The 461,373-nt window shown below is 52.0% G+C and carries 338 protein-coding genes, 6 tRNA genes, 4 pseudogenes, 1 riboswitch and 2 other annotated features (1 of these 351 running past the window's edge); of the genes and pseudogenes, 274 read left to right on the top strand and 74 right to left on the bottom strand.

Features of this window, described 5'->3' with window-relative positions:
* The 14 genes from hemW to ACFWUL_RS03250 all read left to right on the top strand — a co-directional run.
* Positions 1–781, top strand: partial view of a radical SAM family heme chaperone HemW gene (gene hemW / locus ACFWUL_RS03185; RefSeq protein WP_416177783.1) — the 3' portion only. 356 nt of this gene lie to the left of the window's left edge; only the last 781 of its 1,137 coding nucleotides appear in the window; the start codon falls outside the window, past its left edge; it ends in the stop codon at positions 779–781.
* A gap of 941 nt (positions 782–1,722) precedes the next feature.
* Positions 1,723–2,823: an alanine racemase gene (gene alr, locus ACFWUL_RS03190; protein WP_416177784.1), complete on the top strand. Its 1,101-nt coding sequence runs from the start codon at positions 1,723–1,725 to the stop codon at positions 2,821–2,823.
* Positions 2,824–2,975: 152 nt separating this feature from the next.
* Positions 2,976–3,051 (top strand) — tRNA-Arg (locus ACFWUL_RS03195).
* A gap of 68 nt (positions 3,052–3,119) precedes the next feature.
* The gene (locus ACFWUL_RS03200; RefSeq protein WP_297021126.1) at positions 3,120–3,512 is read left to right on the top strand and encodes a hypothetical protein; all 393 of its coding nucleotides are present in this window, start codon (positions 3,120–3,122) and stop codon (positions 3,510–3,512) included.
* 44 nt (positions 3,513–3,556) lie between these two features.
* Positions 3,557–5,035: a DUF3375 domain-containing protein gene (locus ACFWUL_RS03205; protein WP_297021123.1), complete on the top strand. Its 1,479-nt coding sequence runs from the start codon at positions 3,557–3,559 to the stop codon at positions 5,033–5,035.
* Positions 5,028–5,642: a DUF4194 domain-containing protein gene (locus tag ACFWUL_RS03210; RefSeq protein WP_297021120.1), complete on the top strand. Its 615-nt coding sequence runs from the start codon at positions 5,028–5,030 to the stop codon at positions 5,640–5,642. The genes ACFWUL_RS03205 and ACFWUL_RS03210 overlap by 8 nt, the downstream gene beginning before the upstream one ends.
* Positions 5,629–9,057 (top strand): ATP-binding protein, encoded by a 3,429-nt coding sequence (locus ACFWUL_RS03215; RefSeq protein ID WP_416177785.1) that lies wholly within the window; start codon positions 5,629–5,631, stop codon positions 9,055–9,057. Before ACFWUL_RS03210 ends, ACFWUL_RS03215 begins: the two co-directional genes overlap by 14 nt.
* 427 nt (positions 9,058–9,484) lie before the next feature.
* The gene (locus ACFWUL_RS03220) at positions 9,485–10,648 is read left to right on the top strand and encodes a Wadjet anti-phage system protein JetD domain-containing protein (RefSeq protein WP_297021114.1); all 1,164 of its coding nucleotides are present in this window, start codon (positions 9,485–9,487) and stop codon (positions 10,646–10,648) included.
* Between the two features lie 257 nt (positions 10,649–10,905).
* Positions 10,906–10,982 (top strand) — tRNA-Asp (locus tag ACFWUL_RS03225).
* 3 nt (positions 10,983–10,985) lie between these two features.
* Positions 10,986–11,060, top strand: a tRNA-Gly gene (locus tag ACFWUL_RS03230).
* Between the two features lie 3 nt (positions 11,061–11,063).
* Positions 11,064–11,137: transfer RNA gene (locus ACFWUL_RS03235), tRNA-Cys, on the top strand.
* A gap of 32 nt (positions 11,138–11,169) precedes the next feature.
* A tRNA-Leu gene (locus ACFWUL_RS03240) sits at positions 11,170–11,258 on the top strand.
* A 181-nt stretch (positions 11,259–11,439) separates the two neighbouring features.
* A riboswitch (TPP riboswitch) is annotated at positions 11,440–11,542 on the top strand.
* A gap of 50 nt (positions 11,543–11,592) precedes the next feature.
* Complete coding sequence (thiC, locus tag ACFWUL_RS03245; protein WP_416177786.1) at positions 11,593–12,900, top strand: phosphomethylpyrimidine synthase ThiC; 1,308 nt, start codon at positions 11,593–11,595, stop codon at positions 12,898–12,900.
* Between the two features lie 878 nt (positions 12,901–13,778).
* A complete protein-coding gene (locus tag ACFWUL_RS03250; protein WP_416177787.1) occupies positions 13,779–15,413 on the top strand; it encodes an ATP-dependent nuclease in 1,635 nt (544 codons plus the stop codon).
* 481 nt (positions 15,414–15,894) lie between these two features.
* On the opposite strand, the gene ACFWUL_RS03255 is transcribed toward ACFWUL_RS03250, so the two are convergent.
* Positions 15,895–16,326, bottom strand: coding sequence for a universal stress protein (locus ACFWUL_RS03255; RefSeq protein ID WP_297021086.1), 432 nt, complete (start codon positions 16,324–16,326; stop codon positions 15,895–15,897).
* Between the two features lie 376 nt (positions 16,327–16,702).
* On the opposite strand from ACFWUL_RS03255, the gene ACFWUL_RS03260 reads away from it, so the two are divergent.
* The 15 genes from ACFWUL_RS03260 to hisIE all read left to right on the top strand — a co-directional run bounded on the left by ACFWUL_RS03260 (position 16,703) and on the right by hisIE (position 34,720).
* Positions 16,703–17,668, top strand: coding sequence for an aspartate carbamoyltransferase catalytic subunit (locus ACFWUL_RS03260; protein WP_297021088.1), 966 nt, complete (start codon positions 16,703–16,705; stop codon positions 17,666–17,668).
* Positions 17,652–18,947, top strand: a complete 1,296-nt coding sequence (locus ACFWUL_RS03265) for a dihydroorotase (protein WP_416177788.1) — start codon at positions 17,652–17,654, stop codon at positions 18,945–18,947. The genes ACFWUL_RS03260 and ACFWUL_RS03265 overlap by 17 nt, the downstream gene beginning before the upstream one ends.
* Positions 18,944–20,008, top strand: a complete 1,065-nt coding sequence (carA, locus tag ACFWUL_RS03270; RefSeq protein WP_416177789.1) for a glutamine-hydrolyzing carbamoyl-phosphate synthase small subunit — start codon at positions 18,944–18,946, stop codon at positions 20,006–20,008. The genes ACFWUL_RS03265 and carA overlap by 4 nt, the downstream gene beginning before the upstream one ends.
* On the top strand, positions 20,008–23,208 hold the full coding sequence (gene carB, locus ACFWUL_RS03275) for a carbamoyl-phosphate synthase large subunit (protein WP_297021104.1): 3,201 nt from the start codon (positions 20,008–20,010) through the stop codon (positions 23,206–23,208). Before carA ends, carB begins: the two co-directional genes overlap by 1 nt.
* Before the next feature lies 1 nt (position 23,209).
* On the top strand, positions 23,210–23,977 hold the full coding sequence (locus ACFWUL_RS03280) for a dihydroorotate dehydrogenase electron transfer subunit (RefSeq protein WP_416177790.1): 768 nt from the start codon (positions 23,210–23,212) through the stop codon (positions 23,975–23,977).
* Positions 23,974–24,882, top strand: coding sequence for a dihydroorotate dehydrogenase (locus ACFWUL_RS03285; protein ID WP_416177791.1), 909 nt, complete (start codon positions 23,974–23,976; stop codon positions 24,880–24,882). The genes ACFWUL_RS03280 and ACFWUL_RS03285 overlap by 4 nt, the downstream gene beginning before the upstream one ends.
* Positions 24,883–26,007: 1,125 nt before the next feature.
* On the top strand, positions 26,008–27,222 hold the full coding sequence (locus ACFWUL_RS03290; RefSeq protein WP_416177792.1) for an ATP phosphoribosyltransferase regulatory subunit: 1,215 nt from the start codon (positions 26,008–26,010) through the stop codon (positions 27,220–27,222).
* Positions 27,219–27,845 carry an ATP phosphoribosyltransferase gene (gene hisG / locus ACFWUL_RS03295; protein WP_297021067.1) on the top strand — a complete coding sequence of 209 codons (627 nt, stop codon included), beginning with the start codon at positions 27,219–27,221 and terminating at the stop codon, positions 27,843–27,845. The genes ACFWUL_RS03290 and hisG overlap by 4 nt, the downstream gene beginning before the upstream one ends.
* A gap of 512 nt (positions 27,846–28,357) precedes the next feature.
* On the top strand, positions 28,358–29,647 hold the full coding sequence (gene hisD / locus ACFWUL_RS03300; protein ID WP_416177793.1) for a histidinol dehydrogenase: 1,290 nt from the start codon (positions 28,358–28,360) through the stop codon (positions 29,645–29,647).
* Positions 29,637–30,707 (top strand): histidinol-phosphate transaminase, encoded by a 1,071-nt coding sequence (hisC, locus tag ACFWUL_RS03305; protein WP_416177794.1) that lies wholly within the window; start codon positions 29,637–29,639, stop codon positions 30,705–30,707. Before hisD ends, hisC begins: the two co-directional genes overlap by 11 nt.
* A complete protein-coding gene (gene hisB / locus ACFWUL_RS03310) occupies positions 30,704–31,282 on the top strand; it encodes an imidazoleglycerol-phosphate dehydratase HisB (protein WP_416177795.1) in 579 nt (192 codons plus the stop codon). The genes hisC and hisB overlap by 4 nt, the downstream gene beginning before the upstream one ends.
* Positions 31,282–31,896 carry an imidazole glycerol phosphate synthase subunit HisH gene (hisH, locus tag ACFWUL_RS03315; RefSeq protein WP_297021077.1) on the top strand — a complete coding sequence of 205 codons (615 nt, stop codon included), beginning with the start codon at positions 31,282–31,284 and terminating at the stop codon, positions 31,894–31,896. Before hisB ends, hisH begins: the two co-directional genes overlap by 1 nt.
* On the top strand, positions 31,893–32,609 hold the full coding sequence (hisA, locus tag ACFWUL_RS03320) for a 1-(5-phosphoribosyl)-5-[(5-phosphoribosylamino)methylideneamino]imidazole-4-carboxamide isomerase (RefSeq protein WP_416177796.1): 717 nt from the start codon (positions 31,893–31,895) through the stop codon (positions 32,607–32,609). Before hisH ends, hisA begins: the two co-directional genes overlap by 4 nt.
* Positions 32,610–33,276: 667 nt before the next feature.
* On the top strand, positions 33,277–34,032 hold the full coding sequence (gene hisF / locus ACFWUL_RS03325) for an imidazole glycerol phosphate synthase subunit HisF (protein ID WP_416177797.1): 756 nt from the start codon (positions 33,277–33,279) through the stop codon (positions 34,030–34,032).
* Between the two features lie 10 nt (positions 34,033–34,042).
* The gene (gene hisIE, locus ACFWUL_RS03330) at positions 34,043–34,720 is read left to right on the top strand and encodes a bifunctional phosphoribosyl-AMP cyclohydrolase/phosphoribosyl-ATP diphosphatase HisIE (protein WP_416177798.1); all 678 of its coding nucleotides are present in this window, start codon (positions 34,043–34,045) and stop codon (positions 34,718–34,720) included.
* Between the two features lie 1,325 nt (positions 34,721–36,045).
* On the opposite strand, the gene ACFWUL_RS03335 is transcribed toward hisIE, so the two are convergent.
* Together ACFWUL_RS03335 and ACFWUL_RS03340 are read right to left on the bottom strand one after the other, a co-directional pair.
* Positions 36,046–37,488, bottom strand: coding sequence for an alanine/glycine:cation symporter family protein (locus tag ACFWUL_RS03335; protein WP_297019325.1), 1,443 nt, complete (start codon positions 37,486–37,488; stop codon positions 36,046–36,048).
* A 160-nt stretch (positions 37,489–37,648) separates the two neighbouring features.
* Positions 37,649–39,142 carry an ISLre2 family transposase gene (locus ACFWUL_RS03340; RefSeq protein WP_416177276.1) on the bottom strand — a complete coding sequence of 498 codons (1,494 nt, stop codon included), beginning with the start codon at positions 39,140–39,142 and terminating at the stop codon, positions 37,649–37,651.
* A 381-nt stretch (positions 39,143–39,523) separates the two neighbouring features.
* Here ACFWUL_RS03340 and ACFWUL_RS03345 point away from each other — a divergent pair, with 381 nt between their 5' ends.
* Positions 39,524–40,597, top strand: a complete 1,074-nt coding sequence (locus tag ACFWUL_RS03345) for an IS630 family transposase (protein ID WP_416176725.1) — start codon at positions 39,524–39,526, stop codon at positions 40,595–40,597.
* Between the two features lie 89 nt (positions 40,598–40,686).
* Here ACFWUL_RS03345 and ACFWUL_RS03350 read toward each other — a convergent pair whose 3' ends face one another.
* Positions 40,687–41,046, bottom strand: a complete 360-nt coding sequence (locus ACFWUL_RS03350) for a four helix bundle protein (protein ID WP_416177799.1) — start codon at positions 41,044–41,046, stop codon at positions 40,687–40,689.
* Between the two features lie 400 nt (positions 41,047–41,446).
* On the opposite strand from ACFWUL_RS03350, the gene ACFWUL_RS03355 reads away from it, so the two are divergent.
* The 3 genes from ACFWUL_RS03355 (at position 41,447) to ACFWUL_RS03365 (ending at position 44,578) form a co-directional block, all read left to right on the top strand.
* On the top strand, positions 41,447–42,736 hold the full coding sequence (locus ACFWUL_RS03355) for a peptidoglycan-binding protein (protein WP_416177800.1): 1,290 nt from the start codon (positions 41,447–41,449) through the stop codon (positions 42,734–42,736).
* 1,295 nt (positions 42,737–44,031) lie between these two features.
* Positions 44,032–44,313, top strand: a complete 282-nt coding sequence (locus ACFWUL_RS03360) for a type II toxin-antitoxin system RelB/DinJ family antitoxin (RefSeq protein ID WP_416177801.1) — start codon at positions 44,032–44,034, stop codon at positions 44,311–44,313.
* Complete coding sequence (locus ACFWUL_RS03365) at positions 44,303–44,578, top strand: type II toxin-antitoxin system YafQ family toxin (protein WP_416177802.1); 276 nt, start codon at positions 44,303–44,305, stop codon at positions 44,576–44,578. The genes ACFWUL_RS03360 and ACFWUL_RS03365 overlap by 11 nt, the downstream gene beginning before the upstream one ends.
* A 595-nt stretch (positions 44,579–45,173) precedes the next feature.
* On the opposite strand, the gene ACFWUL_RS03370 is transcribed toward ACFWUL_RS03365, so the two are convergent.
* On the bottom strand, positions 45,174–46,514 hold the full coding sequence (locus ACFWUL_RS03370) for an IS110 family transposase (RefSeq protein ID WP_416177053.1): 1,341 nt from the start codon (positions 46,512–46,514) through the stop codon (positions 45,174–45,176).
* Positions 46,515–47,247: 733 nt separating this feature from the next.
* Here ACFWUL_RS03370 and ACFWUL_RS03375 point away from each other — a divergent pair.
* Both ACFWUL_RS03375 and ACFWUL_RS03380 read left to right on the top strand, forming a co-directional pair.
* Positions 47,248–47,709, top strand: coding sequence for an Abi family protein (locus ACFWUL_RS03375; protein ID WP_416177803.1), 462 nt, complete (start codon positions 47,248–47,250; stop codon positions 47,707–47,709).
* Entirely contained in the window at positions 47,666–48,256 is a 591-nt protein-coding gene (locus ACFWUL_RS03380) for an Abi family protein (protein ID WP_416178111.1), read from the top strand. Before ACFWUL_RS03375 ends, ACFWUL_RS03380 begins: the two co-directional genes overlap by 44 nt.
* Before the next feature lie 655 nt (positions 48,257–48,911).
* Here ACFWUL_RS03380 and ACFWUL_RS03385 read toward each other — a convergent pair.
* From ACFWUL_RS03385 to ACFWUL_RS03395, 3 genes are all read right to left on the bottom strand, one after another.
* Positions 48,912–49,268 (bottom strand): type II toxin-antitoxin system HicB family antitoxin, encoded by a 357-nt coding sequence (locus ACFWUL_RS03385; protein ID WP_297041024.1) that lies wholly within the window; start codon positions 49,266–49,268, stop codon positions 48,912–48,914.
* The gene (locus tag ACFWUL_RS03390; RefSeq protein WP_297041026.1) at positions 49,265–49,510 is read right to left on the bottom strand and encodes a type II toxin-antitoxin system HicA family toxin; all 246 of its coding nucleotides are present in this window, start codon (positions 49,508–49,510) and stop codon (positions 49,265–49,267) included. Before ACFWUL_RS03390 ends, ACFWUL_RS03385 begins: the two co-directional genes overlap by 4 nt.
* 511 nt (positions 49,511–50,021) lie before the next feature.
* Positions 50,022–51,326, bottom strand: a complete 1,305-nt coding sequence (locus ACFWUL_RS03395) for an IS110 family transposase (RefSeq protein WP_416177804.1) — start codon at positions 51,324–51,326, stop codon at positions 50,022–50,024.
* A gap of 561 nt (positions 51,327–51,887) precedes the next feature.
* On the opposite strand from ACFWUL_RS03395, the gene ACFWUL_RS03400 reads away from it, so the two are divergent.
* The 5 genes from ACFWUL_RS03400 (at position 51,888) to ACFWUL_RS03420 (ending at position 55,084) form a co-directional block, all read left to right on the top strand.
* Complete coding sequence (locus ACFWUL_RS03400) at positions 51,888–52,397, top strand: helix-turn-helix domain-containing protein (protein WP_416177170.1); 510 nt, start codon at positions 51,888–51,890, stop codon at positions 52,395–52,397.
* A 17-nt stretch (positions 52,398–52,414) separates the two neighbouring features.
* A complete protein-coding gene (locus tag ACFWUL_RS03405) occupies positions 52,415–52,951 on the top strand; it encodes an IS630 family transposase (protein WP_416178112.1) in 537 nt (178 codons plus the stop codon).
* A 73-nt stretch (positions 52,952–53,024) separates the two neighbouring features.
* A complete protein-coding gene (locus ACFWUL_RS03410; RefSeq protein ID WP_416177805.1) occupies positions 53,025–53,411 on the top strand; it encodes a hypothetical protein in 387 nt (128 codons plus the stop codon).
* Between the two features lie 10 nt (positions 53,412–53,421).
* On the top strand, positions 53,422–54,402 hold the full coding sequence (locus ACFWUL_RS03415; RefSeq protein ID WP_416177806.1) for an NAD-dependent epimerase/dehydratase family protein: 981 nt from the start codon (positions 53,422–53,424) through the stop codon (positions 54,400–54,402).
* Between the two features lie 283 nt (positions 54,403–54,685).
* Positions 54,686–55,084 (top strand): DegT/DnrJ/EryC1/StrS family aminotransferase, encoded by a 399-nt coding sequence (locus tag ACFWUL_RS03420; protein WP_416177807.1) that lies wholly within the window; start codon positions 54,686–54,688, stop codon positions 55,082–55,084.
* A gap of 118 nt (positions 55,085–55,202) precedes the next feature.
* Here the strand turns inward: ACFWUL_RS03420 and ACFWUL_RS03425 are convergent, their stop codons facing one another.
* Positions 55,203–55,958, bottom strand: a complete 756-nt coding sequence (locus tag ACFWUL_RS03425; RefSeq protein WP_273185728.1) for an ATP-binding protein — start codon at positions 55,956–55,958, stop codon at positions 55,203–55,205.
* Entirely contained in the window at positions 55,955–57,532 is a 1,578-nt protein-coding gene (gene istA, locus ACFWUL_RS03430; RefSeq protein ID WP_416177808.1) for an IS21 family transposase, read from the bottom strand. The genes ACFWUL_RS03425 and istA (ACFWUL_RS03430) overlap by 4 nt, the downstream gene beginning before the upstream one ends.
* A gap of 230 nt (positions 57,533–57,762) precedes the next feature.
* Between istA (ACFWUL_RS03430) and ACFWUL_RS03435 the strand changes: the two genes are divergently transcribed.
* Positions 57,763–58,482, top strand: coding sequence for a DegT/DnrJ/EryC1/StrS family aminotransferase (locus ACFWUL_RS03435; protein WP_416177809.1), 720 nt, complete (start codon positions 57,763–57,765; stop codon positions 58,480–58,482).
* A gap of 522 nt (positions 58,483–59,004) precedes the next feature.
* Here ACFWUL_RS03435 and ACFWUL_RS03440 read toward each other — a convergent pair.
* The 4 genes from ACFWUL_RS03440 to ACFWUL_RS03455 all read right to left on the bottom strand — a co-directional run bounded on the left by ACFWUL_RS03440 (position 59,005) and on the right by ACFWUL_RS03455 (position 64,671).
* The gene (locus ACFWUL_RS03440; RefSeq protein WP_322350056.1) at positions 59,005–59,781 is read right to left on the bottom strand and encodes an ATP-binding protein; all 777 of its coding nucleotides are present in this window, start codon (positions 59,779–59,781) and stop codon (positions 59,005–59,007) included.
* Positions 59,771–61,342: an IS21 family transposase gene (gene istA, locus ACFWUL_RS03445; RefSeq protein WP_416176889.1), complete on the bottom strand. Its 1,572-nt coding sequence runs from the start codon at positions 61,340–61,342 to the stop codon at positions 59,771–59,773. The genes ACFWUL_RS03440 and istA (ACFWUL_RS03445) overlap by 11 nt, the downstream gene beginning before the upstream one ends.
* A gap of 786 nt (positions 61,343–62,128) precedes the next feature.
* Positions 62,129–62,677 (bottom strand): DUF6932 family protein, encoded by a 549-nt coding sequence (locus ACFWUL_RS03450; RefSeq protein ID WP_416177810.1) that lies wholly within the window; start codon positions 62,675–62,677, stop codon positions 62,129–62,131.
* Between the two features lie 806 nt (positions 62,678–63,483).
* Positions 63,484–64,671, bottom strand: coding sequence for an IS110 family transposase (locus ACFWUL_RS03455; protein ID WP_416177811.1), 1,188 nt, complete (start codon positions 64,669–64,671; stop codon positions 63,484–63,486).
* 1,661 nt (positions 64,672–66,332) lie between these two features.
* On the opposite strand from ACFWUL_RS03455, the gene ACFWUL_RS03460 reads away from it, so the two are divergent.
* From ACFWUL_RS03460 to ACFWUL_RS03475, 4 genes and pseudogenes are all read left to right on the top strand, one after another.
* Positions 66,333–67,742 carry an AAA family ATPase gene (locus tag ACFWUL_RS03460; protein WP_416177812.1) on the top strand — a complete coding sequence of 470 codons (1,410 nt, stop codon included), beginning with the start codon at positions 66,333–66,335 and terminating at the stop codon, positions 67,740–67,742.
* Between the two features lies 1 nt (position 67,743).
* Positions 67,744–68,475, top strand: a pseudogene (locus ACFWUL_RS03465) (RloB family protein).
* A 1,187-nt stretch (positions 68,476–69,662) separates the two neighbouring features.
* A complete protein-coding gene (locus ACFWUL_RS03470; RefSeq protein WP_301874550.1) occupies positions 69,663–70,955 on the top strand; it encodes an AAA family ATPase in 1,293 nt (430 codons plus the stop codon).
* A complete protein-coding gene (locus tag ACFWUL_RS03475) occupies positions 70,948–71,568 on the top strand; it encodes a hypothetical protein (RefSeq protein WP_416177813.1) in 621 nt (206 codons plus the stop codon). Before ACFWUL_RS03470 ends, ACFWUL_RS03475 begins: the two co-directional genes overlap by 8 nt.
* A 159-nt stretch (positions 71,569–71,727) precedes the next feature.
* Here the strand turns inward: ACFWUL_RS03475 and ACFWUL_RS03480 are convergent, their stop codons facing one another.
* Entirely contained in the window at positions 71,728–72,195 is a 468-nt protein-coding gene (locus ACFWUL_RS03480; RefSeq protein ID WP_302482460.1) for a hypothetical protein, read from the bottom strand.
* A gap of 3 nt (positions 72,196–72,198) precedes the next feature.
* Here ACFWUL_RS03480 and ACFWUL_RS03485 point away from each other — a divergent pair, with 3 nt between their 5' ends.
* Entirely contained in the window at positions 72,199–72,366 is a 168-nt protein-coding gene (locus tag ACFWUL_RS03485; protein WP_301874546.1) for a hypothetical protein, read from the top strand.
* Positions 72,367–74,140: 1,774 nt separating this feature from the next.
* On the opposite strand, the gene rfbB is transcribed toward ACFWUL_RS03485, so the two are convergent.
* Together rfbB and ACFWUL_RS03495 are read right to left on the bottom strand one after the other, a co-directional pair.
* Positions 74,141–75,103 (bottom strand): dTDP-glucose 4,6-dehydratase, encoded by a 963-nt coding sequence (gene rfbB / locus ACFWUL_RS03490; RefSeq protein ID WP_416177814.1) that lies wholly within the window; start codon positions 75,101–75,103, stop codon positions 74,141–74,143.
* A 1,070-nt stretch (positions 75,104–76,173) separates the two neighbouring features.
* Positions 76,174–77,496: an IS4 family transposase gene (locus tag ACFWUL_RS03495; protein WP_416177617.1), complete on the bottom strand. Its 1,323-nt coding sequence runs from the start codon at positions 77,494–77,496 to the stop codon at positions 76,174–76,176.
* A 915-nt stretch (positions 77,497–78,411) separates the two neighbouring features.
* On the opposite strand from ACFWUL_RS03495, the gene ACFWUL_RS03500 reads away from it, so the two are divergent.
* Both ACFWUL_RS03500 and ACFWUL_RS03505 read left to right on the top strand, forming a co-directional pair.
* Complete coding sequence (locus ACFWUL_RS03500; RefSeq protein WP_297019596.1) at positions 78,412–78,726, top strand: helix-turn-helix domain-containing protein; 315 nt, start codon at positions 78,412–78,414, stop codon at positions 78,724–78,726.
* Complete coding sequence (locus ACFWUL_RS03505) at positions 78,723–79,940, top strand: type II toxin-antitoxin system HipA family toxin (protein WP_416177815.1); 1,218 nt, start codon at positions 78,723–78,725, stop codon at positions 79,938–79,940. Before ACFWUL_RS03500 ends, ACFWUL_RS03505 begins: the two co-directional genes overlap by 4 nt.
* Before the next feature lie 108 nt (positions 79,941–80,048).
* On the opposite strand, the gene ACFWUL_RS03510 is transcribed toward ACFWUL_RS03505, so the two are convergent.
* Positions 80,049–81,122 carry an IS630 family transposase gene (locus tag ACFWUL_RS03510; protein WP_416176725.1) on the bottom strand — a complete coding sequence of 358 codons (1,074 nt, stop codon included), beginning with the start codon at positions 81,120–81,122 and terminating at the stop codon, positions 80,049–80,051.
* A 716-nt stretch (positions 81,123–81,838) separates the two neighbouring features.
* Here ACFWUL_RS03510 and glf point away from each other — a divergent pair.
* From glf to ACFWUL_RS03595, 17 genes are all read left to right on the top strand, one after another.
* Positions 81,839–82,963: a UDP-galactopyranose mutase gene (gene glf, locus ACFWUL_RS03515; protein WP_416177816.1), complete on the top strand. Its 1,125-nt coding sequence runs from the start codon at positions 81,839–81,841 to the stop codon at positions 82,961–82,963.
* 966 nt (positions 82,964–83,929) lie between these two features.
* Complete coding sequence (locus tag ACFWUL_RS03520; protein WP_416177817.1) at positions 83,930–85,327, top strand: glucose-6-phosphate isomerase; 1,398 nt, start codon at positions 83,930–83,932, stop codon at positions 85,325–85,327.
* A 681-nt stretch (positions 85,328–86,008) separates the two neighbouring features.
* Positions 86,009–87,082 (top strand): IS630 family transposase, encoded by a 1,074-nt coding sequence (locus ACFWUL_RS03525; RefSeq protein WP_416176725.1) that lies wholly within the window; start codon positions 86,009–86,011, stop codon positions 87,080–87,082.
* A gap of 308 nt (positions 87,083–87,390) precedes the next feature.
* A complete protein-coding gene (locus ACFWUL_RS03530) occupies positions 87,391–88,884 on the top strand; it encodes an ISLre2 family transposase (protein WP_416176748.1) in 1,494 nt (497 codons plus the stop codon).
* A 149-nt stretch (positions 88,885–89,033) separates the two neighbouring features.
* On the top strand, positions 89,034–89,366 hold the full coding sequence (locus tag ACFWUL_RS03535) for a nucleotidyltransferase domain-containing protein (RefSeq protein ID WP_416177818.1): 333 nt from the start codon (positions 89,034–89,036) through the stop codon (positions 89,364–89,366).
* 1,250 nt (positions 89,367–90,616) lie between these two features.
* On the top strand, positions 90,617–91,138 hold the full coding sequence (locus ACFWUL_RS03540; protein ID WP_416177819.1) for a hypothetical protein: 522 nt from the start codon (positions 90,617–90,619) through the stop codon (positions 91,136–91,138).
* Positions 91,138–92,433 (top strand): glutathionylspermidine synthase family protein, encoded by a 1,296-nt coding sequence (locus tag ACFWUL_RS03545; RefSeq protein ID WP_297020620.1) that lies wholly within the window; start codon positions 91,138–91,140, stop codon positions 92,431–92,433. Before ACFWUL_RS03540 ends, ACFWUL_RS03545 begins: the two co-directional genes overlap by 1 nt.
* 1,004 nt (positions 92,434–93,437) lie before the next feature.
* Positions 93,438–93,974, top strand: a complete 537-nt coding sequence (locus ACFWUL_RS03550; protein WP_416177820.1) for a biotin transporter BioY — start codon at positions 93,438–93,440, stop codon at positions 93,972–93,974.
* Between the two features lie 1,012 nt (positions 93,975–94,986).
* On the top strand, positions 94,987–95,424 hold the full coding sequence (locus tag ACFWUL_RS03555; RefSeq protein WP_416177821.1) for a hypothetical protein: 438 nt from the start codon (positions 94,987–94,989) through the stop codon (positions 95,422–95,424).
* Positions 95,421–96,635 (top strand): thiolase family protein, encoded by a 1,215-nt coding sequence (locus tag ACFWUL_RS03560; protein WP_416177822.1) that lies wholly within the window; start codon positions 95,421–95,423, stop codon positions 96,633–96,635. The genes ACFWUL_RS03555 and ACFWUL_RS03560 overlap by 4 nt, the downstream gene beginning before the upstream one ends.
* On the top strand, positions 96,632–97,972 hold the full coding sequence (locus ACFWUL_RS03565; protein ID WP_416177823.1) for an AMP-binding protein: 1,341 nt from the start codon (positions 96,632–96,634) through the stop codon (positions 97,970–97,972). The genes ACFWUL_RS03560 and ACFWUL_RS03565 overlap by 4 nt, the downstream gene beginning before the upstream one ends.
* 967 nt (positions 97,973–98,939) lie before the next feature.
* A complete protein-coding gene (locus ACFWUL_RS03570; RefSeq protein ID WP_416176785.1) occupies positions 98,940–100,430 on the top strand; it encodes an IS1182 family transposase in 1,491 nt (496 codons plus the stop codon).
* Positions 100,431–100,833: 403 nt separating this feature from the next.
* Positions 100,834–101,025 carry a hypothetical protein gene (locus ACFWUL_RS03575; protein WP_297023841.1) on the top strand — a complete coding sequence of 64 codons (192 nt, stop codon included), beginning with the start codon at positions 100,834–100,836 and terminating at the stop codon, positions 101,023–101,025.
* On the top strand, positions 101,015–101,659 hold the full coding sequence (locus ACFWUL_RS03580; RefSeq protein ID WP_416177824.1) for an AAA family ATPase: 645 nt from the start codon (positions 101,015–101,017) through the stop codon (positions 101,657–101,659). The genes ACFWUL_RS03575 and ACFWUL_RS03580 overlap by 11 nt, the downstream gene beginning before the upstream one ends.
* 1,436 nt (positions 101,660–103,095) lie before the next feature.
* Positions 103,096–103,626, top strand: coding sequence for a 3H domain-containing protein (locus ACFWUL_RS03585; protein ID WP_416177825.1), 531 nt, complete (start codon positions 103,096–103,098; stop codon positions 103,624–103,626).
* Positions 103,623–104,597, top strand: a complete 975-nt coding sequence (locus ACFWUL_RS03590; RefSeq protein ID WP_416177826.1) for an RluA family pseudouridine synthase — start codon at positions 103,623–103,625, stop codon at positions 104,595–104,597. The genes ACFWUL_RS03585 and ACFWUL_RS03590 overlap by 4 nt, the downstream gene beginning before the upstream one ends.
* Before the next feature lie 1,501 nt (positions 104,598–106,098).
* Positions 106,099–106,266: a hypothetical protein gene (locus ACFWUL_RS03595; protein WP_297041640.1), complete on the top strand. Its 168-nt coding sequence runs from the start codon at positions 106,099–106,101 to the stop codon at positions 106,264–106,266.
* Positions 106,267–106,344: 78 nt separating this feature from the next.
* On the opposite strand, the gene ACFWUL_RS03600 is transcribed toward ACFWUL_RS03595, so the two are convergent.
* Entirely contained in the window at positions 106,345–107,289 is a 945-nt protein-coding gene (locus ACFWUL_RS03600) for an NAD(P)-dependent oxidoreductase (RefSeq protein ID WP_416177827.1), read from the bottom strand.
* Positions 107,290–107,597: 308 nt separating this feature from the next.
* Positions 107,598–108,479 carry a DMT family transporter gene (locus ACFWUL_RS03605; RefSeq protein ID WP_297023506.1) on the bottom strand — a complete coding sequence of 294 codons (882 nt, stop codon included), beginning with the start codon at positions 108,477–108,479 and terminating at the stop codon, positions 107,598–107,600.
* An 852-nt stretch (positions 108,480–109,331) separates the two neighbouring features.
* Here ACFWUL_RS03605 and ACFWUL_RS03610 point away from each other — a divergent pair.
* The gene (locus tag ACFWUL_RS03610; protein ID WP_416177828.1) at positions 109,332–110,135 is read left to right on the top strand and encodes a Cof-type HAD-IIB family hydrolase; all 804 of its coding nucleotides are present in this window, start codon (positions 109,332–109,334) and stop codon (positions 110,133–110,135) included.
* A gap of 848 nt (positions 110,136–110,983) precedes the next feature.
* Positions 110,984–112,171, top strand: a complete 1,188-nt coding sequence (locus ACFWUL_RS03615; RefSeq protein ID WP_416176955.1) for an IS110 family transposase — start codon at positions 110,984–110,986, stop codon at positions 112,169–112,171.
* 577 nt (positions 112,172–112,748) lie between these two features.
* Here ACFWUL_RS03615 and ACFWUL_RS03620 read toward each other — a convergent pair.
* The gene (locus ACFWUL_RS03620) at positions 112,749–113,501 is read right to left on the bottom strand and encodes an exodeoxyribonuclease III (protein ID WP_416178113.1); all 753 of its coding nucleotides are present in this window, start codon (positions 113,499–113,501) and stop codon (positions 112,749–112,751) included.
* 540 nt (positions 113,502–114,041) lie between these two features.
* Here ACFWUL_RS03620 and ACFWUL_RS03625 point away from each other — a divergent pair.
* From ACFWUL_RS03625 to ACFWUL_RS03635, 3 genes are all read left to right on the top strand, one after another.
* Positions 114,042–114,314: an ACT domain-containing protein gene (locus tag ACFWUL_RS03625; protein WP_297023500.1), complete on the top strand. Its 273-nt coding sequence runs from the start codon at positions 114,042–114,044 to the stop codon at positions 114,312–114,314.
* Positions 114,315–114,325: 11 nt separating this feature from the next.
* Positions 114,326–115,684 carry a PFL family protein gene (locus tag ACFWUL_RS03630; RefSeq protein WP_297023499.1) on the top strand — a complete coding sequence of 453 codons (1,359 nt, stop codon included), beginning with the start codon at positions 114,326–114,328 and terminating at the stop codon, positions 115,682–115,684.
* A gap of 1,433 nt (positions 115,685–117,117) precedes the next feature.
* On the top strand, positions 117,118–118,737 hold the full coding sequence (locus ACFWUL_RS03635; protein WP_416177278.1) for a transposase: 1,620 nt from the start codon (positions 117,118–117,120) through the stop codon (positions 118,735–118,737).
* 526 nt (positions 118,738–119,263) lie between these two features.
* Here ACFWUL_RS03635 and ACFWUL_RS03640 read toward each other — a convergent pair.
* The gene (locus ACFWUL_RS03640; RefSeq protein WP_416177829.1) at positions 119,264–120,619 is read right to left on the bottom strand and encodes an MATE family efflux transporter; all 1,356 of its coding nucleotides are present in this window, start codon (positions 120,617–120,619) and stop codon (positions 119,264–119,266) included.
* Between the two features lie 1,500 nt (positions 120,620–122,119).
* Between ACFWUL_RS03640 and ACFWUL_RS03645 the strand changes: the two genes are divergently transcribed.
* The 4 genes from ACFWUL_RS03645 to ACFWUL_RS03660 all read left to right on the top strand — a co-directional run bounded on the left by ACFWUL_RS03645 (position 122,120) and on the right by ACFWUL_RS03660 (position 128,171).
* Positions 122,120–124,219: a sulfatase-like hydrolase/transferase gene (locus ACFWUL_RS03645; protein WP_416177830.1), complete on the top strand. Its 2,100-nt coding sequence runs from the start codon at positions 122,120–122,122 to the stop codon at positions 124,217–124,219.
* 1,426 nt (positions 124,220–125,645) lie between these two features.
* Positions 125,646–126,296 carry a tRNA (guanosine(46)-N7)-methyltransferase TrmB gene (gene trmB, locus ACFWUL_RS03650; RefSeq protein ID WP_416177831.1) on the top strand — a complete coding sequence of 217 codons (651 nt, stop codon included), beginning with the start codon at positions 125,646–125,648 and terminating at the stop codon, positions 126,294–126,296.
* Positions 126,269–127,570 carry an FtsW/RodA/SpoVE family cell cycle protein gene (locus ACFWUL_RS03655; protein WP_416177832.1) on the top strand — a complete coding sequence of 434 codons (1,302 nt, stop codon included), beginning with the start codon at positions 126,269–126,271 and terminating at the stop codon, positions 127,568–127,570. The genes trmB and ACFWUL_RS03655 overlap by 28 nt, the downstream gene beginning before the upstream one ends.
* A gap of 40 nt (positions 127,571–127,610) precedes the next feature.
* A complete protein-coding gene (locus ACFWUL_RS03660) occupies positions 127,611–128,171 on the top strand; it encodes a hypothetical protein (RefSeq protein WP_416177833.1) in 561 nt (186 codons plus the stop codon).
* Here the strand turns inward: ACFWUL_RS03660 and ACFWUL_RS03665 are convergent.
* Positions 128,134–128,388: a hypothetical protein gene (locus ACFWUL_RS03665; RefSeq protein WP_297021241.1), complete on the bottom strand. Its 255-nt coding sequence runs from the start codon at positions 128,386–128,388 to the stop codon at positions 128,134–128,136. The two genes, ACFWUL_RS03660 and ACFWUL_RS03665, sit on opposite strands and share 38 nt — an antisense overlap.
* A gap of 553 nt (positions 128,389–128,941) precedes the next feature.
* On the opposite strand from ACFWUL_RS03665, the gene ACFWUL_RS03670 reads away from it, so the two are divergent.
* From ACFWUL_RS03670 to ACFWUL_RS03690, 5 genes are all read left to right on the top strand, one after another.
* On the top strand, positions 128,942–129,886 hold the full coding sequence (locus tag ACFWUL_RS03670) for a cytochrome d ubiquinol oxidase subunit II (protein ID WP_297020758.1): 945 nt from the start codon (positions 128,942–128,944) through the stop codon (positions 129,884–129,886).
* Between the two features lie 24 nt (positions 129,887–129,910).
* Positions 129,911–130,084: a tryptophanyl-tRNA synthetase gene (locus ACFWUL_RS03675; RefSeq protein WP_416177834.1), complete on the top strand. Its 174-nt coding sequence runs from the start codon at positions 129,911–129,913 to the stop codon at positions 130,082–130,084.
* A 781-nt stretch (positions 130,085–130,865) separates the two neighbouring features.
* Positions 130,866–132,110 (top strand): putative DNA modification/repair radical SAM protein, encoded by a 1,245-nt coding sequence (locus tag ACFWUL_RS03680; protein WP_297020750.1) that lies wholly within the window; start codon positions 130,866–130,868, stop codon positions 132,108–132,110.
* Between the two features lie 157 nt (positions 132,111–132,267).
* Complete coding sequence (locus ACFWUL_RS03685; protein WP_416177835.1) at positions 132,268–133,053, top strand: TIGR03915 family putative DNA repair protein; 786 nt, start codon at positions 132,268–132,270, stop codon at positions 133,051–133,053.
* A 1,295-nt stretch (positions 133,054–134,348) separates the two neighbouring features.
* Positions 134,349–135,629 (top strand): metallophosphoesterase, encoded by a 1,281-nt coding sequence (locus ACFWUL_RS03690; RefSeq protein WP_416177836.1) that lies wholly within the window; start codon positions 134,349–134,351, stop codon positions 135,627–135,629.
* Between the two features lie 690 nt (positions 135,630–136,319).
* Here ACFWUL_RS03690 and ACFWUL_RS03695 read toward each other — a convergent pair.
* The 3 genes from ACFWUL_RS03695 to ACFWUL_RS03705 form a co-directional block, all read right to left on the bottom strand.
* Positions 136,320–137,204 carry an epoxyqueuosine reductase gene (locus tag ACFWUL_RS03695; RefSeq protein ID WP_416177837.1) on the bottom strand — a complete coding sequence of 295 codons (885 nt, stop codon included), beginning with the start codon at positions 137,202–137,204 and terminating at the stop codon, positions 136,320–136,322.
* 56 nt (positions 137,205–137,260) lie between these two features.
* Positions 137,261–138,301, bottom strand: a complete 1,041-nt coding sequence (locus tag ACFWUL_RS03700) for a zeta toxin family protein (RefSeq protein WP_297020735.1) — start codon at positions 138,299–138,301, stop codon at positions 137,261–137,263.
* Between the two features lie 437 nt (positions 138,302–138,738).
* On the bottom strand, positions 138,739–139,545 hold the full coding sequence (locus ACFWUL_RS03705) for an adenosylcobinamide amidohydrolase (RefSeq protein ID WP_416177838.1): 807 nt from the start codon (positions 139,543–139,545) through the stop codon (positions 138,739–138,741).
* A gap of 1,022 nt (positions 139,546–140,567) precedes the next feature.
* Between ACFWUL_RS03705 and ACFWUL_RS03710 the strand changes: the two genes are divergently transcribed.
* From ACFWUL_RS03710 to ACFWUL_RS03760, 11 genes are all read left to right on the top strand, one after another.
* A complete protein-coding gene (locus tag ACFWUL_RS03710) occupies positions 140,568–141,908 on the top strand; it encodes an LPO_1073/Vpar_1526 family protein (RefSeq protein ID WP_416177839.1) in 1,341 nt (446 codons plus the stop codon).
* A gap of 618 nt (positions 141,909–142,526) precedes the next feature.
* Positions 142,527–143,189: an L-serine ammonia-lyase, iron-sulfur-dependent subunit beta gene (sdaAB, locus tag ACFWUL_RS03715; protein WP_416177840.1), complete on the top strand. Its 663-nt coding sequence runs from the start codon at positions 142,527–142,529 to the stop codon at positions 143,187–143,189.
* Positions 143,190–143,199: 10 nt separating this feature from the next.
* Positions 143,200–144,078 (top strand): L-serine ammonia-lyase, iron-sulfur-dependent, subunit alpha, encoded by an 879-nt coding sequence (gene sdaAA, locus ACFWUL_RS03720; protein ID WP_297041411.1) that lies wholly within the window; start codon positions 143,200–143,202, stop codon positions 144,076–144,078.
* Between the two features lie 513 nt (positions 144,079–144,591).
* Positions 144,592–145,938: a tRNA (N6-isopentenyl adenosine(37)-C2)-methylthiotransferase MiaB gene (gene miaB, locus ACFWUL_RS03725; RefSeq protein WP_416177841.1), complete on the top strand. Its 1,347-nt coding sequence runs from the start codon at positions 144,592–144,594 to the stop codon at positions 145,936–145,938.
* Positions 145,939–146,039: 101 nt separating this feature from the next.
* Positions 146,040–148,604 (top strand): DNA mismatch repair protein MutS, encoded by a 2,565-nt coding sequence (mutS, locus tag ACFWUL_RS03730; protein ID WP_416177842.1) that lies wholly within the window; start codon positions 146,040–146,042, stop codon positions 148,602–148,604.
* On the top strand, positions 148,604–150,535 hold the full coding sequence (mutL, locus tag ACFWUL_RS03735) for a DNA mismatch repair endonuclease MutL (RefSeq protein WP_416177843.1): 1,932 nt from the start codon (positions 148,604–148,606) through the stop codon (positions 150,533–150,535). The genes mutS and mutL overlap by 1 nt, the downstream gene beginning before the upstream one ends.
* A complete protein-coding gene (locus ACFWUL_RS03740; protein ID WP_416177844.1) occupies positions 150,532–151,314 on the top strand; it encodes a class I SAM-dependent methyltransferase in 783 nt (260 codons plus the stop codon). The genes mutL and ACFWUL_RS03740 overlap by 4 nt, the downstream gene beginning before the upstream one ends.
* The gene (gene miaA / locus ACFWUL_RS03745) at positions 151,311–152,237 is read left to right on the top strand and encodes a tRNA (adenosine(37)-N6)-dimethylallyltransferase MiaA (RefSeq protein ID WP_416177845.1); all 927 of its coding nucleotides are present in this window, start codon (positions 151,311–151,313) and stop codon (positions 152,235–152,237) included. The genes ACFWUL_RS03740 and miaA overlap by 4 nt, the downstream gene beginning before the upstream one ends.
* Complete coding sequence (hfq, locus tag ACFWUL_RS03750) at positions 152,227–152,427, top strand: RNA chaperone Hfq (RefSeq protein ID WP_297020704.1); 201 nt, start codon at positions 152,227–152,229, stop codon at positions 152,425–152,427. The genes miaA and hfq overlap by 11 nt, the downstream gene beginning before the upstream one ends.
* A 9-nt stretch (positions 152,428–152,436) precedes the next feature.
* Positions 152,437–153,681, top strand: a complete 1,245-nt coding sequence (locus ACFWUL_RS03755; RefSeq protein WP_416177846.1) for an aminotransferase class I/II-fold pyridoxal phosphate-dependent enzyme — start codon at positions 152,437–152,439, stop codon at positions 153,679–153,681.
* 172 nt (positions 153,682–153,853) lie between these two features.
* Positions 153,854–153,930, top strand: a tRNA-Val gene (locus tag ACFWUL_RS03760).
* Between the two features lie 298 nt (positions 153,931–154,228).
* On the opposite strand, the gene ACFWUL_RS03765 is transcribed toward ACFWUL_RS03760, so the two are convergent.
* Positions 154,229–154,396, bottom strand: a complete 168-nt coding sequence (locus ACFWUL_RS03765) for a hypothetical protein (RefSeq protein WP_416177847.1) — start codon at positions 154,394–154,396, stop codon at positions 154,229–154,231.
* A 763-nt stretch (positions 154,397–155,159) separates the two neighbouring features.
* Between ACFWUL_RS03765 and ACFWUL_RS03770 the strand changes: the two genes are divergently transcribed.
* The 4 genes from ACFWUL_RS03770 (at position 155,160) to ACFWUL_RS03785 (ending at position 161,277) form a co-directional block, all read left to right on the top strand.
* On the top strand, positions 155,160–155,630 hold the full coding sequence (locus ACFWUL_RS03770; RefSeq protein WP_416177848.1) for a YhcH/YjgK/YiaL family protein: 471 nt from the start codon (positions 155,160–155,162) through the stop codon (positions 155,628–155,630).
* 143 nt (positions 155,631–155,773) lie between these two features.
* Positions 155,774–156,952, top strand: a complete 1,179-nt coding sequence (locus tag ACFWUL_RS03775) for an efflux RND transporter periplasmic adaptor subunit (RefSeq protein ID WP_416177849.1) — start codon at positions 155,774–155,776, stop codon at positions 156,950–156,952.
* A gap of 9 nt (positions 156,953–156,961) precedes the next feature.
* Complete coding sequence (locus tag ACFWUL_RS03780; protein WP_416177850.1) at positions 156,962–160,099, top strand: efflux RND transporter permease subunit; 3,138 nt, start codon at positions 156,962–156,964, stop codon at positions 160,097–160,099.
* Between the two features lie 1,010 nt (positions 160,100–161,109).
* Positions 161,110–161,277, top strand: a complete 168-nt coding sequence (locus ACFWUL_RS03785) for a hypothetical protein (protein ID WP_297041640.1) — start codon at positions 161,110–161,112, stop codon at positions 161,275–161,277.
* Between the two features lie 154 nt (positions 161,278–161,431).
* Here ACFWUL_RS03785 and ACFWUL_RS03790 read toward each other — a convergent pair whose 3' ends face one another.
* Positions 161,432–162,511, bottom strand: coding sequence for an NAD(P)H-dependent flavin oxidoreductase (locus tag ACFWUL_RS03790; protein WP_416177851.1), 1,080 nt, complete (start codon positions 162,509–162,511; stop codon positions 161,432–161,434).
* 297 nt (positions 162,512–162,808) lie between these two features.
* Between ACFWUL_RS03790 and ACFWUL_RS03795 the strand changes: the two genes are divergently transcribed.
* The 8 genes from ACFWUL_RS03795 to rnc all read left to right on the top strand — a co-directional run bounded on the left by ACFWUL_RS03795 (position 162,809) and on the right by rnc (position 169,795).
* A complete protein-coding gene (locus ACFWUL_RS03795) occupies positions 162,809–163,354 on the top strand; it encodes a DeoR family transcriptional regulator (protein ID WP_297020684.1) in 546 nt (181 codons plus the stop codon).
* Positions 163,347–164,384 carry a phosphate acyltransferase PlsX gene (gene plsX, locus ACFWUL_RS03800; RefSeq protein ID WP_416177852.1) on the top strand — a complete coding sequence of 346 codons (1,038 nt, stop codon included), beginning with the start codon at positions 163,347–163,349 and terminating at the stop codon, positions 164,382–164,384. The genes ACFWUL_RS03795 and plsX overlap by 8 nt, the downstream gene beginning before the upstream one ends.
* A 41-nt stretch (positions 164,385–164,425) precedes the next feature.
* Positions 164,426–165,418, top strand: coding sequence for a beta-ketoacyl-ACP synthase III (locus ACFWUL_RS03805; protein ID WP_297020678.1), 993 nt, complete (start codon positions 164,426–164,428; stop codon positions 165,416–165,418).
* Between the two features lie 177 nt (positions 165,419–165,595).
* Positions 165,596–166,534: an ACP S-malonyltransferase gene (gene fabD / locus ACFWUL_RS03810; protein WP_416177853.1), complete on the top strand. Its 939-nt coding sequence runs from the start codon at positions 165,596–165,598 to the stop codon at positions 166,532–166,534.
* A gap of 3 nt (positions 166,535–166,537) precedes the next feature.
* Positions 166,538–167,281, top strand: coding sequence for a 3-oxoacyl-[acyl-carrier-protein] reductase (gene fabG / locus ACFWUL_RS03815; protein ID WP_416177854.1), 744 nt, complete (start codon positions 166,538–166,540; stop codon positions 167,279–167,281).
* A 122-nt stretch (positions 167,282–167,403) separates the two neighbouring features.
* Entirely contained in the window at positions 167,404–167,637 is a 234-nt protein-coding gene (locus ACFWUL_RS03820) for an acyl carrier protein (RefSeq protein WP_008858827.1), read from the top strand.
* A 179-nt stretch (positions 167,638–167,816) separates the two neighbouring features.
* Positions 167,817–169,064, top strand: a complete 1,248-nt coding sequence (fabF, locus tag ACFWUL_RS03825; RefSeq protein ID WP_416177855.1) for a beta-ketoacyl-ACP synthase II — start codon at positions 167,817–167,819, stop codon at positions 169,062–169,064.
* Positions 169,061–169,795: a ribonuclease III gene (rnc, locus tag ACFWUL_RS03830; RefSeq protein WP_416177856.1), complete on the top strand. Its 735-nt coding sequence runs from the start codon at positions 169,061–169,063 to the stop codon at positions 169,793–169,795. The genes fabF and rnc overlap by 4 nt, the downstream gene beginning before the upstream one ends.
* 472 nt (positions 169,796–170,267) lie before the next feature.
* Here rnc and ACFWUL_RS03835 read toward each other — a convergent pair whose 3' ends face one another.
* Complete coding sequence (locus ACFWUL_RS03835; RefSeq protein WP_416177577.1) at positions 170,268–171,497, bottom strand: IS30 family transposase; 1,230 nt, start codon at positions 171,495–171,497, stop codon at positions 170,268–170,270.
* A 254-nt stretch (positions 171,498–171,751) separates the two neighbouring features.
* Between ACFWUL_RS03835 and uvrB the strand changes: the two genes are divergently transcribed.
* The 3 genes from uvrB to uvrC all read left to right on the top strand — a co-directional run bounded on the left by uvrB (position 171,752) and on the right by uvrC (position 178,853).
* Positions 171,752–173,860, top strand: coding sequence for an excinuclease ABC subunit UvrB (gene uvrB, locus ACFWUL_RS03840; RefSeq protein ID WP_416177857.1), 2,109 nt, complete (start codon positions 171,752–171,754; stop codon positions 173,858–173,860).
* A gap of 297 nt (positions 173,861–174,157) precedes the next feature.
* Positions 174,158–177,007 carry an excinuclease ABC subunit UvrA gene (gene uvrA / locus ACFWUL_RS03845; protein WP_416177858.1) on the top strand — a complete coding sequence of 950 codons (2,850 nt, stop codon included), beginning with the start codon at positions 174,158–174,160 and terminating at the stop codon, positions 177,005–177,007.
* Positions 177,000–178,853 (top strand): excinuclease ABC subunit UvrC, encoded by a 1,854-nt coding sequence (gene uvrC, locus ACFWUL_RS03850; protein WP_416177859.1) that lies wholly within the window; start codon positions 177,000–177,002, stop codon positions 178,851–178,853. The genes uvrA and uvrC overlap by 8 nt, the downstream gene beginning before the upstream one ends.
* A gap of 457 nt (positions 178,854–179,310) precedes the next feature.
* On the opposite strand, the gene ACFWUL_RS03855 is transcribed toward uvrC, so the two are convergent.
* Positions 179,311–180,801: an ISNCY family transposase gene (locus ACFWUL_RS03855; protein ID WP_416176844.1), complete on the bottom strand. Its 1,491-nt coding sequence runs from the start codon at positions 180,799–180,801 to the stop codon at positions 179,311–179,313.
* 192 nt (positions 180,802–180,993) lie between these two features.
* On the opposite strand from ACFWUL_RS03855, the gene rpmF reads away from it, so the two are divergent.
* From rpmF to ACFWUL_RS03885, 6 genes are all read left to right on the top strand, one after another.
* Positions 180,994–181,179 carry a 50S ribosomal protein L32 gene (gene rpmF / locus ACFWUL_RS03860; RefSeq protein ID WP_296097854.1) on the top strand — a complete coding sequence of 62 codons (186 nt, stop codon included), beginning with the start codon at positions 180,994–180,996 and terminating at the stop codon, positions 181,177–181,179.
* Positions 181,180–181,684: 505 nt separating this feature from the next.
* Complete coding sequence (locus tag ACFWUL_RS03865) at positions 181,685–182,677, top strand: ABC transporter substrate-binding protein (RefSeq protein ID WP_416177860.1); 993 nt, start codon at positions 181,685–181,687, stop codon at positions 182,675–182,677.
* Between the two features lie 93 nt (positions 182,678–182,770).
* A complete protein-coding gene (locus ACFWUL_RS03870) occupies positions 182,771–183,805 on the top strand; it encodes an ABC transporter substrate-binding protein (RefSeq protein WP_297020822.1) in 1,035 nt (344 codons plus the stop codon).
* A gap of 61 nt (positions 183,806–183,866) precedes the next feature.
* Positions 183,867–184,748, top strand: a complete 882-nt coding sequence (locus tag ACFWUL_RS03875; protein WP_416177861.1) for an ABC transporter permease — start codon at positions 183,867–183,869, stop codon at positions 184,746–184,748.
* Positions 184,749–184,750: 2 nt separating this feature from the next.
* Positions 184,751–185,539: an ABC transporter ATP-binding protein gene (locus ACFWUL_RS03880; RefSeq protein WP_416177862.1), complete on the top strand. Its 789-nt coding sequence runs from the start codon at positions 184,751–184,753 to the stop codon at positions 185,537–185,539.
* A 467-nt stretch (positions 185,540–186,006) separates the two neighbouring features.
* Positions 186,007–186,174: a hypothetical protein gene (locus ACFWUL_RS03885; RefSeq protein ID WP_273317580.1), complete on the top strand. Its 168-nt coding sequence runs from the start codon at positions 186,007–186,009 to the stop codon at positions 186,172–186,174.
* Positions 186,175–186,716: 542 nt separating this feature from the next.
* Here ACFWUL_RS03885 and ACFWUL_RS03890 read toward each other — a convergent pair.
* The 3 genes from ACFWUL_RS03890 to ACFWUL_RS03900 all read right to left on the bottom strand — a co-directional run bounded on the left by ACFWUL_RS03890 (position 186,717) and on the right by ACFWUL_RS03900 (position 190,921).
* Positions 186,717–188,039: an IS4 family transposase gene (locus ACFWUL_RS03890; protein WP_416176962.1), complete on the bottom strand. Its 1,323-nt coding sequence runs from the start codon at positions 188,037–188,039 to the stop codon at positions 186,717–186,719.
* Between the two features lie 349 nt (positions 188,040–188,388).
* The gene (locus ACFWUL_RS03895) at positions 188,389–189,966 is read right to left on the bottom strand and encodes an IS1182 family transposase (RefSeq protein WP_297020808.1); all 1,578 of its coding nucleotides are present in this window, start codon (positions 189,964–189,966) and stop codon (positions 188,389–188,391) included.
* 208 nt (positions 189,967–190,174) lie between these two features.
* Positions 190,175–190,921, bottom strand: coding sequence for a hypothetical protein (locus tag ACFWUL_RS03900; protein WP_297020828.1), 747 nt, complete (start codon positions 190,919–190,921; stop codon positions 190,175–190,177).
* Between the two features lie 585 nt (positions 190,922–191,506).
* Between ACFWUL_RS03900 and rpsO the strand changes: the two genes are divergently transcribed.
* The 7 genes from rpsO to ACFWUL_RS03935 all read left to right on the top strand — a co-directional run bounded on the left by rpsO (position 191,507) and on the right by ACFWUL_RS03935 (position 205,252).
* Entirely contained in the window at positions 191,507–191,776 is a 270-nt protein-coding gene (rpsO, locus tag ACFWUL_RS03905; RefSeq protein WP_416177863.1) for a 30S ribosomal protein S15, read from the top strand.
* 116 nt (positions 191,777–191,892) lie between these two features.
* On the top strand, positions 191,893–192,258 hold the full coding sequence (locus ACFWUL_RS03910; protein WP_416177864.1) for a hypothetical protein: 366 nt from the start codon (positions 191,893–191,895) through the stop codon (positions 192,256–192,258).
* Between the two features lie 642 nt (positions 192,259–192,900).
* Complete coding sequence (locus ACFWUL_RS03915) at positions 192,901–194,616, top strand: ShlB/FhaC/HecB family hemolysin secretion/activation protein (protein ID WP_416177865.1); 1,716 nt, start codon at positions 192,901–192,903, stop codon at positions 194,614–194,616.
* Between the two features lie 65 nt (positions 194,617–194,681).
* Entirely contained in the window at positions 194,682–202,631 is a 7,950-nt protein-coding gene (locus ACFWUL_RS03920; protein ID WP_416177866.1) for a hemagglutinin repeat-containing protein, read from the top strand.
* Positions 202,632–202,634: 3 nt separating this feature from the next.
* Positions 202,635–203,039: a hypothetical protein gene (locus ACFWUL_RS03925; RefSeq protein ID WP_416177867.1), complete on the top strand. Its 405-nt coding sequence runs from the start codon at positions 202,635–202,637 to the stop codon at positions 203,037–203,039.
* A gap of 30 nt (positions 203,040–203,069) precedes the next feature.
* Positions 203,070–204,746 carry a hypothetical protein gene (locus ACFWUL_RS03930; protein WP_416177868.1) on the top strand — a complete coding sequence of 559 codons (1,677 nt, stop codon included), beginning with the start codon at positions 203,070–203,072 and terminating at the stop codon, positions 204,744–204,746.
* A gap of 8 nt (positions 204,747–204,754) precedes the next feature.
* Positions 204,755–205,252 (top strand): hypothetical protein, encoded by a 498-nt coding sequence (locus ACFWUL_RS03935; RefSeq protein ID WP_416177869.1) that lies wholly within the window; start codon positions 204,755–204,757, stop codon positions 205,250–205,252.
* 110 nt (positions 205,253–205,362) lie between these two features.
* On the opposite strand, the pseudogene ACFWUL_RS03940 reads toward ACFWUL_RS03935, so the two are convergent.
* The 5 genes and pseudogenes from ACFWUL_RS03940 to ACFWUL_RS03960 all read right to left on the bottom strand — a co-directional run.
* Positions 205,363–205,566: pseudogene (locus tag ACFWUL_RS03940) on the bottom strand (IS256 family transposase); the annotation flags it as partial.
* A gap of 158 nt (positions 205,567–205,724) precedes the next feature.
* Positions 205,725–207,065: an IS110 family transposase gene (locus ACFWUL_RS03945; protein WP_416177870.1), complete on the bottom strand. Its 1,341-nt coding sequence runs from the start codon at positions 207,063–207,065 to the stop codon at positions 205,725–205,727.
* Between the two features lie 403 nt (positions 207,066–207,468).
* Complete coding sequence (locus ACFWUL_RS03950; protein WP_322350056.1) at positions 207,469–208,245, bottom strand: ATP-binding protein; 777 nt, start codon at positions 208,243–208,245, stop codon at positions 207,469–207,471.
* Positions 208,235–209,806: an IS21 family transposase gene (gene istA / locus ACFWUL_RS03955; protein ID WP_416176889.1), complete on the bottom strand. Its 1,572-nt coding sequence runs from the start codon at positions 209,804–209,806 to the stop codon at positions 208,235–208,237. Before istA (ACFWUL_RS03955) ends, ACFWUL_RS03950 begins: the two co-directional genes overlap by 11 nt.
* A gap of 206 nt (positions 209,807–210,012) precedes the next feature.
* Positions 210,013–210,345: pseudogene (locus ACFWUL_RS03960) on the bottom strand (transposase); the annotation flags it as partial.
* Positions 210,346–210,762: 417 nt separating this feature from the next.
* Between ACFWUL_RS03960 and ACFWUL_RS03965 the strand changes: the two are divergent.
* Positions 210,763–210,930, top strand: a complete 168-nt coding sequence (locus tag ACFWUL_RS03965; RefSeq protein WP_297041640.1) for a hypothetical protein — start codon at positions 210,763–210,765, stop codon at positions 210,928–210,930.
* A gap of 68 nt (positions 210,931–210,998) precedes the next feature.
* On the opposite strand, the pseudogene ACFWUL_RS03970 reads toward ACFWUL_RS03965, so the two are convergent.
* Positions 210,999–211,715, bottom strand: a pseudogene (locus ACFWUL_RS03970) (IS256 family transposase); the annotation flags it as partial.
* A 53-nt stretch (positions 211,716–211,768) separates the two neighbouring features.
* Here ACFWUL_RS03970 and ACFWUL_RS03975 point away from each other — a divergent pair.
* The 12 genes from ACFWUL_RS03975 (at position 211,769) to ACFWUL_RS04030 (ending at position 226,648) form a co-directional block, all read left to right on the top strand.
* Positions 211,769–213,148: a hypothetical protein gene (locus ACFWUL_RS03975; RefSeq protein ID WP_416177871.1), complete on the top strand. Its 1,380-nt coding sequence runs from the start codon at positions 211,769–211,771 to the stop codon at positions 213,146–213,148.
* A 149-nt stretch (positions 213,149–213,297) separates the two neighbouring features.
* Complete coding sequence (locus ACFWUL_RS03980; protein ID WP_416177872.1) at positions 213,298–213,792, top strand: hypothetical protein; 495 nt, start codon at positions 213,298–213,300, stop codon at positions 213,790–213,792.
* A gap of 401 nt (positions 213,793–214,193) precedes the next feature.
* Positions 214,194–214,646, top strand: coding sequence for a hypothetical protein (locus tag ACFWUL_RS03985; RefSeq protein ID WP_416177873.1), 453 nt, complete (start codon positions 214,194–214,196; stop codon positions 214,644–214,646).
* Positions 214,647–214,691: 45 nt separating this feature from the next.
* Positions 214,692–216,440: a hemagglutinin repeat-containing protein gene (locus tag ACFWUL_RS03990; protein WP_416177874.1), complete on the top strand. Its 1,749-nt coding sequence runs from the start codon at positions 214,692–214,694 to the stop codon at positions 216,438–216,440.
* Between the two features lie 502 nt (positions 216,441–216,942).
* Complete coding sequence (locus ACFWUL_RS03995) at positions 216,943–218,901, top strand: hemagglutinin repeat-containing protein (protein ID WP_416177875.1); 1,959 nt, start codon at positions 216,943–216,945, stop codon at positions 218,899–218,901.
* Entirely contained in the window at positions 218,898–219,374 is a 477-nt protein-coding gene (locus ACFWUL_RS04000) for a hypothetical protein (protein WP_416177876.1), read from the top strand. Before ACFWUL_RS03995 ends, ACFWUL_RS04000 begins: the two co-directional genes overlap by 4 nt.
* Before the next feature lie 14 nt (positions 219,375–219,388).
* Positions 219,389–219,868, top strand: coding sequence for a hypothetical protein (locus ACFWUL_RS04005; RefSeq protein WP_416177877.1), 480 nt, complete (start codon positions 219,389–219,391; stop codon positions 219,866–219,868).
* Between the two features lie 211 nt (positions 219,869–220,079).
* Entirely contained in the window at positions 220,080–222,386 is a 2,307-nt protein-coding gene (locus ACFWUL_RS04010) for a hemagglutinin repeat-containing protein (RefSeq protein WP_416177878.1), read from the top strand.
* A 136-nt stretch (positions 222,387–222,522) separates the two neighbouring features.
* Positions 222,523–222,963: a hypothetical protein gene (locus ACFWUL_RS04015; RefSeq protein WP_297021506.1), complete on the top strand. Its 441-nt coding sequence runs from the start codon at positions 222,523–222,525 to the stop codon at positions 222,961–222,963.
* A gap of 260 nt (positions 222,964–223,223) precedes the next feature.
* Positions 223,224–225,314 carry a polyribonucleotide nucleotidyltransferase gene (locus tag ACFWUL_RS04020; protein WP_416177879.1) on the top strand — a complete coding sequence of 697 codons (2,091 nt, stop codon included), beginning with the start codon at positions 223,224–223,226 and terminating at the stop codon, positions 225,312–225,314.
* The gene (gene dut / locus ACFWUL_RS04025) at positions 225,311–225,757 is read left to right on the top strand and encodes a dUTP diphosphatase (protein WP_273187149.1); all 447 of its coding nucleotides are present in this window, start codon (positions 225,311–225,313) and stop codon (positions 225,755–225,757) included. The genes ACFWUL_RS04020 and dut overlap by 4 nt, the downstream gene beginning before the upstream one ends.
* A 363-nt stretch (positions 225,758–226,120) precedes the next feature.
* Positions 226,121–226,648: an NUDIX hydrolase gene (locus tag ACFWUL_RS04030; protein ID WP_416177880.1), complete on the top strand. Its 528-nt coding sequence runs from the start codon at positions 226,121–226,123 to the stop codon at positions 226,646–226,648.
* Positions 226,649–227,279: 631 nt separating this feature from the next.
* Here ACFWUL_RS04030 and ACFWUL_RS04035 read toward each other — a convergent pair.
* From ACFWUL_RS04035 to ACFWUL_RS04045, 3 genes are all read right to left on the bottom strand, one after another.
* Positions 227,280–227,870 (bottom strand): IS630 family transposase, encoded by a 591-nt coding sequence (locus ACFWUL_RS04035; protein ID WP_416177881.1) that lies wholly within the window; start codon positions 227,868–227,870, stop codon positions 227,280–227,282.
* Complete coding sequence (locus tag ACFWUL_RS04040) at positions 227,752–228,375, bottom strand: helix-turn-helix domain-containing protein (RefSeq protein WP_416177882.1); 624 nt, start codon at positions 228,373–228,375, stop codon at positions 227,752–227,754. Before ACFWUL_RS04040 ends, ACFWUL_RS04035 begins: the two co-directional genes overlap by 119 nt.
* 207 nt (positions 228,376–228,582) lie before the next feature.
* Positions 228,583–229,353, bottom strand: a complete 771-nt coding sequence (locus ACFWUL_RS04045) for a class I SAM-dependent methyltransferase (RefSeq protein ID WP_416177883.1) — start codon at positions 229,351–229,353, stop codon at positions 228,583–228,585.
* 1,265 nt (positions 229,354–230,618) lie between these two features.
* Between ACFWUL_RS04045 and ACFWUL_RS04050 the strand changes: the two genes are divergently transcribed.
* From ACFWUL_RS04050 to ACFWUL_RS04125, 16 genes are all read left to right on the top strand, one after another.
* Complete coding sequence (locus tag ACFWUL_RS04050) at positions 230,619–231,185, top strand: DNA-3-methyladenine glycosylase I (RefSeq protein ID WP_416177884.1); 567 nt, start codon at positions 230,619–230,621, stop codon at positions 231,183–231,185.
* Between the two features lie 257 nt (positions 231,186–231,442).
* Entirely contained in the window at positions 231,443–232,261 is an 819-nt protein-coding gene (locus ACFWUL_RS04055; RefSeq protein WP_416177885.1) for an AAA family ATPase, read from the top strand.
* Positions 232,245–233,228, top strand: coding sequence for a nitrogenase component 1 (locus tag ACFWUL_RS04060; RefSeq protein WP_416177886.1), 984 nt, complete (start codon positions 232,245–232,247; stop codon positions 233,226–233,228). Before ACFWUL_RS04055 ends, ACFWUL_RS04060 begins: the two co-directional genes overlap by 17 nt.
* A gap of 15 nt (positions 233,229–233,243) precedes the next feature.
* Positions 233,244–233,537 (top strand): hypothetical protein, encoded by a 294-nt coding sequence (locus ACFWUL_RS04065; protein WP_416177887.1) that lies wholly within the window; start codon positions 233,244–233,246, stop codon positions 233,535–233,537.
* Entirely contained in the window at positions 233,524–234,786 is a 1,263-nt protein-coding gene (locus tag ACFWUL_RS04070; RefSeq protein ID WP_416177888.1) for a nitrogenase component 1, read from the top strand. Before ACFWUL_RS04065 ends, ACFWUL_RS04070 begins: the two co-directional genes overlap by 14 nt.
* Before the next feature lie 360 nt (positions 234,787–235,146).
* Positions 235,147–238,866 (top strand): cobaltochelatase subunit CobN, encoded by a 3,720-nt coding sequence (gene cobN / locus ACFWUL_RS04075; protein ID WP_416177889.1) that lies wholly within the window; start codon positions 235,147–235,149, stop codon positions 238,864–238,866.
* The gene (locus ACFWUL_RS04080; RefSeq protein WP_416177890.1) at positions 238,844–239,932 is read left to right on the top strand and encodes a radical SAM protein; all 1,089 of its coding nucleotides are present in this window, start codon (positions 238,844–238,846) and stop codon (positions 239,930–239,932) included. The genes cobN and ACFWUL_RS04080 overlap by 23 nt, the downstream gene beginning before the upstream one ends.
* A 413-nt stretch (positions 239,933–240,345) precedes the next feature.
* Positions 240,346–241,374 carry an ATP-binding protein gene (locus ACFWUL_RS04085; protein WP_416177891.1) on the top strand — a complete coding sequence of 343 codons (1,029 nt, stop codon included), beginning with the start codon at positions 240,346–240,348 and terminating at the stop codon, positions 241,372–241,374.
* Positions 241,364–243,283: a VWA domain-containing protein gene (locus tag ACFWUL_RS04090; RefSeq protein ID WP_416177892.1), complete on the top strand. Its 1,920-nt coding sequence runs from the start codon at positions 241,364–241,366 to the stop codon at positions 243,281–243,283. Before ACFWUL_RS04085 ends, ACFWUL_RS04090 begins: the two co-directional genes overlap by 11 nt.
* A 334-nt stretch (positions 243,284–243,617) precedes the next feature.
* Positions 243,618–243,893 (top strand): metal-sensing transcriptional repressor, encoded by a 276-nt coding sequence (locus tag ACFWUL_RS04095; RefSeq protein WP_296097981.1) that lies wholly within the window; start codon positions 243,618–243,620, stop codon positions 243,891–243,893.
* A 150-nt stretch (positions 243,894–244,043) separates the two neighbouring features.
* On the top strand, positions 244,044–245,669 hold the full coding sequence (locus ACFWUL_RS04100) for a hypothetical protein (protein ID WP_416177893.1): 1,626 nt from the start codon (positions 244,044–244,046) through the stop codon (positions 245,667–245,669).
* Positions 245,666–247,315: an ABC transporter ATP-binding protein gene (locus tag ACFWUL_RS04105; RefSeq protein WP_416177894.1), complete on the top strand. Its 1,650-nt coding sequence runs from the start codon at positions 245,666–245,668 to the stop codon at positions 247,313–247,315. Before ACFWUL_RS04100 ends, ACFWUL_RS04105 begins: the two co-directional genes overlap by 4 nt.
* Complete coding sequence (locus ACFWUL_RS04110) at positions 247,284–248,156, top strand: energy-coupling factor transporter transmembrane component T family protein (protein ID WP_297021544.1); 873 nt, start codon at positions 247,284–247,286, stop codon at positions 248,154–248,156. Before ACFWUL_RS04105 ends, ACFWUL_RS04110 begins: the two co-directional genes overlap by 32 nt.
* Positions 248,153–249,553, top strand: a complete 1,401-nt coding sequence (locus ACFWUL_RS04115; protein ID WP_416177895.1) for a PQQ-binding-like beta-propeller repeat protein — start codon at positions 248,153–248,155, stop codon at positions 249,551–249,553. The genes ACFWUL_RS04110 and ACFWUL_RS04115 overlap by 4 nt, the downstream gene beginning before the upstream one ends.
* A gap of 412 nt (positions 249,554–249,965) precedes the next feature.
* Positions 249,966–251,699, top strand: a complete 1,734-nt coding sequence (locus ACFWUL_RS04120) for an ABC transporter ATP-binding protein (protein ID WP_416177896.1) — start codon at positions 249,966–249,968, stop codon at positions 251,697–251,699.
* Positions 251,700–253,536: 1,837 nt separating this feature from the next.
* The gene (locus ACFWUL_RS04125) at positions 253,537–253,704 is read left to right on the top strand and encodes a hypothetical protein (RefSeq protein WP_297041640.1); all 168 of its coding nucleotides are present in this window, start codon (positions 253,537–253,539) and stop codon (positions 253,702–253,704) included.
* Positions 253,705–253,782: 78 nt separating this feature from the next.
* Here ACFWUL_RS04125 and galU read toward each other — a convergent pair whose 3' ends face one another.
* Both galU and galE read right to left on the bottom strand, forming a co-directional pair.
* The gene (galU, locus tag ACFWUL_RS04130) at positions 253,783–254,664 is read right to left on the bottom strand and encodes a UTP--glucose-1-phosphate uridylyltransferase GalU (protein ID WP_297021553.1); all 882 of its coding nucleotides are present in this window, start codon (positions 254,662–254,664) and stop codon (positions 253,783–253,785) included.
* A 418-nt stretch (positions 254,665–255,082) separates the two neighbouring features.
* Positions 255,083–256,075: a UDP-glucose 4-epimerase GalE gene (galE, locus tag ACFWUL_RS04135; protein ID WP_416177897.1), complete on the bottom strand. Its 993-nt coding sequence runs from the start codon at positions 256,073–256,075 to the stop codon at positions 255,083–255,085.
* Between the two features lie 161 nt (positions 256,076–256,236).
* Here galE and ACFWUL_RS04140 point away from each other — a divergent pair, with 161 nt between their 5' ends.
* The 9 genes from ACFWUL_RS04140 to ACFWUL_RS04180 all read left to right on the top strand — a co-directional run bounded on the left by ACFWUL_RS04140 (position 256,237) and on the right by ACFWUL_RS04180 (position 264,889).
* Positions 256,237–256,761, top strand: coding sequence for a hypothetical protein (locus ACFWUL_RS04140; protein WP_297021557.1), 525 nt, complete (start codon positions 256,237–256,239; stop codon positions 256,759–256,761).
* Positions 256,762–257,096: 335 nt separating this feature from the next.
* Positions 257,097–257,789 (top strand): MgtC/SapB family protein, encoded by a 693-nt coding sequence (locus ACFWUL_RS04145; protein ID WP_297021558.1) that lies wholly within the window; start codon positions 257,097–257,099, stop codon positions 257,787–257,789.
* A gap of 299 nt (positions 257,790–258,088) precedes the next feature.
* Positions 258,089–258,291, top strand: a binding site (T-box leader).
* A 95-nt stretch (positions 258,292–258,386) separates the two neighbouring features.
* On the top strand, positions 258,387–260,294 hold the full coding sequence (gene thrS, locus ACFWUL_RS04150) for a threonine--tRNA ligase (RefSeq protein WP_297021560.1): 1,908 nt from the start codon (positions 258,387–258,389) through the stop codon (positions 260,292–260,294).
* A 1-nt stretch (position 260,295) separates the two neighbouring features.
* Positions 260,296–260,730: a HutP family protein gene (locus ACFWUL_RS04155; RefSeq protein WP_297021565.1), complete on the top strand. Its 435-nt coding sequence runs from the start codon at positions 260,296–260,298 to the stop codon at positions 260,728–260,730.
* 30 nt (positions 260,731–260,760) lie between these two features.
* Positions 260,761–260,871 (top strand) — a sequence feature (ribosomal protein L20 leader region).
* Positions 260,870–261,406 (top strand): translation initiation factor IF-3, encoded by a 537-nt coding sequence (gene infC / locus ACFWUL_RS04160; RefSeq protein ID WP_297021567.1) that lies wholly within the window; start codon positions 260,870–260,872, stop codon positions 261,404–261,406. It overlaps the preceding feature by 2 nt.
* A gap of 16 nt (positions 261,407–261,422) precedes the next feature.
* On the top strand, positions 261,423–261,620 hold the full coding sequence (gene rpmI, locus ACFWUL_RS04165; protein WP_296098006.1) for a 50S ribosomal protein L35: 198 nt from the start codon (positions 261,423–261,425) through the stop codon (positions 261,618–261,620).
* A gap of 18 nt (positions 261,621–261,638) precedes the next feature.
* Positions 261,639–261,989, top strand: coding sequence for a 50S ribosomal protein L20 (gene rplT / locus ACFWUL_RS04170; protein ID WP_297021573.1), 351 nt, complete (start codon positions 261,639–261,641; stop codon positions 261,987–261,989).
* A 464-nt stretch (positions 261,990–262,453) separates the two neighbouring features.
* Positions 262,454–262,621, top strand: a complete 168-nt coding sequence (locus tag ACFWUL_RS04175) for a hypothetical protein (protein ID WP_297041640.1) — start codon at positions 262,454–262,456, stop codon at positions 262,619–262,621.
* Between the two features lie 1,236 nt (positions 262,622–263,857).
* Positions 263,858–264,889 (top strand): mechanosensitive ion channel family protein, encoded by a 1,032-nt coding sequence (locus ACFWUL_RS04180; protein WP_416177898.1) that lies wholly within the window; start codon positions 263,858–263,860, stop codon positions 264,887–264,889.
* 797 nt (positions 264,890–265,686) lie between these two features.
* Here the strand turns inward: ACFWUL_RS04180 and fba are convergent.
* Positions 265,687–266,619, bottom strand: a complete 933-nt coding sequence (gene fba, locus ACFWUL_RS04185) for a class II fructose-1,6-bisphosphate aldolase (RefSeq protein WP_416177899.1) — start codon at positions 266,617–266,619, stop codon at positions 265,687–265,689.
* A gap of 473 nt (positions 266,620–267,092) precedes the next feature.
* On the opposite strand from fba, the gene ACFWUL_RS04190 reads away from it, so the two are divergent.
* From ACFWUL_RS04190 to ACFWUL_RS04200, 3 genes are all read left to right on the top strand, one after another.
* Positions 267,093–267,845: an amino acid ABC transporter ATP-binding protein gene (locus tag ACFWUL_RS04190; RefSeq protein ID WP_297020266.1), complete on the top strand. Its 753-nt coding sequence runs from the start codon at positions 267,093–267,095 to the stop codon at positions 267,843–267,845.
* A 15-nt stretch (positions 267,846–267,860) separates the two neighbouring features.
* The gene (locus ACFWUL_RS04195; protein WP_296099926.1) at positions 267,861–268,553 is read left to right on the top strand and encodes an amino acid ABC transporter permease; all 693 of its coding nucleotides are present in this window, start codon (positions 267,861–267,863) and stop codon (positions 268,551–268,553) included.
* 523 nt (positions 268,554–269,076) lie between these two features.
* Positions 269,077–270,222 (top strand): IS110 family transposase, encoded by a 1,146-nt coding sequence (locus ACFWUL_RS04200; protein ID WP_297020263.1) that lies wholly within the window; start codon positions 269,077–269,079, stop codon positions 270,220–270,222.
* A 978-nt stretch (positions 270,223–271,200) separates the two neighbouring features.
* Here ACFWUL_RS04200 and ACFWUL_RS04205 read toward each other — a convergent pair.
* The gene (locus ACFWUL_RS04205) at positions 271,201–271,614 is read right to left on the bottom strand and encodes an IS3 family transposase (protein ID WP_416177900.1); all 414 of its coding nucleotides are present in this window, start codon (positions 271,612–271,614) and stop codon (positions 271,201–271,203) included.
* Positions 271,615–271,761: 147 nt separating this feature from the next.
* On the opposite strand from ACFWUL_RS04205, the gene ACFWUL_RS04210 reads away from it, so the two are divergent.
* Positions 271,762–272,835, top strand: coding sequence for an IS630 family transposase (locus tag ACFWUL_RS04210; RefSeq protein ID WP_416176725.1), 1,074 nt, complete (start codon positions 271,762–271,764; stop codon positions 272,833–272,835).
* Here the strand turns inward: ACFWUL_RS04210 and ACFWUL_RS04215 are convergent.
* Both ACFWUL_RS04215 and ACFWUL_RS04220 read right to left on the bottom strand, forming a co-directional pair.
* Positions 272,804–273,211: a hypothetical protein gene (locus tag ACFWUL_RS04215; protein ID WP_416177901.1), complete on the bottom strand. Its 408-nt coding sequence runs from the start codon at positions 273,209–273,211 to the stop codon at positions 272,804–272,806. The genes ACFWUL_RS04210 and ACFWUL_RS04215 overlap by 32 nt on opposite strands.
* Positions 273,212–273,412: 201 nt before the next feature.
* Positions 273,413–273,817: an HTH domain-containing protein gene (locus tag ACFWUL_RS04220; RefSeq protein ID WP_416176806.1), complete on the bottom strand. Its 405-nt coding sequence runs from the start codon at positions 273,815–273,817 to the stop codon at positions 273,413–273,415.
* A 296-nt stretch (positions 273,818–274,113) separates the two neighbouring features.
* Here ACFWUL_RS04220 and ACFWUL_RS04225 point away from each other — a divergent pair, with 296 nt between their 5' ends.
* The 13 genes from ACFWUL_RS04225 to ACFWUL_RS04285 all read left to right on the top strand — a co-directional run bounded on the left by ACFWUL_RS04225 (position 274,114) and on the right by ACFWUL_RS04285 (position 287,952).
* Positions 274,114–275,769, top strand: a complete 1,656-nt coding sequence (locus ACFWUL_RS04225; protein WP_416177902.1) for a phospho-sugar mutase — start codon at positions 274,114–274,116, stop codon at positions 275,767–275,769.
* A 531-nt stretch (positions 275,770–276,300) separates the two neighbouring features.
* A complete protein-coding gene (gene ltrA / locus ACFWUL_RS04230) occupies positions 276,301–277,563 on the top strand; it encodes a group II intron reverse transcriptase/maturase (protein ID WP_416176787.1) in 1,263 nt (420 codons plus the stop codon).
* A 952-nt stretch (positions 277,564–278,515) separates the two neighbouring features.
* Positions 278,516–279,007 carry a YajQ family cyclic di-GMP-binding protein gene (locus ACFWUL_RS04235; RefSeq protein ID WP_297020258.1) on the top strand — a complete coding sequence of 164 codons (492 nt, stop codon included), beginning with the start codon at positions 278,516–278,518 and terminating at the stop codon, positions 279,005–279,007.
* 13 nt (positions 279,008–279,020) lie between these two features.
* A complete protein-coding gene (gene cbiD / locus ACFWUL_RS04240; protein ID WP_416177903.1) occupies positions 279,021–280,136 on the top strand; it encodes a cobalt-precorrin-5B (C(1))-methyltransferase CbiD in 1,116 nt (371 codons plus the stop codon).
* Positions 280,121–280,747 carry a precorrin-6y C5,15-methyltransferase (decarboxylating) subunit CbiE gene (gene cbiE / locus ACFWUL_RS04245; protein WP_297020252.1) on the top strand — a complete coding sequence of 209 codons (627 nt, stop codon included), beginning with the start codon at positions 280,121–280,123 and terminating at the stop codon, positions 280,745–280,747. Before cbiD ends, cbiE begins: the two co-directional genes overlap by 16 nt.
* Complete coding sequence (cbiT, locus tag ACFWUL_RS04250) at positions 280,747–281,316, top strand: precorrin-6Y C5,15-methyltransferase (decarboxylating) subunit CbiT (protein ID WP_297020249.1); 570 nt, start codon at positions 280,747–280,749, stop codon at positions 281,314–281,316. The genes cbiE and cbiT overlap by 1 nt, the downstream gene beginning before the upstream one ends.
* Positions 281,317–281,327: 11 nt before the next feature.
* On the top strand, positions 281,328–282,104 hold the full coding sequence (gene cobM / locus ACFWUL_RS04255) for a precorrin-4 C(11)-methyltransferase (RefSeq protein ID WP_297020247.1): 777 nt from the start codon (positions 281,328–281,330) through the stop codon (positions 282,102–282,104).
* Positions 282,101–283,195, top strand: coding sequence for a cobalt-precorrin 5A hydrolase (locus tag ACFWUL_RS04260; protein ID WP_297020244.1), 1,095 nt, complete (start codon positions 282,101–282,103; stop codon positions 283,193–283,195). Before cobM ends, ACFWUL_RS04260 begins: the two co-directional genes overlap by 4 nt.
* The gene (gene cobJ, locus ACFWUL_RS04265) at positions 283,192–283,881 is read left to right on the top strand and encodes a precorrin-3B C(17)-methyltransferase (protein ID WP_297020272.1); all 690 of its coding nucleotides are present in this window, start codon (positions 283,192–283,194) and stop codon (positions 283,879–283,881) included. Before ACFWUL_RS04260 ends, cobJ begins: the two co-directional genes overlap by 4 nt.
* A complete protein-coding gene (gene cobK / locus ACFWUL_RS04270; RefSeq protein WP_416177904.1) occupies positions 283,878–284,687 on the top strand; it encodes a precorrin-6A reductase in 810 nt (269 codons plus the stop codon). The genes cobJ and cobK overlap by 4 nt, the downstream gene beginning before the upstream one ends.
* Entirely contained in the window at positions 284,665–285,324 is a 660-nt protein-coding gene (locus ACFWUL_RS04275) for a precorrin-8X methylmutase (protein WP_297020241.1), read from the top strand. The genes cobK and ACFWUL_RS04275 overlap by 23 nt, the downstream gene beginning before the upstream one ends.
* Positions 285,325–286,040: 716 nt before the next feature.
* A complete protein-coding gene (locus ACFWUL_RS04280) occupies positions 286,041–287,261 on the top strand; it encodes an ISAzo13 family transposase (protein ID WP_416176758.1) in 1,221 nt (406 codons plus the stop codon).
* Positions 287,262–287,352: 91 nt separating this feature from the next.
* The gene (locus ACFWUL_RS04285) at positions 287,353–287,952 is read left to right on the top strand and encodes an IS110 family transposase (RefSeq protein ID WP_416177905.1); all 600 of its coding nucleotides are present in this window, start codon (positions 287,353–287,355) and stop codon (positions 287,950–287,952) included.
* A gap of 75 nt (positions 287,953–288,027) precedes the next feature.
* Here ACFWUL_RS04285 and tnpC read toward each other — a convergent pair whose 3' ends face one another.
* Positions 288,028–289,590: an IS66 family transposase gene (gene tnpC, locus ACFWUL_RS04290; RefSeq protein WP_416177906.1), complete on the bottom strand. Its 1,563-nt coding sequence runs from the start codon at positions 289,588–289,590 to the stop codon at positions 288,028–288,030.
* A 113-nt stretch (positions 289,591–289,703) separates the two neighbouring features.
* A complete protein-coding gene (gene tnpB / locus ACFWUL_RS04295) occupies positions 289,704–290,057 on the bottom strand; it encodes an IS66 family insertion sequence element accessory protein TnpB (RefSeq protein ID WP_416177907.1) in 354 nt (117 codons plus the stop codon).
* A 124-nt stretch (positions 290,058–290,181) separates the two neighbouring features.
* On the opposite strand from tnpB, the gene ACFWUL_RS04300 reads away from it, so the two are divergent.
* The 3 genes from ACFWUL_RS04300 to ACFWUL_RS04310 all read left to right on the top strand — a co-directional run bounded on the left by ACFWUL_RS04300 (position 290,182) and on the right by ACFWUL_RS04310 (position 293,852).
* The gene (locus tag ACFWUL_RS04300; protein WP_416177908.1) at positions 290,182–290,859 is read left to right on the top strand and encodes a transposase; all 678 of its coding nucleotides are present in this window, start codon (positions 290,182–290,184) and stop codon (positions 290,857–290,859) included.
* A gap of 1,188 nt (positions 290,860–292,047) precedes the next feature.
* A complete protein-coding gene (locus ACFWUL_RS04305) occupies positions 292,048–293,052 on the top strand; it encodes a FecCD family ABC transporter permease (protein WP_416177909.1) in 1,005 nt (334 codons plus the stop codon).
* Positions 293,052–293,852 (top strand): ABC transporter ATP-binding protein, encoded by an 801-nt coding sequence (locus tag ACFWUL_RS04310; protein WP_416177910.1) that lies wholly within the window; start codon positions 293,052–293,054, stop codon positions 293,850–293,852. Before ACFWUL_RS04305 ends, ACFWUL_RS04310 begins: the two co-directional genes overlap by 1 nt.
* Before the next feature lie 441 nt (positions 293,853–294,293).
* Here the strand turns inward: ACFWUL_RS04310 and ACFWUL_RS04315 are convergent, their stop codons facing one another.
* From ACFWUL_RS04315 to ACFWUL_RS04335, 5 genes are all read right to left on the bottom strand, one after another.
* Positions 294,294–295,217, bottom strand: coding sequence for an ABC transporter substrate-binding protein (locus ACFWUL_RS04315; RefSeq protein WP_416177911.1), 924 nt, complete (start codon positions 295,215–295,217; stop codon positions 294,294–294,296).
* A 145-nt stretch (positions 295,218–295,362) separates the two neighbouring features.
* On the bottom strand, positions 295,363–296,367 hold the full coding sequence (locus ACFWUL_RS04320) for a sirohydrochlorin cobaltochelatase (RefSeq protein ID WP_416177912.1): 1,005 nt from the start codon (positions 296,365–296,367) through the stop codon (positions 295,363–295,365).
* Positions 296,368–296,709: 342 nt separating this feature from the next.
* Positions 296,710–297,663 (bottom strand): sirohydrochlorin cobaltochelatase, encoded by a 954-nt coding sequence (locus ACFWUL_RS04325; protein WP_416177913.1) that lies wholly within the window; start codon positions 297,661–297,663, stop codon positions 296,710–296,712.
* 1,529 nt (positions 297,664–299,192) lie between these two features.
* Positions 299,193–299,606 (bottom strand): hypothetical protein, encoded by a 414-nt coding sequence (locus tag ACFWUL_RS04330; RefSeq protein ID WP_416177914.1) that lies wholly within the window; start codon positions 299,604–299,606, stop codon positions 299,193–299,195.
* A gap of 171 nt (positions 299,607–299,777) precedes the next feature.
* A complete protein-coding gene (locus ACFWUL_RS04335) occupies positions 299,778–300,683 on the bottom strand; it encodes a helix-turn-helix domain-containing protein (RefSeq protein WP_416177013.1) in 906 nt (301 codons plus the stop codon).
* 128 nt (positions 300,684–300,811) lie between these two features.
* Here ACFWUL_RS04335 and ACFWUL_RS04340 point away from each other — a divergent pair, with 128 nt between their 5' ends.
* The 10 genes from ACFWUL_RS04340 to ACFWUL_RS04385 all read left to right on the top strand — a co-directional run bounded on the left by ACFWUL_RS04340 (position 300,812) and on the right by ACFWUL_RS04385 (position 312,392).
* Complete coding sequence (locus ACFWUL_RS04340; protein ID WP_416177915.1) at positions 300,812–301,846, top strand: rod shape-determining protein; 1,035 nt, start codon at positions 300,812–300,814, stop codon at positions 301,844–301,846.
* On the top strand, positions 301,843–302,757 hold the full coding sequence (gene mreC / locus ACFWUL_RS04345; RefSeq protein WP_297023048.1) for a rod shape-determining protein MreC: 915 nt from the start codon (positions 301,843–301,845) through the stop codon (positions 302,755–302,757). Before ACFWUL_RS04340 ends, mreC begins: the two co-directional genes overlap by 4 nt.
* Positions 302,751–303,245, top strand: coding sequence for a rod shape-determining protein MreD (gene mreD, locus ACFWUL_RS04350; protein ID WP_416177916.1), 495 nt, complete (start codon positions 302,751–302,753; stop codon positions 303,243–303,245). The genes mreC and mreD overlap by 7 nt, the downstream gene beginning before the upstream one ends.
* 32 nt (positions 303,246–303,277) lie before the next feature.
* Complete coding sequence (gene mrdA, locus ACFWUL_RS04355; protein WP_297023062.1) at positions 303,278–305,110, top strand: penicillin-binding protein 2; 1,833 nt, start codon at positions 303,278–303,280, stop codon at positions 305,108–305,110.
* A complete protein-coding gene (locus tag ACFWUL_RS04360) occupies positions 305,110–305,970 on the top strand; it encodes an AAA family ATPase (RefSeq protein WP_416177917.1) in 861 nt (286 codons plus the stop codon). Before mrdA ends, ACFWUL_RS04360 begins: the two co-directional genes overlap by 1 nt.
* 5 nt (positions 305,971–305,975) lie before the next feature.
* Positions 305,976–307,091, top strand: a complete 1,116-nt coding sequence (rodA, locus tag ACFWUL_RS04365) for a rod shape-determining protein RodA (RefSeq protein WP_297023039.1) — start codon at positions 305,976–305,978, stop codon at positions 307,089–307,091.
* 944 nt (positions 307,092–308,035) lie between these two features.
* Positions 308,036–309,934, top strand: a complete 1,899-nt coding sequence (locus tag ACFWUL_RS04370; protein WP_416177918.1) for a TIGR03960 family B12-binding radical SAM protein — start codon at positions 308,036–308,038, stop codon at positions 309,932–309,934.
* On the top strand, positions 309,900–310,637 hold the full coding sequence (locus ACFWUL_RS04375; RefSeq protein WP_297023035.1) for a TIGR03936 family radical SAM-associated protein: 738 nt from the start codon (positions 309,900–309,902) through the stop codon (positions 310,635–310,637). The genes ACFWUL_RS04370 and ACFWUL_RS04375 overlap by 35 nt, the downstream gene beginning before the upstream one ends.
* A gap of 1 nt (position 310,638) precedes the next feature.
* Positions 310,639–312,054: an Rne/Rng family ribonuclease gene (locus ACFWUL_RS04380; RefSeq protein ID WP_416177919.1), complete on the top strand. Its 1,416-nt coding sequence runs from the start codon at positions 310,639–310,641 to the stop codon at positions 312,052–312,054.
* 11 nt (positions 312,055–312,065) lie between these two features.
* On the top strand, positions 312,066–312,392 hold the full coding sequence (locus tag ACFWUL_RS04385; protein ID WP_297023030.1) for a thioredoxin family protein: 327 nt from the start codon (positions 312,066–312,068) through the stop codon (positions 312,390–312,392).
* A 322-nt stretch (positions 312,393–312,714) separates the two neighbouring features.
* Here ACFWUL_RS04385 and ltrA (ACFWUL_RS04390) read toward each other — a convergent pair whose 3' ends face one another.
* On the bottom strand, positions 312,715–313,977 hold the full coding sequence (gene ltrA, locus ACFWUL_RS04390) for a group II intron reverse transcriptase/maturase (protein WP_416176787.1): 1,263 nt from the start codon (positions 313,975–313,977) through the stop codon (positions 312,715–312,717).
* 1,162 nt (positions 313,978–315,139) lie between these two features.
* Between ltrA (ACFWUL_RS04390) and ACFWUL_RS04395 the strand changes: the two genes are divergently transcribed.
* The 7 genes from ACFWUL_RS04395 to rimI all read left to right on the top strand — a co-directional run bounded on the left by ACFWUL_RS04395 (position 315,140) and on the right by rimI (position 320,568).
* Positions 315,140–315,700, top strand: a complete 561-nt coding sequence (locus ACFWUL_RS04395) for an isochorismatase family protein (RefSeq protein ID WP_416177920.1) — start codon at positions 315,140–315,142, stop codon at positions 315,698–315,700.
* Positions 315,701–316,096: 396 nt separating this feature from the next.
* A complete protein-coding gene (gene thiL / locus ACFWUL_RS04400; protein WP_416177921.1) occupies positions 316,097–317,086 on the top strand; it encodes a thiamine-phosphate kinase in 990 nt (329 codons plus the stop codon).
* Positions 317,087–317,098: 12 nt separating this feature from the next.
* Entirely contained in the window at positions 317,099–317,854 is a 756-nt protein-coding gene (gene gpmA / locus ACFWUL_RS04405; protein WP_416177922.1) for a 2,3-diphosphoglycerate-dependent phosphoglycerate mutase, read from the top strand.
* 268 nt (positions 317,855–318,122) lie between these two features.
* The gene (locus ACFWUL_RS04410) at positions 318,123–318,995 is read left to right on the top strand and encodes a patatin-like phospholipase family protein (protein WP_416177923.1); all 873 of its coding nucleotides are present in this window, start codon (positions 318,123–318,125) and stop codon (positions 318,993–318,995) included.
* Entirely contained in the window at positions 318,985–319,461 is a 477-nt protein-coding gene (gene tsaE / locus ACFWUL_RS04415) for a tRNA (adenosine(37)-N6)-threonylcarbamoyltransferase complex ATPase subunit type 1 TsaE (RefSeq protein WP_416177924.1), read from the top strand. Before ACFWUL_RS04410 ends, tsaE begins: the two co-directional genes overlap by 11 nt.
* Entirely contained in the window at positions 319,445–320,137 is a 693-nt protein-coding gene (gene tsaB, locus ACFWUL_RS04420) for a tRNA (adenosine(37)-N6)-threonylcarbamoyltransferase complex dimerization subunit type 1 TsaB (protein ID WP_297023017.1), read from the top strand. The genes tsaE and tsaB overlap by 17 nt, the downstream gene beginning before the upstream one ends.
* On the top strand, positions 320,110–320,568 hold the full coding sequence (rimI, locus tag ACFWUL_RS04425; protein ID WP_297023016.1) for a ribosomal protein S18-alanine N-acetyltransferase: 459 nt from the start codon (positions 320,110–320,112) through the stop codon (positions 320,566–320,568). Before tsaB ends, rimI begins: the two co-directional genes overlap by 28 nt.
* A gap of 1,371 nt (positions 320,569–321,939) precedes the next feature.
* Here the strand turns inward: rimI and ACFWUL_RS04430 are convergent.
* Both ACFWUL_RS04430 and ACFWUL_RS04435 read right to left on the bottom strand, forming a co-directional pair.
* Complete coding sequence (locus ACFWUL_RS04430) at positions 321,940–322,773, bottom strand: IS3 family transposase (RefSeq protein ID WP_416177925.1); 834 nt, start codon at positions 322,771–322,773, stop codon at positions 321,940–321,942.
* 201 nt (positions 322,774–322,974) lie between these two features.
* A complete protein-coding gene (locus ACFWUL_RS04435) occupies positions 322,975–323,379 on the bottom strand; it encodes an HTH domain-containing protein (RefSeq protein ID WP_416176806.1) in 405 nt (134 codons plus the stop codon).
* Between the two features lie 288 nt (positions 323,380–323,667).
* On the opposite strand from ACFWUL_RS04435, the gene tsaD reads away from it, so the two are divergent.
* From tsaD to folP, 6 genes are all read left to right on the top strand, one after another.
* Positions 323,668–324,690, top strand: a complete 1,023-nt coding sequence (gene tsaD / locus ACFWUL_RS04440; RefSeq protein WP_297020347.1) for a tRNA (adenosine(37)-N6)-threonylcarbamoyltransferase complex transferase subunit TsaD — start codon at positions 323,668–323,670, stop codon at positions 324,688–324,690.
* A 57-nt stretch (positions 324,691–324,747) separates the two neighbouring features.
* A complete protein-coding gene (locus ACFWUL_RS04445) occupies positions 324,748–326,166 on the top strand; it encodes a histidine kinase N-terminal domain-containing protein (protein WP_297020344.1) in 1,419 nt (472 codons plus the stop codon).
* A gap of 6 nt (positions 326,167–326,172) precedes the next feature.
* Entirely contained in the window at positions 326,173–326,763 is a 591-nt protein-coding gene (locus tag ACFWUL_RS04450) for an ANTAR domain-containing response regulator (RefSeq protein ID WP_297020340.1), read from the top strand.
* 393 nt (positions 326,764–327,156) lie between these two features.
* Positions 327,157–327,822: a metal-dependent hydrolase gene (locus ACFWUL_RS04455; RefSeq protein WP_297020337.1), complete on the top strand. Its 666-nt coding sequence runs from the start codon at positions 327,157–327,159 to the stop codon at positions 327,820–327,822.
* Between the two features lie 72 nt (positions 327,823–327,894).
* The gene (locus ACFWUL_RS04460) at positions 327,895–328,506 is read left to right on the top strand and encodes a DUF47 domain-containing protein (RefSeq protein WP_297020334.1); all 612 of its coding nucleotides are present in this window, start codon (positions 327,895–327,897) and stop codon (positions 328,504–328,506) included.
* Between the two features lie 1,238 nt (positions 328,507–329,744).
* Complete coding sequence (gene folP / locus ACFWUL_RS04465) at positions 329,745–330,593, top strand: dihydropteroate synthase (protein ID WP_297041629.1); 849 nt, start codon at positions 329,745–329,747, stop codon at positions 330,591–330,593.
* Positions 330,594–331,287: 694 nt separating this feature from the next.
* Here the strand turns inward: folP and ACFWUL_RS04470 are convergent.
* Positions 331,288–332,475 (bottom strand): IS110 family transposase, encoded by a 1,188-nt coding sequence (locus ACFWUL_RS04470; RefSeq protein ID WP_416176955.1) that lies wholly within the window; start codon positions 332,473–332,475, stop codon positions 331,288–331,290.
* A 348-nt stretch (positions 332,476–332,823) separates the two neighbouring features.
* Between ACFWUL_RS04470 and folB the strand changes: the two genes are divergently transcribed.
* The 4 genes from folB to ACFWUL_RS04490 all read left to right on the top strand — a co-directional run bounded on the left by folB (position 332,824) and on the right by ACFWUL_RS04490 (position 339,741).
* Complete coding sequence (gene folB, locus ACFWUL_RS04475; RefSeq protein WP_297041631.1) at positions 332,824–333,186, top strand: dihydroneopterin aldolase; 363 nt, start codon at positions 332,824–332,826, stop codon at positions 333,184–333,186.
* Between the two features lie 21 nt (positions 333,187–333,207).
* Positions 333,208–333,699: a 2-amino-4-hydroxy-6-hydroxymethyldihydropteridine diphosphokinase gene (folK, locus tag ACFWUL_RS04480; RefSeq protein ID WP_416177926.1), complete on the top strand. Its 492-nt coding sequence runs from the start codon at positions 333,208–333,210 to the stop codon at positions 333,697–333,699.
* The gene (mfd, locus tag ACFWUL_RS04485) at positions 333,689–337,081 is read left to right on the top strand and encodes a transcription-repair coupling factor (RefSeq protein ID WP_416177927.1); all 3,393 of its coding nucleotides are present in this window, start codon (positions 333,689–333,691) and stop codon (positions 337,079–337,081) included. The genes folK and mfd overlap by 11 nt, the downstream gene beginning before the upstream one ends.
* Before the next feature lie 1,058 nt (positions 337,082–338,139).
* A complete protein-coding gene (locus ACFWUL_RS04490) occupies positions 338,140–339,741 on the top strand; it encodes a putative polysaccharide biosynthesis protein (protein WP_416177928.1) in 1,602 nt (533 codons plus the stop codon).
* Between the two features lie 421 nt (positions 339,742–340,162).
* Here ACFWUL_RS04490 and ACFWUL_RS04495 read toward each other — a convergent pair whose 3' ends face one another.
* Entirely contained in the window at positions 340,163–341,116 is a 954-nt protein-coding gene (locus tag ACFWUL_RS04495; RefSeq protein WP_416177929.1) for a nitronate monooxygenase, read from the bottom strand.
* A gap of 1,020 nt (positions 341,117–342,136) precedes the next feature.
* On the opposite strand from ACFWUL_RS04495, the gene ACFWUL_RS04500 reads away from it, so the two are divergent.
* The 9 genes from ACFWUL_RS04500 to ligA all read left to right on the top strand — a co-directional run bounded on the left by ACFWUL_RS04500 (position 342,137) and on the right by ligA (position 354,508).
* A complete protein-coding gene (locus tag ACFWUL_RS04500) occupies positions 342,137–342,304 on the top strand; it encodes a hypothetical protein (protein WP_273317580.1) in 168 nt (55 codons plus the stop codon).
* A 664-nt stretch (positions 342,305–342,968) separates the two neighbouring features.
* The gene (locus tag ACFWUL_RS04505) at positions 342,969–344,021 is read left to right on the top strand and encodes a sugar-binding transcriptional regulator (protein ID WP_416177930.1); all 1,053 of its coding nucleotides are present in this window, start codon (positions 342,969–342,971) and stop codon (positions 344,019–344,021) included.
* 1 nt (position 344,022) lies between these two features.
* Positions 344,023–345,030, top strand: coding sequence for a type I glyceraldehyde-3-phosphate dehydrogenase (gap, locus tag ACFWUL_RS04510; RefSeq protein WP_297020290.1), 1,008 nt, complete (start codon positions 344,023–344,025; stop codon positions 345,028–345,030).
* A gap of 2 nt (positions 345,031–345,032) precedes the next feature.
* The gene (locus ACFWUL_RS04515; protein ID WP_416177931.1) at positions 345,033–346,220 is read left to right on the top strand and encodes a phosphoglycerate kinase; all 1,188 of its coding nucleotides are present in this window, start codon (positions 345,033–345,035) and stop codon (positions 346,218–346,220) included.
* Between the two features lie 6 nt (positions 346,221–346,226).
* Positions 346,227–346,979, top strand: a complete 753-nt coding sequence (tpiA, locus tag ACFWUL_RS04520; RefSeq protein WP_297020285.1) for a triose-phosphate isomerase — start codon at positions 346,227–346,229, stop codon at positions 346,977–346,979.
* A 73-nt stretch (positions 346,980–347,052) separates the two neighbouring features.
* Positions 347,053–348,348: a phosphopyruvate hydratase gene (gene eno, locus ACFWUL_RS04525; RefSeq protein WP_297020282.1), complete on the top strand. Its 1,296-nt coding sequence runs from the start codon at positions 347,053–347,055 to the stop codon at positions 348,346–348,348.
* 396 nt (positions 348,349–348,744) lie between these two features.
* Entirely contained in the window at positions 348,745–349,689 is a 945-nt protein-coding gene (locus ACFWUL_RS04530; protein ID WP_297020280.1) for a manganese-dependent inorganic pyrophosphatase, read from the top strand.
* Between the two features lie 595 nt (positions 349,690–350,284).
* The gene (gene pcrA, locus ACFWUL_RS04535; protein ID WP_416177932.1) at positions 350,285–352,492 is read left to right on the top strand and encodes a DNA helicase PcrA; all 2,208 of its coding nucleotides are present in this window, start codon (positions 350,285–350,287) and stop codon (positions 352,490–352,492) included.
* 12 nt (positions 352,493–352,504) lie between these two features.
* Positions 352,505–354,508 (top strand): NAD-dependent DNA ligase LigA, encoded by a 2,004-nt coding sequence (gene ligA, locus ACFWUL_RS04540; protein WP_416177933.1) that lies wholly within the window; start codon positions 352,505–352,507, stop codon positions 354,506–354,508.
* Positions 354,509–355,781: 1,273 nt separating this feature from the next.
* Here the strand turns inward: ligA and ACFWUL_RS04545 are convergent.
* The 3 genes from ACFWUL_RS04545 to ACFWUL_RS04555 all read right to left on the bottom strand — a co-directional run bounded on the left by ACFWUL_RS04545 (position 355,782) and on the right by ACFWUL_RS04555 (position 359,126).
* Positions 355,782–356,333 (bottom strand): tetratricopeptide repeat protein, encoded by a 552-nt coding sequence (locus tag ACFWUL_RS04545; RefSeq protein WP_416178114.1) that lies wholly within the window; start codon positions 356,331–356,333, stop codon positions 355,782–355,784.
* Between the two features lie 44 nt (positions 356,334–356,377).
* Positions 356,378–357,550, bottom strand: coding sequence for a tetratricopeptide repeat protein (locus ACFWUL_RS04550; RefSeq protein ID WP_416177934.1), 1,173 nt, complete (start codon positions 357,548–357,550; stop codon positions 356,378–356,380).
* Positions 357,551–357,785: 235 nt separating this feature from the next.
* Complete coding sequence (locus ACFWUL_RS04555; protein WP_416177053.1) at positions 357,786–359,126, bottom strand: IS110 family transposase; 1,341 nt, start codon at positions 359,124–359,126, stop codon at positions 357,786–357,788.
* Between the two features lie 1,037 nt (positions 359,127–360,163).
* Between ACFWUL_RS04555 and ACFWUL_RS04560 the strand changes: the two genes are divergently transcribed.
* From ACFWUL_RS04560 to trmFO, 6 genes are all read left to right on the top strand, one after another.
* Positions 360,164–360,652 (top strand): ferritin, encoded by a 489-nt coding sequence (locus ACFWUL_RS04560; RefSeq protein ID WP_416177935.1) that lies wholly within the window; start codon positions 360,164–360,166, stop codon positions 360,650–360,652.
* Positions 360,653–360,853: 201 nt separating this feature from the next.
* Positions 360,854–361,210 carry a YraN family protein gene (locus tag ACFWUL_RS04565; protein WP_297021805.1) on the top strand — a complete coding sequence of 119 codons (357 nt, stop codon included), beginning with the start codon at positions 360,854–360,856 and terminating at the stop codon, positions 361,208–361,210.
* Positions 361,211–361,234: 24 nt separating this feature from the next.
* Positions 361,235–362,749, top strand: coding sequence for a YifB family Mg chelatase-like AAA ATPase (locus ACFWUL_RS04570; RefSeq protein ID WP_297041888.1), 1,515 nt, complete (start codon positions 361,235–361,237; stop codon positions 362,747–362,749).
* Positions 362,750–362,751: 2 nt separating this feature from the next.
* A complete protein-coding gene (gene dprA / locus ACFWUL_RS04575; RefSeq protein WP_297021800.1) occupies positions 362,752–363,837 on the top strand; it encodes a DNA-processing protein DprA in 1,086 nt (361 codons plus the stop codon).
* 312 nt (positions 363,838–364,149) lie between these two features.
* Positions 364,150–366,471: a type I DNA topoisomerase gene (topA, locus tag ACFWUL_RS04580; RefSeq protein ID WP_416177936.1), complete on the top strand. Its 2,322-nt coding sequence runs from the start codon at positions 364,150–364,152 to the stop codon at positions 366,469–366,471.
* Between the two features lie 818 nt (positions 366,472–367,289).
* Positions 367,290–368,600, top strand: a complete 1,311-nt coding sequence (trmFO, locus tag ACFWUL_RS04585; protein ID WP_416177937.1) for a methylenetetrahydrofolate--tRNA-(uracil(54)-C(5))-methyltransferase (FADH(2)-oxidizing) TrmFO — start codon at positions 367,290–367,292, stop codon at positions 368,598–368,600.
* A gap of 257 nt (positions 368,601–368,857) precedes the next feature.
* Here trmFO and ACFWUL_RS04590 read toward each other — a convergent pair whose 3' ends face one another.
* Together ACFWUL_RS04590 and ACFWUL_RS04595 are read right to left on the bottom strand one after the other, a co-directional pair.
* Positions 368,858–370,435 (bottom strand): IS1182 family transposase, encoded by a 1,578-nt coding sequence (locus ACFWUL_RS04590; RefSeq protein WP_297020808.1) that lies wholly within the window; start codon positions 370,433–370,435, stop codon positions 368,858–368,860.
* A gap of 1,021 nt (positions 370,436–371,456) precedes the next feature.
* The gene (locus ACFWUL_RS04595; RefSeq protein WP_416177053.1) at positions 371,457–372,797 is read right to left on the bottom strand and encodes an IS110 family transposase; all 1,341 of its coding nucleotides are present in this window, start codon (positions 372,795–372,797) and stop codon (positions 371,457–371,459) included.
* Between the two features lie 566 nt (positions 372,798–373,363).
* Between ACFWUL_RS04595 and ACFWUL_RS04600 the strand changes: the two genes are divergently transcribed.
* The 8 genes from ACFWUL_RS04600 (at position 373,364) to rsmI (ending at position 381,658) form a co-directional block, all read left to right on the top strand.
* The gene (locus ACFWUL_RS04600; protein WP_416177938.1) at positions 373,364–374,500 is read left to right on the top strand and encodes an HAD family hydrolase; all 1,137 of its coding nucleotides are present in this window, start codon (positions 373,364–373,366) and stop codon (positions 374,498–374,500) included.
* Positions 374,501–375,049: 549 nt separating this feature from the next.
* Positions 375,050–376,312 carry a group II intron reverse transcriptase/maturase gene (gene ltrA / locus ACFWUL_RS04605; protein WP_416176787.1) on the top strand — a complete coding sequence of 421 codons (1,263 nt, stop codon included), beginning with the start codon at positions 375,050–375,052 and terminating at the stop codon, positions 376,310–376,312.
* 359 nt (positions 376,313–376,671) lie between these two features.
* Complete coding sequence (locus ACFWUL_RS04610) at positions 376,672–377,202, top strand: helix-turn-helix domain-containing protein (RefSeq protein ID WP_416178105.1); 531 nt, start codon at positions 376,672–376,674, stop codon at positions 377,200–377,202.
* A complete protein-coding gene (locus ACFWUL_RS04615) occupies positions 377,084–377,674 on the top strand; it encodes an IS630 family transposase (protein WP_416177881.1) in 591 nt (196 codons plus the stop codon). The genes ACFWUL_RS04610 and ACFWUL_RS04615 overlap by 119 nt, the downstream gene beginning before the upstream one ends.
* Before the next feature lie 550 nt (positions 377,675–378,224).
* Positions 378,225–379,250 carry an AAA family ATPase gene (locus tag ACFWUL_RS04620; protein ID WP_297020846.1) on the top strand — a complete coding sequence of 342 codons (1,026 nt, stop codon included), beginning with the start codon at positions 378,225–378,227 and terminating at the stop codon, positions 379,248–379,250.
* Complete coding sequence (locus tag ACFWUL_RS04625) at positions 379,238–380,074, top strand: PSP1 domain-containing protein (protein WP_297020848.1); 837 nt, start codon at positions 379,238–379,240, stop codon at positions 380,072–380,074. Before ACFWUL_RS04620 ends, ACFWUL_RS04625 begins: the two co-directional genes overlap by 13 nt.
* Positions 380,067–380,813 (top strand): tRNA1(Val) (adenine(37)-N6)-methyltransferase, encoded by a 747-nt coding sequence (locus ACFWUL_RS04630; protein ID WP_297020851.1) that lies wholly within the window; start codon positions 380,067–380,069, stop codon positions 380,811–380,813. The genes ACFWUL_RS04625 and ACFWUL_RS04630 overlap by 8 nt, the downstream gene beginning before the upstream one ends.
* Positions 380,810–381,658 carry a 16S rRNA (cytidine(1402)-2'-O)-methyltransferase gene (gene rsmI, locus ACFWUL_RS04635; RefSeq protein ID WP_416177939.1) on the top strand — a complete coding sequence of 283 codons (849 nt, stop codon included), beginning with the start codon at positions 380,810–380,812 and terminating at the stop codon, positions 381,656–381,658. The genes ACFWUL_RS04630 and rsmI overlap by 4 nt, the downstream gene beginning before the upstream one ends.
* A 144-nt stretch (positions 381,659–381,802) precedes the next feature.
* On the opposite strand, the gene ACFWUL_RS04640 is transcribed toward rsmI, so the two are convergent.
* Positions 381,803–383,143 (bottom strand): IS110 family transposase, encoded by a 1,341-nt coding sequence (locus ACFWUL_RS04640; protein WP_416177053.1) that lies wholly within the window; start codon positions 383,141–383,143, stop codon positions 381,803–381,805.
* Between the two features lie 1,329 nt (positions 383,144–384,472).
* Here ACFWUL_RS04640 and ACFWUL_RS04645 point away from each other — a divergent pair.
* The 3 genes from ACFWUL_RS04645 (at position 384,473) to ACFWUL_RS04655 (ending at position 388,867) form a co-directional block, all read left to right on the top strand.
* Entirely contained in the window at positions 384,473–385,966 is a 1,494-nt protein-coding gene (locus ACFWUL_RS04645; protein ID WP_416177367.1) for an ISLre2 family transposase, read from the top strand.
* A 178-nt stretch (positions 385,967–386,144) separates the two neighbouring features.
* Positions 386,145–388,097, top strand: a complete 1,953-nt coding sequence (metG, locus tag ACFWUL_RS04650) for a methionine--tRNA ligase (protein WP_416177940.1) — start codon at positions 386,145–386,147, stop codon at positions 388,095–388,097.
* The gene (locus tag ACFWUL_RS04655) at positions 388,097–388,867 is read left to right on the top strand and encodes a TatD family hydrolase (protein ID WP_416177941.1); all 771 of its coding nucleotides are present in this window, start codon (positions 388,097–388,099) and stop codon (positions 388,865–388,867) included. Before metG ends, ACFWUL_RS04655 begins: the two co-directional genes overlap by 1 nt.
* Positions 388,868–389,202: 335 nt before the next feature.
* On the opposite strand, the gene ACFWUL_RS04660 is transcribed toward ACFWUL_RS04655, so the two are convergent.
* Both ACFWUL_RS04660 and ACFWUL_RS04665 read right to left on the bottom strand, forming a co-directional pair.
* Complete coding sequence (locus tag ACFWUL_RS04660; RefSeq protein ID WP_416177053.1) at positions 389,203–390,543, bottom strand: IS110 family transposase; 1,341 nt, start codon at positions 390,541–390,543, stop codon at positions 389,203–389,205.
* Positions 390,544–391,426: 883 nt separating this feature from the next.
* A complete protein-coding gene (locus ACFWUL_RS04665) occupies positions 391,427–391,561 on the bottom strand; it encodes a hypothetical protein (RefSeq protein ID WP_416177942.1) in 135 nt (44 codons plus the stop codon).
* A gap of 65 nt (positions 391,562–391,626) precedes the next feature.
* Between ACFWUL_RS04665 and ACFWUL_RS04670 the strand changes: the two genes are divergently transcribed.
* The 3 genes from ACFWUL_RS04670 to ACFWUL_RS04680 all read left to right on the top strand — a co-directional run bounded on the left by ACFWUL_RS04670 (position 391,627) and on the right by ACFWUL_RS04680 (position 393,730).
* Positions 391,627–392,256: a CatA-like O-acetyltransferase gene (locus ACFWUL_RS04670; RefSeq protein ID WP_297020481.1), complete on the top strand. Its 630-nt coding sequence runs from the start codon at positions 391,627–391,629 to the stop codon at positions 392,254–392,256.
* 16 nt (positions 392,257–392,272) lie between these two features.
* The gene (gene mazG / locus ACFWUL_RS04675; protein WP_416177943.1) at positions 392,273–393,361 is read left to right on the top strand and encodes a nucleoside triphosphate pyrophosphohydrolase; all 1,089 of its coding nucleotides are present in this window, start codon (positions 392,273–392,275) and stop codon (positions 393,359–393,361) included.
* Between the two features lie 63 nt (positions 393,362–393,424).
* A complete protein-coding gene (locus ACFWUL_RS04680; RefSeq protein ID WP_416177944.1) occupies positions 393,425–393,730 on the top strand; it encodes an HU family DNA-binding protein in 306 nt (101 codons plus the stop codon).
* Positions 393,731–394,433: 703 nt separating this feature from the next.
* Here ACFWUL_RS04680 and ACFWUL_RS04685 read toward each other — a convergent pair.
* Entirely contained in the window at positions 394,434–395,621 is a 1,188-nt protein-coding gene (locus tag ACFWUL_RS04685) for an IS110 family transposase (protein ID WP_416177945.1), read from the bottom strand.
* A gap of 440 nt (positions 395,622–396,061) precedes the next feature.
* On the opposite strand from ACFWUL_RS04685, the gene ACFWUL_RS04690 reads away from it, so the two are divergent.
* The 4 genes from ACFWUL_RS04690 (at position 396,062) to ychF (ending at position 401,099) form a co-directional block, all read left to right on the top strand.
* Positions 396,062–397,162, top strand: a complete 1,101-nt coding sequence (locus ACFWUL_RS04690; protein ID WP_416177946.1) for an MGDG synthase family glycosyltransferase — start codon at positions 396,062–396,064, stop codon at positions 397,160–397,162.
* 396 nt (positions 397,163–397,558) lie between these two features.
* Positions 397,559–398,113 (top strand): signal peptidase I, encoded by a 555-nt coding sequence (gene lepB, locus ACFWUL_RS04695; RefSeq protein ID WP_297022518.1) that lies wholly within the window; start codon positions 397,559–397,561, stop codon positions 398,111–398,113.
* Positions 398,114–398,415: 302 nt separating this feature from the next.
* Positions 398,416–399,657, top strand: coding sequence for an LL-diaminopimelate aminotransferase (locus ACFWUL_RS04700; RefSeq protein WP_416177947.1), 1,242 nt, complete (start codon positions 398,416–398,418; stop codon positions 399,655–399,657).
* A gap of 335 nt (positions 399,658–399,992) precedes the next feature.
* Positions 399,993–401,099 (top strand): redox-regulated ATPase YchF, encoded by a 1,107-nt coding sequence (ychF, locus tag ACFWUL_RS04705; protein ID WP_297019071.1) that lies wholly within the window; start codon positions 399,993–399,995, stop codon positions 401,097–401,099.
* Between the two features lie 278 nt (positions 401,100–401,377).
* Here the strand turns inward: ychF and ACFWUL_RS04710 are convergent, their stop codons facing one another.
* On the bottom strand, positions 401,378–402,598 hold the full coding sequence (locus ACFWUL_RS04710) for an ISAzo13 family transposase (protein WP_416176873.1): 1,221 nt from the start codon (positions 402,596–402,598) through the stop codon (positions 401,378–401,380).
* 851 nt (positions 402,599–403,449) lie between these two features.
* Between ACFWUL_RS04710 and sfsA the strand changes: the two genes are divergently transcribed.
* Entirely contained in the window at positions 403,450–404,595 is a 1,146-nt protein-coding gene (gene sfsA / locus ACFWUL_RS04715; protein ID WP_416177948.1) for a DNA/RNA nuclease SfsA, read from the top strand.
* Positions 404,596–404,737: 142 nt separating this feature from the next.
* Here the strand turns inward: sfsA and ACFWUL_RS04720 are convergent, their stop codons facing one another.
* Together ACFWUL_RS04720 and lgt are read right to left on the bottom strand one after the other, a co-directional pair.
* The gene (locus ACFWUL_RS04720; protein ID WP_416177949.1) at positions 404,738–405,811 is read right to left on the bottom strand and encodes an IS630 family transposase; all 1,074 of its coding nucleotides are present in this window, start codon (positions 405,809–405,811) and stop codon (positions 404,738–404,740) included.
* Positions 405,812–406,111: 300 nt separating this feature from the next.
* A complete protein-coding gene (gene lgt / locus ACFWUL_RS04725; protein ID WP_416177950.1) occupies positions 406,112–406,915 on the bottom strand; it encodes a prolipoprotein diacylglyceryl transferase in 804 nt (267 codons plus the stop codon).
* Between the two features lie 856 nt (positions 406,916–407,771).
* Between lgt and ACFWUL_RS04730 the strand changes: the two genes are divergently transcribed.
* From ACFWUL_RS04730 to serS, 5 genes are all read left to right on the top strand, one after another.
* The gene (locus ACFWUL_RS04730; RefSeq protein WP_416177951.1) at positions 407,772–408,452 is read left to right on the top strand and encodes a response regulator transcription factor; all 681 of its coding nucleotides are present in this window, start codon (positions 407,772–407,774) and stop codon (positions 408,450–408,452) included.
* Position 408,453: 1 nt separating this feature from the next.
* Positions 408,454–409,002, top strand: coding sequence for a ribonuclease M5 (gene rnmV / locus ACFWUL_RS04735; RefSeq protein WP_297023101.1), 549 nt, complete (start codon positions 408,454–408,456; stop codon positions 409,000–409,002).
* Complete coding sequence (gene rsmA / locus ACFWUL_RS04740; protein WP_297023098.1) at positions 408,996–409,856, top strand: 16S rRNA (adenine(1518)-N(6)/adenine(1519)-N(6))-dimethyltransferase RsmA; 861 nt, start codon at positions 408,996–408,998, stop codon at positions 409,854–409,856. The genes rnmV and rsmA overlap by 7 nt, the downstream gene beginning before the upstream one ends.
* Before the next feature lie 520 nt (positions 409,857–410,376).
* Positions 410,377–411,552 carry a multidrug effflux MFS transporter gene (locus ACFWUL_RS04745; RefSeq protein ID WP_416177952.1) on the top strand — a complete coding sequence of 392 codons (1,176 nt, stop codon included), beginning with the start codon at positions 410,377–410,379 and terminating at the stop codon, positions 411,550–411,552.
* Between the two features lie 552 nt (positions 411,553–412,104).
* Entirely contained in the window at positions 412,105–413,418 is a 1,314-nt protein-coding gene (gene serS, locus ACFWUL_RS04750) for a serine--tRNA ligase (protein WP_297023091.1), read from the top strand.
* Positions 413,419–413,770: 352 nt separating this feature from the next.
* Here serS and ACFWUL_RS04755 read toward each other — a convergent pair whose 3' ends face one another.
* A complete protein-coding gene (locus ACFWUL_RS04755; protein WP_416177953.1) occupies positions 413,771–414,961 on the bottom strand; it encodes a class I SAM-dependent methyltransferase in 1,191 nt (396 codons plus the stop codon).
* A 400-nt stretch (positions 414,962–415,361) separates the two neighbouring features.
* Between ACFWUL_RS04755 and ACFWUL_RS04760 the strand changes: the two genes are divergently transcribed.
* The 32 genes from ACFWUL_RS04760 to ACFWUL_RS04915 all read left to right on the top strand — a co-directional run bounded on the left by ACFWUL_RS04760 (position 415,362) and on the right by ACFWUL_RS04915 (position 460,895).
* Positions 415,362–416,009, top strand: coding sequence for an NfeD family protein (locus ACFWUL_RS04760; protein WP_416177954.1), 648 nt, complete (start codon positions 415,362–415,364; stop codon positions 416,007–416,009).
* Positions 416,010–416,070: 61 nt separating this feature from the next.
* A complete protein-coding gene (floA, locus tag ACFWUL_RS04765; RefSeq protein WP_296097330.1) occupies positions 416,071–417,051 on the top strand; it encodes a flotillin-like protein FloA in 981 nt (326 codons plus the stop codon).
* 11 nt (positions 417,052–417,062) lie between these two features.
* On the top strand, positions 417,063–417,557 hold the full coding sequence (locus tag ACFWUL_RS04770) for a hypothetical protein (protein ID WP_297023084.1): 495 nt from the start codon (positions 417,063–417,065) through the stop codon (positions 417,555–417,557).
* A 64-nt stretch (positions 417,558–417,621) separates the two neighbouring features.
* On the top strand, positions 417,622–418,107 hold the full coding sequence (locus tag ACFWUL_RS04775; RefSeq protein WP_416177955.1) for a hypothetical protein: 486 nt from the start codon (positions 417,622–417,624) through the stop codon (positions 418,105–418,107).
* A 316-nt stretch (positions 418,108–418,423) separates the two neighbouring features.
* On the top strand, positions 418,424–419,485 hold the full coding sequence (locus tag ACFWUL_RS04780) for an IS630 family transposase (RefSeq protein WP_416177956.1): 1,062 nt from the start codon (positions 418,424–418,426) through the stop codon (positions 419,483–419,485).
* Between the two features lie 207 nt (positions 419,486–419,692).
* The gene (locus ACFWUL_RS04785; protein ID WP_296097324.1) at positions 419,693–419,926 is read left to right on the top strand and encodes a YdbC family protein; all 234 of its coding nucleotides are present in this window, start codon (positions 419,693–419,695) and stop codon (positions 419,924–419,926) included.
* A 138-nt stretch (positions 419,927–420,064) separates the two neighbouring features.
* Positions 420,065–421,315, top strand: coding sequence for a cation diffusion facilitator family transporter (locus ACFWUL_RS04790; RefSeq protein WP_297023078.1), 1,251 nt, complete (start codon positions 420,065–420,067; stop codon positions 421,313–421,315).
* Positions 421,316–421,864: 549 nt separating this feature from the next.
* The gene (locus ACFWUL_RS04795; protein ID WP_297022129.1) at positions 421,865–422,605 is read left to right on the top strand and encodes a C40 family peptidase; all 741 of its coding nucleotides are present in this window, start codon (positions 421,865–421,867) and stop codon (positions 422,603–422,605) included.
* Positions 422,606–422,755: 150 nt separating this feature from the next.
* Entirely contained in the window at positions 422,756–423,535 is a 780-nt protein-coding gene (locus ACFWUL_RS04800; protein WP_297022132.1) for a nitrilase-related carbon-nitrogen hydrolase, read from the top strand.
* Between the two features lie 573 nt (positions 423,536–424,108).
* Positions 424,109–426,718 (top strand): alanine--tRNA ligase, encoded by a 2,610-nt coding sequence (gene alaS, locus ACFWUL_RS04805; RefSeq protein ID WP_416177957.1) that lies wholly within the window; start codon positions 424,109–424,111, stop codon positions 426,716–426,718.
* Between the two features lie 12 nt (positions 426,719–426,730).
* A complete protein-coding gene (locus ACFWUL_RS04810) occupies positions 426,731–426,997 on the top strand; it encodes an IreB family regulatory phosphoprotein (protein ID WP_296097313.1) in 267 nt (88 codons plus the stop codon).
* A gap of 1 nt (position 426,998) precedes the next feature.
* Complete coding sequence (ruvX, locus tag ACFWUL_RS04815; protein ID WP_297022137.1) at positions 426,999–427,436, top strand: Holliday junction resolvase RuvX; 438 nt, start codon at positions 426,999–427,001, stop codon at positions 427,434–427,436.
* The gene (locus ACFWUL_RS04820) at positions 427,433–427,696 is read left to right on the top strand and encodes a DUF1292 domain-containing protein (RefSeq protein WP_416177958.1); all 264 of its coding nucleotides are present in this window, start codon (positions 427,433–427,435) and stop codon (positions 427,694–427,696) included. Before ruvX ends, ACFWUL_RS04820 begins: the two co-directional genes overlap by 4 nt.
* 1,102 nt (positions 427,697–428,798) lie before the next feature.
* Positions 428,799–430,079: a metallophosphoesterase family protein gene (locus ACFWUL_RS04825; RefSeq protein ID WP_416177959.1), complete on the top strand. Its 1,281-nt coding sequence runs from the start codon at positions 428,799–428,801 to the stop codon at positions 430,077–430,079.
* Positions 430,066–433,062 carry an ATP-binding protein gene (locus ACFWUL_RS04830; protein WP_416177960.1) on the top strand — a complete coding sequence of 999 codons (2,997 nt, stop codon included), beginning with the start codon at positions 430,066–430,068 and terminating at the stop codon, positions 433,060–433,062. The genes ACFWUL_RS04825 and ACFWUL_RS04830 overlap by 14 nt, the downstream gene beginning before the upstream one ends.
* A gap of 1,456 nt (positions 433,063–434,518) precedes the next feature.
* Positions 434,519–435,655, top strand: a complete 1,137-nt coding sequence (locus ACFWUL_RS04835) for a S1C family serine protease (RefSeq protein ID WP_416178115.1) — start codon at positions 434,519–434,521, stop codon at positions 435,653–435,655.
* Complete coding sequence (gene rlmH / locus ACFWUL_RS04840; protein WP_416177961.1) at positions 435,655–436,134, top strand: 23S rRNA (pseudouridine(1915)-N(3))-methyltransferase RlmH; 480 nt, start codon at positions 435,655–435,657, stop codon at positions 436,132–436,134. The genes ACFWUL_RS04835 and rlmH overlap by 1 nt, the downstream gene beginning before the upstream one ends.
* A gap of 377 nt (positions 436,135–436,511) precedes the next feature.
* On the top strand, positions 436,512–437,081 hold the full coding sequence (locus ACFWUL_RS04845) for a CBS domain-containing protein (RefSeq protein WP_416177962.1): 570 nt from the start codon (positions 436,512–436,514) through the stop codon (positions 437,079–437,081).
* 892 nt (positions 437,082–437,973) lie between these two features.
* The gene (locus ACFWUL_RS04850) at positions 437,974–439,320 is read left to right on the top strand and encodes a TrkH family potassium uptake protein (protein WP_416177963.1); all 1,347 of its coding nucleotides are present in this window, start codon (positions 437,974–437,976) and stop codon (positions 439,318–439,320) included.
* Between the two features lie 12 nt (positions 439,321–439,332).
* A complete protein-coding gene (locus tag ACFWUL_RS04855) occupies positions 439,333–439,995 on the top strand; it encodes a potassium channel family protein (RefSeq protein WP_296097298.1) in 663 nt (220 codons plus the stop codon).
* Between the two features lie 483 nt (positions 439,996–440,478).
* Entirely contained in the window at positions 440,479–441,738 is a 1,260-nt protein-coding gene (gene murA, locus ACFWUL_RS04860; protein WP_416177964.1) for a UDP-N-acetylglucosamine 1-carboxyvinyltransferase, read from the top strand.
* Positions 441,716–442,813: a rod shape-determining protein gene (locus ACFWUL_RS04865; RefSeq protein WP_416177965.1), complete on the top strand. Its 1,098-nt coding sequence runs from the start codon at positions 441,716–441,718 to the stop codon at positions 442,811–442,813. Before murA ends, ACFWUL_RS04865 begins: the two co-directional genes overlap by 23 nt.
* Before the next feature lie 911 nt (positions 442,814–443,724).
* Positions 443,725–443,892 (top strand): hypothetical protein, encoded by a 168-nt coding sequence (locus ACFWUL_RS04870; RefSeq protein WP_273317580.1) that lies wholly within the window; start codon positions 443,725–443,727, stop codon positions 443,890–443,892.
* Positions 443,893–444,383: 491 nt separating this feature from the next.
* A complete protein-coding gene (locus ACFWUL_RS04875; protein ID WP_297041640.1) occupies positions 444,384–444,551 on the top strand; it encodes a hypothetical protein in 168 nt (55 codons plus the stop codon).
* 462 nt (positions 444,552–445,013) lie between these two features.
* Entirely contained in the window at positions 445,014–446,450 is a 1,437-nt protein-coding gene (locus tag ACFWUL_RS04880; protein ID WP_416176801.1) for an IS5 family transposase, read from the top strand.
* 196 nt (positions 446,451–446,646) lie between these two features.
* A complete protein-coding gene (locus tag ACFWUL_RS04885; protein ID WP_288803066.1) occupies positions 446,647–447,825 on the top strand; it encodes a hypothetical protein in 1,179 nt (392 codons plus the stop codon).
* A gap of 65 nt (positions 447,826–447,890) precedes the next feature.
* On the top strand, positions 447,891–453,590 hold the full coding sequence (locus ACFWUL_RS04890; protein ID WP_416177966.1) for an AAA family ATPase: 5,700 nt from the start codon (positions 447,891–447,893) through the stop codon (positions 453,588–453,590).
* On the top strand, positions 453,577–454,632 hold the full coding sequence (locus ACFWUL_RS04895; protein WP_416177967.1) for a hypothetical protein: 1,056 nt from the start codon (positions 453,577–453,579) through the stop codon (positions 454,630–454,632). Before ACFWUL_RS04890 ends, ACFWUL_RS04895 begins: the two co-directional genes overlap by 14 nt.
* Positions 454,633–455,233: 601 nt before the next feature.
* Positions 455,234–455,830 carry a transposase gene (locus tag ACFWUL_RS04900; protein WP_416177968.1) on the top strand — a complete coding sequence of 199 codons (597 nt, stop codon included), beginning with the start codon at positions 455,234–455,236 and terminating at the stop codon, positions 455,828–455,830.
* The gene (locus tag ACFWUL_RS04905; RefSeq protein WP_416177969.1) at positions 455,779–456,723 is read left to right on the top strand and encodes a transposase; all 945 of its coding nucleotides are present in this window, start codon (positions 455,779–455,781) and stop codon (positions 456,721–456,723) included. Before ACFWUL_RS04900 ends, ACFWUL_RS04905 begins: the two co-directional genes overlap by 52 nt.
* Positions 456,724–457,385: 662 nt before the next feature.
* Positions 457,386–458,282: an ImmA/IrrE family metallo-endopeptidase gene (locus ACFWUL_RS04910; protein WP_297022265.1), complete on the top strand. Its 897-nt coding sequence runs from the start codon at positions 457,386–457,388 to the stop codon at positions 458,280–458,282.
* A 1,323-nt stretch (positions 458,283–459,605) separates the two neighbouring features.
* Complete coding sequence (locus ACFWUL_RS04915) at positions 459,606–460,895, top strand: ATP-binding protein (RefSeq protein ID WP_416177970.1); 1,290 nt, start codon at positions 459,606–459,608, stop codon at positions 460,893–460,895.
* A gap of 166 nt (positions 460,896–461,061) precedes the next feature.
* Here ACFWUL_RS04915 and ACFWUL_RS04920 read toward each other — a convergent pair whose 3' ends face one another.
* Positions 461,062–461,157 (bottom strand): putative holin-like toxin, encoded by a 96-nt coding sequence (locus ACFWUL_RS04920; protein ID WP_367112464.1) that lies wholly within the window; start codon positions 461,155–461,157, stop codon positions 461,062–461,064.
* Between the last annotated feature and the right edge of the window lie 216 nt (positions 461,158–461,373).

Here is a 461,373-nt window from a genome sequence, read left to right on the forward strand (position 1 = left end):
CCAGAGCCATGACGACAGGCTCCTTCGCGCCATCGGCCGCCTCCATACCGCATCGGAAGCGGAAAAGGCGGTGAAACGGGCCTATAAAGCGGGATTTCACAACATGAGCATCGACCTCATGTACGAACTGCCGGGTCAGAGTGTGGAGGACTTCCGGAAATCCCTCCTCTGGGCGGTGCACCTTCCCATTACCCACGTCTCCGTGTACAGTCTCATCCTGGAAGAGGGGACAAGGTTCAAGCAGCTGGCGGACCGGGGAGCGCTCATGAGGCCCACAGAAAACGACAGCTGGCTCATGTACCGGGACATGTGCCGGATCCTGCCGCACTACGGCTTCGAGCGGTACGAAATCTCCAGCTTCGCCCGGAGAGGATTCCGCAGCCGGCACAACCAAAAGTACTGGGAACTGAAAGACTACCTGGGCCTCGGGCCTGCCGCCGCCTCCCGCATCGGAAGGCAGCGCTTCGAAGTGAGCCCCGGCGTCCGGCTCTATGAAAAAGAACTGCTCACCGGCAGCCCGCCGTCCATGGACGTGGAAAACCTGTCGGAAAAAGACGAAATGGAGGAATACTGCTTCCTCCACCTCCGCATGAAAGAAGGCATCCCTTTAGACGACTTCGCCCGCCGCTACGGAGAAGACATCCGCTATTGGTACGGCGATAAAATCACCATGCTCAAAAAGCAGAAACTCTTGAAAGAAGAAAACCGCCGCCTCTCCTTCACCTTCCACGGCGCCGCCCTGGGCAACTATGTCTTCGAACAGTTCCTGCGGGATGAGTAGGGGAGAAGAGCAGGTAGTGAGAAGTGAGGAGTTAGGAGTGAGGAGTGGTGGTGGCGGCGCACAAATCAGATAGCGCCGCCTTATGATATTTGATTGCCGCGAAGCGGCGGTACCTCAATTCTCTTCACTCAATTTTCAAATCTATTTCTGAGCTGCAGCTTCGATGAGCCGAGAGATTTTTCCGGTCAATGACTATGACCGAACTACATCGAAAGAAGTAAGCAGGTTGATAGTTGAGGGCCAGCGGCTCCGCTGCCAATGGGTCCCTGGTGGCTCTGTTCAAAAAAGTGCAAATGACTCAGCAGTAGGCTCTCTTCCCCGAAGAGAGCTGCCCACGGGGCTGAGAGATGGTGATGGGTTTACTGCACAATGGGCATTTAAACCGCCAGTGAGAAGAACCCATAAGAATCCCTCTGTCTGCTGGCGCAGACATCCCCCTTTGAAAAAGGGGGACTGTTGACCGCGGCTCCGCCGCAGATGGGATCCTGAAGACTCTGCACAAAAAAGTGCAAATGACTCAGCAGTAGGCTCTCTTCCCCGAAGAGAGCTGCACACGTGGGCACAGGTCCTGCATAGGACCTGCGAGGCCAGCCCAAGTTGGCGCTTAGCCTGCCCATTAAAGCGCCTTCCTTTTGTGGCTGGCCATGGGGTTAGCTGAAGGGAACTGAAGGGCTGGGCCCGCAGGGCCAGATCCCCTCGATCTCGATCTCGGTCTCAATCTCATTAGCCCGCAGGGCCAGGCCACCTGGCCACCAGCCACTAGCTACTAGCTACTAGCTACTAGCTACTTACTTCACATTCCCCCTTTCCTTTTTCCTCCTGTTGGATTATCATAAGAGTATCCACAATTTCACAAGAAAAAGGAAGCACTGCGGCTTCGGGGACGGGAAATCCCGTGCCCCTTTGCTGGAGTGCCTTTTTTATTGGAGGGAGAATTTGTTATGCCAGTTTCTTACATGGAAATCAATCTGAATGCACTTCGTCACAATCTGAGAGTCATCCGCCAGCACCTGCCGAAGGAAGTGAATGTCCTGGCCGTAGTGAAGGCCAATGCCTATGGCCACGGCGCTGTGGAAACGCTCCGCATCGCCATGGAAGAGGGATATACCGCCGCCGCCGTAGCCCGGGTGGAAGAGGGGGCCGAACTCCGTAGAGCCGGCTTTACCTGCCCCATGTACGTCCTTGGCCTTCCGCTTCCAGAAGACATGCTCATGGGCGTGAAATACGACCTCACCCTGCCGGTGGATGACACGGTGGACCTGGAAGCCTTCGAAGACATTGCCAGAGGCGCCGGAAAGACGGTAGAAGTCATGATGCCTATTGACACCGGCATGAACCGCATCGGCACCCATCCCGAAGATGTACCGGCGTTCCTGGAAAAGCTGTCCCATTATCCCCACCTGCACCTCCATGGCACCTGGACCCACATGGCCACTGCCGACTGCAAGGATAAGTCCGCAGCCCTGAAGCAGCTGGACCGCTTCGACGAAGCCATCGCCAAAATGCCGGTGGACGATAAATTCGTCATTTCCTCCGCCAACAGCGCCGGCGTCATCGACATCCCCAGAAGCTGGCACAACCTGGCCCGCCCGGGCATCATCATCTACGGACCCCAGCCTTCCGATGAAATGGAAAACAGGCTGGACCTCCAGTATGTCATGCGCATCGTGAGCCACGTCACCCACGTGCAGACCCTCCACAAAGGCGAAGCCATCGGCTACGGCGGCACATTCGTGGCAGATAGGGATATGAAGACCGCCACCGTCCCCATCGGCTACGCCGACGGCTACCCCCGGTGCCTCTCCAATAAGGGCGCCGTCCTCATCGGTGGCAAACGCTGCCCCATCGTCGGCCGTATCTGCATGGACCAGTTCATGGTGGCCGTAGACGACACCGTGAAACCGGGGGATGAAGTGATCCTCATGGGCAAACAGGGAGAAGGAGAAATCACCCTGGACGAAGTGGCCAAGACCGCCGGCACCATTCCCCACGAAATCACCTGCGACCTGAAGAGAATCCCCAGGGTATTTGTAGAAAAGTAATCCGTCGGCAGCGATGTTATGCAGATGGGTGCCGTGTGAAAGTGCGGGGCTGGCAGCTGGAAGCTCTACACCTGCGCACGCCGCTTATTCGTCGTACTGCAAAATACCCTCTTCCCATTCCGGACGTTATATGCTATAATACCTTCTGTTAGGCGTCTATAGCTCAGTGGATAGAGCACTGGTCTCCGGAACCAGGTGTCGAGAGTTCGAATCCCTCTAGACGCACCAGAAGTTATTGCCTCATGCCTTAATCCGGCATGAGGCTTTTTTTACACAGCACCTTTTGGGGAGCCCTTATGGATGAATTCAATTTTCTTTTCCTGGCCCTTGGCCTTCTCATGACCCTGTGGGGCTGGAAGGCATCGGGGAAAGGGGCAGGCTCTGTTTCCTATCCCCTCTGGTACAGGATTCTTCGACTTTTATGCCTTGCGGTGATTTTCTTGCCCTGCCTTCTTCTGACCATCATGAACCCTGTGCCGGAGGACCTCCTCCAAAAGATGGTGTACGGAGAAATCGCAGCCCTTCTTGCACTTGTTCTGGTCCCTGCAAAATCAGGAAAGAAAAATGCTGCTCCCGTCCTTTCAGAGGAAGAGATGGGGGACAGAAAGAAGACAGAGTGGCAGAAGGCAATCCTTTTGGGGGCGGCGGTGACGGTGCTCATGTGGATTGCATTTCTTTACCTTATATAAATCATTTCCGGTGGTAAATTGAAAGAACAAGGAGGAAGGAACCCATGGCGAAAGACGGGTTTATGGATTTGGATTCACTTGCCCTCTTACGGAACAGCAGCCCATCGTGGAAGCTTCTTGCGTCTGATGATGCGGCGTTCTGCTGTTCCTTTTTTTATCATGAATTTCTGGAAAATAACGTAAGAAATCTAAGCGAAGCCCGGCTGGTCCTGGATATGCGGTCTGCCCTGTCTGAAAAGCATTCTCTGGCGGGAGAAGATATTCCAGATGAAGAGGAGCTCCGGGAAGAAGCACGGTTCTACCTTCGGAAATGGTCGGACGAGGACCATCGGTGGCTTCGCCGGTTTTATCGGGACCACCAGACATTCTATGACCTCACCACGGCGGGACAGAAGGCGGTGGAATGGCTGGAAAGCCTGAAGAGCCGTTCCTTCATCGGCACCGAGTCCAGGCTCCACACGTTCTTCCACCTGCTCCACGAAATCGAGCACCAGGCAAACCCGGACAAGGAAGAACGGCTGAAGTACCTTACAGCCCAGAAGAAGGAAATCAACCGTAAAATCCAGGACCTGAAAGCCGGTGGCAAGGTGGACGTCTTAGATGACGTGCAGATTAAGGAACGATTCATGGAAGCCATGGACATTGCCGGCGGCATTCTTTCCGATTTCCGGGAAGTAAAGGATAAATTTCACCAGATTTATACAGAATTTCGGGATGAAGTGAACGAATGGGAACATGGGAAAGGGGCACTGCTGGAGCAGTTTATCGCGGACCGGGAGGTCATCGAGGAATCAGAGCAGGGAAAGAGCTTCACCGCCTTCTTCGATTACCTCATGGCCTTTTCCCAGCAGCGGGACTTTGATGAGACCATGCGAAAGATCCTCACGCTGAAAGCCCTGTCCCAGGAGACAAACCGCTACGATGCCCTCCATATCAAGCAGGCCTGGGTGGACGGAGCGGAGGACGTGCAGCAGACCATTGCGAAGCTTTCGGAACAGATCAGCTGGTATGTCAATGAAAACAACCTGCAGGAAAAGAAAAATATCTATTTCCAGATCAAGGAAATCGAGAAAAAGGCGATGGCCATGAAAGGCAGGGAGCCGAAGGAAAAGGATTTCATGACCCTCTCCGATGGGGCACCCACCATCAGCCTGCCCATGGAGCGGACTCTCCGCATGCCGCCGGCGAAAATGGAGCTCGATGCCCATGCTCTGGAAATCGGTGAGCACCATGGAAGTCTCGATGCCATTTTCAACCAGGTCTACGTGGACAAGAAAGTGCTGAAGGAGCATATCGAAGACATGCTGGAGACCTGGGACCGGGTGACCCTGAAGGATGTACTGGATGCCTATCCGTTAGAAAAGGGACTTTTCGAGCTTCTGGCATACATGGAAATTGCGAAGAGCGAACACCATACCTTCCTTCCGGAAAAGGACAGGATTCCCTTCAAAAGTATCGATGGAAGGGAGCGGTACGTAGAAATGGATCGGATCGTATTTGAGAAAGGAAAGAACCATGGATAAGGGAGACATCATATTTTCCACTACACTTATCCGCCTCCTTCAGGGGGTGGTGAGAAAAGAAGGAAATCCGGAAATCTGGAATACCATCATGAGCCAGCAGTTCCGAATCGACGAATACATGGAGAAAATCGGCCTGTCCCTCACCATCGATGAAGAAGGGGGCTATGCCTACCTGAAGCAGCGGGAGGACGAGGTACTGCCGCACCTGGTGAAGAAGCAGCCATTGACCTTCCGCATGAGCCTTTTCCTGGCGCTCCTCAGGAATGAGATCAATGAGTACGACAGCGCCAGCGGGGAGGGCTCCCTGGTGGTGGAAGAAGAGGAAATGGTGCGTCGCATGAAACCCTATTTCCCTGATGTGTCGGATGAAGTGAAATTTGCCAATTCCATTGACCGTTGTATTTCCAAGGCCGTGGACATGAAGCTTCTGACGCCGGTAAAGGACAATGCCTACGAATACGAGGTGGAGCCCCTGCTGCGCCGTTTTGTGGATGCGGAATGGCTTTCCGAATTCAACAGGGAACTGGACAGGTACATGAAAGAAAACGGGTTAGCCGTGAAAGAAACGGAAGATAAGGAAGAGGAGGAAGACCATGGGACTCTTTGATGGAACCGATACCATGAATGCACCCCAGGGATACCGCATGAAGCGGCTGGAGGTTTACAACTGGGGTACCTTTGACGGCGCCGTTTGGCCCTTTGAAGTGGGCAGTGAGACCTCCCTTCTCACCGGGGAAATCGGTTCCGGGAAATCCACCCTGGTGGATGCTATACTGACACTCCTCATTTCCCAGCAGAAGATCAATTACAATAAGGCTGCTGATTCCGGCAGCCGGGAACGGACGCTCAATTCCTATGTCCGGGGCTACTATGCCAAGAGGAGCAACGCCGACGGGGAAGAGGAACCGGTGGCCCTCCGTGACAAAAACCAGTACTCCGTGATCTTGGGCGTTTTCTATGACGCCATCAGCGAAAGCGCCGTATCCCTGGCCCAGGTTTTCTACTTCACTCCCGGCAGCGACCGGCCCACCCGGTTTTTTGTGGTAGGGGAAGGGGATATGTCTATCCGTAGGGACTTCGGGAATTTCGGCACCAATATAACGGACCTGAAAAAGAAGCTGAAGCGGATACCCTACGCCCATCTTTACAATGACTATGGGGAATACGCGGGAAAATTCAAATCCCTCTTCGGCATTACCCAGGACAACGCACTGGACCTCTTCCAGCAGACCGTGTCCATGAAAAAGGTGAACGGCATCACTGATTTTGTACGGCGCAACATGCTGGGAGAAGTGGACATGGGGACCATGGAGGAAAATATCCAGCACCTTCTTTCCCGTTTCCATGACCTCAAAAGCATTCATGACGCTATTATCCGGGACCGGGAGAAAATGGAAATCCTGGAGCCCCTGGTGAAGGCATCCGATGACTATGATACCTGCCTGACGAAGGAGTCGGAGCTTACCCTCATGGCCGAAGGCCTTGGGGCCTACCTCTCCAGGGAAGAAATCAAAATCCTCACGGAGGAACTGGAAAAGTGTCATCGCCGGATGGGGGACCTGGACAGCCGCCTCAGGGCCCTGGGAGAAGAGGCGGGCCATCTGTCTGAAGAAATCGATAATAAAAAGAAGGAAATGTGGGAAAACGGCGGCGCTCGGCTGGATGGGGCGAAGAAGGACCTGGCAGCCTATGAGAAGGACCTCCGGCTTGTCAGCAAAAATGCAGAGGCCTATCAGCTCCAGGCGGAGTCCATCGGCCTTACCCTTCCTTCTACTTTGGATGAATTCATCAAAGGGCGGCAGCAGATTTCCGGACTGGCCGCTGACTTCCATAAAGAATACGACCGGCTGGACGGAGAAAAGTCGGAGGCCGACAGCAGGGAGCGGGATATTGTGGCCAAAATCGCCCAGGACCGGCAGGAACTGGAATCTTTGAAGAAGCGGGATTCCAATATTCCTGAACGTTTCGTGGCGGTGAGGAAGCAGATGGCAAGGGACCTCATGGTGCCGGAAAAGGATATGCCCTTTGCCGGCGAAATCATGGAAGTAAAGCCTTCTGAGCAGAAATGGGAGGGGGCCCTGGAACGGCTGCTCTCCGAATTTGGCGTATCCCTACTGGTGCCGGAATCCCTTTATGAAAAGGTGATCGGCTGGATGGAAAACCATTTCCTCCACCAGCGCATCGTTTATTACCGGGTAGACGAATATACCCGCCCCGTATCCATGGGAGACCTGCCGGAAAAATCGGCGGCTCGAAAACTGAATATCAAGAAAGACTCCCCCTATGCCTCCTGGCTGGCTTCGGAACTGTACCACCGGTTTGACCACATTTGCGCCGAAACGGCGGCGGAATTCAGGAAAGCCTCTTTTGCCCTGTCTCCGGAAGGACAGATCAAGGCCCAGGGAAAATGGCACAAGAAGGATGACCGATACCGCATTGATGACCGCCGGCACTACGTGCTGGGTTTCTCCAATAAAGAAAAGATCGTCCTCATTTCCAAAGAACTGGATGAGCTTGCCAGGGATAAGGCAAAGGCGGAGGAGATGATCAGGAATCTCAAGAAACAGAGAGATCTGTACATTGCAAAACTCAATGCTGCCGAGTCTCTCCTGAAAGTCGATAACTTCAAGGACATCGACCGCACCTCTTTTGAAGACAGGGTGAACCGGCAGAAGCAGCTCATCAGAAGCCTCACGGGGAGCGATAACATCCTGGCCCGGCTGGAGAAAGAAATCCAAAAGCTCAATAAGGACCTGGAAGACACCCGGGAAGCCATGAGCACCATCCGCGGTGAAAAGGGTGGCCTTGACAACGAAATCCGCCGGCACGAGGAGAAAAAGAAAGCCGATGAGAGCACCCTGGCCGGCGCCTCTGACCTCATCCGGACAAAGGCCTTTCCCCTGCTGGAGGGAATCACGCCGGCGGTCATCGGTAAAAAGGGCATGTTTACCCTGGGGACAATGACCGAAAAAAACAATAGTTTCAATAAATGGATCCGGGATCACCGGGCGGCCAATGATGCAGACAAGGAGAAAGCATCAGCAGACATGGCCACGGGCATGACCCACTACCTCCAGTACCTGACTCTCCACAATGAGTCGGACCCGAACCTCACCGCCGAGCTGAACGGGGCGAACCGGAATGAATATAAAGAAATTTTCCGGCGGATCCGGGAAGATGACCTGCCGAAACTGCTTCCGAAATTCAAGAAACGGCTTCGGGAAAACACGATCCAGGATATGGCCATTTTCCAGTCCAAACTCTTCTCCGCCAGGGACAGGATCCGGGAGAAGATTGAAGAAATCAACCGGTCCCTCTACGATATCGATTACAACGTGGGCCACTACATTGAAATCGAATGCGTGGAAACGCTGAATAATGAAATCCGCCAGTTCCGGCAGCAGCTGAAGAAGTGTACCGACAGCAGCCTCTCCGGCAGCGAGGACCAGTACAACGAAGAAAAGTTTCTGGAAATCGAAAAGATACTGGACCGTTTTTCTGCCAGCCGCCCGGGCATGGCGGAGGAGGACCGGAAGTGGACAAGCCTGGTCACCGATGTCAGGAACTGGTTTACCTTCGCCGTGTCCGAGCGGATCCGCAAATCCGATGGATCCCGGGGCGAGGAATTTGAACACTACACCGATTCCTCAGGAAAGTCCGGCGGCCAGAAAGAAAAACTGGCCTACACTATCCTGGCGGCCAGCTTCGTATACAGCTTTGGCATTGCCGGAGGCGGCAGGCTCCCAACTTTCCGATTTACTGTGATCGATGAAGCCTTCCTGAAGAGCTCCGACGAATCGGCCCGGTTTGGCCTGTCCCTCTTCCGCCGCATGGGCCTCCAGCTCCTTGTGGTGACACCGCTGGCCAAGATACCCACCATTGAACCCTTCATTTCTAACCTGGGCTACGTGAGCCAGAATGAAAAGAGGCAGTCCGAACTCCGGAATATGACCATTGGCGAATACCGAAAGGAATTCCTGGAACGGGAGAAGAGGGCGGAAAGACAGGTAGCCGAGGGGTAACGCCTTCGGCGAGGCGGAGTGTGCTTCGGCCGGGCTCTAAGGTGCTCGCCTGGTGTGCAGGCACGGCTCGCAAAAGAGCCCGGCTTGGGCATCCTCTGCAGGATGCCTACATAGGACCTCCGAGTCCGAATAAGTTGGCGCCTATTCTGCACATCAAGGCGCCTTCCTTTGGGTATTCGGACGGCTGAGGGGGGAACGGCCAGTGGCCAAGGGGAAGGTGCGGCGCGTAAAATCAAAAGCGCCGCAGATTATATATACCTGGCGGCTCTGCCGCTGAATATAAATTCTGCGCCCTTTATAATTTGAAGCGGCGTCCCCCCCCTCGAACGAAGCTCGTTACCCCTGAGCCACTTCAGTCACTTGAGCCACCTCTCCCTACACTTACATACCGGCTCAGCTGACAGTTAATGAAAGGAGGAATCCCATATTGCGTCGAAAATCGTACGATGAAGAACTGCTCAAAAAACTGAAGCGCCAGGAGGAGCGGGGGATACTCTATGAAGCGCTGACGAAGGAAATAGAGCCTCCCTATTTCAAAATGCCACTGAAACGGCCGGAAGAGACGGAGAACGACTGGCATGCCCTTCTTTCCTGGTCCGACTACTGGCACCACCCGGTGAAAGACACCAATGGCCGGCCACTCTGGCATATAGAAGAAAAAGGGAAAAATACGAAATCCTTTGGCCGCCAGACCCTGCCGGTCCGGGTTTTCGTTGATACGCCGGAAGATGCCTTTGCCATCCTGGGAATGAAAAAGGAAAAGAAGGAATTCCTCACCATGTTGGGGGAGGTAGAAGAAAAAGCAGATGACCTTACGGAATGGTTCCTCCATTATTTTCCGAGAATTCGGGAAGAAGGTTTTTATCCTCTCTTCTTCGGTATTGCCCATTTCTTCCGGGAGCAGGAAGAGAAGGGTGGGTACCTCAGGGAGATTTCAATCCCCGGGGTGGATACGAAATTCATGGAAAGACACAGCTTCCTCGTCCGTACCCTGTGGAATGCCCTTTTCCCGGATAAACAGGTGGAAAGCAATGAAGAAATGAAACAGCACCTTTTCATTAAAGAGGTACCTGCACCCACCATCTGCGCCCGGAGCCTGGATGAGTCCATCCGGTTCTTTGGAGTACGGAAATTTTTCCTGTCCAACGATGAAGTGGCGTCCTTCCATCCGCCCCAGAAACGGATTTTCATTACAGAAAACAAGGTAAATGGTTACACTTTCCCCCATGCAAAAGACAGCCTTATCCTCTTCGGCATGGGCTACGGGGTACTGGAACTGGCCAAGGAAGCAAAGTGGCTGGGGGAGAAGGACGTTTACTACTGGGGGGACCTGGACTCCGACGGCTTCAATATTCTCTCATCCCTTCGCCACATCCTGCCGAATGTTCATTCCTTCCTCATGGACAGGGATACCCTTCTGGCCTATGTGGATAAAAGGATTAAGGACACCGGAAACAGGTCTGTAGTACCGGATAATCTTACGGTCACCGAAAAAATGGCGTGGAAAGAAATCCACGACCATGGCTGGCGGCTGGAACAGGAACGGATTCCTCTGGATGAAGTGGAATGGGCCCTGGAACAGATGGATTAGGGAAAAGGTGGCTGAGGGGTGACGCCTGCGGCGAAGTGGCTCAAGGGGAACGCCTTCGGCGAGGGGGCGGCGCACAATTCATATAGCGCCGCGAAATATAAAATCCCACCTTGAGCCCAGGCGGAAGCCTCAGCCCTGCCCTAAGGGCAGAGCCCTGACGAAGTCACAGCCCCCGCCGAAGGCCGCTTTCACAATTCATTGACATCCCCTTGACAAATGCAGAAAACATGGGTATACTATTCAAGTAACTTACATGCGGCCCGGTGGTGTAGTGGTCTAACATGCCGCCCTGTCACGGCGGAGATCGTCAGTTCAAATCTGATCCGGGTCGCCATGTGCGGAAGTAGCTCAGTGGTAGAGCACAACCTTGCCAAGGTTGGGGTCGCGGGTTCGAGTCCCGTTTTCCGCTCCATATGGCGGCATAGCCAAGCGGTAAGGCAGAGGTCTGCAAAACCTTTATCCCCAGTTCGATTCTGGGTGCCGCCTCCATATTTTAACTATTATACAATTTATATATACCTGCCGGGGTGGCGGAACTGGCAGACGCAAGGGACTTAAAATCCCTCGAATCGTGAGATTCGTACCGGTTCGATTCCGGTCCTCGGCACCATATCGAATTTACAGTTGAAACGAAATGTTTCAACTTTTTTTATTTGGTGGAATCGGATTAAAGCGCCGCAGGCCGGCTGTCTTTCCTGATAGCTGGCAGCTGGAAGACCCGCTTCCTGTGGCTCTGATTGTAAGTCTGATATATGCCCACTTTGGCACTTTTCTGTTTCCATGGTATAATAAGCTCATGCTGGGGGAGTCCTGGAGTGAGGACTGAGAGGAGCTATCCGACCCTTTGAACTTGATGCGGATCATACCGACGGAAGGAAGCAGGAAGATTTGCCTTTGAGAGTCCCCGGCGGGGGCTCTTTTTATTTTGCATTCAGGAGGTACCTATGACACAGCTGGAAGCAGCAAGAAATGGGATTATTACAGACGAAATGAAGACGGCAGCCCGGGAAGAAGGGGTGACGGAAGAATTTATCCGCGCCGGTATTGCGGATGGCACCATCGTACTGCCCCACAATATATACCATAAATCCATCCATCCCTACGCCATCGGCAAGGGACTCCGGACGAAGATGAACGTGAACCTCGGGATTTCCTCCGACGTCTGCAACTACGATACGGAACAGGCGAAGGCAGAGCTTTCCTGGAAAATGGGGGCCGAAGCCATTATGGACCTCTCCTGCTACGGGGAAACGGCGCCCTTCCGGGAATGGCTGGTGAAGAACAGCCCCTCCGCCATCGGTACTGTCCCCATGTACGACGTGAAAGGGGTGCTCCACAAGGGACTGAAAGATATGACTGCCGATGACCTGTTCTCGGTGGTGGAAAAGCATGCGAAAGACGGCGTGGACTTCATGACCATCCATGCTGGCCTGAACCGGGAAACTGCGAAGCACATCATGAGAAACAAGAGAATCACGAACCTCGTCTCCCGGGGCGGCTCCATTCTTTTCGCCTGGATGTATATGCACGGCAAAGAAAATCCCTTCTATGAACAGTTTGACCGGCTTCTGGAACTCCTGAAGAAATACGATGTCACCCTGTCCCTGGGGGACGGCTGCCGCAGCGGCAGCGGTCACGATTCCACCGATGCCATCCAGATTTCCGAACTCATCAACCTGGGAGAGCTGGTCCTCCGAGCACGGAAGGCGGGAGTCCAGGTCATGGTGGAAGGTCCGGGACACATGCCGGTTTCCGATATCCGGATGAACGTGGAAATCGCAAAGAAACTGTGCCATGGGGCGCCGCTCTATGTACTGGGACCCATTGTCACCGATATTGCACCGGGCTATGACCATATCACCGCTGCCATCGGCGGTACCCTGTCCGCTGCCTGCGGCGCCGACTTCCTCTGCTACGTGACGCCGGCCGAACACCTCCGGCTCCCGGACCTGGATGACGTACACGAAGGCATCGTGGCCTCCAAGATTGCCTGCCATGCGGCGGACCTCGCCAAAGGGGTGAAAGGGGCAGCCCTGTGGGATGAAAAGATGAGCTGGGCCAGACGGAAGGTGGACTTCAAGGAAATGATTCCCCTGGCCATTGACCCGGAAAAAGCCAGAAAATACAGGGAAAGCTCCATCCCTGAAGACGAAGCCACCTGCACCATGTGCGGCTCCATGTGCCCCATGAAGACCCTGGACTCCATCCTGAACAACCGGAACCCCGAAGACGATCCTTTCGAGAAAGAGTGAGTCACATCGAGACGGAGGACGAAATCAAGATCGGGAGAACCCCGCCGAAGGCCCTGAGGAGTGCTGGATCCAGGTCCAGACTGACCATCCTTCCTGAAATCTGACTCTGGGAATTAATCAGCGCTTCCCTAAGCCACCCGTCATTCGGCCCGCAGGGCCTGGTGGTCCAGCTACCAACTGCTAGCCATTAGTGATGTATCTCAATTACATTTGGGATAATGACTAATGTTGGCGAAAAAAGAATCACCACTGTTGCATACCGGTTTTAAATACTTCATACTCCGAATCTAACTCGGTCGGCCGGGCCCTAAATAGAAGGCGCTTTAATGGGCAGGAACAGCGCCAACTTGGGCCCGGCTCAGAGGTCCTATGCAGGACCTCTGCATCTCGAGCGGTGGCTAGGGAACTGGATTCGCAAGGAGCCGCAGGTGACTGAGAATCCAGTGACACGCTTCCTCCGGTGGTAAGCGCCGTAATGATGTAATACATAAAAATAGAATGTGAGATAGAGTCGAGAGATCTCCCAGATAGATGTCTCTGGCGGTCTTACAACGTTAAGCACGGTTAAAAAGCCCTGTATTCCCGAAAGCAAGGAAGATTTCTCGACTCATTGTAGCTGTAGCGATTTTTACCTGTATAATCATTTTGCATGCTTCCACCGCTCGAAATGACGTTATGGAGGGTAGTTTCCACTTGCGAATCTATTACTAAGTTATCATATAATTAAGCTATCATTAGCACAAATGTGATTGAGACAAGCCACTAGCTACTAGCCACTAGCCACTAGCTACTAGCTACTGGCCACCAGCTGCTCATCCCTCCATCCCAAAATGGTATAATGGATACAGACATGTACCTCAAGTGAAAGGGGGAGCGCTATGTTTATTTCCGATATGGTGGTAGAAAACTACCGGACCTTCCGGCATGTGGAGCTTCATTTTGACAGCCGGGTGAATTATATTGTGGGGGATAACAACATCGGGAAAAGTAATTTTCTTACCCTCCTGAAATACGCCACCCACGGCTACGGATTCAAGGAAAATGATTTCATGGATCCTGACCGGCCCATACGGATTGAAATGACCCTGTCCTCAACCGACGACGGCCTTACGGACCGGGCCCACCTGGAACTTCGCCAGTCCATCCGGGAGGTGGTGCCGAAGCTTTACAACAGGGACGATGGGTCCCAGCTTCCCCTGGAGTACGTGCGCTGCCTCTTTTATATTGACTTTGCCCTGGATGAGGTGCCAAGAAACATGCTCTCCGAAGGGGACATGGCGAAGACTCTTTCCATTTTCGAAGGGTACCTGTCCACAGGACCGGAAACGGTGAAGGAAGTGGAAACCCTGCTGGATGAGAGGGGATTCCACCTGAAACTGCCGGAAAATGATCCCCACAAGGCGGCAGTGCTCCTTATTAATGAGATTTTCCAGCCCTTTGCGGCAGGTGCATCCTACGATTCCACCATTAAGCTCATGATTGCCGAAGGCATTGCATTCCTCATCAAAATGCTGGACAAAAAGGAAAGCAGGGCCATTTCCTTTGATACCATGGTGATTACTGACAAGAAGGGCCGCCGGTTCCTGCCGGTGACGGTGAGCATCGATGAACCGGAACTCCACCTGCACCCCTACCTCCAGCGGGCTATGCTGGCCTTTTCCCGGTCCATCCTGAATAACGAGGAACCCTTCTTCCTGCGGTTGGTACAGAACCTTCTCGGCATCGACGGTCTCAATGGCCAGCTCTTCGTGGTCACCCATTCCACCGATGCCCTGGTGAATGACTACCGCCAGATCATCCGCATGTACTGGGACGACAAGAAAAAAGTCCAGGCCGCCTGCGGTGCATCCTTCCATTTTGACAGTGAAATCGAAAAGCACCTGATCATGCACTTCCCGGAAGTGAAGGAAGCCCTCTACTCCAAGTGCACCATCCTGGTGGAAGGGGAAACGGAGTATGGCTCCTTTGCCTACTTCGCCAGGACCCTGGGCGTCAATTTCGACTACCACGGCATCTGCCTCATCAATGCCCGGGGTGAAAGCTCGATTTCCAAGATTTCCCAGCTGGTCCGCCGGTTCCACATCCCTTCGGTGTGCCTCTACGACCGGGATGTCATGGCGGAGAGGCCCCATTCGCCCCATGTGTTCTACACGGACTACATCTGCTATGAAATGGATGTGGTGAAAGCCTGCATGGCCGCCCGGAGCCGGAAGCTCCTGGACCAGGTCATCGGGGACGTGGAAGAAGCGGGGGATGCGGTGAATGCGTCCCTCATCAAGAAGGCGGGAGCGAAGCTGGGCCTTCCCAAGGGATTCTATCCCCCCACGAAGCTGAAAAACATCAATCCCCGGAACGAAAAGGCCCTGGAGTTCTACTACTTCGCCTGGCTCTATGGAAATAAGGGGGTCATCATCGGCCGGGCCCTGGGGGAGCGGCTGACGGAAAAAGAAATCCCCAAAGCCTTCGCCAGGGTCATCGAAGCAGCGGTGAAGGTATCGGACGGGGAGGAGTAGTAAGTAAGCCCCGTGCGCCCGCATGGAGCATATGTAGCAAAGCGTCGTGTGTTCGTATGGGGGCTTCTAGCTTCTAGCGGCTAGCTGCCAGGAAAGCTGATTCGCCTGCGGCGCTGTTGGGTCCCGGCCCAAAGGGCCTGGCCAGCTCAAGGCCCAAGGCTGAAGGCTCAAGGCCCTACACCTGGTGACTCCAACCGTACCCGCCAGCGCCGCAGGCCGTTGAGCTTTCCTAAAAGCTAGCCGCTAGCAGCTAGAAGCCCCCGCCCGTACACACGCCACCTGGCCACCCGTCACCCGGCCCGCAGGGCCTGGCCAGCTCAAGGCCTGCAGCGAAGCTGCTAAAGGTCTAGCTCTAGGTCTAGATCTAGATCCCCAGGGCCCACGGCCCGGATTCCCTCGATCTCGACCGCAATCTCGATCTTAAAAAAAGTGCCCGGGAAAAATGGTATCATTTTTCCCGGGCACCTTTTTCGTGACTACCCTATTTCACAATCATAATGGTGCATTTCGAATTGCTTGCCAGATGGCTGGACACAGAGCCCATGAGGAGGCTCTTCAGTGCGCCCCGGCCGCGGCTGCCCATGACGATGAGATCGAATTCCTTTTCCAGCGTCAGGGTGACCAGTTCATCCCCCGCATCGCCGGCGCGGAGAATCGTTTCATGGGGAACGCCCTTGGGCAGGAGGGCTTCCGCTTCTTCCAGAAGAATGGTGCCGGGGTTCTTCTTCGGCGTGTCATCGGCGGAGGCCGAAGTGAGCCGTACTTTTTCCTTTGGCTGCTCAGCCGGGGTGACGGTGGCGATGAAGAGCTTGGCTCCCGGAATCAGGAGGGCCAGATCCGCCGCGGTGGCCAGAGCCTTTTTCGCGTAGGAAGAACCATCATAGGGAACGAGAATCTTTTTGAAACTTAACATGATGAATCAACCTGCCTTTCCCTGAAAAAACCATGGAAGAAAACCGCTCTTTCTACTTATATTCTAATACTAAATTGAACAGCGGTCAAAAACAGGGCGGGAAGCGGGAAAATCCAGGAGGCTCCGGAAGGCCCACGGATACGGGACTTTTGGATTCAAAAATTATTCTATAATCATAGTAAGAAAAATTTGAAGCCCCTTTTTGTGATAAAATAAATATGAACTATACCTGTAAGAAAGGGAAGGAAAGTTTCATAAAGAAAGGGGAGACTAGGGCCATAAGGGAATTTTAATTTACTGTCTATTGAAAAAGGGAACCGTTCCCTTTATGATTATAGAGATAACTATTTTGATGGTATTTTTACAGGAGGCCGGCATGAGCGCGATTTCACTACAAGGTCGTTCGGTTCTTGGACTGAAAGATTTTACAGCCGAAGAAATTGAACGGATCCTTCAAGTAGCAGCACAAATGAAAAAGATTGTGCTTTCAGGTAACAAGAAGAAAGATTTCCTCAGAGGAAAATCCATTGTAACAGTGTTTTCCGAAGCATCTACCAGAACACGCAGTTCTTTCGAGCTTGCCGGTAAGTATTTGGGAGCCGATGTTATTAATATTACAAAGAGCGGCAGCTCGATGACGAAAGGTGAAAGCATGCGAGATACATTGCTTACCGTTTCCGCAATGGGAGTGGATGCAGTGATTATTCGTGATTCGTCAGAGGGGGCCGCTCTTTTTGCATCCAAAGTGATGAGCCCGAAGGTGAAGGTGCCGGTGGTACTGAATGCAGGGGACGGAGCCCATGCCCATCCCAGCCAGGCCCTGCTGGAACTGTTCACACTGAAGGAAGCAGGGAAGAACATCAAAGGTATGAAGTACGTCATCATCGGCGATATTCTCCATTCCCGGGTTGCCAGGAGCGACATTTACGGGTTCACGAAGCTGGGAGCCGAAGTGCACCTTGTGGGACCTCGCACTTTGGTTCCGAAGGAACTGGAAGCCATGGGCTGCATTGTGGACGATGACCTGGAAACGGCATTGAAAGGGGCCGACGCCATCAACATCCTCCGCATCCAGCTGGAACGGGCGGCAGCAGGCTTCATCCCCACCACCCGGGAATACGCACGGCTCTTCGGTATCAACAAGAAGCGCCTCGCCCTCTGCAAGCCCGACGTGGCAGTTATCCACCCGGGTCCCATGAACAGGGGCATTGAAATCGGATATGATGTGGCCTACGATGAATCTTCCTGGATCCAGGAAGAAGTAAGAAACGGCGTAGCCGTACGTATGGCACTGGAATATTTAACACTGACGGAGGGAAAAGACATTGATGCTCTTAATTAAAAATGGAACCATCGTAAACCCTGCCAAACACCAGCACGAGGTGGGAGATATTCTCGTTGAAAACGGAAAAATTACCCAGGTCGGCGGTAAGGCTCTAACCCTGGGCAGTGATGTTCAGGTCTTTGATGCGAAAGGCCTCATCGTAACGCCGGGCCTCATCGATATGCATGTACACCTCCGGGAACCGGGACAGGAAGCGAAGGAAGATATCCACACCGGCACCCAGGCTGCCGCAGCCGGCGGCATTACCCACGTGGCCACCATGGCCAACACGAAGCCTGTCATCGACAACGCTGCCGTCCTTCGGGACGTACTGCGCCGGGCAGACGAAGTGGGCGTGGTAAAAGTCAGCGTCATCGGTTCCGTTTCCAAAAACCTGGAAGGAAAGCAGCTCTCCGAAATGGGAGACATGGCGGCCGAAGGAGCCGTAGCTTTCTCCGATGACGGCCACTACGTGGAAAGCGCAAACTTCATGCGCCGGGCCATGGAATACGCTGATATGCTCCACAAGATGGTCATCGACCATGCGGAAGACATGACCATGTGCGGCAAGGGATTCATGAATGAAGGAAAAGTTTCCTATGCCATGGGCGTTACCGGCCGCCCGGCGGCCGGCGAAAACATCGCCGTAGCCCGGGACCTGCTCCTTTCCGAACTCACCGGATGCCACATCCACATTGCCCACGTATCCAGCGGCAAAGCGGTGGACCTCATCCGGGCAGCAAAGAAAAAAGGGGTGAACTGCTCCACCGAAGTGACAGCCCAGCATCTCTATTTCACCGATGAATGGCTGAAAGATTACGACACCGCCTTCAAGATGGCGCCGCCCATCCGGACGGAAGATGACCGGAAGGCCCTCATCGAAGGCCTGAAGGATGGCACCATCGACGCCATCATGACGGACCATGCGCCCCACTGCAACGAAGAAAAGGACGTGCCCTTCAACTGCGCCCCCAATGGCATTGCCGGCCTGGAAACCTCCCTGGCTTCCACGCTGACCGTGCTTTACCATGAAAACGGCTTCACCCTGGACAGGATCGTGGAGCTCATGAGCGTGAACCCCGCAAAGCTGCTGGGCATCACCGGCGGCGTCCTGGAAGAAGGGGCTCCGGCGGATATTACGGTCTTTGATCCGGACAAAGAATGGACAGTCCACGGCAAAGACCTCTATACAAAGTCTCTCTTCACCCCCTATGAAAACATCACCCTCAAAGGCAAGGCAGTCCTCACGGTGGTGGATGGGGAAATCGTTATGAAAGAAGGAAAGGTGCTGAAATGAAAGGTCTCTTGGTTCTGGAAAACGGCGCCCGTTTTGAAGGAGATCTTCTCGGCTCTGTGGAAGGGCTGGGGGAACTGGTATTCAATACCGGCATGACGGGCTATCAGGAATGCTTTACGGACCCCTCCTATGAAGGGCAGATTCTGACCCTTACCTATCCCCTCATCGGCAACTACGGCGCCAACGACCTGTTCATGCAGAACAGGAAACCTGCCGCTGCAGGCTATGTGCTGGACCAGATCGCCGAACACCCGAGCAACTGGGAATGCAAGGAAAAGATTACGGACTTCATTGAGCGGTACCATGTACCCTGCCTCTACAATGTGGATACCCGTGCGGTGACCCGCATGGTCCGCACCCAGGGCGTCATGAAGGCAGTCATCGTCAGCGCCGAACGGAGCGACGATTTCATTAAAGGAGAGCTGGCAAAGCCCCTCCACCGGGACCAGGTGGAACGGGTCACCACGGCTTACCCCTATACCTACGGAAATGGCAAGTACCAGGTCTCCCTCCTGGACTGCGGCCTGAAAAAGAACATCCTCGTGAGCCTGGCAGCCAATGACTGCACGGTCCACGTATTCCCCGCCCACACATCGGCGGAAGACATGATGGCCATCAATCCCGACGGCATTTTCCTCTCCCCCGGACCCGGGGATCCCCAGGATGTGCCCTACGTGGTGGACACGGTAAAGAAACTCATCGGACAGCGCCCGATTTTCGGTATCTGCCTCGGCATCCAGATGCTGGCCACCGCCCTTGGGGGCCATACATTCAAGCTGCCCTTCGGCCACCGCGGCGCCAACCATCCGGTAAAGGACCTTCGCACCGGCCGGGTGTACATTACGAGCCAGAACCATGGCTACGCCATCTCTGACGACGGCCTCCCGGATTGCATCGAAGTGACCCACCGCAGCGTGAACGACGGCACCATTGAAGGCATCCGCCACAAGACACTCCCCATCCAGGCAGTGCAGTACCATCCGGAAGCTTCTCCGGGACCGAAGGATAACTTCTATCTGTTCGCAGAATTTACCAGGGCCATGGAGGAATTCAAAAAATGATCAATAAAGACGTGAAAAAAGTTCTTGTCATCGGCAGCGGCCCTATCGTCATCGGCCAGGCGGCAGAATTCGACTACGCCGGCACCCAGGCCTGCCGGTCCCTCCGGGAAGAGGGAGTGGAAGTGGTCCTGGTGAACAGCAACCCCTCCACCATCATGACGGACGTGGACATTGCGGACCGGGTCTACATCGAACCGATTACCCTGCCCTTTGTGACGGAAGTCATCAAGAAAGAACGGCCCGATGCCCTGCTGGCAACCCTGGGGGGACAGGTGGGCCTCAATATGGCAGTCCAGCTCTCCGATGCCGGTGTCCTTGATAAATACGGCGTGAAACTTCTGGGCTCTTCCCTCCATGCCATCAAACATGCGGAGGACCGGGAACTGTTCAAGGAAGCCATGGAAGAAATCCACCAGCCCGTGCCGGAATCCGAAATTTTCGAAGAACTGGAACCGGCTGTGGCCTTCGCCGACAAAATCGGCTACCCCGTTATCATCCGTCCTGCCTACACCTTAGGCGGCACCGGCGGCGGTATTGCCCATGACCGCTATGAAATGGAAGAAATCGCCAACCGTGGCATCAAGCTGTCCCCGATTAACCAGATCCTCGTGGAACGGTCCATTGCCGGCTGGAAGGAAATCGAATTCGAAGTCATGCGGGACAGCGCCGACAACTGCATCATCGTCTGCGCCATGGAAAACATCGACCCCGTAGGCGTCCACACCGGCGACTCCATCGTCGTGGCGCCCACCCAGACCCTGACCGATGGCCAGTACCAGATGCTCCGCACCGCATCCATCGATATTATCCGGTACCTCCAGATCGAAGGGGGCTGCAACGTGCAGTACGGCCTGGACCCGAAGACGAACCAGTACTACGTCATCGAAGTGAACCCCCGTGTCAGCCGTTCCTCCGCCCTGGCGTCCAAAGCTACAGGCTACCCCATTGCCAAGGTAGCGGCGAAAGTGGCCCTGGGCATGCACTTGGACGAAATCACCAATGCCATCACCGGCAACACGAAGGCCTGCTTCGAACCGTCCATCGACTACGTGGTCTGCAAATTCCCCCGTTGGCCCTTTGAAAAATTCACTCTGGCGGACCGGGAAATCGGCACCCAGATGAAAGCCACCGGCGAAGTCATGGCACTGGACCGCACCCTGGAAGGGGCACTCCTGAAGGCCCTCCGGTCCCTGGAAGTGGGAGAGGGGTACCTGCACCTGAAGAAACTGGACAACCAGTCCCTCTACGATATCCGCTGCCTCCTCCGCCGTATCGATAATGAACGGATCTTCGTGGTGGCCGAAGCCCTGCGCCGCGGCATCGAACCGGAAGAAATCAACCGCATCACAAGGATTGACCTCTTCTTCATCTATAAGATCCAGAACATCATTAAGATGGAACGGCGTCTCCTGAAGGAAGGGCTCACCGAAGAGACCCTGAAGGCCGCCAAACGGATCCAGATGCCTGACGCTGCCATCGCCCACTTTGCCGAAGTGACGGTGAAGGAAGTGGAAAACTTCAAGAAGAAGCTGGATTTCCATCCGGACTTCAAGATGGTCGATACCTGTGCCGCCGAATTTGAAGCCCATACGCCTTACTACTATTCCACCTACGGCGCGGAAGACGAAGTGAAACCCCAGGGCAAGGGGTCCGTCGTAGTCTTCGGTTCCGGCCCGATCCGCATCGGCCAGGGCATTGAATTCGACTACTGCTCCGTCCATGCTTCCTGGGCCCTCCGGAAGGCGGGAAAGAAATCCATCGTCATCAATAACAACCCGGAAACCGTATCCACCGACTTTGATACCTCCGATTCCCTGTACTTTGAACCGCTCACAGAAGAAGACGTGATGGAAGTCATTAATAAGGAAAAACCGGAAGGGGTGATCTGCCAGTTCGGCGGCCAGACCGCCATCAACCTGGCCACCCCCATGGCAAAGCGGGGCATCCGCATCATCGGTTCCTCCAACGAATCCATCGACATGGCGGAAGACCGGGAACGGTTTGATACCCTCTGCGGTCAGCTGGGCATTCCCCGTCCGAAGGGCTGCCTCGTGGAAAGCGTGGAAGAAGCCATGCAGAAGACCGAAGAGCTCTCTTATCCGCTCATCGTCCGTCCGAGCTACGTATTAGGCGGCCGGGCCATGCAGATCGTCTACGACCAGTCCGAACTCCGGCAGTACCTGAAGGAAGCAGTAGTGGCTTCCCATGAACACCCCGTCCTCATTGACCAGTACATGGTGGGCCGGGAAGTGGAAATCGATGCTATCTCCGACGGCGTGGACGTCTGCATTCCGGGCATCATGGAACAGATCGAACGGTCCGGCGTCCATTCCGGCGACTCCATTGCCGTGTACCCGCCGCAGCACCTGTCCAAAGAAGCCATTGAGACCCTCACAAAGTACACGAAGGACATTGCCTGCGCCATGAACGTCAAGGGCCTCGTCAATATCCAGTTCATCGTGGTGAACGACAAGGTTTACGTCATCGAAGTGAACCCCCGTGCCAGCCGTACGGTGCCCTTCATGAGCAAGATCACCGGCATCAACATGGTGGAATACGCCACCCGTGTAGCTCTCGGTGAATCCCTGAAATCCCTGGGCCTGCCCCTGGGCCTCTGCCCGGACAAGGGCTACGTAGCCATCAAGGCCCCGGTGTTCTCCTTCTCCAAACTGGGCCTTGTAGAAATCAAACTGGGACCGGAAATGAAATCCACCGGCGAAGTCATGGGCATCGGCCACACCTACCAGGAAGCCCTCTATAAAGCCGTAGTGGCAGCGAACCTCATGGTTCCTGCCGGCGGCAACGTACTCATCACCGTCAGCGACCGGGATAAACCGGAAACTGCAGAACTGGCGAAGGGCTTCGTGAAGCTGGGGTACCACCTCATCTGCACCTCCGGCACCGGCGCCTATTTCCAGAACCTCGGCATCCCTGTGGAAATCATCAAGAAGATCCACGAAAAGGGCGAAAACTGCGAGAAATATCTGAAGTCCGGCAAAGTGGACATGGTACTGAATACCATTTCCTACGGCAGCCAGATCGAGCAGGAAGGCTATGACCTCCGCCGTATCGCGGTGGAACTGGCCATTCCCTGCATTACCTCCCTGGATACGGCGAAGGAAGTGCTCCGCGTCATGGCATCCACCGGCGGCGCAGAACACCACGTAGAAGCCATCCAGGACTATGTGAAGGAGAAATGACATGTCAGGATTTGTAGAAAAAGGAATCATCCGTGTCCACGACCATGTGGGTCCGGATATCTGGCTCATGCAGATCGAGCTCCCCCGGATTGCCAAAGAAGCGAAACCGGGCCAGTTCGTCCATGTGAAGGTGAATGACCCCCGGTACATTCTCCGCCGTCCCATTTCCATCGCCGGCACGAACCCCGGCAAGGGACGGGTGGAAATCATTTACCGCATCGTAGGGAAGGGCACCGACGCCATGTCCCACCTGAAAGTGGGGGACACCATCGACTGCCTGGGACCCCTGGGCACCTCCTTCTCCATGGATAAAGACCACATCGTAGGCATCGGCGGCGGCGTAGGCATTGCGCCCATCCTCTTCATGTCCCGTGTGGCAGAGCCGCAGCAGATGACCGTAGTCATCGGCGGAAGAAATAAGGAAGAAGTCTTCTGGAAAGACCTGTTCCCAAAGACCGTGCGCCAGCTCATCGTCACCACCGACGATGGCTCCTGCGGTATCAAAGGATTTTCCGTGTCCGTGCTGCCCGAGCTCTTCGGCAGGGGAGACGTGGACGAAGCCTGCGTCTGCGGACCGGGCATCATGATGAAAACCGCCGCCCAGATGGCAAAAGACGCCGGCGTGTACTGCGAAGTATCCATGGAACGGCGCATGGGCTGCGGCATCGGCACCTGCCTGGGCTGCGTGTGCGACCGGAAAGACGGCAAAGGCCATTATAAAGTCTGCGCCGACGGTCCCGTATTCAATGCAGAGGAGGTTGTATTATGAGTGATCTCTCTGTCAATTTCCTCGGCATGCACATGGCAAGCCCCGTCATCGGCGCCTCCGGCACCGTAGGCTTCGGCCTGGAACTGGCGGATTACATCGATTATCACAAAATCGGCGCCATCTCCGGCAAGGGCCTCGCCCCAACTCCTTGGAAGGGAAATGAGGGCGTCCGCATCGCCGAAACCACATCGGGCATGCTGAACTGCATCGGCCTTGAAAACCCCGGAGCTCCCTACTTCATCGAGCACTACCTGCCGGAAGTGAAAAAGCTCCCCACTGTCTTCATTGCCAACATGGTAGGCAAGAGCGTGGAAGAATACGCAGAATGCGCCAGAATGCTGACGGTCCCCGGCATTTCCGCCCTGGAAGTCAACATTTCCTGCCCCAACGTAAAAGAAGGGGGCGCCGCCTTCGGTACCGACTACCACCAGGCCGCGGCCGTCACAAAAGCGGTGAAAGAAGCCACCACCCTCCCGGTGATCGTGAAACTGTCCCCTAACGTGACCGACGTGGTTTCCATCGCCGAAGCCGTAGAACAGGCCGGCGCCGACGCCGTGTCCCTCATCAATACCCTGATGGGCATTGCCATCGACCTCCGCACCCGCCGCCCCATCCTGGGCAACATCACCGGCGGCCTTTCCGGCCCCGCTATTAAGCCCGTAGCCCTCCGCATGGTATGGCAGGTGGCGAAAGCCCTCTCCATCCCCGTCAGCGGCTTAGGCGGCATCATGACCGGCACCGACGCCATCGAATTCATGATCGCCGGCGCCTCCACCGTCCAGGTAGGCACCGCAAACCTGGCAGATCCCACCGCCATGGAACGGATTGTGCGGGAAATGGACGAATGGTGCGATAAAAACGGAGTAAAAGATATAAGCGAAATCGTTGGAACACTGAAGGCCTGAAGGCCCTGCACTAAAAAACGCTGCGTAATGCAGCGTTTTTTAGTGCGGAGATTGAGGTCGAGGAAGACAGCCTGCGGCGAATGGGAAAGAGTTGAGATTTGAGAATTGAGAGTTGAGGTCCCGCCTGCGGCGCTTCCATCGGTTCCCATTTGCGGCGAAGCCGCGGAACCCTGAAGACTCTGTCCCATAACGTGCAAATGACTCTACAGCAGGCTCTCTTCCCAGAAGAGAGCTGCCCACGGGGCTGAGAGATGGTGATGGGTTTACTGCACAATGGGCATTTAGACCGCCAGTGAGAAGAACCCATCAGAATCCCTCTGTCTGCTGACGCAGACATCCCCCTTTGAGAAAGGGGGACTGTTTATAGCGGCTCCGCCGCCGATGGAATCCTAAAGACTCTGCACAAAAAACGTGCAAATGACTCAGCAGCAGGCTCTCTTCCCAGAAGAGAGCTGCCCACGGGGCTGAGAGATGGTAATGGGATTATTGCACAACAGATATTTAAGCTGTTGCGTGAGAGAACCCATCAGAATCCCTCTGTCTGCTTCGCAGACATCCCCCTTTGAAAAAGGGGGACTGTTTATAGCGGCTCCGCCGCCGATAGAATCCTAAAGACTCTGCACAAATAACGTGCAAATGACTCAGCAGCAGGCTCTCTTCCCAGAAAAGAGCTGCCCACGGGGCTGAGAGATGGTAATGGGTTTACTGCACAAGGAGCATTTAAACTCCTATGTATGAGGAACCCACAACCCATCAGAATCCCTTTGTCTGCTTCGCAGACATCCCCCTTTGAGAAAGGGGGACTGTTAACTGCGGCGAAGCCGCTGATTGGTTCTGGCCCGAAGGGCCTGATTTGCTCAAGGCTCAAGGCTGAATGCTCAAGGCTCCACCTGTACGCACGCTGTTTAGTCACATAAGCGCCGCAGGCTGATCACCTGGACCTGAATCCAGATCTAGACCCCCAAGGCCATGGGCTCGGTCTTTCTCGATCTCGATCTCGGTCTCGGTCTCGATCTCGATCTCGCTACTCACTTGTAAATTCTTCGAAAACTTTCACCCAGCCCCTTTACTTTTTTACTTTAGCGTGGTAATGTATAACTACAACAGAGAATGAAGGAGGGCTCTATGGCACAGGATATGGATGACCTGAAAATGGTCCATGAAGAAGAAATGAAAAATTATGACCGCATCGAAGGTTCCGTAGTTTCGGTGATGCGGCGGCACGGATGCAAAATCATCCAGACCCCCACGTTCGAAGACTACGACACCTACGGCCGATACTTCCCCCAGCTCCAGCGGGAGATGATTAAGACCATCGGTCCCGGCGGCGAAGTACTTGTCATGCGGCCCGACGTGACGGTGCCCCTGGTGAAGACGGTGGCCCGGGAATATCCGGACCCCGCCCAGCTCCTGAAGTTTGGCTACGTGTCCATGGTATTCCGCGAATACTACGGGAAATCCACCCACGGCAAGTACTTTCTCCAGAGCGGCGTGGAAGTTCTGGGCGATGAGACCCCGGAATGCGACGGGGAAGTGATGGTGATGGCGGCGGAATTTCTGGAATCCGTAGGAATCCGGGACATGCGCATCGACCTGGGCACCGTGGCCTACATGGACGCCCTCTTCGATGAACTCCATCTCACGGACGAGGAGCTTTCCAAAGTCCGGGAATACATGGAAAAGAGAAATCTCGTTTCCTTCGGGAAACTGGTGGACACCCTTCCCATTACCACCATCCAGCGGAAGGTACTCCTGGAGCTGCCGAAGCTCTTTGGCAGCTACGAAGACACCCTGAAGCGGGCGGAGGACCTCTGCCTGAACCATAAGATGATGGCAGCCCTTGCGCGGCTGAAGAAGATTTACGAATATCTGGAGGTGGCAGGCTACAGCGGCCGGGTTCAGCTGGACTTCGGCTTCACCTCCCACATGGGCTACTACACGGACATGGTCTTCAAGATTTACGCCGACGGCGCCCTCTATTCCCTCATCAGCGGCGGCCGCTACGATTCCCTGGCCGCCCAGTTCCAGGTGCCCCGGCCGGCCTGCGGTTTCGGCATGAACATGAACCTTCTCTACGAAGTGATGGCGGAGGAAAACCTGCTGGAAGAAATGGTGCCGTCCTGCGATCTGGCGGTCATTTACGACAAGCCGGACCGGGACCTGGTACTGACGCTCATGGACTGGCGGCGGAAAGGGCACTCGGTGCTCGGGGTTTCCGGAAAGAACCGCATCGTCACCGGCGATTACCGGATCACCGCGGTCTATGAAAATGGGAAATTCAAAGTGGGGGCGGACCTTCTTTCGAAGGAAGAACTGGAAGCCCGGTTAGGAGGGAAATGATGCTCCATATTGCACTGGCCAAAGGAAGAATTGCAAAGAAAGTCATGAAAAGTCTGGCGAATGGCGGCTACCATTTCCCCGATTACTCCGACGATAGCCGGAAACTCATCTTCACCGATGACAAGGACCGCATCCGGGTGACCCTGGTGAAATCGCCGGACGTGGCGGTTTACGTCCGCCGGGGCGCTGCAGATGCCGGCATCGTAGGAAAGGACGTGCTCATGGAAGATGGGGAAGAGGACGTCTACGAAATCGAAGACCTGGGCATCGGCAAATGCCGCATGGCCGTCTCCGGTATCAAAGGAAACAAGGCGGTCATGAACAAGCGGATCCTTACGGTGGCCTCCAAGTACCCCTCCATAGCGAGGAAGTACTTCGCCGACCGGTTCCAGCCCATCGATATCATCAAACTGAACGGTTCCGTGGAACTGGCCCCCCTGGTAGGCCTGTCCGACGTGATCGTGGATATCGTGGAAACCGGCACCACCCTTCGGGAAAACGGCCTCGAGGCCTACGACTACTTCATGGACTTCTCCGCCCGCCTCATCTGCAACAAGGTATCCTATAAAATGAAACAGGACGAGCTGGAGGAGTTTATAGGACTGGTGAAAAAAGAGATTTGAGAATTGAGATTTGAGAATTGAGGTCCCGCGGCTAACGCCGCAAATGCACTTTAACCTCCCCTCTTTAGAGGGGAGGGGGACCGCGTAAGCGGTGGAGGGGTGGCCGCGAAGCGGCTTGGGAGAAAGGGCAAGAAAACGGAGGGAGTTACTTTAGCGAGAGCCCCCTCCGCCCTTCGGGCACCTCCCCCATAGATGGGGGAGGTTAAGCAATAAGCATTTGCCGCGAAGCGGCTGATCAATCTTTCCTAGCAGCTAGCCGCTAAAAGCTAAAAGCCCCCGCCTGAATGCACGCCGCCCAGCCACATACCCCTCGGCCCGCAGGGCCTGGTCAGCTCAAGGCTCAAGGCTGAAAGCTCAAGGCCCGCGGCAAAGCCGCTAAAGATCTAGACCTGGATCTAGATCTAGACCCCCAGGGCCTCCGGCCCGATTCCCCTCGATCTCGACCTCGATCTCGATCTTTACACATAACAATTAAATACCATATAACTATACAGGAAAGAAGGAAACACACAATGGAATGGATTACAGTACCGGAAAAAGGATTGACCCTCCGCGAAGTGCGGACGATGACGAACAGGAACGTGAACCTTTCTGACGACGTGGAGAAGGCGGTATCCGCCATTCTCGAGCAGGTGAAGGACGGCGGCGACGAAGCGGTCCGGGCGCTGACGAAGAAATTCGACGGCGTAGAACTTTCGGACTTCCGGGTCACCGAAGAAGAAATCGAAGAGGCCGTGAAAGAAGTGGGCCCCGAATTCCTGGCGGTCCTGAAGGAAGCGAAGGAAAACATCGAAGCCTTCCATAAAGAGCAGGTCCTGAAATCCTGGTCCAAGGAATTCCGGGAAGGCGTAGAACTGGGCGAACGGTTCCTCCCCATCCAGAGAGTGGGCGTCTACGTCCCCGGCGGCCGGGCTGCCTACCCATCCACGGTGCTCATGGACACGGTACCTGCCATGGTGGCAGGATGCCCGGAAGTGGCCATGACCACCCCTCCCGGCAAAGACGGGAAAGTGAACCCCAATATCCTCGCCGCTGCCTACGTGGCAGGGGTGAAGGAAATCTATAAAGTCGGCGGCGCCCAGGGCATTGCCATGCTGGCCTACGGCACGGAGTCCGTGGAACCGGTATTCAAGATCGTAGGACCCGGCAACGCCTTCGTGGCTATGGCAAAGCGGCTCGTCTTCGGCACCGTGGGCATCGATATGATTGCCGGCCCCTCCGAAGTGTGCTGCGTGGCTGACGGCAGCGCCAACCCCACCTGGATTGCCGCAGATCTCCTGTCCCAGGCAGAGCACGATCCAAGGGCCGCCGTATTCCTCATTACCCCGGATAAGGCATTCGGCCTGAAGGTGCAGGCAGAAATGGAACGGCAGATGAAGGAACTCTCCCGGTACGAAATCATGAAGAGCTCCGTAGATACCTACGCCAAGGCCTTCCTCTGCAAAGACGCCGCCCAGTGCTTTGATATCGTCAACAAAATCGCTCCGGAACACCTGGAAGTGGAACTGCCGGATCCGAAGCAGTACCTGCCCCTCATTTACAATGCCGGCGCCATTTTCCTCGGGAAATACACCTCCGAACCTATCGGCGACTACATGGCCGGCCCGAACCATACCCTCCCCACCTCCGGCACCGCTGCCTTTTCTTCGCCACTCGGTGTCTATGATTTCGTGAAACACAGCAGCGTGGAGTGTTATACTGAAGAGGCATTCAGAAAGATTTCAAAGAAAGTCCAGCTCTTCGCCAAAGCGGAAGGGCTCACGGCTCATGCCAATGCTATGGAGGTGCGCGATGAAGACTGAATGGCTTCGTAAGACGATTCGGGATTTCGAGCCTTATTTTGTGGCTCCCATTGCCGAAAAACATGTAATCAATGCCAATGAAAACTATTTCAATGTCCTGTCTATTCCGGCGGTGAAGAAAGAACTGCTGGAAGCACTGGATACATTCCAGCCCCAGATTTACCCGAAACCTATGGCCGACGGCCTCCGGGAAGCCCTGGCGGGCTACATGGGCGTGAAGCCGGAGAATATTATCTGCGGCAACGGCGGCGACGAAATGATTACCTATCTCCTGGGTACATTCCTGAACCCCGGGGACCAGCTCCTGGTCCACAGCCCCACCTTTGATATGTACGAACTGGGGGCAGAAACCCTGGGCGCCTCCACCATCAAAGTGAAGGACCTCGCCGGCTACCGGCGGGACAAGGAAGGGCTCCTGGCAGCGGTGAAGAAATACCAGCCCAAGATGACGGTGATCTGCAACCCAAATAACCCCACCGGCGACCTGCTCCCGGCGTCCTTCATCGAAGAAGTGCTGAAGGAGGCGGACAATATCGTCTTCGTGGACGAAGCGTACATGGAATTTGCCCAGAAGGAAAGCGTAGTTTCCCTTATCAATAAGTACCCGAACCTCGTGGTTCTCCGCACCCTGTCCAAGGCCTTTGCCTTTGCCGGCATGCGCTGCGGCTACCTGGTAGGGGACAAAGAAATGATCGAAGCCATCGCGAAAATCAAGGCCCCCTACAACCTGAACGCCTTCACCCAGCTCTTCGCGCCCATCGTGGTGCGCCACAAGGATGAACTGTTCAAGATCCGCGACGACATCGTAAAAGAACGGGCCCGCCTCTACGACGAACTCGTCAAGATTCCGGGACTTACCGTATACCCCTCCTGCACGAACTTCCTCCTGGTCCAGGTGGAACGGAAGCATGAGGAAATCTTCAAAGCCCTGAAGGCGAAGGACATCCTCGTGAAGATCTACCGGAACAGTGCGGAACTGCCGAATGCCTTCCGTATTTCCGTCACCACGAAGGACGTGGACGACACCCTGCTCTCCGTATTCCGGGAGGAACTCCAATGAGAACCGCCAGTATCCACAGGAAAACCGGGGAAACCGACATTTCCGTTACCCTCACCATCGACGGCCGTGGCGTCTTTGAAGGCACCACGGGCATCGGTTTCTTCGACCATATGATGAACCTCCTCGCCCGGCACAGCGGTATGGACATCCATCTCTCCTGCAAAGGGGACCTTTACGTGGACAACCATCACACCATCGAGGACCTGGGCATCACCCTGGGCGACGCCTTCCTGAAGGCCCTGGGGGACAAGAAGGGCATCCGGCGGTACGGCTGTTTCTTCTGCCCCATGGACGAGACCCTGTCCCGGATCGTGCTGGACCTCTCCGGCCGGCCCTACTTCGTCTATGACGTCCATATCCCGGTGGAACGGATCGGCGGCTTTGAAACAGAAATGACCCGGGAATTTTTCCTGGCCTTCGCTGTGCACGGCATGATGAATCTCCACATGGCCTGCCTGTACGGAGAAAATGGACACCACATCGTGGAGTCCCTCTTCAAGGGCATAGGCCACGCACTGAAAGAAGCGGTCACCGTGGAAGGGGACACCGTCCTCTCCACAAAGGGGGTGCTCTGATGAAAACAGCCATTATCGATTACGACGCAGGAAACCTGGCCAACGTGGTCCGGGCTGCCACAAGGGCAGGGCTGGACGTGGTGGTGACCAGGGATCCCAAAGAAATCCGGGATGCCGGTGCCCTCGTCCTTCCCGGGGTCGGCGCCATGAAAGACGCCATGGACCATCTGGATGGCTACGGCCTTACGGACCTGATCCGGGAAGAAGTGAAGAAGGGCAAGAAACTGGCCGGCATCTGCCTCGGCATGCAGGCTCTCTATGAAGAATCCGAAGAATACGGAAATATCAAAGCCCTGGGCCTCCTGCCGGGGCGCATCGTCCGTTTCCCTGAAGGGAAGCTGAAGGTGCCCCACATGGGGTGGAACGAGCTCGTCATCCACAGGCCCCACGAAGTGCTGGAAGGCCTGCCGCCCCATTCCTACGTGTATTTCGTCCATTCCTACTACAAAGTGCCCGGAGACACGGAAGACGTCATCGCCTCCGCGGACTACGGCGTCACCGTTCCGGCGGTGGTGGGGAAGGACAATGTGTTAGGGTTCCAGTTCCATCCCGAAAAATCCGGAAAAGTGGGCATGGCCATCTGGGACCGGTTAGCAAAGTGGTTGGTTAAATGAAAATATTTCCTGCAATTGATATAGAAGACGGACACTGCGTCCGCCTGAAACAGGGGAAAATCGAAGACCTCACGGTCTACGGCGACGACCCCGTGAAAATGGCCCTGAAATGGGAAAAGGAAGGGGCAAAGCAGCTCCACGTGGTGGACCTGGACGGCGCCTTCAAAGGAAATGGGGAGAACAAGGAAATCATCGGAAAAATGGCAAAGGCCATCTCCATCCCCATCGAAGTGGGCGGCGGCATCCGCACGGAACAGGCCATCAAAGAATACCTGGACATGGGGGTGTACCGGGTCATCATCGGCTCCAAAGCCGTGGCATCCCCCTACTTCGCCATCAAGGCGGCCAAGGATTATGGTCCTGACCACATCGCCGTATCCATCGACGCCAAAGGCGACGAGGTAGCCACCCACGGCTGGGTGGACGGCAGCAGCCGGAAAGTCATGACCTTCGCCGAGACCCTCCTCTCCCATGGGGTAAACACCATCATCTACACCGACATCAGCCGCGACGGCATGCTGGTGGGCCCAAACATGGACATGATGGCCAGACTCCAGGCCCTGAAAGGCATCCACCTCATCGCCTCCGGCGGCGTCTCGGGCGCCGAAGACCTCCGGAAACTGGCAGAAATGGGCGTCTACGGCGCCATCACCGGAAAAGCACTGTACGAAGGCAAAGTGAGTATGAAGGAGATCGTGGAGATAGGGGAATAGGAGAGACCGAGGCCGAGGCCGAGATCGAGGACATTCGCAACTACGTTGCCATTCCAATTGACACTATCCTTAACTCGTCATCTCGAGCGGTGTGGGCATGCTGATTGAATCTATCCTTCAGAATCGCTACAGCTACGATGAGTCGAGAGATCTCCCTGACAAATGACTATGACAGGGTTTTCAAAGACAGAGTTGAGATAAGAGAGTTAAGGTCCCGCGGCTACGCCGCAAATGCACCCCCTCAGTCTGCTTCGCAGACATCTCACCCTACGGGAAAGCGACTCACGATGATTTGAGCGTCGCTGGCGCTCCTCCAAATCATGTTCGCTGCCACCCCGGAGGGGGAGCCAAGAAACAAAACTCGCTTCCCCCTTGGGGGAAGTCCCGCGCAGCGGGAATGGGGGTGCATTTGCGGCGAAGCCGCTAATCAATCTTTCCTGATAGCCAGCCGCTAAAAGCTAGAAGCCCCCGCCCGTGCGCACGCTGCTCATTCATATACCCGCGGCGAAGCTGCTAAAGATCTAGATCTAGACCTAGACCTAGACCTAGATCTCCAGGGCCTCCGGTCCAGTCCCCCTCGACCTCGATCTCGACCTCGGTCTTTCACACATTGTACATATCACTGTCATCGCTGTAATTGGGTAAAACACCCCATAAGGAGCATCCTATGCTTGCAAAACGTATTATCCCCTGCCTCGATGTGAACCATGGCAGGGTGGTCAAAGGAAAACAGTTTCATCACCTGAAAGACGTGGATGACCCGGTGGCCCTGGGAAAATTCTATTCCGACAGCGGCGCCGACGAACTGGTCTTCTACGACATCACCGCCACCCATGAAGGCCGAGAGACCTTCGTGGACACGGTGAAAGCCATTGCCGAAGAACTGACCATTCCCTTCACCGTAGGCGGCGGCATCCGTAAAGCCGACGACTTCCGCACCATGCTTCTCGCCGGGGCGGACAAGGTCTCCGTGAACTCCGCCGCCGTCATGAACCCCGAAATTATCCGGGAAAGCGCGGAGCGCTTCGGCAACCAGTGCGTAGTACTCTCCATCGACGGCAAACGGAACGGCCACGGTGGCTGGGACGTATACTTGGAAGGGGGCCGGAAGAACACGGGCCTCTCCGTGGTGGACTGGGCCCGGAAGGGCATGGAACTGGGGGCCGGGGAAATCTGCATGAACTCCATCGACGCCGACGGTGAAAAAGACGGCTACGACCTGGAACTCATGCGCACCCTGTCCGAAGAACTGTCCATTCCCATCATCGCCTCCGGCGGCGCCGGGAAGATGGAAGACTTCCTGAAAGCCTTCGAAGCGGGCTCCGATGCAGCCCTGGCAGCGTCGGTGTTCCACTTCGGCGAAATTTCCATACCGGAACTGAAAAAATACCTGGCCGAAAACGGCGTACCCGTACGGCTCTGAGGAGGATTTTATGGAATCAGTAGATTTAAAAGACATACATTTTGATGAAAAAGGCCTCATTCCCGCCGTCGTACAGGACGCAAGGAGCGGGGAAGTACTCATGGTGGCCTACATGAATGAGGAATCCCTGAAAAAGACCGTGGACTCCGGAGAAACCTGGTTCTGGAGCCGGAGCCGCCAGAAACTGTGGCACAAGGGCGAAGAATCCGCCCATTTCCAGCACGTGCAGAGGATCTACGTGGACTGCGACGCCGACACCCTGGTGGTCCAGGTCATCCCCGACGGCCCCGCCTGCCATACGAATAATAGAAGCTGCTTCTACCGGAGTCTCACGGAGTGGGCGAACAAAGAGGACAAAGGAAACCTCGCCATCCTCCACGTGCTCTACGACGAAATCAAAGACCGCCGCATCCACCCCCAGGAAAAGTCCTATACCAACTACCTCCAGCAGAAGGGGAAGAACAAGATCGACAAGAAAATCGGCGAAGAAGCGTCGGAAGTCATCATCGCCGACCAGCACGAAGACAAGAAAGAAATCATCGACGAATCCTGCGACCTCCTGTACCACCTCTTCGTTCTCTGGGAAAACGCCGGCGTAGACCTCTACGACATCATGGCAAAAATGGAAGAACGGGACGAGAAAAAGGGAAACAAGAAAGAAGTGGGCCATAAGGATAAGATCTTTTGAGACCGAGGCCGAGATCGAGATCGCGGGCGGTTCGCCTGCGGCGAATAAGAAAGAGTTGAGATTTGAGAATTGAGGTCCCGCCTGCGGCGCTTCCATCGGTTCCCATTCGCGGCTCCCGCCGCAAAGGAGGCGGCGCACAACTTATGTAGCGCCGCCTTTTGTAATGCCATAAGCGGCTCCGCCGCCATACCATTTGACTCCAACCGTTTATCGTCATCTCGAGCGGTGGCAAGCGGAGTAGTGACACCACAGCTAAGAATAGCTACAGCTACGAAGAGTCGAGAGATCTCCCTGAAAAATGACTATGACGGGGGTTTCATAAAGAATTGAGATTTGAGTGAAGAGAATTGAGGTCCCGCCTGCGGCGCTTACGACCGATCCCATCCGCGGCTCTCGCCGCGAAGGTGGCGGCGCACAGTTCATATAGCGCCGCCTTATGATTGGACCCAACAGCGGTTCCACCACCATACCATCTGACTCCAACCGTTTATCGTCATCTCGAGCGATGTCATCATGCTAATTGAATCTATCCTTCAGAATCGCTACAGCTACGAAGAGTCGAGAGATCTCCCTGAAAAATGACTATGACGGGGCCTTCAAAAAGAATTGAGAATTGAGTGAAGAGAATTGAGGTCCCGCGGCAGAGCCGCAGATGGGATCCTAAAGACTCTGACCCCATAATGCGAAAATGGCACTACAGCAGGCTCTCTTCCCAGAAGAGAGCTGCCCACGGGGCTGAGAGATGGTAATGGGTTTACTGCACAAGGGACTTTAAACTGCCAGTGTGAAGAACCCATCAGAATCCCTCTGTCTGCTGACGCAGACATCCCCCTTTGAAAAAGGGGGACTGTTGTCAGCGGCTCCGCCGCAGATGGGACCCTAAAGACTCTACACCTAAAAATCGCAAATGACACAGACGTAGGCTCTCTTCCCAGAAGAGAGCTGCCCACGGGGCTGAGAGATGGTAATGGGTTTACTGCACAAGGGACTTTAAACTGCCAGTGAGAGAACCCATCAGAATCCCTCTGTCTGCTGACGCAGACATCCCCCTTTGAGAAAGGGGGACTGTTGACAGCGGCTCTGCCGCAGATGAAGTTCATAAGGCGCTACTTCCCAATCTGTGCGCCGCCACCACTGCGGCGAAGCCGCTGATCAGTTCTGGCCCACAGGGCCTGTTCACCTGGCCACCAGCTACCAGCCACTAGCTACGGATTCGCCCCAGGCGAATCCGCCCGCAGGTCCCTGTCCCCCTCGATCTCGGCCTCCATCTCGCCAATACAAAACGCTGTGATACGATTTCGTATCACAGCGTTTTGTATTGCTCACTATTTCCCTTCCCGTTTCATATGGTTCGAGTTATTTTCTTCATCCCACCAAACGACGCCTTTCGTAGAAGGAAGCACGTCCCGATGGAAGATGGGGATCCTGATGCCTTCCTTCAGCTGCCGTTCGTAGTCCAGGAGGCAGGCCCTTGCCTGGGGGAAGAGGAGGAGGATAGCCGTCACGTTGGTGAGGACCATGAAGGCCATGAAGAGGTCAGCCAGGTTCCATACCAGCGGCAGGTCCGCCATGGAGCCCCAGAAAATCATGATGGCAATGAATACGCGGAACAGGTTCAGCGGCCATTTCTTCTGGGTCAGGTGGCCGATGTTGATTTCCCCGTAATAGTAGTTCCCGATGAGGGAGGTGAAGGCGAAGAGGAAAATCAGGAAGGAAACAGCCTTCGGAGCCCAGTCGCCGAAGTACTGGGCCAGGTCCCACTGGATGAGTTCGATGCCCGTGAGGCCGGTGGAGGCGTAGTCTCCGGTGAGGAGGACGATGAATGCGGAAGCGGAGCAGATGAAGAGGGTATCCACATATACGCCGAATGCCTGGATCAGGCCCTGTACTACCGGATGGGTGGCATCAGCGGTGGCTGCAGCGTTCGGTACGGAACCTTCGCCGGCTTCGTTGGAGAAGAGGCCCCGTTTGAAGCCCGTCAGTACCGCAGCCCCCATGCCGCCGCCGAAGGCAGCTTTCCAGTCGAAGGCATCCCGGAGGATCACATAGATCACGTGGGGCATTTCCGTAATGTTATACAGCATAATGCCAATGGCCACCACGATGTAGAGACCTGCCATGATGGGCACCATCCATTCGGTGACCCGGGCGATACGGCCCATGCCGCCGCAGATGACCAGCATGGCCAGCACCGTCACCACGGCGCCTACGATCATGCGGTCAGCGCCGAGAGCATGGTTCAGGGCAAGGGCGATGGTGTTGGACTGGACGGAGTTGTAAATCATACCGTAGGTCACGGAAATGAGGATGGCGAAAATCGCAGCCCACAGCTTGTGGCCGAGACCGTAGCGCAGATAGTACGCCGGGCCGCCGCGGAAACCGTTTCCGTCGGTCCTTGGCACCTTGTAGATCTGGGCGAGGGTGGATTCCACGAAGCCCGTAGCAGAGCCGATGACCGCGATGAACCACATCCAGAAAATAGCGCCCGGCCCGCCGGTGACGATGGCAATGGCGATGCCGGCGATGTTGCCCACCCCTACGCGGGACGCCGTACTGACGCAGAAGGCCTGGAATGGGGAAACCTCATTCCCTTCGGTCTTCCGGCCCGCCGTATGGGCGATGAGGGAAAACATCCTGCCAAAGAACCGGACCTGCACACCCCGGGTGCGGACGGTGAAGTAAAAGCCGGCACCCACCAGGAGCACAATGATCACAGAGGACCACAGCACCCCGTTAATGGCGGACACCGCATTGTTCAGAGCTTCCATTTTTTCCTCCTTATAGGTTGGTAAAAGTAAACGTGTGTCTACTTATTATACCTTTTATTGGGGGATTATACAACAAATGAGGAGGGAGGGGTATGTGTCAAGGTTTTCTCGGTACTTTATTTGACAGTCGACGTTATCAGGTTTCCCAGCCTCTGCTTTCTCAATAAATCTGTATCGCTTTAGCAAGCTGGCCCATCGGAGTTGAAGTCGCTCCATATACGCCTATACGGCCTTCCAGGCACCCGGGACGGTAATTCCGTGCGTTCCTGTGCCATTTAGCGTCCCTGGCGGCTTTGCGGTTCGTTTTTACGGCTGCTACGACCGCCTTATGCATCTGCCGGTCCATCTTCTTGTAGGCTTTGCCTGCAGCACAGTAAATCAGGGCTTTTTCCAAAGTGTCATTCTGGGTAGCAGTAATCAGCGTGCCTATTGAATCCATACCTATCCTGCACCAGCTGCGCCCCTGCTTTTTCAGACGGTAGCTATAGCGTCGGTGGTTGCTTTCAGCTGCCCCCAGGTGGATATCGGTTCGGATTCCGCGCTCCCGGATGCCCGGGATATAGTCGGCGTTGCGACTCAGATAGTCTGCCAGTCTCCGTACCTGCTCGGCCTGTTCTTCTGTTTCTGCGTAGCTGGCAGCCGTATCCAGATATGGCTTCATATCTGTGATGACATTTCTGCTCTTATTCAGTTCAAGCACGAATTTATCGATGAATCCACGTGGGCAGAAGCTGAGGCGGGTCCGCACTTTCTCATTCACATGGTATCTGTCCCGGAAATGGTAATGTGTCTTGCATCCCTCGACTATATCGTCGAAGTCACCGAAATTATATCCTGCTCCGCCATCCCCGTTGGAAAGTACTGTAATCTCGCTCAGATTGTACCGGCCATGCACCCACACCTTGACGAGTTCAACCAGCCTTTTCCTATCCGTTCCAGAGAAGCAGTGGTACCCTGTCAGTCTCGAACGTTTCCCATTCTTCTCGACGCCCTCATAGACCTGGATTCGGTGAAGTTCTATGTTCTGGCCGCCTTTGGTATCGGTGTCCGGGTCCGCCTGCTGCTTCATTACAATCCCATCGCCCTCAATAGCCAGCAGCCCGTTCTCCGGTACTCTCTTCTCGGCCTGCTCCATAGCTGCATCTGCTGCTTCGTATTTTCTGACCATTTGGGCGGCAGCGCGGCTGAGATTTGAAACTGTCTGATGTGAAATATCCGTCTGGGTCAGAATTTTCACGATATGGCTCACATTACGGAACTGGGTAACCTGGGTAGCCTGCGCAATGCGCAGAATCACTCCCATGCTATAGTGACGGGAAGGCAGAAATCCAAATTTCTTATCTAACGGGTAAAATCCCTGCTTTCCGGCCATCTCCAGCCGCCTCCGCTTGTAGGTGACAGGACCAAACAGGCAGTATATGGTTCTGGAATCCCGCCGGGAAATCCGCCACCCCTGAGGCTTGTAGACCCTATCGTACAGCTCGCCATCGATCATTTCGAAGGCCGTCGCCACAAGAAGGCCAAAGAGTTCCGTGAAGAGGTGCCAGAGAACCTGCTCCATGGCCAGTGAATCCTTGGAATCCTTGATACTCTTGAGAATTTCCTCCTGAATAAAAGGTTTGAAAAGTTCGATATTCTCTGATAAAATGCTCATTGGGAAGAGTCCTTTCTTTTGATTTTGTCGCAAGGAAATTATAACATTTCCATCAAAGGGGACTCTTCCCTTTTCTATCCAGCAGGGGAGAAATCCTCTACCGAGAAACATTTTACACTAAGGAGGGAGGGGGGAGCAGCTGGTGTCTAGTATCTGGTATCTGGTATCTGGTATCTGGTATCTAGTATCTAGTGTCTAGTGTCTAGTGTCTAGGTGATCAGCGGCTTCGCCGCGATTCTCCTAGCCACTAGCCACTTATGTGCAGTATCTGGTAGCTGGTAGCTAGTGTCTAATTTCATAAATAATAGATTGTATTGCCGGACACAGCAAATAATGGTATACTTATTCCAGATAAATGCAAATTGCAGGGGGGATAACGTTATGCCAAAAGTTGCTAAGCAAATACGCTGCTCCGAAAGCGAACGCATAGAACTGCATAAAATCGTAAACTCTCAAAAAACAGAGCATCGCATTGTAAGACGTGCAAAAATGGTTCTTCTATGTCTTGATGGAATGCAAATCAAGGATATCGCGGCTAAGTTGGGGGAACGCCCCAATACCGTTAGCCTTTGGCGGAATCGTTTCGCTGAACAGGGCATCCCTGGACTACAGGATAAGAAAAGGCGGGGCCGTACTGCTCAATATGGACCGGAATTCCGCGAAATGGTGTTAAATAAGCTGAAGGAAGCGCCTCCAGACGGGCTAGCACACTGGGATGGTCCTACACTGGCAAGAGTTCTGAATGTCTCAAAGGCTGCCATTTGGCGACTTATGAGAAAGGAAGGAATACAGCTGGCAAGGCAGCGTTCCTGGTGTGTCAGTACTGATCCGGAGTTTACTAAAAAGTCTGCTGATATCGTGGGACTTTACTTGAACCCGCCAGAGAATGCTGTCGTAATCAGCGTTGATGAGAAACCATCGATACAGGCCTTAAGTAGAGCCCAAGGATATGTACTTACTCATAACAAGAAAATTGTGCGCGGGTTGAAAAGCACATATCGGAGGAATGGAACAATAAATTTATTCGGTGCACTGGAGGTAGCTACCGGACAAATTTATGGAAAGACAACAAAGAGAAAAACCAGAGAGGACTTTGAAGAATTTTTAGATGACTTATTGAAAAGTGAGCCGGGTGGAGACAAAGTGCAATATCATATTATTGTCGATAATTACTGCACGCACAAGCGCTTAAACGACTGGCTGGAAAAGCATCCTAATGTCCATTTTCATTACACACCAACGTCAGCAAGCTGGCTGAATGAAGTGGAAATATGGTTTAACATTATGTCGCGAAAAGTGCTCCGAGGGGCAAGTTTTGACTCTGTTTCGGATCTTGTGTCAGCGATTAAAAAGTTTATTGCTGCCTACAATGAGCATGCAGAACCGTTCCGCTGGAAAAAACGTGAGGTCAAGGGTTCGCAACTTAGGGATACAATCGGAAACTTACGAAATTAGACACTAGTATCTAGGTGATCAGCGGCTTTGCCGCGATTCTCCTAGCCACTAGCCACTAGCCACTAGCTACTAGCTACTAGTTATCCTCATCACCATCCCTCATTCACTCTAATCAGCCCCATCAACATTCTCGCCACATTCTTTTCCATTTCCATAATCGGCGTGATTTCCTCTTCTGTGAGATAACCAAGATCTACACAGGTAATCAATTGTGCTTCCAATTCGTAAGTGGAACCACGAGCGATGTACAGGTAGTGAATTCTGTCTTTTATAGATTTTCTCCCATAGCCTTCAGCTATATTAAAAGTAATGGATGTGACAGCACGACGCATTTGGGAAGCTAAGGCAAACATTTCACTTTTGGGAAGCTTAGCGATTACCTGGTCATAGGTCATTACGTTTAATTTACGGGAAAGCTGGAATACCTGCAAATCACGATAGCTGCTCATGAGGGAGGACCTCCTTATGGGAATAGGGGGGAAAAAACGTTTTACATACTGTATTTACAATATCATATGTAGGTGGCAAGTAGCTAGTATCTGGTATCTAGTGTCTAGGTGAGCAGCGGCTTTGCCGCTAATGACCTAGCCACTAGCCACTAGCCACTAGCCACTAGCTACTAGCTACTAGCTACTTTCCCCTAGCCACTTCTCTCACTATTTTGGGCAAATACCCTCATTTTCGTACCCCTCACACCACCCATTTCCCACCATAAAAACTACCATTTTCACACCGCCGAGGAACCTGAAAATCCGACGCAATTGGGCCATATAACCATGGGGTTTTCTCCCTTTTTTTACAAAATCGACAAAAAATGGTAAAATACAGGAGTTCATGGAGGTGATAAGAATGCGTGCGTTATATACATGGGGATGCGCCGCCGCCCTCTGGCTGGTGGCGTCCATGACTGTGTCTGCCTCTACCCTCACCGTCGGCATGTCGGGAAGTGAAGTCACTTCCCTGCAGAACGACCTCGTAGCGGCAGGCTATCTGGCACGTACGGTAGACGGAGATTACGGATCTACCACAAAAGAAGCGGTGGCCCTCTTCCAGAAGGCCAAGGGACTCCCGGTGACCGGGAAGGCCGATGATGCCACAAGGGCTGCCATAGAAAGGGCAGCAGGACAGGGATACCGTCCCGGCGGCGGCGTAGTGTACGCCGAAGGAAACCGGGGCAGCATGATCAGCGACATGCAGGTCCGGCTCCAGGCAGCAGGGTACCTGAAAGGCGGCATTGACGGCGTCTACGGTGGCGATACCACCAGCGCTGTCCGGAATTTCCAGAAGGACCACGGCATTCCCGTGTCCGGGGTGATTGATGAAATGACCTATGCTGCCTTGAGAAATGTGAACGCCTCCAGCGCTCCGGCGCCGGAAGCCTCCTCTTCCACCGACTATAACGAAGCGGGAGGATCCATGTACAGCATCGGCGACAGCGGCTCCCAGGTGACCTCTATCCAGAGGAAACTGAAGAAAATGGGCTACCTCGACGGCAGTGTGGACGGCATCTACGGCAGCGATACATCGTCCGCCGTGAAATCCTTCCAGCGGGACCAGGGCCTCTCTGCCACAGGCATGGTGGATGGAGACACCCTCTCCGCCCTGACCTCCGCCTACGCCTCCCAGTCCGGGGAGTCCGTACTGGAACCGGGAGACTCCGGCAGTAACGTGGTAAAGTTGCAGAACAAGCTCCTCCTCCACGGCTATAACCCGGGATCCGTAGACGGCGTTTACGGAGAAGGCACGGCAGAAGCGGTGCGGGAACTGCAGGCCGAAGAAAACCTCGCCACCACCGGCATCGCCGACAGCGACGTCTGGGACCGCCTGGACAGCGCCCCCGGATTTACGGGAAACTATAAGAAAGTCTTCCACATGAAAGCCACCGCCTACACCCCCTGGGACGGCGACGGCCGGGGAAGAACCGCCATGGGCGGCTACGCCGGCAAAGGCCACGCCGCAGTGGACCCGAGCATCATCCCCCTGGGCAGCGAAGTCTACATCGAAGGCTACGGCTACGCCATCTGCGATGACATCGGCGGCGCCATTAAAGGAAACATCATCGACGTGGGCGTGGATAACTACGACCAGGCCGTGAAATGGGGCATGAAGCCTACGGTGAATGTGTATCTGATCCGGTAATGGCAGAGTAACATTGAGAGTTGAGAGTTGAGGTTTCCCATCTGCGGCTGACGCCGCAAAGGAGGCGGCGAAAAAGAAAGAATTGAGAATTGAGATTTGAGAATTGAGGCCCCGCCTGCGGCGCCTCAATCGATTCCCATCCGCGGCTCTCGCCGCAAAGGTGGCGGCGCATAAACAAAAGCGCCGCCTTTATAATGGGATGTATGGCTGGGTGGCGTGCGAACATATGAAAGCCTTGAGCCTTCAGCCTTCAGCCTTGAGCTGATCAGGCCCTCCGGGCCGGGTGACGAATGGCTAAGCGTCGTGCGAACGTGTGGGGGCTTCTAGCTGCTAGCTGTTAGTGGCTAGGAAAGCTGGACGGGCCCTTCGGGCCAGAACCGTTCCGCGGCTGACGCCGCGAAGGAGGCGGCGCACAGCTCATATAGCGCCGCCTTATGATTGGACCCAACAGCGGTTCCACCACCATACCATCTGCCTCCAACCGTTTACCGTCATCTCGAGCGGTGGTAAGCGGAGTGGTGACACCGCAGTTAAGAATCGCTACAGCTACGAAGAGTCGAGAGATCTCCCTGAAAAATGACTATGACGGGGGTTTCAAAGACAGAGTTGAGATAAGAGAGTTGAGAGTTGAGTTCCCGCGGCTCCGCCGCAATTGGAATCCTAACGACTCTGCACAAATAACGTGCAATTTCCTCTACAGCAGGCTCTCTTCCCAGAAGAGAGCTGCCCACGGGGCTGAGAGATGGTGACGGGTTTACTGCACAATGGGCATTTTAACCGCTAGTGAGAAGAACCCACCAGAATCCCTCTGTCTGCTGACGCAGACATCCCCCTTTGAAAAAGGGGGACTGTTAACCGCGGCTCCGCCGCCGATGGGATCCTAAAGACTCTGCACAAATAACGTGCAATTTCCTCTACAGCAGGCTCTCTTCCCAGAAGAGAGCTGCCCACGGGGCTGAGAGATGGTGACGGGTTTACTGCACAATGGGCATTTTAACCGCTAGTGAGAAGAACCCACCAGAATCCCTCTGTCTGCTTCGCAGACATCCCCCTTTGAAAAAGGGGGACTGTTAACCGCGGCTCCGCCGCAGATGGATTCCAAAAGACTCTGCACCTATAACGTCAAAATGACACTACAGTAGGCCCCTTCACACCACCTGGCCATCTGTCAGCTCTTCAGTCATAGGGATAAGATATTTATTTATAATGTGCTTACAATGTAAAGAAATATCATACATTGTATTGCCGATATCCCATAAATCATCTATAATATAACCGGAAAGAGGTGAGTCACCATGGATACTGCAAATATCAATGTACGTGTTGATGCCGGCCTGAAGAAAGAGGCGGAAAGCCTGTTTAACGACCTGGGGCTGAATATGTCTTCTGCCATTACCATGTTCCTGAAGACCGCAGTCAGGTACGACGGCATTCCCTTCGATGTCAGCCGCAGGATACCCAACGGGGAAACCCGGGAAGCCCTGGCTGAATACGATGAGATGAAGTCCCATCCTGAAAAATATAAACGGTATCACAGCTTTTCTGACCTGGAAAAGGATGTGAGCCATGAGCCTTGACATTGTGGCATCCAACAGATTTCGAAAAGATCTGAAGATGGCTAAAAAACGGGGCTTAAAACTGGGTAAACTGGAGGCAGTCGTTGACTGTCTGGCCAATCTGGCCCCGCTGGATGCGAAATACAGGGATCATGCCCTTTCCGGAAATTACAGTGCTTTTCGGGAATGCCATATCGAGCCGGATTGGCTTCTTGTATATAGACAAGATATAGATGCACTGGAGCTTTTCCTTTTCCGCACAGGTTCCCATTCCGATTTATTTTAAAATTAAGGCAGCCCTTGAGTCGGGGCTTCCATTTTATTTGAGTCCCACCGAACGTATGGAGCCTTGAGCTGATCAGGCCCTGCGGGCCGGGTGAGGAATGGAGGAGTGAGAGTCCGAACGAGCGGGGGCTTCTAGCTGCTAGCGACTAGCAGCCAGGAAAGCTGGACAGCCTGCAGCGCTTCCGACTGATCCCATCCGCGGCTTTCGCTGAAAAGGAGGCGGCGCACAATTCATATAGCGCCGCCTTATGATTGGACCCAACAGCGGCTTCGCCGCCATACCTTCTGTCTCCAACCGTTTATCGTCATCTCGAGCGGTGGTAGTATGCCAAGTAATTCTATCGTTCAGAATAGCTACAGCTACGATGAGTCGAGAGATCTCCCTGGTAAATGACTATGACGGGATTTTCAAAAAGAATTGAGATTTGAGAGTTGAGAAGCTTGAAACATAAGCTCCCGACAACAAGCTTACTTTTGGGGTAACTTTATAAAGCCCCTGGAAAATCTAATTTTTTTCGGGGTTATTCCCTCCTAAAGCTGTTGTATAATAACTTTAGGTTCTTTATGAACCGGACGTGGTTAACGGATTGCTGCTGTCAATCAACAACAGTTATCCCCTGCGAAGCAAGGTATTCAGCGAGTTGAGTCCTCGTCATTACCCTTTTAGCCTTTTTAGGCTTCTTCGCAGTCATGTAGCCGTCAGTTTTGTAAGGCTCGTCCTTACTTAAGATGTGCCAGATGGCAGTCAGGAACATCTTACAGATTGCGATGATGGCTTTCATGTAACCACGTCTGCTTTTTATACGGTTAAAGCGACTTGTAATTTCCGGGTGGTCTTTTGAACGTACAACTGATCTGGCAATATTAACCAGCAGCGGTTTCAAATATTTCCCTGCCCGGGATATTTTTCTGCCTTTTACCTTGTGGGCACTTGAATCGTGGCTCGGACATACACCTGCCCATGAACAAAGATGTCTGGCCGAAGGAAATACACTCATGTCCGGACCAATTTCTGCCAGCACCCGCATAGCGGTAAATGGGTCCCTGTCAAATCCTGGGACCGTCCTGATCAGCTCCAGCTGATGAGCATAGGGTTTCATTCTCTCTGCAACGTCCTGCTTGAGCACTGCTTCATCTTTCACAGTTCTGTCTAACCTGCTGAAGGCCACTTTGAGTTTGGACAAAGAAGATATATCTACAGATGATGCCTTTGCTACTGCCTCTTGGATAACAGGGATTGGCGTCTTGCATCGTTTTCCAATGAATGGGGCCACATTAAATTTCTCACCAGGATGATTAAGCATATAGTCAATGATTGATCTTGATGTCTTCCCAAATACATCTGAAAAAACAACATCAAGCTTGATGCCTTCCCCGGTTAAGCAATTCAGTATGCGGTTTTTCTCTCCAGTCATTGCATTATGAATTTTCTGGCAGTACCGGATTGTTGACCTCATGATTCTGAATTCTTTTGATGGAATAAAACTTGCAACCACACGTCCACTGGCATAGGATTTTGCAATCCATTTTGCATCAGCGGGATCACTCTTTTTACCTTTTAATGGTTTGGTGTACTTGGGATGAGACACAAGGGGATGTAATCCGGCTTCTTCCGCTGCATCATATATTGGATGCCAGTATTGTCCGGTAGACTCCATACATACATCATGACAGTTTTTGGAAATGATCCAATCAGTCATTTTCTTCAGGTCTTTGGGATACGTAGTAAACTGGGCGGTATAATATTTAACCGGACTGTCACTATTGTCATAGATAAAGACGGCTGCAAATACTGATTTCTTATGGACATCGAGCCCACAGCATATGGGATGAATATATTCATTTCTGTCACCAATTTCCATGCGTTCATGCATTGCATCTTTCCTCCTTTCTACAATAAGGATAAATAAAGAAGTAAAGGTGAATGTAGCGGACATTGACTGATCATTCTGAATCAATCGAGACGATTGTACAAAGATATAAGCTTACGGGCTCTATTGCCGGGCCAAAACCCGGCGGCACCAATTTTCAATTCCAAAGAATGATCTCCATATTTAATTGAACGGGGTAGTCGCTGCCACAGCTCCACCACTCAGCTCCACGGGTTTATGTAGTATATCCGCCCATCCACCATAAGTATGTACCCAAATAGGGGATAAAACCAATAGAAAGTGATGTTAGACAACTCCCGTTTCTTTGATATTCAGTGGCGCACCGCGCCCAATCTCTAATTGAGGTTCCGCCTGCGGCGCTTCCATTGGTTCCCATCCGCGGCTTTCGCCGCAAAGGTGGCGGCGCACAATTCATACAGCGCCGCCTTATGATTGGACCCAACAGCGGTTCCACCGCCATACCATCTGCCTCCAACCATTTATCGTCATCTCGAGTGGTGGCAAGGGAACTGGAGTCACAGCAGCGAACACAATTTGTGCACCGCTTTGCTCCTTTAAAGTGTGTTCGCTGGTGCAACTCATGTACACTGCCACCTCAAGGGGAAGGCTTCATCGGCGGCCCCATAGCAGATGGGGTCTTGAAGATTCTGCCTCGCAATGCGCAAACGATACAGTAGCAGGCGCCCTTTCATATCAATATACTGTTTTATTTATAGCCTGTATACAGTATAATAAGAAAAACGAACATATTTGGAAAATAGGGAGGGAGATGATACTTATGCTGACGATACGACAAATGATGCGTTATCTGCGAAATACTCACAATATGTCTATAAAAAGTCAACAGGCCCATGCATTAAGAAATCTTGGCTACTATCATGGCTACAAAGGGTATCGTTTTATCCGTATACCTCAGAACAGAATCCCTTTTCATACATTTGATGAACTTTTGGCAGTAAATGCATTTGATATGGAATTAAAATCTATGCTATATTCAAAAGTGATGTTTATTGAAACAGCACTCAAAAGCTATGTGCTGGAAGCAGTTCTTGCTGACAGTAAATCTGAAAACATTAATGACATATTCAATCGTTCATTAACTTATTACAAAACATTCGCTTCTGGCAGTCGTGATTATGCAAATTTTTTTACCAAAAGAATGAATTTGCGTGGATCTATCAATAATACCCTCAAACGTGACTATCAACAGCATAATCAGATCGTTGATCATTTTTTTTAACCAGGACAGAGATATTCCAATATGGGCTATATTTGAATCGCTGACTTTGGGTGATTTTGGAAATTTTTTCTGGTGTTGTAACAAAAATGTGAAGCTTTATACTTCCAGATTACTAAAATTACCATCTAATTTAGATGCCGATGGAGAGCTGACACGAGATATCATTTTCACATTAAAGGATCTTCGAAATGCGATTGCCCACAATAATGTAATCTTTGATACACGCTTTCGTACAAAGCGAATTAGCCCAAGGCTTGTGAAACTTTTGCAGAAAGAAACTTCTATCCGACAAATAGATTTTCAATATATTGATGCTTATATCATTCTTATTGTGTATGTATTAATGAAAATGCAAGTGACAAAGAAGGAATGTAAACAACTGATTTCCGGATATACAGCAAGTAAAGAATCATTGCGCAAGGCAATACCGTCATCTGTATGGATTCAAATTCTTGGATCAGGAACACGTAATAACATGATGCTATTAAAAGAATACGTTACCAGATTATATTCTTGCGTTCAAATTTATTTTTATGTTATACTATAAGCGATAAAAGTGGTCTATGTCTTCGGACTAAACCCTAAAAAGGCTCGATGCGTCGGGCCTTTTTTATTTACAATTTTGTTATAAGCAGCCATTTTAAGTATAGCTGCATACACATATAAATGGATGCGTGAAAATATTGATTTATCAGATGAGGTCTATATATACAGCGGCTGACGTGTATCATAAGGCGGCGCTTCCTAATCAGTGCGCCGCCACCACCGCGGCGAAGCCGCTGATCGGTTCCGGCCCGCAGGGCCTGTCCAGCTCAAGGCTCAAGGCTCAAAGCCTCCACCCGTACGCACGCAAGCTCATCACATAAGCGCCGCAGGCTGACCAGCTTTCCTGACAGCTAGCCGCTAGCAGCTAGAAGCCCCCGCATGTATGTACGCCACTTGACCATCCGTCAGCCTCCACCCGTACGCACGCCGCTCAACCACATATCGTCCGGCCCGCAGGGCCTTTCCAGCTCAAGGCTGAAGGCTCAATGCCCCACTCGTACGTACGGTGCCCAGCCATCCACCAGCCCCGCCGGTTCGCGTATTTCTCAGCAGTCTATCTATGAAAAGCCAAGTTGACATTTATAAAAAACGGAAATTTTATAAATGAAAAGAGTTGACATTTATAAAAAGTGATGTTTTTATAAATGTCAACTCTTTTATCGCCGCAATGCGTTTCTCTCTGACAGCAGGTACAGGCAGTACTGGTTCAGGCTGGTGCCTTCTTTTTTTGCCCGTTCCGCCAATGCCCTGTGGAGGGACTTAGGCAGCCGGAGCTTGAACTGGCCAGAGTAGGATGGTTCATCGGGCTCCGGAATGGGGTAGGACTCATCCAAAGCGGCCAGGATCCATTCCCTTTTGGCATCCTCCATATGCTCCAGAGCCTCCTCCGCCGTTTCCCCGCAGGTCAGGCATCCCGGAAGCTCAGGGATAGAAGCGGTATACCCACCGGCCTCTTTATCCTCCTCAATCTCAATCTTGTAGGGAAGGGACATGTAGTACTTTACATCTTTCATTTGTCCTCATCCTCCTTTTTTACTAATTCTTTCACCATGCGAACGTACACTTTTTTGATGGGACTGTGAGCCGGAATTGTAATAGGAGCACAGCCTGCTTTGCGGAAAGTATGATGGCTGCTTCCGCCGTGGGGGCCGTATTCCTGATATCCATATTTTAGAAGTATTTTTTGTAATTCCTTATATTGCATATCTGCCGGTATTGTATACAGGCGTGCAATCAGTTTGTCCCATGATGACATTATTTCATCTCCTTTGCTATATTATAATATGGTGTCATATGTGGTGTCAAATAGCGAAGAATCGAGGAGAAAATAGCGGATCCCGCCGCAAAGGTGGCGGCGCACAATTCATATAGCGCCGCCTTATGATTGGACCCAACAGCGGTTCCGCCGCCATACCTTCTGTCTCCAACCGTTTATCGTCATCTCGAGCGGTGGTAGTATGCCAAGTAATTCTATCGTTCAGAATAGCTACAGCTTCGATGAGTCGAGAGCCTGCTAACATAAAGTCAAGCCTTTTTTGTAATTTTTTTTGGCTCTGTTTGCTACACGCCAAAAGCCCACCATTTCAGGTGGGAATAATTTAGCTTATATTAATTTCTACAGTAATTCAGCCTAATGCCGCTAAACTGGCTCTTACGCCATCTTGGACTACATGGGGCCATGTGAGACTAAATCAGATAAAAGCATGGAAAACTGCCCTGACCTGATTTAGACTACATGATTCACCCAATCTGTGCTATATGACTTTTTACGCAGTTTTGGATACATTCATCTGACCTGCTGACGTCTTATCCTGAATAAACGATGAATTCTGTTTATTTTGCATATAATCACGTACTGTACCGTAATAGATCCTCAGAAATTTATTCGCACCAGCTGTCATATAAACGAGATATTTCTTACCTTCATTGCGCTTTTTCACTATAAAGTCATATACCCGGTCTCCTTGAGGTTTTCTGGCCAGCTTTGATGTCATGATAAGGTATAATGCCCGCCGAAGTTCCGGTGACCCGATTTTTGTAGCTCGAGAGCTTTTCGGCTTGTCGTCACCTGATTCATGCTTTTTGGGGTCAACACCGGCGAACGCAGTTATCTGGCTGCGCTTGGTGAATCTGGTAACATCTCCCAATTCTCCCATAATGATGGGCCCTGTTACCTCACCAACACCGTCCATCTTCATGACTGCCGGATATTCCGGAAGCTGAGATGCCAGCTGGTTCATATGCTCCTTGGTATCTCGGATAGTCTCAAGAAGTTCATTTATTGCATTGACGGCTATCTGTATAGTTTTCTTTATATTCATGCTCTTAGGCATAGCAGCCAGTGCCTTTTTTGCCCAGTTCATGATGTCTTCAGCTTTATCTTCACTGAATTCATAACCATGCTTCTGACACCATTTGCAATACCGGTTAGAAAATGCATTCATAGACATTTTTCTGATGCAGTCAACATGCCACCAGGTATTCACAAAATCTACCCATTTCAAGTGTCCATTCTGATTGGGGTTGCTTGAGAACAGCCTGTTCACTCCTGGGCAGGTGAGATCGGTAAGGGACAGCAGATTATTGGTAAATGTCACACATTCATCAGTATATAGTTTGTACTGCCGCTCACATTCTTTGAGGCATTCCCTTTTAGAATCCATCTGACTAAAGGGCCTCCTCTCCTTATTCCAGTATTGAATTCCATAGCTTGCAATTTTCTGCGCATCTATCGAGTCTGTCTTCGGTTTACGAAGAGAATCGTCATGAAAGTCTGCAAGAAGCTTCGGATTCACCGTATACACGGTATATCCGTCCTTCTGAAGACTACTCGCAAGGCCGAGGTGGTATCGACCGGTACATTCCATGTAGATTCTCAATGTACCATTAGCCTTATACTGGTCAAGCTTTCTCTCCAAAAACCTGAGGCCCGGTAAGTCATGATTAATCGTAAATGGCTTCGACGGAGACTTGTCTCCTTCACGAAAAAAAGAAACCGTGCTATGTCCTTTTGAAACATCGATACCTACAGACACTTTCACAGTTTCATTACATTTAGATAATTCCATCATAATGCGCCTCTTTACTACAAAAGAACAATGTACAGACTCCAGCAATTCCCTGATGCCTATCCTATCTACTAAGGTACATGAACTTGGTCATAAAATGACCAGATCCGCCTGCTTAAAACGGACGCTGTACCAGGATGCCGGAAGACGGGCTCTCGAGCGAACGGTGATGTTCCATATCTTCCCGGTCCATCCATTGCATCTCTATTGTACAGCTTCAACAACAAGGCAGTTAAGAGCTGCTAGCTGGACATCTCCTAACCAAACTCCATTGTAGTAGATCTCCCTGGTAAATGACTATGACGGGATTTTCAAAGACAGAGTTGAGATAAGAGAGTTGAGAGTTGAGGTCCCGCGGCTTCGCCGCAGATGAAATTCATAAGGCGGCGCTTCCCAATTTGTGCGCCGCCACCACCGCGGCGAAGCCGCTGAACGGTTTCGGCCCCAAGGGCCTGACCAGCTTTCCTGACAGCTAGCCGCTAGAAGCTATAGTAAACGACATTAATTACTTTACTTTAAATTGATGTATCTATGTGCTATACTTCAATTGGAGGTACAGTACATATGAACAATCGAAAGTATCACACTGATCCGGAAGAACTTTTGAGACAAGGTAAGGAGATTATGTCGTCTACTGATGACGCCAGGTTCCATTTCAGAGTATTCTCCGTAAACATGGTTCTATCCGGTTTGTCTGCTTCCCAAATCAGTAAATTAGCTGGTGTAAGCAAGATGACAATTTCATCCTGGGTAAAAATTGCTGATGAAAAGGGCTTTGACGCACTTAAATTAAAAGGGCACAAAGGCCGGCCCTCAAAGCTTACCAACGGGCAGCTAAAAGAAATCAAGCAGGCCCTTACTTCCGAGCCAAAACAATACGGCTACAATGTCTGGGATGGGCCGAGCTTGTCTGACTATATCAGTAGTAAGTACAACACTACGCTAAGCGTTAGACAATGCCAACGTCTATTTCACAGTCTGGGCTTTTCCCTTATCCGCCCCCAACTATATCCATCCAAGGGATACGAAGATACGGATGAACGAATTGCCTTTAAAAAAAAATCGACGAAGTAAAAGCAGACAGTACCGCAATTCTGACATTTCAGGACGAAGTGCATTTCCAAATTCAGACTACAATTACACGTGGATGGTATGAAAAAGGCAGTGCACCTAAGGTGAAATCATTCCCGGCACGTTTCAAGTCTCCTTATAGTGGGTTTGTTATCCCAGAAACCGGAGAGTTATTTACGACAAAGCCGGAGAAATTCAACTATGAGACCACAATAGCCTCTATTCGTGAGTTCTTGGCTGCAAAACCGTTGCCGGAAGGCAAGCATTATGTTCTGGTAATGGACAATGCCCCTTGGCACAAAAAGGCCTATCGACTAATTGCTGTAGAAAAGCGGCCAGAATATGCGGATATATCAGATAAAATTACAATTTTGATGCTTCCTCCCTATTCACCTGATCTGAATCCAATCGAACAGGTTTGGAGAAAAACCCGCAGAGAATATACACACAATCGTTTCTTTGCAACCTTAATGGAACTTATGGAAACAGTTGAAAAAGCATTCGAGGCTTGGAAAAAGCCAAATAATCAGCTTCGAACCCTGTGCAGCTTTAAATAAAGTTATTTTTGTCGTTCACTATAGTATATATAATGTAGAAACTCGTGTAGGTACTGATGGGAAAGCATATATTATGGAATGTTCACCGCGTGGTGGTGGAAATCGGTTATCGGAGATGCTCAAAATCATTACTGGGCAGGATCTTATTTCTAATAATATTCGTGGTGCTTTAGGCATGCCGCTTCTACCTATGAAAAAGCCTGAGTATCAAGGCGTTTGGGCAGAATATATTCTACATAGCTATGATGAGGGTAAGTTTAAAGAAGTGAAACTGGATTCTGAATTTGAAAAAAATTTTGTAAAGCAAAAAAACATATGGGTGAAACGTGGTGATGAGGTTCACGTATTTAGTGGAGCAAATCAGACCATTGGGACACTGGTTATGCAGTTTGAGTCTCATGCGAGATGTGAGGAAGTCCTTGTAAATATAAGGAATTATGTTAAAGTTTGTGTGGAATAGGGGAGGAAGTATGGGAAAGAAAAAAATTGTAGTTTTTGGCGCTAGCGGGGATACTGGACACTATTTTGTTAAATATTTCTGCAACCATTATAGCGGAGATGATTTTGAAATTATCGCTTCGGGTATGCGTGATATCCATGATTTTGATTCTATGGGTGTACGCTATGTTGCTGTTAATATTACCAATATAGCAGATTTCGCTAAACTCCCATATGAAGATATATATGGTGTTGTAGATTTAGCTGGTATTATGCCAGCAAGAATGAAAGGCTATGATCCTTATAAATATATCAACGTTAACATAACTGGTAATTTAAATATCTTGGAATATTGCCGTAAAACGCACGCAGATCGAATCCTTTTTGCCCAAAGCTTTGGCGATATCAAAAGCTATGCAGAAAAAGACCCAATCCTTACTGTCAATATGCCTAGAAAATTCAGTTATACCACTGATCATACTATCTATGTGATGACTAAAAACTTTGCTGTAGACATGATTGAAAATTATCATCAGCAGTATGGGCTGAAACGGTTCATTTTCCGATTGCCTACAATTTATCTTTATTCTCCCGAAGATCATTACTATGTAGATGGAGTTCGCCATAAGATTGGTTATAGAATTCTTATTGATAAAGCGATTAACGGAGAGCCTATACAGGTTTGGGGTGATCCGAATCGCAAAAAGGATATGGTTTATGTTAAAGATTTTTGCCAGATGCTGTATAAAGCATTATTCGTTAATCTATCGGAAGGATATTATAACGTCGGAACAGGTATTGGCATTTCACTTCTAGATCAGATCAAGGGAATTGTTGATGTATTTTGTGGAAAAAAGAAGTCTCATATTAGTTTTGCACCGAATATGCCTAATGCACCTCAATATATTATGGATATTACTCCTGCTGTGAATGATCTCGGATACAAGCCAGAGTATGACTATATTTCGATGCTGAAAGATATGAAAAGAGAGATGATGAAGCATAGTAATTAAATATGGGTAAAAAAAGATATTGAATAAAATATACGATCCGGAATAGGGGACAAAACGGCAGTGGTTTTTGATGAAGCAGTTATAAATGAAATAATAATTGAACTTGAAAGATATAGGTCCTTATAAAGCAATTTATTAGCGGTAAAATTTAGTAAGATATAAAAACTGGGTGGGTAAATCCGGCTTTTTATATTTTTTGTATAAGTTGTTCTTTTAATAAAACCATGCTATTATGATGTCATATTCAAAAGAGCATATTTATAAATAATAATAGGAGAAAATCATGACAACCAACAAGATTAATGTAACAAAATCCAGTATGCCCCCTTTTGAGGAATACGTCAATGAAATCAAAGATATTTGGGACTCTCGCTGGCTGACTAATATGGGGGTCAAGCATGAAGAACTCCGGAAGGAACTCCGGAAGTATTGGGGAGTAGACAATTTGGACCTTTTCACCAACGGACACATGGCACTGGAACTTTCTCTTCAGGCTATGAATCTCCAGGGGGAAGTTATTACGACGCCGTATACTTTCGCTTCTACGACTCATGCCATTGTCCGTAACGGACTTACTCCGGTCTTTTGTGATATTAATCCGGTGGATTACACCATGGATGTGGAAAAAATTGAATCACTTATTACTGACCGGACCTGCGCTATCATGCCGGTACATGTGTGAATATTCCGCAACAGGTGTACCGCCTATCCGAAAAAGCGGTACCGCCTTTCCGCGGAAAGTGTACCGCTTATCCGCCAAGGTGTACCGCTTATTCTTTAGGTTATGATGTTAAAATAATTTAGTCATTTTTCGCATCGGTGCTATTCAAATATTCTCTCATATTCATTGATCCGCAATTGATGTGGTAGGCATTGTGAATGATTCTGTCCATAATCGCATCGGCCAGAACCCCATCACCGAGGCGTGGATACCATTCTGAGCTTTTGTACTGGGAACAGAAAATAGTAGAATGGGCATCGTACCTGTTTTCCAAGATTTCAAGAAGATACTGCTGCTCCACTTCCGTCGGCATCTCGAGAAGCCATTCGTCGATGATGAGGAGATCGTAGCCGGAGAACTTCTTTACAATGCTGGCCACGCTCCGTCCGACTTCGGTTCCATAATTGAACTGTTCCATAAGCTCCGGCATGCGGAAATACTTGACCCTGTACAGATGGCGGCAGGCCTCTTTCCCTAAAGCACAGGCGAGGTGGGTCTTTCCTACTCCGGTAAATCCGTTGATGATCAGATTCTTATGGCGTTCAATGTAACCGCAGCTGGCATAGCCCAGGATTTCTTCGCGGCTGAAACCTCTGCCCTGCAGGATAAGGGTGTGAACATCGGCATCAGGATAGCGAAACTTAGCAATATGCGTCAGCCTCCGGATGCGATCATCCAATTTTACTGAATAGCATTCATCGATGGCCAGTGTCAGCCTCGAATCGAAGTCCAAAGGGGCATAAGATTCCAGATCACTCTGCTGGTTCTGCAGGGCTTCTACCAGAGGTTCCATTTTCATGTTGCGGAGTTTCCGCTGTGTTTCTTCATTGATCATTTTGTCTTTCCTCCATAATAGTCTGCGCCGCGGATGTAAGCGCCTTTTTCGGAAATACTGTGTTTTCCGGTATTTTCATAACGGGCGGAATGTACGCCGTCCAGGATTTTGTCTTGATTGTTCCCTAATACAGCTTTAAGATAGTTGTAGCGGGGCGATGTTGTGTGGGCTAAAGCATACTGGCAGGCATTCTCGAAGCGGTCCTTCGGATATTTCTGACTGAGATGCAGAACGGCCAATGCAGCATTATAGCCCTGCTCTTTTATGGTTACACTGTCAAAAATCCTCCTGATGACTTCCGACGTACAAGGTCCGATCTTCTCTGCCCAGGCACAGATGCGGTCCTTGTCCATTTCCGGCTGGTTGAATGCATCCGGCATATCTCCCGGGCGTGTGGAATAGTGGTTGGTCATGTAGTCAGGAAATCTGATATGGGAGGCAATACGCCGGTTTCCGCAGTAGATTTCCACAAGTTTGTCGGTGTAACGGATATCCACGGACTGCCCGCGGTATACGTAGGGAACGGAGTACCAGTTTTTCTTAAAGGAAACGTGGAAATTGGGATATACTTTCCTTCCCAGAATAACCGAGGCGATTTCATAAGGAGCTCGTGGAAGAGCCCGGAGATATTTCTTCTCGTCCAGCCATACTTCATAGCGGCTTCCCTGCCTTTTCTGGAAGGGCTGCCGGTTGTACTTATCTGTAGCAGTCACTACATCCTTCTGCAGCTCGCCAAGAGTAAAGTAAACCTTATTGCGAAGACGGGCGATGATAGCGGTGGCAATATTTCCAACCGTATTCTCCACGGATGCTTTCTGCTTGGGCTTCCGCACACCGGCAGGCATAATAGCAGTTGAATAATGAAGCCCAAGTGCCTCATAGGCATCGGTGAGAACCACTTCACCCTCTTTGGGATGCTTCACAACGCCGGTTTTGAGATTGTCACAGACTGTCCGCACAGGAACGCCGCCAAATGCCTCGTACATGTGAACATGGCACCGGAGCCATGTATCCATCTTCATATCCAGCGTGGCCTCCACGTAGGCATACCTGCTGTATGTGAGGCAGGAAACAAAGAGATGCACGGAAATGGTCGCGCCGGTATCACGGTCGATGATCTGCATGGTCGGCCCGCTCCAATCGACCTCGCACTGGGCTCCGGGCTTATGCTCCAGATGATTGGTCAGGTCATGGGTTGTGCAGTACCGGCCGTAATCCTCACAGAACTTGGTATGCCCTACAGCAATGTTTCCATTCTGGTGACACCTGTCACGATACTCCGTCCAGAGCAATGAAAGAGTCACACCCGGCTTCTTGAGCTCTTTATGGATGGATTCGTAATCCGGCAGCTCGTACATGTCTGAACCTTCCGGTCGGTCAGGGAAGAAGAGCTTTTGTAGTGCTGCATCATCCAGCTTGCGGATGCCCGCATAAGTGATGCCCTTCTTCCGCGCTGTTCGCAGTACGGTAGTAATCGTACTCCTCGACATGTGACGGGAGCGGGAAATCTCATCTTGAGACATTCCGCGGTCATGGAGCTCCAGGATGAGCCGGATCCTGGCAAAATTGGCCATATTAAAAGGCCTCCTTTCATAGAACAAAGGGAAATACTACGTCCCTGTTTTCATTCTATGGCAGGAAGCCATATATTAATATATTTATTAAAAGAATTTAGGAGTATTTCAGCTGGCATGTACACCAATAGTTCAAGAAGTTACCTAAAAATGGCAAGCGGTACACCTCGGCGGACAAACGGTACACCTTGGCGGACAGGCGGTACACCTACTGCGGAATACTCATACATGTGTATGGCAATGTGTGCAATGTAGAGGAAATCGAGCGGATTGCTCATAAGTATGAGCTGAAAGTCATTTACGATGCGGCTCATACCTTTGGAGTTACCTATAAAGGAAAAAGTACGGCTTCATTTGGTGATGTATCCTGCTTCTCCTTCCATGCAACAAAAGTCTTTCATTCGATTGAAGGCGGTGCAGCGGTCTTCAAGGATCCTGAATTTGGAAAGAAACTGTATGGCCTGAAAAATTTCGGTATCCGTGGACCGGAGACGGTGGATGCTGTGGGTGCCAATGCAAAGATGAATGAATTCTGTGCTGCTATGGGTATTTGCAATCTGCGGCATGTAGGAGAAGAAATTGCCAAGCGTAAAAAGGTAGTAGACCGCTATAGAGAGCGTCTCTCGGATGTGGATGGCCTTATTCTGAATCCGGTCCAGAAAGATGTAAAACCTAACTATGCCTATTTCCCTGTTATTTTTGAAGAAAAGGAATTTGGAGCTACAAGAAATGAAGTTTTTGATGCACTAGCTTCTCACGGTATAGGTGCAAGAAAATACTTCTATCCGCTTACCAATACATTTGAATGTTTCCATAATGAATTTGATGTAAACCAGACACCTGTAGCCCTTCATATGAGTCGTCACGTACTGACTCTCCCGCTCTATGCAGATCTGGATTTGAAGGATGTGGATGAAATCTGCGACATTGTGTTGGAATGCAGGAAATAGGGATTCATCTCAGTCAATTATCAATTACCAGTATAGTTGGTAGTTGGTGGTGAGTGATTCACAGTAGTTGGTATATCCGCTAAAGTGTATCTTTTGTCTGGTGAGATATAGAAGAATGTTTGGGATTCTGCATAGGGAGACTTTATTTTTCAGAACTGCCAGGTATCCAGCTGAGAACCAAGTAGAAATTATTGAAAATAGCACAAGTACTTTCAAGAGGCTTCGCTGCTTGAAAGTACTTGTGCTATTCTTTTTTTTCTAGTGTAGCTTTACAGTGAACAGACATTAGACACTTTAGGCAACTGAATTTTTGTAAGCGCAAAATAAAATGATGGATTTTATCTGAGTATTCCGCAGTAGGTGTACCGCCTGTCCGCCAAGGTGAATATTACGCCGTTTGAGAGCCACCCAATACGCGGTTGAGAGCCACCTTGGTGGCCTTGGTAAAAAAAGCAAATACGCAGATGAGAGCCGTCCGCAGTCGGTGGACAGTGGACGGCTCTCCTGCATTATCTATATTTGTTAGTCAGCGGCAACTTTTACTTTTGAACCCTTCATTTCTTCTTCAGCAAGCCGTTGGCGCATGGAAACTTGCCCTTGAATCTCGAGTTTATAGGAGCCTGGGATAATCCGGTCAAGAATGGCATCTGCCACGGCTCCGCCACCAAGCTGCTGATGCCATCCGGAATAGGACAACTGGGAGCAGAAAATCGTAGATACCTTTCCAAGTCTGTATTCCAGAAGTTCCAGAAGGCTGTCGCTTCCGTTCGCTTTAACGGGAAATAGCAAGAAATCATCAAGAATAAGGAGCCGAACATTCTGAAGCTTCTTCAGATAGTCTTTCTGCTTATTCTTGGATTCTGCCAAAGAATAATCCATGAAGAAATCCGGCAGCCGAAGATACAGAACTTTGTATCCGGCACGGCAGGCATTGAGGCCCAATGCATTGGCGATGAACGTCTTTCCGCAACCGGTGGCACCGCAAAGGATTACATTACGCTGTTTGTCGATATAGGCATTGGTTTTCAGATAGTTGATGAGATTCCGATCCAGGTGACGGTCAGGAAGATACTGAATCCCGGAAAGATCAGCCTGGCTGTCGGAAAAATGGGCATTCTTGATGAGCCGCTTCAGCTTATTGTTGAGGCGTGCATCGGATTCTTTGTCGACAATGAGTGTAAGGCGCTCATCAAAAGTCATGTCAGCATATTGTTCGGGGTTCTCAATCTGATCCATATAGGCTTTGGCCATGACGGACAATTTCATTTCCTGCAATTTACGAATAGTGTCATTCTTCATGGTGATCACCTCCATAGTAAGCGGCACCTCTTACGAAAGCATGGGAATTGTCGTCAGCATTACTTTGCGGGGCCGTCTGGCATTCGGATTCTTCCGGTGTAAGTCCAATATCCAGTTTTTCATCTAAAATGCCTTTGACCAGCTTGTAGCGGGGAACCGGCATTTTCTCCAATGCAAGGCGGCAAGCCTTATCCAAACGGTCGGTTCCGTATTTTTCACTGAGCTTCAAAAGCCCAATGCATCCTTTGTAAGCCTGTTCTTCTACACGGTAGCTGCTTAAGAGTCTGTTTACCACTATTTCTGCAGATGGACCGCATTTCTTAGCCCAACGGCGGAAACGGTTTCCATCCCACTGGCTGTACAGCTGATGATTGGGAGGCATGTGCTCTGTAATCGTATCATACTGTCCCCAGCGACCGGTAAGACGTCTGTGGCTGGCAATCCGGGTCCCTTCATAGTAAATTTCTACTACTTTGCTGGTGAGCCGGACATCGACTCTTTTGTGAACATAGCGGAAAGATACGGAATAATTCTGGTGATCTACGGTTATATGGTAATTAAGCTGCACCGTGGCTTTCCGCCATTCTGCATACTCATAAGGGAAACGGGGCAGCGGCTGGAGAAAAGGAAGCTCTTCGGTAAGAAATACGGAATACCGGCTTCCATCCTTCTTTTGGAAAGGCGCTTTGTTGAATTTCTTAAGCAGCCCGTCCACAGCTGAATTAATCTCATACAGGCTGAAAAAATGATGGTTGCGTAGCTTTCCGATGATGTGAGTGGTGAGCTGACCAACACTTCCTTCAACGGCAGCTTTATCCTTTGGCGTTAACACACGGGCTGGCAGAATCGTCATGCCATAGTGATCTGCCAATTCCTGGTATGCCTTGTTGACCACAGGGTCTTCGTATTTCCTGTTAGAAACGATTCCGGTCTTAAGATTATCCGGTACAAGAAGCCGCGTGGAGCCACCGAAAAATGCCAATGCGTGGATATGTGCCTGAATCCATGATTCCTCTTTCATATCCGGAAATACTTCGGCATAGCAGTACATACTGAAAGGCAGTGTACATACAAACATATATGTCTTAGATATCGCTCCTGTAACAGGGTTGTACAAAGGAATTGTAGTACCGGCCCAATCCACCATCAGTCTCTCACCAGGTTTGTGGTGGATATGCATGGTCAGGCGGTTGGAACTCACGTAATCCCGGTACTTCTTACAGAACTGTGTATAGCGGAAATAAAGCTTTCCCGTTTCACGACAATCCATCACATACTCTTCCCAAAGCTGTTTGAGCGTAACACCGTCTTTCAAAAGTTCTTTATGCACAAAGGCATAATCCGGAGGTGTTTGGAGAGATGCAGCTACATCATCCGGGAATAACTTCTGGTGAAGCACATCGTCAGGCAGCTCCGGCAATTTGCCAGGATCCAACCCCTGTACCTGGTATGCCGTAACAACTTTGGAAACTGTATTGCGGGATACTTGGAGCGTTCTGGAAATGGAGCGCTGGCTTTCACCGTGGAGAAAGTGAACTAAAATCTCTTTTTCATTAGCCATTGAAACCACATCCTTTCGTAGAACAAGTGGGAATATCTCCACAAGTCCATTGTACAAGGACAATTGGTGGCTCTCTAGCGCGTATTCAAACAAAAAAGCAGGTGGCTCTCACCTGCGTATTGGGTGGCTCTGAGGAGCGTATTGGGTGGCTCACTTGGTGCGTATTATTCACGCCAAGGTGTACCGTTTGTCCGCCGAGGTGTACCGCTTGCCATTTTTAGGTAATATCTTGGACCATCGGTGTACATACCAGCTAAAATACTTCTAAATTCTTTTAATAAATATATTAATATTAGGCTTCCTGCTATAGAATGAAAACAGGGACATAGTATTTTCCTTGGTTCTATGAAAGGAGTCTTTTTATTATAGCCAATTTTGAATATTTCTGTCCGATGGAACCGCCTTTCTGGCAAAATGAAAACCATGGGCCTGGCCTTTGGAAACTGATAGTTACTCACCCCTTATGAGTATTCAGCACTTAGGGAGCCACTGATTGTCCTTGTATAATTGTTTCGTGGAGATATCTCCACTTGTTCCGAGAAAGTACTGAATATTCCGGAACTCATGTCTCTACCAATCTGGTAAATGGAAACCGCCATTCCGGATTTTGGAATCCCTTGGACACTGAGCACATACAAAAAGCCCAAAGCCATAGACTTACCATGCTATAGCTTTGGGCCCTTTGTATATTACTTTTTTATAGTCCCTATAGTCCGCGAATTTACAGATTGAAAATATGTTACCTTATGAGTGGCTCGATCTTAGCGATTTGTTTCTTCCCGCTTTTCATAGGTCATGGCCTTTCTTCCTGTCTGCGCTGCATACGTAGTATCCCATGGGCTTGCCTGCTTCATCCCGGGTGTATAGCTTTTCCATCATGTCCTTTGCCTGCTGGTACAGGGGGTAGGAGGGATTCCCTGGATTTTCCTCGTCCAGCAGGATGTGGACGGAGCAGTGCCACCGGTCGTAGATCCTCTTTGCCAGGTGATGGCGGTCCAGGTCCGGATGGATGAAGGCGGCCACTACTTTCCGGCTGTATGTATCGAGATGGTCAAGAATTTCCGGGGCCACCAGGATGCAGATGTCTGTATCTGTGGGTTCGGGGATGTTGGAAACGAAATGACCTCCGATCCAGACTTTGATACAGTCCGTGCCCAGAAGGTCTATGAAGTGGTAAATCGTTTGGACCATGGAACGGAAAAGCTGTGCCCTGAGGCGGTAGGGAATGATGCCTTCCACAAGGGTAATCCGCACATGGCAAAGGGTGTCGTAGTGGGGCCCCGCCGGGGCCAGGTATCCATTTTCATCAAAAGGTGAGGTCGGTGTTTCCGTCATAGCTGCTCCTCTCTTCCGTGACCACTGGGATATGATGTTTGATTTTATTTTAACATATATGATAGTGAGTTAGTGAGATAGTGGGTTGGTGGGTTAGTGGGACAGAAGGCTTACAGCTGTCGGCTTACGGCTGACAGTTGACGGCTGACCGCTATCCGCTGTCCGCGGCTGAGAGGCGTGTGAACGGGCGGGGGCTTTTAGCTTCTAGCTGCTAGCGGCTAGGAAAGCTGATCCGCCTGCGGCGCTTGTGTGGCTAGGCGGCGTGCGAACGGGTGGGGGCTTCTAGCTCTTATGAAATGACCTTTGTCAAGACCCCAAGCATGCCAAATATTCTTGCCAATAAGACTAGTTGCAAGATGTAATGGAATTAAATCGGTTTGGGAAAATTTGAACTTTACATGGAGCGGCTCATGTGATAGCCTGCTTCCTCTATGGCCATATTTTTTCGGCCCCTTGGCTTGGAAATCACATGAGCAGGGGCTCCATGTCAAGTTCAAATTGGTATGCGGGTTCCAGGCAATAGCTGCCTGGACAACATGGAGGAAGAGCTTTGCAGATTATTCCGGGGCTTGATCAGTCTCTTATACGTGGATTAACAGGTCAATGATTTCGCCGCGGGTTCCTTCAATCTTTTATTTGGAATCATGCCTATGCATGTCCTGCAAAGCTAGCACTAGGATAACCCAGCCTCTCTTAACTCAAAGCTCTCCCTTAATATTGTCCAAACCGCTATTCACCTTTTAATCATCTCCCTTCGGCTGTATTTTTATGCTTGCTGCCTAACTCAGAGAACTATGCGTGCGATGTCAAGCTTTCTTACGAATAACGTCAGCAGTGTGTCCAGTCATCATTCCCCAAATAAAGCCACTGAATTCCCGGGCAACGGCAGTAGCAGCAACATTACTGTTTTTCCCTTTCATAATCTTGTCTCTGAACCTTACGCGAAGTCTTCTGTTTGCTTTGTCCGCATAATGAATATCTGATGCACAGCATCCTTCCTGCCGTTTTCTCAAAGCCCTGCTCTTGTATCCGGGCCGCCCCCGTGAAAAGCCGGACCAGACTGCTTCAATCAGCTTCTTCCTCAAAACAATATTTCCGGCTTTTGAAATGCTGCCATAGTTGCCATCTTCATTACTGGAGTGTTCAGTTGGGGTAAGTCCCAAAAAGGACGCAAAATGGCCTGCTGTAGGAAAGCGCTTGAAATCGCCAATAGTTACAATTAAACGAAGTGCAAAGCCATATTCTATTCCAAGGAAACAGCGCAGTTTATTGACATTAGCTGCATACTTTTTCTGCATTGCAAATGACTTAATCCTGACATCCAGATCTTCCAGCTTCTGCTGGAGGGTAAGCAGAGTTGTCATATACTCACTCAATGTTTCTTTATTCAATTCGCTCAGCGGGAGACTCATAATCCAATTCATATGTTTTTGGGTCCAGGTAGCTCCCTGGTTATAATGGAATCCCATCTGGTGCACAAAAGCAGTTATCCGCTGTTTAGTGACTTTAACCATATCCTGATGGTCGTCACGCATCCTGATATAGCGGAAAATGGATTCGTCTTCCTCATCGGGGACATAAATGGAAATACACTCACTTTTCGCCATGGCATTGGCAAGCGCTCTTGAATCAATATAATCATTTTTGAATTTTTTATCTCTGCTGCTTTTCTTCAAAGAAGAAGGAGCTATTACCATACAATCTACATTGGCTGCCATAAGCTTACGGTAAAGGCCATAACCGAATAACCCGGCTTCATAACCACAGATAACATGGCACTCTCTGTTAACGGCTTTTTTGCAATCACCAATGAACCGGAGCACATTCTTTACTGCAGGGCCAAGTTTACGAGGGGGAATAAGATCTAACGTAATAATTTCACCGGCAGGAGACATTTGATTAACGACAGCAGCCATCGTATAGTTTTCGGTATGGGTGTCGATACCAACATAAACGAATGGGATCGGGGACGTAAATGTGCTAGAATAAGACATGATGACCTCCTTGGTTGAGAAAATATGATCCTGTTCTCGTAAAATTGGCCTTGCAACTATATTTTACCGAAATTTGGGCATATACATCAAACTGGGGAGGTCATTTCATATTATCTTTTAGCGGCTAGCTTCTAGGAAAGATTGTTCAGCGGCGCTAGCCGCTGTCAGGTAGTCTCCCTTTTTAAAAGGGAGATGTCTGCGTAGCAGACAGAGGGATTCCGATGGGCCCTGCGGGCCGTTTCCATCACCATCTCTCAGCCCCGTGGGCAGCTCTCTTCTGGGAAGAGAGCCTGCTGCAGAGTCAATTTCACGTTATTTGCGTAGAGTCATTAGGATTCCATCTGCGGCGAAGCCACTGCTCGTTAGCCTCCTTCCTTGGGAAGGAGGTGGCTGCGAAGCAGACGGAGGTTAGCTGATGGTAGCGCCGCAGGCTGGACCTCAATTCTCTTTGAAAACACCGTCACAGGCATTTAGCTGAGAGATCTCTCGACTCATCGTAGCTGTAGCGATTCTTAAATGCAGAGTTATTTAGCATGCTGCCACCGCTCGAGATGACGGTAAACGGTTGGAGACAGAAGGTATGGCGGTGGAACCGCTGATGGGTCCAATTATAAGGCGGCGCTATATGAACTGTGCGCCGCCACCTTTGCGGCGAGAGCCGCGGATGGGGACCGATGGAAGCGCCGCAGGCGGGACCTCAACTCTCAACTCTCTTACCTCAACTCTGTCTTTGAAAACCCCGTCATAGTCATTTAGCTGAGAGATCTCTCGACTCATCGAAGCTGTAGCGATTCTTGCCTGTGGTGTCACTACTCCGCTAACCACCGCTCGAGATGACGATGAACGGTTGGAGACAGAAGGTATGGCGGTGGAACCGCTGATGGGTCCAATCATAAGGCGGCGCTGTATGAATTGCGCGCCGCCACCTTCGCGGCGAGAGCCGCTGGGCCTCAATTCTCTTCACTCAAATCTCAATTCTGCCTTTTCGCCGGGGACATTTATCCATTATCCCCTACTATATAGCTGGAGGCGGAAAGGCCGGAAGAAATCTCTTCGTTTCCCGTAGGCGCTGAATCCATGGAACCGGGAGAGAGGGAGGACTTCTTCATATGATTCCTGTCTCTCCGACGCGTCGAGAAATCACAAAGTGAAGAGAGAAGAGGAAAGAGGGAAGAGAGGATCCGGCGGCATAGCCGCGGAATTCTCTTCACTCGTCTCCCTTCACTCTTCACTATACTATCAACACAACAACTCCTGAGGAAAGACCTGTCAGAAATCATGAGTGGCGACAGTTCACCGGATCTCACCGGAAGCACGGGAACCCCTTACGGGATCCTCCCGGCCCATCCCCTGGGGACGGTGTCCCGAGCCCCACCGTGCAGCGGCATTGGGATGAATCAGGAGTTTTTGTAGTGGGGGAAAGGGAGTAGAGAAGAGTGAAGAGTGAAGAGTGCATCCGGCGGCGAAGCCGCCTTTTCAGTCTGACGTCTGCAGTCTGACCGTCTGACGTCTCGTGACTCTACCGGTAAAAGCAGTGAAGAGAGAAGAGCGCAGAGTGAAGAGTGCATCCGGCGGCAGAGCCGCCTGTTAGGGTCTGTTGTCTGAAGTCTCCCAGTCTGACGTCTCATGCCTATACCGGTAAGCGCCGCAAATGACGTCAGGTGCTTCGCACTGAGCGCTCTCTTCCTTCTTCACTTTTTCCGCTATTCCTCTTTTCTCTTTCTTTCTATCGTGATATGATGATCTTATCAGGAAAATATGATAAAAAATCTCAATTTATCTCAATTAGAAGACGATTCCAGCAAAAAGAGGTGGGGTCTATGTTATGTCAGTTTACTGTAAAAAATTACAGATGCATTAAGAATGAAGCGATGCTGTCGTTAGCAGCGGTTGAAAGTTTATCGGAGCATAGGGATTCTTTGATTGTAGATGGGGATGGCAACTCTTTCTTACCCCTATCCGTCATTTATGGACCCAATGGCGGCGGCAAGTCTACTGTATTGGATGCTCTGTATAGCGTATGCTATAAGGTGATCAATCCGGTAATTGTTGCTACCGATGATTTACGGCCACAGCAATCGGATTCGTTCAGCCGGTTTATTATCCCCTATTTATTTGATAAGGATACAAGAAATCGGCCGACTGATTTTTCTCTTGTCTTCAGGACCGCCATGTATGAGTATGAGTATAATTTATCTGTATTGAATGATGTAGTTGTTTCTGAGAGTCTGTATCATAAGAGTATTCGTCATGGACGGTATACGAAGGTGTTTTCCAGGGAAGGAGTCAAGAACTTTTCCCTGATTCAGCCTTTGAAGAAACTTTTGGGGAAGGAAGAGAAGTTTACCATTTCTCCAAAACTGCCTCTGCTGTCTTATTTTGGAATCGTGAACAGTCGAAATGATATTATACAGGATGTCATTTCATGGTTCAAAGAAAAGATCCTGTTTTTGGATTACAAGGATTCTTTTCAGGAACATTTTATGAACTTACCGGAGAATGGAGAAATGAAGAATTCTATCCTCCATTTCCTGGATGCCATGGATACCAATATTACGGATTATCGATTGGAGGAGATTGACAACTCATCTACAGACCAGAAGCGGTTTCGGATTTTTACAAAACATCTGGTGAAGAGAAAATCCTATGAATTGGAACTCCATCAAGAGTCCAGTGGGACCATTAAGATATTCAACAGCCTGCCATTTATTATTTCCTCATTGCTTCATGGTGCAGCCCTGGTGGTGGATGAATTGGATGCAAAGCTACATCCGGCCCTTCTGCAATATATGATCGGATTGTATGCAGATCCGGGGATCAATAAAAATGGAGCGCAGCTGATTTTTACTTCCCAGAATGTCATGACCATGAACTCCCAGAATTTCAGAAGGGATGAAATCTGGTTTGCCGCTAAAAATGGGGATGAAGAAGGGCAGATGTATTCTTTATCCGATTTTCGAGGTGAGAACGGAGGAAAACCAAGGAAAGATGCTTCCTACAGTAAACAATACATGGAAGGAAGGTATGGGGCGGATCCTTTCTTTAAGAAAATGGAAGGCTGGGTGAATTGATATGGCCCATGGTGTGAAGCGGAGAAGAAACGGATTTTTGGAACCCAGGAACTATAGATATGCCATTTTTTCGGAAGGCACTGTGACAGAACCTGCTTATTTTACAGGAATGAAGATTGCCATAGAAAAGAACGCAGCCTATAGAAATATGATTTATGTAAAGGGGACCGGCCGTGAAACACAACGGGTTCTGGAGGCGGCCCGGCAATGGGTCAGCATTAGCCATCCCAGACATTGCCAAGTATGGTGCTTATACGACAAAGATGAATTTCCTCGTGATCATTTTAATAATGTTTTACAGAGTATGGATGCCTTGAATAAAGGCCATACCGGAATTGAATAGTATGCAGGATGGTCGAATGAATGCTTCGAGTATTGGCTGGTGCTGCATTTCATACTATACAGAAGTAATAATGGCCGGGAGGCCTATACGGAGATATTGAATGAACAGTTCCAGAAACTATTGCACAAAAAATACAGTAAAGAAAAATCAGCTTGCCTGTCATTATCGGAGAGTGGATACCCTTTGCTCTACGAAGATATATTGAAGGCTGGAAGTCCAAAAAATGCGATTAGAAATGCGGAAAAGCAGCTGGATTATCTGGAAAAACAATATGGTAAAGAATTATTGCTTCATAAGCCTTCAGAAGTTGTGCCAGCTACTACAGTTCATAAGCTCGTAAAGGAGTTGGCCGGATATTTAGGAAAAGATGAAAAGAAATATTTTTTATAACTGTGTGGAAAATAGAGAAGAGAGAAGAGTGGGACTGGCGGCCTGGCCGCCTTTTCAGTCTGACGTCTGCAGTCTGACCGTCTGACATCTCGTGCCTATATCGGTAAAAACAGAGAAGAGAGAAGAGCGCAGAGTGAAGAGTGCACCCGGCGGCAGAGCCGCCTGTTAGAGTCTGAAGTCTCCCAGTCTGCCGTCTCGTGACTCTACCGGTAAGCGCCGCAAATGACGCTGAAAGACTCTCTTCCCTCTTCCCTCTTCCCTCTTCCCTCTTCCCTATCACCGCAATGGGTTCCACACTTTCTCACTAAAATTTAATGTCATTCCATGTTCACAAAATGCAACTTCCCGTTATGTATATAGTAGAGAGGTCAATCAGGGACCTGCAGCGTAGACGGCCGGTCAGTATATTCCCCAGTGCTAGCAAAAGGGAAGCAGCTGCCACGACCGGCCGGATATGGATATCACCCTGAAAGCTTCTCGAAAAGACAGATCGCGATCGAATGGTTTGCGGCATCGCCGCCAATCACCCAGCTGCTGGCCACAAGCTACCAGCTACCCCGACTATCCGGATATGTCACAACAATGTTTGCTGAATACAAACAACAAAAACACCATAGGGCTTAAGACTTTAGATTAGCTCATGCTTTTGATCCTCTGACGACAAGTTCAGTTTGGGGCCGGCTTCGTTCCGAGCCCTTCACGCTGGCGTCTGATTCATTGGACGAATTCTTGCAATCTACGGACCCTGGGCCTGATTGGTGTGTTTTTGTGTTCGTCGCTTACCTCGGCGCTTGCGGATAGTGGGTTGGCGCGTTGGTGGGATGGATTAAATAGCTTGGAAAGGTTGAGTCCTAGCTTATATCTATTGGCAGTAATTTCCTGCAGGCTTGATTGCTGAGCCTGGAAAGCTTGACTTACTCGTTTTAGCTGTTGGTCCCAAGATCTCATTGAGATGATTACTCGGCTTGGAGGGGTGAATTTCGCACATATCTGCTGGTCTAGCCTGCCGCTTGATGGATGCAAGTTAGAAAGTTTGCGTTTTCCGGGTTAGTTACCCCATTTCCTGCTGCCTTGGTGTGCTTGCTTATTTATAGATTCTACAACATGAGGTGTGCTAAAATAGGCTTATAATGTATAAGTATAATATTGATATTTTGCTGCTATAGTGAAAATATAGGAGATACATCATGAGGTTAAAAATTGACCATGTGGGGAAAATAGAGCATGGAGATTTTGAATTCCGGGGAATGACGGTCATTGCCGGGAACAATAATACGGGGAAAAGTACAGTTGGAAAGACACTTTTTTCCGTATTTAACTCTTTATATGGACTTACGGGAAAGATTGAAGATGAACGGTTGAAGGAAAAACGAGAGGCTTTTTCGCATGCGATAGGGCATATCGAATTCAATACAGAGTCAGGAAGAAAGCTGACAGCGATTCCATTAGGAAGATGGTTTAATTGGGGTCAGAATATAGATCTTGCAAATCAGGATTCTTTTCGAAAAGAATTTACTCAGAAACTCATGGAATTATTACAAATGCCAGGGGTATCAACTGATGCGCCTGAACAAGTCGTCTCCGATGTTTGGCACGAGATCAGTCAGGTTGATGATGTTCCGGAGTCTGATATTATTTCTATTCTTATTGAACGTACATTTTTACCGGTCTTTAAGGATCAGGTTAACTCATTACTCAGCAATGAGCCCGCAGAAATAGAGTTAACTATAAAAGATAAGAAGATTCGTATTGGCTTTGATAAAAATCAGTGCACTAATCAAGAGGTGCCCTTGGTTTTGTTGAATAAATCCTTGCTTATACAGACACCGGAAAGCATCAAAGCATTAAACTACCGGCCAGCCTATATGGGGGCGCATTCAACGCCGGAAGATTATTTATGCAAATTCCTGCGAGAGGGTGCAAAACAATCTGCCGTGGCGGAGGCTTTGACACGTAAGAAACTAACTCGTGTGAATGCACTTTTAGATGAGGTGATTCCGGGAGAAATTCTATCAAATGAACGCGGTGGGTTTAGCTATCAGGAAAAGGGATATAGTGAGGAGCTGGCTGTCGATAACCTGTCTACCGGCTTAAAATCTTTTGCGTTGCTTTCGCTCCTTCTCAGTCGTGGTGCTCTTTCCGAAAAAGATGTTTTAATACTGGACGAACCCGAGGTGCATTTGCATCCGGAATGGCAATTGAAATATGCTGAGCTTGTGGTCCTTTTGGAGAAAATCTTTGATCTTACAGTCCTGCTTACAACGCATAGTCCTTATTTCCTTCGTGCCATTGAAATGTACTCAAGAAAATATGGTATGGAAGAGTTGTGCGACTATTATTTAGCTAGTCTCAATGACAGGGGTTATGCAGAATTCAATCATGTAAATGACAGGTTAGAAAGCATTTATAGTGAAATGGCTAAGCCGTTTAGCATCTTGAACCAAATGGATGATAACATAGGTAGTGATAATCATGAATAATGCAAGTATAGTTGATTATGGTACTATAAGCTCCTATCAAGAGTTGGAAAGTGCATTTTGCATTCATTCTTCGTATAAACAGACATTTTCGGTAATTTCAAAAGATAATTCTATACCCGGGAAAGTGATATATATTTCTAAATCGGAAGAAATAGCCTATTGCTTTGACAGTATTATTCAAAAACTGTCCAGGAAAAGAGGCGGACATCCTTTTTGCAGTGTAGACGCTATTTCTTTCCGTGACGGGTATGTAAACTTTATAGAGTTTAAAAATTCAAGGCTGGATGATAAAGTAAAATATAACTTGTATGCAAAGATTGCTCACAGTTATCGTTATTTTGAAAAGATAGTCCTTAATTCTCAATATTTTGATAAGCTTGGCATACGTACGCGTTTTATACTTGTCTATAATCCGCAAAAATTAAAGAATGGTCCTGATAGCTATCAAAAAATCAATACGGGGATTAATAGTTGGGCTAAAAAGGCAAGCCCCATAGATGAAAAACTAAAAGTTGCAAAAAATGACTGTAATTGGTTGCAATTCTTTGATGAGATTCAGTTTAAAAGTGTTGAAGAATTCGATAGGAATGCTAGCAGCTATGGGATGAAATAGGGTTGCTTTTTCATTGTATAAATAAAAAGTTCCCCCAATTGCATGTCTTTTCTTCCTGCTTTAGCCTATTCCAAATAGCAATGGAACCATATACACCCCAAAAGTTCGAAAGCTATGAAGTCATTACTCTATAGCCATTCGGACTTTTTGCATTTATGTTCAGGTCTCCTCAAATCCCTTAAACTGCCATGTACATTTTTTCATGGGTTTCGTCTCGCAGCGTACGTGAATCCTGTATTCTCTGGGATATAATGGATTCACGTCCTGGGCCATGAGGGCGGGGAGGTCTTCTTTTCGGAATTTAATGGGCAATGGGGTACCATCCTTTTTCTGGAGGCGGATGATGTATTTTTTCACGTCCACGCCGGTGATGATGCCGGTGAAGAGCTGCTCTGTTGCTGTATCCTGTCGGTGCTCTACGTAGGCCTCTATGGCCCTGGCGATGGGGGCCGTTTCTTCATGGGAAATGGAGAAGGTGTCATATATGGGGTGGTAGTTCCAGCTGATATCCAGGGACAGGTTGGCGGTGTCCATGGTCTCATATATGGACTTGATGGATTCCAGAATTTCATCATTCTCTTCTGCCAGATGCCGGGTGGGATCTTCTTTCTTATGGAGGGAGTCCATGATATGAAGAAGGCGGATGCCCGACTTATAGAGTACATTGACCTTTCATTCCTCTCCGCTGCCGTAAAAGAGGGAGTCACTATCATTGCGGGAGCCCAGCTGGACGTTGAAGGAACCGGGGGTGAGGGCAAAGAGCTGGAGGTCCGGTTTTGCGGGTATTGTTACGTATAGCAAATAGTGCTGGATTTTCTGTTCCAGGTCCACTAGCTATTACACACTTAAGGTTTACAATTTCATCTCATAAAATTCTAATGATAAAATTTATATTTTCATGTTCACAAAATGCAACTTCGCGGTATGTATATAGTAGAGAAGTAAATCAGGGACCTGCAGCATAGAAGGACGGTCAGTATATTCCCCAGTGCTAGCAAAAGGGAAGCAGCTGCCAAGACCGGCCGGATATGGATATCACCCTGAACGCTTCTCACCGATTCAGCTGAATAGGGAAGTGGGGCCTGTACCGAGACCGAGCAGGCCAGTGGCTCTGCCGCAATTCCTCTCGATCTCGATCCTCGCACCATGTTATGTAATCCGGATTCATGACAATGAAATGCAAAAAAACACCATAAGACCCAAGGACTTTATACTGGCTCATGCTTTTGCCTCTTTGACGACTAGTTCGGCTTTTGGAGAAACTTCGGTTTCCATCCTTACGCCGGCGCCTGATTCACTGGACAAATTCTTGCAGTATACGGACACCGGGTCTTATTGGCGTGTTTACGGTTTGGTTGCAGCAGGTATTTAATGTGGTTAGAGACAAGGCAGCTGTCAGCTGGGCGGACAGGCCCTGCGGGCCGGTCCGCATGTGGCTGAGGGGCGTGCGAACGTATAGGGGCCTTGAGCCTTCAGCCTTGAGCCTTGAGATGGACAGGCCCTGCGGGCCGAGTGACGAATGGGTGAGAGTCGTGCGTCCGTATGGGGGCTTCTAGCTGCTGGCTGTTAGCAGCCAGGAAAGCTGGACGGCCTGCGGCGCTTCCATCAGTTCCCATCCGCGGCTTCGCCGCAAAGGTGGCGGCGCACAAATTAGGAAGCGCCGCCTTACGGACCACCCACCAACCCTCCCTCTTTAGAGGGAAAAGTAAGTGAACTGCAGTCACAGCAGCGAACACAAGTTGCACCAGCGAACATGATTTGAAGGAGCGTTAGCGACGCACAAATCATTGTGAGTCGGTGACAGCCGTAGCGGAGGAGCGAAGCGACGCTCAAATTGTCGTGAGTCGCTGATAGCCGTGCTGTAGGGAGCCGTCAGGCGACTGAGAATGCAGTGAGACACTTTCATCGCGAAGGTGCGAGTCCTGCAGAAGACTCGCAAGCCAGTCGCAAATTGGCGCTTTTACTGCACATTAAAGCGCCTTCCTTTTGTCGACTGGCTTAGATCGGGGAGACCGCTTGCGGTGGGTGGGTGGCCGCGCAAGCGGCTGGGGGGATAAGCAGAGAACGGTAGGAGCAACTTTAGCGAGAGCCCCCTGAATGAGATTGAGGCCGAGACCGAGATCGAGTGGGATGGGGCCGGAGGCCCTGAAGGTCTAGATCTAGATCTAGGTCTAGATCTTTAGCGGCTTTGCCGCGGATGTCCTGTAGCTGAGTATGCGTGCAAGCGGGTGGGGGCTTTTAGCTTCTAGCTTCTAGTTACTAGGAAAGCTTGTCCGCCTGCGGCGCTTCGGTCGATTCCCTACAGCTAACCCCAGCCCGGTGGGCAGCCCCTTCCCGAGGAAGGGGCCTACTGTAGAGTCAATTTCATGTTATTTGTGTAGAGTCATTAGGATTCCAATAGCGGCGAAGCCGCTGGCGTGTATCAGTAAGGCGGCGCTTCCCTATTTGTGCGCCGCCACCTTTGCGGCGAGAGCCGCGGAACGGTTCGGGCCCGAAGGGCCAAATCAGCTTTCCTAGGAGCTAGAAGCTAACAGCTAGAAGCCCCCATACGGACGCACGGCCCTCAGTTACCCTACAGCCCTTTATATTTCTCCACGTACCATTTAACCGTCCGCATCAGCCCTTCCTCGAATTCCGTTTCCCGCTGCCAGCCTAACTGGGAGCGGATTTTTTTCGTGTCCATGCCGTATCTCCGGTCGTGGCCGGGGCGGTCTTTGACCGGGGTGATGAGGGTGTCCGGCTTTCCGAGGATGTGGAGGATGCGGCGGATGAGGTCTCTATTGGATATCTCACAGTGGCCGCCGATGTTGTAGATCTCTCCGTCTTTGCCCTTTTGGAGGATCAGGTCGATGGCTCTGCAGTGGTCTTCCACGTAGAGCCAGTCCCGCACGTTTTTCCCGTCGCCGTAGAGGGGGATGGGCTGGTCGGTCAGGGCCCTCTGGATGGTGAGGGGGATGAGCTTTTCGGGGTACTGGAAGGGGCCGTAGTTGTTGCTGCAGCGGGAGATGGTGACCGGGATGCCGTAGGTCCTGCGGCAGGCGAGGGTGAGGAGGTCGGCGCTGGCCTTGGAGCTGCTGTAGGGGGAGTGGGGGTCCAAAGGGGACTCTTCGGTGAAAAGAAGGTCCGGCCGGTCCAGGGGGAGGTCGCCGTAGACTTCGTCGGTGGAGACCTGGTGGAAGCGCTGGATGCCGTATGTCCGGCAACCGTCTAATAGGACGCCGGTGCCCAGGATGTTTGTCTCCAGGAACAGGGCAGGGTCTTCGATGGACCGGTCCACGTGGGATTCGGCGGCGAAGTTTACCACCATGTCCGGGTGCTCTTCCTCGAAGAGGCGGTACACCGTCTCCCGGTCGCAGATGTCGCCTTTCACGAAGCGGAATCGGGGGCTGTCCATCACCGGGGCGAGGTAGGACAGGTCCGCGGCGTAGGTGAGTTTGTCCAGGCACAGGATTCGGAGGTCTTTGTGGACTTTCATCATATAGAGAATAAAGTGGGCGCCGATAAATCCGGCGCCGCCGGTAACGAGAATGGTCATGGGGGCCTCCTTGGGGAATTGGGATTGGTGTTACTTGTATTGTAATGGATGGGGAGAGAAGTGGGAAGTGGGGGACGGGTGGCTGAGCGGCGTGCGAATGGGCGGGGGCTTCTAGCTTCTAGCTGTTAGCGGCTAGGAAGGCTGGAAAGCGGCTGCGCCGCAAAGACACCCCAACCGCCCCTCTTTAGAGGGGAGGGGGACCGCTTGCGGTGGAGGGGTGTCTGGTGGGTGGCCGCGTTAGCGGCTGGAGAATTGGCAGAAAACGGTAGGAGCGACTTTAGCGAGAGCCCCCTCCGTCTCGCTGCGCTCGCCACCTCCCCCATAGATGGGGGAGGTTAAAATCAGCCTGCGGCGCTTTGCTGGGTGGGCGAGCGTTCGAACGGATGGAGCTTTGAGCCTTCAGCCTTGAGCTTTGAGCTGGACAGGCCCTGCGGGCCGTGTGATTTGTGGCTGAGGGGCTTGTGAACGGGTGGGGGCTTTTTAGCTGCTAGCTGCTAGCGGCTAGGAAAGCTGGTCGGCCTGCGGCGCTGACGGTCCGCGGCTTCGCCGCAAAGGTGGCGACGCACAGATTTTGGAAGCGCCGCCTTATGAAACACCCACCAACCCTCCCTCTTTAGAGGGAGGGGGGACCGCTTGCGGTGGGTGGGTGGCCGCGAAGCGGCTGGGGAATGCGGGAAACGTTCAGAGTGACTTCAGCAAAAGCCCCCTCCGCCCTGCGGGCACCTCCCCCATAGATGGGGGAGGTTAAAGTCAGCCTGCGGCGCTAGCCGCTGTCAGGTAGTCCCCCTTTTCCAAAGGGGGATGTCTGCGAAGCAGACAGAGGGATTCCGATGGGCCCTGCGGGGCAATGCTATTAAGTTAAGAGAAAAACGAGCAAAATATGTCTTTTAGGGATGCAATATTATTGTGAACTTGCCATAAATTCGCCATTTTTGCTTTGCCTAAACAATCTTTTTTACATCAGTTATTTTTACAAGTTAGATTATTGCATGCGAAAAGAACCGAAAATTGCAGATTTTTTTCGGATTTATCCGTGTTAATAGCTTGGATATCTTAGTTGACAATATTCCTTAGAATCCGGTAGGTTTTCCCTCGAAGGCATGGACCTTCTTTTCAATTCTTCCACGGTCGTAATGCCTGTTGTGAATGATAGCTACTTTGTAGGCCTCGAGTCGCTTAGTCAAATTGAAAGAATTCGCCTGCTCTTCCGTACAGAATAAATAGTGCAGGCAGGGCAGAACTCCTGCTTTGAAATTAACCTTGTACCGGTACTTGTGGTGTGCATCAATTTCCTGAATAGGAATATGGTTTATGATGGCTGCAACACAGTTATACAACGTAAGTGCCGCATACAGTTCCATTTCCTGATAGAGCAGGAACTTGGAGTGAAATACGATGGCTCCTACTCCATATTTCAAATGGCGGAAAGCTGTTTCAACCTGCCAGCGCTTTCTGTAAATACATCCAATCTCTGAGGCAGAAAATGACCGGATATCCAGGTTGGTAAGGTAATACTGGACATCCCCACTTGGCGAAACCGAGGACACGATGCGGATTCTCAGCATCATATCTGTCTCAGGCCGGAACTTTTCACTGGATTCCTTATGATAGATTCCTTTGGCACTGCGCCTTACATGGACATTGATTGTTATTTCTTTGTTGGTGATGCCATCCGGGAGATTAAGCCCTTTGGCTGAAAGAATGCCTGCACTCGGACCTTTTGCCCGGATGACGTATCCAAAACCCATTTGAGTAAGCAGACACAGGACCTGATAGCCTTCATAACCACGGTCACTGATGATGACCGTATCCTCGGGTTTATAGATAGGATGCTCTTGGGACAGTATTTGGGCCAGCTCCAGAAGTTCGCGCTGCTCATTGCATGACAGCTTTGGTTTAGTCGTAATTGCCAGATAGAGATGGTTTAGAACGTCATAAAAAGCATTTACATGATCCATATGGTACTGTGGCCTCCCAAATGGACTGCAGTCATCTGGAACAGGTAACACTGGAGTAGGCATGGGCGAATCTGAGCCATCGCAGGCGATAAGGAATTTGCCATGGTATCTCTTAAGCTCAAGTAACCGGTGCAGGTCCTTGAGGACATTCCTGAAAATGGTGGTAAAAACTTCCGTCGTGAGTTTCTGCCGCTGCTGAATGAACGCAGAAGGAGTTGAGTCACCAAATTCATCCATCTCAATGAAATTCTTGAAAAGGATATCTGGCAAGGTGCCGGTCTGCATCTTATACATAACTAAAAGAATACGTGCAATAGGCCATTTCCGTACCCGGGTAAAAAATCTGGGGTTAATCCCATACAACTTGGGATTGTCAATAACATGTTGAACGTGGCTCCTAAAAATTTTTCTGACTTGCTTTTCAAAATTGATCATAACAAATCCTCCTTGTTAACAATTGGGGTGGTTCCCTTACTAACAGGCGGAGCCTCAAATTTTTGAGGATTTGTCAAGCCTTTTTTTGATGTTTTTATATTTTTTTGTAAACCTAAGCTTTTTTTAGACACAAAAAAAGCACACGTCGTTATAACGTATGCTTGTGTAAAACGCTTAACTGAATAGCATTGCCCTGCGGGGGGATTCGCCTGGGGCGAATCAGTAGCTAGTGGCTGGTAGCTGGTGGCTAGTTGAACAGGCCCTGCGGGCCGGACCCATCAGTTCTCATCACCATCTCTCAGCCCCGTGGGCAGCTCTCTTCTGGGAAGAGAGCCTGCTGTAGTGGCAATTGCACGTTAGTTGTGTAGAGTCTTTAGGTTTCCAATAGCGGCGGAGCTGCGGGATCTCAACTCTCAACTCTCAACTCTCTTACCTCAACTCTGTCTTTGAAAACCCCGTCATAGTCATTTACCAGGGAGATCTCTCGACTCATCGTAGCTGTAGCGATTCTTACATGCAGAGTTATTTAGCATGCTGCCACCGCTCGAGATGACGATAAACGGTTGGAGACAGAAGGTATGGCGGTGGAACCGCTGATGGGTCCAATCATAAGGCGGCGCTTTCCAATTCGTGCGCCGCCACCTTTGCGGCGTCAGCCGCGGAACGGTTCTGGCCCGAAGGGCCCGACCAGCTTTCCTGAAAGCTAACAGCTAGCAGCTAGAAGCCCCCGCCTGTTCGGACGGTGGCTGGCCATGCGACACCTGCGGCGGAGCCGCTGGACCTCAATTCTCTTCACTCAAATCTCAATTCTGCCCTTTCACCCATCTGTTTACATATTTCCCCTATATCTGCTAAAATATCTTTAGATGTTTTTATTTAGGAACAAAATGGCAGATATGGCGGTGAATATGAACAATGGGACGAAATAAGACGATCATTTATCCCCAGGTGTTGAAGCATCTGGAGGATTTGGGTTGGCGCATCAAGCTGGCCCGGCTCAGGAGGAAGCTTTCCGTGGCCACTGTGGCGGAAAGGGCGAAGGTGTCCCGCAGCTCTGTATGGGAAGTGGAAAAAGGGTCCCCTTCTGTGGCTATCGGTATTTATCTGAATGTCCTCATGGCTATCGGTATGGCAGGGGAATTGGACCGGGTCCTGGCGGACGATCCGTTGGGCCGTCTCATGCAGGATAGCGATCTGCCAACCAGGGAAAGGAGGAAGAGGGGGGAATGAAGGAGAATATGAATTATACCGTCCATGCGGGCTGGGAAGAAGACCGGCCTGTCGGAACATTGTCTATTGAGAAAAACAGGGGAAAGGAAATGATTTCCTTCTCTTTTTCCAATGACTGGCTCTCTGATCATGGTAACCTCATGCTTGATCCGTTCTTACAGCCCTGGCCTGGCAGGCAGTTTGCGGAAAATGGGCTTTGGGGATGCTTTTCTGATGCTGCTCCGGACCGTTGGGGACGTATGCTGATGAAGAGGAGGGAAATGGAGCTGGCGGACAGGGAAAAGCGGGTTTCTTCAAATCTTACCGATTCCGACTATCTTCTTGGCGTAGACGATACTCTGCGTACCGGGGGACTCAGGCTCTCAGCCAATGGAGTCTTTCTGGCGGAAAGCCCTATGGCCGTCCCACCGCTGGCAAGGCTCAGAGCCCTGGAAGACACATCCCGGTCCTTTGAGAGGGGTGGAGATATACTTAAGCTGACAGACCTGGAGTACCTGGTTTCTACCGGGTCATCTCTTGGCGGCGCCCGGCCGAAGGTCAATGTGGTTGATGAGAAGGGGAACCTGTGGATAGCCAAGTTTACTTCTCTCCATGATGATTTTCATACAGAGTGCTGGGAAATGGTACTTCATGATCTGGCTGTTTCCTGTGGTATAGAAGTGCCGGATGCACGGCTGGAAAAGTTGGGAAAAAACGAGGCTTTCCTGATTCGTCGTTTTGACAGGGAGGGCAAAAAGAGAATACACTTTGCCTCTGCCATGACTATGACAGGGAAAAAGGATGGAGAGGCGGCCTCTTTTCTTGATATTGCTGAGTGGATCAGTTCCCATGGCTGCCAGCCGGAAAAAGACCTGCAGGAGCTCTGGAAGCGGATGGTCTTCAGTATCATCGTCAATAATACGGATTGCCATTTAAGAAATCATGGGTTTCTCCTTGGAAATAAGGGATGGCATCTTTCACCGGCCTATGATATGAATCCCAGTCCTTTTCAAAAGGAGATGGCCCTGTCTATTACAGAGAATGATTTCTATCCCAGCCTTACCAATGCTATAGAAATGGCTCCTTACTATGGAATCCGGGAGGGAAAAGAGGAAGTCCGCATTCTCGTGGATATGGTATTGAAGCAGTATGCTGGGCTGGCAGATCAATATAGAGTACCAAATCATGAAATACGGATTTTTGGGAAGCTGTTCGAAAGAAACAGCAGGTTTTGAGAATCTGGGGGAAATCAGTGGCTAGTAGCTGGTGGCCAGGTGGATAGGCCCTCCGGGCCGGGGGACCGGTGGCTGGGGAGCATGCGAACGGGCGAGGACTTCTAGTGTCTAATTTCGTAAGTTTCCGATTGTATCCCTAAGTTGCGAACCCTTGACCTCACGTTTTTTCCAGCGGAACGGTTCTGCATGCTCATTGTAGGCAGCAATAAACTTTTTAATCGCTGACACAAGATCCGAAACAGAGTCAAAACTTGCCCCTCGGAGCACTTTTCGCGACATAATGTTAAACCATATTTCCACTTCATTCAGCCAGCTTGCTGACGTTGGTGTGTAATGAAAATGGACATTAGGATGCTTTTCCAGCCAGTCGTTTAAGCGCTTGTGCGTGCAGTAATTATCGACAATAATATGATATTGCACTTTGTCTCCACCCGGCTCACTTTTCAATAAGTCATCTAAAAATTCTTCAAAGTCCTCTCTGGTTTTTCTCTTTGTTGTCTTTCCATAAATTTGTCCGGTAGCTACCTCCAGTGCACCGAATAAATTTATTGTTCCATTCCTCCGATATGTGCTTTTCAACCCGCGCACAATTTTCTTGTTATGAGTAAGTACATATCCTTGGGCTCTACTTAAGGCCTGTATCGATGGTTTCTCATCAACGCTGATTACGACAGCATTCTCTGGCGGGTTCAAGTAAAGTCCCACGATATCAGCAGACTTTTTAGTAAACTCCGGATCAGTACTGACACACCAGGAACGCTGCCTTGCCAGCTGTATTCCTTCCTTTCTCATAAGTCGCCAAATGGCAGCCTTTGAGACATTCAGAACTCTTGCCAGTGTAGGACCATCCCAGTGTGCTAGCCCGTCTGGAGGCGCTTCCTTCAGCTTATTTAACACCATTTCGCGGAATTCCGGTCCATATTGAGCAGTACGGCCCCGCCTTTTCTTATCCTGTAGTCCAGGGATGCCCTGTTCAGCGAAACGATTCCGCCAAAGGCTAACGGTATTGGGGCGTTCCCCCAACTTAGCCGCGATATCCTTGATTTGCATTCCATCAAGACATAGAAGAACCATTTTTGCACGTCTTACAATGCGATGCTCTGTTTTTTGAGAGTTTACGATTTTATGCAGTTCTATGCGTTCGCTTTCGGAGCAGCGTATTTGCTTAGCAACTTTTGGCATAACGTTATCCCCCCCTGCAATTTGCATTTATCTGGAATAAGTATACCATTATTTGCTGTGTCCGGCAATACAATCTATTATTTATGAAATTAGACACTAGCTTCTAGCGGCTAGGAAGGCTGAACAGCCTGCGGCGCTTTGCTGGGTGGGCGAGCGTGCGAACGGATGGGGGCTTCTAGCTTTTAGCGGCTAGCTTCTAGGAAAGATTGGTCAGCGGCTTCGCCGCTATCAACAGTCCCCCTTTTTCAAAGGGGGATGTCACGTAGTGACAGAGGGATTCTGATGGGCCCTGCAGGGTGATTCGCCTGGGGCGAATCAGTAGCTAGTGGCTGGTAGCTAGTGGCTAGGTGAACAGGCCCTGCGGGCCGGACCCATCAGATTCCATCACCATCTCTCAGCCCGGTGGGCAGCTCTCTTCTGGGAAGAGAGCCTACTGCAGTGTCAGCAGCACGTTTTTGGGGTGGAATTATTAGGGCCCCAACGGCGGCGAAGTCGCGGGACGGTTCTGGCCCGAAGGGCCCGACCAGCTTTCCTGAAAGCTAACAGCTAGCAGCTAGAAGCCCCCGCCTGTTCGGACGGCGGCTGGCCATGCGACACCTGCGGCGGAGCCGCTGGGCCTCAACTCTCAACTCTCAAATCTCAACTCTTTTTCTGTTATAATGGACTTAGCATTTTAACGCGATCATGCAATTTACACAGGAAGGGAATGGGAACTCATGAAATATGATTATCTGGTCGTTGGTGCCGGGCTCTTTGGGGCTGTTTTTGCCCATGAGGCGAAGGAGGCGGGGAAGTCGGTGCTGGTCATTGACCGGCGGCCCCAGATCGGGGGGAATGTGTACACGGAAGACATCGAAGGCATCCATGTGCACAAGTACGGCGCCCACATTTTCCATACGAACCTGAAGCACGTATGGGACTATGTGAACCGTTTCGCCACTTTTAACCGGTTCACCAATTCGCCGGTGGCCAATTACCATGGGGAGCTCTATTCCCTTCCTTTTAATATGTATACCTTCAACAAGATGTGGGGCGTGGTGACGCCACAGGAAGCGGCGGCGAAGATCGAGGAGCAGCGGAAGGCGGCGGGCATCACGAACCCGAAGAACCTGGAGGAGCAGGCCATTTCCCTCGTGGGTACCGACATTTACGAGAAGCTCATCAAGGGGTACACGGAAAAGCAGTGGGGCCGTCCCTGCACGGAGCTGCCGGCGTTTATCATCAAGCGGCTGCCGGTGCGGCTTACTTTTGATAACAACTATTTCAACGCCCTTTACCAGGGCATCCCCATCGGCGGCTACACGAAAATGGTGGCTAATATGCTCGCAGGTATCGAAGTGCGGCTGAACGTGGATTACCTGGAGAATAAGGAAGAGCTGGATGGTCTCGCGGACCACGTAATCTACACGGGACCCATCGACGCCTACTTCCACTACGACCTGGGACCTCTCGAATACCGGAGCGTGCGGTTCGAGACGGAGGTGCTGGACATGCCGAACTTCCAGGGCAACGCGGCGGTGAACTATACGGATAGGGAGACCCCGTGGACCCGAATCATCGAGCATAAGTGGTTCGAATTCGGGAAGGACGAAGAGGGAAATGACCTGCCGAAGACCGTGATCAGCCGGGAATATTCGTCGGAATGGAAAGTGGGGGATGAACCCTACTACCCCGTGAACGATGTAAAGAACGGGGAACTCTATAAGAAGTACAGGGCATTGGCGGATCAGGAAATGAAAGTCACCTTCGGCGGAAGGCTCGGGGAGTATAAGTACTACGATATGGACGCGGTAATCGACCGGGCGCTGCAGTGTGCAAAAGGGCTGCTGAGCGGCGTGTGAACGGATGGGGTGTTGTGGCTGAGGGGCGTGCGAACGGGTGGGGGCTTTTAGCTTCTAGCTCCTAGCTACTAGGAAAGCTGGTCCGCCTGCGGCGCTGACGGTCCGCGGCTTCGCCGCAAAGGTGGCGGCGCACAGATTTTGGAAGCGCCGCCTTATGAAACACCCACCAGCCCTCCCTCTTTAGAGGGAGGGGGGACCGCTTGCGGTGGGTGGGTGGCCGCGAAGCGGCTGGGGGATTGGCAGGAAACGGTAGGAGCGACTTTAGCGAGAGCCCCCTCCGCCCTGCGGGCACCTCCCCCATAGATGGGGGAGGTTAAAGTCAGCCTGCAGCGCTTGTGTGGCTGAGGGGCGTGCGAACGGATGGGGGCTTTTAGCTTTTAGCGGCTAGCTTCTAGGAAAGATTGGCCAGCGGCGTTGCCGCTGTCAACAGTCCCCCTTTTTCAAAGGGGGATGTCTGCGAAGCAGACAGAGGGATTCTGATGTTTTTTTCTCACTAACGGCTTAAATGCCCATTTCCCTCAATCCCTACCGCGATTCCTCACCCCGGTGGGGAGCTCCCTTCGGCGAAGGGAGCCTCGTGCAGAGTCACTTTCTCGCGTTTGGGTCAGAGTCAGTAGGATCCCAACTGCGGCGGAGCCGCTGGCGTGTATCAGTAAGGCGGCGCGTCCCAATTCGTGCGCCGCCACCTTCGCGGCGAGAGCCGCGGATGGGGACTGATGGAAGCGCCGCAGGCGGGCCAGCTTTCCTAGAAGCTAACAGCTAGGAGCTAGAAGCCCCCGCATGGTCGTACGCCGCCTATCCACCCGTCAGTTCCTCCCGTTCGCACGTCGCCTGGCCACCGGTTATCGCTACCAATCTCCTTTATAATATGATAAAATAAATATACTATATGTTTGGAGGGAGAATCTGCCGCTCTTCGGGGTGTGGGTGGCGGTGTTTTTTTAGTGACAATTTTGAGGACCATGCATGAGTAACAGCATCAATAATGAATTATATATAGATGTAAGCCATATGTTCGGAGAAAAGTGGAATGTGACCGCCGGGGACCTTTCGCGGTATGGAGAGGACATCCGCCGGGCGGCGGAGGCGGTGGAGGGGATCCGGGTCACCGGGAAGGGGCCCGATGGGTCCTCTGTGCTTTTCCCGCACCTGCCTTATCTTCTGGAGGAGGACCTGCTCATTTCGAAGGAGGAGAAGGAGTGGCTCCTGGCTCTCGGGGAAAAGGCGAAGGACGTTGATATCCTTATTTCCATCGGCGTCGGTGGGTCGTACCTGGGGAACCAGGCGCTCTTTGACCTTTTCTGCGGACCCTACTGGAATGAAATGACGAAGGAAGAGCGGAAGGGGTATCCGAAGGTGTACTTCGCCGGCCAGAATGTGGATCCCGTGAGCCTTGTGGAACTGGCGGACTGCATCCACCGGGAAGGGAAGCGGGCAGGCCGCAGGCTCCATGTGCTGCTTCTGGTAATTTCCAAGTCCGGTACTACCATCGAGCCGGTGTCTGCGGTGCGGGGACTGGAAAAGCTGCTCTGCGGAGAGTGTGAGCTCCATCTCATGGCCATTACGGATAAAGAAAAAGGCCGGATCCGTCCCCTGGCGGAAAAGAACCATTTCCCCTGCTTCACGGTGCCTGACGGTATCGGCGGCCGGTTCAGCGTGTTCTCCCAGGTGGGCCTGGTCTTTGGCATGCTCACGGGCATGGATATCCAAAGTTTCCTCCAGGGGGCGGCCATGGTGGAAGAGGCCTGTCGGAGTGAGGAAATCGATAAGAACCCGGCGCTCCTCCTGGGGGCGCTGAAGTATATCGCCATGAAGGACTACGGCATTGCCACGGAAATCATCATGCCCTACGGCGACAAGCTGCGGTCCCTTGGCTGGTGGTACGCCCAGCTCCTCGGGGAGTCCCTGGGAAAGAAATATGACATGGATGGCCACGAAGTGTACAACGGCCGGACTCCGGTGGCTTCGGTGGGGACCACGGACATGCATTCCCTCACCCAGGAACACCAGCAGGGACAGAAGAATAAGCTGGTCCAGTTCATTTCGGTGAAGGAACCGGCAAGGGACGTGGAAGTGGAGTGCAATGAAAAAGACGCCACCGGCCCCGTGCCCATGAGCCGCATGCTGGACGCCGCCCGGCGGGCGAACGAAGAGGCCCTGGCTTCCGAGGGGCGCATGAGCTGCCATATCGCCATGAAAGAGCTCACCCCTTTCCACGTGGGGGCGCTCATGTACTTCTTCTTCCTCGCCATCGCCTACGAAGGGGCGCTGGAAGATGTGAACCCCTACGACCAGCCGGGGGTGGAGGACTATAAGAAGATACTCCACGAGGATCTCCGGAAGTATATTGTGGAACATAAATAGTTTTGTGAGAAAAGCCGCTTTCATCCGTTGGGAGCGGCTTGTTTTTTAGAGAGTTGAGATTTGAGAGTTGAGAGTTGAGGTCCTGGGCCGGAGGTCCTGGAGGTCTAGGTCTAGATCTAGGTCTAGGTCTAGGTCTAGGTCTTTAGCGGCTTTGCCGCGGTTGTCCTGTGGCTGAGGGGCGTGTGAACGGATGGGGGCTTTTAGCTGCTAGCTTCTAGCGGCTAGGAAAGATGAACAGCCTGCGGCGCTGACGGTCCGCGGCTTCGCCGCAAAGGTGGCGGCGCACAGATTTTGGAAGCGCCGCCTTATGAAACACCCACCAGCCCTCCCTCTTTAGAGGGAGGGGGGACCGCGTCAGCGGTGGGTGGGTGGCCGCGCAAGCGGCTGGGGGGATTGGTGGAAAACGGTAGGAGCAACTTTAGCGAGAGCCCCCTCCGTCTCGCTATGCTCGCCCACCCCCGACTTCGCTGGGAAAGCGTCTCACGGGGCTCTCAGTCGCCTTCGGCTCCCTGCGAGCCCCGTTCGCTTGATTTTCCCCCATAGATGGGGGAGGTTAAAGTCAGCCTGCGGCGAATCAGTAGCTAGTGTCTAATTTCATAAATAATAGATTGTATTGCCGGACACAGCAAATAATGGTATACTTATTCCAGATAAATGCAAATTGCAGGGGGGGATAACGTTATGCCAAAAGTTGCTAAGCAAATACGCTGCTCCGAAAGCGAACGCATAGAACTGCATAAAATCGTAAACTCTCAAAAAACAGAGCATCGCATTGTAAGACGTGCAAAAATGGTTCTTCTATGTCTTGATGGAATGCAAATCAAGGATATCGCGGCTAAGTTGGGGGAACGCCCCAATACCGTTAGCCTTTGGCGGAATCGTTTCGCTGAACAGGGCATCCCTGGACTACAGGATAAGAAAAGGCGGGGCCGTACTGCTCAATATGGACCGGAATTCCGCGAAATGGTGTTAAATAAGCTGAAGGAAGCGCCTCCAGACGGGCTAGCACACTGGGATGGTCCTACACTGGCAAGAGTTCTGAATGTCTCAAAGGCTGCCATTTGGCGACTTATGAGAAAGGAAGGAATACAGCTGGCAAGGCAGCGTTCCTGGTGTGTCAGTACTGATCCGGAGTTTACTAAAAAGTCTGCTGATATCGTGGGACTTTACTTGAACCCGCCAGAGAATGCTGTCGTAATCAGCGTTGATGAGAAACCATCGATACAGGCCTTAAGTAGAGCCCAAGGATATGTACTTACTCATAACAAGAAAATTGTGCGCGGGTTGAAAAGCACATATCGGAGGAATGGAACAATAAATTTATTCGGTGCACTGGAGGTAGCTACCGGACAAATTTATGGAAAGACAACAAAGAGAAAAACCAGAGAGGACTTTGAAGAATTTTTAGATGACTTATTGAAAAGTGAGCCGGGTGGAGACAAAGTGCAATATCATATTATTGTCGATAATTACTGCACGCACAAGCGCTTAAACGACTGGCTGGAAAAGCATCCTAATGTCCATTTTCATTACACACCAACGTCAGCAAGCTGGCTGAATGAAGTGGAAATATGGTTTAACATTATGTCGCGAAAAGTGCTCCGAGGGGCAAGTTTTGACTCTGTTTCGGATCTTGTGTCAGCGATTAAAAAGTTTATTGCTGCCTACAATGAGCATGCAGAACCGTTCCGCTGGAAAAAACGTGAGGTCAAGGGTTCGCAACTTAGGGATACAATCGGAAACTTACGAAATTAGACACTAGTAGCTGGTGGCCAGGTGAACAGGCCCTGCGGGCCGGACCCATCAGATTCCATCGCCATCTCTCAGCCCCGTGGGCAGCTCTCTTCTGGGAAGAGAGCCTGCTGTAGTGGCAATTTCACGTTGTTTGTGCAGAGTCATTAGGATTCCAATAGCGGCGGAGCCGTTGTCTCCCCCTATCTTGCTTAGTGTAAAATGTTTCTCGGTAGAGGATTTCTCCCCTGCTGGATAGAAAAGGGAAGAGTCCCCTTTGATGGAAATGTTATAATTTCCTTGCAACAAATCAAAAGAAAGGACTCTTCCCAATGAGCATTTTATCAGAGAATATCGAACTTTTCAAACCTTTTATTCAGGAGGAAATTCTCAAGAGTATCAAGGACTCCAAGGATTCACTGGCCATGGAGCAGGTTCTCTGGCACCTCTTCACGGAACTCTTTGGCCTTCTTGTGGCGACGGCCTTCGAAATGATCGATGGGGAGCTGTATGAGAGGGTCTACAAGCCTCAGGGGTGGCGGATTTCCCGGCGGGATTCCAGAACCATATACTGCCTGTTTGGTCCTGTCACCTACAAGCGGAGGCGGCTGGAGATGGCCGGAAAGCAGGGATTTTACCCATTAGATAAGAAATTTGGATTTCTGCCTTCCCGTCACTATAGCATGGGAGTGATTCTGCGCATTGCCCAGGCTGCCCAGGTTACCCAGTTCCGTAATGTGAGCCATATCGTGAAAACTCTGACCCAGACGGATATTTCACATCAGACAGTTTCAAATCTCAGCCGCACTGCCGCCCAAATGGTTAGAAAATACGAAGCAGCAGATGCAGCCATGGAGCAGGCCGAGAAGAGAGTACCGGAGGACGGGCTGCTGGCTATTGAGGGCGATGGGATTGTAATGAAGCAGCAGGCGGACCCCGTCACCGATACCAAAGGCGGCCAGAACATAGAACTTCACCGAATCCAGGTCTATGAGGGCGTCGAGAAGAATGGAAAACGTTCGAGACTGACAGGGTACCACTGCTTCTCTGGAACGGATAGGAAAAGGCTGTTTGAACTCGTCAAGGTGTGGGTGCATGGCCGGTACAATCTGAGCGAGATTACAGTACTTTCCAACGGGGATGGCGGAGCAGGATATAATTTCGATGACTTCGACAATATTGTCGAGGGATGCAAGACACATTACCATTTCCGGGACAGATACCATGTGAATGAGAAAGTGCGGACCCGCCTCAGCTTCTGCCCACGTGGATTCATCGATAAATTCGTGCTTGAACTGAATAAGAGCAGAAATGTCATCACAGATATGAAGCCATATCTGGATACGGCTGCCAGCTACGCAGAAACAGAAGAACAGGCCGAGCAGGTACGGAGACTGGCAGACTATCTGAGCCGCAACGCCGACTATATCCCGGGCATCCGGGAGCGCGGAATCCGAACCGATATCCACCTGGGGGCAGCTGAAAGCGACCACCGACGCTATAGCTACCGTCTGAAAAAGCAGGGGCGCAGCTGGTGCAGGATAGGTATGGATTCAATAGGCACGCTGATTACTGCTACCCAGAATGACACTTTGGAAAAAGCCCTGATTTACTGTGCTGCAGGCAAAGCCTACAAGAAGATGGACCGGCAGATGCATAAGGCGGTCGTAGCAGCCGTAAAAACGAACCGCAAAGCCGCCAGGGACGCTAAATGGCACAGGAACGCACGGAATTACCGTCCCGGGTGCCTGGAAGGCCGTATAGGCGTATACGGAGCGACTTCAACTCCGATGGGCCAGCTTGCTAAAGCGATACAGATTTATTGAGAAAGCAGAGGCTGGGAAACCTGATAACATCGACTGTCAAATAAAGTACCGAGAAAACCTTGACACATACCCCTATCTTGATCTTATTTGATTGAGATTTCCGGTTATAGTACAATGAAGAAAAGATTTCATGGAAAGAAGCCGGGATAATGGATAGGTTGAAGAAAATTACCGGGGATGTGGCTAAGGCGTACAGGCAGGTCTTTGGTGAACGTCTGGTAGCGGTTATTCTGTATGGCTCCTATGCCCGGGGGGACTATGATTCTGAGTCCGATGTGGATCTTGTGGCTATTGTCAAAGGGGAGCGCTACAGCCTCCAGCAGCAGCTGAAAAAAGTCTGGGATTTGTGTGATGACCTGGAGCTGGAGTATGGAATCATGATTTCTCCTACGGTTATTCCTTACGCTGAATATGAAGAATACAAAGATATTCTTCCCTATTACAGAAATATCCGGGATGAAGGGGTGAATATCGTTGCATGATAATACATATTCCTTGGGCAATTCGTAGTGCCGCTTACCATTATGGGCGGCACTTTTTTATCGAATATTGAATTGGCGGCCAGGTGACGTATGGGGGCGCTTGCGTGCGAGCGGGTGGGGCATTGAGCAGATCAGTAGCTAGTGGCTAGTAGCTGGTGGCCAGGTGAACAGGCCCTGCGGGCCGGTCTGTATGTGGCTGAGGGGCGTGCGAACGGGTGGGGGCTTTTAGCTGCTAGCGGCCAGGAAGGCTGGCCAGGCCCTTTGGGCCAGTTCCCATCAGTTTCCTACAGCTAACCCCAGCCCCGTGGGCAGCCCCGGCCGGGCGACGGAGGTTAGCTGCTGGTTGCGCCGCAGGCTTAGGACTTGCTTCCCCCTTCGGGGGAAGTCCCGCGAAGCGGGGATGGGGGTGCATTTGCGGCGTCGCCGCTGTCAACAGTCCCCCTTTTCCAAAGGGGGATGTCTGCGAAGCAGACAGAGGGATTCTGATGGGCCCTGCGGGCCATTTCCATCACCATCTCTCAGCCCGGTGGGCAGCTCTCTTCTGGGAAGAGAGCCTGCTGCAGTGGCAACTGCACGTCATTTGTGCAGAGCCATTAGGATTCCATCTGCGGCGGAGCCGCAGTCAGGTAGTCCCCCTTTTCCAAAGGGGGATGTCTGCGAAGCAGACAGAGGGATTCTGATGGGCCCTGCGGGCCGTTTCCATCACCATCTCTCAGCCCGGTGGGCAGCTCTCTTCAGGGAAGAGAGCCTACTGTAGTGTCAGTAGCACGTTTTTGGGGTGGAGTCATTAGGATTCCAACAGCGGCGAAGCCGCGGGACCTCAATTCTCAACTCTCTTACCTCAACTCTGTCTTTGAAAACCCCGTCATAGTCATTTACCAGGGAGATCTCTCGACTCATCGAAGCTGTAGCTATTCTTTCTTGTAGTGTCACTACTCCGCTTACCACCGCTCGAGATGACGATGGACGGTTGGAGACAGAAGGTATGGCGGTGGAACCGCTGATGGGTCCATTCATAAGGCGGCGCTTCTCTATTTGTGCGCCGCCACCTTTGCGGCGAGAGCCGCGGACGGGGAGCGATCGAAGCGCCGCAGGCGGACCAGCTTTCCTAGAAGCTAACAGCTAGCAGCTAGAAGCCCCCGCACGTTCACAGGTAACCCAGCCACATGACACCTGCGGCGGAGCCGCGGGACCTCAACTCTCAACTCTCAAGTCTCAACTCTGTATTTTCCTCAGGAGGTACCTATCCCATGTATCGTAGTGCTAAAACCGCCGCTATTCTTGCGGCTTTTATGGCTGTCAGCGGGGCCGCTGTGATGATGGCGGGCTGCGGGCAGGAGCAGCAGAAGGACCGGAAGGACCAGCAGGAAGACGTGCTTACCGACGAGAACGGCCGGAAGTATGAGCTTATCAAAAACGACGACGGCACGGAAACCGCGAAGTATGAGAATGGCGACGAGGTCACCTTCAGGCGGGACGACAACGACAATCTCCAGTACGTGTCCGGCATGTCCAGCCTCCTTCCCATGCTCATGATGAGCTATTTCCTTTTCCACGGCATCAACGGCTATTCCGGCCACTATGACCGAAATACGGGGAGCGTGCTGAACGACCGGCCTGCCTATACGGAGCAGAAGAAGAATCCGAACTACGGCAACACCAATGGCAGCACCTACCAGTCCGGGAAGTCCTCCGGGAAGACCACCGTCACCGCCCCGGCGGGCGGAAAGACGGGATTTGGCGGCGCCGGCGCCAGGGGAGGTGCGTCCTGATGGAAAAGACATTTATGGATGAACTGGACCGGAATATTTTCCCCTACGTAGAGTATCCGGGGTATCCCTTCCGGTATCCCACCCACCTGCCCCTGGTCATGGACCGGCGGCAGGTGGAGGAAATCCGGCAGGCGAGCTCCGACCTGTACCGCATTTTTGCCAAAGCCACGGCCCGGGTGAAGGACATGGACGACCATTTCCTGGACCTCATGGAAATCCCGGAGAAGCTCCGGAAGTACCTGCACCACGGGAATCCCATGAAGGACCTGCCCACGTGGCTTTCGAGGTTTGATTTCGTCATCGACAGGAAGGGCGCCCTCCACATGGTGGAGATCAATGCGGACACGCCCTGCGCGGAAATCGAGGCGTACTACGCCAACGGGGTGGCGGCGAAGTATTTCGACAAGAGAAATCCCAACGCCTTCGGCATGAACGAACTCCGGAGTTTCCTGCTGGACGTGTACCTCCGGTGTTGCGGGAACCTGTCGGCGGCAGAACTGGCGGAGCATCCCATCCTTTTCTCCTGTTTCCACGACTACATCGAAGACTACGGCACCACCCTGTTTCTCATGAACGCCATGAAGGAGGCGGTGCCGGAGGACGTGCGGGAACATATCCTCTTCGATACTTTCTATAACCTCGCCGTCATGGAAGACGGCAACGTGGCGCTGCCCGACGGGCGGACCGTGTCCTTCCTCTACCGCATGCACCCCATGGAAATCCTCATCGAAGAGACGGCGGACCAGGACGGGTCGTCTCTTGGCGAGCTCATGATGGAGGGCTACATCCATGACCGGTACGCCATGATGAACCCGCCGGAGTCCATTATCATGCAGTCCAAGGGATTCCAGGCCCTCCTTTACGCCCTCATGGAGGCGGACGCCTCCTTCTTCAGCAGCCGGGAAAAGGAGACCATCCGGAAATATATCCCGGAATGCTACTTCCAGAGGGACTTCCGGCTGGGGGACATGCCGGAGGATTCGAAGTGGATCCGGAAACCCATCTGGGGCCGGGAAGGAAAGGGCATCGACATCATCGACGGCATGGGCCATGTGATCCACCGGAAACAGGTGGCAGAGGACGATGAAATCGTGCGGAGGGACAGCGAGTCCTCCCTGGTGCAGCGGTACATAGACCAGCAGTCCATCGTCACCAAGACGGACGTGGGCATCCTCCAGGGCTACGTGACCCTGTCCTGCTTCATGCTGGGAGATAAACCGTCGGCATTGTACGCCCGGTTCAGCGAAGAAGAGATCGCAGGAAACGAGGCGTACTGGATCCCGGTGGTGGAATGAGGTCGAGGGGCGTGTGAACGTGTGGGGGCTTCTAGCTACTAGCTGTTAGCGGCTAGGAAAGCTGGTCGGCCTGCGGCGCTGACGGTCCGCGGCTTCGCCGCAAAGGTGGCGGCGTGCAAATTGGGGAAGCGCCGCCTTATGGAACACCCACCAGCCCTCCCTCTTTAGAGGGAGGGGGGACCGCTTGCGGTGGGTGGGTGGCCGCGCAAGCGGCTGGTGGGATTGGCAGGAAATGGTAGGAGCGACTTTAGCGAGAGCCCCCTCCGTCGCCTTCGGCGCCACCTCCCCCATAGATGGGGGAGGTTAAAGTCCGCCTGGGGCGAATCAGTAGCTGGTGGCTAGTTGAACAGGCCCTGCGGGCCGTTTCCATCACCATCTCTCAGCCCGGTGGGCAGCTCTCTTCTGGGAAGAGAGCCTGCTGTAGTGTCAGTAGCACGTTTTGGGGTGGAGTCATTAGGATTCCAACAGCGGCGAAGCCGCGGGGCCTCAATTCTCTTCACTCAAATCTCAATTTTCTTTGAAAACCCCGTCATAGTCATTTACGAGGGAGATCTCTCGACTCATCGAAGCTGTAGCGATTCTTAGATGCAGAGTTATTTAGCATGCTGCCACCGCTCGAGATGCAGCAGTCCTGCAGAGGACTGCTGAGCCGGGCCCAAGTTGGCGCTTTTACTGCACACCAAAGCGCCTTCCTTTCAGGGCCCGGCCGACCGGGGTATGGGTAGTGTCGATTGGAATGGCAACGAAATTGCAAATGCCCTCGATCTCGGTCTCGACCTCGATCTCACTTGCTCCGCCACCTTTGCGGCGGAGCCGCGGAACGGTTCTGGTCCGAAGGGCCCGACCGGCTTTCCTAGAAGCTAACAGCTAGCAGCTAGAAGCCCCCGTCCGTTCGCACGCTGCTTATCCATCTGTCACCTCTATGTTAACCTTCACAAATAAACAGTTGACAAATAACCCCTCCGATTTTATAATGTATCCATAAACAACAGGAGGGGGTCATTATGAACCAGAATTCTTCTATACGTATGCAGGTGCTCTGTGCCCTGTTTGCTGCGGTGACGGCGGTTTGCTCGCAGATCACCATTCCCATCCAGCCGGTGCCCATTACGCTGGGGACCTTTGCGGTGCTCATGGCGGGGGGCTTCCTTGGGAAGCGGTATGGATTCCTGGCCATTGCCATTTACCTGCTTCTCGGTATGGCAGGGGTGCCGGTGTTCTCCATGATGCGGGGCGGTATTTCCGTACTGGCAGGTCCGGGAGGCGGATTTATCGTGGGCTTTGCTCCCATGGCTTTCCTTGTGGGCCTGGTGGTGGAGAAGCTGGGGTATTCCTTTAAGAATATGTTTATCGCCACGGTCTGCGGCACGGCGATCTGCTACATCATGGGTCTGGCATGGTTCATGTTCCTCACGGGCACCGGTATCTGGGCGTCCCTGGTGATGTGTATGTTCCCCTTCCTCCCCGGGGATTTCGCAAAAATGGTGCTGGCTTCGTTCCTGGTGAATAAGTACCACAAGAAGCTGGTCGGGGAATATTGATCAGTATAAGATAAAGGCGGAGAGCGGTGGCTTTCCGCTTTTTTGTCGCCGGATGGCTGGGCGGCGTGCGAACGGGCGGGGGCTATGTGACTAAGCGACGTGCGACCATATGGGGGCTTTTAGCTGCTAGCTGTTAGCGGCTAGGAAGGCTGACCAGCCTGCGGCGCTGACGGTCCGCGGCTTCGCCGCAAAGGTGGCGGCGCACAGATTTTGAAAGCGCCGCCTTATGAAACACCCACCAACCCTCCCTCTTTAGAGGGAGGGGGGACCGCTTGCGGTGGGTGGGTGGCCGCGCAAGCGGCTGGTGGGATTGGCAGGAAACGGTAGGAGCGACTTTAGCGAGAGCCCTCTCCGCCCTCCGGGCACCTCCCCCATAGATGGGGGAGGTTAAAGTCAGCCTGCGGCGAATCAGTAGCTAGTAGCTGGTGGCTAGTGGCTTGGTGAATAGGCCCTGCGGGCCGGGCCCATCAGTTTCCATCACCATCTCTCAGCCCGGTGGGCAGCTCTCTTCTGGGAAGAGAGCCTACTGCAGAGACAATAGCACGTTATTTGTGCAGAGTCTTTAGGGTTCCAATAGCGGCGGAGCCGCGGAATGGTTCTGGCCCGAAGGGCCCGGCCAGCTTTTCTAACAGCTAAAGGCTAGCAGCTAGAAGCCCCCGCCTGTTCGGACGGCGGCTGGCCATGCGACACCCGCGGCGGAGCCGCTGGACCTCAAATCTCTTCACTCAAATCTCAATTCTCTTTGAAAACCCCGTCATAGTCATTTACCAGGGAGATCTCTCGACTCATCGTAGCTGTAGCGATTCTTAAATGCAGAGTTATTTAGAATACTACCACCGCTCGAGATGACGATGGACGGTTGGAGGCAGAAGGTATGGCGGCGGAGCCGCTGGTCCACTCGATCTCGGCCTCAATCTCGACCCTGCGCTCATTTGTACATAAGGAGATTCACATGCATGCAATCATAAAATCCCTCTGTTCCCTCTGGCGGTCTTCCTGACAGGGGATGGTGATGGGGGAGCTGAAATATCGGAAAGGCTCCGGGGGATCCGGGCCCTACCGGGTGTCTGCGTCGGGGCGGCGGATTGTGCGGGTGTCTGCCGTTTCCCCCTCCGGGGAGCGGATGGACCTCATGCTTTTCCCGGCGGCCGGCTTTGCGGGAGGCGGACGGAAGGCGGAGGGCGGTGCGTACTGGCATACCTTTTCCGCCGACGAGGTGCGGCAGTACAGCGCTTCCGTGGGGGACCACAATGAAATCCATCGGACCGAAAATCCCATCGTGAGCGGATTCCAGATCGCCGAGGCGATGGAAGGGCTGGAGGGAAAGCAGGATTTCCGGATCCGTTTCCACTACCCCGTGCGGAGTGGGGAGGCGGTGTCCCTCCGGAGTGAGGGGAAGACGGTGTCCGGAATGACGGATGTGTTGTGTTTTGTATGGGAGGCACTATGAACCGGGTCTTTTTACTGGGCGGTCTTCGCAGCCATATCGGTGTGCGGTATGGCATTTTCAAGAAAGTCCGTCCTGAACTTCTGGGCGGGTCCATTGTGAAGGAGCTCTGCCGGAAATACGAAATCCAAGGGCCCGATGCCCTTCTCTGCGGAAATGCGGTGGGTCCTGGAGGTAATATAGGAAGGCTCCTCGCCCTGGAAGGGGGACTGCCGGACTCTGTGCCCGCTCTTACCCTTGACCTCCAGTGTGCGTCGGGGCTGGCGGCCATCCACATGGCGGCCCTTGGCGTCATGACGGGGGAATGGGATGTGGTGTTTGCGGGAGGCGCAGAGAGCGCGTCCCTCCAGCCAAGGCGGATTTACCCGGAAAACGATGAACGAAGCCAGCTCAGGAATCCGGAGTTTACTGCCGCCCAGTTCATTCCCGGGGAATACAGCGACGATGCCATGCTCCTTGGCGCGGAACGGGCGGCGAAGAAGGCGGCCATCTCCCGGGACGAGGCGGACGAAGCGGCTCTCTTGAGCCAGCAGCGGGCGAGGGAGGTACAGGAGAAAGGTCTCCTTTCCGATGTGATCCTTCCCCTTTTCGGCAGCACCCGGGACGAGGCTATCCGGAAACGGATGAGTGAAAAGCTCCTCGCCCGGGCACCCAGGGTCACCGATTTTCCGGAGGGCATCCTTACTGCCGCCAATACATGCACCATCAACGATGGCGCCGCTTTTGTTGTGGTGGCTTCGGAAAAGTGGCTCCGGGCCCATGATCTCACGCCGTCGGCGGAAATCAGGGGCCTTAAGCTTTATGCCAGTGATCCCCTGGTGCCGCCGCTTTCGGCGGATGAGGCGGTGTCGGCACTGCTGGAAGAGAAGAACCTTTCCTATGGAGATATTTATGATTTCGAGTACAACGAAGCCTTCGCCGTCATCAGCGCCCATTTCCGGAAAAACCATCCGGAAGTGGCGGACCGCCTCAACCGGTGGGGCGGGGCCCTCGCCTACGGGCACCCCTACGGTGCCAGCGGCGCAGAAATCATGATCCACCTCATGAAAATCCTGGAAACCGAAGGGGGCAACCTCGGCGTGACGGCTATCCCCGCGGCAGGAGCGGTGGCGGAGGCCATCCTTATCGGCCGGGTGGATCCCAAAGATTGGGCAGGAAAGGGAGAAAAGACGATTTCCGTACCCTTTCCCTTTATACCGGAGGCGGTACGATGAAACTCTATGAATATCTCATCCAATACGGTGCGGCCGGGGGAGACCGTCCCTTTTACCGGGACGATGACAGCGCCCTTTCCTATGGGGAAGCCCTTAGGGAAGCCCGGCGGTGGGCCCATTTCCTGGACGCCCAGGGGGTGAAGGGAAAGGTGGCCGCCTTCTACGGGGATAACCCGAAGGACCAGCTCCTCTTCTTCCTGGGAGCGGAAATGGCGGGGGCAAGGCCGGTGCTGTTCCATGAATACCTGAAGGAGAAGGATCTTTCGGAGCTCCTGGCAAAGCGGCCTATTGACCTTTTCCTTTCGGACAGGGACATTCCGGCCCTGTCTTTACAGAAGGACGGGGATTTCTATGTCCGGCACCCGGGAAACCATGGGGGCGGAGCGGGGGACTTCGGCGTCCTCACCTCCGGCAGCAGCGGCCTTCCGAAGGTGCTCTTCCGGCGGGACGAAAGCTGGACCGATTTCTTTCCCCTCCAGAATGAAATCTTCGAGGTGGGGAAGGATTCCCGCCTCTTCGTGCAGGGGTCTCTGGCCTTCACGGGGAACCTGAACATGGTCATGGGATTTCTCTCTGCCGGTGCCTCCATCCACCTGTCCCGGCGTCTCCTGCCGAGGACATGGATGCGGAGGATTTCGGAGGAAGCGGTGACCCATGTGTACATGATCCCTTCGAAACTTTCGCCCCTTTCCAGGAGCAAAGGAACCGCGGAGGGGCTCAAGTATATCTTGACGGGGTCCCAGCTCATGACGGCTTCCCTGTACCACCGGCTCATGGACCGTTTCCCGAAGGCCCGGGTGATCCTGTATTACGGGGCGTCGGAACTGTCCTACGTGTCCTATATCGAAGGGAAGGACATCCTCGCAAAGCCGGACGACGTGGGCCGCCCGTTCCCGGGCATCGGGGTCACCATCAGGGACGGAGAAATCCTGGTGGACACTCCCTACGGGGTGGAAGGCATTTCCCGGCCCTTCACCTGCCACGATTTGGGAAAGATCGATGGGGAGGGGGACCTCCACTTCCTGGGACGGCGGGAAGACGTGTACCATATCAAAGGAAACCACGTGTCGAAACAGAAGGTGCTGGCCCACCTCCTCATGGAAGAGGGGGTGGAGGAAGCGGAAATCCTGGCGGAAAAGCTGGACAACGGGGACGACCGGATGACGGCGTTCCTCGTGGGGAGCCCCAGGGAGCCGGCGGAACTGGTGCATTCGCTCTCTGAAAAGCTGTCGCCCTGGGAGATCCCGTCGAGGTTTATCACGGTGGAGGCCATACCGAGGACGTCGACCGGGAAGACGGATAGGAGAAGGCTGGCTGAACTGGCTGGGAGAGTGTGAGGCTGGAAAGGAGTGTAAGATCGAGGGAGATAGGACCGGAGGTCCGGAAAGTTAGAAGTGAGGAGTTAGGAGTGAGGAGTGGTGGTGCGCCGCATCAAAATTACAGGGCGGCGCGGAATTTATATCCAGCGGCTCTGCCGCAGGTGTCCTGTGGATGAAGGGCGTGTGACCGTGTGGGGCATTGAGCCTTGAGCGGATCGGGCCCTGCGGGCTGGGGAATCGGTGTGTAAGTTAGCGTACGAACGGGCGGGGGCTTCTAGCTTTTAGCTGCTAGCGGCCAGGAAAGCTGGTCCGCCTGCGGCGCTGACGGCCCGCGGCTTCGCCGCAAAGGTGGCGGCACACAGATTTTGGAAGCGCCGCCTTATGGAACACCCACCAGCCCTCCCTCTTTAGAGGGAGGGGGGACCGCTTGCGGTGGGTGGGTGGCCGCGAAGCGGCTGGGGGGATAAGCAGAGAACGGTAGGAGCGACTTTAGCGAGAGCCCCCTCCGTCGCCTTCGGCGCCACCTCCCCCATAGATGGGGGAGGTTAAAGTCCGCCTGCGGCGCTTGTGTGGGTAAGCGGCGTGTGAACGGATGGGGGCATTGAGCCTTCAGCCTTCAGCCTTGAGCTGGACAGGCCCTGCGGGCCGGGGGACCGGTGGCTGGGGATCATGCGAACGGGTGGGGGCTTCTAGCTGCTAGCAACTAGCGGCTAGGAAGGCGGACCAGGCCCTTTTGGGCCAGTTCCCATCAGTTTCCTACAGCTAACCCCAGCCCGGTGGGCAGCCCCTTCCCGAGGAGAGGCCACTGAAAAAGTCCAAATGGATATTCGCTCTTATTTTTCTCAGAGAGCTCTCTACCTGCAGCAGAGCCAATAACCGCCAGTAAATGAGAACGAAAATACTCAGTATTTATCGAATAATTCATCGTATTATGGTATAATGTAAGTATGTAAATTATCAATTAGATTCATCAGAGGTAATGCTTATGTTATACCAATACACCCAGACGCAGCTTTCTCTCTTTGAAGGGATTTATTATGTAGTTGTTCCAAAGGATCATCCCCTTCGCCAGATGCTGGAGCTTTGTGACTTTTCAAAAATTTATGATGAGCTTAAAGATAAGTACTGCCCTGACAATGGCGCCGGAGCTATTTCTCCTGTGCTTCTTTTCAAATATCTGATCCTGAAAGCCATGTATCACCTCTCTGATGTCGATGTTGTTGAAAGAAGCAAGTATGACATGTCCTTCAAAATGTTTCTTGGCTATCGCCCGGAAGACGAAGTAATTCATCCATCCACACTCTCCAAGTTTAGGACGCAGCGCTTAAAGGATGTCAATATCCTGGACCTGCTTCTAAATGAGTCTGTCAATATCGCTAAAGCCAATGGCATTATAAAGGATGAAGTTGACACTATTATCGACTCCATGCACATCGGCGCCAGACACAATCAGAAAACTCCGGAAATGATCATTGCCGAGCTTGCCAGAAATGTTCGTCGAAGCGTTTACAACAGTGGGGATGCAGAAAAGTGGAAAAAGCGCTTTCCGGCTAAGGCAGATAAAAAAGGGCTGGATGCACTGATTCAGTATTGTTACCAGTTGATTGACATAATCAAAAATGATGAGTCTTTAAAATTCCAGGCTAAAGTGCATGAAAACCTGAATTTACTGGCGGAAGTTCTGGCTGAAGCTGAGCAGCCTGAAACTGAAGAACATACATATTTAACGCCGATGGATCCCGATGCCAGCATTGGATACAAATCCGCATATAACCCGTTTTATGGATATAAAGATCATTACCTCTTAACCCTTAATAGAATCATTATTGCAGCGGTTTTTACCGCAGGTCATATTAATGACGGTGGGCAACTGCCGTTACTCGTTAAAAAAGCCCAAAATAACGGGTTGAGCATACACTCTGTTATTGGGGATATGGCTTACGCAAGCAAGCAAAACCTTGAGTTTACAGATGCGGAAGGCATCAAACTGGTTGGCAAATTAAATCCGGTTATCTCTGCAGCTATGTTGAATCAGGAGCGTGATGGATTCACGTACAACAAGGACGCAAGGCGGTTTATCTGCCCTCGTGGCCGAATGTCTGAAAAAGGGACAGAAAGTGCTTCCAAAAATAACGATAGCCGCAGACGTTCCTACCGTTTCGATGCTTCAGGATGCGTTGGATGTCCACTCGATGGGAAATGCCATAAACCCGGAACGAAATCTCGTGTGTATACCGTTGTGATTCCTTCCGAGCTGAATCAAAAACAACAAGCATTCCAAGAGTCAGATGAGTTTAAAGAACTGATGAACCATCGGTACAAGATTGAAGCAAAAAATAGTGAACTTAAATACCGGTATGGATTGAACAAAGCGGAATCCACCCGTCTTATTGCCATGTCGTTGCAAGGAGCTACAGCCATGTTTGTAGCGAATATGAAAAGAATAATGACTCTCATAGCCCAAAAAGAAAAGTGAAAAAAGGGGGGGAATCCCCTTTTTTCTTTTTTTATCCCATATTTTGGGGTAACACTTGTCCGAAAATGTTGTCACATTGCTAATCAGTTGGTTCCCAAATTATTTTTGAGGGGGGTTCTTCAGCGGCCTCTCCCGAGGAAGGGGCCTCGTGCTGAGTCAATTTCATGTTATTTGTGCAGAGTCCTTAGAATTCCAACAGCGGCGAGAGCCGCGGAACGGTTTTGGCCCGAAGGGCCCGCTCAGTTTTCCTGGTAGCTAACAGCTGGCAGCTGGAAGCCCCCGTACGGACGCACGGCGCCTATCCACCTGTCAGCGCCGCTGATTTGTCATGATTCACCGGGCAGGTGGATTTATAGTATAATGAGAAAAAAGGAATATATTTTTTCAGAAGGGAGGCTGTAAGATGGAAAATAGTAGAGTCACTGAAAAAGATGAATCCTACCTGGCGGCGAAGGCTGTGGATTTATCACACCAGGAAGCCCGTGCTTTGGGATTGCCTCGATATTATGTGGAAGATGGATTTCTCATTGAAGAGCGTAATGGCAAGAAGAAGCAGTTGAAAAAAATTTCGAGGAACCAGATGTATGGAAGCTGAGACAAAACAGAAAGCAGTGGAGGCCATCGTTTTTGCTGGCCCTAATGGATCGGGGAAAAGTACAATTACCCGTTTGCTTCGCCCAAGAAATGTAGACTACATCAATGCGGATGACATAAAGAAAGTCTTAGGCTGTTCGGATCTTGAAGCGGCACAACAGGCGGAAAGAATGAGATGGAACCATATTCATGAGAAGGCTCCTTTCTGCTTTGAAACGGTAATGTCTACGGAACGGAATCTGAATCTCTTAAAAGAAGCTAAGAAACAGGGCTTTTTTATACGTATTTATATAGTTCTTACCGTAGATAGTTCTATCAATGTGGAGCGGGTCAAGGGCAGGGTTGAGGCAGGTGGGCATGATGTCCCGGTGGATAAGATAGAGAGCCGGTATGAACGATCACTTTCACTTGTAAAAAAAGTGGTCCAGGTCTCCGATGTATGTAATATTTATGATAATTCCTTCGACTATCCGGTACGTTTTTTTAATAAGAAAAAAGATCGATATTATTATGAAGAAGTTCCCCTTTGGGATTTGGCGGCTATAGAATCATTAATAGATATTCATGATGGGCGTCTGCAGAGGAGAGACTTAAATAGCCGGAATCCTTTTGCCGAGGAGGTTTTGAAGAAATAAAGACTGACAGATCATTCGTAAAATGGATGTTCCTGGGGAAGGGAAACATCCATTTTTTCTGGCATATTGTGTAGGAACCGGCATGCGAACGGGTGGGGGCTTCTAGTTTCTAGCTGCTAGCGGCCAGGAAGGCTGGACAGGCCCTTTTGTGCCAGTTCCTATCAGTTCCCATCAGCTAACCCCAGCCCCGTGGGCAGCCCCTTCCCGGGGAAGGGGCCGCTGAAAAAGTGTATTTGAGCTAAATAACTATGCAAATATATGCATTTGGAAATGCACCCCCTCAGTCGCCTGCGGCGCCAGCTCCCCCGGAGGGGGAGCCGAGACTTGCTGCCCCTCCGGGGGAAGTCCCGCGTAGCGGGCAAGGGGGTGCATTGGGTGGCGGAGCCACCTGATCAGCTTTTATGCGAAGCTGAAATGTATGGTAGAGCATAATTATTCAGTACTTTTGAGTTTTTCAGTGGCCTCTCCCGGGGAAGGGGCCTACTGTTGAGTCAATTGCACGTTATGGGGTCGGAGTCATTAGGACCCCGTCGGCGGCGGAGCCGCTGATCGTTAGCCTCCTTCCTTGGAAGGCGAGGTGTCCTGCATAGGACCCTCGAGCCGGGCCCAAGTTGATCGGCCAGCCGCCAAAAGGAAAGCGCTTTAATGGGCAGGCAAAGCGCCAACTTACGGCTGGCTTGCAGGTCCTATGCAGGACCTGCACACCTTTACTGCACATTAAGGCGCCTTCCTTTTGTGGCCCGGCCGGAATGATGTCTGCGTAGCAGACAGAGGGATTCTGGTGGGCCTAGCGGGGTGATTCGCCTGGGGCGAATCAGTAGCTGGTGGCTAGTTGAACAGGCCCTGCGGGCCGGACCCATCAGTTTCCACCACCATCTCTCAGCCCGGTGGGCAGCTCTCTTCTGGGAAGAGAGCCTGCTGTAGTGTCAGCAGCACGTTTTTGGGGTGGAGTCATTAGGGCCCCAACGGCGGCGATAGCCGCTGTCCCTTATCATAAAGCGGCGCTGTATGAATTGTGCGCCGCACCTTTGCGGCAATAGCCGCGGATAGATTCTGTTAAAAGCGCCGCAGGCGGGAACTCAATTCTCTTCAGTCAAATCTCAATTCTTTTTGAAGACCCCGTCATAGTCATATCTCTGAGAGATCTCTCGACTCATCGAAGCTGTAGCTATTCTTGACTGAATAGGCATCTTGCATGCTACCACCGCTCGAGATGACGATGGACGGTTGGAGGAAGAAGGTATGGCGGCTAAGCCGCGGAACGGTTCTGGCCCGAAGGGCCCGCCCAGCTTTCCTGGTAGCTAACAGCTAGCAGCTAGAAGCCCCCGCGTGAACACATGCCGTCTATCCACTCATCAGCGCCGCAGGCTGGGCCTCAACTCTCAACTCTCAACTCTCAACTCTTAATTTTTCATTCCCATCAGGAGGTGCATTTTATGAACGGACAGGAACGGCGCAGTGAAATACGGAAACTTTTGGAATCGGATCCGGAGAAGATCCGGGCCATGGACCTGGCGAAGCGGTTTTCTGTGAGCCGGCAGATCATTGTGGGGGACGTGGCTCTCCTGAAGGTGGAGGGGGTGCCTGTGGTTTCTACGCCTCGGGGGTACTACCTGAAGCGGGAAGGGGCGGAGCCTTCCGGGTACCGGGAAATCCTGGTGTGCTGTCACGATCGGGCCCGCACGGGAGAGGAGCTTTCCCTCATCGTTTCCCTGGGTGGCATCGTGCACAATGTGTCCGTGGAGCATGAGGTGTACGGCATGCTGACGGGAAACCTGGAAATCGAGACTATGGAGGATGTGCGTGCATTCATCCAGAAAATGGAGGGGGACCGGTTCGTGCTTTTAAGTGCCCTTTCCGGCGGTATTCACAGCCATCTCATCGAAACGAAGGATCGGGCCCACATGGAGAAAATCAAAGGGGCCCTTGGAAAAGCGGGATTTCTGTATCGGAGGGAGGAACTATGAAGGAGTGGCTGGTATCGGAGGCGGAGTCCGGCACCCGGTCTTTCCGCTACGTCACCCGGATCCTGCCGGGGGCGCCGGCGGGGCTGCTGAGGAAGAGCCTCCGGAAGAAGAATATTACCCTGAACGGGAAGAAAATGACGGGCCAGGAAAAGCTGAAGGGAGGAGATCGGATTTCCGTGTGGTTCTCGGAGGATACGCTCCAGAAATTCATGGTGCCCAAGTCCGTGGAAGAAACGAAGCCGGCGGTGCCGGGGTTTTCGTCCCTCATTGTGTATGAAGACCGGCAGGTGCTGATCCTCAATAAACCGGCGGGTTTCCTGTCCCAGGGAGATGGAAAGGGGGCGTCCCTCAATGACGGCGTACTTTCGTGGCTGGAAAAGGAAATCACCCCTGCTTTCCGGCCTTCCATCTGCAACCGGCTGGACCGGAACACCAGCGGCCTGGTGGTGGCAGGGAAAACCATGGAAGCCCTGCAGGACCTGAATACACTCATCCGTACCCGGGCCATCCGGAAGTACTACCGGGCCCTGGTGTATGGGAAGACAGAGGAAGAGGGGGTGCTCAGGGGATTCATGAAAAAGGACAGCGCCGAAAACAAGGTGGTCTGGCTGGACCATGAAGAAGAAGGGGCGTACCCCGTGGAAACCCGGTATAAAAGAAAAGAAATCTTCCTGAAAAAGGGCGTCCTCTATTCCCTGGTGGAAGTGGAACTGGTGACCGGTAAATCCCACCAGATCCGGGTCCACTTCGCCCACATGGGGCATCCCCTCCTGGGAGACCCGAAGTACGGCAGCGAAGAAAGCCGGAAGGCGTCGGGGTTGCTCCACATCCACAGGCAGATGCTCCACGCCTGTCGGCTGGTGTTTCCGGACATGGAGGGGAGCCTCGCCCACCTCTCCGGAAAGATCTTCGAAGCCCCGGTACCGGAGGATATGGAGAGGTTATGCGGCCGCTTCGGGGCGAAGAGTTGAGAGCTGAGGCCCCGACTGCGGCGGTGTGTGGCTGGGCGGCGTGCGAACGGGTGGGGGCTTCTAGCTGCTAGCCGCTAGCTGTTAGGAAGGCTGGTCCGCCGCAGGCGCTGAGCAGGGTACAGTTGGAGTCATCAGGAGCGGGGCCTTGAGCCTTGAGCTGGAAAGGCCCTTCGGGCCGATTCCATCACCATCTCTCAGCCCGGTGGGCAGCTCTCTTCTGGGAAGAGAGCCTGCTGCAGAGTCAATTGCACGTTTGGGGTGCAGAGTCTTTAGGACCCCATCGGCGGCGAAGCCGCTGATCGTTAGCCTCCTTCCTTGGGAAGGCGAGGTGTCCTGCATAGGACCCTCGAGCCGGGCCCAAATTGATCGGCCAGCCGCTAAAAGGAAAGCGCTTTAATGGGCAGGCAAAGCGCCAACTTGCGGCTGGCTTGCAGGTCCTATGCAGGACCTGCACACCTTTACTGCACACCAAGGCGCCTTCCTTTTGTGGCCCGGCGGTGGCTGCGAAGCAGACGGAGGTTAGCTGGTGGGAATGTCGCAGGCTGGAACTCAATTCTTTTTGAAGCTCCCGTCATAGTCATTTGTCTGAGAGATCTCTCGACTCATCGAAGCTGTAGCGATTCTTGCCTGTGGTGTCACTACTCCGCTAACCACCGCTCGAGATGCAGCAGTCCTGCAGAGGACTGCTGAGCCGGGCCCAAGTTGGCGCTTTTACTGCACACCAAAGCGCCTTCCTTTTAGGGCCCGGCCGACGTATTAGGGGTAGTGTCGATTGGAATGGCAACGAAGTTGCAAATACCCTCGATCTCGGTCTCGACCTCAATCTCACTTGCGCCGCCACCTTTGCGGCGAAGCCGCGGATTGTCAGCGCCGCAGGCTGTTCAGCTTTCCTAGCCGCTAGCAGCTAGAAGCTAAAAGCCCCCATCCGTTCGCATGCTCCCCAGCCACCCATCACCTGGCCCGCAGGGCCTGATCAGCTCAATGCTCAAGGCTGAAGGCTCAATGCCCCCACACGTTCACGCACCGCTTAGCCACACGAAAAAAGCCTGCAGAATGGGTTCACCATTCTGCAGGCTTATGTCATGTGCGCCCAGCATGGGCGCACTCTTAAGGGTGAAAGTCCCTAGACCGCCCGACAGCGGGAAGGTCATAGCCGAACACCAAGGGTGTCCATCGTGAGGTGGAATCTGAAGGAAGGTGCAGGCAAATCTCCGGTCCGATGTACAAGAACCACATAAGGCTACGGCAGGATGGATAAGGTTGCATGACAAACTGAAGTCCCATAGCTGTACGGAATCCTGCAGAGTACATGTGGCGGATATATGGAGAGAAAGAGTGCGTTCTTACCTGGGGAGGTCTCACGGACACAGCAGAATAAGGCTGTATTTACTGGGCTGTGCTGTGGTTGAAATAAGATTTGCCGTGAGAAGTCAGCAGAGGCCATAGTACCAGATGGCTCATAGGCATCTGGGAAGGGCCGAACTTTAGGAGATGTTAGTCAATGAAAGTAACCAACCATGGGCTTAAAGGCAGACAACTTCAGAAAGAAGACTACTGGCAGAAAGCAGCTGCGGAACAGCAGGGATATGCCGGAGTGCCCATCCATGTGAGGATTGCTGAAAACAACAACATCATCGCAGACTTGCATAAGCAGGAATGCGAAAACTAAAGAACCGCCGTATACCGAACGGTACGTACGGTGGTGTGAGAGGTCGGCGGGCCGAAGCCCGCCTCCTACTCGATGCAATCAGCAGATCGTATTTTTCTGGTTTCCTGCCAGGTAGCTTTCCAGGTTGTCGAAGACGATGACCGCTCTCCGTTCCATGGCTTCTTCGGTGTCGAAGCCCACGTGGGGAGTGAGGACCAGGTTTGGTGCCTTCAGGAGGGGATAGTCTTCCGGAAGGGGCGGTTCGCCGTCGAAGACGTCGATGCCGGCGCCGGCGATGGTGCCTTTGGTGAGGCAGTCAGCCAACGCTTTGTTGTCGATGACGCCGCCTCTTGCGGTGTTGATGAGGATAGCGCTCTTCTTCATGAGGGAGAGTTTTTTCGCGTCCAGAAAATGCCTGGTTTCCGGGGTGAGGGGCAGGTGGATGGAAACGATGTCTGCGGTCTTGAGAAGGGTGTCCAGGTCCCTGTACTCTATGTCCTTATTTTTGTGGGACCGGTTGTAGCCGATGACATGGGCGCCGAAGGCTTTCGCCAGTTCTGCCACCCGGGAGCCGATGGCGCCGGTGCCGATGATGCCGAAGGTGCGGCCTTTGATTTCAATGCCCCGGAGGGTGGCGTTGGTGCCGCCGTTCCTGGCGGCTTTATCGCCGTCTGCCAGTTTGCGGTAGAGGGCAAGGACCATGCCGATTGTCAGTTCCGCTACGGATTCCGTGGAGTAGCCGGCGCAGTTGGAAACGGCGATGCCCTTTTCCCTGCAGTAGTCAATGTCCACGTGGTCCACGCCTGTGAAGGCTACGCAGAGGTACTTCAGGGACTTTGCCTTGTCCAGGGCTTCTTTCTTCAGGGGGTAGTTCGCAATGACCGCGAGATCCGCCTTTTCCAGGCGGTTTCCCAGGTCTTCCTGGTCTTTGGGAAGGGTATCGTAAGGCGTGATGTGGTATCCCTCTTTCACCAGGGAGGCGGAGAGGGGGTCCAGGGTTTCTTTGGAAATACCGAGGGGCTGGGCAATGACGATTTCTTTCATAGGAGATGCTCCTTTCGGAATGAGACAGAATTGAGAGTTGAGAGTTGAGGTTCTGGGCCGAAGGCCCTGGAGGTCTAGGTCTAGATCTAGGTCTAGGTAATCAGGCCCTCCGGGCCGGGTGACGGGTGGCTAAGAAGTGTGCGACCAGATGGGGGCTTCTAGCTGTTAGCTGCTAGCTGTTAGGAAAGCTGGCCAGCCTGCGGCGCTTTCCCATCAGGTTTGCCCAAACGTAATTATGCCGTAGGCTGCCCTGTCTTCCTAGCTGCTAGCCGCTAGAAGCTAGAAGCCCCCGCATGTGCGCACGCTGCTCAGTTACCTGACCGCCGGCCTTTCAGAAGGACCGGGCTGGGGAGCTGGGACAGGAAGACGCCGGCGGTCATGGCGAAGACGCCGATGTACTGGCGGAACGTGAAGGATTCACCGAGGAAGAGGATACCCGACAGGCCGCCGAAGACCATTTCCATACTGAGAATCATGGAGGACTCCGTGGGAGGCAGGTATTTCTGCCCCACCGCCTGGAGGGTGTAGGCTACGCTGGTGGAAAGGATGCCGGTGTAAAGAAGGGGCCACAGGGCGCCTTCCAGGCCAGACAGGGTGGGAGTTTCAAAGGTATAGGCTAAAATCAGGTTCAGCACGCCGGTGACGAGGAACTGGCCGCAGGACAGGAGAACCGGGGAAAACCGTTGGGTGAGATAGTCCAACATGTGAATCTGCACGGTGAAGGACAGGGCGCAGAGAAGCATGAGGCCGTCGCCGAGACTGATGGTGAAGTCTTCGGTAATGGACATGAAGTAGACCCCAATGATGGCAAGGACGGCGCCGATGAGGTGGTTCCGGTGGAGCGGATTTCCCAGGAAAAGGCCAGCAATAGGCACCATGAGGATATAATTGGCCGTGAGGAAGCTGGCCTTGGAGGCGGTGGTGTACTGGAGACCCACCTGCTGGAGGGTGGCGCCCAGGAACAGGGGAATCCCTACCATGAGGAACGCTGCCCACAGGGGAATCTTCGTTTTCGCCGGGCTTTCTCCGGCGGGGTGGAAATAGAGGTAGGGCAGGAGGGCGGCGGATCCCAGGATAAAGCGGAAGCCGTTGAAGGTAAAGGGCCCTACGGTGTCCATACCCACCACCTGGGCCACAAAGGCAAAGCCCCAGATCAGGGCGGCGGTGAGAAGTAAAAGACGGTATTTCATGAGAATGCTCCTTGTGTACGTTGTATAATAGTTATTATAGCATACGTGTGGGGGCTTCCAGCAGATCAGTGGCTAGTAGCTAGTAGCTAGTAGCTGGTGGCTAGGTGAACAGGCCCTGCGGGCCGGTCTGTATGTGGCTGAGGGGCGTGTGAACGGGTGGGGCCTTGAGCCTTCAGCCTTGAGCTGGAAAGGCCCTGCGGGCGGATTCGCCTGCGGCGAATCAGTGGCTGGTAGCTAGTGGCTAGGCGACTGAGCCCTTCGGGCCGGACCCATCAGATTCCATCACCATCTCTCAGCCCGGTGGGCAGCTCTCTTCTGGGAAGAGAGCCTACTGTAGTGTCAGTAGCACGTTTTTGGGGTGGAGTCATTAGGATTCTAACAGCGGCGAAGCCGCGGGACCTCAACTCTGTCTTTGAAAACACTGTCATAGTCATTTATCTGAGAGATCTCTCGACTCATCGAAGCTGTAGCGATTCTTAAATGCAGATTTATTTAGCATGCTGCCACCGCTCGAGATGCAGCAGTCCTGCAGAGGACTGCTGAGCCGGGCCCAAGTTGGCGCTTTTACTGCACACCAAAGCGCCTTCCTTTCAGGGCCCGGCCGACCGGGGTATGGGTAGTGTCGATTGGAATGGCAACGAAGTTGCAAATGCCCTCGATCTCGATCTCGGTCTCAATCTCGATCTCACCAGCGCCGCCACCTTTGCGGCGAAGCCGCTGGTGGATTCGCTCAAGGCTCAAGGCTTCGTACGCTCACACAGTGGCTGGCCAAAGGGCACCCGCGGCGAAGCCGTTGGAACTCAACTCTCAATTCTCAACTCTCAACTCTTTTCTACAGAAAGGAACTTCCCTATGTCCATTCGTATGATCGCCATCGACCTGGATGGCACCCTTCTTCATGATGATATGTCTATTTCCGAATATTCCCGTCAGGTCATCCGCCGCGCTTCTGAGGCGGGGTACCGGGTGGTGGTGGCCACGGGGCGCATGTGGGATTCGGCGCAGAGGAAGGTGAAGTCCCTCCATCTGGGAAATGTGCCTCTCATCTGCTACACCGGGGCCTGGATCATGATGAGCGAAACCGGGGAGCCCCTCCTGCAGCAGGGACTGGATCCGAAACTGGCTTCGGACATCCTGCTGGAGTCGAAGCGCCAGGGCTGGCAGGCCACTTCTTTCATGGATGACCTCATTTATATGGACGCCCCCAACGGCACGGAGGTGAAGTACGCGAAGTACCGGTCCAAGAAGCCCATCTTTGTGGGAGAGGAATTTTACCATCCAAAGAAGCTGGTGACCCGTATCGTCTTTGCGGATCCGTCGGCGGAGAAAAGAAATGAAATCCGCCGGGCGGTGGAGGAGAAGTTCGGCCCCCATGTGGATGTGGTGTTCCCGGGGGATGATTTCGTGGATGTCCATAAGAAGGGGGTCAATAAGGCAGAGGCGGTGCGTTTCCTCTGTGAGAAGGAGGGCATTTCCACGGATGAAGTCATGGCTTTCGGCAATACGGAAAACGATGTGCCCCTCCTGAAGATGGCGGGCCTGTCCTACGCTGTGGCCAATGCTGACGAGGTCGCAAAAAAAGCAGCTTCCCATCTCTGCCTGTCCAATGAAGAGGACGGGGTGGCAAAGGAGATAGAGAAGCTGCTGGATAGGTAGCTGGTGGCTAGTGTCTGGCAGCTTGGTAATCAGGCCCAGCGGACCGGGTGACGGGTGGATAAGCGGCGTGCGAGCGTGTGGGGCATTGAGCCTTCAGCCTTGAGCCTTGAGCTGGACAGGCCCTGCGGGGTGATTCGCCGGAGGCGAATCAGTGGCTAGTATCTAGATCTAGTGGCTAGGTGAACAGGCCCTGCGGGCCGGACCCATCAGTCCCCATCAGCAAACCCCACCGCGGTGCAGTGGAAAGCAAACGGGGTTCGCAGGGAACCGTAGGTGACGTAGGGTAGCTGGTGAAAGCGCCGCAGGCGGGACCTCAATTCTCTTCACTCAAATCTCAATTCTTTTTGAAAACCCCGTCATAGTCATTTATCAGGGTGATCTCTCGACTCATCGAAGCTGTAGCTATTCTTGACTGAATAGGCATCTGGCATGCTGCCACCCGAGGGGAAGCGTGTCACTGGATTCTCAGTCGCCTGACGGCTCCCTACAGCACGGCTATCAGCGACTCACGATGATTTGCGCGTCGCTACGCTCCTTCAAATCATGTTCGCTGCTGTGACTCCAGTTCCCTTGCCACCGCTCGAGATGACGATGAACGGTTGGAGACAGAAGGTATGGTGATGGGTCCAATCATAAGGCGGCGCTATATGAATTGTGCGCCGCCACCTTTGCGGCGAGAGCCGCGGAACGGTTCTGGCCCGCAGGGCCCAATCGGCTTTTCTGGCAGCTAAAAGATAATATGAAATGACCTCCCCAGTTTGATGTATATGCCCAAATTTCGGTAAAATATAGTTGCAAGGCCAATTTTACGAGAACAGGATCATATTTTCTCAACCAAGGAGGTCATCATGTTTTATTCTAGCACATTTACGTCCCCGATCCCATTCGTTTATGTTGGTATCGACACCCATACCGAAAACTATACGATGGCTGCTGTCGTTAATCAAATGTCTCCTGCCGGTGAAATTATTACGTTAGATCTTATTCCCCCTCGTAAACTTGGCCCTGCAGTAAAGAATGTGCTCCGGTTCATTGGTGATTGCAAAAAAGCCGTTAACAGAGAGTGCCATGTTATCTGTGGTTATGAAGCCGGGTTATTCGGTTATGGCCTTTACCGTAAGCTTATGGCAGCCAATGTAGATTGTATGGTAATAGCTCCTTCTTCTTTGAAGAAAAGCAGCAGAGATAAAAAATTCAAAAATGATTATATTGATTCAAGAGCGCTTGCCAATGCCATGGCGAAAAGTGAGTGTATTTCCATTTATGTCCCCGATGAGGAAGACGAATCCATTTTCCGCTATATCAGGATGCGTGACGACCATCAGGATATGGTTAAAGTCACTAAACAGCGGATAACTGCTTTTGTGCACCAGATGGGATTCCATTATAACCAGGGAGCTACCTGGACCCAAAAACATATGAATTGGATTATGAGTCTCCCGCTGAGCGAATTGAATAAAGAAACATTGAGTGAGTATATGACAACTCTGCTTACCCTCCAGCAGAAGCTGGAAGATCTGGATGTCAGGATTAAGTCATTTGCAATGCAGAAAAAGTATGCAGCTAATGTCAATAAACTGCGCTGTTTCCTTGGAATAGAATATGGCTTTGCACTTCGTTTAATTGTAACTATTGGCGATTTCAAGCGCTTTCCTACAGCAGGCCATTTTGCGTCCTTTTTGGGACTTACCCCAACTGAACATTCCAGTAATGAAGATGGCAACTATGGCAGCATTTCAAAAGCCGGAAATATTGTTTTGAGGAAGAAGCTGATTGAAGCAGTCTGGTCCGGCTTTTCACGGGGGCGGCCCGGATACAAGAGCAGGGCTTTGAGAAAACGGCAGGAAGGATGCTGTGCATCAGATATTCATTATGCGGACAAAGCAAACAGAAGACTTCGCGTAAGGTTCAGAGACAAGATTATGAAAGGGAAAAACAGTAATGTTGCTGCTACTGCCGTTGCCCGGGAATTCAGTGGCTTTATTTGGGGAATGATGACTGGACACACTGCTGACGTTATTCGTAAAAAAGCTTGACATCGCACGCATAGTTCTCTGAGTTAGGCAACAAGCATAAAAATACAGCCGAAGGGAGATGATTAAAAGGTGAATAGCGGTTTGGACAATATTAAGGGAGAGCTTTGAGTTAAGAGAGGCTGGGTTATCCTAGTGCTAGCTTTGCAGGACATGCATAGGCATGATTCCAAATAAAAGATTGAAGGAACCCGCGGCGAAATCATTGACCTGTTAATCCACGTATAAGAGACTGATCAAGCCCCGGAATAATCTGCAAAGCTCTTCCTCCATGTTGTCCAGGCAGCTATTGCCTGGAACCCGCATACCAATTTGAACTTGACATGGAGCCCCTGCTCATGTGATTTCCAAGCCAAGGGGCCGAAAAAATATGGCCATAGAGGAAGCAGGCTATCACATGAGCCGCTCCATGTAAAGTTCAAATTTTCCCAAACCGATTTAATTCCATTACATCTTGCAACTAGTCTTATTGGCAAGAATATTTGGCATGCTTGGGGTCTTGACAAAGGTCATTTCATAAGAGCTAGCAGCTAGGAGCCCCCGCATGGACGCACGTTACTTAGTCACCCCCACTCCGCTTTTACTCTAAATCCAGCTCCACCGGGCAGTGGTCGCTGCCGAGGATTTCCGGGTGGATGGAGGCCCCTTTGATGTGGTCCTTCCAGGCGTCGGAGACCAGGAAGTAGTCGATTCTCCAGCCGATGTTCCGTTCCCGGGATTTGGCGAAGTAGCTCCACCAGGAGTAGGCCTCTTTTTCGTCGGGGTGGAGGTGGCGGAAGGAGTCGGTGAAGCCGGCGGAGAGAAGGTCCGTCATTTTACCCCGTTCTTCGTCGGTGAAGCCGGCGTTTTTATGGTTGGAAGCAGGATTGGCAATGTCGATGTCCTCGTGGGCCACGTTCAGGTCGCCACAGAGGATCACCGGCTTTTTTTCTGCCAGTTTTGTCATGTATTCCTTCATGGCTTCTTCCCAGGTCATGCGGTAGGGGAGCCTTGCCAGGCCACGCTGGCTGTTGGGGGTGTAGCAGCAGAGGAGGTAGTGGGTGCCGAAGTCCGCTGTAATGAGGCGGCCTTCCTGGTCATGCTCTTCGATACCGAGACCATAGGTGACGGAGAGGGGCTCTTCTTTTGTGAAAATGGCGGTGCCGCTGTAGCCTTTCTTCACGGCACTGTTCCAGTACTGGTGGTAGCCCGGCAGGTCCAGCTCGATCTGGTGGGGCTGGAGTTTTGTCTCCTGGAGGCAGAAGCAGTCTGCGTCCAGGGCGTTGAAGGCGTCCATGAAGCCCTTCTTCAGGCAGGCCCGGAGGCCGTTCACGTTCCAGGAAATATATTTCAGTTTTTTCATGGGAGTTCTCCTTTTTCTGAATTTATGTTTATCTATATGATTATTATACATGATGGCTGAGGGAGTGGCTAGCTGATTAGGGTGATAGATTTGAGAATTGAGAGTTGAGAGTTGAGGCTCTGGGCTGGAGGCCCTGAAGGTCTAGATCTAGATCCAGGTCTAGGTCTTTAGCGGCTTTGCCGCGGTTGTCCTGTGGCTGAGGGGCGTGTGAACGGATGGGGGCTTCTAGCTTCTAGCCGCTAGCTGCCAGAAAAGTTGATCAGCCTGCGGTGCTTCGATCGATTTTCCTAACAGCTAGCCGCTAGCAGCTGGAAGCCCCATCTGTCCGCACGCCACTCAGTCATCCGCCACCCGGCCCGCAGGGCCTGGGATTGCCATCCTCGATCTCGGTCTCGGTCTCGATCTATCTATCCCTATGAGCTCATACTATCCATTCGTATGTTATAATAAGTACAACATTGTGCAGGGAGATGAATCTTTCTCTTGAATGGGATGCCAGTGTGAATCCTGTAGAATCGGAAGGAGAAAATTATGAAAAAAATCGTGGTTACCGTTATCGGCGCTGACCGGGTGGGCATTGTAGCCGGCGTGGCAGCAGCTTTGGCTAAGGAAAATATCAATATTCTCGATATTTCCCAGACCATCCTGGGGGATATTTTCGACATGGTCCTCATCTGTGATATGGAAAAGGCGAAGGGTTCCCTGAAGGATGTGCAGGATGACCTGGGACAGCTCGGCAAAGAACTGGGTGTGGATGTGCGGGCCCAGCTGGCTGATATTTTCTACGCCATGCACCGCATCTGAAAGGGGGAGCCATGCTCGATATTGAAGAAATCCTTGCTACGGAGCGGATGTTTGACCAGAACAAACTGGACGTCCGTACCATTACCATGGGTATTTCCCTCCTGGGCTGCGTTTCGGACGATGAAAAGACGCTGTGCCGGAAGATTTACGACACCATCTGCACAAAGGCGGAACATCTCACCGAAGTGAGCCATGATATTTCCCGGGAATACGGGGTGCCCATCATTAACCGCCGTATTTCCGTCACCCCCATTGCCCTGGTGGCAGGGGGCCTTAAGACTTCCAGCTACGTGAATATCGCCAAAACACTGCAGAAGGCGGCGGACGAAGTGGGCGTCGATATCCTCGGCGGTTTCTCGGCCCTGGTGGACCGGGGCATGTCGTCTTCCGATAAAATCCTCATTGACTCTATCCCGGAAGCCCTGGCTTCCACGAAGAGCATCTGTAGCTCCGTGGCCGTGGGTTCCACGAAGGCCGGCATCAATATGGATGCGGTGAAACGGATGGGTGAGGTAGTGAAGGAAACGGCAGAACTCACGAAGGACCAGGATGCCTACGGATGCACGAAACTCGTAGAATTCTGCAACGCCGTGGAAGATAACCCCTTCATGGCCGGCGCTTTCCATGGGGTGACCCAGGGAGATACGGCCATCCATGTGGGTGTCTCCGGTCCCGGCGTGGTGAAGCGGGCCCTGGAAGATGTGAAAGGGGCGCCTCTCAACGTGGTGGCAAGGACCATCAAGAATACGGCCTTCATGATTACCCGTCTCGGCCAGATGGTGGCAGAAGCGGCGACGGAACGGCTCCATGCGCCCTTCGGTATCATCGACCTGTCCCTGGCGCCCACCTCTGCCGTCGGCGACAGCGTGGCCCAGGTGCTGGAAGAAATGGGCCTGGAAAGCTGCGGCGGCCCGGGAACTACGGCGGCCCTTGCCCTCCTGAACGATGCGGTAAAGAAGGGGGGCCTCATGGCCTCCTCCAGTGTCGGCGGCCTGTCCGGTGCCTTCATTCCGGTGAGCGAAGACCTGGGCATGATCCAGGCCGTGGAAAAGGGGAGTCTCTGCCTGGAGAAACTGGAAGCCATGACCTGCGTGTGCTCCGTGGGCCTCGATATGATCGCCATCCCCGGTGACACGCCGGCTTCCACGATTTCCGCTATCCTCGCCGACGAAGCGGCTATCGGCATGATCAATAACAAGACCACCGCCACCCGCCTCATCCCGGTACCGGGCAAGAAACCGGGGGACATGGTGCAGTTTGGCGGCCTCATGGGCTATGCACCGGTAATGAAGATCAACCAGTTCCGGGCGGACGATTTCATTAACCGGGGAGGCAAGATCCCGGCTCCGATGAGATCGCTCACGAATTGATGATACAATGGAAAAGCTGTATCGGATGATTGTCCGATACAGTTTTTTTTATGGCTGGGCGGCGTGTGAACGGATGGGGGCATTGAGCAGATCAGTAGCTAGTGGCTGGTAGCTGGTGGCTGGGTGGACAGGCCCTTCGGGCCAGATGACGGATGGCCGGGCGCCGTTCGAACAGGTGGGGGCTTCTAGCTGCCAGCTGCTAGCGGCTAGGAAAGCTGGCCAGCCTGCGGCGCTGACGATCCGCGGCTTTGCCGCAAAGGTGGCGGCGCACAGATTGGGAAGCGCCGCCTTATAAACTTCATCTGCGGCGGAGCCGCTGACAACAGTCCCCCTTTTTCAAAGGGGGATGTCTGCGAAGCAGACAGAGGGATTCTGATGGGCCCTGCGGGCCGGCTCCATCACCATCCCTCACCCCGGTGGGGAGCTCCCTTCTCCGAAGGGAGCCTGCTGCATAGTCATTTGCACTTTTTTGTGCAGAGTCATTAGGATTCCATCTGCGGCGGAACCGCTGTTAACAGTCCCCCTTTTCCAAAGGGGGATGTCTGCGAAGCAGACAGAGGGATTCTGGTGGGCCCTGCGGGGTGATTCGCCTGGGGCGAATCAGTAGCTGGTGGCTAGTTGAACAGGCCCTGCGGGCCGGGCCCATCAGATTCCATCACCATCTCTCAGCCCGGTGGGCAGATCTCTTCTGGGAAGAGAGCCTATTGCAGTGGCAATTTCACGTTATTTGTGAAGAGTCTTTAGGATTCCAACTGCGGCAAAGCCGCTAATGGATAGCATCCTTCCTTGGGAAGGAGGTGGCTGCGAAGCAGATGGAGGTTAGCCAATGGCTGCGATAGTCCCCCTTTTTCAAAGGGGGATGTCTGCGAAGCAGACAGAGGGATTCTGATGAGCCCTGCGGGGTGATTCGCCTGGGGCGAATCAGTAGCTAGTAGCTGGTGGCTAGTTGAACAGGCCCTGCGGGCCGGACCCATCAGATTCCATCACCATCTCTCAGCCCGGTGGGCAGATCTCTTCTGGGAAGAGAGCCTGCTGTAGTGTCAATTGCGCGTTATTTATACAGAGTCTTTAGGACCCCAACAGCGGCGAAGCCGCTAATGGGCAGCCTCCTTCCTTGGAAGGCGAGGGTGCTTCGGCCGGGCTCTAAGGTGCTCGCTTAATGTGCAGGAACGGCTCGCAAAAGAGCCCGGCTTGGGCATCCTCTGCAGGATGCCCACAGAGGACTCTCGAGCCGGGCCCAAGTTTATCGGCCAGCCGCCAAAAGGAAAGCGATTTAACCTTAGATAAGCAAAAATGTAGAACTACATCACTTAACTGATATCTACTGATTCCGAAATCGTCGATGTATTCAATAAACTATTGCTTCTCTTAAAATTTAGGACTATATTATATGTAGTTCTAACAAGAACTTGAAGTTCTTGGGGAGGAGCATAATGGCGTTCATTAAAGCTCAAAGACTTATTTTAGATGACAATGGCGTTGTGATCAGTGGCTCGGCTTCCATAATTGACACAGAATATGGAAAATTTGGCACATACCACGCTAAGCACACCGTTCGGGAACGTCTCGGCAAGGTAATCTGGCTGAGTGCTGACAAAAAAGATGGCATTTTTCTGTCTCCTACCCGTGGCCTGATTGAGTATTGTGCTAAAAATGACACATTTTCGCCGGTGGATAAAGATGATCCACGGCTGGAAGGCACCAATGTCTTCCCCCGGCCACAGGTCCACACTGTATTCGGAGATGTTTTCCTGCTTCTGGAATTTTTCCGAAAAACAGGTCTCATAAAGGTCCTTCACACAGCTTTTTCAGAAAAATCTGACTATGAAAGAGTCCTCTGTCATATCCTTCATGGTGTTCTGAGGGACGGATCCCGTATATCCTGTGACAATTTCATCATAAAATCATTCGCCTCCTATGTGATGTCTGATGTACCGCTGGAGTCACTCCGCTGCGATACACGTTACTTTGCAAAAATGGGAAGTGATGCAACCAGGCTGGCATTCTTCCGTACATTTGTAAAAGCAATGCAGAAAGATAATCCGGATTTCGGGAAAGGGTGCTATGTTGACTCAACACCACTCCCGAATGACATTGAAAATAATCCTTTCAATGCATTATCCTGTCATGGCGTCGGTTCTTCTGATGTTATGGTACGTCTGATACTGGTATTGGATGAAAAGACCGGACTTCCGGTCTGGTATGACATTATCCCCGGAAATGTACTGGACATCAACACAATTATGAATGTAGTCAATGATGTTGCAGACAGTCTTGGAATCGTCATAGATTCACTCGTTCTCGATTCAGGTTACGTTTCACGGGAATTGATCGGTGCTTTTCATATAGGCACAGAGAAAACAATGATTGGCCGCATGCCTGTAAGAAAAGGATATCCACTCAAAGAACTTTATGATAAAGTGAAACCTCTTCTTACTAAAGGCAAGTATACTTTTGTACGTAAGCATCATGTATATTTTGGGCATAGAAAGAATATTGAGCTATTTGGTCATAATGAATACGCCTATGTGTATGTCGATAAGAACAATGCATTGCAAAAGTACAGAGACTTCCTGTTGAAACACGAAGACCGGTTCGAATCCATGAAAGATAAGGACAAGGACTGGTTGGAAGTAAAATATGGCTATTTTGTACTGATTTCGAATATTGATACCACGCCAGAGCGGCTGTTAACTTTGTATTTCAACCGCTGCGACATAGAGACCGTATTTAAAACCAGCAAGGACTACCTGGAAATGCTTCCGCTTTCAAAATGGACTGATGAAACAGTACGGGGAAAGATCCTGCATGACATCATAGATACAATTGCACTCTTATTGATAAGGAAGAAGATGGACAACAGCGGACTATCTACTTCAGAACTATACGGCAAGACACAATCGCTCATGTGCTTCTGTAATAATGCGGGGATGGTTACTATAGAAACCCCTTCCCGACAGGTGAAAGATTATTACAAACTGCTCGGAGTTGAGGTTCCAGGCCATGTGAAAGTTGACCAGTTTAGAAAAGATATATTAGGTATTGATGTGTAGTTCTACATTTGTGTAAATCTAAGGTTTAATGGGCAGGTAAAGCGCCAACTTGCGGCTGGCTTGCAGGTCCTATGCAGGACCTGCACACTTTTACTGCGCATCAAAGCGCCTTCCTTTTAGGGCCCGGCCGTCGGTGGCGCCGTCAGGCGACGGAGGTTAGCTGATTGGTGCGTCATAGGTTATCTTTACCTCCCCCCATCTATGGGGGAGGTGCCCGAAGGGCGGAGGGGGCTCTCGCTGAAGTCGCTCCTACCGTTTTTCACTTATCCCTCCCGCCGCTTCGCGGCCACCCACCCACCGCTAACGCGGTCCCCCCTCCCTCTAAAGAGGGAGGGCTGGTGGGTGTTCCATAAGGCGGCGCTTCCCCAATTTGCGCGCCGCCACCTTTGCGGCGAAGCCGCGGAACTCAGCGCCGCAGGCGAATCAGCTTTCCTGGTTGCTAGCAGCTAGAAGCTAAAAGCCCCCGCATGAACGCATGACGCCTAGCCACATGTCATCTGCGGCGTCAGCCGCTGGAACTCAACTCTCAAATCTCAACTCTCAACTCTTTCTTTTCCCCAAAATACCGATGATACAAATACACACATATAAGTACCGACAGCAGGGATCCCATGGGGGCGGCGAGGCCCATGGGGAAGAGGGTGTCCGGGAACAGGAGGGCGGCGGCGTAGGTGCCGGGGATGCGGACGGTGAAGATGGAGATCACGTTGTGAAGGAAGGAAAAGTAGGATTTCCGGCAGGCCGTGAAGTAGCCGGAGAAGCAGAAGTGGATGCCGGCGATGGCGCAGTCTATAACGTAGGAGTGGAAGTAGTCCGCCCCTCTGGCAATGACTCCTTCTTCCCCCGGCACGAAGAGGGATACGATTTCCTCCGCTTTGAACGTGACTACGGCGATGCAGAGGAGTCCAAAGGCGACGCAGACGGAAATGCCGTAGAAAAGGGCTTTCTTCCCCCGTTCCGGCTTTCCGGCACCCATGTTCTGGGCGGTGGTGGCGGAGACGGTGGACATCATGGCTGAAGGCACCAGGAAGAGGAAGCTGATGATTTTTTCCACGATTCCCACGGCCGCCGCCGTTTCCACGCCCCGGGCGTCGGCGATGGCGGTGATGACGAGGAAGGAAATCTGGATGAGCCCGTCCTGGCAGGAAATGGGGACGCCGATGGTGAGGATCTGGGAGATTTCCGGCCGGTGGGGCGAGAAGTCAGCGGCCGAAAGGGAGAGGGGCGAAAGTTTCCGCCACAGGCAGAGGAGGATGAGGAGCACCGACACCCCTTCGCTGGCGAAGGTGCCCCAGGCGGCGCCGGCAGCGCCCATGTGGAAGGAGCCGATGAGAAGGAAATCGAGACCGATATTGACGACGCCTGCCAGGGCCACGATGACCATGGGGATTCTTGTATTTCCCATGCCCCGGAAGAATCCGCTCACCATATTATAGAGGACGATGAAGGGGATCCCGGCAAAGCAGATGGAAAGGTAGGCTTTTGTGTCGTCCCAGGCTTCCGTGGGTGTCTGGAGGGCGGACAGGATGAAAGGCATGAGGGCAAAGAGAATGGCCGCCATGACGAAGGAAAAGGGGATAAAGAGGGCTGATGCGCTTCCCATGAAGTGGAAGGCCTTCTTTTCGTCCCGGGCCCCCAGGGAGCCGGCGATGGATACGGCGCAGCCCAAAGTGAGGCCGGCGATGATGACAATCATCATGTGCATGACCTGGCTGCCGATGGCTACGCCGGTAACCGGGGCGGCGCCGTTGTACTGGCCGGTGATGAAGAGGTCCGCCATGCCATAGAAGGTCTGGAGGAAGCAGGCCCCCAGGTAGGGGACGGCGAATTTCATCATTTTCGGAAAGAGGGGACCTTTTGTGAGGTCGTTGGATAGAATCATGGATGGGCTCCTTTGGGGGGATTCGCCAGCGGCGAATCAGTAGCTAGTGGCTAGTAGCTGGTGGCTAGTTGAACAGGCCCTTCGGGCCGGGTGACGGGTGTGTAAGTTAGCGTACGAACGGACGGGGGCTTCTAGCTGCTAGCTTCTAGTGGCTAGGAAAGCTGAACAGCCTGCGGCGCTGACGGTCCGCGGCTTCGCCGCAAAGGTGGCGGTGCAGAGATTTTGGAAGCGCCGCCTTATGAAACACCCACCAACCCTCCCTCTTTAGAGGGAGGGGGGACCGCTTGCGGTGGGTGGGTGGCCGCGAAGCGGCTGGAAGAGATTGCGGGAAACGGTAGGAGCAACTTCAGCGAGAGCCCCCTCCGCCCTACGGGCACCTCCCCCATAGATGGGGGAGGTTAAAGTCAGCCTGCGGCGCTGTGTGGCTTAGCGGCGTGTGAACAGGGATGGGGGCCTTGAGCCTTTAGCCTTGAGCCTTGAGCTGGACAGGCCCTTCGGGCCGGGAGGTATATGGCTGGGCGGCGTGCGATCATGTGGGGGCTTTTAGCTTCTAGCTGCTAGCTGTTAGGAAAGCTGAATCGCCTGCGGCGAAAAAGAAAGAGTTGAGATTTGAAATTTGAGAGTTGAGAGTTGAGGCCTCGCGGCTCCGCCGCAGATGGAATCCTAATGACTCTGCACAAATAACGTGCAGTTGCCTCTGCAGTAGGCCCCTTCCTCGGGAGAGGCCTCTGAAAAAGTGTATTTGAGCTAAATAACTATGCAAATATATGCATTTGGAAATGCACCCCCTCAGTCGCCTGCGGCGCCAGCTCCCCCGGAGGGGGAGCCGAGACTTGCTGCCCCCTCCGGGGTGGCAAGGGAACTGGATTCGCAGGGAGCCGTAGGCGACTGAGAATCCAGTGACACGCTTCCCTGTGTGGGAAGTCCCGCGTAACGGGCAAGGGGGTGCATTGGGTGGCGGAGCCACCTGATCAGCTTTTATGCGAAGCTGAAATGTATAGTAGAGCATAATTATTCAGTACTTTTGAGTTTTTCAGTGGCCTCTCCTCGGGAAGGGGCTGCCCACGGGGCTGGGGTTAGCTGTAGGAAAATGATGGCATCGGCTCGCAGGGCCCATCGGAATCCCTCTGTCACTACGTGACATCCCCCTTTGGAAAAGGGGGACTATTGACAGCGGCTATGCCGCTGACCGATCTTTCCTAGCCGCTAGCAGCTAGAAGCTAAAAGCCCCTACCCGTTCGCAAGCCGCTTAGCCACTCAAGCGCCGCAGGCTGTTCAGCTTTCCTAACTGCTAGCCGCTAGCAGCTAGAAGCCCCCATCCGTTCACACGCCTCTCAGCCACATGGCTCCCGCGGCGAAGCCGCTGGATTTCAATCCTCAACTCTTTTACACTATATAGATGTATTTACATGCACTTTGTGATAAAATAAATCAGTTGCATTAATTTCAATGCTTTGTCAAATGACTATAGAATTCGTGTAAATACAAGGTGCTTACTCTATGAAGAATCGTAAAAGAAGATTGTCCAAGAGAGAAACAACGGTGGGAAAGGAAGAAATGAAGAAGGCCTACAAGGACAGCCATATTTCTTCGCCCCTTAAGAAAGAAAGTCCCGGCCACTGGAAGCGGTGGTGGCTCATTGCTACCCTCGTCCCTTTCTGCCTGGCCTTTTTCCTGTCCTGGTATTTCGGGGCTCCCGGTGGTTATGAGCCTTTCTCCCAGGTGAAGGTGTTCCTCCTGTTCCTGCAGGTGGGGTTCGTGACGGCTTACTTCATCCGGCACCACCTGAAGAAGGCGGCTGTCCACCTGTGGCTGACTATCGGGTTCCTGTGGATATTATCACTCGTAGTGCCCTATCTGTCTACCCAGACCGATGTGCTCCTTGATATGTCCGATGTGTCTGGCGAACTTTCCACGCCGCTGTACCTCTTCATTTCCTGCCTGTCGGCGGCCTGGATCCTGCCGGGAAAGGCGCGGATGATCGCCCGCATTGCCTGCGTGGTGCTCATTGTCCTTTATGTATTTATCCAGTTTACCTATATCGGCTATTACGCCATTACCCATTCCCTGATTTCCATTAATATGCTCCTGGCCCTGGCCCAGACGAACCTGGCGGAGAGCATGGAGTATATCCAGGTGAATATTCCCTATGCGGAAATTGTGGTGGGCGTGCTGGCCCTGGTGATCCTGGGATGGCTTATTTTCAAGGCCAGCCGGTTCAGCTTCAACCGGGAGCAGGTGTCCCGGAAGACCTGGTTCGTCATGCTGGGCCTTTTCATCGTGAACGTGGGTCTCTGCGCCCTTTCCATCGGCGCCACCAGGCTGGCCCATGTGTATTATGAAACCTATGAGACCCTCCACAGTTTCTCCGATTTCCAGAAGATGGTCAATGCCCGCCGCCATATGCACATTGCCGATAAAAATATCGTGAACCGCCTGAAGGCAGCGCCGGACGGGGTGTATGTGCTGGTAATCGGCGAATCCCTGACAAGGGACCACATGAATGTGTACGGGTACCAGCGGGAAAATACGCCCTTCCAGTCGGCGGCCATCCTGGATCCCCACTATGAATTTTTCAACCACGGCTATTCCAGCTACACCCAGACGGTGCAGGTGCTGACGGAGGCGCTGACGGAGAAGAACCAGTACAACGACATGACCCTGGCCGATGCGTACTCCATTATCGACATGGCCCGGGAAGCGGGATTCCGGACGACCTGGATTTCCAACCAGTCCCGGTTCGGCGTGTGGGATACGCCTATCGGCGCCATCGGCTCCGCCTGCGATGACCAGTACTGGATCAACCAGTACGTGGGCACCGACGTGGTGACGAAGGATTACGACACCGCCCTCATTCCGTACCTCCAGAAGGTGGATCCCAACAACCGGCGGCAGCTCATCGTGGTGCACCTCATGGGCAGCCACGTAAGCTACTGGGACCGGTATCCCTCCGAATTCTACCACTGGCCCACGAACCCCGGCGTCACAAGGAGCACCGAGGAAATCATGAATGATGAGTACGACAATTCTGTGCTCTTCAATGATTATGTCATGGAAAATATTATGAACGTGGCTACAAATACACTCCACGCCGACAGTGTCCTCTATTTCTCGGACCACGGGGAACAGGTGACGGAACGGCCGGGGCACAATGCGGACCAGTTCGATTACACCATGGTTCACATTCCTTTCTGGATCTATACGTCCGACGCCTATCGGGCCAGCCATCCGGCGGAAATTGCCACCATGGAGGCAAGACGGAATATGCCCTTCTCCAACGATATGCTCTATGACACTTTCCTGGGCATGATGGGCCTCACTGCTGCCCACTATGATCCTACCGCCGATATTTTCTCGCCGAAGTATGATAAGGATATTTCCACCCTCATGACCATGTACGGCAACGTGATGATCCGGAACGATGTGGAACAGCTGGGGTCTGACCGGGACTTCATGGATTCTCTCTGGGACAAGAAGATCGCCGACGGAGAGGCGGCCAACGGATACAGGAGCTTTGACTGGACCACATTCCACAAGGTTCCCATCGCCGCCCAGCCCATGCCGGAAGTGGAAAATTCCGGGACAAGCCAGGAAGGATGAGATCGATGCCGAGGGGGATGGGGCCGGAGGCCCTGAAGGTCTAGATCTAGATCTAGGTCTAGGTCTAGGTCTAGGTCTTCAGCGGCTCCGCCGCGGATGTCCTGCGGCTGAGTGTGCGTGCGAACGGGTGGAGGCATTGAGCCTTTAGTCTTGAGCCTTGAGCTGGACAGGCCCTGCGGGCCGGGTGATGGGTGTGTAAGTTAGCGTACGAACGGGCGGGGGCTTCTAGCTTTTAGCGGCTAGCAACTAGGAAAGCTGGCCAGCCTGCGGCGCTGACGGTCCGCGGCTTCGCCGCAAAGGTGGCGGCGCACAGATTTTGGAAGCGCCGCCTTATGATACACCCACCAACCCTCCCTCTTTAGAGGGAGGGGGGACCGCTTGCGGTGGGTGGGTGGCCGCGAGGCGGCTGGTGGGATTGGCAGGAAACGGTTGGAGCGACTTCAGCGAGAGCCCCCTGGATGAGATCGAGGCCGAGGTCGAGATCGAGGGGGATGGGGCCGGAGGCCCTGAAGGTCTAGATCTAGGTCTAGGTCTAGATCTTCAGCGGCTCAGCCGTTGTCAACAGTCCCCCTTTTCCAAAGAGGGATGTCTGCGACAGCAGACAGAGGGATTCTGATGGGCCCTGCGGGCTGTTTCCATCACCATCTCTCACCCCGGTGGGGAGCTCTCTTCTGAGAAGAGAGCCTACTGTAGAGTCAATTGCACATTTAAGGTGCAGAGTCGTTAGGATTCCAATAGCGGCGAAGCCGTTATTCGTTAGCCTCCTTCCTCGGGAAGGAGGTGGCGCCGTAGGCGACGGAGGTTAGCCTATGGAAGCGCCGCAGGCTAAAGGGGAGGCCCCCTTTTTCAAAGGGGGATGTCACGCCAGTGACAGAGGGATTCTGATGGGCCCTGCGGGGTGATTCGCCTGGGGCGAATCAGTAGCTAGTGGCTGGTATCTGGTGGCTAGTTGAACAGGCCCTGCGGGTCGGACCCATCAGATTCCATCACCATCTCTCAGCCCGGTGGCAGCTCTCTTCTGAGAAGAGAGCCTGCTGTAGAGGCAATGGCACGTTATGGGGGCGGAGTCATCAGGATTCCAACTGCGGCGAAGCCGCTGACGTCAGCGCCGCAGGCTTAGGACTCGCTTCCCCCTCCGGGGTGGCAAGGGAACTGGATTCGTAGGGAGCCGTAGGCGACTGAGAATCCAGTGACACGCTTCCCTGTGCGGGAAGTCCCGCGAAGCGGGGATGGGGGTGTATTTGCGGCGAAGCCGCGGACCGGCTTTCCTAACAGCTAGCCGCTAGCAGCTGGAAGCTCCCGCAAGAATGCACGCAACCCAGCCACCCGTCAGCCATCCGACAACTTCCGCCGCTTTGCGGCGGTTTGTCATACCTGCGGCACTTGTGATACTATACAGGAGTAATCCATTTCATCAGGAGGAATTATGAGGCTTCGAAGAAAACCCTGGATTGATGAAGCAATCAAAGAATATACGTCCATTCTCTTTTTGGAGGAACCTACCGATTTCAAAGGAAAGTGGAGGACCCTGTTTCCCCATCCGGACAATGAGCTCCATGTGGAGTTCGGCACCGGGAAGGGGCAGTTCATTTCCGGTATGGCTGCCATCCACCCCGATGTGAATTACATCGGCATGGAAGTGCAGGAGGGGGTCATTTACTATGCCGCCAAGAAGGTGGCGGAAAAGGACCCTCCCCTGAATAATGTGCGGCTTATCCTGGGAGATGTGAGTGAAATCCTGAACATCTTCGGTGAAGGGGAAGTGGATGTGATTTACCTGAATTTCAGCGATCCCTGGCCGAAGAAGCGGCACGCCAAGCGGCGGCTCACGTACAGGGATTTCCTGAAGCGTTACGCCCTTATCCTGAAAGAAGGCGGAGAAATCCGTTTCAAAACAGACAATAAGGACCTTTTTGATTTTTCCATTGAAGAATTTCGTGCAATGGGATGGGAGCTTTCCGACGTGACCTATGATCTCCATGCCGCCCCGGTGGAGGGGGATGTGGAGACGGAGTACGAGGAAAAGTTCTCCAGAAAGGGGAATCCGGTATGTCGTCTCGTGGCGAGACGTCCCTGATCGATATGAAGTATGCGCCCAAAGCGTTGCAGAAAATGTTCATCGTGGCGGGCATACTGATCATCCTGGGGACCTTTAACGTATACAGTTCGACCTATTATATGAATATGGAATCCGGCGTGAGCCCCTACAGCCACATCCTGCGGCATCTGGTGTTCCTGGCGGTGAGCGTGGTTTTCGCATTCATCCTGTCCAGGGTGAATTACCACATCATCCGGAAGGGGGCCTTTCTCTGGTGCGTCCTGACGCTGCTGCTTTTAGGACTTGTCATGGTGGCAGGCCGCACGGTGAACGGGGCCACCCGGTGGATCGCCCTGGGACCCATCTCCCTGCAGCCTTCGGAAATCGCAAAGGTAACGGGTCTCATCTGGGCGGCGTCGTCCCTGGCGAAGAAGGTGGACGCCAATATGAGCATGTCCATTATCTGGCATGTCCTGAAGCCCTTCGTCCACATGGGGAGCCATAAAAAGGGGGATTCCTTCGGCGCCATGTTCCGGTATTTTGCGCCGCTCCTGTTTCCCTTCATCATGGCGGTGCTGGTGCTGAAGCAGCCGGATATGGGCACTGCCGGCATGATACTCCTCTTCCCGGCGCTGCTCTACGTGATTGCGGGCATGCCGGTGCTGGAAATCCTTCTGGGTGCCGCAGGGGCTTTTGCGGTTTTCGTGGTCCTGGCTTTTGCCATGCCCTACCGCATGCAGCGTATTATCATTCTCTTTGAACCGGAAAAATACGCCCAGGGCATCGGGTACCAGACCATGCAGAGCCTTATCGCCGTGGGGTCCGGCGGCCTCCTGGGCCAGGGCATGGGGGAAGGACTGTCGAAATTCCTGTACCTGCCGGAACAGTATACGGACTTTGCCTACGCCGTATTCAGCCAGGAGTATGGATTCATCGGCTCCGTGGCTCTTCTTGTGCTGTACCTGGCTTTCATGTGGTACGGCCTGTCAGTGGGGCGGAAGCTGAAGCAGACCTATCCGGCACTCCTCGTATATGGGCTCACCCTGCTCATTTCAGTGCAGGCCCTCATCAATATAGCCATGGTCATCGGTCTTTTCCCGGTCACCGGCATTCCGCTTCCCTTCATTTCCTTTGGCGGTACGTCGCTGCTCATGAATATCGCCGCCCTGGGCCTCATCTGGGGTACGGCTACCCAGAGCCTTCGTGAGTCCGATGAACTGGAACGTAGACAGAGAATCGCCGCCATGGAAGGCAGACCCCTGACCTTTGGGGAACTGTCGGGCTCGGTATACGGAAAAAGGCGGTCATATTAAAAAAGCATCCGAAAGGATGCTTTTTTTGAAAGGAAATCAAATGGATAAACATAGTAAGGAACCGGGGCCGGTGGTGGTCCTTTTTCCATTCAGACAGGAGGCCATCGGGGAATGCCTCCGGAGGTCTGCGGAAGTCCTCCGCCAGGCGGGGCAGCCGGTGGACCTTCTTTTTCGGGACTCTCTCACGGAAGGCGAAAGGGGACCCTTCCACCTGCTGGCCTTTGTGAAGACCCTGGAAGAAACGGGGCAGCTGGCCCTCAAGGCCTCTTCTATGGGGATTTCGGGGGACGTGGTCTACGGGGGAACGGACTTTGGCGTGAGCCTTGCCAGGAGAAACGTAATCACCACCTTCGGCAATGGCCATTTCCAATCGACCCTGGTGCAGACGGGGGACTGGGCCTTCCCTGCCATTTCGGACAGGGACCTGGCAGAAGGCCATGGAAATCCCATGGTAGAAAGAACCCTGTCCCTGGTGTATACGGGGCTTATGATCCACAGCGCCGGTAGGAGAGACTCTTTCCTTTCCGCCATGGATGAAGGCCGGAGGCTTTGGAGAAAGGGACTTATCCCCGGAAATACCGGCGGGCCAGGTTCCAGGTAATGCCGGCGGCCTTCTGGAACAGGTAGAGGCTGAAGGCTTTCTTCGGATGGAAGAGCCAGTAGGCCTTCGTAATGGGCGCCAGGGGCTTCAGGATTTCCGGCGGCTCCAGGTCCGCTTCCTTTTTCGGCAGCTTGGGAGCCTTATTTTTCTTAAATCCCCTGGACGCAAAAGCGGCGGCCAGGATGAGAAGAAGGATTTTCGCCAGTTTATTATTCATAGGAATGCCTCCTTTGTTTTCTTAATGATAGCAGAATCAGTGGCGAGTGGCTAGGGAAGCACTGATTAAATCGTTGTCAGATTTCATTCTTGGATTTTTATGCAATGCAAGGAATAACTCGACGCGAATAGCGAGCTATTTAAGGCAGCAGTCCTGCATAGGACTGCTGAGCCAAGGTAAGTTGGCGCTTTTTCTGCACATAAAAGCGCCTTCCTTTTATCCTTGGCCGAGTTATGACGAAGCAGTGCATAAAAATCCTTATGAAATCTGACTCTGCGAATTAATCAGCGCTTCCCTAGTAGCTGGTGGCCAGGCGGTCAGGCCCTGCGGGCCGGGCGGTATGTAACTGAGCGGCGTGCAAATGGGTGGGGGCTTCTAGCTGCTAGCTGCCAGAAGCCCCCGCACGAACGCGTGCAATCTCTTCCAGGCCATGCCAATATCCTCATATTGTGGTATACTTTTAAAGGGTATGACCCAATCCTTTGGAAAAACAATGCTCCGAAGGGCAGGGGGTCATCTTTTCCCGTGAAATCAACTGACTCTGGAGGACTATATGAACGCAGATTCGAATGTATTGCTATTGCCATTATGTTTTTTCGGCCTCTACATGATCCTGGAGGCCGCGGACTGGGGGCTCTGCCTGGCGGCACCGCTGGTGAGCCGGAACAACGATGAAAACCGGGCCATCCTGGGCCTTCTGAAGCCGGGACTGGACGGCAATGAACTGTGGTATTTCCTGGGCTTCTTCATGATGGGGGCCGCGGTGCCGGAGGCCATGAAGAACCTGTCCCAGACCGGGAGCCTGGCTCTTATCGTCTTCATCGTGTCGGGCGCCCTGCTCCGGCTGGCGGCCTGCGTAGCTAAAAATGCCTTCGGAAGACCGGTGGTGATGAAGCTCATGTCCCTCTTTTCCCTTGTGGCCATGGTGGCCATGGGACTGACGGGATCTTCCTTCCTCATGCGGGACGGGTCCGTTTTCTCGGTGCTCGGTATTTTCTGCGCACTGTGGATGGTGCTGGCGGCGTTCCAGCTGGGCACCCTCTACGGGGCGGTGAAAGTGGTGAATCCCCTGGGTGAACGGTTCCGGGCGGCATTTCTCATCTCCAGCGTCATTACGGTGGTGGTGTACATTATCCTGGCCATCCTTCTGAAGAGCCACATCGGGGAATCCCACATGTACGGCAGCTTTTTCTGGATCAGCCTTGTGGCAACGGCCATTCTCTTCGTCATTGCTTTCTTCTTCACCCGTATGCGTCACGTGGGCGCCGGCCTGGCGGCGGTGTACCTGTCTTCGTTCTTTGCCATCGCCATTTACCTCTCCGCCTACGCAGCGGTGATTCCCCAGGTGTACCCGGTGGAAGTGGAATCCCTGAAGAACGCCATGGACGGCATGCCGGGAACGGCACTGCTGGTGGTGGCCTTCGTGTGGACCCTGGGCTCCTTCATCTGGCGCATGTGCCGGAGAAAAGAAGTTTACGAATGGAAAGACCATATCTGATTGTAGTATAAAGGAGGAAATCCTATGGGAGAACTTTACAAGACCCAGCATACCATCGATGAAATGCTGGACCGGATGGGCGTAAAAATCGTACTGGATTCGGAGCACCTGTCGGAGGAAGATAAATTCGAAGCCGAAAAAGAAGGGGCTTCGGTGGTCCTGAAAAAGGTGGAGAAAAAGGAAGAAGATAAGAAATAAGAAAGGCGGGCTGGAAGGCCCGTCTTTTTCAGTGGCTGAGAGGCGTGTGAACGGGTGAGGTTGGAAAAGTGAGAAATGAGGAGTTAGGAGTGAGGAGGGAGGAGTGGTGGTGCGCCGCATCAGAATAATATGGCGGCGCAGAGTTTGTATCCAGCGGCTTTGCCGCGGGGGTCTTGTGGCTGAGTGTGCTTGCGAACGGGTGGGGGCATTGAGCCTTCAGCCTTGAGCATTGAGCTGGACAGGCCCTGCGGGCCGGGGGACAGGTGGCTGAGTGAGCTTATGAAAGGGTGGGGGCTTCTAGCTGCTGGCTGTTAGCGGCCAGGAAAGCTGGCCAACCTGCGGCGCAGGTCAGGGTACGGTTGGAGTCACCGGGAGCGGGGCATTGAGCTTTGAGCTGGTTGGGTCATGCGGGCCAGTTTCCATCACCATCTCTCAGCCCGGTGGGCAGCTCTCTTCTGGGAAGAGAGCCTCGTGCTGATGCATTTCCATGTTATTTGTGCAGAGTCATCAGGGCTCCATTTGCGGCGACGCCGCTATTCTCCTCAATCTCATCTGATGGAGGTTAGCTGATGGAAGCGCCGCAGGCTAGTCAGCTTTCTAAATGCTAATAGCTGGCAGCCAGGAGCCCCCATACGTTCATACGGCTCTTAACCACTCATCATCTGCCGCGAAGCGGCTGGATCTCAACTCTCTTAACTCAACTCCCAACTCTTTCTCTGAGAACATTTTTTCTCTTTTGTGGTATAATAGGACAAGAAAAAATGTTCTAGAGGAGGCTGCCATGGATATTGGAGAAAAGCTGGATATACTGGCGGATGCGGCGAAGTATGATGTGTCCTGCTCGTCGAGCGGGTCTGCCCGGGCGAATAAGGGGGGCCTGGGGAATGCCCACAAAAGCGGGATCTGCCACACCTGGACCGCCGATGGGCGCTGCGTTTCCCTCCTGAAGATTCTCATGACCAATTCCTGTATCTATGATTGTGAGTACTGCGTGAACCGCCGAAGCCACGATACGGCCCGGGCCATGCTGACGCCGGAGGAAATCGCCCATCTGACGGTGGAGTTTTACAAGAGAAATTACATCGAAGGCCTTTTCCTGTCCTCCGGCATTCTCAAATCTCCGGACTACACCACGGAGCTCCTGATCCGGACGGCGAAGATTCTCCGGGAACAGGAACATTTCAACGGGTACATCCACATGAAAGGCATCCCCGGTACGGATCCGGCCCTGCTGGACGAACTGGGGCGGTACGTGGACCGGGTGAGCGTGAATATCGAGCTCCCTTCGGAACGGTCCCTCCATCTCCTGGCGCCCCAGAAGACGAAGAAAGCCATCATAGCGCCGATGAAGTTTTTCCGGGATTCCATTGCAGCTCACCGGGAGGAGAAGAAGCATTTCAAAAGGGCGCCCTCCTTTGTGCCCGCAGGCCAGACCACCCAGCTCATCGTGGGGGCCAGCGGGGAAAGCGACCGGCAGATCCTTCTCCTTACGGAGGGACTGTACCGGGCGGCGTCCCTGAAGCGGGTGTACTACTCGGCCTACGTGCCGGTGATGAGGGGGAAGAACCTGCCCGCCATCAAACGGCCGCCGCTGAACCGGGAGAACCGGCTGTACCAGGCTGACTGGCTGCTTCGTTTCTACAAGTTCCGGGCGGAGGAAATCCTGACTCCCGAAGAGCCGGACTTCGATGAGGAACTGGACCCGAAATGCAACTGGGCTCTCCGGCACCGGGAGCTGTTTCCGGTGGAAATCAACCGGGCTTCCTATGAAATGATCCTCCGGGTGCCGGGCATCGGCGTGAAGAGCGCCCTCCGCATCGTCCGCCTCCGGCGGCTGGGATTCCTGTCCTTCGACGACCTCCGGCGCATAGGGGTGGTCATGAAGCGGGCCTCCTACTTCATCACCGTAGGAGGGCGGTACTATGGAAATATTTCCCTGGACAACGCACACCTCCGGAACCGCCTCATCTCCCGCACCGCCGCCCGGGAAGTGCGGGAAATGAGCCTCTTCGACGGCCAGACGTGAGGGGAGAGGTTGGAAGGGTTGAATAGGTTGGAAGGGTTGAAATCCACCAATACAAATCAAGCTATTCAAGCCATCCAACCCATCCAACCCATCCAACCTGTTCTTCACCAACCTCTATACCCATGAAATTCATTTCTCGAAAGGAGACAGGAGTTCTATGCACTACTTATACGATGGAACCTATCCCGGTTTCCTGACGTCGGTTTACGAGATTTACCATTACGGCACCAGCCATCTGGAGAGTATCGCTCCCTTCGTGGGAGAATCCCACCTGTTCGGCCAGGAATACCTGGTGGAGACGAACTACCTGAAGGCGGAAAAGGTGGCGGCGGCCTTTGAAAAGAGCTGCGGAAGACGGGCCATGCGGTGGCTGTACCGGGCCTTCCTTTCCGACGACAGGGGACGGGAAATGAAGCTTTTCATTTTCATGAGGGACGGATTCAAGCTGAAGAAACGGATTTATGCCCATGAGAAGGAGCCCTGGGTGTCCGACATCATTGCCATGTGCCGGGAAGTGGGAAATGAAACGGAAAAATTTCGAGGTATCCTCCGGTTCAGCGAACTGGAGGACGGTTTCCTCTATGCCGCTATCAATCCTACCCACCATATCCTGCCGGTGCTGGCCACCCATTTCAAGGACCGCCTGTCCACCCTGTGGTGGGCCATTTACGATGTGAACCGCCACGAGGCGGCGGTGTACGGAAACGGCAAGGTGTCCATTGTGGCTGTGGAGCACGTAGAAAAGAACCTGAAATATAAAAAAGAGGAAAAGGATTACCGGAAGCTCTGGATGGACTACTACCGGCACCTGAGCATCAAAGCCCGGCGGAATCCGCAGGAACGGCAGAATTTCATCCCGAAGAAGTACTGGGCCTATCTCACAGAAATGGCGGATACCTATAATGCGCAGGACCTGGACCTGAAGGGGCTGGAGGGAAAATGAGATCGAGACTGAGATCGAGATCGAGAGGAATAGGGCCGTAGGCCCGGATGGCCTGGATCCAGGTGGTCAGCCTGCGGCTCTGAGGGGTGGCCAGGCGGCGTGCGAACGTATAAGGGCCTTGAGCCTTGAGCTGGTCAGCCGCTTTGCGGCGGGCGTCGTGTGACTGAGTGATTGTACGTACGGGTGGGGGCTTTTAGCTTCCAGCTGCTGGCGGCCAGGAAAGATGGTCCGCCTGCGGTGCTGTCGTGGCTGGGCGGCGTGCGAACGGATGGGGCCTTGAGCCTTCAGCCTTGAGCATTGAGCTGGACAGGCCCTGCGGGCCGGGTGACGGGTGGCTGTGTGAACGTATGAACGGGTGGGGGCTATTAGCTTCTAGCTGCTAGCGACCAGGAAAGATGGTCCGCCTGCGGCGAAAAAGAAAGAATTTGAGATTTGAGAGTTGAGAACTGAGGTCCAGCGGCTTCGCCGCAAATGGAACCCTAATGACTCTGCACAAATAACGTGCAATTGACTCTGCAGCAGGCTCTCTTCCCAGAAGAGAGCTGCCCACCGGGCTGAGAGATGGTAATGGAATTGGCCTGCAGGGCCCATCAGAATCCCTCTGTCACTACGTGACATCCCCCTTTGAAAAAGGGGGACTGTTGACAGCGGCTCCGCCGCAGATGGAACCCTAATGACTCTGCACAAATAACGTGCAATTGACTCTGCAGCAGGCCCCTTCCTCGGGGAAGCAAGCGAACTGGAGTTACAGCAGCGAACACAATTTGGAGGAGCGAAGCGACGCTCAAATTGTTGTGAGTCGCTGATAGCCGTGCTGTAGTGAGCGTCAGCGAGCGAAAATCCAGTGAACCCTTTCCCAGCGAAGTCGGGCAGGGGCTCCCGGTGGGAAGCGTCTCACGGAGTTCTCAGTCGCCTTCGGCTCCCTGCGAACCCCGTTCGCTTGCCACTCCAACGGGGTGGGGTTAGCTGTCGGAAACTGATCGAAGCGCCGCAGGCTGATCAGTTTTTCTAAAAGCTAGCCGCTAGAAGCTAGAAGCCCCCACACGGCCACACGCAAGCTCCCAGCCGTGAATATAAACTCCGCGCCGCCCTATTATTCTGTTGCGGCGCACCACCATTCCTCATTCCCTGGGCCTTTGGTCTCATCCCCATGAGCCTCGATCTGTCACGCTTCCTGGGAAAAACGGCTCTGCCACAATATTTGTACGTAAAATTCCTTGACTTCAACCTTACTTTAACTTTTACAATAGGACCAATGAATATCGTATTTTTTGAATTCAAAGTAAGGAGACATTATGATAAATAAGAAATGGGCAGCCCTGGCGGCTGCAGCGGCGCTGGTACTTTCCCTGGCCGGATGCGGCGGCAGTGCCCGGCCCGCTTCGAAGCAGGCACAGTCCGGGCCGGTGAAGGAGACTATGAAGCCCTTTGATGTGCGGCAGGTGGTGGCGTCGGACAATACAAAGGGCAGGACCATCATGTGGGAAATGCCCTCTGCCAATGAGGAGTCCCTGGAATACAGGGAACAGGGAGGGAGCACGATTTACACCGTGCCCACATCCCGGAAGAACCTGAAAGGGAATAAGGGCATCAAAGACGGTACCATTTATACGGCGGTGCTGGAAAACCTGGAAAAGGGAAAGGCCTACGAATACCGGACCCGGGAGGGCAATGAGGTGAGCACCTGGTATCCCCTGAAGACGGATGACGGGAAATCCTTCAAAGCCATCGTTACTTCCGATTCCCAGAGCTCCGATTATAGTGACTGGAAGAAGCTTTTTGCCAACGCCACAAAGGCCAATGAAGATGCGGCCTTCTTTATCGCACTGGGAGACCTGGTGGACAACGGGGACGATGAATACCAGTGGCAGACCTGGATGGAAGATGTGGAACCGGCTATTTCCCAGATCCCCGTGGCCCCGGCTCTCGGCAACCATGAAGCTTACTCCCTGGACTGGAAGAACCATATGCCTGACCGTTTCCTTACCCATTTTTCCCTTCCTGGCAATGGGGACGAGAAGATGCAGAACCATTACTACTCCTTCGACTGGGGAAACGTGCACTTTGCGGTGCTTGATACGTCTCTCACGGAAGAGGGGGAATGGCTTCCGGATCTTTTCGAAAAACAGAAGGCCTGGCTGGAAAAGGACCTGAAGGGGACGAAGCAGAAGTGGAAAGTGGTGCTCATGCACAAGGATCCCCTGCAGTACGGATTTGCCGACGAGAATCGGCCCCACCGGGAAGAGGGATTCTCCGAGGAAGGGAAGGCTTTCATGCCCATCTTTGATGCAAACGGAGTGGACCTGGTCATTTCCGCCCACCTCCATACGTACCGGGACCGGGGACGGATTTACGATTTCCAGCGTTCCGGCAGGGGTCCGGTATACGTGATCGACGGGCTCTCGGGCAATGTGCGTTACCCGGGACTCTGGAAGCGGCATGCCCTCGACGAATACGTGGCACCCCAGCCGGAAACGGACAATTACTCGGTGCTGGAGGCCAGCGATGACCGCCTCGTTCTTACGGGCTACCTGCCGGATGGTACAAAGCTCCACGAAACGGTGGTACAGAAATAAAAGAAGGACTGGTGAGATTTTCTCATCAGTCCTTTTTTCGATTATACGGTATGCGAACAGGTGTGAGCATTGAGCTTTCAGCCTTGGGCCTTGAGCTGGTCAGGCCCTGCGGGCCGGTGACGGGTGTGTAAGTTACTGTGCGTACGGGCGGGGGCTTCTAGCTTCTAGCTGTTAGCGGCTAGGAAAGCTGATCGGCCTGCGGCGCTTTGGTCAGTTTCCTATGGCTAACCCCAGCCCGTTGGGCAGCTCCGGCCGGGCGACAAAAGGAAGGCTCTTTTATGTGCAGAACAAGCGCCAACTTGCGACTGGCGTGCGAGTCCTCTGCAGGACTCGCACATAGCCTGCACACTAAGCGAGCACCTTAGAGGCCGGCCGAAGTACCTCCGCCTTCCAAGGAAGGCGCCTGCTGCGGTGTCAATTGCACGTCATAGGGACAGAGTCTTTAGGGCCCCAACGGCGGCGGAGCCGATGTCTCCCTCAATCTCGGTCTCAATCTCAATCTCATCTGACGGAGGTTAGCTGATGGAGCGCCGCAGGCGGACCGGTTTTCCTAGCCGCTAGAAGCCAGCAGCTAAAAGCCCCCACCTGTTCGCACGCCGCTCAGCCACATATCTCCCGGCCCGCAGGGCCTGATCTGCACAAGGCTGAAGGCTCAAGGCCCCGCACGGTTGTAGCAAATCTGTCCGCCGCTCACTTCTTTTTCAGTACTTCCCAATTCCTCAGCAGCACCTTTTTTCCCCGCCAGGCGAAGGCGTATTCTTTGTATGTCCGGTCAAAGGCCCGGTTAGAGAGGGATTGGAGGGCCTCTTGAGAAAGGAAGGGGATCCGGGATTCCCGGATTTCCGGGAGCGGGGACGGTTTGGCCCTGCGGTTCCAGGGGCAGCAGCGCTGGCATTCATCACAGCCGAAGATGTAGGGGGTTCTTTGGAGGATTTCTTCTTCCTCCTCCGTGAGGTCCTCCTTTTTCTGGGTAAGGTAGGACTTGCAGTGCCAGGGGTTGAAGGTCTTCCCGCCCAACACCCTGCCGGGGCAGGCGCCGATGCAGGCATGGCAGCTGCCGCAGGATAGGGAAAGGGGCCTGTCGGGGGCAAGGGAAAGGGTGGTCAGTATGGTGCCGATGGTGACATAGGAGCCGTAGGTGGGGTTGATGAGGCAGTGGTTCCTTCCGAAGAAGCCGAGGCCCGCAGCGTAGGCGAGCCACCGGTCCACCATGGGGGAGGTATCGGTGAGGGGCAGGAAGGAGTCCCCGGGGTAGAGGGCTTTCATTTTCTCCACCATTTTTTCCATGTACCGGTGATTGATGCGGTGGTAGTCCTTTGGCCGGGCGTAGAGGGCAATGTTTGCCATTCCTTCATCCTCCGTCTTGTAGGGGAAAAGGATGACGAAAAAGGACCGGGCTCCGGGGAGAAGCTCCTCCGGGGCGAGGCGCCTGTCGATTTCCGGCGGCGCAAAGGGGACCGGACCGGTTTCGGAAAGATTTCTTTTGAGGGTATCTTCGAAAACGGCGCTGCAGGCGCCACAGGCGTCAAGGCCCAGGGACCGGGCGGCTTTGGCAAATTCCTCTTTCGGGTCCACAGTTTCACATCCTTTACAGAAAAAAATGGCGGCGCCGGAGCGCTGCCATTGATCGGTTATTTGACCATTCGTTTTGCCAGAAGTTCGCTTACCCGTTCCGTGGGCATATCATCGCTGTCATAGAGAAGGCCCTTGGGGCTCTTGATAATGAGCCGGTCCATAAGGTTCTGGCTGATGAGGTCGTTGGTGGCGGAAAGGAATGCCATGCAGGCTTTGTCGTGGTAATCTTTCGTGATGAGACGGGACAGGCCCGGCGCTTTCAGCCGCTGCTGGAGGAAGAGCTGGTGAATGGCTTTCCAGCTTTCCTTTTTCGGGCAGGCCCGGAGGAGTACGCAGATTTCGTAGCCCATGTCTTTCAGGTAGGAAATGTATTCCATGGTGTGGGATACGTTTTCCAGGGAACCTTCCTGGAGGATGTGGTACCGCCCTTCTGCCGCCTTTTTCATGGTAAGGTCTGAAAGATACCGGCCCTGTTCCATGGAGAAGTAGGCACAGTACTGGCCGTATTTCTTCATGAGCTTTTTGTACCGGGGATGGAAGCCCCGGAAATTGTCGCCCATGGACTGGACGATATTTCCATTGTACTCTTCAATGATCATGGAGGACATGCGGGTTTTCCCGGAGCCCGGCTGGCCGGCAATGATGAAGGCCATGGGGTGCTTCTGGTTACCGGTTTTATTTTCTTTGATGGAAGGCCATACGGTCCGTTCAAAGAGGTCATCCATTTCCGCCCGGTCAAATGCACTTTCTTTGGCAATGAGCTGGCGGGTCAGTTTCCCGTTCACAGGACGGAAGATCTGGTCTGCCATGTACTTCGTTTCGATATTGTATGCTTCCCGGAGCATGCTTACCTGGGTAGACATGGGGAGGCCCTGTCCTTTGCGGAGCTCTATAAGCGACATCTCACGGATGGTGGTACGCCACAGGCTGTACAGGCGGGCTTCATCGGCCCGGTCGATTTCCACGTCCCCCTTCATGGTCCAAAGCAGGTTGTGGATGGTGGTAAAGATTTCTCCATTCACTTCCAGCTGGATTCCGGGAGGGGTAATTTCCGCTGATTCACTTAATTCTTCTACTGTCCGCTCGTCATAGGGCATAGCCTGACCAACTCCTTTGCTAATTCATCTGTATACACTTGGCTTTATCATATCAGAGACTGCCGGTTTTGTCGAGAATACAATGCAGAGTTGAGAGTTGAGATTTGAGAGTTGAGGTGATCAGGCCCTGCGGGCCGGGGTCGGGTGGGGAAGTGAGCGTGCGAACGGGCGGGGGCTTCTAGCTGCTGGCTGCTGGCAACCAGGAGAGCTGGTCCGCCTGCGGAAAAAGAAAGAATTGAGAATTGAGTTTTGAGAATTGAGGTTCCGCGGCTTCGCTGCAGATTCACTCCCTGTCAGATTTGCTGACATCTCACCCCGCTGGAAAGGGGTTCGAAAATTTGCGCGCTGCTTTGCTCCGTCCTCCAAGGTGACACCGCCGGACAGAGGTTAGCCAACAGGATTGGCCCGAAGGGCCTGGCCACCTCAATTCTCTTCACTCAAATCTCAATTCTTTCTTTTTTCCGCAGTTCCTCCAGGTCCACCGCTTTTGGGGTGGCGAGGAGGGGGGAAGCGTTCCAGGGATGGTCGAAGGTTTGGATGCATTCCGTCACCGATTCGTAGGCTGCCTTTGCCAGGGAAGCGCCGAGCTCGGAGAAAGGACCGGCGTCGGTGAAGGCAGGACCCTTTGGGTCCGTGATGAAGGTAATGCCGTCGGTACCGGTACCGGTGGCGGGCTTCCCGTTATTTACGTCCGCAATACCCAGGTCATTCAGGGCAGCCGTTTTTCCTTCGGTGAGAGTAATAAGGACCCGGGCCATGATGCCATCAGGTAGGCTGCCATGGAAGAGGACCATCATATTGATGGTGCCCAGGGGGGCGAATTTCCCCTTTTCTTCCCGGTACAGGGGAGAAGAGGAGGCGCGGCAGGCGGTCTTTTCCACGCCGCCGGTAGTGATGGCTTCCACCAGCACCGGGCCGGAGCGGATGACTTTATGGGAATAGAGATTCACCTTCGCCGCCGTCAGGAGGACCGCACTTTCTTCGGGAACGGCACCGGCATCAGAAGCACAGCGGGCGAGCCAGGCTTTCACGGAGCCTCCGGGAAAATCCGATTCCCTTTCGTAGAAGGCGGTGAGTTTCCGGTTCATGGCGTAACGGACATTCCGGAAACCGCCGCCGTAGATGGCGGTGGACAGGGACCGGTGGGGCCGGTCAAAGGTAATGAGAAGGTTCTCCGGGGATACCGTAAGGGATGCGCTGGGAATCGAAAGGGGAATGGGGGTATGGGGATTGGATTGATTCATTTAGGTCACCTGGGGAATAGATATAAGATCGAGGTCGAGATCGAGGGGGATGGGACTGGAGGCCAAAAAAGTGAGGAGTGAGAAGTGAGGAGTGAGGAGTGGAGGTGCGCCGCAGCAGAATAATGGGGCGGCGCGGAGTTTGTATCCAGCGGCTCCGCCGCATCTATCTCGGGCTTTGGTGCAGACCGTATGGCCGAAGGCCAGGGGATGGGACTTCATTTGCGGCGCCAGCCGCTGTCAGGAAGTCTCCCTTTTTCAAAGGGAGATGTCTGCGGAAGCAGACAGAGGGATTCTGAAGGGCCCTGTGCTCTATGGAGTTGTAACCCCGTCACAGTCAACTATCGGAAAGATCTCTCGATTTTTTGACAATGCAGCAATTTTTGACTATAGCGTCACTACTCTGCTTACCACCCGAGGGGAAGCGTGTCAATGCTCGAGATGACGAGTGGGGATAGTGCCTGGGAAGCTGCTGGTTGTTAGCCTCCTTCCCTGGAAGGCGAGGTGTCCTGCAGAGGACCCTCGAGCCGGGCCCAAATTGGTGCCTTTACTGCACACTAAGGCACCTTCCTTTTGTGGCCCGGCGATGGCGCCGAAGGCGACGGAGGTTAGCTGATGGAGCGCCGCAGGCGAACAGGCTTTCCTGACAGTTGGGAGCTGGCCGCTGGAAGCCCTCGCAGGAACGCACGGCGCTCTACCATCCGTTACCTGGCCCGAAGGGCCTGATCCGCTCAAGGCTCAAGGCTGAAGGCTCAATGCCCACACCCGTTTGCACGCCCCCCAGCCACTCCTCAGCGCCGCAGGCTAGCCAGCTTTCCTAGAAGCTAAAAGCTCCGCACGTTCGCACGTCACCCAGCCATCCGCCAGAGTTGGCAAGCATGTTTACTTTACATTTCTATTATACCGAGGACCTTAGCCAAAACAAGCTTTCCCGCCTTACGGAGGGCTGTCATTGAAGTCATGGGGAAAATATGGTACCATGTAACTGAATTTTGTGTCAGTGAAAGATTGAATGAGGAGATTTCATGGTTATTATTCCTTATCTTGTGTTAGCAGCGGTGGCCCTGCTTTTCTTTTTTGTGTCTTACCTTATTATCTGCGGCGTACCGAAGCGGTTTAAGAAGAACAGCGAAGTCACCGATGATACTGTGGAAATCCCGCTGAAAAAAGCGCAGGAAACGCCAAAACCGGCACCGGCAGCTGCCAGATCAAAGGTGGATGATTCCACCCAGATTATCCCGGTGAAACGGAACCGTCCAAAGCCCGTCCATTTTGACGATGAAGAAGAAAAGACCCGGGTCTTCAACCGCAAGGATTTTGGAGAATCCAAGTCCCAGGACGCCTTTTCTTCCCACCTCAGCAAGGGACCCTTCCCGCCGGAACCGGAGCCCCATGTGCTCTCTTCCATGCCGGACCTGGACTCCCTGGAGGAATATTTCGTCCGCCACTTCCTGAACCGGTACGGCGCCGTTTCTACCACCGTGGAACAGGATACCCGGAAGGTGACCATGCACCTTATCGAAGGACTTCACATGAAGAACAAGGAAGCTGTGGATACCCTCACCCATATTATGGTGCAGGAAGCCATGCAGAATGCCCAGCGTACCTACGTCATGATGCCTACGCCGGTGGTACTGGAAATGGTGACCGATGCCTTTGGCGATGTGGCCCGGGGCAGCCGTTCCGATACGAAGACTATCCTGGCCTACGATGCCCTGAAAGCCATGCCCCGCATGGAGGAAAGCGAATTCCACGCCCTGGCGCTGCTCCTTATTTTCCACTATTCCCGGAATACGGACAACGTGGATGCCCAGCACCTGAAGCGGTATACGGAAAAGTATATTACCCCCTTCCTCTATAAACTGCCCGATGAATACACCGGGTATCAGCAGCTGGAATACCTGCACTGCGTTTCCCTGGAAAACAAGGATATCCCCTTCGGCCAGGTACTCCATGATTCGTATCCCTTGATCTTTGCATTCCGGGGCTGCATGAAGAGCGAACTGGCGGCGGCCTGGCCGTCCTGGCCGGAAGGCACCATTGTTCCGAGCCTTTACAATTCCTACGTGAAACCGGCGGCGGTGGATGAATCCACCCTGGCAGGCCTCTTCGATGACATGGGCCTGGAAGATGAAGTAACCAGAAGAAGCATTCTGGCCCTGGTGGAATCCCGCCCTGTCAATTACGACAGAAAGGAAATGGGCTATATCCTGGGCAAGGTATCGCCGAACCTGGAGAAGCTGCAGACTATCTGGGATAACAGCATGATCCGCCGTTCGTCCCTCACCCTCATGGGCATGTACATTGCCAAGATCTGCATCCGAGAAACCATTGGCGAAGATTTCGACCTGAGCCATTGGATGTGAGCAGGGCTGAAGCCCCTGCAAGTTAGGAGTGTGGAGTTAGGAGTGAGGAGTGCCGGTGGCGGCACACAATTCATATAGCGCCGCAATAGTAGGCCCTTTCCCAGCTAAGCCGGGCAGATGCTGTCCACTGAGGTCAGGCTTTGAGCCTTCAGCCTTGAGCCTTGAGCTGGTCCGCCTGCGGCACCTGTGTGGGCGAGCGGCGTGTGAACGAGCGGGGCTTCCAGCTTTTAGCTTCTAGCTGCCAGGAAAGCTGATCAGCCCGCGGCGCTTGTGTGTCTGGGTGGCGTGTGAACGTGTGGGGGCTTTTAGCTACTAGCGGCTAGCAACTAGGAAAGCTGATCAGCCTGCGGCGCTGCTTACGGTTGAACCCGTTGGCTTCTTCATGCCGCAGGCTGTCGAGCATTCTTGGAAGCTAGGAGCTAGCAACTAGAAGCCCCGTTCCAAATGACTCCGACCGTACTTCGTCGTAACCGCAGGACCTCAACTCTCAAATCTCAACTCTATTTATTACAACTTCATTCTGATTCAATGTTGAAAAAGCCGTACAAGCAGTATTAACTTTGAACCTCCTGCAACTGCCGGCAGCGGCAGTTTTTATTTTTGAAGAAGGGAACAGTCATGGGAATTTTTGATATCATAGGACCTATCATGGTGGGCCCCTCCAGTTCACATACCGCCGGTGCCGCCCGCATCGGGCAGACGGCTAGGGCCATTCTCGGGGAACCGGTGAAGGAGGCACGGATTACCCTCTACGGCTCCTTTGCCAAAACAGGAAAGGGCCACGGCACGGACCGGGCCCTGGCGGCGGGCCTCATGGGCTACGCGCCGGACAGCGGCACCATCCGGGATGCCCTCCGGATTGCACAGGAAAAGAATGTGGACATTTCCTTTTCCCTCTCCGAAGAGGACATGGGCCACCCCAATGTGGCAAAAATCGAAGCTTGGGGCGAAAAGGGAGCCCATGCTGTGATTATCGGCCGGTCCCTGGGCGGCGGCCGTATCATGATTACCAATATTGACGGTTACGACGTGGAAATCACGGGGGAAGAATATACGCTCCTCACCAGGCACCACGACAAGCCGGGGGTGGTGGCGAAGGTCTGCGAAGAACTGGCGATGGAACAGATCAATATTTCCACCATGCGCCTTTTCCGGAAAGGAAAGGGGAGTGAGGCGGTCATGATCATCCATACGGACCAGCCCGTACCGCCGGCGGTAGCGGAAAAAGTGAAAGATTCGAACGTAAATATTACTTACGTCATGGCATTGGATATTATCTGAGGAGGCCGTCATGGAATACCATTCGATGAAAGAACTGTTCGCCGTGGCGGACGTGGAAAAATGTTCGCCCGGTATTATTGCCTGCCGGGTAGAAGCGGAGGAAAGCGGAAAGAGCTATGAGCAGGTATGGGACCGCATGAAATATACGATTCCCGTTTTCCGGGAAGCTATCCGGAAAGGGCTGGCTGACACATCCAAGTCCGCCAGCGGCCTTGTGGGAGGCGACGGGAGCCGCCTGTTCAACGGAAATATGCGGTTCATGTCCCCCATCTGCCAGAAGGCGGCGTCCTATGCCATCGCCACGGCAGAGGCCAATGCGAAAATGTACCGCATCGTGGCCTGCCCTACGGCAGGGTCCTGCGGCATCCTGCCTGCTGTCCTTTCGGCAGTGGGAGAAGAGGTGAATGCGTCTATGTACGACTTCACCTGTGCCCTGTTTACGGCAGGAGCCATTGGCCGGGTGATTGCGGAAAAAGCATCCATTGCCGGCGCCGTAGGGGGCTGCCAGGCGGAATGCGGCGCGGCCTGCGGCATGGCAGCAGCGGCAGCGGTGGATCTCCTGAAGGGGTCCACGGAACAGATGGGCAATGCCTTCGCCCTGGCTTTGAAGAATATCCTGGGCCTGGTCTGCGACCCCGTAGGGGGCCTTGTGGAAGTGCCCTGCGTGAAACGGAACGCTTTCCACGCAGTCCATGCGCTCCTGGCGGCAGATATGGCTATGAACGGCATTAAGAGCGTCATCCCGCCGGATGAGGTGATCGAGGCCATGGGAGACGTGGGCCGAAGGCTGCCGGTGGAACTGAAGGAAACGAGCCGGGCGGGCCTGGCTATGACTAAGACCGGCCGGAAGATCAACGATGAACTCATGAGGCGGGCGAAGGAGATATAAGGAGATCGAGAGGGCCAGGCGGTGTGCGTCCGTGTGTGGGCCTTGAGCCTTCAGCCTTGAGCCTTGAGCTGGTCCGCCTGCGGCGCTTGTGTGGATGAGCGGCATGCGCCCATGTGGGGGCTTTTAGCTGCTAGCGGCTGGCAATTAGGAAAGCTGATCTGCCTGCGGCGCTTCCTACGGTTGAACCCATTAGCTTTTTCATGCCCTAGGCTGTTGAGCCTTCCTGGCAGCCAGGAGCTGGCAGCTAGAAGCCCTCATCCCTTCGCATCGACCCCAGCCACATACTACCTGCGGCGAAGCGGCTGGAACCTCAACTCTCAACTCTCAAATCTCAACTCTTTCATTTACAGGGACTGGATTCTCATGGAAGGATCCAATCCTTTTTTTGTCCGTCATGGTGGGGATTGCGGAAGACCGGTTAGCGGATAGCGGTAAAACCTTAAAACAAGAATCTCACAAAAATGGTATAATATCATAATGGCTTTATTATGCGTTGTTTACAGGAGGTAAGTCGTGGAAGAAGAACGGCTCACAGGAAATAAATATTACTATACAATTACGTACGGCTGTCAGATGAATGAAAGCGATACGGAACGTATCAACGGGCAGCTGGATGAACTGGGATATAAACCGGCGAAGCGGATGGAGGATGCGGATGTTGTCATCATGAATACCTGCTCCGTCCGGCAGAATGCGGAAGAAAAGGTGTACGGCAAAATCGGGGAAATCAAGAAGCTGAAGGAAAAGAATCCCCACATGCTCCTTGGCATTGCAGGCTGCATGGCCCAGGAAAACAAGGGAAAGCTCATCGAACGGATGCCGATTATCGATTTCGTCATGGGGCCTTACCATATCCATGACCTGAAGGACATTATCACAAAGGAAACTGCCAATGGCGGCCACGTGGTGAAGACGGAACGGAACCCCCACAGTGTCAGCGATTACAGTGAACTCCGGTCCGTGAGAAAGTCAAAGATTTTTGCCTGGGTTCCCATCATGCAGGGGTGCAACAAGTTCTGCACCTACTGCATCGTTCCTTACGTGCGGGGAAGGGAAATCAGCCGTACCATTCCCGATATCTGCCGGGAAATTCGCGGGCTTGCCAGCGAGGGGTACAAGGAAATCACTTTGCTGGGACAGAATGTGAATTCCTATGGCCTCGATTTCCGGAATGGTACCAACTTCGCCGACCTCATCCGGGCTATCGATGAAATCGACGGCATTGAACGGGTACGGTACATGACATCCCATCCCCGGGATATGACCTTTGACATGGTGGATGCCATGGCAGCGTCCCCAAAGGTGGTGCGGCACATGCATCTCCCCGTACAGCACGGATCCAATGAAATGCTGCGCCGCATGAACCGGGGCTATACCATCGAACATTTCAAGGAACTCCTTTCCTATGTGCGGGAAAAAATGCCGGACATTGCGGTCACCACGGACCTGATTACGGGATTCCCGGGAGAAACGGAAGCCATGCACGAAGAGACATTGAAGCTTCTGGAAGACCTGCGCTTTGATTCGGCGTATACCTTTATTTATTCCCCAAGAACCGGGACACCGGCAGCCCGGATGGAAGACCAGATCGACGACGAGACAAAGCATCGTCGGCTGCAGGAACTGATGGATACGGAAAATCCCATTTCCCTGGCCCTCAATAAAAAGATGGAAGGCCACACCTATGAAATCATCGTGGAAGGACCTTCCAAACAGGATGAAAACCACTGGTACGGCCGTACTTCTTCCAACAAGATGATCCTCTTCCCCTATAAAGAAGGCATCCATGTGGGAGATACGGTGAAGGCCAGGGTGGACCTGGCCCAGACCTGGGTACTGAAGGGGAAACTGGAAGATTGAGGATTCGGGCCGAAGGCCCGAAAGATCTAGGCCTAGGTCTAGATTTAGAACCTTAGCGGCAAAGCCGCAGACTTTTATCACTTTATTCTCAGGAGGGCGAAATGGCAAAGACTCCTTTAATGGCACAATATAAGCAGGTGAAGGATGGCTATAAGGACTGTCTCCTTTTCTATCGGCTCGGCGATTTCTATGAGCTCTTTTATGATGATGCCATCACCGCATCCCATGAGCTGGAACTGACGCTGACAGGAAAGAATGCGGGCCCTGAAGGCCGGGTGCCCATGTGCGGCATTCCATTCCATGCGGCGGAAATCTATATTTACCGGCTCATCCAGAAGGGCTACAAGGTGGCTATCTGCGAGCAGCTGGAGGACCCGAAGAAGGCGAAGGGACTCGTAAAAAGGGACGTTATCCGGGTCATTACACCGGGTACCATTCTTTTTGAGAATTCCATTGCCGATAAGTCCAACAATTACCTGATTTATATCATGGAAGGGGACAGGGAAATCGATGCGGTGCTGGCTGACGTTTCCACCGGTGAATGCTGGTGGGGGGTCTGGGACAAAAAGAAGGAAAAAGACGATTTCTTCGACATGCTTTCTGTCTATTCCCCGGCGGAAGCCATCTGCGCCGTGTCCGATGAATTCTACGGAAAACTGACCAGCTTCTGCGCCGCCCGGCTGGGGGCCTGCCTCATGTCCCGGTCCGAATCGGAAGAGGAAGGGGATATCCCGCCGGCTGCTGCCTCTATTGAAAACGACAATGTGCAGCTCGTTTTCCGGCGGCTGTCGGCTTACCTGAAGGATGTCATGAAAACCGAGGTGGCATCGTTCCATTCGGTGCAGCCCATGCGGGAAGACCATACGCTCACCCTTTCGGAGGAGTGCCTCCGGAACCTGGAAATTACCAGGAATATGAGGGACGGCGGCCGGAAAGGGACGCTCCTGGAACTCCTGGACTACACCCATACCGCCATGGGGGCACGGCTCCTGAAACGGTGGCTGGAGAGGCCGCTTACCGATGTGAACCGGATCACCCTCCGGCAGAATGGCATCGAAGAGCTCACCACCCACATGACGGAGCTCACAAATCTGGAGGACATGCTGTCCCAGGTCTTTGACTTTGAACGAATCCTGGGACGCATCGAGGCAAATTCCACATCCCCCAAGGACCTCCTGGCCCTGAAGGCGAGCCTGAAGATGGTGCCCCAGATCAAGAACCTTTTGGCCGGGGCGGGGTCGGTGATCCTGAAGAAGCTGAATGCCCAGATCGGCATCCACGGACCGGTGTATGACCTGCTGGACCGGTCCATGAATGAAAACGGCACCGGCAACATCCGGGACGGAAAGTACATTAAAGAAGGGTTTTCTTCGGAATTGGACGAAGTCCGTTCCCTTTCCGAAAACAGCCAGAAGTACATTGCGGACCTGGAGGAACGGGAGAAGGAAAAAACCGGCATTAAACTGAAAATCGGGTTCAATAACGTATTCGGCTATTATTTCGAAATTTCCAATGCCAATAAGATTCCGGTGCCTGCCTATTACATGAGAAAGCAGACCCTGGTGAATGCGGAGCGCTACATAACGCCGGAGCTGAAGGAGTTCGAAGCGAAGGCGCTGACGGCGAAAGAAAAGACGGAGGAACTGGAACTCAAGATTTACCAGGCCGTGAAGGCGGAAATCCGTCCGGAAATCCCGGATATGCAGAAGACAGCGCGGGCCCTGGCCCAGCTGGACTGCCTCTCCAGCCTCGCCCGGGCAGCCCTGAAGGACCGGTATGTGAAGCCACAGATTACCAACGCCAGGGAAGGCCGGATTTCCATTAAAGACGGCCGGCACCCCATGGTGGAGCATGCGCTGAAGCGGGAAATGTTCGTACCTAACGATACGGAACTGAACCACAATGACCAGGAAATTCTCGTCATCACGGGCCCGAATATGGCGGGCAAGTCCACTTACATGCGGCAGGTGGCGGTGCTCACCATTATGGCCCAGGTGGGGTCTTTCATTCCCGCCAGGAGCGCTTCTTTCTCGCCGGTGGACCGCATATTCACCCGGGTAGGAGCCAGCGACGATATTTCCACAGGCCAGAGTACGTTCATGGTGGAAATGCAGGAGGTGTCCCATATCCTCCGGAATGCCACGAAGAACAGCCTCATCCTTCTCGATGAAATCGGCCGGGGCACCAGTACCTACGACGGCATGAGCATTGCCCGGGCGGTGGTGGAGTATATCGATGAAAAAATTCACGGATTTACCCTCTTCGCCACCCATTACCATGAACTGTCGGACATGGCGGACCACAGCAGCCATATCAAAAATTACACGGTCACCGTGAAGGAACGGGGAAAGGATATTACCTTCCTCAGGCGCATCGTGCCGGGCTGCGCCGACCGGAGTTACGGTATCCACGTGGCCAGGCTTGCAGGGCTGCCGGAATCCCTTTTGAAACGGGCAGATGATATCCTCCAGGGATTGGAAGAAAAGGACGGCGTTAAGCCCACTGCCGCCCCTGCAAAACAGGGACAGGACAGTCCCATGGGAATGGATCTCTTCACGTCCCCCATTATTGATGAACTGGCGAACATGGATGTCATGAGCAAGACTCCCATTGAGGCCATGGAAATCCTGTTCCGCCTCAGCAAGGAAGCAAAGGAGGGAAGATAATGGCACTGATTCATGTGCTCGATGAAGTTACGGCAAACCAGATCGCCGCCGGTGAAGTGGTGGAACGTCCGGTGAATGCGGTGAAAGAACTGGTGGAAAACGCAGTGGACGCTTCTGCCCATGAAATTGAAGTGGAAATTGCAGACGGCGGCATGACCTATATCCGGGTCACCGATGACGGCTGCGGCATGTCCGAGGAAGATGCCAGGCTGTCGGTCATCCGCCATGCCACCAGCAAGATTTCCTCGGTGGATAATATTTACCATATCGCTTCCTTGGGATTCCGGGGAGAAGCACTCCCCAGCATTACCTCCGTTTCCCGGTCTTCCATCACCACCCGCCGGAATGAGGACGTGGAAGGCACGGTGCTGGAAATGGAGGGGGGAGAGATCAAAGAAGTCAAACCCTGCGGCGCACCGGCGGGGACTACGGTGGAGGTGCGGGACCTTTTCTACAACGTACCGGCCCGCAAGAAATTTCTGAAATCCGAGCGCACCGAGTCCAGCCGCATCAACAGCATGGTGGGAAAGCTGGCCCTGGCAAATCCGGATATTGCGTTCCGCCTCATCAATAATGGCCGCACCGTCATCGAGACCCCCGGCAACGGACGCCTTATGGATGTGGTTTCCGCCCTCTACGGCACAAAGACGGCCGGAGAAATGCTGGAAGTGAAGGATGAAGGAAATGAGGTCTTCCTGGAAGGTCTCATTTCCAAGCCATCCCTTCTGAAAAGCAGCCGCCAGTACCAGACCATTATCATCAATCGAAGGGTCGTAGAAAGTGCGGTGGTCACGAAGGCTGTGGATAACGCCTACCATTCCCTGCTCCCAAAGAACGGGTATCCACTCATGGTCCTTTCGTTTCAGGTGCCGCCGGAGACTATTGATGTCAATGTGCATCCCCAGAAGAGGGAAATCAAATTCTCCGATGAACAGGCCCTGTTCCGCCTCGTGTACCACGCAGTGCTTGGAACATTAACCTCCCAATCCACGGCGGACACCATAGCCCGGGAAATGATCCGGGACCCGGGCCATGAAATCGTCCATGGCGGCAGCTTCAAACCCGGGGATATCCGGGTGGAAGACCATCCTTCAGGAAAGCCGGACATCGGCCTTTCGGAAGAGACGGCGCCAAAGAGGTCCTGGGGAGAGCCGGCGGCCCAGGCTTACCATCCCAGTGCCCATCCGCCTTTTACAGGCGGGGGACAGGGACCTTCCCGGGAAGAATCCTACGTGCCTGATACGGACAGGAAGGACCTTTTCTCCAGCCGCTCCGTATTTAATGGGTACAGGAAGGAAGGGGAAAATCCGGAAGACCGGAAGGCGGTCACGGCGGATCCCCTTTTTGAAGAAGAAAAACAGGAGGACCCGGTGATCCCCCTGGGACAGGTATCGGACTGCTTCATCCTCTGCCAGCACGGGAAGGACCTCCTCATCATTGACCAGCATGCGGCCCATGAACGGGTGCGGTATGACCATCTGGCACAGCGGGCGGAGGGAATCCCGGTCCAGGAGATCCTCATTCCCTACCTCATCCATGTGGACAGCGAAGATATTCCTCTCCTGATGGATAAGAAAGAGGACATCGAAAGGCTGGGAATCACCTTCGAACAGGCGGGACCTGATGTGATCCGCATTACCGGGGCGCCGGAAGACCTGTCCCAGACAGAAATGGAACGGGTGGTTGAGGAACTGGTGAAGGCGTACCATGAAAAGGATGTGCCTTCCCCGGAAACCATGCGTCACCGCATGATGGCCTACGCCGCCTGCCGGGGCGCCATCAAGCGGGGGGATCCCCTGAATATCCGGCAGATGAAGGAACTCATTACGGACCTTTTCCATACGTCCCGTCCCTTTGTGTGTCCCCACGGCCGGCCCACCATTGTGAAGTTCACACCTACGGAACTGGGAAGGCTGTTCAAACGGCCATGACCATGGGAATCACCACCATACGGAATGTGACAAGGCCTGTGAAAGAAGAGGCCTGGGCAAGGGCAGAGGCACTGGGACTTCCTTATTTCCGCCGGGAAGGCACATTGGATGACATGATGACCGCCTTCCGTCTGGAGGGGCTCCTGGTGTATGGGAAAGACCTTCCCTATTACTACGGCGGTGGGGGAGAGTACCATTACCATTTCGGCACATCGGTGCTCAGGAAAGGGCAGATGGAGCAGGGCCATGAAGACCGGCTCTGCCGTCTCCTTCCCCATAAAGAGGACCTGACGGTGCTGGATGCCACCTTTGGCCAGGGCGGGGACTCCCTCACCATGAGCTGGTTTCTGGGGGATAGGGGCCATGTGACGGCTCTGGAGAAAAGCACAGCTCTTTGGGAAATCGGCCAGGCCGCCATCGATTCCTATGAGGATTCGAAGGAAGAAGGACTGACCCGGGCTCTTCGGCGGATTACCCTCATCCATGAAGATTTCCGGACATTCCTTGAAAAAGCAAAGCCAAAGAGCTTTGATGTCATTTATTTTGATCCCATGTTCAAGGCGCCGGTGAAGCGGAGAGAAAACAATATGGAGGGGTTCCGAAAGGCAGCGGCCTATGACTCCCTGACAGAAGAAATCCTTGGCCTGGCCCAAAGGACAGCGGCCATGAGAATTATCGTGAAGGAGCGGCCCTTTTCCCGCCTCTTTTCTACAGGGCTCTTCCATTTTGTGGACAGGAGAAAAGGACAGAGTACAGCTTACGGGGTGATGGATGTATGAAAAAAGACAGGCTCATAACCATACTGGGACCTACGGCGTCGGGCAAAACGGATCTTTCTATATACCTGGCAAAAGCGCTGGGGTCATCCATTATTTCCGGAGACGCTTTCCAGATCTACCGGCACATGGATATCGGTACCGCCAAAGTCACGAAAGAAGAGGCCCGGGGAGTGCCCCATTATCTGGTGGATGAACTGGAGCCTTCCGAGTCCTATTCGGCGGCTGATTTCCAGGAGAAGGCCAAGAAGATTATCCATAGAGAAAACGAAGCGGGCCGCATCCCCATTGTCTGCGGCGGTACGGGCCTCTATATCCAGGGGCTCCTGGAGGGGTATTCCTTCCTTCCCAAGGGAAAGGGACGGAGCCAATGGGAGACACTGCTGGAGGAAAAAGGAAAGGAAGCCCTCATTCAGGCACTGGAGGCGAAGGGAGAAAAAGATATTCCCCCCGATCCTCAGCGGATGGTCCGTAAACTGGAGCTCCTGGAGGCGGGAGAGGGAATGGAAAAGCCAAAAAAGGCGGATTCCCTCCTTTTTGATGGGCCTGTTTTGGGAATTGCTATGGACAGGGCCGTTTTATATGATAGAATAAATAAGCGAGTCCATCTCATGATTGAAGCAGGACTCCTGGACGAAGTCAGGCATCTCCTGGCCTCCGGCCTTTCTGAATCATCCCAGGCGCTGAAGGGGATTGGGTATAAAGAACTCATTCCTGTGGTGAAGGGGGAGCGGACCTTAGAGGAAGGGGAAGCGCTGATCCAGAAAAATACCAGGCACTTTGCCAAAAGGCAGCTCACCTGGTATAGACGAATGCCATATATTCACTGGGTGGAACGCGGTCCATCAGAAGAAGACATATGGTACAGGGAAATCAAGGCCTATGTCATTTCATATTTCAGAGGAGAAAACAACGATGGAAGGTAAACTGAATCTGCAGGATACATTTTTAAATGAAGCAAGGAAGGAAAATGCACCGGTAGCCATTTTCCTGATGAATGGAGTCCAGCTGAAGGGCCGGGTCAAGTCCTTTGACAGCTTTACGGTTCTCCTGGTCAGCGAAAACCGTTCCCAGCTCATTTATAAACACGCTATATCAACAATTCAAAGGATCTGATGACAACAAATGAATAAAAAACTGGAACAGGTACAGAAAGAGGCGCTTGCTCTTTGTGCGCCTGTTTTTCATGAAATGGAAGAGATATCCCTTTTCAACACACAGAAAGTACTGGAAGCATTCCGGAAACACCATCTTTCCGCCTATCATTTTGCAGCGTCCAACGGCTATGGCTACGGGGACCCGGGCAGGGAAAAACTGGAAGAAATCTGGTGCGACGTTTTCCACGCAGAAAGTGCACTGGTGCGGCCGCAGTTCGTGTCCGGCACCCATGCCCTGGCCACGGTGCTCCTGGCTCTCCTGAATCCGGGGGATACCATGGTTTCTGCTGTAGGAGCTCCCTATGACACCATGGAAAGTGTCATTGGCATTACGGGTAATGCGCCGGGAAACCTGAAATCCAAAGGGGTCCATTATAAAGAAGTTCCCCTGAAGGGTAATACCTATGACCTTCAGGCCATTTCCGACGCCGTGGATGAACATACGAAACTCGTAGAAATCCAGCGGTCCCGGGGATACATGCTCCGGGATTCCCTTTTCCCGTCGGACATTAAAAAAATCATTGACACCGTAAAGGCAAAGAATCCGGATACCATCTGCTTCGTGGATAACTGCTACGGCGAATTTACAAACAAAGAAGAACCGATTGAACTGGGCGCCGACATCACTGCCGGTTCCCTCATCAAGAATGCCGGCGGCGGTTTGGCTCCCACGGGGGCCTACATCTGCGGCCGGAAGGACCTGGTGGAACTGTGCTCCTATGTATGGACTGCCCCGGGCCTTGGTGCGGAAATGGGATCCTATGCCGCTTCCTACCGCCCCTTCTTTGAAGGACTCTTCCTGGCACCCCACATGACAAGACAGGCCATGATGAGCGCTGAATTCTGCTCTGCCGTCTTCAAGCTCCTGGGATTCAAGACTTCCCCGGAACCGGGACACCTCCGGACAGACCTTATTACCACGGTGACACTGGACTCGGAAGAAAACATGTGCCGCTTTGCAGAAGCCATCCAGAACTGGTCTCCCGTGGACTCCGATGCCACACCGGTGCCGGGTCCCATGCCGGGATACGTGGACCCCATTATCATGGCGGCAGGCACCTTTGTCCAGGGCTCCACTATTGAAATGTCCGCTGATGGCCCTGTGCGCCCGCCGTACGTGATGTACTTCCAGGGGGGGCTCACCTTCGAACACGCCCAGCTGGCCATCATGGGAGCTGCAGAAAAGGTACTGGAAGCCCAGGGGAAGATGTGAGAAAGATTGAGACCGGAATTGAGGGGACCGAAGGTCTGAAGGTCCAGATTCAGGCCCAGATCTAGCCCCCCAGCGGCTTCGCCGAATTCTATCTCTTCAAATCCTCATATAAATAAAATCATTACACAGACTTAACATTTCTGACCATCCGTGGTATAATAGTTCTCGTCATGGGGCTATAGCTCAGTTGGTCAGAGCGCTTCGCTCACATCGAAGAGGTCTCCGGTTCGAACCCAGATAGTCCCACCATAACCCGCCTGCGGCGGGTTTTTTATTGTCTTTTACTGTCCTGTAAAAGGCAGCTCCGGGATAGATTGACGAATGAAAAGGAAATGCTGCGGCCTTTGGCAAGGACACTGTCCGTTGTATAAGGCTGTGCCTCCGGCAGGGCTGTGGCCTTTGGCAAGGGTGATGGTGGCGGCGCGCAGATCAGATAGCGCCGCAGTTTTATATTATCGCAGCCATGCAGGCCCATCGAGTAGGAGGCGGGCTTCGGCCCGCCGACCTCTCACACCACCGTACGTACCGTTCGGTATACGGCGGTTCTTTAGTTTTCGCATTCCTGCTTATGCAAGTCTGCGATGATGTTGTTGTTTTCAGCAATCCTCACATGGATGGGCACTTCGGCATATCCCTGCTGTTCCGCAGCTGCTTTCTGCCAGTAGTCTTCTTTCTGAAGTTGTCTGCCTTTAAGCCCATGGTTGGTTACTTTCATTGACTAACATCTCCTAAAGTTCAGCCCTTCCCAGATGCCTATGAGCCATCTGGTACTATGGCCTCTGCTGACCTCTCACGGCAAATCTTATTTCAACCACAGCACAGCCCAGTAAATACAGCCTTATTCTGCTGTGTCCGTGAGACCTCCCCAGGTAAGAACGCACTCTTTCTCTCCATATATCCGCCACATGTACTCTGCAGGATTCCGTACAGCTATGGGACTTCAGTTTGTGCAGCAACCTTATCCATCCTGCCGTAGCCTTATGTGGTTCTTGTACATCGGACCGGAGATTTGCCTGCACCTTCCTTCAGATTCCACCTCACGATGGACACCCTTGGTGTTCGGCTATGACCTTCCCGCTGTCGGGCGGTCTAGGGACTTTCACCCTTAAGAGTGCGCCCATGCTGGGCACACTTGGAGATGGCAGTCCTGCATAGGACTGCCAAGTTTGGCCTGAATATAAAAGACTCTTAGCCTGCCCATAAAGCGCCTTCCTTATCGGCCATCCATCCCGCGCCAAAGGCGCAGTATGGATGCGGCGAAGCCGCGAAACCTCAAATCTCAACTCTCAAATCTCAACTCTCAACTCTGTCTTTCCCAACAGTCTATATTCACGTATTCTTCCATTCATGATACTTATTCATGGTATGTTTCTAAAGGAATATGGATTTTTCTTATTTTTATCGGGAAGATTGTGAAAGATTGTGGTAATATAGGGCAGTACTCGAAATCTCGTAATTAAACATATCAGGAGGATTATATGATTACCGGCGATATCAATCATCTGGAAGAATACAAAAAACAGCTGCCTTCTTTTATTTACCAATGCCTTAATGCTGTGAAGACATTTCCATTTGATGACAGGCTCGATGGCAAGTACGACATCTGCGGCTGCTCCATGTCTGTGGAGTCTCCCGCTACAGAAAGAGTGGAGGATCGGAAACTGGAGGGCCATAAAAAATTTATAGATATCCAGTTTGAAATCCGGGGGGAAGAAGAATGGATCGGCGTGGAAACATCCTTTGAAGCGGGACCCTGTATAGAGGCCCATGAAGACAGGGATCTCTATTTCTATGAATCCGGTAAAAACGGGGAATCCCGCATCTATTTCACCACTGGCCGGTTTGCGGTGTTCTTCCCGGAGGACCTGCACCGTCCCCTCTGCATGGGGGAGAAGGGAGCCCTTACACTTCGGAAAGCGGTGGTGAAGGTGCCGGTGGACCGGGTATAAATATTACACAGGATTTACAGGAATGACCATTGGTCTATATTGACTATTAGTCAACAATTTGTTATTATAAGAAAGATTCATAAGGGCAGGATAGTTTCGTTTGACAATGACCTGCCCTGCCATCTTTTTCAAGGGGGTTATGTATGAGATATAAGAAGTTAGCTGCCGCTGTCATGGCAGCCGGTTTCCTTCTGTCCGCCGGCGCGCTCATGGGCGGATGCGGCTCTTCCAAACAGGCAGGAGCCCAGCAGCAGGCCATGAAGGTAACGACCTTTAAGCCCTTCAAATCGGATACTCCGATTATGAGGGAATATACCGGCTCTATCATGGCGCTGCAGGAAGTACCGGTAAGGTCCAAGGTGTCCGGTACGGTGATGGAAAAATATATTTCCGGCGGTGCCCAGGTAGTCCAGGGGCAGCCCCTTTTCCGGCTGGATACGAGAAATTATTCTTCCAGCCTTGCAGCAGCCCAGGCCAGCGCGGCCCAGGCCTCTGCCAATTATGAAAACGCCAGCCGGGACCTGGCCCGTTATGACCAGCTGATCCAGTCCGGCGCCATTTCCCAGAAGACCTATGACAGCCAGAAAGCAGCCACCGATGCTTACAAGGGCGTGCTGGATGCAGCGGAAGCCCAGGTGAATATCGCTTCCAATAACCTGAACGATACCATCGTGGTGGCTCCATTCAACGGTACCCTTTCCATGGATGACGTGAACGTAGGTACCTATGCCACCGCAGGGAATACGGCTCTGGTGACTATTTCTTCTTCGGACCCCATTTATGTACAGTTCGATATGTCTGAAAGTGAATACCTGTCCCTGAAGAAAGAGAATAAGGAACTGGGGGATAACCTGAAGCTTCGCCTTTCTGATGGTACTCTCTATGGGGAAACAGGCAAGATTGTCCAGGTGAACCCCTCCATGACCGGCGGCCAGCTCTCCATGAAGGCCGCTTTCCCGAACCCCGATAACCTCCTTGTACCCGGTATGTATGCTTCCATCGTTTCGGATAACGAAATTGCCAAGGGCAGTATCCTCATCCCCACAAAGGCCCTTGTACAGCTCCTGGATAAGGATATGGTGGACGTGGTGGTAGATGGCAAGGTAAAACAGAAAGCCGTTAAAGTCGGCGGAACCTATGGCATTTACTCCATTATTGTAAGCGGCATTGACTCGAATGATGAAATCATTGTGGATGGCCAGAATAAAGTGAAAGTCGGCCAGGCCGTGGAGGCTGAAGAAACGACAAAAGATAAACTGGAGTCCGATGCTGCGGCATCTGTCAAAGGCCAGACCGCTTCCGACCGCAACAACGGAAAGTAAGGTGGGACTATGGCAAATTTCTTTATCAAACGTCCTATCTTTGCTATCGTTGTGGCCCTGGTTATTTCTATTGCCGGTCTCATCTGTATCTTTACGCTCCCCATGGACCGGTACCCAAAAATCACGCCGCCCCAGGTATCCGTTCGTGCTACCTATTCCGGCGCTGATGCGGAGGTCGTGGCCCAGACGGTGGCGGAAGTCATCGAAAAGAATGCGGTGTCAGTGGAAGGCTTTGAAAGTATGTCTTCCAGCAGTAACTCCAACGGTTCCTACGTACTGACAGTGCAGTTCCTGACGGGGACGGACTCCGATATGGCTACGGTCCGCACGCAGAATGCAGTCACCGCCTCCGACGCCAGCCTGCCGGATACGGTCCGTAACATCGGTGTCACCACGAAGAAGTCCTCCGGCGATATGGCTCTTGTAGTCAGCTTATATTCGCCCCACGGCACCTACGATAAGAACTTCCTGAAGAACTATTTCAGCATAAACTACCTGGATGAACTGAAGACCATCAAAGGCGTCGGTACGGTCCAGGAATTCGGTTCTGACTATGCCATGCGTATCTGGATGGATCCGACGAAAATGGCGCAGAACAATATCACCGCTTCTGAAATCATCTCTGCCGTAACGAACCAGAACCAGCAGATTGCTGCCGGCAATATCGGTGCGGCTCCGGTGACAAAAGACCAGCCCTTCCAGTATGTGGTTACCGCCCAGGGCCGTCTGGTGACAGCGGAAGAATTCGGAAATATTATCCTCCGTACGAATAAAGACGGCAGCCTCCTTCACCTGAAAGATGTGGCCCGGACGGAACTGGATGCCAGAAACTATGACTTCATCTCCCGTGCCGGCGATTATGAAACATCCGCCGTTGCGTTCTCCCTTACCGATGATGCGAACGCCGTGGAAACCATCGGCGCCATTAAGGCAAAGCTGGCAGAAGATGCGAAAACCTTCCCCGATGACATGAAGTATGTCATCAACGCGGATAACACCGATTTCATCTTCGCCTCCATCAAGGAAGTACTCCACACCTTCGTGGAAGCCCTCATCATCGTAGCCATCATTGTGTACATTTTCCTCCAGAACTGGCGGTCCACCCTGATTCCTATGATTGCGGTGCCGGTTTCATTGCTCGGTACCTTCGCTTCTTTCAAGGTCCTCGGATTTACCATCAATACCCTGACCCTCTTCGCCATGGTCCTTGCCATCGGGCTCGTCGTGGATGATGCCATCGTCGTTATCGAAGCCGTGGAATACGAAATGCGGTACAACAACCTGAATCCCCGGCAGGCAACGGTGGCAGCCATGAAAAAGGTGCAGAGCCCGGTTATCGGGGTCGCCGTAGTCCTGTCTGCCGTATTTATTCCGGTTGCCTTCCTCGGCGGCATCATGGGTATCCTTTATAAACAGTTCGCATTGACCATTGCGGTGTCCGTCATTCTTTCCGCCTTCACCGCCCTGTCCCTGACCCCGGCCCTCTGCGCCGGACTCTTGAGACCGAACAAGAAAAAAGCGGATAAGGGGCGGCTGGATCGTTTCTGGGACCGTTTCAACGATGGATTCGATCACATGGTGGAAGCCTATGGTGCCATCCTGGCCCGTTTGGCCCATGCTATTTATGTGCCTATCGGTGTGCTGGCCGTCCTCTTTGTGGCAGCCACCTTCATGTTTATCAAGCTGCCAACGGCCTTTATTCCCCAGGAAGATAACGGATTCTTCCTGAATGCCTTCCAGCTGCCGGAAGGCTCCGTCAATGTCCGTACCGCCCAGTACGTCACGGAATTCCTGAAGTACATGGGTGAAGATCCGGCAGTAGAAGTCACCCAGGGCGTTGTGGGCTTTGATATTCTTTCCGATGGCCAGAAGCCGAATGCTGCCCTTTCTTTCATCAAGCTGAAACCCTGGGATGAACGGAAGACCAAGGACCAGCAGATCAATGCAGTCATGGCCAGAGCCTTCGCCTTCAATGCCACCCATCCCGGTGTGACAGTGATGCCCCTCAACCCGTCTCCTATTCCGGGCCTCGGTGCTTCCGGCGGTTTCACCATGTACATCCAGAATAAGAATGGCGATTCCAATGAAGCCATGCAGGCTGTGGTGAACCAGTTCCTGGCCGCTGCCAACCAGCGTCCGGAAATCCAGCAGGCCTACACCACATTCCGTATGGATACGCCATCCTACAATTACGATGTGGACAGGGACAAGGCGGCCAAGTATGGCGTCAATGTGAGCGATATCTTCACCGCCCTCCAGGCCTTCTACGGCTCTGTACAGATCAACGATTTCACCCGTTTCGGCCGTAACTTCAAAGTTGTGGCCCAGGCGGACACCCAGTACCGCATGAGCCCGACGGACAACAAGTTCATGTCTGTCCGTGATTCCAGCGGTAATATGGTACCAATCAGCAACTTCATTACCCCGAAGAAAGGCAACGCCGTATCCGTCATTACCCGGTTCGATAACTTCCCGGCCGTTAAGATCGGCGGCAACCAGGCAGCCGGTTATTCTTCCGGCCAGGCCCTGAATGCCCTGGAAGAAGTGGCAAAGGAAACCCTGCCGAATGGCTACGGATATGCCTTTGCAGAATCCTCGGCACAGGAACGGGAGGCCAGCGGCAAGACCGTGTATGCACTGGCCCTTGGCATGCTCTTTGTATTCCTTTCCCTGGCAGCTCTCTACGAAAGCTGGAAAGTGCCATTCTCCGTTATCCTTGGTATTCCGACAGGTTTCTTCGGAGCCTGCCTCGGTGCCTTTGTATTCAATGTATACAATGATATTTATTTCCAGATCGGTCTTTTGACCATCATCGGCCTGGCGGCAAAGAACGCCATACTGATTGTAGAATATGCGAAGGTCCGTGTGGACAGCGGTATGGAAGTGGTGAAAGCTTCCATCGAAGCATCGAAGATTCGTCTCCGTCCTATCCTCATGACCTCCCTGGCCTTCATCCTCGGCAACGTTCCGCTGGCCCTCTCCACCGGCGCCGGATCTGTATCCCGCTCCGAAATGGGTATCGCTGTAGTCTTCGGCGTGCTGTCAGCAACGTTCTTCCAGATTTTCATCGTCCCCATGCTCTTCATCGTTATCGAACGGATCCATGGGTTCCGGAAACCGAAGAAACCGGTCACCATTGATGAATAATCGGTGAAGCCGAATAAAAAATCCTGAAAAATGAGCAATCATTTTTCAGGATTTTTTTCCTTTTGTGTGGCTCGCTGTACGTGCGAACGGGCGAGGGCTTCTAGCTTCTGGCTGCTGGCAATTAGGAAAGCTGGCCAGCCTGCAGCGCTTTTCGGGCTGGATGTACGTTTGAACGGCTGTGAGCCTTGAGCCTTCAGCCTTGTGCCTTGTGCAGATCAGGCCCGCAGAGCCTGATCGCCTGGCAGATGGATCCGGGAGAGGCGCTGGTTGATTCGCAAAGTCAGATTTCATAAGGACCTTTATGCACTGCTTCGTTATAACGCTCCTTACGTAGCTTAAGCTGGCAGATAGGAAAGGGGCACTTTTGGAAACGGAGGAATAGCAATGACCCTTGCGAGCCATCCTTCAGAGGCAGTGAAAAAAATCAGAATGAGGTACAGAGTGACAGGGCAATACAAAGTACTGCAATGGAAAGTACAGGAAATGGCCAGCTGCCGAAAAAAGGAACAGGGAGAGTGGTAATTATGCTGGACCTGGTCATCAGCCATAAAAAAACAGCCCGCCAGGGATAACTGTCCCTGACGGGCTTTCATGTGCGCCCAGCATGGGCGCACTCTTAAGGGTGAAAGTCCCTAGACCGCCCGACAGCGGGAAGGTCATAGCCGAACACCAAGGGTGTCCATCGTGAGGTGGAATCTGAAGGAAGGTGCAGGCAAATCTCCGGTCCGATGTACAAGAACCACATAAGGCTACGGCAGGATGGATAAGGTTGCATGACAAACTGAAGTCCCATAGCTGTACGGAATCCTGCAGAGTACATGTGGCGGATATATGGAGAGAAAGAGTGCGTTCTTACCTGGGGAGGTCTCACGGACACAGCAGAATAAGGCTGTATTTACTGGGCTGTGCTGTGGTTGAAATAAGATTTGCCGTGAGAAGTCAGCAGAGGCCATAGTACCAGATGGCTCATAGGCATCTGGGAAGGGCCGAACTTTAGGAGATGTTAGTCAATGAAAGTAACCAACCATGGGCTTAAAGGCAGACAACTTCAGAAAGAAGACTACTGGCAGAAAGCAGCTGCAGAACAGCAAGGATATGCCGGAGTGCCCATCCATGTGAGGATTGCTGAAAACAACAACATCATCGCAGACTTGCATAAGCAGGAATGCGAAAACTAAAGAACCGCCGTATACCGAACGGTACGTACGGTGGTGTGAGAGGTCGGCGGGCCGAAGCCCGCCTCCTACTCGATAGGCAAGTATGGGAAAACCGAAGAATCGCCGTATACCGATCGGTATGTACCAAGGTATGAGAGGTGGGAGACCTGCTTTCTCATCCGTTATTTTGTGGAAGAGGCCCTTCTGTCAGTTCCTGTATCAGGTTGTGGACGGTGGTGATTTTATTGATTTTCCAGGCATTGGCACCGCAGAAGACCAGACCGTGGTCCACGTCTCCTTTTACGGCACGGATGAGGGCCTGGGTAATGCAGTAGGGGGTGGTGCTGGGATCACAGGTTTTCAGGCAGTGGAAGCAGTTTGTGACGGGTATCCGCCGCTGTCTGACAGCGCAGACAAAGGGATTCAGCAGGGCCCGGCCCGGCATGTGGACAGGGCTCTGGACGATAGTCACGTCTTTGGCCTTTGCTTTGACATACATATTCTTGAATGCCTCGGCTGCGTCACATTCTTTGGTAGCCACGAAGCGGGTGGCCATCTGCACTCCTGAGAGTCCCAGGGACAGGTAATGCTCTATATCTTTTTTATCGAAAATCCCGCCACCGAAGATGACGGGGATTTTTTTATTGAACTTCTCTTCAAATTCCCTGACCACGTCGAGAATTTCACGGATTTCTTTTTCATAGCCATCGCTTTCATGCATTTTGACCTGTTCCCGGGTATATCCCAGATGGCCGCCAGCTTTTGGCCCTTCGATGACCACCAGGTCCGCAGTGCGATTGTGGTGCCGCGCCCAGAGCTTCAGAATGACCCTGGCCGCCTTTGGGGAACCGATAATGGGAGCAATTTTGGTGTCCGTTCCTTCTACGCAGACCGGAAGGTCCGCAGGGAGACCGGCTCCGGAAAAAATGATATCTGCCCCGTTTTCTGCAGCCGTACGGGTGTAGTCTTCATAATGCTGTCCCCGCCACATGATGTTCACACCGATAATGCCATTCTTTGCTTTTTCCCGGGCTCGCTGGAGCTGGTCTTTCAGGGCACGAATATTGGCTTTGACTGTATTTGTGCGGAAATCGGGTTCATTGAAACCGACCTGGGCGGCGGAAATCACCCCAATACCACCCTCCTTCGCTACGGCCCCTGCCAATCCGGAAAGGCTGACGCCTATCCCCATACCGCCCTGGATGATAGGAACCCGGGCAGTCAGGTCACCGATATGAAGCTTTGGAAAGTTCATAGTATTTCTCCTTACTGTTTCATAAATATGAAACTATAAATTAAATGTGTTTGACAAATAGCTGTACTTAATATATCCTGTATTTACTGTAGTTTATTCCATGATAACTAAGAAGTCAATGGCAAGAATGATAAATATTATTTAATATTCTCATACATAAATAAATTATCGTTTATTATATTTCGAAACATTCATAGCTTGGTGAAAAAACTGCTGTGTTTATCTGTTCATGGAAATACTTGCACCGTTATGGTATAGTATTAGCAGTAGGTGATAATAGTGACTGAAAAATGTAAAATGGATAAAAACAAAAGACGGGAAGCCATACAGAGTTTACTTCGCCAAAATCCATGTCTGACAGATGAGGATCTGGCAGGGCATTTTTCTGTTTCCCAGGCCACCATACGGCTTGACCGGCAGACTCTGGGTATCCCCCAAATGCGGGAGCGTATGGAGCAGCTTGTCATTTCCCAGCCTTCCGAAGCCAGAAAGGGGATTCGCATCCTTGATCTGGATGTGGGGGATAAGGGAGTCGGTCTATTTAAGACTGACGAAGAAGTGGCAGACGGTGCTGGAATGGTACCGGCAGAAAAGCTCTATGGAGCGGCTGCTGATTTTGCGGAGTCCCTGGCCGGGGTTCCTTTCGCTTCTACCCAGGTGGGAAATATAAAATATAAGATTCCTGTAGTACCTGGTACACTTCTGATTGTAAAAGGACGCATCGTACTGATGCGGGGCAATAAGAAACACATTTACATCAGCTTTTTCGCCGGCGACCAGGAGGTTTACCGGGCGAAGTTTATTATGGAGATTTTGAATCAGACGGAGGCGTCCCATGGATAAAATTGCTGTCGATGCGATGGGCGGAGATTTTGCCCCCCTGGAAATTGTGCTTGGGGCCCTGCAGGCGGTGCGGGAATACAAGATTCCCGTAGTTCTTGTAGGGGACCAGGAGAAAATAGGCCGGATTGTAAAGGAAAACCATGAGGAGAACAATCCTCTGGTGGAAATCCATCATGGCTCCGAAGTGATTGAAATGGGAGAACATCCGGGCATGGCATTCCGGAAGAAGAAGGATGCCTCCATTTCGGTGGGGGCCCGCCTTGTGAAAGACGGCACCTGCGGCGCCCTCGTAGCGCCCGGGTCTACCGGCGCCGCTGTAACAGCGGGCCTTCTGGGGATCGGACGCATCAAAGGCATAGAGCGGCCGGCTATTCTTACTCCTATTCCCAATGAAAAGGGCGGGTACACGTACCTCATTGATTCCGGTGCCAGTGCCCAGCCCAAGGTGGACACCTATATACAGAATGCGCTGCTTGGTTATATTTATGCAAAAAAAGTGGCAGGCATCGATTCTCCCCGCATTGGACTCCTGAATATTGGCGCTGAAAGTGCCAAGGGCAGCCCCCTGGTGGCAGAAGCCAATTCTGTACTGAGCCGCCAGAAAATCATCCCCTTTGCAGGCAATGCAGAAGGACGGGATGTAATGACCGGAGACTTTGACGTCATTGTGACCGATGGGTTTACAGGGAATGTGGTGCTGAAATTTGGCGAGGGTGCCGGGAAGCTGATTGCCACGCTCCTGAAAGAGGCAGTTATGCAGGGAGGCCTGCGGGCAAAGCTGGGAGGTCTTCTCCTGAAGCCGGCGCTGAAGAAATATGTGGCTAAACGGCTTGATTATGCGGAATATGGCGGTGCCCCGCTCCTTGGTATTCGGGGAGTTCTCCTGATCTGCCATGGCGCATCGAAAGCAAAGGCCATCAAGAATGCAATCCGCATGGCCAGGGATGTATGTAATGAACACCTGGACCAGGTGGTTACTGAAGCCCTGGGTCAGATGAAAAAGGAAGAAATGCGGGGCAGCGTCGACTGAGCCGTCGTTTATGCTCCTTTCAAAGAAAGGATTATTTGACTATGAGTGATAAATGCTCCGCCGGTATCCTGGGAACCGGCCACTATGCACCGGAGAAGATACTCACCAATGGGGATCTGGAAAAAATGGTGGATACCTCCGATGAATGGATTCGTACAAGGACGGGGATTGAGACCAGGCATATTGCTGCCCAGTCTGAAAATACGTCGGACCTCTGTATTAAAGCAGCCAAAAAGGCGCTGGAAGCATCGGGCCTTACCCCTGATGATATCGATTTCGTCCTGGTAGCTACGGCGTCTCCGGATTATGTGGTTCCTTCCACGGCCTGCCTGGTACAGGATAAACTGGGATGCACCCATGCAGGAGCCATGGATATTTCTGCGGGCTGTTCCGGCTATATTTATGCCACCGCCCTGGCATCAAACCTGGTAAAGGCGGGTATGTATAAACATATACTGATCATAGGGGCGGAAATCCTGTCCCGCCTGGTGAACTGGCATGACCGGTCTACCTGTATCCTCTTCGGCGATGGTGCCGGAGCTGCGGTGATCGGGGAAGTACCGGATGGCTATGGCCTCCTGGCATCGGACCTGGGTTCCGACGGGAGCCTGGGCAAAATCCTCGACATCCCGGCCAGTGGTGTAGCAGAACCGGTAACCCACAGGGCCATTGATTCCGGCCGTATTTATATCCACATGGAAGGACCGGAAGTGTTTAAGGCTGCTGTTCGCCATATGGACGCTACCACAATGAAAACACTGGATAAAGCGGGACTGAAAAAAGAGGATATTAATATGTTCATCGCCCATCAGGCGAATAACCGCATTATCCAGGCCATTGCCAAGCGCCTTGGCCTTCCACAGGATAAAATGTGGGTGAATGTGAACCGCTTTGGTAATACATCGGCTGCTTCCGTGGGTATTGCGTTGGACGAAGCCGTACGGGCAGGAAAGGTCCATCATGGTGATATTGTAGTTCTCACGGGATTTGGTGCCGGCCTCACCTGGGGCTGCGATGTGATGCGTTGGATGTGAATGGATTGGGCAGGGGGTTGTCCTGCAGACAGGGCCCTGCCGGCAGGTAGAGCCATGCTTGCGCATTGCCCTGGCCGAAGGCTGAAGCCCTGTCAGGTACAAGCCCCATACAAATGATGTTTAGCCATTCTATACATATAATCAAATTACCCTTTTTCTTACTCATGAGGTGATACAATGAAACTTGCATTTCTTTTCCCCGGACAGGGATCCCAGAAAGTGGGAATGGTTCATGATCTTTACGAAAAATATGATTCTGTAAAGAAACTGGTGGAAGAAGCGGACGATACACTGGGCTTCTCCATTTCTAAAATGATGTTTGAAGGTCCCGATTCCGAACTGATGAAGACGGAATTTACCCAGCCCGCCATCCTGACTGCCAGTGTGGCTGTATGGCAGGTACTGAAAGAAAAGGGCATTGAACCGGATATTGCCGCAGGCCACAGCCTCGGTGAATATTCCGCCCTCGTGGCAGCGGGAGCCATTTCCTTTGCGGACGCGGTGAAGACGGTTCATCTTCGCGGCCGTTTCATGCAGGAAGCGGTACCCCTGGGTGAAGGCGGCATGGCAGCAGTCATCGGCCTCACACCGGATAAAATTGTAGAAGTCTGCCAGTCCGTATCTACGGACAGTGAACCGGTGCAGGCGGTGAACTTCAACTGCCCGGGACAGGTGGTGATTGCCGGTGCCACAAAGGCTGTAGAAAAGGCCTGCACTGCATTGAAAGCTGCCGGTGCCCGCAGGGCTATCATGCTCCACGTGAGTGCCCCCTTCCATTCCACCCTCATGGAACCGGCTGCCAAACGGTTGAAGGAAGTGCTGGATTCCATTACCATCCATGATACCCGGATCCCCGTAGTGGCCAATGTAAATGCAAAGGAAGAAACAAAGGCCGAGGATATCCGCAGAAACCTGGTGGACCAGGCGGCCCATCCGGTGCATTGGGAAGAATCGGTACGCAACATGATCGCCGGCGGTGTGGACTATACCGTGGAAGCCGGCCCGGGCACCGTTCTTTCCGGATTCATGAGAAAAATTGACCGCTCCATTCCCTGCCACCACGCAGAAGATGCGGCAACGGTGGACGAAGTGGTGGCAGCCCTGAAAGGAGAATAATCCATGGAAAACGTTGAAAAGTCAGCTCTTGTTACCGGGGCTTCCCGGGGCATCGGCCGTGCCATTGCCCTGGCTCTGGCAGGGAAGGGGTACTGTGTGGCCCTGAATTATGCAGGAAGCCGGGAATCAGCAGAGAAAGTGAAGGAAGAAATTGAAGCTGCCGGCGGGCGTGCATTCACGGTGCAGGGAGACGTATCCAAGAGTGAAGATGTGGACCGGGTTTTCAAGACAGTGAAGGAAGAATTTGGCGGTCTTGATGTCCTTGTGAATAATGCCGGCATCAACCGTGACGCTCTTCTGATCCGGATGAAGGAAGAAAACTGGGATGATGTCATTGCTACAGACCTGAAAAGTGATTTCCTCACCACCAAGGCAGCAGCCATGATGATGATGAGAAAGAGAAAGGGCTCCATTATTAATATTTCCTCCGTCGTAGGTATCATGGGCAATATCGGACAGGCTAATTATGCCGCTGCCAAGGCCGGTGTCATTGGTCTTACCAAGTCCTGTGCCAAAGAACTGGCGGCCCGGAATATCCGTGTCAATGCGGTGGCTCCCGGATTTATCGAGACTGCCATGACCGATGGCATTCCTGAAAAGATCAGGGAATCCATGATTGCCTCCATTCCTTTGGGCCGTATGGGGCAGCCGGAAGATGTGGCGAAGGCCGTATGCTTCCTGGCATCCGATGACTCTTCCTATATCACCGGTCAGGTACTGGTGGTATCCGGCGGATTGGCTATGTAAAGCTCCAGGGAGGCACCTCATCAATTGGGGCCTGTTAAATTTATAAAAACAGGTGACAACCTCCTGTGGTTGTAATATAATCAGAAAGGTACTATTTTCAATGAAAGGTGGTGAAATCATAAATGAGCACTTTTGACAGAGTGAAGAAAATCGTTGTTGACCAGCTCGGCGTTAACGAAGCTGATGTAACCATCGATTCTACTTTCATTGACGACCTGGGCGCTGATTCCCTCGATATCGTTGAACTGATCATGGCATTCGAAGAAGAATTCGATATTGAAATTCCGGATGATGCTGCTGAAAAGATCAAGACAGTAAAGAACGCTGTAGACTATATCGACAGCCAGATTCAGTAATACAGGAATTTGTCATAATCATAATGGAAGCCGGGGAACCTGTTCCCCGGCAAACCAGTATGATGGGGGAAAATACCCCAAAAAAGTGGGTAACCAGTGTTTCCCGGGGGTTGCCCGTTTTTTTGAGGTCTTATCCTTTCGTGCATTACATATATCGTTTATTAGTGAGGTGCTCCTTAATGGAAAAAAGAAGAGTTGTTATTACAGGTATGGGCGTTGTTTCTCCGGTAGGTATCGGTACGGATGCTTTCTGGGATGCCCTGATGGCTGGGAAGTCCGGCGTTGGTCCGATTACCGAATTTGATGCGGAAGGTTTCCCGGTCCGCATTGCAGGAGAAGTCAAAGATTTTGATGCCGTGAAATATGTGGGAGACCGGAAAGCGGTCCGCCATATGGATCGGAATGTGCAGTTTGCCGTAGCTGCAGCAAAGATGGCTGTGGACGATGCCAAGCTGGATATGACGAAGGAAGATCCGAACCGGGTAGGCACCATCATCGGTACCGGCATCGGTGGTATCAATACCATGGAAGAAACGGTTCACCGCATCGATATCAAAGGACCCACAAAGGTCAACCCCTTTGCAGTACCTATGATGATTGCCAACATGGCAGCAGGCCAGGTTTCCATCAATTTCGGACTCATGGGGCCGGTGCTGGCCGATGTGACCGCCTGTGCTTCCGGAAATAACGCCATTGGCCGTGCGACACGGACCATCCAGTACGGCGATGCCGATGTTATGTTTGCCGGCGGCACGGAAGCAGCTGTTGCCAAGACTCCCATGGCCGGATTTGCTGCCATGAAGGCCCTTTCTTCCCGGGAATGCCCGCCGGAAGAAGCATCCTGTCCATTTGACGTACGGAGAGATGGATTTGTCCTTGGAGAAGGAAGTGGCGTACTGATCCTGGAAGAACTGGAACATGCAAAAAAGAGAGGCGCCCACATTTATGCGGAAGTTATCGGCTACGGCTCCAACGGCGATGCCTACCATATTACCGCTCCCCGTCCCGGCGGCGTACTGGCTGCAAGGTGCATGCAGAAAGCTATCGATGATGCCGGCATTTCCCCCAATGATATCGACTATATCAATGCCCATGGAACATCCACGGGTCTGAACGATAAAAACGAAACCAAGGCCATTAAAGATGTCCTCGGCAAACATGCCTATGATGTAGTAATCAACTCCACCAAGTCCATGACCGGCCACCTTCTTGGTGCTGCCGGTGCCATCGAAGCGGTGGTTTGCGTACTTTCCATTGAACACAACCGGGTTCACCAGACCCTGAACCTGAAGACTCCGGATCCCGAATGCGACCTGGACTACGTTCCGGAAGGACCGCGGGATGTAAAGGTGGACGTCACCATGTCCAATGCCTTCGGCTTCGGCGGTCATAACGCCGTTGTTATCATGAGGCGCTATGAAGAATGAGCCACGCTGAAACAAGACGGAAAGAGCGGCTGGAAGCGGTCAGGAAATTTGCAGTGGATAATGATATCCCCATGCAGAATATTGAGCTTCTGAATACCGCCCTCACCCATACCTCCTATGCCAATGAGCATAAAGGGGAAGTTATCCATGATAATGAAAGACTGGAATTTCTTGGGGACGCCGTTCTTGATCTGGTGGTGGGGGAATACCTTTTCCTCCGTTTTCCATCTTGGCCGGAAGGGAAACTGACCCGGGCCAAGGCCAGTGCCGTATGTAAACCGGCCTGTGCGGAATGTGCCGCCAAGTTCCAGGTAGGAAAATACATGCTCCTGGGAAAGGGCGAAGAAATGTCCGGCGGCCGGACAAGAATGTCCATCCTGGGCGATGCATTCGAGTCCATCATCGGCGCCATTTATCTGGACAACAACTACGAGGTGGCGGCCCGTTTCATCCTGGGGCATTTAAAGAAATACCTTGACCTCATTGATGAAGGCAACTACGACCATGACTATAAGACGGACCTTCAGGAACTGGTCCAGAAGCATGGGGATGTAGAAATCCGATACAATGTGATTCACGATGAAGGACCGGACCATGATAAGACCATCTGGATGCAGATCACTATCAATGGAAAAGATTTCGGAACGGGTATCGGAAAAAATAAAAAGGAAGCAGCCCAGCGGGCAGCGAAAGAAGCTATCAGCCGCATCAAAAATGGCGCAGCTGTGTGAAAGAGACAGTACCATGGAAAGAGAAACTTTTCATGGTACTGTTTTCGCTGTTTATTGAAAAGGTGGCTGAAAAGAATGCGTAAATTCTCAAAGTAACTTCCGGTCGCCTGAAACTGGCGATAAGTTCGAGAAATTTGCTGGAAGTTAGTTTGGGAAATTGTAAAAATCGCCTTAATTTTCGTTGTTAATTGTGAATTTTAGAGCAATAAGACTGTTTCAGCGCATGCTAAAAGAAACTTTGAATTGTTATTTTTCAAAGTAAATTCCGGTTGACATGAAGTTGCTTTGAGAAATACTCCTGGCTCTAAAACAAGAAGATGCTGTTGAATTTGTTGCTGGTAAAAGCAAGCAGTTGACAATATCCATTCCGGGGCTGCTGATTTTCGCCTGTTCTCCAATGCTTGTCAAGACGAAAGACATGTCTTGACAAGCATTGGAGAACAGGCGGTCAGCTGGCCAGTCCGGAAATGGATTAGAATGCTACAACTCCAAGTATCTGGAGCAGCTTTGTCGTCTGCACAACGTTTTCAGCAGGAACTTTGCAGATTCCTAAAATGTGGGCAGCCTCCGTACCATAGATGTGGGTAAACATTTCGTAGGCGGTTTTGCCATTAAAGACTGCCCTTTTGGTTGAATTTATGTGGGAAAAGATTATATCTACTTTTTCCTGCGTCAGATTGTCGAAGTTGGCTCCTTTCGGCAGGATGTCACGGAGGAGTGTGTGATTCTTCTCCACGCGGGGCTTTTGGCTGGAGCGCATAGGATCGCAATAAAAGAGGCGTGTTTCCCTCGTTCCGGCCGCATTCATCTCGATGCCATCTATATTGGCGAATTCTCCCCCGTTATCTGTAAGGATAAGAGAGAAACAACTGGCAAAGGGAATGCCGGCATCGGTGAATTTCTGACGGAGGGTTTGAAACTGCTCCGTTACAGCTTGGGCCGTCTTGTTGGGCAGCAGCCGGCCAAACATGAAATTGCTGTTGGTAAAGAGCATTGTAAGCAGTACCTTGCCTCCGACACGTCCAATTACAGTGTCCATCTCAACCCAGTGCGTAATATGATTTGCAGCGATATGCTGCTGGAAATCTTCATATGCGCGGCCTTTCTTTGCTCCATACGGCACATATTCAAGCTGACGGGGCTTGCGGGATCTGAATTTGACCATACGGGGAAGTTCGATCGGGCTGAAAGAGCAGTATCCTTTCTTGATATAGCGGTAAACAGTAGCCTGCGACGCCTGAATTTCCTCGGTCTGCATAATGTGGTAAATATGCTGCCCTTTCTTTATCCCTTCCCGGAGCTTCCTGTCAGTATCCCAGAAACTGGCTTTATTAAGTGCAATACCGGTTCTGGATTCTGACCTGAGGGCCTCATAATCTTTTTGGGCAGATTTGGCTCTATAGACCAGACGTTTAAGATGACAGTATGGCTTTTGCTTACAGCCATTGCAGACATAAGGCGAATGGGTGAGTTTGGGACATTCGTCGTTTAAGACACGGCCACTGTCATCGCGGCGAGTCCAGTTGTTTGCAGCCAATTCCCGATGTTTACGTACTTCCTTAGATATTGTGCTGGCATCCTTTCCAATAGTACGTGCAATTTCGGAGAAAGTAGATTGGGATTTGAGCATCGCTTCGATGGTGAGTCGGTCATCAAAGGTGAGATGTTTGTTCTTCCTTGTAGAATTGACAATGTTGCTCATAGTTAACCTCATATTCCACGAGTATTTCTCAAGTTAAATTCTACCAAATGTCAGTTCTCAAAGTAAATTCCAGAATGACCTTCAGAGCTGGAACTTACTTTGCGAAATTGCTGCTGAAAAGAATGGCCGTAGACTTTCCCCCCTTTTCGCCCCCTTGCCTGTCATGATATAATAAAATAGAAATTTATCGATTAATCGAAACTATTCACCTTTGAATAGTTTCATTTTCTTTATAGCAGAAAGAGTGTATGATCATGGATCGCAGCAGAATTAAGAGGGCCTACATGGAGCCCATGATTCCCTTTACCCTGAAAGCCCCGTTCCAGCCTACCGGAGACCAGCCGAAGGCGGTGAAGTCCCTGGTGGATGGCCTCAATGAAGGGCAATGGGCACAGGTCCTTCTGGGAGCTACGGGGACCGGTAAGACCTTTACCATGGCCAAGGTCATTGAACAGGTCCAGCGGCCGACGCTCATCATTTCGCCAAATAAAACTCTGGCAGCCCAGACAGCCAGTGAGTTTAAGGATTTTTTCCCGGATAATGCGGTGTATTACTTCGTCAGTTACTACGATTATTACCAGCCGGAATCCTATGTGCCCCAGACCGATACGTACATAGAAAAGGATTCTTCCCGGAATGAGGAAATCGATCGGCTCCGCCATTCCGCCACCATGGCCCTTTTTGAACGGCGGGATGTGATTATTGTGGCTTCCGTTTCCTGTATCTATGGATTGGGGGATCCGGAAGACTACAGCACCATGGGGTTATCCTTGCGGCCGGGAGAAGAAATCGAACGGGATAAAATCATCGAAAAACTGGTGAATATGCAGTACATGCGGAATGACATGAATTTTACGAGGGACACCTTTCGGGTGCGGGGAGATACGATTGATGTATTTCCTGCATCAGAAAACAATGTGGCTGTGCGTATAGAAATGTTTGGTGATGAGGTGGATTCCCTCACCGAATTTGACGTGCTTACCGGGGAAACGGTGGCGGAAAGAAACCATATCGGCATTTTCCCGGCTTCCCACTACGTCACCAGTTCCGATAAAATGAAGCGGGCCATCGGTTCTATTGAAGTGGAACTGGAAGGCCGGCTGAAGGAACTCCGGGACCAGGGTAAACTTCTGGAAGCCCAGCGGCTGGAGCAGCGGACGAATTACGACCTGGAAATGATGCAGGAAGTGGGGTACTGCTCAGGCATCGAAAACTACTCCCGCCATATGTCGAACCGGAAACCCGGCGAACCGCCGTACACGCTGCTGGACTATTTCCCCGATGATTTCCTCATCATGATCGATGAATCCCATGTCACAGTCCCCCAGCTACGGGCCATGTACAACGGAGACCAGTCCAGAAAGCAGACGCTGGTGGACTACGGATTCCGTCTCCCCAGTGCCCTGGATAACCGGCCCCTGACCTTTGATGAATTCACGGAACGAATCAACCAGATTATCTACGTATCCGCTACGCCGGGACCCTATGAAATGGGGGTCCAGACCAATCTGGCGGAACAGATTATTCGCCCCACAGGCCTCCTGGATCCCAGCATTGAAGTACGGCCGGTGGAAGGGCAGATGGACGATCTTCTTGGGGAAATCCATAAGCGGGTAGAAGCCCATGAACGGGTGCTTATTACTACACTCACGAAGAAAATGGCGGAGGACCTCACCGATTTCCTTACAGAAGCAGGAGTCAAGGTGCGTTATCTCCATTCCGATGTGGCCACCATTGAACGGGCAGAAATTATTCGGGACCTGCGGGCCGGCGTCTTTGACGTACTCGTGGGCATCAACCTGCTCCGGGAAGGGCTGGATATGCCGGAAGTTTCCCTGGTGGCTATCCTGGATGCGGACAAGGAAGGATTCCTCCGTTCTGAAACTTCCATGATCCAGGTCATTGGCCGGGCAGCCCGCAATGAACATGGCCATGTCATCATGTATGCAGACCGGGTGACGAAGTCCATGAAATACGCCATCGACGAGACCAACCGCCGCCGGTCCATCCAGGAAGCCTATAATAAGGAACATCACATTGTTCCCCATACCGTTCAGAAACGGGTCAAGGACCTTATTGACCTGACAAAGATTGAGGAAAAACCGGCGGATTATAAGAAGTCTGACGGCGGCAAAGAAGAAATGTCAGACGAAGAACTGTATATGCAGATGCAGCAGACCGAAAAGGACATGAAACGGGCCGCCAAGTCTTTGGAATTTGAGGAAGCTGCCATGTGGAGGGACCAGCTGGCCAAGCTGCGGCAGATGTGGACCGACCGTTACGGTTCCCGGGCCGATGCTGCCCTGAAACGGGTGAGCGCCGGGAAAAAACGGATCAATCGCCCCATGAAAAAGAGGGTGTAAAAATAGATTGAGACCGAAACCGAGGTCGAGGGGAAAGGGCTTCGCCCTGTAAATCCAGACCTGGGTCTTCAACTGCTCTGCGGCCGTGTCATGTGGCGAGGGGAAGTTGGCGCACGAATTGCATTCGCATTCATCTGGCGGTTCCCGGCGACTGCAGTTCGCTGCGCACCGGTGAACAAGCGAAGCAACGTTCACCTGTTACCGTTAGCCCCATTCATCCGATTGGGGCCCATCATTTGACAAGATCTATCAGGCATGGAGCATCCGTGCCGTTTACATATAAAAGAAAGGACAACCATGGAAAAAGGTATTGCCATCCAGGGCGCCCGTCAGAATAACCTGAAAAATATCAATCTGACCCTGCCCCGGAACAAGCTCATCGTTTTTACAGGATTATCGGGCTCAGGGAAGTCGTCCCTGGCCTTTGACACCATATATGCCGAGGGACAGCGGAAATATGTGGAATCCCTGTCTGCCTATGCCCGGCAGTTTCTGGGGCAGATGAATAAGCCCGATGTGGATAAGATTTCCGGCCTTTCTCCGGCCATTTCCATTGACCAGAAGTCCACAAGCCACAATCCCCGTTCCACCGTAGGTACGGTGACGGAAATTCACGATTACCTCCGTATGCTCTATGCCCATGCCAGCCGGGCCTTCTGCCCCCATTGCGGAAAGCCCATCAAGCGGCAGACCGTGGACCAGATTGTGGATGCCCTGATAGCGCTGGGGGATCGGACAAAACTCATGATTCTGGGCCCTGTGGCGGCACAGAAAAAGGGAACCCACAAGAAACTGCTGGAGGAACTTCGGAAGGAAGGCTATGTCCGGGTACGGGTGGATGGTACCGTTTTTCCCCTGTCCGATGACATTGAACTGGAGAAGAACAAAAAACACACCATCGAAGTGGTGGTGGACCGTATCATTATCAAGGATGGCATTGTCCGTCGGCTTACGGATTCCGTGGAAGCAGCCCTGAAACTGGGGGATGGCCTTATGGTGGCCGCTGTCATCGGGGGGAAAGACTACTTCTTCAGCACCCATTTTGCCTGCCCGGACTGTGGGATATCCCTTCCAAAACCGGAGCCCCGCATTTTTTCCTTTAATAATCCTTTTGGTGCCTGCCCGGCCTGCATGGGTCTGGGATCTTCCCTGGAAGCCGATTTCCGGCGGATTCTTCCAAATCATGAGACTCCTTTCCGTCTGGGAGCTATCAAACCCTTCCCCTATAATAAGGAAAGCTGGCTTTATAAACAGCTGGGGGCCTTCCTGAAGTCCTATGACCTTACCATGGATGCTTCCTTTAACGATCTTCCTCCGGAAGGACAGAAGGAATTCGAATACGGGGGCACCGAACTGCTCACATTCGACTATACGAACCAGGATGGCGAGACGAAGACCTATCATCGGGTCTTCGAAGGCCTGGTACCTATGACGAAGCGGCGGTATGAAGAAGCCTGGACAGACAAAATGAAGGAAACCCTGGCAAACTATCTCATTGAAAAGCCCTGCCCTGTGTGTCACGGCGCCCGGCTCTGTCCGGAAAGTCTGGCATTCAAAGTGGGTGGAAAAAATATTGCGGAGCTCTCTGACATGCCCGTATCCGAACTGCTTCCTTTCCTGGAACATCTGGAATTGACGGAAAAGGAAAAAATCATTGCGGACCAGATTCTTCGGGAAGTGAAGAGCCGTTTGACCTTCCTTTCCAATGTGGGACTGGAATACCTTACCCTGTCCCGCGGAGCTTCTACTCTTTCCGGCGGCGAGGCCCAGCGTATACGGCTGGCTACCCAGATTGGTTCCGGACTGGTGGGGGTGCTGTACATTCTGGATGAACCGTCCATCGGACTCCACCAGAGGGACAATGACAAGCTCCTGGCTACCCTGAAGGGCATGCGGGACCTTGGAAATACGCTCATTGTGGTAGAGCACGATGAAGATACTATCCGGAGTGCCGACTGGGTTGTGGATATCGGCCCCGGAGCCGGTGAAAACGGAGGGTATGTGGTGGCCCAGGGAACACCGGAGGATATTAAAAAAGTGAAAAACTCCATTACCGGTGCTTATCTTCGGGGAGAAAAATATATACCACTTCCGGAGCACCGGAGAAAAGGAAATGGTCTCTTCCTGACTATCAAAGGGGCTTCAGAACATAACCTGAAGCACATTGACGTATCATTCCCTCTGGGCGCTTTCACAGTGGTTACAGGGGAATCGGGATCCGGAAAGAGTACCCTTGTGAACGAGATTCTTTTCCAGGGACTGTCTAATATCAAAAATCATACGTCCTACGCCACAGGAAAGTACGACTCCATGGAAGGAGCGGAATATGTGGACAAGATTATTGATATAGACCAGCAGCCCATCGGCCGTACGCCGAGATCCAACCCAGCCACCTACACCGGTGTATTTAACGATATCCGGGAACTCTTCAGCCAGACTTCGGAAGCAAAGATGCGGGGGTACAAGCCTGGCCGTTTCAGCTTCAATATCAAAGGCGGCCGCTGCGAAGCCTGCCACGGAGACGGCATCATCAAAATCGAAATGCAGTTCCTCTCTGATGTGTACGTGCCCTGTGAAGTATGCCACGGCGCCCGGTATAACCGGGAAACCCTGGAGGTCCGGTATAAAGGAAAGAATATTTCCGATGTCCTCAATATGACCGTAGATGAAGCGGTACCCTTTTTCGAAAACCACCCCCGGATTCTCCGGAAACTGAAGACCCTCCAGGAAGTGGGACTGGGGTATATCCACCTGGGCCAGCCTGCCACCACCATGTCCGGCGGCGAAGCCCAGCGTGTCAAGCTGGCTACGGAACTCATGCGCCGGGGCACCGGGGATACCCTCTACATCCTCGATGAACCCACCACCGGCCTTCACAGTGAAGATATCCGGAAACTCCTTATCGTCCTCCAGAAGCTGGTGGACCAGGGAAATACGGTAGTTGTCATCGAACACAACCTGGACGTGGTGAAGGTGGCGGATCACATCATCGACCTGGGCCCGGAAGGGGGCGACAGGGGCGGTGAAGTGGTGGCCACCGGCACGCCGGAGGATATCTGCAAGGCAGCCCGCTCCTACACCGGCCAGTATCTGAAGCCCGTCATCGAACGGACCAGGGAAGTCATGGAGGCCCATAAGAATGATTGATGTCAATGATAAGATCCGGGCCAAGGTGGAAGCCCTGCCGGACTCTCCCGGCGTGTATCGCTGGAAGGATAAAGATGGGCGGATTATCTATGTGGGAAAGGCCAAAAACCTGAAAAACCGGGTGCGCTCCTATGTCCGGGAAGATAAGAACCGGTCACCGAAAGTGTCAGCAATGATCCGCCACGCCGATGACCTGGACATTACCATGACCGCCACGGAAATGGAAGCCCTCATCCTGGAATGCAACCTGATCAAAGAAATCCATCCGAAGTACAATATTTCTCTCCGGGATGACAAATCCTACCCCTATGTGAAAATCACTACCTACGACGAATGGCCGAGAATTTTTGTGACGAGGAATATCCGTCACGATGATGGCGCCAAGTATTTCGGCCCCTTCACCGATGTAGGGAGCCTTCGCACTACACTGTCCCTCCTCCGCCGGTTTTATCCCATTCGCAGCTGCCGTTCCATGAAGGTGTCCCGACCCTGCCTGCAGTACCATCTCCATCTCTGCTGCGCCCCCTGTGCCGGTCTTTGCTCGAAGGAAGAGTACCAGGGATATGTGAAAACGGTGTGTGACCTTTTTGAAGGAAAGAACACAGGCCTTGTACAGGAACTGAAGAAGAAAATGGAAGAGGCCTCGGAGGCCATGGAATTCGAAAAAGCCGCTAAATATCGGGACCAGGTCCGGGCTATTGAGTCCGTGCAGCAGCGGCAGAATATCGTGGCCAACGAAGGAGACTTTGATGTGGTAGGTCTTGCCAGGGACGGCAGCCATGCGGGGCTGGAAGTTTTCTATATCCGCTATGGCCGCATGGTGGGGAAGGAAAACTTCAGCATCCCTGAAAGTGAAAGCGAGACGGACGAAGAAATCATTACCGCATTTATCCGCGATTTCTACGGAGGGAATCCCACCGCCATTCCAAAGGAAATCATACTGCCTCTCCTGCCATCGGACTGTGAACTCATTTCCTCCTGGATGACAAAACTCAAAGGCAGTGAAGTCACTATACAGGTTCCCCAGCGGGGTTTCAAACGGCGTCTGAAGGATATGGCCATGGCCAATGCCGCCAAGTACCTGTCCGACAAGAAACTGCAGTGGGAGTATCAGGATGCCCGGGAGCAGGGAGCTGTGAAGAAACTGAAAGATCTCCTTCACCTGCCGAGGCTGCCGGAGAGAATGGAATGCTTTGATATTTCCCATAACCAGGGCGCTGAGACCACGGGCTCCATGGTGGTCTTTGAACATGGACGGCCCGCGAAGAGGGAGTACAGGAAATTCAAGCTCCGAACTACCCAGGGCCATGCGGACGATTTCAAATCCATGGCGGAGGTCATGACCCGCCGCTATGGCAACGAAAAAGACTGGCCTGCGCCGGACCTCATCGTCCTTGATGGGGGACTGGGACAACTCCATGCAGCGCTTCCCGCCATCCGCAGCGCCGGCTGCGATGCGCCGGTCATCGGCCTGGCCAAGAGAATCGAAGAAATCTACGTGGAAGGTTCTGAAGATCCCATCATCCTGGACCACCATGAACCGGCGCTCCAGCTACTCCAGTTTATCCGAGATGAAGCCCATCGATTCGTTATTACCTATCACCGGCAGTGGACAAATAAGAGAAACACCGAGTCCATACTGGATCACATCGAAGGGATTGGCCCCAACAGGAGAAATGCCTTGTGGCATGCATTCCGTTCCATGGATGAAATGAAAAAGGCTTCGGTGGAAGAACTGTCCCAGGTGCCCGGCATGAATAGAAGGGCCGCGGAGTCGGTGTACCGGTTCTTCCGTATGAGAAAAGACGAGAAGCAGATGGTCATTAATGGAGTAAAAGAAGAATAGGGGCCTGCGTCCCCGGGCTCTGTTCTGCGGATAAGGCAGCATGTTGTATTTATGTCTGGCTGAATCGAATAAAAGGTTCGTAAGGGTTGTGGGTCGGGCAGCGCTGCGCTGGCCCGACCGGGTTGTAGATTGGCATCGCTGACGCTCGCCAATCGGGTTGGGGCGCTTTGCTTAAAAGGAAGGGGACAGTATATAGCGCGGCCAAAGGCCGCTTAAGCCCAATGGCGGTGAAGCCACAACCCGGTGAACGAGCGAAGCGCAGTTCACCCACAACCTTTAGCCCCATATATACGTAAGAGGAGATAAGCGGTGTATCAAATTCCTGGCAGTAAGGCCCGCTCTTACCCGCTCTTACCTGCACTTTTTCCTGTCAAGCATTTTTGAAAATGTCCCGAGAATTGTCATTTAATAGCCCCGCAATAGTGGGGCTATTTTGAGTGGTTAGGCCAGTATGTTACTAAAATATGTTACGCGATGCAAGTTCTTCTGGATCTTGTCTGGAATGATGCGGTCTTGTAAGGACGTAATGACGGAAAGATGCCTGCTTCCATGGGTGACTCATCGGTGGAATCCAGTGTTTCTGAGGCTTTGGTTTGGTATAGTCAGCATCAAGCTCAGGAGATTTCTTCTGGCGCAAAGGGATGGCTTCCAGCGCGTAGATACTGGTATCGTTAACACTGCAGTAGAGTTCGCCGTTGAAAGCCCGTATGACTAGTACTTTGGTTCCGCTGGCATAATGCACCTGATGGCCTTCTGAATCAAGCATACGATAGTACTGACGCTGGAAACGGATGCAGTGGCCTCTGTCTACCGTACGGCCTGTAAGTACAGCCAGTATCAGGTTGATCCTCTCATCTGACGGTTGCGTCACAAAAGCTGATTTGGTACTATTGGGGGGAAGTGCAAACTTCGCATTGAATTCTTTTAGGTAGGACTTGAGGAATTCATTGGCGTCTGCAATAGTCGTGATGCCTGCCTGTCTCAGCTCAATCGGCAGGCGCGACTGCAGCGTCTCATTGAGCCGCTCAACCCGGCCTTTGGCCTGTGGTACGCTGCTTGACTCAAGGTGTATCCCCAGTTGCCTGCAAGCGTAACCGAACTGCGTATAGGTATCCTCGTCGATGGACGGGGATCCTTTTTGTTTGTAAATGAACACAGTGCGTTTATCCGTGAAGATTTCCACAGGGATTCCGTAATCTTTGAGAGTCTGCCAGAGGACATGGTAATAGCCGTTCAGGGTCTCCTGGGTGTCAAAATAGCCGCCAGTCACGATGCCAGTAGCATCATCAATGAAGAGGTGGAGATGCCAGATCTTCCCGGGGACCCATTCATATGGAGTGGCATCACCCTGCAGCTGTTCCCCAAAGTAAGCATGCCGTGGACGCCGGCTGTGGGCATCTTCAGCAGCCACAAGATTGACTTGTATTTCCATCTGCTTTTTTCTGGATTTCGTGTTGCTTTTCATTGCTTCCAATTTCCTCCTGATCCGTTTTCTTTTGGCCCGTGTAGCCTTAGGAGAGAGAATAAAGGCTGCCTCAAGAATGGAGGCTACAGAGGAAACAGAGACATGGATATTCTCATGTCTGTCCAGAAGTTCGGTAAAGTGGGTAAAATTGGCGCCATAGTACTCATTCTGGTAAAGAGCCACAATTTTTTCTCTGAGTGAGGCTGGAAGTGTTGTTACGGGTTGTCTACCCCTGTTCCCGTGGACAAATGCTGCTTTACCTTCCTGACGATAGCGCAGGATTAACCGGTTCACGGTGCGGACAGTGCACCCCAGCCGGACTGCTGCTGCAAGCTTGTTGCCATCTGGATGAGCAACAAGAGATTTGATTGTTTCATATTTGAACTGCTCGTCCATCGTTAATTCAACCTTTCTGATAAAAATTCCTCCCATCACTTGCGTTAAGATTGTGATGAGATTATACCATGACTGGGACATTTTCATTTGTGGTTACTTGAGACAATATCACTTGTGGTTCATACTTACCCGCTCTTACCTGCACTTTTTCCTTGACAAAAATCCATTCTCTTCGTATAATGATGAAGTTGATAATTTTATCTACCCAGCTTGGCGTACCCAAAAGTACACGAAAGCAATCAAGCGGCATTACGGCCGATAGGTAAGGAGGTGCTAAGAATGCCGGTTCCGAAGACAAAAAGTTCTAGATCCCGTCGCGACAAGAGACGTGCAAATTGGAAGCTGACTGTTCCGGGTCTCGTGGAATGCCCACAGTGCCATGCACTGAAAAAACCTCATCATGTATGCCCTGTATGCGGTTACTATAAAGGCAAGCAGATCGTCAGCAAGACTGTTGAAGAATAATGAGAACGAGAAAACGTTTCCTGAGAGGGAAGCGTTTTTTTGTTGGATTAGAGGATTCGGCGAACTACGGGCCTGCGGGCCGGATGATGAGTGGCATACGAACAGGTGGGGCATCCAGCTGCTAACTTGCAGGCTTTCAGGAAAGCTGGCCAGCCGGTGGCACTTTTATCTGTTTCTACCGGCTAACCCCAGCCATCCCGGAAAAAGGGCCTGCTGCAGAGTCATTTTAACTTTTTAGGTCAGAGGCTCTGGAATTCCATCTGCGGATTTGCTGCTGGCTGCCTCAATCTCGGTCTCGACCTGCATCTCACCAGTGCCACCGGTCAGGACTCTTTCTTCATATCCCGTTCACTTCTCGGTGGTATCTCCCCTTGAAGTATGCTATAATTATCGCAAGTTCATAGCAAAAATTCATAGTTCCCATTATTCAGGATGGTTTGTATAGCAGGTAGAAAAGTAGGGAATTTTGGATATTTGCTAAATAAAAAAAGGGAGGAACAGTAGAATGGCAGGAAGTAAATGGAAGAAGATTCTGGCCGCCGGTGTGTGCGGCCTTTTGGCGGCAGGCCTTTTCGCAGGCTGCGGCAGCAGTCAGGGCGGCTCCGCCAGCGGTAAGATGAAGGTAGGGGTTGTGCAGATCGTGCAGCACCCGGCTCTGGATGAGGCCAACAAGGGCTTCGTGGACGCCCTGGATGAAGCCGGTCTGAAAGATAAGGTAGAAATCGACCAGCAGAATGCCCAGGGGGACCAGTCCAACCTGAAAGCCATTGCTAACCGCTATGTGTCCGGCAATTATAATCTGGTCTGTGCAATCTCTACACCCGCAGCCCAGGCTATGGCCAATGCTACCGATAGGATTCCGATCATCTGCACCGCTATTTCCGATTTTGAAAATGCAAAGCTCATGAAGTCGGAAAAGGCGCCGGATAGCAATGTCACCGGTACCAATGATCGGGGACCCATTGAGAAGCAGGTGAAGCTGATCAAGGAAATCCAGCCGAATGTAAAAAAGGTTGGCATCATTTACAATTCCAGTGAAATCAATTCGGTGGTCCAGGCCAAGCACCTGAAAGAGAACTGCCAGCCCCTGGGCATCGATGTGGTGGAACTCACAGTGAATTCTGTGAACGATGTGCAGCAGGTGGCGGAAGGTTTTCTGGGAGGCAAGGTAGATGCTATCTACGTGCCTACGGATAACATCATCGCTTCCTCTATCCCCACACTCATGGCGGTGGCCAATAAGGAAAAAATTCCGGTCTACGGTGCTGAAGTGGGCCATGTAAAGAATGGGGTTCTTGCTTCTGAATCTATCAGCTTCTACGATATCGGCCACCGGGCCGGCGAGATGGCTGCAGAGATTCTCAAGGGAAATAAAACGGTCAAAGATTTCCCTGTAGAAGGGGCAGGTAAGTCCAAGCTTTATATCAATAAGAATGAAATGGAAACTCTGGGAATCAAGATTCCCCAGGATGTGCTTGACAGGGCAGAAATGATCTGACAGGCGAGTGGGGTAAAAGAGTAACTTCCGATTTTCCGGAAGTTACTCTTTCTCTATGAATTCTCATTTGCAAGTGGAAAGGTTTGTGTCGTTGTGGCTTCTAAACTGAAACAGCTCTGGTGGTTAATGCTTATTTTTGCGGTCTGTAATGTGGTGATGGCTGTGCTCCTGTACCAGTCTTCCCCTTCGGAACCGGAGACCGCTGATGTGGTACCTGTTCCACCTAAGAATATTTATACCGTAGGTATTCTTCAGTCCGATGACCTGGCGGAACAGGATAAAATGACTGCCGGTGTCCTGGCGGCCCTGGAAGCAGAAGGGTATAAGGACAAGGTGAAAGTGGAAGTGGTCAAAGCCAATGGCAACGACAGGAAACTGGAAGAAACGGCCAAAAAGTTCGTAAGAAACAAGAAGGACCTCATTATTGCCGTAGGAACCGATTCCGCCAAAGAAACGGCGAAGGTGACAAAAGCCATCCCTGTAGTAGGCGTAGGGGTGATGAACTTCAAAAAAGACAAGGCCTTTGAAGACCATCGGAACTTTACCGGCGTCATGGATAATCCGCCGGTACTGAACCAGATTGGCATAGCAAGGCGATCCTTCTCCATCAGCAAACTGGGATTCCTCTATAACCCTAAAAACGAAGCATCCCTGCTGCAGCTAGATATTCTCCGGGATGTGGCACAGCGGAAAGGTATCCATCTCTACGAAGTAGCCTTCAATCCTGATAAAGTGGCAGGCCCCCAGATTGAAAAACTGGTGGGCCATGTGACCGCTCTTTACGTGCCGGAAGATCCGGACGTGCTTTCCCATTTCGACGAAATCGTCAAGATGATGAACGGCGCAGGCATTCCGATTATCGGGGAGCAGTCTGAAATGGTACGGAAAGGGGCAGTTCTTTCTGTATCTCCCAGTTATTACCGCATGGGATTCTCCGGCGGACGGATTGCGGCAAAACTGCTGCAGGGAGAGCTGATTCCTGCAGACATTCCCATTGTTCGTCAGTCGGACCCGGATATTGTGGTGAACATGAAAGAAATCAATCTTCTCAATATCCCACTCCCCGGAGATCTCTGGCAGCGGGCACGGAAACTGTATCTCTACGATGGACAGCCCGCAAGGCCATGACACCGTAGCAGAAGAAGTATGGAAGAATAGAATCTGAATCGTATAGAAGAAGGGAAATGAAATGGTAGATCTGGCAATTTCTACGGTTGCCCAGGGACTCATGTGGTCCATTCTGGCAATCGGCGTATTTCTTTCATTCCGGGTACTGGACGTACCGGATATGACCTGTGAAGGAAGTTTTCCACTGGGTGGTGCTATCGCAGCATCTCTTATCGCTTCCGGATCCTCCCCCTGGGTGGCCATTGTGGCTGGTGCCATTGGGGGCCTTGTGGCAGGAACGGTGACGGGCATCCTGTATACAAAGTTGAAGATTCCCGCTATTCTGGCGGGGATTCTCACCATGATTGCCCTCTATTCCATTAACCTTCACATCATGGGGAAGGCCAATATTTCCCTCCTTCGGGTAGATACCGTATTTACCACTACTGCCCACGTGCTCCACGTGAGCCAGTCTGTGGCTGCCTTCATCGTGCCGGCGGTGCTGATGATTATTATTTCTGCCTTCATTTACTGGTTCTTCGGTACAGAACTGGGCATGTGCATCCGGGCCACCGGCTTCAATCCCCAAATGGTCCGGGCCCAGGGCGTTAATACGGACACCATGATCATCATGGGCCTTTTCATCTCCAATGCCCTCATCGGTCTCTGCGGCGCTGTGGTAGCGCAGAATAATGGCTTCGCCGACGTAGGCATGGGCATCGGCACCATCGTCATCGGCCTGGCTTCCGTCATCATCGGCGAAGTCATTCTGGGAGCCGACAGCTTCTCCGCTTCCCTCCTGGCAGTGGTGGTGGGGTCCATCATTTACCGCGTGGTCATCGCCGTGGTTCTCTACCTTGGCATGCCGCCGAACGACCTGAAACTGTTCACCGCCATCCTCGTCATGCTCGCCCTGGCAGCGCCCATGGTGAAGGGCAAGATTAATATCGGAAAGGCGGGCTGATTATGCTTAAAGTCACAGACATCAGCAAAACATTCTTCAAGGGCACCACCAATGAAAAAAAGGCCCTGAACCACCTTTCCCTCACATTGAACGATGGGGATTTCTGCACCGTCATTGGAAGTAACGGGGCAGGGAAGAGTACCCTTCTGAATTCCATCGCCGGCGCCTATATTCCCGACAGCGGCACCATTGAAATCAACGGCACCGACGTGACGAAGGTGAGCGAATACAAAAGAGCGAAATACATCGGCCGGGTTTTCCAGGACCCCCTGAAGGGAACCGCTGCAGGCATGCAGGTAGAAGAAAACCTGATCATCGCTTCCCGCCGCGGCGAAAGCCGCCGCCTCCGCTGGGCCTTCTCCGGCGGGGACCATGAAAAATTCCGGGAAATGGTGGCCCGGCTGGATCTGGGCCTCGAAGACCGGCTCACCACAAGAATCGGCCTCCTCTCCGGCGGCCAGCGGCAGGCACTGACACTCCTCATGGCTACCCTGAAAAAACCGGACATCCTTCTCCTCGATGAACCGACGGCAGCCCTGGACCCGAAGACCGCATCAAAAGTGCTGAAAATTACAGACGAAATCGTCCACGAACAGCACCTGACCACCCTCATGATTACCCATAATATGCGGGATGCCCTGAAATACGGCAACCGCCTCATTATGATGAACAGCGGCACCATCATTGCCGACTACTCACCGGAAGAAAAGCAGAAACTCACCATCGACGACCTGCTGAAGAAATTCGAAGAAAACTCCGGCGCCATGAGCGACCGGGTACTGCTGGGGTGAGTGGCATAAAAAAAGCTGGGAGAAACTCGGTTTCTCCCAGCTTTTTTCGAGTGTGCCCAGCATGGGCGCACTCTTAAGGGTGAAAGTCCCTAGACCGCCCGACAGCGGGAAGGTCATAGCCGAACACCAAGGGTGTCCATCGTGAGGTGGAATCTGAAGGAAGGTGCAGGCAAATCTCCGGTCCGATGTACAAGAACCACATAAGGCTACGGCAGGATGGACAAGGTTGCTCGACAAACTGAAATCCCATAGCTGTACGGAATCCTGCAGAGTACATGTGGCGGATATATGGAGAGAAAGAGTGCGTTCTTACCTGGGGAGGTCTCACGGACACAGCAGAATAAGGCTGTATTTACTGGGCTGTGCTGTGGTTGAAATAAGATTTGCCGTGAGAAGTCAGCAGAGGCCATAGTACCAGATGGCTCATAGGCATCTGGGAAGGGCCGAACTTTAGGAGATGTTAGTCAATGAAAGTAACCAACCATGGGCTTAAAGGCAGACAACTTCAGAAAGAAGACTACTGGCAGAAAGCAGCTGCGGAACAGCAAGGATATGCCGGAGTGCCCATCCATGTGAGGATTGCTGAACACAACAACATCATCGCAGACTTGCATAAGCAGGAATGCGAAAACTAAAGAACCGCCGTATACCGAACGGTACGTACGGTGGTGTGAGAGGTCGGCGGGCCGAAGCCCGCCTCCTACTCGATTTGGTGCGTCTGACTGTATTCCCGAAGGTCCTAAGGGTTGTGGCTTTCACATTGCTGCGCTTGTGAAAGCGGGGTGTGCGCAGCGAACTGAAACGCAGGGAAACGACAGGCGACTGAGCATTCAGTGATCCCTTTCCCCCTCGGGTGGAAGGGTGGCCGTGAAGCGACTGGGCTTGCGGCGAAATACAGTGGGAGCGACTTCAGAGGGAGCCCCCTCCGCCTTCGGCACCTCCCCCATAGAAGCAATGCTATTAAGTTAAGAGAAAAACGAGCAAAATATGTCTTTTAGGGATGCAATATTATTGTGAACTTGCCATAAATTCTCCATTTTTGCTTTGCCTAAACAACCATTTTTACATCAGTTATTTTTACAAGTTAGATTTTTGCATGCGAAAAGAACCGAAAATTGCGGATTTTTTTCGGATTTATCCGTGATAATAGCTTGGGTATCTTAGTTGACAATATTCCTTAGAATCCGGTAGGTTTTCCCTCGAAGGCATGGACCTTCTTTTCAATTCTTCCACGGTCGTAATGCCTGTTGTGAATGATAGCTACTTTGTAGGCCTCGAGTCGCTTAGTCAAATTGAAAGAATTCGCCTGCTCTTCCGTACAGAATAAATAGTGCAGGCAGGGCAGGACTCCTGCTTTGAAATTAACCTTGTACCGGTACTTGTGGTGTGCATCAATTTCCTGAATAGGAATATGGTTTATGATGGCTGCAACACAGTTATACAACGTAAGTGCCGCATACAGTTCCATTTCCTGATAGAGCAGGAACTTGGAGTGAAATACGATGGCTCCTACTCCATATTTCAAATGGCGGAAAGCTGTTTCAACCTGCCAGCGCTTTCTGTAAATACATCCAATCTCCGAGGCAGAAAATGACCGGATATCCAGGTTGGTAAGGTAATACTGGACATCCCCACTTGGCGAAACCGAGGACACGATGCGGATTCTCAGCATCATATCTGTCTCAGGCCGGAACTTTTCACTGGATTCCTTATGATAGATTCCTTTGGCACTGCGCCTTACATGGACAGTGATTGTTATTTCTTTGTTGGTGATGCCATCCGGGAGATTAAGCCCTTTGGCTGAAAGAATGCCTGCACTCGGACCTTTTGCCCGGATGACGTATCCAAAACCCATTTGAGTAAGCAGACACAGGACCTGATAGCCTTCATAACCACGGTCACTGATGATGACCGTATCCTCGGGTTTATAGATAGGATGCTCTTGGGACAGTATTTGGGCCAGCTCCAGAAGTTCGCGCTGCTCATTGCATGACAGCTTTGGTTTAGTCGTAATTGCCAGATAGAGATGGTTTAGAACGTCATAAAAAGCATTTACATGATCCATATGGTACTGTGGCCTCCCAAATGGACTGCAGTCATCTGGAACAGGTAACACTGGAGTAGGCATGGGCGAATCTGAGCCATCGCAGGCGATAAGGAATTTGCCATGGTATCTCTTAAGCTCAAGTAACCGGTGCAGGTCCTTGAGGACATTCCTGAAAATGGTGGTAAAAACTTCCGTCGTGAGTTTCTGCCGCTGCTGAATGAACGCAGAAGGAGTTGAGTCACCAAATTCATCCATCTCAATGAAATTCTTGAAAAGGATATCTGGCAAGGTGCCGGTCTGCATCTTATACATAACTAAAAGAATACGTGCAATAGGCCATTTCCGTACCCGGGTAAAAAATCTGGGGTTAATCCCATACAACTTGGGATTGTCAATAACATGTTGAACGTGGCTCCTAAAAATTTTTCTGACTTGCTTTTCAAAATTGATCATAACAAATCCTCCTTGTTAACAATTGGGGTGGTTCCCTTACTAACAGGCGGAGCCTCAAATTTTTGAGGATTTGTCAAGCCTTTTTTTGATGTTTTTATATTTTTTTGTAAACCTAAGCTTTTTTTAGACACAAAAAAAGCACACGTCGTTATAACGTATGCTTGTGTAAAACGCTTAACTGAATAGCATTGCCCATAGATGGGGGAGGTTAAACCGGTAAGGGGCTGTGAAAAAATGAGAAATCATTTTTATTCACAGCCTCCTTTTTTGTATTCCAGTTAAATATCCATTTATTTTGCTGAAATTGAGTATACTTCCCCCTTTCCCCAGTCATCCCAATTATTTTATTTTATGCTGCTCTTCGCATTCTCATGCGTTTATGGTAATGTTTATTCAGATTTTGGCCTATCGCCATGAGGTAAATCTCTACTTTTACAGGATTCGTACCTCTTCTGACGATTCTCTTGTATCCGTGGTCGTTTTTTATGATTCCAAAAGTACCTTCCGACTGGATGGAACGGTTCATTCTGAGCAGGGCTCCCTGAATACTTTCCAGGTTGGCGATGACTTCTTTATGCATGGAAGTCAGTTCCTGATTAATCTGAACTGTCCGGTTTCTTGGTGTCCTTTTACATTTCTCGGCATAGGGGCATCCGCTACAGTCTTCACACTGGTAAATCTCTTCCTGGCGCCCGTAGTGGTTACCTGGAATCGACTTTCTGTATTGGAGCCTGAATGCCCTGCCGAAGGGGCAGCGCATGATTCCGTTGGCATCAATTGTAAAATTCTCCGCCCGGAATGGGTTATCCCTGTACTTGGCATCGCTTGTCTGTTTCTTAAACATGGGGAATTTCATGAATTTTTTCATGCCATGCTGTTCGCAGTAGATATAGTTGTTAAATGAGCCATATCCCGCATCTGCTACCGGGTATTTCGGATAAAAATGATAGGTCTTATGGAACTTTTCTATCAGGGGAATGAAGCAGTCCATATCTGACCGGCACTGGCTGACATCCAAAACGGCAATATATTCGTCGGCGATGCCAAACTGCACGTTGTATGCAGGAAGAAGCTGGTCATTACCTACATAATCCTTCTTTACCCGCATAAATGTAGCTGAAGGATCAGTTTTCGAGTAGCTGTTTCGATTAGGGCCGCAGATCCTTATCTTTTCTCCATATTCCCTGAGTTTATCCGTATATTGCTTTAGCTTTTCACACATACGCTGGTGTGGAGTCTTGCGATGTCCCGGACCATGGACAAATTCCTTTTCATCCAGATTCCAGAAGCGTTCAAGAGCTTCCAGCTTTTCCTCCAGATAATCCGGAACGTATTCGGTGCTCGTTTCTATTGTTGCTCCTTCTGTTGCCAGCTCGCAGTTAATTTCATTCAGCAGTGACGTAATCTTCTCATACAGGTGATACCGGGATTTTATAGTTGTTTTTTTCCACACCCAGCTGTATTTATTGGCGTTGGCCTCCATTTTGGTGCCATCAATATAAAGATGGTTGAGATCGACGTGGTCTTCCTTGAAGATTTCTGCATTAACCGCATTGAAAATGTCCTCAATACAATTGGCTAGAACTTTGTTGATAAAGTTTGCAAAAGTGCGGTAACTGGGAGCCTGACCGTCTGAGAGGTAAATAAATCGCAGATCTGTACGGCAGGCCTTCTCCAGGCTGCGTAAAGAACAATACCCCAGCATAAATCCGAAAAGCACGAGTTTAAGTAAAATGACCGGATTGTATCCGATGCGGCCTGCAGAGCAGTGGGACTGTACCGGAAGATATTTTCTTAATCCTATAGCCTCCATTAAATGGTCAAATTCAAAAACAGGGTCATCAATTGGCAGATAAGATGCAATAGACAGTGGCAAAAAGCCCTGCCGTGGGGTACAATGATAACTGGTATTTTTGCATTTCATCATAACACTATAATACCACTGAAAAAGGTGTCCGGCTCGCTTGAGTCAGACACCTTTTTTGGCGACTGTTTTAATTCAATTATTTCACAGCCCCGGGACCACGAAGTGGTGGAAGGGTGGCCGCCGCAGGCGGCAGCCTCGGCCCTGACGAAGTCACAGCCCTGCCGCAGGCAGAGCCTCGGCCAAAGGCCGCAGCCCGGTGAAGCCCCTTTTACCATTCCACATCATCCATATCGATATCATCGTCTTCCAGCAGCTTCTTCCAGGAATACCGGGAGAGTTCAGATCGGTCTACTTTTTCTCCATTTCTGGATACGAAGATATAGACCTGCTTCAGGTCATCCAAGGTCATGGGGGCGATGGTATCCGTTTCCTTATCGTAGGACCCGGTAATAGCGAAGAATTCATCCAGAAACATGGCTCTTCCATCTTCATCGTCCACGCAGATTGTGCCGACATCCTCATCATAGGCGTTGAAAGACTCTGCTGTATACCAGACGGTATAAGAGCTCCCGCAGATATCCAAAGGGACATGGTTGACGCTATCATCTTCCTCAAAGACGAATTTTTTGAGACCATTGACCGGGTGGTGGGGATCTATGTGGTGTACGAAATTCTGGGGATCATAGATTTCCATCTCATCCAAAAGACAGAAAACAAGAACATCCGGGCTATCCGGCCGGAAACCATCCAGGCAGTGGGAAAGAATATCCACCTGCTTTTTGAGGAGACAGGCCTTTTCCTCTTCATAGATTTTTTTGGCTTCCTGGGAAACGGTTTTATCCTTCAGGGCGGCATTGATCTCTTTCAGCCGGGGATCGTCGTATTTCTTCACGTCTTCCATGGAAAATACGTCGTGGCTGTTCAAAAATCCATCGGCCTCCTTTTGGATGGTCCTGTAAATCTTTCGAAGTTCCCGAGCCTTCTTGTACAGCTCTGTAATGTCTGCTCTTTTCATGGCAAGCTCCTTTCATCACTATGGGGGATTCTTTCTGTCCTTATTATAGTGGATATGGCAAGGGAAAACAGGAGAAAAAATTGGCCTGCGGTCAAGGAATATAGTGGATTGGCGTTCAGCCGGATTGAATGAAAGGTTCGTAAAGATTGTGGCTTTCACATTGCTGTGCTCGTGAAAGCGGGGGGTGCGCAGCGAACTGAAGCGCAAGGAGCCGACAGGCGACTGAGCATTCAGTGATCCCTTTCCCCTCGGGTGGGTTGGCAGCACTGGCGCCTGCCAACCGGGCCCTGGCGCTGCGCTTAAGAGGAAAGGAATGATATATAACGCGGCCCAAGGCCTCTTATGCACCTCATGCCCCCGGTGCGAAGCACCTGCAGCCCGGTGAACGAGCGAAGCGCAGTTTACCCACCACCCTTAGCCCCATCCATTCGGGCGACCGCCTGTCAGCCACCATTTTATTTTCCATTTCCCCTTGCATTAGCCCTCCATAGTCGGTATAATAGCAAAGGTACGAACTGTATCTCAGTCCGGCGCAACTCCGGCGCAGACCTTGATACAGCAATTTATTTATTTTAGGAGGCTATTATGTTAACAGCTGAAGCAAAGAAAGAAATCATTGAAAAGTATGCCGTTCATGAAGGCGACACCGGATCTCCGGAAGTACAGATTGCTATTCTCTCTAAGAGAATCGCTCTCCTCACCGAACATCTGAAGTTCCACAAGAAGGATCATCATTCCCGCCGGGGCCTGCTGAAGATGGTCGGCCAGCGCAGAAACATGCTGGACTATCTCCGTCGCAAGGACATTGAACGTTACAGAGCACTGGGCGAAAAGCTCGGCCTGCGCCTGAAATAAGATTTCAAAGAAAGAGACTACCGAAAGGTAGTCTTTTTTAGTGAAAAGAGGACCGAAAGATATTCACAGACAGTGGCTGTATGGCAACAGACAGGCTGCCAGGAGAGGGAAGGGGGATGAAGTATACAGCTTTCTTCCTCTGGAAGACGACTATCCTGCAGCACTGTGGCGTAAGGCTGTTATTGGAGTATAGACTGCACACCATGCGGGCACCTGAATGCCCGACGGTGGTGCCGCAGGCAGTGGATAACAGCAGGCCTTTTGTAGGAAAGATAAACCCCCATGAAGTCTGGGATAGCTCATTTTTCAGAGTAAATTTGTCAACTCATGAATTCAATAAAAAGATCCCCATCCTTTGTAAAAAAGGCGGGGATTTTTTTATTGAGCCCGATTTCATCACGATCGGCAGCACGAATAGCCTGAAAGAGCTAGGTCCGACGGATAGAAGACAGATGCGCCAATCTTCCACCGCTCCATCATGATGATGGCCTCTTTCAGGCATATCGCTTGTAAATCCTCAGAATGAACCGAGGCGTTTAATCAGGTAATGCAGGTCTCACTCATAACGCATCGAACGGACCGAAGCCCGGAGCTCTTATGGTTTCATCCATGCGAGATGGCTTGCAGCCGGACAAGGAACCGGGTATTTTTTCGTGGCCACTCCCCGGACCTTGTCCAAGCTCTCATCTATGTTTATTATATAAAATAAAATCGAAAATAGGAATAGGATAAAATAGAACTTACGTTGCTAATTTTGCAATTTAAACAGAAATAATGTATCAAAGTAATAACCTGAAATCAATTCTTTCTACAATTATATATTCTAATCAAAATATAATGATATACTTGCGGGATAAAGAACAATAAAAATTCCAGATATGAAAAAACGCGGCATATCAAAGGATACAGGCAGACTGTACTTTCTTCGGCTGGCAGTACTTATTAACATGTAGAATGGACAATAACATTTGGAGATATGGATCTGGATTATAATTTCTGCTCTGTTTTTACTATCTTGCAAATTTAGAAAGAATGGTATATATTCTGTTTAAGAAATAACTTAGAGAGAGGTTAATTCGATACATAACCGGCTGAGGGTGGTTCATAATGAATCGGGGGATTACATGATGAACGGAAGACCATGGTTTGTTTCAGGTGTGGCAGCGCTTGTATGCTGGCTGCTTATGGGCTCTGCCCAGGCGGCAGGGCTCGAGGGCGCTATCAGCCGGCAGGAAGATATTATTACACAGAAAAGTCAGGACATTGCTTCCAGACGCAGGGAAGAAGAAAATCAATACCGTTTGCGTGACACTATGACGCGGACGGATTCTTCCTCTGCATCTCTGGAAGCTTTTTCTTTGCCCGAAGAGGATGGAGGATTCCTGTTAAAGCACCTGTATTTGAAGCCCTCTTCTTTTTCGCACCGGTTCAGATGGGTGGATACATTCCTTTCCGGGTTTGAAGGAAGACGCATAGGTCGAAAGGGCATCCAGGCTCTTGAAACGGCCATCAATAAGGAAATCATGGACAGGGGTTATGTGACCAGCCGGGTTTACATCGAACCCCAGGATTTGTCCAAAGGGACCTTTTATTTCACACTCCTTCCCGGCATTGTTTCAGATATCCGCTTTTCCCCGGATACCTGGGGAACCTGGCGGAATGCGGCGGCTGTCCATAAAGGCTCTCTCTTGAACATCCGAGGCCTAGAGCAGACGCTGGATAATTTCAATCATGTACCGGGACAAAAGGCCCATATCCGCATTGAGCCGGGAGAGAAGGAAGGGGACAGCGTACTTCTTATTGAGCTTCAGCGGGAAAGACCGGTATCCCTTTTCATGACCATGGACAACAGCGGCATGAAAGAGACGGGAAAACTGCAGCAGACCTATGGCCTTCGGATTTCCAATCCCCTGTCACTGAATGACCTTTTCTACTTCAGCTGGAACGGAGATGCAGAGCCCGGCAGTGACAGGAAAGGAACCCATGGGGTGAATCTTTTCTATGACATTCCTTTGGGAAAAGACAGAATGACCCTGTCCTATGAACATGACGATTATCGGCAGACCGTGGACTACAGCGTGGTTCCATTCATTTCCAGCGGGAAGCTGGAAAGAACCCGTCTGACCTGGTCCCACCTTCTGCAGAGAAAGGCATACAGTAAAACAGACCTTCTGGCAGGCATTCTCCACAAGACAAGGCACAGCTATATCGACGGTACAGAAATCGGAGTACAGCGGCAGAAGACTACGGCGTTGGAACTGGGGATTCGCCATAAGAGATATATCAAAGAAAGTCTGGTGGAAGGGGAACTTACCTACAGGCGCGGCGTACCGTGGATGGCAGATCCCGGCCCTACGGACGGCATGGCCGGAGAGGCCACGACCCGCTACAACATGTACCTGGGGTCCCTGCATATCACGACGCCGGTTCCGGTGACAGAAAATTACCGCCTGCGCTATACCATGGACCTCTATTTCCAGAAAGCCAACCAGCCGGTGTATGGCAGCGAATTTCTTTCTATCGGAGGAAGATATAGCGTTCGGGGATTTGACGGTGAAAATACCCTGGCGGCGGAAAGCGGCGTGGTCATGAGAAATGAGCTGGCCTTTCCCCTGGGAAAGAGCGGGCAGGAAATCTACGGTGCCTGGGACTATGGAAGGGTTTACGGTCCCTCTACGGAATACCTCCTGGGGAAAGAGCTGACCGGCTGCGCTTTAGGTTTTAGGGGGGAAAAAGGGCCCTTCCGGTATGACGGGTTTATCGGATGGCCTATAGAAAAGCCGGGAGGCTTTCAAACGGCAAAGAGGACCTGCTGTTTCCTTATTTCAGCGGAAATTTGAAATGATAGAAATTAAAAAGTAAAACCATCTGGTCTGCAGCCGAAAAAGGATGGGGGAGAGTAGCGATGATGAGAAATAAAAACATTACCTATAGAAGAATCAAGACAGGAAAACGATGGATATCCCTGTCCCTGGCCATCTCTTTTTACCTCTCCGGCATAGTGACCTCCTTTGCTGCGGCCATCACTCCCCGGGGCGGCGTTGCCCTCTCCACCGCCTCCAACGGCGCCGCCGTTGTGGAAATCGAGGGCCCCAATGACAAAGGCCTTTCCCGCAACCGCTTTGACACATTCAATGTGGATGAAAAAGGAATCGTATTCAATAACAATGCCCGGCAGGAAGCGGCTGTGACAAAGCTGGCCGGTGCCATTTCTTCCAACCGGAACTTTTCAGGAAATGCTGCTCGGACCATCCTGGTAGAGACCCTGGGTAAAGACAGTACCCGCCTTCAGGGCATGATGGAAATTGCAGGCAGCAGGGCGGACCTTATCATTGCCAACCCCAATGGCATTACAGGAAACGGCTTCGGTTTCATTAACGTGGGAAGAGCCACCCTGGCCGCAGGCAGGCCGGTCGTAGAAAATGGTACACTCTCCGGCTTTGACTTGACCGGAACCATTTTCGTGGAGGGCAAAGGAAATACACCGGTTTATGACGACAAAGGCGGGATTCTTTACGGCAGGGCGGATAAACTGGATATCTACAGCAGGGCGGCAGCCATTAACAGCGCCCTCTTTGCTAAAGATGACATCCATGTGACTGTCGGCCAGGGCAGGGTGCATTATGACACAGGCACCATGGAGGCCGTCAAAGAGAATGATGAAAAAGGACTCTCTCTGGACATAGGCGCCCTGGGCGGCATGTATGCCGGAAGCATCTACCTGGTAGGCACCGCTGCCGGTATGGGCGTCAATGTGGGCGGCACCATTCATGCCTCCAAAGACCTGGTACTTACCAGCGAAGGGAAAATCGAACTGAAATCCCATGACATAGCAGGCGAGGACGGGGACACAGACACCACGTCCATTACTTCTGACGGCACCATTTCCATCACCTCTGCCAAAGGAAGCATTGACAGCAGTATGGACATGATGGCCCGGAAAGACATCCATCTCTCCGCTGCCGGTGCCATTACCAATACAGGCCGTATCAGCGCCGGAGAAAGCTACGAAGAAACAGAGGGGAGCGGTCAGTTTAAGACCGACAGCGCCTCCCTTGCCATAAAGGGAGGCTCCCTGGAAAACAGGGGCACCCTGTCCGCATCAGACAACATTTCCCTTGCGGTTCGTGACAATGCCGAACTGGGCGGCGGTCTGGAAGCAGGAAACAGCATGACCGGAGAAGCGGGCGGCAGCATCCACCTGTCCGGTGCCCTCTCCGCAGATAAAGGCACCATCAGCCTTACAGGAGAAAGGATTACCGGAAGCAGGGACAACCTGAAGGCAAAAGACGAGAAAAGCCTGGTTCTTGTGGAAAGAAATCCGGTGAGACCGGAAGGGAAGCCGGATCCGGAAACGCCTAGAAAAGCAGAAGACCTGAAAACTCCATCCCTGCCTTCCATGCCGGATACAGCAGATACGGTGAAAGCAGATAAAGCGGAAGACCATGACCTGCCGCTCACCGCTGATGAGACAGCTCCAGGGAAATATAAACCTATCATTGACCATGCCGCCAATGGCGTGGACCTGGTACAGATTGCAGAAGCTGATGGAAATGGTGTTTCCCGCAACCTCTACCATGACTTTAACGTGAAACAGAGGGGCCTCATCCTGAACAACGCCTCCCACTATACCAAAACAGACCTGGGCGGCTATATTGACAGGAACATGAAAATCTACGGAAAAGGAGCCCGCCTGATCCTGAATGAAGTCACCGGTCATACAGAAAGCCGCCTTATGGGATATATAGAAGTAGCAGGCAGTCCCGCTTCCCTGGTGATTGCCAACCCCAACGGAATCTCCGTCAATGGCACCGGATTCCTTCATGTAGAAGATGTGACCCTTGCGGCAGCTCCCATTTCCTCTATGGAAAATGGATATATCCGCTTCGGCCATGGCATGGGAGATATCCGCCTTATGGGAGACGGACTGAACGGCAGGGAAGCAGAGAACCTTTCCCTCTATGGCCGCTCTATCCAAAATGACAGAAGCGAGCTTTATGGAAAGAACATCAAACTGACCGCGGAAGATACCATCACCAATACAGGAAAGACAGGTGCAGAAGAAGATGTCACCCTGTCAGCCAAAAATTTGGAAAATAAAGAAAAAGGCATACTGGAAGCTAAAGGGAATATGCATATTTCCCTGGCAGAAAGCCTCATCCAGCACCAGTCCGCCCTGAAAGCAGGAAAGAACCTTTCCCTCACGGCCTCTTTCCTTTCACAGGACGAAAATGCCCTCCTTTCATCTGCCGGAGACATGGATATTCAGGCTATCACACTGGATAACCGTCATGGGTCTATGACAGCCGGTGGAAATTTCACGTTGGATACCGAAACCCTCAAGAACAGTGACAGCGGGCTTCTCCATGGGGAACAGAAGGTGGATATCCGGGCGGTATCCTTCAGCAATGACGGTGCCAGCCTCTATGGAAATAAAGATGTGACTATCAAAGCAGATACGCTGGAAAATAAAAACAGCAGCCTTCTCCATGCAGGCAGGAACAGCTCTATTACTGCAGGGAATTTCACAAACAGTCACAGCAGCATGGACGTACAGGGAGACCTTAAGGCCCGGGCGGATGCATTCACCAATGAAGACAGCGCCTATCTGGGTGTGGGCGGAGACATGACTCTTACAGGCCGTGATTTTATCAACCAAAGCCTGGGCGGCGTCTATGTTACCGGAAACCTCAGCCTCTCCGAAGAAGGAAATATGACCAATGAGGACGGCCTTCTGGCTGCAGGGAAAGGCCTGGCCATAGAAGCGGAAAACCTGTACAACCGGAACGGCAGCGGCTATAAAGAAGGCTCCCTGCTTTCCTCCGGAGACAGCATGCACCTTACTGCACGCCACATCCTCCATAACCGCTCCAGTACCATAGAAAGCGGGAAAGACATGACCGTGGAAGCGGAGGACCTTATCAACGATAAAGAAACAATGAAAACAGGCTGGCAAGTGACCTATGAGGATATAGCCTACCGCATTCCCCACCTCCAGGAAAAGAACTACTATGATGCCCGCCGGGAATTCAAACGCACCATCCACACCGGTGTTATTGAAGAAGAAACCAATGACAGCCGCATGATGGCAGAAGGCAGTCTTACTATCCAGGCAGGAAATGAAATCCATAACGACTACAGCACCATGGCGGCCGCAGGAAATCTTTCTGTGACTGCAGGCAGAGATATAGAGAACACCGGCTATCAGGGTACCATCCACTATGACGACCTGGGCCATGACAACCATTACTGGAAATATAAGAAACATACAAGGATGCACCTTCACTGCCATATGGTCTATGGAAAGACCGTCCTTCCCTATGAAAACCACGAAGTCCATGACGAAACCGGTGATGATACAAAGCGGCTCTCCGTCATGAGCGGGAACGGAAAGACCACCATCCAAAGCCTCCATGGCAGTGTGCAGAACCGCACCCTGGAAGCGGATGGGAAGGTATACGAAAACAGGGACAAGAAAGCGGACTTCAAGAAAGAAAACCCACTGGATGGGAAAAGTGCGTCTGAAAACAATCCCGCCTATAACAATGAAGCCCTTTCCTTCCTGGAAAAAGAAAGCCGCCTCTATACCCTTACCCGGGACCCCAGCGCCCGGTATCTTTACGAAACAGATCCCCGCTATGCAGACTACAGGAATTTCCTCTCCAGTGACTACCTGCTGGAACGGGTCAAAGCAGATCCCGAAAAGGTATCCAAAAAGCTGGGTAACGGATGGATAGAACAGCGGCTGGTACAGGAACAGCTCCTTGCCCTTACGGGAAATCCCTACCTCTCCGGCACCGGAAGCAGCATGGAAACCTTCAAAAAATTAATGGATAACGGCGTAACCCAGGCGGAGACACTCCATCTTTCTATAGGTGTGGAACTTTCCAAAGAACAGACCGCCGCTCTGACCAGTGACATCCTCTGGCTGGTGAAGGAAAAGGTGAATGGGGAAGATGTACTGGTCCCGAAAATCTACCTGGCCCGCCTCTCGGAAAAGGACATAACCCCCAAAGGCGCCGTCATCACCGGAAGCGATGTGGAAATCTACTCCGGAAAGACCCTGAAAAACCTGGGCACCCTGCATGGCGGACATACCCTTTCCCTTGCAGCACATACCATTGAAAACAGAGAAGGCACCATCACAGGAAACCGGATTCATATGGACGCAGACGGAGATATCCTGAACCGGAGCGGCACCATTTCCGCCAGAGACAGCCTCTCCCTGGAAGCGGGAAACATAACCAATGAAACGGCAAAGAGAGAAGACAGAAGCCGTGGACTCTACCAGTCTTCCCTGGGAAATACAGCCCGCATGGAAGCAGGAAAGGATATGACCCTTTCTGCCAAAGACTCCATCCAAAACAGGAGCGGCAGCCTTACGGCAGGAGAAACCCTTGCCATGGAGGCGGGGAAAGATATTTCCATGGAAGCCCTGTCCCGGGAAAAGCACGTGGCCGTCACCTTCAGCGATTCAGCGGCAGCCATCCATGAAAGAAAGTATACCGAAGCGGAAGTTTCTGCTAAAAATCTCTCCCTCATCGCAGGAAATACCATCACCCTTTCCGGCGCATCCATTAAATCGGATGACAAAGCAGACATGACAGCAGGGAAAGACATCCGCCTCACCGCAGAAAAGGACCTTTATGCAGAAGATGCTTCCGTAGGAAAAAGAAAAGGCTCCTACTACCAGCGTCTCAAAACAGAAGATGAAGCAGTGAAAGGCACCCTGATTTCCTCTGCAGGAGAAGTGCGCCTTAAAGCAGGAAAGGACATTTCCCTGAAAGGCAGCGGCATTACTTCCGAAAAGGGAAAAATCTCCTTGACTGCCGGTGAAGATATCTCTATGATGGATGAAAAGGAACATCACGAAACCATCCACGAATACCACTCCCACGTATCCGGACTTCTCTCTTCCAAGACCAAAGACCTCTATGAAGCAGGGACGACGGACACCGTGAGCGGAAGCCTTATCTCCGGGAATGAAACCCGTATGGAAAGCGGAAGAGATATGACCATCACAGGAAGCGCCGTCATCAGCAGTAAGGATACCACCCTCCTGGCCGGAAGAAACTTCAAGGCCGACAGCGCTGAAGAAAGAAGCGGCAGCACCTACCGGGAATCCGTCAAAAAGAGGGGCCTCCTCTCCGGAGGCGGCCTGGGCTTTATTATGGGCAGCGAAAAGAGAAAGGACCGCTACGACAGTGAAGCTGTAGAACAGGTAGGAAGCACCATAGGCAGCGTGGAAGGAAGCGTTCGTATCAGCGCAGGGAAAGATGCAGATATAGAAGCCTCCCACGTTTCAGCCGGTAAGGACCTGGCGGTTAGCGGAAAGAACGTGACCATCACCAGTAAGGATAATGTGTACACCAATAAAGAAGAACATGAGTACAAGAGAAGAGGGCTCAGTGTATCCCTGGGAGGCAGCACGTTAAATGCACTTTCTGATGTAGCTGCACCGGTAGAAAGGGCGGCGGATGTACAGGACTCAAGACTGAGAGTACTGTATGGATATGATACATATAAGAATTTAGATAAGCGAAAAGAAACTTTGCAAGACTTGGCAAAAGGAAAAGTTCATGCCTCTTTAGACATTGGCTTTATAAATTCTTCGTATGCCTATCATTCTGTGAGTCAAATGACGGAAGGCGCAATCAGCCGGATTCAGGCAGGAGAAACTGCAGTACTCATTGCAGAGAATGACATTCATGTACATGGATCAGATATGTCTTCGAACAAGGCGGTATTGCTGGCAGGAAAAGACATAATGCTTAGCGCATCAGCGAACAGGATGTCAACAAAATCCAATGAAAAATCCAGCGGCTTTGGAATTACTGCATCTATTGGCCCGTCTGGGTTAGCGGGAGTCAATGGCTATATTTCTCATGGCAGCGGACAGGAAAAGGAGCAGTCTATTTCTTATGATGCTTCGAATATTCATGCTGATCATATAGTTTATCTATCCGGTGGCAATGATATTGTCCTGAAAGGAAGTCAGGTGCGGGGAAAACGTATTGTGGCAGATGCGGGGCATGATTTGACAATAGAAAGTCTGCAAAACAAGCATACCTATGATTCGGAAAATAAGGGATGGTATATCAGCGGCGGAAGAAGTGTGAAATATGAGCCGGAAGGAAATCAGACAGTCAAAAAATGGGGTGCTTCTTCGGTTGGAGCTGGACACTCTTCGGGGGCCGTTCGCTCCGACTATGCAGGCGTAGTGGATCAGGCAGGACTTTATGCAGGAACAGATGGGATTGCTGTGTCCACTAAGAATAAGACTTCATTGAAAGGCGGTGTTATAGATAGTCATGGGACTCCGGATAAAACCAGACTGAGCACCGGAATTTTGGAATGGGAAGATATAGAGAACCATGCCTCTTATACTTCAAAAGGAGTGGGGGCTTCCTATAACTACTACAGTCATTTTCAAGAGATGAGCCAAAAAGAAAAAGACGAAGTGAATAGTAAAAGAGGACTTACACCTCAGATTCCTACCGGAAGCAAGGGTAAGTCTTCTTCAGTAACCCGTTCGGCAGTCAGTCAGGGAAATATAGTGATTAACAAGTCTGATCGGCAACGGCAGAATCTGGAAAAGCTGGAAAGAAATCCTCAAAATACCCTGAACGGACTGGGGAAAATTTTTGATAAAAAGAAAGTAGAAGCGAAGCAGGAGCTGGCAGGCCTCTTTGGAAAGCTGGCTTATAATGAAATCCATAACATGAAAGATGGTCCGGAAAAAACAGCAATGCATGCCCTGGTCGGCGGTATTATGAGTCAGCTTACAAATGGTGACTTCATGGCAGGAACGGCGGCTGCTGCAGTGAATAAGATGCTTATACAGGAAATTAAGAAAGCATCCCACGGTGATCCGGCAAAAATGCAGTGGATGAGTGCAGCTATTGGAGGGCTCGTTACACAGATGCTAGCCGGAAATGGACAAATCGGAGCAGGTGTAGCCAGTAGTGCAACTAAGAATAATTATTCATGGAAGTATATTATTGAAGCTATCAATGGTACTTTCAATCCTGATGAGGTGGTTCAGTCAACAACGCCCAGCTCTGACGATGATGGATCAGAGACCGCTAACAGCGGTATAGATCAAGAACAGGGGACTGTTAATGTACCAGATGATGATGGCACAGCTGCTAATCATGCTTCCTACCCCGCAGAAAGATTATCTAATATAACAAACTTGGATGTAACAGGAATGGGACTGGCTGATACAGCAGGGGCTGAAGATAGAGCAAATGATGGTGATGCAGGAAGTTATACTCAAGGCAGCTATGCTCAAAGTAATAATGAAGATGGAAATACAGCTGATTCCAGTACTGATAATTCCGATTCCGGTTCAGCAACAGGGAGTACTGAGACGCATCATAAAAGTGCAAGTTACCAAGATGCACTGCAGCGGGTCAGCGATGCCTCAAAAGATGAAGCCAGAGATGAAGTCGGAAATACATTTGCAACATATGCCATGCTTAATGAAATGAAAAAGAAGTTCCCGGAATTCCCGGAAGACTATTTAAAAAACAAGGTGGAAAATGCGGTTAAGCTGGGTGGCTATACGACAGCAGCTATTAACTATGGATACAATGTCTATGAGAATCATCAGGAATTTAAGAGTTTTCATAATGCACTGCAGGCAGATGCCTGGGATACGTTGCCTATTACAACTGGAGCAATGATAGGACTCATGGATTCTACACAAACTTTTCCTACTAATCCAATGACTAAAGTTACGTTGGCTACGTTGGCATCTATTTTGGTAACTATTACTGTAGATAAGAGTAAAGAAGATTTAAAAGTAGAGGATAAAATTAAAGATGAAAATGATTTGCATGAAGGAGATTAACAAATGATTGGTTATTTAATTTATGACTGTGGAATGTTGATTGTGTGCTTTAACTTAGTTCAAAAAATTATATTCAATAAAAGGCTAACCGCCGATGAGAAATTTTTGATAAGGCATGATAGATGCAAATTCTTTAGTGTGGCAGTGTTTATAATGGTAATTGGACTTATTTGGAGTATATATTGCGATTTGGGGTTTGGAGAATATAATCTGATTGCGCATTGGGTACCCCTGTTGGGATTTTATCTTTTAGCACTTAGAGGCCTTTTTATTAGACGTGCTTATGGACCTAAAGATTGGAAATATGTAGAAAAAACAAATTTAGGATTTATTGCTGCAATTCTATTTACTATTGTGATTATTGGATTATCTTTGACTCAGATTAGATTTAGTAATCTATTCAATTGACTATAAACAAGAATTGAAAGTTTACTTCTTTTGGCGCTTACAACCGGTGGCAGTCTCCGCATAGAAAGTTTGCAGGACACCGAAAGTTATAAGAACAGAAGCAATGTGAAAGGCGGGGCCCTGGCAAGCGATGTATTTAAAGACAGCGCAGGCCATAAAAAGCTGGATAAGCCCTACCTCTCTGCAGAAACAGCCAGAGGCTATACGGATTCTGACTATGCATCCGTCAAAGAACAGGCTGGAATCTATGCAGGCCAGGAAGGTTATGATATTTCCGTCAAAGACAATACCCACCTCAAAGGCGCCGTCATAGACGGCAAAGGCAGTGCAGATAAGAATACCCTCCGCACCGGTACTTTAAGCTGGGAAAATATAGAGAACAAGGCTGATTACAAATCCGGCGGCAGCGGTATTTCCTATACGGCCAAACTGGGTGGCAGTGTGAATAAAGACACCCCATCTTCTAAAGAAAACAGCCGGTACGACAAAGAACCGGGTACGAATACCCATAACGAAAGCGATAAAGTTACCAGAGCCAGCGACGGGAACCGTATCCCTCTCAATGAAAGAGGCCTTTTAGGTGTACCGTCAGCAGCGACCAAAGGAAAAGCTGATTCTACCACCAGGGCAGCCATGGCACCGGGAAAAATCGTTATTACCGATACAAAGAACCAGAAACAGGATGTTACCGGACTAGATAGAAATACCAGGGACAGCCTGAATCAGTTGAAAGTCATCTTTGACAAGACAAAGGCAGAAGAGCGGAAACAGCTGGTAGAAGAAATGAGCATCGTAGGCAATGAAGCCATTCACGAACTGGCTGTAAGAAACGGCTGGGGTGAGGGTTCCATAGAAAAGACTGCCCTCCATGGCCTTCTTGGCGCCATGACTAGCAAAGCGGTTGGAAGCAGTGCCCTTGCCGGCATCCTTTCCGGTGGTATGCAGGAATATGCCATGGGATACCTGCATAACCACATGCCAAAAGGCTGGGCAGCAAACCATCCCGACGAAGCACAGATGATTGCAGCCGGATTAGGCATGATTGTGGGAAGCATATCCAACGATAAGAAGATAGGCGGATATATTGCCCAAATGGGAGCTAAGTGGAACGAAGAGTATACAATTGAGGAGTTAGCAGATATCCTTTTTAGTGATGATAAAGCGACGTTTTTTTTGCAGCAAAGAGGTATCCCAGTTACAGGTGAGAATATTAGACAAATGAAAGAGTCCTTTATTAGGTTTTTCGAAAGTTATAAATCTGCAGATGCCATTATAGCAATTGGGAGTGTTGGGGGTACAGTCAGCGGTGAAATTGATTTTATTTATGACTTAAAAGCACAATCATTGGATAATAAATATTTATCGGCAGGAATCAATAGCGGAGAAGCAATTTCCCCACTTAATTTCTCTTTTGCAGCAATTAGAATTATCCCTAACGCAGATGACTCTGAAATGAGAGAAATGTTAAAAGACAGTAGTGTAAGAAACGATATTCTTTCTGGTATTGGTGTTAGTGGGGCTATTTATGTGGGAGTGGGCGGAGGGATTATGATTCCTTCCTCATCAGAGTATGTAAATCGCATAAAAATTTATGTTGTTGGAGTAGGAACTCCACAAATCGGGTTTGGGATTGGCTTAGCGCAAAGCATGAAAGAGAAAGAAGAAAGAATGAGAAGTGAGATTAGTGATGGAACTATAATAGAGTGAGGATAAATATGAATAGTATAAGTTTACCAAAATTAATAAAAAAGATGCTTGCTTTATTTGTTGTCTTTTCTATAGTAGCAGTAGCTGGACAGTTATTTATTAACTATTTGGCAGAATCGTTACGGGAAGATTTATATTACCATATTCCAAATATAAATGTTTATGAAAGCAATATGACATTAAGAGAGTCTATGGTGATATCAACTAGGAAAGCACATACGGCTGTGGCTTCAAATGCATACCCCATGAGAGATAAAGGTGATAAGATATTGTCTTATTATGAAAGGCAACTTAGCGCACAGGGATGGGAAAAGGGAAAAGGAAAGAATGATAGGGGTTATAGTGCAAATATAAGTAATCATGTAGAATACTATTTTTTCAAAGATAATGTATCACTTAAAATTTTATTTTTATATCCTATGGAGGATTCTCCTGAAAGATTCATTTACGGTGCACCAGAAGATTATATGTATGTTATGACTTTTATTGAAGAAAAATATGTTTGAAGAAAATATAAGAAGTATATAAAAAATAGAAAAGATACTGACGTAAAAGGCGGAAAGCTGGAAGGGGACAAAGTGAAAGGGGGAGTGGGGATGTCAAGAATTTTGTGTTTTTAGATTAACCAATCGTATTTAGCGATTAGTTTGCTCATACGTTCGTCAATCAATAATTGGTTCATAACAGCCTGCCAGTTAAAGACCTTTCCTTTGCCCTTCCATTTGGTGTTCTTGAGCTCAAGGACACGAAGGTAGAGAAGCTTCAGGATGGCCTCGTCATTGGCAAAAGAGCCCTTACGGGTTACCTTTCTGAAACTGGAAGCTTGAAACATAAGCTCCCGACAACAAGCTTACTTTTGGGGTAACTTTATAAAGCCCCTGGAAAATCTAATTTTTTTCGGGGTTATTCCCTCCTAAAGCTGTTGTATAATAACTTTAGGTTCTTTATGAACCGGACGTGGTTAACGGATTGCTGCTGTCAATCAACAACAGTTATCCCCTGCGAAGCAAGGTATTCAGCGAGTTGAGTCCTCGTCATTACCCTTTTAGCCTTTTTAGGCTTCTTCGCAGTCATGTAGCCGTCAGTTTTGTAAGGCTCGTCCTTACTTAAGATGTGCCAGATGGCAGTCAGGAACATCTTACAGATTGCGATGATGGCTTTCATGTAACCACGTCTGCTTTTTATACGGTTAAAGCGACTTGTAATTTCCGGGTGGTCTTTTGAACGTACAACTGATCTGGCAATATTAACCAGCAGCGGTTTCAAATATTTCCCTGCCCGGGATATTTTTCTGCCTTTTACCTTGTGGGCACTTGAATCGTGGCTCGGACATACACCTGCCCATGAACAAAGATGTCTGGCCGAAGGAAATACACTCATGTCCGGACCAATTTCTGCCAGCACCCGCATAGCGGTAAATGGGTCCCTGTCAAATCCTGGGACCGTCCTGATCAGCTCCAGCTGATGAGTATAGGGTTTCATTCTCTCTGCAACGTCCTGCTTGAGCACTGCTTCATCTTTCACAGTTCTGTCTAACCTGCTGAAGGCCACTTTGAGTTTGGACAAAGAAGATATATCTACAGATGATGCCTTTGCTACTGCCTCTTGGATAACAGGGATTGGCGTCTTGCATCGTTTTCCAATGAATGGGGCCACATTAAATTTCTCACCAGGATGATTAAGCATATAGTCAATGATTGATCTTGATGTCTTCCCAAATACATCTGAAAAAACAACATCAAGCTTGATGCCTTCCCCGGTTAAGCAATTCAGTATGCGGTTTTTCTCTCCAGTCATTGCATTATGAATTTTCTGGCAGTACCGGATTGTTGACCTCATGATTCTGAATTCTTTTGATGGAATAAAACTTGCAACCACACGTCCACTGGCATAGGATTTTGCAATCCATTTTGCATCAGCGGGATCACTCTTTTTACCTTTTAATGGTTTGGTGTACTTGGGATGAGACACAAGGGGATGTAATCCGGCTTCTTCCGCTGCATCATATATTGGATGCCAGTATTGTCCGGTAGACTCCATACATACATCATGACAGTTTTTGGAAATGATCCAATCAGTCATTTTCTTCAGGTCTTTGGGATACGTAGTAAACTGGGCGGTATAATATTTAACCGGACTGTCACTATTGTCATAGATAAAGACGGCTGCAAATACTGATTTCTTATGGACATCGAGCCCACAGCATATGGGATGAATATATTCATTTCTGTCACCAATTTCCATGCGTTCATGCATTGCATCTTTCCTCCTTTCTACAATAAGGATAAATAAAGAAGTAAAGGTGAATGTAGCGGACATTGACTGATCATTCTGAATCAATCGAGACGATTGTACAAAGATATAAGCTTACGGGCTCTATTGCCGGGCCAAAACCCGGCGGCACCAATTTTCAATTCCAAAGAATGATCTCCATATTTAATTGAACGGGGTAGTCGCTGCCACAGCTCCACCACTCAGCTCCACGGGTTTATGTAGTATATCCGCCCATCCACCATAAGTATGTACCCAAATAGGGGATAAAACCAATAGAAAGTGATGTTAGACAACTCCCGTTTCTTTGATGAATATTACGCCGTTTGAGAGCCACCCAATACGCGGTTGAGAGCCACCTTGGTGGCCTTGGTAAAAAAAGCAAATACGCAGATGAGAGCCGTCCGCAGTCGGTGGACAGTGGACGGCTCTCCTGCATTATCTATATTTGTTAGTCAGCGGCAACTTTTACTTTTGAACCCTTCATTTCTTCTTCAGCAAGCCGTTGGCGCATGGAAACTTGCCCTTGAATCTCGAGTTTATAGGAGCCTGGGATAATCCGGTCAAGAATGGCATCTGCCACGGCTCCGCCACCAAGCTGCTGATGCCATCCGGAATAGGACAACTGGGAGCAGAAAATCGTAGATACCTTTCCAAGTCTGTATTCCAGAAGTTCCAGAAGGCTGTCGCTTCCGTTCGCTTTAACGGGAAATAGCAAGAAATCATCAAGAATAAGGAGCCGAACATTCTGAAGCTTCTTCAGATAGTCTTTCTGCTTATTCTTGGATTCTGCCAAAGAATAATCCATGAAGAAATCCGGCAGCCGAAGATACAGAACTTTGTATCCGGCACGGCAGGCATTGAGGCCCAATGCATTGGCGATGAACGTCTTTCCGCAACCGGTGGCACCGCAAAGGATTACATTACGCTGTTTGTCGATATAGGCATTGGTTTTCAGATAGTTGATGAGATTCCGATCCAGGTGACGGTCAGGAAGATACTGAATCCCGGAAAGATCAGCCTGGCTGTCGGAAAAATGGGCATTCTTGATGAGCCGCTTCAGCTTATTGTTGAGGCGTGCATCGGATTCTTTGTCGACAATGAGTGTAAGGCGCTCATCAAAAGTCATGTCAGCATATTGTTCGGGGTTCTCAATCTGATCCATATAGGCTTTGGCCATGACGGACAATTTCATTTCCTGCAATTTACGAATAGTGTCATTCTTCATGGTGATCACCTCCATAGTAAGCGGCACCTCTTACGAAAGCATGGGAATTGTCGTCAGCATTACTTTGCGGGGCCGTCTGGCATTCGGATTCTTCCGGTGTAAGTCCAATATCCAGTTTTTCATCTAAAATGCCTTTGACCAGCTTGTAGCGGGGAACCGGCATTTTCTCCAATGCAAGGCGGCAAGCCTTATCCAAACGGTCGGTTCCGTATTTTTCACTGAGCTTCAAAAGCCCAATGCATCCTTTGTAAGCCTGTTCTTCTACACGGTAGCTGCTTAAGAGTCTGTTTACCACTATTTCTGCAGATGGACCGCATTTCTTAGCCCAACGGCGGAAACGGTTTCCATCCCACTGGCTGTACAGCTGATGATTGGGAGGCATGTGCTCTGTAATCGTATCATACTGTCCCCAGCGACCGGTAAGACGTCTGTGGCTGGCAATCCGGGTCCCTTCATAGTAAATTTCTACTACTTTGCTGGTGAGCCGGACATCGACTCTTTTGTGAACATAGCGGAAAGATACGGAATAATTCTGGTGATCTACGGTTATATGGTAATTAAGCTGCACCGTGGCTTTCCGCCATTCTGCATACTCATAAGGGAAACGGGGCAGCGGCTGGAGAAAAGGAAGCTCTTCGGTAAGAAATACGGAATACCGGCTTCCATCCTTCTTTTGGAAAGGCGCTTTGTTGAATTTCTTAAGCAGCCCGTCCACAGCTGAATTAATCTCATACAGGCTGAAAAAATGATGGTTGCGTAGCTTTCCGATGATGTGAGTGGTGAGCTGACCAACACTTCCTTCAACGGCAGCTTTATCCTTTGGCGTTAACACACGGGCTGGCAGAATCGTCATGCCATAGTGATCTGCCAATTCCTGGTATGCCTTGTTGACCACAGGGTCTTCGTATTTCCTGTTAGAAACGATTCCGGTCTTAAGATTATCCGGTACAAGAAGCCGCGTGGAGCCACCGAAAAATGCCAATGCGTGGATATGTGCCTGAATCCATGATTCCTCTTTCATATCCGGAAATACTTCGGCATAGCAGTACATACTGAAAGGCAGTGTACATACAAACATATATGTCTTAGATATCGCTCCTGTAACAGGGTTGTACAAAGGAATTGTAGTACCGGCCCAATCCACCATCAGTCTCTCACCAGGTTTGTGGTGGATATGCATGGTCAGGCGGTTGGAACTCACGTAATCCCGGTACTTCTTACAGAACTGTGTATAGCGGAAATAAAGCTTTCCCGTTTCACGACAATCCATCACATACTCTTCCCAAAGCTGTTTGAGCGTAACACCGTCTTTCAAAAGTTCTTTATGCACAAAGGCATAATCCGGAGGTGTTTGGAGAGATGCAGCTACATCATCCGGGAATAACTTCTGGTGAAGCACATCGTCAGGCAGCTCCGGCAATTTGCCAGGATCCAACCCCTGTACCTGGTATGCCGTAACAACTTTGGAAACTGTATTGCGGGATACTTGGAGCGTTCTGGAAATGGAGCGCTGGCTTTCACCGTGGAGAAAGTGAACTAAAATCTCTTTTTCATTAGCCATTGAAACCACATCCTTTCGTAGAACAAGTGGGAATATCTCCACAAGTCCATTGTACAAGGACAATTGGTGGCTCTCTAGCGCGTATTCAAACAAAAAAGCAGGTGGCTCTCACCTGCGTATTGGGTGGCTCTGAGGAGCGTATTGGGTGGCTCACTTGGTGCGTATTATTCATTTGATATTCAGTGGCGCACCGCGCCCAATCTCTAATTGATGCTTTCTATGGCATTGGTAGTGTACATGACTCTCCGTACATTAGAGCCGTAGTTAAACAGCTGTTCCACGTGCTGGAAGTTGTTTTCCCAGACCGCTATAGCCCCAGGATAGGCTGCCCATTTTCCCTTGAACTTTTCAAACAATCTGCGAGCTTCTGCTACATTGGTAGCCTTGTAGATTTCTTTCAGTTCTTTCAAGAACTCTCTGGATTTGTTCCAGGGAATATACCGCATGGAATTACGGATCAGATGGACAATGCAGCGTTGCACCACTGTGCCAGGGAAGATGGCAGCAGCGCCTTCTTCAAGGCCGCTGACACCATCCATGTGCGCCCAGCATGGGCGCACTCTTAAGGGTGAAAGTCCCTAGACCGCCCGACAGCGGGAAGGTCATAGCCGAACACCAAGGGTGTCCATCGTGAGGTGGAATCTGAAGGAAGGTGCAGGCAAATCTCCGGTCCGATGTACAAGAACCACATAAGGCTACGGCAGGATGGATAAGGTTGCTGCACAAACTGAAGTCCCATAGCTGTACGGGATCCTGCAGAGTACATGTGGCGGATATATGGAGAGAAAGAGTGCGTTCTTACCTGGGGAGGTCTCACGGACACAGCAGAATAAGGCTGTATTTACTGGGCTGTGCTGTGGTTGAAATAAGATTTGCCGTGAGAGGTCAGCAGAGGCCATAGTACCAGATGGCTCATAGGCATCTGGGAAGGGCTGAACTTTAGGAGATGTTAGTCAATGAAAGTAACCAACCATGGGCTTAAAGGCAGACAACTTCAGAAAGAAGACTACTGGCAGAAAGCAGCTGCGGAACAGCAAGGATATGCCGGAGTGCCCATCCATGTGAGGATTGCTGAAAACAACAACATCATCGCAGACTTGCATAAGCAGGAATGCGAAAACTAAAGAACCGCCGTATACCGAACGGTACGTACGGTGGTGTGAGAGGTCGGCGGGCCGAAGCCCGCCTCCTACTCGATGGAGATGAAACCAATGTCCTGTACTCCCCGGTTCTTGATTTCATCGAAAATCTGCATCCAGGTATGCTTACCTTCCGTTTCGTTGATCCAGATACCAAGGATATCCTTCTCACCATTGATGTCATACCCAAGGATGACGTAGACAGCCTTTTGTTTCAGGGCTCTGTCAGTCTTCATGGGAACATACAGACAGTCGATGAAGAGAAAGGTATAAAAAAGAAACAGTGGGCGATTCTGCCACGCATATACTTCGTCCAGGATCCGGTCCGTAATATGGGCAATCTGTTCATGGGAGATGGAGAAACCGTAGATTTCTTCAATGGTCGAAGAGATGTCTCTCTGGCTCATTCCACGGCCATACATGGCAAGGACTTTCCCTTCGATAGAGGAAACATCACGCTGGTATTTTTGGATTAACTGGGGTTCAAAAGTACCTTCCCGATCACGAGGGACTTGGATGGGTACCGTTCCCATGGAGGTCTTCAGGTTCTTCCTGGAATACCCATTTCTCGTATTCTTGGAATCCTCAGGGGTGCTGCCGTTCTTGGGATAGCCTAAATGGTTATCCAATTCACCCTTAAGAGCTGCTTCAAACAATGGTCCAAAGACACTCTTTAAGGCGGACTGCATCTCTTCGACAGTGGTCGGTTTGTAGGTTTCGTAGATTTCCTGCGCAATTTTTTCGCCAGGGGTAGGGGTACGCTTTGCCATGGTAGTAACTCCTTTTCTTCTTTCTCCCCTTAAGTATGAGGTATGAAAATATTTTGAGCAAGATTCATTTACACAAAATATTTTACACTACCGGGGGAGTAGGCGGCAGCCTCTCTCTTGAGACCGTGCAGGATGAAAAGAGTTATCACGAAGAATCCCACTCTGCCGGTATTACTCTTTCCTACGACTTTAGCCACGGAAAGAGCGGCGTATCCGGAGGCCTTTCCAAAGAAAATATACAGAGCCATTATGAAAGCGCTTCCAGCCAGAGTGGAATCTACGCCGGAGATGAAGGCTTTGATATCTCTGTCAAGAACAATATCCACCTCAAAGGCGCCGTCATAGACAGCAAAGGCGATGCGGAAAAGAATACCCTCCGCACCGGTACTTTAAGCTGGGAAGATGTGGAGAACAAAGCGGACTATCGCTTAAGCGGAAAAGGGATTGCTGTCAATAAGACACCCAATGCCCTATACAATGAGAAGGGGTTTACTCCCGCCGTCCCCACCGGAAGCAGTGGTAAAGCAGACTCCACCACCAGGGCAGGCATAGCACCAGGAACCATTATGATTCAGGATAAAGACAATCAGAGGCAGGATATGGCTGCTTTGAATAGAAATACAAGAGACAGCCTGAATAGACTGGGAGAAATTTTCAATAAGACCAAAGTAGAAGAGCGGCAGGAACTGGCAGGCCTTTTTGGAAAGCTGGCTTTCAATTATCCTCATGATGCAAAGCTGACGCCAAACCAGAGAGCTGCCTGGCATGCGGTTATTGGCGGAATTATGGGTCAGCTCAGCAATAAAGATTTCATAGCCGGAGCTCTTCCAGCAGGAATCAATGAGATGATGATTGGCGAAATCCAAAAAGCAGCTCATGGTGACCCTGCATTGATGCAGTGGATTGGGGCTTGCATGGGTGCGGTAGCAGGACAGTTGGTATCAGGGCATTCCCAGATTGGTGGAAGTGTAGCGGCTAGCGGTGTGAAAAATAATGATACCTTAATGACACCTGAAGAAATTGTTGAACTTATGCTGGCTAATGGGAGAAATGCAGATTATCAGCATTTGGGAGTATTAGAAAATTATAAAGGTCAATTACTTGAATTTGTTAATAAGTATCAAGAAGCAGATGCAATTATTGCTGTAGGCTCTTTGGCTATAGGCTTTCACGGGACGCCTGTACAGGCATTCGGAGAAATTGGCATTATTTATGATTTAAAAGATAATGACCTATTTACTACATATGGAGCTAGCCTTTCTACAGACGGGTCCAATCTTGAATCTACAGAAACAGGTATAAATTTTGTGGCAGTTAGGATAGTTTGTGATGATTCATCAGTCAATCTTAATGATCCTGCCATAAGGCATTCAATTTTGAGTGGATCCGGGAAATCAATACAAGGGATATTATGGTATAGGTGGAGGGTTTAGTATACCTGATGATCCTCAATATACGGATAAAATTAGACTTGTTATTGTTGGAATTGGGACTCCTCAGATAGGAGGCGATATCTCATATTCTGATGACTTACTAAGAAATCAATATGAACAAAGAAAGGTAGAATCTGAGGAAAATAAATATGGAGCAGATTAAAAATAAGGCCAAACAAGTAGCAATCTTACTTGCAGTTCCCTTAGGTGCTTTTGCAATAGGATTACATAGCTGGGATATTTATATGTTTTTTTGGGGGAATGAAGTGAGGCAGGAAATCAGCAATTTGCAGAGTCATGTACCGAAAATCACTTTATACCAAACTGGCATTCCTTTAGAAAGGACATTACAATATTCGGCTAAATCGGCCAATTTTGTTTACGGGATGCATTCCTATAATTTGTATTTAAATGCAGAGGATACCAGAAATTATTATCATAACCAATTTATTGAAGCAGGATGGACGTATTTAGGAGTTAAGGATAATTATATGAATGGCTCCATAATCGGAGAGTCTTTTCAATACAGTAAAGGAGAGTACAATTTGAGCCTTGCTTTCCGACCATCAATAAAAGCTGTAAACTCTTATTCAAGTCATTCGACGCATCCTTATTATTTAATATCAATAGAACATAAGAGATAAATTAAATTTCCTTATAGCTTTTCCTCTATTAGCGCCTGTTAAGACTGGGGAAATTCCAGATCCTTCAGATTCACAAATCGTAATCTTGGGAGATAGCAGATGAATCATAGAATTAAGCGATAAAACTTGTGAATTTATTATAAATAATGAAGAGTGGTTTCCAGAATTTATTGTTCTTCAGGCAAGGCAAACAGAGAAGGAAAAAGCTTCGGATATTCCTTCTTGGGTTGCTCATGAAGGGTATAGTCCATTACCAGGCGAGAGTGGAAAAGAGTTTGCTAAGCGTGTCTTAGATGATAGATATGGTGCTGGAAACTATCCAACTGGGCCGGGGTCTGAGTATAATAAATTGAAAAAGCATATAGATCGAGATAAAAGTATAAAAAGAGCAGGAGAAAAAGATGAATAAAGCTTACGAATTGATTTTCGGCTATTCTAAGAAGCATAATGATTTAACATACAGAGAAGAATTTTTACTGGGGGTATTCGCAGATAAAAGCGTGGCATTCTCCGCCATTAATCTCTATTTGAATTTGCCGGGATTTCAAAACTTCTCAGTCAATGATTTCAGGATAAAGACGTTTATTCTTGACCAGGGAAGCCCTTGCTTAAATCAAGCCGATTTCTCTTGTGAGGAGGTTTTTGTGTTGGGATATGGCTATTCCATTGATAATACACATGATGTAGGCGGAAGTTTAGGCATATTTTCGAGCTTAGAACGAGCTAATGCAATGTTGGCGTTTTATAAAACCTGGGATATATTTATTTTCCATAGCCAGCCGGCTATTGGTGGTGAATTCTACATTGATAAATACAAAATAAATGAACTGCATTGGAAAGAGGGCTTTGTGTAAATCGCTAACAATGTAATGATAGATGGGATATTGTATTATTTTTGTGTGTTTATAATCATAGATTTAGCTACTGAAATCCATGAAAGAAAGTATACCGAAGCGGAAGTTTCTGCTAAAAATCTCTCCCTCATCGCAGGAAATACCATCACCCTTTCCGGCGCATTCATTAAAGCGGATGACAAAGCAGACATGACAGCAGGGAAAGACATCCGCCTCACCGCAGAAAAGGACCTTTATGCAGAAGATGCTTCCGTAGGAAAAAGAAAGGGCTCCTACTACCAGCGTCTCAAAACAGAAGATGAAGCAGTGAAAGGCACCCTGATTTCCTCTGCAGGAGAAGTGCGCCTTAAAGCAGGGGAGGACATTTCCCTGAAAGGTAGCGGCATTACTTCCGAAAAGGGAAAAATCGCCTTGACTGCCGGTGAAGATATCTCTATGATGGATGAAAAGGAACATCACGAAATCATCCACGAATACCACTCCCACGTATCCGGACTTCTCTCTTCCAAGACCAAAGACCTCTATGAAGCAGGGAAGACAGACACTGTGAGAGGAAGCCTTATCTCCGGGAATGAAACCCATATGGAAAGCGGAAGAGACATGACCATCACAGGAAGCGCCGTCATCAGCAGTAAGAATACCACCATCCTGGCCGGAAGAAACTTCAAGGCCGACAGCGCTGAAGAAAGAAGCGGCAGCACCTACCGTGAATCCGTCAAAAAGAGGGGCCTCCTCTCCGGAGGCGGCCTGGGCTTTACTATGGGCAGCGAAAAGAGAAAAGACCGCTATGACAGTGAAGCTGTAGAACAGGTAGGAAGCACCATAGGCAGCGTGGAAGGAAGCGTTCGTATCGGCGCAGGGAAAGATGCAGATATAGAAGCCTCCCGCGTTTCAGCAGGTAAGGACCTGGCGGTTAGCGGAAAGAACGTGACTATCACCAGTAAGGATAATGAATACACCAATAAAGAAGAACATGAGTACAAGAGAAGCGGGCTCAGTGTATCCCTGGGAGGCAGCTTTGTCAGCGGTGTGAACAGCGTGATTCAGCCTCTGCAGAAATCCGGTGACGTGCAGGACGGAAGACTGAAGAACCTCTATATGGCTGATGCCGGTATGAATGGGCGTACCGCTATTCGCAACTTTGACAGTGCAGGCAAAGTCAAAGCAGGTCTGGCAGTGGATGTAGGGTTCAGCTCTGTATCCTCTACATCCAAAGCCTCTTCCTATGAGACACAGGCACAGTCATCTACCCTTATTGCCAAAGAAAAGGCAGATATCCGGAGCGGAGAAAATCTGTCCATCCACGGCTCCACGATCCAGGGCAAAGATGTGGACCTGGAAGCGGGGAAAGATATCCTAATGACTGCTGCTGAAAACAGAAGTGAAATGGATATTCATGAAAAGACAAAGAACGGCGGTATTTCCACCTTCTGGGGCATCGGCGGCCTTTCAGGAGTCAAGGTTTATGGACAATCCGCCAAAGGCATGGAAAATGCAGTTAAGCTGGGTGGCTATACGACAGCAGCTATTAACTATGGATACAATGTCTATGAGAATCATCAGGAATTTAAGAGTTTTCATAATGCGCTGCAGGCAGATGCTTGGGATACGTTGCCAATTTCCGGTGCATTATTGAATAGCGGCATTATGGCTATATATGGAATGGGCGTTTCAACAGAGAGACAAGTTTTGTTAGGCGTAGGAACTGGTGTAGCAATAAATGTTATTGTGGATAAGAAAAAAATTGAATTAAAAGCAGAAGAAGAAACACAAGAGGAGGAATCCGCGGAATGATACTTGAGTGGATATTAGATATAACAATATTCGTTCTTATTATTGAATTATTGCAAAAATACATTTTCAATAAAGAGCCGACGGCGGATGACAAACTTTTTCTAGAGCATTCGAATCCTATTTTTCTCTATTTTATTCTATTACTGATGGTGATGGGGTTAATTTGGAGTGTATTGACTGATTTTATATCGTATGATTACGATATTATGGCACACTTGTTGCCAATTATAGGATTTTATATTTTGGTATCAAAAGGTTTATATATCAGGTATGTATATGGACCTAAAAATTGGCAATATGTAGAAAAAACGAAGATTGGATTTATTTCAATTATTATACTAATAATAATTTTCATAGGATTATATATAAGTTAAAACTATATGCGATATTATTAATTTAAGATATGTGACTTTTAGCTTCCGTGAAGGAATCATTCTTGATTCCCAAGAGGCCCTCACTGTAAAATCCGGAGAAGACATGACCGTCAAAGGAAGCGAAATGAGTGCAAGAAGACGTCTACTTGAAAGCAGGAAAGGACATTTATATCCTTTCAGCAGAAAACAGAAGTACCACCAGAGAAAAGGAAAACTCTTCCTCCACCAGCCTGGGAGGAAACATAGGAAGCAGCAGCCTCACCGGTATCCGTGCGTCCTATGGCAGGGGCAGGGAAGAAGGAAAGAGTGAAGGAATCTCCCACACAGAAAGTAATATCAAAGCTGACCATACCCTTTCCCTGGAAAGCGGCAGGGATACGATTCTTAAAGGAAGCCGGATAGAAGGAGAAAAAGTACAGGCAGATGTAGGCGGAAGCCTCAGCATGGAAAGTGAGCAGGACAGGAAGACCTACCGGGAAAATGGAAAGAATACCGGTATCTCCCTGGGCTATGACATTTTCTCCGGCAAAGTATCCGGCTTTGCTTCGGCCGGTAAATCTCGCACAGACTCCCATTACGAAAGTGTGATAAACCAGACAGGCATTTACGCCGGAGACAAAGGCTTTGACATTACCGTCAAGGATAATACCCACCTCAAAGGCGCCGTCATAGACAGCAAAGGCGATGCGGAAAAGAATACCCTCCGCACCGGTACTTTAAGCTGGGAAGATGTGGAGAACAAAGCGGACTACAAAGCAGGAGGCATGGGCATCTCCTATAATCCCAAAGACAGCACCACGCCCCTCAACGCCCGCGGCCTTACGCCTCAGATGAGCCCCACCGTGAAGGATAAGGCGGATAGCAGTACCAAAGCGGCCATTGCGAAAGGGACTATCGTTATTATGGACAAGAAGAACCAGGGGCAGGATATTTCTACCTTGCATCGGGATACAGAAAACAGCCTGAACCGGCTGAAAGAAATCTTTGATAAATCCAAGGTGGAAGAAAAACAGGAACTCATCCAGCAGGTAAGTCAGCTGGGGAATGAGGCAATTCATGCAGTGTCCGACCACTACGGATGGAAGGAGGGCTCCAGTGAAAAGATGCTTCTTCATGGAGCACTGGGCGCCCTGATAGGAAGCATGAGCGGTGGAAGTTCCTTATCCGGAGCCCTATCTGGCAGCGTGAATGAATTTGCCATAGGATATCTGGAAAAGGCAAAAGGTAAAGAGTGGATGGGAACGCATCCTGATGCAGTGCAGGCTGTCAGCATGGCACTGGGTGCTGCTGTTGGATGGAGTACAGGTGATGGAAGTATAGGAGCCTATACGGCACAAACGGGAACAAAATGGAATTATTTAGGATTTGAGTTGTCAGAGTTTGGTGAGTTATTGCTTAGAGATTTAAAAAATCCTGACGGTACACCAATTAAGGAAGAGCAGGCCAAACGGCTTCAAGATGATTTAATAATAAGCGGAAATAAATGGGACGTTGAAGGGGCAACTTCAAATGAAAGTTTGGAAACAGGAAATAACTATGCATTGATAGGGATTACTTTGTTACTCAAAAATAAATATGCACCGGATAGTGTAGATCGACTGATGTTCGACTATAAAAAAATGGTAGTAGATAAACAGAATGAAATAAAAAAAATAGGGATAATGGAATTAAGGCCATTACGTGTGAGCGCAGATGAAGCACAAAAATTTGATGCATATCTTGTACAAGGCGGAATAGGGGCCTTTGAATTGGGATACACTTATGATTTCAAAACGGGTCGTTCGTATTTCTCCCGTGGTACTTCGCTATCTAAAGCGGAATTGCCAATTAGTCTAGAATTAGCAGGGTTACGAATTATATCCAATGATGATAATTATAATCTTTGGGATTCTGGGAATAGAGAAAATATTCTGAGCGGGAACAGCGTAGGGGGAAGCATCTATTTAGGATTAGGAGGAGGAGTTTCCACTCCCCTGGGGGATACGTTTGGCAAAATTTGGGTTTATAAATATGGAGTGGGGTTACCACAAGTTGGAGTTAGCGTAGACCATTCTGATCCTGTGAATGATGAGGACAAAGATGAATGACAACTAGAATGAAAGCACGACTCTTAATATTGGACATATTGGGTTTTATTATGATTCTAGCAATATGCATATTGGTAAATCAGTTGGAATCAAGAAAGCCGGAAAGAGATATAAGGGAAAGCATTAAGGGTGTTTCTGTTTATGGAGAAGAAAATAGATTGGAAGATGTGCTGAAGTTTGATTATCGGTCTGATAAGCACTATATCCTTACTTATAAAGTCCAGTCTCCCGGGAGGCCAAAAGACATTTTAGCTTATTATAGAAGCAGCCTTGAAGGCAGTGGATGGGAGTTTACTGGTAAATCTGATATGTTTGACCATTCAAATAATTGGAAGATGGGGGAACAATATAATTTCAAAAAAGGTAAATATGAATTATTGCTAGATTTCATGATTCAGGAAATGGATGGCTATAAAGGCAATACTAAGCAGGAACCGTTGGAATACTCCATAACAATTTATCCGAAATCGTAGAGGAAGTGAATGATTTGCCTAATAAATGGATTGAGATTTCATCAAGTATTTCACTCATTTTTGTGTTCACCGGATTGCTTTCGATTTTTCGCTGTTTTGGAGAATTTCGTAAAGGTAATGTAGAGACTGCTGATTATGGACTTGGTGCTTTGATACTTTTATTGAGTGCTCTTTTATTGTGCATAGGATTGATACTGTTGCATGTTATACTTAAAAGTTTGGATTTGGATATTAGGGAAAATGAGAGAAAATCAGAAATATGTAAACTTTTATGGCTGTACTGGTATTCATATGAAGATCGTGTTCGGCGGAATAACGGGATAGCTTCTGGTCGAATAAGGCATTACATTGGAATCTTGATCATCGGAATAACTTGTGTAGGAACAATCACTTATGTATTATTATATTTGGAATCTTTGAGTTTATTAGAGGCAGTAATTGATATATCTTTATTAGAAGTTATTTTTATTCAATGCAGGAAACACTTGATATGAATGGCTTCCCTAAGCATACGAAAATGAATCTTTAGAAGGAAGAGGATAAAAAATAAAGGTAAAGATATGAATGACATTGTGGATATTTTGGTAGAAGTATTTCTTTGCGTGCTAATCATGTATAATAGGAGATAAACTAAAGGTTTAGATTAAGTAATAAAAAATAGGATCATGTTAAAAGAACCAGGACATACTGGGGAGGACTGCCGGCATGGCAGTGAATGGAGACCATGGCGTCCTCATTCTGGATGCAGGAGAAAACATCCACCTCACCGGGAGCACCCTGGAAGCCTTGGGAGACCGGGGATCCCTCATCCTCCATGCAGGAAAGGACATCACCCTGGACATCGACACCCTGAGCGCCAGGAAAGATATGACGGAAAACAGGGATAACTATATAAGGACCTATCGGAAAACGGAAATGGGCAATACCTTAATGGCAGGAAAAGATATGACCTTATCTTCCGGAGGAAATCTTTCTGCAAGAAGCAGCACCATGGCATCGGAACGCGGAAAAATTATACTGGCAGCGGGGGATGACGTGACCCTTTCAAACGGGTATAATGAAGCGAGGGACGACTACGGCCTGAAATACAAAGAAAAAGGCTTCCTCTCCGGTAAGATTACTGCTGTCAAAAGCCATGACGAAGAAAAGAAAGCATCGCCTGTCATCATCTCCGGCGACAGTATATCCATTCTCTCCGGAAAGGACACCGGAATATCTGCATCCCAGATCATTGCTCCCCACGATGTGACGGCAGCGGCCGGCGGGAATATCCATATTTTCTCAGCCCCTGAATACGAGTCCCATGACTACGAAAAGCAGGTCAAAAAGAGGGGTCTCCTCTCCGGAGGCGGCCTGGGCGTTACTATGGGCAGCGAAAAGAGAAAGGACCGCTACGACAGTGAAGCCGTAGAACAGGTAGGAAGCACCATAGGCAGCGTGGAAGGAAGCGTTCGTATCGGCGCAGGGAAAGATGCAGATATAGAAGCCTCCCACGTTTCAGCCGGTAAGGACCTGGCGGTTAGCGGAAAGAACGTGACTATCACCAGTAAGGATAATGAATACACCAATAAAGAAGAACATGAGTACAAGAGAAGCGGGCTCAGTGTATCCCTGGGAGGCAGCTTTGTCAGCGGTGTGAACAGCGTGATTCAGCCTCTGCAGAAATCTGGTGAGGTTCAGGATGGAAGACTGAAGAACCTCTATATGGCTGATGCCGGTATGAATGGGCGTACCGCTATTCGCAACTTTGACAGTGCAGGCAAAATCAAAGCAGGTCTGGCAGTGGATGTAGGGTTCAGCTCTGTATCCTCTACATCCAAAGCCTCTTCCTATGAGACACAGGCACAGTCATCTACCCTTATTGCCAAAGAAAAGGCAGATATCCGGAGCGGAGAAAATCTGTCCATCCACGGCTCCACGATCCAGGGCAAAGATGTGGACCTGGAAGCGGGGAAAGATATCCTAATGACTGCTGCTGAAAACAGAAGTGAAATGGATATTCATGAAAAGACAAAGAACGGCGGTATTTCCACCTCCTGGGGCATCGGCGGCCTTTCAGGAGTCAAGGTTTATGGACAATCTGCCAAAGGCATGGAAAACGCAGCATCTCTGACTCATACCGCAAGCGAAGTTTCTGCAGAAAATACCCTCCATGTATCCGGTGGCAATGACACAATCATGACAGGAAGCCGCATGGAAGGTGGTAAAGTAGTGCTTGCAACCGGTGGCAGTCTCCGCATAGAAAGTTTGCAGGACACCGAAAGTTATAAGAGCAGAAGCGATGTGAAAGGCGGGGCTCTGGCAAGCGATGTATTCAAAGACAGCGCAGGCCATAAAAAGCTCGGCAAACCCTACCTCTCTGCAGAAACGGCCAGAGGCTATACGGATTCTGACTATGCATCTGTCAAAGAACAGGCTGGAATCTATGCAGGCCAGGAAGGTTATGATATTTCCGTCAAAGACAATACCCATCTCAAAGGCGCTGTCATAGACAGCAAAGGCAGCGTGGATAAGAATACACTCCGCACCGGGACTTTAAGCTGGGAAGATATAGAGAACAAGGCTGATTACACATCCGGCGGCAGTGGCATTTCCTATACGGCCAAACTGGGTGGCAACGTAAATAACGACACCCCGTCCTCCAGAGAAAACAGCCGGTACGACAAAGAACCGGGTACGAATACCCATAACGAAAGCGATAAAGTCACCAGAGCTGGCGACGGGAACCGCATTCCTCTCAATGAAAGAGGCCTTTTAGGTGTACCGTCAGCAGCGACTAAAGGAAAAGCTGATTCTACTACCAAAGCAGCCATGGCACCGGGAAAAATCGTTATTACCGATACAAAGAACCAGAAACAGGATGTTACTGGACTGGATAGAAATATCAGGTACAGCCTGAACAAACTGAAAGTCATCTTTGACAAGACAAGGGCAGAAGAGCGGAAACAGCTGGTAGAAGAAATGAGCCTGGTCAAAGTTTTGCATCTGGATATAGCCTTGGACCGATTTTAGCGACTGTTTCTGTGGGTACCTTATTTGGTGACAGGGAATTAGGTATTGGGACGGGAACAGGATTATCGGCTAGTGGAACATTCAATCAGGTCACGTTTATTTGTAATACTAGGGATATTTAGTCGAGGCAAACACCATGAAAAAAGAGAGTCTGATTTCCATAGTATTTTGCATTACATTCATTGTACTTGTTGTAATTATCTATATGGGGAAGACATATTTAAGGGGAACGGTTGTCCAAGGTAATGTTACTGAAATGGTAACTATATTTGAATCACTTCCCTCGCTTGGAGACGATGAAGAGAGATCATATGTTATAAATGAACGCTTTGTAAGTAAGTTTTTAAGAGGAAAATTGATTTACAAGAAAACATCAGCAAGTGAGGGAACTATTCGAATAAGAAAATATGCAAAAATAAATGGATGGACGGAACTGAAACGTAATAGCAATCAAAATGAATGCAGGATGGAGTTTAAAAAAGGCGATTGGGATTTGTTTGTTTACCATATCAAAGAAACTAATGTCTGGAATATAGGAATTATCAAATATGATTGGATATGGAATTTGGGGTTCTGAGAAAGCAGCCGGTACCAGGCATATCCATCAGGAAATATTTTTCCCCAATATGTACCCCTTTCAGACTCACGAAAAAGGGATTTTATATCAAAGTCAAGCAGGAGAAGGACCGGCGGCTGTTCTCCTGCTTTTTTCGTGTTTACCAGGGATGATGGACTTTTTCATCTGATGACGAAACATTCCTATTCACTTTGCCATAACTATCCTGTATAATAAGAAAATACGTGAAAAAGGATTTATTGATTACAGGAGGAAAAGGAATGTTCAAGACATTTCAGATGGAACTGGCCGGTCGTCCGCTTATTATTGAGACTGGCAAGATGGCAAAGCAGGCCAATGGTGCCGTACTGGTGAGATACGGTGATACGGTGGTGCTGGTGGCTACCACTGCCAGCAAGGAACCGAGGGAGGGAACTGATTTCTTCCCCCTGACCGTGGATTATGAAGAAAAGATGTATGCCGTAGGCAAGATGCCCGGAGGATTCCTGCGTCGTGAAGGCCGTCCGGGAAATTCCGCCATTCTGAATGCCCGTCTGATTGACCGTCCTATCCGTCCGCTTTTTGATAAACGCTGCCGCAACGATGTGCATGTGGTGGCTACGGTGCTGTCTGTGGACTACGACAATGCGCCGGAGCTGTGTGGCATGCTGGGGGCTTCTGCTTCCATCGGCATTTCCGATATTCCCTGGGATGGCCCCATTGCCGGTGTTCGTATCGGCAGGGTAGATGGAAAGTATGTGGTGAACCCCACCCAGGAACAGCTGGCAGAGTCTTCCATGAATATTACCGTAGCCGGTTCTGAAGAAGCTATCATGATGGTAGAAGGCGGCGCTAATGAAGCTCCGGAAGAAGAAGTGCTGGATGCCATCATGTTCGGCCATGAAACCATTAAGGAACTGTGCCGCTTCCAGAAGAAGATCATTGAAGAAGTGGGCAAGCCGAAGCGCACCATGGTGTTCCCGGAAGTTCCAGAAGAAATCGACGAAGCTGTGGCTGCTTATGCTACCGAAGACCTGAAGAAGGCTATTTTCGACGCAGATAAGCTGAGAAGAGATGGAAATATTGATGCAGTGAAGAAGGCTGCCAAGGAACATTTTGCCGATATCTATCCGGAAAATGGCGCCGATGTGGCAGAAAGCCTTGATCATCTTACCAAGCAGATTGTCCGTGATTCCATTTCCAATGAAGGCATTCGTCCGGACGGCAGAAAGCTGACAGAAATCCGCCCCATTACCTGTGAGGTGGGACTGCTTCCCCGGGTTCACGGCAGCGCTCTTTTCACCCGTGGCCAGACCCAGGCTCTTTCCATTACCACACTGGCTCCCATGTCTGAAACCCAGATCATCGATGACCTCACCCCGATTACCGAAAAGAGATACATTCACCAGTACAATTTCCCCTCCTACTGCGTAGGCGAAACCAAGGGCTCCCGGGGACCGGGACGCCGGGAAATCGGTCATGGCGCCCTGGCAGAACGGGCACTCCGTCCGGTGATTCCTTCGGTAGAAGAATTCCCCTATGCCATCCGCGTAGTTTCTGAAATCCTTGAATCCAACGGCTCCTCCTCCCAGGCTTCCGTATGCGGCAGCACCATGTCCCTCATGAATGCCGGCGTACCGATTAAAGCTCCGGTAGCAGGCATTGCTATGGGTCTCATCGAAAACGGCGGCAAGTTCAGCATCCTTTCCGATATCCAGGGCATGGAAGACGCACTGGGGGATATGGACTTCAAGGTGGCCGGCACCGCAAAAGGCGTCACCGCCATCCAGATGGATATCAAAGTTCACGGCATTACCCGTGATATCCTCCTGCAGGCACTGAAACAGGCCCATGAAGGACGGCTCTTCATCCTCGGAAAGATTGCGGAATGCATCGACAAGCCTGCAGACCACCTGTTCCCCTATGCACCGAAGATCATTGCCATCACCATCCCCGTAGACAAGATCCGCGAAGTCATCGGTGCCGGCGGCAAGACCATCAACAAGATCCAGGATGAAACAGGCACGAAGCTGGACATCGAAGAAGACGGCCACGTCTATATTTCCTCCACCGACGAAGAAGCAGCCCAGAAGGCAAAGAAGATCGTAGAAGGCCTCACCCATGAAGTGAAGGCAGGGGAAACCTACCTGGGCCGGGTAACACGGCTCATGAAATTCGGCGCCTTCGTAGAAATCCTGCCGGGCAAAGAAGGCCTGGTCCATGTATCCCAGCTGGCCCTCCACAGAGTGGAAAAGCCGGAAGACGTGGTCCATGTGGGCGATGAAATTATGGTCAAGGTCACCGAAATCGACGACAAAGGCCGGATTAACCTGTCCCGCAAAGCTCTTCTTCTGGACAAGAAAAACAAATGAGAAGCCGAGGATTTGAAATCGTAACGGCCTATGAAGGCAAGGGAATCCATATCCCCGTAAGAAAGACCGCCTCCAGCGCCGGCTACGACATCGAAAGCGCAGCGGACATGGACATTGTTCCGGGCAAAGTCACCCTCATTCCCACAGGCCTCAAGGCCTGCATGGAAGCAGACGAATACCTGGGCATCTACATCCGCTCCAGCATGGCCATCAAACATGGCATTATCCTCATCAACAGCACCGGAATTATCGACTCCGACTACTACAATAACGAGGACAACGAAGGTCACATTATGGTGGCCGTATACAACACAGGAAAAGAACCGTTCCACGTGGCCAAAGGCGACCGGGTGGCCCAGGGGATTTTCCAGAAATACCTGAAGACCGACGGCGACCGGGCCGAAGGAAAACGGACCGGCGGCGTAGGCAGCACCGGAAAATAAAAAGGGGCAGTGAGGAATGGGATTCATTTCTCACTGCCCTTTTGGGGTGCTGGGGGACGAGAAGGGTCTAGAAAAAGGGCAGCGGCCTGCGGCCGGGGCTCTGTCCTGTGGACAAGGCGATGCGTAGCAAGGCTAAGGCTATCGCCTGGGCTCAAGGAAAGGATTTATATAATAATCGCGGCGCTTCTAATTTTGTGCGCCGCACCTTAAGCCCTGGCCGAAGGCCATAGCCTTGCCGTCAGGCAGAGCCATGCTACGCATGGCCCCGGCCAAAGGCCGCTGCCCGTCGACCTCCACATCCTTTGGCCCCATATATACCTATGGAGATTCAAGCTTACGCATATATAAAGGAGACATTACCATATGAGCATCGAAAAAGAGAAACTGATTCATCGTCAGCCCATTTACGACGGGCAGATCATCCATGTATTCAAAGACACCGTAGAACTGGCGGGACGGGAAACCATCCGGGAAGTGGTGCTCCACCAGGGCGCTGCTGCCATTATTCCTGTAACTGACAAGGGGGAGGTACTCTTCGTGAAGCAGTACCGGTACCCCGTGGAAGAAGCACTCCTTGAAATCCCGGCAGGAAAAATGGACCCCGGCGAGACACCGGAAGAGTGCGCTGCTAGGGAACTGGAAGAAGAGACAGGGTACAGGGGAAAACTGACAAAACTGGGCTACGTCTACACCACCCCGGGCTTCTGCAATGAGACCATCCACCTCTACCTGGCTACGGATCTGGTCCACACGAAACAGCACCTGGACGAAGGAGAATTCCTGGACGTCCTCCCCATGCCACTGGAAAAAGTATGGCAGATGATAGGGGAAGGAAAGATGTACGATGCAAAAACTCTGGCCGCTTTTGCCATGGTAAAAGGAAAAATATAACGGGCGGTGTGAAAAGCAGCTGACCATGCTATGTGGAAAGTAGCTATGGTGGCTCATGTGACTAAGGTAGCTGAGAGGAAGGCGGTTCTAACATGTACAGTCAGTGAGCATGGTCCCGCTGGTCGAATTGATGGGATGTGGGTGGAAACAATCAGTGCGAGGTTAACAATCAGCGGCTACTCCGCAGGTCCCATCAGAATCTCTCTGTCTACTCCGCAGACATCCTACCCTTGGAAAAGGGGAACTATCCAATAGCGGCTGGTGCCGCAAAGAATCAGCCTGCGGTGAATCCATCAACTAACCTCCGTCGCCTACGGCGCCACCTCCTTCCCAAGGAAGGAGGCTGAACTTTAGCGGCTTTGACGCAGTTGAAATCCTAAAGCCTCTACACCAATAATGTTTAATTGACTCTACAGGAGGCTCCTTCCTCGGAAGACGGAGGTCCTGCAGAGGACCTCCAAGTTAATTGTAAGTTGGCGTTTATGCTGCAACATAAAAGTGTCTTCCTTTTGCTAATTGACGCTGCCTACGGGGCTGGGGATAGCTATAGGAAACTGACAGAAGCGCCGCAGGCGATTCTGTTTTTCTAGAAGCTAGCCGCTAATAGCTATAGTGAACGACAAAAATAACTTTATTTAAAGCTGCACAGGGTTCGAAGCTGATTATTTGGCTTTTTCCAAGCCTCGAATGCTTTTTCAACTGTTTCCATAAGTTCCATTAAGGTTGCAAAGAAACGATTGTGTGTATATTCTCTGCGGGTTTTTCTCCAAACCTGTTCGATTGGATTCAGATCAGGTGAATAGGGAGGAAGCATCAAAATTGTAATTTTATCTGATATATCCGCATATTCTGGCCGCTTTTCTACAGCAATTAGTCGATAGGCCTTTTTGTGCCAAGGGGCATTGTCCATTACCAGAACATAATGCTTGCCTTCCGGCAACGGTTTTGCAGCCAAGAACTCACGAATAGAGGCTATTGTGGTCTCATAGTTGAATTTCTCCGGCTTTGTCGTAAATAACTCTCCGGTTTCTGGGATAACAAACCCACTATAAGGAGACTTGAAACGTGCCGGGAATGATTTCACCTTAGGTGCACTGCCTTTTTCATACCATCCACGTGTAATTGTAGTCTGAATTTGGAAATGCACTTCGTCCTGAAATGTCAGAATTGCGGTACTGTCTGCTTTTACTTCGTCGATTTTTTTTAAAGGCAATTCGTGCATCCGTATCTTCGTATCCCTTGGATGGATATAGTTGGGGGCGGATAAGGGAAAAGCCCAGACTGTGAAATAGACGTTGGCATTGTCTAACGCTTAGCGTAGTGTTGTACTTACTACTGATATAGTCAGACAAGCTCGGCCCATCCCAGACATTGTAGCCGTATTGTTTTGGCTCGGAAGTAAGGGCCTGCTTGATTTCTTTTAGCTGCCCGTTGGTAAGCTTTGAGGGCCGGCCTTTGTGCCCTTTTAATTTAAGTGCGTCAAAGCCCTTTTCATCAGCAATTTTTACCCAGGATGAAATTGTCATCTTGCTTACACCAGCTAATTTACTGATTTGGGAAGCAGACAAACCGGATAGAACCATGTTTACGGAGAATACTCTGAAATGGAACCTGGCGTCATCAGTAGACGACATAATCTCCTTACCTTGTCTCAAAAGTTCTTCCGGATCAGTGTGATACTTTCGATTGTTCATATGTACTGTACCTCCAATTGAAGTATAGCACATAGATGCATTGATTTAAAATAAAGTAATTAATGTCGTTTACTATAGAAGCCCCCGCACGTACGCACGCCGCTCAGCCATCCTCAGCCCCACCCATTTGAACGCCACGCATCTACATGCCCCAGCCTGCAGGGCCCGTCGGGCTCAAGGCTGAAGGCTTAAAGCCCCACATGATTGCACGTCGATTAGTTACATTATCTGGCTAAGACATCACTTTTTTACTCCCAACAGCAGCAGCCAACGCTGGGTGAAATAGAGATTTCCTTCCTTTTCAAAAGGAGCAAATCCGGTCTTTTGACCGCCCTGGAGTTCATTTTCCAGGGCTTTTTTGATGGCCCGGCGGCTTTCTTCCTTTGTCTTTGTCAGATCCAGCCAGGCGGAAAGGGATACTTCGATAGGGGTATGTTCTTCTGTTTCCAAAGTGAATCCATACTTTTCATAAAGAGCCAGAAATTCCGCAAGGCTCCTGTTTTTCACGTGGGACGGGTCCCGGAGGGTTTCCAGGGTATCCTCTTTTTCCCGGAGCTCCTCCGATGCCGCTTCCATGTCGATGACTGCTAAGGTGCCTCTCTTTTTGAGGACCCTGGCCATTTCAGAAAAGGGCTTCTCCATTTCAGCAAAGTGGTGGAAAGCGAGCCGGGAAATGACCACGTCAAACGTTTCATCCTCAAAAGGCATGTCTTCCACAATACCGAGTTTGAAATCCATGTTGGAGAGCCCCTCTTTTTTTGCAGCTTCTTTTCCCACATCCAGCATGGCTTTCGTGGCGTCCAGACAGGTGACATGGGCGGCAAAGGGGGCAATGGACCGTCCATTGGCGCAGGTGCCGCTGGCAGCGTCCAGCACATTTTCATTTCCCCGAAGACGGAGGGACGTCACCGTATGGGCGAGATAGCCTTTTTTGGAAAAATTCATAGCTCCGGACTCGAAATTCTTCGCCTGGAGGGTGAAGGATTCTCTGATTTTGTCTAATGTGTTCATGTGAATATTCTCCTTATGGTGAATAAAAGCGGGCTATGGCCTTGCGGCTAGGGCTATGCGTGGCAAGGCGTATAAAAAGTGGCTGGGGTGGCTTACGTGACTGAAGTGGCTGAGGGGGAGGTGGCGGCGCACAAACAGTAAAGCGCCGCCTTATGATTTCCAATCCGTTTCCGTCATCTCGAGCGGAGTGAACATGCTAAGTGACGCTAAAGTCAAGAATCGCTAAAGCTTCGATGAGTCGAGAGATCTCCGAGATAAATGCCTCTGACGTTCTTACAATGCTGGGATAGAAGTGTGGATGCATGTATTCATGAACGCAAGAAAGATTTCTCCACTCCTCTAAGCTTTAGGGGCTTTGGACGATAGAGTCGTAAGTCCTGTGTACCACCGGTCGAAATGACGGGGGTGGGTGGAGACAATCAAAGAAGGGGAGAAATCAACGGCTTTCGCCGCTTTTCCATTAGAATCCCTCTGTCACTTCGTGACATCTCCCTTTGATAAAGGGAGACTATCCTTAAGCCTGCGGCGCTTTCATCGGCTAACCTCCGTCTAAATGAGATTGAGGTCGAGATCGAGGGTATCAGCCTGCGGCAAAGGGTGGCTGAGGTGATTGAAGTGGCTGAAGTGACTGAGGGGAAGGTGGCGGCGCACAAATTTTGAAGCGCCGCCTTTTGTATTATCATTCGCGGCTTCGCCGCAATTGGAACCCTGATGACTCTGTCCCTAAACCGTGCACTTGCCTCTACAGCAGGCCCCTTCCCTGGGAAGGGGCTGCCCACGGGGCTGGGGTTAGCTGACGGGAACTGATGGAACCGGCCCGAAGGGCCCAACCACTTAGCCACTAGATCTAGCCACTAGCTACTTAGCGCCCGGCCGGAATGCTCCCGGTGGGAAGCGTCTCACGGGGTTCTCAGTCGCCTGGCGGCTCCCTGCGAACACCGTTCGCTTGCCACCCCACCGGGGTGAGGGATTCCGATAGGAACTGATAGGCTCGGCCCGTAGGGCCTGACCAGCTCAATGCTCAAGGCTGAAGGCTCAATGCTCTCACTTGTTCACACGCCGCCCATCCAACGAAGCGCCGCAGGCGAATTCCCTCGATCTCGACCTAGGTCTCTATCTCATCTTACTTATTCTATCCCCATCTTCTCCCAAATGGCAATGTAGCAGAAACCTCCCGGCCCGTAGTAAATCTTTATGGTCACCATAAGTATAGCCTCCTGCCTCCCATGGTACAATAATAGAGATAAAGAAAAGGAGGCGTCTCTATGGAATGGGCTGATGGCAAAAAGCGATGCTTCTGGGCAAATCCGAAGAATCCACTGTATGTAAAATATCACGATGAAGAATGGGGCGTGCCGGTGCATGAGGACCGGAAGCTCTTTGAAATGCTTCTGCTGGAGTCTTTCCAGGCCGGTCTTTCCTGGGAGTCCATCCTGAATAAGCGGGAAAATTTCCGCCGCGCCTTTGATGGCTTCGATCCGGAAAAGGTGGCCGCCTACGGTGAGGAGAAGATGGAATCCCTCCGCCAGGATGCAGGCATTATCCGGAACCGTCTCAAAATCCGATCCGCAGTGGGCAATGCAAAGGTATTCCTGGCCATTCAGAAGGAATGGAAGACCTTCGACAGCTACCTCTGGCACTGGACGGAAGGCAGGACTATCCGGGAAACAGGGCAGGCCTCGTCTCCTCTGTCTGACGCCATTTCCAAAGACCTGAAGAAACGGGGCATGAAGTTCGTGGGCACCACCATCATCTATTCCTACCTCCAGGCAGTGGGGGTGATTGACTCCCATGAGGAGGGGTGTTTTAAGGAAAAAGTGGCTAAAGGGTAACGGGCTTTGCCCGAGGGGGTGGTGGCGGCTCACAAAGTCTGGAAGCGCCGCCAAATCTATATTCTGCGGCTTCACCGCCGGATACATCATCTGTGGTGCTGTATGAATTGTGCGCCGCACCTTCCCCTCGCCGTAGGCGTTCCTCCTGAGTCACTTCGCCATCAGGCGTTACCCTTCCGCCACTTTACACTATCTGTTAATGCTATAATATACATATAACCTGCATTTCATCATTCATACATAAGGAGAGGAGCCCTATGAAGAAAATCGCTTTTTATGGAAAGGGAGGCATTGGTAAGTCTACCACTGCTTCCAATGTGTCCGCTGCCCTGAGTCTCATGGGAAAGCGGGTGTGCCAGATCGGCTGTGACCCGAAGAATGATTCCACCCGCCTCCTCCTGGGTCATATCTGCAAGGAAACGGTGCTGGACCAGATCCGCACGAAGGATGCTTCTGAAATCAGGAAGGAAGATATTATCCATACCGGATTCAACGGTATTACCTGCGTAGAGGCAGGGGGACCGGAACCGGGGGTGGGCTGCGCAGGCCGGGGAATTATTGTGGCTCTCCAGCTGCTGGACCGGCTCCATGCGCTTCCGGAGTCGGACCTCATCCTTTACGATGTGCTGGGGGATGTGGTTTGCGGCGGTTTTGCCATGCCTATCCGGGAAGGGTACGCCGAGGAAATCTATGTGGTTTCTTCCGGGGAGCTCATGTCCCTCTACGCCGCCAATAACATTGCCAAGGGCATCCGCCGTTTCGCGTCCCGGGGCAAGGTGCGGCTGGCGGGCATCATCGGCAACAGCCGGAAGGTGCCGGGGGAGAAGGAATTGCTTCTGGAGTTTGCGGAAATGCTCCATACAAAGCTGGTGGCCTTTGTGCCGAGAGATAAAATCGTGAACCTGGCGGAAAATAACAGGCAGACCGTGCTTCAGTACGCGCCGGATTCTGCCCAGGCTGATGTGTACCGGAAACTGGCGGAAACGATTCTTACCAATGAGAATCTCACCATTCCTACGCCGGTTTCCTTTGATGAACTGGAAAAGCTGGTGAGCCGGTATGGCACTGAAAACTAAGTGGCTTTTTACAAAGACGAAATCCATGAGCTGCACCATGACCGCTGTCTGGCGGGCCGTGGTGGGCTGCAGGGGCTGCGCCGTCATTTTCCACAGTCCCATGGGCTGCGTCCACGTGGCGGCGTCCATGGACCTGGGGAACCATTACCGCCTTTCCGCTGACGGGGAGCGGGAAGTGGAAGAGACGGTGCCCCTCGTTTCCTCGAACCTCCGGGAGAAGGACAGCATTTTCGGCGGCATCGACAGGCTCCATGAATGCATTGCTTACACCATGAAGACCTACCATCCCGAGTGCCTGCTCATCGCCTCCTCCTGCACCGCCGGCGTCATCGGCGATGATGTGGATGAAGAGGCGGCTTCGGCGGAGACGGAATACGGTATTCCCGTCCTATCCATGCCCTTTGCGGGCTTCCTGGGCGGTGAGTATTCCGATGGCTACTACAAGACCGCCAAAGCCATTATGGACCGGTTCTTTGTGAAGAATGACCATGAGCCGGACTCCGTAGTCCTTCTGGGCGACCAGATGGGACCCCACGGCCAGTACGTGCGGGAAGTGACAAGGCTCCTTTCCCTTCTGGGACTCCACGTGGACTACCAGTTCCCGGGATACGTACCTTTCAAAGACTGGAAAAACGTGACGAAAGCTTCTTATTCTATTATGCTTGGCACCGCGGGACAGCCGGCAGGCATGGTGGACATGGCGAAGACCCTGGAAACGGAATTCGGCGTTACCTGTGTGGGAGACGTGTACCCCACGGGCTTTGAGGCCACCTGCCGCTGGATCCGCAAAGTGGCGGAGACCACGGGCCGAAAAGATTTAGGGGATAAAGTGGTGGAAGAGGAAACGAAACGGCTCACCGCAGCGGTTTCCTCCTACCTTCCCATGACAAAAGGGAAAAAGGCGGCCATCGCCATCGGCCGGGGCGTCCGCTGGTACCATCCGAAGGAAACCCTGGCTTCTTTGTAGCGGCTGGCTTTGGATGTGAAGGGGATTCTCTTCTTCCCCAATCTCACGGAAGAGGACAAGGCGGCGTTCCGCACGGAAATCGCACCTTTTGGGAATATTCCCATTTATGAAGGATCGGATGATGACCTCCTGAAGGACTGCGACGTGCTCCTTACCACCAATGAAATGACCAATTCCCCCGTTCGGCAGCTGTTTATTCCCATGGTAGCGCTGGCGGGATTCGAAGGGGAACAGGTCTTCCTGCGGTCCCTGTACCGGCTCCTCTGCCGCCGGGGAAGAAAAGGAGGTATCGCCTATGTCAAAGCCTGAATTTGAGTCCTACTGTCATCAAAACAACCGCTGCGGCCTCACGGGATCCTCCGCCTTCTTCGCATCCATTCCAAAGAGCTTCGTCATGATCAATGGACCCCTGTGGTGCTATTTCTATGCCATGAAGCATGTGGACGATGAAAATAAAAACGCAGCCACCATGTTTTACTGCACTCAGCCCAGTCCGGCGTCCCTGGTGTATGGCACGGAAAAAGACATCACCGATGGCCTTGCCTACGTGAAGACCGTGCCCGGGGTGGACCGGGTTTTCCTCATGAACAACTGCAGCATCGGCCTTATTGGGGACGACCTGAATGGGATTGCAAAGAAATTCGGCGGTCCCTGGCCCGTATACACCATGGACAGCGGCGGCCTCAAGGGAAACTTTGAAAAGGGATTTGCCAATGCCTTCCTCCAGGTGGTGGAAGAAATGAAGCTCCTCCCTGTGAAGCAGGGCACTGTAAACGTACTGGGTCTCTCCGATGTATCCCTTAAAGGAAGGGAAGATGCTGAAGAAATCCGGCGGCTCCTTTCCATGGCCGGTATTTCCGTCATTTCCACTCCCGGCTGCGCGGAGGACTGGGACACCATCATAAAGGCGCCGGAGGCGGCGGTGAACCTGGTTGTCAGAGACGAGCTTGCCCTTCCGGCGGCGGAAGAAATGAAAAACCGCTTCGGCACCCCTTACCTCCAGGTGGGCCTGCCCTACGGCTACGAAGGCACCCTGCGGTGGGTACAGCAGGTGGTGGAAGGCTGCGGATTCGGAAATTCGAAGGCCCTGCAGGAAGAAGTGGACCGCATCCGGCCGGAGGTCATGAGGAGGGGCAGCTACCTGGCCTCCCTCTGGGGATCTTTATGGTTTGACAAAGTTCTGGTGGCAGCGCCACCATCAGAAGCCATCGGCATCGCCAATGCCCTCAGAAATGAATTTCTGGACACGGCGAACCTGATTATTCACCTCCAGATGCCTACGTCTTACCACACCGACGCCGCCGACGCCGTGAGGACCCTGCCCGCTGACGATGCTCTCGTCAAAGAGGACTACGAAAAGTGGGAAGGGGGACTCGTCCTTTCCTCCAGCGAAGAAACAGCCAGCCTGGAACGGATGAAAAAGCCCTTTGCCTCCGTCCACATCGCACGGCCATCCCACGATGAACTCATGATCACAGACCTCCCCCTCTGCGGCATCCGTGGAGCGGCGTACCTCTATGAAAGAGTGTGGAATGCGAAACTCAGGGAAATGAAATGAAGACCCTGACTAACACTGCCTTTTGAATTCACCAGACCTTTCTTTCTATGGTTTATTTTGTGCCTGTGTTCTTCTACGGATTTTTTGTAGAGGAATACAGGTATTTTTCATGCCTGCGTTATTAATACCTGCCATTTGGCGTCAGAGAAAATATATAATGCTATCTATGAATTCTTAGAAACTTTCATGCAATTACTTTAAAAAATTTACAGAAATAGTATAATTAGATGTGTACATTAGAAATTACATACCACAAATTATTTATAATTAATTACTGCTGATTGAATAAATGTATAGAGAAAATGGGAGAATGCTACTCTTCGTATTGAGTGGCTTCCGAATTACATAATAGGAGGAGCTATGGACTGCAAGATTATTTACATGACGAACCATGACAGGCGGTATGCGGCTATCCGCAAGGCCTGCGAATCCCTGCAGGATGAGGGGCGGATTTCTGACCTCTGCCTGCCGGTGATGATTGAGAAGACCAGTGACTGGGACCGTTCCTGGGAAAGAAAGATGAAGGGGGCTTCCCTGGTCATGGTGCATCTCATGAAGAATGGCCTGAAATCGGCTTTCTGGAAAGACTGCAAAGGCTTCCTGGACCGGGAAGGGATTCCGTACTTCGTAGATGCCGTAGATGGGGGTGCTGCAGAACACAGCGAGAGCATCACCGATGAGGACATGAAGGTTTTCCGGGAATACTGCCTCTACGGTGGCATGGAGAACTTCCGGAATCTCTGGCTCTATGCGAATTCTCTCTTTGATCCGTCCATCGAGAAGCCGGAGGGACCGAAGACCTATACCTGGGCCGGTATTTATGATCCCACGAAGGAAAGCCTTTTCACCACGGACCTGGGAGAGTTCATCGGACGGTGGCATGATGACCGGCCGGTGCTGGGACTCCTGTTTTACAGGGAGGAATGGATCTGGGGGGACCTGTCCTACCAGAATGCATTCATAGAAGAGGCAGAAAAGCAGGGGTACCATGTGCTTCCGGTCTTTGCCAACGGCGCTCCGGAAACGGCTCTTGGCATGCCTACCCTGTCGGAGGTCATTGAGACCTATTTCATGAAAGACGGGAAACCGGTGATCGATTCCCTCACCAGCACCATGAAGTTCGCCCTTACCGGCAGCGGCCGGGCATCTATTGATACCCTGAAGAAATTGGGAGTACCCCTTCTGGATGCCTATACCCTCCTGGTATCGGAAAAGGACTGGCGGGATAATGCGGAAGGTTTGAATTCCATTGAAACTTCTATTGCCGTGGCCATGCCTGAACTGGATGGTGCCATTCACGGTGTGCCCATTGCCGGGCGGGTCCGTAAGGAAGATGGAACCGTAGAATTCCACCCCATTCCGGAACGGATCTCCCGGATGGTTGGGAAGGCAGGCAAGTGGGCCCACCTTCATAAAATGGCGAACTCCGACAAGAAAGTGGCCATCATTTTCCACAATTACCCGGCGAAGAATTCCAATATCGGCTCCGCTTCCGGCCTGGATACCATGGAAAGTGCCATCCGCCTCATGAACCGCATGAAGAAGGAAGGCTATACCATCGATTTCATTCCGGAAAATACGGAAAAGTTCATCGAAATGATGACGTCCCATGCCACGAATGATATTTCCATGATGACCGAAAAGCAGGCAGAGGAATGCCAGAAGCTGCCGGCAAAGGAATATATCGATTTCTTCCATACCTTGGGACAGGATGCCCAGAAGCGGATGGAAGAGAGCTGGGGCAAGGCTCCGGGGGAAGTCATGATTTCGGATAAGGGAAATATCCTGGTCCCCGGCACCATGGATGGGAACCTGTTCCTTACGGTACAGCCATCCCGCCAGTATGGCATGGATCCTTCCAAGGCCTACCATGATCCCTATATCCCGCCGACCCACCAGTACCTGGCTTTCTATTACTGGCTCCGTAATGTATGGAAGGCGGATGCGGTGGTTCACATGGGTACCCATGGCAACCTGGAATGGCTGCCGGGCAAAGCGACGGGACTTGATGAAGAAAGTTACCCGGATATTGCGCTGGGAGATCTTCCCAACGTGTATCCTTACCATATGACTATCACCGGCGAGGGCATGATTGCCAAGCGCCGGGCTGCGGGCTGCCTCATCGGTTACATGCCTGCCCCGGTTTCCGATGCCGGTGCCTACGATGAAATGGAAGAACTGGAAAAGACCATGGATGAATACGCCCACCTGAAGGAAACGGGAAATGACGTATCGGACATGGAAAAGCCCATCATGGATCTCGTGAAGAAAGCGAAACTGGACAGCGACGTGCCGCGGAAAGAGGGCGTATCCTTCGATGATTACGTGGCAGAACTCCACAATTACATCGAAGAGCTGAAGGACAGCGAAGTCCATGTGGGACTCCATATCCTGGGCCAGCCCCTGGAGGGAGACCTTCTCACCGATGGCATTCTCCAGCTCCTGCGCCTTTCTAATGACAAGATTCCTTCCATTTACGACCTGTGGGTAGAAAAATATGGCACCGACCTGGACACCATCCAGACGAAGGCTTCGGAAATGGATGAAAAGGAAAACTGCACTTATGGCGAACTGATGGTACGGATCCGAAGGGAAACAAGGACAGTGATCCGTACCCTGCAGGATGGCGGATTTACGGAAGAATCCATTCATAAAGCCATGGCCCTTCCGGAAATGGAAGGAGCCGATGGGTGGAGAAAGAAGGCAGAGGACCTGCTCCACTTTGTGACGGAAGACATATATCCTCGGCTCTCCCGGGTAACCGAAGAAATGGATCACACCCTGGATGCCCTGGACGGACGGTATGTGGAACCGGGACCTTCCGGCTCCCCCAATGCCGGCGGCGTTTCTCTCCTGCCATCGGGTCGGAATTTCTACGGCGTGGATCCCAGAACCCTGCCGTCTCCTTCCGGCTGGCGGCTCGGTGTGAAGCTCGGGGACCGGATGATTGAGAAGTTCATTGCGGACCAGGGCAAGTATCCGGAAAACATCGGCATGGTCCTCTGGTCCGGCCCCAATATGCGGTCTTCCGGCCAGGATATTGCTGAATTCCTCTATCTCCTGGGGATTCGTCCCGTATGGCAGAAGGGGAGTCTCCAGATCCGTGACCTGGAACCCATTCCCCTTTCTGAACTGAAACGCCCGAGGATCGACGTGACCGGCCGTATCAGCGGCCTCTTCCGGGATACGCTGCCCCAGATTTCCGAACTCATGGATAAGGCCGTGCTCCTGGCGGCTTCCCTGAATGAAAAAGATGAGGATAATTTCGTCAGAAAGCACGTGAAGGCTGATACGAAACTCATGACCGATGAAGGGGTAGACGCAGATGATGCCTGGAGAAATGCGGCATTCCGCATCTTCGGCGATGCCCCCGGAACCTATGGCGCCGGTGTCAATACGGTGCTGGATTCCAAGAACTGGCAGAATGAGGACGACCTGGCCAGCGTCTACGTACGTTGGGGCGGCCATGTATTCGGCGGCGGAAACCGGGGTGTATTCAAGCCGGAACTCTTCAAGAAGCGGCTGGCTTCTTTGGACCTCACCGTAAAGAATGAGGAAAACCATGAATCCAACATCCTTTCTTCCGATGACTACAACGCTTTCCACGGCGGCATGATAGCGGCAGTGAAGAGCCTTGGCGGCAAGACACCCCAGTCCTATGTGGGGGATTCCACAAACCGTTCTGCTGTCGGTGTGAAAACGGTACAGGAAGAAATGAAGCGGGTATTCCGCAGTGAATCCATGAACCCGAAATTTATCGAAGGCCTCATGAAACACGGCTACAAAGGGGCTACGGACCTGGCAAACCGCCTGTCCATCAGCTTCCAGTGGGATGCCACCAGTGGCGTCATGGATGACTACATGTATGAACAGTACGCCAAAAAGTATGCCCTGGATCCGAAGATGCAGCAGTGGATGAAGAAAGTGAATCCCTGGGCTCTCCAGAATATCGCAGAAACCCTGCTGGAGGCGGACCAGCGTAAGATGTGGAACGCCGATGATTCCATGAAGGAAGAACTGCAGCAGCTCTATCTGTCGGTGGAAGGGGAACTGGAAGATGACGGAGATGATGACGAATAACATGCCACCTATCCGCATGCTGGTGCTCACCCTCACCGGACGATGCAACTTTGCCTGCCGCTACTGCTACGCTTCTGACGTGGACCAGGTGGATATGGATGAGGATACGGCGGTGAAAGCGGTGATGATGGCCGGACAGTCGGGGGAGCGTTTCCTCCTCCAGTTTTCCGGCGGGGAGCCGCTTCTCCGTTTCCCCCTCATCCGAAAGCTGGTGCATGTGGTGGAAGAAAACCACTTCGACGCCCAGATGCAGATCCAGACCAACGGGTCCCTCCTCACCAGGGACATAGGCCGGTTCCTTTACGACCATAACGTGGGCATCGGTATTTCCTGCGACGGCAGGCCTTCCGTCATGGACAGGACCCGGAAAATGAAAGACGGCGGGTCTTCGTCCAAGGCAGCGGCCAAAGGCTTCCGGAACCTGGCGGAAGAGGGCATCGGCACCGGCATCACCTGCGTCGTCACTGACGACATGGTGGATGAACTGCCGGGTATCGCCGACATGGCCCAGTTCTACGGAAACGTACACCAGGTGGGCTTCGATATTCTCCGGGAGCAGGGAAGGGGAAGCACCCTTCACGAACCCACGGCAGAAGCCATGACCCGGGCCCTGGAGAAAGTCTACCGGCGCATGGACATGCTGGAGAAAGTCACCGGCCGCCATATCCACTTCACCCAGGAAGATCGGGCGGAAAGGCTGGACAGGACGGGAAAATATGAATTCCCCCAGTGCTATGCCATGAACGGCGAAGCAGCCTTCGTGGACGTACACGGTTCCATCTACGCCTGCTCCTCCCTCATGGGAAGGGAGCAGTACCTCCTGGGCACCGTAGAAACCGGCAGGGACCCGGACAAAGTGAGGGAAGTGGGGGCCTTCATCAAGGCCGCCATGAGCCGCTGCCGGAGCTGCGAATACTTCCGCCTCTGCGGCGGAGGCTGCTTCTCCCGGTGGCTTGATAAAGATGGCCACGTGCGGCTGTCAGAGGCCGAATGCGCCATGAAGAAGTTTTTTATAAAGAAGTATTTAGAGAAGAAAGGTGGCTCAAGGGTAACGCCCTGCGGCTAGGGAAAGGTGGCTCAGGGGGAACGAGCTTCGCTCGAGGGGGGGTGGAGCGGCGCACAATTCATATAGCGCCGCGGATTATGAGGAACCCAACCTCCCCTCTTTAGAGGGGAGGGGGACCACGAAGTGGTGGAAGGGTGGCCGCGTAAGCAGTTGGACTTGTGGCGGAGAACGGTGGGAGCGACTTCAGCGAGAGCCCCCTCCGCCCTGCGGGCACCTCCCCCATAGATGGGGGAGGTTAGGGTTCAAAGACTTGCGGCGCTCTGTGAATTGTGCGCCGCTCCACCCCTTTGGCCGCAGGCCATTCCCCCTCGGGCGAAGCCCGTTATCTTTCAGCCACCTTGGCCGTAGGCCATTACCCTTTTACATCAGTTCATATTCACCATTTTTATATATCAAGGAGGAGTTTATCTATTATGAAACGACAGGGAACATTCCCATTTACCGCCATCATTGGCCAGGACACCATGAAGAAAGCGCTGGTCCTGAACGTAGTGAACCCGAAGCTTGGGGGCGTACTGATCCAGGGTGAAAAAGGCACCGCCAAATCCACCGCTGTCCGTGCGCTGGCAGATCTCCTGCCACCCCGTAAGTGCATCAAGGGCTGCCGGTTCTATGATGATCCCGATGATCGGGCTAACTGGTGCGATGAATGCCATGAAAAATATGACCATGAAGAACCGCCGGTAGAAATGCTGCCGATGAAAGTAGTGGAACTGCCGGTCAGCGCTACCGAAGACCGTGTCGTCGGTACACTGGACATCGAAGCCGCCATCCGGGAAGGCAAGCGTTCCTTTGAAACCGGCATTCTGGCCGATGCAAACAGAAACATCCTTTATGTGGATGAAATCAACCTGCTGGATGACCACGTGGTGGATGTGCTCCTGGACTCCGCTGCCATGGGTATCAATACGGTAGAACGGGAAGGCATTTCCTATTCCCATCCTGCCCGTTTCTCCCTGGTAGGCACCATGAACCCGGAAGAAGGGGATATCCGTCCACAGCTTCTGGACCGCTTTGCCCTCTCCGTCAAGGTTGTAGGTGAACAGGATCCGGAAAAGAGAGCGGAAATCATCAAGAGACGTCTTGCCTATGAAGCCGATCCGGAACCATTCCTGGAACAGTGGAAAGATGAACAGGCCAAAGAAGTCCGCCGTATCGAAAGAGCTATGAAGCTTCTGCCTCAGGTCACCGTATCCAACGATATTCTCCTTCTGGCAGCCAAGATTTCCATCACCCTCGGCGTCGATGGACATCGTGCCGATATTACACTGATCAAGACAGCAGAAACCATTGCTGCCGTGGCAGGCCATACGGAAGTCACAAAAGAAGATATACGGGAAGCATCCAGACTGGCCCTGCCCCATCGCATGAGACGGCGCCCCTTCGAAGAACAGACCCTGGACTGGTCGGAAGTGGATAAGGTCATCGACGATGAAGCGTAACGTTTTTCCATTTGCCGCTGTCTGCGGAATGGAAAAAGCCAAAGAAGCCATCCTCCTCACCCTGGTGAACCCCTTTGCGGGGGGCCTTCTCCTTTCCGGGGAGAAGGGCACCGGTAAGTCCACCCTGGTACGAGCTGCCAGGGAACTGGTGGATGCACCGTGGGTCGAAATTCCGATCAGCATTACGGAAGACCGGCTCTTTGGTTCCATTGATACAGAAGAGGCAATCCGCAGCGGTCATAAAAAGCTCCTTCCCGGGCTCATTGACGAAGCGGACCAGGGAATTATCTATATTGACGACGTGAATCTCCTGCGGGATGATCTTCTTTCCGCAGTACTGAATATTCGGGAAGCCGGCGGCTACCGGCTGGAAAGAGATGGCCTCTCGGAACAGAGGGACACATCCTTTACGGTGCTGGCAGTAATGAATCCGGAAAGCGGTACTCTGTCCGCTTCTTCCCTTGACCGTTTCGGCCTGTTCGCTTCCACTGATGAAGATTTCGACGACGAGACGAGACTGGAAATCATCCGCCGGGTGCTGGATTATGAAAAAGACGGCATCGCTTTCCGCGCAAAGTGGCAGAAGGAAACGGATGAACTGAAAGAAAAAATCAAAGATGCCAGGGAAGCACTGAAAGCGGTGGAAGTATCCCCGGCCATGATCCAGCTGGCCGCTGTGTATACCCTGAAGGCCCATGTAGCCGGACACCGGGCAGACATTTACCTCATAGAGGCAGCCCGGGCGGAAGCGGCCCTGGAGGGCAGGAAATATGTGCTTCCGAAGGACCTGGAAAAGGCGGCGGAATTCGTCCTTCCCCACAGGATGAGGAAGGCGGAAGACCAGCAGCCGGAAGAACCGCAGCCCCAGGAACAGCAGCAGCCTCCGGAAAACCAGGAGGACCAGCAGCAGCCGGAAGAAGACAAGGGTGATGAAAATGAATTTACCCATCCTCCGGAAGCCCAGCCGCCCCAGACGAATACGGAAGATTCGGAAGACAGCAGCCAGGACCTGAATCCGGAAAATTCGAAATTCTCCAACCCCAAAGGCTCCAGCCGGGAACGGATCGATGCAGCGGATCTGCACGTGAACCTGCCGCCCATGTGGATTGAACCGTCGAAGGACAGGAAGCCGAAGAAGGGCAGCGGCAAGAGAAGCCTTACCATGACGGACCTCATGCAGGGCCGCTATGTGCGGGCAGAAATTCCGAAATCCAAGACCAGCGACATTGCCTTCGATGCTACCCTTCGGGCCGCAGCGCCTTACCAGAAGGCAAGACCCTCCAATGGATGTGCTGTGGTGATCCGGAAAGATGACCTCCGCAGCAAGGTCCGCGAAAAGAGGACAGGCAATATTTTCCTCTTCGTCGTAGATGCCAGCGGTTCCATGGGTGCCCGGGAGAGAATGAAGACCGTAAAGGGTGTCATTTTCAAAATTCTCCTGGATGCCTACCAGAAGCGTGACCGCGTAGGCATGGTGGCATTCCGCAAGAACACGGCGGAAGTACTCCTCCCTGTGACCCGGTCTGTGGACTTCGCCCAGAAAAAACTGGCTACCATGCCCACCGGCGGCAAGACACCTCTTGCCAAGGGACTCCTGAAGGCGGAAGATGTTCTGGATATGCTCTACCGGCAGGATGCGAACCAGGATCCTGTCATGATTCTCATCACCGATGGAAGGGCTACAAGCCCCCTGAACAAGGGCACCAATCCGGTCACCGATGCCCTGGAAGAAGCCAAACGCATCGGACGGCGGAATATCCCGGTGGCTGTTATCGATACGGAGTCCGGATTCATTAAACTGGGTCTGGCAAAGAAACTGGCCAAAGCCATGGGAGCCTCCTACTTCCAGGTGGACAAGATTTCCGAAGACCAGCTTCTCCATATCTGGAGAACCGCGGCGAATATGTAAGGGAAAAGGGATGGGGCTTTGGCCGGAGCTATTTCCTTCGGTCAGGGCTCTGCCTGGCGGCAAGGCGAAAGCTCCGCTTGGGCTCAAGGAAGGAATATGTCTTGGGCCTGGAGGCCAAGGTGGCTGAAGGGGCTGAGGTGACTGAAGGGGAATGGCCTTCGGCCAGGTGGATTGGGTGCCGTGTCAAATGATATGGCGGCAGGAGTATTTAATCAGTGCTTCCTTAATTCTGCGGCGCTTCTGCATTTTGCGCGCCACCCATTCCCCTCAGCCGCTTCAGTCACCTTATTTACCCTTGGACCCTGCTTCTCGATTTAGAAAGGATTTTGCAACTATGAGACAATGTATGGATGAAGAAAACCTGCACCGCAGGCTGAAGAAAATCGTTGGCCAGGTACAGGCCATTGACCGTATGATTGATGAGGATATTCCCTGTGAGGATATCCTGACCCAGGTCAATGCGGCCAAATCCGCTCTTCACAAGGTGGGCCAGATTATCCTGGAAGGACACCTGCAGCACTGCGTGCGGGATGGGATCGAGCATGGAAATGCGGATGAGACCATCGCTAAATTTGCTAAGGCCGTAGAGCGCTTTTCAAACATTGTCTGATTATGAGGAAATGGCTCCGGCTGCAGGCCGCTGCCCAGCGAAGTCTATACCACCATCAGCCCCATATATCCCCGTGGGCATACACCCTATAAACCGGGGTGAAGCTTTTACTTCGGCCGTTGTCCATAGCCTTATCCTTTTGAGGTTCCTATGATCCGATTTTTCCTTTTTCTATTCTTCATCCTGTGCACCGTCCTGACCCCGGCCTATGGCATGGAGGGGATGGCGAAGCTGGATGCCGTGTATCCCTATACCCTTTCTCCGACGGAAAAAGCGGAGGTCCATCCCGGGAGCACCCAGATGCTCTACGTGTCCCTGGAGGAAGCCAACGTGCCGGCGGAGCGGAGGGTTTCTGTCCATATTTCCCTTCCGGAAGGGTATAAGGCCCTTCCCGGGGACCATTGGGAGGTTTCTGACAATGGCCGTGAGGTGGCCATGGATTGGACTCTTCCTGCCGATTTTGGGCAGCTTTTTGAGGCTGTCCCCATCCTGTCGGACAGTTCCGTCACTTCTTCTGCAGAAGAAGTGGCGGTCACGGTGGATGGGGATGGCCTTCATTTGTCCCAAATCATCCCTTTTACGGTAGGGGAACCGGTGGCGGCGAAGAAAGAGGGAAAAAAGACCCATGAGTCCTGGTATATCCAGGGCAGTGCCCTCCCGGTGGATGAGTCGGGGGAATCCGACGGCCGACAGGCAAAGGACACCATCGTAGTCCCTGATGTGACTCTGGAAAATATAAAGACCCGCCTCACCGGTGGCAAAAGCACGGACTGGACCGGTATTCTTTCCCGGCCGGTGGCCTATATGCTGCTGGATCTTCGAAATCCTATGGGCGATGAAAAGCCGGTCCATGGGATGGCCCAGCTGGTGGACCGGGGAACGGGGGAAGTGAAGAAGGGGCTCATTTCCATTTCTGAAGGCGGCGCGGTGAGCGAAGAAAGTCCGGAGAGAACGGATATTTCTTTCTCCCTCACCGGCAGCAAGCTGCAGACCGTGGTTTTCCCTCTCTATGCGGACCCATTTTCCATAAACGAAGGAGACTATAATCTGCGGATTACCCTCAATGACGGCGGATCGGACCGGATTATGGAAATTCCTTTGACCGTAGTAAAGAGAAGAAGCATCGGCTTCCTGACGCTTGGTTTTTCCATGGCCTGTCTCCTGGCGGTGCTTCTGTCTCTGGGACGGCTCAAAAAATGCATCCTTCATATCGGGGCCCGGGGCGATATTACCACCGCCCTGTTCGGGGCTCTGGCTTTTGGGTGCGTTGTGGTGCCGGTGACTCTTTTAGGTGATTTCCTCCATGTTCTTCTGGGACCATTTTCGGGACTGGTGACAGGACTCTTGAGCGGCGTGGTGCAGTACCTGCTCCTCATGGCACTCCTCATGCTCTTCCGAAAGCCCGGCGTGGCGGCCCTCTTTTACCTCATCCGCTGGCTCCTGTCGGCCATCCTTTTTGGCCGAGTGACACCGGTGGGCATCCTGCTCTGCGCAGCGTCCATGGTGGTCATAGAAGGGGTGCTCTATATTTCCGGTTTTTACAGGAAACAGGAAATATCCCGGAATTACGGCATTTTCATTTCCTTCCTCCTGGGACTCTGCGATGCAGGACTCACTTTTGTCAATATGCAGCAGCTCATGCTGTTTTACCGCATGTACTATGCGGACTGGTTTATCGGACTTTATATGGTGATTAATGGCCTTCTCTACAGCAGCCTTGGCAGCTTCCTGGGCTGGAAAACGGGAAGGCGGCTGAAGCAGGTGATGGGATCATGATACTTTCGGTAGAAGATTTCTCCTGCCGCTATGGGACAAGGGAGAAAGATACCCTGTCCCATGTGTCCCTTTCTGTGGATGAAGGGGAAATGGTCCTCATTGCCGGCCGTTCGGGCTGCGGAAAATCAACGCTCATCAAGGCCATTACAGGACTTCTGGAGGATGTTTCCTGCTCGGGACGCATCGTTCTCTGTGGCAGGGATACAGCATCCATGACAGCGGAGGATATCGGTCTCTATGCGGGGACGGTGTATCAGACCCCGGATGACCAGCTCTTCGCCATGACCATAGGCGATGAAGTGGCTTTTGCCCTGGAAAATCGGGGAGAAGAGGAAGCGGTAATCCGGCGGGAAGTGGCACTGGCCCTTTCCAAGGTAGGTCTTGGAGGAATGGAGGCGAGAAGTATCCATGCCCTGTCCGGCGGCCAGCGGCAGCGGCTGGTGCTGGCATCCATTCTCGTCACCCATCCGAAGCTGCTCATCCTTGATGAACCGGTAAGCCAGATGAATCCCCGGGGTGTGAAGGATTTTCTCGATCTTTTGTGCTCCCTGAACCGGTCGGAACACATGACCATCCTCATGGTGGAACACCGGGTGAATGAGCTGGCATCCCGTTTTCCCCGGCTCTGCGTCATGAGTGAAGGTCATTTCATTTACGACGGTCCCACGGAGGAGGCCTGGAATCGTATCGACAATACCGAAGTCTACGGCCTTCGGGAACCGGAAACTGTGAAACTTTCCCGGCTCCTCCATATCCATCCGGTGACGGACAATATGGAGAAACTGGTGGAAGCAGTGAAGAAAGAGAGGATTCCCTTTGCTTCCCATGTGGACATTCCTTCCCCTTCTCATGGGGGAGAGGTGGTCATGGAAGGCCGAAATATCCATTTTACCTATCCCGGCGCTTCGGAAGAGACCCTCCATGGCCTGTCTTTTTCCATCCGCAAAGGATCCATCAATGGACTCATGGGATTCAACGGCGCCGGAAAGTCCACACTCCTCAATATCCTGGCGGGCCTGGAGGAGCCTACGGAAGGGGATATTCTCATCCATGGGGAAAAGGCGTCCCGGGAGCGGCACCATGTGGGTTTCATGCGGCAGGAGGCGGACCTCATGCTCCTCACCGATTCGGTGGAAGAGGAGCTCACATGGAATAACCGGGATATTACGGAAGAAGAACTGGATACGCTCCTTCACAAACTCCATGTGTCCCATTACCGCCACGATTTTCCACTGGCCCTGTCCAAGGGACAGCGGCTTCGGGTGGTTTTTGGCGCCATGCTGGCAAGAAGGGATAATGATATCCTTCTCCTCGATGAACCTACCACCGGCCAGGACCAGAAGAGTCTCATGGATATCCGGGAAATGCTCCGCTATGCGGCCTCCATGGGACGCACCATTTTCATCTGTACCCATGATATGGAACTGGCGGCGGATCTGGCAGAAGAAATATTTGTGCTGAAGGGAGGGCGGTTTATCGCCCGCGGCAGTCCCCATACGATTTTCAGCGACCGGAAACTCATGGAGTCCGGGGGACTTGCCCTTCCGCCGATGATGGAATTTTCAGAGAAAATGGGGATAGAACCCTGCGTTACCATAGGGGAGGTGATGGACCATGTCATACCGGCAGACCTTCGAAGGAAGTGACCGGCCGTCCTGCCTTTCCAGGCTTGATGGGCGGACAAAGCTTTCCATTCTTTTCCTTTACGCCATCATGATGGTGCTGGTGGATAATGGGAGAACCCTGTTTATCCTGTTCACGTTGACCCTGGTTCTTCATTTCCTGGCAAAAACACCTCTTTATAAATGGAAAATTCTCGCGGTCTTTATCCTCCTGGGACTCTGGGGATCCATATCGAGCCAGGCCCTTTTCTTTGCCCAAAACCCGAGAACGCCCCTCCTCATGCTTATATCGCCGTCGTTTCCAGTCCTTGGGCTGCTGACAAAGGGGCTGTATATTTATAAGGAAGGCATTATTTACGGTGCAGTGCAGGGTATGCGTACGGTATCCATGATTTCCCTGGGGCTCCTGGTCTGCTGGACCAGTGATCCCCGGAGCCTTTTGAAAGCCCTGACCTCCTGGCACCTGTCCCCCCAGACATCGTTCATGCTGGTTACGGCCATCCGTTTCTTTCCCATCCTTGCTTCCGAAGCGGGGGAAGTAATGACCGCTCTCCAGCTCCGGAGCGGTACACTGAAAGGCAGGCATCAGGTGCTGAGGCACATTCCCTACATGGTGAAGCCCCTTTTGGCCCGCTGCCTCCGGCGGGCGGGCACATTGTCCCTTTCCGTCACCAGCCGGGGCCTGTTCCTGGCAAAAGGGAAAAAAGGCACCCCCTGGCGGCGGAGAGAAAAATGGGCCTGCGCCCTGTGCCTCGTTTTCACCCTTTTCTGCGGCGCCGGTAAGATCCTCTATGCCCTGTCCCTGAAGGGCTTCTATTATGGCGCATTCCGCATAATCTATGACTGGACGAAACTGTACCTATGAAAAAATGTAAAACATTTCTGATTTTTGCCCTCCTATTCCTTACCTGGGCTGCCCTGTTCTGGCTCACCGGCAGTAAAACGCCCTGGCAGGTTTTTACTACCCATGACAGGGAGGCAGGCACGGTGGTGCCTTTGGGAGAAATGGCGGGACGGAATTATGACCGCATGGGCTTTGACGGCGGGGAAATCCTTTCCGTGAAATCCGATGGTGGCTGGCTTGTGGGCACTGCGAACGGAGAACTGCTGCACCTTTCAAAGGATGGAAAGGAACTGTGGAGCCATTCCGTAGGGAGCGGCCTCATCCGTTCCATCGCCGTGAGTAAGGATGAAAAGACCGTCTACGCCGGCGAGAAGAGCCCTGATGGATACCTGTACGCCCTGGATGTGAAGACAGGAGACCTGCGGTGGAAATACAGGGGCTATGATGTCATCGGAGGGGAGCCGGATATCCGGGCGGATCCGCAGCCTATTCACGTGGCCACGGACCGGGCAGGTAATGTGTATGCCGTCTTTTACCGGTTCACCGTTTCTCCTTCCGGCGTGCGGCGCTATGTGAGCCGCATCGTATCCTTTACTGCCAGCGGTGACGTGCGCTGGAAGTACCCGGAAGATGGCAATATGGATGCCTGGGTGAACTGGGGGGATGATTCCGAAGCAGCCCACCGGTTTGCCTTTGGAACGGCAAATTATGATAAATCCAAAACAGAAAAATTGGAGTATAATAAGAATATATATGTGTTAGATGACAGGAATGGCACTCTTATCCATACGGAGACGATTCCCACGGCAGACCATTTCCAGACGGTAGCCATGAGAAATGGCCCCTCTTTTTCGGAAGACGGGAAAGTCCTCACCGCCATGACGAGCGATGGACGGGGATTTCTGTATGACAGTGACGGAAATCTCCTGTGGCAGAGAACCGTGGCGGAAGCAAAGAATATCAACGGCAGCTGGTTCTTTGCCGCCGGTCGTGACGCCATGGTGGTGCCGGAGGGCGTCCTTTTTGCCACCATCAATACCTTTGGACGGGATAACTGGCAGATACCCGCTCCCGTCATCCATCCCGCCAGCAACAGTCTTTATCTTTTTGGCCTGGACGGCCGGTTCCTCTTTCAGTACCGGGCGCCCGGCGAAATAGAAGGGGTCAGCACCGCAAAGGGCCTGGCAGCCCTGGCAGTGGGGAGAAACGTGAGAAATCACGACTACCATGCCCACGGTGCCGCCATTGTCAGCCTTTCCGACGGGAAAGAACTCCATTTCTACCATACCGCCGGTCCCCTCCAGGCCATTGCCATTTCATCCGATGGAAAACAGGCGGCGGGGATCGAAGTGCCTGCCGTGACACCGGAAGGGAACCTATTGGGTGACTATCGGCTGCATATATGGGATGTGGAGTGAAGTGAAGAAAGGTGATTAAGTGGGGCCCCAGACGGGTGGAGGGTTCGTAAGGGTTGTGGCTTTCACATCGCTGCGCTCGTGAAAGCGGGTTGTGGGTTAGCATCGCTGCGCTCGCTAACCGGGTGGGGACGCTGCGCTTAAAAGGAAGGGAGACCTTATATAACGCGGCCAAGGGCCGCTTGTGTCCAGCAGCGGCGAAGCCGCTGATTCACCTTATGCCCCGGCGCGGAGCGCCCACAACCCCACGGGGAAAGCGACTCACGATGATTTGTGCGTCGGTGACGCTCCTTCAAATCATGTTCGCTGCGCACCGGTGAACGAGCGCAGCGCAGTTCACCTACCACCCTTAGCCCCATTCATATGCATGGGATAAAATTATAAAGCCACCAACAGAGGAAGGAACCATTACACTATGATTACACGATTTATGCGATACTACCGGCCCTATATGAAAATCCTTGTATGGGTCATTATCGGCACCTTTGCCATGGCGGGACTGGACCTGATCTTTCCTATCGTTGTCCGGAACCTGATCAACCAGGTACTGCCGGCGAAGGACATGCAGCGGCTCTTCATCGGGTCCGCCGTTCTTCTGGTGCTCTACATCATCAACTTTATTATCCAGTTCCTGGTGCAGTACTACGGCCATGTCATGAGCGCTTCCATAGAGCACGACATGCGGCGGGACCTGTTTTCCCATATCGAAAAGCTCTCTTTCCACTATTTCGATAATGAAAAAACGGGGCAGCTCCTTTCCCGCATTACCAGCGATATCACAGAAATCAGTGAACTCTCTTTCCGGGGACCAAACGATGTACTCCTCTGCGGCGTGATTATGGCGGGCACCCTGGTGGTCATGCTCTTCATGAACTGGAAACTGGCTCTTCTCATCGGCGCCCTGCTCGTAGCGAAAGCCATTCACACGGTGAAGATCAACCGGAAAATGAAGGGGGCTTTCCGGAAGAACCGCCGGGTGGCGGGGGAAGTGGCAGCCCGGGCGGAAGAAAGCCTTTCCGGTATCCGCCTCGTGAAAGCCTTCGCCCAGGAAGCCTTCGAACTGAAACGGTTTGAAGAAAAGAGCGTAGATCTTCGGAATACGAAATTTGATTCCTATCGGCTGGTGGGCTATTTTTCCGGCAGTATCAATTTCTTCACCAACTTCATTAACGTGGTGGTTATTCTGGCCGGTGGCTGGATGATTACCCGGGGCGAACTGATGCTGTCCGATTTCGTAGCTTTCCTCCTCTATGTGAATATCTTCATGCGTCCTGTTTTCCGGCTCACGATTCTGGCGGAAGTGTACCAGCGGGGCATGGCAGGCTTCCATCGGTTCGAAGAAATCATGCATACCGAACCCTCTATCAAGGACCCGCCCCATCCCATTACCCTGGCTCATGTGAGGGGAGATATCGATTTCCATGACCTTTCCTTCGGCTATGATCCGGACAGGCTCATCCTCCATCACCTGAATTTCGATATTCCTGCCGGTAAGACTGTGGCTTTCGTCGGAGAAACGGGGGCCGGCAAGAGTACCCTGGTCAGCCTGCTTCTCCGGTTCTATGAACCCACAGAAGGTTCTATTACCCTGGATGGCCATAACCTCAATGAATTTGCCCAGCAGGACCTGCGCCGCAAAATCGGCATCGTCCAGCAGGACGTATTCCTCTTCGGTGACAGCATTGCCGAAAATATCGCCTACGGCAAAGAGGGCGCCACTATGGATGAAATCCGGCGGGCAGCGAAACTGGCTGCTGCCGATGATTTTATCAACTCCCTCCCCAATGGCTATGAAACGAAGGTAGGGGAGAGGGGTGTCAAACTCTCCGGCGGCCAGAAGCAGAGAATCGCCATTGCCCGGGTCTTCCTGAAGAACCCGCCGGTGGTTATCTTTGATGAAGCCACTTCTGCCCTGGATACACAGACCGAAAAAATGGTGCAGTCCACCCTGGATGACCTGGCAAAGGACAGGACCACCATCATCATCGCCCACCGTCTCTCCACCGTACGGAATGCGGACTGCATCTACGTCCTGGACCATGGCCGTCTCATAGAGTCCGGCAATCACGATGCCCTCATGGCTAAGAAGGGCAAGTACTACGAACTCTACGAAGCCCAGAAGAAAAAGCCCGTGGCTGTGGCTGAGTGAAAGGTGGCTGAGAACCGTGCGAATGTGTGGGGGCTTCCAGGGAAAGATGGTTTGCCTGCGGCGTTTCCATCAATCCATCCTGCGGCTTTGCCGCGGCCCTTCTCCAAGGGCCTGCATGATTGGGAAAGAATTGAGAATTGAGTGAAGAGAATTGAGGTCCAGCGGCTCCGCCGCATCCATCCTGCACCTTTGGTGCGTCCCTTCTCTAAGGGGCTGCATGATTGGGGATAGAGTTGAGATTTGAGTCCCAGCGGCTTTGCCGCCATTGGAAGAATCAGCCGCTGAAGGCGGCGTTATATACGGTCTCCCCTTCCTTTTAAGCGCAGCGCCCCACCCGGTTGGCCAGCGCAGCGCCGCCAACCCACCACCTGGTCGGGCGCAGCCCGACCCACAACCCTTAAGAACCCTCCGCTCCTTTGGGCTCGACGGCTCCCCGGCATTTTTCCTCAGCCACTTCAGTCACCTGAGTCACTTCAGCCACCTTTCCATTCCCATCAATCCATCCTGCGGCTTTGCCGCGGCCCTTCTCCCAGGGCCTGCATGCTTATGGGATATCTCACAAAGAACGTTACCCCTTTTATGAGGTTTCCGGTAAGCAAGTGCCCCCTTAGAGAAGGGGGCAGCCCAAAGGGCGGGGGATGGATCCGCCTCAAAGAGGCGGGATCTGCAAAGCAGATAATGCCTGAGCGCTGGATTTCTCACATTGAGCCTTTAACGTTTCCGTCAATCCATCCTGCGGCTTTGCCGCGGCCCTTCTCCCAGGGCCTGCATGCTTATTGGATATTTTACAAAGAACGTTACCTCTTTTATGAGGTTTCCGGTAAGCAAGTGCCCCCTTAGAGATGGAAGTGCTTCGGCCGGGCTCTAAGGTGCTCGCTTAATGTGCAAGCTATGCTCGCTGATGAGCCCGGCTTGGGCATCCTCTGCAGGATGCCCACAGAGGACTTCCAAGTTTGGCCTGAATACAAAAAGCGCTTAGCCTGCCCATAAAAGCGGCTTCCTTATAGGCCAAACGGCGGCAGCCCGAAGGGCGGGGGATGGATCCGCCTTGCAGAGGCGGAATCAGTGAAGCAGGCTGAAGTCAGCTGTTGGGCGCTGCAGTCTGGCCTGTTTTCCTGGAAGCTGGCCGTTAGCAGCTGGAAGCCCCTGCACCTTCGTACGCCGCTCAGTCGTACATGGGGTGCAGCCCAACCCACCTTATGCCCCCGCTTCAACGAGCGAAGCGATGTTGAAGCTACAACCCCACGGGGAAAGCGACTCACTGTATTCTCAGTCGCCTGCGGCTCCTTATGAATGCAGTTCGCTGCGCACCGGTTGGCGAGCGCAGCGATGCCAACCTACCACCCTTAGCCCCATTCACCGATATAGGTATACATAAAAAAAGACCCATGAGATTCACTCTCATGAGTCTTTTTTTCATGTGCGCCCAGCATGGGCGCACTCTTAAGGGTGAAAGTCCCTAGACCGCCCGACAGCGGGAAGGTCATAGCCGAACACCAAGGGTGTCCATCGTGAGGTGGAATCTGAAGGAAGGTGCAGGCAAATCTCCGGTCCGATGTACAAGAACCACATAAGGCTACGGCAGGATGGATAAGGTTGCATGACAAACTGAAGTCCCATAGCTGTACGGAATCCTGCAGAGTACATGTGGCGGATATATGGAGAGAAAGAGTGCGTTCTTACCTGGGGAGGTCTCACGGACACAGCAGAATAAGGCTGTATTTACTGGGCTGTGCTGTGGTTGAAATAAGATTTGCCGTGAGAAGTCAGCAGAGGCCATAGTACCAGATGGCTCATAGGCATCTGGGAAGGGCCGAACTTTAGGAGATGTTAGTCAATGAAAGTAACCAACCATGGGCTTAAAGGCAGACAACTTCAGAAAGAAGACTACTGGCAGAAAGCAGCTGCAGAACAGCAAGGATATGCCGGAGTGCCCATCCATGTGAGGATTGCTGAAAACAACAACATCATCGCAGACTTGCATAAGCAGGAATGCGAAAACTAAAGAACCGCCGTATACCGAACGGTACGTACGGTGGTGTGAGAGGTCGGCGGGCCGAAGCCCGCCTCCTACTCGATTCCATCACTTATCCTTTGCCAGCAGGTCTTCCAGGTATGCCCGGAACTGGGGACCCAGATCCGGACGGCGGAGGGCGAATTCCACGGTGGCCTTCAGGTAGCCCAGCTTGTTGCCGGTGTCGTACCGTTTTCCGGTGAAGTTATAGGCATATACGTTTCCGTTGTGCGCCATGACCCGGAGGGCATCGGTGAGCTGGATTTCTCCGCCTTTGCCGGGCTTTGTCTGTTCCAGCACCTCGAAGACGTCAGGAGTAATGACGTAGCGGCCCAGGGCGGCAAACCGGCTGGGAGCCTCTTCGATGGATGGCTTTTCAATCATGTCCTTTACCTTGAGCAGGTTCGGGTCATCGGTCTTGATACCGTCTACGATGCCATAGGAAGAGACCTGGTCCTTTCGCACAATCTGGCAGCCGATGACGGTGCTGCCGGTCTTTTCATACTGGTCCATAAGCTGCCGGAGCGCCGGTTCCCCGTTGGCGTTGTATACTACGTCATCCCCCAGGATGACGCCGAAAGGTTCGCCGTCGATGAAATCTTTGGCACAGAGGATCGCATCTCCCAGGCCCCGCATGTACTGCTGCCGGGTGTAGTGAATTTTTACGGAAGCCACCTGCCGCACTTCCCGGAGAAGGTCCATCTTGCCCGATTCATAGAGATGCTGCTCCAGTTCCGGGGAAGAATCGAAGTGGTCCTCGATGGCCCGCTTCGCATGGCCGGAAATGATGAGAATCTGTTCAATGCCGCTGGCTTTGATTTCCTCTACAATGTACTGGATGGTAGGCTTGTCGACGATAGGAAGCATTTCCTTCGGCATGGCCTTTGTTTCCGGAAGGAAACGGGTGCCAAAGCCCGCAGCCGGAATGACTGCTTTTCTGATACGTTTCATGTTAGACTCCTTGAGAATATGTGTGAATGGATTGATTGCAATTGAGATAATATTGGTTAAGTGCATAGTGGCTGAGGGGGAATGCCCTGCGGGCAAAGTGGCTCAAGGGGAATGGCCTTCGGCCAAGGGGGTGGTGTGCCGCATCAAATTATCAAGCGGCACGAATTTTATATTAGCCGCGTCGCTGCCAGGTATAAAAATTTCGCGGCGCTAAATGATTTGTGCGCCGCACCTTCCCCTCGGGCGCAGCCCGTTACCCCTGAGCCGTCCGAATACCAAAAGGAAGGCGCCTTAGTGTGCAGTATAGGCGCCAACTTATTCGGACTCGGAGGTCCTATACAGGACACTCCGCCTCGCCGGCAGGCGTTCCCCTTCAGTCACTTTCCACCCAGCATCAGGTATTTACTTACTCAGCAACTTATTTCTTATATCCATAGGGATGACTCTTATGCCACTTCCAAGCAGAGGCGATGATTTCTTCCGTATTGGAATGGGTGGGGTGCCAGCCCAGCACATCCCTGCACTTTTTAGACGATGCGATGAGGATGGCCGGGTCCCCGGGGCGCCTTGCCTCTTCGGTGACTTTGAAATCGATGCCCGTCACCTTCTTTGCCGTTTCGATGATTTCCCGGACGCTGAATCCCTTTTCACTGCCCAGGTTGAAGTAATTGCTTTCACCACCCTGGAGGAGGTATTTCATGGCCAGCACATGGGCATCGGCCAGGTCCAGTACGTGGATGTAGTCCCGGATACAGGTGCCGTCGGGGGTGGGGTAATCGGTACCGTAAATGGCAATGTGGTCCCGGACGCCCTGGGCGGTTTTCAGGATGAGCGGAATCAGGTGGGATTCCGGATTGTGGTCCTCGCCGATGGAGCCGTCAAGAGCAGCGCCGGCGGCGTTGAAGTACCGGAGAGCCACATACCGGAGTCCGTAGGCATTGGTAAAGTCCCGCATCATATTTTCGATGACCAGTTTTGTCCGTCCATAAACGTTGGTGGGGTTATGGGGGAAATCCTCTTCAATCGGCGTCTTTTCCGGTTCCCCGTACACAGCGGCGGTGGAAGAAAAGACGATTTTATTGACACCCGCCTTCTTCATGCCCAGAAGCAGGTGCAGCGTCCCTTCCACATTGTTCGTGTAATACTTGGCAGGATCCACCATGGATTCTCCCACAAGAGAAAAAGCGGCAAAATGGATGACACCGGAAATATCATATTTTTTCAGTGTCTGTGCCACGAAATCCACATCGTGGATATCCCCCTTCACCAGGGTGACCCCTTCCGGTACGGACTCTGCGTGACCTGTAGCCAGGTTATCAAATACAACGGGAGTAAAATCTCCGGCCGCTGCCAGGGCTCTCACTGTATGGGAGCCGATATATCCGGCACCGCCGGTAACAAGAATGTTCATAGTATGCCCTCCTCTGAGCGTTTAATACATATGGTTATAGTATAGCATAAAAAGAAGGTCAGCGGCCTTTGGGCAAGGCTGTGACTTCGTCAGGCCGCAGCCCTTTTTTTACCATTTAGTGTATAATAATCATAAAGTTCTAATACAAGGAGTGATACCTCATGGCATCCTATGATTTTGACCGGATGGCGAAAAAGGCGGGCGTGGAAGGAAGTTTCCATGCCAGAAACGACGATATCCTCACGGAGGAAGAGGGAAAGAAACGGTGGCTTACCATGACCTTCCGCTTTTCCATTACCGATAATTACCTTTCCGGGAACGGGGGCCCCTATGATTATGTGTTTGATTTTCCCCATGGTCACTTCGAGAGAACGGAGTGGAAGAACGGAATCCCGGAGGTCAGGGAAGGAGATATTCCCAAGGGAGCCATGACGGCCTTTGCTGAATCTATGGGCTTCCTCTTTACCCTGCCCCAGAAGCAGTCTGTCACGAATACGAAGTCCCTGGAAGTCAATACGGACGCCTATGAAAAGGAAAAGTACGGTCCCATCAAGCGGCTCACCCGCTGTGAACTCCGGGCAGGGGACCGCTTCTTCCGCTGGGTGGCGGAGAAGGATAAAGATACGCCATTTCCGGAGCTCTACGAGGCTTTCAAGCGGCTGCGGGAGTCTGTTGACCGTGGATGAGTGGAAGTCCTCGGTCTTTGAGAGGTTCGTAAGGGTTGTGGCTTTCACATCGCTTCGCTTGTGAAAGCGGGTTGTGGGTTGGCATCGCTGCGCTTGCCAACCGGGTAGGGCGCTGCACTTAAAAGGAAGGGAAACCTTATATAACGCTGCCAGTGGCTGCGAAGCCGCTAATCCACCTCATGCCCCCGGTGCGAAGCACCTACCACTCCACGGGAAAAGCGACTCACGATGATTTGCGCGTCGCTGACGCTCCTTCAAATCATGTTCACCCACCACCTTTAGCCCCACATACACATGCATATGGATTACATACATTTCATCCCAAAGGAGTCATCATGGACGATATTATCGACTTTTTCCAATCCTGGACCATGGCGGGTATTGCTGCCCGGCTCTTTCTGGCTACCCTGGCAGGGGTCATAATCGGTATGGACAGGGAATACAAGAACAAAGGCGCCGGCATCAAGACTCATGCCCTGGTCTGCATCGGTGCGGCTATGGCCATGATTGTGAATGAATTTATACTCCGCTCCTTTCCCACATCCAATACGGACCTGGCCCGCATCGGGGCCCAGGTGGTGAGCGGCATCGGTTTCCTTGGTGTGGGCACCATTATTGTCACCGGCCGGAATGAAGTGAAGGGACTCACTACGGCAGCAGGGCTCTGGGTGTGTGCTGGTATCGGACTGGCGGCGGGGATCGGATTTATCAAAGGAACCATTCTGGCCCTGCTGTTCGTCATATTCATCCTTCGAATCCTGGAGCCCGTAGATAAACGGCTCCGTGCAAGGGCCAGGGATATGGATCTCTACGTGGAATTTGAAAATATGGAGGCCATCCGTTCCTTCCTGACCGGCCTTAGGGCAAAGGGAATCAAAGTTACCAATTTCAGCATTTATCACCAGCGCCGGGCTCTTTTCTCGACCACCGCCACAATGACCGTAAAAATGGAGCATCACGGGGATCATGAAATATGGCTCCACGAGTTCAGTGAGATACCCGGAGTGCTGTACGTGGAAGAAATATAGATCCTGTGGGATGGCTGGGTATATATCAAACGGATGGATGGGGCATAAAGGTGGTGGGTTGTGGCTTCAACACCGCTTCGCGTGTTGAAGCGGGTTGGAGCGCTGCGCTTAAAAGGAAACGAGACCTTATATAACACGGCTTTGCCGCTGATTCACCTTATGCCCCCGGCGCGAAGCGCCTACCACCTGGTGAATGAGCGAAGCGCAGTTCACCTGCCACCTTTAGCCCCATACATACGTATGGGACTGTATGCAAAAAAATCCTTGACAAACGGCTCATCCGGGACTATAGTAAACACATAAATGCGATGACGGAGACATGATGTGTCCGGTCCATTGTTTCAGAGAGTCTGCGGTCGGTGTGAGCAGATACGATGGTGGGCAGGTTACCGCTTCCGAGCAGGGGAATTGAAATTCTCCCGGACCGCTCCCGTTAGAGGCCTATGAGTGAAGCAATGCTTCAATTTGGGTGGAACCACGGAAATGAACTTTCGTCCCTTAGCGGGATGGAAGTTTTTTTATTTCTCCGAAACCTGTACTCCATCATGGAGGGCTGTTCCCAGCGGCTAAGGGGAGAATACAGAAAGGAAGAGTTTCATGATTACAATCAAGCTGAAAGACGGCAAGGAAAAACAGTTCGAAAGCGCTGTATCTCTGGCTGATGCAGCCAAGGCTATTTCCAACAGCCTCGGCAGGGATGCCCTGGTGGCAAAGGTGAACGGCGAGCTCACCGACCTTCGTGACCCCATCGTAGACGGCAGCGAAGTCGAATTTTTCACAAAGGAAGATAAGGAAGGCCTCTTCACACTGCGCCACACCGCTTCCCATGTCATGGCACAGGCCATCCAGCACCTGTTCCCGGGCACCAAGTTCGCCATTGGCCCCGCTATTGATGACGGCTTCTACTATGACCTGGATTCTGACCATGTATTCAGCCAGGAAGATTTCCCGGCCATTGAAAAGGAAATGGCAAAGATTGCCAAGGAAAATATTCCTCTCGTGAAGAAAGTGGTCAGCCGCGCAGAAGCGCTGAAGTTCTTCCAGGACAAGGGCCAGGACTACAAAGTCATGCTCATCAATGACCTTCCGGAAGACGCACAGATTTCCCTCTACGAACAGGGCGATTTCACAGATCTCTGCGCCGGTCCCCATCTCCGCTCCACCGGCAAGGTAAAGGTATTCAAGATCATGACTGTTGCCGGCGCTTACTGGCGCGGTGATTCCAAGAATAAGATGCTCCAGCGTATCTATGCTACCGCCTTCTTCAAGAAGGAAGACCTGGACCATTTCCTCTATGTCCGTGCAGAAGCAGAAAAGCGGGATCACAGAAAACTGGGCAAACAGCTGGATCTCTTCTCCTTCCATGAAGAAGGACCGGGATTCCCCTTCTTCCATCCGAAGGGCATGGTTCTCCGGAACAAGCTCATGGACTATGAACGGGAACTGTTCAAGGAATTCGGCTATGTAGAAATCATGACCCCGATTATCCTGTCCAAGAAACTCTGGATCCAGTCCGGCCATTGGGATCATTACAAAGAAAACATGTACTTCACCAAGATCGACGATGAAGACTATGCTATTAAACCGATGAACTGCCCCGGCGGAATCCTTTATTTCAAGACCCAGCAGCGTTCCTACAGAGACCTGCCCATGCGTGTCGGTGAATTCGGTATCGTTCACCGCCACGAACTGAAGGGCGCTCTCCACGGACTGTTCCGTGTACGCTGCTTCACCCAGGATGATGCTCACATTTTCATGACCCAGGACCAGATGAAGGACGAAGTCATCAAGTGCATGGCCATGTACAAGAAGATGTACGGCGTATTCGGTCTGGAATACCATGTAGAACTGTCTACCCGTCCGGAAAACTCCATGGGCAGTGATGAACTGTGGGAAATTTCCACCAACGCTCTCCGGGATGCCATCGAAAAGACCGGCGTTCCTTACCAGATCAACGAAGGGGACGGCGCCTTCTATGGGCCGAAACTGGACTTCCACGTACAGGACTCCCTGGGCCGTACCTGGCAGTGCGGCACCATCCAGATGGATATGCAGCTGCCGGAACGGTTTGATGTAAACTACATCGGTGAAGATGGTGAAAAACACAGAGCCGTCATGCTCCACAGAGCTGGCTACGGCTCCCTGGAACGTTTCATCGGCATCCTCATCGAACACTTCGCCGGCGCATTCCCCACATGGATTGCCCCGGTACAGGTCAAGGTCATTCCGGTTACCGAAAAGAACATGGACTACGCAAAGACCGTAGCTGCTGCCCTCTCCGATTCCGATATCCGGGTGGAAGTGGAAGAAGCCAATGAAACCCTGGGATACAAGATCCGCAAGGCACAGATGGAAAAGGTTCCGTACATGCTCATCGTAGGGGACAAGGAAATGAAGACCCACACCGTGGCTATCAGAAGCCGCAAGAATGGGGACGAAGGTTCCAGCCCGCTGGCCATGTTCGTAGCAAACCTGATTCGTGAAATCAAGAGCAGAGAATACTGATATGGCAAGAGAATTTCAGAGCGCCGACGTGGCAAGAGCTGCCGTACGGATGGCACTGTCAGAAACCAGGGCCGATGAGAATGCTCTCCGGGAACAGCTCATGGCCCAGGGAATCCGGTCCGTAGCCGTTAACTTCGGCGGCAAATTCACCGATATTTTACCGAAGATTTTTGAATCTGCCATCGTGGCAGCCCAGCGGCAGCATGTGATTTCCGACACCCATGTAGGGGACGGATCCGTGCTGGGCGCTATGGAATCCGCTGTGGAACAGGTAAAGCTCATGGCCATCGGCATGAACGTCGGTGGCAAGATAGGTATTGCCCGGTGGAAAGAACACCTCTGCGTGGCTATTTTCGTGGGAGTGGGGGTTCTCCACTTCAACGAAGTCACCATCGGTATGGCCCACAGGGTTTTAAGAAATGACTTGACAGATTAATGCCCATAGTGTATTATATCTAGCGTAATTGATTGCAAGCAGAAGTCATCCGCTTCTCACCTTACAAGGCGCAGGCTACTAAGGTTTCATACGTATGAACTCGGAGCGGACGGTGTATGCCGTCCGCTTTTTACTTGCAATGATTTCTTTTTCGGAGGTGAAAAGAATAAGTAAAGAACTTAGTATCAACGAACAGATCCGGGCTCGTGAAGTCCGCGTCGTCAGCGATACAAACGAACAGTTGGGGATCATGACTCTTCATGAAGCCATCCGCATTGCGGAAGATAAGGGACTTGATCTCGTGGAAGTGGCTCCGAATGGCCGCCCGCCGGTATGCCGCATTATGAATTACGGCAAGTACCGTTATGAACAGCAGAAACGTGATAAGGAAGCAAAGAAGAAACAGAAGGTATTCCAGATCAAGGAAGTCAAACTCCGTCCGAATATCGAAGACCACGACTTCTTTGTGAAACTGAAAAATGCCCAGCGCTTCCTGGGAGACGGAAACAAGGTCAAGGTGACCATCATGTTCCGTGGACGGGAAATGACCCATCCCGAACTGGGACAGGAAGTACTCGACCGCTTTGCAAAAGAGCTCGGTGACTCCATTGTTCGCGAAAAGCCACCGAAATTAGAAGGCCGCAATATGACCATGGTCATTGGCCCAAAAGCATGAAAAAGGAGATATGATTATGCCGAAAATGAAAACCCGCCGTGCTGCGGCAAAACGTTTTACCAAAACAGGAACCGGAGAATTCAAGAGAAACAAGGCTTTCAAGAGCCACATCCTTGAAAAGAAGACCCAGAAGAGAAAGAGAAACTTCAGAAAAGCAGCACTGGTTTCCAAATCTGATTACAAACGCGTAGCAAGACTGCTTCCAAACGGCTGATAAGGAGGATTACATAGAATGGCAAGAATTAAAACAGGCGTAACCGCCCATGCAAGACATAAGAAAATTCTGAAACTGGCTAAAGGCTACAGAGGTGCCCGCCATACCCAGTACAGAAAAGCAAATGAACTGGTCATGAAGGCTCTCTACTATGCAAGAAGAGACCGCCGCTCCAAGAAGAGAGAATTCCGTAAACTCTGGATCGTCCGCATCAACGCAGCAGCTCGCCAGAACGGCCTGAGCTACAGCAGACTCATCGCTGGCCTCACCAAGGCAGGCATCGAAGTCAACCGCAAGATGCTCTCCGAACTGGCTATCAGCGATCCTGCAGGCTTCACCAAGATCTGCGAAGCAGCAAAGAACGCTTAATGACATGCAATAAAAAAACGTCCCGTTGGGACGTTTTTTTATTGCATGTGCGCCCAGCATGGGCGCACTCTTAAGGGTGAAAGTCCCTAGACCGCCCGACAGCGGGAAGGTCATAGCCGAACACCAAGGGTGTCCATCGTGAGGTGGAATCTGAAGGAAGGTGCAGGCAAATCTCCGGTCCGATGTACAAGAACCACATAAGGCTACGGCAGGATGGATAAGGTTGCATGACAAACTGAAGTCCCATAGCTGTACGGAATCCTGCAGAGTACATGTGGCGGATATATGGAGAGAAAGAGTGCGTTCTTACCTGGGGAGGTCTCACGGACACAGCAGAATAAGGCTGTATTTACTGGGCTGTGCTGTGGTTGAAATAAGATTTGCCGTGAGAAGTCAGCAGAGGCCATAGTACCAGATGGCTCATAGGCATCTGGGAAGGGCCGAACTTTAGGAGATGTTAGTCAATGAAAGTAACCAACCATGGGCTTAAAGGCAGACAACTTCAGAAAGAAGACTACTGGCAGAAAGCAGCTGCGGAACAGCAAGGATATGCCGGAGTGCCCATCCATGTGAGGATTGCTGAAAACAACAACATCATCGCAGACTTGCATAAGCAGGAATGCGAAAACTAAAGAACCGCCGTATACCGAACGGTACGTACGGTGGTGTGAGAGGTCGGCGGGCCGAAGCCCGCCTCCTAATCGATGAGGTGGCTGATGGGTAATGCCCTGCGGGCAAGGTGGCGAAAGGGGAACGAGCTTCGCCCGAGGGGTGGAGCGGCGCTAATGAGATCGAGGTCGAGACCGAGATCGAGTTGGCCAGCGGCGAAGCCGCAGTAACACCCACCAAACCTCCCCTCTTTAGAGGGGGAGGGGGACCACGAAGTGGTGGCAAGGGAACTGGATTCGCAGGGAGCCGCAGGCGACTGAGAATCCAGTGACACGCTTCCCCTCGGGTGGAAGGGTGGCCGCAGGCAGGCTGGCCTAAATGTGTGCAGGGTTCATAAGGGGTGTGGCTGGACGTCGCTTTGCTCGCGAAAGCGGGTTGGGACGCTTTGCTTAATAGGAAAGGGACAGGATATAATGCCGCCTCCGGCGGCTTATCCCCAATAGCGGTGGGTGGCCACGAAGGGGCTTATAAAAATGTCAGAAAAAGGTAAGAGCGGCTTCAGCAGGAACCTCCTCCGTCCTGCAGGCACCTCCCCCATAGATGGGGGAGGTTAAAAATAAGGGGCTTTACCCCAAAAGAAAAGTGCGGCGCCACTATGTGCGCCGCTGACTTCCACTCAGCCACCTCAGTCCCTTGGGCCACTTCAGTCACTTTTTACACGTCCTGGCCGCCATCACTGTTGTGGTTCCCGCTTTCCCTATTTCCTCGGACCACGCTGCCATCGTAATAGATGATAGAAATGCTGCGGACCGGTACACCCCGGTCGCGCAGCAAACGGGCAAAAACACTGTTATTATGGAAAGAGAGGTTCGCAGTGGCCCCATCATCAAACCATATCCCCCCTTCCGGATAGTTTCTTCCAGGCCTGTCGTGATAGCATCCATGACGCCCATATCCTGCTTCTGGGTGTCGATCATGCCACTTGTATCGCTAAAAGGGCAGGGCAGTATCCCTGGGAGACATTCGATCCATCAGGTCCTCGGTAGATCTGAAGACATGGCTGATGTGACCCTATATTTGCATGACCCGCAACGATTCCCCCCAATGCCTGCAATAATAGCCAACATCAGGGAATATTCGATGATATCCTGCCCGTGCCGGGTTTTCAGGATACTTCCATATTTCCTCTCGCTTTTATTATCCTCCCGGAGTATAATAATTATCTGTCATAACTAAACTATTTATCCGGAGGAAATTGTATGGGTTCATTTATTGAGATGATGAAGATGGAACTGGAACATGGGGGACCCCATGTCCATTTTGTAGCACTGATTTTGTTTATTCTGCTCGGTATCATTGTGCTGCATGGAATATTCCGACTGCTCATCGAAGTGCTCTGCCGGGTGACGAAGGTGCCTCGGGAGAGCTGGCGCAGTGTTTTCCGTTTCATGCCTACCCTGCTGGGAATACTCATGGGCATACAGATGACGAAGGATATCCTGAACCTGCCGCCCTTTGTACAGGAAATGCTGTCTTACCACTACCACAGTGTGGTCATCATTACGGTCACCTTTTTCTGCGCCCACACGGTATCCTCTTTACTGAAGGACAAGCTGTCGAAGAGCGGGGACAAGCAGGCCACCACGTCCATCCTCACTACGGTGGTGGACCTGGGGGTCTATGTGATGGGGATCCTTTTCATCCTTTCATCCTATGGCATTTCTATTTCCCCACTCCTCACGGCCCTTGGCGCCGGCGGCCTGGCATCGGCCCTGGCTCTCCAGGATACCCTGGCGAACCTGTTCTCCGGCATTACGACCCTGGTGTCGAAGCAGGTCCACATGGGGGACTATATCCGTCTGGCCGGCGGCGAAGCGGGGCGGGTGGTAGATATGAACTGGCGAAATACCACCATTCGCACTTCCACAGGAAATATGGTGATCGTGCCAAACAAGAGCATCGCCACAGCCACCCTGACCAATTATGAGCAGCCCCTGGCGGAATGCACCATCTTTATTCCCATTACCATTACCTATAACAATGACTTGGATCATGTGGAAGAGGTGACCCTGAAGGTGGCCCGGTATATCCTGGATCACAGCGAGTACGGAGTCACCGGTTTTCAGCCTCTGGTGCGGTTCGATAAAATGGGGGATTATGGTATTTCCTTCAACGTGGTTCTCCGTATCCGTAATATTGTGGACGAAGCGGTGCTGAAGCACCAGTTCATTAAAGAAGTCTATAATACCTATAAAAAAGAAGGCATCGAACTGCTGGTAAGGCATGACTGAATGGGCCTCTTTGGAGCCCAATAAGTGGCTGAAGGGTAACGTCCTGCGGGCGAAGTAGCTCAAGGGTAACGGGCTGCGCCCGAGAGGAAGGTGGCGGCGTATAAAAATTAGGAATGAGGAATTAGGAGTTAGGAATGGATGTGGCAGCGCATAAATTGGGAAGCGCCGCCTTATGATGTTCGATAGCGGCTTTGCCGCAGTTGGAAATGATGTGAACCGCTTACATGATATTTCCAATTAACCATAACTCGTCATCTCGAGCGGTGGCAAGGGAACTGGATTCGCAGGGAGCCGCAGGCGACTGAGAATCCAGTGACACGCTTCCTCCGGTGGTAAACGCCGAAGTGATACCGCAGTTAAAAATTGCTACAGCTACGAGGAGTCGAGAGATCTCCCTGGTAAATGCCTGTGAAGGGGTTGCAACTCTAAAGGCAAAAGCCCATCAGAATCCCTCTGTCACTGTGTGACATCCCCCTTTGAAAAAGGGGGACTTTTCTTTAGCGGCTGGCGCCGCCTGAAATCAGCCTGCGGTGCACCCATCAGCTAACCTCCGTCGCCTGCGGCGCCACCTCCTTTCCAGAGAAGGAGGCTAACGAACAGCGGCGAAGCCGCTATAGAACCTTATGCCCCCGGTGCGAAGCACCTGCAACCGGTGAACGAGCGGAGCGATGTTCACCCACCACCTTTAGCCCCATACATACGTTGGGGCAGATATACATCATTTACCCTATAATAAAAACACCGATTGACTTATTCACAGGAAATGGTCAATCGGTGTTTTTTCAGTTGAAATTCAATCAGATGGTATGGGCAGATCCGAGGACTGCTTCAATCTTATGTTTAACCATCTGTTTTACTGCTTCTCTGGCAGGTTTCAGATAGTTTCTGGGATCGAAGTTGGAGGGATCCTTGTAGAGGGCTTCCCGGATGGCGCTGGTCATGGCGAGGCGGATATCGGTGTCGATGTTGATCTTGCAGACCGCCATGGTGGCTGCTTTGCGGAGCATGTCTTCCGGTACGCCTTTGGCGCCCAGGACTTTACCGCCGTATTTATTGCATTTTTCCACGAATTCAGGAATAACGGTGGAAGCGCCATGAAGGACGATGGGGTAACCCGGCAGGAGTTTTCCTACTTTTTCGAGCCGTTCATAGTCCAGATAGGGGTCTCCCTTATACTTATAGGCACCGTGGCTGGTACCGATGGCAATGGCCAGGGAGTCGCAGCCTGTCCGTTCTACGAATTCAGCGGCCTGGTCGGGGTCTGTGAAGATGGCGTCTTTGGCATCCACGGAAACCATATCTTCTACACCGGCGAGACGGCCCAGTTCTGCTTCTACTACGACACCCTTATCATGGGCATATTCCACGATCTGCTTTGTCACTTTTACGTTTTCTTCGAAGGGGTGCTTGGAGCCATCGTACATGACGGAAGAGAATCCGCCGTCGATGCAGGCTTTGCACACTTCATAGGAGGAGCCGTGGTCCAGATGGAGGGCTGTCGGGATTTCCGGATAGTCCTGGAGAGCGATTTTTACAAGGCCCACGATGTATTCCTGACCAGCATATTTCCGGGCACCTTCCGAAGCCTGGAGAATGACAGGGGACTGTTCCTCTTTGGCTGCTTCCATGATGCCCTGGATAATTTCCATGTTGTTTACGTTAAAAGCACCAATGGCGTAATGACCTGCATAGGCTTTCTTAAACATTTCGGTAGTTCCTACAAGCGGCATAATGATACCTTCCTTTCAAAAGTTTTCATATGATATGAATGCATTCATACTTGGATGTAATGCATTGATTTATCTTCATTATACTGAATGGAATGGGAGATTTCCAGTGAAAAAGGGACTATTGGATTTGGGCTGAACGCATGGATGGTTCATAAGGGTGGTGGGTCGAGCGCCGCTGCGCTTGCTCGACCAGGTTGTGGCTGCATGCCAAGGCTGGTGCCTTGGTGCAGCGGGGGCATGAGGTGGATCTGCCGCCAAAGGCGACCATAGAACCTTATGCCCCCGGGTGCGAAGCACCCACCACCCGGTGAACAAGCGAAGCGCAGTTCACCCACAACCTTTAGCCCCAAACATCCGGATGAAGTTGCAATCTAAGCACATGATATGCAAAATATATGTAAATTTATGCAAAATTCCTTGACTATACTGTATATTTATGCTAAAATTCTTTCAAACAGAAGGGCGTGAGAACTATGGCAGATAATAAAGAAATCATTTATGAGATAAAGCATTTGAAGAAATCCTTCGGCAAGGTGGAAGTGCTGAAGGATATCAGCATGAAAATTGAGAACGGGGAAGTGTGCACCATCATCGGACCTTCAGGATCCGGGAAGAGTACATTCCTTCGGTGCCTGAATCTTCTGGAAAAGCCGACGGGCGGAGAGCTCTGGTTTGAAGGGAAGAAGATCAATGAAAAGACGGACGTGAAAATGCTCCGCCGGGACGTGGGCATGGTGTTCCAGTCTTTTAACCTGTTCCCCATGTTCACGGCTGTGGAGAATGTGATGTATGCGCCGGTACATATCAAGAAGCTGCCGAAGGCCCAGGCCAGGGAAGAGGCCATGGAGCTTCTGGATCGGGTAGGGCTGGCGGAACGGGCGGATTATTATCCCGGCCAGCTTTCCGGGGGCCAGCAGCAGCGTGTGGCCATAGCAAGGGCCCTGGCCATGAAGCCGAAGATGCTCCTCTTTGATGAACCGACCTCAGCACTGGATCCGGAGCTAGTTGGCGATGTGCTGACGGTTATGAAGGAAGTGGCCCTGGCAGGTATGACCATGGTGGTGGTAACCCATGAAATGCAGTTTGCCAGAAGCGTTTCCAATCATGTGGTATTTATGGATAAAGGCTATATTGTGGAAGAAGGAAATCCGGAAGATATCTTTACCCATCCAAAAGAAGAAAGAACGCAGACCTTCCTGAAGCGTCTGCTTCATGCTGATATATAAGGAGATGGTTGACTTATGGATATGGTTATAGATACTGCGGTGAAGTACAATGACATATTTATGTCAGGCGTAAAGATCACCATTATTATTTCCCTTCTTTCCTGCTTCTTCGGCCTCCTTCTGGGGATCGTGCTGGCGTTCATGAAAATTTCCGGCATCAAAATCCTCCAGGCCATTGCAGCGGTGTACGTGGAAGTGATCCGGGGCACGCCGGTACTGGTGCAGATTTCCCTGGTATTCTTCGGACTGCCTTTCCTGGGCATCCATTTTCCCAGTTTCCAGATCCTGGGCGTGGACTTCGAGCGACTGTCTGCCGGCGTCCTGGCACTCATCATCAATTCCGGGGCCTACGAATGTGAAATCGTCCGTTCCGGCATCGAGTCCATTCCGAAGGGCCAGCTGGAAGGGGCCATGTCCCTGGGCTTCTCGAAATGGGAATCCATGGTGCGTATCATCATTCCCCAGGCCATCCGGAATATTCTACCGGTTATCGGCAATGAGTTCGTAACCCTTATCAAGGAATCCTCCCAGGTTTCCGTCATCGGCATGGCGGACCTCATGTATACAGCCACCACCATTCAGGGCATCAGCTTCCAGCCGTTCCCGCCGCTGGTCATCGTGGCACTGTACTACTTCATTATGACCTTCTTCGTATCCATGTGCCTCAGGGTACTGGAACGGCGGCTCAAGGTGAAGAGCGTGAGATAATTTGAGATTGTGGCAGCAGGAGTGCGGATGCTCCTGCTGCTTTTGTATTGGGAAAGGGGTGGAAGGGTAACGCCCTGCGGGCGATGGGGCTCAGGGGTAACGGGCTTTGCCCGGTGGAGAGGGCCACGTAGTGGCGCGGGGGTTACTAATCCATATTGAATACCTGATGATTCTGTCCATCAAATGCGCATTTCAGGGGTAGTGTTACTCATCATTCAATACGGTTAGCACACCCCTCTCGCTGCGCTCGCGCCACCCCGGTGGGAAGCGACTCACGACAATTTGTGCGTCGCTGTCGCTCCTTCAAATTGTGTTCGCTGGTGCAACTTGTGTTCGCTGCCACCTCAAGGGGGCAAGGATTCTTCTAGCGGCTTCGCCGCATCCATCCTGCGCCTTTGGCGCGGCCCTTCTCCAAGATAATATGAAGTGACCTCCCATTTGTAGCATCGTGGATTTACCTGTATATTGTAGTTAGACACAAATCACAATATTGGGAGTTACCGCATACAAAGGAGAGGTCACTATGAATAGAATAATCAAAATTGGCATGGATGTCCATAGCAAAACGTTCACACTTTGCGCTCTTGAACCGAATATTCTCGGAGATAACCATATCTTTGGAATTGTCAAAGTCCCTGCCGACTATAGGGAGGTTGTTAAGTTTATTAATGCTCTCAAGAAGAAATTGGGACCGCAGGACGACTATATGATCGAATGCGGGTATGAAGCCGGATGTTTTGGATATACCCTGTACGATCAGCTGAAGGCTGTTGGTGTTAAGTGTGTAATTCTTGCTCCGACCACTATGATGACGCAAAACGGCAAACGTGTTAAGACCGATGCTCGCGATGCGAAGCTCATTGCTGAATGCCTGGCTTACAACAAATACAGCCCGGTTTATGTACTTACTGATGAAGACGAGGCTGACAAGGAATTTATTCGTATGCGTGATTCCCATAAAGAGCAGCTGAAAAAAGTCAAGCAGCAGATTCATGCTTTCTGCCTGCGCCATGTAGGCCGGTATGCTAAAACCCCATGGACCAGTGCACACCTGAAATGGCTGAGCAGCCTGAAGTTATCGGAAAAACTGCGCAGAGTACTGGATGGCTATCTGACACTTTATACGATACTCACGAATATGATTGAGCAATTCGATAGTGAGATTGAAGAGCTGTCAGAGGAAAGCAGCCACAGCGAGGATATCAGGCATCTGGTTTGCCTGCGCGGTATCAAAAAACACACGGCCCTGGCAATCTTTTCGGAAATCGGAGATCTCCATAGATTCCGGAAAGGGGATATATTTACCGCTTATCTGGGACTGGCACCAGGAGAGCATTCCAGTGCAGAGGATATCAATCGTACGGGCATTTCCAAAGCAGGTAATTCACATATCCGGAAACTTCTCATAGAAAGCGCTAAAGGGCTCTGTCGGGGCCGTGTAGGCTTTAAATCCAAAGCACTGAAAGCAAGGCAGGCAGGAAATCCGGTTGATGTTCTTACCTACGCAGATAGAGCCAATATCAGGCTCCAGCAGAGATATTACCATTTGATCAGGAAAGGAAAGCCGGTAAATGTTGCCGTAACAGCTGTAGCCAGGGAATTAGCCTGCTTTATTTGGGGAATGGCCACAGGGAACTTCGCTCCAAGAGCAGTTGGAAACAAGGTGTAAGGTAACATTCAATCCATCTGTCCGTCAAGGGTGCTTCGCACCGCTGCGCGGCTGCGCCCTTGACTGCCAGACGTCTTGCATGTAGTTGGGCAGCAAGTCAGAAATCAGTAGATTTCTGACTGTAAAAAGAATAAGTGAAAATCTGACGATATCTGGAAAGGGCCATGATCACTATAAGGTTTGAGTCATCTGCGTAGGCCCTATGCTGGCACATTAATTGTGATCCGCCTTCCAAGATAGCAGGACTCTCGGCGAAACCATTAGCCTGTTGGTAACCAATCCACGTATAACAGAGTGGCCATATGCCGGAAACCGTTAAATCGTGGTTCTTTCCAGGTACCGTCGGATTTACTACAAATGTGGCATTGCAAGAGATGGCAAATTATTGCCAACTCCCCTCTTGACAAAGGTCACTTCATAACAGGGCCTGCATGGTTATGGATTTTCTCACCTATTGAGAATACCGGTAAGCAAGTGCCCCCTTAGAGAAGGGGGCGGCCCGAAGGGCAGGGGATGGATTCGCCTCGCAGAGGCGAGACCTGCGAAGCAGGTGATTTCCCACATGGCCCATACGGAAGACGCTATCCATCAGATGCGCATTTTAGGGATAGTGTCACTCATCATTCAATCCGGATAGCACCCCCCTCTCGCTGCGCTCGCGCCGCCCCGGTGGGAAGCGACTCACGACAATTTGTGAGTCGCTGTCGCTCCTTAAAATTGTGTTCGCTGGTGCAACTTGTGTTCGCTGCCACCTCAAGGGGGTAAGGATCCCACCAGCGGCAAGGCCGCTATCGATTTCATAATGCGGCGCTCTAAAACTTGTGCGCCGCACCTGAACTGGCCCCCTTGTCAAGGACACAATTAAAAGTGTAGTTTGAACCCCAAAGAGGGGCACCTGCTCACGTCCACCCTGACATTGCCACGCATTGGCGCCGTATAGGCTCCAGCACAAGTGCCTGTGCTGGTTTGCCTCATTTGCTACGGTATTTGCCCAAATAAGCTCCCAATAACGGCATCTACGGCCAGCTCGCAAGGATCCCTGGTAATTTCAGGAGGAGCGGGCACGTAGGGGACGTCCAAAGGGTATTTTCCGGTAGTTACGAAATTGTAGAATTCATTTGGGGAAAGCTTTGCCAGATTCCACTGGTAGCGACGGTTATTGTAATAGTCAATATAATCATCAATGATGGTTTTCACCTCCTCGAAGCTGGTAGCAACGGCCAACTTGTCTCTGATGCAGTCCTTCATGTGGCCAAAGAAACTTTCCTGTGGTGCATTGTCCCAGCAGTTTCCTCTTCTTGACATAGACCGGCGAAGGTTACTTTTTCGAAGAATATCGACAAAATCATAGCTTGTATAGTGGCTGCCCTGATCTGAATGGATAATGGTCATTGTATTCAATGCTATAGGGTGGTCCCGTAGTAGAGCTTTGACTGTATCTAGTGTCTAATTTCATAAATAATAGATTGTATTGCCGGACACAGCAAATAATGGTATACTTATTCCAGATAAATGCAAATTGCAGGGGGGGATAACGTTATGCCAAAAGTTGCTAAGCAAATACGCTGCTCCGAAAGCGAACGCATAGAACTGCATAAAATCGTAAACTCTCAAAAAACAGAGCATCGCATTGTAAGACGTGCAAAAATGGTTCTTCTATGTCTTGATGGAATGCAAATCAAGGATATCGCGGCTAAGTTGGGGGAACGCCCCAATACCGTTAGCCTTTGGCGGAATCGTTTCGCTGAACAGGGCATCCCTGGACTACAGGATAAGAAAAGGCGGGGCCGTACTGCTCAATATGGACCGGAATTCCGCGAAATGGTGTTAAATAAGCTGAAGGAAGCGCCTCCAGACGGGCTAGCACACTGGGATGGTCCTACACTGGCAAGAGTTCTGAATGTCTCAAAGGCTGCCATTTGGCGACTTATGAGAAAGGAAGGAATACAGCTGGCAAGGCAGCGTTCCTGGTGTGTCAGTACTGATCCGGAGTTTACTAAAAAGTCTGCTGATATCGTGGGACTTTACTTGAACCCGCCAGAGAATGCTGTCGTAATCAGCGTTGATGAGAAACCATCGATACAGGCCTTAAGTAGAGCCCAAGGATATGTACTTACTCATAACAAGAAAATTGTGCGCGGGTTGAAAAGCACATATCGGAGGAATGGAACAATAAATTTATTCGGTGCACTGGAGGTAGCTACCGGACAAATTTATGGAAAGACAACAAAGAGAAAAACCAGAGAGGACTTTGAAGAATTTTTAGATGACTTATTGAAAAGTGAGCCGGGTGGAGACAAAGTGCAATATCATATTATTGTCGATAATTACTGCACGCACAAGCGCTTAAACGACTGGCTGGAAAAGCATCCTAATGTCCATTTTCATTACACACCAACGTCAGCAAGCTGGCTGAATGAAGTGGAAATATGGTTTAACATTATGTCGCGAAAAGTGCTCCGAGGGGCAAGTTTTGACTCTGTTTCGGATCTTGTGTCAGCGATTAAAAAGTTTATTGCTGCCTACAATGAGCATGCAGAACCGTTCCGCTGGAAAAAACGTGAGGTCAAGGGTTCGCAACTTAGGGATACAATCGGAAACTTACGAAATTAGACACTAGTACAAAGTCAACCTCCAGGGAATCGCTGACCACGTAGGCCAGAATCTGCTTGGTAAAGGCATCCAAAATAGTAGATAAGTAGGCAAAAATTCCATTGTATGGCAGGTAGGTAATGTCCGTCAGTAGAACCGTTCTGGGGCCAAATTCCTCAAACCGTCTCTTCAACAGGTTTGCAACCACATTTCCTGTCTGCAAATCCCGCAGAATCTTTCTTCGTGGGTTCAGCTTTCTGAGAGGGCATATGAGATTGTACTTGTTCATCAGCCGTAAAACTTTCTTCCGGTTCATAATGATCGGCGGGGTCATATGCAGCAGGGTCATATGGATTTCCCGGGCCCCCCTTGGGATATCCATCCATGTTGTATGCACGCAGAATGAGGTCAAAGTCCCGACGGTCTCTTTCTTCACGGGCTGCACGGAGTGGTGCGGCGTTCAGCCATGCATAGTATCCGCTGCGGGAGACACCGGCTATATTGCAGAGATCTTTGATGTTGAGCCGATTCCCCGACGCCTGCGTAGTTTCGTAGATGATTTCAAATATACTGGAGGAGTCATTCATGAGCACTGCACCTATTTTCTCGAAATCCCTACAGATGTAATTTTTTTTAAAAACTCCACCTGTTGCTGCAGGTATTCCACCCTGCTTTCGAGACGGCTTAGAGGATCTTGCCCGCTGACGGCCGCCGGGCCTTTGGAGGGGCCCGGCGGCTTGCGCCCCTCGTGGAATTCGCCGTATTTGGCGTACTCATCCTTGATGTGCTGAGTAATACTCCAAATCCTTCTCTGCCCAATGACGTCGGCTGAAAAGCCATGGTGCTTCAGAATGTCCCTTGGCAATGCGCCCTTTTGGTACTCGGCATAGAATTTTTCTTTGAAACTCTTAGTCAGCATCAATGTTGACCTTGTAACGCTGAAAACGTTGGGGTTCAGGATTAAATCGGCTATCTGTTTGTCGGTAAATAGTTGTTTGCTCATGTGCATCCTCCTTGAAATGATGTAGATTGAGCATACCATAGGCACCGAGGTTGTGTCTAACAGGCCGGACCATGGTTGGCGCGCCATCCAGACCTGCGTCACGCCTAAAGGCGCCTGGAGTGGGGAGGAAAACTGTGAGGACGTGTCCAAAATATGGGGGCCTCACTTTCGGACGTGTCCACTCCTCGGGATCCAGTTTAACCACCACTCCGCACTCCTCACTCCTAACTCCTAACTTTTCCCTCTTCCCACAAACTGATATAATAGGTAAACAGATTACATAGAAGAGGTGCACCATGGGATATAAAGACGTATATAATGACTGGCTCTTCTGGGCCGATGAGAAGACGAAGGTGGAGCTGCTTTCTCTTCATGATGAGAAGGACATAGAAGATCGTTTCTATAAAGACCTGGAATTTGGTACCGCCGGGCTCCGGGGAATCATGGGAGCCGGGACGAATCGGATGAACCGGTACACCGTGGCCCGGGCTTCCAGGGGATTTGCGGATTATCTCCATCATACTTTCCCAGAGGAATTGGAACGGGGCGTGGTCATTGCCTATGACTCCCGGAACCATTCCCGGGAATTTGCGGTGGAAGCGGCTTCCGTGCTGACGGCGGCAGGGATTCCGGTCCGTATATTTAAGGAGCTCGAACCGATTCCGGTACTGTCTTTCTCGGTGAAGCATTTCCATGCTCTGGGAGGCATCGTGGTGACCGCCAGCCACAATCCGCCGGAGTACAATGGGTATAAGGTGTACGGCCCTGACGGGGGACAGCTGGTGCCGTCGAAGGCGGACGTACTCACATCCTATGTGGAGGCGGTGAAAGACCTGTCCCATATCGATGACCGGGGCAATGAAAGCCTTCTCTCCTGGCTGGACCAGGATGTGGTGGATCTTTTTATTGATGCCGCCTTCCGGCAGTCTTACTATAAAGGAAATCCGCCGCCCCTTTCCATCGTGTATACCCCTCTCCATGGAAGCGGCAACCGGCCGGTACGGAAAATCCTGGCCAAGGCGGGATTCCGTGATGTGAAGGTGGTGAAGGAACAGGAACTGCCGGATGGCAATTTCCCCACTGTGAAATCCCCAAATCCGGAAAATGAGGAAGCCCTGACTCTTGGCATCAGACTGGGAGAAAAGGAAGGAGCGGATATTGTCATCGGCACGGACCCGGACAGTGACCGTATCGGTGCCGCCGTAAGGAATGGGGACCGTTTCACCCTTATCACAGGAAACCAGATGGGAGCGCTTCTTACGTATTTCCTGTGCTCCACAAGAAAAGAGAGGCTCACCGCTGCATCTACCCTGGTGAAGACCGTGGTGACCGGGGAATTGGGGGCGGATATTGCCCGGGACTTTCACGTGCAGGTGGTGGAAGTACTGACGGGATTCAAGTATATCGGTGAAAAAATCAGCCGGTGGAAAGAGGATGGCTCCCATGATTTTCTCTTCGGCTACGAAGAAAGCTACGGCTATCTGACCGGCACCCATGCCCAGGATAAGGACGCCGTGGTAACGGCTATGGTGATCTGTGAAATGGCGGCCTGCTTTAAAGAAAAGGGACTCACCTTGACCGATGTACTGAAAAAACTGTATGAAAAGTACGGCTATTTCTACGATAAAAGCGTATCCTATACCCTCAAGGGTCTGGAGGGCCAGAAAAAAATCCGGTCCATCATGGAACAGGCGAGAGCATTGGATGTAAAGCAGCTCTTCCTGTCAATAACAGTGGTGGAGGACTTTGAAAAAGGCATCGGAGACCTGCCGAAAGAAAATGTACTGAAATACCACCTGAAAGAAGGGGGCTGGATGGCAATCCGTCCCAGCGGTACGGAACCGAAAATCAAATTTTACTATTCCCTGAAAGGGAAAAATGAAGAAGAGGCTACGGAGCTTTTCCGGAAGTATAAGGCGGTGTGGGAGAAGCAATTCGGTCTGGAAGGATAAGACCGGGACTGAGATCGAGATCGGGGTGCGCCAGTTCGGCGTACATAGTATAGCCGTGGTGCAAGTCCATGACCCAGCAAAGCTTAGCAGGCAGCTGGTACCTAGTCTTGGGATTGCAATCGTGAGGTTGCAGTCTAAGCGTAGACAGGGGAGCACAAGAGCCGTAATGCAAAGCGGTGACTCCGTGAGTGTGAAGCTTATTCAGCCCCGTAACGATGATGAGTGGCAGTCGATTCTCTCTCGATGGACGCAGACTGTAATGCATGGTTCGTTAAGCGAGAAACATGCAGGTGCCACCGGGGTCCAAGGGCATGGCGAGTGTGCAAGATACTATGTATGTACCTGGGAGACCTGCCGAGGTCCGCAAGGTATGGGAATTGAATCCTACGAAGAGGAGAGACCCAAATACTTCGGCAGGAGTCGGACTGTTCCATAGTAGTAAGGAAGTCTGTGAAAGCGGATGGAGCGAAGGGAACAGCAAATAGTTGTGCTTATTGTGCAGAACATTCAGACACAAGAGGTTGCAAAAGAATGCCAAAACATGTACAAGAGATTAGATTCCTATCAGCAGGCCACGAAAGAGTGGAAGGGCTGATGCATCGAGTCAATGCAGAAACACTGTATGCGGCCCATCTCAAACAGAGAAAAGGCAAGGCTACAGGAGTTGATGGAGTCAGTAGGGAAGATTATGACAGGAATGTCACGGAAAACATCAGTAAACTGGTGGAATCCATGAAGAAATTCCAGTACAGGCCCAAACCAGTAAAGAGGGTATATATACCAAAAGGAAATGGCAAACGCCGTCCATTGGGAATACCGGCTTATGAAGACAGGCTGGTACAGTATGTCATGGCTTACTTACTGGAAGCCGTTTACGAGCCAAGATTTCTGGACTGTTCCTTTGGATTCAGACCGAAACGGAGTGCTCATGACGTAATCCGTGTGATTGACCGGGCCATTATGCGAGGAAACGTGAACTGGGTATTGGAAGCAGACATCAAAGGATTCTTTGACAACGTGGACCAAAAGCAGCTCATGGAATTCCTGAGCCGAGACATAGCCGACAAGAATTTTCTGCGGTACACCGTCAGATTTCTTAAAAGCGGGATTATGGAAGAAGGCAAATATTATGAGAGCGATAAAGGAACGCCGCAGGGCGGGCTTATATCGCCCATACTGGCCAACGTATATCTGCACTACGTGCTGGATACCTGGATGATGGAGACTGTAAAGCCTCGTATGAAAGGTGAAATGTACTATGTCAGATATGCAGATGATTTTCTCGTTCTCTTCGAATACGAAGAGGATGCACGAAAGGTCTATGATGTGTTGGGAAAGAGACTGGACAGATATAGCCTTGAGCTTGCTAAAGACAAGACACGGATACTGCCCATTGGGAGAAATAGCGAGGGAGGCAAGGAATTTGACTTTCTTGGCTTCACGTTCTATGACACTCGGACTCGGACCGGAACATACCGACTTGGCGTGCGCTCTAGCAAGAAGAAACTGAAAACAAAGAAGAAGAATGTCAAGGAATGGCTGAAAGCAAATATGCATATGCCAGTACACGAAATGGTGGACCATCTCAATGCAAAGCTCAGAGGGCACTACAGTTATTACGGTGTTAATGGAAACTATGAAGGAATATCCGGCTTTGTACGGTTTACCAAGTACATGACACATAAATATCTGAATAAGAGAAGCCAACGTAAGAGCTTAGGATGGGAAAAGTTTCGCGAAATATGGGCGGAACATGTATCCCCTCCAAGAATCATGGTGCAGATATGGAATTGAAAAGACTATTTGAAGAGCCGTATGCGGGAAAACCGCACGTACGGTTCCGTGAGGGGCGGACAGAGAAATCTGATTCCGTCTACTCGACGAAAATAGCGTCTTTGGCGCGGCCCTTCTCCAAGGGCCTGCATGGTTATGGATTTTCTCACCTATTGAGAATACCGGTAAGCAAGTGCCCCCTTAGAGGAGGGGGGCGGCCCGAAGGGCAGGGGATGGATTCGCCTCGCAGAGGCGAGACCTGCGAAGCAGGTGATTTCCCACATGGCTCATACGGAAGACGTTATCCATCAGATGCGCATTTTAGGGATAGTGTCACTCATCATTCAATCCGGACAGTACACCCCTCTCGCTTCGCTCGCGCCGCCCCGGTGAGAAGCGACTCACGACAATTTGTGCGTCGCTTCGCTCCTTCAAATTGTGTTCGCTGCCACCTCAAGGGGCCAAGGATTCCTCTAGCGGCTGCGCCGCATCCATCCTGCGCCTTTGGTGCGGCCCTTCTCCAAGGGCCTGCATGGTTATGGATGGTTTCTCATTGTGCCGGTACCGTAAAGATGATATCGTTCTCTGTAAGCTGTAAGCGGAATCTGTAATCTGCGGCGCTATACAATTTGTGCGCCGCACCACCTCCTCGCCGAAGGCGTTCCCCCTGAGCCGTCCGAATACTAAAAGGAAGGCGCCTTGATGTGCAGTATATGTGCCAACTTATTCGGACTCGGAGGTCCTATGCAGGACACTCCGCCTTGCCGAAGGCATTACCCCTCAGCCACTTTCTATATGTACGGGCTTCCCCCTTCTCACTCTTTCCGGGATTTTTCTTTATTTTCCCAATTTTTCCCGAAAGTTACTCAAAATTCTCTCATTTTCCCTGCTACATATGGTAAAATGTAATGGTGTAATTAAGGTTCTTTTATAGGCTCTATTGACAGATAAGCCTGACGGACAGGAGGACACTATGGCAAAAGATTATTCTTTCGATGTGGTATGCCGCACGAATCTGCAGGAAGCTGCCAATGCAGTGAACCAGGCGGCCCGGGAGATCGGGACTCGCTATGATTTCAAAGGGAGCAAAAGCTCCGTTTCCCTGGAGGAGGACCATATTACTCTTATTGGGGATGATGATTTCAAGCTTCGTCTGGTTCGGGACATTTTAAATACGAAGCTCGTGAAGCGGGGAATTTCCCTGAAGAATATCAAAGAGGAAAAGAAAGAACCCGCTGCCGGCGGTACGGTACGGCAGGTGCTGGAGTTGAAGAATGGCATTTCTTCGGACATGGCCAAGGATATCGTGAAGCGGGTAAAGGCTTCGAAAATCAAGGTACAGGCAAAGATTAACGGCGATGAGGTCCGGGTGAGTGGCAAGGATAAGGATGCTCTCCAGGCGTGCATTGCATTTTTAAAACAGCAGGACCTGGATGCGGACCTGCAGTTTGTCAATTTCAGATGAGGAAGTGCATAGTTTGAAACCGGAGGAAATGATAGGCAAGGTGCTGCGGGAAGGCCATACCACCGGGGCTACGGCCACGGGAGCCATGAAGGCAGCCATCCTTGCCATAAGAGGAGAATTTCCAAAGGAAGTGACCGTGCTGTCTCCCCAGAGACAGGAAATCACAATTCCCGTGGAGTCTGCTTCGGCAGAGGGAAATACAGGGACCGCCACCTGCATCAAGGATGCGGGGGACGACCTGGACTGCACGAATGGGACTCCCATCGTGGTGACTGTGGAGCTCAACGATACACCGGGGATGGTGCTGAAGGCCGGTAAGGGTGTCGGCACGGTGACCCGTCCGGGGCTCCAGGTGCCGGTGGGAAAGCCCGCCATTAATCCGGGCCCCCAGATCATGATGCGGTACGTCTATGAAGACCTGGTGGGTCGGGACAAGGGATGCACCGTTACCGTTTCTATCCCAAAGGGGGAGGAGCTGGCTAAACAGACATTGAATCCTTCCATCGGCGTGAAGGGCGGTATTTCTGTCCTTGGTACTACGGGTATCGTAAAGCCTATGAGTGAAGATGCTTACAAGCGGTCCCTGGCGCCCCAGGTACCGGTAGTATGGGCATCGGGATTCCGGACGGCCGTACTCTGCCCCGGCCGGATTGGTGAAAATGCGGCGAAAATTATGGGCATCCCTGAAGGAGCCATCATCGAGACCAGCAATTTTATCGGCTTCATGATGGAGCAGTGCATTGCCCGGGGATTCGACAAAATGCTGCTCATCGGACACATGGGTAAGCTGGTAAAGGTGGCGTCCGGCAGTTTCCATACCTACAACCGGAACAGCGATGGCCGCATGGAGACCATGGCTGCCTATGCTGCCATGAACGGGGCTTCTCCGGCGGTGGTGAAGGAAATCCTGGACTGCAATACCACCGACGGCGCAGCCATCATCATTCACCGGGAACACCTGGATATGGTGTACGGCCAGATGGCGGAACGGGCCCAGGTCCGCTCGGAGCGGTACATCTTCGGGAAGTCGAAGGTGGGCGTTATCTTCGCGGCCATGGATGGCACCATCCAGGCCATGTCGAGCCATGCAAAGGAGATTCTGGAAGAAAATAAATGGATCATAAAATAATTGTAGCCGGCATTGGGCCGGGGGGAAGGGACTACATCCTTCCCAAAGCCCTTTTGGCCATCGAGCATGCCCATTACCTTGCAGGCGGCCGCCGGGCCCTTGCGGACTATGCCGGGGAAGGGCAGGAAACGTACCCCGTTACGGGAAAGCTTTCCCTTCTGGCGGAATGGCTGGAACAGGCCATCCAAAAGGATGACGTAGTGGTCATGGTGAGCGGGGATCCCGGCTTTTACAGCCTCCTGCCCTGGCTGAAGAAGAAATTTCCTTCCATCCCTGTGGAGGTAATACCGGGAATTTCCTCGGTGCAGGCTGCATTCTGCCTCATCGGTGAAGCCTGGCAGGGAGGCTCCTGGCTTTCTTTCCATGGCAGGATTCCCGATGAGAAGGATACATCCTATGTGAAAGGGAGAAAACTGGCATTCCTGACGGACCATGAGCACAATCCCGCCTACATTGCCGGTTATCTGATAGACCACGGCTGGCCTGCTTCCACAAAGGCGGCGGCCTGTGAGCATATTTCCTATGAGAACCAGCATGTATCGGAGTCCACTCTGGAAGACATGCGAAGTCTCGATGGTTTTGGTGAGTCCGTAATGGTGGTGATAGGGTAATGAAATTTGGTATCAGAGATGAGGAGTTTATTCGGGGAAAGGTACCGATGACGAAAGCGGAAATCCGGGCCATGGTCATGGTGCAGGCTGACATTCAGCCTGGGGATACGGTGGCCGACATCGGTGCAGGTACAGGATCCATTTCCATTGAAGCGGCTCTGGCTGCTTCGAAGGGGGATGTGTATTCCATTGAACGAAATCCGGAAGGCATTCAGCTCATCAGGGAAAACGCTGAAAAATTCGGGTGTTCCAATATCCATCCCATTAAGGGGGTGGCACCGGACGCCATGGATGGTCTTCCGCCGCTGGATGTAATTATCATCGGCGGGTCCAGCGGCAACATGCATGAAATACTGAACCGGGCGGAGACGCTCCTTTCCAAAGGGGGACGCATCGTGCTGACGGCGGTGACCGCAGAGACCACCGGTGAAATTGTGAAGGAATTCGAAGGCCGGCCATTCCGGCTGGAAGGATTCCAGATGCAGATCAACAGACTCCGGAAACTGGGGCATTATCATCTGTATAATCCCTTGAGCCCGGTATTCATTTTTACAGCAGAAAAAATTTGAGGAGGATTACAATGGGGAAACTTTATTTCATCGGTGCCGGTCCTGGAGATCCGGAACTGATTACAGTGAAGGGACAGCGGATCATCGGGGAAGCGGATGTAATCATCTATGCCGGTTCTCTCGTGAATCCGGAAATCCTGAAGTACGGAAAAAAGGATGCAGAAATTTACAATAGCGCCACCATGAACCTGGATGAAGTGCTGGCAGTGGAAATCGAAGCCCTGAAAGCAGGAAAGCTGGTAGCCCGTGTACACACCGGGGACCCCGCTATTTATGGAGCCATCCAGGAACAGATGGATGGCCTTCGGGCTGCCGGTATCCCGGAGGAAGACTTCGAAGTGGTACCGGGGGTGAGCTCTTTCCTGGCTACCGCTGCAGCGCTGAAGCAGGAATATACGCTGCCCGGCATTTCCCAGACTGTCATCATTACCCGTATGGAAGGCCGCACACCGGTGCCGGCAAAGGAGAAGCTCTCCCTCCTGGCAGCCCATCAGGCCACCATGTGCATTTTCCTCTCGGTCCATGCCATTGAAAAGGTCATGGCAACCCTGAAGGAAGGAGGCTATCCGGGAGATACGCCGGTGGCTATTGTGGCAAGGGCTACCTGGCCGGACCAGCGGATTTTCCGTGGCACCATCGATACCATTGCCGATATTCTCCACAAGGCCGGCGTGGTACGTCAGGCCATGATCGTGGTGGGCAAAGTGCTGGATACAGACTATGACCTGTCCAAGCTCTATGACAGCAAATTCACCACCATGTTCCGTAAAGGGACCGATGAAAAATGAAATACGCCGTGATTTCAGTGTCTTCCGAAGGGGCCAGGCTTGGGGCCCGGGTGAAAGCGGGCATTTCCGGAGCAGGGACGCTGTATGAACGGAAGGGGTCGGAAAGCGGGAAAGAAGCGGAGTACTTCAACCGCACCCTGGCCCTGACTTCAGACATATTTACGAAATACGACGGCCTCCTTTTCATCATGGCCTCGGGCATTGCGGTGAGGGCCATTGCCCCCCACGTGGTGAGCAAGGCTTCGGACCCGGCGGTGCTGGTGATGGATGAATGCGGGAAACACTGTATTTCCCTCCTCTCCGGCCACCTGGGCGGCGCCAATGCCTGGTGCCGGGAGGTATCCTCTGCCGTGGGAGCGGACCCTGTTATCACCACAGCCACCGACGTCCACCAGCGGCGGGCGCCGGATGATGTGGCCCGGGAACTCATGATGCGGGTGGAACCGCTGGGAGCCCTGAAGCCGGTGAACAGCTTCATCGCTGAGGGAAAGAAGGTAGCCTGGTTTCTGGATGAAGAAACCGATGGTGCTTCTTCCATAGGGGAGAGGCTTTCAAAGAAGGGCATTTCCTTCCGTCCCCTTTCGGAACTGGATGAAGAAACCTTCGATGGCTGCATCATTATTTCTGATAAAAAAATTCATGTAAGAAAGCCCTTTGTATGCCTCCGGCCGAAGAATCTTTTCGTCGGTATCGGATGCAAACGGGGGACCCCGGAAAACCTTATTTCCGATGCCTTCCACAAAGCCCTGGCTATGGCGGGGGCCTGTGACTACCAGGTAGCCTCTTTGGCCAGCGTGGATGCGAAGGCCGATGAAAAGGGGCTTCTGGACTTTGCTTCGCATAACCATCTTCCCATCCATTTTTACAAAGCTGAGGAGCTGAAACGGATTACGGAAGAAGTGGAAATGCCGATTTCAAAATTTGTAGAGAACACGATAGGAGTGGGAAACGTATGTCAATCAGCAGCGTTAATGGAATCAATGAAGGGAAAAACGCTTCTGCCGAAAACGAAGTTCGTCAGCACGACGGTGTCAATCGCCCTGGGTTTATCCGGGTCATCGGTATCGGACCGGGCCATCGGGAAGAAATGACCCCTCGGGCCATCAATGGAATGAATGATTCCGATATCATTGTCGGATACAATACCTATATCGCTCTGGTCCGGGATATGATCCAGGGAAAGGAAGTCGTCGGCAATGGCATGCGTCAGGAAGTGGACCGCTGCCAGAAGGCGGTGGATCTGGCCGTAGAGGGGCACCGGGTAGCCGTCATTTCTTCCGGGGACCCCGGCGTCTATGGCATGGCGGGGCTCGTACTGGAACTGCTCCAGAAGGTACCGAAGGATAAACGGCCGGAATGCGAAATCATCCCGGGCCTTACTGCGGCCAATACCTCCGCAGCGGCCCTCGGCGCTGCTCTCATGCATGACTATGCGGTCATCAGCCTTTCCGATCTCATGACCCCCTGGGACCTCATCAAGAAAAGAGCCCGGCTGGCAGCAGAAGGGGATTTCGTCATCGCTATCTACAACCCCAAGAGCCGGGGCCGGGCTACGTACCTGGACCAGATCCGAGATATTGTGCTCCAGTTCCGTAAGCCTGAAACACCGGTGGGCATCGTGAGAAAAGCAGGCCGCCCGGGCATGACGGTCACCATTAGCAACCTGGAAAAACTGCCCCAGGAAGAGGTGGATATGCAGTCCACCGTCATTATCGGCAACAGCAACACCTACGTGGCTGACGGGAAGATGATTACACCAAGGGGGTACCGGGTTTGATCTGGATTATATCGGGCACCCAAGACGGCCGGGAAATCGGGGCGGAGCTGGCGGACCGGGCCATGGCCATGCCGGAAGGTAAGCGCCACGACATTCTCATGACCGTAGTGAGCCAGTACGGAAAAGTGCTGGCCGCCCATAAGGGACTGGATATCGAAGTGGGCCGGTTCAAGAAGGAAGACATGGTCCGGGTGATCCGGGAAAAGGGAGTCACCCTGATCCTGGACTGCAGCCATCCCTATGCGGCCATTGTTTCCGAAACCGCCTACGATGCCTGCAAAGAAACGGGTATCGATTACGTCCGCTATGAACGGGCGGAATACCCGCTTCCCGCCTACGACAAGCTGTACCATGCAAAGGATGAATTTGAAGCAGCGGATCTGGCAGGAAAACTGGGGGAGAGCATTCTTCTGACCACCGGTTCCAAGACCCTGGCCACCTTTGTCCATGCACCATCGCTTCAGGGGAAGACCATCTGGGCCCGGGTGCTTCCGGTTTCTAATGTCATCAGAATGTGTGAAGATCTGGGACTGAAGGCAAAAAATATCCTGGCCATCCAGGGCCCTTTCTCCTATGAAATGAACCTGGCCATGATTAAGGACTATAAGGCAGACGTCATGGTGACAAAGAACAGCGGCCTCATCGGCGGCAGCGATACGAAGCTGAAAGCAGCCATGGATGCCGGCATTTCTGTCATCGTTATCGATAAACCAAAAGCAAAACTCACAGGGGTCCCCGTATTTGATAATACGAAGGACGTTCTGGACTATATGGAGGAACATTATGGATTTCATAAAAAACCCTAGAGCCATTGAAGAAAAGAGTATGGACCTCATCGATCCATTCATAAGTGATATCGACCTTACGCCGGAAGAAGTAACTGTGTACTCCCGCATGATCCATGCATCCGGCGACGTGGACTACGGCCACCTCATCCGCACCAGCGAAGGAGCTGTGGAAGCGGGCATTAAAGCTCTGGCAGGGGGATGCAATATTTACTGCGATGTGAATATGGTAAAAGCGGGCATCAACAAGAGAGCCCTGGCAGCCCTGGGGGGAGAAGTATTCTGCCGTGTGGCGGATCCGGAAATCGCAAAGATTGCGAAAGAAAAGAACATCGCCCGTTCCATGGCAGCCATGAACTCCTTCGGCACCGACCTGAACGGCTCTATCATCGCCGTAGGCAATGCGCCCACTGCCCTCTATGAAGCCATGCGGATGGTGGAAGAAGACGGCATCCGTCCGGCCCTCATCATCGGTATCCCCGTAGGATTCGTTGGCGCCGCCGATTCCAAGGAACAGCTCGTCCGCCGGGCTCCCTGCCCCTACATCACCGTTCGCGGTACAAAAGGCGGCAGCTCCATCGTCGCTTCCTGCGTAAACGCACTCATGTACAACCTCGTAAAACGGGACAACATGCTCTACGTACAGGGGAAGAAATAATCATAGACTTAAAAAGCAGCCTCCATGGGGGCTGTTTTTTATTTGACTGTGTTGGCTGAATGGTGTGTGAACGGGTGGGGCTTTGAGCCTTCAGCCTTGAGCCTTGAGCCTTGAGTTGGTTGGGCCCTGCGGGCTGGTGACGAATGGCTGGACGGCGAGTGAACGGGCGGGGGCTTCTAGCTGCTAGCTGTTAGCTTCCAGGAAAGATGGTCCGCCTGCGGCGCCAGCCGCTAATCGTTAGTTTTTTTCTGATTGTCTCTAACCAGGTATCGTCATTTCGACCGGCGGTACACAGAACTGAGGACTCTATCGTTTAATACTCCTGAAGCTTAGAGGAGTGGAGAAATCTTTCTTGCGTACGGGAATACTGGGCTTTTCAAACACCATCGGGGTTGTAACACCGTCACAAGCATTTACCAAAGAGATCTACTACAATGGAGTTCGGTTAGGAGATGTCCAGCTAGCAGCTCTTAACTGCCTTGTTGTTGAAGCTGTACAATAGAGATGCAATGGATGGACTGGGAAGATCTGGAACATCACCGTTCGCTCGAGAGCCCGTCTTCCGGCATCCTGGTACAGCGTCCGTTTTAAGCAGGCGGATCTGGTCATCTTATGACCAAGTTCATGTACCTTAGGAATTGTGCACAAACAATATTTACATTTTAATTGATTAAAAGTGTAAAAAATGCTATGCTGATGCCAAGGAGGAAATCAGCATGGTTAAAGAAGTCCCTGTAGATAAAATCAATAAGATGCTTCCACTGCTTAACGAGGCGCAGAAACGAGTATATCTGGCCTCTGAAGCCGAAGCACTCGGCCACGGTGGAATTACTGCTATCAGCAAAGCCACTGGCGTATCCCGAGTAACCATAACGAATGGCATAAAAGATCTGAATTCTGAACATCCCTATTTATCTCAAGATGCACCTTCCCCTCGTATCCGAAGGGAAGGCGGCGGTCGTAAGCCCATAGAGGTTACTCAGCCGGGAATTATAGAAGCACTTGAAAGCCTTATGGAAAATTCCACTTTTGGAGATCCCCAAGGACCTTTGCGTTGGACGACAAAGAGCCTGCGTAACCTCGAAGCGGAAATGAATGCCCGTGGTTATAAGATTAAATATCGTAAAATCGGATACCTCTTGAAAGATATGGGTTACAGCCTCCAAATCAATCAAAAAATGAACCAGGTTGGAAGTCAGCACCCAGACAGGGACGCACAGTTCCGGCACATCAACGAAACTGCTGAAGAATACATGGAAAACGGGTTTCCTGTTATTTCCATAGACTGTAAGAAAAAGGAAAACATTGGAAATTTCAAAAATAGCGGAGCCGAATATGCCAAAAAAGGAAATCCGGTAAACGTTCTTGACCATGACTTTCCTCTTCCTGACAAGGGAAAAGCTGCTCCTTACGGCGTTTACGATATTGCAGCCAATGAAGGGTTTGTGAATGTGGGAGTAGGCTCAGATACTGCGCAGTTCGCAGTGAATTCGATCCGCTCCTGGTGGGATGAGATGGGTAAACCACGATATCCTGAAGCAACCCGTCTGTTAATTACGGCAGATGGTGGTGGAAGCAATGGAAGCCATAGCCGGCTTTGGAAATTTGAGCTGCAAAAATTTGCTGATGAAAGTGGCCTTGAAATCGAAGTCTGCCACTTCCCGCCCGGAACATCCAAATGGAATAAAATAGAGCATCGACTATTCAGCCAAATTACAAAGAACTGGCGAGGCCGTCCTTTGGAAACGCTTGAAATTATCGTTAATCTGATCGCTTCAACAACTACCGATAATGGGCTTGTGGTTCGGTGTAAAGCGGATACCGCAGTCTACCCTAAAGGCACTAAAGTTTCTGACAAGGAATTTGCTGGCATTAATCTGCTAAGAAATGAATTTCATCCTGATTGGAATTATGTCATCAGGCCATCATATGAATAGCTTAATAATGCACAGATCCTTAGTAGATAGGATAGGCATCAGGGAATTGCTGGAGTCTGTACATTGTTCTTTTGTAGTAAAGAGGCGCATTATGATGGGATTATCTAAATGTAATGAAACTGTGAAAGTGTCTGTAGGTATCGATGTTTCAAAAGGACATAGCACGGTTTCTTTTTTTCGTGCAGGAGACAAGTCTCCGTCGAAGCCATTTACGATTGATCATGACTTACTGGGCCTCAGGTTTTTGGAGAGAAAGCTTGACCAGTACAAGGCTAATGGTACATTGAGAATCTACATGGAATGTACCGGTCGATACCACCTCGGCCTTGCGAGTAGTCTTCAGAAGGACGGATATACCGTGTATACGGTGAATCCGAAGCTTCTTGCAGACTTTCATGACGATTCTCTTCGTAAACCGAAGACAGACTCGATAGATGCGCAGAAAATTGCAAGGTATGGAATTCAATACTGGAATAAGGAGAGGAGGCCCTTTAGTCAGATGGATTCTAAAAGGGAATGCCTCAAAGAATGTGAGCGGCAGTACAAACTATATACTGATGAATGTGTGACATTTACCAATAATCTGCTGTCCCTTACCGATCTCACCTGCCCAGGAGTGAACAAGCTGTTCTCAAGCAACCCCAATCAGAATGGACACTTGAAATGGGTAGATTTTGTGAATACCTGGTAAGCGCCAAATAAAAGAGTGTATTGAAAAAGCCCGAAAGTTATAGAATAATCATACTATAAGCTTTCGGGCTTTATGTTATTTGCAGGATTCCTGAACTACAGTGTTCCAGGGCATGTACTTCTCTAATACTGCCTCACCTTTGAGATGCTCTTCATTGGGCATCCCGGTGAGTATGTAGATCAGGTACTTTTCCGGATCTATATTATTGGCCTTGCAGGTTTCAATAATACTGTATACGCAGGCACTGGCTTCAGCACCTTTCGGGCTCGCTGAAAAGAGCCAGTTTTTCCGGCCCACGGTAAAAGGACGTATGCTGTTTTCCGCAATGTTGTTGGATATAGCACACCTGCCATCTTGCAAATAGGTTTCAAGCTGCTCCTTGTTAGTCAGGGAGTAGTTCAAAGCCTGGCTGATCTTGGATTTTGGAAGGACTTTGTCCCGGCTGCTTTCTACCCACTTCCAGTAGGCGTCGAGCACCGGCTTTTCCTTTTCAAGTCTTTGTGCCTTTCTCTCCTCAGGAGTAAGGTCACGCAGTTCTTTTTCAATTTTAAACAGTTCGCGTATGCAGCCCAGCCCTTCGCCAGCCAGACTTACGGAAGATTCATCCTGCTTTGCTGTTTCTGCTTCTACATACTTTCGTCTTGCATGGGCCCAGCAGAGGCAGCGGGTAACTTCGGTTACCTGGTTGTATCCGGAATAGTCATCCGTTTGGAGGTAACCGGTAAATCCTTTAAGGAATTCCGAGGCATTGGATCCTTTTCTGGTCGGACTGTACTGGAACAGGCGGATATTATGTAATGGTTCATACTCTCCACTGGTAAAGACCCACATATAGGATTTGCTGGTATTCTTACGTCCTTTTTCATTGAGTACCTGTACCGGAGTCTCATCTGCATGCAGACAGGCTTCTTTGAGAAGGAGACCATGCATGTAGTCCCACAAGGGTTTCAGGTACTCATTTGAAGAAATAATAATCCAGTTGGCCAGAGTTGCCCTGCTGAGAGGCAATCCCAGCTGCTTCCACTCCCGCTCCTGACGATTCAGCGGTACGGCTAATCCGTACTTCTGCATCATCACATGGGCAATGGCAGAAGGTGAAGCAAAGGAATGGGGAATCGGAGGCTTGGGCACTGCCGGCTTCACAATATGCGGTTCGTCATTCTTCCGGCAATTCCTGCATTCATAAGATATCTGGAAGTAACGCCTGCAGATAAGCTTTGGCGGAACAAACTCAATCTGAGTATTAACAAGCTCCCTGCCTATAGGAGACAGCTTATTTCCACAGATGTCACAGACTTTCTGGTCCGAATCCAGGTCAATGTCTATGTTCTCAATGCAGTCTTCAGGAAGGGATTCCAGCAAGTTCTTAACAGATGCTGACTTGCTCTTTTTCTTTCGTTCATAGCCTTTAACCGCAGTCGTTTCAAGCTCCGGTTCCTTGACACTGGGCTTGGCCTCTGTTTCCGCCTCATTAAAGATGCTGGGATAGGCGGCATCTTTATCCGGATCAGTCCGGCGTTCCGATTTAGAACCAAAACGGGCCTGCTGAAGTAATTTCACTGTAGCTAATAAAGCCGCTTTGTCCTTTTCCAGTTTTGCAATTCTATCTAGTAATTCCTGCTCACGGCGGTCTGTCATGGGTACACTCAATTCTATAAAAACAACCGAAATTTCATGTATTTATTATACCATAAAACAGTCGAAAAAGCTCGATAAAATCTAGCTTTTTCGACTGTTTTAGCATGCAGATTTCATACGCTGCAGCGGGGGTGAATGACCTTCACGGCCCGAGGTTGGATGATGGCAAGCCCCTCCATAAGCCAGCGGTATTGCTGTGGGGAAAGCTCAATCAGGGAAGCCGATTTCCTTGGCCACTGAAAGCTTCCGCTCTCAATACGCTTGTAAAGCAGAACGAAACCATCACCCTGCCAGAGGAGACCTTTGATCCGGTCCCGTCTTCTTCCACAGAACAGGAACAGTGATGGAAGGAACGGATTCAGATCATATTGTTGTGAAACCACAGCGGATAATCCGTCAATGGATTTTCGCATATCCGTGTAGCCGCCGGCCAGGTAAACCCGGTCGGCAGTTAGTTGAATATCCATGAGTAATACCTCCAGTCGTTGAACTTGTAGGTATTATCTCATTTCCAATGGATAGATAAAATCCATCATTTTATTTTGCGCTTACAATACCTGGTGGCATGTTGACTGCATCAGAAAAATGTCTATGAATGCATTTTCTAACCGGTATTGCAAATGGTGTCAGAAGCATGGTTATGAATTCAGTGAAGATAAAGCTGAAGACATCATGAACTGGGCAAAAAAGGCACTGGCTGCTATACCTAAGAGCATGAATATAAAGAAAACTATACAGATAGCCGTCAATGCAATAAACGAACTTCTTGAGACTATCCAAGATACCAAGGAGCATATGAACCAGCTGGCATCTCAGCTCCCGGAATATCCGGCAGTCATGAAGATGGACGGTGTTGGTGAGGTAACAGGGCCCATCATTATGGGAGAATTGGGAGATGTCACCAGATTCACCAAGCGCAGCCAGATAACTGCGTTCGCCGGTGTTGACCCCAAAAAGCATGAATCAGGTGACGACAAGCCGAAAAGCTCTCGAGCCACAAAAATCGGGTCACCGGAACTTCGGCGGGCATTATACCTGATCATGACATCAAAGCTGGCCAGAAAACCTCAAGGAGACCGGGTATATGACTTTATAGTGAAAAAGCGCAGTGAAGGTAAGAAATATCTTGTTTATATGACAGCTGGTGCGAATAAATTCCTGAGGATCTATTACGGTACAGTACGTGATTATATGCAAAATAAACAGAATTCATCGTTTATTCAAGATAATACGTCAGCAGGTCAGATGAATGTATCCAAAACTGCGTAAAAAGTCATATAGCCCAGATTGAGTGAATCGTGTAGTCTAAATCAGGTCAGGGCAGTTTTCCATGCCTTTATCTGATTTAGTCTCACATGGCCCAATGTAGTCCAAGATGAAGTAAGAGCAAGTTTAGCGGCATTAGGCTGAATTACTGTGGAAATTAATATAAGCTAAATTATTCCCACCTGAAATGGTGGGCTTTTGGCGTGTAGCAAACAGGGCCAAAAAAATTTACAAAAAAAGGCTTGACTTTATGTTAGCAGGCTCTCGACTCTTCGTGGCTGTAGCGATTTTTATATGAAGAGTCATTTAGCATGTTCACACCGCTCGAGATGACGAGTTATGGGTAGTGTCAGATAGTGCAGTGAAACTGCTGGTCGTTGGCCGCCTTCCTCGGGAAGGCGAGGTGTCCTGCATAGGACCCTTGAGCCGGGCCCAAGTTGACGCCTTTACTGCACACTAAGGCGTCTTCCTTTTGTGGCCCGGCCGGAGGATGTCACGAAGTGACAGAGGGATTCTGATGGGCCCTGCGGGTCGATTCCATCACCATCTCTCAGCCCGGTGGGCAGCTCTCTTCTGAGAAGAGAGCCTCCTGCTGAGTCATTTGCACGCTATTTGTGCAGAGTCGTTAGGGGCTAACTGCGGCTTCGCCGCGAATCGTTAGCCTCCTTCCCTGGGAAGGCGAAGGTCCTGCAGAGGACCTTCGAGCCGGGCTCTTATGCGAGCATAGCCTGCACACTAAGCGAGCACCTTAGAGCCCGACCGTCGGTGGCGCCGTCAGGCGACGGAGGTTAGCTGATGAGAGCGCCGCAGGCGGATGCCCTCGATCTCGGTCTCGACCTCAATCTCATCAGCGCCGCCACCTTCCCCTTAGCCACCTCAGTCACTTCAGTCACCTCAGCCACTTACCGCCCCCCAAGGCCCAGAATCTATACTCCTTCCTTGAGCCCAGTCGGCAGCCTTAGCCATGATGGAGTCACAGCCCTGTCCGCAGGACGTAGCCCTGGCCCCAGGCCAAAGCCATTCCCTTCAGCCATCGCATTTTCGCACTTTCTCTTTTCCCAGTCTTGTATTCGAATTTCAAAATGCTATAATTAAGTATAAACAGTATGTTTGATATCATTAAATTAGCAGGAAGTGAAGACACATTAAATACTGATTCTGCTTTGGATATCAGACGAAGGAGGAATGGTAATGGAAGAAAAACGGGAGGAAACCGGCAAAAGTAAGGGACTGCGCATTTTTATCATCTTTATTTTTGCCGCTTTTACTGTGTTTGCCATGGTGTTCAGCCTGATTTTCGGGTCCGCGGATATTTCGTTTAACACCATCATGCATACACTCATGGGCCATGTGGAGTCCACCGATGAAATGGTGATCTGGAATATCCGGTTCCCCAGAAACATCGTAGGCGCCCTGGTAGGGGCAAACCTGGCGGTGTCCGGGGCCATCCTGCAGGCGGTGATGAAGAACCCCCTGGCTGATCCGGGAATCGTGGGCGTTTCCAGTGGCGCCGGCCTGGCAGGGGTCATTATGCTGATTTTCATGCCAGAGGCGTCCCTGCTCCTGACGCCGGTTGCCTTTGTGGGTGCCATGCTGTCGGCGGCGGCAGTGTATGCCCTGGCCTGGAAGAATGGGATCCGGCCCAGCCGTATTATCCTGGCCGGCGTGGCGGTATCCGCCTTCCTGGGCAGCGGCATTTCTGCGCTCCTTGTATTCTACTCCGATAAAGTGCAGGGTGCTCTTCTCTGGATGGTAGGCGGCCTTTCTGCAAGAAGCTGGCCCCAGGTGGAGGCTCTCTTCCCTTATACGGTGCTGGGTCTTGTGCTGGCGCTGGCAGGTTGCAAAGCGCTGACCATTCTGTCCCTTGGTGATGAAACTGCCCGGGGCCTTGGGGTGCCGGTAGAAAAGGTCCGGTTCTCCATGACCGCCGTGGCGGCGCTCCTGGCAGCGGGAGCTGTCAGTATTGCAGGACTCATTGGATTCGTAGGCCTTGTGGTGCCCCATATTGTACGCCTTATCATCGGTACGGACTATAAGTATGTAGTACCGGGTTCTGCTATTCTTGGTGCCGGAGTCCTCGTATTCTGCGATACCCTGGGCCGTGTGCTCTTCTCACCGATTGAAATTCCGGCCGGCATTATCATGGCCTTTCTGGGTGCACCGTTCTTCCTGTACCTGCTGAGGAGGAGTGCATAATGGCTGACAATGATATTGCAATTAAAATCAATGATATCCATGTGACCTTTGGTGACCACCAGGTTCTGAAAGGAGCTTCCGGAGTCATCAGAAAGGGAAGCATTGTGACATTCCTTGGACGGAACGGCTGTGGTAAGTCCACTCTTTTAAAGACGGTGACAGGAAATCTGAAGCCCCAGAGTGGTTCCATTGAAATCGCAGGGCGGCCACTGGAGTCCTATTCTACCGGAGAATTGGCCCGGGTGGTGGCATTCCTGCCCCAGTTCCATGAAGTGCCGAAGGATATGACCAGTGAGGAACTGGTGTCCTGCGGCCGGTACCCATACCAGCACTGGTGGAGCGGCGTTTCCACCAGGGACAGGGAAGTGGTGAAGGAGGTCATGGAAAAGACCAATACCATCCACCTGAAGGACCGCCTGGCGGCCAGCCTGTCCGGCGGTGAGCGGCAGAGGGTGTGGATTGCCATGGCCCTGGCCCAGGAACCGAAGATCCTGATTCTTGATGAACCGACTACATACCTTGATATCTGCCACCAGCTGGAAGTGATGGAGCTGGTATCGAAGCTGAATCGCGATGAAAACCTGACGGTGGTCATGGTGCTTCATGAAATCAACCAGGCCGTCCGGTATTCCACGGACCTTCTGGTGCTGGAACACGGAATCATCCAGAGAAGCGGTCCGCCTATGGAGGTCATGACCCACGAGGCCATTGCGGAAGTCTTCGACGTGGACGCGGATGTGGAAATGAGAAAAGGAAGGCCCAGTATCTGTATTAACGGGCTTTTGGATAAAGAGGAATAAAAAAGATGCTGTGAATGATGAGTTCACAGCATCTTTTTTGCATGGTGATGTTTTGGGGTGTACGCTCGAACACGCGGAGGCTTCTAGCTGTTAGCTTTTAGGAAAGCCGGGCAGCCCTGCGGCATATAGAGGGCTAAGGTGGCTTGAAGTGACTGAGGTGGCTGAAGGGGTGGTGCGGCGCACAATTCATATAGCGCCGCGGATTATCTATTCTTTTGCTTACAGCTATCAGCTTACAGATGACAGAGCACCAGCATTATCACAAAGGAAATCGGTCTCATGTGAGATATTCCCTGAGTATGCTGCCCCCCTGTAGAAGGAGCGCGGCAAAGCCGCAGGATGGATTGATGGATAAGGCAGCAAAGCCGCTGACCAGTTTTCCTGACAGCTAGCCGCTAGTAGCTAGAAGCCCCCACACGGGCAGAAGCCGCTCAGATGCTCTTATTCTCCATAGGCCAGTTCATAGAGCTTCTCCATGGCCTGGGGGGTCTTGATGCCGGGGTTCATGAGGAACAGATCCGGTTCCAGGAAGTAGACGTGGTTATTCTGTACCGCCTTCAGGTGGGCCCAGGAGGGGTTGTTTCTCATAGATTCGTCCAGCTTCTTGTTGATTTCGTCCTGTTTGCCCATGGTGACGATGAAGATGGTGTCCGGATCATCGGAGGAGAGCTGTTCCAGGGAGTAGGGGACGGTCTTGCTGTCCAGCTTCAGGTCCTTGTGGCTTGTGATGACATTATCCATTTTCAGCATTTCCACCATGGAAGCGCAGATGGACTTCGGGGTCTCCGCGGTCACATCTTTGCCGGTGGCACGGAGGACCGCCACTTTGGCCGGGGTTTTGGCAGCGGCCTTGTCTTCCACCGCTTTTACACCGTCCTCATAGGTTTTAATTACTTTTTCCGCCTGGTTCTGCTTGTTGTAGAGCTGGCCCATGAATTTCAGGAGCGGTACGTTATCGTTGATGCCATCGTACTGGATGAGTACGTAGGGAATGTTATTGCTCTTCAGGAGGGATTCCAGCTTGGAGTTCTGGTTCTTTTCACCAAGAACCAGGTCCGGCTTCATACCTACCAGGGTTTCCATATTGATGTTCTGTACATGGCCCAGGGTGGGGAGGGACTTTGCTTCTTCCGGAATGGGGCTCGTAGTTTCCGGACGGGCAATGGAGGTGCCGCCTACAGCATAGGCCATATTGAGAAGCGGCGCCGACAGCTCTACGATACGCTGGGGGGCGGCCTTCACAGTGATGGTCTGGTCTTTATAGGTGTAGTTCATGCCGCTGGCGCTTCCTGCCGTAGAGGATCCACAGGCGGAAAGGGAGAGGCACAGGGCTGCTGCTGCAATAGCTGCTAATACTTTTTTCATGATGTACTCCTTATAAAAATAGACAGGGCAGGGAAGAGGGGGCGTTCCTTCTTCCTGGTGCCGATAGAAAAGGGACTGTGAAAAGATTTCACAGTCCCTTCTTTCTATAAGAGACGCAATATCTCTTATACTATATTACCACAAATTATTTCTGCAGATCTGCAAGAGCTTCGTTTGCACGTTCTACATAGAGTTTGCGGATGTTAGCGTTTTCGCCAAGGCCATGGATGTAGGTGGAAACGGTGAAGCCCTGAGCTTCGAGCTGGCTCTTATGGGAGTCAGGATCACTGCCGGCCATATCGTTGTTTGCATGGTCACCTGCAACCATCATGATCGGCATGAGGGTTACATGTTTGTAGCCTTTTTCTTTCAGCTGGGGGATAACATCATTGATGTTCGGACGGCCTTCTACGGAGTATACATATACATGGGAGAAGATCGGATCTGTCTTAGCCAGCTGGTTGATGCGGGCCTGGATGACGCTGTAGTAAGCGTTGCCGGGATGCGGAGTGCCGTGAGCCATAATCATGATAGCGTCCTGGGGACCGCATTTCGGGAACTGGCTCTTCAGGTTCTGCAGGAAGTCTACAACCTGGTCCGGTTCACCTTCGGTGCCCTGGAAATACATCAGTGGGGTAGCCAGGGAAATTTTCTTGAAGTTGTTGACCTGCATCTTGGTTACAACGGAATCATAGGTGTATTCCATGCCGGGGATGACGTCGAGGGATACAACAGCTACACGGGTGTATCCTTCTGCTTTCAGTTTTGCGAATGCTTCTTCAGGGGTCAGTTTTGTGATTCCTTCTTTAGCCTTTACGCGGTCAATGATGATGTGGGAAGTGTAAGCTTCGTAAACCGGTACGTTCGGGTTAGCAGCCTGGATAGCTTTTTCTACAGCATCAATGGTCTTGTGGCGGGTATCGGTGAAGGTGGTACCAAAGGTCATAACGAGGATAGCATCTTTATTCGGTGCATTCTTCATGGCCGGGTTTTCATGGGACCATACACCTACGGTGGAAGCTTCACGGAGAGCCGGAGTTACGTCCTTAACTTCCGGGTTCAGTTCGTAAGCGTTAACAGACATTCCCATGCCCAGCATGGAGAGGGCTGCCATAGATGCGATTACAACCTTTTTAAAACTTTTTTTCATGAAAAATCACTCCTTTGAAAATTTCCTGAAACTCAGGATTTGTACAGAACAGAAGATGGAAAACAACATATTTCCCAAGCATATGTTTTCCCTCTCTCCTCCGTACTTAATACTCCTTAAGTTTAGTACAAGGTTATTGTAAAGTCAATCAGATTTTTACGAATTTCTTATATTTTTGGGTTTTAAACTAAATGTGTGGATATTTTATAACTAATCGTCTATGATTTGAACGATAATAAAGTCATGAATTCATGTAGGAATAAATGAAATATCCCCCCATATTCATGAAATAAATCACAAAAGTGGGGGGATCCGATATGAATAGAATCAGTCCGGAGCTGTTCAGTTTTCCCTGTGAAGGGCTTTCATGGTTTCTACAGCCCTGGCGGTGTAGAGATGGCGCACCTTTTCATTCTCGCCGAGTCCGTGGATATAGGTGGAAACGGTGAATCCCTCTTTTATAAGGATGTTCTTATGGGAATCGGGATCATCACCGGCCATTTCATTGTTGGCATGGTCTCCGGCCACCAGCATGGTGGGCATGAGTGTCACGTGGCGGATATGGTTTTCTTTTAATCTGGGAATCATATCTTCCAGGCTGGGGCGCCCTTCCACGGTATACACAAAAACGGGCCCCAGTCCCATTTCCCCGATCCGGTCCTGGATGACGCTGTAGTAGGCGTTGGCCGGGTGGGGCGTGCCGTGGGCCATGAGAAGGATGGCATCCCCGGGAGCAAGCTCAGGAAACTGCGATTTCATGGCTTCCAGAAGGTCAGCGATATCGTCCCGCTGGTCCTTGACGCCCTGGAAATAGATAAGAGGCGTAGAAATAGCGATTTCTTTAAAGCTCGGCAGCTGGCTTTCCGCATAGAGGCAGGTGTAGTCATATTCGATGCCCGGGATGATGTTCAGCGCCACTACGGCGATGCGGGTGTATCCTTCCTCCTTGAGCCTCTGGAATGCCCTGGCAGGACTGGCTTTCAGGATATTTTCATTGAGATGGACACGGCGGATGATGATTTTGGAAGTATAGGCTTCAAAAATGGGGGTGTCCGGGTACAGGCGGTGAATGTCTTCCTCCACGGCTTCGATGGTTTTCCGACGGGTCTCGGAATAGGTGGTGCCAAAGGCCATGACAAGGATGGCATCCTTGTCCGGCGCATCTTTCATGGCTTCATTTTTCAGCACCTTCACGCCGATGGAAGAGGCCTGGCGCAGGGCAGAAATCATGCCTGCTTCTTCGTCGTCCACCTGGGAAGGCGTAAGGGGAGAGGGATTGGAATCGGATGGTGTCATTTGCATTCCTTTCTGTCGTTATACGATTGAATTGCTTAATGAATGAATTTCTATAATTTAATGCTTAATACATTATATGATAAATATAAAAAGATTACAATAAGATAAAATTAACCGCGTCAGGCTCCGTCCTGCGGACAGGGCTCTGCCTTTGGTAAATGGAGACTGAAGTGGCTGAAGTGGCTGAGGGGAAGGTGGCGGCGCGCAATTCATATAGCGCCGCATTACTGATACACGCCAGCGGCTCCGCCGCGGAATATGCGGGATGACAGATGCCCCGGACAGGTGGATGGTTCATAAAGGTGGTGGGTTGGCATCGCTGCCGCTCGCCAACCGGTGCGCAGCGAACTGCATTCGCAGGGAGCCGCAGGCGACTGAGAATGCAGTGAGTCGCTTTCTCCGTGGGGTTGTAGGTGCTTCGCACCGGGGGCATGAGGGGGACCAGCGGCGAAGCCGCATTTTCATCAGAATCCCTCTGTCTGCTGCGCAGACATCCTCCGGCCAGGCCACAAAAGGAAGGCGCCTTAGTGTGCAGTAAAGGCGCCAATATGGGCTTGGCTCAGCAGTCCTCTGCAGGACTGCTGCCTTTGGGAAAGGGGGACTTTTTCATTGGCGGCTGGCGCCGCAACGGAATAGCCTGCGGCGCATCCAACAGCTAACCTCCGTCGCCTGGCGGCGCCACCTCCTTCCCAAGGAAGGAGGCTGGTCCTAAGCGGTTTCACCGCACTATCTGACTCTTCCCCTCTAACGTCATCTCGAGCGGTGTGAACATGCTAAATGTTGCTACAAGTAAAAATCGCTACAGCTTAGAGGAGTCGAGAGATCTCTCTGGTAAATGACTAAGACGGGGGTGCAGCTCCGGTGGTTCTGTAAAGAGCCCTGTATTCCCGTCCGCAAGAAAGATTTCTCCAATCCTCTAGGCTTCAGGGGCATTTAACGATAGAGTCGTCAGTCCTGTGTAGCACCGGTCGAAATGACGGGGTGTGGTTGGAGACAATCTTTCTATAGAGGCTACCATTAAACCCGTGCCCCTTAGAGATGGAAGTCTCGCATGGGACTTCCATCTCTAAGGGGCTGCTTACTTAGGGAATATCTCGCATTGGACCGACTTCCTTTACGATGATGCTGGTGCTCTGTCATCTGTAAGCTGACAGCTGTAAGCAAAAGAAGAATCCGCGGCGCTATATGAATTGTGCGCCCCACCACCCCTTCAGCCACCTCAGCGCCGCAGGCGGATCATCTTTCCTGGAAGCTAGCCGCTAACAGCTAGCAGCCCCCGCCTGTTCGCACGTTGCTCCATCACATGACACCGGCCCGGAGGGCCTTATCAGCTCAAGGCTCAAGGCTGAAGTCTCAAGGCCCCGCCCCTTCGTACGCGATCCAGCCACCCCAGCGCCGCAGGTCTTACCTTTGAGCCACTTTTCTGTTTCCAATTTCCTCTGTCAAGCATTTTTGAAAATGTCCCGAGAATTGTCATTTAATAGCCCCGCAATAGTGGGGCTATTTTGAGTGGTTAGGCCAGTATGTTACTAAAATATGTTACGCGATGCAAGTTCTTCTGGATCTTGTCTGGAATGATGCGGTCTTGTAAGGACGTAATGACGGAAAGATGCCTGCTTCCATGGGTGACTCATCGGTGGAATCCAGTGTTTCTGAGGCTTTGGCTTGGTATAGTCAGCATCAAGCTCAGGAGATTTCTTCTGGCGCAAAGGGATGGCTTCCAGTGCGTAGATACTGGTATCGTTAACACTGCAGTAGAGTTCGCCGTTGAAAGCCCGTATGACTAGTACTTTGGTTCCGCTGGCATAATGCACCTGATGGCCTTCTGAATCAAGCATACGATAGTACTGACGCTGGAAACGGATGCAGTGGCCTCTGTTTACCGTACGGCCTGTAAGTACAGCCAGTATCAGGTTGATCCTCTCATCTGACGGTTGCGTCACAAAAGCTGATTTGGTACTATTGGGAGGAAGTGCAAACTTCGCATTGAATTCTTTTAGGTAGGACTTGAGGAATTCATTGGCGTCTGCAATAGTCGTGATGCCTGCCTTTCTCAGCTCAATCGGCAGGCGCGACTGCAGCGTCTCATTGAGCCGCTCAACCCGGCCTTTGGCCTACGGTACGCTGCTTGACTCAAGGTGTATCCCCAGTTGCCTGCAAGCGTAACCGAACTGCGTATAGGTATCCTCGTCGATGGACGGGGATCCTTTTTGTTTGTAAATGAACACAGTGCGTTTATCCGTGAAGATTTCCACAGGGATTCCGTAATCTTTGAGAGTCTGCCAGAGGACATGGTAATAGCCGTTCAGGGTCTCCTGGGTGTCAAAATAGCCGCCAGTCACGATGCCGGTAGCATCATCAATGAAGAGGTGGAGATGCCAGATCTTCCCGGGAACCCATTCATATGGAGTGGCATCACCCTGCAGCTGTTCCCCAAAGTAAGCATGCCGTGGACGCCGGCTGTGGGCATCTTCAGCAGCCACAAGATTGACTTGTATTTCCATCTGCTTTTTCTTGGATTTCGTGTTGCTTTTCATTGCTTCCAATTTTCTCCTGATCCGTTTTCTTTTGGCCCGTGTAGCCTTAGGAGAGAGAATAAAGGCTGCCTCAAGAATGGAGGCTACAGAGGAAACGGAGACATGGATATTCTCATGTCTGTCCAGAAGTTCGGTAAAGTGGGTAAAATTGGCGCCATAGTACTCATTCTGGTAAAGGGCCACAATTTTTTCTCTGAGTGAGGCTGGAAGTGTTGTTACGGGCTGTCTACCCCTGTTCCCGTGGACAAATGCTGCTTTACCTTCCTGACGATAGCGCAGGATTAACCGGTTCACGGTGCGGACAGTGCACCCCAGCCGGACAGCTGCTGCGAGCTTGTTGCCATCTGGATGATTAACAAGAGATTTGATTGTTTCATATTTGAACTGCTCGTCCATCGTTAATTCAACCTTTCTGATAAAAATTCCTCCCATCACTTGCGTTAAGATTGTGATGAGATTATACCATGACTGGGACATTTTCATTTGTGGTTACTTGAGACAATATCACTTGTGGTTCATAACCACTTTTCTGTTTCCAATTTCCTCCTGTCCCTGCCTATCCCTACATGGTATAATAATAAGAATCCTCTCGAAAAGGCGGTATGAATAGAATGTTTTCTGCAATGTTAAATTCCCTGGGCATAGACATGGGGTCTTCCCAGGTTCGTATATACCAGCGGGACAAGGTGATCCTGGAAGAAGCCAGCACGGCGGCGGTGGATAATATCAGCGGCCAGATCCTGGGCTTTGGCACGGAGGCTTTGATCCGCTACCATAAGGAACCGGAAAATAATACGCTGGAATGGCCGATAAAGAATGGGGTCATTGCGGATTATGACATGACAAAGGCCATGCTCCGTTTTTTTATCAATAAGAGTCTTCACCGTTCCGTGAGCCGGCCCAATGTGACCGTGGCTATTCCGGTGGAAATCAGCTCCGTCACCAGGCATGCCCTGGTGGATGCCCTGTTCCATGGGGGCGTACAGAGTGTATACCTGATTCCCTCTCCTGCGGCAGCAGCCCTGGGGGCAGGGAAGGACCTCACCGTCCCTTCCGCCACCATGTCCCTTGTCATCGGCCGTGACGTATCCAATCTTGGAGTCTATGGCTGCGGCGGTATTGTGGTGCAGGAGGGCATGTCCTTCGGCGGCCACGATATTGATATCGGCATCTGCCGCCATATCCTGGACCGGTACAGTATGATGATCGGCCTCACCCAGGCGGAAACGCTGAAGAGCGAAGTGCTGTCTCTCACATCCAATGACAGCGACCGGTCCTTTACGGTCCGGGGGCGCCGCATCGGAGACGGGGTAGAAGTGGTGGTGGAACTGTCGGCTGACGAAATGAGTACGGTCATGCAGCACATCATGCAGCCTGTGGTCCACCTCATCCGCCAGGCCATGCGCCGGTGCACACCGGAAATGGCCGATGATTTCCTGAAAAACGGCCTTCTCCTTTCCGGAGGCAGTGCGCTCCTTGACGGGCTCCGGGACTGGCTTTCCATGGAGCTGGGCATTCCGGTGTCCATTCCGGAAGATCCGGACAGCGTGGTGGCCAAGGGCTGCTATGCAGCCTGCCTCATGGAGAAGGAACATTCCCTTCTCATTGAAAATGGTAATAAATACTTTGGGGGAGCTACACTTTGATATTCTTCGGTAAGAAAAAGATCGCAAGCATTATTTTACTTTTCGCATTTATGGGAGCCTGCGGCTGGTTCTGGCGGCACAGGGAATATATTCCCTTCGTGTCCCAGCCCCTTTCTGTGGGAGCGGCTCCCTTTGAATACGGCGTTTCCCGGGCTGCCTGGCTGGGAGAAAACAGTATCGGCATGGTGCAGCAGATTTTCACGAACTGGAAGGACCTGGAAGAGCTGAAGCGGGAAAATGAAAGCCTCAAGGCTGAGCAGAACCGGTACAGCGAAGTGCTGGCCGAAAATATCCGGCTCCGGAGCCTCCTGAAATTCAAGCAGGGCTATACGAGCTACAACATGGTAGGAGCCTCGGTGATTGAACGGGACTACGGCGGCTGGACCCACACCATGGTCATCGACCGGGGCGAAGACAGCGGCATTAAGAAGTACATGCCCGTCATCATCCCCTCGGGACTCGTGGGCTTTGTAAGCGAAGTCTATATGAATTCCGCCAGGGTGCAGCTGCTCCTGGATCCCCGGACCACGGTGGGCGGCATCGTGCAGCGGCCGGCGTCCCGGGTGGTGTCCATGGTCACCGGCAACAGCGGAAATCCGGGATACCTGACATTTATGTCCCTTCCGAAGGAATCGGACGTGATCAAGGGGGATACCATCGTAACTTCCGGTTACGGCGGCGTGTACCCGAAGGGCCTCATCATCGGCACCGTGGAAAAGGTGGATGTGGACTCCGAGGGAGGCACCCAGTCGGCTGAAATCAGGCCGGCTGCGGACTTTGCCCACATGGAAGAAGTCTTCATCATTACGGACCATATCCAGAAGACCAGCCCCGACAGCATTACGGTGAAACCGCCGAAGATTGAACCGCCTATGAATCCGAATAAACAGCAGGCAGGTGACAAATGGTGAGCACCTACAGCCTTCTCCTTTTGAGTGGCGTCATTTTCCTCCTCCAGTCATCGTTCCTGCCATTCCTCTTTAATGGCATCATGCAGCCGGACCTGTGGCTCACGGTGATTGCTCTCGCTTCCCTGGTGGTGGACAGGAAATCGGCTCTTCTTCTGGCTGCCATCGGAGGGCTCCTGCAGGACGTGGTGACCAGCAATTTCTTTGGCCTTCACCTCCTGCCGTACCTGGGGATTACCCTTCTTTTTCTGAAATTCGGCAGGGAACGGTACAATAAGCACTGGTATATTTCCCTCCTGGCGGTGCTGCTGGCTTCGGTCCTTTACGTCATCGTATCCAGCGTCATCATGGGATGGGCCGGCAGCCGGTACCCTTCTCTCTTTTATTTCGTACATCTGGGCATTCCCCTGGTTCTTATGAATGGGGGATGCGCTCTTGTCCTGCATAATGTGGTTTGGATGTTGAAACAGGAGGAAGAACCTCGTTGGTAAAGAAACATATTCCTTCCATACTGGAAAAGCTGATGAAGAACCGGGAGGAGTCCCGCTATGCCCGCATGATCTATGTGGCCATGGCGCTGCTCCTGGTTCTCGGAGCCCGGCTCCTCTGGATGCAGGTGGTGGAAGGAAACTATTATAAAGCGGAAGCCGACGGCAACCGTATCCGGCACCTGCCCCAGCAGGCGGCCCGGGGAGTCATGTACGACAGAAACGGCATCATCATGGCCGGTTCCCGCCCCGCCTACAGCGTCATCATGCCGGTGGAACGGAAAGGAAACAGCCTGCCCGACGATGAACTGTCCCGGCTTTCGGCCCTTTTGAAAATACCGGCAGAAGATATAAAGAAGAAAATAGAAGACAACAAGCTCGCCTTCGGTGCCATTTACCTGGCCAACGATGTGGGCATCGATGTGGCTACCCAGATCGAAGAAAAGAAGGACGATTTCCCGGGTATTGAAATCGAAGTGGACCCGCTCCGGGTGTACCCCTTCGGAGCTGCCGGCGCCCAGGTGCTGGGTTATGTAGGGGAAGCAGGACCCGATGACCGGGATGCCAACGGCAATCCCTATACCACCGCCACCCTCGTAGGCCGGTCGGGACTGGAAAGGCAGTACAACCAGTTCCTGGAAGGGAAGAACGGTTCCAAGACCGTAGAAGTCAACGCCTCCGGCCAGCCGGTGCGTTACGTGGAAGGCACTCCTTCGGTGTCCGGCAACAATGTACGGCTCACCCTGGATGCCCACCTGCAGAAGGCGGCGGAAGACGCCATCGATAAGCAGACCCGGGTTCTTGCCCATTCCGGCATGTTTCCTACCGGCGCTTCGGCGGTGGCCATTGATCCCAATACGGGAGCAGTCCTGGCCATGGTAAGCTGGCCCAGCTATGATCCGAACCGGTTCAGCAAGGGCATTTCCTCCAAGGACTGGAACGATATCATCAATAACAAGAACCATCCCATGCAGAACCGCGTCATTTCGGCCATGTATCCTCCGGGGTCCCTGTTCAAGGTCATTACGGGCTCTGCCGCCCTGGAAGCAAAGGTCACCACCCCGGATGAGCGGATTTTCGACAGCGGGAAACACTGGCTCGTTGATAAAAGAAACTCCGAAGGCGAAGCCTTCGGGTGGATCAATTTCTACGAAGCCATTGAAAAATCGGATAACGTGTACTTCTATGAAATGGGCCGTCGCACGGGCATTGACCGGATTTCCGCCATGGCCCGGGAATATGGCCTCGGCAAGCCTACGGGCATCGACCTGGCAGGGGAAGCGGAAGGCAATGTGGCCAGCGAAGAATACAAGAAGAAAGTATTCAAACAGGACTGGTACCTGGGGGAAACCATGGATGCCGCCATCGGCCAGAGCTTTACCCTGACCACGCCTCTCCAGATGGCCATGGTCTACGCCTCCATCGCCAACGGCGGTTTCCGGTACCAGCCGTACCTGGTGAACCGCATCGATAAGCTGGACGGCACGCCGCTGAAGATTTATTCTCCCAACAAAGTGGGCACCCTTCCTGTGTCCAAGGCCACTTTGGACGCCATTCACCAGGGGCTCCGCATGGTTATGAGCACCAATGGTACCGGCGGCGCCCAGTTTTCTCGGTATCCCATCGCCCTGGCCGGCAAGTCCGGCACCGCCGAAACGAATGGCCTCGATAACGGCTGGTTCGTAGCCTACGGGCCCTATGACAAGCCGGAAATCGTGGTGCTTTCCATGTTCGAGCACAGCGGCTTCGGCTCTGAGTCCGCAGCGCCGGTGGTCAAGGAAATCATGGATGCCTGGTTCCACCTGGGGGACTATGCACCGGGAAAAAATCCGGACAGTAAGAATACGAAGCAGGGAGGTAAGGAATAATGGCTTCCATCATAGCCACCGCTTCCGGCAAGGGAGGCGTAGGAAAGACACTCATCACCGCTGCCATGGGGATCGCCCTTTCCCGGCAGGGGAAGAAGGTACTCCTCATTGACGGGGACATGGGACTCAGGAACATGGACCTCATCCTTGGCCTGGAAAACGACTGCCTCTACAATATCTGCGACCTCGCCGATGGCCGATGCTTCATGGAAGACGCCATCGTTCCGGCGGGGAAGGATCTCGATTTCCTGCCCTCCTCCCAGGAAGTGTCCTGGGAGACCGTATTCCCTGCGGCCATGGACATGGTGCTGGAAGATATCCATAGAAAGTACGACTATATTTTCATCGACTGCCCGGCGGGCATGGGAAAGGGCGTGGAGACCGCATTCCACCTGGCCGAGAAAATTCTGGTGGTGGTGGCGCCGTCCTGGGCTTCCAAACGAAGCGCGGACCACCTGGTCACCATGATCGAAAGGGGGAAGGACTATGCCTTCCTCCTGAACCAGTTCACCGAAAACCACCGGGCTTCCCTTTCTTTTGATGATATTTATGATACATTGGACCCCGAGCTCTTTGGCGGGGTCATTCCCTATTCCATCCACGCCGACCGGCTGGCCCATGAAGGAGAACTGATGAAGTTCAGGGAAAAGGGGGCCTTTGGGAAATCCCTTTCCTATGTACTCCGGACGATCCTGGAAAAGAAAGAATTTCCCCTGTCCCGGTGGGAGAGCTTCCTGACATTGGGGGACAGGGAAAACGAAAAAGAAATGGCAGGGAAATCGCCTGCTGAAAAATCGGGTTCCACCGGTCTCACCTGGCATTCCGGGAGCCGGTCCTACCGCTGGCAAAGGAGGAGATAGATTCCATGAACCTTATACGTTACTGGCGCCGCATCGACAGTACCCTGCTCCTTACGGTGCTGGGGCTGGCGGTGGTGTCGCTCCTGATTATAGCCAGTGCCACCCACGCCAACATTCCTGACCATCCGGGACAGTTTGATTTCGTCCTGAAACAGGGCATCTTCCTCATCGGCGGCCTCATCATCGCCGGGGGATCCCTGTACTTTGATTACCGTAAATTGTACCGGTTCGTGCCGGCTCTCTATGTACTGAATGCCATCATGCTGCTGGTGGTTAAATTTGCAGGCACCAGCGCCCTGGGCGCCCAGCGGTGGATCCAGATCGGACCCTTTACCCTGCAGCCTTCGGAATTTGCAAAGCTCATCATGATTATCTGCCTGGCCCGGCTCCTGTCCAACAATAAGACCGGCTACCGTACCTGGAAGAGCCTTATCCCTGTGGCGGGACTCATGGCCCTTCCTACGCTCCTCATTTTCATCCAGCCGGACCTGGGCACCAGCCTTGTCTTTGCGGCCATTACCTTCGGCATGCTCTACATCTGCGGTCTCAATATGAAACTGGTGAAGAAGGCCCTCATCGGATTTGTGGTCATTTTCCCGCTCATCTGGTTCTTCGTGCTTCACAGCTACCAGAAGATGCGAATCCTCGTGCTCTTCAACCCCAGTGTGGACCCCTATGGATCCGGGTACCACGTGATCCAGTCGAAGATTTCCATCGGCAGCGGCGGCTTCGTGGGACAGGGCCTCTTCGCAGGCACCCAGAGCCAGCTGAATTTCCTGCCTGAAAACCATACGGACTTCATCTTTTCCGTTATCGGGGAGGAACTGGGATTTATCGGCGCCATTTTCGTGCTGTTCCTGTACTTTATCCTCCTCTATCGGACCCTCATGATTTCCCGGTCCTCCGGAGATTCCTTCGGCAGCCTCCTGGCCTGCGGCATTTTCTCCATGTGGCTTTTCCAGATTTTTATCAACGTGGGAATGACCCTGGGCATCATGCCGGTTACCGGTATTCCACTGCCCTTCATGAGTTACGGCGGCAGTGCGCTCCTCATGAACCTTCTCTGCGTAGGACTATTGATGAATATTTATTTACGCCGTAAAAAGCTGATGTTTGATTAGAGCAGTCTGCTGAATTGTTACCAATGAGATCGGGTGGGATAGAGGCTTTTAGAGGCTTTGCCAGCTGGTAAAAGTGGCTGAGGGGAAGGTGGCGGCGCTAATGAGATCGAGGTCGAGACCGAGATCAAGGATTGCAGCGGCTAAGCCGCAGATGAAAATCCCACAATCCTTTTCATTCTACAGCCCACTTACCACAACTCGTCATCTCGAGCGGTGGCAGCATGCAATATGACTCTATCCGTAAGAATCGCTACAGCTTCGAGGAGTCGAGAGATCTCTCTGGTAAATGCCTGTGACGGGGTTGCAGCTCCGGTGGTTCTGTAAAGAGCCCTGTATTCCCGAAGGCAAGAAAGATTTCTCCACTCCTCTAAGCTTCAGGGGCATTAAATGATAGAGTCTTCAGTCCTGTGTACCACCGGTCGAAATGACGGGGTGAGGGGGAGACAACCTTTCTATAGAGGCTACCGTTAAACCCGTGCCCCCTTAGAGAAGGGGGCAGCCCAAAGGGCAGGGGATGGATCCGCCTCGGAGAGGCGGGATAAGAAGGAATGGCTACGTCCTGCGGATAAGGCTGTGACTCCATCATGGCTAAGGTTGCCGCCTGGGCTCAAGGAAGAATTATGGATTTGGGCCTGCGGCCTTTGTTTCCTCCAATCCATCCTGCGGCTTTGCCGCGGCCCTTCTCTAAGGGCCTGCGTGGGTACGGATTTTCTTACATGGAGTGATTATTTCGCTCCGGTGACTCTGCCCGCCAACCCGCACTCTTTCTCTAAGGCTGCATGCCTGGGATTAGTCTCACATATAGTTTTATAATAATCAGGATGTTGGATTATCCCAAATATACCTGAGCCCCATCACCGGTCATAACGCATTCCCATGGCCGCTTGAATGGCGGCGTCCGTAAGATATTTTATTATTTTTGAAAACTGCTATTAGGAGTAACCATGAACCCTGTAAAAATTGATCCCGTGTGGCTGATGCATATCCAGAAGCCTGCCCGCTATATCGGCGGCGAATGGAACAGCGTAGTAAAGGACCATGACAGCGTGGATGTGAAAGTGGCATTGGCCTTCCCCGACGTCTACGAAGTGGCCATGAGCCACCTGGGACTGAAAATTATTTATTCCGTCCTCAACAAAAGGGAGGACACCCTGGCAGAACGGGTCTACGCCCCCTGGGTGGATATGGAAGCCCTCATGCGGGAAAAGCATATCCCCCTGTACGCCCTGGAATCGAAGATGCCGGTGAAGGACTTCGACGTCCTGGGCTTTACCATGCCATTCGAAATGTGCTACACCAATATTCTGAACATGCTGGACCTTTCCGGCATCCCGCTCCTGGCTGAAGACAGGACGGAAGAGGACCCCATCGTCATTTCCGGCGGCCCCTGCGTGTACAATGCGGAGCCTGTGGCGGATTTCTTTGACGTCTTCTTTATCGGGGAGTCGGAAGAGTCCATCTGTGAAATGGCGGATCTCGTGAAGGCCTGGAAACAGGAAGGAAAGCCGGGGGGACGGAAGGAAATCATCCACCGCATGGCCTCTACCAGAGGATGCTACGTGCCCTCCCTCTACAGGGCTTCCTACTATGAAGACGGCCGGTTCCGCTCCATTGCTCCCACTGACGAGGCGGCCCAGTTCCCCGTGGAAAAGCGGCTGATTCCTGACTTTGACAAGGTCCTGGTGGACGACAAACCCATCCTGCCCCACATTGAAATCGTCCACGACCGGGCGGTGCTGGAAATGTTCCGTGGCTGCAGCCGGGGATGCCGGTTCTGCCAGGCCGGCATGATTTATCGGCCGGTCCGTGAAAAGAGCGAAGACAAACTGCAGGAAATCGCGGATACCTTGATCCGGAATACGGGGTACAATGAGATTTCCCTCATGTCCCTGTCTTCCGCCGACTATTCCTGCCTGCCGGAACTGGTGGACCACCTGCTGGAAACATTCAAAGACCGCCGTGTTTCCGTGAGCCTGCCCTCCCTACGGGTGGATTCTTTCTCCATCGACATTGCAAAGAAAGTGCAGCAGGTCAGAAAGAGCGGCCTCACCCTGGCGCCGGAAGCAGGCACCCAGCGGCTCCGGGACGTCATCAATAAGGGCGTTACGGAAGAAGACATTATGGGAGCCTGCACCAATGCTTTCAAAAATGGATGGAGCCGGGTGAAACTGTACTTCATGATGGGCCTTCCTACGGAAACGGACGAAGACCTGAAGGGCATTTCGGACCTGGCGAAGAGAATCAATGAACTGTACCACACCATCCGCGGCCGTTACGGCTGCCGCATCACCGTCAGCGTGGCCAGCTTCGTACCGAAGCCCTTCACCCCTTTCCAGTGGTGGCCCCAGGCCAGCGTAGAAGAAATCGAGAGAAAGCAGCAGTACCTGAAGAGCCTTTTCAAAGACGAAAGACACATTAAATTCGCCTACCACGACGCCAAGACCGGACGGCTGGAAGCGGTGCTGGCCCGGGGGGACCGGCAGCTGTCCAAAGTCATCCTGAAGGCCTGGGAAAAAGGATGCAAGTACGACAGCTGGACCGAATTCTTCGACTACGACAAATGGATGGAAGCCTTTGAAGAATGTAACGTGGACCCGGACCTTTACGCCAGCCGGGAGAGAGACGAATACGAACCGGAACCCTGGGACCACATCGACTGCGGCGTATCGAAGGACTACCTCCGGAAAGAATGGCGTCTGGCCCAGCGGGGCGTGCTCACCCATGACTGCCGCCACTTTGCCTGCAACGGCTGCGCTGTCTGCCCGGTGCTGGACGTGAAACCCATAGATCATAAAGAGGAGAATGCACATGAAAAGGCTGTTTTTGTCTATCACGAAAGGTGAGGAACTTCGTTTCCTGGGCCACCTGGATTTCCTTCGCACCATGGAACGGGCGGTCATGCGCTCCGAGATTCCCGTGGCCTTCTCCGAAGGATTCAATCCCCACATGAAACTGTCCCTGGACTCCGCCCTGGGGGTGGGGGTGACGGCGGATCCCCTGTACCTGGAAATCCGGTTGGAAAAGGATATGCCCCTGGACGAAGTGAAGGAGCGGCTTTCCCGTCAGCTTCCCAGGGGAATCATTATCCACTCCATGGTGGAAGCGGCGCCGGAATGGCCGAAATTTGTGGCGGTTTTCAATGAAGACGCCTACGAAATGGAAGGCCCCACAGTAGAAGGGGCCGATGAAAGTACATTCCGGGAAGCGGAAAGGTCCCTGGCAGAATTCAATGGCCTTTCCTCCTTCCTCTATAAGCGGGTGACACCGAAGAAGGTACGGGAAATGGATGTGAAAACCATGATCCTGGAACCCATGAAAGTGCGGTTTACCCAAAACCGGGCGTACCTCACCTTTTCCCTTATCCGCAGCCAGACCGGCACCGTGCAGCCCAAGGACATCTGGAAGCTCCTGGCCGAGTCTTTCCATATGCCTTGGACGCCGGGAGAATTTATCTGCTCCCGTACCGGCACCTACCGCCGGCTGGACGGAAAACGGATGACTCTGGAGGATCCCGGGGTTTTTGAAGGATTACTGAAAGGAAAGTAAGATGAAAGAGCTTCTTCTTCACTGCCGGCCCCAGCAGACGGTACTGGCCCTCCTGGAGGATGGCAGGCTGGAAGACCTGTCCGTGGAAAGGGCGGGAGAAGAGAATATCGTAGGCCGGGTATATAAAGGCATTATCCGGAACGTGGTGCCCTCGCTGAATGGCCTTTTCGTGGATATCGGTATCGGCCGGAATGCCTTCCTTCGGACAAAGGACATCATTTCCGGGAAGGAGCCCCACACCGAAGGGGCTGCCGTACTGGTGCAGGTGGAAAAGGACTCCACCGAATCCAAGGGCCCCCTGGTGACGGAGAAGGTCAGCTTTGCCGGCACCTATGCCGTGGCTCTCATGGGCACCGGATACATCGGCATTTCCAAGAAAATCCGGGACGAAAAGAAACGGGATTTCCTCCGCCGCCATGCGAAGGCCATCTGTCCCGCCGGTATGGGCCTCGTGGTCCGCACCGCCGCCGAGGCGGCAGGGGAGGAGGATTTCAAAAAAGACCTGGCCTCCCTTGCCCGTCTCATGGAGGTGGTGGAGAAGCGGTATGCCCTGGAAAAAGGGCCGGCCCTCCTCTACCGGGACGGAGACCTGGCGGTGAAGAGCCTCAGGGATTACACGGGAAGGGGCATCGACCGGCTCTTGGTGGACGATCGGGATACCTTCCTCCGTCTGTCCCGGATGGCGGAGGAAGAAAGTCTCTGTGACCCGGAAAAGGTGGTCTTCTACGATGAAAGGGAGCCCCTCTTTGCCCATTTCCATGTGGAAGAACAGATGCACCAGCTCTTTGACCGGGTGGTGTCCCTTCCTTCCGGCGGGTCTTTATATATCGACTACACCGAAGCGTTGACGGTGATCGACGTGAACTCCGGCTCCTTCCGGGGGAAAGGCATGCCCCACGACCAGCTGGCCTTCCTCATCAATAAGGCGGCAGCCTATGAAATCGCAAGGCAGATCCGCCTACGGGGCATCGGCGGCATGATTATGGTGGACTTCATCGACATGGCGAAGAAAGAGGAAAAGGAGGAGCTCATCCGCATCCTCCAGGCCGCTGTCCGGAATGACCGGGCAAAGACCGTTGTCTGTGGGATGACTTCCCTGGGCCTCGTGGAAATGACGAGAAAGCGCACCACCCAGCGGCTCTGGCAGTACTACTTCGATCCCTGCCCCCTGTGCCACGGCACGGGCCACATCCTCTCCGCCGCCGCTGCAGCGGACCGGATTCTGGAGGACCTGGAAAACCGGAGGGCCCGGGGACCATTCAGGGGGGACCTGGAAATCACCGCCAACCCCGACGTGGCAGCAGCCCTTGGAAAGGAACCGTTCAAAGAACGGCTGGAAAAAACAGTGGGCAAAGAGGCGGCGGTGAAAGAAAATCCCGCCTTTACCCGGGAAACATACACCATACTTTCTGTATAAAGGAGAAAACCATGGTTACAGCAATTCATTCAGATAAAGACTTAGACAGGGAATTCGTGGAAAAGAAGGGGTACGTGCTCCTGGAACTGGGAGCTTCCTGGTGCCGTCCCTGCAAAGTGATGCAGCCCGCCTTTGAAGGGGTGGAAGGGGAGTTCAAAGGACAAGTCCGCCTCTGCACCATCGACGTGGACGAACAGGAAGAAATGGCCGAACGCTTCGGCATCCTGGGCACCCCCACCTTTATCTTCTACAAAGACGGCAAAGAACTGGGCCGGATCATCGGATACCGGCAGAAGAATAAATTCTATGAAGATATAGCGAAGATGATGAAGGAATAAAAAAGGCGCCGACCCCCTGGGGGACGGCGCCTTTTAAATTGGAATGTGGATGCGCGTGGGTGAGAAAGTGCGGAGCTTTAAGCCGGCAGCTGGAAGCCCTGTACCTTTGCGTACACATAGCCACCTGTCACCCGGCCCAAAGGGCCTGTCCAGCCCAAGGGTGGAAGGCTCAAGGCTCCGTTCCATTCGCACGGCGCTCAGCCATAGGAAATCAGAGCCAAAGACGCTATTTTCGTCGAGTAGACGGAATCAGATTTCTCTGTCCGCCCCTCACGGAACCGTACGTGCGGTTTTCCCGCATACGGCTCTTCAAATAGTCTTTTCAATTCCATATCTGCACCATGATTCTTGGAGGGGATACATGTTCCGCCCATATTTCGCGAAACTTTTCCCATCCTAAGCTCTTACGTTGGCTTCTCTTATTCAGATATTTATGTGTCATGTACTTGGTAAACCGTACAAAGCCGGATATTCCTTCATAGTTTCCATTAACACCGTAATAACTGTAGTGCCCTCTGAGCTTTGCATTGAGATGGTCCACCATTTCGTGTACTGGCATATGCATATTTGCTTTCAGCCATTCCTTGACATTCTTCTTCTTTGTTTTCAGTTTCTTCTTGCTAGAGCGCACGCCAAGTCGGTATGTTCCGGTCCGAGTCCGAGTATCATAGAACGTGAAGCCAAGAAAGTCAAATTCCTTGCCTCCCTCGCTATTTCTCCCAATGGGCAGTATCCGTGTCTTGTCTTTAGCAAGCTCAAGGCTATATCTGTCCAGTCTCTTTCCCAACACATCATAGACCTTTCGTGCATCCTCTTCGTATTCGAAGAGAACGAGAAAATCATCTGCATATCTGACATAGTACATTTCACCTTTCATACGAGGCTTTACAGTCTCCATCATCCAGGTATCCAGCACGTAGTGCAGATATACGTTGGCCAGTATGGGCGATATAAGCCCGCCCTGCGGCGTTCCTTTATCGCTCTCATAATATTTGCCTTCTTCCATAATCCCGCTTTTAAGAAATCTGACGGTGTACCGCAGAAAATTCTTGTCGGCTATGTCTCGGCTCAGGAATTCCATGAGCTGCTTTTGGTCCACGTTGTCAAAGAATCCTTTGATGTCTGCTTCCAATACCCAGTTCACGTTTCCTCGCATAATGGCCCGGTCAATCACACGGATTACGTCATGAGCACTCCGTTTCGGTCTGAATCCAAAGGAACAGTCCAGAAATCTTGGCTCGTAAACGGCTTCCAGTAAGTAAGCCATGACATACTGTACCAGCCTGTCTTCATAAGCCGGTATTCCCAATGGACGGCGTTTGCCATTTCCTTTTGGTATATATACCCTCTTTACTGGTTTGGGCCTGTACTGGAATTTCTTCATGGATTCCACCAGTTTACTGATGTTTTCCGTGACATTCCTGTCATAATCTTCCCTACTGACTCCATCAACTCCTGTAGCCTTGCCTTTTCTCTGTTTGAGATGGGCCGCATACAGTGTTTCTGCATTGACTCGATGCATCAGCCCTTCCACTCTTTCGTGGCCTGCTGATAGGAATCTAATCTCTTGTACATGTTTTGGCATTCTTTTGCAACCTCTTGTGTCTGAATGTTCTGCACAATAAGCACAACTATTTGCTGTTCCCTTCGCTCCATCCGCTTTCACAGACTTCCTTACTACTATGGAACAGTCCGACTCCTGCCGAAGTATTTGGGTCTCTCCTCTTCGTAGGATTCAATTCCCATACCTTGCGGACCTCGGCAGGTCTCCCAGGTACATACATAGTATCTTGCACACTCGCCATGCCCTTGGACCCCGGTGGCACCTGCATGTTTCTCGCTTAACGAACCATGCATTACAGTCTGCGTCCATCGAGAGAGAATCGACTGCCACTCATCATCGTTACGGGGCTGAATAAGCTTCACACTCACGGAGTCACCGCTTTGCATTACGGCTCTTGTGCTCCCCTGTCTACGCTTAGACTGCAACCTCACGATTGCAATCCCAAGACTAGGTACCAGCTGCCTGCTAAGCTTTGCTGGGTCATGGACTTGCACCACGGCTATACTATGTACGCCGAACTGGCGCACCTCGACCTCGATCTTTTATTTGCACATGCTTGGTGAAAAGAAAGATGAGTCGAGAGATCTCCGAGATCAATGGTTATGACGGCGTTACAACTCACATGGTTTTGTAAAAGCACTGTATTCTCACATGCAAGAAATATTTTTCCACTCCTCTAAGCTTAAGGGGCTTTGAACAATAGAGTCGTCAGTCCTGTGTACACCGGACGCAATGACGGGATATGGGTAGAGACAATCAGAGGAAAGGATTTCTATTTGAGACCATGACTCAATGGCCATTGAGAAGGTGAGTCCAGTAGCGAGATTGAGCTGGTCAGTGGCGAGGCCGCGAATTGCCTTGGCCTCGATTGTAATCACAATTCTCGCGCAGTGACACACCGCTTGAATTTCAGATATTGTAAACTATATTCATATGGAAGGCTCAGGACTTTTGGATAGCTCATTCTTTTGCCACTTTGATAATCAGTCCAGGACTTGGGGAAATTTCGGCCTCTGACCTTGCACTGGCGCCTGATTCACTGGATAAATTCCCGTATCTCATGGACACAGGACCTTCCTGGTGTTGTTTTATTTTTATACGAACAGAGTCGATTTGGCAGTAGTTCACATTCCCGCAAAAAACTGATAAAATAAGTAGCAAATAGATTATGGGAGGGGTAGTAATGGATGATCTGGTGATTGTAGACTGCCAGTACGATTTCATCGATGGTACACTGGCCTGTGGCCACAGCCATGAGGCGGTGAAGGAGCTGGTGGATTTCATGAACAGCCACGAGGTGCGGGCTCTGTATACGTCGGACTGGCACAGTGAGACCAATGGGTCCTTTAAGGTGAACGGGGGCATCTGGCCCGTTCACTGCGTGGCAGGGACGAAGGGGGCGGAGCTGGATCCCGCTTTCACGAAGGACGTGAAGGAACCGGCCAACCGGCCGTCTCCGAAGAACCGGTTCCTGAAGGGCCGGGATGACAAAGTGGAGGAGTACTCCGCCTTTAACGGTAAGAATGAAGAAGGAAAATCGTTGGGGGATGTGGCTTCTTCCCATGTGTACGTGGGAGGCATTGCGTCGGAGTACTGCGTGAAGGAAACGGTGCTGTCCCTCCTGAAGTCCGGACGGATGGTGACGGTCCTGGTGAAGGGCCTTGGCTATGTGTCGAAGGAGGACCACAGGAAGGCGCTGGAGGAGATGGAGAAGATGGGGGTTGTGCTGGAGGGCCGGGGCTAGGGCTAGGTCTAGGTCTAGGTAGTTAGCCGCTTCGCGGCGGGGTCGGTCCTATTGGATGAATGGCGGTGGGGCTGGTAGACGTCAGACGGTCAGATGTCAGACTGGCCAGGCTGCGGCGCTTGTGTGGCCAGACAGCATGCGACCAGGTGGGGCCTTGAGTCTTGGGCTGGTCAGCCGCTTCGCGGCGGAGGTATGTGGCTGGGTGTCCTTCGAACGTGCGGGGGCTTCTAGCTGCTGGCTCTTAGCTTCTAGAAAAGCTAAGAGCCTACGGCATGAGAAGTTATCGGTCGAACAATTGTTGTGCCGTAGGCTGTTGAGATTTCCTGGCTGCTAGTAGCTAGAAGCTGGAAGCCCCTATACGGCCGCACGCCAGCCAGCCATACAGAAGGAGGTTTCATGGGAGAACTGACGGTGAAGGATGTGGGGGAATTTGGCCTCATCCGCCGTATTATGCATGATTTCATTTACCGGCCGGAGCTGGTGAAGGTGGGACCCGGGGATGACGGGGCGGTGTACGCGGCGCCGCCCGGCTTTGACCAGGTCATTTCCACGGACACCATGGTGGAGGGCATCCATTTCACGAAGGAAACCATGGGGCCCTCGGACGTGGGGTACCACCTGGGAGCCTCCAATTTCAGCGACATGGCGGCCATGGGGGCGGAGGCTTCGGGTTTTGTGCTTTCCATAGCCCTTCCCGATGACCTGCCCCTTTCCTGGGTGGAGTCCTTCTATGGGGGCCTTCGGAGCTGCTGCCGGAAGTACCGGGTGAACCTCCTGGGCGGCGATGTGACCGGGTCCCCCGGCGGCGTCATCGTGACGGGCACGGTGATCGGCATGGTGCCTTCGGGAAAGGCGGTGACGCGAAGCGGCGCCCGGGAGGGGGATGTGGTCTTTGTGACGGAAACCATAGGGGATTCGGCGGCAGGGCTCTATGCCCTTCTACACGGTAGGGCCTCCGATTTCCCGGGCCTCGTAAGGCGGCACCGGCGGCCGGAGCCCCAGATCAGAGCGGGGATCCTCCTCCGGGACCACGGGGCCCATGCGCTGAATGATATTTCCGACGGCCTGTCCCGGGAGCTCAATGAAATCGCAGCAGCGTCGGAAGTGGAAATAGAAATCGATCCTTCGAAAATTCCCATTTCCGGGGAAGCCCGGAGGCTGGCGGAGGAGGTCCATGTGAATCCCCTGGACTGGGCTTTCAACGGGGGAGAAGATTATGAGCTGGTCGGGTCCCTTTCTCCCGCCGATTTTGATACAATAAGAGAGGAATGTGCTGTGCGTGCCATCGGCAGGGTTGTCAGGAAGCCGGGCCGCGGGGTATATATAAGGAAGGGCAAGGAAAGAGCCATTTTGGAAGTTCACGGATTTGATCATTTTGAAAAGTGATGGAGGCAAACTATGTATACGCTGGTAGTAATTCGCCATGGGGAAAGTGAATGGAATAAGAAAAACCTGTTCTGCGGCTGGACGGATGTGGAACTTTCAGAAAAGGGCTTCGAAGAAGCAAAGCAGGCGGGGCAGCTCCTGAAGAAGGAGGGCTTCACCTTCGACCGCTGCTATACGTCGGTGCTGAAGCGGGCCATCCATACGGCCTATACCGTGCTGGATGAGATGGATCTCGTATGGATTCCGGTGGAAAAGAACTATCACCTGAATGAACGGCACTACGGGGCCCTCCAGGGTCTGAACAAGACGGAAACCGCCGATAAGTACGGGGAAAAGCAGGTGCTCCAGTGGCGCCGGTCCTACGACGTCCGTCCGCCGGCCCTTGCGGAGGATGACCCCAGAAATCCGGTGAACCAGGCGCCTTACCAGAAAATCAAGGACACCGTGAAGCTGCCGCTGACGGAATGCCTGAAGGATACGGTGGCCCGGGTGGCTCCCTATTTCGATGAGGTCATCCGCCCCCGGATCGAAGCGGGAGACCGGGTGCTCATCGCCGCCCACGGTAACTCCATCCGGGCTCTCCGGAAGCACCTGGAAGGGATCTCGGACAGCGATATCGCCGGCATGAACGTGCCCACCGGCATTCCCCTGGTGTACCACCTGAATGAGGACTTCACGGTGCACGATGTGTCCTACCTGGGAGACCAGGATGCCATTGCGGCCAAGATCAACGCGGTGAAGAACCAGTCGAACTGCTCGAAGAAATGAGAATGAGGTGAAAAGCGGCTGCGCTTGTGAAAGCGGGCTATGACTACGTCAGGGCAGTGACTGCGTCAAGGCTGTGTCCTGCGGCCAGGGCGAAGGCTGCCGCCTGGGCTTAAGGAAGGATATTATATAATTTTTGCGGCGCTATATGATTTGTGCGCCGCACCTTTCCTGGCCGCAGGCCGCTGCCCGGCGAGGCCTATTCAACCTTATGCCCCATTCATTCGCATGGGGTACATTCCCAATATATTAGAAAGAAGGATATACAACAATGGATGAATCACCGATACTGGTGATGGAAGGTGGTGCCATGCGGGGCCTGTTTACGGCAGGCGTGCTGGATGCTTTCATGGACCACCATTTTTATTTTCCAAAGGTCGTAGGTATCTCTGCAGGCACCCTGCAGGGGCTGGGATATCTGTCCCGGCAGTGCGGCCGCAGTGTGCGGGTAAATTCTACCTATGCCGCGGATCCCCGGTACATGGGGGTGCGGCATATAATTCACGGGGGCTCCTTCTTCAACTTTGATTTCATGTTTGGGGAGCTGGCCCATGAGGCGGATCCCTTTGATGAGGAAACCTTTACCCATGCGAAGGAAGAGCTCTACGCGGTGATCACGGACTGCCGGGACGGGAAGCCCCATTTCGTTTCTTCCCACAACAGGAAGTGGGAGGACTATGTGAAGGTCTGCGAGGCCAGCTGTTCCATCCCCCTGGTGTCAAAGCCGGTGCCCATAGAAGGAAATTCCTACGTAGACGGCGGGGTGGGACTGCCACTGGTGCCGCTGCCGGAGGAAATCCCCTTTTCCCATGGAAAAATTGTATATATCCTGACCCGGGATATCACATATAGAAAAAAGCCGGTGCCCTTCTGGCTCCACGGACTCCTGAACCGGGTGTACGGGAAGAAGTTCCCCGCCGTGGTGGAAGGCATGTGTTCCATTCCGGAGCGGTACAATAAAAAGGTGGACCGGGTGATCGAGCTGGAAAAGGAAGGAAAGGTCTTCGTGATCCGGCCGGAAAAGCCGGTCACCGTGACCCGGATCGAAAGGGATGCCGGAAAGCTCCGGGCCCTCCACGGCGAAGGGTACCGCATCGGTATGGACCGTTTTGATGAAATGATGAGGTGGCTTCATGACAAATGAAATATCCATGACCACAAAAAGCGAAAAGGAAACCATGGATTTCGGTGAATTCCTGGGAGCACACGGGGTGGATGGCCTTTTCATCGCACTCACCGGGGACCTGGGAGCCGGGAAGACCCACTTTGTCCAGGGCCTGGCAAAGGGCATGGGCATCGAAGGGGTGGTGGGAAGTCCTACCTTTACCATCATGAACTACTACGATGGCCCCATTCCTTTAAAGCATTTTGATTTCTACCGCCTCCACAGCGAAGAGGACCTGTGGAATATCGGGTGGGAAGAATACGGCGCCGGCGGCGTGGTGGTGGTGGAATGGGCGGACATGTTTCCTTCCCTCATTCCGGAGGAGGCCATCCATATCCACATCACCCTTTCCGGCGAAAATGAAAGAAATATCCGGATTTCCTGGAGCGATGAAGCGCCGAAATCCATTGTAAAGGAGATACAGAATTATGCTCTTGGCCATTGATACGTCCTCCCTGGTACTGAGCTGTGCTCTGGCAGAAGAGGACCGGCTCATTGCGGAGTGGACGGTGCAGAGGAAACTGACCCATTCGGAACAGCTCATTCCCCACATGGATGAGATGATCAAAGAAGCGGGGGTTTCGAAGAAAGAAATATCCGCCATCGCCGTATCCATCGGCCCTGGATCCTTCACGGGACTCCGCATCGGCCTGGCCACGGCGAAGATGGCATCCTACATCTGGAAGGTGCCCCTGATCGGTGTGGATACACTGGAAGCGCTGGCATGGAATATGGCAGGGTCCCAGGCCTTCGTGCTGCCCCTCCTCGATGCCCAGCGGGGGAACGTGTACGCTGCCCTCTACGGCGCCTTCGACGAACTGTGGCAGGAAGAGAAGGAAGAGGCAGCCCCCATTGACGAAGTCATCGAGGCGGCCCTCCGCCACGGCGGCCCCATCATTGCGGTGGGGGAATGCGCCGATAAATATAAGGATAAACTCGTCGTTGCGGGCATCAAGCTGGCGCCGCCCCATAACCGGCTGGCCCGGGCTGGGAGCGTGGCCCTGGCGGGGCTGAAGAAGCTGGCAGAAGGGAAGACGGACGATCCCCTCCGGATTCTTCCCAATTATATAAGGAGAAGCGAGGCGGAGGTACTGTGGGAGAAACGGCACGGGAAATCATGATCGAGAAAGCCGATACCTCCCATGTCCACGACATCTTTGAAATCGGGAAGCTCTGCTTTTCCGACGCCTGGCGGGAGGAGACGGTGCTCCACGATATGGAGGGCCCCCAGAGCGAGTATTTCATCGCCACGGTGGACGGGCAGACCGCAGGGTACGGCTGCTTCTGGTTCGTCCTGGATGAAGGGCAGCTGGTGAATATCGGCGTGCGCCCGGAGTTCCGGCGCCTGGGCATAGGAGCCCTCCTCCTGGAGGCGGGGCTTGCGGAATGCAGGGAAAGGGGGATGAAAACCCTGTTCCTGGAAGTCCGCACAAGCAATGAAAAGGCGCAGAACCTGTATAAGAAATACGGATTTCAGGTACTGGGCCTCCGGAAGGGGGTCTATGAGCTTCCAAAGGAAGATGGGTATATTATGCAGGTGGAGGTTAATTGAGATCGAGACCGAGATCGAGATCGAGTGGGTCAGCCGCTCTGCGGCGGGTATTGTGTGACCAGGTGTCGTGCGAACGGGTAGGGGCTTCTAGCTGCTAGCCTCTAGGAAAGCTGGTCTGCCTGAGGCAGAAAAGAAAGATTTGAGAATTGAGTGAAGAGAATTGAGGTCCAGGGGCTTCGCCGCATCCATCCTGCGGCTTTGCCGCGGCCCTTCTCCAAGGGCCTGCATGATTGGGAAAGATTTGAGATTTGAGGAAAGAGAATTGAGGTCCTGCGGCAGAGCCGCGAAAATCTGCATACTATTGGTTGACTTACATATTGAAAATAACGGTAAGCAAGTGCCCCCTTAGAGAAGGGGGCAGCCCGAAGGGCGGGGGATGGATCCGCCTCGAAGAGGCGGGTTCTGCGAAGCAGATTGCGGTATCTATTTGCAGCAAAGCTGCGAAATCAGAATATATATTGCGGCGCTTTCCCATTTGTGCGCCGCCACCACCACTCCTCACTCCTCACTCCTCACTCCTCACTCCTCACTCCTCACTCCTCACTCCTCACTCCTCACTCCTCACTCCTCACTCCTCACTCCTCACTCCTCACTCCTCACTCCTCACTCCTCACTTCTCACTTAATTGAGGTCCAGCGGCTTCGCCGCATCCATCCTGCGGCTTTGCCGCGGCCCTTCTCCAAGGGCCTGCATGGTTGGGGAAAGAGTTGAGAGTTGAGATTTGAGAGTTGAGGTCCAGCGGCTTTGCCGCGGCCCTTCTCTAAGGGCCTGCATGCTCAGGGGATGTGTCACATACAGAAAATATCGGTAATCACGTGCCCCCTTGGAGAAGGGCGGGGGATGGATCCGCAGAGCCGTTCAGGATGGCAGAGAAGCTCTGTATTCCCGAAAGCAAGAAAGATTTCTCGACTCCTCGAAGCTGTAGCGATTTTTGACTGTTTCTGCATGCAGTGTGTTTACCACCGGAGGAAGCGTGTCACTGGATTCTCAGTCGCCTGCGGCTCCCTGCGAATCCAGTTCCCTTGCCACCGCTCGAAATGACGGGAACCGGCAGTTTTGTACTTCATGCATGCCGTCTTCCTTGATGCATCTCTTTTGTTTCAGCCAAACGGGATGGATCCGCCTTTTGGAGCAGGTTCTGCGAAGCAGACTGTGGTATCTAGTTGCAGCAAAGCTGCGAAATCAGAATATATATTGCGGCGCTTTCCCGTTTGTGCGCCGCCACCTGAACTGGCCCCCTTGTCAAGGACACAATTAAAAGTGTAGTTTGAACCCCAAAGAGGGGCACCTGCTCACGTCCACCCTGACATTGCCACGCATTGGCGCCGTATAGGCTCCAGCACAAGTGCCTGTGCTGGTTTGCCTCATTTGCTACGGTATTTGCCCAAATAAGCTCCCAATAACGGCATCTACGGCCAGCTCGCAAGGATCCCTGGTAATTTCAGGAGGAGCGGGCACGTAGGGGACGTCCAAAGGGTATTTTCCGGTAGTTACGAAATTGTAGAATTCATTTGGGGAAAGCTTTGCCAGATTCCACTGGTAGCGACGGTTATTGTAATAGTCAATATAATCATCAATGATGGTTTTCACCTCCTCGAAGCTGGTAGCAACGGCCAACTTGTCTCTGATGCAGTCCTTCATGTGGCCAAAGAAACTTTCCTGTGGTGCATTGTCCCAGCAGTTTCCTCTTCTTGACATAGACCGGCGAAGGTTACTTTTTCGAAGAATATCGACAAAATCATAGCTTGTATAGTGGCTGCCCTGATCTGAATGGATAATGGTCATTGTATTCAATGCTATAGGGTGGTCCCGTAGTAGAGCTTTGACTGTATCTAGTACAAAGTCAACCTCCAGGGAATCGCTGACCACGTAGGCCAGAATCTGCTTGGTAAAGGCATCCAAAATAGTAGATAAGTAGGCAAAAATTCCATTGTATGGCAGGTAGGTAATGTCCGTCAGTAGAACCGTTCTGGGGCCAAATTCCTCAAACCGTCTCTTCAACAGGTTTGCAACCACATTTCCTGTCTGCAAATCCCGCAGAATCTTTCTTCGTGGGTTCAGCTTTCTGAGAGGGCATATGAGATTGTACTTGTTCATCAGCCGTAAAACTTTCTTCCGGTTCATAATGATCGGCGGGGTCATATGCAGCAGGGTCATATGGATTTCCCGGGCCCCCCTTGGGATATCCATCCATGTTGTATGCACGCAGAATGAGGTCAAAGTCCCGACGGTCTCTTTCTTCACGGGCTGCACGGAGTGGTGCGGCGTTCAGCCATGCATAGTATCCGCTGCGGGAGACACCGGCTATATTGCAGAGATCTTTGATGTTGAGCCGATTCCCCGACGCCTGCGTAGTTTCGTAGATGATTTCAAATATACTGGAGGAGTCATTCATGAGCACTGCACCTATTTTCTCGAAATCCCTACAGATGTAATTTTTTTTAAAAACTCCACCTGTTGCTGCAGGTATTCCACCCTGCTTTCGAGACGGCTTAGAGGATCTTGCCCGCTGACGGCCGCCGGGCCTTTGGAGGGGCCCGGCGGCTTGCGCCCCTCGTGGAATTCGCCGTATTTGGCGTACTCATCCTTGATGTGCTGAGTAATACTCCAAATCCTTCTCTGCCCAATGACGTCGGCTGAAAAGCCATGGTGCTTCAGAATGTCCCTTGGCAATGCGCCCTTTTGGTACTCGGCATAGAATTTTTCTTTGAAACTCTTAGTCAGCATCAATGTTGACCTTGTAACGCTGAAAACGTTGGGGTTCAGGATTAAATCGGCTATCTGTTTGTCGGTAAATAGTTGTTTGCTCATGTGCATCCTCCTTGAAATGATGTAGATTGAGCATACCATAGGCACCGAGGTTGTGTCTAACAGGCCGGACCATGGTTGGCGCGCCATCCAGACCTGCGTCACGCCTAAAGGCGCCTGGAGTGGGGAGGAAAACTGTGAGGACGTGTCCAAAATATGGGGGCCTCACTTTCGGACGTGTCCACTCCTCGGGATCCAGTTTAACCACCACTCCTCACTCCTCACTCCTCACTCCTCACTTATTTCCCCATTTTGTTATTCCCCAATGCTTTCCCAAACATAAGGAGTATTATGAAAATATTATCATTTGAATCGAGCTGTGATGAAACATCCTGTGCGGTCATCGAAGACGGGCGTCATATCCTGTCTGATGTCATTTCTACCCAGGTGCCGATTCATAAGAAATTCGGCGGCGTGGTTCCGGAAATCGCGTCCCGCCACCATATAGAAGATGTACTGCCGGTGGCCATTGAAGCACTGGACCAGGCAGGGGCGGACTGGAAGGACATGGATGCCATTGCCGTCACCCAGGGCCCCGGCCTCGTGGGAGCCCTTCTCGTAGGGGTGGCAGCGGCGAAAGCGGCGGCCTGGGCACTGGATAAGCCCCTCATTGCGGTGAACCATATGGAGGGCCATATTTTTGCAAACCTTCTCCAGTATCCGGACCTGGAGCCCCCTTTCCTGTCTCTCGTCGTTTCCGGCGGCCATACCATGATCGTCATCGTGAAGGACTACAATACCTTCCAGCTCCTGGGGCAGACCAGGGACGACGCAGCAGGAGAAGCCTTCGATAAGATTGCCCGGGTCATGGGGTATCCCTATCCCGGAGGACCCCATATCGACCGGCTGGCGCAGGAAGGAAATCCCGATGCCATTACATTCCCCATGGGCCTCGGGAAAGAGCATACCTTTGATTTCTCCTTCAGCGGGTTGAAATCGGCGGTCATCAATTACCTGAATACCGCGAAAATGAAGAAGGAAGAGGTCAATTATAAAGATGTGGCTGCTTCCTTCCAGAAAGCAGTGGTGGAGGTGCTCGTGGAGAAGGCCATGAAGGCGGCAGAGAAAACGGGGTATAAGACCATTGCCCTCGCCGGCGGCGTGGCTGCGAACAGCGGCCTTCGGAAGGCACTGAAGGCGGCCTGTGATGAGCGGGGTATCCGCATGTGCCGCCCGGATCCGGTGCTCTGCACGGACAACGGCGCCATGATCGGCTGCCGTGCCTACTACATGGCCCAGGCCGGTGATTTCGCTCCCATGAACCTGAACGCCGACCCGAGACTGCCGTTCCTGGCGGACCAGGTGAAGTTATAAGAGAAAGGCCATAGCCTCAGGGCCGCAAGCCCTTTATATACATCCAAGGAGGCATTCATGCAAACCCGTGGAATTGAAATGAGCCAGCTCTATACGCTGGTGAGAGATACGACGAACCTGACCGATGTGCAGGCGAAGATCCTGGACCACATGCAGGTGGCCCTGCAGCTGGCTTCGGACATATCGAGAAACCAGGTCTACCTTTGCGCCAGGGGAAAGAATGAAGACCTTTCCGTCATCCTTACGGCGGTGAAGCCCTCCTATACCCATGGATCCACATTTTTCCGGTCCGGCGATACGAGACAGGTGGAGGACCTGGCCATCATCGACAACGTCTTTGCCACCGGTCGGAAAGTGGTGGGCCGCATGGCCCTGGACCAGGGCCTCACGGTGGCGGTGACGGCTTACCCCATCGTGGATAATGCGGGTCTCCCTTTTGCGGTGGTGTGTTTCATTTCGAACTCCCTGAAGCAGCAGCAGGTCCTCACGGATACGGCGAACCTGGCGCTCCAGGTGCCCTTTGACATGGATACGTACTACAGCATCCGCCCCCAGGACGGGGTGATTATCCTGGATGCCATGGGACGCATCATCTATGCCAACGACATGGCAGACGATCTCTATTTCGTACTGGACAAGGAGGCCGTGGAGAAGAGGGAAATCATAGGACACACCATCGTCCATTTCCCCCTGGTGGACCAGGTCATGAAGACCGGAAAGCCGGCCTACGGCGATGAGGTGTCAGAGAATGTGACCCTCTCCGCCTGGGGGCTTCCCATCATTTCCGGTGGCAAAGTGGCCCGGACGGTGCTGGTGCTGACGGACGTCACCGCCATCCGGGAAAAGGAGCGGCAGATCCTGGTGAAGGATTCGGTGATCAAGGAAATCCACCATCGGGTGAAGAACAGTCTCAATACCATTGCCGGTATGCTCCGCATGCAGGCAAGGCGGGCCAGGGACGAGGACACGAAGGAAGCCCTCCGCCGGGCGGTGAGCCGGATTCTCGGGATTTCCCAGATCCATGACATCCTGGCCAGCCAGAGCGGCGACCGCATCGACATGGATATCCTTCTGGACAAGATTACGAGTCTTTCCGTGAGCAGCCTGGCCCTGAGTCCGGTGAACGTGGTGCGGGAAAAATCGGGGCGGTCCCTCATTGTGGACTCCGAAAAGGCGGTGCCCCTGGCTATTGCGGCAAACGAGCTCATCCATAATGCCATTGACCATGGGTTCCGGGACCTGCCGAAGGGTACCCTCATTGTGGGGACGGAAATCAGGGGCAGCGACCTTCATGTGTATATCAAAAACAACGGTCATCCCCTGCCCGATGATTTCAGCACGAAAACATTTGACCTGGGGCTCCAGATCGTACGAAACCTTTCGGAAATTGAACTGAAAGGCCGGTTTACTTTAAAAAATGAAGAGGGCCTGGTGGTGGCAGACATTTACTGCCCCCTGGCCGTGATGGAGGGGTAAGGGAATATGGCAGAAAAATACAGGATTGTCATTGCCGATGATGAAGCGCTCATCTGCATGGATTTGCGGGAAATGCTGGAAGAAGCGGGCCACGAAGTGGTGGGCGTAGGTTCCGATGGGGTGGAAGCCCTGAACCTGGTGAAAGAAAAGAAGCCGGACCTGGTCATCCTGGATGTGAAGATGCCCCGGCTCGACGGCCTCCAGGCGGCAAAGATGATTGCCCATGATAACCTGGCGCCGGTGGTGCTTCTTACGGCCTTCGGAGATGAAGACATGATTGAAAAGGCGAAGAAATCCATGGTCTTCGGTTATGTCATGAAGCCTGTGGAGGAAAGGACCCTGTTCCCCGCCATCCAGATCGCCGTGAGCCAGTACCGGCAGAAGCGGGATATGGTGGACCGGGTGAAGGATATGGAACGGGAACTGGCGGCCCGCAAAATCGTGGACCGGGCCAAAGGGCTCCTCATGGATTATTACCATATCACCGAGCAGGATGCGTACCGCCGGATGCAGCAGACCAGTATGAAGCGGGGCCTTCCCATAGCCGAAGTGGCCCAGCGTGTGGTCAAAGAAATCATGGCGAGGAAGAATAAGTAAGCAGGGCCGGAGGCCCTGCTTAGATCGAGGCCGAGGTCGAGATCGAGGGGAATAGCGCCTTTGGCGCTGCAGACCTAGACCTAGATCTAGATCTAGATGGTCAGCCTGCGGCGCTTATGTGGCTGAGTGTACGTACATACGGATGGGGGCTTTGAGCCTTCAGCCTTGAGCTGAAAAGGCCATGTGGGCCTGATCATCTAGCCACTAGTTACTGATTCGCCGTAGGCTGGCCAGCTTTCCGTGGAGCTAACAGCTAGCAGCTAGAAGCCCCCATTCGTTCGAATGACACTCAGTCACAGGACACCCGCGGCGCAGCCGCAGGACCTCAACTCTCAACTCTCAACTCTCAAATCTCAATTCTCAATTCTATTATTTTCACAAGGAGGATTTATCATGAAATTCACATTTTTAGGACATGCATGCTTTTTCATTGATACGGGCAAAGAGAAGCTCATTTTCGATCCCTTCCTTACGGGGAACAGCCAGGCTTCCATGGCGGCGGAAAATGTGAGATGCGATTATATCCTTCTGTCCCATGCCCACAGTGACCACTTCGGCGATGCCAATGAGATCGCTCTCCGTACGGGGGCCATGGTCATTGCTATTCCGGAAGTAATCGGCCTCTTTGCGAAGTCCCTGTCCAATTTCCAGCCCATGAACCTGGGCGGCACATTCAAGGCGGACTTCGGCACCGTGAAAATGGTGCAGGCCTTCCACAGCTGCGGCGCTGCCGGCGGTATTCCCTGCGGATTTATCATTTCCTTCAAAGACGGCCCCACGGTATATTACTCCGGAGATACAGCACTCTTCGGGGATATGAAACTTTTCGGAGAGCTCTATAATATCGACTACGCCATCCTTCCCATCGGCGACAACTACACCATGGGTCCCGATGACGCCATTCTGGCGGCGAAGTTCCTGAAGGCAAAACATGTGATTCCGGTGCACTACAACACCTGGCCCGTCATTTCCCAGGACGGCGAAGCATTCAAGAAGAAGGCGGCTGAGGAAGGGGTGGACGTCATTCTTGTGCAGCCCGGAGAATCGATTGACCTGTAAAATATGAGGCAGAAAAGCGCTGAAACTGCTGGGCAGCATCAGCGCTTTTGCCTGTTTCCTCAAGGAGAAACCATGAGTAAAGAAGATAAATTTTTCGAATCCCTCCGTGAATTTGCGGCCTATGCGGCACAGGCAGGGGCGGCTATGAATGATACCGCCGAGGGCAGGAAAGACCCTTCCGAAGGCTATAAGGAAGCGGGGGCTATGAAGAGAAACTGCCGGGATACCTTTGGCAGGCTCACGGAGAAAATGTACAAAGCCTACAAGAATCCCTCGGAGCTGGATGCGGTGCGGGGAATCATAGCCAAAATTTACCATTCCGTGGATATCCTGAAGGATGTCCTTTCCCACATGGACATTGTGGAAGTGGGGGAAATACCGGAAGAACTGCCTCTCATGAGCCGCCTCGTATCGGCGTCACTGGAGGAAATGAAGAAAACCCTGGACTATACGGTGGACGTGGAAGACAACTATATGAAGATGGAAGCCCGGTGCCGGAGAATCTACACCTACGAAGAGCGGGGGGACCAGTGCTACCGGCAGATCATGAAGAGACTCTACGGCGGAGAAGAGGATGTGAAGTACCTGGTGTACTGGAAGGAAATCTTCGATGGGCTGGAGGAAGTCCTGGACTCCACCGCCGGCATGGTGCCGCTGCTGCAGAAGATTGTGACACATTATTAAGAAAAGGCAGCGGCCTGCAGCCGGGGCTCTGCCCTATGGGCAAGGCTGTGGCCTGAAGGCCAGGGCAAAGGCTGCCGCCTGGGCTTAAGGAAGGAATATGGATTCAGGCCTGCGGCCTTTTTCCTTCCAATCCATCCTGCGGCTTTGCCGCGGCCCTTCTCCAAGGGCCTGCATGGTTGGGGAAAGAGTTGAGATTTGAGAGTTGAGGTCCAGCGGCTTCGCCGCAAAAAGCTGCATGCTATTGGTTATCTCACGTATTAAGGAAATTGGTAATCACGTGCCCCCCCTTGGAGATGGAAGTGCTTCGGCCGGGCTCTAAGGTGCTCGCTTAATGTGCAGGTTTTGCTCGCAAAAAAGCCCGGCTTGGGCATCCTATGCAGGATGCCCACATAGGACTTCCAAGTTTGGCCTGAATACAAAAGGCGCTTAGCCTGCCCATAAAAGCGCCTTCCTTATAGGCCAAACGGCGGCAGCCCGAAGGGCGGGGGATGGATCCGCCTCAAAGAGGCGGAATCTGCGAGGCAGGGACCAAAGCAGAATTGAGAATTGAGTGAAGAGAATTGAGGTCCGGCGGCGTTGCCGCATCCATCCTGCGGCTTTGCCGCGGCCCTTCTCCAAGGGCCTGCATACTGGTGGGATATCTCACAATGGACGTTAACTTTTCTATCAGGGTTTTCGTCAAATGCGCTCCCCCTTGGAGAGGGCGGGGGATGGATCCGGCTCAAAGAGGCGAAATCTGCGTAGCAGGTTAAAGTTAGCTGATGGAAGCGCCGCAGGTGGATTCCCTCAGCCTCAATCCCGATTTCGATCTTCCCATTCCCCAGGGCCTGTTCCACTGATGATTCAAATTTCACAAATATCTATTGGATTTTTGTGAAAAATTTTGTATAATAAGGTTACATGGAGAAAATGCCATGGGTCAGGTGCAGCCTGACGGTCCAATTGATGATTATTTCCCTGATTATCAATTCGGCTGCGGATGGTCATACTCCTCAATGACTGTCGTGCACAGAAAAGCGGTTTCGGCCGCTTTTTTTGTTGCTTTCTGCAGCAGCCCCATCCATACGCATGGGGTATACTGCTGAGTATACGGCCCAGGCGGCGGCCTCAGCCCATATTCCTTAGCCCCATTCCCCTGTTCCGTGCTATAATGAATATTATGCAGTTTACAGGGGTCCGGATTTTTCCTGACTCCTTATCCCTGTTTCATGTAACAAGTAATGAAAAGAGTGATTGCAATGGATATAAAACGGCAGCACCGCCTGTATCAGTGGAAAGACGGCAAAAAGCTGGAACTGGGAGAGAAATCCCTGGTCATGGGTATATTGAACGTCACCCCGGACTCCTTCTCTGACGGGGGAAAGTGGAATTCTGAGACCCTGGCCGTATCCCATACCACGGATATGGTGAAGGATGGGGCAGATATCATCGATGTGGGCGCAGAGTCTACCCGTCCCGGCAGCACGGCTCTCACGGCGGAGGAGGAAACGAAACGGCTCATGACGTTCCTTCCGGATGTGCTGAAACTCAGTATGGTTCCTGTTTCCATTGATTCCTACCACTGGGAAACCATGGAGAAAGCCCTTTCCGCCGGCGCCCATATGGTGAACGATGTATGGGGATTCCAGTACGACGATGGCAGCATGGCGAAGGTGGCGGCATCCTTCGATGTGCCGGTGATTCTCATGCATAACCAGGAAACCGAGGAATACAGCAGCGACATCATTGAGGACCTGAAGCATTTCTTCGATAAATCTCTGGAAATCGCCCTGTCCGCCGGCGTGAAGGCGGACAATATCATCCTGGACCCGGGCATCGGCTTTTCCAAGAACGGGGACCAGAATATGGAAATCCTCTCCCGCCTGGACGAGCTCACCACCGCCTATCCCTGTCCCTGGCTTTTAGGTGTCAGCCGGAAGCGGTTCATTGGCACCATTCTGGGTACTGATGCTTCTGAAAGGGACGAAGGAACCGCCGCAGTGAATCTTTGGGGCGCCGAAAAGGGCTGCACCATTTTCCGGGTGCACGATGTAAAGACCACCGCCAGGGAACTGAAAGTCTGGGACGCTCTGCGGCTGTGGCATTGACCGGATTGGCGGCGTGTGAACAACCGGGGCTTTATGTGAAAGATCGGCGTGCGTCCGTGTGGGGGCTTTTAGCTTCCAGCTGTTAGCTTCCAGGAAAGCTGGTTCGCCTGCGGCGCTGTGGAGCGTTTGACGGATAGAGTCATCTCGGCAGAGCTGCTAGCTTCCAGCTGTTAGCTCTTATGAAATGACCTTTGTCAAGACCCCAAGCATGCCAAATATTCTTGCCAATAAGACTAGTTGCAAGATGTAATGGAATTAAATCGGTTTGGGAAAATTTGAACTTTACATGGAGCGGCTCATGTGATAGCCTGCTTCCTCTATGGCCATATTTTTTCGGCCCCTTGGCTTGGAAATCACATGAGCAGGGGCTCCATGTCAAGTTCAAATTGGTATGCGGGTTCCAGGCAATAGCTGCCTGGACAACATGGAGGAAGAGCTTTGCAGATTATTCCGGGGCTTGATCAGTCTCTTATACGTGGATTAACAGGTCAATGATTTCGCCGCGGGTTCCTTCAATCTTTTATTTGGAATCATGCCTATGCATGTCCTGCAAAGCTAGCACTAGGATAACCCAGCCTCTCTTAACTCAAAGCTCTCCCTTAATATTGTCCAAACCGCTATTCACCTTTTAATCATCTCCCTTCGGCTGTATTTTTATGCTTGTTGCCTAACTCAGAGAACTATGCGTGCGATGTCAAGCTTTTTTACGAATAACGTCAGCAGTGTGTCCAGTCATCATTCCCCAAATAAAGCCACTGAATTCCCGGGCAACGGCAGTAGCAGCAACATTACTGTTTTTCCCTTTCATAATCTTGTCTCTGAACCTTACGCGAAGTCTTCTGTTTGCTTTGTCCGCATAATGAATATCTGATGCACAGCATCCTTCCTGCCGTTTTCTCAAAGCCCTGCTCTTGTATCCGGGCCGCCCCCGTGAAAAGCCGGACCAGACTGCTTCAATCAGCTTCTTCCTCAAAACAATATTTCCGGCTTTTGAAATGCTGCCATAGTTGCCATCTTCATTACTGGAATGTTCAGTTGGGGTAAGTCCCAAAAAGGACGCAAAATGGCCTGCTGTAGGAAAGCGCTTGAAATCGCCAATAGTTACAATTAAACGAAGTGCAAAGCCATATTCTATTCCAAGGAAACAGCGCAGTTTATTGACATTAGCTGCATACTTTTTCTGCATTGCAAATGACTTAATCCTGACATCCAGATCTTCCAGCTTCTGCTGGAGGGTAAGCAGAGTTGTCATATACTCACTCAATGTTTCTTTATTCAATTCGCTCAGCGGGAGACTCATAATCCAATTCATATGTTTTTGGGTCCAGGTAGCTCCCTGGTTATAATGGAATCCCATCTGGTGCACAAAAGCAGTTATCCGCTGTTTAGTGACTTTAACCATATCCTGATGGTCGTCACGCATCCTGATATAGCGGAAAATGGATTCGTCTTCCTCATCGGGGACATAAATGGAAATACACTCACTTTTCGCCATGGCATTGGCAAGCGCTCTTGAATCAATATAATCATTTTTGAATTTTTTATCTCTGCTGCTTTTCTTCAAAGAAGAAGGAGCTATTACCATACAATCTACATTGGCTGCCATAAGCTTACGGTAAAGGCCATAACCGAATAACCCGGCTTCATAACCACAGATAACATGGCACTCTCTGTTAACGGCTTTTTTGCAATCACCAATGAACCGGAGCACATTCTTTACTGCAGGGCCAAGTTTACGAGGGGGAATAAGATCTAACGTAATAATTTCACCGGCAGGAGACATTTGATTAACGACAGCAGCCATCGTATAGTTTTCGGTATGGGTGTCGATACCAACATAAACGAATGGGATCGGGGACGTAAATGTGCTAGAATAAAACATGATGACCTCCTTGGTTGAGAAAATATGATCCTGTTCTCGTAAAATTGGCCTTGCAACTATATTTTACCGAAATTTGGGCATATACATCAAACTGGGGAGGTCATTTCATATTATCTTTTAGGAAAGCTGGTTCGCCTGCGGCGCAACAGGCTCTCCTGAACGGATGGAGTGCCGAAGGCTGCTCAGTCTTCCTAACAGCTAGCAGCTGGCAGCTGGAAGCCCCCACTCGTTCGCACGATAGTTGGTCACATAATACCTGCCGCGAAGCGGCTATCCCTCGACCTCGATCTCCATCTCAATCCCGGCGGAAGCAGGGACTTCTATTTTTTATCATTACAGGTGGCATATATGGATACCATAAAACTTACCCGCATGGCCTTTTTCGGCTACCACGGCGATGAGCCGGAGGAGACGAAACTGGGGCAGCGCTTTTATATTGATGTAGAAATGGGACTGGACCTTTCCAGAGTAGGAGAGACCGATGCCCTGGAGGACTCGGTGAACTACGTGGCGGTGTACGACCTTGTAAAGCAGCGGGCCGAAGGGGGACCTTACAGGCTCCTGGAGCGTCTGGCGGGGGTCATTAACCACGACATTCTTGCCCGGTTTCCCCTGGTGGAAAAGGTGACCACCACCGTCCATAAACCGGGATCCCCTATCCCCGGTATCCTGGACGATGTGTCTGTGACCCTGACCAAAGAAAGGCAGTAAAAATTGCAGCAAACATACATTATGGCTTTCGGGTCGAACATGGGGGATTCCCTTTCCACCCTGCAGAGGGCTCTTGCAATGCTGGAAGAGGACCGTCGTTTATCTTTGGAAAAGGTCTCTTCTTTCTACCGGACGAAGGCCTGGGGAAAGACGGACCAGCCAGATTTTATCAATGGCGCCGCCATCCTGTCCTGGGAGGGTACACCGGAGGAGCTGATGACCCTGCTTCTCACCGTGGAAAAGGAGTTCGGCCGGAAGCGGGACATTCACTGGGGTCCACGGACCCTGGACCTGGATCTTATATATAGCGAAAACATTACGAGAAATACAGATTTCCTCCATCTGCCGCATCCCTGGTTCTGGGAGCGGCCTTTTGTGCTGGTTCCTTTAGAGGAAATCCTGCCCCATTTCAGGTATAAAGGAGAAGAAATCCATCAGAGAATTATGGAACTCAATGGTTACAAGGAAGTAGAGAAAATGGGTAAAGAAAGGAGCGAAAGCCATGGCCGATGAAAAGAAAAAGCCCTCCCTTTCCGATGTGAAAGCGGCAATCCAAAAACCGGAAGTTTCCCGTTTCATTCTGGATACCACCGTGGGGTCCGAGCTTTCGGCCCTCGTGGAAAAGGACTTGGCCCCCCTTCATGGGGATGATCGGAAGAAAGTGTCCCTCATCACCGGTATTTCCGGATCCCAGAAGGCCCTGGCCGCGGCGGCTCTCCTTCGCCATTACCGGCAGGCGGTGATTATAGTGCCGGAGCAGAAGGATCTTTTCCGTTGGGAAGAGGACCTGGCCTTCTTTGCGCCGGAGGCGGACGTGCGGCCCTTCCCCCTGGTGGAGGACAGCGGTTTCCAGGTCACCTTTGCCGGCACCGAACGGCTTCGTGACCGCATGCAGTCCCTGGGAAAGCTCATGGGGAAAGCCCCTGTGGTCATCGTGGCCACCTCCGTGGAAGCAGCCCAGAAAATCGAAGGACCGGAATCCCTGGGGGACCGGACATTTACCCTGTCCCTGGGAGAAGAAAAGGACCGGGATGAACTCATAGAGACACTGGTATCCCTGGGCTACGAACGGGTGGACCAGGTGGAACGGTGCGGCCATTTCGCGGTGCGCGGGGATATTGTGGATATTTACCCCATCAGCGAAGAACATCCGCTTCGGGTGGAATTCTTTGGCGATGAAGTGGACAGCATCCGGTCCTTCGATGAGGACAGCCAGCGGTCCATCGAAGAAAGGAAAGAAGCCCTCATTCTTCCCATTTCTTCCGGCGCCGGTAAAGAGGCGGCGCTCATGGATTACCTGCAGGAGGGCATCATCCTTTACGATGAACCCCAGCGGGCAGAAGAGAGCCTGAAGCGCTATTTCAAGGAAGAAAAGGAAAACAGGAACCATGCCATCTCCTGGGAGGACCTGGTGAAAAGGGGCAGGAAACAGGGAAATAAGGAAGTCCTTCTTTCCCTCCTGAACCGGTCCCTCACGGGCTTTGCCTCTCCCGCCGTCCTCGGCTGGCAGGGCCAGTCTATGACGAACTACCAGCGGCAGATTCCCATTTTCATTGAAGACCTGAAGGCCCTCCTGAAAAAGGAATGGGCCATGACCATCGTCATTCCCAGAGCCTCGGAAAAGGAAGAGCTGAAGGGGATCCTCAAAGACTATGAAATTCCTCTCACCGAAGACGGGGCGAAGGGGACCGTGCGCCTGGTAAATGGCGTTCTCACGGAGGGCTTCGAACTGCCCCAGGAGAAGCGGGCCCTCATGACGGCCGGCGACATTCTGGGAAAGCAGAAGATCCGGCGGGTGAAAGGCGCCGGCAAGGGTCGGAAAATCCGGTATTTCTCGGACCTCAATGTGGGGGACTACGTGGTGCAGGATGTCCATGGCATCGGCAAGTACCTGGGCATCAAGACCATAGAACTCTCCGGCTTCCATCGGGATTACATCGCCATCCAGTACGCCGGAAATGATAAGCTCTACCTGCCGGTGGAGCAGATTTCCACCCTGGAAAAATACATCGGCCCCGAAGGGGGCACCCCGGTCTTAAGCAAAATGGGGGAGGCCCACTGGGAAAAGGTGCGGTCCAAAGCCAGGAAATCTATCGAAGAACTGGCAGAAAGGCTCCTGGATATCTATGCGAAGCGGGAAATCACGAGGGGCATTGCCTTTGCCCCGGACACCGCGGAGCAGCGGGAATTCGAAGATACCTTCCCCTACGTGGAAACGGAAGACCAGCTCACCGCCATCGATGCCATCAAGCAGGCCATGGAAAGGCCCATTCCCATGGACATGCTCCTCTGCGGGGATGTGGGATTCGGAAAAACGGAAGTGGCCATGCGGGCAGTGTTCAAGTGCGTCATGAGCGGCTACCAGGCCATGGTGCTCTGCCCGACCACCGTCCTTTCCCAGCAGCATTACAAGAATTTCAAAGACCGCATGGAAGGATTCGGCGTGAACGTGGCAGTGCTGAACCGTTTTACCAGTATCAGGGAAAAACGGGAAATTCTCCGGAAACTGAAGGATGGGGAACTGGACGTCATCATCGGCACCCATGCGGTACTCAATAAAAAGGTGGAATGCAAAAAACTGGGGCTCCTGGTGGTGGATGAAGAGCAGCGGTTCGGTGTGGTACAGAAGGAAAAGTGGAAATCCTGGTCCACCGGCATTGACGTGCTCACCCTGTCCGCCACCCCGATTCCCCGGACCCTCCACATGAGCCTTACCGGCGTCAGGGACATGGTCACCATCACCACGCCTCCCTCAAACCGCCATGCTATCCAGACCTATGTGACGGAATACGATGATTTCATCGTAAAAGACGCCATCCTCCGGGAAAAGGAACGGGGCGGCCAGACCTACTTCGTCTACAACCGGATCGAAACCATGGGTTCCATGCTGGACCACCTCCGGGAAGTACTGCCGAAGGATATCACCATCGGCGTGGCCTACGGCCGCATGGAAGGCCGGCAGCTGGAACAGGTGATGATGGACTTCTACGAAGGCCGCTACGACGTGCTCCTCTGCACCACCCTCATCGAAAACGGCCTGGACCAGCCCAACGCCAATACCATGCTCGTCTACGATGCCGACCGCATGGGGCTGTCCCAGATCTACCAGATGCGGGGACGGGTAGGGCGGTCCGAAAAGATTGCCCGGGCCTGGTTCTTCTACCGGAAGGGGAAAGTCCTTTCGGAAGTGGCGGAAAAACGGCTCGATACGATCCGGGAATTCACGGAACTGGGCAGCGGCTTCAAAGTGGCCATGCGGGACCTGGAAATCCGGGGCGCCGGCAACCTCCTGGGCGCCGCCCAGCACGGCAATATCGCCAGTGTAGGCTTTGCCACTTACTGCAGTATGCTGGAGGATGCGGTGGAACGGCTCCGGGCGAAACGGGAACACCGGCCGCTGCCGAAGAAACTGCCGAATACGACCATCGAATTCCGGCAGGACGCCTATCTCGATACCGCCTACATTGCCAACGAAGAACAGAAAATGGAAATCTACCGGCGCCTGGCGTCTGTGGAAAATGACAAAGACCTGTCTGACCTCATCGACGAAGTGGTGGACCGCTTCGGCACCCCCACAGGGCCGGTGGAGAAACTGTTTGCCATTTCGAAAATCCGGGTGAAAGCGAGAAACCTTGGCATCGGCAGCATCCTGGACGGCGGGGAAAACTACGTCATCACCTGGGCCGACGAGGACCCCATGAGGGGATGGAACCCCATGGACCTCCCAAAGACCATGATTCCCTACATCCGCATCCTGGCCGGCAGGAATACAAAGATGAATATCAACAAAAAGGGCATCTCCGGGGAACCCATGAAATGGATGGCCTCCTTCATGGACGAAATGGAAAGAGAAGTGAAGAAGAACCGGGTGAGCTTATTCGCCTACGGCGAATAAGTGGCTAGTGGCTAGATCTAGTGGCTAGGCGATCAGGCCCTGCGGGCCGGGTGACGGGGGCTATGAGTACGTCTATACGGGCGGGCGCTTCCCTGGCTTTTAGGAAAGCCGATTCGCCTGCGGCGAAAAAAGATTTGAGATTTGAGTGAAGAGAATTGAGCTTCAGCGGCTTTGCCGCTCTTTCCACCAATCCATCCTGCGGCTTTGCCGCGGCCCTTCTCCAAAGGCCTGCATGGGTACGGAGTATCTCACAAAGAACGTTACCTCTTTTATGAGGTTTCCGGTAAGCAAGTGCCCCCTTGGAGATGGAAGTCCTGCAGAGGACTTCCAAGTTTGGCCTGAATACAAAAGGCGCTTAGCCTGCCCATAAAAGCGCCTTCCTTATAGGCCAAACGGCGGACGCCCGAAGGCCGGGGGATGGATCCGCCTCGAAGAGGCGGGATCTGCGAAGCAGATAATGCCTGGGCGCTGGATTTCTCATAACGGTTCCGTCAATCCATCCTGCGGCTTTGCCGCGGCCCTTCTTCAAGGGCCTGCATGCTTAGGGAATATCTCACATTGGACCGATTCCCTTTACAATGATGCTGGTACTCTGTCATTTGTAAGCTGACAGCTGTAAGCAAAAGATTAGATAATCCGCGGCGCTTTCTATTCTGTCGCGCCGCACCACCACTCCTCACTCCTAACTCCTCACTTTTCAGGGCCTTCGGCCCCATTCTCCTCAATCTCGACCTCGGCCTCGATCTCATCTGCCCGCAGTCGGTCGAGCTTTCCTGAAAAGTTAGGTGAATCTCCACTGCGGAGCGGGTGGATATAAAACTCGCGGCGCTTTCTACTCTGCTGCGCCGCACCACCACTCCTCACTCCTCACTTTTTAGGGCTGTGCCCCCATTTCCCTCGGCCTCGGTCTCGCCACTCTTTATTATTTCTTTATCATTTCTTATTCTCTACCATGGAGAATAGGGAGAAAATAGGATAAGTCCTTTACATTTCTCTTCAAATCTGATATGACTATAGAGGTTATGCTTTAGAGTCAAATTCTTTATTACAGGTGAAATATGCGTAAAAATTCTTTTATCCAGGGTGCACTGATCCTTACGGTGGCCGGTATTATCGTCAAGTTTATCGGCGCCTTCAGCCGGATTTACCTGTCCCGTCTTCTGGGGGGCGAGGGGATCGGGCTGTACCAGATGGCCTATCCTATTTATTTGCTCTGTCTTTCCGTATCTTCCGCCGGCCTTCCGGTGGCCATTTCTATCATGGTGGCGGAACGGAATGCGGTCCGTGACTACTACGGCGGCCAGAAGGTCTTCCGTATTTCCATGGCAGCCCTCACGCTGACGGGGCTCTTTTTCAGTGCCCTCCTGTTCTTCGGCGCCCAGTGGCTCGTGGACAGCGGCATCGTCCGTGACCAGAGAGCCTACTGGTCCCTTCTGGCCCTGTCTCCGGCCGTGTTCTGTGCTACCCTGCTGGCTACGCTCCGGGGATATTTCCAGGGGCTCCAGCTCATGACGCCTACGGCTGTATCCCAGATCATCGAACAGGTGGTGCGGGTGGTGACCATGATCGCCTTTGCGGTGATTCTCCTGCCCTATGGATTGGAATTTGGCGCTGCCGGTGCTACCCTCGGCGCTGCTCCCGGTGCATTCACCGGTATCGTGGTGCTCATCGGGTTCTACTACATGACCCGGGGCTGGCGCCATGAACTGGCAGGGGAACAGGACCCCTCCATCAAACCCCAGAGTGCCCTTCATATCATCAAGCGGCTCCTGGTGCTGGCTATCCCCGTATCCCTGGCGAACATCATGCTTCCTATCGTTTCCAATATCGACCTCCTCATCGTTCCCCGCCGGCTGGAAGTGGCGGGCTTTACGGTGGAAGAGGCCACCACCCTTTTCGGCTACCTCACCGGCATGGCTACGGCCCTGGTCAATATGCCCACCATCGTCACCGCCTCCCTGGCGGCTTCCCTGGTGCCGGTCATTTCCGAAGCCATTGCCCAGAAGAAGGGGGACGTGGTGATGAAACGGACGGACACCGCCATGCGGCTGGCCAACCTTATCACCATTCCAGCTTTCATCGGCATGTGCGTCATTGCCACCCCCATTTCCGCCATGCTCTATGCTACCCCCGATGCGGGCCCCTGCATTGCGGTCATGAGCTTCGGTGTATTCCTCCTGGGGGTACAGCAGGTCACCACCGGCGTGCTCCAGGGCATGGGGAAGACCGCCATTCCGTTCATGAACATGGTCATTTCCGCCAGTGCCAAGGTCTTCCTGTCCTGGAACCTTACGGCCCTGCCCACCTGGGGCGTCCTGGGGGCTGCCTGGGCAACGAATGCGGACTTCGGCGTAGCGGCTATCCTGAACCTGATTTTCCTCTATAAATACCGCCACTACACCATGGATGTCATCCACACCATCAAGCTGTTCATCGCAGCGGGCATCATGGGGGCCGTGGTGCTGGGCGTTTACCACGTGGGGTACGGCGCAATCCACAGCAATACCCTGGCTACCCTGGCGGCCATCGCCGTGGGCGGCGTGGTTTACCTTGTGGGCATCGTCCTTATCCGCGCTGTAAAGCCGGAAGATGTGCAGGAAATTCCGAAAATCGGACCGAAACTGGCTGCTTATGTTGAGAAACTGAGCTTCAAGATCTGAATGAAAAGAAAAAGCTGTGAAAAATGGTTTTCCATTTTTCACAGCTTTTTTGTATGCCTGGCAGCTGGCGAAATCAATGCGTCGGAGCTTTGAGCTTTCAGCCTTGGGCCTTGGTCTGGTCAGCCGCTTCTCGGCGGCTGTCATGTGGCTATGTTTGCGTGCGAACAAGTGGGGGCTTCTAGCTGCCAGCTGTTAGCAATTAGGAAAGCTGGTCCGCCTGCGGCGCTTCCTTTCAGGCTGTCCGACAGCTTCTTCATGCCGTAGGCTGGTGAGCTTTCCTGGCTGCTAGGAGCCAGAAGCTAGAAGCCCCCACTTGTTCGCACGCCGCTCAGCTACAAGAAATCCGCGGCGGAGCCGCTAAGGGCTTGGATCCAGGTCTAGATCTGTAGCGCCAAAGACGCTATTCCCCTCGGTCTCGACCTCACTTTATCAGTCCCGGCGCTCCGGCCAGTCTCCGTTCCGTTTCCGATACCAGCTCTTCCATGATTTCTTCTACCGGCTGGATCTTTGTGAGATGGGTGAGGGACATGCCGGCCAGGACGAAGCCATTTTCCGTATCCCCTTCCACGGCGCCCTTCCTTGTGGTGCCGGTGGCCAGGGCAATGAGTTCCTCCAGGGGAGCCCCGCTGTATTCCTCTTTCAGATATTTATCGGAGAAAGCATTCCGGAGACCCCGGACGCTGTCGCCGGTGGTGAAGCCGGTGACCACGGAATCCGTGTCCTTTGCTTTGATGATGGCTTCCTTTGCCTTTGGGTGGAGCCGGCATTCTTCGGCCAGAAGGAACCGGGTGCCCATCTGGACGCCGGAAGCGCCCATGATGAGTGCCGCTGCGATGCCCCGGCCGTCAACGATGCCGCCGGCAGCGATGACAGGAATTTCCATGTCCGGCAGCACATTTTCCAGGAGTGCCATGAGGGTCAGTTTCCCGTCGTGGCCGCCGGCTTCCATGCCCTCCACGACAAGCGCATCAGCGCCCGCATCCTGCACCCGTTTGGCCAGCTTCACGTTCGGCACCACGGGTATGCATTTCACCCCGGCATGGTGGAGGTCGTCAAACCAGGGAACCGGGTTTCCGGCACCCAACGTGACGAAGGGCACCTTTTCATCGCAGATCACCTGGGCCACATCGTCCTTGTTCGGTGCCTGGAGCATGAGGTTCACGCCGAAGGTCTTGCCGGGGCCCAGGATGTCCTTCGCCCGGCGGATGTGGTCCCTCACCTCGTCCACCGTGAATCCGCCGGACCCGATGACGCCGGCACAGCCCGCATGGGCCATGGCTGCTGCCAGCACCCCGTCGGAAATATAAGCCATGGCTCCCTGGATGATGGGGTAGTCGATAGAAAGAAGTTCCGTAAGTTTTGTTTTCCAGGCCATAAGTATTGCCTCCTGTCATAGAAATAGGGAATAAGAAAGACCGGCTCAGGCCCTTTCTTCTTTCCTGAAATGGATGGTTCCTGTGATTCTGCCTCTATTATACTCATTCATGGGATAAATGGGAGAAGGGAAAATTTTGCCTGTAGTAGACAAGACCGAGACCGACGTCGAGAGAAATGGGGGCACAGCCCTAAAAAGTGAGGAGTGAGGAGTGAGGAGTGGTGGTGCGGCGCGACAGAATAGAAAGCGCCGCGGATTATCTAATCTTTTGCTTACAGCTGTCAGCTTACAGATGACAGAGTACCAGCATCATTGTAAAGGGAATCGTTCCAATGTGAGACATTCCCTAAGCATGCAGGCCCTTGGAGAAGGGCCGCGGCAAAGCCGAAGGATGGATTAATAGAACCGTTAAATGCTCAATGTGAGAAATCCAACGCTCAGGCATTATCTGCTTCGCAGATCCCGCCTCTTCGAGGCGGATCCATCCCCCGCCCTTTGGGCTGCCCCCGTTTGGCCTATAAGGAAGGCGCTTTTATGGGCAGGCTAAGCGCCTTTTGTATTCAGGCCAAACTTGGAAGTCCTCTGCAGGACTTCCATCTCCAAGTGTGCCCAGCATGGGCGCACTCTTAAGGGTGAAAGTCCCTAGACCGCCCGACAGCGGGAAGGTCATAGCCGAACACCAAGGGTGTCCATCGTGAGGTGGAATCTGAAGGAAGGTGCAGGCAAATCTCCGGTCCGATGTACAAGAACCACATAAGGCTACGGCAGGATGGATAAGGTTGCTTGACAAACTGAAATCCCATAGCTGTACGGAATTCTGCAGAGTACATGTGGCGGATATATGGAGAGAAAGAGTGCGTTCTTACCTGGGGAGGTCTCACGGACACAGCAGAATAAGGCTGTATTTACTGGGCTGTGCTGTGGTTGAAATAAGATTTGCCGTGAGAAGTCAGCAGAGGCCATAGTACCAGATGGCTCATAGGCATCTGGGAAGGGCCGAACTTTAGGAGATGTTAGTCAATGAAAGTAACCAACCATGGGCTTAAAGGCAGACAACTTCAGAAAGAAGACTACTGGCAGAAAGCAGCTGCGGAACAGCAAGGATATGCCGGAGTGCCCATCCATGTGAGGATTGCTGAACACAACAACATCATCGCAGACTTGCATAAGCAGGAATGCGAAAACTAAAGAACCGCCGTATACCGAACGGTACGTACGGTGGTGTGAGAGGTCGGCGGGCCGAAGCCCGCCTCCTACTCGATGGGGGCATTTGCTTACCGATATTCTCTGTATGTGAGACATCCTCTAAGAATGCAGGCCCTGGAGAAGGGCCGCGGCAAAGCCGCAGGATGGATTGACGGAACCGTTAAATGCTCAATGTGAGAAATCCAGCGCTCAGGCATTATCTGCTTCGCAGATCCCGCCTCTTCGAGGCGGATCCATCCCCCGCCCTTTGGGCTGCCCCCTTCTCTAAGGGGGCACGTGATTACCGATTTCCTTAATACGTGAGATAACCAATAGCATGCAGCTTTTTGCGGCGAAGCCGCTGGACCTCAACTCTCAAATCTCAAATCTCAACTCTTTCCCCAACCATGCAGGCCCTGGAGAAGGGCCGCGGCAAAGCCGCAGGATGGATTGAGGGAAAAGGCGGCGAAGCCGCTGAAGCTCAATTCTCTTCACTCAATTCTCAAATCTCAACTTTTTATTTGAGCATCTACTCCAAATTAATAGAGTACACTTAATACCGGATTTCCACATAGATGTTGTAGTATTAAAGTAACCGTGATATACTGTAATCGGTAAGACCTGGTATAATTCTGTTTCTTTCAGATGGGATTGTGATGGGAAAGTGATGAAGGTGAAAGAAGACTCCTTATTGATGCTGCTGCTTCCGGAAATGATGGACGGGGCGCAGGAAAGGTACGAGATTCTTCGACAGATTCATGAATGGCAGCCGGTGGGAAGGCATATTCTCGCCGTGCAGACGAAACTTCCTGAAAGCACGATCCGGAAACACATCGAAAAGATGGAAAAAGCAGGTCTTTTGATTTCCCGTCCTTCCGGCATGAGCCTCACGTCCAAAGGGGAGTCTCTCCTCGGACCCCTGGCTCCGTACCTGCAGAAGAGCCCCTCCCTTTCCTACATGGAGAAGAAACTGGAGTCCATCCTGTCCATGGAAAAGGTAATCGTGGTGAGAGGGGACTCGGACCGGTCTCCGGAAGTGAATAATGAAATCAGCCAGGAAGGGGCCCTGGTGCTCCTCAGGATCCTTCGGGACGGCCATATTGCTGCCGTCAGCGGCGGACCGGAGATTGCGGGCATTGCGAATGCCCTGCCCACGCTCCACATGAAGGTGGACGTGGTCCCCGCCCGGGGCGGTTTCGGCAGGAAAATCGAGTACCTGCCAAACCTGGTGGCCGCCAGGATGGCGGAAAGGCTGGGAGGGACCTACCACCTCATGACGATTCCCGACGGCCTTTCGCCGGAGCTGTTCCTGAAGGTGAAGAAGGAGCTTCCCCAATTGAAAGTGGTGGATGAACTCATTGCAAAAACGGATATTCTCCTCACCGGTGTGGATGATCCTGGGGATGCTTCGAGGTGGATGGAGCTTCCCGGCGACGTGAGGGCCCGTCTCGCAAGCCATGGGGCAGCCGGTGAGGCCCTGGGCCTCTATGTCGATATCCATGGCAAAGTTCTCTACCGTATGTACAATGCCGGTATTTCCGGGGACGAAATCTCATCGATTCCCCATGTGCTCATTGCGGCCGGAGGCAGTCACAAGGGCGCCGCCATTCTTGCCATGGCAAGGGCAGGGATCCGGGGCACCCTCATCACTGATGAAGGCGCAGGAAATGAAATCTTATCTTTGATGGTTGGAAAAGAGTCAGAAACAGGAGGGTACTAACATGACAAAAATTGGTATTAACGGATTTGGCAGGATCGGAAGACTGGTATTCCGGGGCATGCTGGACAGGGATGACCTGGAAGTCGTAGCAATCAACAACCCCAGCGGCGTCGAAACGGCTGCCTATCTTCTGAAGTACGATTCCGTCCACGGCCGTCTCGGCAAGAAGGTAGAAATCGACGGGGACGACCTCATCATCGAAGGGAAACGGGTCCATGTATTCCATGACCGGGATCCGGAACACCTGGACTGGAGCAAATATGGCGTAGAAATCGTGGTGGAATCCACGGGCAAACTGAAGGATAAAGCCAGCGCCGGCAAGCATATCAAAGGAACCGTGAAGAAAGTCATCATCACAGCTCCCGGCAAGGACGACGACGCCACCATCGTCATGGGCGTCAATGAAGGAACCTATGATCCGAAGAAGGATAATATCATTTCCAATGCTTCCTGCACCACGAACTGCCTGGCACCGGTGGTGAAGGTACTCCATGAAAAATTCCACATCAAACGGGGCCTCATGACCACCGTCCATTCCTATACCAATGACCAGGCCATCCTGGAAAAGGCCCACAAGAAGGATCCCAGAAGAGGCCGGGCAGCTGCGGAAAATATTATCCCCACCTCCACCGGTGCTGCAAAGGCCATCGGCATCGTGATTCCGGAACTGAAGGGTAAACTGAATGGCCTCGCCATCCGCGTCCCCACCCCCGATGTATCCCTGGTAGACCTGACCGTGGAACTGGGCAAAAACGTGACGAAGGAAGAAGTGAACGCCGCCCTGAAGGAAGCGTCTGAAGGAGAACTGAAGGGCATTCTTGCCTATACAGATGAACCCCTCGTTTCCAGCGATTTCCTCACCACCGACGTCAGCTCCACCGTGGACAGCCTCCTCACCATGGTGATGGAAGGAAACCTTGTCAAAGTCATCGCCTGGTACGATAACGAATGGGGCTATTCCATGAGAATCATTGACCTTGTTAAGTATGTAGCATCGAAAGGACTTTGATTATGAATAAAAAGACCATCTATGATTTGAAGCCGGAAGGAAAAACTGTGTATGTCCGGGTGGATTACAATGTGCCCCACGATAAAGAGGGCCACATCCTGGATGACCGCCGTATCCGCGCCACCATTCCCACCATCCGGTACCTCCTGGACCATGGGGCAGCGGTGGTCCTGGCCAGTCATATGGGTCGGCCCAAGGGCACGGTGAAGCCGGAACTGTCCCTGGCTCCCTGCGCGAAACGGCTGTCGGAACTCCTGCACCAGGACGTGCTTTTCTGCCCGGACTGCGTAGGTGATAAAGCAGCAGAAATGAAAAAAGCCCTGGAACCGGGGCAGGTATTGCTTCTGGAAAATCTCCGGTTCCATGGGGAAGAGGAAAAGAACGACCCCAAATTCGCAAAGGACCTGGTCAATGGATGTGACCTGGCGGTGAACGATGCCTTCGGCGTATCCCACCGCACCCATGCCTCCGTTGTAGGCGTCGGCAAAATCATGCCCATGGTTTCCGGTCTCCTCCTGAAGAAGGAAATCGACTTCCTGGACGGCGTCATCGAACATCCGGTACGCCCCTTTGCAGCCATCATCGGCGGTGCGAAGATCAGCGACAAGATCCAGGTCATTGCAAACCTCATGGAAAAGGCGGACGTCATCCTTATCGGCGGCGGCATGGCCAATACCTTCGTGGCTGCCCAGGGCTATGACATGGGCCGGTCCCTGCAGGACCGGGACCGGTTCGACCTGGCAAGGAACCTCATAAAGAAGGCCCACGAAATGGGCTCTGAAATCATGCTCCCCGTTGACTTCATGGCGGGCGATGCCTTCTCCGAGACCGCCCATACGAAAGTCCTTTCGGCCGATGAATTCTGTGACCCCTGGATGGCCCTGGATATCGGACCGAAGACCATTGAACTTTACGTGGAAACCCTGAAAAAGATGAAAACCGTCGTATGGAATGGCCCCATGGGCGTATTCGAAATGAAACCCTTCTCCAAAGGCACCTTTGCCATTGCCGAAGCCATGGCAAACCTCGACGCCACCACCGTCATCGGCGGCGGTGAATCGGCTTCTGTTGTGGACGAACTGGGGATCGAAGACAAATTCTCCCACGTATCCACCGGCGGCGGTGCCTCCCTGGAAATGCTGGAAGGCATGGTGCTCCCGGGCGTAGCCATTCTTGCGGATAAGGAGTGATTCCTTTTGAGAAAAATCCTGATCGCAGGAAACTGGAAAATGAATATGACCGTCACCGAGGCGGCGGCCTTCTTCAAGTCATTCAGAATCAAGAAAAACGATAAGCTGGAGCTCCTTTTCTGTCCGCCCTATATCGACCTTCCCATGGCCCGGTTCTTCCTGGAAAACTCTTCCATCCGCTGGGGCGCCCAGAATGTGTACCCCGAAGAGAAGGGAGCCTTCACCGGCGAGATTTCCCCGGCCATGCTGAAGGACGTGGGCTGCTCCTACGTCATCTGCGGCCACTCCGAAAGGCGGCAGATTCTGGGAGAATCCGATGAATTCGTGGCTCGGAAAGTGAAAGCGGTGCTCTCTGCCGGCATGGTGCCCATTCTCTGTGTGGGCGAAACAGGGGAAGAGAGGAAACTGGGACAGACGGAAGAACGGATCGGAAGTGAAATCCGTACCGCCCTCTTCGAACTGTCTGAAGAAGACGTGAGCCGCCTGGTTATCGCCTATGAACCGATCTGGGCCATCGGCTCCGGTACCGCAGCTACCCCGGAAGATGCGGAAGACATATCTTCCTTCATCCGCCGCACTGTGAAAGAGGCGGCAGGGAAGAAGGCAGCCGAAGAGGTCCGTATCCTCTACGGCGGCTCCGTGACAGCCGGCAACATCGCTGATTTCCTGAAAGAAAAGGACATCGACGGCGGCCTCGTCGGCGGCGCCAGCCTGAAGGCGGACGATTTCCTTTCCATTTATAAAAAGGCCTGTGAATAACAGCGCTATGGCAGTACTCTTCGTGGATTTCACGAAAATATAAAATAACCCTATTACAGGAGGATGAAAAAGCATGGCAGCAATTACAGATTTACATGCAAGAGAAATTCTGGATTCCCGCGGAAATCCGACGGTGGAAGTAGAAATGGCACTGGAAGACGGCACCTTTGCAAGGGCCGCCGTTCCTTCCGGCGCATCCACCGGCATGTTCGAAGCCACCGAACTTCGGGATGGCGACAAGAGCCGTTACGGCGGCAAGGGAGTCCTGAAAGCCGTAAACAATGTAAATGGAGAAATTGCGGATGCCGTCCTGGGCTGGGATGCCAGCGACCAGCGGGGCCTGGACCATATCCTTATCAACCTGGACGGCACGGAAAACAAGAGCCGCCTCGGTGCCAATGCCATCCTCGGCGTATCCCTGGCCGCTGCCCATGCAGCAGCTGAATCCGCAGGACTGCCCCTGTACCAGTACCTGGGCGGCGTCAATGCCCACAACCTGCCGGTGCCCATGATGAACATCATGAACGGTGGCGCCCATGCAGACAACAACGTGGATATCCAGGAAAGCATGATCATGCCGGTGGGGGCACCAAGCTTCCGTGAAGGCCTGCGCATGTGCGCTGAAATCTACCATTCCCTGAAGGACGTACTGAAGAAACAGGGCCTCTCCACCGCAGTCGGCGATGAAGGGGGCTACGCACCGGACCTTCCGTCCAACGAAGCAGCCATGGAAGTCATCTGCGAAGCCATTGAAAAAGCAGGCTACACCGCCGGCAAAGATGTGGTCCTTGCCACCGACGTAGCAGCTTCCGAACTTCTGGGGGATGACGGCCTCTACCACCTGGCCGGCGACCACACCGCCAAGACAAGCGATGAAATGATCGAATTCTACGAAAAACTGATCGACCAGTACCCCATTATCTCCATCGAAGATGGCCTGGGCGAAGAAGACTGGGATGGCTGGAAGAAACTCACCGAAAAACTGGGCAAGAAAGTCCAGCTCATCGGGGACGACCTCTTCGTCACCAACACAAAGCGCCTGTCCAAGGGCATCCACATGGGCGTAGCCAACTCCATCCTCATCAAACTGAACCAGATCGGTACCCTCACCGAAACCATGGAAGCCATCCAGATGGCCCAGAGATGCGGCTACACCACCGTCATTTCCCACCGCTCCGGTGAAACCGCAGACACCACCATTGCCGACGTGGCAGTGGCAGTAAACGCTGGCCAGATCAAGACCGGCGCCCCGGGCCGTACAGAACGGGTAGCCAAGTACAACCAGCTCCTCCGCATTGAAGAAGACCTGGACGCCGACTCCTTCTACGGCAGCGCTGCCCTGACACACAGGATGAGACGGTTTGAATAATAACACAAAAAAACTCCTGCCTTTGGGCAGGAGTTTTTTAGATTGAGGCCGAGGTCGAGATCGAGGGGCCAGCCTGCGGCGGACGGGTGGCTGAGAGTGCGTGTGAACGTACGGGGGCTTCTAGCTATTAGCTTCTAGCTGCCAGGAAAGCTCATCGGCCTACGGCATGATTGCCGTTCACGCAAATTTTGGCGCCGTAGGCGGACCAGATTTCCTAGATGCTAACAGCTAACAGCTAGAAGCCCCCGCCTGTTTGTACGACATTCAGCCACACAGCTCCCGCCCGTACGCACAATGCTCAGCCACCTTAAAAAACAGATGAAATCTGCTATCTCTTCATGGTATAATGTATAAGCATTATGACCGCAGAAAAGTTTCACTAAAGGAGCGAGAACTATGAGCAAAGTATACGTAACAGGACATAAATCCCCGGATACCGACAGCATTGCCGCTGCCATTTCCTATTCCTACCTGAAGAGACAGCTCGGCATGGACGCCGTGGCAGCCCGGGCAGGGGAACCGAACAAGGAAACGAAGTTCGCCCTGGACTACTTCAAGGTAGAACCGCCGGTACTCCTCACCTCCGTTGCCCGGAAGAACCCGGACGATGAGAAGACGAAGGTGATTCTGGTGGACCACAACGAATCCAAGCAGTGCGTGGACGGCATCAAAGACGCTGACGTACTGGAACTCATCGACCATCACCGGCTCGGGGACTTTGAGACGGACACCCCCATTTTCATACTCATCCGTCCCGTGGGCTGCGTAAATACCGTCATCTGGGGCCTCTACAAACAGAACCATGTACAGCCCTCCAAAGAAGTGGCTGGCATGATGCTGTCTGCCATCATTTCTGATACTGTCCTCTTCCGTTCCCCCACCTGTACCGAAGAAGATAAGCAGGCTGTAAAGGAACTGGCTGAAATCGCCGGCGTGGACTATGAAAAATACGGCATGGACATGCTGAAAGCGGGCGCCGACATTTCCGACTACTCCGCTGAAAAACTGGCCCACAACGACACGAAGGAATTCGAAGCCGGCGGCAAGACATTCAGCTGCGGCCAGATTTCCGTGATGGACGTGGATCCCATCAACGCCAAGAAAGCAGACATCATGAAGGAACTGGAAGCCACCAAGGCAGCAAAGAACTATGAAGCTTCCTACCTCATGGTTACCAATATCCTCACAGAAGATACCTACCTCTGGTTCACCGACGGCGCAGAAGCAGCCGCTGAAAAGGCTTTCGGAAAGAAAGCGGAAAATGGTGCCATTTACCTGCCGAAGGTGATGTCCCGTAAGAAACAGGTGGCTCCGTTCCTCCTGAAGGTTTACGGAGAATAAGCAGAAAGCTGGAAGAACCCTTAGCGGCGAAGCCGCTAGGGGTTTCTTAAGTATGGGAGATTCGCCTTCGGCGAATCTGTAGCTGGTGGCTGGTAGCTGGGCGTTCAGGCCCTTCGGGCCCGATGACAGGTGAGTGGGTAATCAGCTGAACCTGTGAGGGATTCCAGCTGCCAGCTATCAGCTTCCAGGAAAGCTGTTTCGCCTGCGGCGTTTCGTACAGTGATCACGAACATCCTATGAGTGGCTCTATCTGTAAAAGCGCTCCCCCTTGGAGATGGAAGTCCTGCAGAGGACTACCAAGTTTGGCCTGAATACAAAAGGCGCTTAGCCTGCCCATAAAAGCGCCTTTCTTATAGGCCAAACGGCGGCAGCCCAAAGGGCGGGGGATGGATCCGCCTCGAAGAGGCGGGTTCTGCGACACAGGCAAAGGGCAGCTGATGGAAGCGTCGCAGGCCAATAACCTGGCTCCCCCCTCGGGGGAGCTGTCTGCGGAGCAGACGGAAGGGGCATTTGCGGCGAAGCCGCTGGACCTCAACTCTCAAATCTCAAATCTCAAATCTTCGCCGCAAAGCGGCTGTTCCCATAAGGAGTAAGAATGAACAACTATTTAGATACATTAAATGACCGCCAGCTGGAAGCGGTGAAGCAGGTAGAAGGTCCGGTGCTCATCATGGCCGGCGCCGGGTCCGGGAAGACGAAAGCCCTGACCTGCCGCATTGCCCACATGCTGGAGCTCGGCATCCGTCCGGGAGAGATTCTGGCCATTACCTTTACGAACAAGGCGGCCAAGGAAATGAGAGACCGGGTGCACAGCCTCGTCGGTCCCCAGGCGGACCGTATCTGGATGTACACATTCCATTCCTTCGGCGCCCGATTCCTCCGGAGGGAAATCAACAACTACCCTCCCTACACGGACAAGTTCACCATCTACGATTCCGACGATTCCAAACAGCTCGTGAAGAACGTACTGAAGGAACTGAACCTGGACGACAAGCAGTTCCAGCCAAACGCCATCCAGGGCAGCATTTCCTCCGCCAAGAACAAGCTCCTGTCGCCGAAGGCCTTCCGCCAGCAGGCGGGGGGAAACTTCTACAACCAGAAGGTGGCCGACGTATACGACCTCTACGATAAGCACATGAAGCAGAATAACGCCCTGGACTTCGACGACCTTCTCTTCGTGACCACCGCCCTTTTGGCCAACGAGACCATACGGAGAAGGTGGCAGGACCGGTTCCATTACATCCTCATCGACGAATACCAGGACACGAACCACGCCCAGTACCTCATGGCGAAGTACATTGCTGGCAGCCTCCAGAATATCTGCGCCGTAGGCGATGCGGACCAGAGCATCTATTCCTGGCGGGGTGCGGACCTCCGGAATATCATGGATTTCAAGTCCGACTATCCCAAGGCGAAGATCATCAAGCTGGAGCAGAACTACCGCTCCACCCAGACCATCCTGGACGCCGCCAACGCGGTGATCGAAAATAACCTGGACCGGCCGTCGAAGAAGCTGTGGACCTCGAAAAAAGGAGGGACCCACCTGAAGTGGTACACCGCCATGGACGAACACAACGAGGCGGAATTCATCGTGAATACCATGAAGAAGAAGCACGATGAAGACCACGAGCCCTATGGAAATATGGCGGTCCTATACCGCATGAACGCCCAGTCCCGGGTACTGGAAGAAACCCTGGTGAAACGGGGCATCGGCTACACCATGGTGGGGGGCACAAGGTTCTACGACCGGGCGGAAATCCGGGACATCATGGCCTACCTGAAAGTGATCAATAACTTTCGGGATAACATCAGCCTTGCCCGGATCATCAACGTGCCGAAGCGGGGCATCGGTGCCACTACGGTGCAGAAACTTTCCGACTACGCCAATGCGGGCGGCATGTCCATGTTCGAAGGCATCATGGCGGTGGAGGGGTCCTCCATTGCTCCTGCCGCCCAGCTGAAACTGCAGAATTTCAGCGCCATGATCTTTGATTTCCTGAACGCCTCTACGGAAATGAATATCTTCGACCTTCTCCAGAAAATCATGACCGATACGAAGTATCTGGCCCAGCTCCAGGAAAGCAATGATCCCCAGGCCCAGAGCCGGGAGGAAAACCTGGGTGAACTTCTTTCGGTGGCCAAGGACTTTACCACAAACCATCCCGGTGAGGGACTGGCGGAATTCCTGGAACAGGTGGCTCTCGTGAACGACGTGGACGGCTACGAGGAAACGGACGACAAGGTGACCCTCATGACCATGCACAGCGCCAAGGGCCTGGAATTCCCTATAGTCTTCCTCCCCGGCATGGATGAAGGCATTTTCCCCGGCGTCCGGTCCCTCATGGAAGAATCGAGGCTGGAAGAAGAACGGCGCCTCTGCTACGTGGCCATTACGAGGGCGAAGAAGGAGCTTTACCTCTGCAACGCCCACATGCGCACCATGTACGGCCAGATTAAGCCCTACGCCGCCAGCCGTTTCCTGGACGAAATCCCACCGGATCTCATGGACCACGTGAACGACGATGAGAAACAGGAAAGAGTCCACACCGCAAGGCGCTGGCAGAATGAGACCAGAAGCCGCTATGCCCTCTCCGACGCGGCGGTGGTGAACAAACCCAAAAAGAACAGCGTCAAAGCACGGTATGACTGGAAAGTGGGAGACACCGCCATCCATAACCTCTGGGGAAGGGGGAAAGTGGTGGCAGTCACCGGAGGAGACCGGAATATGATGATAAAAGTGGATTTCTCAGGAAAAATCCGTCAGCTTATGGTGGCCTTTGCGCCCATTACAAAAGAGGAATAAAGAAGGGATACTATGGCATCGGAAGAAATCAGGAAAAAGGTAGAAGCACTGCGGAAAGAGATCCGCCATCACAGCTATCTGTACTATGTGAAAGATGCACCGGAAATCACGGACTATGAATTCGACCATCTCTACCGGCAGCTGGTGGACCTGGAGAAGGAATACCCCGAGCTGGTGACCCCCGACTCTCCGACCCAGCGGGTAGGAGGCAAGGCCTCCGACGATTTCCAGAAGGTCCGTTTCCGTAAGCCCATGCTGAGCCTTGCCAACGCATTCAGCGCCGACGAGCTCCGGGACTTCGACCGCCGGGTGAAGGAAGGACTTCACACAGACCACGTGGAGTATATTACGGAACTTAAAATCGACGGCCTTTCCATGAACCTGATCTATGAAAACGGCAGCCTCGTCCAGGGCCTTACCCGGGGCGACGGCAGGGTAGGGGAAGATGTGACGGCCAACGTGAAGACCATCCACACCATTCCTCTCTACATCGAAAACGCACCGGCCTACATGGAAGTCCGGGGGGAAGTGTACATGCCGAGAAAGAGCTTCATCGCCCTGAATGAAGAACGGGATGAAGCGGGACTCATGCCCTTCGCCAACTGCCGGAACGCCGCTGCCGGTTCCCTCCGGCAGCTGGATCCCCACGTCACCGCTGCCCGGAACCTGGCCTTCTTCGCCTATGCTTTAGGGGACATCCAGGGACTGGAAATCAGGTCCCAGGAAGAGCTGCTGAAGCAGCTGGAGGCCTTCCATTTCCAAGTGAACCCGAACTACCGGAAATGGGACTCCATCGAAGGGGTTATCAAAGGAGTCAACGAATGGGAACAGAAGCGCCATGACCTGGGCTACGACACCGACGGCATGGTGATCAAGGTCAACGACTTCGCCCAGCAGAACATCCTGGGCGCCACGGTGAAGGACCCGAAGTGGGCCATGGCCTACAAATATCCACCGGAAGAAGTGGAGACGAAGGTGGAGCGCATCATCGTCACCATGGGTCGCACCGGCGTCCTCACGCCATCGGCGGACCTGACGCCGGTGCACCTGGCAGGCACCACCGTGAAACGGGCCACCCTCCACAACATGGACTTCATCCACGAAAAGGACATCCGCGTAGGAGACCACGTGATGATCTACAAGGCCGGCGAAATTATCCCGGAAATCTCCACGGTTCTGAAGGACAAGAGAAACGGCACGGAACAGGTCTTTGAAATGCCCGATACCTGCCCCATCTGCGGGGAGCCGGTACACCGCATCGAAGGGGAAGCGGCCTACCGCTGCACGAACCCCAACTGCGGCGGCGTGGTCCGGGAAAAACTGATCCACTTCTCCTCACGGGACGCCATGGACATTGAAGGCATGGGCCCTTCCGTGGTGGACAGCCTTCTGGCCTACCACCTGGTAGAAGACCCGGGAGACTTCTACCGCCTGAAACAGGAAGACATCGAACAGATTGAACGGATGGGCGAAAAGAGCGCAGCCAACCTCATCGCTGCCATTGCCGACAGCAAAGGCCGGGGCCTGGCCAAACTCCTCTTCGGCCTGGGCATCCGCTTCCTGGGCGCCAAGGGGGCAGAACTCATTTCCCGCCGCTTCGGCACCATGGACGCCATTATCGGTGCCAGTGCAGAGGACATCCAGGAAACCGAAGGCATCGGGAAAGTCATCGCAAAGAGCCTCTACGACTACCTCCACGACGTGAAGAACCTTTCCGTCATCAATAAACTGAAAGACGCCGGAGTCCTCATGGAAGACGTGAAAGAAGAAACCGAAGGCCGGGCCTTCGAAGGAGAAATGGTGGTGCTCACCGGCAAACTCACCTCCATGGGACGGAGAGAAGCGGGAGACATCATCAAACGCCAGGGCGGCGACACCCAGTCCTCGGTAACCAATAAAACCACCCTCGTCGTAGCCGGAGAAGATGCGGGCAGCAAACTGGAAAAAGCCAGGGCCAAAGGAATCCCGGTCATCGACGAAGCCACATTCCTCGCCAGGGCAGGAGTGAGGCAATAGCAGCGGAGCTGCTATTGCGATGGAGACCGAGGCCGAGATCGAGGGGGACCGCCTCCGGCGGAAAAGATAGAATTGAGAATTGAGTTTTGAGAATTGAGGTCCCGCGGCTTCGCCGCAAAAGAGCCCCAGCCTCCCCTCTTTAGAGGGGAGGGGGACCGCTTGCGGTGGAGGGGTGGCCGCGAAGCGGCTGACCCTGCGAAGTGCCATGTGGCTGGGCGGCGTGCGAACGTATGGGGGCTTCTAGCTTCTAGCTTCCAGCTGCTAGCTGTTAGCAACTGGGAAAGCTGGTCCACCTGCGGCGCTTCAGCAAACCTCAACCTCCTGCAAGTGACACTATCAGTAAAAAGCGTTCCCCCTTGGAGAAGGGGGACGGCCAAAGGCCGGGGGATGGATCCGCCTCGAAGAGGCGGGATCTGAGGAGTTTTTGTGGCTGGCCGCGTGTGTGAACGTATGGGGGCTTCCAGCTGTTAGCTGCTGGCTTTCAGGAAAACTGGCCAGGCCCTGCGGGCAAATGAGATTGAGGCCGCGGTCGAGATCGAGGAAATAGGGCCCTGCGGGCCGGATGCCATCAGATTCTACCAGCGACTTTGCTGGTAAATGTGGCGGCGTACCCATTGTGGTGCGCCGCCTTTTGTATTGCCCACAGCGGCGAAGCCGCAGATGGGTCCCTGATGACTCTATCCCCAAAAACGTGCCATTGACTCTGCAGGAGGCTCTCTTCCCAGAAGAGAGCTGCCCACGGGGCTGAGAGATGGGGATGGGAATGGCCCGCAGGATCCATCAGAATACCTCTGTCTGCTGGCGCAGACATCTCCCTTTAAAAAAGGGAGACTATCCATCGGCGGCTGTTGCCGCAGGATATCAGCCTGCGGCGCTGTCTCCCCAAAAGATAGGTGAGGCAGGGGCAGTTTCAGGGCATCGCAGCTGGCACACTAAAAAGGCAGTGTCCCATCAGGGGGCACTGCTTTTTGTATTGGAGGATACAGGGAAGAGAGAAGAGAGAAGAGGGAAGAGGGAAGAGCGTATCCGCCGCGAAGCGGCTGACCCAGTCTGACCGTCTGCAGTCTGACTGTCTGCCGTCTATCAGCTACACCGCCAGCCATACGCCTGACCGCTATCGGCTGACCAGCTTTCCTAATAGCTAGCCGCTGGCAGCTGGAAGCCCCCAATTGTTCGCACGGTGGCTGGCCACCCGACACCCGGCCCGGAGGGCCTGGCCAGCTCAAGGCTCAAGGCTGAAGGCTCAATGCCCTCGTCCGCTCGCACGCAAGCTTTACGGCTGCTTCCTACCTTTCTCCAGGGCTTCCGCCTTTTCCCGGTCCTTTTCCGCCAGGTCCTTTTTTCCGGTCTTTTCGTAGAGAGTAGCCCGGAAACGGTAGCTACGGGCATCGCCCGGTTTCCTCTTCAGGAATTCATCCATATCGGGGATCCCCTTTTCCGGCTGTCCCATGGCGTCGAAGGTCTGGGCACGGCTGCGCCAGGTCTCCGCATGATTGGGGTACTTTTGGATTCCCTCAGTGAGGATTTCCAGCGCTTTTGTGTAGTCTCCTTTTTCTTTATAGGTAAAGCCCAGGTTATTCAGAATCATGCCTTTGTCCTCTTCTTTGGCAGCGGCGAGTCCCTTTTCATAGATTCCGATGGCCCGGTCGTAATCTCCGGCTTCATTGTATATATTTCCAAGGCCTATATAGGCAAGGGTCTCATCGGGCTGCAGGCGGAGGGCTTCCTGGTAATCGGCTTCCGCTTTTTTGTTTTCATTCAGTTCCCTGTAACATAATCCCCGCTGTGTCAGGTTAAAGGCTTTCTGTTTTCCGCCCAGGTTTATGGCTTCCGTGTAATCAGCGGCTCCCCGGGCGTAGTCTTTCCTGCTTAGGAAGAACCAGCCCCGTTCGGACCAGGCAGCCGGATTGTGGGGAGACGGGTGACGGCGAGATCCAGGATCTTCAGTGCTTCATCGTCCTTTCCGTCTCCCTGGTAGAGCTGGGCCAGCAGCCGGTAGGTTCTCATGAGTTTGCTTTTCCGGTCCACCGCCTTCTGCAGGTTCTCCCGGGCAAGGTCATCCTTTTTCTGCTGCGTGTAAATAAAGCCCATCATATCATAGGGCTTGGATGCCTCCGGCTTCAGCCCGGACGCCTTTTCCATCCAGGTCAGGGCGGTATCGTCCTTCCTTTCAGCCCTGTAAATAAGGCCGGTCATATAGACAGCCCTGAAATTTCCGGGGTCTTTCTCCAGCACCTTTCCATAGCTTGCCAGGCTTTCATCGTACCGGGAAAGGTGGAAAAGAGTCTCCGCTTCTTCCAGTTGGGTGGCTTCATGAAATGTGCCCGGCAGGTTCACGGACAGGGCACGGCGGAAGTCTGCCAGTGCCTTTTCATAGTCCTTCAGGTCCTTATAGATGGAGCCCCGGGCCATATAGGAAAAGGCATCGGACCGATTGACTGCGATGGCTTTTGTAAAAGTATCGACTGCGCCTGTGGGATCCCCGTTCATAAACTGCAGGGTTCCCAGTATGCGATAGTTGATGTCGATCCGGGGAGAGAGACGGATGGCCTCTTGCAGATAACCTATAGCCTTCGGCAGGTCCTGGTGATCATTCCTGCTGTAAAGAATGCCCAGCATGGTATGGAGCATCCATTCATCCGGTCCGTCGGCGATGGCTTTTTCCGTCCACCGGCAGGCATCATCAATGCGGTTGGCCAGCATATAGAAATGGCCCACCACCGCATCAATGGTGCCCCTCTTATCGGACCGCGCCGCTTCCCGGGCGGAAAGGAAGGCAGCCTCCGCCTCTCCAAAGTTCCCCTGTTGCAGGAGAGAAATGCCCCTCTTCAGTTCCTTTACATCCCTGGTGGCCATGCTGCTCGAGGCACTGATGCCTGACGCTTCTGCTATTCCCGCTTCCTGGGTGAGCCGGGTCCCCAGGGCCGAAGCAAACCGGGAAATTGAAGAACTGTCCCCACCGCCCTCTGCTGCCACCGATACAAGGGGCACAGACAGGGACAGAGCCAGAGCCATAAGAACGGCGAAACCTTTTCTTTTCATAGAACCACTCCCTCACAAAAAGCCGGTAGATATGCTGACTACATTATATAAAAAGAATTGAGATTTGAGAATGGAGAAGCTTGAAACATAAGCTCCCGACAACAAGCTTACTTTTGGGGTAACTTTATAAAGCCCCTGGAAAATCTAATTTTTTTCGGGGTTATTCCCTCCTAAAGCTGTTGTATAATAACTTTAGGTTCTTTATGAACCGGACGTGGTTAACGGATTGCTGCTGTCAATCAACAACAGTTATCCCCTGCGAAGCAAGGTATTCAGCGAGTTGAGTCCTCGTCATTACCCTTTTAGCCTTTTTAGGCTTCTTCGCAGTCATGTAGCCGTCAGTTTTGTAAGGCTCGTCCTTACTTAAGATGTGCCAGATGGCAGTCAGGAACATCTTACAGATTGCGATGATGGCTTTCATGTAACCACGTCTGCTTTTTATACGGTTAAAGCGACTTGTAATTTCCGGGTGGTCTTTTGAACGTACAACTGATCTGGCAATATTAACCAGCAGCGGTTTCAAATATTTCCCTGCCCGGGATATTTTTCTGCCTTTTACCTTGTGGGCACTTGAATCGTGGCTCGGACATACACCTGCCCATGAACAAAGATGTCTGGCCGAAGGAAATACACTCATGTCCGGACCAATTTCTGCCAGCACCCGCATAGCGGTAAATGGGTCCCTGTCAAATCCTGGGACCGTCCTGATCAGCTCCAGCTGATGAGCATAGGGTTTCATTCTCTCTGCAACGTCCTGCTTGAGCACTGCTTCATCTTTCACAGTTCTGTCTAACCTGCTGAAGGCCACTTTGAGTTTGGACAAAGAAGATATATCTACAGATGATGCCTTTGCTACTGCCTCTTGGATAACAGGGATTGGCGTCTTGCATCGTTTTCCAATGAATGGGGCCACATTAAATTTCTCACCAGGATGATTAAGCATATAGTCAATGATTGATCTTGATGTCTTCCCAAATACATCTGAAAAAACAACATCAAGTTTGATGCCTTCCCCGGTTAAGCAATTCAGTATGCGGTTTTTCTCTCCAGTCATTGCATTATGAATTTTCTGGCAGTACCGGATTGTTGACCTCATGATTCTGAATTCTTTTGATGGAATAAAACTTGCAACCACACGTCCACTGGCATAGGATTTTGCAATCCATTTTGCATCAGCGGGATCACTCTTTTTACCTTTTAATGGTTTGGTGTACTTGGGATGAGACACAAGGGGATGTAATCCGGCTTCTTCCGCTGCATCATATATTGGATGCCAGTATTGTCCGGTAGACTCCATACATACATCATGACAGTTTTTGGAAATGATCCAATCAGTCATTTTCTTCAGGTCTTTGGGATACGTAGTAAACTGGGCGGTATAATATTTAACCGGACTGTCACTATTGTCATAGATAAAGACGGCTGCAAATACTGATTTCTTATGGACATCGAGCCCACAGCATATGGGATGAATATATTCATTTCTGTCACCAATTTCCATGCGTTCATGCATTGCATCTTTCCTCCTTTCTACAATAAGGATAAATAAAGAAGTAAAGGTGAATGTAGCGGACATTGACTGATCATTCTGAATCAATCGAGACGATTGTACAAAGATATAAGCTTACGGGCTCTATTGCCGGGCCAAAACCCGGCGGCACCAATTTTCAATTCCAAAGAATGATCTCCATATTTAATTGAACGGGGTAGTCGCTGCCACAGCTCCACCACTCAGCTCCACGGGTTTATGTAGTATATCCGCCCATCCACCATAAGTATGTACCCAAATAGGGGATAAAACCAATAGAAAGTGATGTTAGACAACTCCCGTTTCTTTGATATTCAGTGGCGCACCGCGCCCAATCTCTAATTGAGGTCCCGCGGCTTCGCCGATAAAGGCAGAATTGAGAATTGAGTTTTGAGAATTGAGGTCCCGCGGCTTCGCCGCAAAAACACCCTGCCCTCCCTCTTTAGAGGGAGGGGGGACCGCTTTAGCGGTGGGTGGCCGTATGGGGGCTTTTAGCTGTTAGCTGCTGGCTGCTGGCTTTCAGGAAAGCTGGCCAGGCCCTGTGGGCAAATGAGATCGAGGCCGCGGTCGAGATCGAGGAAATAGGGCCCTGCGGGCCGGATGCCATCAGATTCTACCAGCGACTTTGCTGGTAAATGTGGCGGCGTACCCATTGTGGTGCGCCGCCTTTTGTATTGCCCACAGCGGCGAAGCCGCAGATGGGTCCCTGATGACTCTATCCCCAAAAACGTGCCATTGACTCTGCAGGAGGCTCTCTTCCCAGAAGAGAGCTGCCCACGGGGCTGAGAGATGGGGATGGGAATTGATGGTACCGGGCCCGCAGGGCCCTATCCTCTCGATCTCGACCTCGGTCTCGATCTTATCCGCCCGTTTACATGCAATCCCCAGCCATACATCTGCCGCGGGGCGGCGGGACCTCAACTCTCAACTCTCAACTCTCAACTCTTAGCGGCGCAGCCGCTGATCCCCCAACCCCTTTACATCGAAAACTATCCATGATATAATATGGTTGTCGAGAGATATCGATACAGTTTAGACAAGTAAAAACAATTTATTATATAAGTTTAAAGCAAAGGAGACCTATCATGAAATTATCCAAGAAACTCTTGAAAGCACTGAACGGACAGATCAATATGGAACTGGCTTCTGCCTACCTCTACCGCGCCATGTCCCACGACATGAAGAACCTCGCCCTCCATGGCTATGCGAAATGGCTGGACAAGCAGTATGAAGAAGAAAGGGAACATGCCTTTAAGATCATTTCCTACGTGGAAGACAGGGATGGGGTAGTGGACTTCGATGACATCGCCGGCGTAGGCAAGCACTACGGCTCCCCCCTGGACGCAGCGAAGGACTCCCTTGCCCATGAAGAAAAGGTGTCCGCCGCCATCCGTGACCTCTTCCGCCTCGCCCGGGAAGAAGGGGACATTGAGACGGAGCTCTTCCTCCAGTGGTTCATTACAGAACAGGTGGAAGAAGAAGTGAATGCCCGGGACAACGTGGCAGGCTTCGAAAAGGCAAAGGACTGCGAAGGCCTCCTCTACATGTTCGACGCCCACCTCGGCGGCCGGTAAGAAAAACTACAAAAGCTCCTGTCCCCAAAAGGGACGGGGGCTTTTATTATGCCTGAAAAGAATAGAACCTGAGGTCATCTATATCGATTATAAATCCATGATTTCCTTTATTGACGGCTCTATTAATTCCCCAATAAAATAGAGAAAGAATAAATGTGCGGATATTGATTTTGATACCAGTGGATAATTGCGAGGTGACTCATGGAACCATCGACACTTGGCAGGGAAGGGGAAATTCTTGCCCGTAGATATTTAGAACGTAAAGGGTATTCTTATTTGACAGGAAATTTTAAAAGAGCCCACGGAGAAATTGACCTGATCATGAAAGATAGAGATACCCTGGTTTTTATCGAAGTGAAGACCCGCCGGAACAGAAGGTACGGGGAGCCCGTGGAATCCGTGGGCTTCACGAAGCAGAGACATATAAAATACGGTGCCCGGGTCTACGTGAACAGTCATCGCATTACGGACACTCCCATCCGGTTCGACGTGGTGGAAATCCTGTTTCTTCCTTCCGGGGAAGTAAAGTACCGGCATACGAGAAACGCATTTTATTGATTTCCAGTAAGAAAGGAGCTCTCTATGTACGCAAAAGTATTCGGTACCACCACCTTTGGTCTGAACGGCCATGTTATCGGTGTAGAAGTGGATATTAACAAGGCATTTCCCGCTTTTGATATCGTCGGCCTGCCGGCCGCTTCCATCAAAGAGTCCAAAGAACGGGTGCATTCGTCCATCCGCAATTCCGGCTACCACTTCCCGGTGGACAAAGTAACGGTAAACCTGGCGCCGGCGGACCTGAAGAAAGACGGTTCCGGCCTGGATCTTCCCATCGCCATCGGCCTCCTGACGGCCAGCGGGGAAATCCCCCAGGAATGTCTGAAAGATACCATTTTCATCGGAGAACTGTCTTTGAAGGGAGAAATCCGTGCGGTTCCCGGCATCCTGTCCATGGTGCTGGCAGGAAAGGAAAAGGGAATTTCCCGTTTCTTCATGGCCCCTGAAGTAACCAATGAGGCCCTGCTCTGCGAAAATATCGAAGTTTATGGTCCGAGGACCCTGAGGGAACTCGTGGAATTCCTGCTTGGCCGGGAATCCATGGCCCCTGCCGTGCGGCGAGAATCGAGGTCCCATATCATGAGTGACGTGGACTTTGCAGAAGTCCAGGGACAGGTCATGGCGAAAAGAGCTATGGAAATTGCAGCTGCCGGTGCCCATAATGTGCTCATGACCGGTCCTCCGGGGTCCGGGAAAACCATGCTGGCCCGCCGAATCACCACCATACTGCCTCCCATGACCAGGGAAGAAGCCCTGGAAGTGACGAAGATCTACAGCGTAGCCGGCCTGTTCAAAGCTGAAGACATCATCCGGGAACGGCCATTCCGCAGCCCCCACCACACCATTTCCATGGCCGGCCTCATAGGCGGTGGCACCATTCCTCGGCCCGGGGAAGTGACTTTGGCCCACCGGGGAGTGCTCTTTCTGGATGAACTGCCCGAATTTCCCCGGTCCGTACTGGAAGTCCTCCGGCAGCCCCTGGAGGACCGGGAAGTTCATATTTCCCGGGTCAATGCTTCCTTCACCTACCCCGCCGATTTCATATTAATCGCCGCCATGAACCCCTGTCCCTGCGGCTATCTGGGGGATCCGGACCATCCCTGTACCTGTACGGACGGTGAAATCCGAAGTTATGGCCGGAAGATTTCCGGTCCCCTGCTGGATCGCATCGACCTCCATGTTTCCGTACAGCGTCCCAAATACAGTGAATTGACGGCTACTATCCAGGGAGAGCTGTCATCGGCCATCGCCCAACGGGTGGATGGAGCCAGAAAAATCCAGGCACACCGCCTTTCCAAATGGCACATGCAGAACAATGCCCAAATGGGCCACCGGCAGCTCAAGGAAACCTGCACTTTGGACAAAGAGGGGACAGAAATGCTTCGGGAAGTATTTGAAAAGCTTCATTTATCCGCTCGAAGTTACGACCGCATTATCAAGGTGGCTCGAACCATTGCAGATTTGGATGGGCAGGAGCAGATTCGTTCTTCCCATGTGGCAGAGGCTATCAGTTATCGGAATATGATTCCCCGGAGGTAACTATGGATATATACGCCGCATCCCTCCCGGGATGTCCCGGACTTGGTGCAAAGCATATGCGTAGTCTGATTTCCTATTTTCATACAGCAGAAGATGTATGGAAAGCATCGGATGAGGAGATAGGTAATAGTGGACTCATCACAGGAAAACGGAAAAGTGCATTTTTTGCCTGGCGCCGAGAGACGAATCCTGCTGCAGTGGCCGAAAAGTTGTATACCGCCGGCATCCGGTGCTGTACCTGGGAAGATGAGGAATATCCGCCTCTTCTCAGGACAACGTCAAACCCACCAGCAGTTCTTTTCTATAAAGGCCGGTTGCCGGACCATGAAAAGCTGATGGCCATTGTGGGGTCAAGGAAATGTACTTCTTATGGATTGCAGACGGCAGAGCGGTTTGGGAAGAAACTGGCGGAGCAGGGAGTTGTCATTATTTCCGGCGGTGCCCGAGGTATTGACAGTGCCGCCCATAACGGTGCTCTGTCAGGAAAAGGGGTCACTGTGGTTATAGCGGCTTGCGGTCTGGACCGGGTATATCCTCCGGAAAATCGGCAGCTGTTTGACAGGATTGTGGAAAATGGTGGTGCTTTGATCTCAGAGTATCCTCCGGGGACGCCGCCCCTGGGACGGCAGTTTCCAGCTCGGAATCGGATTATTGCCGGCATGAGCCGGGGTGTGGTAGTCGTGGAAGCGGCGGAACGGAGTGGTTCCCTTATTACTGCTGACTTTGCGTTAGAAGAAGGGCGTGATGTGTTCGCTGTGCCTGGCAGTATTTATTATCCCTCCTGTATAGGAACGAACCTTTTAATCCGAAATGGGGCTATCTGCTGTACTTCATTCAAAGATGTGCTCTCAGAATATGGCTGGTGTCCGGAAGAAAGCGAAAAGCAAGCATCTTTCCGTCAGCCCATGACAGTGGAGGAAGAGACGGTGTACCAGTACTGCACCCTTGGGGAAGAGGTATCGTCTGAAGATATTCTCCAACAATCCGGATTTTCTGTTGCCCGGCTTACCATGGTACTACTCTCACTTCAACTGAAGGGTTATATCCGGGAAACCGGAGCGGGGCGTTACATGGTAATGTCTGATTAAAACAACCATAAAATAAAGAGTCTCACAGGTGAAATTCCGTTTCCATCGGAAACGGAATTCTCTTTCATATTTTACGGAAGCAGGAAAATTTGGGGTTGCAAGAACGTAAGTTATCTTGAATTTTTAGCATTTTTAAGTTTCCAAGGGATGCTTAGATTTCTTTTATTTCTTGATTTCTTTCTCCCTATCCTGTATATATAAGTAGGAATATGTGGTATTCTTATACAGACAATGGACAGGCTCCGGGGATCCGGGGCTGTGATGATATGGATATTTCTATGATTTCGGGAGCTTTGCTCCGGGGAGGTATCATTGGCTATAACGAGAACGATTACGGTGACGAGGAAGAAGCGGGGCCGGAAGGCGAAGGAAGTGGTGTTCAAGAGGAAGCCGAATCCGAAGGGGAAGACCCTGGTGGTGGTGGAATCGCCGGCGAAGGCGAAGACCATCGAGCGGATCCTGGGGCCGGACTACAAGGTCATGGCGTCGAAGGGGCATCTCCGGGACCTGCCCCAGCGGACCCTGGGTGTGGATATCGACCACGATTTCCAGCCGGAGTACGTGGACTCCAGCGAACGGGAAGACGTGATCAAGAGCCTCCAGAAGGAAGCGAACCGGTCGAAGACTGTGCTTCTGGCAACGGACCCTGATCGGGAGGGGGAGGCCATTTCCTGGCACCTGTCGAAGCTGCTGGACGTGAATCCCGAGGATAACTGCCGCATCGCGTTCCATGAAATCACGCCGCCTGCCATTAAGGAGGCCATCAAGCATCCGGGACCCATCGACATGAACCGGGTGAACGCCCAGCAGGCGCGGCGGGTGCTGGACCGGCTGGTGGGGTACAAGCTGTCCCCCTGGCTGTGGAAGCTGGTGTACCGGGGCCTTTCTGCAGGCCGGGTGCAGTCCGTGGCGACCCGCCTCATCTGTGAAAGGGAAGAGGAAATCAAAGCCTTCAAGCCGGAGGAATACTGGACCGTGGAGGCTCTCTACAAGAAGGAGGACTCCGAAAAGTTCCCGGCGAAGCTGGTGCAGGTGGACGGGAAGGATGCAGCCCTCCACAATAAGGAAGAAACCGACGCCGTGCTGGCGGATATCGACGGGAAGGAGGCGGAGGTGGTCTCCGTCACGAAGTCCCGGAAGCAGCGGAAGGCAAAGCCTCCCTACACCACGTCCACCATGCAGCAGGATGCGGTGAACAAGCTGAATTTCGGTTCCAAGAAGACCATGATGCTGGCGCAGAACCTGTATGAAGGCATGGAAATCCCGGGCCACGGCCATGTGGGTCTCATTACGTACATGCGTACGGACTCCACCCGTATTTCCGATGAAATGATCGCCCAGGTGCGGCCTTACATCGAAACGGTGTACGGGGAAGAGTACCTGCCGCCGAAGCCGAATGTTTTTGCGAAGTCCAAGAAGGCCCAGGACGCCCATGAAGCCATCCGTCCCACGAGTCTCCAGTTTCCTCCGGAAGCGCTGACTTCCGTGCTGTCCCGGGACCAGATGAAGCTCTATACCATGATCTGGCAGCGGTTCATCGCGTCCCAGATGGCGCCCCAGATTTCCCAGAGCACCACCGCCACCCTCCAGTGCGGCCGGTGCACCCTGAAGGCCGTGGGGAGCCATGTCACCTTTGATGGCTTCACCATCATGCAGCCGACGAAGGAAAAGAAGAAGGAAGGGGAGGACTCGGGCTTCCTGCCGCCCCTGAAGAAGGGGGAAATGGTGAAGAACGTGAAGGTGGACGGGGAGCAGCATTTCACCACGCCGCCGCCCCGGTACACCGAAGCGAGCCTCATCAAGACCCTGGAAGAAAAGGGCATCGGCCGCCCTTCCACCTACGCTCCTATCCTGGATACGATCCAGCGGAGAAAGTACGTGGTGAAGGAAGGAAAGCAGTTCGTCCCCACGGAAGTGGGCTTCAAGGTGACGGACCTGCTGAAGAAGTACTTCGAAGAGGTCATCAACGTGGGGTTCACGGCGAACCTGGAAAACTGGCTCGATAAGATCGCTGAGGGCCACGCCACCTATAAGAAGGTAATGACCGATTTCTACAAGGTCTTCGACAAGGAGCTGGAGGCAGCGAATCTTTCGGCGGATAAGGAGAAGAAGGAAAACCAGGAGGTCACGGACATCAAGTGCGAGAAGTGCGGCGCCAACATGATCGTGAAGATGGGGCGCTACGGAAAGTACCTCGCCTGCCCGAACTATCCGGAATGCCACAATATCAAGCCCTACAGCCTTCTCAATGGTCCTGAGGAAACGTCGGACGTGAAGTGCGACAAGTGCGGCACCCTCATGGTGTATAGGGACGGCCCTTACGGCCGGTACCTGAAGTGCCCCAACTGCGGCGCCAATAAGGCCATCGTCATCGATACGGGCATTACCTGCCCCAAGTGCCATGAAGGGCACATCGTGCAGAAACGGAGCCACCGGGGACGGATCTTCTACGGCTGCAACCGGTATCCGAACTGCGACTTTGCCCTGTGGAACGAACCGGTGGATAAGTTCTGTCCGGAATGCGGATCCATTATGGTGAAGAAAACCTATAAAAACGGGAAGGAGCTGGTCTTCTGCTCGAATCCCGAATGTCCTACGAGGGCGAAGAGTAAGAAAAGTAAGAAGAGTGAGTGAGATAGTGAGATAGTGGGTTAGTGGGTTAGTGGGTTAGTGGGTTGGTGCGTTAGTGAATCAGGTGGCTGGTGTCTAGTGGCTGGTGGCTGGGCGGTCAGCGGCTTCGCCGCAAAAGCACCCAGCCTCCCCTCTTTAGAGGGGAGGGGGACCGCGTCAGCGGTGGAGGGGTGCCTGATGGTATGGCGCGAGAGGGGCCGGGGATTTCGATTCATACGGTGGGAGCGACTTCAGTGGGAGCCCCCCTCCGCCTACGGCACCTCCCCCATAGATGGGGGAGGTAGAGACTCACCTGCGGTGCCTGATGGTATGGCGCGAGAGGGACCGGGGATTTCGGTTCATACGGTGGGAGCGACTTCAGCGAGAGCCCCCTCCGCCTGCGGCACCTCCCCCATAGATGGGGGAGGTAGAGACTCACCTGCGGTGCCTGATGGTATGGCGCGAGAGGGGCCGGGGATTTCGATTCATACGGTGGGAGCGACTTCAGTGGGAGCCCCCCTCCGCCTGCGGCACCTCCCCCATAGATGGGGGAGGTAGAGACTCACCTGCGGTGCCTGATGGTATGGCGCGAGAGAGACCGGGGATTTCGATTCATACGGTGGGAGCGACTTTAGCGAGAGCCCCCTCCGCCTACGGCACCTCCCCCATAGATGGGGGAGGTAAAGACCGGCCTCCGTCGCGCTAACAGATCGAAAGCCAGCAGCTGGAAGCCCCGTGCTGATGACTCCAACCGTAAGCATCGAAATCTGCGGCGAAGCCGCTGGACCGGGGCTCTCAACTCTCAAATCTCAACTCTATATTTTATCCAAGGAGATATTTCATTGAACGATCATGTAACTGTCATCGGTGCGGGCCTTGCGGGGAGCGAGGCGGCGTACCAGCTGGGGGAGATGGGGATCCCGGTGACCCTTGTGGAAATGCGTCCGGCGAAACAGACCCCTGCCCACCATACGGCCTTTTTCGGGGAGCTGGTCTGCAGCAATTCCCTCCGGGCGGCGGCCCTCACCAATGCGGTGGGGCTCCTGAAGGAGGAAATGCGGCACCTCCATTCCATCATCATGCACTGTGCCGATACCCACAGCGTCCCTGCCGGCGGTGCCCTGGCGGTGGACCGCATGGGATACGCCGAAGCGGTGACGGAGGCGGTGAAGAACCATCCCCTCATTACCTTTGAGGAGCGGGAAGTGACGGAAATCCCGAAGGACGGCATCGTCATCATCGCCACGGGGCCTCTCACGGAAGGAGCCCTGGCGGAGGATATCGAGAAATTCTGCGGCGGCGAAGGATTTCATTTCTTCGATGCCGCGGCGCCTATCGTGACGAAGGAGTCACTGGACCTGTCGGTGGTGTACCGCATGTCCCGGTATAACAAGGGGGAAGCGGCGTACCTGAACTGCCCCATGAACGAAGAGGAGTACAGGGCTTTCCGGGAGGCCCTGTGCCAGGCGGAGATGGCGCCGGTCCACGGTTTCGAAAACAAGAAGGTCTTCGAAGGGTGCATGCCCATCGAGGTCATGGCGGCCCGGGGAGAAGATACCATGCGGTTCGGCCCCATGAAGCCCGTAGGACTGCCGGACCCGAGGACCGGAAAGGATCCCTATGCCGTGGTGCAGCTTCGGCAGGACAATGAGGACGATACCATGTACAACATCGTGGGATTCCAGACTCACCTGAAGTGGGGGGAACAGAAACGGGTCTTCGGCATGATCCCGGGGCTGTCCCATGCGGAATTCATCCGGTACGGCGTGATGCACCGGAATACGTACATGGATTCGCCGGACATCCTGAATGGCACCATGGAAACGAGGAAGCGTCCGGGCCTCTTCTTCGCCGGCCAGATGACGGGGGTGGAGGGATACGTGGAATCCGCCGCTTCCGGCATCGTGGCAGCCTGGAGCGCCGCCGCCCGTTTCCTGGGCCGGGAACCGGAAGAGTTCCCCCGGGAGAGTGCCATCGGGTCCCTGTGCCACTATATTTCCCATTTCCAGGGAAAGAACTTCCAGCCCATGAACGTGAACTTCGGCCTGGTACCGCCCCTGGAAAAGAGGGTGCCCAAAAAGGAGAAGAACCTGAAGCTCTCGGAACGGGCGCTGCAGGCACTGGATGGTTTCATTGAAGAACATAAGAGATAAAAGAAACGCTGTGAATGGGATGGCTCATTCACGGCGCTTTTTTGTGGTTGGGCGGGGGCATTTCAAGAAGAATTGAGAATTGAGTGAAGAGAATTGAGAGGTTCAGCGGCTTCGCCGCAAAAGCACCCGGGGCTGTGAAAAAATGAGAAATCATTTTTATTCACAGCCTCCTTTTTTGTATTCCAGTTAAATATCCATTTATTTTGCTGAAATTGAGTATACTTCCCCCTTTCCCCAGTCATCCCAATTATTTTATTTTATGCTGCTCTTCGCATTCTCATGCGTTTATGGTAATGTTTATTCAGATTTTGGCCTATCGCCATGAGGTAAATCTCTACTTTTACAGGATTCGTACCTCTTCTGACGATTCTCTTGTATCCGTGGTCGTTTTTTATGATTCCAAAAGTACCTTCCGACTGGATGGAACGGTTCATTCTGAGCAGGGCTCCCTGAATACTTTCCAGGTTGGCGATGACTTCTTTATGCATGGAAGTCAGTTCCTGATTAATCTGAACTGTCCGGTTTCTTGGTGTCCTTTTACATTTCTCGGCATAGGGGCATCCGCTACAGTCTTCACACTGGTAAATCTCTTCCTGGCGCCCGTAGTGGTTACCTGGAATCGACTTTCTGTATTGGAGCCTGAATGCCCTGCCGAAGGGGCAGCGCATGATTCCGTTGGCATCAATTGTAAAATTCTCCGCCCGGAATGGGTTATCCCTGTACTTGGCATCGCTTGTCTGTTTCTTAAACATGGGGAATTTCATGAATTTTTTCATGCCATGCTGTTCGCAGTAGATATAGTTGTTAAATGAGCCATATCCCGCATCTGCTACCGGGTATTTCGGATAAAAATGATAGGTCTTATGGAACTTTTCTATCAGGGGAATGAAGCAGTCCATATCTGACCGGCACTGGCTGACATCCAAAACGGCAATATATTCGTCGGCGATGCCAAACTGCACGTTGTATGCAGGAAGAAGCTGGTCATTACCTACATAATCCTTCTTTACCCGCATAAATGTAGCTGAAGGATCAGTTTTCGAGTAGCTGTTTCGATTAGGGCCGCAGATCCTTATCTTTTCTCCATATTCCCTGAGTTTATCCGTATATTGCTTTAGCTTTTCACACATACGCTGGTGTGGAGTCTTGCGATGTCCCGGACCATGGACAAATTCCTTTTCATCCAGATTCCAGAAGCGTTCAAGAGCTTCCAGCTTTTCCTCCAGATAATCCGGAACGTATTCGGTGCTCGTTTCTATTGTTGCTCCTTCTGTTGCCAGCTCGCAGTTAATTTCATTCAGCAGTGACGTAATCTTCTCATACAGGTGATACCGGGATTTTATAGTTGTTTTTTTCCACACCCAGCTGTATTTATTGGCGTTGGCCTCCATTTTGGTGCCATCGATATAAAGATGGTTGAGATCGACGTGGTCTTCCTTGAAGATTTCTGCATTAACCGCATTGAAAATGTCCTCAATACAATTGGCTAGAACTTTGTTGATAAAGTTTGCAAAAGTGCGGTAACTGGGAGCCTGACCGTCTGAGAGGTAAATAAATCGCAGATCTGTACGGCAGGCCTTCTCCAGGCTGCGTAAAGAACAATACCCCAGCATAAATCCGAAAAGCACGAGTTTAAGTAAAATGACCGGATTGTATCCGATGCGGCCTGCAGAGCAGTGGGACTGTACCGGAAGATATTTTCTTAATCCTATAGCCTCCATTAAATGGTCAAATTCAAAAACAGGGTCATCAATTGGCAGATAAGATGCAATAGACAGTGGCAAAAAGCCCTGCCGTGGGGTACAATGATAACTGGTATTTTTGCATTTCATCATAACACTATAATACCACTGAAAAAGGTGTCCGGCTCGCTTGAGTCAGACACCTTTTTTGGCGACTGTTTTAATTCAATTATTTCACAGCCCCGCTGAAAAAGCCCTTTATAGTTGTATAACTATACAAATACATGCATTTGGAAATGCACCCCTTCAGTCGCCTGCGGCGACAGCTCACCCTACGGGAAAGCGAGTCACTACGATTTGTGCGTCGCTACGCTCCTTCAAATCGTGTTCGCTGCCACCCCGGAGGGGGAGCCAAGAAACTTGCTTCCCCCTCCGGGGTGGCAAGGGAACTGGATTCGCAGGGAGCCGTAGGCGACTGAGAATCCAGTGACACGCTTCCCTGTGTGGGAAGTCCCGCGAAGCGGGCAAGGGGTGAGCAAGCGAACTGGAGCGCAAGGAGCCGCAGGCGACTGAGCATCCAGTGAGACGCCATCCAGCGTAGTCGGTGTGCATTGGGTGGCGGAGCCACCTGATCAGCTTTTATGCGAAGCTGAAATGTATGGTAGGGCATAATTATTCCGCACTTTTGACTGTTTCAATGGCCTCTTTAGAGGGGAGGGGGACCACGTAGTGGTGGAAGGGTGGCCGCGAAGCGGCTGAGGTTAACGGCGCTTACGGTGGGAGCGACTTTTGCGAGAACCCCCTCCGCCTGCGGCACCTCCCCCATAGATGGGGGAGGTAAAGACTCACCTGCGGTGCCTGATGGTATGGCGCGAGAGGGGCCGGGGATTTCGATTCATACAGTGGGAGCGACTTCAGCGGGAGCCCCCTCCGCCTACGGCACCTCCCCCATAGATGGGGGAGGTTAAGAAATCCGCCTGCGGCGAAAAGGCAGAATTGAGAATTGAGTGCAGAGAAGCTTGAAACATAAGCTCCCGACAACAAGCTTACTTTTGGGGTAACTTTATAAAGCCCCTGGAAAATCTAATTTTTTTCGGGGTTATTCCCTCCTAAAGCTGTTGTATAATAACTTTAGGTTCTTTATGAACCGGACGTGGTTAACGGATTGCTGCTGTCAATCAACAACAGTTATCCCCTGCGAAGCAAGGTATTCAGCGAGTTGAGTCCTCGTCATTACCCTTTTAGCCTTTTTAGGCTTCTTCGCAGTCATGTAGCCGTCAGTTTTGTAAGGCTCGTCCTTACTTAAGATGTGCCAGATGGCAGTCAGGAACATCTTACAGATTGCGATGATGGCTTTCATGTAACCACGTCTGCTTTTTATACGGTTAAAGCGACTTGTAATTTCCGGGTGGTCTTTTGAACGTACAACTGATCTGGCAATATTAACCAGCAGCGGTTTCAAATATTTCCCTGCCCGGGATATTTTTCTGCCTTTTACCTTGTGGGCACTTGAATCGTGGCTCGGACATACACCTGCCCATGAACAAAGATGTCTGGCCGAAGGAAATACACTCATGTCCGGACCAATTTCTGCCAGCACCCGCATAGCGGTAAATGGGTCCCTGTCAAATCCTGGGACCGTCCTGATCAGCTCCAGCTGATGAGCATAGGGTTTCATTCTCTCTGCAACGTCCTGCTTGAGCACTGCTTCATCTTTCACAGTTCTGTCTAACCTGCTGAAGGCCACTTTGAGTTTGGACAAAGAAGATATATCTACAGATGATGCCTTTGCTACTGCCTCTTGGATAACAGGGATTGGCGTCTTGCATCGTTTTCCAATGAATGGGGCCACATTAAATTTCTCACCAGGATGATTAAGCATATAGTCAATGATTGATCTTGATGTCTTCCCAAATACATCTGAAAAAACAACATCAAGCTTGATGCCTTCCCCGGTTAAGCAATTCAGTATGCGGTTTTTCTCTCCAGTCATTGCATTATGAATTTTCTGGCAGTACCGGATTGTTGACCTCATGATTCTGAATTCTTTTGATGGAATAAAACTTGCAACCACACGTCCACTGGCATAGGATTTTGCAATCCATTTTGCATCAGCGGGATCACTCTTTTTACCTTTTAATGGTTTGGTGTACTTGGGATGAGACACAAGGGGATGTAATCCGGCTTCTTCCGCTGCATCATATATTGGATGCCAGTATTGTCCGGTAGACTCCATACATACATCATGACAGTTTTTGGAAATGATCCAATCAGTCATTTTCTTCAGGTCTTTGGGATACGTAGTAAACTGGGCGGTATAATATTTAACCGGACTGTCACTATTGTCATAGATAAAGACGGCTGCAAATACTGATTTCTTATGGACATCGAGCCCACAGCATATGGGATGAATATATTCATTTCTGTCACCAATTTCCATGCGTTCATGCATTGCATCTTTCCTCCTTTCTACAATAAGGATAAATAAAGAAGTAAAGGTGAATGTAGCGGACATTGACTGATCATTCTGAATCAATCGAGACGATTGTACAAAGATATAAGCTTACGGGCTCTATTGCCGGGCCAAAACCCGGCGGCACCAATTTTCAATTCCAAAGAATGATCTCCATATTTAATTGAACGGGGTAGTCGCTGCCACAGCTCCACCACTCAGCTCCACGGGTTTATGTAGTATATCCGCCCATCCACCATAAGTATGTACCCAAATAGGGGATAAAACCAATAGAAAGTGATGTTAGACAACTCCCGTTTCTTTGATATTCAGTGGCGCACCGCGCCCAATCTCTAATTGAGGTTCCGCGGCTCCGCCGCCGTTGGAATCCTAACGACTCTGTAAGTATAACGTGCCATTGCCTCTGCAGGAGGCTCTCTTCTCAGAAGAGAGCTGTCCACGGGACTGAGAGATGGTGATGGGAATTGATGCAAACGCCGCAGGCGGACCACCTAGACCTAGATCTAGATCCCCAGGGCCTCCGGCCCTCTTCTCCTCGATCTCGATCTCGTTCTCTCTATTCCCCTTTATGTTAAAATAAAAAGAAAACGTCTGTGGTACGGGAGGTTATGATGAAGAAAGTCATTTTTGATGTGGATGGCGTACTTCTTTCGGAGGAACGGTATTTCGATGTGTCGGCGCTGACGGTGTGGGAGATTCTGCACAGCAAGGCTTACATGGGGCTTCCCACGGAGGGGGACGACTTCGACCCCACCTCTGTCACCGAGGGGCAGATTGCTTCCTGCCGGAGCCGGGTGTGGGGGAACGACAGCCTCCTGTCCTGGCTGAAGGCCCGGGGTATCAATTCGAACTGGGACATGGTGCATGCATACCTTGTAACAGTGCTGTGGCTCATGGCGAAGGTCTATGAGAAGCGAAGCGGCGGCGAAAAGATTTCCCTTTCTTTCCATGAACCGAAGGACATGCAGGCGGCGGGACTGGCCATGATGGGCCTTCCCATGCCGAAGGCTGAGGAAATTCTCTCTTTCTGGGAAAATACGGTGCCCAAAGACCTGCAGGGGGAAGATGTGGTGACGTTCCTGGCGAAGGAAATGGCGAAGGACTTCGGCTCTTCCACGGACTGGGCGCTGCTCCGTTCTGATTTCTGGAAGATCCACACCGAAGCCTTCCAGGCCTGGTACCTGGGGGATGATACGTTCATTTCCCTTCTCCACCATATGCCCTACAGCGGCGGCAAGGAGGGGTTCCTCCACCGGGAGGTGCCCCTGGCGCCGGCAGAGGCCATCCGGGCTCTCTTTATCCGGCTGAAGGAAAAGGGCTACGGCATCGCCGTAGCCACGGGCCGGGCGAGGGAGGAAATGGAGATTTCCTTCAAAATGTTCCACTGGTACGAGGAGTTCGATCCCCTGTACCTGGCCACCGCTTCCGATGCGGAGGAGGCGGCGGAGATGTTCTCCTGCCCGGTGCCGGATAAGCCGCAGCCCTTCATTTTCAGCTGCGCCGTGTACGGCAGGAAACGGGAAAACTATAAGGCCTACCTGGAGGAACGGATGAAGCCATCCCCGGAGGATGAAGTCTACGTGTGCGGTGACTCCTACTCCGATGTCCTCGGCAGCCGCCGGGCAGGGACAAGGTTCATCGGCATCCTTACAGGACTGGAAGGGAAAAAGGCGGCGTCCCTCTTTGAAAGGGAAAAGGTGCCTTACGTGGATCGGATCACGGAGATTGAGAAGGTGATGGAGTAAGATCGAGGTCGAGGTCGAGATCGAGGTCGAGATCGAGATCGAGGTGCGCCAGTTCGGCGTACATAGTATAGCCGTGGTGCAAGTCCATGACCCAGCAAAGCTTAGCAGGCAGCTGGTACCTAGTCTTGGGATTGCAATCGTGAGGTTGCAGTCTAAGCGTAGACAGGGGAGCACAAGAGCCGTAATGCAAAGCGGTGACTCCGTGAGTGTGAAGCTTATTCAGCCCCGTAACGATGATGAGTGGCAGTCGATTCTCTCTCGATGGACGCAGACTGTAATGCATGGTTCGTTAAGCGAGAAACATGCAGGTGCCACCGGGGTCCAAGGGCATGGCGAGTGTGCAAGATACTATGTATGTACCTGGGAGACCTGCCGAGGTCCGCAAGGTATGGGAATTGAATCCTACGAAGAGGAGAGACCCAAATACTTCGGCAGGAGTCGGACTGTTCCATAGTAGTAAGGAAGTCTGTGAAAGCGGATGGAGCGAAGGGAACAGCAAATAGTTGTGCTTATTGTGCAGAACATTCAGACACAAGAGGTTGCAAAAGAATGCCAAAACATGTACAAGAGATTAGATTCCTATCAGCAGGCCACGAAAGAGTGGAAGGGCTGATGCATCGAGTCAATGCAGAAACACTGTATGCGGCCCATCTCAAACAGAGAAAAGGCAAGGCTACAGGAGTTGATGGAGTCAGTAGGGAAGATTATGACAGGAATGTCACGGAAAACATCAGTAAACTGGTGGAATCCATGAAGAAATTCCAGTACAGGCCCAAACCAGTAAAGAGGGTATATATACCAAAAGGAAATGGCAAACGCCGTCCATTGGGAATACCGGCTTATGAAGACAGGCTGGTACAGTATGTCATGGCTTACTTACTGGAAGCCGTTTACGAGCCAAGATTTCTGGACTGTTCCTTTGGATTCAGACCGAAACGGAGTGCTCATGACGTAATCCGTGTGATTGACCGGGCCATTATGCGAGGAAACGTGAACTGGGTATTGGAAGCAGACATCAAAGGATTCTTTGACAACGTGGACCAAAAGCAGCTCATGGAATTCCTGAGCCGAGACATAGCCGACAAGAATTTTCTGCGGTACACCGTCAGATTTCTTAAAAGCGGGATTATGGAAGAAGGCAAATATTATGAGAGCGATAAAGGAACGCCGCAGGGCGGGCTTATATCGCCCATACTGGCCAACGTATATCTGCACTACGTGCTGGATACCTGGATGATGGAGACTGTAAAGCCTCGTATGAAAGGTGAAATGTACTATGTCAGATATGCAGATGATTTTCTCGTTCTCTTCGAATACGAAGAGGATGCACGAAAGGTCTATGATGTGTTGGGAAAGAGACTGGACAGATATAGCCTTGAGCTTGCTAAAGACAAGACACGGATACTGCCCATTGGGAGAAATAGCGAGGGAGGCAAGGAATTTGACTTTCTTGGCTTCACGTTCTATGACACTCGGACTCGGACCGGAACATACCGACTTGGCGTGCGCTCTAGCAAGAAGAAACTGAAAACAAAGAAGAAGAATGTCAAGGAATGGCTGAAAGCAAATATGCATATGCCAGTACACGAAATGGTGGACCATCTCAATGCAAAGCTCAGAGGGCACTACAGTTATTACGGTGTTAATGGAAACTATGAAGGAATATCCGGCTTTGTACGGTTTACCAAGTACATGACACATAAATATCTGAATAAGAGAAGCCAACGTAAGAGCTTAGGATGGGAAAAGTTTCGCGAAATATGGGCGGAACATGTATCCCCTCCAAGAATCATGGTGCAGATATGGAATTGAAAAGACTATTTGAAGAGCCGTATGCGGGAAAACCGCACGTACGGTTCCGTGAGGGGCGGACAGAGAAATCTGATTCCGTCTACTCGACGGGATGATGAGCGGGTAGCTGGTAGCTGGGCGATTGGCGGCTTTGCCGCAAAGAATTGAGAGTTGAGAGTTGAGGTCCTGCGGCTTCGCCGCGGATTTCGATGCTTACGGATGGAGTCATCAGCACGGGGCTGTTATAGTAAACGACATTAATTACTTTACTTTAAATTGATGTATCTATGTGCTATACTTCAATTGGAGGTACAGTACATATGAACAATCGAAAGTATCACACTGATCCGGAAGAACTTTTGAGACAAGGTAAGGAGATTATGTCGTCTACTGATGACGCCAGGTTCCATTTCAGAGTATTCTCCGTAAACATGGTTCTATCCGGTTTGTCTGCTTCCCAAATCAGTAAATTAGCTGGTGTAAGCAAGATGACAATTTCATCCTGGGTAAAAATTGCTGATGAAAAGGGCTTTGACGCACTTAAATTAAAAGGGCACAAAGGCCGGCCCTCAAAGCTTACCAACGGGCAGCTAAAAGAAATCAAGCAGGCCCTTACTTCCGAGCCAAAACAATACGGCTACAATGTCTGGGATGGGCCGAGCTTGTCTGACTATATCAGTAGTAAGTACAACACTACGCTAAGCGTTAGACAATGCCAACGTCTATTTCACAGTCTGGGCTTTTCCCTTATCCGCCCCCAACTATATCCATCCAAGGGATACGAAGATACGGATGCACGAATTGCCTTTAAAAAAAATCGACGAAGTAAAAGCAGACAGTACCGCAATTCTGACATTTCAGGACGAAGTGCATTTCCAAATTCAGACTACAATTACACGTGGATGGTATGAAAAAGGCAGTGCACCTAAGGTGAAATCATTCCCGGCACGTTTCAAGTCTCCTTATAGTGGGTTTGTTATCCCAGAAACCGGAGAGTTATTTACGACAAAGCCGGAGAAATTCAACTATGAGACCACAATAGCCTCTATTCGTGAGTTCTTGGCTGCAAAACCGCTGCCGGAAGGCAAGCATTATGTTCTGGTAATGGACAATGCCCCTTGGCACAAAAAGGCCTATCGACTAATTGCTGTAGAAAAGCGGCCAGAATATGCGGATATATCAGATAAAATTACAATTTTGATGCTTCCTCCCTATTCACCTGATCTGAATCCAATCGAACAGGTTTGGAGAAAAACCCGCAGAGAATATACACACAATCGTTTCTTTGCAACCTTAATGGAACTTATGGAAACAGTTGAAAAAGCATTCGAGGCTTGGAAAAAGCCAAATAATCAGCTTCGAACCCTGTGCAGCTTTAAATAAAGTTATTTTTGTCGTTCACTATAGCTTCTAGCTTTCGATATGTCAGCGTGACGGAGGCCGGTCTTTACCTCCCCCATCTATGGGGGGAGGTGCCGCAGGCGGAGGGGGCTCTCGCTGAAGTCGCTCCCACTGTATGAATCGAAATCCCCGGCCCCATTCGCGGCATACCATCAGGCACCCACCCACCCGGGGGGGAAGCGTGTCACTGGATTCTCAGTCGCCTGCGGCTCCCTGCGAATCCAGTTCCCTTGCCACCGCAAGCGGTCCCCCCTCCCTCTAAAGAGGGAGGGTTGGGTGCCTTCAGCGCCACAGGCTGATCATCTTTCCTAGAAGCTAAAAGCCAGCAGCTGGAAGCCCCCGCCCGTGCGCACGGCGTCCAGTCATACGTCACTCGGCCCGCAGGGCCTGTTCCGCCCAAGGCTGAAGGCTCAAAGCTCCGCCCGTCTGCACGGCGCTCAGCCACATGCCATCAGCGGCTCCGCCGCTGTCCTTTTGCCATTCCCTTTCTCCCATGGTAGAATAATCATGGATTCTTATGGAGGCGTGTATCATGGATTTTCTTTCCCATCTCTACGGGCAGGAAAAGGTAAAGAAAGAGCTCTTCCGGCTGATGGAAGAGGACCGGCTTCCCCATACCCTGATTTTCTACGGAGACGAGGGGCTGGGGAAGACCACGGCGGCCCTGGACCTGGCGGCGGCGCTGGCGGGTTCGAGGGAGGACCTCCCTTCGGCAGTGGAAACGGTGCCGGAGGAGGACTGGAAGAAGATGCCCGCTCTGACCCTTGCAGGGGAGAGGGTGTGGTACCTCCATCCCCAGGGCATGGAGCTCAGGATCGAGCAGTTCCGGGTCTTCCTTTCCGCCATGGCTTCCTTTGATGAGAAGCCCCATGTGTGCATTATCGACGAGGCCCAGACCATGATGGAGCCGGTGGCTAATTCCCTCCTGAAGACACTGGAGGAGCCGGAAGGAAATATCCATTTCATCCTCGTCACCCATGACCTGGATGCCCTCCTTCCCACCATCATTTCCCGGGGAGAGCGGTTCGGCTTTTATCCCCTTTCCCGGGAGGAGTACCACCGTCTCGTCACGGCGAATCCGAAGAAGTTCTCCTTCCCCAAAGGGATGACGGAGGACGATCTTTTCCAGATGTCCGAAGGAAATCCGGGGATTACCCTGGAGGTCTGTGACGAGGAGGGGAGCGCCCAGCCCGGCAGCGCCATGGATTTCTGGGAAACCATGACGAACGGGGTGGCCTCCTTTGCCAGGGAAAGTATGATGACCTTCAAGGATCGGAAGGATTTCCTGAAGATGGTGCGGTGGATTTCCCTGGTGGGCCGGGACATTATGGTGCTGGCAGAAACGGGGGATCCCTCCCTGGTGCGGTGCCGGTCCATGGCCGGAAGGGAAGAAGCCCTTGCGCCCCACTGGTCCCAGGGCCGGGGGGAAGAGGCTGTGAAAGTACTGAAGACCGCGGAAACCGCTGTTTCCCGGTATATCAATATAAAAAATGTATGGGACATGGTTCTCATTGAATTAGAACATCTGCAGAAAGGCGAAAAGACATGGAACAGGTAATCGGTGTCCGCTTTAAGCCGGCCGGTAAAATTTATTATTTTGATTCCAATCACCTGGACATCCATCTCGATGACGGGGTGATCGTGGAAACGTCCCGGGGCAAGGAGTACGGGTATGCCGTCCTTTTCCCGAAGCATCCGGAGGTGGATGGGGACAATCCCCTGAAGCCCATTATCCGGAAGGCTACCATGAAGGACATGGCCCAGCTGGAGCGGAATAAGGAGAGGGAGAAGTCGGCCTTCGGCATCTGCCTCAAGAAAATAGAGAAATACAAGATCCCCATGAAGCTGCTCCGGGTGGAGTATACCTTCGACAGGAACAAGATTGTCTTCTTCTTCACCTCCGAAGGGCGGGTGGATTTCCGGGAACTGGTGAAGGACCTGGCCTCTGTCTTCCATACCCGCATCGAGCTCCGGCAGGTGGGGGTACGGGACGAGGCGAAGCAGGTGTCCGGCATCGGCTCCTGCGGACGGCCCCTGTGCTGTGCCACATTCCTCGGGGAATTCGCACCGGTTTCCATCAAAATGGCAAAGAACCAGGGCCTTTCCCTGAACCCAACGAAGATTTCCGGGGTCTGCGGGAGGCTCATGTGCTGCCTGCGCTATGAAAATGATCAGTACGAGGGAGACACGAAGAAGAAGCGCTGCTGCATGGACCGGAAGAAGGGACCCCTCTTCCGGGTGGGCATGAAGGTGGCTACGGAAGAAGGAATCGGCCAGGTGCTCTACGTGAACAGCCAGAAGCACACGGTGAAGGTGCAGCTGGAAGGGGAGAAGACGAAGACCTTCTCCTGGGATGAAGTGGAGAAAGTAGACAATGGCTGACTGGCAGCTGAAGAAAGGGGAGCGGCTGGATGACCTGGTCCGGGATGGGATGAAACTCATCCAGCGGCCGGACCAGTTCTGCTTCTCCGTGGATTCGGTGCTTCTTGCCCATTATCCCTCTATCCGGACGAAAGAGAAAATCGCGGATCTCGGCACCGGCACCGGGGTCATCGCCCTCCTCATGTCGGCGCTGGGGGGAAAGGATATCACCGCCTTTGAGGTGAACCCGGTGATGGCGGACCTGGCCCGGCGGAATGTGGCAGGCAACCATAAAGAGGACGTGATCCACGTGGTGGAGGGGGACTACCGGGAGGCGAAGAAGGCCTTCCCTTCCGGTTCCTTTTCCCTGGTGGTGGTGAATCCGCCGTACCGGGAAGTGGGCAGCGGGAAAATGAGCGATATGAAGGGCGTGGCCAGTGCCAGCTATGAGCTGAACGCCACGCTGGAAGAAGTATTTCATACGAGCCGGTATCTTTTAAAATATGGCGGACGGCTGGCCATGGTGCATCGGGCCGACCGGACGGCGGACCTCATCGCTTTGGGGAGAAAGTATGGCATGGAACCAAAGAGGATGCGGTTTATTTATGCCCGGAAAGGGCACACGGCGGTCAGGGTGCTCATGGAATGGAAATACGGCGGCCACGCGGAACTCACGGTGGAACCGCCGCTGCTCCTGCACAACGATGACGGTTCCTACACCGACGAAGTCCTGGCCATCTACGGGAAGGAGACACCATGAATGAACTGACAGCAGGTACCCTGTACCTGGTACCGACACCCATAGGAAACCTGTCGGACATTACGGAGCGGGCGGTGGAAATCCTGAGACAGGCGGATATCATCGCCTGCGAAGATACGAGGCACACGAGGATCCTCCTGGACCATCTGGGCATCGGGGGCCACGTGGTTTCCTACCACGAGCACAATAAGAAAGAAGCAGGGTCGAAGCTTATCGAAGAGCTCATGGCCGGAAAGACGGTGGCCCAGGTCAGCGACGCCGGCATGCCGGTGATTTCGGACCCCGGGGCGGACCTGGTGCGGCTCGCCATTGCAGCGGATATTCCCATCGTCCCCCTGCCGGGACCGAACGCCGCCCTCACGGCCCTCGTGGCATCGGGGCTGGACGTCAGGCAGTTTGTATTCGTGGGATTCCTGCCGAAAATCACGGCAAAGCGGAAGAAACTTTTAGCAGATCTGGAAAAGGTGCCCTTTACCCTCATATTCTACGAGGCGCCCCACCGGATCAAAGAAACCATGGATACCCTCATCAAAGCCCTGGGAGACCGGAAAGCGGTTACCGCCCGGGAACTGACGAAGAAATTTGAAACCTTTGACCGGGGCACCTTGACCTCCCTCAGGGAAGGAATGGACGTAGAAGACCCGAGAGGGGAATACGTGATCCTTGTGGAGGGATGGAACGAAGACATGGCGGCAGAAGAAGACAGCGCCGCCAGCTGGCAGGAAAAGGCCCTGGAACTGGCAAAAACCATGCCCGCCAAAGAAGCGGCCCGGGAAATCGCTACTGCCTTCCATATGGGAAGGAGAGAGGTGTACCAGTTTTTGATTAAGAAGCTTGAAACATAAGCTCCCGACAACAAGCTTACTTTTGGGGTAACTTTATAAAGCCCCTGGAAAATCTAATTTTTTTCGGGGTTATTCCCTCCTAAAGCTGTTGTATAATAACTTTAGGTTCTTTATGAACCGGACGTGGTTAACGGATTGCTGCTGTCAATCAACAACAGTTATCCCCTGCGAAGCAAGGTATTCAGCGAGTTGAGTCCTCGTCATTACCCTTTTAGCCTTTTTAGGCTTCTTCGCAGTCATGTAGCCGTCAGTTTTGTAAGGCTCGTCCTTACTTAAGATGTGCCAGATGGCAGTCAGGAACATCTTACAGATTGCGATGATGGCTTTCATGTAACCACGTCTGCTTTTTATACGGTTAAAGCGACTTGTAATTTCCGGGTGGTCTTTTGAACGTACAACTGATCTGGCAATATTAACCAGCAGCGGTTTCAAATATTTCCCTGCCCGGGATATTTTTCTGCCTTTTACCTTGTGGGCACTTGAATCGTGGCTCGGACATACACCTGCCCATGAACAAAGATGTCTGGCCGAAGGAAATACACTCATGTCCGGACCAATTTCTGCCAGCACCCGCATAGCGGTAAATGGGTCCCTGTCAAATCCTGGGACCGTCCTGATCAGCTCCAGCTGATGAGCATAGGGTTTCATTCTCTCTGCAACGTCCTGCTTGAGCACTGCTTCATCTTTCACAGTTCTGTCTAACCTGCTGAAGGCCACTTTGAGTTTGGACAAAGAAGATATATCTACAGATGATGCCTTTGCTACTGCCTCTTGGATAACAGGGATTGGCGTCTTGCATCGTTTTCCAATGAATGGGGCCACATTAAATTTCTCACCAGGATGATTAAGCATATAGTCAATGATTGATCTTGATGTCTTCCCAAATACATCTGAAAAAACAACATCAAGCTTGATGCCTTCCCCGGTTAAGCAATTCAGTATGCGGTTTTTCTCTCCAGTCATTGCATTATGAATTTTCTGGCAGTACCGGATTGTTGACCTCATGATTCTGAATTCTTTTGATGGAATAAAACTTGCAACCACACGTCCACTGGCATAGGATTTTGCAATCCATTTTGCATCAGCGGGATCACTCTTTTTACCTTTTAATGGTTTGGTGTACTTGGGATGAGACACAAGGGGATGTAATCCGGCTTCTTCCGCTGCATCATATATTGGATGCCAGTATTGTCCGGTAGACTCCATACATACATCATGACAGTTTTTGGAAATGATCCAATCAGTCATTTTCTTCAGGTCTTTGGGATACGTAGTAAACTGGGCGGTATAATATTTAACCGGACTGTCACTATTGTCATAGATAAAGACGGCTGCAAATACTGATTTCTTATGGACATCGAGCCCACAGCATATGGGATGAATATATTCATTTCTGTCACCAATTTCCATGCGTTCATGCATTGCATCTTTCCTCCTTTCTACAATAAGGATAAATAAAGAAGTAAAGGTGAATGTAGCGGACATTGACTGATCATTCTGAATCAATCGAGACGATTGTACAAAGATATAAGCTTACGGGCTCTATTGCCGGGCCAAAACCCGGCGGCACCAATTTTCAATTCCAAAGAATGATCTCCATATTTAATTGAACGGGGTAGTCGCTGCCACAGCTCCACCACTCAGCTCCACGGGTTTATGTAGTATATCCGCCCATCCACCATAAGTATGTACCCAAATAGGGGATAAAACCAATAGAAAGTGATGTTAGACAACTCCCGTTTCTTTGATATTCAGTGGCGCACCGCGCCCAATCTCTAATTGAGATTTGAGAATTGAGAATTGAGAATTGAGGTCCAGCCGCTGGGCGGCGGATTTGCGATGCTTACGGTTGGAGTCATCAGGACGGGGCTTCCAGCTGCCAGAAAGGCATCCAACCTCCTCTCTTTAGAGGGGAGGGGGACCGCGACAGCGGTGGAAGGGCGCCTGATGGTATACCGCGCGAGCAGGGACCGGGGATTTCGATTCATACGGTGGGAGCGACTTCAGCGGGAGCCCCCTCCGCCTACGGCACCTCCCCCATAGATGGGGGAGGCAAAGACCAGCCTGCGGCGCTGAAGGCACCTAGCCCTCCCTCTTTAGAGGGAAAAGTAAGCGAACTGGAGTTACAGCAGCGAACATGATTTGAAGGAGCGTCAGCGACGCGCAAATCATCGTGAGTCGCTGATAGCCGTGCTGTAGTGAGCGCAGCGAGCGAAAATCCAGTGAGACACTTTCATCGCGCAGGTGCGAGTCCTGCACAGGACTCGCAAGCCAGTCGCAAGTTGGCGCTTTTTCTGCACATAAAAGCGCCTTCCTCTTGTCGACTGGCCGAGATCGGGGGACCGCGACAGCGGTGGCAAGGGAACTGGATTCGTAGGGAGCCGCAGGCGACTGAGAATCCAGTGACACGCTTCCCCCCGGGTGGGTGCCTGATGGTATGGTGCGAGGGGGGGACCGGGAATTCCGGTTCATACGGTGGGAGCGACTTCAGCGGGAGCCCCCTCCGCCTGCGGCACCTCTCCCATAGATGGGGGAGGTAAAGATAAGCCTGCGGCACCCGGCCATACAGTATCCGTGGCGGAGCCACTAAAGGTCTAGACCTAGATCTAGATCTAGACCCCTGGGCCTTCGGCCCTTTTCTCCTTCAATCTCCCCTCGACCTCGGTCTCGACCTCGATCTCGATCTCGATCTCCTTAGTGTAAAATGTTTCTCGGTAGAGGATTTCTCCCCTGCTGGATAGAAAAGGGAAGAGTCCCCTTTGATGGAAATGTTATAATTTCCTTGCAACAAATCAAAAGAAAGGACTCTTCCCAATGAGCATTTTATCAGAGAATATCGAACTTTTCAAACCTTTTATTCAGGAGGAAATTCTCAAGAGTATCAAGGACACCAAGGATTCACTGGCCATGGAGCAGGTTCTCTGGCACCTCTTCACGGAACTCTTTGGCCTTCTTGTGGCGACGGCCTTCGAAATGATCGATGGCGAGCTGTATGAGAGGGTCTACAAGCCTCAGGGGTGGCGGATTTCCCGGCGGGATTCCAGAACCATATACTGCCTGTTTGGTCCTGTCACCTACAAGCGGAGGCGGCTGGAGATGGCCGGAAAGCAGGGATTTTACCCATTAGATAAGAAATTTGGATTTCTGCCTTCCCGTCACTATAGCATGGGAGTGATTCTGCGCATTGCCCAGGCTGCCCAGGTTACCCAGTTCCGTAATGTGAGCCATATCGTGAAAACTCTGACCCAGACGGATATTTCACATCAGACAGTTTCAAATCTCAGCCGCACTGCCGCCCAAATGGTTAGAAAATACGAAGCAGCAGATGCAGCCATGGAGCAGGCCGAGAAGAGAGTACCGGAGGACGGGCTGCTGGCTATTGAGGGCGATGGGATTGTAATGAAGCAGCAGGCGGACCCCGTCACCGATACCAAAGGCGGCCAGAACATAGAACTTCACCGAATCCAGGTCTATGAGGGCGTCGAGAAGAATGGAAAACGTTCGAGACTGACAGGGTACCACTGCTTCTCTGGAACGGATAGGAAAAGGCTGTTTGAACTCGTCAAGGTGTGGGTGCATGGCCGGTACAATCTGAGCGAGATTACAGTACTTTCCAACGGGGATGGCGGAGCAGGATATAATTTCGATGACTTCGACAATATTGTCGAGGGATGCAAGACACATTACCATTTCCGGGACAGATACCATGTGAATGAGAAAGTGCGGACCCGCCTCAGCTTCTGCCCACGTGGATTCATCGATAAATTCGTGCTTGAACTGAATAAGAGCAGAAATGTCATCACAGATATGAAGCCATATCTGGATACGGCTGCCAGCTACGCAGAAACAGAAGAACAGGCCGAGCAGGTACGGAGACTGGCAGACTATCTGAGCCGCAACGCCGACTATATCCCGGGCATCCGGGAGCGCGGAATCCGAACCGATATCCACCTGGGGGCAGCTGAAAGCGACCACCGACGCTATAGCTACCGTCTGAAAAAGCAGGGGCGCAGCTGGTGCAGGATAGGTATGGATTCAATAGGCACGCTGATTACTGCTACCCAGAATGACACTTTGGAAAAAGCCCTGATTTACTGTGCTGCAGGCAAAGCCTACAAGAAGATGGACCGGCAGATGCATAAGGCGGTCGTAGCAGCCGTAAAAACGAACCGCAAAGCCGCCAGGGACGCTAAATGGCACAGGAACGCACGGAATTACCGTCCCGGGTGCCTGGAAGGCCGTATAGGCGTATACGGAGCGACTTCAACTCCGATGGGCCAGCTTGCTAAAGCGATACAGATTTATTGAGAAAGCAGAGGCTGGGAAACCTGATAACATCGACTGTCAAATAAAGTACCGAGAAAACCTTGACACATACCTCGATCTCACCCACATTGATTATTATTTCCCATTAGCGTTATAATAATACTTACATACAAACCAATCACAGCCCTATCCCAGGCAATCCATGAGGAGGCATTTTTTTATGAGTGAAAAACCAGCATATTATATTACCACGCCCATTTACTATCCCAGCGCCAAGCTCCATATCGGTCATACCTACTGCACGTCCATTGCGGACTGCATGGCCCGGTTCAAGCGGCTCGACGGATATGACGTATTCTTCCTGACCGGCAGTGACGAACACGGCCAGAAGATCGAACAGAAGGCAGAAGAGGCGGGCGTCACCCCCATCCAGTACGTGGACAAGATCGTGGCTCTCTTCAAGCAGCTCTGGAAGGAACTGAACATTTCCAACGACGATTTCATCCGGACCACCGAAGAACGGCATAAGAAGGTTGTGCAGATGCTGTTCCAGCGGGCCTATGACAAGGGAGATATTTACCTTGGCAAGTACGAAGGGTGGTACTGCATCCCCGACGAAACTTTCTGGCCGGAAAACAAGCTCACCAAGGAGCACGTGTGCCCGGACTGCGGCCGTCCCCTGCAGCGGGTAAGTGAAGATGCCTATTTCTTCCGCATGTCCAAGTACGCGGACCGTTGGATGAAGTACATCGAAGAACATCCCGATTTCATCCAGCCGGAGTCCCGCAGAAATGAAATGATCCAGTTCGTGAAGAGCGGCCTGGAAGATCTCTGCGTATCCCGGACCAGCTTCACCTGGGGCATTCCGGTGCCCTTCGACCCGAAGCACGTGGTGTACGTATGGTTCGACGCCCTCGTAAACTACCTCACCGCCGCCGGCATTGTGGATGACCCGGAGAAGTTCAGGAAGTTCTGGCCCGCCGATGTGCACCTGGTGGGGAAGGAAATCGTCCGTTTCCATTCCATCATCTGGCCCATCATGCTCATGAGCCTTGGTATCGAACTGCCGAAGAAGATCTATGGCCATGGATGGCTCATTGTGGACGGGGAGAAAATGTCCAAGTCTCGGGGTAATGTAATCGATCCGATCCCGCTGCTCCATGAATTCGGCTCCGACGCTATCCGGTACTACCTGCTGAACGATATCCAGCTGGGCCAGGACGGCAACTTCAGCCGGGACCGCCTCATTAACCGCATCAATTCGGACCTCTCCAATGACCTTGGCAACCTTCTGTACCGCACCCTGTCCATGGTGGCCAAGTACAACAAGGGCGTCCTCCACAAAGGCGACGCTTCCGGCGACGAAACCATTGCTGCCGCATCGAAAGAAGTGGAAGAAAACGCAGCAAAGACCCTGGAAGCCTTCCGGAGCGGCATGGACAACTGGAAGATCAACGACGCCATCAAGGCCGTATGGACTTACATCCGGTCCCTCAATAAGTACGTAGACGTCACCATGCCCTGGGCCCTGGGCAAGGACCCCGCAAAGAAGGACCTCCTGGACGCTGTACTGTACCACCTCTGCGAAGGACTGCGCTTCGTATCCCTCATGGCAGAACCGGTAATTCCTATCGCCTGTGAAAAGATCTGGAACCAGCTGGGCCTTACGGACTTCAAGGCTGCCTGCTACAAGGACCTCACCTGGGGCGGCATCCCTGACGGCACCGTAACCCACAAGGGTGACCAGGTCTTCCCGCGCATCGAAATCGAAGAGGAAGAAGAACCGAAGAAAGAAGCGCCGAAGAAGGAAGTAAAGAAAGAAGAGAAAAAGGAAGAAAAGAAGGAGACTGAACCTTCCATTTCCATCGATGATTTCTTCAAGACCGACCTCCGGGTGGCAGAAATCCTCACCGCTGAAAAGGTGAAGAAGTCGAAAAAGCTCATCAAGATGACCGTCAGCCTCGGCGACGGCGATACACGGACCGTGGTGAGCGGTATTTCCGAATACTACCAGCCCGAAGACCTCGTAGGAAAGCACGTGATCTTCGTTTCCAACCTGAAGCCGGCAAAGCTCATGGGTATCGAATCCCAGGGAATGATTCTCGCTGCCTCCAAGGACGGAGAGCTGAAGGTGCCTTTCGTGGATATGCCCGCCGGCAGCAAGGTCAAATAATGGGCCTCTTCGACACCCACGCCCACCTCTACGACAAGGCCTTCGACCGGGACCGGGATGAGGTGATCCAAAGGCTCCGGAAGACTCTGGACTACGTGGTAATCCCGTCGGAAGACCTTCCTACAAGCAAAAAATCCCTGGCATTGGCGGAGAAGTACGATTTCCTCTACTCCGCCGTAGGCATCCACCCCCAGGAGACCGGGGAAGCCAGCGAAGAAATCCTGAAGGAAATCGGGGACCTCGCCCAATCGTCGCCGAAGGTGAAGGCCATCGGCGAGATCGGCCTGGACTACCACTACCTCTACAGCGACAAAGAAACCCAGAAGAAATGGTTCGGCCGGCAGATCGAGCTGGCAAAGGACCTGGACCTGCCCTTCCTCATCCACGACAGGGAAGCCCACGGCGACACCCTGGCCATCCTGAAGGAACACAGGGGAAGCTCCATGCGGGGCATCCTCCACTGCTACTCCGGCAGCGCCGAAATGGCACAGGAATTCATGAAACTGGGCTTCTACATCTCCTTCGCAGGACCTGTGGTATTCCCCAGGAGCATCCGCCTCAAAGAAGCGGCGGCGTCCGTACCCCTGGACCGCCTCCTCATAGAGACCGACAGCCCCTACCTCACTCCGCCCCCAAACAGGGGAAAGCGGAATGACCCCTCCAACGTAATCTACGTGGCGGAAGAACTGGCACAAATCAAAAAGGTGCCGGTGGAAGAACTCATAGAGATTACAAAGAAAAATGGCATGGATATATATGGGATAGAATGAAAAAACTCGAGACGCAGGTCTCGAGTTTTTTTGACCTGTGGTGAGCGCTTTGAAAACGGACGGAGCATTGAGCCTTCAGCCTTGAGCGGTATGGCCGCTTCGCGGCGGGAGTCCCGTGTGAACATGTGGAAGTTCCAGCTGTCAGGAAAGCTGTTAATCCTGCAGCGAAAAGAAAGAAGCTTGAAACATAAGCTCCCGACAACAAGCTTACTTTTGGGGTAACTTTATAAAGCCCCTGGAAAATCTAATTTTTTTCGGGGTTATTCCCTCCTAAAGCTGTTGTATAATAACTTTAGGTTCTTTATGAACCGGACGTGGTTAACGGATTGCTGCTGTCAATCAACAACAGTTATCCCCTGCGAAGCAAGGTATTCAGCGAGTTGAGTCCTCGTCATTACCCTTTTAGCCTTTTTAGGCTTCTTCGCAGTCATGTAGCCGTCAGTTTTGTAAGGCTCGTCCTTACTTAAGATGTGCCAGATGGCAGTCAGGAACATCTTACAGATTGCGATGATGGCTTTCATGTAACCACGTCTGCTTTTTATACGGTTAAAGCGACTTGTAATTTCCGGGTGGTCTTTTGAACGTACAACTGATCTGGCAATATTAACCAGCAGCGGTTTCAAATATTTCCCTGCCCGGGATATTTTTCTGCCTTTTACCTTGTGGGCACTTGAATCGTGGCTCGGACATACACCTGCCCATGAACAAAGATGTCTGGCCGAAGGAAATACACTCATGTCCGGACCAATTTCTGCCAGCACCCGCATAGCGGTAAATGGGTCCCTGTCAAATCCTGGGACCGTCCTGATCAGCTCCAGCTGATGAGCATAGGGTTTCATTCTCTCTGCAACGTCCTGCTTGAGCACTGCTTCATCTTTCACAGTTCTGTCTAACCTGCTGAAGGCCACTTTGAGTTTGGACAAAGAAGATATATCTACAGATGATGCCTTTGCTACTGCCTCTTGGATAACAGGGATTGGCGTCTTGCATCGTTTTCCAATGAATGGGGCCACATTAAATTTCTCACCAGGATGATTAAGCATATAGTCAATGATTGATCTTGATGTCTTCCCAAATACATCTGAAAAAACAACATCAAGCTTGATGCCTTCCCCGGTTAAGCAATTCAGTATGCGGTTTTTCTCTCCAGTCATTGCATTATGAATTTTCTGGCAGTACCGGATTGTTGACCTCATGATTCTGAATTCTTTTGATGGAATAAAACTTGCAACCACACGTCCACTGGCATAGGATTTTGCAATCCATTTTGCATCAGCGGGATCACTCTTTTTACCTTTTAATGGTTTGGTGTACTTGGGATGAGACACAAGGGGATGTAATCCGGCTTCTTCCGCTGCATCATATATTGGATGCCAGTATTGTCCGGTAGACTCCATACATACATCATGACAGTTTTTGGAAATGATCCAATCAGTCATTTTCTTCAGGTCTTTGGGATACGTAGTAAACTGGGCGGTATAATATTTAACCGGACTGTCACTATTGTCATAGATAAAGACGGCTGCAAATACTGATTTCTTATGGACATCGAGCCCACAGCATATGGGATGAATATATTCATTTCTGTCACCAATTTCCATGCGTTCATGCATTGCATCTTTCCTCCTTTCTACAATAAGGATAAATAAAGAAGTAAAGGTGAATGTAGCGGACATTGACTGATCATTCTGAATCAATCGAGACGATTGTACAAAGATATAAGCTTACGGGCTCTATTGCCGGGCCAAAACCCGGCGGCACCAATTTTCAATTCCAAAGAATGATCTCCATATTTAATTGAACGGGGTAGTCGCTGCCACAGCTCCACCACTCAGCTCCACGGGTTTATGTAGTATATCCGCCCATCCACCATAAGTATGTACCCAAATAGGGGATAAAACCAATAGAAAGTGATGTTAGACAACTCCCGTTTCTTTGATATTCAGTGGCGCACCGCGCCCAATCTCTAATTGAGGTTTGAGTGAAGAGAGTTGAATTGAGGTTTGAGTGAAGAGAGTTGAGGTTCCGCGGCTTCGCCGCATAATATCAGCCTGCGGCGCTTCCTGCAGTATCTATTCGCGGCTGACACCGCAAAGGCACCCCAACCTCCCCTCTTTAGAGGGGAGGGGAACCGCGCCAGCGGTGGAGGGGTGGCCGCGAAGCGGCTGGGGGAATTAACAGAAAACGTTCTGGGCTGCTTTAGCGAGAACCCCCTCCGTCTGGTCACATAAGGAAGGCGCTTTAGTGTGCAGGATAAGCGCCAACTTGGACCAGACTTGAACATCCTGTGCAGGATTTTCACTCTACGGGCACCTCCCCCATAGATGGGGGAGGTAAAGTAAGGAAGCCGCTGTCTCGCTGCAGTTGGAGTCCTGAAGACTCTGCACTTGAAACGTGCAATTGACTCGGCCGGAATGGTGCCCACGGGGATGAAGAATTCCGTTGGAAGCGCCGCAGGCTGACCAGCTTTCCTGACAGCTGGCCGCTAGAAGCTAGAAGCCCCCGCATGTGTGCACGCCGCTCAGTCACAGATCAACCGGCCCGGAGGGCCTGACCAGCTCAAGGCTCAAGGCTCAAGGCTGAAGGCTCAATGCCCCCGCATGGTACTCTGCCATCCGCCACCAGCCGGTTCCCCTCGATCTCGATCTCGATCTCGATCTCGACCTCGATCTTTATTTCAATCTCGACCTCCATTTCCCAGGTATGCTATAGTATACATATCAGCCATTCTGACTATTGATAAGAAAAGGGGGAGCACCGTGAAATTTACGCTGATTGACCGGAGCACCTGGGACAGGGAAGAGTATTTCCACTACTTCCTGGACGTGGTGCCCTGCCGGTACAATATGACCGATGAAATCGATATTACGCCTATCATGAAGCGCCACGCCCGTCCTTATCCGGCGCTTCTGCATTTTATCGGCACCGTGGAGAATCATCACAAGCGGTACCGCATGGCCTTCAATGAGAAGGGGGAGCTGGGGTACTACGATGTGGTCCATCCCACGTATACCGTATTTCACCGGGATGACCATACCTTTTCCGCCCTCTGGACTCCATACTCTGAGAAATACGAAGATTTCCTCCATGACTTTGAGGAGGACGAGAAGACATACGGCGACAGGAAGGGACTTTTCGGGAAGCCCGATTTTCCGAAAAATGTGTTTCCCGCTTCCGTGGTGCCCTGGATGCAGTTTAAGGCGCTGCACCTCAGTTTCCCAAAGGCCTTCCACAGCCTGATCCCCATGTATACCCTGGGCCGGATCCACCGGAAGCGGAGCCATTACTACATTCCCCTGGCCGTGGAGTTCCACCATGCCGTGTGCGACGGGTATCACGGATCCCGGGTGTTCCACGAGCTCCAGGGGCTCATTAACAAATGGAAATAGGATGAAAGGGGACGCTATGAATACGGAAGACATTCTTTACTATCTGGAGGGGAAGGGGCTCCTGTCTCCTGCGGACAGTTTCACCATCGTGAAGGGGGAGGAAATTCCCTTCCTGTCCCTTACCATGCCCCATCTCCTGGTCATTATCCACCCCAATCAGGAGGAGGGGGCTCTCTTTGCCCGCCGGGCGCTGGCCATTTATGAGAATGAATCGCCGGTTCTGCTTCTGGCCCGTGGAAATATCCTCCGCCTTACGCTGGAGGAGTTCAGCCATTACGAGGCAAAGGGGGATTTCCTCCTTCTTTTCGACAGCCGGAAGGCGGAAAAGCGGAGTCCCGTGCCCTTTTCCCTTTCGGACCTCAAGGATACCATGCACACCCTCCTGGCTCCCGGCGGCTGCCCCTGGGACAGGAAGCAGGACCATCGGTCCCTGTGCACTTACCTTATCCAGGAGACGGCGGAGGTTATCGATGCTATCGACCATGACGACATGGATAACCTGAAGGAGGAACTGGGGGATCTCCTGTTCCAAGTGGTCTTCCACGCCACCCTGGCGGAGAAGGAAGGGTACTTCACCATGCAGGACGTGGAGGACGGGGTGAACCGGAAGATGATCCGGCGCCATCCTTTCGTCTTCGATAAAGATAAATCTGACAGCTCCGTTTCTACCCCCGAGGGGTGGGAAAAACGTAAAAGAATTGAAAAAAACAGGAAATATCTGCTTTCCGGGGTGCCGAAGTGCTTGCCAAGTCTGCTTTTAGCGTGTATAATTCAAAAGAAAGTTGGTTCCAGCGGACTGCAGGATCTCCTGAATTCCGGAGAGCAGGCAAGATATGAGCGGAATGGTTTCCCCCTTTCTTCCTGTTTGAAATCTGACCGTGTGGCGGAGAAAGAAAAGAAGGCAGGCGCACTGCTCTTTGATTTCGTCCGTATCCTCCGGGAAGAGGGGATTGATCCGGAACTGGCGCTCCACCGGTACTCCCTGAATTTCATGGAAAAGTTCCATGGATTCGAGGTGGATCTGGAAAAGAAGGGGCAGCGGATCACGGATATAGAGCCTGAAAAGGCGCTGCAGCTCTGGAAGGAGTATGTCTCTACCCATTGACCATTTCCCGGCCGGAACCAATGGCGGGATTTCCGCCCATTATTTAAAGGAGGATGTTTAGTTATGAACAAAACAGAACTCGTTGCCGCAGTTGCCCAGCAGGCAGAAATGACAAAGAAAGACGCTGAAAAGGCTGTCAAAGCTGTCTTTGATGTGGTATCTGATGCCCTCGTAAAGGGAGATAAGGTACAGCTCATCGGATTCGGTACTTTCGAAATCCGTCAGCGCAAAGCCCGCGTAGGACACAATCCGTCCACCCAGGCTGAAATCAAGATCCCCGCTTCCAAGACTCCGGCATTCCGCGTTTCTAAACAGCTGAAAGAAAAAGTAAACGCAAAGAAATCCAAAGCCAAGAAAGCAAAGAAATAAGAAGTGAAAAGTAAAGCCTTCCCCCGAGGAGGGCTTTATTTTTTTCGGATGGGTGAGCGTGCGAACAGGTGGTGGCTTTGAGCCCTCAGCCTTGAGCCTTGAGCTGGTCAGGCCCTGCGGGCCGAGTGACGTATGACTGGACGCCGTGCGCACGGGCGGGGGCTTCTAGCTGCTAGTATCTAGCTCTTATGAAATGACCTTTGTCAAGACCCCAAGCATGCCAAATATTCTTGCCAATAAGACTAGTTGCAAGATGTAATGGAATTAAATCGGTTTGGGAAAATTTGAACTTTACATGGAGCGGCTCATGTGATAGCCTGCTTCCTCTATGGCCATATTTTTTCGGCCCCTTGGCTTGGAAATCACATGAGCAGGGGCTCCATGTCAAGTTCAAATTGGTATGCGGGTTCCAGGCAATAGCTGCCTGGACAACATGGAGGAAGAGCTTTGCAGATTATTCCGGGGCTTGATCAGTCTCTTATACGTGGATTAACAGGTCAATGATTTCGCCGCGGGTTCCTTCAATCTTTTATTTGGAATCATGCCTATGCATGTCCTGCAAAGCTAGCACTAGGATAACCCAGCCTCTCTTAACTCAAAGCTCTCCCTTAATATTGTCCAAACCGCTATTCACCTTTTAATCATCTCCCTTCGGCTGTATTTTTATGCTTGCTGCCTAACTCAGAGAACTATGCGTGCGATGTCAAGCTTTCTTACGAATAACGTCAGCAGTGTGTCCAGTCATCATTCCCCAAATAAAGCCACTGAATTCCCGGGCAACGGCAGTAGCAGCAACATTACTGTTTTTCCCTTTCATAATCTTGTCTCTGAACCTTACGCGAAGTCTTCTGTTTGCTTTGTCCGCATAATGAATATCTGATGCACAGCATCCTTCCTGCCGTTTTCTCAAAGCCCTGCTCTTGTATCCGGGCCGCCCCCGTGAAAAGCCGGACCAGACTGCTTCAATCAGCTTCTTCCTCAAAACAATATTTCCGGCTTTTGAAATGCTGCCATAGTTGCCATCTTCATTACTGGAGTGTTCAGTTGGGGTAAGTCCCAAAAAGGACGCAAAATGGCCTGCTGTAGGAAAGCGCTTGAAATCGCCAATAGTTACAATTAAACGAAGTGCAAAGCCATATTCTATTCCAAGGAAACAGCGCAGTTTATTGACATTAGCTGCATACTTTTTCTGCATTGCAAATGACTTAATCCTGACATCCAGATCTTCCAGCTTCTGCTGGAGGGTAAGCAGAGTTGTCATATACTCACTCAATGTTTCCTTATTCAATTCGCTCAGCGGGAGACTCATAATCCAATTCACATGTTTTTGGGTCCAGGTAGCTCCCTGGTTATAATGGAATCCCATCTGGTGCACAAAAGCAGTTATCCGCTGTTTAGTGACTTTAACCATATCCTGATGGTCGTCACGCATCCTGATATAGCGGAAAATGGATTCGTCTTCCTCATCGGGGACATAAATGGAAATACACTCACTTTTCGCCATGGCATTGGTAAGCGCTCTTGAATCAATATAATCATTTTTGAATTTTTTATCTCTGCTGCTTTTCTTCAAAGAAGAAGGAGCTATTACCATACAATCTACATTGGCTGCCATAAGCTTACGGTAAAGGCCATAACCGAATAACCCGGCTTCATAACCACAGATAACATGGCACTCTCTGTTAACGGCTTTTTTGCAATCACCAATGAACCGGAGCACATTCTTTACTGCAGGGCCAAGTTTACGAGGGGGAATAAGATCTAACGTAATAATTTCACCGGCAGGAGACATTTGATTAACGACAGCAGCCATCGTATAGTTTTCGGTATGGGTGTCGATACCAACATAAACGAATGGGATCGGGGACGTAAATGTGCTAGAATAAGACATGATGACCTCCTTGGTTGAGAAAATATGATCCTGTTCTCGTAAAATTGGCCTTGCAACTATATTTTACCGAAATTTGGGCATATACATCAAACTGGGGAGGTCATTTCATATTATCTTTTAGGAAAGCTCAACAGCCTGCGGCACTCAAACCGTTGGACCGGCATCCCACCATGCCATAGGCTGGCCAGCTTTCCTAGCAGCTAGTAGCTAACAGCTAGAGGCCCCACCCGTTCGCACGCTTACTCAATCACGTGACATCCGCCGCGAAGCGGCTGGACCTCAACTCTCAACTCTCAACTCTCAAATCTCAAATCTCAAATCTTTCCCTTTCCCGCGAAGCTGCTGGTCACCTCGATCTCAATCTCGACCTCAATCTCATTCCATCCCTTACCCTTGTATGATATAATTTACGAGTAAGAGTACAGAAAAGGGGAGCAGCCATGTCGGAGAAGCCACGTAAATTTATCATTTTGACAGCCAGTATAGGGACAGGACACAGCCAGGCAGCCCGGGCTATTGCGGAGTCTATCCAGAAGTCCCATCCCTCCGACTCGGTGAGTGTCCTTGATTTCGTGTCTAATAATCCCCTGTCCATTGACCACATCATCAAAGACAGCTACCTGAAAATGATCGACGTTTTCCCCGCCATGTATGACCATCTGTACAGCGATTCCCAGAGCAGCCGGTTTGGTGTGCTTTCCCAGTACATGCTTTCCATTACCTTCAAGCGGAGAATGAGGAGCCTGGCGGAAACACTGAAGCCGGACGCTTTTATTTTTACCCACCCCTTCCCGGCAGGGGCGGCGGACCTCCTGAAGGCGGACGGAAAGATTTCCATGCCCCTTCTCGGTGTGATTACGGACTTTGATATCCACCAGCTCTGGGTAGACCCCCATCTGGACGCTTTCTGTGTGGCTACGCCGGACCTGAAGGACCTCATGGAAACCTACGACATTCCGGGAGATATGATCCACGTCACCGGCATTCCCGTACGCCATTCCTTCTATGAACAGGCGGCACTGAAAAAACCTTTCGAAAAGGGGAGTGTCCTCGTCATGGGCGGCGGCCTGGGCCTGGGCAATGTGACTGACAATATAGAGCGTCTGGACTGTGTGGAAGAAATCTCTAAATTTATCGTCATCACGGGAAAGAACATCGATCTCTACGAAAAGGTGGCGGCCCTTTCAGAACACCTGCACCATCCGGTGGAGCTTCACAGCTATACGAATAAGGTGGCGGAAATCATGGCAAGAAGTGAGATTCTCGTCACAAAGCCCGGCGCATTGACCTGCACCGAAGCCATGGTGATGGGGCTGCCCATGATCCTCGTGAATACGCTGCCCGGACAGGAACGGGCCAACGCCCTCCACATGAAGCGCCAGGGCTGCGCGGAATGGGTGAAACGGGGGGACCTGGCCGAAACGGCCCGGATGATCCTCCGGAATCCGGATATCCGAGAAAAAATGGCCGCTGCCTGCGGCACCAGCCACCCGGACAGCGCGAAAAACGTGGTGGATGTGCTCTATGGGATGGTGGATTGAGAGAGGACAGCAGCGGCTGCGCCGCAAAGAGTTAAGATTTGAGAGTTGAGAGTTGAGGTCCAGCCGCTTTGCGGCGGCTGTCAGGCGGCTGAGCGTCGTGCGAACGGTTGGGGGCTTCCAGCTTCTAGCTTCTAGCTGCCAGGAAAGATGGCCAGCCTACGGCGACGGATTCGTCCGAGTAGAAGATTTTCGTGCCGTAGGCTATTGAGCCTTTCTAGCAGCTAGAAGCTAATAGCTAACAGCCCCACGCTGGTGACTCTAACCGAAAGCATCTCAATTCGCCGTGGAGCGGCTGGCGCTCAATGTTTTACTCCATTCTCAATTCTTTCCTTTCTCCCCCCAATGATGTACAATAAAGCAATACGCTATGTATTGTGTCGAGTAAAGGAGAATTTCATGCATGAAGTTTTAGATTGGATTTATTCCATCATTGTGGCCCTGTTCCTGGCCATGGTGATTCACATTTTCCTCTTCGTTCCTACCAAGGTATCCGGAGAGTCCATGTACCCCACACTGACGAACGGGGAGTACCTCATCGTTTCCAAAATCATCCATGTCATGCGGGAAGTACCGAATTACGGAGATATCGTCATCATCGACAGCCGCACCCACAGGGAACGGTCCTGGATGGATGACCTGGCGGAACCGCTGGAAAACTATATCGCCATTTTCAACAAATCTTCCCAGGGACACAACGTATGGGTGAAGAGAGTCATCGGAAAAGGCGGAGACAAACTGGAATTCAAGAACGGCCACGTATACCGGAACGGCGAAAAGCTGGACGAACCGTACATCAATGAACCCATGGAATTTTCCATGGACGGTTCCTACACGGTACCGGAGGGCAAGGTCTTCGTGATGGGGGATAACCGCAATCACAGTTCCGACAGCCGCTTCATCGGCCCCGTGCCGGTGGACCACGTCCTGGGACGGGTGGTATTCAAGTTCTGATGAGTGAGAAAGGGCAGCATGCTGAAGGGTATGCTGTCTTTTTTGTTTATAGAGTTGAGATTTGAGATTTGGGAGTTGAGGTCCCGCCGCTCCGCGGCGGATTTCGATGCTTATGGTTGGAGTCACTGGAGTGGAGCTGCAGATCACCCGGATACCAACTGCTTAACCGCCGCTGATGGCATTCCTCGATCTCGATCTCGGTCTCGGTCTCAATCTCCATCTTTGACCATCCCCATGGCTTATGTTAGAATATAACAGTCATCGAAACATATTGACTAAAATGCAATAGCGAGGCGATATATATGGCACATTGTAATGAAAACTATTTGAATCTTCAGGGCGCATACCTTTTCGCGACGGTTCGCCAGAAACAGGAGGCCTATAAGAAAGCCCATCCCGATGCGGATATTATTTCCCTGGGTATCGGCGACGTGACCCAACCCCTGGCTCCGGTGGTTATCGAAGCCATGCACAAGGCTGTGGATGAAATGGCCCATATGGAAACATTCCGGGGCTACGGTCCGGAACAGGGCTACCTCTTCCTCCGGGAAGCCATTGCAAAGCACGATTTCCAGGCTCGGCGCTGCGACATTTCTCCCGATGAAATCTTCGTCAGCGACGGTGCCAAGTGCGATACGGGCAACATGCAGGAAATCTTCGCACAATCCGATATCGTAGCGGTAACGGATCCTGTATACCCGGTATACGTAGACAGCAATGTCATGGCAGGCCGCAGCGGCAAGTTTGTTCACGGTTCCTATGAACGGCTGGAATACCTGCCCTGCTATGAGGAATGCGGCTTCAAAGCCAACCTTCCTTCCCATGATCCCATGATCATTTACCTCTGCTCCCCGAACAACCCCACCGGCGCTGCCCTGAATAAGAAGAACCTCACCATGTGGGTGAAGTACGCAAAGCAGACGGGTTCCGTCATTTTCTTCGATGCTGCCTATGAAGCCTTCATTACGGAAGACGATATTCCCCACAGCATTTATGAAATCGAAGGGGCCAAAGAAGTGGCCATCGAATTCCGTTCCTACTCCAAGACCGCCGGTTTCACCGGCGTCCGCTGCGGCTACTGCGTGGTACCGAAGGAACTGATGCTGGAAACAAAGAGCGGTGAAAAGGTATCGGCCAATGCCCTCTGGGACCGCCGCCAGTGCACCAAGTTCAACGGCTGCTCCTACATCGTACAGAGAGGCGCTGAAGCGATTTACACCGAAGAAGGACAGAAACAGATCCAGGCTACCCTGGACATTTACAGAAATAATGCCAAGGTCATCCTCCAGGGCGTCAAAGATGCTGGACTTACCGCCTGCGGCGGCGTGAACAGCCCCTACGTATGGATGTCCGTTCCCAAGGGAATGACGAGCTGGGAATTCTTTGATTTCCTGCTGGACAAAGCAAGAATCATCTGCACCCCGGGCTCCGGCTTCGGCCCCTGCGGCGAAGGTTATGTCCGCCTCACCTCTTTCAACACACCGGAACTGACCAAAGAAGCGGTGGAAAGAATGAAGAAAGCACTGGCTTCCCTGAAGAAATAAACGGGAAGTCTGGGGAAGCGCTGATTAATTCGCAGAGTCAGATTTCATAAGGATTTTTATGTACTGCTTCGTCATAAATCGGCCAAGGATAAAAGGAAGGCGCTTTTATGTGCAGAGAAAGCGCCAACTTACCTTGGCTCAGCAGTCCTATGCAGGACTGCTGCCTTAAATAGCTCGCTATTTGGGTCGAGTTATTCCTCACATTGCATAAAAAATCCAAGAATGAAATCCGACAACGATTTAATCAGTGCTTCCCGGGAATTACAAAGTTTTTCCGGAAATCTACCTTTCAATCTGACAGGTAGATTTCTGCATGTCCAGATAAAGGAGTCTCCATGAGTACAAATCTGCAGATCGGCATTGTAGGCCTTCCGAACGTAGGGAAGAGCACCCTTTTCAATGCCATCACCAAAGCCGGAGCAGAAGCGGCGAATTTCCCATTCTGCACCATTGAACCGAATGTGGGTGTCGTAGAGGTGCCGGACCACCGGATCTATGACCTGGCAGCCATGTTCAAGCCGAAGAAGACTACTCCCGCCTTCACAAGGTTCGTGGATATTGCAGGCCTCGTAGCCGGCGCATCCAAGGGCGAAGGTCTTGGCAACCAGTTCCTGAGCCACATCCGTGAAACCGATGCCATTGCCCACGTGGTCCGCTGCTTCGAAGACGGCAACATTACCCACGTGGAAGGATCCATTGACCCGGTGCGGGATATGGATATCATCAACACGGAACTGTGCCTGGCGGACCTGGAAAGCGTGGACAAGAAGAAGGCAAAAACCGCAAAACTCGCCCAGGCAGGCATCAAGGAAGCCAAGGCAGACCTGCCGGTACTCCAGAAGGTATATGATGCCCTCCAGAACGGCACTCCGGCAAGGGCCCTGGACCTTTCGGAAGATGACCTGGAAATCCTGAAGGAACTGAACCTGATCACCCTGAAGCCCGTACTCTACGTGCTCAACATGGCGGAAGACGATATTTCCGACCCCATGGCCAATCCCCATGTGAAGGCAGCCGCAGAACAGGCAGAAAAGGAAGGGGCCAAATGGGTGCCCATTTCCGCTGAAATCGAGCAGGAAGTATCGGAACTTGATGCAGATGAAGCCAAGGCATTCCTGGAAGACCTGGGAGAAGAAGAACCGGGCCTCAACCGCCTCATCCGCACGGCCTACTCCATGCTGGGACTCATCAATTTCTTCACTGTAGGCCCCGATGAATGCCGTTCCTGGACTGTCCGGGAAGGGACAAAGGCACCGAAGGCGGCAGGCAAGATCCACAGCGATATCGAACGGGGCTTTATCCGTGCCGAAATCGTATCCTATGACGACCTCATGGCCTGCGGCTCCTACGCAGCGGTCCGTGAAAAGGGCCTCCTCCGGGTGGAAGGTAAGGATTACGTCATCCAGGACGGAGATATCGCTTACTTCCGGTTTAATGTGTAAGTTTTGGCAGAAAAGGGCTGTGACTGTTCACGGCCCTTTTTGAGTAGACAGATCGAGATCGAGATGGAGGCCGAGGGCATCCGCCTGCGGCAAAAAGGAAGAATTGAGATTTGAGTGAAGAGAATTGAGGTCCAGCGGCGGAGCCGCTGATTCCGTTTGTGTTTATCTGTATTAGGGATAGAGTTATTTGGGACGGAGCTGGTTGCTGGCTGGCAGCTGGTGGCTGGGTGGGCAGGTCCTGTGAGCCAGATATCAGTAAGGATCTGTGCATTATTAAGCTATTCATATGATGGCCTGATGACATAATTCCAATCAGGATGAAATTCATTCCTTAACAGATTAATGCCAGCAAATTCCTTGTCAGAAACTTTAGTGCCTTTAGGGTAGACTGCGGTATCCGCTTTACACCGAACCACAAGCCCATTATCGGTAGTTGTTGAAGCGATCAGATTAACGATAATTTCAAGCGTTTCCAAAGGACGGCCTCGCCAGTTCTTTGTAATTTGGCTGAATAGTCGATGCTCTATTTTATTCCATTTGGATGTTCCGGACGGGAAGTGGCAGACTTCGATTTCAAGGCCACTTTCATCAGCAAATTTTTGCAGCTCAAATTTCCAAAGCCGGCTATGGCTTCCATTGCTTCCACCACCATCTGCCGTAATTAACAGACGGGTTGCTTCAGGATATCGTGGTTTACCCATCTCATCCCACCAGGAGCGGATCGAATTCACTGCGAACTGCGCAGTATCTGAGCTTACTCCCACATTCACAAACCCTTCATTGGCTGCAATATCGTAAACGCCGTAAGGAGCAGCTTTTCCCTTGTCAGGAAGAGGAAAGTCATGGTCAAGAACGTTTACCGGATTTCCTTTTTTGGCATATTCGGCTCCGCTATTTTTGAAATTTCCAATGTTTTCCTTTTTCTTACAGTCTATGGAAATAACAGGAAACCCGTTTTCCATGTATTCTTCAGCAGTTTCGTTGATGTGCCGGAACTGTGCGTCCCTGTCTGGGTGCTGGCTTCCAACCTGGTTCATTTTTTGATTGATTTGGAGGCTGTAACCCATATCTTTCAAGAGGTATCCGATTTTACGATATTTAATCTTATAACCACGGGCATTCATTTCCGCTTCGAGGTTACGCAGGCTCTTTGTCGTCCAACGCAAAGGTCCTTGGGGATCTCCAAAAGTGGAATTTTCCATAAGGCTTTCAAGTGCTTCTATAATTCCCGGCTGAGTAACCTCTATGGGCTTACGACCGCCGCCTTCCCTTCGGATACGAGGGGAAGGTGCATCTTGAGATAAATAGGGATGTTCAGAATTCAGATCTTTTATGCCATTCGTTATGGTTACCCGGGATACGCCAGTGGCTTTGCTGATAGCAGTAATTCCACCGTGGCCGAGTGCTTCGGCTTCAGAGGCCAGATATACTCGTTTCTGCGCCTCGTTAAGCAGTGGAAGCATCTTATTGATTTTATCTACAGGGACTTCTTTAACCATGCTGATTTCCTCCTTGGCATCAGCATAGCATTTTTTACACTTTTAATCAATTAAAATGTAAATATTGTTTGTGCATAATTCCTAAGTACCAACACTGTGCGTATGATTCTATCTATCAAAAGCGTGCCCCCTTGGAGAAGGGGGCAGCCCAAAGGGCGGGGGATGGATCCGCCTCGAAGAGGCTGGGCCTGCAAAGCAGAAGGCTCAGGATGTAAAAGATTTTCCATCACACCGGGGGACTACGATTACGGAGATCCATCCTGCGGCTTTGCCGCGCCCCTTCTCTAAGGGGCTGCATGTTTACGGGATACGTCACAATAGATGGTAACCCTTCTTTCGAGGCTTCCGGTAAGCACGTGCCCCCTTGGAGAAGGGGGCAGCCCAAAGGGCGGGGGATGGATCCGCCTCGAAGAGGCTGGGCCTGCAAAGCAGGAGGCTCAGGATGTAAAAGATTTTCCATCACACCGGGGGACTACGATTACGGAGATCCATCCTGCGGCTTTGCCGCGCCCCTTCTCTAAGGGGCTGCATGTTTACGGGATACGTCACAATAGATGGTAACCCTTCTTTCGAGGCTTCCGGTAAGCACGTGCCCCCTTGGAGAAGGGGGCAGCCCAAAGGGCGGGGGATGGATCCGCCTCGAAGAGGCGGGCTCTGCAAAGCAGCTGACCAGCTTTTCTGGCAGCTGGAAGCTAAAAGCCTTCACCCGTTTGCTTGGCGCCCGGTCATACATACCTGCCACGAAGCGGCTAATCAGCTCAAGGCTCAAAGCTCAAAGCTCAAGGCCCCGCCCGTTCGCATGGCGCCCGGCCACAGTTTCCATCCATACGTTTTCCCGAAAGGAGCCATCTTTGGAACCTATTTATAAAGAAATTATTGCGGGCACCTTCATAGATCGGCCGAACCGGTTTGTGTGCCACGTCCTTGTTCATGGCAAGGCGGAAACCTGCCATATGCCAAACCCCGGGAGGATGCGGGAATTCCTGTTTCCCGGGGTCACACTGTACCTCACGCCGAACCGTCCCGGACTCCGCACGGCGTACCGGGTGGTGGGGGTGAAAAAGGGAGAAGACATATTCTACCTGGACACCACGAAGGCCAATGACGTGGCGGCCTGCCTCGTGCAGCATCGGAAAATCCCGGGATGGGAAAACTATTTCCTGGCAGGCCGGGAAGTGACCATGGGGGACAGCCGGTTCGACCTGCTCTTGGGGGATGCGGAAACCGGGGAGACCTTCCCGGTGGAAGTGAAATCCTGCAGCCTTTCCGGGGAAAGGGGCGCCATGTTTCCCGATGCCCCCACGGAGCGGGGAGAAAAACACATGGCCCATCTGGTCACCATGGCAGAGAACGGGGAACACGCAGGGCTCCTGGTGCTGGTACATTACCGGAAGGCCCAATGGTTTCTTCCCAATTTCCATACGGACCTGCCCTTTGGGGAATGGTTCCGGAAGGGCATGGATGTGCTGGACTGGAAGGCGGCAGGCCTCTCCTGGACCGAGGATTTCACCATGCCCGAGTCCGTCCGCCTCATAGGAAGCTCGAAAAAGGCACTGGATGAGGAGATGGGTAATGCGGGGGATTACATGATTGTCCTTCACCTCGAAGAGGACCGGGACATTCCCACCGGGAGCCTGGGCACCCTCCATTACCGGAAGGGGTACTACGTGTACGCCGGATCGGCGAAAAGGAACCTGGACCAGCGCATGGCCCACCACCGGGCGCTCCGGAAGAAGAAGCACTGGCACATGGATTACCTCCGGCAGCAGTGTTCTTTCCTCGCAGCCCTGCCTATCCGCACGAAGGAGGACCTGGAGCATCGGCTGGCAGGACGGCTGGCGGACATTGCGGACTGGTCGGTAAAGGGCTTCGGCTGCACCGACTGCCACTGCGAATCCCATCTCTTCGGATTTGAGGAGAATCCCCTGCACCTTAGAAAGTTTGTAAAAATCGAAGAGGATTTTGAAATCAACCGGCTGGACCGGTATTTCAGGTAATTAAAAAGGACTGTGACTGCACAGTCCTTTTTAATTGGGGGTTTTACGGATTGAGTCATTCGTGCGGGGCCTTGAGCTAAATAGGCCCTCCGGGCCGGTGGTATGGCTTGGCGGCGTGCAAACGGGCGAGGGCTTCTAGTGTCTAATTTCGTAAGTTTCCGATTGTATCCCTAAGTTGCGAACCCTTGACCTCACGTTTTTTCCAGCGGAACGGTTCTGCATGCTCATTGTAGGCAGCAATAAACTTTTTAATCGCTGACACGAGATCCGAAACAGAGTCAAAACTTGCCCCTCGGAGCACTTTTCGCGACATAATGTTAAACCATATTTCCACTTCATTCAGCCAGCTCGCTGACGTTGGTGTGTAATGAAAATGGACATTAGGATGCTTTTCCAGCCAGTCGTTTAAGCGCTTGTGCGTGCAGTAATTATCGACAATAACATGATATTGCACTTTGTCTCCACCCGGCTCACTTTTCAATAAGTCATTTAAAAATTCTTCAAAGTCCTCTCTGGTTTTTCTCTTTGTTGCCTTTCCATAAATTTGTCCGGTAGCTACCTCCAGTGCACCGAATAAATTTATTGTTCCATTCCTCCGATATGTGCTTTTCAACCCGCGCACAATTTTCTTGTTATGAGTAAGTACATATCCTTGGGCTCTACTTAAGGCCTGTATCGATGGTTTCTCATCAACGCTGATTACGACAGCATTCTCTGGCGGGTCCAAGTAAAGCCCCACGATATCAGCAGACTTTTTAGTAAACTCCGGATCAGTACTGACACACCAGGAACGCTGCCTTGCCAGCTGTATTCCTTCCTTTCTCATAAGTTGCCAAATGGCAGCCTTTGAGACATTCAGAACTCTTGCCAGTGTAGGACCATCCCAGTGTGCTAACCCGTCTGGAGGCGCTTCCTTCAGCTTATTTAACACCATTTCGCGAAATTCCGGTTCATATTGAGCAGTACGTCCCTGCCTTTTCTTATCCTGTAACCCAGGGATGCCCTGTTCAGCGAAACGATTCCGCCAAAGACTAACGGTATTGGGGCGTTCCCCCAACTTAGCCGCGATATCCTTGATTTGCATTCCATCAAGACATAGAAGAACCATTTTTGCACGTCTTACAATGCGATGCTCTGTTTTTTGAGAGTTTACGATTTTATGCAGTTCTATGCGTTCGCTTTCGGAGCAGCGTATTTGCTTAGCAACTTTTGGCATAACGTTATCCCTCCCTGCAATTTGCATTTATCTGGAATAAGTATACCATTATTTGCTATGTCCGACAATACAATCTATTATTTATGAAATTAGACACTAGCTTCTAGCGGCTAGCCGCTAGGAAAACCGAGCAGCCTGCGGCACTCCAATGGTTTGGCTACCTGTTTTTCATGCCGCAGGCGGACCAGCTTTCCTAACTGCTAACAGCTAGCAGCTAGCAGCCCCGCCCGTTTGCACGAGTGCCAGCCACCAGATACCAGCCACCAGCAGCCCATTGGCCGCGGTGCCTCAATGTTTCACTCAATTCTCAATTCTATTTTTTTCCTCCTTCGCATCGGCCCGATAGCGGATGGAGAAGTAGATGAAGAAGAGGAGAGCCCCAGTGAAGCCGGCGAGGGCGGTGAGCTGGGCGCTCTTTAATCCGAAGGCCAGTGTGCCGTAGTCGCCGCGGAAATATTCCAGGAAGAACCGGAGGATAGAGTACAGCATGATGTAGAGGCAGAACGTGGTGCCCCGGGCATGCTTCGAGCAGGCGTACCAGAGGAGGAGGCCCAGGATGATGAGGTCCCCCTGGCATTCCCACACTTCCGCCGGCCACAGGGGCTGGGCGCCGTAGGTCTGGTAGGCCAGGGTGGTGGAGGGGTAGAGAATACCGAAATCAGCCCCCGTGGGATGGCCGAAGGCGTCGCCGTTCATGAAGTTTGCAATCCGTCCGATGGCCTGGCCGAAGATGATGGCCGGCGCCACGATGTCCGCAAACTGGAGGGCCGGGATGTGGTGTTTCCGGAGGAAAATATAGGCTCCCGTGCAGGCAAAGATGACGCCTCCCTGGATAGCCATGCCTCCCTGCCAGACGTAGGGGATTTCCAGCAGGTGGTTATGGTAGTAACCCCAGTCAAAGAAGAAGACATCCCACAGCCTTCCGCCGATGATGCCCACAAAGGCAATGGTGAGGCCCAGGTCAAACATGATTTCATGCCAGCCTCTCCCGTCTTTTTTCAGCAGGTAGTAGGCCATGACGCAGCCGAAGATAATACCCAGGGAAAAGAATATCCCGTAGAAGCGGATAGGAAATCCGCCGATAAATGTGACGTACTGATGCATTTGAACTGACTCCTTTTGGATACAATGTTGGGGTACCTGTGTACTTTCAGGGCCTTGAGCTTTGAGTGCTGCAGCCGCTTCGCGGCAAATGCACCCCTTCAGTCGACGAGTAATTGATCACTTGCTTCCCCCTCTGGGAGAAGTCCCGCATAGCGGGCAAGGGGGTGCATTTGCTGGGAATCGGCTGATCGGCTTTTGGGAAAGCTAACAGCTGGCAGCCCCGCACCTGGAGACTCCAACCGTAAGAATCGAATCCCCGCGGCAAAGCCGCCGGACCTCAATTCTCAACTCTCAAATCTCAATTCTTTTATTAATATTACATACTGTCTATTATACAATACGAGGCACAGGAAGAAGTGACTTTTATAAATATAGTACTTTTTCTATAAATTGTAAATAATAAGACAAAAATTAGCGATTGTACGGCAGCTTTATATAAAGAACTCAGATGGGGCTAATAATAAAAAACTTTTATACCTATAGGGGGTATATGCATGTCGAGGAAAATAATGAAATTCTCATAAATAGATAAAGGGATAGAAACCACAAAATATACAGTATTTGTCGTGCTTTTCTGGATTCAGACACCCCTTGCGAAATAAAATAACTGATAATGATTATTGGAAGTAACTCATTTTTTCTATTTTTTTTACAAATAATGACTTGAATTCCTTCAATCTCATGGTATGATGTTCATAGATATTAAGTTCAAGAAAGAACTTATCTCAGCTGCATTAAAGGAATCTGCCATAACAATAACAATATCTTCTGCGGTTCCGCCAATAATAATAATAAAATTCAAGAATGGCAGCTGTTTTTTATGTGCTTTGCACTTTTTAATTTTGGAGGTACCATTATGAGAAACTGTGTATTAATCATTGAGCATGATTCCAGTGTGAGCCGCTTCATGCAGCTGAAACTGGAAGAAGCGGGTTTCACAACCCTTGTAGATAATACAGGCGATTCCGCCGTAGATATGGCCGGTCAGAGACAGGCCGATGTGATTGTCCTGGATCCCGATGAACCCATGAAAAATGGCCATGATATCCTGGGCAAGGTCAGGGAAATCAGCAGCATTCCTGTGATTTACCTGTCCGCTGATGCCAGCGTGGACGCAAAGGTGGATGCCCTGAACGCCGGCGCCGACGATTACATGACGAAACCCTATGCCACGAAGGAACTGATTGCCCGTATCCATGCGGCTCTTCGCCGTCATGAAGAACCGAAGATCATCGTGGATCCCGCATTCACCATCGGTGACCTGTCCATTTACCCGGACCGCCACGAAGTAAGGGTGGGGGACCAAATCATTGACCTCACGAAGAAGGAATTCGACCTTCTCCTCTTCCTGGCAAAGAACAAGAACCGGGTCATCCGGCGGGAAGAAATCCTGGAAAAGGTCTGGGGCTATGGCTATGCCGGCAAGACGAATATTGTGGATGTGTACGTGCGCTACCTCAGAAGCAAAATCGACGAGAAGGTAGGAAAGAAATATATCCATACGGTCCGCGGCATCGGTTACGCCGCCAGGGACTGATATGATCCAGCAGGTTATTGTAGTAGAAGGGAAATCGGATATAGCCCGGGTGGGCATGGCAGTGGATGCGGACATGATTGCCACCGGCGGTTTTGCGCTCTCCCGTGCAACTGTCGAGAAAATCCGGAATGCCTATGAGAAACGGGGCATCATTATCCTGACAGACCCTGACGGACCGGGTGAACGGATCCGGCAGCGGCTGACAAAGCTGTTTCCGAAGGCCCTTCATGCCTTTGTGCCCAAGTCCGAAGCTTCCACGGAAGATGACGTGGGCATCGAAGATGCTTCTCCGGAATCTATCCGGAAAGCCCTGTCCACACTTCGCATCCGGCAGATGGAGGATTCCCATCTCTTTTCTGCGGCGGACCTCTTTGATGCGGGATTGATCGGCGAAGCCGATTCCGCTTCCCGGAGGGCCAGGGTGGGAGCCATCCTTGGTATCGGCTATGGCAACGGCAAGCAGTTCGTGAAGCGGCTGAATCACTATGGCATTACCCGGGAAGAATGGAAAAGGGCCGTAGAAGCCTGTGAGGAGGGATCATCATGTTAGAAGCCAACCTGGCAGACCGACAGGTGGTGCAGTACGTGATCAAGCGGTTCGGCATCCATGCGAAACACAAACTGGGCCAGAATTTCCTCATCCGTCCCGATGTGGTGGCAGCCATCGCGGAGGCGGCGGAATTGGGAAAGGGTGTGCCGGTCATGGAAATCGGTGCCGGCATCGGCACCCTGACCCAGGCCCTGGCAGAGACCGGCGCCGATGTGACAGCTTTCGAACTGGATAAGAGCCTGGAGCGGGTTCTTTCCCATACCCTGGAACACTATAAGAACGTCCATATTATCTATGAAGATGTACTGAAGGCAGACCTGAAGACCATCCTGGGGGACCGGGACTGGCGGTGCGCCGCAAACCTGCCCTACTACATCACCACCCCCATCCTTCTGTCCCTCATCCAGTCGGACCTTCCCATTTCGCTCTTCGTCTTCATGATGCAGAAAGAAGTGGCGGACCGGATCCTGGCGGCGCCGGGGTCCAAGGACTACGGCGCCCTGACGCTGGCGGTGAATTTTGACTGCACTTCGGAGCGGGTTCTCGATATTCCGCCTGCCGCCTTCATCCCAAGGCCCCAGGTCACCTCTACGGTGCTGAAGCTCCGGCGGCGAAAGGAACCGGCGGTGGCTGTGAAGGACAGGAAACTCTTCTTCCGCCTGGTGAAGATGGGATTCGGCCAGCGGCGCAAAGTATTCACCAACGCCATGAAGGCCGGCGGCATCCCGGCAGACTTGATCCCGGTGATCCTTGCAAAAGCGGACATCGACGGCAAACGGAGAGGGGAGACCTTCTCCATGGAAGAATACGGCCGCCTGGCAGATGCCTGGTTCGATGAAATCCATAAGGAATGAACAAAGCAGGAGGAACACTCCTGCTTTTTCAGGCGCTGTTGATTCAAGTCATCGGCGCGGCCCGTTTGGCCTGCCTGTTTGTGGAGTATCTTATAATAGACTATAACCTTTCTTTTGATGCTTCCGGTAAGTACGTGCCCCCTTGGAGAAGGGGGCAGCCCGAAGGGCAGGGGATGGATCCGCCTCGGAGAGGCGGGTTCTGCAAAGCGGATTAAAAGAACCCATTTGCCCCTGAGCGGCTGACTTGCTCAAGGCGAAATGCTCAAGGCCCCACCCTTTCCCACGTACGCCGGGCTCTATACATGCAGCAGCTGTTACAGTCAGAAAACTTTGTTCCCCGTTGCTTCTTTATGGAGGAATGGTATAATGGCTCTTAGATTCAGTAGAGCTGCGTTCATGAAAATCCATGTTTTTTTATAAGCTCCGTCCAGCGCTGTATAGCGCCGGGCGTTTTTTTATGAGTTACACCGGAAAGAACGGATGATTTAGAGTATCGTCTTTCATAATATAAGGAGGACCGATGAAATTTTCATTTTACGATATGGCCATGGTGTTTTTCCTTGGCATCATGACAGCTGTGGCCCCTCTGGCCATGGATATGTATCTGCCGGCCCTGCCGGAGGTGTCTGAAGAACTTCACGTTTCCCCGTCCCTGGCCCAGCTGACGCTGACAGCGGTGATGGTGGGAATGGCCCTGGGCCAGCTGGTGGGAGGGCCTTTGTCTGATAAAATGGGCCGCCGGCGCCCGGCGCTGGTGGGAATGTCTCTCTTTGCCCTTTCTTCCTGGCTCTGCACGAAGACGAATTCCATCTATCTGTTTCTCCTGCTTCGATTTATCCAGGGCTTTTTCGGCTCCTTCGGACTGGTCATTGCCCGGGCCATTGCGAAGGATATAAAAAGCGGAGATGACCTGCTTCGGTTCTACTCCATACTCATGATGATCCAGGGAATTGCTCCGGTACTGGCTCCGGTGGCTGGTGGGATTGTGCTGCAGTTTACGGATTGGCATGGCGTTTTTGAACTGCTTACGGCAGTGGCATTGCTGCTGACCCTGGGATGTATGATCTATAAGGAAACCCTGCCTGTAGATAAGCGGATTCCTGATATGAAGCGGACCTTCCGGTCATTTCCTGTGCTTTTCAGGGATTCCTATTTTATGGGATGCTGCCTGGTCCAGGGATTTCTCTTTGTCGCTTTCTTCGGATATCTTGCGGCTTCGTCCTTTGTATTCCAGGATATCTATGGCCTTACGCCGAAGCAATACAGCTATATTCTGGGGACCATCGGTATGGGGCTCTTTTTCACGAGCCCATTGCCGGGGAAACTGGCAGGTCATGTGCTGGACGATTCTATGCTGCGCTGGTCTATCCTCCTGTCTTTCATGGGAAGCCTTATGCTCCTGCCGGGACTTTATTTTCGGATGTCCCTTCTCTATGTGCTGCCGGTGCTGTTTATTACGATTGTGCCCCTGTCAGTGGTGGAAACGGTTTCCCTTTCCATGGGCATATCCCGGCAGGGGAAACGGGCCGGTGCTGCGTCAGCGATGATCGGTTTCTTCTCGGTGGCCCCCGGCGGCCTTGCCATGCCGCTGGTGGGGATAGCAGGAAAGGAAACGGCCCTTCCCATGGCCCTTGTCATGGTGGCGGGATACGGTTTATGTTTCCTGTCCTACTGGAAATGGGTGCACGGGAGGTAAGGGAGGAATTGAATTGAGCGAAAAGAATTGAGCTCCCGCGGCTTCGACGCAAATGTATGGCTGTGCAGCCAGAAAGGCTGGTCAGGCCCTATGGGCCAGAATCTCGCAGGGTTCCCAACTGCGGCAAAAGACGCGGACCATAGCGCCGCAGGCTGACCAGCTTTCCTGGAAGCTGGAAGCTAACAGCTGGAAGCCCCCATACGTATTGTACGCACAGACAGCCATACATTTGCGGCGAAGCGGCTATTTATCCCTACCTTTACAAACGCCCATACCGGCGCTATAATTATATCAACGCAGGGAAAGAGACTACCTTTTTCTGATGCCCCTAGAGAAGAGACGGCTGGTGAAAGTCTTGGCAGAAGAAAAAGTTTCCACTCAGGAGCGGCTGGTGAGGAACCGGACGGTTTGTGACCGATATCAACTTCGAGCTGGCTTAGGCAAATTGGGTGGCACCGCGATGACTTCGTCCCATGGAGGGGAGAAGTCTTTTTTTATTTCCATTGCTTTCCATGCCGCAATGCGGCAAATTTGATACAGGGAGAGATAGTTATGTTAGACATCAAGTTTATCCGTGAACATGCTGACGAAGTCAAGAAGAATCTTGTGAACCGTCACAACCCCTTTGATCTGGACGAAGTACTCCAGCTCGATGAAAAGAGAAGACAGCTTCTCCAGGAAACAGAAGCGCTGAAGAGCGAGAAGAATGCAGAATCCAGGAAAATCGCCCAGGCCAAGAGAAATGGGGAAGACGCAGCCGATGCCATTGCTTCCATGAGAGAAGTGGGCAAGAAAATCGCTGCCATTGATAAGGAGCTCGGTGAAGTAGAAAGCAAGCTGAATGAACTCCTGCTCCACATCCCGAACATGGCTGATAAAACGGTTCCTGTGGGCAAAGACGATTCTGAAAATCCGGAAGTCCGCCGCTGGGGTGAAATCCCGAAGTTTGATTTCCCCATCAAAGCTCACTACGAACTGGGTGATACCCTTGGCATCCTCGATGCGGAACGGGCAGGCAAAGTGTCCGGTGCCCGGTTCTACTTCTACCTCCAGGGCGCTGCCCGCCTGGAAAGAGCGGTGTACAACTTCATGCTGGACCTCCATACCCAGCAGAATGACTATACCGAAGTCATTCCGCCCTATATCATCAACGGCAAGTCCATGCAGGGCACCGGCCAGCTGCCGAAATTTGCCGATGACATGTACAAAGTGGAAGGGGAAAACATGTACATGACCCCAACCGCTGAAGTACCGCTGACCAACTATTTCGCCGGTGAAATCCTGGACGGCGATATGCTCCCTGTCCACCTCACCGCCCTTACTCCCTGCTTCCGTAAAGAAGCGGGTTCCGCAGGCAAGGATACCCGCGGCCTGATCCGGCAGCACCAGTTCCATAAAGTAGAAATGGTGAAGTACTGCAAGCCGGAAGACAGCTGGGATGAACTGGAAAGCCTTACTGCCGAAGCGGAAAAGGTACTGCAGCTCCTGAAGCTTCCATACCATGTGGTCTGCCTCTGCACCGGGGATATCGGATTCTCCTCTGCCAAGACCTACGACCTGGAAGTATGGATGCCGGCACAGAACAAGTACCGTGAAATTTCTTCCTGCTCCAACTGCCTCGATTTCCAGGCACGCCGCGCCAATATCCGTTTCCGCCGCACCCCCGGTGCAAAGCCGGAATTCGTACACACCCTGAATGGCTCCGGCCTTGCTGTAGGCAGGACTGTGGCTGCCATCATGGAAAATTACCAGCAGGCTGACGGCACCATCAAGGTTCCGGATGTACTGGTTCCTTACATGAACGGAGTCACGGTGATCGGAAAGAGAAACGGTTTCCCGAGCTCCAAGCCCGTTGAAAAGAAATAAGACGGTTGTGGAATCAGGGCCAATAGGGGAGCTATGTGGGTAAGCCTGCGTGTGAACGTGCGGGGGCTTCTAGCTTCTAGCTTCTAGCGACTAGCTTTTAGGTAAACTCGACAGCCTGCGGCACACCAATCGCTTAGATTACAGTCTTTCATGCCGTAGGCTGACCAGCTTTCCTGGAAGCCAGCTGCTAGAAGCTGGAAGCTCCGTCCCAAATGGCTCCAACCGTACTTCGAGAAATCGCCGCTGGCCGCTGGCCGGCTCAAGGGTCCGTGGGAGTGACTCCAACCGTATGACAAACCATAAAAAAGAACTGTGAGACATTCATCTCACAGTTTTTTTTTATATCTTACCGTCAGTCTTTGTAAATGGATTCCATGGTCATGGGGATGTCGTTATTCACACCCTTGGAGAGGATGAACTGGCCCACATCCAGTACGCCGGTACGGAAGCCGGATTCGCAGCCCCGGAGGTAAATATCCCAGAGCCGTTTGAACCGGTCATCGTATTTCGCAGGAAGCTGGTCCTTGTGGGCATTGAATGCTTCTGCCCAGAGGTGAAGGGTCTTTGCGTAGTGCCGACGGAGGCTCTCAAAGCCGATGAGCCGGAAATCAAAGAGGGGAATGTTGTTCACCGTTTCCCGGATACCCGGTACGTAGCCGCCGGGGAAAATGAACCGGGTCATCCAGTTGTCCGTCTCCTTTTCCTGGGGATCCATGTTCAGGATGGAGTGGAGCAGGAAAAGTCCGCCCGGTTTCAGGAGTTCCGATACCTTATGGAAATAGAGGGGCAGGTACTTCTTGCCTACGTGTTCGAACATGCCGATGGATACGATCTTGTCAAACTGGTATTTGTCGGCGTCCAGGTCCAGGTAGTTTTCCAGGATCACGTCGCACTTGCCGTCCAACCCTTCTTTATGAATTCTTTCTTTTGCCGCTTTGTACTGCTCTTCAGAAAGGGTAATGCCGTAAGCGTTTACGCCGTATTTCTTTGCTGCGTAAATGATGAGTTCACCCCAGCCGCAGCCGATGTCCAGCAGTTTTTCGCCGGGCTTCAGGAACAGCTTCCGGAGGGACAGGTCGATCTTGTTCATCTGCGCTTCGTAGAGGCTGTCATTGTCGTGCTTGAAATAGGCGCAGGAATAGGTTCTCGTGGGATCCAGGAAGGAATCGAACAGTTCATTTCCCAGGTCATAGTGGGCATGGATATTGGATTTTTCCCGTTTTTCTTCTTCCTTGATCAGTTTCTGCCGAAGTGATCCGAGGTGGTAGGGGAGAGTGACCGGGTCCTTTTCAAAGGCCGTAGCCACGATGTCATCCAGGTTTCCTTCGAAATCCACAATGCCATCCACATAGGCAGAACCGATGAGCACATCCAGGTCTGCTTTCAGGTCAGAAGCAGAGAAGTTTGGTTCCCTGTTGAAAATCACTTTAAATTTCGGTGCTGTGGATCCGTAATTCTTTTCGGTCCCGTCCCAGAAACGAACGGTGAACCCACCTTTTTTCCACAGTTGCAACGCCATGTTAAGAGCTTCTTTTTTAAACATAAGGCACCTCCTGATTTAGTTGTTGCATCTAATTATTATTATAGCACTTTATCTTAGGATGAGCTCATTTTATGCTTATTTTGATTTCGTATGCCTTTATCCGATAGCAGAATCGTTTTGTAAATGAGAATAGACAGCCCTATGTGGCTGAGCTTATATTATATGCGAACGGATGGGGCTGTGTGGGGGCGCCCTGCGACCCTGTGGGGGCCAGAAATCCTGTTTCCCCCTTTGGGGGAAGTCCCGCGAAGCGGGCAAGGGGGGTGCATTTGCGGCGAAGCCGCTGGACCGGCTGGGCCGCGGCTTTCAACTCTGCCGCAAAGCGGCTATTCCCTATTCACCCCTTTATAGTATAATGAAATCAGAGGTATACTTATTACCCGTGCAAGGGAGGTGCGGTATGGCGGAAATTCTGGCAAACCCGGTGGTGGAGGCCCTGCTGGCGGCTGTTATCCTCATTTCCCTGGCCGCCGAAGTGAAGACGGCGGGATTTTCAGGAGGCGCCCTGGTGGCTGCCATAGCCGGGGCAATCCTTATCGGAGCCCGGTGGGGCGAAGGGTCTCCTTCAGCCCTGGAGTTCATCCTGTTCTTCAGCGGCATGGCCCTGATCATTATGGATATCCTGTTCCTTTTTTCCGGTGCCGCAGCGGTCATTGGCCTGGTGGCGGTGATGACGGGGCTCTTCTTTACCTTTGGCGGCGGCGTCATGGCACTGTATATCCTGGCGGCGGCGGTCATTCTTTCGGCCATCGGCTTTTATTTCATCGCCGGCCACCTGTCCCAGAGCCGGCTGTGGCGAAAGCTCACTCTCCATACGGAACTGAAGGGAAAGGCGGGATTCCATTCGTCTTCCTCCGATTACAGCGGCTATGTGGGGAAAGAGGGAAGTGCCCTTTCTACGCTCCGGCCTTCGGGGAAGGTGAAGATAGGGGACTCTGTGCTCGATGCTGTTTCCGATGGCGGTTTTATTGAACAGGGACGGTCCGTGAAAGTCACGGAATCCCGGTCCAGTTATGTCATCGTCCGGGAAATCCCGGGAAACCGTTGATTTTTTACATATATCGTTTATATTTGCCGGTTCTTTTATAGCCCGGCGTCAGGAGGTATGTATGGAAATTCTGTTTTTTCCGGTGATGGTATTTTTCATCGCCGTGGTGGCTATCTCGGTACTTCTCCATTTCGTGCCGGTGGGGCTTTGGATTTCCGCTTTGGCGGCGGGAGTCAATATTTCTCTTTTCAATCTCGTAGGTATGCGGATCCGCCGGGTGGAACCACGGATGATCGTGCTTCCCCTCATCAAGGGGACCAAGGCAGGGCTTGCGCTGAACGTGAACCAGCTGGAAGCCCATTACCTGGCCGGGGGCAACGTGGATAATGTGGTGGACGCCCTCATCGCTGCCCACCGGGCCCAGATTTCCCTGTCCTTTGAACAGGCGGCGGCCATCGACCTGGCCGGCCGAAACGTGCTGGAAGCGGTGCAGATGAGCGTGAACCCGAAGGTCATCGAGACCCCCACCATTTCTGCGGTGGCAAAGAACGGCATCGAACTGAAAGTCCGGGCCCGGGTGACGGTGCGCGCCAATATTGACCGCCTCGTGGGCGGCGCCGGGGAAGCCACCATCATCGCCCGGGTAGGGGAAGGTATCGTTACCACCGTAGGCTCCTCCGAGAGCCATACGGATGTCCTCGAAAATCCGGATCACATTTCCCGGACTGTCCTTGGCAAGGGTTTGGATTCCGGTACGGCCTTTGAAATCCTTTCCATCGATATCGCCGACGTAGATGTGGGCCGCAATATCGGTGCCCAGCTGCAGACAGACCAGGCGGAAGCGGATAAGCAGATCGCCCAGGCCCGGGCCGAGGAAAGAAGGGCCATGGCCGTGGCGAAGGAGCAGGAAATGAAGGCCTACACCCAGGAAATGAAGGCAAAGGTCATCGAAGCCCAGGCAGAGGTGCCCCATGCCCTGGCGGAAGCCCTGAGGAGCGGCCATATGGGAGTCATGGATTACTACAACCTGAAAAACATTGCAGCCGATACGGAAATGAGAGAAAACATCGCCGGCACCGGAGAAGGACACAAGGATAAGTAAGGAGGTCCATCATGGGAGAACCAACGAATTCCGGCGGCTATGATTATAAGAAGCTGCGCCGGCGGATCCTGAAATCCTGGGGAGAGCCGACACCCATGGAAACTCCTGGGCCCGCAGAAAAGGCGGAAGGCCGCCGCCCGCCGGCAGGGGAGAAACCGGTGGCTCCGGAAAATCCTTTACCTAAAGTACATGGTAAACAGGAATCTTCTGCAAAATCCTTTAATTATAAGAAGAAATCTGATAAAATAGAGACAAGAACCGTGAAGCCCGACTTAAAGAAGCTCCATCCATCTGCAGTGATTGTGGCAGATGAAAAGGAGGCCAGAGCTAAAGAGCTGTCCGGAGAGGCGGATCGGAATTACGGGGGGAGTACTTTACAGGAGACCGGCGGGGTCAGTGAAAACCGGCTTCCATTCCCTGATACAAGGGCTGCAAGGCAATGGGTACTTTACGATGCGGTATTTGGACCGCCAAGAAGTAAAAGACCCTGGAGACCATGGAGGTAGTTCCGGAATTTCCGGGACCCCGGTTTCTATAAAGCCCGTTTATGAAAAGGACGGCTGAGAATTAGTGGATACTTATAAAGAAGAACTGTACGGAAAGATCTTATGGACCTGTTATCGTTCGAAAGCCTATATCTTCCTTCTGTCCCTGGTCTATGTCATTGCTTCGGCGGCTGCCATAGTTTTTGCCATTACCCATAATATGAACCATGGCATCATATTCTATGTGCTGGCAGCGGTGGTGGTGCTCATATCCCTGTGGCGGATCAACCGGGTCCATTACCCGGTGGCCCTGATCTGCGAGAAAAAGCTTCTCGTGGCGATTCCCTGGTCCTTCCTGAATTCGGACTACTACATTTCCCTGAAAGCCCGGTACATGCCAGTGGACTATCGGGAAGTGGCCGGCGTCTCGGATGGATGGAACCGCATTTATATCGGTGCCCCTGTGGTAGGCGGTATGGTGGCCCTGCCGGTACAGCTGGCTTTCGTCTCTTTAGGGGATAAGCTCTACTTCCGGAATTGGGTGGAACAGAAACAGGGAGAAAGACTCTGAAATTGAATAAGAAAAGGCATACCTCATGGTGTGCCTTTTTGTTTTGGGGCTGGGCTCGCATGCGAAGGGGTAGAGACAGTGCAGCTGGTCTTATATGCGAACGGATGGAGTCATCAGCACGGGGCTACTAGCTTCTAGCCGCTAGCAGTCAGGAAGACTCAATAGCCTACGGCATGGAAATTTTCCGTTCGAACGATTCTGGCGCCATAGGCTGATCATCTTTCCTAAAAGCTAATAGCTATAGTAAACGACATTAATTACTTTACTTTAAATTGATGCATCTATGTGCTATACTTCAATTGGAGGTACAGTACATATGAACAATCGAAAGTATCACACTGATCCGGAAGAACTTTTGAGACAAGGTAAGGAGATTATGTCGTCTACTGATGACGCCAGGTTCCATTTCAGAGTATTCTCCGTAAACATGGTTCTATCCGGTTTGTCTGCTTCCCAAATCAGTAAATTAGCTGGTGTAAGCAAGATGACAATTTCATCCTGGGTAAAAATTGCTGATGAAAAGGGCTTTGACGCACTTAAATTAAAAGGGCACAAAGGCCGGCCCTCAAAGCTTACCAACGGGCAGCTAAAAGAAATCAAGCAGGCCCTTACTTCCGAGCCAAAACAATACGGCTACAATGTCTGGGATGGGCCGAGCTTGTCTGACTATATCAGTAGTAAGTACAACACTACGCTAAGCGTTAGACAATGCCAACGTCTATTTCACAGTCTGGGCTTTTCCCTTATCCGCCCCCAACTATATCCATCCAAGGGATACGAAGATACGGATGAACGAATTGCCTTTAAAAAAATCGACGAAGTAAAAGCAGACAGTACCGCAATTCTGACATTTCAGGACGAAGTGCATTTCCAAATTCAGACTACAATTACACGTGGATGGTATGAAAAAGGCAGTGCACCTAAGGTGAAATCATTCCCGGCACGTTTCAAGTCTCCTTATAGTGGGTTTGTTATCCCAGAAACCGGAGAGTTATTTACGACAAAGCCGGAGAAATTCAACTATGAGACCACAATAGCCTCTATTCGTGAGTTCTTGGCTGCAAAACCGTTGCCGGAAGGCAAGCATTATGTTCTGGTAATGGACAATGCCCCTTGGCACAAAAAGGCCTATCGACTAATTGCTGTAGAAAAGCGGCCAGAATATGCGGATATATCAGATAAAATTACAATTTTGATGCTTCCTCCCTATTCACCTGATCTGAATCCAATCGAACAGGTTTGGAGAAAAACCCGCAGAGAATATACACACAATCGTTTCTTTGCAACCTTAATGGAACTTATGGAAACAGTTGAAAAAGCATTCGAGGCTTGGAAAAAGCCAAATAATCAGCTTCGAACCCTGTGCAGCTTTAAATAAAGTTATTTTTGTCGTTCACTATAGCAGCTAGAAGCCCACGCCCTTTTCGTACGCAGGCTCGGCCACAATACACCCAGCGGCGGAGCCGCTGGATCTCAAATCTCAACACTCAAATCTCAATTCTTTCCCTAACAGGCAATTTACTTTCTGTCCTTTCTATGGTACCATGAATGCATATGTTCATTAATCTATGAGGTGATTATAAAAATGGCAGCAAAAATTACGTATACCATCCAAGAAGAATTAGGAGACCTCTCGGAAGCCTCCAACGGCTGGAAGAAACAGCTCACCTATACGAGCTGGAACAACAGGGGCGAAAAATTTGACCTCCGTTCCTGGAACCCGGACCATACGGCCATGACCAAAGGACTGACCCTGACCAAAGAGGAAATCCTCAAGCTGAAAGATATCCTGAACAACATCGATTTCGACAAGTACTGATTGACCGCCATGACCTTTTAAGGCTCTCCCCTGGGAGAGCCTTTTGGTCTATTTTGGGGGGGTTAGGTATCCCGTTTTATTAATAATAGATTAACTGATATTTCCGATTCTACTTTCCATAGAAAAAGGAGAGATACTATGACATTTCTGTTTGTGGGGCCCCGGGGAGAGCGGACAAAGAAGGCCTTTCTTGCCGGTTCCGTGGGCCTTTTTGTCAATTTTCTGCTGGGCTTTTTCAAAATCCTGGCAGGCTGGCAGAGCGGATTCCTGTCCGTAGTGGGCGATGGCTTCAACAATATCACCGACATGGGCTCCGTCATCCTGCTCATGATGACATTCTACTACGCCGCCAAGCCATCGGATAAGGAGCATCCCTTCGGCCACGGCCGGCTGGAATACATCAATTCCACGGTCATGGCGGCGGTGATCCTCTACGTTGGCATTACGCTCCTGGTACAGTCGGTGCAGAAAATCATGCACCCTGAAGACACCACATTTACTCCCTTTGTGGCGGTAATTCTTCTGGTGGGCCTTGTGGGGAAACTTTTCCTGGCCTGGTGGTACAAGAGGGCAGGGAAGAAACTGAATTCCCATGCCTTTGATGCTTACAGCGCCGATTCCCTGTCCGACATGCTCTCTACGTCCGGTGTCCTCGTGGCTACGCTGGTGGAATATTTCTTCGGCCTCCATATCGATGGATACGTGGGCACCATTATGGCCCTCTTCATCCTGTGGACAGGCTACGGCATCATGAAGAACGCCGTCAATTCCATCCTGGGCGCTACGCCGGATGCGGAGGTATATAAGAAGATCCGGGAATGCATCCTGTCCTGCCCCGGGGTTTACGGGGTCCATGACCTCATCGTCCATGACTACGGACCGGAAAACCATTTCTGCACGGCCCATGTGGAGCTGGACAGCAGCCTGGACCTGGTGGAAAGCCATGAACTGGCGGAAAACGTGATGACCACGCTCCGGGAAAAACTGAACGTACAGGCCACGATCCACGCCGATCCGAAGGCCGTTTCCAATCCCCGGGAAGAAGGGTACCGGCGGGACCTGGAATCTGCCATTTACCGTTCCAAGCTCCCTCTGTCCTACCATGATTTCTTCGTGGAAGAGAGAAATGGGGAAATCCACCTGTCCTTCGAACTGGCTTTAACCGGACCCTGCCGCCTGGATGATAAGGAAATTTACGAAAAAATCTGTGAATGCCTGCAGGAAATCAATCCCGCCTTCACCGTGGAAACCATGGTGGACCGGAACTTCATCAGCGGCAAAGTCTACGGCGCCGACAAGGAGGAGGTCCTCCAGATCGCAAACCTGGAAAAGAACCATCGGATTCTACGGAAAAAGGAGACGGGGAAGACCGATGGAGATCGAGATTGAAATCGGGAGGTCTGTTAGGGAAATGCACGTGCGAACGGACGGAGCCTTGAGCGGAACAGGCCCTGCGGGCGGATTCGCCTGCGGCGAATCAGTAGCTAGTAGCTAGGTCTAGTGGCTAGGCGGTCAGGCCCTGCGGGCCGAGTGACATATGAATGGGCGGTGTGCGGACGTATGGGGCTTCCAGCTGCTGGCTTTTAGCTTTCAGGAAAGATGATCAGCCTATGGCGCCAGAATCGTTCGAACGGAAAATTTCCATGCCGTAGGCTATTGAGTCTTCCTGGCTGCTAGCGGCTAGAAGCTAGCAGCCCCGTGCTGATGACTCCATCCGTAAGCATCGAAATCCGCCGCAAAGCGGCTGGACCTCAACTCTCAACTCTCAACTCTCAAATCTCAATTCTCCCAATAACAGGAAATTTCTCTTAAAATGTGGTAAAATGTAAAAGAACATAGCGTAATAAAACAGGCATATACTCAGAGAATTTGAATGATAAGGCTGGCCTGGAAAGGGGCAGCTGATACTTATGTACGGGAATCAAAGGGAGTGCAGGCATGAAAAAGGAAGTCATCGTTATGCTTCTCACAGGCATTTTTGCCTTGGGAACGGCACAGATATCTATGGCCGATTACACCATCGGTTCTAAGGGACCAGAAGTGCGGACCATCCAGAAACGGCTGAATGTATACGGGTTTAAAGTCAAAGCTGACGGCAACTACAACTGGGCTACTTCGAAGGCGGTAAAACAGTTCCAGAAGAGACGGCACCTGGCTGTGGATGGCATCGTTGGCCCCATGACATATAAAGCCCTCACGGGGAAAGCCATGGTCCGGCCTGCAGCTCCTGCCAGATCTTCTTCTTACCATGGAGATTCCTCCCTTGGTATCGATGACAGCCGGGTGGAATGGCATAAGGCAGGACCCATGAGCGATACGGTCCGCGCCATTACGGCGGAGGCCCAGAAATATGTGGGCGTGCCCTATGTATTTGGCGGTACCACACCCAGAGGCTTCGACTGCTCCGGTTTTATCCAGTACGTATTCAACAGAAAGGGCATCATGCTTCCCCGGGGAGCGGATGAACAGTACCTTTCCGGTCGGAAGGTGTCCATCAATGCTTTGGAACCGGGGGACCTGGTCTTTTTCCAGACCTATGACCAGGGCGTATCCCATTCGGGGCTGTACCTGGGGGATGGCTATTTCATCAGCGCCACCAGCAGCCGCGGCGTAGCCGTAGCGACCATGAAAAACGGATACTGGCACGACCGCTATATCGGCGCCAACCGGGTATTATAAAATTGAAAGGCAAGTGTGAAGGAAGCACTGGGAAATCGGCTCCTGCCGGTGGTCCAGCGCTTCCTTGTGTATGTATCGGGCTGTAAAGAAACAGGAGGGAGAGGCATCTCCCATTTCCTACAGCCCTTTTCCTTTTAAGGAAGTGATCAGATGAGGATTGGTATGCTGCAGATGGATGTGGCGGAAGGCGATAAAGAAAGAAATATTAACCATGCTTTCCACCTGCTGGAGGAGGCGGCGTCCCGGGCGGATGTGCTGGTGATGCCTGAACTCTGGACCATCGGCTATAATTTTCATGATTTCAAAAACCGGGTGACACGGATGAACGATGGCCTTTTGGACAGGCTTTCTTCCTTTGCTTCGTTCCACCATATTACCCTGGCTGCGGGGACCCTTCCCATTGAAAAGGATGGCATCGTGAAAAATATGGGAATCATCTTCGCCCCCAATGGCCATATCCAGGCCCACTACAGCAAGCGCCACCTTTTCTACGGGTATCTGGAAGCGGAACTCATGGTGCCGGGAGAGCACCTTATGACCACCTCCATCCATGGGGTGAAGACGGGCATGGCGGTGTGCTATGAATTTTATTTTCCCAAGATGTGGAGAAAAATGGCGAAAGCCGGCACCACCCTCGTACTGGCACCGGCATCCTGGCCGAAGGTCCATCTGGCCCAGTGGGACGTGCTCACCAGGGCCAGGGCCATTGAGAACGGCATGTGCATCTGCGCCGTGAACATGGCGGGCACCTACCATGGCGTGCAGCTGGGAGGCCATTCCCGTTTCATCGATCCCGTGGGAAACGTCATCGTGGAAGGGGACCTTTCGGAGCATATCTACTATGCTGACTACGATGAACAGAAATACAAGGATCTCGGCAAGCAGCTGGCGGTGATCCGGCTGGAAAAGGAAATCGGCCAGCCGAGATAAAAGATAGAGTTGAGATTTGAGAATTGAGATTTGAGGTTCAGCGGCTTCGCCGCCGTTGGAATCCTGAAGACTCTGCACAAAAAACGTAAAAATACCTCTGCAGCAGGCCCCTTCCTCGGGGAAGTAGGCGAACTGATTTCGTAAGGAGCTGCAGGCGACTGAGAAATCAGTGAGACACTTTCCCAGCGAAGTCGGGCAGGGGCTGCCCACGTGAGCGCAGGTCCTGCAGAGGACCTGCGAGGCCAGCCCAAGTTGGTGCTTATACTGCACACTAAAGCGCCTTCCTTTTAGGGCTGGCCATGGGGTTAGCTGAAGGGAACTAATGGGAACTGATGGGACCGGCCAGCAGGGCCTGATCGCCTGGCTACTAGATCTAGCTACTAGCTACTGTTTCGCCGAAGGCGAATCAGCCAGCAGGGCCTGGCCAGCCCAAGGCTCAAGGCTGAAGGCTCAATGCCCCGCCGCTGGTGACTCCAACCGCACGTCGAATCCAATCACATTTTCTAATTTTCCTTGCATGCTCGGTGCAAGTCATATATAATGAAGAACACAACTAGTTTAAGGGGGTTAATCATGAAGGGCAACGATATTCGTGAGTCTTATCTTTCATTTTTTGAAAATCAGAAAGGCCATCTGCGACTGAAGAGTTTTTCTCTGATTCCTAAGGATGACCCCAGCCTGCTGCTCATCGGCGCCGGCATGGCACCGCTGAAGCCATACTTTACAGGCAAGGTGGAACCGCCCCGTCACAGGGTCACCACCAGCCAGAAATGCATTCGTACCGGTGATATTGAAAACGTCGGGCACACCGCCCGGCACCACACTTTCTTTGAAATGCTGGGGAACTTCTCCTTTGGCGACTATTTCAAGAAAGAAGCCATTACCTGGGCCTGGGAATTCCTGACGGAAGTAATCAAGCTGGATAAATCCCGCCTTTACGTCACCATTTATCCCGACGATACCGAAGCCCACGATTACTGGCACAAGATGATCGGACTCCCGGAAAACCATATTTATCCGCTGAGCGATAACTTCTGGGAAATCGGCGAAGGCCCCTGCGGACCGGACTCTGAAATTTTCTACGACCAGGGCGAAGAATTCGGCACGGACCCGGAAAACCAGATGGGCGGCGACGGAGACCGGTTCCTGGAAATCTGGAACCTCGTATTCTCCCAGTACGACCGCCAGAAAGACGGCTCCTACCTGCCGCTGGCCAAGAAGAACATCGATACCGGTGCCGGCCTGGAACGTCTGGCAGCGGTACTGCAGCACAAGAAGAACAACTTTGAAACGGACCTGTTCTTCCCGATTATTGAAGAGGCCGCTGCTCTCTCCGGTGTACCCTATGGCAAGAGCGTCCAGGGCGATGTGGCACTGAAGGTCATTTCCGACCACGCCCGGGCTATTACAAATATGATTGCCGACGGCATTCTCCCATCCAACGAAGGCCGGGGCTACGTGCTCCGCCGCATTCTCCGCCGGGCTGTCCGTTTCGGCAAGCTCCTGGGCATCGAAAATGCTTTCATGGGACAGATGATCGACGTTGTTATCAACATGATGAAACCGGCTTATCCGGAACTGGTGGATAAACAGGCCTTCATCAAGAAAGTGGCAGGCGTCGAAGAAGACCGGTTCCATGCGACCCTGAATGCAGGCACGGACCTCCTGTCCGAAATGCTGGAAGACAGCAGGAAGAAACAGAACACCGTCCTTTCCGGTGATAAAGTATTTAAACTCTATGATACCTACGGCTTCCCCTGGGAACTGACCGATGAAATCGCCAAGGAACAGGGCATGACCATCGACAAGGAAGGCTTCGAAGCAGCTATGGCGGAACAGAAGGAAAGAGCCCGGGCAGCAAGGGCCAAGGTTTCCGCGAAAGTCGCTACTCCGGATACCACGAAACTCGATGCTTCCACCCTTACCACCGAAGATAAAGATGGAGAAACAAAGCTCCTCCTCCTCGGCAAGGATGGCAAGGAAATCACAGAAGCCGCTGACGGCACCGAAGTGACCGTGATTCTTGAAAACAACCCCTTCCACGCAGAAGGAGGCGGCCAGATCGGTGACACCGGTACCATTACCGGCGAAGAAGGCATGATTGCCGTGGAAGACACGAAGAAGCTTCCTGACGGCATTATCTACGTCATCGGTACCGTTAAGGAAGGGGTCATCCGGGAAGGGGAGACCGTCAAGGTTTCCGTGGACCGCACCCGCCGGGAAGACCTGGCAAGAAACCATACAGGCACCCATATGCTCCAGGCAGCACTGCGCAGGGTACTGGGTGACCAGGTCAACCAGGCCGGCTCCCTGGTGCTTCCGGACAAACTCCGTTTCGATTTCACCTGGCCTGAACCGCTCAGCCCGAAACAGATGGCAGACGTGGAACAGATCGTGAATGACGAAATCATTAAAGCCACCGATGTAAATATTACGGAAATGCCCCTGGAAGAAGCGAAGAAATCCGGTGCCATGGCCCTGTTCGGCGAAAAATACGGCGACATTGTACGGGTTGTGACCATTCCGGGATTCAGCAAGGAACTCTGCGGCGGCAGCCATGTAAGAAATACCGGTGAACTGGGCTCCTTCCGCCTCATCAGCGAAGGCGGTATCGGTTCCGGCATCCGCCGTATCGAAGCGGTTACAGGCAAGGCAGCCTATGAAATGATGAAGAAGGACCGCCAGCTCCTGGCAGAGGCAGCAGGCCTCCTGAAAGGCAAGCCGGAACAGGTTCCGGAAAAGATCGAAAAGGCCCTGGCTTCCGAAAAAGAACTGCAGCACGAACTGGAAAAACTGAAACAGCAGCAGACGAAGGACGAACTGGGCAGCCTCATGAAGGATGTGCAGGAAAAGAAGGGGGTTCCCTTCTTCGGCGCCATTGTCCATGCAGGCAATATGGATGAACTCCGCAAGGCAGCGGACGTGGTGAAGACGAAGCTCAAAGGGGGCGCCTTCATCCTGGGCACCGTATCCGGTGACAAGGTGAACCTGGTGGGCATGGCCCAGCCGGAAGCCGTCAAAGCCGGTGTCCACATGGGCAAAGTCGTTTCCCGGGCAGCAAAGATCTGCGGCGGCGGTGGCGGCGGCAAGCCGGCCGTGGCCCAGGCCGGCGGCAGGGATACGTCTAAGCTGGACGCAGCCATTGCGGAGGGCATCAAGGCAATTTCTGAAATGCTTGATTGAGGAGGGATACATATGTCAGTCTCTGATGAAACAATATTATTTAATACCAACGCGGATGAAGGGGAAAACAGACAGGCAGCCATGATCCTCAAGGAGGTCTATTCGGCTTTGAAAGAAGCAGGCCATAATCCTACCGTTCAGTTAGTGGGATATCTTGTTTCCGGGGAGCCGACATACATTACCAGCCGCCACGATGCGAGAAGACTGATTTCCGGCATCGAAAGGGATGAACTGGTGGAAGAACTGGTGCGGTTCTACGTAAAGCACAAGGGACTCTGATATGCGTATCATGAGTCTTGACGTGGGCAGCGTCACCATTGGGGTCGCCGTGAGCGACCTCTTCGGTTGGACCGCCCAGGGCGTGGAAACCATCCGCCATACCACCAGAGAAGCGGATTTCAAACGGCTCCGGCAGCTCACAGACCAGTACCAGGTGGAGGAGTTTGTCATCGGCATGCCCCTCAACATGAACGGCACCAAAGGCGTCCGGGCGGAAAGGACCGAAGAATTCGCCAAAGAACTGGCAGCGGCGTTTCCTGACATTCCCTACCATTTCTGGGATGAACGGCTCACCACCGTCATCGCCCAGAAGCAGCTCATCGCCGCCGACGTGAGCCGGAAAAAGAGGAAAAAGGTCATCGACAAGATGGCGGCCGTGGTCATTCTGGAGGGATATCTCCAGCATCTCTCCTTTCAAAATAAAGGAACAACCCTATGACAGAGAAAAAAGAAGAACCTGTTGTGATTACCATCACCGGACCTGACGGCAGTGAAAAGGACTACGTCCAGGATACGGTCATTCCCTTCGGCGGGAAAGAATTTGCGGTGCTCGTCTCCATTCCGGAATCGAAGGATTCCACGGAGGAACCGGACATCATCCTCGCCCGGATTGATACGGATGAACAGGGAGAACCCCTCTACGTCCCACCGACCGATGAGGAATACGACGCAGTAGCAGAAATCTACGAAGCCATGTAAATACAAAAGAGCCGGGAAAGGCGGTATCGTCCTTCCCGGTTTTTTTGTCGTGTGAGTAAGCCTGCGTGCGAACGGGCGGAGCTTCTAGCTGCTAGCGTCTAGCAGTTAGGAAAGCTGGTCAGCCTGCGGCGCTGGCCTGAGTGCGGTTGGAGGCACTGGGAGCGGAGCCTTGAGCCTTGGGCCTTGAGCGGGTCAGCGACTCCGCCGCGGATGTCCTGTGGCTGGGAGTCGTGTGAATGGATGGGGGCTTCTAGCTGCTAGCAGTTAGCATCTAGGAGAGCTGGTCCGCCTGCGGCGCTGGCCTGAGTGCGGTTGGAAGCACCGGGAGCGGAGCCTTGAGCCTTGGGCCTTGAGCGGGTCAGCGGCTCCGCCGCGGATGTCCTGTGGCTGGGAGTCGTGTGAATGGATGGGGGCTTCTAGCTGCTAGCAGTTAGCATCTAGGAGAGCTGGTCCGCCTGCGGCGCTGGCCTGAGTGCGGTTGGAAGCACCGGGAGCGGAGCCTTGAGCCTTGGGCCTTGAGCGGGTCAGCGGCTCCGCCGCGGATGTCCTGTGGCTGGGAGCCGTGTGAATGGATGGGGGCTTCTAGCTGCTAGCAGTTAGCATTTAGCATTTAGGAGAGCTGGTCAGCCTGCGGCGCTGGTCTGGCTGCGGTTGGAGTTATTGGGAGCAGGGCTTTGAGCCTTGGGCCTTGAGCGGATCAGCGGCTCCGCCGCCATTGGGATTCTGATGGCTCTGCACAAAAAAGGTATAATTGCCTCTACCGGAGTCTCTCTTCCCAGAAGAGAACTGTCCGCCGGACTGAGAGATGGTGATGGGAATGGCCCAAAGGGCCTGCTAAGCTTTCCTAACAGCTAGCCGCTAGAAGCTAGAAGCCACCAACCGTTCAGCCAATCACTTATCCACCTGTTACCTGGCCCAAAGGGCCTGATCCGCTCAAGGCTCAAGGCTCAAGGCTAAAAGCTCAATGCCCCATACGTACACACGCCGCCCAGCCACATAGCGGCAGAGGCGCCATTTCCCTCAATCCTATCCATTCCGTTTTCACCACCTTTCCAACTGTGTTAAAATATAAAGAAACGACTGATTACATAGAGGAGGAATTATGGGTAAACATTTTTCTTTTATCCATTGCGCTGATCTTCATCTGGGAGAACCGTTCCGCGATGTCCGTTTGGGATCTGCCGGCCCCTGGAATGAACAGATAGGTAAGGCCACATTCAAGGCCTTTGAAAAAGTAGTAGATGCAGCACTGGAAAACCGGGTGGACGCCATCCTGATTTCCGGCGATGTCTATAACAGCGACCATCACAGCCTGTCGGCCCAGATGGCCTTTGCCCGGGAGCTGTACCGCGCTGCCCAGGGGGGTATACAGATTTTTATGGTCCACGGGAACCATGATCCCGGAGAGGCCTGGCGGGCGGATATTCCCTTGCCGGAGACGGTCCATATTTTCTCATCGGACCATGTGGAATCTTTCCCCCTCATGAAGGATGGGGAAAAGGCGGCCACGGTGTACGGGATTTCCTATAAAACAAGACATGTGAAGGAGGACCTGGCGGCCTCTTTCCATAAGGAGAAAGACGACGTCTTTGCCATCGGCATGCTCCACACCGACGCCGGTGTGGCAGGGAGTCCCTATGCCCCCTGTACGGTGGATGAGCTGAAGGCCTCCGGCATGGATTACTGGGCCCTTGGCCATGTGCATACGAGAAAGACCCTGTCCACCTCTCCCTACATCGTGTATCCCGGCAATACCCAGGGTCTCAATGTGAATGAGACTGGCATCCGGGGCTGCTATCTGGTGGACGTGGGAGCCTACGGCACGGTGACGCTGAAGTTCATTGAAACCGACATCATCCGCTGGATGGATATGACCGTGGACATTTCTCCCTTTTCCCAGGTGGATGACCTCATCCAGGCCATCACGAAACGGCGGGCGGGGCTGAAGGAGCTCACGGGGCGGCCGAATATGATCCGCCTCATTTTCACCGGCGCCGGTCCTTTGCACCAGGCTCTTGCCACCGAGGAAGGCCGGGATTTCATTCTCCAGACCCTGAATGACAAGGAACAGTTCCGGTTCCTCTTTGCCTGCTTCACCGCAGCCGAAGACCGGACCCGGACGGCAGTGAACCTGAAGGAGCGCCGGGAACTTCCGGACGTGACGGGCAACTTCCTGAAGGCCTTTGATGAAATCAACGGACAGGACGAGGAAAAGAGAAAAGAGGAACTCCGGAAGATGGCTGAGGACCAGCCGGAGTTTGCGAAATACAGGAAACTGCTGGATGCCGTGTCCGACGAGGACCTGCTGAAGGCATTCCAAAAATCAGAACTTCTGGGAGCGGAAATGCTGACAGAAGAGGAGGAAGATCATGAAAATCACTGATCTGGAACTGGAGGAGTATGGCATTTACCATCATGCCTCCTGGCAGCCCTCCCAGACATCCCTGAACGTGGTGATGGGGGAAAATGAGAGCGGCAAGACCACCATGCTCCGCTTTATCCGGGATATGCTCTTCGGATATGGCCGGGGAAAATGGCAGGGACGGAAAGGAAATATGGGATTTGTCCGTTCCGACGGCAAATTCTACCGGGTCCACCGGGACGAAAAGGAAAAATGGTTCGAAAACGAAAACCACGTGAAGGTGGAAGAGGAACTGCCGGCCATCTGGTGGCACGGCTTGAACCGCTACATGTACGAGAAGATTTTTGCCGTGGGACTGGAAGACCTCCAGGGGGCTTCCTTCCTGGCCAACGACACCGTACGGAGCCGTTTCTTTATGCTCCAGGGCGGCGATAAGCTGGCCAACGTGAAGGCAAAGATCCAGGACTCCAAGGGGAAGCTCTTCTCCGCCTCCACCCAGGGCAAGCGGAAAATCAACCAGCTCATGGCGGACCTGGAAGAAGCTAATAAGACATTGGACTCCCTTTCTACCCAGGAAAAGGAATTTTCCGACCTCCAGCACAAGCAGGAAGAGCTGAAAAAGAAGGTCAGCGAACTGGAAGAGAAGCTGGAAAAGGACAAGGAACAGAATAAGCGCCTGGAACAGCGGCTGGGGGCCTGGGACTACTACCAGCGGGCTGTGGACGTGAAGCGGCAGCTGGACCTGTCAGAGCAGGTGACCATGTTCCCCGCCAACGGCAAGGAACAGTGGAACCAGCTCATGAACCGGATGAATGTGCTCCATGACCAGAAAGAGTCCCTCCAGGCGAAGCTGGATGAATACAAGCCCGTCAAAAAAGAGCAGGTCATTCCCTGGCTCGGAGCCGTGGGAGAACTGGAAAAGCTTTACGTGGACCTGGGCCAGTGGCGGCAGACCATAACCGACGCGGAAGCACTGGAACAGGAAAAGGAAAACTGGCGCATCGACTACGTGAACCTGGGCTATGCCCTGCCCTTCTGGGACCATCCATTGAATCTCGACGAACCCTGTGCCAACGTGGACTGGGAAGAAGGGCGGCGGCTCTCCAAGAGCCTCGGCGTCCGGAATAACGAACTCCATTTCTGGGAGCAGCGGGAGCCGGAGGTGGAAGACATCTCCGAGGAACTGAAGAAAGCGGGCAGCGTGCAGTCCGAGTCCGACTGGCAGGGCATAGAGACCATGGCATCGTCCCTGGAAAATATCCTCCATGACCAGGCGGATATCCAGAAGGAAATGGAAAAGCTGAACGGGGAAGAGGACAAGAAATTCACCCCCTGGTTCTGGCTGTCTCTGGTATCCCTCATTTGTGCCGGCGGCGGTATGTTTGCCTTTTATACTGCCCGGGCGGGGACCATGGCGGCCTATGGCGCCGGCGGCGCCCTGGTGCTGGCTGTGATTTTCTATCTCGTCCACAACCACGTGGTCCATGAAAAGGCGAGAAACCTGGAAAAACTGACGGAACAGAACCGGCAGCTGGAAGAAAAACGGAAGGCCATCGAAGAAAAGTTCCCGGGACAGGCTCCGAAGACGGTGGAAGAACTCCAGGCCTTCCATAACCTGATGCAGGAAAAGCGGTCTGATTTCTACAAAGACCAGGCCCAGCGCCAGGCCATTGCCTGGAAAAAAGAAACCGTCCGGAAACAGCAGGAACAGCACAAGAAGTGGGAAGAAGAAGGAAAACTGCTGAAGACGAAGAAAGAGGAAGCAGAGAAATCCTGGACCCACTGGCTGGAAAAAAGCCGGCTGCCCAAGGTGGGCGCCGAAAACCTGTCGGCCCTCCAGGAGCAGTGGCAGAAGATCTATTCCGCCGAGGGTAAGGGAAAAATCCTGGACCTCCGGCTGGAACAGGTGGATGCAAGGCTGGATATGTTCTCCCGCCGCGCAGCCTCCGTCATTTCCGCCACCGGCCTCAATTACCCTGTGAATCCGGACAGCATTGCCGCCATTTACGAGGAAAACCAGAAGCGGAGCATGGAGTGGGAAGCGCTGCAGGAAAAGAACAAGCAGCACGCCGCCTACGAAAAGGAAATGGAAAAACTGGACGACCGCTGGGCATCCTGCCAGCGGGAGATGGATACCCTCCTGAACCTGGTCCATGCGAAGAACGCCGAAGAATTCGCGGAAAAAGTCAATGCCCACGAACACCATGACCAGATCCGGAAGGACTGGGAACGGATCCGCCAGGACCTGCGCATGTACGCCGGCAGTGAAGAAGAATTCCAGTCCCTCTGGCATTCCCTGGAAACCGGCCAGTACGACGACTGGATGGAGGAGCACAAGAAGCTCACAAAGCAGGTGGAAGAAGAGTCTGCCCAGCTCGCAGAAATGCAGCGGAGCCAGGGAGCCGTTGAAAATGAAATCTTCCGCCTCGCCGGCGACGATTCCATCACAAAGGCCCTGCAGAACAAGGAAAAGATCCAGGCCGAAATCCATGCGTCCCTCCAGGAATGGCTCACCCTCATGTACACCGAAGAAGTGATGGACCGGGCCCAGGCGATCTACGAGTCCGGGAAACAGCCGGAAATCGTGGAAAAGGCCAATGAATTCCTGAAGGAAATGACCATGGGCAAGTACTCCCTCACCATTTCCGAAAACGGGAAAGACATAGAAATCGAAGACGATATGCACCGGCTGAAGAGCGAAAAAATCTGGTCCTCCGGCACTGGAGATCAGGTATACCTGGCCATCCGGCTCGCCATGGCCCTGTCCTTCGGCAGCCAGATCGAACCGCTCCCCATCGTGCTGGACGATATTTTCGTCCGGTTCGACGAAAAACGGCAGCGGGAAACCCTCCGGTTCCTCATGGACCTGGGCAAGACCCAGCAGATCTTCCTCTTCACCTGCCACGAACGGACCATGCACATCGCAGAAGAAGTGGGCTACGAAAAGGGCACCGGTGAATTCATCCACCTCTCCCAGGGAGAAATCGAACAGGTGGGGCAGTGAGGACAGCGTATGAACATGCGGGGCATTGAGCCTTCAGCCTTGAGCCTTGAGCTGGCCAGGCCCTTTGGGCCGAGAACCCGTCAGGTCCCATTGGCGGCGCACAGATTGTGGTGCGCCGCCTTTTGATTTCTATCTGTAATTCCGTTATCATCCGGGTGAACTCATACGCTGATCGTCATCTCGAGCGGAGGAAGCATGCTGAATGAATCTGTCCTTAAAAATCGCTACAGCTGCGATGAGCCGAGAGATCTCCCTGGTAAATGACCACGACGGGGGTTCAAAGACAGATTTGAGATTTGAGAGTTGAGAGTTGAGTTTCCGCGGTTTCGCCGCAAACCCACCAGAATCCCTCTGTCTGCTGTGCGGAGGTCCTGCATAGGACCTCCGAGTCAGTTGCAAGTTGGCGCTTTACCTGCCCATTAAAGCGCTTTCTTTTTAGCGGCTGGCCGATCAACTTGGGCCCGGCTCGAGGGTCCTCTGTGGGCATCCTGCAGAGGATGCCCAAGCCGGGCTCTTTTGCGAGCCGTTCCTGCACACTAAGCGAGCACCTTAGAGCCCGGCCGAAGCACCCTCGCCTTCCCAGGGAAGGAGGCTGCTCCTCAGTGGTTTCACCGTACGATGTGACACTACCCACAAACCGTCATCTCGAGCGGAGGAAGAATGCTATGTGTCTCTGCTGATAAGAATAGCTAAAGCTTCGATGAGTCGAGAGATCTCCCTGGTAAATGACTGTGACGGGGTTTCTGAAAGAACTGAGATTTGAGTGAAACATTGAGGCCCCGCGGCTTTGCCGCAGAAACACCCACCAACCCTCCCTCTTTAGAGGGAGGGGGGACCGCTTGCGGTGGGTGGGTGGCCGCAAAGCGGCTGGGGGATTGTCCGGAAACGTACAGAGCTACTTTAGCGGAGAGCCCCCTCCGTCTCGCTGCGCTCGCCCACCCCCGACTTCGCTGGGAAAGCGTCTCACGGTGTTCTCAGTCGCCTGCGGCTCCCTGCGAACACCGTTCGCTTGCTTTTTCCCCATAGATGGGGGAGGTTAATGCTGGCCCGCGGTGGAGCCGCTGCAGGTCTAGATCCAGGTCTAGGTCTAGATCTCTGGAGCCAAAGGCTCTGATCCCCTCAATCTCGGTCTCGATCTCGATCTCGATCTCATTTGCCCGCAGGGCCCATCCAGCTCAAGGCTTAAGGCCCACCTCCCAGTGACTCCAACCGCAGCCCGCCCAGCGCCGCAGGCTGGTGGGCTTTCCTGGCGGCTGGCAGCTAAAAGCTGGAAGCCCCCGCAGGTTCGCACGGTGCTCAGTCACATGACATCGGTGGCTGAGCCATAACACACTATTTGTGCTATAATATCAAGATAATTAAAAGTAAATGATTCCGCCTCCTGCGGAGAAAGATATGAGGTGCCGTTATGGACAGAGAAGACTTGGACAAACAGCTGAAAGAGCATGGAGAATCCATGCAGCAGACAGAAAAAGGTTCCCATAAGGGCCGTATGAAAATCGCTGCCCTGGCACTGGCCATGCTGGTCATCGGAGGCGCCGGCGGATGTTATTTCGGTGAATTCCACTCCCCAAAAAACGGGGGCGCCGCTTCTTCCTACCAGATGCCCGGCAGTACGAATAAGGAAGTGAAGGACCTGCCGGCTGTCCGGAATACGGCGGTGGTGCAGGCGGTGAAGGAAGTGGGTCCTGCCATCGTAGGCATTACCACCAGGGTCTATGACCGGGATATGTTCAACCGCCGGGTGGAAGTGGGGCAGAGCGTAGGCTCCGGCGTGCTCTTCGACAAGAAGGGCTACATTGTCACCAATAACCACGTGGTGTCCGGCAGTAAAGAAGTGAATGTATGCCTGTCCAACGGGAAGACCGTGGCGGGCAAGGTGGTGGGGACAGACCCTTCCACGGACCTGGCGGTGGTGAAGATCGACGGCAGCGACGATTTGCCGGTGGCGGAATTTGGTGATTCCGACGCCCTCCAGGTGGGGGAGACGGCCATTGCCATCGGCAACCCCCTGGGTCTTGAATTCCAGGGCACCGTCACCGTAGGCGTCATCAGCGCCCTGAACCGAAGCCTGGACGATATTGACCAGCGGTTTAAGCTTATCCAGACCGATGCGGCCATTAACCCCGGCAACTCCGGTGGCGCCCTGGTCACCGCCGACGGCAAGGTGGTAGGCATCAACAGCGCCAAGATTGCCAAGGAAGGGGTAGAGGGCATGGGCTTTGCCATCCCCATCAACTCGGCCAAAGGCATTATCCAGCAGCTCATCGACAACGGCAAGGTAACGAGGGCTTATTTGGGCGTCTACGCGGCGGACAAGGATATTGCCCAGCGCTACGGGTACAACTGGGACCATGACGGCGGCGTCCTGGTCATGAAGATTGCCTCCCGGAGCCCGCTCTCCCTCACCGATATCCGGCCCGGCGACTACATCACCGCCATCGACGGCAAGACCTTCGACACCGTGAAGGGCATGCGGGATATCCTGGACGGACACAAACCGGGAGACCGGATCCAGCTGACCTATGAACACAATGGAAGCAGGAAGACCACCGAAGTGCTCCTGGCTTCCGCTCCGGAGTCCGATAAATAATGAAATTTACCATCCTCTGCATCGGAAAAATCAAGGAAAAATGGATGCGCCAGGGCATCGATGAATACCTGAAGCGCCTCACTCCCATGGCGAAGGTGGAAATCATAGCTCCCGACGAAGAAAAAATGCCGGACCACCCGTCGCCGGCGCTGAAGGAAAAAGTAATGGAGAAGGAAGGGGAGAAAATCCTCAAATACCTGAAGGACGACGATTTTCTCGTACTCCTGGACCTTAAGGGGAAGCCGGTGACCTCGGAAGGCCTGGCAGATATCATCCAAAAACGGATGGTGGCAGGAACGAGCCATTTCTTCTTCATGATTGGCGGCCCCTATGGGAATGGGGAAAACATACGGAAACGGGCGAACCTTATGATTTCCATCAGCGCCCTCACCTTCACCCACCAGATGGCCCGGCTCATCCTGGCGGAACAGCTCTACCGGGCCATGAAAATCATCCGCCACGAGCCCTATCATTTGTGAGGCAGCCCCTGACGGGGCTAAGATTTGAGATTTGAGGTAAGAGAATTGAGGCCTCGCGGCTTTGCCGCAAATCCTCCCCTCAGTCAGCTTTTCTGACAGCTCACCCTATGGGAAAGGAATCACTACGATTTGCATATTGCTTTCCTTTAAGGTAAGTTCTGCGAAGCTGCTGACCAGCTCAAGGCTGAAGGCACAAGACACTTCCCGCTCACACGTACATCCAGTCACAGGACCTGGCCGCCGCGAAGCGGCTGGTGCCCTCGATCTCGGTCTCAATCTCGACCTCACCCTCTCCCTTGCACCGGACTTTCGATTCCGTTAAAATATAGATAGAGAGATACAGAATTCCATGGCAGTTGTCCGAAGGGGGGATTTCTATGCCGTCGAAACATCTGAAAGTCAAAGATTTCATGACCAAGTATGTGTTTACCGTATCCCCGGACGTCACGGTGCACCAGCTGGTGGGGCTTTTCTGCACCCATCCGGTGAGCGCCATTCCGGTGGTGGGGGACGATAACGAACTCCTTGGTATCGTATCGGAAGGGGACCTCCTGTACAAGAAAGTGACCCCGAAGATTCCACAGTACGTGGATGTGCTGGGAGGAAACCTCTATTACTGCGGATTCGGCCGGTATGAAAAGTCCTTCCGGAAACTGCTTGCCACCACGGCAGCAGAAATCATGACGAAGGATGTACGCTGCGTCACCCCGGACACCGATATGGAAACGGTGACCACCCTCATGGTGGATGAACACCTGAAGACGGTGCCGGTGGTAGAAAAGAAGAAGGTAGACAATCCTGATATCACGCCGCCGGCCCGGCTGGTAGGCATCATTACCCGCCACGATATCCTGGGCGCCATCGCCGCCACGGAGGCGGAAGAGCTTTTCCATTCCAACATGCGGGAGCAGAAAGAAGCAGAAGCTAAGGAAAAGAAGGAAAAGTAACCATTTCATTTTCATACAGGGAACTGCGGACAGGGCCTGCCTGCCGCAGTTCCTTTTTATTGGGCCGGGCATATGGGCAGCGTGCGAACGGAAAGAGCTTCGAGCTGAACCAATCCGCGGCGGAAGAGAACGATTCGGGAGTACGATTGAGAGTTGAGGCCTGGGGGCTTCGCCGCAGGCGGACCAGCTTTCCTGGAAGCTAGCAGCTAGAAGCTAGAAGCCCCACCTGTTCGCACGCTATCCAGCCACATACCACCCGGCCCGAAGGGCCTGATCCGCTCAAAGCTCAAAGCTCAAAGCTCAAGGCTAAAGGCTCAATGCCTGCACCTGGGCACACGCTGTTCATCCACACGAGCGCCGCAGGCGGACCAGCCTTCCTGGAAGTTGGCAGCTAGAAGCTAGAAGCCTCCACTTGTTCGCACGCCATTCAGCCATATACCACCCGGCCCGAAGGGCCTGACCAGCTCAAAGCTCAAGGCTAAAGGCTCAATGCCTGCACCCGTTCACACCCTGTTCATCCACACGAGCGCCGCAGGCGGACCAGCCTTCCTGGAAGCTGGCAGCTAGAAGCTAGAAGCCTCCACTTGTTCGCACGCCATTCAGCCATATACCACCCGGCCCGAAGGGCCTGACCAGCTCAAGGCTCAAGGCTAAAGGCTCAATGCCTGCACCTGGGCACACGCTGTTTATCCACACGAGCGCCGCAGGCGGACCAGCTTTCCTAGTGGCTAGCAGCTAGAAGCTAGAAGCCCCCACCCGTTCACACGCCGCTCCGCCATCCGTCACAGCCTGCCACCCCTCGACCGTGAACGCCGTTCATAGTATAATAGTACATATATCCGACAGCACGAGGCATTGCTTTGGCCTGCCGGGGTGTATGAAAAGAGGAACTATGACTAAGGTTATTTTCCAATTATTGAACCGCATCCACCGGGGTGTCCTGATCTGCGGAGGCTTTGCCCTCTTCATGCTGCTGGGCGCCCTGCTTCTTATGCTCCCCCTGTCCCAGTCCGGCACCAGGGAGATCAGTTTCGTGGATGCCCTTTTCATGTCCGTGTCCACGGTGAGCGTCACCGGCATGTCCATGTTTGACCTGAAGAACGACTTCACCGTCTTCGGGCAGCTGGTGATCCTGTTTCTCATGCAGGTCGGGGGCCTGGGCATTATGACCATGATGGCCATGGTCAGTATTTCCACGGGCCGGAAGATCCGGCTCCAGGAGCGGCTTCTCATCCGGGACTCCTTCAACCTCCAGACGCCCTCGGGCATGGTGATGCTGGTGAAGAAAATCATCATCATGACCTTTGTGGTGGAGTTTGTGAGCGGCACGCTTCTTGCCATTTATCTTTATTTCAAGTACGGTCCCATCGGCATTTACCTGGGCTACTGGCATGCCATTTCCGCCTTCACGAACTGCGGCATGGATATCATGGGTAACGACGTGGGCTTTGCGGGCATGGCGGCGGATACCTTCGTCAGTACGGTCATCGAAATCACCATGTTCCTTGGGGGCGTGGGCTTCCTGGCGCTGGACGATGTGCTCCGGAACCGCCGGTGGTCGAAGCTTTCGTTCAACAGCAAATTCATCTTCACCATGGAGGCGGTACTCATTCCCCTGGGGGTTATTATTTTCTACCTGCTGGAGGGAAACAATCCTGCCACCATGGGTTCCATGAGTCCCATCGGGAAATGGCAGAGCGCCTTCTTCATGTCCGTCTCTTCCCGGCTGGCGGGGTTCACGGTCTTTGATATCCACTCCATGATGAGCGCCACGGTGCTCTTCGTCATGATGTTCATGTTCGTCGGTGCCGCGCCGGTCTCCACGGGCGGCGGTATCCGCACCACCACCATGGGCCTTCTGCTCCTTTCCCTTTACTCCTGGGTCCGGGGAAAGCGGGAAGTGGTGCTCTTCCATAAGCAGGTGGACAACAAGTGCCTGGTGAAGGCGTCCAACGTATTCACCCTGGCCATGGTGCTCACCTTTGTTACGGCCTTTCTCGTGTTTGTACTGGAGCCCGCGGATTTCGCCTTTGAAGATGCCCTTTTCGAAGCGGTATCCGCCTTCAGTACCGTGGGATTCAGCATGGGTCTCACAGGGGAGTGGAATACCCCCTGCAAACTGGTGCTGATCGTGGCCATGTATATCGGCCGTATCGGCGTGATGACGCTGGCGATTACCTTTGCCCGTCATCACAACAGTTCTATTAAATATCCGAAGGAAAATGTGGTTATAGGATAGAGGTTATTGGGGATGGCACAGAAATTACAGTTTTTCGTGGCCGGCTTGGGACGGTTCGGCAAGAGCGTGGCAGTGACGCTGGAAAAAATGGGTTACGACGTGATGGCCATGGATATCGATGAAAATGTGGTGCAGGACCTGTCGGACACCCTGGGGTACGTGGTGTGCGCAGACTGCTCCGATGAAAAGAACCTGGCCGCCATCGGCGCCGGCAATGCGGACGTGGCGGTGGTATCGGTGGGGGAACTGTCGGCAAGCCTCATGACCACCCTGATCCTGAAGGAAATGGGGGTCAAGAAAATCGTGGTGAAGGCCCTGGACCCCATCCATGGCAAAATGCTCCAGAAAATCGGGGCGGACAAGATCATTTACTCCGAAAAGGAAATGGGAGTCCGGGTGGCGCACAACCTGATTTCCCCGGGCATCGTGGATTACATTGAAATGGAGAACAACATTACCATCCTCTCCATCCACGTGCCGGAGGACTGGATCGGGAAGAGCATTCTCGCCCTGGATGTCCGCAAGAAGTACAACATCACCGTGGTAGCCATCAAGAGGAAAGGGGAAATGTACGTCAACCCCCATCCGGAAATGCAGATGGCCGCCGACGATATGCTGGTTATTTTAGGGGATTCGGAAAGCGTGAGACGGGTCACCGCAAGCCTGGAGCAATAATCCTTGAAATCATATAGTTTTTTTGCTATGATACGTATGATTCGAATTTTATGATAAGAGTGGGAAAAGGCTGATTCGCCGGTCCAGTCGTTTGGTGGGTAGAGTCATCAGGAGCGGGGCTGCCAGCTTCTAGCTGTTAGCAGCCAGGAAAGCTGGTCAGCCGCTCTGCGGCAAATGTCCCCCTCTGTCAGCTTCGCTGACATCTCACCCATAAGGTGAGACAGGGCATTTGTATACGGTGCTTCTCATCCATCTGGCTAACCTTTCATGCCGCAGGCTGTGGAGCTTTCCTGAAAGCTGGAAACTGACAGCTGGAAGCTCCCGTACGTTCACACGCACGGCCAGCCATGAGAACCGCGGCGAAGCCGCTGGTGCCCTCGATCTCGATTTCGACCTTACACCCACTCTCTTTAGACTATAAAAGAAGAAAATCAACAATAAACCATAACCCTTTGTAGTTTTACTTAACAGGAGTGATTCCTTTTGGAAAAATTAGTCATTCATGGCGGACGGCCCCTTCATGGCCATGTCCGTGTTTCCAGCGCTAAAAATGCAGTACTTCCTATCATCGTGGCTACCCTTCTGCCCAATACCCCCGCATCCATTGTGGATGCGCCGAATCTGGACGACGTGACCACCATCTGCAGCGTTCTTGAATCCCTGGGAGTGAAGGTGACAAGACAGGACAACGTCCTCACCTTCGATGCCTCCATGCTGGACAAGACGGAAGCATACTATGAACTCATGAGTAAAATGCGGGCCTCCTTCCTCATCATGGGACCCCTCCTGGCAAAGATGGGCCATGCGAAGATTGCCCTTCCCGGGGGCTGCATGATCGGCAGCCGACCCATTGACCTGCACCTGAAGGCCTTCGAAGCCATGGGCGCAGAAATCAACGTGGGCAATGGATTCGTGGAAGGCTATGCACCCCACGGACTCAAAGGGACCACCATTTACCTCGATTTCCCCAGCGTCGGCGCTACAGAAAACATTCTCATGGCCGCTGCCACTGCCGAAGGCCGCACCATCATTGAAAATGCGGCGGAAGAACCGGAAATCGTGGACCTCGTGACCTTCCTGAATTCCATGGGCGCCAATATCAAAGGCGCCGGCACCAATATCATCCGCGTAGAGGGTGTGAAGGAACTGCAGGGCGTTTCTCACACCGTCATTCCGGACCGCATTGAAGCGGGCACCTTCATGATCGCCGCAGCCATGGTAGGCGGCGACGTGGTGGTGGACAATGTCCTCACGGAACACCTGAAGCCCCTCCTGGCGAAACTGAACGAAGCCGGGGTGAAGGTGATCAAGGACATCGACAGCGTCCGCGTCATCAGCGATGGACACATCCGGTCCACCGACATCAAGACCCTGCCGTACCCCGGATTTCCTACGGACCTCCAGGCCCAGTTCATGGCCCTCATGACCATCGGCAACGGCATCAGCCGCATTACGGAGACGGTCTTTGAAAACCGCTTCATGCACGTAGGCGAACTGCAGCGCATGGGTGCCTCCATCCAGGTGGAAGGCCGCTGCGCCATCGTACAGGGGGTACCGTTCCTGAACGGCGCCTTCGTCAGAGCCACGGATCTCCGCGCCGGCGCTGCCCTCACCATTGCCGGCCTTGCTGCCCACGGAGAAACGGAAGTCGGCGAACTTCATCACATCGACCGTGGCTATGATCATCTTGTAGAAAAACTGCAGGGGTTAGGAGCAGACATTGACAGAGTCGACAGGGACTAAGAAAAAGAGCGGAAAGAAGCTCCCCCGCACCGGCCAGGGCTCCCTGGCGGACTGGCTGGGCTCCTTCGGCTCTGAAGACATCGGTGTAGATATGGGGACATCCAACATCGTGGTCTTCATCAAACACAAGGGCCTCGTATTTCCCGAAGCCTCTGTCATTGCCCAAAGCGAAATCAGCCACGAATACTTTGCCTACGGCACAAAGGCAGAGGAAATGGAGGGGAAGACGCCTCCTGAAATCAAAATCATCCATCCCATGAAGAAAAGCGCCATCGTAGACTATACGGGCACCGCCTTCCTTCTGAATTCCATCGTGAACCGGTCCTACCTGAGGGGCCTCTTCTTCCATCCCCGACTCATGATGTGCGTTCCCTGCGGCATAGACAGCGTGCAGCGCCGGGCCCTCCTGGAAGCGGCGGTGGCGGTGGGCGCCAGGAAGACCGTGCTCATCGACCAGCCACTGGCGGCCATGATGGGCATGGGCCTTGAAAACCACCAGAAAGAGGGCACCATGATCGTGGACATCGGCGGCGGATCCACCAAGATTTCCGTGGTCTCCAAACGGGGCGTGGTGGTGAGCCACTTCTCCACGGAGTCCGGCAATGAAATGGACCAAGCCATCCTGAACTGGGTGCGGGACAAGTACCACATCCGCATCGGCAGGAGAGAAGCGGAAAATTTGAAAATCGCCCTGGGCGCCGCCTGGGACCTGGACAGGGCACCGCGGGTAGCAGAGACCAGCGGCCTCTCCATCGTATCGGGGCTTCCGGTGAAAATGGCGGTTACCGGCGAAGACATCGCCAACGCACTGAACCCCATACTCTACAAAATCTTCCGGAACATCCGGGACGTGCTCCAGCGCACCCCGCCGGCGCTCCTCGCCTCCATCAGGGAAAGCGGCATCATCCTCATCGGCGGCGTATCCCAGCTCCCGGGACTGGACGAACTGATCTCCCGCATCATCGGGGTCCCCGCCCACGTGGCAGAACGGCCATCCTACGTAAACGCAGTAGGCGCCGGATCCTCCCTGGACTACATCAACGAATTCCGGGATTCCTTGCAGGATCTGCATTGAGGGGAATACATAGGACATACAAAAAGTACGGCTTGGTTTTGGGCCGTACTTTTTTAGATTTGAGAATTGAGAGTTGAGAGTTGAGGTCCCGCGGCTTCGCCGATAAAGGCACCCATCAACCTCCCCTCTTTAGAGGGGAAAAGTAAGCGAACTGGATTTGTAGGGAGCGTAGCGAGCGAAAATCCAGTGAGACACTTTCATCGCGAAGGCGATCGGGGGACCACGTAGTGGTGGAGGGGTGGCCGCGAAGCGGCGGTTTTATGGCTGGCTGCGCGTGTGAACGGATGGGGGCTTTTAGCTTTTAGCTGCTAGCAGCCAGGAAAGCTGGTTCGCCTGCGGCGCTTCCTGCAAAATTCCATCGGCGGCTTTCGCCGCAAAATGCATACAACCTTAACTCGGTCGGCCGGGCCCTGAAAGGAAGGCGCTTTTATGGGCAGTATAAGCGCCAACGTGGGCCCGGCTCAGCAGTCCTCTGCAGGACTGCTGCATCTCGAGCGTGCCCAGCATGGGCGCACTCTTAAGGGTGAAAGTCCCTAGACCGCCCGACAGCGGGAAGGTCATAGCCGAACACCAAGGGTGTCCATCGTGAGGTGGAATCTGAAGGAAGGTGCAGGCAAATCTCCGGTCCGATGTACAAGAACCACATAAGGCTACGGCAGGATGGATAAGGTTGCTCGACAAACTGAAATCCCATAGCTGTACGGAATCCTGCAGAGTACATGTGGCGGATATATGGAGAGAAAGAGTGCGTTCTTACCTGGGGAGGTCTCACGGACACAGCAGAATAAGGCTGTATTTACTGGGCTGTGCTGTGGTTGAAATAAGATTTGCCGTGAGAAGTCAGCAGAGGCCATAGTACCAGATGGCTCATAGGCATCTGGGAAGGGCCGAACTTTAGGAGATGTTAGTCAATGAAAGTAACCAACCATGGGCTTAAAGGCAGACAACTTCAGAAAGAAGACTACTGGCAGAAAGCAGCTGCGGAACAGCAAGGATATGCCGGAGTGCCCATCCATGTGAGGATTGCTGAACACAACAACATCATCGCAGACTTGCATAAGCAGGAATGCGAAAACTAAAGAACCGCCGTATACCGAACGGTACGTACGGTGGTGTGAGAGGTCGGCGGGCCGAAGCCCGCCTCCTACTCGATGTGTGCCCAGCATGGGCGCACTCTTAAGGGTGAAAGTCCCTAGACCGCCCGACAGCGGGAAGGTCATAGCCGAACACCAAGGGTGTCCATCGTGAGGTGGAATCTGAAGGAAGGTGCAGGCAAATCTCCGGTCCGATGTACAAGAACCACATAAGGCTACGGCAGGATGGATAAGGTTGCTCGACAAACTGAAATCCCATAGCTGTACGGAATCCTGTAGAGTACATGTGGCGGATATATGGAGAGAAAGAGTGCGTTCTTACCTGGGGAGGTCTCACGGACACAGCAGAATAAGGCTGTATTTACTGGGCTGTGCTGTGGTTGAAATAAGATTTGCCGTGAGAAGTCAGCAGAGGCCATAGTACCAGATGGCTCATAGGCATCTGGGAAGGGCCGAACTTTAGGAGATGTTAGTCAATGAAAGTAACCAACCATGGGCTTAAAGGCAGACAACTTCAGAAAGAAGACTACTGGCAGAAAGCAGCTGCAGAACAGCAAGGATATGCCGGAGTGCCCATCCATGTGAGGATTGCTGAAAACAACAACATCATCGCAGACTTGCATAAGCAGGAATGCGAAAACTAAAGAACCGCCGTATACCGAACGGTACGTACGGTGGTGTGAGAGGTCGGCGGGCCGAAGCCCGCCTCCTACTCGATGGAAGGGGACTACTGTAGAGGACACGGTATTTGTGCAGAGTCGTCAGGACCCCATTATTGGCGGAGCCGCTGTTTCTCTCAATCTCGGTCTCAGTCTCGATCTCACTTGACGGGGATTAGCGAATGGAGGCGCCGCTGAAGTCCTGACCACCAGACATCTGTTGCGAGACCGGATGCTATCTAATTTTGGCAAGGCTATTTCGTTTTTTATACTATTATGGCATACACGGTTTTATAAAGTATGGATAGGGTATAATTAGTGGGTGTTAAAAAACTAAAATAGCCTATTTCCTACAATGAATGCTGATTATTATACATGATAATGTTATAATAAGTGCATAGGTATTTGACACACTAGGCAATTATCTTTGCATTTGGGAGCACAATTATGTATAAAATAACACCTGCAATTCGTGAAACTTCCCTTTTCGGATTCTATCAGGCCTCCGGCATTCAGCTTGATCCTGAAAACCAGTGGGTCAAACTGGCGGATAGCCTGGATTGGAAACGGTATGAAAAACTGTATGCCGCTTTATTTCCATCCCACACAGGCCGCCCAGGCATTCCATTTCGCATTGCATTTGGCGCCTACATCATCCAGAAGTACACGGGAGCATCGGATCGCAAGGTCTGCCAGCTGATTACTGAAAACCCATATTATCAGTACTTTCTGGGACTTGAGGAGTTTCAGCATAAGTGTCCCTTCAGTTTCCCGGCTCTGGTCTCTTTCCGCAAGCGCTTCACTGCAGAATTTATCATGAAGATCAACGAGATGTTTCTGGAAAGCGCAGCTCCCACCGCTCAACACAAGAATGACCAGACTGTACCGGGCCCCAATGCAGATGCTTCCATTAACTTCGGGACATTGATTGCTGATGCGACCTGTTCCCCCTCAAACATACGGTATCCACAGGATTTTTCACTCCTGAACGAAGCGAGGGAAAAACTTGAAGAGATGATTGACTATTTCCATGAGACCTATCATCCTTGGCAGAAGCCCAGAACATACCGTAGAATAGCTCGTAAAGACTATCTCCGGATAGCCAAGGCGAAGAGGCGTCCAGCTAAAGCAATGCGAATGCAAATACGGCGCGAGCTGGGAAACATTGAACGGGATCTTCGATACATTCAGGCTTATCTCGACGCTGGCTTTGAAATGCCAGAGAAGTACCTGACCATGTACGAGACCATCAAAGAGCTTTATGAACAGCAGAAGTACATGTATGACAACAAGGTGCACCGCGTCGATCATCGTATTGTGAGTCTGAGTCAGCCTTATCTCCGTCCCATTGTGCGTGGTAAAACAAAGGCTCCTGTTGAATTTGGGGCCAAATATGACATCAGCATCGATGAGAAAGGCCATGCCCGCATGGAAAAGATATCCTTTGATCCGTATAACGAAGGCGGGTTCCTTATTGATGCTATCGAGCGGTACAAGGCTCGCACAGGCAGGTATCCTGAGAGGGTGCTTGCTGACCAGATTTACCGAACCAGATCCAACAGGAAGTACTGCGAAGAACACGGAATACGTCTGTCAGGCCCAAAGCTTGGCAGACCGCCAAAAAACAAGCCTAAAACAACCAAGGCCGAATACAAAGATAATGTCGATAGGATCGAAGTTGAGCGGGTGTTTAGCCTTGACAAGCACTGCTATGGAGCCGGGCTCATCATGACTAAGCTCTCGGAGACGACGCTGTCTTCCATTAGCATGTCTGTTTTCGTTGGGAACCTGTTCAGTGTCCCAGTTGGGTCGTTTTTTTTACTCTATTTCGCAGATTGCGGTCCGGAAGCTGGCTCCCAACACTACATGGAGCTTATTGACTAGGCTGCGAAGGGGCTAAACTGGCAAGGTGACCGGATTTTTGCTCCGGTGGTGGTGCAAATGCTATTTTGAAAAAAGTAGGTTAATAAACAGCCACTAATTAAATAGATTTATGCTATTTATTATAGTTTTTAGCATGGCATAGATGTGGGGATTATAAGCTATGAAAGTACTGTATTAACAGGAAAAGGGGAGAAAAATGATACTACATAACTGTAAAAGAATCGCATCCGGAATGCTGCTGGCTGCCGGTATTGCGATTCTTTCCGGCTGTGCAGCACAGGGGCATGACGATGCTGTAGGAATGGTAAAAAAGCAATTCTTTAAGACCCAGGGGACCGATGCTTTCCAGGAAGTGGATTATAAGGTGGATTCTAAAAATAACCTTGCCTGGCTGGATTATAAGAATAAGAATTCCAAAGGAAATAAAAAAGCGGAGCGGGCCTATTTTATCATCCAAAACGGAAAGTTGAAATGGATTAATACATCCGATGTGCCTCGCGAGATTGTGGATTCTTTTGCGAAGGGGTACCCGGAGGTATTTGAGCAGAGCATAAATTCCTATCGGAAGCTGAATAGTTTATATTTCAACTTATCAAATCAGTATTCTAAAATTGATAAGGATATCAGCTTAGTAGACCAAAGCCCCAAAGGTTTTTATGAATGGCTTGACCTGTATAATGATGCTGTGGAATATAATGATGCCCTTAAAGATTACAGGTCTGCTTATGAATCTGCGGCATATCCGGTTCAATATGAAGGTTTATTTGCTGCTTTTTACAGCCAGCGCAAATACATGGATGTCATGCTGGCAGGGACCTATTATTCTTTTACTGCCTCCTGGCGCTATAGCGATAACTATGTGAAGACTTATACCAAGACCCTGGATGAATTCCAGGCTCCCCGCGGCGGATACAGCAGTTACAAAGGACGGATACTGCCTGCCCGGTCGGTAGCTAATGGGTTTACGGATTCTGATCAGTTTCATAGATACAGTAACGGCCGGTTTCATATTCATACCTGGGTGCCTGATTTTATGGAAAAGGCTTATCTTCCTGCCAATGGTGACGGCTGTACCTTTAAAAGCAGGGATGGCAGTGTAGTCTTGAGTGTCAGCGGTTCCTACATGATCCCTGGACAAAACATCGATGATGCCTATGGCCGTGAAACGGATCCCACGATTACCTATAAGGCTCGGGGCGGGAACTGGTATGTCACGTCGGGCATAAAGAATGGCAATGTGTATTATAAGAAAAAATTCTTTGGTACGAAAGTCTATGCCAGTCTGTATTTTGCTTATCCTGTAAGGGACAGGGAGAATTACGACTGGATTAATGCAGTCCTTGATGCCCATTTTATTTCGGAAGACCGGGATTGAGGGCAGGAAATCCTATGAGCCGGACTTGGATGGATTGATTTTTGATTTACAGAGGAGGATCAGGTATGGCGGATGAAATGGGAATGAACGAACCAAACGATGTATTTGCACTATATGACCAGATAAAGAAACTGCGGCAGGAGACAGGAAAATGCTCTAAGCACCTTCTGGATGTGATTGCGGATGAGAAGCTTTTTGATGGGGATTTACTGGACCATCTGGCTGAGACATCTAACGATTTGAAAAATGCCCAGGCCAAGCTCCTCTTTACCCTGGCAGGTATGGGAATGAAACCGCCTGCTTCCATGTCTGAGATCGGGAATTTCCTTGTTTCCTGGAAAAAGGCACAGGAAGAAAAAGCGGAGGCCGCTTCTCTTTCCGATATCCTTAAGGATGTCCTTGCCCTTTCCTATAAGGGGGAAGACCGAAAAATCGCAGAGGAACTGGAAAAAATCAGGAAGGAAGCAGCCGCTATCCTGGGGGATATGGATCATTTCAAGAATCATAAAGACCGTATCCTGGCTATGAAAAAGCTTCTCTCTGCGGCGGCTCCTGAGGGTCCTTCCCTGGACCTTTTCAATGAAATCTGCCGATCTTTCAGCACCACCATCGGTTATGCCCTGATGCAGCATCTGATCCTGCGGAGGGAAAAGGAAAATGCAGGGGAGAAGACAGAAACGGAAAGGGCTGCGGCGGTAGATAAAACACCGAGGGAGACCCATCCAAGTGAGGAAAAGCCTGTCCCTGCAACAGAAAAGCAGAAACAGATTCCCGCTGAGGCAGTGGAAAATGTAAAAAAAGAGGAAGCATCGAAAGCTGAAGATCTTTTGGAGAAAAAGGAACTGCGTCCGAAACTAAAAAAAGCAACGAAATTTATTTCTACTTTTCGGAATATGAAAGGTCTGGGTGTAACAGCCAAGATCCTGCTCAGAGAGCTACAGGTGAAGGCTTTGATTCTTCCGGACTGGTATGTCGGTGATCCGGGAATCGATCCGGCTTCCCCCTTCCGTGCCCTGGTGCCGGAGGCTTTGGAGAGGCTCTATGATTCAGGCTGCATTGCCCGGCTTACGGGGGGCAGCGATGAGGCTTATGTCATCAATCCGGAGCTGTGGCCTGTACTTCACCAGGATTCCGTGAATAAATGGTTTTTCAAAAAAAATAGTAAAGTCAGTCTGAATGAACCTTCTGATTATTACCATTGTTTTAAGGATTTCCAGGTCATGAAAGGGGTGTATTTCGTTCGTGAAAATCTGAGTAAGAGTCATCATATTTATTACGGCAGGGAAGGCATTGGAGATGTGCACGGATTTCTGACGATGGAAGGGAAAGATGAGAAAGGCATCCTGAACCTGCTTTTTATAGATTCAGTCAATAGCAAAAAGTTGACCGATGAAATCATGAAGGAAGTGAAAGCCGGGAAGGCAAAGGGTGGGAACGTAGAACAGGAGAAGTCATCCGGAGAAAAAACGGAACCGCCGCTGGTACTGGTTGTCATGATTTCTTCTGCTGATGAAATCAGCGAATGGACTGACAGGGCCGTGGATATGGGATTCGAACGGTTCTATTTCCTCGAAACCGGGCCGGAAGCCAGACACTATCGGCTGATGGACAGGGAGGGAAAGGAACAGCCATTTCAGGTGCTCTATTTCCTGACGGGTCCATCGGGACCGGATGAGCATGATAAAACCGGACTTCCGGAGGAACATTCTTCCTCAGAAGCCGGGGAAAAGGATGTATCCAAAAATCCGGAGAATCGTCCGTCAGAAAAGAAATCCGAGAATTCTGCAGATCCTGAAATAGAGGAAAAGGAAGAAAAGCCGATACCGCAGGCTGACGTACATGGTGAACAGAGAACGATGGGCAAAGAGGAAAATCGGCCCGTCAATGATACTGTCCTGAAGATGGAGGAACCCCAGAAAACAGATAATAGAACCTCCCATGAAACAAGACAGCAGGAAGACAGAGTCGTCCAAAAATCAGAGCCTGCAACTGTCAAGGCACAGGCTGATGCTGTAACTGCCGGGACGGAAAAGGAGAAGGAGAACAGGGGCATTCCTTTTTCCTCTGCGGTTAGAGTAATTCCTCCTGAAGAAGCGATCGAATTGACTGCCTCCCAGATGAAGGCCCACCATTGGGCGGAGGCCATGCTGCTGATTCACAGCCTGCGGCAGGCTAATGAACGGGAGTGGATTCGGGATCTGGAGGCTGAGCTTTCTTATGCCCTGGTGGACCCTCTGTATAGCCGGATTTCAGAGGGGCGGGATTCCTTCGATTACTGGGACAGCTCCCTGGATGTGCCGGAAGTGGATGCCGGTTCTGCCCGGGATTACCTGAATAGTGCTGCCCTGCTCCGGGCGTTTTACCATCCGGACCGGCGCAATGAAAACTGGCGCTGGCAGTCGGAGAATCGTATCCGCCAGATCAATGATGACCGGGATAACGAGGCACTCCAAAAATTAACAAGTCTGAAAAAAGTACTGAACCTGCTGGCTGCATTTCTCCGAAGAAATGAACGGGGGCTTGGAAATTGCCTGGCAGACACCGATGATTCTATGGACCGTCTCCGGCAGGACCTGGAGGAGTATGGAAAGGAAATCAACGAACAGAATAAAAAGATAGAAAATAATCGGCGCAAAATGCATAACCATCCGAGGCTCCAGAAGACCTACGACGTCATGTTTGGCAAGAACAGTGACTGCCGCCGGTGTTATGATGCTTTTAACCGGAAGGACTATAAGCCGCTGCTTGATTTCTGCAGCCGCTTCATGGATGGTCCCATTTCTGGCTGTCTGGGTATGGAACCGGAGCAGTTTTCCCAGCATATGGATCCCCATAAAATCTCCGACTATATCGATAGCCTGTGGAATGGGGTCCATGTGGACAGACAGAATAACAGCCGCCTTATCGGCATAGGCCGCGAAAAAATTATGAATCTTCTTACCGATACGGTGGAATGCTTTGGAAAATATGCACTGGCCATGGAACGACTGGAGCAGATGGGGGCTTCGGCTCCGGTGGATATGGATATGGTGCGGAAACAGGCGGAGCAGGTGGAAAGTACCTGTACCGATCTCATGGGGGAAATGGAATCTCTTTCTTCGGAAAATCCAATGGAAGAAATCGGCATAGCCGCCCTTCGCTATCTGGTGAAGTCCCTGATTAAGGAAACCCATTCCGCCAATGACGGCCGAGGGGAAGAAACAGCACCGGGATACAAGAAGCAGCGGCCTTTCTATGCGCCTTTCCTTCTGACAACGTTTATTGAACTGGATAGCCATTTCCTGCCTTTCCTCTTTGATTTCAGAATTCCTGCCCTGGATCTCTATGATAGGGTACGGAAACACATAGAGAAGATTACTGCAGAAAATCTGGTCCCTTCATCGGATGAAGCCTGGGAAACAGCGGAAAAACAGGCACTGAGAGAAAGGGATATGGGAAGTGCCCGGCTGATTTCTGTTTTTTCCGGGAAGCCTGCTTTTGAGGGCCTTTCGGAGGAAGAAATCCAGGTCAGTGGGGAAGCTTACCTGAAGGAGCAGCTTTCTGATTTTCGCAGCAGCCTGGAGCTGGCTTACAACTATGGCCAGATTACGGAAAAGAACCGGATGGATTTCTATATGGAAACAGCTAACCGTCTGGCGAAGCATCTGAAGGAAACAGAGAATTACGGTTTTATCGAGCTTTTCAAAAGGGCCTGTATGGATAAGATCCGCCAGGATTCCGCACCCCGCAGGGCCTCCCTGGAAAACCAGTTCCGTACGCTCAGAAAGAAGCTCCTCCAGAATGGGGGGAAAGAAGATGATTTCCCGGTGCTTGGGCAGATTAAGAAATGCCTTTCTGAAAATAATCTCAGTGTGGCAGAAGACTACATGCGCCAGTGCCAGGATGGAAAACGGACAGAAATCAGTCAGATGGTGGTTTCCTATCCGAACGAATTTATGAAGTTCCTGAAACCGAAGAATTACAATCCCCTATACGACATGTGCGCCAAAAATGGAAAGTACATGCTGAATTCCATCTTTGACAATTGGCTTCGCTCGAATAATACCAGCAACAGCCAGCTCAGCAAGAATTCTGCGGGCCGTGAAAAACTTGATTTTGTCAATTCCTGGGTACGGCTCATTTCGAATGGGACTGTTGGCCTTTCGAATCTCATTTATCATCTTGGCTATCCCCAGCCTTTAGATGATATCCAACGGGAAAAAAGAGAAAATAACCGGTTTATCTACCATCTACGGTTTGACAGGTCGGAAAGTTCCGGTGAGTCCCAGACAAACCGCCATCCCATAAAAGCTTTTGGCAGCGGGATCTTTGAACATGGGCTTCGGGTCATTTCCATCAGTGGCCGCCGGACCTGGGAAGAAATCATCAATGAAATCCAGGATTGCGGTATCCAGCCGGAAACGGGAACGATTTGTATTTTTGATGGGGCTATGGCCCTTTCAGAACGGCGGGAACTGGCAAGGGCCATGAAAGTGGATGATAATATGAGAAACATTATCGTCATTGACCGGGTTCTTGCCCTCTATCTCACAGACTATGAACGGTTGAACCGCAGAAATAAGACCATAGAGCTGGCTATGCCCTTTGGAAATGCGCAGCCCTTTATTTCCACCGGATTTATCCCGCCGGAGATGTTTATCGGGCGGACGGCGGAACTGTCCAAAATACGCGATATGAACGGACCTACCCTGGTCTATGGCGGCCGGCAGCTGGGAAAAAGTATCCTCCTGAAACAGGTGAGCCTGCTGGAACACCATCCGGAAAAAGATATGTATGCTTTCTATTTCGATATCAAGGGGAAGGATATGGAGGCGGCCCTGCATGCTATTGCCGGTGAACTCTCCCGTAATGGTCTCATTATGACGGAACCGGAGACCTGGGAGGATTTCGGTGAACAGATGAAGGATCTTCTCACCGGCCGTTTCCAGAAGAAAGTCTCCAAACTTATGCTTCTCATCGATGAGGCGGACCAGTTCCTCCTCTCTGCGGACCGGGAAAAGAATAAGCCCATCGAAGTACTGCGGGATATCCGGAATTACTCGGAGAACCGCTTCAAATTTGTGCTGGCCGGTCTCCATAATGTTATCCGTTTCGATAAAAACCGGCTCGGCAGTAATACGGTGTATGGCCAGTTGGAACATATCAATATCAAACCATTCAGTTTTTCCGATGCCTGCGAGCTGCTCCTGAAGCCGCTGAGCTACATGGGATTTGAAATTCCCTCCATGGAAATCATCAGTACCATACTTTCGAAAACGAACTATTTCCCAGGGCTTATCCAGTTCTATGGCAAGAAGCTTGTAGAATCGGTGAAGGAAAGCTATCGGAAGAAGGATTTTAATACGGCCAACAATCCGCCCTATGTGTTGGACGAAAAATATCTGAAAACCCTGTTGGAGGATAAAGATTTTCTGGAGGATATAGAGAAGAAATTCCAGATTACCCTCCGGGTTGATGAGGGGGATGATGACTATTACTATCTTATTGCCCTGGCCATGGCGGATTGCTATGCCCTTGAGGATGGGCAGCCAAAGCAAAATTACAAGCCCGATGATATCCGGAATGTAGCTGTGGTTTATGGTATTTCCCGGCTTACAAATCTTTCCCTGGAAAATCTGGAAGCCCTGATGGACGAGATGGAGGAACTGAATATTTTCCGAAAAGATGAGGAAGGGGGATATCTTTTCAATCGCTACAGTTTCTACAGTATGATGGGTGGCACGGAGAAGATTGAGAGGGAGTTGGAGAATTATGCAGATGAATAAATGGGATACAGAGGAAGGGGAGACCTGGTGGCGTAAGGTTTCCGGCCCGAAGGAATATCTGAAGCAGGTGGAAAGTCTTATCCGTAACGGGAAATGTGTCCTTTTGCAGATGGAAGATGTGGATACCACATTTTTCCAGATCCTCAGGGACCGCCTTCTTCGATCGGACAGTTCCCTCACCTTTACGGTGATGGACACAGCAGGCTGCGCTTCTTCCACCGATTTCCTGGCTGCCCTTGTCCGGGAACTGGGGCCTCGATGCACCCCGGGGTTCCTGGATCCCTACGGCGATATCATTAAGAGCGGCATCCTTGCTCACCGTATTCTCCAGGTTACCATCCCGGAGGGCTTTCCGGAATGGATAAAAAAAGTGATAGATGGATTCAGCAAGGTTTCAGAAGCAGGGAATGGGTCCATGATTTTCCTCTCATCCAATCCTCCGGATACTGATATCTGTAAAACCGTGAGGCTTGAAGAATTCGTCTCTTCCTACGACATCCAGTTTTTTGCACTCCATTGCCTGGGACCCTTCGAAACGGAGGACTCCAAAGGCGCTTACATTGCCCAACTCGTTTCCAACCTTGTGGGCCTGGACAGCCGACTGGCTGCCCGCCTTGCAGGATACAGCCTTTATGCGGACCCCGTTTCCTGCTATAAAGGAAAAGAGGAATCGGGAAAGCTCCTTTCCGATGACAGGATACAGGAAGCCATCTGGGAGGCCCAGATACGGTTCGTACTCCCTATTACCGAGAAATTTCGCCGTTACATCATAAAAAAATATGAGGATACCATTGTCCGATGCCTTCCTGCTGATGACGATTTTGGCAATCGTCTCGAAGTGCCGCAGGACATGGAGCTCCGCCATCTCCAGCACTTTCTCCGTGGCGAGGGAATCAGTCCATTCAGTGGGAAAGACGATGACCTCTTTAAAGTTGCATATAATGTAAGGAATGACCTTTCCCATTTGGGTATCCTGTCATCGGATATCCTGGACCGACTCTTTTCCATGGAAAGAATGCTGGATCACAAGAACGGCGGTTGAACGGGTGGGCTTTTAGTTGCCCGTTGTCAGCGGTCAGATGGAAAGGTTTTGGGACTGGTGAAATCGAGAGGAATCATGCCTTTGGCCCAGTGGAGCGAGTCTCTGTGGGCTGAATCAATCATTTTTCATCATTAACCCCAGCCCCGTGGGAAAATAGATCTAGTGGCCAGGTCCAGATCCAGGTGGACAGGCCCTCCGGGCCGGGTGATGAATGGCTGAGCGGTGTCTGAACGGATGGGGGCTTCCAGCTGCTAGCGGTTAGCTTCCAAAAAAGCCGGTCAGCCTGCGGCGCTTGTGTGGATGAGGGGCGTGTGAACGGGCGGGGCCTTGAGCATTCAGCCTTGAGCCTTGAGCTGGACAGCCTGCGGCGCTTCGTTCAGTTCCCATCAGCTAACCCCAGCCCGGTGAGCAGCCCCTTCCCGGGGAGAGGCCGCTGAAAAAGTCCAAATGAACGTTCCTTTTTGATCTTTCCAATAACATATGAAGGCAGCAGTTGATGTAATTGAGAATTGAAATATTCAGTAATTGTCGAACAAAAAGTGTATTTATGGTATAATATAAGCATAATTATTCTCAGTAAGATCCATCAGAGGTAATGCTTATGTTATACAAATACAGACCGACCCAGCTCTCCTACTACGAAGGAATTTACGATGCTGTTGTGCCCCAAGATCACCCCCTTCGGCAGATTTTGGAACTCTGCGACTTTTCTAAAATTTATGACGAGCTTGAAAGCAAGTACTGCTTAGATAACGGCGCTGGCGCTATTTCTCCTGTACTTCTTTTCAAATACCTGATTCTGAAGGCCATGTATCGCCTTTCTGATGCCGATGTTGTCGAAAGAAGCAAGTATGACATGTCTTTCAAAATGTTCCTTGGATATCGTCCGGAAGATGAAGTGATTCACCCATCCACGCTATCCAAGTTCAGGACACAGCGCTTAAAGGATATTAATATTCTCGACCTGCTCCTGAATGAGTCTGTCAATATAGCTAAAGCTAAAGGGGTTATGAAGGAGGAAGTCGATGTTATTATTGATTCCATGCATATCAGTGCTAAATATAACCAAAGAACTCCGGAAATGATTCTCTCCGACCTTGCCAGAAATGTTCGTCGAAGCGTCTACGACAGTGGTAATGCGGAAAAATGGAAAAACGCTTCCCGGCCAAGGCAGATAAGAAAGGACTGGATGCACTAATCCAATATTGCCACCAATTAATTGACATAATTAAAGATGACGAGTCTTTAAAATATCAAGCCAAAGTACATGAAAACCTGAATCTGCTGATAGAAGTTCTGGCTGAAGCTGAACAGCCTGAAACTGCAGAGCATACATACTTGACCCCAATGGACCCCGATGCAAGCATTGGATACAAATCTGCGTATAACCCGTTTTTTGGATACAAAGACCATTATCTTTTGACCCCTGATAGACTTATTGTTGCAGCTATTTTTACCGCAGGTCATGTTAATGATGGCGGCCAACTGCCAGCGCTTATTCAAAAAGCCCAAAATAATGGATTGAAGATACACTCCGTCATCGGAGATATGGCTTATGCCAGCAAACAAAATCTTGAACTTATGGATGCTGAAGGCATCAAACTGGTTGGCAAACTGAACCCTGTTATTTCTGCAGCTATGGTGAACCAGGAACGTGATGGATTCACCTACAACAAGGATGCAGAACGGTTTATCTGCCCAAACGGCCGAATGTCTGAAAAGGGAACCGAACGTGCGTCCAGAAATAACGACAGCCGCAGACGTTCTTACCGTTTTGACGCTTCAGGATGTGTGGGATGTCCACTCGATGGGAAATGCCATAAACCCGGAACGAAATCTCGTGTATATACCGTTGTGATTCCTTCCGAGCTGAATCAAAAACAACAAGCATTCCAAGAGTCAGATGAGTTTAAAGAACTGATGAACCATCGGTACAAGATTGAAGCAAAAAATAGTGAACTTAAATACCGGTATGGATTGAACAAAGCGGAATCCACCCGTCTTATTGCCATGTCGTTGCAAGGAGCTACAGCCATGTTTGTAGCGAATATGAAAAGAATAATGACTCTCATAGCCCAAAAAGAAAAGTGAAAAAAAGGGGGGGGAATCCCCTTTTTTCTTTTTTTATCCCATATTTTGGGGTAACACTTGTCCGAAAATGTTGTCACATTGCTAATCAGTTGGTTCCCACATTATTTTTGAGGGGGGTTCTTCAGCGGCCTCTCCCGGGGAAGGGGCCTCGTGCTGAGGCAATTTCACGTTATTGGTTCAGAGTCGTTAGGAATCCATCTGCGACGAAGCCGCTGTTACCCTCGATCTCAGTCTCGATCTCGGTCTCACTTGACGGAGGTTAGCCGTTGAAAGCGCCGCAGGCTGATTTATGTGGCGAAGCCACTAATGGTCAGTCTCCCTTTTTCAAAGGGAGATGTCTGCGGAGCAGACAGAGGGATTCTGATGGGTGTACTCACTATCGATGTAAACGTCCTGTGCGTAAAACCCATTACCATCTCTCAGCCCGGTGTGCAGCTCTCTTCTGGGAAGAGAGCCTTGGGCAGAGGCAATTGCGCGGTTTGGGGGCAGAGTCTTCAGGAACCCTACGGCGGCGTAGCCGCTGTTGTACCAGCTACTAGCCACCAGCTGCCAGCTACTTCTTTGCGTGGAAAAATTTGGCATCGATGTCAGAATCTGACAGGGGACTGAGTATACTGAAATAAGGAAGTACAGTATTTGTAGTCATACAGGAGGTGGTCCCCATGGGTGAGGAGCGGGCTAAGAGGATACAGGAGATCGACAGGCTTTATGCGGAGGTCCGGGAGTATCGGAGTAAGGAGAATTTCGTAGGTCTTGTAAATTTTGTGAAGCGGTTTCCCTATATCGGGCCCTATAATGCCATGCTGGTGTATATCCAGAAGCCGGGGAGCCGGTTCGTGGCGACACCGGAACAGTGGCGCAGATTCGGACGGCAGCCGAAAAGAGGAGCCCGGCCGCTGGTGATCCTGCGGATGTTTGGGCCCGTGGGTTTTGTGTATGAGCTGGAGGATACAGAGGAAATCCCGGGAATGGAGGGAGACCTTTTCCCGGAAAGACTGCTGCATCCTTTCCAGGCACAGGGAAATGGGGCGTTCTATTTTCCTATCCTTAAGGACAACCTGAGGCGGGAGGGCATCGGGTACCGGGAAGAGAACTATGGCGCCTCCCAGGCCGGCGCCCTTCACCGGAATGATGATGGCGGGACCTTTGAATTCCTGCCCAAAACGCCAAAGGGGAAGGCCAAAGAGGTGCCACATGACTTTGACATGGTGGTTAACCGGAATCATGATGAAGCGACAAAATGCGCCACTATCTTTCACGAATTGGGTCATTATTTTGCAGGCCACCTGGGCGGATATCCGGATAATAAACATGTGGCGGACCGCCGGTCTGATTACCTGACACAGGGGCAGGAGGAATTCGAGGCGGAGACCATCTGCTACCTGGTGTGCGAGAGACTGGGAATCAAAAATCCTTCGGCCCAATACCTCCATGGATACCTGGACAGGAATGCTATGATCCCCGATGGGATCAGCATTGACACCATCCTGAAGGCTGCCGGTAAAATCGAAAGAATGCTGAAGTCGGGATATCCGCTGAGGGAAAAAAGAGAGAATTGAGAGTTGGGAGAAGAGAATTGAGGCCCCAGGGCAGATGGGTAAATCTAGTGGCCAGGCGAATCAGTAGCTAGTGGCTAGTAGCTGGTGGCTAGGCGATCAGGCCCTTTGGGCCGGGTGACGGATGGCTGAGCGGCGTCTGAACGTATGGGTGCTTCTAGCTGCTAGCTGTTAGCTGGTGGAAGCGCCGCAGGCTGATTCTTAGCTGCGCCAGCAGCTATTGGGTAGTCTCCCTTTTTCAAAGGCAGCAGTCCTGCAGAGGACTGCTGAGCCAGGCCCAAGTTGGTGCCTTTACTGCACACTAAGGCGCCTTCCTTTTGTGGCCTGGCCGGAGGATGTCTGCGAAGCAGACAGAGGGATTCTGTTGGGTGTACTCACTATCGATGTAAACGGCCTGTACGTAAAACCCATTACCATCTCTCAGCCCGGTGGGCAGCTCTCTTCTGGGAAGAGAGCCTACTGTAGAGTCAATTGCATGTTTTAGGGACAGAGTCATCAGGTTCCATCTGCGGCTTTGCCGCGGGGTCTCGATTCTTCTTGAAACCCCGTCATAGTCATTTACCAGGGAGATCTCTCGACTCATCGTAGCTGTAGCGATTTTTGACATCACTGTCACTACTCCGCTTACCACCGCTCGAGATGACGGGGTATCGGTAGTGTCAATTGGAATGGCAACGTAGTTGCTAATGTACTCGATCTCGGTCTCGACCTCGATCTCACTTAGACAGAGGGATTCTGTTGGGTGTACTCAGTATCGATGTAAACGGCCTGTGCGTAGAACCCATCACCATCTCTCAGCCCGGTGGGCAGCTCTCTTCTGGGAAGAGAGCCTGCTGCAGAGGCAATCGTATGTTTTAGGGACAGAGTCATCAGGTCCCAGCTGCGGTTTTGCCGCGGGGTCTCAATTCTTCTTGCAACCCCGTCATAGTCATTTACCAGGGAGATCTCTCGACTCTTCGTAGCTGTAGCGATTCTTACGGATAGAGTCATTCAGCATGCTACCACCGCTCGAGATGACGGGGTATGGGTAGTGTCAATTGGAATGGCAACGTAGTTGCTAATTTACTCGATCTCGATCTCGGCCTCGATCTTATTATATTGATATGTATTGAAATATCATTACATTATTACTATTTGGCTTAGTTGGTAAATGTTGAATGTCAAATGATAAATGAAGGATGCGGCGCTGAATATAGGAAGCACCGCATTTTTGTGAATATTCCACGCCCGTTGGTTGCATAAAATGTGTAAAATTAGACTCGAAAGCTGTATAATATGTGTAAATAGATTTTATTTTCCTGCTTTTTATGTGTAAGGGGTGGAGCTATGAAGAGAAGTACCATGAAGGCGATGATCGCGTGGAAGGAGAGTCCGGACCGGAAACCGCTGGTGCTCCGTGGAGCCAGGCAGACGGGGAAAACGTGGCTGATGAAGGAGTTCGGGAAGGAGCAGTACGAAAATACTGCCTATTTTAACTTTGATGAAGAAGAGGAACTGAAGTCTCTTTTCCAAACTACGAAAAATCCGCAGCGGCTTTTAGATCTGCTGGCTCTTCTTCATGGGACGGCTATTAAACCGGGAAAGACGCTCATTATTTTTGATGAAATCCAGGAGTGTCCCGAGGCGCTGAATGCTCTCAAATATTTCCGCGAACAGGCAGGGGCGTATCATGTCGTGGCGGCAGGGAGCCTTCTTGGGACATATCTTTCCCAGTATTCTTATCCGGTAGGCCAGGTAGACCTGCTGGAACTGTATCCTCTGACTTTTGCTGAGTTTCTTGAAGCTTCAGATGAAAATCTATACGATATTTACCGCAGGGTTTCCAAGGGCAGCGTGATACCGGATCTTTTCCACACCCGTTTTCTGGAGGCTTACCGTACTTATTTGATTATCGGTGGCATGCCGGAGTGTGTGAAATCCTGGGTTTCCTATAAGGATGCCGGCAGAGTGGCGCACATCCAGCAGGATATCCTGACCTTGTATGAAAATGATTTTACAAAGCATAATAGTAAAATTGACGCGGGGCGTATCCTGCTTGTGTACCGCAGCCTCATCCCGCAGCTTTCAAAGGAAAATAAGAAATTTTCGTACAGCCTGGTGAAGAAAGGTGCCCGGGCCAGGGAGTACGAAGAGGCGGTCGAATGGCTGGTTTCGGCAGGTATCCTGCACCGGATCCATAATGTTTCGATGCCTGGGTATCCACTCAAATCTTATGAAATCGCTAATCATTTCAAACTGTATTTTCTGGATACCGGCCTTCTCAAGGCGATGGGCCAGGTCGAAAATGAAGCGATTCTTTTTGATAAGGATTTTGCTTTTAAAGGGGCCATGGCAGAAAATTTTGTGCTTCAACAGTTTCTGGGGACACTGCCCGCTCTTCCGCACTATTTTTCACCGGATCCCCGCATGGAAATTGATTTTCTCCTCCAGTACAAGACAGAAATCATTCCGGTGGAGGTCAAGGCAGGCAGCATGAGACAAGCCGCAAGTTTTCGGAAATATATAGAAAAATACCATCCCGTGGAAGCGGTGCGCTATTCTATACGAAACTACAAAACAGACGGCGCATTTACGAATATTCCTCTCTACCTTGCCGGACGGACCGATCTGCTGTGAAATAGTAATCAGCGCTTCCTTAATATTTCTGTTTTGACATTTTATGGTATAATCTAAATAGAAGGAGACAGCCGATAGTATTCCGTTGGCGCACGGAACGGCTCCCTCGCAAAATATAAGTTTGAAGAAAGCCTTCCTAAGCCATTGGGATGGCTTTTTTCATGCTTTACTTGTGGTTAGACATGATGAATGCTACCAGCATACCGAAAGCAATCATGACAGATAATGCTTCGTAAACGCTCATAGGTTCACCTCCCCACATGAATTGCGAAGAGGAAAAAGCCTTATATCGACTGTCTCTATATGATCATATTATATTTCAAACGTATGTTCAACAACCGGATGGGAACATATGCGTTTGAACGGGTGGGGATTTGAGCCTTTAGCCGGATGTCAGACAGGATCAGTGGCTAGTGGCTGGCAGCTGGTGGCCAGGTGGTCAGGCCCTCCGGGCCGGTTGATGGATGGCTGAGCGGCG

It is taken from the genome of Dialister sp., from assembly GCF_047832375.1.
In the GTDB taxonomy this organism is placed as follows: domain Bacteria; phylum Bacillota; class Negativicutes; order Veillonellales; family Dialisteraceae; genus Dialister.

Excerpts from the sequence above, each read along its gene's own strand:
- ACFWUL_RS03495 (WP_416177617.1), bottom strand. The coding sequence starts at position 77,496 with ATGATCAATTTTGAAAAGCAAGTCAGAAAAATTTTTAGGAGCCACGTT.
- uvrC (WP_416177859.1), top strand. The coding sequence starts at position 177,000 with ATGATTGATGTCAATGATAAGATCCGGGCCAAGGTGGAAGCCCTGCCG.
- ACFWUL_RS04455 (WP_297020337.1), top strand. The coding sequence starts at position 327,157 with ATGAAATTCACATTTTTAGGACATGCATGCTTTTTCATTGATACGGGC.
- ACFWUL_RS03455 (WP_416177811.1), bottom strand. The coding sequence starts at position 64,671 with ATGTCTTATTCTAGCACATTTACGTCCCCGATCCCATTCGTTTATGTT.
- ACFWUL_RS03950 (WP_322350056.1), bottom strand. The coding sequence starts at position 208,245 with ATGAAGAATGACACTATTCGTAAATTGCAGGAAATGAAATTGTCCGTC.
- ACFWUL_RS04720 (WP_416177949.1), bottom strand. The coding sequence starts at position 405,811 with ATGCCAAAAGTTGCTAAGCAAATACGCTGCTCCGAAAGCGAACGCATA.
- ACFWUL_RS04710 (WP_416176873.1), bottom strand. The coding sequence starts at position 402,598 with ATGGTTAAAGAAGTCCCTGTAGATAAAATCAATAAGATGCTTCCACTG.
- ACFWUL_RS03790 (WP_416177851.1), bottom strand. The coding sequence starts at position 162,511 with ATGAACTTTCCAAAGCTTCATATCGGTGACCTGACTGCCCGGGTTCCT.
- lgt (WP_416177950.1), bottom strand. The coding sequence starts at position 406,915 with ATGCATCAGTACGTCACATTTATCGGCGGATTTCCTATCCGCTTCTAC.
- hisC (WP_416177794.1), top strand. The coding sequence starts at position 29,637 with ATGAAGACTGAATGGCTTCGTAAGACGATTCGGGATTTCGAGCCTTAT.
- ACFWUL_RS04490 (WP_416177928.1), top strand. The coding sequence starts at position 338,140 with ATGCGTAAAAATTCTTTTATCCAGGGTGCACTGATCCTTACGGTGGCC.
- ACFWUL_RS03585 (WP_416177825.1), top strand. The coding sequence starts at position 103,096 with ATGAACGGACAGGAACGGCGCAGTGAAATACGGAAACTTTTGGAATCG.
- ACFWUL_RS04680 (WP_416177944.1), top strand. The coding sequence starts at position 393,425 with ATGAACAAAACAGAACTCGTTGCCGCAGTTGCCCAGCAGGCAGAAATG.
- ACFWUL_RS03280 (WP_416177790.1), top strand. The coding sequence starts at position 23,210 with ATGTCAGGATTTGTAGAAAAAGGAATCATCCGTGTCCACGACCATGTG.
- glf (WP_416177816.1), top strand. The coding sequence starts at position 81,839 with ATGAAATATGATTATCTGGTCGTTGGTGCCGGGCTCTTTGGGGCTGTT.
- ACFWUL_RS03985 (WP_416177873.1), top strand. The coding sequence starts at position 214,194 with ATGAATAAAGCTTACGAATTGATTTTCGGCTATTCTAAGAAGCATAAT.
- gap (WP_297020290.1), top strand. The coding sequence starts at position 344,023 with ATGACAAAAATTGGTATTAACGGATTTGGCAGGATCGGAAGACTGGTA.
- ACFWUL_RS04660 (WP_416177053.1), bottom strand. The coding sequence starts at position 390,543 with ATGTCCGCTACATTCACCTTTACTTCTTTATTTATCCTTATTGTAGAA.
- ACFWUL_RS03475 (WP_416177813.1), top strand. The coding sequence starts at position 70,948 with ATGAATAATGCAAGTATAGTTGATTATGGTACTATAAGCTCCTATCAA.
- ACFWUL_RS03895 (WP_297020808.1), bottom strand. The coding sequence starts at position 189,966 with ATGATGAAATGCAAAAATACCAGTTATCATTGTACCCCACGGCAGGGC.
- hisB (WP_416177795.1), top strand. The coding sequence starts at position 30,704 with ATGAGAACCGCCAGTATCCACAGGAAAACCGGGGAAACCGACATTTCC.
- ACFWUL_RS04555 (WP_416177053.1), bottom strand. The coding sequence starts at position 359,126 with ATGTCCGCTACATTCACCTTTACTTCTTTATTTATCCTTATTGTAGAA.
- ACFWUL_RS04895 (WP_416177967.1), top strand. The coding sequence starts at position 453,577 with ATGCAGATGAATAAATGGGATACAGAGGAAGGGGAGACCTGGTGGCGT.
- ACFWUL_RS04790 (WP_297023078.1), top strand. The coding sequence starts at position 420,065 with ATGACATTTCTGTTTGTGGGGCCCCGGGGAGAGCGGACAAAGAAGGCC.
- ACFWUL_RS04410 (WP_416177923.1), top strand. The coding sequence starts at position 318,123 with ATGGATGAATCACCGATACTGGTGATGGAAGGTGGTGCCATGCGGGGC.
- ACFWUL_RS04810 (WP_296097313.1), top strand. The coding sequence starts at position 426,731 with ATGTCAGTCTCTGATGAAACAATATTATTTAATACCAACGCGGATGAA.
- tsaB (WP_297023017.1), top strand. The coding sequence starts at position 319,445 with ATGCTCTTGGCCATTGATACGTCCTCCCTGGTACTGAGCTGTGCTCTG.
- ACFWUL_RS03655 (WP_416177832.1), top strand. The coding sequence starts at position 126,269 with ATGTCGTCTCGTGGCGAGACGTCCCTGATCGATATGAAGTATGCGCCC.
- ACFWUL_RS03440 (WP_322350056.1), bottom strand. The coding sequence starts at position 59,781 with ATGAAGAATGACACTATTCGTAAATTGCAGGAAATGAAATTGTCCGTC.
- ACFWUL_RS04905 (WP_416177969.1), top strand. The coding sequence starts at position 455,779 with ATGGAAAAACGCTTCCCGGCCAAGGCAGATAAGAAAGGACTGGATGCA.
- ACFWUL_RS04595 (WP_416177053.1), bottom strand. The coding sequence starts at position 372,797 with ATGTCCGCTACATTCACCTTTACTTCTTTATTTATCCTTATTGTAGAA.
- carA (WP_416177789.1), top strand. The coding sequence starts at position 18,944 with ATGAAAGGTCTCTTGGTTCTGGAAAACGGCGCCCGTTTTGAAGGAGAT.
- ACFWUL_RS03640 (WP_416177829.1), bottom strand. The coding sequence starts at position 120,619 with ATGATTCTATCCAACGACCTCACAAAAGGTCCCCTCTTTCCGAAAATG.
- ACFWUL_RS03480 (WP_302482460.1), bottom strand. The coding sequence starts at position 72,195 with ATGGACTCCCTCCATAAGAAAGAAGATCCCACCCGGCATCTGGCAGAA.
- ACFWUL_RS04110 (WP_297021544.1), top strand. The coding sequence starts at position 247,284 with ATGTCATACCGGCAGACCTTCGAAGGAAGTGACCGGCCGTCCTGCCTT.
- ACFWUL_RS03285 (WP_416177791.1), top strand. The coding sequence starts at position 23,974 with ATGAGTGATCTCTCTGTCAATTTCCTCGGCATGCACATGGCAAGCCCC.
- ltrA (WP_416176787.1), bottom strand. The coding sequence starts at position 313,977 with ATGCCAAAACATGTACAAGAGATTAGATTCCTATCAGCAGGCCACGAA.
- ACFWUL_RS04120 (WP_416177896.1), top strand. The coding sequence starts at position 249,966 with ATGATTACACGATTTATGCGATACTACCGGCCCTATATGAAAATCCTT.
- ACFWUL_RS03915 (WP_416177865.1), top strand. The coding sequence starts at position 192,901 with ATGATGAACGGAAGACCATGGTTTGTTTCAGGTGTGGCAGCGCTTGTA.
- ACFWUL_RS04105 (WP_416177894.1), top strand. The coding sequence starts at position 245,666 with ATGATACTTTCGGTAGAAGATTTCTCCTGCCGCTATGGGACAAGGGAG.
- ACFWUL_RS04320 (WP_416177912.1), bottom strand. The coding sequence starts at position 296,367 with ATGAAAAAAAGTTTTAAAAAGGTTGTAATCGCATCTATGGCAGCCCTC.
- ACFWUL_RS03795 (WP_297020684.1), top strand. The coding sequence starts at position 162,809 with ATGGATAAAAACAAAAGACGGGAAGCCATACAGAGTTTACTTCGCCAA.
- miaA (WP_416177845.1), top strand. The coding sequence starts at position 151,311 with ATGAAAAAAGACAGGCTCATAACCATACTGGGACCTACGGCGTCGGGC.
- ACFWUL_RS04060 (WP_416177886.1), top strand. The coding sequence starts at position 232,245 with ATGGCACTGAAAACTAAGTGGCTTTTTACAAAGACGAAATCCATGAGC.
- galU (WP_297021553.1), bottom strand. The coding sequence starts at position 254,664 with ATGAAACGTATCAGAAAAGCAGTCATTCCGGCTGCGGGCTTTGGCACC.
- ACFWUL_RS04690 (WP_416177946.1), top strand. The coding sequence starts at position 396,062 with ATGTCGGAGAAGCCACGTAAATTTATCATTTTGACAGCCAGTATAGGG.
- ACFWUL_RS04340 (WP_416177915.1), top strand. The coding sequence starts at position 300,812 with ATGTTTTCTGCAATGTTAAATTCCCTGGGCATAGACATGGGGTCTTCC.
- ACFWUL_RS04195 (WP_296099926.1), top strand. The coding sequence starts at position 267,861 with ATGGATATGGTTATAGATACTGCGGTGAAGTACAATGACATATTTATG.
- ACFWUL_RS04310 (WP_416177910.1), top strand. The coding sequence starts at position 293,052 with ATGGCTGACAATGATATTGCAATTAAAATCAATGATATCCATGTGACC.
- ACFWUL_RS04395 (WP_416177920.1), top strand. The coding sequence starts at position 315,140 with ATGGATGATCTGGTGATTGTAGACTGCCAGTACGATTTCATCGATGGT.
- ACFWUL_RS04780 (WP_416177956.1), top strand. The coding sequence starts at position 418,424 with ATGAACAATCGAAAGTATCACACTGATCCGGAAGAACTTTTGAGACAA.
- ACFWUL_RS04655 (WP_416177941.1), top strand. The coding sequence starts at position 388,097 with ATGGGCCTCTTCGACACCCACGCCCACCTCTACGACAAGGCCTTCGAC.
- ACFWUL_RS03560 (WP_416177822.1), top strand. The coding sequence starts at position 95,421 with ATGAACCGGGTCTTTTTACTGGGCGGTCTTCGCAGCCATATCGGTGTG.
- ACFWUL_RS03885 (WP_273317580.1), top strand. The coding sequence starts at position 186,007 with ATGAAAGTAACCAACCATGGGCTTAAAGGCAGACAACTTCAGAAAGAA.
- mutL (WP_416177843.1), top strand. The coding sequence starts at position 148,604 with ATGGCACTGATTCATGTGCTCGATGAAGTTACGGCAAACCAGATCGCC.
- ACFWUL_RS04630 (WP_297020851.1), top strand. The coding sequence starts at position 380,067 with ATGGCTGACTGGCAGCTGAAGAAAGGGGAGCGGCTGGATGACCTGGTC.
- cbiE (WP_297020252.1), top strand. The coding sequence starts at position 280,121 with ATGGATCATAAAATAATTGTAGCCGGCATTGGGCCGGGGGGAAGGGAC.
- rfbB (WP_416177814.1), bottom strand. The coding sequence starts at position 75,103 with ATGACCATTCTCGTTACCGGCGGCGCCGGATTTATCGGCGCCCACTTT.
- ACFWUL_RS03670 (WP_297020758.1), top strand. The coding sequence starts at position 128,942 with ATGAACGCAGATTCGAATGTATTGCTATTGCCATTATGTTTTTTCGGC.
- ACFWUL_RS03535 (WP_416177818.1), top strand. The coding sequence starts at position 89,034 with ATGGATAGGTTGAAGAAAATTACCGGGGATGTGGCTAAGGCGTACAGG.
- ACFWUL_RS03200 (WP_297021126.1), top strand. The coding sequence starts at position 3,120 with ATGGATGAATTCAATTTTCTTTTCCTGGCCCTTGGCCTTCTCATGACC.
- ACFWUL_RS04795 (WP_297022129.1), top strand. The coding sequence starts at position 421,865 with ATGAAAAAGGAAGTCATCGTTATGCTTCTCACAGGCATTTTTGCCTTG.
- ACFWUL_RS04175 (WP_297041640.1), top strand. The coding sequence starts at position 262,454 with ATGAAAGTAACCAACCATGGGCTTAAAGGCAGACAACTTCAGAAAGAA.
- ACFWUL_RS03580 (WP_416177824.1), top strand. The coding sequence starts at position 101,015 with ATGGAAGCTGAGACAAAACAGAAAGCAGTGGAGGCCATCGTTTTTGCT.
- folP (WP_297041629.1), top strand. The coding sequence starts at position 329,745 with ATGGATATAAAACGGCAGCACCGCCTGTATCAGTGGAAAGACGGCAAA.
- ACFWUL_RS03875 (WP_416177861.1), top strand. The coding sequence starts at position 183,867 with ATGGTAGATCTGGCAATTTCTACGGTTGCCCAGGGACTCATGTGGTCC.
- ACFWUL_RS03610 (WP_416177828.1), top strand. The coding sequence starts at position 109,332 with ATGTCCATTCGTATGATCGCCATCGACCTGGATGGCACCCTTCTTCAT.
- ACFWUL_RS03530 (WP_416176748.1), top strand. The coding sequence starts at position 87,391 with ATGAGCATTTTATCAGAGAATATCGAACTTTTCAAACCTTTTATTCAG.
- ACFWUL_RS03740 (WP_416177844.1), top strand. The coding sequence starts at position 150,532 with ATGACCATGGGAATCACCACCATACGGAATGTGACAAGGCCTGTGAAA.
- tsaE (WP_416177924.1), top strand. The coding sequence starts at position 318,985 with ATGACAAATGAAATATCCATGACCACAAAAAGCGAAAAGGAAACCATG.
- ACFWUL_RS04085 (WP_416177891.1), top strand. The coding sequence starts at position 240,346 with ATGAAACGACAGGGAACATTCCCATTTACCGCCATCATTGGCCAGGAC.
- ACFWUL_RS03375 (WP_416177803.1), top strand. The coding sequence starts at position 47,248 with ATGCTGACGATACGACAAATGATGCGTTATCTGCGAAATACTCACAAT.
- ACFWUL_RS03365 (WP_416177802.1), top strand. The coding sequence starts at position 44,303 with ATGAGCCTTGACATTGTGGCATCCAACAGATTTCGAAAAGATCTGAAG.
- ltrA (WP_416176787.1), top strand. The coding sequence starts at position 375,050 with ATGCCAAAACATGTACAAGAGATTAGATTCCTATCAGCAGGCCACGAA.
- ACFWUL_RS04450 (WP_297020340.1), top strand. The coding sequence starts at position 326,173 with ATGGCAGAAAAATACAGGATTGTCATTGCCGATGATGAAGCGCTCATC.
- ACFWUL_RS04755 (WP_416177953.1), bottom strand. The coding sequence starts at position 414,961 with ATGTTTAAAAAAGAAGCTCTTAACATGGCGTTGCAACTGTGGAAAAAA.
- ACFWUL_RS04820 (WP_416177958.1), top strand. The coding sequence starts at position 427,433 with ATGACAGAGAAAAAAGAAGAACCTGTTGTGATTACCATCACCGGACCT.
- ACFWUL_RS03900 (WP_297020828.1), bottom strand. The coding sequence starts at position 190,921 with ATGAAAAGAGCAGACATTACAGAGCTGTACAAGAAGGCTCGGGAACTT.
- ACFWUL_RS03370 (WP_416177053.1), bottom strand. The coding sequence starts at position 46,514 with ATGTCCGCTACATTCACCTTTACTTCTTTATTTATCCTTATTGTAGAA.
- lepB (WP_297022518.1), top strand. The coding sequence starts at position 397,559 with ATGCATGAAGTTTTAGATTGGATTTATTCCATCATTGTGGCCCTGTTC.
- cobN (WP_416177889.1), top strand. The coding sequence starts at position 235,147 with ATGGACTGCAAGATTATTTACATGACGAACCATGACAGGCGGTATGCG.
- uvrB (WP_416177857.1), top strand. The coding sequence starts at position 171,752 with ATGGATCGCAGCAGAATTAAGAGGGCCTACATGGAGCCCATGATTCCC.
- ACFWUL_RS04730 (WP_416177951.1), top strand. The coding sequence starts at position 407,772 with ATGAGAAACTGTGTATTAATCATTGAGCATGATTCCAGTGTGAGCCGC.
- istA (WP_416176889.1), bottom strand. The coding sequence starts at position 209,806 with ATGGCTAATGAAAAAGAGATTTTAGTTCACTTTCTCCACGGTGAAAGC.
- ACFWUL_RS04700 (WP_416177947.1), top strand. The coding sequence starts at position 398,416 with ATGGCACATTGTAATGAAAACTATTTGAATCTTCAGGGCGCATACCTT.
- ACFWUL_RS03805 (WP_297020678.1), top strand. The coding sequence starts at position 164,426 with ATGAGTGATAAATGCTCCGCCGGTATCCTGGGAACCGGCCACTATGCA.
- ACFWUL_RS03785 (WP_297041640.1), top strand. The coding sequence starts at position 161,110 with ATGAAAGTAACCAACCATGGGCTTAAAGGCAGACAACTTCAGAAAGAA.
- ACFWUL_RS03350 (WP_416177799.1), bottom strand. The coding sequence starts at position 41,046 with ATGAGCAGCTATCGTGATTTGCAGGTATTCCAGCTTTCCCGTAAATTA.
- ACFWUL_RS03625 (WP_297023500.1), top strand. The coding sequence starts at position 114,042 with ATGAAAAAAATCGTGGTTACCGTTATCGGCGCTGACCGGGTGGGCATT.
- ACFWUL_RS04210 (WP_416176725.1), top strand. The coding sequence starts at position 271,762 with ATGCCAAAAGTTGCTAAGCAAATACGCTGCTCCGAAAGCGAACGCATA.
- ACFWUL_RS03665 (WP_297021241.1), bottom strand. The coding sequence starts at position 128,388 with ATGAATAATAAACTGGCGAAAATCCTTCTTCTCATCCTGGCCGCCGCT.
- ACFWUL_RS03540 (WP_416177819.1), top strand. The coding sequence starts at position 90,617 with ATGTATCGTAGTGCTAAAACCGCCGCTATTCTTGCGGCTTTTATGGCT.
- ACFWUL_RS04870 (WP_273317580.1), top strand. The coding sequence starts at position 443,725 with ATGAAAGTAACCAACCATGGGCTTAAAGGCAGACAACTTCAGAAAGAA.
- rsmA (WP_297023098.1), top strand. The coding sequence starts at position 408,996 with ATGTTAGAAGCCAACCTGGCAGACCGACAGGTGGTGCAGTACGTGATC.
- ACFWUL_RS04610 (WP_416178105.1), top strand. The coding sequence starts at position 376,672 with ATGTCGTCTACTGATGACGCCAGGTTCCATTTCAGAGTATTCTCCGTA.
- ACFWUL_RS04770 (WP_297023084.1), top strand. The coding sequence starts at position 417,063 with ATGGGAGAACCAACGAATTCCGGCGGCTATGATTATAAGAAGCTGCGC.
- thrS (WP_297021560.1), top strand. The coding sequence starts at position 258,387 with ATGATTACAATCAAGCTGAAAGACGGCAAGGAAAAACAGTTCGAAAGC.
- ACFWUL_RS04325 (WP_416177913.1), bottom strand. The coding sequence starts at position 297,663 with ATGACACCATCCGATTCCAATCCCTCTCCCCTTACGCCTTCCCAGGTG.
- hfq (WP_297020704.1), top strand. The coding sequence starts at position 152,227 with ATGGAAGGTAAACTGAATCTGCAGGATACATTTTTAAATGAAGCAAGG.
- ACFWUL_RS04280 (WP_416176758.1), top strand. The coding sequence starts at position 286,041 with ATGGTTAAAGAAGTCCCTGTAGATAAAATCAATAAGATGCTTCCACTG.
- metG (WP_416177940.1), top strand. The coding sequence starts at position 386,145 with ATGAGTGAAAAACCAGCATATTATATTACCACGCCCATTTACTATCCC.
- ACFWUL_RS03255 (WP_297021086.1), bottom strand. The coding sequence starts at position 16,326 with ATGTTAAGTTTCAAAAAGATTCTCGTTCCCTATGATGGTTCTTCCTAC.
- ACFWUL_RS04665 (WP_416177942.1), bottom strand. The coding sequence starts at position 391,561 with ATGGAGGTCGAGATTGAAATAAAGATCGAGGTCGAGATCGAGATCGAG.
- ACFWUL_RS03555 (WP_416177821.1), top strand. The coding sequence starts at position 94,987 with ATGGGGGAGCTGAAATATCGGAAAGGCTCCGGGGGATCCGGGCCCTAC.
- ACFWUL_RS03690 (WP_416177836.1), top strand. The coding sequence starts at position 134,349 with ATGATAAATAAGAAATGGGCAGCCCTGGCGGCTGCAGCGGCGCTGGTA.
- ACFWUL_RS03880 (WP_416177862.1), top strand. The coding sequence starts at position 184,751 with ATGCTTAAAGTCACAGACATCAGCAAAACATTCTTCAAGGGCACCACC.
- hisD (WP_416177793.1), top strand. The coding sequence starts at position 28,358 with ATGGAATGGATTACAGTACCGGAAAAAGGATTGACCCTCCGCGAAGTG.
- ACFWUL_RS04380 (WP_416177919.1), top strand. The coding sequence starts at position 310,639 with ATGAAAGAGCTTCTTCTTCACTGCCGGCCCCAGCAGACGGTACTGGCC.
- ACFWUL_RS04095 (WP_296097981.1), top strand. The coding sequence starts at position 243,618 with ATGAGACAATGTATGGATGAAGAAAACCTGCACCGCAGGCTGAAGAAA.
- istA (WP_416177808.1), bottom strand. The coding sequence starts at position 57,532 with ATGGCCAATTTTGCCAGGATCCGGCTCATCCTGGAGCTCCATGACCGC.
- ltrA (WP_416176787.1), top strand. The coding sequence starts at position 276,301 with ATGCCAAAACATGTACAAGAGATTAGATTCCTATCAGCAGGCCACGAA.
- ACFWUL_RS04200 (WP_297020263.1), top strand. The coding sequence starts at position 269,077 with ATGAATAGAATAATCAAAATTGGCATGGATGTCCATAGCAAAACGTTC.
- ACFWUL_RS04235 (WP_297020258.1), top strand. The coding sequence starts at position 278,516 with ATGGCAAAAGATTATTCTTTCGATGTGGTATGCCGCACGAATCTGCAG.
- ACFWUL_RS04560 (WP_416177935.1), top strand. The coding sequence starts at position 360,164 with ATGAAATTATCCAAGAAACTCTTGAAAGCACTGAACGGACAGATCAAT.
- ACFWUL_RS03755 (WP_416177846.1), top strand. The coding sequence starts at position 152,437 with ATGAATAAAAAACTGGAACAGGTACAGAAAGAGGCGCTTGCTCTTTGT.
- thiC (WP_416177786.1), top strand. The coding sequence starts at position 11,593 with ATGACACAGCTGGAAGCAGCAAGAAATGGGATTATTACAGACGAAATG.
- ACFWUL_RS04045 (WP_416177883.1), bottom strand. The coding sequence starts at position 229,353 with ATGAACACATTAGACAAAATCAGAGAATCCTTCACCCTCCAGGCGAAG.
- ACFWUL_RS04600 (WP_416177938.1), top strand. The coding sequence starts at position 373,364 with ATGATGAAGAAAGTCATTTTTGATGTGGATGGCGTACTTCTTTCGGAG.
- ACFWUL_RS03590 (WP_416177826.1), top strand. The coding sequence starts at position 103,623 with ATGAAGGAGTGGCTGGTATCGGAGGCGGAGTCCGGCACCCGGTCTTTC.
- ACFWUL_RS03685 (WP_416177835.1), top strand. The coding sequence starts at position 132,268 with ATGCACTACTTATACGATGGAACCTATCCCGGTTTCCTGACGTCGGTT.
- mrdA (WP_297023062.1), top strand. The coding sequence starts at position 303,278 with ATGAAGAACCGGGAGGAGTCCCGCTATGCCCGCATGATCTATGTGGCC.
- folK (WP_416177926.1), top strand. The coding sequence starts at position 333,208 with ATGGCTTTCGGGTCGAACATGGGGGATTCCCTTTCCACCCTGCAGAGG.
- trmB (WP_416177831.1), top strand. The coding sequence starts at position 125,646 with ATGAGGCTTCGAAGAAAACCCTGGATTGATGAAGCAATCAAAGAATAT.
- ACFWUL_RS03820 (WP_008858827.1), top strand. The coding sequence starts at position 167,404 with ATGAGCACTTTTGACAGAGTGAAGAAAATCGTTGTTGACCAGCTCGGC.
- ACFWUL_RS03395 (WP_416177804.1), bottom strand. The coding sequence starts at position 51,326 with ATGATGGAATTATCTAAATGTAATGAAACTGTGAAAGTGTCTGTAGGT.
- cobM (WP_297020247.1), top strand. The coding sequence starts at position 281,328 with ATGGGGAAACTTTATTTCATCGGTGCCGGTCCTGGAGATCCGGAACTG.
- galE (WP_416177897.1), bottom strand. The coding sequence starts at position 256,075 with ATGAACATTCTTGTTACCGGCGGTGCCGGATATATCGGCTCCCATACA.
- ACFWUL_RS03595 (WP_297041640.1), top strand. The coding sequence starts at position 106,099 with ATGAAAGTAACCAACCATGGGCTTAAAGGCAGACAACTTCAGAAAGAA.
- ACFWUL_RS04260 (WP_297020244.1), top strand. The coding sequence starts at position 282,101 with ATGAAATACGCCGTGATTTCAGTGTCTTCCGAAGGGGCCAGGCTTGGG.
- ACFWUL_RS03765 (WP_416177847.1), bottom strand. The coding sequence starts at position 154,396 with ATGAAAGTAACCAACCATGGGCTTAAAGGCAGACAACTTCAGAAAGAA.
- ACFWUL_RS04835 (WP_416178115.1), top strand. The coding sequence starts at position 434,519 with ATGCAGCAGACAGAAAAAGGTTCCCATAAGGGCCGTATGAAAATCGCT.
- ACFWUL_RS04565 (WP_297021805.1), top strand. The coding sequence starts at position 360,854 with ATGGAACCATCGACACTTGGCAGGGAAGGGGAAATTCTTGCCCGTAGA.
- fba (WP_416177899.1), bottom strand. The coding sequence starts at position 266,619 with ATGCCGCTTGTAGGAACTACCGAAATGTTTAAGAAAGCCTATGCAGGT.
- ACFWUL_RS04845 (WP_416177962.1), top strand. The coding sequence starts at position 436,512 with ATGCCGTCGAAACATCTGAAAGTCAAAGATTTCATGACCAAGTATGTG.
- ACFWUL_RS03450 (WP_416177810.1), bottom strand. The coding sequence starts at position 62,677 with ATGACGGAAACACCGACCTCACCTTTTGATGAAAATGGATACCTGGCC.
- ACFWUL_RS04530 (WP_297020280.1), top strand. The coding sequence starts at position 348,745 with ATGAGCAAAGTATACGTAACAGGACATAAATCCCCGGATACCGACAGC.
- ACFWUL_RS03920 (WP_416177866.1), top strand. The coding sequence starts at position 194,682 with ATGATGAGAAATAAAAACATTACCTATAGAAGAATCAAGACAGGAAAA.
- hisF (WP_416177797.1), top strand. The coding sequence starts at position 33,277 with ATGCTTGCAAAACGTATTATCCCCTGCCTCGATGTGAACCATGGCAGG.
- ACFWUL_RS03210 (WP_297021120.1), top strand. The coding sequence starts at position 5,028 with ATGGATAAGGGAGACATCATATTTTCCACTACACTTATCCGCCTCCTT.
- ACFWUL_RS03925 (WP_416177867.1), top strand. The coding sequence starts at position 202,635 with ATGATTGGTTATTTAATTTATGACTGTGGAATGTTGATTGTGTGCTTT.
- ACFWUL_RS04125 (WP_297041640.1), top strand. The coding sequence starts at position 253,537 with ATGAAAGTAACCAACCATGGGCTTAAAGGCAGACAACTTCAGAAAGAA.
- ACFWUL_RS03635 (WP_416177278.1), top strand. The coding sequence starts at position 117,118 with ATGGCGTTCATTAAAGCTCAAAGACTTATTTTAGATGACAATGGCGTT.
- ACFWUL_RS04885 (WP_288803066.1), top strand. The coding sequence starts at position 446,647 with ATGATACTACATAACTGTAAAAGAATCGCATCCGGAATGCTGCTGGCT.
- ACFWUL_RS03400 (WP_416177170.1), top strand. The coding sequence starts at position 51,888 with ATGAACAATCGAAAGTATCACACTGATCCGGAAGAACTTTTGAGACAA.
- ACFWUL_RS04495 (WP_416177929.1), bottom strand. The coding sequence starts at position 341,116 with ATGGCCTGGAAAACAAAACTTACGGAACTTCTTTCTATCGACTACCCC.
- ACFWUL_RS03345 (WP_416176725.1), top strand. The coding sequence starts at position 39,524 with ATGCCAAAAGTTGCTAAGCAAATACGCTGCTCCGAAAGCGAACGCATA.
- ACFWUL_RS03215 (WP_416177785.1), top strand. The coding sequence starts at position 5,629 with ATGGGACTCTTTGATGGAACCGATACCATGAATGCACCCCAGGGATAC.
- ACFWUL_RS03700 (WP_297020735.1), bottom strand. The coding sequence starts at position 138,301 with ATGCCCTATGACGAGCGGACAGTAGAAGAATTAAGTGAATCAGCGGAA.
- ACFWUL_RS04800 (WP_297022132.1), top strand. The coding sequence starts at position 422,756 with ATGAGGATTGGTATGCTGCAGATGGATGTGGCGGAAGGCGATAAAGAA.
- ACFWUL_RS03360 (WP_416177801.1), top strand. The coding sequence starts at position 44,032 with ATGGATACTGCAAATATCAATGTACGTGTTGATGCCGGCCTGAAGAAA.
- ACFWUL_RS03710 (WP_416177839.1), top strand. The coding sequence starts at position 140,568 with ATGGTTATTATTCCTTATCTTGTGTTAGCAGCGGTGGCCCTGCTTTTC.
- sdaAB (WP_416177840.1), top strand. The coding sequence starts at position 142,527 with ATGGGAATTTTTGATATCATAGGACCTATCATGGTGGGCCCCTCCAGT.
- ACFWUL_RS04375 (WP_297023035.1), top strand. The coding sequence starts at position 309,900 with ATGAAAAGGCTGTTTTTGTCTATCACGAAAGGTGAGGAACTTCGTTTC.
- ACFWUL_RS04500 (WP_273317580.1), top strand. The coding sequence starts at position 342,137 with ATGAAAGTAACCAACCATGGGCTTAAAGGCAGACAACTTCAGAAAGAA.
- ACFWUL_RS04285 (WP_416177905.1), top strand. The coding sequence starts at position 287,353 with ATGATGGGATTATCTAAATGTAATGAAACTGTGAAAGTGTCTGTAGGT.
- tsaD (WP_297020347.1), top strand. The coding sequence starts at position 323,668 with ATGAAAATATTATCATTTGAATCGAGCTGTGATGAAACATCCTGTGCG.
- rsmI (WP_416177939.1), top strand. The coding sequence starts at position 380,810 with ATGAATGAACTGACAGCAGGTACCCTGTACCTGGTACCGACACCCATA.
- ACFWUL_RS04890 (WP_416177966.1), top strand. The coding sequence starts at position 447,891 with ATGGCGGATGAAATGGGAATGAACGAACCAAACGATGTATTTGCACTA.
- ACFWUL_RS04785 (WP_296097324.1), top strand. The coding sequence starts at position 419,693 with ATGGCAGCAAAAATTACGTATACCATCCAAGAAGAATTAGGAGACCTC.
- ACFWUL_RS04050 (WP_416177884.1), top strand. The coding sequence starts at position 230,619 with ATGGAATGGGCTGATGGCAAAAAGCGATGCTTCTGGGCAAATCCGAAG.
- ACFWUL_RS03630 (WP_297023499.1), top strand. The coding sequence starts at position 114,326 with ATGCTCGATATTGAAGAAATCCTTGCTACGGAGCGGATGTTTGACCAG.
- ACFWUL_RS04315 (WP_416177911.1), bottom strand. The coding sequence starts at position 295,217 with ATGAAAAAAGTATTAGCAGCTATTGCAGCAGCAGCCCTGTGCCTCTCC.
- ACFWUL_RS04900 (WP_416177968.1), top strand. The coding sequence starts at position 455,234 with ATGTTATACAAATACAGACCGACCCAGCTCTCCTACTACGAAGGAATT.
- ACFWUL_RS03770 (WP_416177848.1), top strand. The coding sequence starts at position 155,160 with ATGATTACCGGCGATATCAATCATCTGGAAGAATACAAAAAACAGCTG.
- ACFWUL_RS03780 (WP_416177850.1), top strand. The coding sequence starts at position 156,962 with ATGGCAAATTTCTTTATCAAACGTCCTATCTTTGCTATCGTTGTGGCC.
- ACFWUL_RS03675 (WP_416177834.1), top strand. The coding sequence starts at position 129,911 with ATGGGAGAACTTTACAAGACCCAGCATACCATCGATGAAATGCTGGAC.
- ACFWUL_RS04205 (WP_416177900.1), bottom strand. The coding sequence starts at position 271,614 with ATGACCATTATCCATTCAGATCAGGGCAGCCACTATACAAGCTATGAT.
- ACFWUL_RS04010 (WP_416177878.1), top strand. The coding sequence starts at position 220,080 with ATGGCAGTGAATGGAGACCATGGCGTCCTCATTCTGGATGCAGGAGAA.
- ACFWUL_RS03505 (WP_416177815.1), top strand. The coding sequence starts at position 78,723 with ATGAAGGAGAATATGAATTATACCGTCCATGCGGGCTGGGAAGAAGAC.
- ACFWUL_RS04035 (WP_416177881.1), bottom strand. The coding sequence starts at position 227,870 with ATGCACGAATTGCCTTTAAAAAAAATCGACGAAGTAAAAGCAGACAGT.
- ACFWUL_RS03550 (WP_416177820.1), top strand. The coding sequence starts at position 93,438 with ATGAACCAGAATTCTTCTATACGTATGCAGGTGCTCTGTGCCCTGTTT.
- ACFWUL_RS04115 (WP_416177895.1), top strand. The coding sequence starts at position 248,153 with ATGAAAAAATGTAAAACATTTCTGATTTTTGCCCTCCTATTCCTTACC.
- ACFWUL_RS03410 (WP_416177805.1), top strand. The coding sequence starts at position 53,025 with ATGGAATGTTCACCGCGTGGTGGTGGAAATCGGTTATCGGAGATGCTC.
- ACFWUL_RS04505 (WP_416177930.1), top strand. The coding sequence starts at position 342,969 with ATGAAGGTGAAAGAAGACTCCTTATTGATGCTGCTGCTTCCGGAAATG.
- ACFWUL_RS03615 (WP_416176955.1), top strand. The coding sequence starts at position 110,984 with ATGTTTTATTCTAGCACATTTACGTCCCCGATCCCATTCGTTTATGTT.
- ACFWUL_RS04145 (WP_297021558.1), top strand. The coding sequence starts at position 257,097 with ATGGACGATATTATCGACTTTTTCCAATCCTGGACCATGGCGGGTATT.
- ACFWUL_RS03260 (WP_297021088.1), top strand. The coding sequence starts at position 16,703 with ATGAGCGCGATTTCACTACAAGGTCGTTCGGTTCTTGGACTGAAAGAT.
- ligA (WP_416177933.1), top strand. The coding sequence starts at position 352,505 with ATGGCATCGGAAGAAATCAGGAAAAAGGTAGAAGCACTGCGGAAAGAG.
- ACFWUL_RS04305 (WP_416177909.1), top strand. The coding sequence starts at position 292,048 with ATGGAAGAAAAACGGGAGGAAACCGGCAAAAGTAAGGGACTGCGCATT.
- ACFWUL_RS04335 (WP_416177013.1), bottom strand. The coding sequence starts at position 300,683 with ATGAAAATGTCCCAGTCATGGTATAATCTCATCACAATCTTAACGCAA.
- ACFWUL_RS04385 (WP_297023030.1), top strand. The coding sequence starts at position 312,066 with ATGGTTACAGCAATTCATTCAGATAAAGACTTAGACAGGGAATTCGTG.
- floA (WP_296097330.1), top strand. The coding sequence starts at position 416,071 with ATGGAAATTCTGTTTTTTCCGGTGATGGTATTTTTCATCGCCGTGGTG.
- ACFWUL_RS04360 (WP_416177917.1), top strand. The coding sequence starts at position 305,110 with ATGGCTTCCATCATAGCCACCGCTTCCGGCAAGGGAGGCGTAGGAAAG.
- ACFWUL_RS04370 (WP_416177918.1), top strand. The coding sequence starts at position 308,036 with ATGAACCCTGTAAAAATTGATCCCGTGTGGCTGATGCATATCCAGAAG.
- alr (WP_416177784.1), top strand. The coding sequence starts at position 1,723 with ATGCCAGTTTCTTACATGGAAATCAATCTGAATGCACTTCGTCACAAT.
- thiL (WP_416177921.1), top strand. The coding sequence starts at position 316,097 with ATGGGAGAACTGACGGTGAAGGATGTGGGGGAATTTGGCCTCATCCGC.
- rnc (WP_416177856.1), top strand. The coding sequence starts at position 169,061 with ATGAGCCACGCTGAAACAAGACGGAAAGAGCGGCTGGAAGCGGTCAGG.
- tnpB (WP_416177907.1), bottom strand. The coding sequence starts at position 290,057 with ATGGATATTCAACTAACTGCCGACCGGGTTTACCTGGCCGGCGGCTAC.
- ACFWUL_RS03965 (WP_297041640.1), top strand. The coding sequence starts at position 210,763 with ATGAAAGTAACCAACCATGGGCTTAAAGGCAGACAACTTCAGAAAGAA.
- ACFWUL_RS04855 (WP_296097298.1), top strand. The coding sequence starts at position 439,333 with ATGGCACAGAAATTACAGTTTTTCGTGGCCGGCTTGGGACGGTTCGGC.
- ACFWUL_RS04645 (WP_416177367.1), top strand. The coding sequence starts at position 384,473 with ATGAGCATTTTATCAGAGAATATCGAACTTTTCAAACCTTTTATTCAG.
- ACFWUL_RS04180 (WP_416177898.1), top strand. The coding sequence starts at position 263,858 with ATGGGTTCATTTATTGAGATGATGAAGATGGAACTGGAACATGGGGGA.
- ACFWUL_RS03470 (WP_301874550.1), top strand. The coding sequence starts at position 69,663 with ATGAGGTTAAAAATTGACCATGTGGGGAAAATAGAGCATGGAGATTTT.
- ACFWUL_RS03290 (WP_416177792.1), top strand. The coding sequence starts at position 26,008 with ATGGCACAGGATATGGATGACCTGAAAATGGTCCATGAAGAAGAAATG.
- ACFWUL_RS04140 (WP_297021557.1), top strand. The coding sequence starts at position 256,237 with ATGGCATCCTATGATTTTGACCGGATGGCGAAAAAGGCGGGCGTGGAA.
- folB (WP_297041631.1), top strand. The coding sequence starts at position 332,824 with ATGGATACCATAAAACTTACCCGCATGGCCTTTTTCGGCTACCACGGC.
- mreD (WP_416177916.1), top strand. The coding sequence starts at position 302,751 with ATGGTGAGCACCTACAGCCTTCTCCTTTTGAGTGGCGTCATTTTCCTC.
- rlmH (WP_416177961.1), top strand. The coding sequence starts at position 435,655 with ATGAAATTTACCATCCTCTGCATCGGAAAAATCAAGGAAAAATGGATG.
- serS (WP_297023091.1), top strand. The coding sequence starts at position 412,105 with ATGTTAGACATCAAGTTTATCCGTGAACATGCTGACGAAGTCAAGAAG.
- ACFWUL_RS03935 (WP_416177869.1), top strand. The coding sequence starts at position 204,755 with ATGAATAGTATAAGTTTACCAAAATTAATAAAAAAGATGCTTGCTTTA.
- ACFWUL_RS03510 (WP_416176725.1), bottom strand. The coding sequence starts at position 81,122 with ATGCCAAAAGTTGCTAAGCAAATACGCTGCTCCGAAAGCGAACGCATA.
- ACFWUL_RS03500 (WP_297019596.1), top strand. The coding sequence starts at position 78,412 with ATGGGACGAAATAAGACGATCATTTATCCCCAGGTGTTGAAGCATCTG.
- ACFWUL_RS03575 (WP_297023841.1), top strand. The coding sequence starts at position 100,834 with ATGGAAAATAGTAGAGTCACTGAAAAAGATGAATCCTACCTGGCGGCG.
- infC (WP_297021567.1), top strand. The coding sequence starts at position 260,870 with ATGATTTCTTTTTCGGAGGTGAAAAGAATAAGTAAAGAACTTAGTATC.
- sdaAA (WP_297041411.1), top strand. The coding sequence starts at position 143,200 with ATGGAATACCATTCGATGAAAGAACTGTTCGCCGTGGCGGACGTGGAA.
- ACFWUL_RS04015 (WP_297021506.1), top strand. The coding sequence starts at position 222,523 with ATGAAAAAAGAGAGTCTGATTTCCATAGTATTTTGCATTACATTCATT.
- ACFWUL_RS04275 (WP_297020241.1), top strand. The coding sequence starts at position 284,665 with ATGGATTTCATAAAAAACCCTAGAGCCATTGAAGAAAAGAGTATGGAC.
- ACFWUL_RS04830 (WP_416177960.1), top strand. The coding sequence starts at position 430,066 with ATGAAAATCACTGATCTGGAACTGGAGGAGTATGGCATTTACCATCAT.
- mazG (WP_416177943.1), top strand. The coding sequence starts at position 392,273 with ATGAATACGGAAGACATTCTTTACTATCTGGAGGGGAAGGGGCTCCTG.
- gpmA (WP_416177922.1), top strand. The coding sequence starts at position 317,099 with ATGTATACGCTGGTAGTAATTCGCCATGGGGAAAGTGAATGGAATAAG.
- ACFWUL_RS03415 (WP_416177806.1), top strand. The coding sequence starts at position 53,422 with ATGGGAAAGAAAAAAATTGTAGTTTTTGGCGCTAGCGGGGATACTGGA.
- hisA (WP_416177796.1), top strand. The coding sequence starts at position 31,893 with ATGAAAATATTTCCTGCAATTGATATAGAAGACGGACACTGCGTCCGC.
- pcrA (WP_416177932.1), top strand. The coding sequence starts at position 350,285 with ATGAACAACTATTTAGATACATTAAATGACCGCCAGCTGGAAGCGGTG.
- ACFWUL_RS04220 (WP_416176806.1), bottom strand. The coding sequence starts at position 273,817 with ATGAGCAAACAACTATTTACCGACAAACAGATAGCCGATTTAATCCTG.
- fabG (WP_416177854.1), top strand. The coding sequence starts at position 166,538 with ATGGAAAACGTTGAAAAGTCAGCTCTTGTTACCGGGGCTTCCCGGGGC.
- alaS (WP_416177957.1), top strand. The coding sequence starts at position 424,109 with ATGAAGGGCAACGATATTCGTGAGTCTTATCTTTCATTTTTTGAAAAT.
- ACFWUL_RS04920 (WP_367112464.1), bottom strand. The coding sequence starts at position 461,157 with ATGTGGGGAGGTGAACCTATGAGCGTTTACGAAGCATTATCTGTCATG.
- ACFWUL_RS03865 (WP_416177860.1), top strand. The coding sequence starts at position 181,685 with ATGGCAGGAAGTAAATGGAAGAAGATTCTGGCCGCCGGTGTGTGCGGC.
- ACFWUL_RS03890 (WP_416176962.1), bottom strand. The coding sequence starts at position 188,039 with ATGATCAATTTTGAAAAGCAAGTCAGAAAAATTTTTAGGAGCCACGTT.
- ACFWUL_RS03250 (WP_416177787.1), top strand. The coding sequence starts at position 13,779 with ATGTTTATTTCCGATATGGTGGTAGAAAACTACCGGACCTTCCGGCAT.
- ACFWUL_RS04055 (WP_416177885.1), top strand. The coding sequence starts at position 231,443 with ATGAAGAAAATCGCTTTTTATGGAAAGGGAGGCATTGGTAAGTCTACC.
- fabD (WP_416177853.1), top strand. The coding sequence starts at position 165,596 with ATGAAACTTGCATTTCTTTTCCCCGGACAGGGATCCCAGAAAGTGGGA.
- rnmV (WP_297023101.1), top strand. The coding sequence starts at position 408,454 with ATGATCCAGCAGGTTATTGTAGTAGAAGGGAAATCGGATATAGCCCGG.
- ACFWUL_RS04625 (WP_297020848.1), top strand. The coding sequence starts at position 379,238 with ATGGAACAGGTAATCGGTGTCCGCTTTAAGCCGGCCGGTAAAATTTAT.
- ACFWUL_RS03420 (WP_416177807.1), top strand. The coding sequence starts at position 54,686 with ATGACAACCAACAAGATTAATGTAACAAAATCCAGTATGCCCCCTTTT.
- ACFWUL_RS04225 (WP_416177902.1), top strand. The coding sequence starts at position 274,114 with ATGGGATATAAAGACGTATATAATGACTGGCTCTTCTGGGCCGATGAG.
- ACFWUL_RS04515 (WP_416177931.1), top strand. The coding sequence starts at position 345,033 with ATGAATAAAAAGACCATCTATGATTTGAAGCCGGAAGGAAAAACTGTG.
- ACFWUL_RS03545 (WP_297020620.1), top strand. The coding sequence starts at position 91,138 with ATGGAAAAGACATTTATGGATGAACTGGACCGGAATATTTTCCCCTAC.
- mfd (WP_416177927.1), top strand. The coding sequence starts at position 333,689 with ATGGCCGATGAAAAGAAAAAGCCCTCCCTTTCCGATGTGAAAGCGGCA.
- ACFWUL_RS03945 (WP_416177870.1), bottom strand. The coding sequence starts at position 207,065 with ATGTCCGCTACATTCACCTTTACTTCTTTATTTATCCTTATTGTAGAA.
- ACFWUL_RS04090 (WP_416177892.1), top strand. The coding sequence starts at position 241,364 with ATGAAGCGTAACGTTTTTCCATTTGCCGCTGTCTGCGGAATGGAAAAA.
- ACFWUL_RS04590 (WP_297020808.1), bottom strand. The coding sequence starts at position 370,435 with ATGATGAAATGCAAAAATACCAGTTATCATTGTACCCCACGGCAGGGC.
- dprA (WP_297021800.1), top strand. The coding sequence starts at position 362,752 with ATGGATATATACGCCGCATCCCTCCCGGGATGTCCCGGACTTGGTGCA.
- ACFWUL_RS03680 (WP_297020750.1), top strand. The coding sequence starts at position 130,866 with ATGGATATTGGAGAAAAGCTGGATATACTGGCGGATGCGGCGAAGTAT.
- eno (WP_297020282.1), top strand. The coding sequence starts at position 347,053 with ATGGCAGCAATTACAGATTTACATGCAAGAGAAATTCTGGATTCCCGC.
- ACFWUL_RS04910 (WP_297022265.1), top strand. The coding sequence starts at position 457,386 with ATGGGTGAGGAGCGGGCTAAGAGGATACAGGAGATCGACAGGCTTTAT.
- ACFWUL_RS04825 (WP_416177959.1), top strand. The coding sequence starts at position 428,799 with ATGGGTAAACATTTTTCTTTTATCCATTGCGCTGATCTTCATCTGGGA.
- ACFWUL_RS03565 (WP_416177823.1), top strand. The coding sequence starts at position 96,632 with ATGAAACTCTATGAATATCTCATCCAATACGGTGCGGCCGGGGGAGAC.
- ACFWUL_RS03570 (WP_416176785.1), top strand. The coding sequence starts at position 98,940 with ATGTTATACCAATACACCCAGACGCAGCTTTCTCTCTTTGAAGGGATT.
- rodA (WP_297023039.1), top strand. The coding sequence starts at position 305,976 with ATGAACCTTATACGTTACTGGCGCCGCATCGACAGTACCCTGCTCCTT.
- ACFWUL_RS04850 (WP_416177963.1), top strand. The coding sequence starts at position 437,974 with ATGACTAAGGTTATTTTCCAATTATTGAACCGCATCCACCGGGGTGTC.
- ruvX (WP_297022137.1), top strand. The coding sequence starts at position 426,999 with ATGCGTATCATGAGTCTTGACGTGGGCAGCGTCACCATTGGGGTCGCC.
- hisG (WP_297021067.1), top strand. The coding sequence starts at position 27,219 with ATGATGCTCCATATTGCACTGGCCAAAGGAAGAATTGCAAAGAAAGTC.
- ACFWUL_RS03980 (WP_416177872.1), top strand. The coding sequence starts at position 213,298 with ATGGAGCAGATTAAAAATAAGGCCAAACAAGTAGCAATCTTACTTGCA.
- ACFWUL_RS04470 (WP_416176955.1), bottom strand. The coding sequence starts at position 332,475 with ATGTTTTATTCTAGCACATTTACGTCCCCGATCCCATTCGTTTATGTT.
- rpmF (WP_296097854.1), top strand. The coding sequence starts at position 180,994 with ATGCCGGTTCCGAAGACAAAAAGTTCTAGATCCCGTCGCGACAAGAGA.
- ACFWUL_RS04640 (WP_416177053.1), bottom strand. The coding sequence starts at position 383,143 with ATGTCCGCTACATTCACCTTTACTTCTTTATTTATCCTTATTGTAGAA.
- rpsO (WP_416177863.1), top strand. The coding sequence starts at position 191,507 with ATGTTAACAGCTGAAGCAAAGAAAGAAATCATTGAAAAGTATGCCGTT.
- ACFWUL_RS04155 (WP_297021565.1), top strand. The coding sequence starts at position 260,296 with ATGGCAAGAGAATTTCAGAGCGCCGACGTGGCAAGAGCTGCCGTACGG.
- fabF (WP_416177855.1), top strand. The coding sequence starts at position 167,817 with ATGGAAAAAAGAAGAGTTGTTATTACAGGTATGGGCGTTGTTTCTCCG.
- ACFWUL_RS03205 (WP_297021123.1), top strand. The coding sequence starts at position 3,557 with ATGGCGAAAGACGGGTTTATGGATTTGGATTCACTTGCCCTCTTACGG.
- ACFWUL_RS04080 (WP_416177890.1), top strand. The coding sequence starts at position 238,844 with ATGACGGAGATGATGACGAATAACATGCCACCTATCCGCATGCTGGTG.
- ACFWUL_RS04100 (WP_416177893.1), top strand. The coding sequence starts at position 244,044 with ATGATCCGATTTTTCCTTTTTCTATTCTTCATCCTGTGCACCGTCCTG.
- ACFWUL_RS04875 (WP_297041640.1), top strand. The coding sequence starts at position 444,384 with ATGAAAGTAACCAACCATGGGCTTAAAGGCAGACAACTTCAGAAAGAA.
- ychF (WP_297019071.1), top strand. The coding sequence starts at position 399,993 with ATGAGTACAAATCTGCAGATCGGCATTGTAGGCCTTCCGAACGTAGGG.
- tnpC (WP_416177906.1), bottom strand. The coding sequence starts at position 289,590 with ATGACAGACCGCCGTGAGCAGGAATTACTAGATAGAATTGCAAAACTG.
- ACFWUL_RS03385 (WP_297041024.1), bottom strand. The coding sequence starts at position 49,268 with ATGAAAGATGTAAAGTACTACATGTCCCTTCCCTACAAGATTGAGATT.
- ACFWUL_RS03600 (WP_416177827.1), bottom strand. The coding sequence starts at position 107,289 with ATGAAAGAAATCGTCATTGCCCAGCCCCTCGGTATTTCCAAAGAAACC.
- ACFWUL_RS04915 (WP_416177970.1), top strand. The coding sequence starts at position 459,606 with ATGAAGAGAAGTACCATGAAGGCGATGATCGCGTGGAAGGAGAGTCCG.
- ACFWUL_RS04760 (WP_416177954.1), top strand. The coding sequence starts at position 415,362 with ATGGCGGAAATTCTGGCAAACCCGGTGGTGGAGGCCCTGCTGGCGGCT.
- ACFWUL_RS04000 (WP_416177876.1), top strand. The coding sequence starts at position 218,898 with ATGACAACTAGAATGAAAGCACGACTCTTAATATTGGACATATTGGGT.
- ACFWUL_RS03855 (WP_416176844.1), bottom strand. The coding sequence starts at position 180,801 with ATGAAAATGTCCCAGTCATGGTATAATCTCATCACAATCTTAACGCAA.
- ACFWUL_RS03660 (WP_416177833.1), top strand. The coding sequence starts at position 127,611 with ATGGATAAACATAGTAAGGAACCGGGGCCGGTGGTGGTCCTTTTTCCA.
- ACFWUL_RS03645 (WP_416177830.1), top strand. The coding sequence starts at position 122,120 with ATGAAGAATCGTAAAAGAAGATTGTCCAAGAGAGAAACAACGGTGGGA.
- rplT (WP_297021573.1), top strand. The coding sequence starts at position 261,639 with ATGGCAAGAATTAAAACAGGCGTAACCGCCCATGCAAGACATAAGAAA.
- ACFWUL_RS03390 (WP_297041026.1), bottom strand. The coding sequence starts at position 49,510 with ATGTCATCATGGGACAAACTGATTGCACGCCTGTATACAATACCGGCA.
- ACFWUL_RS03835 (WP_416177577.1), bottom strand. The coding sequence starts at position 171,497 with ATGAGCAACATTGTCAATTCTACAAGGAAGAACAAACATCTCACCTTT.
- ACFWUL_RS03335 (WP_297019325.1), bottom strand. The coding sequence starts at position 37,488 with ATGGAAGCTCTGAACAATGCGGTGTCCGCCATTAACGGGGTGCTGTGG.
- ACFWUL_RS03425 (WP_273185728.1), bottom strand. The coding sequence starts at position 55,958 with ATGATCAATGAAGAAACACAGCGGAAACTCCGCAACATGAAAATGGAA.
- ACFWUL_RS04030 (WP_416177880.1), top strand. The coding sequence starts at position 226,121 with ATGAGCATCGAAAAAGAGAAACTGATTCATCGTCAGCCCATTTACGAC.
- ACFWUL_RS04685 (WP_416177945.1), bottom strand. The coding sequence starts at position 395,621 with ATGTCTTATTCTAGCACATTTACGTCCCCGATCCCATTCGTTTATGTT.
- ACFWUL_RS04020 (WP_416177879.1), top strand. The coding sequence starts at position 223,224 with ATGTTCAAGACATTTCAGATGGAACTGGCCGGTCGTCCGCTTATTATT.
- cbiT (WP_297020249.1), top strand. The coding sequence starts at position 280,747 with ATGAAATTTGGTATCAGAGATGAGGAGTTTATTCGGGGAAAGGTACCG.
- ACFWUL_RS04300 (WP_416177908.1), top strand. The coding sequence starts at position 290,182 with ATGAATGCATTTTCTAACCGGTATTGCAAATGGTGTCAGAAGCATGGT.
- ACFWUL_RS04570 (WP_297041888.1), top strand. The coding sequence starts at position 361,235 with ATGTACGCAAAAGTATTCGGTACCACCACCTTTGGTCTGAACGGCCAT.
- ACFWUL_RS04550 (WP_416177934.1), bottom strand. The coding sequence starts at position 357,550 with ATGAAAAGAAAAGGTTTCGCCGTTCTTATGGCTCTGGCTCTGTCCCTG.
- ACFWUL_RS04070 (WP_416177888.1), top strand. The coding sequence starts at position 233,524 with ATGTCAAAGCCTGAATTTGAGTCCTACTGTCATCAAAACAACCGCTGC.
- mutS (WP_416177842.1), top strand. The coding sequence starts at position 146,040 with ATGGCAAAGACTCCTTTAATGGCACAATATAAGCAGGTGAAGGATGGC.
- uvrA (WP_416177858.1), top strand. The coding sequence starts at position 174,158 with ATGGAAAAAGGTATTGCCATCCAGGGCGCCCGTCAGAATAACCTGAAA.
- plsX (WP_416177852.1), top strand. The coding sequence starts at position 163,347 with ATGGATAAAATTGCTGTCGATGCGATGGGCGGAGATTTTGCCCCCCTG.
- hisH (WP_297021077.1), top strand. The coding sequence starts at position 31,282 with ATGAAAACAGCCATTATCGATTACGACGCAGGAAACCTGGCCAACGTG.
- hisIE (WP_416177798.1), top strand. The coding sequence starts at position 34,043 with ATGGAATCAGTAGATTTAAAAGACATACATTTTGATGAAAAAGGCCTC.
- ACFWUL_RS03485 (WP_301874546.1), top strand. The coding sequence starts at position 72,199 with ATGAAGAAGGCGGATGCCCGACTTATAGAGTACATTGACCTTTCATTC.
- ACFWUL_RS03775 (WP_416177849.1), top strand. The coding sequence starts at position 155,774 with ATGAGATATAAGAAGTTAGCTGCCGCTGTCATGGCAGCCGGTTTCCTT.
- ACFWUL_RS03705 (WP_416177838.1), bottom strand. The coding sequence starts at position 139,545 with ATGAATCAATCCAATCCCCATACCCCCATTCCCCTTTCGATTCCCAGC.
- ACFWUL_RS04445 (WP_297020344.1), top strand. The coding sequence starts at position 324,748 with ATGCAAACCCGTGGAATTGAAATGAGCCAGCTCTATACGCTGGTGAGA.
- ACFWUL_RS04745 (WP_416177952.1), top strand. The coding sequence starts at position 410,377 with ATGAAATTTTCATTTTACGATATGGCCATGGTGTTTTTCCTTGGCATC.
- rpmI (WP_296098006.1), top strand. The coding sequence starts at position 261,423 with ATGCCGAAAATGAAAACCCGCCGTGCTGCGGCAAAACGTTTTACCAAA.
- ACFWUL_RS04880 (WP_416176801.1), top strand. The coding sequence starts at position 445,014 with ATGTATAAAATAACACCTGCAATTCGTGAAACTTCCCTTTTCGGATTC.
- ACFWUL_RS03910 (WP_416177864.1), top strand. The coding sequence starts at position 191,893 with ATGAAGTATACAGCTTTCTTCCTCTGGAAGACGACTATCCTGCAGCAC.
- cobJ (WP_297020272.1), top strand. The coding sequence starts at position 283,192 with ATGACCCCTCGGGCCATCAATGGAATGAATGATTCCGATATCATTGTC.
- ACFWUL_RS04190 (WP_297020266.1), top strand. The coding sequence starts at position 267,093 with ATGGCAGATAATAAAGAAATCATTTATGAGATAAAGCATTTGAAGAAA.
- ACFWUL_RS03525 (WP_416176725.1), top strand. The coding sequence starts at position 86,009 with ATGCCAAAAGTTGCTAAGCAAATACGCTGCTCCGAAAGCGAACGCATA.
- ACFWUL_RS04620 (WP_297020846.1), top strand. The coding sequence starts at position 378,225 with ATGGATTTTCTTTCCCATCTCTACGGGCAGGAAAAGGTAAAGAAAGAG.
- ACFWUL_RS04435 (WP_416176806.1), bottom strand. The coding sequence starts at position 323,379 with ATGAGCAAACAACTATTTACCGACAAACAGATAGCCGATTTAATCCTG.
- ACFWUL_RS04040 (WP_416177882.1), bottom strand. The coding sequence starts at position 228,375 with ATGTGCTATACTTCAATTGGAGGTACAGTACATATGAACAATCGAAAG.
- istA (WP_416176889.1), bottom strand. The coding sequence starts at position 61,342 with ATGGCTAATGAAAAAGAGATTTTAGTTCACTTTCTCCACGGTGAAAGC.
- ACFWUL_RS04615 (WP_416177881.1), top strand. The coding sequence starts at position 377,084 with ATGCACGAATTGCCTTTAAAAAAAATCGACGAAGTAAAAGCAGACAGT.
- ACFWUL_RS04460 (WP_297020334.1), top strand. The coding sequence starts at position 327,895 with ATGAGTAAAGAAGATAAATTTTTCGAATCCCTCCGTGAATTTGCGGCC.
- ACFWUL_RS03520 (WP_416177817.1), top strand. The coding sequence starts at position 83,930 with ATGAGTAACAGCATCAATAATGAATTATATATAGATGTAAGCCATATG.
- ACFWUL_RS03605 (WP_297023506.1), bottom strand. The coding sequence starts at position 108,479 with ATGAAATACCGTCTTTTACTTCTCACCGCCGCCCTGATCTGGGGCTTT.
- dut (WP_273187149.1), top strand. The coding sequence starts at position 225,311 with ATGAGAAGCCGAGGATTTGAAATCGTAACGGCCTATGAAGGCAAGGGA.
- ACFWUL_RS03355 (WP_416177800.1), top strand. The coding sequence starts at position 41,447 with ATGCGTGCGTTATATACATGGGGATGCGCCGCCGCCCTCTGGCTGGTG.
- ACFWUL_RS03340 (WP_416177276.1), bottom strand. The coding sequence starts at position 39,142 with ATGAGCATTTTATCAGAGAATATCGAACTTTTCAAACCTTTTATTCAG.